The organism is Streptomyces sp. NPDC001194 (genome assembly GCF_042896985.1).
GTDB lineage: Bacteria > Actinomycetota > Actinomycetes > Streptomycetales > Streptomycetaceae > Streptomyces.
Genome location: NZ_JBIAXU010000004.1, coordinates 112,352 through 519,056 on the forward strand (window position 1 = coordinate 112,352; position 406,705 = coordinate 519,056).

The window sequence follows — 406,705 nt, forward strand, 5'->3', positions numbered from 1 at the left end:
ACCCGCCCCTGGACGTCCGGCAGCCGGACGGTCAGACCGTCGGCGTCGAAGTCCCGGTACGGCTTCTCGTCGATCTCGACGGACGCGATCTGCACGGAGCCGGCGGGCAGCAGGTCGGGAGAGACCCGCAGCACGCGGTCGGGCAGGTTGGTCGGGTCGGGCTTGAAGTGGAAGTCCATTTCCCGCTTGTTGATCAGCAGGTTGTTGTAGACGGCGGACAGGTAGCAGAGCTCCGCCGAGTGGTACATGGACATCGAGTGGCTGCCCTTGAGCCGCTCCGTGCCGAGCAGGTACGGCGTACCGCTGGCGAGCACGTTGAAGTAGACGGCTCCCTCGTCGTGGTCGAGGAAGAACGTGTTGTAGAAGGCCTCCGCCTGCCGGGCCTCGCGCAGGAAGGCGTCGCCGCCGACCGTGCCGTTCAGGATGAGGTAGGCGAGGATCGCCTGCTCCTGCTGCCACCAGGCCTTGCGGTCGTGCCAGGCGAAACGATACGTCTCCTCGCCGTCCTTGCCGACGGACTTGATCCGTTCGACCACGTCGTACCAGCCGCCGCGCTGCACGTCGCTGCCGACGGCCGGCATGATCTCGCCGATCTTCCTGGCGAGGTCCTCGTACGCCGGCTTGGCCTTCAGCGAGTTCATCCGCATCAGGTTCCAGGCGATCTTGAGGTTGTGCCCGACGACCGCGCGGTTCTGCTGCCAGCTGTGCGCGGTGTCGTGCGACCAGTCGCGGAAGAAGCGCTCCTGGACGAACGGGCTGTTCTTGTAGTCCGGGAACTTGTCCGCGATGGTGTCGAAGGTGTACTCGAGGAAGTCGGCGTACCTCTGGTCGCCGGTCGCCAGGTACAGGTTGATCAGGTACGCGGGCGCGTGGTCGCCGACGGAGTTCCAGTTCTTGCGCTCGGCGTTCTCGCCGAGGGACTCGTGGTCCGCGCTGAACAGGATCGGGTCGATGTGCGAGTAGTAGCCGCCCTGCTCCGGGTCCTTGAAGAACTTGTCGAACAGCCGGATGGTGGCGTCCGCGTCGTTCTTGATCCGTATGTCACCGGTGACCCGGTACGTCTGGATCGGGCCGGCCAGCGCGTAGATCTGCTCGTACATCGGGATCGCGTCGTAGTCGTCGGAGAACTCCGAGGTGAACAGCTTGCGCTCGCTGTCCCCGTCGACGCTGATGCCGTGGTACCAGAAGACCACGTCCTCCTCGCTGTCCACGACCCGCATGTGCTTGCGCAGGTACTCGGTGCCGCGCTCGGCGACCTCCAGGTACTCGTCCTTGCCGGTCAGCAGGTAGGCCGAGGCCATGCCGTAGACCAGGCGGGAGATCGTGTCGGTCTCCTGGACGTGGCTGGCGGTCTTGTCGCCGCCGAGCCGGATCTCGGTGCGGTACTCGGTGAAGTCCACCGGGCCCTCGCCGAACTGCGCCCGCTTGTAGAAGTCGGCCAGCGACTCGATCTGCTTGACCCACCAGCTGGGCTCCTCGAACCGGTAGTCCTCGGCGCCGCGGCCCAGGAACACCAGGCGCTTGGCGTCGAAACGCCCGCCGGACTCCGGGTAGTGGACGCCGTAGACGAAGAGGAACCGTCCGGGCGAGAGCATCTCGTCGATGTGCCCGGAGGCGTCGATGTACGGCTCGTCCAGGTTGCGGACCAGCTCCGCACTCGGGTCCCCGGCCAGGGAGACGTCGAACTCGCGCCCGTCCGAGGTCTTCAGCCGCAGCAGGCGGGACTCGGAGTCGAAGCGGCCGACGTAGCCCGCGATGGTGTCGGAGAAGGAGAAGCTCACGGCGTCCGCCATGTCATGCACCGTCCTTGTCGTGTGAGCGGTCGTCCTCGAATCCCTGGCTGACCTCGACGATCACCCCGTCGGGATCGCGGACCCACACGGTCCGCCAGCCGCAGATGAAGTCGTCGAAGTCCAGCGGCCCCAGGGTCACTTCGGCCGCGTCGCCCAGCTCGGCCAGGAACGCGTCCACGCTGTCGGTCTGGAAGGCCAGGTGGCGCATCCGGCCCGGGGCCTGCGGCCCGTCGTCCTGCCCCGGCCGGGCCGCGGCGGCACCGGCCGCGAAGAGCTCCAGGTACGCGTCCCCCTTGCGCAGGAACACGATCCGGGCCTCCCCGAGGTCGACCACCCGGGCCCGGGTGAAGCCGAAGTACCGGGTGTAGAACTCCTCGGTCGTCTTCTGGTCCGCGCAGTTCAGGCCCACGTGCGACCAGACCATCACGCGCTCCCCGGCACCGGGCATCAGGCGGCCCCCCGGCCCCGCCCCGCCGCGATCAGCTCGATGATCCGGCGGGCGAAGAGGTGGTGGTGGGCGCCGGTGCGGCCGGTGACCAGGTCGCCGTCGACCACCACGTCCTCGTTGACGTACTCGGCGCCCATGTTGCGGACGTCGCCGATGAGGTTGTTGTGGCAGACCACCTTGCGGCCCCGGATCTTGTCCGGGATCGAGGCGGCCAGCCACATGCCGTGGCAGATGATCCCCTTGAGGACCGTCGGCTCCTCGAAGGCCCGGCGCAGCAGCTCCGTGGCCGGCGCGAGGACGTCCACGTCCTCGGTGTAGCGCAGCCGGTCGGCCACCATGCCCGAGGGCACGATGATCGCCGCGTACCGGCGCAGCTCCTCGTCGCTCAGCCCCTCCAGGGACTTGTCGGCGGTGAACGGCGCCCGGTACTCGTGTCCGGAGAAGGTGATGGAGTCATTGCCCCACAGCCGGGTCAGGAAGTCGACCTCGGCCCCCTCCTCGGCGAACCGGTGTCCGTAGTAGAAGATCTCGGGCTCGTAGAAGTCGCTCTCGACCAGGACCGCGATGCGGGTCCCGCTCAGCGCACCCTCGCGCAGTACGGCGTCAGGCACGGGAGGTCCCCCTCAGGAAGTCCGCCGCGCGCTCGGCGATCATCGCGATGGCGGTGTGGCAGTTGCCCGACGGGACGGCGGGCATCACGCTGGCGTCGACGACGCGCAGGTTGCGTACGCCGTGCACCCGCAGCTCGGGGTCGACGACGGAGAGGTCGTCGACGCCCATGCGGCAGGAGCCGGCCTGGTGGTGGTAGCTCTCCGACTTCTGCTTCGCGAAGGTCCGCAGGTCCTCGTCCGAGACGAAGCCGGGGCCGGGCTGGAGCTCCTGCTTGTACCAGGGGGAGAAGGCCGAGGTCGCGAAGATCTCCCGGGCCAGCTTGATCCCCTGCACCATCCGCTCCAGGTCCCACCGGTCGCCCAGGTAGTTCGGGTTGATCAGCGGATGGGCCAGAGGATCGGCGCTCGCGAGCCGGATCCAGCCGCGCGAGACGGGCCGTACGACACCGGGGAGGATGCTCACCGTGTTCGGGTGGTCCTTCCCGACGATCACGTCGAACGGCACGTGGACGAAGGCGATCTGCAGGTCGGGGGCCGGAAGACCGGGCCGGGAGGAGAGGAACAGAGCGCTCTCCGAAAGGTTCTGCGCCGGAGGCGGGAGTTCCTGGGTGACCTCGGCCATCAGCCCGGTCAGGACGTGGTTGTGGAAGTTCTCGCCGACCCCGGGCAGCGCCGCGACCGTCTCGATGCCGTGCTCGCGCAGCTGCTCGGGGTTGCCGATGCCGGAGAGCAGCAGGAGCTTCGGGGACTCGATCGCCCCCGCCGCCACGATGACCTCGCGGTGGGCCCGTACGGAGTGGAGCCCGGGACCGGCCGAGCTGCCGTGGGCGTCGCCCACGGTGCGGCCGGGGAACTCGGCGGCCGGCGCGAGCTGCGCGTACTCCACGCCCGTGCAGGTGTCGCCGTCGAAGAGCAGCCTGGTGCTCTGGGCACTGGTGCGCAGGGTCAGGTTGGAGCGCTCCAGCGCCGGCTCCAGGTAGGCGGCGAGGGTGCCCTGGCGGCGGCCGTCGGCCACGTCGATGTGGTGCCAGCCGGTGCCGAAGAGCCCGCGCCGGGGACCGTCGGTGTTGAAGTCGGGGATCTCCTGGTGGCCGAGCTCGACGGCCGCGTCGATGAAGGCGCGGGAGACCGGGTTGGGGCCGTGCTGCCCGGCGTTGGTGATGCGCTGCGGGCCGCGGGTGCCGGTGGTGGGCGCGGTGGCGTCCTCCTGGCCCTCCAGGAGGGCGAAGTAGGGCAGGACGTCCTCGTGGCCCCAGCCGGCGGCGCCCTGGTAGGCCCAGTTGTCGAAGTCCGAGGCGTGGCCCCGGATGTGCATCATGATGTACAGGTTGCTGCTGCCGCCGGGGGCCTTGCCGCGCGGTTCGTACGTGCGGCGGCCGTCGAGCCCGGGCTGCGGGACGCTGGTGTAGCCCCAGTCGACGGGCCCGCCGAGCAGCTTGTACCAGGAGGACGGGTCGTCCACCTCGGGCGGGATCCGGTTGCCGCCCGCCTCCAGGACCAGGACGGAGACGTCCGGGTCTTCGGAGAGCCGGTTCGCGAGGACGCTGCCCGCGGTCCCGGATCCGACGATGACGTAGTCGTACTCTTCTCTCTCGGCGTTCGCCACGAGTCGGCCCCCCTCAGCCCTGGCCCAGCACCTGGAAGGGGACGGTGTCGTGGTAGTTCGCCATGTAGGCGATCTTTCCGTCCACGATCCGGAAGAAGTTCATGACCTCGGCCTCGATCGTCTCGCCCGCGGGGCTGACGGCGCTGAGGTGGGAGACGGCCGCGGCCTTCTCGCCGTCGACGAGGAAGTGCACGGGCTCGTTCCGGAAGACCCGGTACATCGTCCCCATGCCCTTCATCATCGAGCGCAGGACCTCGAGGCCCTCGATGTGTCCGGCGAGCTGCTCGTCCATGACCTGGTCGTCGGCGAACAGGTCGCACCAGCGGTCCCAGTCGCCGGCGTTGGCGTACTCGTAGTACTTCTCAAGGATCTGTCGTGCGTCCACAGCGCTCCTCCCCCTATCGGTCGCGGCGGGTTCCGTCGGGCGCGAACGGCGCCCAGAACTGGCTGAAGGCGGTCGCCGAGTCCCCGAAGAGCCCGTCGCGGCCCTCGATGATCCGGCCGTCCCGCCACCGCATGAAGTGGAAGACGGGGTAGTCCATCCGCTCGTACGGGGACAGGCTGGCCTGGTCGGCGCCGTCGCGCAGGGCGACGTTGCGGCAGACGTCGGCGCTGCAGTCCTCGCCGACGAGGACCGCCTGGATGTCCATCCGGAAGGTGCCGCCGGTGAGCTTGTGGGTCTGCCCCATCAGCTCCAGGAAGGCGTCCAGGCTCTCGTACCAGCCGGCCAGCGGGTGGCTGCCCGGCACCAGCCAGCGCAGGTCCTCGGAGTAGTACTCGAGGATGCGGGCGCGGTCGCCGGAGCCGAGGGCGGCGTACGCCGCCTCGACCCGCTCCCGTGTCACTTCGGTCATCGTCGCTTCTCCTTCGACTGCCCCGCGCCCGTGCTCAGAGCGAGCCGGAACCGGGCATCGGGGCCAGGTCGTTGACGGTGTACTGCTTGATCAGCGGGCCGTCGGGACCGGCCACGACCGTCCAGGTCTGGTCGGCGTCGAAGCCGAGCCACTCGCTGCGGGCTGCCGGCGGGTCCCAGATCTTGGCCTGCCAGTTGACCAGCACCCGTACGACGGCCCGGTCGCCCTCGATGACGGGCTCCACCTTCGTGACGGTGTGGACCTCGTCGAAGAAGCGGTTCGTGACCGCCTCGTACCAGCGGCCGAAGCCCTGGTGTCCGAGGAAGGTGTCCTCGGGGACCTTGAACTCCAGGTCCCCGGTGATGAGGGGCAGCACCCGGTCCAGCGGGAGGTGCTGGTCCAGTGCCACGTACCAGTTCTCCGCGAAGGTGCGGATCGCTTCCTCGGTCAGCCGCTCGGCGGGCATGCGGTCTCCTCCTGTCCGTGGTGGTGTGCGGTGCGGTGGATGGCGGCGGTGCGGCGCGGCGGTGCGGCGCGTCCGCGTGGTGCGTCCGCGTGGTGGTGTGTTCCCGGCGGTGCGTCGCCGCGGTGCGTCAGATCTGTACGTCGACCAGGAACGGTCCGGGGTGGTCGAGCATCCGGGCCACGGCGGCGACCGCCTCGTCCGGCTTCTCCACCCGCGTCCCCCCGGCGCCGAGCGCCCGCGCCAGCCCGGCGAAGTCGATCTCGGGGTGCGAGAGGTCGAAGGAGCCCGGGAACCCGTGCTCCGGGATGTCCCGCTCCCGCCAGTACTGGGCGATGTTGTCGTCCAGCAGCCGGTACTTGCGGTTGTTGCAGACCACGAACTTGGCGTCGATGCCGTGCCGGACCGCCGTCCACAGCGCCTGGTACGTGTACATCGACCCGCCGTCGCCCGCGAAGCCGACGACGAGGCGGTCCGGACGGGCCAGCTTGGCGCCGACCGCCCCCGGGAAGCCCACTCCGAGCGAGCCGCCCCGGGTGAGGTGGTAGTCGCCGGGGCGCTCCGGCGGCAGGTACCGGGTCACCAGCGGCGAGGTGGTCAGCGCCTCGTCGAAGACGATCAGGTCCCCGCCGGTGCGCTCGGCCAGGGTGCGCAGGAAGACGGCCATCGGCGAGCCGTCCTGCTCGGTGTCCCCGCCCCGGGCGGACAGCGCCCGCTCCCGGGTGCGGGCGTCGAGCCGGGCGGCCGCGGCCGCCCGGCGCTGCGGGCTCAGCCGGCGTTCGAGTACGCCGGCCAGCGCGTGCAGCGCCTGCTTCGGGTCGGCGGCCAGGCCCAGGTCCACCGGGTGGTTCTTGGCGATCTCGTACGCGTTCAGGTCGATGTGGACGACCCTGGCGCCGGGCCTGAAGGGGTTCTCCAGCTCGGGGAAGACCTCCGGGAAGACGTAGGTGCCGACGATCAGCACCCCGTCCGCGCCGCTCACGAGTTCCTTGCTGTGCGGGCCGAACATGTGGCCGCTCTGGCCGCGGCGCAGTGGGTGCGAGGCCGCGATGTTCACCTCGGAGGAGTCGACCTCGTACACGTCGGCGCCCAGCAGCTCGGCGACGGCGACGAGTTCGCGCTGGGCCCCGGAGAGCGAGACCCCGTCGCCGACGAGGATCACGGGCCGCTCGGCGGAGGCGAGCAGCTCGGCCGCCCGCCCCACCGAGGCCGGTGAGGGTGCCACGTCCGTGAGCGGCACCGCGGCGGGCAGGACGGGCTCGGAGTTCAGCTCGTCCAGCACGTCCATCGGCAGCGCCACGAAGACGGGGCCGCGCGGCGGGGTCAGTGCGATCTTGACCGCCCGCCGGATGGTGCGCAGTACGGAGTGGCGGTCGGTGACCCGGGTCGCGTACTTCGTCACCGGCTTCGCCATCGCCACCAGGTCGGAAGCCATCTGGGCGTCCATGGCGTCGTAGCGGACCCCCGCGTCGCCGGCGACCACGACGAGCGGGGTGTGGCCGCGCAGCGACTGGTAGAGCATCCCGATGCCGTTGCCCAGGCCCACCCCGGAGTGCAGCTGGAGCAGGGCCGCGCCGCCGGTGGCCCGGGCGTAGCCGTCGGCGATTCCGGCGGCCACGGTCTCCTGGAGGGCGAGGACGTAGTGGAAGTCCTCCGCCGCGTCCACCGCGTCGAGGAATCCCTGTTCCACCGTCCCCGGATTTCCGAACATCACATTCAGGCCGTCGGCCTTGAACTGCTCGATCAGCCTTTCCCGTCCGGGAGTGGCTTCCATGATTCCCCCTACCACCCGTAACGGGTGAGACCGTCCTCCAGGACTTCCACGATCTTCTGCCCCGTCAGATATGAATCGGGGGTGGAACGGCCGGTGACGAAGGGGTAGTCGACGATCACCGAAAGCGGGTGGCCGAAATTCCCGTGATATGCGCCGCGCGGCCCGGTGGCATCGCGCAGGATGTACTCCAGCGGGTACGGCGGCGGGCCCATGTTGAAGTCGGTACCGAGGAATCCGGTGCCGTCCTTGTAGTCGTACTCCTTGCAGTGGCCGGTCACGTGCTTGCCCCAGATGATGCTCTTGCGGTCGCCCCAGTCGCGGGCGAAGGCCAGGCAGGCCACGCCGTAGCACTCGGCGGCCACGACCTTGCCGGCGTTCTTGAAGGCCAGGATCAGCGCGTGGACGCGCTCGTTGTTGGCGAGGTCGACGATGGGACCGCTGCCGCCGACGATGAGGAGCGCGTCGTAGCCGGCGATGTCGGCTTCCAGCTTCTCCAGATCGCGGTGGTACTGCTCCAGCTTGCGCAGGTAGCCCTCGTCGCTCGTGTACGGGCGCTCCGGTGCCCACGCCTCGATGTCGAGCGGCGTGTCCAGCCGGCTCGACTGCTCGAACTCCCGCCCCAGCCGGGCGTTCTCCTCGGTGGTGACCGAGCGTCCCAGCGGAGGGTCGATGTAGTTCGCGTCGAGGCTCGGCGGAAGAGCGTGCGCACGCTTTCCGGTCGGCGTGGCGAATACGACTTCGTAGCCCCGCTCGTCGAACTTCGAAACGGGGCCTATCAGTTCTTCGGCCCAGTAACCGTGTTCGGAGACAATGACCAGAATCTTTCTGCTCACGGATTCCTCCAGGCGCCGCCTGTTGTCGTTGGCCTGACCCACACTGCTTGCGCCCGGGGGCTGCGTCAAAGCGCCCGTATGCGACTTCATGAGGTGGGAGGGCAGGTCGCGGGGGCACCTCAGGTAGTCGCTTCCCGATGTCATGAAGTAGCCGCGAGACTTCATGACATCGGCCGAATCACTGAACCATTACAGGGGCACCGCCCTATGGTCTGGACGCGCCGTGAATCACGGGTGCGCGAAGGATCGAGGAGAGGGACGGGGACGATGACGACGGACCTGTTGTGCACACACATCGATCAGATACGTCCGGTGAAACCAGGTACCGAGGGCTGCGAGGAGTGCCTCGTCCTCGGCGACAGCTGGGTGCACCTGAGGATGTGCCTCAGCTGCGGGCACGTCGGATGCTGCGACTCCTCCAAGAACCGCCACGCCACCAGGCACTACCGCACCACCGAGCACCCCATCGCCGCCTCGCACGAGCCGGGCGAGACGTGGGCCTGGTGCTACGCCGACAAGCTGATGCTGGACGCGGCATGAGTGCGGCCCCGGAGAGCGCCACCGCTCCCGCCACCGCCGCGGGGGCCGCCGCGGAGCGCGCCGAGAGCCGCAAGCCCGTCATCCTGGCCGTGGACGACGATCCGCAGGTGCTGCGGGCCGTCCGCCGCGACCTGCGCAGCGCTTACGGCGACCGCTACCGGGTGCTCGGCGCCTCTTCCGCCGCCGACGCCCTGAAGATCCTGGACTCCCTCGACGAGCGCGGCCACGATCCGGCGCTGTTCCTCGTGGACCAGCGGATGCCCGACGTGACCGGCGTGGAGTTCCTGCTGGAGGCCGTCAGCCGCTTCCCGGACGCCCGCCGCGTGCTGCTGACGGCGTACGCGGAGACGGACGCGGCGATCACCGCGATCAACCGGGTCCGGCTGGACTACTACCTGCTCAAGCCCTGGGACCCGCCGCACGAGCGGCTCTTCCCGGTCCTGGACGACCTGCTCTCCGACTGGCTGGCCACCTACCGCCCCGCCTACGACGGCATCATCGTCGCCGGGCACCTCGTCTCCCCCGGCACGCACGCCGTCCGGGACTTCTTCACCCGCAACGGCCAGCCCTTCCGCTTCCTGAACGTGGAGCGGGATCCGGAGGCGCTGACCCTGATCGCCGCCCAGCCCGACGCGGCGCTGCCCCTCGTCCGCTTCCCGGACGGGGCGGTGCTCTCCGCGCCGTCCGACACCGCGCTCGCCCAGCGCCTCGGGCTGGCCACCACCGCCTCGCGCCCGCACTACGAGTGCGTCATCGTCGGCGCGGGCCCGGCGGGCCTGGCGGCCGGGGTGTACTCGGCCTCGGAAGGCCTCTCCACGCTGATGCTGGACTCCCGCGCCCCGGGCGGGCAGGCCGGCACCTCCAGCCTGATCGAGAACTACCTGGGCTTCCCCTCGGGCCTCTCCGGCGGCGACCTGACCCGCCGCGCCACCATCCAGGCCTCCCGCTTCGGCGCCGAGATCCTGCACCCGGTGGAGGTGGTCTCGCTGACCCGGGACGACCCGGCGAAGATCCTGACCCTGGCCGACGGCACGGAGATCAGCGCCGAAACGGTGCTGCTGGCCACCGGGGTCTCGTACAACCGGCTCCAGGCCCCGGGCGCGGACCGCTTCGAGGGCGCGGGGCTGTACTACGGCGCGGCGACGACGGAGAGCTCGGCCTGCATCTCGCAGCACGTGTTCATCGTGGGCGGCGCGAACTCGGCCGGCCAGGCGGCGGTGCACTTCGCCAAGTACGCGGCCAGGGTGACCATCCTGGTGCGTGCCGAATCCCTGGACGCGAGCATGTCCCGCTACCTGATCGACGAGATCGACCGCACCCCGAACATCGAGGTCAAGGTCCGTACGACGGTGGTCCGGCTGGACGGAGACGAGCACCTGGAGCAGCTGACCCTCCACGACGCGGCGACGGGCGAGGACACCCGCGTCCCGGCCCGGTTCATGTTCACCTTCATCGGCGCCCGCCCGCACACCGACTGGCTGTCGGGCGTGGTCGAGCGCGACGAGTACGGCTTCGTGCTCACCGGGTCCGACCTCATCGCCAACGGCGGGGAGCTCCCGGCGGAGTGGAGCCTGGAGCGCGCCCCGTACCCGCTGGAGACGAGCGTCCCCGGCGTCTTCGCGGCCGGCGACGTGCGGGCCCACTCGGTCAAGCGCGTGGCCTCGGGGGTGGGTGAGGGAGCCATGGCGGTCTCGCTGATCCACCGCTACCGCTCGATGGGCTGAGAGCGAACACGAATCGCTTGCGATCACGATCCCCTCGGATGCAACGTTGATTACATGATTACATCCGAGCAGAGCGAGCAGCTTCGCACGTGGTTCGCGGACCGCCTTCCGGTGGACGTGTACGAGTCCCTGGTCGACGTCTCGGTCGACCGCGAGGAGATCACGGTCGTCGGCACCATCCCGGCGACCGAGTCCGTCAAGGAGTTCCGCGAGCGCACCCGCGAACAGCGCATCGAGGTCGCGCGGGAGGCGGAGGAGCTCTACCGCCGCAAGGTCGCCTGGGCCGTCCAGTCCGGCGACGACCGCGTCCTGTTCACGCACCTGGCCGTCCCGGTCATGACGCGCCTGCGCCAGCCGGAGCGCAAGGTGCTCGACACCCTGGTGGCGGGCGGCGTCGCCCGCAGCCGGGCCGACGCCCTCGCCTGGTGCGTCCGCCTCGTCGGCCGCAACACGGACGAGTGGCTGACCGAGCTCCGCGACTCGCTGGCCAAGGTCCAGCAGGTCCGCGCGGCGGGCCCCGACGTCGCGGACGCTTCCGACACGGACTCCCAGAAGTCTGCGTCGGAATGACGAAACCCCTCCCCACCGGGGCATGATCACGCAAGTCTGACAGCGAGCCGACCGGCACCCGATCACAGGGAGAGGCACGCCCCATGACCACCACCGTCGAATACATCCGCTACCGGATCGCATTGGACGACCAGCAGGCCTTCGAGGACTCGTACCGGCAGGCCGCGGAGGCCCTGGCCGCGTCACCCGAGTGCATCGACTACGAGCTGGCCCGCTGCGAGGAGGAGAACGACCGGGAGCGCTACATCCTGCGCATCCGCTGGACGTCGGTCGACGCCCACCTCAACGGATTCCGCAAGGGCGAGCACTTCCCGGCGTTCTTCAGCGCGATCCGCCCGTACGTGAAGGCCATCGAGGAGATGCAGCACTACCGCGTCACCGAAGTGGCCGGCCCCGGAAAGGCCGCACCCCAGTCATGAGCACCACACCCGGCAGCACCCCCACCATCTACGAGTGGATGGGCGGAGCGGAGGCGATGAACCGCCTCACGGACGCCTTCTACGCGCACGCCCTGCAGGACGAGATCCTGGCCCCGGTCTTCGCGGGCATGGACTCGGAGCACCCCCGGCACGTCGCCGTCTGGCTGTCGGAGGTCTTCGGCGGCCCGGCGCAGTACACGGCCCACCACGGCGGCCACCAGCACATGGCCACCAAGCACCTGGGCCGCGGCATCACCGAGAAGCAGCGCCGCCGCTGGGTGGACCTGCTGATGGACACGGCGGACGAGGTCGGCCTGCCGACGGACCCCGAATTCCGTGCGGTGTTCACGTACTACATCGAGTGGGGCACCCGCATGGCCCTGATCTACTCGGGCCCCAACCCCCCGCCGGTGGACGCGGCGAAGATCCCGGTCTGGTCCTGGGGCCAAACGCCCCCGTGGATCCCGAAGGGCTAGGAGACAGGAGGTGGGGGCGGGGGCGAAGCCTCCGCCCCCACGGTCATGTCCGGTCCGGCCGGGGACCCGGATGGGCCGGCTGCTCGGCGAGCAGCACCGCCAACTCGCCCGCACCGCCTTCGCGCCAGAAGTCGACGGCCTCCTCCAGGATCTCCTGCAGGGTCTCCCAGTCCCCCGGCCTCGCGCCCGCGTACGACCGCCAGGAAGTCACCACCAGCAGCCGCCCCGGCGCCCGCGGCAGCCAGGACAGGTCGATGAGCGCATCGGCCAACGCGTCCCAGTTCCCACCGAACCACGACGGCACCCGGAGCGCCGCTCCCCACCGCCGCATCAGCTCGGCCTTGCCGCGCACACCGGCCAGGTCCACCCGGAGCGTCGTCCAGCCCGCCTCCTCGGCAGCGGCCAGCGCCGGCCCGAGCGGCTGCGGATCCAGGGTCATCGCAGGACCGCCTTGAAGGTCTCGTAGTGGTCGTCCGTGTAGTAGAACTCCCCACCCTCACCGGTCACGATCCGCCGCGCCCCGCGGTCGCGCTCCCCCGGCGTCTTCACGGTGAACTCGTGGTAGTACCCGCGCTTCTGCTTCGGCAGGACCTTCTCGAAGTTGCCGAACACGGTCCCGTCCTGCCGGTAGGCGTACGGACCGCCCTTGTCGATGAGCGCGAGCACCTCCCGCGCCTGCGCCGGCAGCGCGTCCGCCCGTACGGTCGCCATCCCCTTGGCCCAGCCGGGCGGCGGCGCGGAAGTTCCGGGGCCCGGCACGGAAGCCGCGGCCGACGGCGCGCCCGATGCCGCAGCGGAAGCAGACGGCGGCGCGGCGCTCTGCCCACCACACCCCGCGACGCCGGCCAGCGCAGCGCAAAGGAACAGCGCCCCCACCACACAACGCAGCAACGACCGGGGCACGTCCCTGAAGATCATGCACCGATCGTGCCAAATATCCGATTCGCTCGCGAATCGCCTGCCCGGTGACGGTAACCGGGACGGCGACGACCTCAGAGCGCGGACATCTTGGTGTAAGGACTCAGAATTCTCTTCTGGACCGACCCGAAGTCGACCAGTACAGCGATCCCCTCCTCGATACCGACGACACGGCCGAGGCCGTGCTCGTCGTGAGAGACCCGGTCGCCGACGCTGAACTGCCGGAGCGGCGGTTCCACGGGGGCCTTGAACGGGCTGGACGGCAAATGGCGGCGAGGTACTGCTGACTTTGTCATTGAGACCAGTATGCGCCCCACAGCCCCCCGCACGGGCCGCCGTTCGGATCTCAATTGCGGCACCATCCGCCCCGCAGCCCGCGCCGGGCCCGGCCTGGGAGGCGGCGCGGGGTGCCGCGAACGGCCGGCAAAGAAATCGGAGGACTCAGTCGTCCGGGTCTGCCCGGTCCAGCGCCGGCCGCAGCCCCGGCTCCGACTCGGTCAGCAGGTAGTCCGCGACCGCCGTGTCGGTGACCAGGCTGGTCACCAGCCCGGACCGGAGCACCGCACCGATCGCGGAGGCCTTGCGCAGCCCGCCCGCAATGGCCACGACCTCGGGAATCCGCCGCAGCCGGTCCGCCTCGACGGTGATGCAGCGCTCGCCGAGGTCCCGCCCGACGCGCCGCCCCTCGGAGTCGAACAGGTGGGCGGACATCTCCGCCGCGACACCGAGCGAGGCGTAGTGCGCGCGCTCCTCGTCCGTCAGCATGTCGTGGACGGTCGAGATCCCCGGCTCCCACGACCCGATCGAGACCGCGGCCACCGTCACCTTGTCGAAGTATTCGAAGGCCCGGGCGATGCCCGTCTGGCTCCGCAGCGCGGCCGCGGTCGCCGGATCGGGGAGCAGCATCGGCGCGTAGATCGGGTGCGCGTCGCCGCCCGAGACCTGGGCGGCCCGCCGCACGGCCTCCACGGACCCGCGCTCGGCCGTACCGGCGTCGTACACGCCCGTCAGCTGCACCACGGTGCACTGCGGCAGCCGGTGCAGGGAGGCGGCCATGTGGATGGTCGACCGCCCCCACGCGAGGCCCAGGACGTCACCCTCGTTGACGAGCTCGCCGAGCAGGTCGGCCGCGACCGCGCCCAGGTTCTCCGGATCCGGCGCGTCCTCGGTCGCGTCGGCCGGGGATTCGACCACCACCGCGTGCCGGAGCCCGTACCGGGCCCGCAGCGCGTCGGACCGCTCGGCGTCGAGCTCGGCGGGCACCCGGATCTCGATGCGTACGAGGTCGCGCTCGAGGGCGGTCTCCAGGACCCGGGCCACCTTGAAGCGGCTCACGCCGAACTCCTCGGCGATCTGGATCTTGGACTTGCCCTCCAGGTAGAAGCGGCGGGCCATGGCCGCCGCCTGCACCAGCTCCGCGGGTCCCATCCGCAGGGCTGACCGTCCCGCCGACATTGCAGACACCGCGTTCTCCTCACTGCTGTTCACACTCTCGACTCGCCGTTCATCCTGTCAGATCCGGCGGCCGTTGATCAGCCTGGACAGCTCCCGTTCACCGAGCCGTCCATCAACTCTCGCTTCAGTGGTCGCATGCCCAGGGCGCAGCGGCGATCGCGACGTCCGCCTGCTCCCGCAGGGTACGTACGGCCGCGGACGGGTCGACCGCCCCGTAGACGGCGCTCCCCGCGACGAACACGTCGGCTCCGGCCTCGGCGCACCGCTCGATGGTCGTGGCCGAAACCCCGCCGTCGACCTGCAGCCACAGCTCGAGGCCGTGCTTGGCGATGAGCTCACGGGTGCGGCGGATCTTGGGGAGCATGATGTCCAGAAAGGGCTGGCCGCCGAAGCCGGGCTCGACCGTCATGATCAGCAGCATGTCGAGCTCGGGGAGGATGTCCTCGTACTGCTCGATGGGCGTGGCGGGCTTGAGGGCCATGGACGCCCGCGCGCCCTTGGCCCGGATCTCCCGCGCGAGCCGCACGGGCGCGGCGGCGGCCTCGGCGTGGAAGGTGACCGATCCGGCGCCGGCCTCGACGTACTGCGGGGCCCAGCGGTCCGGGTTCTCGATCATGAGGTGCAGATCGAGCGGGATGTCCGTGGCGCGGCTCAGGGATTCCACGACGGGCATACCGAGGGTGAGGTTCGGGACGAAATGGTTGTCCATGACATCGACATGCAGCCAGTCGGCCCCCTCGACGGCCTTCGCCTCCTCGGCGAGTCGGGCGAAGTCGGCGGACAGGATGCTGGGATAAATCTGAGCGGCCATGCCCCAAGCCTGCCATGCCGTGGCGCAGTTCCGGCCACGACCCCGTAACTGAAGATGGACGTAGCAGTACTCAAGCGAGACCCGTAGGACGATTAAGGGATTCTTACGAGTGATGACCCGCGGCGGTCTGTTCGAGGATCGCGGGGACGATCACGCCCCAGTCGGCCCGCTCCACCCCGTGTCCGGCGTCCCGCAGGACCAGGAGCCTCGCCCCGGGGATCTCGTCCGCGAGCGCCTCGCCGTGCGGCAGCGGGAACATCGGATCGGCGGTCCCGTGGATCACGAGCGTGGGCACGGCGATGGAGGACAGGGGCGCGGACGGGAGCTCTCCGTCGGGGAGCAGGTCGTGGTTGCGGGCCGCGGCGAAGTCGTGCGCGCGTCCGATGTCGCGCCGGACGAGGCTGCGAACGGCTTCCTCGTCGAACGGACGCCGACCGCCGGCGAGCAGGCGCGCGAAGTCGACCTGGTACCCGGCCACGGAGTCGGCGTCCGACCAGTCGGCCCGCGCGGTGGAGACGAATCGCATGAACTCCGCGGTGGGCGGTGCGGGCACCCGGCCGCCGCCGGATGCCGCCGCGGACGTGCTGATCAGGACGAGCGAGAGCACGCGGGCGGCGTGGCCGAGCGCGAACCGCTGCGCGAGCGCCCCTCCGGCGGAGACCCCCACGACGTGGGCGGCGAGGACGCCGTACGCGTCGAGCACGCGGGCGGCGTCGCCGACCAGATCCGCGCCGGTGTACCCGGGACGCCCCGGCTCGTACGTGAGGGACCGGCCGGTGTCACGGTGGTCGTACCGGATCACGAAGCGCCCACCCCCGGCGAGCATCCGACAGAACCCCTCGTCCCACCAGAGCATCGAAGCCCCGGCCCCCATGACGAGCAGAACGGCGGGATGCCCCGGATCCCCGAAGGACTCGGCACAGAGCCTGATCCCGCCCCCCTCGATCACCCGCTCGACCATGACCGCGCCTCCTCTCCGCTTCCCATGGTGCGGGGGGCCGCGGGGGGCTGCTAGGGGGCTTCGGGGGCGGGATCCACGCGCTCGGGGTCGGTGGTGTGTCCGGGGGCTTCCCGGCAGTCCACTGTCCTTCCGTGTCGGGTCGGTCCCTCAAGGGCGCTCACTTCGTTCGCGTCGCTTCGCGATGGCCTTCGGCCACCCTTGACCGACCGCCCCGCCCCGGAATGCCATAAGACTGCCGGGAAGCCCCCGAAGGAATGGCCGGGAGGTTCAGCAACAGGAACGGGCCCTCAGCGATGCCGACCGGCACTCTTCGCCGGCCCTTTGCCCGTCCCGGGACCACCATCCCCGGCCATGACGACGGGGCGCGTCAGATCGCTACACGCTCCTCACGTCTCAGCGACCGACGACCGCCCGTGGCCGGACATAAGCCGCCCAGACGACGTCCATAGACGACTATTTCGGCGTCTGCGGGTCGCCGGAGGACGCCAAAGGACCGTCATGGGCTGCTTGCGGGCGCCTGCGGACCGTCTGAGGACGAAAACGGGCGAGAGGGAGTGTCATGCCGGATTTCCCAACCTCCCACTCCTGCAAGACGGTTCTTGAGTCCCAATCGACCACCAAAAGAGACAAACGGGCCGCAGGCGCCCTGTTGGAGGGTTGAGGCTGGTCGTGGGCGGCTTATGTCCGGCCACAGGCGGTCGCCGGACGCCATGCCGACACGAGCGTGTAGCGATCTGACGCGCCCCGGGGCTGGCCGCCGGCCGGTGGCCCCGGAAGGGGATTACGGCCGGCGAAGAGTGCCGGTCAGGATCTCTGAGGGCCCGCTCCTCCTCGGTATCCTCCCGGCCATTCCTTCGGGGGCTTCCCGGCAGTCTGTTGTCTTTCCGGGGCGGGGCGGTCGGTCAAGGGTGGCCGAAGGCCATCGCGCAGCGACGCGAACGAAGTGAGCGCCCTTGAGGGACCGACCCGACACGGAAGGACAGTGGACTGACGGGACGCCCCCGGACACACCACCGACCCCGAGCACATGGATCCCGCCCCCGAAGCCCCCGCCCCACCCACCGACCCCCAGCGCGCGGATCCCGCCCCCCGAAGCCCCCCGCTACCCCGTCCGCCGGATCAGCGCCAGGTACATCGCGTCCGTCCCGTGCAGGTGCGGCCACAGCTGTACGTCCGGGCCGTCGCCCAGGGCCGGGACGCCCGCCATGTACGGCCTGGCGTCGATCAGTTCGGCGTCCACCGGCGAGGCGCCTGCGCCGCGGCCGCGCAGGACGTCGTCCACCACGACCCGGGTCTCCGCCAGGTGCGGCGAGCACGTCGCGTAGCCCACGACCCCGCCCACCCGGACCGCCGACAGGGCCTCCCGCAGCAGTGCCCGCTGGAGCGGGGCGAAGCCCTCCAGGTCCTCCGGGCGCCGCCGCCACCTGGCCTCCGGGCGCCGGCGCAGCGCGCCCAGCCCGGAGCAGGGGACGTCCATCAGGACCCGGTCGAAGGAGCCCGGCCGCCACGGCGGCCGGGTGCCGTCGGCCGCGATGACCTGGTACGGGCCCGGGTTGCCGGCCAGGGCGCGCTCCACGAGCCGCGCCCGGTGCGGCTGCTTCTCGGAGGCCAGCAGGAACGCCCCGCGCTGCGCCGCCAGGGCGCCCAGCAGGGCGGCCTTTCCGCCGGGTCCCGCGCAGCCGTCCAGCCAGCGCTCGTCCCGGCCTTCGACGGGTGCGGCCGCGAGGGCCATCGCCACCAGCTGGCTGCCCTCGTCCTGGACGCCCGCACGCCCGTCGCGCACCGCCTCCAGCGCGCCCGGCTCGCCGCCCTCGGCCATCCGCACCGCGTACGGCGACCAGCGCCCCGGCAGCGCCGAGTCCTCGCCGACCGCCTCCGTGAGCTCGTCCGTCGTGGACCGCCCGGGCCGCGCCACGAGCGTGACCTCGGGCCGCTCGTTGTCGGCTTCGAGGAGGTCCTCGATGCCGGCCCGGCCGCCGCCGAGGGCGTCCCACAGGGCGCTGACGACCCACCGCGGGTGCGAGTGGTACACCGCCAGGTGTTCCTCGGCGTCCTCCTCGTACGGCGGGGCCACGCGCTCCAGCCAGCCGTCCAGGTCGTGCGCGGCGATCTTGCGCAGCACGGCGTTCACGAACTTGGCGCGTCCGTCCCCGAGCACCACCCGGGCCAGCTCCACGCTGGCCGACACCGCCGCGTGCGTGGGGATCCGGGTCCCCAGCAGCTGGTGGGCGCCGAGCGAGAGCACGTCCAGCACCGGCGGGTCCACCTCCCGCAGCGGCCGGTCGATGCAGGCCTTGATGACCGCGTCGTACGTGCCCTGCCGGCGCAGCGTCCCGTACACGAGCTCGGTGGCCAGCGCCGCGTCCCGCGCCTCGAAGCCCTCCGTCTGGCGGGCCTTGCGCAGCAGCGGGGGCAGGACAAGGTTCGCGTACGCGTCGCGCTCGTCCACCGCCCGCAGCGCCTCGAAGGCCAGCATCCGGACGGGGTCCTTCTTGGGACGGCGGTACGGCTTGGCCTGCCGCTGGCCTGCGGCGCTGCGCGGGGGACGGGACTGATCGCTCACGTGAAAGGTGCTCCGGGTTTACGGGGTGTACGAGGTACGGCGTCTGCGGGGTGTGACGGGATGCGGCCGGGTCGGCGCCGCGGGACCGCCGGTACGGATCAGCCTACGTCGGCGGCGCCGAGGCGCTCGCCGGCAGCGATGCGCACCCCGCGCGCCCAGTCCGCGCCGCGCATGGGCTTCTTGCCCTGGGGCTGTACCCAGAGCAGTTCCACGGCGTGCGAGCCGGTGCCGACGTACACGTTGTTCTTGGCCGCGGCGAGCTCGCCGGGCGTCAGGTCCGTGCGGTCGGTGACCAGGCCGACGGAGATCAGCTTGAGCCGCTCGCCGCGGAAGACGGTCCACGCTCCGGGCGCGGGCGTGCAGCCGCGCACGAGGCGGTCGGCGCGCATCGCCGGGGCGTGCCAGTCGATGCGGGCGTCCTCGACGGTGATCTTGGGGGCGAGCGAGACGCCGTCGGCGGCCTGTGCCACGGCGCGCAGCGCTCCGTCCTCGATGCCGTCCATGGTGGCGGCCAGCAGGCCGGAGCCTGCGAAGGCGAGCCGGGTCAGCAGGTCGCCGCTGGTGTCGGTGGGGCGGATCTCCTCGGTGAGGTGCCCGTAGACGGGTCCGGTGTCCAGGCCCTCCTCGATGAGGAACGTGGAGGCGCCGGTGACCTGGTCGCCCGCCATGATCGAGTGCTGGACGGGCGCGGCCCCGCGCCACGCGGGCAGCAGTGAGAAGTGCAGGTTGACCCAGCCGTGCCGGGGGATCTCCAGGGCGCTCTTGGGAATCAGCGCGCCGTACGCGACGACCGGGCAGCAGTCCGGGGCGATCTCGCGCAGCCGGGCCTGGAACTCCGGGTCGCGGGGGCGGGCGGGCCTGAGGATCTCGATGCCGGCCTCCGCGGCGCGCTCGGCGACCGGGCTGGCGACGAGCCGTCGGCCGCGGCCGGCCGGTGCGTCGGGCCGGGTGACGACGGCGGCGACCTCGTGCCGCCCGGAGGCGATGAGGGCGTCCAGGGCGGGCACGGCGACCTCGGGGGTGCCTGCGAAGACGAGCTTCACTGGGTCCTACCTCGCTATCTCGGCTGTCAGCAGCGCACCAGTCTATGTTCCCGGCGCCGTTGGGGCCGCCCGGCCCGGTACGGGGGCATCCCCGGGGGCCTCTCGGGGCCCGTACGCCCCGTCAGGGGGCGTACGCACACACGCGCGCCTCTCGCATATGCCGACACGCCCCCGGTGCGTGACTTCAGTGCCGTTTGGCGCGTTGGTCAAGAGAGATTGACCGAAACCGGGCCGCGCGATGAGATCGGTGTCTGCGGCCCGATCCGCTCTTCAGCACCGGTTCGAGAGGCTTCTTCATGGCCGACCACGCCACCCACGACGCCCAAGCACGGGCCAGCCTGCATCTCCTGGTGCGGGACATCGAGCGGGTTCGCCGGCAGGTGGATGCTCTGCGTACGCTCACCGCCCAGCTCGGCAACGTGTACCGCCCGCGCCGCTCCGGTCCTTCCACGGGCTTCGTCGTCTATGGCCGGGCCCCCGCCCCCACCGTCCGTCTCGCGCAGGAGCTGCGGGACAGCGTCGAGACGCTGGTGACCGCGGCGGTGGACTTCGACCGCTCGCTCGGCTTCTCCTGGGACGCGGTGGGTTCCGCGCTCGGCGTCACCAAGCAGGCCGTGCACCGGCGGTACGGGGCCCGGCGGGCCCAGGCCGCGGAGTCCGCGGAGCCGCTGGCCGAGGGTACGACCACCCGGACCCTCGGGCCTCTGCCCACGGTCCCGGCGGCCCGCTCGGTCCCGCCGCAGCCGCAGCGCGAGGAGTCCCAGACCGCGGTCCCGTCCCGCTCCGCGGCCGCCTTCCCGGGCCCGCGCAACGGCTGACCCGTCGCGGGTGATCCGCAACGGCTGATCCGCCGCCGGCCGCCGGGACGCCGACCCTCCGACGGCCGGCCGGTCTGACGCCGTACCCGCACCCGTTCCCGCCCCCGGTGGAGACGGCCCCCGTGGCCGCCCCCGCCGGGGGCGTTCGGCTGCGCGCGTGGCAGACACCGCGGGCCGCGCCCGCCGGCGAAGCGCCCCCTAGGGGGTGTCCTGAGTCGGAGATTCGTCGTTGGTCTGGTGTGAGTCGTCCTGGACCGAAGATCCCGCCGGTGGTGCTGTCCGATGCCGAGCGGGAGATGTTGCAGTCGTGGGTGCGTCGTCGTTCGAGTGCTCAGTCGTTGGCATTGCGATCACGCATCGTGCTGGAAAGTGCAGACGGGCACGCGATCGCGGAGGTCGCCCGGCGGCTGGGCATCACGACGGACACCGTTCGGGCCTGGCGGCGACGCTTCCTGGAACGCCGGCTCGACGGCTTGTGCGATGAACCCCGGCCCGGTGTCCCGCGGAAGATCACCGACGGCGATGTGGAACGTGTGATCGTCAAGACGCTGGAGGAGACGCCGAAGGGTGCGACTCACTGGTCGACGCGGTCGATGGCCGCGGCGACCGGGATGTCGCAGTCGGCGATCTCCCGGATCTGGCGGGCCTTCGCCCTCCAGCCGCACCGGGCCGAGACGTTCAAGCTGTCCAAAGACCCGTTGTTCATCGACAAAGTCCGTGACGTGGTCGGCCTGTATTTGGATCCGCCGGAGCGGGCCCTGGTGCTGTGTGTGGACGAGAAGTCGCAGATCCAGGCCCTGGACCGATCGCAGCCGGTCTTGCCGATGATGCCCGGGGTGCCCGAACGCCGCAGCCACGACTATGTGCGCGCGGGCACCACCACGCTCTTCGCCGCCCTGGACACGGCGACCGGCAAGGTCATCGGCTCGCTCCACCGCCGCCACCGCGCGGTGGAGTTCAAGAAGTTCCTGCTCAAGCTCGACAAGGAAGTGCCGGCAGACCTCGAAGTCCACCTGATCCTCGACAACTACGTCACCCACAAGGTTCCGGCGGTGACGACCTGGCTGGCCGCCCACCCGCGCTTCCACCTGCACTTCACCCCGACCGGCTCGTCGTGGCTGAACCTGGTCGAGCGGTGGTTCGCCGAACTCACCACGAAGAAGCTCCGCCGGGGCGTTCACCGCTCCGTCCAGGCCCTCGAACACGACATCCGGGCCTGGCTCGCCGACTGGAACGAGCACCCCCGGCCCTTCGTCTGGACAAAGACAGCCGACGAGATCCTCGACAAAGTCGCCGCCTACTGCCGACGAATCTCCGACTCAGGACACTAGCCGATGTCCGGCGGATCGATCCGGACCCGGACCGCCTCCGCCGCCGGGACCCCGCGGGCCAGCCGGGCCGCCTGGGCGGACTTGAGGGCGGCCGCCAGCGCGGCCCCGCTGCCGGGCGGGACGCGGACCAGGGCCCGCTCTCCCGGCGAGGGCTCCCCGCGCCGTCCCGGCACCGGGACCGGACCGAGCACCTCCGCGTCCGCCGGCAGCCCGGCTCCGGCCAGGAAGGCCTCCACGGCCTCGCCCCGGCCGGCCACGGCGGCCATCCGGGACACCGGCGGGAACCCGAGCTGGGCCCGCTCCGCGAGCTCCCGTACGGCATGGCCCACCGGGTCCCACCGCACGAGGGCCTGGACCGGCCGCAGCGTCGGCTCCGCGACCACCACGACCTGCCCCTCGCCCCGCACCAGCGAGGCGGCCGCTATCCACCGGCGCAGCGCGTCCTCCCCGGCCCGCAGATCGGGCCGGGTCAGCATCGCCCAGCCGTCCAGCAGCAGGGCCGCCGCGTACCCGGCGCCCGCCGCGACCGGCTCGGCCCCCGGGGTGCACACCACCAGCGCGGGCCGGTCCGGCACCTCGTCCAGGATGTGGTCGCGCCCCGACGTCCGTACCGGCACGGCCGGGAAGGCCCGCCCCAGCTCCTCGGCCGTCCGCCGGGCCCCCACCACCTGGGCGCGCAGCCGCGGCGACCCGCATTCCTCGCAGTGCCAGGCGCTCTCCTGCCGGCCGCACCAGCCGCAGTGCAGATCCCGTGCGTCGGGGGCCTCCAGCGGCCCCGCGCAGACCGTGCAGCGGGCAGGAGCGCGGCACCGCTCGCACGCCAGCCGCGGCGCGTAGCCCCGCCGCGGCACCTGGACGAGCACCGGCCCCGACTTCAGCCCCTCCCGTACGGTCTCCCAGGCCAGGCTCGGCAGCCGGGCGGTGCGGGCCGCCCCGTCCCGGGCCAGGAGTTCGTCGCCCACGGTCCGGATCCGGGGCGCGCAGGCCCGTACCGTCTCGCGGTCGGCGACGATCGGGCGCGCCCAGCCCGTCTCGACCAGCTGCGCGGCCTCCACGGTGCAGCTGGTGCTCCCGGCCAGGAATCCGCAGCCGTCGCCGACGGCGCGCAGCTCCAGCACCTCCCGTACGTGCGGGAACGGCGCGTGGTCGTCGCTGTGGCTGGAGTCGCCGTCGTCCCAGATGGCGACCAGCCCCAGGTCCCGTACGGGTGCGAACATCGCGGCCCGGGTGCCGATGACGGCGCGGACCGAGCCCCGGTGCACGGCGAGCCACTGGCGGTAGCGCTTCTCGGGCCCGGATTCGGCGGTCAGCAGTGCGTGCCGGCCTTCGCCGAGCAGGGCGGTCAGTGCCGCGTCGACCCTGGCGGCGGTGCGTCCGTCGGGCAGGACGGCGAGGGCGCCGCGGCCGGAGGCGAGGGTGGCGGCCATGGCCCGGGCCAGCTCGTCGGCCCAGCCGGGGCCGGGCAGGGCGGTCCAGACGGCGCGCGGCGCACCGCCGGTGGCCAGCGCGCGCAGGAAGGCGGGGCCGGCGCCGTACCGCGCCCAGCCGCCCGGTTCGGGCGCCGGGGGCGGGGGCAGCGGCTCGGGCGAGGGCTTGGCCTCGGCGCGGGCGCTGCGGGCGGGCAGGGCGAGCTGGAGTACGTCGGCCAGGCTGCCGGCGTACCGGTCGGCGACGGCCCGGGCCAGGGCCAGCATGCCGGGGGTGAGCACGACCTCGGGCGAGACGACCTGGGCGAGGGCGGCGAGGGCTCCGTGGTAGTCGGACTCGGCGCGCCGCTCGACGATGAATCCGTCGATGAGGCCGCCGCCCTCGCGGCGTCCGCCGTGCACGCGGTGGCCGCCCGCGCCGAAGCGGACCCGGACGCGGACGCCGGGCCGGGCCGCCTCGGAGAGTTCGGCGGGGACGGCGTAGTCGAAGAGCCGGTCGAGGTGGAGCACGCCCTTGTTGACGAGGACGCGGGCCACGGGGAGTTCCTCGGCGACGGCGGCGCCGCGCCAGGTGCGCGGCTTGGCCTTGGGGGCCTTGGCCTTCGCCTCGGCGACCATCTCCCGCATCAGCGCGAGCTGCTCCGGCGGGGCGCCGGCGGCGCCCGTCGGCTCGGATTCGTTCTCGCTGCTCACAGCTGCATTCTTACCAAACGGCACCGACAGCGGGAGCCGGTGCGCGGTCCCGGGCGCTCCCCGGGCGGGCGGGGGGCGCCGACGCAGTACGGCCCCGGACCGCGAGGTCCGGGGCCGTACGGCTGCGTACGCGCGGTACGCGGGGGTCCTACAGACCGGCGGCCGCGCGCAGCGCGTCCACGCGGTCGGTGCGCTCCCAGGTGAAGTCCGGCAGCTCGCGGCCGAAGTGGCCGTACGCGGCGGTCTGGGCGTAGATCGGGCGCAGCAGGTCGAGGTCGCGGATGATCGCGGCGGGGCGGAGGTCGAAGACCTGGCCGATCGCGTCCTCGATCTTCTGGACCTCCACCTTGGCGGTGCCGAAGGTCTCGACGAAGAGGCCGACGGGCTCGGCCTTGCCGATGGCGTACGCGACCTGGACCTCGCAGCGCGAGGCGAGGCCCGCGGCGACCACGTTCTTGGCGACCCAGCGCATGGCGTACGCGGCGGAGCGGTCGACCTTGGACGGGTCCTTGCCCGAGAAGGCGCCGCCGCCGTGGCGGGCCATGCCGCCGTAGGTGTCGATGATGATCTTGCGGCCGGTGAGGCCGGCGTCGCCCATCGGGCCGCCGATCTCGAAGCGGCCGGTCGGGTTGACCAGCAGGCGGTAGCCCTCGGTGTCGAGCTTGATGCCGTCCTCGACGAGCTGCGCCAGGACGTGCTCGACGACGAACTCGCGGATGTCCGGGGCGAGCAGCGAGTCCAGGTCGATGTCCGAGGCGTGCTGAGAGGACACGACGACGGTGTCGAGGCGGACGGCCTTGTCGCCGTCGTACTCGATGGTGACCTGGGTCTTGCCGTCGGGGCGCAGGTACGGGATGGTCCCGTTCTTGCGGACCTCGGACAGGCGGCGCGAGAGCCGGTGCGCGATGTGGATCGGGAGCGGCATGAGCTCGGGGGTCTCGTCGCACGCGTAGCCGAACATCAGGCCCTGGTCGCCGGCGCCCTGCTTGTCGAGCTCGTCCTCGTCGCCCTCGACCCGCTTCTCGTACGCGGTGTCGACGCCCTGCGCGATGTCCGGGGACTGCGCGCCGATGGACACCGACACGCCGCAGGAGGCGCCGTCGAAGCCCTTCTTCGAGGAGTCGTAGCCGATCTCGAGGATCTTGTCGCGGACGAGCTGCGCGATCGGCGCGTACGCCTTCGTCGTCACCTCACCGGCGATGTGGACGAGACCGGTGGTGATGAGGGTCTCCACGGCCACACGCGAGGTCGGGTCCTCGGTGAGAAGTGCGTCGAGGATCGTGTCGCTGATCTGGTCAGCGATCTTGTCGGGGTGACCCTCGGTGACGGACTCCGAGGTGAACAGGCGACGGGACACAACGCTCCCTGGGGTTGCAGCGGCTGCTGGCTGATCATTTGGCGGAACCACACCGGGGGCTGCGCCCGATCACGTTCCGAGTGTGCAGTTTATCGGTCGCCACCGTTTGCCGGACCACCTGTCTCGCCCAATGGGAGCCATGTGACCTGCGGCACTCCATTCTGGCTCATGGAATCCGCTACGAGAAGGGTCGTCACTCAGGCGCGTCGGGGGGCGAGTCGTCCGGCGATCCGATCCCAAATCACTTCGGCCAGCGCTTCCTTCGGACCATAGGGAACCGGGGTTTCCGTCCCATCGGAGGCCAGGATGACGGCTTCGTTCTCCTCGGAACCGAAGGTCTTGGCTTCACCCACCTCGTTCACGACGAGAAGATCACACCCCTTGCGGAGCAATTTGGCCCGCCCGTTCGCCAGCACGTCGTCCGTTTCGGCGGCGAAACCGACCACGACCTGGCCTTCCCGGGCCCGGTCGGCCGAGATCTCGGCGAGGACGTCGGGGTTGCGGACGAGCGCCACGGGGGCCGGATCCTGCCCGTCCTTCTTCTTGATCTTGCCGGTCACGTACTCGGCCGGCCGGAAGTCGGCCACGGCCGCGGCCATCACGACGGCGTCGGCGTCCGCCGCCGCCTTGAGCACCGCCTCGCGCAGCTGTACGGCCGTCCCGACCCGTACGACGTCCACCCCGGCCGGGTCGGCCAGCGCGGTGTTGGCCGCCACGAGGGTGACCCGGGCCCCGCGGGCGACGGCCGTGCGGGCGAGCGCGTAGCCCTGCTTGCCGGAGGAGCGGTTGCCGAGGAAGCGGACCGGGTCGAGCGGCTCGCGCGTGCCGCCCGCGCTGATCACCACGTGCCGGCCGGCCAGGTCGGGCCCGGCCACCCCGCGCGCCAGGACCCTGCGGCACACCTCGAAGATCTCCTCGGGGTCGGGCAGCCGCCCCTTGCCGGTGTCCTTGCCGGTGAGCCGGCCGACGGCGGGCTCGATGACGACGGCGCCGCGGCGGCGCAGCGTGGCCACGTTCTCCTGGGTGGCGGGGTGCTCCCACATCTCGGTGTGCATGGCGGGAGCGAACACCACCGGGCAGCGCGCGGTGAGCAGCGTGTTGGTCAGCAGGTCGTCGGCGAGGCCGTGAGCGGCCTTGGCGAGCATGTCGGCGGTGGCGGGGGCGACGACGACGAGGTCGGCGTTCTGCCCGATGCGCACGTGCGGGACCTCGTGGACGGTCTCCCACACCTGCGTGCCGGCCGGATTGCCGGAGAGCGCGGCCCAGGTGGCCTCGCCCACGAAGTTCAAGGACGCCGCCGTGGGGACGACCCGCACCTCGTGCCCGGACTCGGTGAGCCGGCGCAGCAGCTCGCACGCCTTGTAAGCGGCGATGCCGCCGCTGACTCCGAGCACGATCTTCGGCTTACCCACCGCACACGCCCTCTCTCGCTGATCGTCGTACGTGTCTATGACACACCACAGGCCCGGCAGATGTTCTGCCGGGCCTGTGGTGAAAGGAATTCTCGGTGCCTTACTGGGCCGGGGCCTCGATGGCCTCGGAGGTCAGCAGACCCGCGTTGATCTCGCGCAGCGCGATCGAAAGCGGCTTCTCGTGGACGTGGGTGTCCACCAGCGGGCCGACGTACTCGAGCAGGCCCTCACCGAGCTGCGAGTAGTACGCGTTGATCTGACGCGCACGCTTGGCCGCGTAGATCACGAGGCTGTACTTCGAGTCCGTGGCCTCGAGCAGCTCGTCGATCGGCGGGTTGATGATGCCCTCGGGCGCGGTGATGGAAGAGGACACGCTCTACCTTCCGAAGAATGGGTGAATGATCAAGCATTGACCGAAATGAACATCGATCAACGATCAGACAACTTCCATCAAGGCTAGCAGCTCGCGCGCCACGTCCTCGACGGAGGTGTTGACCAGGGTGGTGTCGAACTCGGACTCGGCAGCGAGCTCGACCTTGGCGGACTCCAGTCTGCGCTGGATGACCTCCGGTGATTCGGTGCCACGGCCGGTGAGCCGGCGGACCAGCTCGTCCCAGCTCGGCGGTGCGAGGAAGACGAGCTGGGCCTCGGGCATGGACTCGCGGACGAGTCGCGCGCCCTGGAGGTCGATCTCCAGGAGAACGGGTTCGCCGTTCTCCAGTCGTTCCACCACCGCGCCGCGCGGTGTGCCGTAGCGGTTGCCCGCGAATTCGGCCCACTCCAGCAGCTCGCCGTTGGCGATCAGCTTGTCGAACTCGTCGTCGTTGACGAAGAAGTAATGGACTCCGTGTCGCTCACCGGGCCGCGGCTTGCGGGTGGTGGCCGACACCGAGAGCCATACCTCGGGGTGGACCTTGCGCATATGCGCGACGACCGTGCTCTTGCCGACCCCCGAGGGGCCGGAGAGCACGGTCAGCCGCGGACGAACCTCTGCTGCCATAGAGCGATTATCCAGGTTCTCGGGACTGCCTGAGAACGCCGGGAGAACTTCAGGCAACGCGTCAGCCGGCAGGAGTGCCGAACTCACGCTCCAGAGACGCGATCTGGTTGGAACCGAGACCTCGGACACGCCGGGACTCGGAGATGCCGAGGCGCTCCATGATCTGCTTGGCGCGGACCTTGCCCACGCCAGGCAGGGACTCCAGCAGGGCGGAGACCTTCATCTTGCCGATGACGTCGTTCTCCTGGCCCGTCTTGATGACCTCTTGGAGCGAGGCGCCGGAGTGCTTGAGTCGATTCTTCACCTCGGCCCGCTCCCGGCGAGCCGCGGCGGCCTTTTCGAGCGCGGCTGCGCGCTGTTCAGGGGTAAGGGGCGGAAGAGCCACGCCTACGTCACCTCGGATGTCGAACTGTCGGATACGGACCAGTGGGGAGCCCTAGGGCGCCACACCAGGCGAATGCCCGAACAGCGGTGGAACTCGTTCGCTGCTCGTCACTCTGATCGGAGACTAGCGGCCCGGACCGCTCCAGTCAGCGAGAACGGACGAAAAGTCCTGGTCAGCCTCCACTGAACCGTACATCACGGACAAAACACCCCTGTTTTGTCCGAGGAAGTACGTTCGAATTCCGTCAGCTCGAACGAGACCCGAGCGCGCCCGGGGCCCGCGGACCTCCGCTAGGCCGGCACGGCCTCACGGATCTCGGCCGCGAAGCGCGCCGCCGCGTCCTGGAGCCCCGCCGGGTAAGGACCGTGGCGGAGCACACCGCGGGAGACGTTCGGGACCACGTTGCGCGCGGCCTCGCCGAAGACCGCCGGGAGGTCGGCGGCGGAGGCGCCCTGGGCGCCGACGCCCGGGGCCAGCAGGGGGCCGTTGATGTCCAGGTCGAAGGAGGACAGGTCGCCGAGGGTGGCGCCGACCACCGCGCCGAAGGAGCCCAGCGGCTCGGCACCGGCGTTCTCGGCCGCCAGGTGGCGCAGCATGGTCGCGCCGACGGTCAGGCCGTCCTCGCGCACCGCCCGCTGCACCTCGGCGCCCTCGGGGTTCGAGGTGAGGGCCAGCACGAACAGGCCGGCGCCGTTCTCCCGCGCCAGGTCCACGGCCGGCTTCAGGGACCCGTAGCCGAGGTACGGGGAGACCGTGAGGGCGTCCGAGAACAGCGGGGAGTCCTTGTGCAGGAAGGTCTCGGCGTACGCGGCCATGGTGGAGCCGATGTCGCCGCGCTTGGCGTCCATGACGACCAGGCCGCCCGCCGCGCGGACGTCGGCGACGGTGTTCTCCAGTACGGCGACGCCGCGGGAGCCGAAGCGTTCGAAGAAGGCGGCCTGCGGCTTGAAGACGGCCACCTGCCCGGCCAGCGCCTCCACCACGGTGCGGGAGAACCGCTCCAGGCCCGCGACGTTGTCGTCCAGGCCCCAGGAGGCCAGCAGCGAGGCGTGCGGGTCGATGCCGACGCAGAGCGGGCCGCGGGTGTCCATCGCCTCGCGGAGGCGGGTGCCGAAGGGGGTCACAGGGCTGCCTTTCGGGTCTCGGCGCCGACCGCGTCGGCGAGGGTCGCGTAGGGGCTGACGGCCAGGCGGGCGGCCAGGCCCTTGTGGATGGCCCGGGCGTAGAACGGGCCCTCGTAGATGAAGGCGCTGTAGCCCTGGATCAGGGTGGCGCCGGCGAGGATCCGCTGCCAGGCGTCCTCGGCGTTCTCGATGCCGCCCACGCCAATCAGGACAATCCGGTCGCCCACACGAGCGTACAGCCGTCGCAGGACTTCCAGGGAGCGCTCCTTGACCGGGGCACCGGACAGGCCTCCGGTCTCCTTCACGAGGTCCGGGGAGGACTTCAGGCCCAGCCCCTCGCGCGCGATGGTGGTGTTGGTCGCGATGATGCCGTCCAGGCCGAGCTCCAGCGCCAGGTCGGCGACCGCGTCCACGTCCTCGTCCGCGAGGTCCGGGGCGATCTTGACGAGCAGCGGGACCCGGCGGTCGGTCACGGTGCGGTCCGCGGCCTCCCGTACGGCCGTCAGGAGCGGACGCAGGGACTCGGTGGCCTGGAGGTTGCGCAGGCCGGGGGTGTTCGGCGAGGAGACGTTCACCACGAGGTAGTCGGCGTGGCGGGCCAGGCGCTCGGTGGAGGCGACGTAGTCCCCCACGGCCTCTTCCTCGGGGACGACCTTCGTCTTGCCGATGTTGACGCCCACGACGGTCCTGAAGACCGCCGTACGGGCCGCCAGGCGGGCCGCCACGGCCTCGGAGCCCTCGTTGTTGAAGCCCATGCGGTTGATCAGCGCGCGGTCCGGCACGAGCCGGAACAGCCGCTTCTTCGGGTTTCCGGGCTGCGCCTGCGCGGTGACCGTGCCGATCTCGACGTGGTCGAAGCCGAGCATCGACATGCCGTCGATCGCGACGGCGTTCTTGTCGAAGCCGGCCGCGAGGCCGAAGGGGCCGTGCATCCGCAGGCCGAGGGCCTCCGTGCGCAGCTCCTTGTACCGCGGGGCCAGGGCGGCCGCGGCGAAGGTGCGCAGCACCGGGGTGCGGGCCGCGAGCCGGATCCAGCGGAAGGCCAGGTAGTGGGCCTGCTCCGGGTCCATCCGCTTGAAGACCAGGTTGAAGAAGAGCTTGTACATGTCGAGAAGATCCCTTGTGCGCTCATGACGAGGGGGACACCGATGCGCGTCGCGCATCCGTGTCCCCCTCCTCGTACGGCTTCTAGTCGCGGGCCGCGGTCAGCTGCTCCGCGTGCTCCTGGAGCGAGCGCACGCCCACGTCGCCGTGGTTGAGCGCGTCGATGCCCTGGACGGCCGCGGCGAGCGCCTGGACCGTGGTCAGGCACGGGACACCGCGGGCCACGGCCGCGGTGCGGATCTCGTAGCCGTCGAGGCGGCCGCCGGTGCCGTACGGGGTGTTGACGATGAGGTCGACCTGGCCGTCGTGGATGAGCTGGACGATGGTCTTCTCGCCGTCGGGGCCTTCGCCTTCGCTGAGTTTGCGCACGATGGTGGCGTTGATGCCGTTGCGGCGCAGGACTTCGGCGGTGCCGGAGGTGGCCATGAGTTCGAAGCCGTGGTTGACGAGTTCGCGTGCCGGGAAGATCATCGAGCGCTTGTCGCGGTTGGCGACGGAGATGAACGCGCGGCCCTTGGTGGGCAGCGGCCCGTAGGCGCCGGCCTGTGATTTGGCGTAGGCGGTGCCGAAGACGGAGTCGATGCCCATGACCTCGCCGGTGGAGCGCATCTCCGGACCGAGGACGGTGTCGACGCCGCGGCCGTGGATGTCGCGGAAGCGCGACCACGGCATGACGGCCTCCTTGACGGAGATCGGCGCGTCGAGCGGCAGGGTGCCGCCGTCGCCGGTCTTGGGGAGCATGCCCTCTTCGCGGAGTTCGGCGATGGTGGCGCCGAGCGAGATGCGGGCGGCGGCCTTGGCGAGGGGGACCGCGGTGGCCTTGGAGGTGAAGGGGACGGTGCGGGAGGCGCGCGGGTTGGCCTCCAGGACGTAGAGGATGTCTCCCGCCATCGCGAACTGGATGTTGATCAGTCCGCGGACGCCGACGCCCTTGGCGATGGCCTCGGTGGAGGCGCGCAGGCGCTTGATGTCGTGGCCGCCCAGGGTGATGGGGGGCAGGGCGCAGGCCGAGTCGCCGGAGTGGATGCCGGCTTCCTCGATGTGTTCCATGACGCCGCCGAGGTAGAGCTCGGTGCCGTCGTAGAGGGCGTCGACGTCGATTTCGATGGCGTCGTCGAGGAAGCGGTCGACCAGGACGGGGCGGGTCGGGGAGATCTCGGTGGATTCCGCGATGTAGGAGGACAGCCGGTCTTCGTCGTAGACGATTTCCATGCCGCGGCCGCCGAGCACGTACGAGGGGCGCACCAGGACGGGGTAGCCGATCTCGTCGGCGATGGCCTTGGCGCCCGCGAAGGTGGTGGCGGTGCCGTGCTTGGGGGCGGGCAGGCCGGCCTCGGCCAGGACCTGGCCGAACGCGCCGCGGTCCTCGGCGGCGTGGATGGCCTCCGGCGGGGTGCCGACGACCGGGACGCCGTTGTCCTTGAGGGCCTGGGCCAGGCCCAGGGGGGTCTGGCCGCCGAGCTGGACGACGACGCCGGCGATCGGGCCGGCCAGCGACTCGGCGTGGACGATCTCCAGCACGTCCTCGAGCGTCAGCGGCTCGAAGTACAGGCGGTCGGAGGTGTCGTAGTCGGTGGAGACGGTCTCCGGGTTGCAGTTGACCATCACGGTCTCGTAGCCGGCGTCGCTCAGGGCGAAGGAGGCGTGGACGCAGGAGTAGTCGAACTCGATGCCCTGGCCGATGCGGTTCGGGCCGGAGCCCAGGATGATCACCGCGGGCTTCTCACGCGGGGCGACCTCGGACTCCTCGTCGTAGGAGGAGTAGAAGTACGGGGTCTTCGCGGCGAACTCGGCGGCGCAGGTGTCGACCGTCTTGTAGACGGGGCGGACGCCGAGGGCGTGGCGGACCTCGCGGACGACGTCCTCGCGCAGGCCCCGGATCTCGGCGATCTGGGCGTCGGAGAAGCCGTGGCGCTTGGCCTCGGCGAGCAGCTCGGGGTGGAGCTTCTCGGCGGCGGCCAGCTCGTCCGCGATCTCCTTGATCAGGAAGAGCTGGTCCACGAACCAGGGGTCGATCTTCGTGGACTCGAAGACCTCTTCCTGGGTGGCGCCGGCGCGGATGGCCTGCATGACGGTGTTGATCCGGCCGTCCGTGGGGCGGACGGCGGTGGCGAGGAGCTCTTCCTTGTCGCCGACGGGGCCGACGAAGGTGAACTGCGAGCCCTTCTTCTCCAGGGAGCGCAGGGCCTTCTGGAGGGCCTCGGTGAAGTTGCGGCCGATGGCCATGGCCTCGCCCACCGACTTCATGGTGGTGGTGAGGGTGGCGTCGGCCAGCGGGAACTTCTCGAAGGCGAAGCGCGGGGCCTTGACGACGACGTAGTCGAGGGTCGGCTCGAAGGAGGCCGGCGTCTTCTCGGTGATGTCGTTGGGGACCTCGTCGAGGGTGTAGCCGATGGCCAGCTTGGCGGCGATCTTGGCGATCGGGAAGCCGGTGGCCTTCGACGCGAGCGCCGAGGAGCGCGAGACGCGCGGGTTCATCTCGATGACGATGACGCGGCCGTCGGTCGGGTCGATCGCGAACTGGATGTTGCAGCCGCCGGTGTCGACGCCGACCTCGCGGATGATCGCGATGCCGATGTCGCGCAGCCGCTGGTACTCGCGGTCGGTCAGCGTCATCGCCGGGGCGACGGTGATGGAGTCGCCGGTGTGGACGCCCATCGGGTCGAAGTTCTCGATGGAGCAGACGACGACCACGTTGTCCTTCGTGTCGCGCATCAGCTCCAGCTCGTACTCCTTCCAGCCGAGGATGGACTCCTCCAGGAGCACCTCGGTGGTCGGGGAGAGCGTCAGGCCCTGGCCGGCGATGCGGCGCAGCTCGTCCTCGTCGTGCGCGAAGCCGGAGCCGGCGCCGCCCATGGTGAAGGAGGGACGCACGACGACGGGGTAGCCGCCGAGGGTGTCGACGCCCTTGATGACGTCGTCCATCGAGTGGCAGATGACCGAACGGGCGGACTCGCCGTAGCCGATCTTGGCCTTGACGGCCTCGACGACGCCCTTGAAGAGGTCGCGGTCCTCGCCCTTGTTGATGGCCTCGACGTTGGCGCCGATGAGCTCGACCCCGTACTTCTCCAGCACACCCTGCTCGTGCATGGAGATCGCGGTGTTGAGTGCGGTCTGGCCGCCGAGGGTCGGCAGGAGCGCGTCGGGGCGCTCCTTGGCGATGATCTTCTCGACGAACTCGGGGGTGATCGGCTCGACGTAGGTGGCGTCGGCGATCTCCGGGTCGGTCATGATCGTCGCGGGGTTGGAGTTCACCAGGATGACCCGCAGGCCCTCGGCCTTGAGGATGCGGCAGGCCTGGGTGCCGGAGTAGTCGAACTCGGCGGCCTGGCCGATGACGATCGGGCCGGAGCCGATGACCAGGACGGACTGGATATCGGTGCGCTTAGGCACGCTCGGCCTCCATCAGGGTTACGAAGCGGTCGAAGAGGTAGGCGGCATCGTGGGGGCCGGCTGCCGCTTCGGGGTGGTACTGGACGGAGAAGGCCGGCTGGTCCAGCAGCTGGAGGCCTTCGACGACCTGGTCGTTCAGGCAGACGTGGGAGACCTCGGCACGGCCGTAGGCGGTGTCCGAGACCTTGTCGAGGGGCGCGTCGACGGCGAAGCCGTGGTTGTGCGCGGTCACCTCGACCTTGCCCGTGGTGCGGTCCTGCACCGGCTGGTTGATGCCGCGGTGGCCGTACTTCAGCTTGTACGTGCCAAAGCCCAGCGCGCGGCCCAGGATCTGGTTGCCGAAGCAGATCCCGAAGAGCGGCGTCTTGCGGGCGAGGACGCCCTGCATGACGGCGACGGGACCGTCGGCGGTGGCCGGGTCGCCCGGCCCGTTGGAGAAGAACACGCCGTCGGGGTTGACCGCGTACACGTCCTCGACGGTCGCGGTCGCCGGCAGCACGTGCACCTCGATGCCGCGCTCAGCCATCCGGTGCGGAGTCATGCCCTTGATCCCGAGGTCCACGGCGGCCACCGTGAACTTCTTCTCACCGATCGCGGGGACGACGTACGCCTCCTTGGTGGCGACCTCCGCCGAAAGGTTCGCACCCTTCATCTGCGGGGCGTCCTGCACCTTGGCCAGCAGCGCCTCGTCACGGACACCCTCCCAGGCGGCCCCCGAGAAGATCCCGACGCGCATCGCACCGCGCTCACGCAGGTGACGCGTCAGCGCCCGGGTGTCGATACCCGAGATCCCGACGACGCCCTGCCTGACCAGCTCCTCGTCCAGCGAACGCTGCGAACGCCAGTTGGACGGGACACGGGCGGGATCGCGCACGACGTACCCGGCGACCCAGATCCGGGAGGACTCGGGGTCCTCGTCGTTGACGCCGGTGTTGCCCACGTGCGGGGCGGTCATCACGACGACCTGCCGGTGGTACGACGGGTCGGTGAGGGTCTCCTGGTAACCGGTCATGCCGGTGGAGAACACGGCCTCGCCGAAGGTCTCCCCCACGGCGCCGTAGGCCCGGCCGCGGAAGATCCGACCGTCCTCCAGGACGAGAACGGCGGGAGCTTTGGCTGCTCCCCTGGTGGAGGTCGTCATCGTTCGGCGCCTTCCGTCGTGATGGATTGGTTCATGAGATTGATGGCCTCGACCCAGGCGGCGTGTTCGGCCGCGCGGTCGGAGCGGAATCCGGAGTCGATCAGCTTGTCGCCGTGCGCCCACGTGACGACGAGGAGACCGCCCTCGGTGAGTACCTTGCCCGCGATCCCCTTGTCGAGGCGGGCGCCGCGCAGCTGCGCGGCCGGTACGAAGAAGTCGCCTGCACCCGGACGGACCACGTCGAGGCCCGCGTCGGTGAGCGTGAGCTCGACCCGGCTGCGCACACCCAGGCCGTGGGCGACGATCCGGTCGAGCCACTGCCCGGCGGTGGTGGACCCGTGGTACCGGCCGGTCAGGGCCAGCCGGTGCTCGGGGAGGCCGCCGGGGGCGGCGGGCAGCTCCGGCAGATCGCTCTGCAGGGCGCCGCGCCATTTCCAGCCCTGCCGCATCAGCCAGTACACGAACGCGATGAAGACGAGCAGACCGATCACCCACGACACGCGTGCGCCCCAGTCCGTCACCTCAGCCGACCGTCGCTCGGCAGCCTCTGCGGCCAGTTGGATTACTGCAGGTGTCACGCCAGTTTCCCGTCCACGACCGTTGCCCGGCCCCGCAGGAAGGTGTGAGTGACGCGTCCCGGCAGCTCACGGCCCTCGTAAGGCGTGTTGCGGCTGCGGGAGGCGAAGTGTGCGGGGTCCACGACACCACGGTACGAGGTATCGACCAAGGTCAGGTTCGCGGGTTCACCTGCCGAGACGGGGCGGCCGTGGTTGTCCAGGCCGCCGATCCGCGCCGGCGCGAAGGACATGCGCTCGGCGACGGCCGCCCAGTCGAGCAGTCCGGTCTCCACCATCGTCTGCTGGACGACGGAGAGCGCGGTCTCCAGGCCGACCATGCCCATGGCGGCGGCGGCCCACTCGCAGTCCTTGTCCTCGTGCGGGTGCGGGGCGTGGTCGGTGGCGACGATGTCGATCGTGCCGTCGGCGAGCGCCTCGCGCAGGGCCATGACGTCGCGCTCGGTGCGCAGCGGCGGGTTGACCTTGTAGACCGCGTTGTACGAGCGGACCAGCTCGTCGGTGAGGAGCAGGTGGTGCGGGGTGACCTCGGCGGTGACGTCGATGCCGCGGGACTTGGCCCAGCGGACGATCTCGACGGAGCCGGCGGTGGAGAGGTGGCAGATGTGCACGCGGGACCCGACGTGCTCGGCGAGGAGGACGTCGCGGGCGATGATCGACTCCTCGGCGACGGCCGGCCAGCCGCCGAGGCCCAGCTCGGCGGAGACGACGCCCTCGTTCATCTGGGCGCCCTCGGTCAGGCGGGGCTCCTGGGCGTGCTGGGCGACGACGCCGCCGAAGGCCTTCACGTACTCCAGGGCGCGGCGCATGATCACGGCGTCGTCCACGCACTTGCCGTCGTCGGAGAAGACGGTGACGCGGGCGGCGGAGTCGTGCATGGCGCCCAGCTCGGAGAGCTGCTTGCCCTCCAGGCCGACGGTGACGGCGCCGATGGGCTGCACGTCGCAGTAGCCGGACTCCTTGCCGAGGCGCCAGACCTGCTCGACGACGCCGGCGGTGTCGGCGACGGGGAACGTGTTCGCCATGGCGAAGACGGCGGTGTAGCCGCCGGAGGCGGCGGCGCGGGTGCCGGTCAGGACGGTCTCGGAGTCCTCGCGGCCGGGCTCGCGCAGGTGGGTGTGCAGGTCGACGAGGCCGGGGAGGAGGACCTGGCCCTCGGCCTCGATGACGGTCGCGCCCTCGGCGGAGAGTCCGGTGCCGACCTCGGCGATGGTCTCGCCGTCGATCAGGACGTCCTGCGCCTCGCCACCGAGTACCTTCGCGCCACGGATCAGGATCTTGCTCATCTTTACTTGCTCTCCTCGATGCGGGGCGTGCTGGTGGTGGTGACGGCCGGCTCGGAGCCGCCGAGCAGCAGGTACAGGACGGCCATCCGGGTGGAGACGCCGTTGGCGACCTGCTCGACGGCCGTGCAGCGGTCGGAGTCGGCGACCTCGGCGGTGATCTCCATGCCGCGGTTCATCGGGCCGGGGTGCATGACGATGGCGTGCTCGGGCATCTTGGCCATGCGGTCGCCGTCGAGCCCGTACCGGCGGGAGTACTCGCGCTCGGTCGGGAAGAAGGCGGCGTTCATTCGTTCGCGCTGCACACGCAGCATCATGACCGCGTCGGACTTCGGCAGCACGTCGTCGAGGCTGTACGAGACCTCGCAGGGCCAGCTCTCGACGCCGATCGGGACCAGGGTGGGCGGGGCCACGACCGTGACCTCGGCGCCGAGCGTGTGGAGCAGCTGCACGTTGGAGCGGGCGACGCGGCTGTGCAGGACGTCGCCGACGATCGTGATGCGGCGGCCGTTCAGGTCCTTGCCGAGGCCGGCGTCGCGCCCGACCAGGCGGCGGCGCATGGTGAAGGCGTCCAGCAGGGCCTGGGTGGGGTGCTCGTGGGTGCCGTCGCCCGCGTTGACCACCGCGGAGTCGATCCAGCCGGAGGTCGCGAGCCGGTAGGGGGCGCCGGAGGCGTGGTGGCGGATGACGACCGCGTCGGCGCCCATGGCCTCCAGGGTCAGCGCGGTGTCCTTGAGGGACTCGCCCTTGGAGACCGAGGAGCCCTTGGCGGAGAAGTTGATGACGTCGGCGGACAGCCGCTTGGCGGCCGCCTCGAAGGAGATCCGGGTGCGGGTCGAGTCCTCGAAGAAGAGGTTCACGACGGTGAGGCCGCGCAGGGTGGGCAGCTTCTTGATCGGCCGGTCCGCGACGCGTGCCATCTCCTCGGCGGTGTCGAGGATGAGGACGGCGTCGTCGCGCGTGAGATCGGCGGCCGAGATGAGGTGGCGCTTCATCAGGGTGCTCCGTTTGTCGATGAGGTCAGAGCGGCGGGCAGGGCGCAGCGGCCGGGGGGCCGGGATGCGGCGGGATGGAGTGCGGCCCGGCGGGCAGGCTCGCGCGCGGGCCCCCGCGTTCGGGGCCCCTCACTCGTACGGGCTACTGCCCGGCGGCCGTGTCGGTCCGCTGGCCGAGCAGCACGGCGTCTCGGCCGTCCTCCTCCTGGAGCTGGACCTTGACGGTCTCCCGCAGCGACGTGGGGAGGTTCTTGCCGACGTAGTCGGCGCGGATCGGCAGCTCGCGGTGGCCGCGGTCGACGAGGACCGCGAGCTGCACGGCGCGGGGGCGGCCGAGGTCGCCCAGCGCGTCCAGGGCGGCTCTGATGGTGCGGCCGGAGAAGAGCACGTCGTCGACGAGGACGACGAGGCGTCCGTCGATGTCGTCGCCGGGGATCTCGGTGCGGCCGATCGCGCGGGCCGGCTTCATCCGCAGATCGTCGCGGTACATGGTGATGTCGAGGGATCCGACCGGGATCTTCGTGCCGGTGATCTCTTCGAGCTTGGCGGCCAGCCGGCGGGCGAGGTACACGCCGCGGGTGGGAATGCCGAGGAGCACCACGTCGTCGGCGCCCTTGGCGCGTTCGACGATCTCGTGGGCGATGCGGGTGAGCACCCGCGCGATGTCCTGTGCCTCGAGCACGGGGCGCATCGCCTCGGTGCCCTGGGCACCGACGTTCTGAGCAGCCTGAGCGTCCATGAAAAGGACCTCCTTCTCCGCCTCACGGGACGGACCTTAAAGGACGTCTGATGTACGTCCTCCACGGTACCAGGGCCCGGGCGGGGAACCGGCACGGGGCCCTGCCGGCGCCCCTCGTGCGAAGGCGTCCGACATCATTCGGCTTGACGCATCCAAGTAACGCTGCGTAACCTCACAGTGAGTTACCAGCCGCGCGGCGGAGCCGCACGTGGTCCATGTCGTCAGCGTCCATGTCGTCACAGCGTCACAGCGTCCGGGAGCGTTATGTCCAGCGAATACGCCAAACAGCTCGGGGCCAAGCTCCGCGCCATCCGCACCCAGCAGGGCCTCTCCCTCCATGGTGTCGAGGAGAAGTCCCAGGGCCGGTGGAAGGCCGTGGTGGTCGGGTCGTACGAGCGCGGGGACCGCGCCGTGACCGTCCAGCGCCTCGCCGAGCTGGCGGACTTCTACGGGGTTCCGGTGCAGGAGCTGCTGCCGGGCACCACTCCGGGCGGGGCCGCCGAGCCGCCGCCGAAGCTGCGCCTCGACCTGGAGCGCCTCGCGGGCGTGCCCGCGGAGAAGGCCGGCCCGCTCCAGCGGTACGCCGCCACCATCCAGAGCCAGCGCGGGGACTACAACGGCAAGGTGCTGTCGATCCGCCAGGACGACCTGCGCACTCTGGCCGTCATCTACGACCAGTCCCCCTCGGTCCTGACCGAGCAGCTCATCAGCTGGGGCGTGCTCGACGCGGATGCGCGTCGCGCCGTGGCGCACGAGGACATCTAGTCCCCGCGCCCAGGACCAGCAGAAACGTTACCGGTGTGGGCCGGGAGCCAGGAGTGGCTCCCGGCCCACACCGGTTTTCGCGTACCTGCCGCGCACGAACGCACGGAGGGCCCGCAGCGCGCGTGCGCTGCGGGCCCTCCGTGCTCGCCGAACCGCCTGGGCTACTCGCCCCGGCGCAGGCTCGGCTTCAGGTCCTTGAAGCGGGCCAGCAGCCCGTTCACGAACGAGGGGGACTCGTCCGTCGAGAACTCCTTGGCCAGCTGGACGGCCTCGTCGATGGCCACGGCGTCCGGGGTGTCGTCCACCCAGATCAGCTCGTAGGCACCGAGCCGCAGGATGTTCCGGTCGGCGACCGGCATGCGGTCGAGCTCCCAGTCCACGGCGTAGGTGACGATCAGGTCGTCGATGCGGTTCACCTTGTCGGCGTACCCCTCGACGAGATCCATCGTGAAGGCGCTGACGGGCGGCTGCCGGTCGTCCGAGCGCGCGTGGCGGATCCAGTCCGCGAGGACCTCGCGCACGGGCACCCCGCGCTGGTCGGCCTCGAACAGGATCTGGAAGGCGCGCTTGCGCGCGTTGCTGCGGGCAGCCACGGTTAGCTGTTCACCCGGCCGAGGTAGTCGGAGGTACGGGTGTCGACCTTGACCTTCTCGCCCGTGTTCACGAACAGCGGGACCTGGATCTCGTGACCGGTCTCCAGCTTGGCCGGCTTGGTGCCGCCGGTGGAGCGGTCGCCCTGGACGCCCGGGTCGGTGTGCTCGATGGTCAGCTCGACCGCGGCCGGGAGCTCGACGTAGAGCACCTCGCCGTCGTGCTGGGCCACGGAGGCGGTGAAGCCCTCGATGAGGAAGTTGGCGGCGTCGCCGACGGCCTTCTTGTCGACCATCAGCTGGTCGAAGGTGCTCATGTCCATGAAGACGAAGTAGTCGCCGTCCATGTACGAGAACTGCATGTCGCGGCGGTCGATGGTGGCCGTTTCGACCTTCGTGCCGGCGTTGAACGTCTTGTCGACGACCTTGCCGGAGAGCACGTGCTTGAGCTTGGTGCGCACGAAGGCCGGGCCCTTGCCGGGCTTGACGTGCTGGAACTCGACGACGGACCAGAGCTGGCCGCCATCGAGCTTGAGCACCATGCCGTTCTTGAGGTCGTTCGTGGAAGCCACGGTTGCGGAATCTCCTGCACTGGAAGACCACGGGTGCGCGCACAGCCCGCCGCGGCGGGCTAGAGCGCGAGCAGCTCCTTGGTCGTAATGGTGAGTAGCTCGGGACCGCCGTCCGCCTCGGGGCGCACGACGAGCGTGTCATCGATCCGGACACCTCCCCGGCCCGGGAGGTGAACCCCCGGTTCGACGGTGACCGGCACGCAAGCGTCCAGTTTACCCATTGCCGTAGGTGCAAGCTGCGGGTCCTCGTCGATTTCGAGGCCGACACCGTGTCCGGTCGACGGAGCGAGGGCTTCGGCATGGCCCGCGGAGTCCAGTACGGAGCGCGCCGCGCGGTCGACTTCGCGGTACGCGGCCCCGGGCAGGAGCGCCTCGCGGCCGGCCCGCTGAGCCGCGAAAACAAGATCGTAGAGCTCGATCTGCCAGTCGGCGGGGCTGGTGCCGATCACGAAGGTCCGGCCGATCTCGCAGCGGTAGCCGCGGTAGTTCGCGCCGAGGCAGACGGAGAGGAAGTCCCCCTCCTCGACCCGGCGGTCGGAGGGCCGGTGCCGGGAGCTGCCGGAGTTCGGCCCGGTGCCGACGGAGGTCGGGAAGGCGGGCCCGTCGGCGCCGTGGTCGACGAGGCGGCGTTCCAGCTCCAGGGCGAGGTGGCGTTCGGTCCGGCCCACCAGGATCGACTCCAGCAGCTCGCCGAGGGCCTGGTCGGCGATCTCGGCGGCGATCCGCAGGCAGGCGATCTCCTCCTCGTCCTTGACCAGGCGCTGCTGCTCCACGGCGGCCCCCAGGTCCACGAGGCGCAGCTTGGGGGCGACGGAGCGCAGGGCGCGGTGGCGGGCGACCGTGAGGTGGTGCTCCTCGACGGCCAGCGACTCGACGCGCAGCGAGCCGGCCATGTCCCCGGCCGCCACCGCCGCGTCGCTCCCGGGGCCGGCCAGTACGGAGAGCCTGAGCCGCTCGTCGAGGCGGCCCTCGTCGGCTTCGCCGGTGGGCGGCCCGACGGTGAAGAGCATGTCCTCGCCGTCCGGGCCGACGAGCAGTACTGCGGACGGCGGGGACGCCCCGGCGAGGTAGCGGACGTTCGCCGGACGCGTGATCAGTGCGGCGGCGTTCCCCGCGGCGGCACATCGGTCGCGAAGCAGGCCACGGCGGGCCGCGTACACGTCTGACATGTCTTCGAGCGTACGAGCGCCCCGCGCATCCGGCCTGGTGAGCGCATCCGTACGGGGCCGGGGCCCGGCGGCGGCCCCGGCCCGGGCCCGGCCGGGGCCGGGCCGGCCGCCGGGCCCGGGCCGGATCCCGCCCGGTCAGCCGCCGACGTACGCCGCGAGGTGCTCGCCGGTGAGGGTGGCCCGCTCGGCGACGAGCTCGGCGGGGGTGCCCTCGAAGACGACCCGGCCCCCGTCGTGGCCCGCGCCGGGCCCGAGGTCGATGATCCAGTCGGCGTGCGCCATGACGGCCTGGTGGTGCTCGACGACGATCACCGACTTGCCGGAGTCGACGAGCCGGTCGAGCAGGCCCAGCAGGTGCGCGACGTCGGCGAGGTGCAGGCCGGCCGTCGGCTCGTCGAGGACGTAGACCCCGCCCTTGTCGGCCATGTGGGTCGCCAGCTTGAGCCGCTGGCGCTCGCCGCCGGAGAGGGTGGTGAGCGGCTGGCCGATGGTGAGGTAGCCGAGGCCGACGTCGGCGAGGCGCGCGACGATGCGGTGCGCGGCCGGGAGGTGGCCCTCCCCCGACCCGAAGAACGCCTCGGCCTCGGTCACCGACATCGCGAGCACCTCGCTGATGTCGCGGCCGCCGAAGTGGTAGTCGAGGACCGAGGAGTCGAACCGCCTGCCTTCGCACTCCTCGCAGGTGGTGGCGACTCCGGCCATCATCGCCAGGTCGGTGTAGATGACCCCGGCGCCGTTGCAGGTCGGGCAGGCGCCCTCGGAGTTGGCGCTGAACAGGGCCGGCTTCACGTCGTTGGCCTTGGCGAACGCCTTGCGGATCGGGTCGAGCAGCCCGGTGTAGGTGGCCGGGTTGCTGCGCCGGGATCCCTTGATGGCGCCCTGGTCGACCGAGACCACCCCTTCGCGGGCGGGGATCGAGCCGTGCACGAGCGAGCTCTTGCCGGAGCCCGCGACGCCGGTGACGACGGTGAGCACCCCGAGCGGGATGTCGACGTCGACGTCGCGGAGGTTGTGGGCACCGGCTCCCCGGATCTCCAGCGTCCCGGTGGGCTTGCGCACGCTCTCCTTGACCGAGGCCCGGTCGTCGAAGTGCCGGCCGGTGATGGTGCCGCCGGTCCGCAGGCCTTCCACGGTGCCCTCGAAGCAGACGGTGCCGCCGCCCGAGCCGGCGCCGGGGCCGAGGTCGACGACGTGGTCGGCGATCGCGATCGTCTCCGGCTTGTGCTCCACGACGAGGACCGTGTTGCCCTTGTCCCGCAGGCGCAGCAGCAGCTTGTTCATCCGCTGGATGTCGTGCGGGTGCAGGCCGGTGGTGGGCTCGTCGAAGACGTACGTGACGTCGGTGAGCGAGGAGCCGAGGTGGCGGATCATCTTGACGCGCTGCGCCTCGCCGCCCGACAGCGTGCCCGAGGCGCGGTCGAGGGAGAGGTAGCCGAGGCCGATCTCCACGAACGAGTCCAGGGTTGCCAGCAGGGTGGCGAGCAGGGGCGCCACGGAGGGCTCGTCGAGCGCGCGGACCCATTCGGCCAGGTCCCGGATCTCCATCGCGCACAGGTCCGCGATGTTCTTCCGCTTGATCTTCGAGGACCGCGCGCCCTCACTCAGCCGGGTTCCGGCGCAGTCGGGACAGGTGGTGAAGGTGACCGCCCGTTCCACGAAGGCCCGGATGTGCGGCTGCATGGACTCGGTGTCCTTGGACAGCATCGACTTCTGCACGCGCGGGACCAGGCCCTCGTACGTCATGTTGATGCCCGCGATCTTCATGCGGGTGGGCTCGCGGTGCAGGAGGTCCTGCAGCTCCTTCTTGGTGTACTTGCGGATCGGCTTGTCCGGGTCGAAGAAGCCCGACTCGATGTAGAGGCGGCTGTTCCAGCCGCCCCCGGTGTAGCCCGGGATCGTGAACGCGCCCTCGTTGAGGGACTTGGTGTCGTCGTAGAGCTGCGTGAGGTCGATGTCGGTGACCGCGCCCCGGCCCTCGCAGCGGGGGCACATGCCGCCGGTGATGCTGAAGCTGCGCCTCTCCTTGACCTCCTGGCCGCCGCGCCGGACGGTGACCGCCCCGGCGCCGCTGATGGAGGCGACGTTGAAGGAGAAGGCCTTGGCGGAGCCGATGTGCGGCCTGCCGAGCCTGCTGAACAGGATCCGCAGCATGGCGTTGACGTCGGTGGCGGTGCCGACCGTGGAGCGCGGGTCCCCGCCCATCCGCTGCTGGTCGACGGTGATCGCGGTGGTGAGGCCGTCGAGTACGTCGACCTCGGGCCGGGCCAGCGTCGGCATGAAGCCCTGGACGAAGGCGCTGTAGGTCTCGTTGATCAGCCGCTGCGACTCGGCGGCGATCGTGTCGAACACCAGCGAGCTCTTGCCCGAGCCGGAGACACCGGTGAACACCGTCAGGCGGCGCTTCGGGATCTCGATGCTGACGTCCTTGAGGTTGTTCACGCGCGCGCCGTGCACGCGGATCAGGTCGTGGCTGTCGGCATCGTGCGACGCGGGCCTGGCCATGCTCATCGTGTCTCCGTACGTCGGTTCGGGCGGCCTTGCTCGATCTAACCAGCTGGGCGGGGCGCGCTCACTGGTCCTGGAGCAGCCCGAGGACGTTGCCGTCGGGGTCGGTGAAGGTGGCCACGAGGCGGCCGCCGCCGACGTCGCGCACGGGGTCCTTGAGCTTGCCCCCGGCTGCGGTCACCTCGGCGAGCTTGGCCTCGATGTCCGGCACGTGCCAGTGCGCCACGGGCGCGGCCATGCCCTGCTGGGCGCCGCCGGGCACCAGCCCGATCTGCTGGCCGCCGGCCTCGTAGCCGACGTAGTACGGCTCGTCGACCGTCGGGGCGACCCCCAGCAGCGCGGTGTAGACGTCCTTGGCCGCGGCCAGGTCGGAGACGGGGTGCAGGACGGTCTTGATTCCCTGGGTGGGAGAGGTGGTCATGATCACTCCTGAAGCGGTGGTTCGGCGTGGAATTCACGCTAGCCGCGGGGTGCGGCTCCACGCTTCTCCAAACCTGACCGGTCAGAAGGCGGGCGTGCCGAGGGTCCGGGCCAGGGCCTCGTCCAGGGCCCGGGAGGTGGCCTCGACGTCCAGGTCCGAGTTGTCGATGATCGGCAGGCCCGAGCCGTACCAGCCCGCCATGCGGCCGTGGATGCGGGCGACCTCCTCGTCCGAGAGGCGCCGGTTGCCCGAGCGGGCGGCGTTGCGCTCCAGGACGATCTCCAGGCCGGGCAGGAGGACGACGGGCAGCAGGGCGGGCCCCACGTGCCGCTTCCAGCCGCCCAGGCCCACCACCGGCCGGTCGGGGAAGACGGCGTCGTCGAGGATGCAGGAGATCCCGTTGGCCAGGAAGTTGCGGGCGGCGAAGCCGCAGGTGCGGCGGGCCAGCCGGTACTGGGCCTCGGAGTGGTCGTTCCAGCCGGCCTGCGGGTCCGCGAAGCCCGAGCACACCCACTCGCGGACGTCGTCCAGGCTCACGTGGGCGGTCGGCACCGGCCGGGTGCTCGCCCAGTGCCGGGCCACGGTGGTCTTGCCCGCGCCCGCCGGGCCGATCAGCAGCACGGCCAGCGTGGCTCCGCCGGTCCCGCTCACCGCGGGAGGCAGCGGAATGTGCCCCGTGGCCTCGGGCACGGGCGGCGGCGGGGAGTGCGGTGCCACGTGCGGGGCCTGCGCCTGCGGGGGCGCGTGCGGCGGCACCGGCACCGGCCACCCGTGCGCAGGGGGTATGGGCGGCTGCGGGGGCACGGCCGACTGGTGTCCCGGCTGCCCCCAGCCCGCGCCGCCGCCCCCCACTCCTTGCTGCATCCGCTGCCACTCCGTCCCGTTCTGCCCACTGATGCGAGAACGTTATATGACCGCGGGGCGGAAGCCGCCCACCAGCACCGTCAGAGTGCGACTTCGTCCGCCAGCGCGCGCAGCGCCAGCCGGTACGAACCGATGCCGAAGCCCGCCACCGTCCCGGTCGCCACCGAGGCGATGACCGACGTGTGCCGGAACTCCTCGCGGGCGTACGGGTTGGAGATGTGCACCTCGATCAGCGGCGCGGTGCGCTGCGCCGCCGCGTCCCGCATGGCGTACGAGTAGTGCGTGAAGGCACCCGGGTTGATCACGACCGGGATCTTGCCGTCCGCCGCCTCGTGCAGCCAGCGCACGATCGCGCCCTCGTCGTTGGTCTCGCGGACCTCGACGTCGAAGCCGAGCTCCTCGCCCAGGGTGCGGCAGCTCTCGACGAGCCCGGCGTACGAGGTGGCCCCGTACACGTCGGGCTCGCGCGACCCCAGCCGGCCCAGGTTCGGCCCGTTCAGCACGAGCACCTTGCGGCTCACGCCGACACCTCGCCGTACGCCGCGATCAGGTGCGCCGGGTCGGGTCCCTCCAGGACGGTGGGCTTGGCCAGGCCGTCGAGGACGATGAAGCGCAGCAGGTTGCCGCGGGACTTCTTGTCGACCTGCATGGTCTGGAGCAGCTTGGGCCACTGGTCGCCCCGGTACGTCAGCGGCAGCCCGACCGCGGCCAGGATCTCCCGGTGGCGGTCGGCCGTCGCGTCGTCGAGCCGGCCCGCGAGCCGGCCGAGCTCGGCCGCGAAGACCATGCCGACCGACACGGCCGCGCCGTGCCGCCACTTGTAGCGCTCGTTCTTCTCGATGGCGTGCGCGAGCGTGTGCCCGTAGTTGAGGATCTCCCGCAGGCCCGATTCCTTCAGGTCGCTGGAGACGACGTCCGCCTTGACCTGGATCGAGCGGACGATGAGTTCCGCGGTGTGCGGGCCGTCGGGCGTGCGGGCCGCGGCCGGGTCCGCCTCGATCAGGTCGAGGATCGCCGGGTCGGAGATGAATCCGGCCTTGATGATCTCGGCGAGGCCGCTGACGTAGTCGTTGACCGGCAGGGAGTCCAGCGCCGCCAGGTCGCACAGCACGCCGGCCGGCGGGTGGAAGGCTCCGACCAGGTTCTTGCCCTCGGCGGTGTTGATGCCGGTCTTGCCGCCGACGGCCGCGTCCACCATCGCCAGGACGGTGGTCGGTACGGCGATCCAGCGCACCCCGCGCAGCCAGGAGGCCGCGACGAAGCCCGCGAGGTCGGTCGTGGCTCCGCCGCCGACGCCGACGATCACGTCGGTGCGGGTGAACCCGGACTGGCCGAGCGCCTTCCAGCAGTACGCCGCGACCTCGACGGTCTTGGCCTCCTCGGCGTTCGGCACCTGGATGGCGACCGCCTCGTAGCCCTGCGCGGCCAGATCGTCGCGCAGTGCCTCGCCGGTCGAGGCCAGCGCCTCGGGGTGGATCACGGCGACCCGCTGGGCCTTCGTACCGATCAGGCCGCCCAGCTCGCCGAGCAGCTGCCGGCCCACCAGCACGTCGTACGCGTCGTGTCCGGCGCTGGCGCCGACCTGGATGCGCGTCACCTGGTCTGTCATACGTCCTTCAACTCCAGAGCGTCGAGGACCGCCTGGGCGACCTCTTCGGGGGTGCGGTCGTCGGTGGCCACCACGACGCGCGCGACTTCGGTGTACAGGGGGCGGCGGGCCTCCATCAGCTCGCGCCACTGGCGGCGCGGGTTGACGGCGAGCAGCGGGCGGGCGGCGCCCAGGCCGACGCGCCGGACGGCCTCCTCGACGTCCATCGACAGGTAGGCGACGGGCAGGCCGGCCAGCAGCTCCCGGGTGCCCGCGTCGAGGACGGCGCCGCCGCCGAGGGCGAGGACTCCGGTGTGCTCGGCGACGGCGGCGGCGACCGCCTGCCGCTCCAGCTCGCGGAAGTACGGCTCGCCCTCGTCGACGAAGAGGTCGGAGATCTCGCGGCCCTGGGCCGCGACGATGTCGGCGTCGGTGTCCCGGTAGGGGGCGCCGAGCCGCTCGGCGAGCAGCGCCCCCACCGTGGACTTGCCGGACCCCATGGGCCCGACGAGGACGACCAGTGGTCCGCCCGTCACCGGATCTGCAGGTTGTCGAGGTACGACCGCACGTTGCGCCGGGTCTCGGGCACCGAGTCGCCGCCGAACTTCTCCACGACCGCGTCCGCGAGGACGAGGGCGACCATCGCCTCGGCGACGATCCCGGCCGCGGGGACGGCGCAGACGTCGGAGCGCTGGTGGTGGGCGGCGGCGGCCTCGCCGGTGGCGACGTCGATCGTGGCGAGCGCCTTGGGCACCGTCGCGATCGGCTTCATGGCGGCGCGTACGCGCAGCAGCTCACCGGTGGTCAGACCGCCCTCGGTGCCGCCGGAGCGGCCGGAGGTGCGCTTGATGCCCTCGGGGGTGGCCACGATCTCGTCGTGCGCCTGCGAGCCGGGCACGCGGGCCAGGTCGAAGCCGTCGCCGACCTCGACGCCCTTGATCGCCTGGATGCCCATCAGCGCGGCCGCGAGGCGCGCGTCCAGGCGGCGGTCCCAGTGCACGTGCGAGCCGAGGCCGACCGGGACCCCGTACGCGAGGACCTCGACGACGCCGCCGAGGGTGTCGCCGTCCTTGTGGGCCTGGTCGATCTCGGCGACCATCGCCTTCGACGCGTCGGCGTCGAGGCAGCGCACCGGGTCGGCGTCGAGCTTCTCGACGTCGGCGGGGGTCGGGTAGACGCCGTACGGGGCCTTGGCCGAGGCCAGCTCCACCACGTGCGAGACGATCTCGATGCCCGCGACCTCCTTGATGAAGGAGCGGGCGACGGCGCCGAGGGCGACGCGGGCGGCGGTCTCACGGGCGCTGGCGCGCTCCAGGATCGGCCGGGCCTCGTCGAAGCCGTACTTCTGCATGCCCGCCAGGTCGGCGTGGCCCGGGCGCGGCCGGGTCAGCGGCGCGTTGCGGCCGGTGTCCTTGAGCAGCGACGGGTCGACCGGGTCGGCCGACATGACGGTCTCCCACTTGGGCCACTCCGTGTTGCCGATCATGACGGCGATCGGGGAGCCCTGGGACAGGCCGTGGCGGACGCCGCCGAGGAAGGTGACCTCGTCCTGCTCGAACTTCATCCGGGCACCGCGGCCATAGCCGAGCCGGCGCCGGGCCAGGTGGTCGGCCACCAGCTCGGTGGTGACCGGAACGCCGGCGGGAAGGCCCTCCAGCGTCGCGACCAGTGCCGGTCCGTGCGACTCTCCTGCGGTCAGCCAACGCAACCTGCTCAACGATGCTCCTCATGCTCGCGCCTGGGTACTGCGGCGACGCGGCCGGGTGCTCGGCCCGGACCCGCCACACCCGATCCTCCCACGTCCGGGCCGGTGCGCCGCCCTCCGGTCCAGCTGGCGGACGGCGGTGCACCCGGGCTCACCCTGGCGAGTGCGGCCGGACCCGGGCAAGATCGGCCCGGGCAGTGCATCAGGTGCGGTGGCGGCGGGTGCCCGCGGGGCGGCGGATCAGTGGCGGGCGCGCAGCGCGGCCTCCCCGGCCGCCCGCATGGCCGCCAGCGGCGCCGTGTGCCGGCCGGTCATCTGCTCGACCTGGAGGACCGCCTGGTGGACGAGGAGGTCCAGGCCTCCGAGGAGCCGCCCGCCGTGCTCCGACCAGGCCGCCGCGAGCGCGGTCGGCCAGGGGTCGTACAGGACGTCGAAGAGGGTTCCCGCTCCGGCCGCTACGTGCTCGGCCAGCCAGTCCGTGGCCCGTGCCGGGGTCGTCGCGATGACCAGCGGCGCCCCCAGCCCCTCGGCGGCGTCCGCCCAGTCGGCCGTACGGACCGCCACGTCGAGGCGCTCGCCCCACTCCTGCATCTCGTCGGCGCGGGCCCGGGAGCGCACGTACACGGTCACCTCGCCGGAGCAGATCCGGGCGAGGGCGGCCAGGGCCGAGGAGGCGGTGGCCCCCGCGCCGAGGATGGTGGCGCGTTCCACCTTGTCGACGCCTCGCTCGTGGAGCGCGGAGACGATCCCGGGGATGTCGGTGTTGTCGCCGAGGCGCCGGCCGTCCTTGGTCAGGACCACCGTGTTGACCGCCTCGACCGACGCGGCGGTGTCGCTGATGCCGTCGAGCAGCGGGATGACCGCGCGCTTGAGCGGCATCGTCAGGGACAGCCCGGCCCACTCGGGACCGAGGCCGGCGACGAACTGCGGGAGCGCGTCCTCGTCCATCTCGAAGCGGTCGTACGACCAGTCGTCGAGGCCGAGCTCCTGGTACGCGGCGCGGTGCAGCACCGGTGAAAGGGAGTGCTCGATCGGTGAACCGAGCACGGCTGCGCGTATCACTGCCCTTCCTTCTTCCTCTCCTCTTCGTACTTCTGGCGGTTCCTGTTGTGCTCTTCGTTGGTCACGGCGAACAGGGTCTCGTTCTCGTTCACCGACACGAAGTAGTACCAGGGACCCGTGGCCGGGTTGATCGCCGACTTGAGCGCGTCCGGGCCCGGGCTGCCGATCGGTCCGGGCGGCAGGCCCTTGATCTTGTACGTGTTGTACGGGTCGTCGAGCTTGCGCAGGTCGTTGACGGAACCGACGTCCAGGGTGCTCTGGCCCCTCATGTAGTTGACCGTGGAGTCGAAGTCGAGCAGACCGTAGGTCTCCGTGTTGCCCGGCTTGAGCCGGTTGTAGACGACCCGGGAGATCTTGTCGAAGTCGTGCTGGTACTTGCCCTCGGCCTGGACGAGGCTCGCGACGGTGATGAGCTGCAGCGGGCTCGAGAGGCCCAGCTTGGAGGCCTGGCCCTTGACGTCCGCGCTCTCGTAGGCCTCGTTGGACTTGGCGACCATCTGCTTGAGCATCGACTGCGGGGTCGCGTCCTTGCTGAGGTCGTAGCGGGCCGGGTAGAGGAAGCCCTCCAGCGGGTCCTTGAGGTCCTTGTTGGCGGCCCAGTCGGGCAGACCGAGGTTCTTCGCCTCCTTGGTGGCGACGTCCTTGGTCGTGCCCTCCTTGAGCTTGAGCCGCTCGTCGATGGCCTTGTAGACCTGGCTGGTCTTCCAGCCGGGGATGACGTCGAGGGCGTTGACGCCGGCGCCGCCCACCATCAGGTCGACGGCCGCCTTGCCCGACATGTGCTCCTTCATCGTGTAGGAGCCTGCCTGGATGGCGCCGCCCTTGGGGTTGGCCTTGGCGGCGGCGACGAAGGCGTCGGCGCTCTTGACGACGCCGTGCGCCTTCAGGATGCGGCCCATCTCCCCCATGCCGGTGCCCTTGGGGATGTCGATGGTGACGGAGCCCTCGCCCTCGCCCGCGTAGTCCTCGCCGGTGCTGAACTTGGACTTGATGTAGTCGAGGCCGTAGTAGCCGCCACCGCCGAGCACGCCGATGATCACGACGGCGGCGATCAGGCAGGCCGCGCCGTTGCGGCCCTTGGGCTTCTTGTCCTTCGAGCGGCCGCGGCGTCCGCCGCCGCCCGGGGTGTCGGAGTCGTCGCCGTCGTCGGCCGGGCCCGAAGGGGCCAAGGCGGCCTCGTCGGCCGCCTCCGCCGCCTCGTCGGCGTACTCCGGCTCCGCCTCCTGCTCCGTGACCAGGTTGCGCCGGCCCGGGGGCTGCGGCGGCGGGTAGGCCTCGGGCGTGCCGTAGAGGTCCGGGGCCTCGCCCGGGTAGCCGCCCACCGGCTGCTGGGCGTACGGGTCCGCGCCGAGGTACGGGTCGGCCTGCGGGACAGCGGCGTACTGGGCCTGGGGCTGGGCCTGGACCTGGCCGGTGTCCCAGCCCTGGCCCTGGCCGTCGTACTGCGGCTGCTGCGGCTGGTAGACCTGCTGGTGGGCGCCCTGGTGGGGCTGCTGCGGGGCATACCCCTGCTGCTGGTCCGGGTACTGGCCCTGCTGCACGTACTGCTGCTGGTACTGGGGGTCCTGCGGGTACTGCGGATCCTGCGGGTACTGCCGGCCCTGCGCGTACTGAGGGTCCTGCTGGTACTGCGGCTCCTGCGGGTACTGCTGCTGGGGACCGCCGGCATAGGGCATCTGAGCCTGCTGGGCCTCGTGCCCGGTCCACCCTTGGTCCCCGTACAGGGGGTCCTCCGGGTGCCACGGTTCGGGGCCACGGCCCCGGCCATACTCAGTCATCGGTCCCCTAGAGCCGCGAGACGGAGGCCACGGCCCTGTCCGCCGCGACACCCGGTTCCGCCTCTGAAGTGGTGGGCGACGACTTGTTCGAATGCCGCCGCATCGCGCGGAACGTTACCGTACCGCGATCAGACAACCACTTCGACGCACTCACCGGGCGGATTACCTGATACCCGTTCGGTCTCAAGAGCGTTCTGAAGGATGACCACCGCGGCCGCCTGGTCGATCACCGAGCGGCCCTTCTTCGCGTTCCTCCCCGAGGCCCGCAGCCCCTGGGCGGCGGTGACCGTGGTCATCCGCTCGTCCACCAGGCGGACCGTCACCGGCTTGATGCCCTTGGCGAGTTCGTTGGCGAAGGCGCGCACCTTGGCCGCGGCCGGCCCCTCCCGCCCGCTGAGCGAGCGGGGCAGGCCGACCACGACTTCAAGGGGTTCGTACTCCTCGACGAGCTGCCGCAGCCGCCGGTGGGCGAAGGGGATGTCCCGGCCCGGAACGGTTTCCACCGGAGTGGCGAGCACCCCGTCGGGGTCGCACGAGGCGACCCCGATCCGGGCGTCCCCGACGTCGATGGCGAGACGGCGGCCACGGCGCAGCGTCATGGTCAGACCGTCTCGACGACGAGGCGCTCGACCGCGGCGATGGCGTCCGGGACGGCGGCCGGGTTCTGGCCTCCGCCCTGGGCCACGTCCGGCTTGCCGCCACCGCCGCCGCCGAGGGTCTTGGCGGCGGTGCGGACCAGGTCACCGGCCTTGAGACCGCGCTCGCGGGCGGCCTCGTTGGTGGCGATGACGGTCAGCGGGCGGTCGTTCGCCGTGGTGAAGAGGGCCACGACGGCCGGGCGGTCGCCCTGGATGCGGCCGCGGACGTCGAGGACCAGCTTGCGCAGGTCGTCGGCACCGGTGCCGTCCGGGACGGTGCCGACGACGAGGGCGACGCCGCGGATGTCCTGGGCGCCCGCGGCGAGACCGGCGGCGGCCTGGAGGACCTTCTCCGCACGGAACTTCTCGATCTCCTTCTCGGCGTCCTTCAGCTTGCCGAGCATGGAGGCGATCTTCTCCGGCAGCTCCTCCGGACGGCCCTTGACCAGCTCCTGGAGCTGGGCGACGACCGTGTGCTCCTTGGCGAGGAAGTTGTACGCGTCCACACCGACGAGGGCCTCGACGCGGCGCACGCCGGAGCCGATGGAGGACTCGCCGAGCAGCTTCACCAGACCCAGCTGGGCGGTGTTGCCGACGTGCGTACCGCCGCACAGCTCCTTGGAGAAGTCGCCGATGGTCACGACGCGCACGCGCTCGCCGTACTTCTCGCCGAACTCGGCGATGGCGCCCTGCTTCTTCGCCTCGTCGATGCTCATGATCTCGGCGGTGACGTCGAGCTCCCGCGAGAGCACGTCGTTGATCTTCTGCTCGACGTCGGTGAGGACCGTGCCGGGGACGGCGTTCGGCGAGCCGAAGTCGAAGCGGAAGCGGCCGGGCGAGTTCTCGGAACCGGCCTGGGCGGCCGTGGGGCCGAGGGCGTCGCGCAGCGCCTGGTGGGTCAGGTGCGTGGCCGAGTGGGCGCGGGCGATGGCCCGTCGGCGGTTCACGTCGATGGCGGCGTACGCGGAGGCGCCCACCGTCACCTCGCCCACCTGGACGGAGCCCTTGTGCACGGAGACGCCGGGGACCGGCTGCTGCACGTCGCGGACGACGATGACGGCGCCGGAGTCGAGCTTGATGCGGCCCTGGTCGGCGAGCTGGCCGCCGCCCTCGGCGTAGAAGGGGGTGCGGTCGAGGACGACCTCGACCTCGTCGCCCTCGGAGGCGGCGGGCGCGGAGACTCCGTTGACCAGCAGGCCGACGATCGTGGACTCGCCCTGGGTGGTGGCGTAACCGGTGAACTCGGTGGCGCCGGAGCCGTCGGCGATCTCCCGGTAGGCGGACATGTCCGCGTGGCCGGTCTTCTTGGCCTTGGCGTCGGCCTTGGCCCGGTCGCGCTGCTCCTGCATCAGGCGGCGGAAGCCGGGCTCGTCCACGGAGAGGCCCTGCTCGGCGGCCATCTCCAGGGTGAGGTCGATCGGGAAGCCCCAGGTGTCGTGGAGCAGGAACGCCTTGTCGCCGGAGAGGACCGTGCCGCCGGCGGCCTTGGTCTCGCTCACGGCGGTGTCGAGGATGTTGGTGCCGCCCTTGACTGCCTTCAGGAAGGCGGCCTCTTCGGCGAGCGCGACGGTCTCGATGCGCTTGCGGTCGGTGACCAGCTCCGGGTACTGCTGCCCCATCGTGTTGATCACGACGTCGACCAGCTCCTGGACGACGGGGCCGGTGGCGCCCATGAGGCGCATGTTGCGGATGGCGCGGCGCATGATGCGGCGCAGCACGTATCCGCGGCCCTCGTTGCCGGGGGTGACGCCGTCGCCGATGAGCATGACGGAGGTGCGGATGTGGTCGGCGACCACGCGCATCGAGACGTCGGTGTTCTGGGCGGCGCCGTACTGCACGCCGGTCAGCTCGGTGGCCTTGTCCATGACCACGCGCAGGGTGTCGGTCTCGTACATGTTCTGTACGCCCTGCAGGATCATCGCGAGGCGCTCGAGGCCGAGACCGGTGTCGATGTTCTTCGAGGGCAGGTCGCCGAGGATCGGGAAGTCTTCCTTCCCGTCGCCGGCGCCGCGCTCGTACTGCATGAAGACGAGGTTCCAGATCTCCACGTAGCGCTCGTCGTTGACGGCCGGGCCGCCCTCGACGCCGAACTCGGGGCCGCGGTCGTAGTTGATCTCGGAGCAGGGGCCGCAGGGACCCGGGACGCCCATGGACCAGAAGTTGTCCTTCTTGCCCAGGCGCTGGATGCGCTCGGCGGGCACGCCGATCTTCTCGCGCCAGATCGTCTCGGCCTCGTCGTCGTCGAGGTAGACGGTGATCCAGAGCTTCTCCGGCTCCAGGCCGTAGCCGCCGTCCGCCACGGAGCTGGTGAGCAGCTCCCAGGCGTACTTGATGGCGCCTTCCTTGAAGTAGTCGCCGAAGGAGAAGTTGCCGCACATCTGGAAGAACGTGCCGTGGCGTGTGGTCTTGCCGACCTCTTCGATGTCCGGCGTACGGACGCACTTCTGCACGCTGGTGGCCCGGGGGGCCGGCGGCTTGGTCTCACCGAGGAAGTACGGCTTGAACGGGACCATGCCCGCGTTGACCAGCAGCAGAGTCGGGTCGTCCGCGATGAGCGACGCCGAAGGGACAACGGCGTGACCGCGCTCCTCGAAGAAGCTCAGCCAGCGGCGGCGGATTTCAGCCGACTCCATCAGTGGTCCTCATTCCGGTTGTACGAAAACTTCAGGGGGGTGGTCTTGTCGTTCTGGATGGCCCGCAGCCGCCGCGGCCCCGGAAGGGCGGTGACGTTGTCGGGCCGGTCGGGATCCTGGTGCAACCCCAGTGCGTCGTTCAGCTCGTCCTCGCGCTGGGACATTCCCGCCTTGACGTCGAGGGCGAAGTCCTTGAGGCGGTGGCCCGCCTCCACGGCCTTGTCGGCGGCCTGGGCGGCGAGGCTCTCCGGTGTCAGCTTCTTGAGCTGGCGGTTGACCTTGGTGGTGGCCCACACGCCGGCGGCTGCGCCGGCGGTGAACCAGAAGGCTCGGCGGAACATCGGAGGTTTCAGCCCTTCTGCTTCCGGCGCCGGGCCGCCGGCACCGTACGACCGACGATCACAGTACGACGGGACGTCTTCTGCGGCGCGGCTTCCGTGGATTTGCCCAGTGCCTTGCGGACTCCGTAGCCGAAGGCCGCGACCTTGACCAGTGGTCCGCCGAAGGTGGAGGCCACGGTGGAGGAGAGCGCGGAGGCGTTCGAGGTGACTTCCTGGACGTCGCTCGCGATCGCGTCGACCCGGTCGAGCTGGGTGCGCGCGGAGCGGACGGTGGTGGAGGCGTCCGCGAGCAGCGGGACGGCCTGCTCGGTCACGTCGGCCACCAGTTTGGTGGTCGCCTTGAGCACCTGGGCCAGCCTCACCAGCACCACGGCGAGGAAGGAGACCAGGATGGCCCAGAAGACGGCCACGAGGATGCCGGCCACCTCTCCACCGGACACGTTGCACCGCTCTCTGCAGGTCTCTGCATGTTGATCACCAGACAGGTCTTTCTCCGACCTTATCGCGCCGGAGATCCGCCGCCGTACCGGAATTCCGGGTCCGCGGGAAACAGGAAGCCCGCCGGCTCCCCCAGAGGGGAACCGGCGGGCTGACCAGCCTGTGAGGCTACGGCCGCTGGATCAGCGGGCGTAGTACTCGACGACGAGCTGCTCGTCGCAGATGACCGGGATTTCCTTGCGGTTCGGGTCGCGGTCCAGGCGGAAGGCCAGGGCCTTCAGGTTGACCTGCAGGTAGCGCGGGGTCTCGCCCTCGCCTGCGTAGCCACCCTCACGGGCAACCTGGAACGGAACCTTCTCGCGGCTGCGCTCGCGCACGGTGATGACGTCGTCCGGACGGACGCGGAAGGACGGCTTGTCGACCTTCGCACCGTTGACCTCGATGTGGCCGTGAACGACCATCTGGCGGGCCTGGTAGATGGTGCGGGCGATGCCCGAACGCAGGACCAGGGCGTCGAGGCGACGCTCGAGCTCGACGACCAGCGCCTCGCCCGTCTTGCCTTCGGCCTTCTTGGCGCGGTCGTACGCGCGGGCCATCTGACGCTCAGAGATGTCGTACTGAGCGCGCAGACGCTGCTTCTCGAGCAGACGGACCTTGTAGTCCGAGTTCTGCTTGCGGCCACGGCCGTGCTCGCCCGGCGGGTAGGGGCGGGCCTCAAAGTACTTGACGGCCTTCGGGGTCAGCGCAATGCCGAGGGCACGCGACTTCTTGACCTTGGGTCGCTTCTGGTTCACGGGGAACCTACCTCCATGTAAGTTAGGTGAGGCTTACCTTATCGAGGAGGACGTAATGTCTCGACCACATGGGATCCCCCTGCCCAGTGCGCAGCGCAGTCCGGATTCAGACGAAACAGAATCCGCTTGCGCCGACGATAAGCAAGGTCAGCCGCGTCCCAGGGAAGGCGTTCGGCAGCTCACCGGAGCCGAACGCGTACGAACCCTCGTAGAGTCCAACGCCTCAGTATCCCTCATGCTGCCGGGTGCTTTCGACCAGGTGCGGTCGCCTGACCAGGCAGAGTTCGGAACAGGGGTGCCGGCCGCGCGGACCGTCACCCCGGACGGGGACGTGATTCTCCTGATGCCAGGGGAATCCGCGGCTGCCAGGGCAGCCGCATACGCCCAGGACGACGACCTCACCGCCGTGATCGAGATCACGGATGTGGCGCCGGTGTCCGTGCCCCATCGTATCCGAGGCCGTGCGTGGCTCGCCGGGTGGCTGACCCGGGTGCGCGGGGACGACCGCGCGGCCTGCGCCGCACTGCTGGCGCAGCGCCGGCCGGTGGGCGAGCTCCTCGGGCTGCACGGCCGTCCGTCCTTCGTGATGCTGCGCCTGGAGGTCGGCGAGATCTCGGTGGACGACCTGTGGGGCGCCGAGCACGTGGACCCGGAGGAGCTCGCCGCGGCGGAGCCCGACCCGATGGTGGACCACGAGACGGAGCTCCTCCAGCACCTGGCCGCCGCGCACCGCGACCGGATCGCGGACCTGTGCGCGCTGCTGGGCCCGCGGGAGCGCGCCGGCACGACCGCCGTCCCCCTGGCCCTGGACCGCCTGGGCCTGCGGGTCCGCTTCACGGGCGGGGAGTCCTCCTTCGACGCCCGCTTCGACTTCCCCGCCCCGGTGCGCGACGTCTGCGAGCTGCGCCGGGCGATGCACACGCTGTTCGCGGCGGCGGGCGGTTAGGCCCTGGGGGATGTCTTGGGGCAGGTCGCGAGCATGCCGGCGAGCGCGGTCTTCTCCGGCGGGGTCACGGACAGTCCGTACTTGGCCTTGATCCCGACGTAGCGGCGGGCGTACTCGCAGTGGTACGCCGCGCGCGGCGGCCGCCACTTGTCGGCCGTCCTGCTGCCCTTGTCCTGGTTGGTCTGCTTGTCCACGGCGAGCAGGACGTCCAGGTCGTTCGCGTACGCGAGCCTGCGCTGCGGCGTCCAGGCGTACGCACCGCCCCGCCAGGCGGCGCCGAGCGCGACGACGTGGTCGGTCTGGATCTGCGAGGCCTTGCGGTAGGAGTAAGGGAGGGTCTTGCCGGTGTACGGATCGTGCAGGACACCGGAGACCACCACGCAGGGGTTGCGGTCGCCCTCGCGCAGTTCGCCCAGGTCGCGGCGTAGGACGTCGTCCCGGGTGTCGCAGCCGTTGCGGCCGCCGACGGCGTCGGTGTCGTCGGACCAGTACCGGCCGAAGTTCTCCCTCTTGTACGTCTGCCAGTTCTTGCCCCACCCGACGGTGAGCCGGGCCAGCTGCTCCCCGGCGGTGGCCGCGTCCGGCGGGAACGCGGGGCCGGCGAGCGGCACCCGCGCCACGAGCCGGGCGGCGCTGGCCCGGGCCGCCCCGCCACCGCCGGGGTGGCACCCGCTGAGCAGCAGCGCCGCCATGACGGCCGGCAACGAAGCCCTGGCTCCCATGTGCGGAGCCTAAGGTCGCGGCGGATCCCCCGCACGCCGTGACCGCCGCGCGGTCCTCACGCGCCGGACGGGCCGGAACCGCCGCCCCGCAGCCGCTCCCGGACCTTCTCCACCACGTCCGCGTACCGTGCCTCGGCGCCGTAGCGGGTCGGTTCGTAGTACCGCTTCCCGTGCACCTCGTCCGGGGCGTACTGCTGGGCGGCGATCGCGCCCGGGACGTCGTGCGGGTACACGTACCCCACCGCGTGGCCCAGCTTGGCCGCGCCCTTGTAGTGCCCGTCCCGCAGATGGGTCGGGACCGGGCCCGCCAGGCCCGCCCTGACGTCCGCCAGGGCCGCGCCGATCGCGGTCGTCGCCGTGTTCGACTTGGGGGCCAGTGCCAGGGCGATCGTCGCGTGCGAGAGCGTGAGGGCCGCCTCCGGGAAGCCGATCATCGCCACCGCCTGCGCCGCCGCCACCGCGAGCGGCAGCGCCGTCGGGTCCGCCAGGCCGATGTCCTCGCTCGCCGAGATCATGAGCCGCCGGGCGATGAACCGCGGGTCCTCCCCGGCCTCGATCATCCGCGCCAGGTAGTGCAGGGCGGCGTCCACGTCCGAACCGCGGATCGACTTGATCAGCGCGCTCGCCACGTCGTAGTGCTGGTCGCCGTCCCGGTCGTACTTCACCGCCGCCCGGTCGACGGCCTCCTCCACCGTCAGGAGGCTGATCTCGGACTCGCCCTTGGCGATCGCCGACCCGGCGCCGGCCTCCAGGGCCGTCAGCGCCCGCCGGGCGTCGCCGCCCGCGATCCGCAGCAGGTGCGCCTCCGCGTCCGCCGGCAGGGTCACCGCCCCGCCCAGCCCCCGCTCCTCCGTCAGCGCGCGCCGCATCAGCGCGCTGAGGTCCTCGTCCGTCAGCGGCTCCAGCGTGAGCAGGAGCGAGCGCGACAGCAGCGGGGAGATGATCGAGAAGTACGGGTTCTCCGTGGTCGCGGCGATCAGCGTCACCCAGCGGTTCTCGACGGCCGGGAGCAGCGAGTCCTGCTGGGCCTTGCTGAAGCGGTGGATCTCGTCGAGGAAGAGGACCGTGTCCTTGCCGTACCCGCCGGCCGCCCGCTTGGCGCCCTCGATGACGGCGCGCACTTCCTTCACGCCCGCCGTGATGGCCGACAGCTCCACGAACCGCTTCTGCGTCGCCTGGCTCACCACGTACGCGAGCGTGGTCTTGCCGATGCCCGGAGGACCCCACAGGATCACCGACGAGGCTCCGGCCGGGCCGCCCGCCCCGTCCCCGACCAGCCGCCGCAGCGGTGATCCGGGCTTCAGCAGGTGCTGCTGGCCGACGACCTCGTCCAGGGTGCGCGGGCGCATCCGGACGGCGAGCGGGGAGCTCGCCGGGTCCTTCTCCCGGCGGTCTTCGGCAGCGGCGGTGAACAGGTCTGGTTCCACACGGGAAGCCTAAGCGAGCGCACTGACAGCCCGCCGACGGCGGGCCGCGCCGTCGCGTGCCCCGGGCCGCCTCAGGAGGTCCAGAAGTCCCACCAGCGCGTGAGGATCAGCATGCCGATGATCCCGACGTGCAGCACCGGCAGCACCCAGGTGAACTCGTCGAGGAAGGCGCGCAGCCAGCCCGGGGCGGGCAGCAGCCCCTCGCGCACGTTGAACGCGGTGACGTACCAGAACATGAAGATCGTGGCGACCCAGGCCAGGCAGCACCACAGGCACAGCGAGTTGATGTTGTACAGCGACTGGTACATGAGCCAGGTGCAGAACCCGACGCCGAACAGCATGCCCGCGTTGAGGGTCAGCCAGTACCAGGGCCGGAACCGGGCCCCGGCCAGCACGCTCATGCCGACGCAGACGACGATGCCGTACGCGACCAGGCCCAGCATCGGGTTGGGGAAGCCGAAGACGGCCGCCTGGTCGCTCTTCATGATGTTGCCGCAGGAGACGATCGGGTTCAGGCTGCAGCCCGGCGTGAAGTTCGGGTCCTCGAGCAGCTTGAACTTGTCGATCGTGATCACCCAGGCCGCGAGCAGTCCCAGGGCGCCCGTGATCACCAGCAGCAGGGCCAGTGCCCGGCCGGCGCCGACCGTCCGGGGGGCGGTGTCCGCGTCCGTACCTCGTGTCGTCATACCGCCCGCTCCACATCTGCAAGGTCAACAAGCACCGGCCATTGTGCCGTACGGAGCTGTGTGTCCACCGTTCGGTGGACATAAGGACGTACGCACGGGGGGACCGGCGGCCCGAGTTCCGCCACACCATGTGAGGCATGACACGAAACGCGGTGGAAGTACGGGGGCTTCGCAAGCAGTACGGCGAGGTCACCGCGGTGGACGGACTCGATCTGACGATCCGGCAGGGCGAGGTCTTCGGCCTCCTCGGGCCCAACGGTGCCGGCAAGAGCACGACGGTGGAGATCCTGCAGGGCCACCGGGAGCGGGACGGGGGCGAGGTCGGCGTGCTCGGCGCGGACCCGGCCACGGCCGGGCGGGCCTGGCGCTCGCGCGTCGGGATCGTCTGGCAGGACGAGTCGGCGCCCGCGGAACTGACGGTACGTGAGACGGTCGAGCACTTCGCCCGCTACTACCCGGCCCCGCGGGACCCGGCCGAGGTCATCGCCCTGGTGGGCCTGGAGCAGAAGCGCGACCAGCGCGTGAAGGGGCTCTCGGGCGGGCAGCGGCGCCGCCTCGACGTGGCGCTCGGCGTCATCGGCGATCCCGAGCTGCTGCTCCTCGACGAGCCGACGACCGGCTTCGACCCGGCGGCCCGCCGCCAGTTCTGGGACCTGATCCGGCTGCTCGCCGGCGAGGGCACCACCATCGTGCTCACCACGCACTACCTGGAGGAGGCCGAGGCGCTCGCCGACCGGCTGGCGGTGATCGCGCGCGGCAAGGTGGTCGCCGAGGGCGAACCGGCCGAGCTGCGCTCGCGCTTCGGCACCGGCGCCACGGTCGAGTGGACCGAGGCGGACGGCACCCCGCGGAGCCTCGCCACCGAGACCCCCACCCGTACGGTCGCCGAGCTCATGGCCCGCTTCGACGGTGAGATCCCGGGGCTGAAGATCGGCCGGCCCACCCTGGAGGACGTGTACCTGCGCCTCACGGGCCAGCTCGTACCCACGACCGCGCAGCAGCCGGAGGACGCCCGATGAGCACCACCGCCACGACCGCGACGACGGGCGGTCGGGCCGCCGCGGCCGCGAGGGCGCTGCCCGGCGCCTGGACCCTGGGCCTGAGCCGCGGGGCCCTGGAGATCAAGCAGTTCGTCCGCCAGCGCGACGCGATGATCTTCACCTTCGCCTTCCCGATCGTCTTCCTCGCCCTCTTCGCCTCGATCTTCAGCGACAGCGTGGAGAACACGGGGGTCACCGCCTCCCAGCTCTACGCGGCCGGGATGGTCGCCGCGGGCATCATGTCCACCAGCTTCCAGTCCCTCGGCATCTCGATCGCCGTCGAACGGGACGAGAAGGTGCTGCGCCGGCTGCGCGGGACCCCGATGCCGCCGGCCGCGTACTTCCTCGGCAAGGTCTGGATGGTGCTCGCCACCGGACTCGCCGAGACCGCGATCCTGCTGCTCGTCGGCTCCACCCTGTTCGACCTCGACCTGCCGTCCTCGGCGACGAAGTGGCTGACCTTCGGCTGGATCTTCGCCCTCGGCCTGACCGGCTGCGCCCTGCTCGGCATCGCCATCAGCAGCCTGCCCAAGTCCGGCAAGAGCGCGAGCTCGGTGGTCGTCCTGCCCTTCCTGATCCTCCAGTTCATCTCCGGCGTGTTCATCCCGGTCAACGCGATCCCGGACTGGCTGCTGAACATCGGCGCGCTGTTCCCGCTGAAGTGGATGTGCCAGGGTCTGCGCGGGGTGTTCCTGCCCGAGTCCGCGGCCGTCCTGGAGCAGGCGGGCAGCTGGGAGTACGGAAAGGTCGCCCTGGTCCTGGGGGCCTGGGTCGTCGGAGGATTGGTGCTGTGTCTGCTGACCTTCAAGTGGAAGAACCGCCGCGACGGCTGAACGGCTTCACCGGAACGGCCGGGGCGCGCGAATCCCACGTCTGGGACCGCGCGTTCGGGCCGTGGGACCTCTACTTCGGCGTCGTGTGGGCCGCGACCGTCGCCTTCGTCCTGGGCGCGGACTTCCCCGCGCTGTCGTACCGGCTCCCGGCCGCCGCCCTGCTCACGCTGCTGATCCCCTGGTACGCGTGGGCCGGCCGGCCCCTGCTGCTGAAGGATCCGGGCGCCGAACCCGCGCTCTCCCTGCGCTACCTGGGCGGGCTGACGGCCCTGTTCCTGCCCGCCGCCTTCCTGGTCGGCGAGACCCGGCTGATCACCTTCGCGCTGGCCCCGCACTGCTTCATGCTGCTGCCGCTGCGCCGGGCGATCGGGGCGATGGCGGTGCTGTCGCTGCTGCCGGTGGCCGGCTGGGCGCTGCTGTGGCGGCCGGAGGGCCACATCGTGTTCATCAACGCGGTCGGCTCGTTCGTCACCCTCGCCTTCTCCTCCTTCTTCGGCGCCTGGATCCTCCGGATCATCGGGCAGAGCCAGGAGCGGGCCTCGCTGATCGCCGAACTCGACGCCAGCCGGGAGGAGGTGGCCCGGCTCTCCGCCGCCCAGGGCGCCCACGCCGAAAGGGAACGCATGTCCCGCGAGATCCACGACACCCTCGCCCAGGGCTTCACCAGCCTGCTGATGCTGGTCCAGGCCGTGCAGTCGGAGCTGGACACCGACCCGGCGCAGGCCCACCGGCACCTGGACCTGATGGCCGCCACGGCGCGGCAGAACCTGGCCGAGGCCCGGGCCCTGGTCGCGGGCGGCGCACCGGCCGACCTGGACGCCGGCTCCCTGCCGGACGCCGTGCGCCGCCTCGCGGCCCGGCAGGACCCGCCGGCGGACGTGTCGGTGACCGGGGCGGTGCGGCCGCTGGCCGCGGCGCTGGAGGTGGTGGCGCTGCGGGCCTGCCAGGAGTCGCTGTCGAACGCGGCGAAGCACGCGGGGGCGGGGGCGCGCTGTTTCGTGTCCCTGGCCTACGGTGACGACGGGCTGACCGTCGCGGTCCGGGACACCGGCCGCGGCTTCGACCCGGCGGCCCCGGTGCCGGGGTACGGCCTGCGGGGGCTGCGCGCCCGCGCGGCGGAGGTCGGCGGCGGTGCGGCGGTCGAGGCCGCGCCGGGGTCCGGCACGACGGTCACCGTCACCCTCCCGACGACCACTCCCCCGATCTCCCCGACGCTCTGAGGAGCCACAGAACATGATCCGCATCCTGCTGGCCGACGACCATCCGGTGGTACGGGAGGGCCTGCGCGGCATGCTGAGCGCGGAGCCGGACCTGGAGGTCGTCGGGGAGGCGGCGAACGGCCCGCAGGCGGAGGCGCTGGCCGCGGAGCTGGTCCCCGGCGGCCTGGACCTGATCCTCATGGACCTGCGGATGCCGGGCGGGGACGGTGTCGAGTCGATCGCCCGGATCAGCGCTGCCGGGCTGCCGGTCCGGGTGGTGGTGCTGACGACGTACGAGAACGACCGGGACATCCTGCGGGCGGTCGAGGCGGGGGCGGCGGGCTACCTGCTGAAGGACATGGCGCGCGCCGACCTGGCCGACGCCGTCCGCGCGGCCGTACGCGGCGAGACGGTCCTGGCCCCGTCGGTGGCGGGCCGCCTGGTGGACCGCCTGCGCACCCGCCCCGAGCGGCCCCGCCTCTCCGAGCGGGAGGTGGCGGTCCTGCGCCTGGTCGCGGAGGGCGCGACGAACGCGGAGATCGGCCGCCGCCTGTTCGTCGCGGAATCCACCGTCAAGACGCACCTGTTGCGCGTCTTCGGCAAGCTGGAGGTCACGGACCGCACGGCTGCGGTGACCACAGCCATGCGGTACGACCTGCTCTGAGGGCCCGGGTCAGGCCAGCTTGGTCTGCAGGAGGCCGACGACCTCCGCCACGGCGACCGGGGACTGCTCCCCGGACTCCATGTCCTTCAGCTGGACGACGCCCTCGGCGAGGTCGCGGTCGCCCGCGACGATCGCGAAGCGGGCGCCGGAGCGGTTCGCGTCCTTCATCGCGCCCTTGAGGCCCTTGCCCCCGTACGAGATGTCCGCCGCGACTCCGGCCTTGCGGAGCTCCGTGACCAGCCCGAACAGCACCGGCTTCGCCTCGCCCAGCGCCACCGCGAACACCGACGTCGCCGGCGGGATGTCCAGTTCGACGCCCTCGGCTTCGAGCGCCAGCACCGTACGGTCCACGCCCAGCGCCCAGCCCACCGAGGGCAGCGCCGGTCCGCCGATCATCTCGGACAGGCCGTCGTAGCGGCCGCCGCCGCCCACGGCGGACTGCGAGCCCAGACCGTCGTGGACGAACTCGAACGTGGTCCGCGTGTAGTAGTCCAGCCCGCGCACCAGCTTCTCGTCGTCCTCGAAGGCGACCCCGGCCGCCGTGATCAGCGCCCGGACCTCCTCGTGGTACGCCTTGCACGCGTCGCACAGGTAGTCCCGCAGCATGGGCGCGCCGACGAGCTGCTTCTGCACCTCGGGCCGCTTGTCGTCGAGGACGCGCAGCGGGTTGATCTCGGCCCGGCGGACGGTCTCCTCGTCCAGGTCCAGCCCGCGCAGGAAGGCCTGGAGCGCCTCCCGGTACACCGGGCGGCACTCCTTGTCGCCCAGCGAGTTCAGCAGGATCCGGAAGTTGCGCAGGCCCAGCGTGCGGTACGCCTGGTCGGCCAGGATGATCAGCTCGGCGTCCAGCGCCGGGTCCTCGGCGCCGATCGCCTCGGCGCCGACCTGCGAGAAGTGGCGGTAGCGGCCCTTCTGCGGGCGCTCGTAGCGGTAGTACGAGCCCGAGTACCAGAGCTTCACCGGCAGGCCGCCGGCCTTGTGCAGGTTCGCCTCCAGCGCCGCGCGCAGCACGGAGGCGGTGCCCTCGGGGCGCAGCGCGAGGTTGGCCCCGCCCTTCGTCGTGAGGGTGTACATCTCCTTGGTCACGATGTCGGTGGACTCGCCGACACCGCGCGCGAACAGGTCGACGTCCTCGAAGCCCGGCGTCTCGACGTACCCGTAGCCGGACAGCCGCAGGGGCCCGGAGATGGCGTCGCGGACGGCCAGGTACTTCGCCGAGTACGGCGGGATCAGGTCGTACGTGCCCTTGGGGGCCTTGAAGGTGCTCACGAAACTCTCGTCACATTCCTCGTCGTGGAGACGTGAAGCCGTCTCCCAGGCCGGCGGCCACCTGCCGCAGGTACGGGTTGGTGGCGCGCTCACGGCCAATGGTCGTGTACTCGTTGTGACCGGGCAGCACCACGGTCGAGTCGTCGAGCGGCAGGCACACGCGGGCCAGCGACTCGAGCATGTCGGCGTGGCTGCCGCCCGGGAAGTCGGTACGTCCGATGGAGCCGGCGAAGAGCAGGTCGCCCGAGAACAGCAGCGGGGGGATGTCCCCCGCCTCGGGCATCCCGAAGGTCACCGACCCCCTGGTATGCCCGGGCGCGTGCGAGACGGTGAGCTCCATGCCCGCCAGCGCCAGCTTGGCGCCGTCGGTGAGCTCCTTCACGTCGGAGGGCTCCCCCACCGTGAGCTCGCCCATCAGCTGCGCTCCGAGGGAGCGGCCCAGTGCCTTCTCCGGGTCGCTCATCATGAAGCGGTCCTCGGGGTGGATCCAGGCCGGTACGTCGTGTGCCCCGCACACCGGGACCACCGAGGCCACATGATCGATGTGGCCGTGGGTGAGGACGACCGCGACGGGCTTGAGCCGATGCTTCTTCAGCGTCTCCTCGACACCCTGGGTGGCCTGGTGGCCCGGGTCGATGATGACGCACTCCTCACCGGCGGCGGGGGCGACCACGTAACAGTTGGTCCCCCAGGCCCCGGCGGGGAACCCGGCAATCAGCACGTTCGTCCTCAATCGTCGTCCGGCGGGAGATTCGGCAGCGGCCGAGTTCGGAATGCCGCTGCTCAGAGCCTACCGGCGCCGCTCGTTCCACAGCGAACCCATATACGGTACGGCCTAACCGAGCCCGGACAGCGGTGCCATACACGTACAAGGAGACGACCCGGTGGTCACGAGCGATCAGCGGCGGCGACAGCTCGCCAGGGAGAAGTACGAGCGCCAGCAGAAGCGCCGGGCCGAGGCCCGCCGCAAGGGGCGGCAGCGGGCGGCGGTGATCGGCGCGGCGGTGGCCGTGGTGGTCGCGACGCTGGTGGGACTCGTCGTGGGCGGTGTCTTCGACAAGGACAAGAAGGACAGCGCGGCGGATCCGGCGGCGAACCCGTCGGCCTCGCCGTCGGCGAAGCAGTCGCCCGCCCCGGCGATGGCGATCGACAAGAACGCGAAGTACACGTTCGACCTGAAGACCACCGCCGGTGAGATCAAGTTCGAGATGGACGCGGCGAAGACGCCGGAGACCGTCAACTCGTTCAAGGCGCTCGCCGACAAGGGCTTCTTCGACAACACCAAGTGCCACCGCCTGACCACCTCCGGGATCTTCGTGCTGCAGTGCGGCGACCCCGAGGGCACCGGCATGGGCGGCCCCGGCTACACGATCGCGGACGAGAACCTCGACTCGCTGGGCAAGCCGAACGAGCAGGGCCAGGTGATCTACCCGGCGGGCACGGTGGCGATGGCCAATACCGGCCAGCCGCACAGCGGCGGCAGCCAGTTCTTCCTCGTCTACAGGGACAGCCCGCTGGCTCCGTCGTACACGCCGTTCGGCAAGATCGACGCGGCTGGTCTGAAGGCGCTGGAGGAGGTGGCCAAGGCCGGTACGGCCGACGGCGGCCAGGACGGGGCCCCGAAGACCCCGGTGACCATCCAGAAGGGCGCCGTCACCCGGAACTGACCGGGCTCCGGCGGCCCCGTGCCCGGCCGGCGTCCGGCCCCCGCGGCGATATTCCGTCGTGCGGGATGCGGACAGCCGGCCCGGCGGTCGCCTATGTTTGCGTTGTGCAGGGCGGGCGCTGCCCGCCCCAGGAAACTGTGGACGATGCCCAGGGGGTGAACCCCTCGCAGGCATCAGGTGGAGGAGGCGCTGTGAGCAGCGACCCGTGGGGCCGCGTCGACGAGACGGGCACCGTGTACGTGCGTACTGCCGAGGGCGAGAAGGTCGTCGGCTCCTGGCAGGCGGGCACCCCCGAGGAGGCCCTGGCCTACTTCGAGCGCAAGTACGAGGGCCTGGTGGTCGAGATCGGCCTCCTCGAACGGCGGGTGCGGACCACCGATCTGTCCGCCAAGGACGCGCAGACGGCCATCGACCACCTGCGCACGCAGGTGGAGGAGCACCACGCCGTGGGCGACCTCGACGCCCTGCGCGTCCGGCTGGACAAGCTGGTCGCGACCGTGGACTCGCGGCGCGAGGAGCGCAAGGTCCAGAAGGCCAAGCAGACGGACGAGGCCCGTGCGGCCAAGGACGCGCTGGTGGCCGAGGCCGAGCAGCTGGCGCAGAGCGACCAGTGGCGCAGTGCGGGCGAGCGGCTGCGGGCCCTGGTGGACACCTGGAAGGGTCTGCCGCGCCTGGACCGCAAGTCGGACGACGAGCTGTGGCACCGCTTCTCGCACGCCCGTTCCGCCTTCTCCAAGCGCCGCAAGGCGCACTTCGCCTCGCTCGACGCGCAGCGCGAGGACGCCCGCAAGGTCAAGGAGAAGCTGGTCGCGGAGGCCGAGTCGCTGTCGAAGTCGACCGACTGGGGTCCGACGGCCGCCCGCTACCGCGAGCTGATGGCGGACTGGAAGGCGGCGGGCCGGGCGCAGCGCGAGTCCGAGGACGATCTGTGGAACCGTTTCCGCGGTGCGCAGGACGTGTTCTTCGCGGCCCGCGGCGAGGTGTTCGCGGAGCGCGACGCCGAGCAGGTGGAGAACCTGAAGCTGAAGGAGGAGCTGGCCGACGAGGCCGAGAAGCTCGTCCCGATCACGGACCTCAAGGCGGCCCGCGCCGCGTTCCGCACCCTCAACGAGCGCTGGGAGGGCATCGGCCACGTGCCGCGCGACGCCCGGCCGAAGGTCGAGGGCCGGATGCACGCGGTGGAGCGGGCGATCCAGGAGGCCGAGGAGGGCGAGTGGCGTCGTACGAACCCGGAGGCGCGGGCCCGTGCGGCCGGTCTGACGGGGCAGCTCCAGGCGGCGGTCGACAAGCTGCGTGAGCAGATCGACGCGGCCCGCGCCACGGGCAACAACGCGAAGGCCGACAAGCTCTCGCGCGAGCTGGAGGGCCGCCAGGCCCTGCTGGACCAGGCCCTGAAGGGCCTGGAGGAGTTCGGCGGCTAGTCGCCGCCCGTACGCGGCCACCGCCCCGTACGTCCACGAGGGCCCCGGTACGCGATCGCGTACCGGGGCCCTCGTACGTGAGCCTGGCGCCGGGCTACGGCCGGCGGGCCGAGGTGACGCGGTAGACGTCGTAGACGCCCTCGACACCCCGTACGGCCTTCAGGACGTGGCCCAGGTGCTTGGGGTCGCCCATCTCGAAGGTGAAGCGGGAGGTGGCCACACGGTCGCGCGAGGTCTGGACGGCCGCCGAGAGGATGTTCACGTGCTGGTCCGACAGGACCCGGGTGACGTCGGACAGCAGCCGGGACCGGTCCAGCGCCTCGACCTGGATGGCGACCAGGAAGACCGAGGACTGGGTGGGGGCCCATTCGACTTCCAGCATCCGCTCGGGCTCCTGGGAGAGGGAGTCCACGTTGACGCAGTCGGCCCGGTGAACCGATACGCCGCTGCCGCGCGTGACGAAGCCGACGATCGGGTCGCCGGGGACCGGGGTGCAGCAGCGGGCCAGCTTGACCCACACGTCGTCGACGCCCTTGACGACCACGCCCGGGTCGGCGTTCTTGCGGCGCGTGCCCCGGGTCCGGGAGGGCGGGACGCTCTCCTCGATGTCCTCGTTGGCCGCTTCCTCGCCGCCGAGGGCCTGCACCAGCTTCTGCACGACGCCCTGCGCGGCCACGTGGCCCTCGCCGATCGCCGCGTACAGGGAGGAGATGTCGGGGTAGCGCATCTCGTGCGCGAGGGTGACGAGGGAGTCGCCGGTGAGGATGCGCTGGATCGGCAGGTTCTGCTTGCGCATGGCCCGCGCGATGGCGTCCTTGCCGTGCTCGATGGCCTCCTCGCGGCGCTCCTTGGAGAACCAGGCGCGGATCTTGTTGCGGGCCCGCGGGGACTTGACGAAGCCCAGCCAGTCTCGCGAGGGTCCCGCGCCCTCGGCCTTGGAGGTGAAGACCTCGACGAGGTCGCCGTTGTCCAGGGTCGATTCGAGCGGGACGAGGCGGCCGTTGACGCGGGCGCCTATGGTCCGGTGGCCGACCTCGGTGTGGACGGCGTACGCGAAGTCCACCGGGGTGGCTCCGGCGGGCAGCGCGATGACGTCGCCCTTGGGCGTGAAGACGAAGACCTCGTTGCGGGAGAGGTCGAAGCGCAGCGAGTCGAGGAACTCGCCCGGGTCCTCGGTCTCCTTCTGCCAGTCCAGCAGCTGGCGCAGCCAGGCCATGTCGTTGACCGTGTCCTGGCCGGCGCTGCCCTTGGCGGCCTGCGGGACGTCGGTGCGGACCTTGGAGGTGCCGGCGACGGTCTGCTGCTTGTACTTCCAGTGCGCGGCGATGCCGTACTCGGCGCGGCGGTGCATGTCGAAGGTGCGGATCTGCAGTTCGACGGGCTTGCCGCTGGGCCCGATGACCGTCGTGTGGAGCGACTGGTACATGTTGAACTTGGGCATCGCGATGTAGTCCTTGAACCGGCCGGGGACCGGGTTCCAGCGCGCGTGCACCGTGCCGAGGGCCGCGTAGCAGTCCCGGACGGTGTCGACGAGGACGCGGATGCCCACCAGGTCGTAGATCTCCGCGAAGTCACGGCCGCGGACGATCATCTTCTGGTAGACGCTGTAGTAGTGCTTGGGGCGGCCGGTGACGGTGGCCTTGATGCGGGCGGCGCGGAGGTCGGTCTGGACCTCGTCGGTGACGACGGTGAGGTACTCGTCGCGCTTGGGCGCGCGCTCGGCGACGAGGCGGACGATCTCGTCGTACATCTTCGGGTAGAGGATCGCGAAGGAGAGGTCCTCGAGCTCCCACTTGATCGTGTTCATGCCCAGCCGGTGCGCCAGCGGGGCGTAGATCTCGAGGGTCTCGCGGGCCTTCTTCTCCTGCTTCTCCCGCTTGAGGTAGCGCATGGTGCGCATGTTGTGCAGGCGGTCGGCGAGCTTGATGACCAGGACGCGGGGGTCCTTGGCCATGGCGACGACCATCTTGCGTACGGTCTCGGCCTGCGCGGCCTCGCCGAACTTGACCCGGTCGAGCTTGGTGACGCCGTCCACGAGCAGGGCCACGGCGTCGCCGAAGTCGCGGCGCAGGTCCTCCAGCCCGTACTCGGTGTCCTCGACGGTGTCGTGCAGCAGACCGGCCATCAGGGTGGCCGGGTCCATGCCGAGCTCGGCGAGGATGGTGGTCACGGCGAGCGGGTGGGTGATGTACGGGTCGCCGCTCTTGCGCTTCTGACCGCGGTGCCAGCGCTCGGCGACCTGGTACGCCTGCTCGATCTGGCGCAGCGTGGCCGTCTCGATCTTCGGGTCGTTGCTGCGGACTATACGGAGCAGGGGTTCCAGTACCGGGTTGTACGGGTTGGAACGCTGGACGCCGAGGCGGGCGAGCCGGGCGCGCACGCGGTTGGAGGAACCGGCCGACTTCGCGGGCGCGGGCTTCGCGGGCGCGGGCTTCACGGGCGGGGCCGGCGGGGGCGTGGCGGCGGGCGTCGCGGCCCGCTCGGCCTGCGGGTCGGGCTGCGCGGCGGAGAGTGGCTGGACCTCGTCTGGCAAGAGCGCTCCTCTGGGGGTCCCCCCGGACGAAGTGCGGGGGAGGATCCGGTGCCCGTGTCCGGTCCGGACAACCCATGGTAGCGAGGGTTGGGCCCCCTCGTTCCGCGAGCCCCTCCCCGCCCGGGGCCCGGGGCCGGCCATCGCGGCGGCGCGCGCACGAAAGCGGCGGGCACCCGGGGGAACCGGATGCCCGCCGCTTCGGCAGGGCTGGGGTCAGACGACGATCAGGGCGTCCAGCGGGGCGCCCGCGAGGGCGCCGCCCAGTCGTTCGCGGCCCGGCAGGAACGACAGCTCCATCAGGACCGCCACCCCGGCGACCTCGGCCCCGGCCCGCCGGATCAGCGAGAGCGAGGCTTCGGCCGTGCCGCCGGTGGCCAGGACGTCGTCGATGACCATGACCCGGTCACCGGCGGACAGGTCCTCGGCGTGGACCTCGATCTCCGCCGTCCCGTACTCCAACTCGTACGACTGCGCGAGCGTCGCACCGGGCAGCTTCCCGGCCTTGCGCACCGGCACGAAGCCGATGCCCGCCTGGACCGCCACCGGCGCCGCGAGGATGAATCCGCGCGCCTCCAGCCCGACGATCTTCGTCGCGCCGTACTGCCCGGCCAGCTCCACCAGCGCGTCCGTCAGGGCCGCGAAGGCCTTCGGGTCGGCCAGCAGCGGGGTGATGTCCTTGAACATCACGCCCGGCTTCGGGTAGTCCGCCACGTCCTTGATCCGGCCGAGCAGCAGCTCCCGCGCCTCGGGGGACAGCGCGCTCACCGGCGCCGCCCGGACCGGCCCTGGGCCACGACCTGCGGGGCGTCGGTGTCCTCGAAGCCCTCGTCCTCCGGGGACTCGCCCTTGGCCGCCGCGGCCGCCCGCTTGGCGAGCACCCGCTTCTTCAGCGCCTTCATCGCCGGCTCGCGCTCCTTGAGGTCCACGACCAGCGGGGTCGCGATGAAGATCGAGGAGTACGCACCGGCCGCGAGGCCGACGAACAGCGACAGCGAGATGTCGTTCAGCATGCCGGCGTCCAGGAGGCCGCCGCCGATGAAGAGCAGCGCCCCGACCGGGAGCAGCGCCACGACGGTGGTGTTGATCGAGCGGACCAGGGTGCCGTTGATGCTGCGGTTGGCGATCTCGCTGAACGTGTAGCGGGTCTGCTTGGTGATGTCCTTCGAGCCCTCCTTCAGACCGTCGAAGACGACGACGGTGTCGTAGAGGGAGTAACCGAGGATCGTCAGCAGACCGATCACGGTGCCCGGCGTGACCTCGAAGCCGACCAGCGCGTACACGCCGACGGTGATGGTGAGGTCGTGGATCAGGGCGATCAGCGCGGCGACGGCCATCCGCCACTCGAAGGCGATGGCGAGGTAGATCACCACGAGGACCATGAAGATCCCGAGGCCGGTCCACGCCTTGTTCGCGATCTGGTCACCCCAGCTGGGGCCGACCAGGTCCGCGTTGATGTCGGCCTCGGGCACCTTGAGGTCGGCCGCGAGCTTGGTCTTGACGACGTTGGCCTGCGCGGGGTCCAGGCTGGAGATCTGGATGCGCAGGGTGCCGTTGCCGAGCTTCTGGACGATCGCCTGGTGGCCGGAGGCCTTCTCGGCGTCGTCGGTGGCCTGGGTCACCGACACCGCGGTCTTCGGGGTGGTGAAGACGGCACCGCCCTTGAACTCGATGCCCATGTTGAGGCCCTGAACGGCCAGGGCCACGATCGCCGTGATGGTGATCAGGATGGAAACGCCGTACCAGACGAAACGCTTGCCGACGAAGTCGTAGCCGACCTCACCGCGGTACAGCTTGGCGCCGAGATCTCCCAGCTTCGACATCTCTCACGCCTCCTTTACGTCGACGGGAGCGGTGACGGAACCGGAACCGGTGCCGGAGCCGGTGCGGCGGGACCGGCGCAGCGGCGGCTTGGCGCCGAGCCGCTTCGGGTCCAGGCCGGACCAGGGGTGGCCGCTGGAGAAGAACTTCGTACGGGCGAACAGGGTCATGATCGGCTTGGTGAAGAGGAACACCACGACCACGTCGAGCACGGTGGTCAGACCCAGGGTGAAGGCGAAGCCCTGCACCTTTCCGACGGTGACGATGAACAGCACCGCGGCGGCCAGGAACGACACGAAGTCGGAGACCAGGATGGTGCGCCGGGCGCGCGGCCAGGCCCGCTCCACGGCGGGACGCAGGGTGCGGCCCTCGCGGATCTCGTCGCGGATGCGTTCGAAGTAGACGATGAACGAGTCCGCCGTGATGCCGATCGCGACGATCGCACCGCAGACGGCGGGCAGGTTCAGCGCGAAGCCGATGCCCTTTCCGAGCAGCGCCATGATCGTGTAGGTGAGGATCGCGGACACCAGGAGGCTGACGATGGCGATGAAGGCCAGGCCCCGGTAGTACACGAGCAGGTAGATCACCACGAGGATGAGGCCGATGGCACCGGCGATGAGGCCGGCCTTCAGCTGCTCGCCGCCGAGCGCCGCGGTGACGGTGGTGACGCTGTCCTCCTGGAAGGTCAGCGGCAGGGCGCCGTACGAGAGCATGTTGCCCAGGTCCATGGCGGACTGCTGGGTGAAGCCGCCGGAGATCTCGGCGTTGCCGCCGGTCAGCGCCTGGCTGACGGACGGGTCGGAGACGACCTCGCCGTCGAGCACGATCGCGAACTGGTTCTGCGGCATCTGCTTGGTGGCGAGCTCACCGGTGATCTTGGCGAACTTGTCCGCGCCCTTGTCGGTGAACTGCATGGTGACGATCCACTGCCCCGTCTGGGGGTTGATCTGTCCCTTGGCGTCCTTCACGTCCGTACCGGACACACCGACCGGGCCGAGGATCCACTTGCCCCAGGCGTCGCCGCGCTTGCCACAGGCAACGGTCGCGTCCTCGGGCTTGACGCCCTTGCCGGCCGCGGCGCGCTGCGCCTCGTTGGTGCAGTCGAGCGCCGCGAACTTCGCCTGGAGGTCGGCGGCGGCCGCCTCGACGCCCGTCGGGGCCGGGGTGGGGGCCGGAGCCTTGTCGTCTGCCTTCTTCGACTCGCTCGCCGAGGGCGAGGGAGAGGCGGTGGCGGCCGGGGCCTTGAGGGCCTCGCTGAGCACACGGCCCTGGGAAGTGGCGCTGGACGACGGGGTGGCCGGGGTGCCGGGCTTGCCGCTGCTCTCGGCCTTCGGGGCACCGGAGCCGCTCGCGGACGGGCTCGGCGTGGCGTCGGGAGCCGCGGGGGCGCCGTCGGCGAAGGCCAGGACCGGGCGGAAGTACAGCTGGGCGGTGGTACCGACCTGCTCGCGGGCCTGCTTCTCGTTCGTCCCCTTGGGGATGTTCACGATGATGTGGTCGCGGCCCTGCGTCTGGACCTCGGCCTCCGACACGCCGAGACCGTTGACGCGGCGCTCGATGATGCCGACCGCCGTGTTCATGTTGGTCTCGTTGATCGCGTCCGGCTTGCCGGGCTCGCTCTTGGCCTTGAGCGTGATGCTCGTACCGCCCGCGAGGTCGATGCCGAGGCGGGGAGTCGTCTGCTTCGTGAGGAACATCCCCGCGGTGAGCGCCACCATCGCGATCAGGATGATCGCCAGGGCGCGCCCCGGCCTCCCCTGAGCCCCCGTGGGCCGCCGGCCCTTCTTCGGTGCTGCCACCTTGTCGTATCTCCCTGTCCAACCGCCCCGCGCCGGGTCAGCGCGCGGACGGCCACGAAATGTGTGGTGGGGACCCCTGCCCCCCGCAGAAGTGTCACTGACGGGGACCGCGGCGGCCGCCGGTCAGGCGCCTCCCCGGTCCCCGGCCGCGCGCTACTTCGCGCCGGCCTCGCCGTCGGCCTTGCCGTCCTTGGGCTCGTCGCCCTTGGTCTCGCCGTCCTTCGGCTCGTCGGCCTTGGGCTCGTCCTTCTTGCCCAGGTCGAGCTTGGGCGCGTCGGTCCCGGCCTCGTCCGCGGGCTTGTCCGCGTCCTTGTCCAGGGTGAGCGAGGAGGCGTCGTCCGGGACGACCGGCGTGTCGATCGTCAGATCATCACTGATGCCGTGGACGATGCGGTTGTACTCCGCGTCCTCGAGGACGGCGCCGATGGAGTTCTTCGCGTAGATCGCGTGGACGCCGGGGGCCACTTCGAGGGTGACGGTGTCCTCGCCGATCTCCTTCACCGTGGCGTACATGCCGCCAATGGTGCGGACACCGGTGCCGGGCACCATGTGGTCACGCATCTGCGCGGCCGCCTGCTGCTTCTTCTTCGCGGAGCGGGTCATCAGGAACATGGCCCCGATGAGCACGATGAACGGGAGGAGTGTCACGAGATTCACGGGACGGAGATCCTTCGCACGACCGCACGGGAGACGGCCAATTTCTACGGGGGTGGGCACGCCGACCTGAAGGGTCGGCATCGGCGGAGTCTAGGCGAGTCCGCACCGATGGAACAACGCCCAGCATGGCACCGCAGTTCCTGACCGTGCGAACCTCCGCGCCGTCAGGCCCCGAACAAGCCCTGTTGTCCCCTTGATCCACTCACGTGCGGCGCCGGCGGGACAAGCCCCAGGTGAGCCCATGCGGCGGGGGTCGCGACCCGGCCGCGCGGGGTACGGGCCAGCAGGCCTTCCCGTACCAGGAACGGCTCGGCGACCTCCTCGACGGTCTCCCGTTCCTCGCCTACGGCGACGGCGAGGGTCGACAGGCCCACGGGGCCCCCGCCGAACAGCTTGAGCAGGGCTTCGAGCACGGCGCGGTCGAGGCGGTCGAGGCCGCGCGCGTCCACCTCGTACACCTGGAGGGCCGTGCCGGCCACCTCGCGGGTGATCACTCCGTCGGCCCTGACCTGCGCGTAGTCGCGGACGCGGCGCAGCAGCCGGTTGGCGATGCGCGGGGTGCCGCGGGAGCGGCCGGCGATCTCGGCGGCGCCGGCCGTGTCGATCTCCACGTCGAGGAGGCGGGCGGAGCGGTGGATGACGCGTTCCAGCTCCTCGGGTGCGTAGAACTCCATGTGCCCGGTGAAGCCGAAGCGGTCGCGCAGCGGGGGCGGGAGCAGGCCGGCCCGGGTCGTCGCCCCGACGAGGGTGAACGGCGGCAGCTCCAGCGGGATGGCGGTGGCCCCGGGCCCCTTGCCGACGATCACGTCGACGCGGAAGTCCTCCATGGCCATGTAGAGCATCTCCTCGGCGGGCCGGGACATGCGGTGGATCTCGTCGAGGAAGAGGACCTCGCCCTCCTGGAGGGAGGAGAGGATCGCGGCGAGATCGCCGGCGTGCTGGATGGCGGGGCCCGAGGTGATCCGGATGGGCGCGCCCATCTCGGCGGCGATGATCATGGAGAGGGTGGTCTTGCCGAGACCGGGCGCGCCGGAGAGCAGCACGTGATCGGCGGTGGCTCCGCGCTGGCGGGCCGCCTTCAGGACCAGGTCGAGCTGCTGGCGGACCTTCTCCTGGCCCACGAACTCGCCGAGGTCCTTGGGCCGCAGGGCGGCCTCGACGGCCGTGTCCTCCCCGTCCGCGGCCGCGGCCACGATCCGGTCGTCGCTCTCGTCATCCCAGTTCACGCTGTCAGTCTGCCTTCTCGGTCGTGCGGTGGTTGCTGCCGGACCCGGCGCGGCGGCGCACCGGTCAGCGGGTGCGGTTCAGGGTCTGGAGGGCCGCCCGCAGGAGCTGCGGGACCGGGGCCGAGCCGCCGGAGGCGATGGCCGCCTCCGCCTGGGGGGTGACCGCCGTGACGGCCTCGTCCGCCTCTCGGGAGGCGTAGCCCAGGCCGATCAGGGCCGCCGCCAGTTGTTCCGTCCACGGCGCCGGACCCGCCGCCACGGGGGCGCGCTGCGCGCCCACCAGCGGTGCGCCCAGCTTGTCCTTCAGTTCCAGCAGCAGCTTCTGGGCGCCCTTCTTGCCGATGCCCGGGACCGCCGTCAGGGACTTCTCGTCCCCGGTCGAGACCGCCAGGCGCAGGGCGTCCGGGCTGTGCACCCCGAGCATCGCCTGCGCCAGGCGCGGCCCCACCCCGCTCGCCGTCTGCAGCAGTTCGAAGACCTGCCGTTCGTCGTCGTCGGCGAAGCCGTACAGCGTCAGCGAGTCCTCCCGCACGACCAGGGAGGTGGCCAGCCGCGCCGTCTCCCCCATCCGCAGGCCGGCGATGGTGTTCGGCGTGCACTGCACGGCCATGCCCACTCCTCCGACCTCGATCACGGCCAGGGTGGGGGCGAGCGCGGCGACGGGGCCGCTGACGAAGGCGATCATGAGGGGCGGCCTTTCGAGGCGTGCAGGGCGACCGCCTGCTGGAGGCGGTTCTGGGCGGGGGCCCGCCAGATGTGGCAGATGGCGAGGGCGAGGGCGTCCGCGGCGTCGGCCGGCTTGGGCGGGGCGGACAGCCGCAGCAGCCGGGTCACCATCGCGCCGACCTGCGCCTTGTCTGCCCGGCCGGAGCCGGTGACTGCGGCCTTGACCTCACTGGGGGTGTGCAGGGCGACCGGTATCCCGCGGCGCGCCGCGCACAGCATGGCGACGGCGCTCGCCTGGGCGGTGCCCATCACCGTGCTGACGTTGTGCTGGCTGAACACGCGCTCCACGGCGACGACTTCGGGCCGGTGCTCATCGAGCCACTCCTCGATGCCCTGCTCGATCGCGACGAGGCGGTGCCCCAACTCCGCGTCCGCGGGCGTCCGTACGACCCCCACCGCGAGCATGGTCAGCGGACGGCCGGCGACGCCCTCGACCACGCCGACACCGCACCGGGTCAGCCCCGGGTCCACGCCGAGTACGCGCACGCCCCCCACTCTCCTTCGACAGCCAGTGCGTGCAGGCTAACCGGTGGCACCGACAAAGCGGCGGGGGGGGGGGGGGGGGGGCCCCCCGCCCCCCCCCGCCCCCCCCCCCCCCCCGGGCGCCCCCGCCCCCCCCCGGGGGGGGGGGGGGCCCCGGGGGCCCCGGGGGGGGGGGGGGGGGGGGGGGGGGCCCCCCCCCCCCCCCCCCGCCGCTGAAGCCCGATCAGGCGTCGACCTTCTCCATGACCTCGTCGGAGACGTCAAAGTTGGCGAAGACGTTCTGCACGTCGTCGCTGTCCTCCAGCGCGTCGATCAGCTTGAAGATCTTGCGCGCGCCCTCCTCGTCCAGCTCGACCTGCATGGTCGGCAGGAAGTTGGAGTCGGCCGAGTCGTAGTCGATGCCCGCCTGCTGGAGCGCGGTGCGGACCGCGACCATGTCGGTGGCCTCGCTGATGATCTCGAAGCTGTCGCCGAGGTCGTTGACCTCTTCGGCACCCGCCTCGAGCACCGTCTCCAGGACGTCGTCCTCGGAGAGCTCGCCCTTGGGCAGCAGGACGACACCCTTGCGGTTGAACAGGTACGAGACCGAGCCCGGGTCGGCCATCGAACCGCCGTTGCGGGTCATGGCGACGCGGACGTCGGACGCGGCGCGGTTGCGGTTGTCGGTGAGGCACTCGATGAGCACCGCGACACCGTTCGGGCCGTAGCCTTCGTACATGATCGTCTCGTAGTCGGCGCCGCCGGCCTCGAGACCACCGCCGCGCTTGACCGCGGAGTCGATGTTCTTGTTCGGGACCGAGCTCTTCTTGGCCTTCTGGATGGCGTCGAAGAGGGTCGGGTTGCCGTCGATGTCGGCGCCGCCCATGCGCGCCGCGACCTCGATGTTCTTGATCAGCTTCGCGAAGAGCTTGCCGCGCTTGGCATCGATCACGGCCTTCTTGTGCTTCGTCGTAGCCCATTTAGAGTGGCCGGACATCCGCCTGTCTCCTTCGCGTAACCAACAGTGTGCACCTCAGATCCTACCGGGACCTGTTTACAGCCCCGCGCGCACCATGTCGACGAAGTACGCGTGGACCCGGTCGTCTCCGGTCAGTTCCGGGTGGAACGAGGTGGCGAGGACGCTGCCCTGGCGCACGGCGACCGTGTGGCCGTCGTACGTGGCGAGCACCTCGGCGGCGGCGCCGACCGACTCGACCCACGGGGCGCGGATGAAGACGCCCTCGACGGGGCCTCCCTCTATGCCCGCGAAGTCGATCTTCGCCTCGAAGGACTCGTTCTGCCGGCCGAAGGCGTTGCGGCGCACGATCATGTCGATGCCGCCCAGGGTCTCCTGGTCGTCACGGCCGTCGAGCAGCTTGTCGGCGAGCATGATCATGCCGGCGCAGGTGCCGTAGACCGGCATGCCGGCCCGCACGCGCTCGCGCAGCGGCTCCAGCATGCCGAACAGGACGGCGAGCTTCGACATCGTCGTGGACTCGCCGCCGGGGATCACCAGGGCGTCGACCTCGGCGAGCTCCTCGGGACGCCGGACCGGCCTGGCCACGGCGTCCGCCGCGGCCAGGGCGATCAGGTGCTCCCGTACATCGCCCTGGAGGGCCAGGACACCGATAACGGGGTTGGTCATGACTACCAGCCGCGGTTGGCGTAGCGCTCGGCCTCGGGGAGGGTGTCGCAGTTGATGCCGACCATGGCCTCGCCCAGGTTGCGGGAGGCGTCCGCGATGATCTTCGGGTCGTCGTAGAAGGTGGTGGCCTTCACGATGGCGGCGGCGCGCTTGGCCGGGTCGCCGGACTTGAAGATGCCGGAGCCGACGAAGACGCCCTCGGCGCCGAGCTGGCGCATGAGCGCGGCGTCGGCCGGGGTGGCGACGCCACCGGCGGAGAACAGCACGACCGGGAGCTTGCCGAGCTCGGCGACCTCCTTGACGAGCTCGTACGGGGCGCGCAGCTCCTTGGCGGCGGCGAACAGCTCGTTGTTGTCGTAGCCGCGCAGGCGGGCGATCTCGTTCTTGATCTGGCGCAGGTGGCGGACGGCCTCGACGACGTTGCCCGTGCCGGCCTCGCCCTTCGAGCGGATCATGGCCGCGCCCTCGGCGATGCGGCGCAGGGCCTCGCCCAGGTTGGTGGCACCGCAGACGAAGGGGGTGGTGAACGCCCACTTGTCGGAGTGGTTGACCTCGTCGGCCGGGGTGAGGACCTCGGACTCGTCGATGTAGTCGACGCCGAGGGACTGCAGGACCTGGGCCTCGACGAAGTGGCCGATGCGGGACTTGGCCATGACGGGGATGGAGACGGCCTCGATGATCTCTTCGATCATGTTCGGGTCCGACATGCGCGCGACGCCGCCGTCCTTGCGGATGTCGGCGGGGACCCGCTCCAGGGCCATGACGGCCACGGCGCCGGCGTCCTCGGCGATCTTCGCCTGCTCGGCGTTGACCACGTCCATGATCACGCCGCCCTTGAGCTGCTCGGCCATGCCGCGCTTGACGCGGGAGGTGCCGATCGCGGACTCAGCGGACTGCGGGGTGGAGGGAAGCGTGCTCACGGATTGACCTCACTCGAAGGAAGACGGGTGCTGCGGTTCTACTGCGCCGAGCAAACCGTCCCCGACCAGTCCACCGCAAGGGCCAATGAGGAGCCGGTGGCTCCTTTCAACTTGGCCTTTGGGTACAAGTGGGGCCGGCGGGTTCCGCTACGGACGGTCGGCGAGATCCACCGGAGGCTCGTCGTCCATTTCGAAGGCGAGCGGGAACGGGGCGTGGCCGGCCAGCCGGAACCAGCGGACCTTGCGGTGCCGGCGCAGCGCACGGGCCGCCCGTACGGCGTCGTTGTGGAAGCGGCGCGCCATGGGCACCCGGCGGACCGCCGCGGCCAGCTCCTCGGCGGCGGCCTCGCCGCCGGGGGCGGCCTTGAGCAGGTCCACCTGGGCGGCGTCGGCGAACACCGCCCGCAGGGCCTGGCTGAGCTCGCTCTCGGCGACCTCGCGGTGCTCCTCCTCGGCCTGGCGGGCGCCGTGGGCGGCCTCGTACAGGACGAGCGAGGAGGCGGGGTCCAGCACTCCGGAGGTGGCCACCTCGAGCACCACCGAGGCGCGCCGGACGAGCTGCGCGTCGAGGGCGGCGCGGGCGGCGTCCATCCGCGAGTGCAGCCGGTCCAGCCGTCCGGCGGTCCAGCTGAGGTAGACCCCGATGACGCCGAGCGCCAGGGCGGTCCAGACAAGGGTTTCGATCACGGTGCGCGACCCTACCGCTCCCCGTGCCCCCGGCCCCCATCGGCCCTGGCCCGGGCCGCCCCCCTGCCGGGAGCGCGGAAAGCGGCGGGGCGCCCCGCCGTCGGCCTCCCGTCGGCCGTCCACGAGGCGGCCGTCGCCCCCGGCGCCCGGCGCGGGCAGGTCGTCCCCGCCCGGTGGTGGGGCCTCAGGAGGACGTGGTGTCCTTCGAGAATCCCAGGCGGGTGCGGAGCGGGACGCGTTCGTCCGTGGCCACCGCCGCCGCACCGTCCGTCACCGTCTCGTAGACCGCGAGGATGTCCGCCCCGACCGTCGACCAGTCGAAACGGCGTACGTGCGCGGAGCCGCGGGCGCTCAGCTCCGCACGCCGCTCCGGGTCGCGCAGCAGGGCCACGGCGCCCGCGGCCAGTGATTCGGGGTCCTCGTTGGCGAACAGCTCCCCCGCCGCCCCCTGGTCCAGGACCTGGGCGAACGCGTCCAGGTCGGAGGCCAGCACGGCGGCTCCCGCCGACAGGGCCTCGACCAGGATGATGCCGAAGCTCTCGCCGCCGGTGTTCGGGGCCACGTACACGTCGACACTGCGCAGCAGCCGCGCCTTGTCCTCGTCCGAGACCATGCCGAGGAACTCCACCCGCGCACGCAGTTCGGCGGGCAGGGAGGCCACGGCCTCCTCCTCGTCCCCGCGGCCCGCCACGAGGAGCCGTACGTCGGGGCAGGCCTCCACGATCTCGGGGAAGGCCGCCATCAGGACCGGCAGGCCCTTGCGGGGCTCGTCGATCCGGCCGATGAAGCCGAGGGTCTGCCCGGACCAGTCGGGGTTCGCCTCGGCCTTGGCGAAGAAGTCCACGTCGACCCCGTTGGGGATCACGACCGCGTCCCCGCCCAGGTGCTCCACGAGCGTGCGGCGCGCGTACTCGCTGACCGCGATCCGGGCGCTGATCTTCTCCAGGGCGGGCTGGAGGATCGGGTACGCGGCGATCATGGCGCGCGAGCGCGGGTTCGAGGTGTGGAAGGTGGCCACGATCGGGCCCTGCGCCGCCCAGCAGGACAGCAGTCCCAGCGAGGGCGAGGCCGGCTCGTGGATGTGGATCACGTCGAAGACGCCGTCGTGCAGCCAGCGCCGCACCCGCGCCGCCGACAGGAAGCCGAAGTTCAGCCGGGCCACCGACCCGTTGTACGGCACCGGCACCGCGCGCCCGGCCGAGACCACGTACGGCGGCAGCGGGGTCTCGTCGTCGGCCGGGGCCAGCACCGACACCTCGTGGCCGAGGCGGATCAGGTGCTCGGCGAGGTCGCGGATGTGGAACTGGACGCCGCCCGGTACGTCCCAGGAGTACGGGCACACGATGCCGATCTTCACTGCGTGCGCTCCTCCAGGTCGTCCAGCCACAGCCGCTGCAGCATGTGCCAGTCCTCCGGGTGATCGGCGATCCCCTGGGCGAAGGCGTCCGCCACCGCCTGGGTCATGGCGGTGGTCTTCTCGGTCCGGGTGCCCGTCTTCGGCACCTCGACCTCGGGGTGGATCCGGCCGTACATCTTCGGCGTCGCGCCGTAGTGCAGGGTCGCCGGGAGCAGCACCGCACCGGTCTGCTGGGCAAGCAGGGCCGGTCCGGCCGGCATGCGGGCCGCGGAGCCGAAGAAGTCCACCTCGACCCCGGAGGCCGACAGGTCGCGGTCCGCGACCAGGCAGACCAGGCCGCCGGAGCGCAGCCTGCGGGCCAGGGTGCCGAAGGCGGCTCCGCCGCTGTGCGGCAGGACCTCCATGCCCAGGCTCTCGCGGTAGGCGACGAACCGGTCGTACAGGCTCTCGGGCTTCAGCCGCTCGGCGACCGTGGTGAACGGCGCCTTCATGTGGCCGATGGCCCAGGCACCGGCGAGGTCCCAGTTGGCGAGGTGCGGCAGTGCCACGACGACCCCGCGCCCGGAGTCGAGGGCCTCGCGCAGCAGGTGCTCGTCCGTGAACTCGACGTCGGTGCCGAAGCGCTCCGGGTCCATGGTCGGCAGCCGGAAGGACTCCATCCAGTACCGCATGTACGAGCGCATGCCCGCCCGGGACAGCTCGCGCAGCCGCTCGGGACCGGCGTCGGGCACCACCCGGGCCAGGTTCGACTCCAGCCGCAGCACGCTCTTGCCGCGCCGCTTCCACGCGAAGTCGGCGATGCGGCGGCCGAGGGCCACCGCGGCCGGCTCCGGCAGTCTCTTGACCCCGGCCCAGCCGAGCCCGTACGCCCCGTCGACCAGCTTGTCCTGCACCCGCCCGGCCATCAGGCGGCGCCGCCCTCGGCCACGGCGGCCGCGGCGTCGGCCTCCGCCGCCTCACGGCGTACGGTGACCACCCGCTGGATCAGGGTGACCAGGGAGCCCACGGCGACGATCCACAGCGCGATCGGCAGCAGCACCCCGATCCACGAGGGCACCCCGAAGGTCTGCAGCCCGGACAGGCCGGCCGCGACCAGCGAGATCACCAGCCGCTCGGCACGCTCGATGAGCCCGTTGACGGCCACCGGCAGCCCGATCGACTCGCCGCGGGCCTTCGTGTAGGAGACCACCTGGCCGCTGGCCAGGCAGAAGATCGCCACCGCGCACAGCACGTTGTCGTTCCCGTTGCCCGCGTACCAGAGCGCGAGGCCCCCGAAGATCGCCGCGTCGGCGACCCGGTCGAGCGTGGAGTCGAGGAAGGCGCCCCAGCGGCTGGAGACGCCCGCCTGGCGGGCCATGTTCCCGTCGACCAGGTCGGAGAAGACGAAGAGGGTGATGGTGATCGTGCCCCAGAAGAACTCGCCCCGGGGGAAGAAGACCAGCGCTCCCGCCACCACTCCGGCCGTGCCGATCAGGGTGACCGCGTCCGGGCTCACCCCCCGCCGGAGGAGGAACGCGGCGAATGGCGTGAGAACACGCGTGAAGAAGGCACGCGCGTACTTGTTCAGCATGGTCTTCCCAGAGGGTCGCTGGGCCGCACGGCCACATCGGCCACCGGCTGGCCCATCGTAGCCAGCGCCCCGGGCGCCCGGCGCCCCGCACCCACCGGTTCGGGCCGGGCAATCGCCGGTCCGCGCCCGCGTCGCGCTCCGGACAGTGCCGGGTACTACGTATGGACGCAGTGTGACGCCGGTGCAAAGCTCGAAGGACCCCGATTCAACCTCCTCACCGTCACACCGGGAGGCACGAGCATCATGGGAGCCACATCACACCAAGCCGGAGCCGCCGGCAGGGCACCGGCGGCCGACCGCCCGTCGTCGCTCCGCAACGTCGTGCTGGTCGGCCACAGCGGAGCCGGCAAGACCACGCTGGTCGAGGCCCTCGCCCTGACGGCGGGCGCCGTCAACCGGGCCGGCCGCGTCGAGGACGGCACCGCCGTCTCCGACTACGACGAGATCGAACACCGGCAGCAGCGGTCCGTACAGCTGTCCCTCGTCCCGGTCGAATGGGCCGGCATCAAGATCAACATCTTGGACACCCCCGGATACGCCGATTTCGTCGGCGAACTCAGGGCCGGTCTGCGCGCCGCGGACGCGGCCCTCTTCGTCGTCTCCTCCTCCGACGGCATCGACGGCGCCACCCGCATGGTCTGGGACGAGTGCGCGGCCGTCGGCATGCCCCGCGCCATCGTCGTCACCCATCTGGAGGCGGCCCGCGCCGACTACGCGCAGATGACCACCGTCTGCGGCGAGAACTTCGGAGCCGAGGACCCCGACGCCGTCATCCCGCTCTACCTGCCCCTGTACGGGCCCCCCGGCCCCGACGGGCACACCCCGGTCGCCGGCCTCCTCGGCCTGCTCTCGCGGCGCGTGTACGACTACACCTCCGGGGAGCGCGTGGAGCGCGACCCCGAGCCCTCCGAGCTCGCCCTCATCTCCGACGCCCGCTCCCGCCTGATCGAGGGGATCATCGCGGAGAGCGAGGACGAGAGCCTCATGGACCGCTACCTGGGCGGCGAGGACATCGATTTCAAGACCCTCGTCGACGACCTGGAGCGGGCCGTCGCCCGCGGCACATTCCACCCCGTCCTGATGGCGGCCCCCGCCGCCGACGGGGCCCGCCAGGGCCTCGGCACGGTCGAACTCCTGGAACTGATCACCGGCGGCTTCCCCACCCCCCTGGAGCGGGCCGCCGTACCCGTCACCACCCCCGACGGCGCCGACCGCCCGGCCGTCACCTGCGATCCGGAAGGGCCCCTCGTCGCCGAGGTCGTCAAGACCTCCTCCGACCCCTACGTCGGGCGCGTCTCCCTCGTCCGCGTCTTCTCCGGCACCCTGCGCCCCGAGGAGACCGTGCACGTCAGCGGCCACGGCCTGAGCGACCGGGGGCACGAGGACCACGACGTCGACGAGCGGATCGGCACCCTCACCTCCCCCTTCGGCAAGCAGCAGCGCACCCTCACCCAGGTCATCGCCGGGGACCTCGCCTGCGTGGCCAAACTCACCCGGGCCGAGACCGGCGACACCCTCTCGGCCAAGGACCGGCCCCTGCTCATGGAGCCCTGGCCGATGCCCGACCCGCTGCTCCCCCTCGCCATCGCCGCCCACAGCAAGGCCGACGAGGACAAGCTCTCCCAGGGCCTGGCCCGGCTCGTCGCCGAGGACCCCACGATGCGGCTGGAGCAGAACCCGGACACCCACCAGGTCGTCCTGTGGTGCCTCGGCGAGGCCCACCAGGACGTGGCCCTCGAACGGCTGCGCACCCGCTACGGGGTCCAGGTCGATCCCGTCCCGCACAGGGTGAGCCTGCGCGAGACCTTCGGCGCCAAGGCCGCGGGCCGCGGCCGGCACGTCAAACAGTCCGGCGGACACGGCCAGTTCGCCATCTGCGAGATCGAGGTGGAACCGCTCCCGCCGGGCAGCGGCATCGAGTTCGTCGACAAGGTCGTCGGCGGCGCCGTGCCCCGCCAGTTCATCCCGTCCGTCGAGAAGGGCGTACGCACCCAGGCCGCCCGCGGGGTCGCGGCCGGCTATCCGCTGGTCGACGTGCGCATCACCCTGCTCGACGGCAAGGCGCACTCGGTGGACTCCTCCGACGCCGCCTTCCAGACCGCCGGAGCGCTCGCGCTGCGCGAGGCCGCCGCCGAGGCCCGCATCCACCTCCTCGAACCCGTCGCCGAGCTGGCCGTCCTCGTCCCCGACGAGTACGTCGGCCCCGTCATGAGCGACCTCGCCGGCCGCCGCGGCCGCGTCGTCGGCACCGAACAGGCCGGCGCCGGCCGCACGCAGGTGCGCGCCGAGATCCCCGAGATCGAGATCGGCCGCTACGCCGTGGAACTGCGCTCGGTGTCGCACGGCACGGGCCGGTTCACCCGCGCCTACGCCCGCCACGAGCCCATGCCGCCCCAGATCGCCGACAAGGTGCGGGAACAGGCCGAGAAGGGAACCTGATTGACATAGCGCCAGGGGATCCCCCGGGAGCCGCCCACCCAAGCCGCTTGCGGTGGGCGGCATTTCCCTGTCCCATGACCATGGGAAGAGATACGCCGATAGGCTCATCTGCGCGGCAAAAGAGCACAACGCACAGCGATGGGGGCAACGGTGGCGGACGACGGATTCGACTTCAGGCCCGGGGCGCAGGTACCCCTTCAGGGGGGCGGCGGCCAGACCGCGGCGACCAACGCCCTCGCGTCGGCCGCGTACCGGGACGGCGGCGCGGACAGCAAGCTGTCCGACATCGCCAAGGCCGACAACGAGTACCACAAGTCCACGATCAAACCCCCGAAGATCTCGCTCTTCGAGCCCAGCCTGGGCGAGGCCTTCTGCCGCGCCGTGGAGGCCCGCACCCTCGGCGCGGGCCGCAAACCCCTCATCCAGTCCTTCGGCCTGGACCCGCAGACCGTCGTCGAGCACTGCCTGGCCGCCTCCCGCATCCGCAAGGAGCGCGACCGCAAGCTGCGCCTGATCATGCTCGTCGCGGGCGTGGTCTTCCTGCCCGGTCTCCTGCTGTGGCTGGGCCTGTTCCAGCTCCGCAAGACGCTGGCCAAGGGCGACGGCAAGCGCTCGTCCTGGATGGGCACGCTGCTGCTCGTGGGCGTGGCCGTCGTGGCGGCCGTACTCATGTTCCGGCTGCCGTTCACCGGCTTCCTCGGCCTCTACCTGCGCGGGATGATCATCGCCCCCGCCGTGGGCTGGCTCCTCGCCCGCCGGATCTGCGAGGCCACCGCCGCCGACCTGCGCTCCCGCTGGGACGGCCTGCTGGCCGGCAGCGGCATCGGCGCCAAGATCCCGGAGGCGGTGCCCGGCAACCCCGACGAGAAGGCCCGGGAGGACCTGAGGCACTCGCTCGCCAAGCTCACCGCCGAGGACCGCAGCAACTCCGTCTTCTACGCCGGACCCAAGGGCATCCTCGGCATGGGCACCCGCTGGGGCAGCTGGCAGATGGCCGAGGAGCTCGTGCCCAAGACCGAGGGCATGGAGATCCACCCGTTCCGCAGCTGGGACGTCATACGCGCGGTCGACACCGAACTGCGCAAGCTGGAGCGCGGCCCGCTGCACACCGGCGGCCTGCCGCCCGCCTCGATCCAGCACTGGATCGTCACCCCGGTCGGCGAAGGCGCCGGGGAGGTGGCCCGCCCCACCGGTGCCGACGTGGACACCTTCCTCGTCAAGCCGCACGAGATCACCCGGATCTGCAACGAGCAGCAGTTCAGCGGCGGCAACCGGCACTACCTCGGCATCCAGTACCCGCTCTGGGACGGCCAGTTGGTGATCACCATGCTGGTGACGGTCACCGTGCTGTACAAGACGCTGCGCGTCGAGGTGACCGGTCACGCGCTCGGACCGGTGCACGGCCTGTTCACCAGCAAGTCGGCCGCCCCGAAGGTCGAGGTGCCGAAGTCCATCCGGTTCTGGGAGACCGTCGAGCGGCCCCTGCCGCTGGTGGACGCCCAGGAAGTGGTCCGTCTCGCCGTCCGCGCCCCGCTGACCTGGTTCCCGCCGATCCTCGAGTTCTTCGGCGGCAAGCTGGTCCTGCCGGAGCCCTTCGGCCTGCGTCACGTCTGGGCGGGCCAGCCCTGGCGCCACCGCTTCATGGCCGACGACGCCCTGCGCGCCGCGACCCCGGTCCTGCGGGCGGTGCACGCGGCGGCGCTGCGGGTGCTGGAGGAGAACGGCGCCGACATCGACCGCTTCAGCAACCGCTCGATGATCGTCAGCGGGCTCGTCCAGGACGCCGCCCCGCGCAAGGCGGACGCGTACGACGCCTAGACGGGACGCCCGGGGCCGCGGACCGGCCCCGGGTTCCTCGTCGGGTCAGTCGTCGGTCCAGGCGTCGGCGAGCATCTGGCGGGTGTCCGCGAGGAGTTGGGGCAGCACCTTCGTGTGGCCGACGACCGGCATGAAGTTCGTGTCCCCGCCCCAGCGGGGCACGATGTGCTGGTGCAGGTGCGCGGCGATGCCGGCCCCGGCGGCCGCGCCCTGGTTCATGCCGATGTTGAACCCGTGCGCCCCGGACGCCCTGCGCAGCGCGAGCATCGCCCGCTTCGTGAGGTCGGCCAGCTCGGCCGTCTCGGCGGCGTCGAGCTCCGTGTAGTCGGCGACGTGCCGGTACGGGACCACCATCAGGTGGCCGCCGTTGTACGGGTACAGGTTGAGCACGGCGTAGACGTGCTTGCCCCGGGCCACGACCAGGCCGTCCTGGTCGGACATCTCCGGGATCCCGCAGAAGGGACAGCCGTCCCCGGCCTCCGGACCGGTCGGCTTGTTCTCCCCCTGGATGTACGCCATCCGGTGGGGCGTCCACAGACGCTGGAACGCGTCCTGCGTGCCGACACCGATCTGCTGCTCGGGCTCAGTCGTCATGGGATGCAGCATATGACCTTGCCCCCGACGGGCGTGTCGCCGGGGCAGGGACCGCCACTCAGGCCGCGATGCTGGGCCCATGCACGTTGAAGCCGAGACCCCCGACGTCGCCTGGGAGCGCCGTACCGAGATCCCGCTCTTCTACCTCTCGCTCGTGTTCCTCGCCGGGTACGCGGTCCGCGTGCTCGCCCACGCCCACTCCCTCTGGCGCGACATCGCCGCGATCACCGTCGTGCTGACCTGGCTCTGCTTCATCGTGGACTACGTGGTGCGCCTGGTGCTGAGCCGGCAGCGGCCGCTGCGGTTCATCCGCCGCCACTGGCTGGACACCGTGATCGTCATCCTGCCGACGCTGCGGGCGCTGCGCATGGTCAAGGTCCACGACGCGGTCATGGCCAAGAGGCGGGACCGCCCGCACCGCAGCCTGTACCCGCGCGTGATCACGTACGCCGGGCTCTCGTCGCTGCTGCTCGGCTTCTCCGGCTCGCTGGGCCTCTACGACTCCGAGCGGCGGGACCCGCACTCCCCGATCCAGACGTTCGGGGACTCGGTGTGGTGCGTGGTCCAGACGCTGACGACGGTCGGCTACGGGGACGTGGCCCCCGTGACCGTGTCGGGGCGGCTGATCGCGACCACCTTGATGATGTTCGGCCTGGGCCTGCTGGGGGCGGTCACGGGTTCCTTCTCGTCCTGGCTGATCCAGATCTTCCGCCGGGACGACGAAGAGGAGCCCCCGGGGGACGGACCTTCCCCGGGGGCTCCTCACTGAGCCGACTGCGCCGGTCAGACCTGGACGCGGTCCTCGACGACCTTGGCCAGCTTGGCCAGGGCCTCGTCCTTGGCGATGCCGTTCTCCTGCGAACCGTCGCGGTAGCGGAAGGAGACGGTGCCCGCGGCCATGTCCTCGTCACCGACGATGATCATGAACGGGACCTTGAGCTTCTGGTGGTTGCGGATCTTCTTCTGCATCCGGTCGGAGGAGGCGTCCACCTCGACCCGCAGGCCCTTCTTCTTCGCCGCGGCGGCGAACTCCTGCAGGTACTCCACGTGCCCGTCACCGATCGGGATGCCGACCGCCTGGACCGGGGCCAGCCACGGCGGCATGGCGCCCGCGTAGTGCTCCAGCAGTACGGCGAAGAACCGCTCGATGGAACCGAACAGCGCGCGGTGGATCATGACCGGGCGCTGGCGGGAGCCGTCGGGGGCGGTGTACTCGAGGTTGAACCGCTCCGGCAGGTTGAAGTCGAGCTGCACGGTCGACATCTGCCAGGTACGGCCGATGGCGTCGCGCGCCTGGACGGAGATCTTCGGGCCGTAGAAGGCCGCGCCGCCCGGGTCGGGGGTGAGCGGGAGGCCCTGCTTCTCGGCGACCTGCTGGAGGACGGCGGTGGCCTCTTCCCAGACCTCGTCCGAGCCGACGAACTTCTCCGGGTCCTTGGTCGACAGCTCCAGGTAGAAGTCGGTCAGACCGTAGTCGCGGAGCAGGTTCAGCACGAAGGTGAGGGTGCGGTCGAGCTCGTCCGCCATCTGCTCGCGGGTGCAGTAGATGTGCGCGTCGTCCTGGGTGAACCCGCGGGCACGGGTCAGGCCGTGCACGACGCCCGACTTCTCGTACCGGTACACGGTGCCGAACTCGAACAGGCGCAGCGGGAGCTCACGGTACGAGCGGCCGCGCGCGTCGAAGATCAGGTTGTGCATCGGGCAGTTCATGGGCTTGAGGTAGTAGTCGGTACCACCGTCGAGCTGCATGGGGGGGTACATGCCCTCCGCGTACCAGTCCAGGTGGCCGCTCTTCTCGAAGAGCGCGCCCTTGGTGGCGTGAGGGGAGTAGACGAACTCGTAGCCCTCCTCCTCGTGCCGGCGGCGCGAGTAGTCCTCCATGGTCCGGCGGATGATGCCGCCGCGCGGGTGGAAGACGGCGAGGCCGGAGCCGATCTCGTCGGGGACGGAGAAGAGGTCCAGCTCGTTGCCGAGCTTGCGGTGGTCGCGCTTCTCGGCCTCGGCGAGGAAGTCGAGGTGGGCCTTCAGCTCCTCCTTCGAGGGCCAGGCGGTGCCGTAGATGCGCTGGAGCATGGGGTTCTTCTCGCTGCCGCGCCAGTAGGCGGCCGCGTTGCGCATCAGCTTGAACGCCGGGATGTTGCGGGTGGTGGGCAGGTGGGGACCGCGGCAGAGGTCCTTCCAGCACAGGTCGCCGGTCTTCGCGTCGAGGTTGTCGTAGATGGTCAGCTCGCCGCCGCCCACCTCGACGTTCGCCCCGTCGTCGGTGGACGCGGAGCCCTTGATGCCGATGAGCTCCAGCTTGTACGGCTCGTCGGCGAGCTCCTCGCGGGCCGCCTCGTCGGTGACGACGCGGCGGGAGAAGCGCTGGCCGCGCTTCTGGATCTCCTGCATCTTCTTCTCGACGGCCTTCAGGTCCTCCGGGGTGAAGGGCCGGGCCACGTCGAAGTCGTAGTAGAAGCCGTCCCGGACCGGCGGGCCGATGCCCAGCTTGGCCTCGGGGAAGAGCTCCTGCACGGCCTGCGCCATGACGTGCGCGGTCGAGTGGCGCAGGATGTTCAGGCCGTCCTCGGAGGAGATCTCCACCGGCTCGACGGTCTCGCCGTCCTTCACCTCGTACGAGAGGTCCTTCAGCTCGCCCGCGACGCGCGCGGCGACGATGGTGCGCTCCCCGGCGAAGAGCTCGGCCGCCGTAGTGCCCGTGGCCACCACGCGCTCGTCCCGCTCGGAATCGCGTTGGATGATCACACGGACGTCTGACACCGGTCTCTCCTGACTCTGGGGGTGCGCGAGCGAACACTGCGCGCCTGAATCGTACCGAGCCGAGCGCCCCGGCCGCTAAACGGATATCCGCGGGCGCAGCCGTCCGGGCAGGGCCGTGACCATGCGCGGAGCCGGCCCGCGGTCCGGACCGCTCACCCGCGGGCGGTCTCTTGCCGCGATCGCACCATCGGCCACGCCCTGCGTGACTAGCATGTGCGGCCTGCGAGTTGAGCATCCTCAGGGGGACTCCATGGACGTGCGGGTGGGCCTGGTCGGCGACGGGACGGGTGAGGAGCTGCGCCGGCTGGAACAGTGGCTGCGGCAGGACCAGGAGCTGCGCGGGGTCACCGTCACCGCCCTGCGGGCGCCGGACCAGGGCGGTGAGATGGGTCCCGTGACCGAGGCCCTGCACCTGCTGCTCGAACCGCAGGGCGTCCTGCCCGCGGTCGCGGCCTCCCTGGGCACCTGGGCCGGCATGCGGCGCAGGGGCGTGCGCGTCCGGGTGACCAGCGGGAAGAAGACGGTCGAGATCGACGCCACGCGGCTCGACGACCCGCAGGAGGCGGCCCTGCGCATCGTGCGCGAGCTGGACGGCCGGTGAACGGCCCCGCCCTCCCGGGCCTCCCGGCCGCCTCCACGGGGTCGGCCCGCGCCGTACTGATCGGCGCCGCCGCCTACGCCTCGGGGGACCTCACGCCGATCCCGCACTCCCGCCGCAACGTACGGGCCCTCGCGAAGGTGCTCACCGAGGAGGCGGCGGGCGGACTCACGCCCTGGGACGTGCGGACCGTGGACGATCCGCGGGAGTCCGAGGACATCATGCGGCCGGTCTGGGCGGCCGCCGAGGAGGCCGAGGACGCGCTGCTCGTCTACTTCAGCGGCCACGGACTGGTGACCGCCGACGGCACGTTCCATCTCGGTCTCACGACGAGCGACTCCGGCAGGGACTGGACCAGCCTGCCGTACCACTACGTGGCGGATCTGATCAGGAAGTCCGGCGCCAGAGTCAAGATCGTGATCCTGGACTGCTGTTTCAGCGGACGGGGACATGCCGGCCTGATGAGTTCGGGGTCCCGCCTGGTCGCCGAGGAGCTGTCGGACCCGGGCGTGTACTCGCTCTCGTCGGCTCCGGCGGACCGGCGGTCCATGGCGCCCAAGGAGCAGCCGTACAGCGCGTTCACCGGGTTCCTGCTGGCCGTCATGGGCGACGGCGTCCCCGGGGCCGGGCCGGTGCTGGGCCTGACGGACCTCTACCCGGAGGTCCGCCGCCGGATGCGGGTGGCCGGCTTCCCCCTCCCCGAGGAGTGCAGCAAGACAGGCGCCGGCGCCTATCCCTTCGTACGCAACAAGGCCCCCCGGCCCACGGAGCCCGCGCCGGGCCCGGACCCGGCGCAGTACCCCCGCACACCCGCGGCACCGGCCGTCCCCGTCCGGGTCAACGTGCCCCTGGACGAGGCCGTCGCCGTGGCGGCCGGCTCCGACCGCTGGGTGGAGGCGCTGCGCCTGGTCCTGATGCTCCGGGACGTTCCGCTCGCCGCCACCGGGCGTCCGGGCTGGAATCTGCGCCGGCTGGCGAACCGGTGCGAGATGGCCCCGGGGGAACGGATGATCGGGCACGCCACCACCGGCAGGACCCGCAACGTGGTGTTCACCGACAGCCATCTGTGCGTACTGGACTCCGAGGGGCTCCTCAGGGTCCCGTACCCCCGGCTCGGACACCTCTCCGTGGCCGTCTCGATCAAGGAGGAGCGGGTGGTGACCGTCACGGACCAGGCGGGAATCAGCGAGGACGTCTTCTACGTCACCACGACCGCCGACTACGGGGGCCGCAGGCTGAAGTTCGTGGAGTCCGGCACCACCCCGCTGCGCAATTGCCTGACGGGATGCGTCCCCGCCCTGATCGACCTGCACGGCCGCAACCCCGGCTGGTTCTCCTAGGGGGCGTCCTGGTGTTCGTCCCCTTCCTCGTCCGAGGGCAGGACGTCCGCCGGGTCCAGGGATTCGTCCAGGGACTTCATCAGGCGGTCCCGCTCGACCTCGTCCAGCGGGACCGGGCTCACGTCGGTGGCGTCCGTGAGCCGCCGGAACCCGCCCCGGCGCTGCAGCCGCCCGCTCACCCGGATCGGCACGCCCACCAGGTGCGCGTGCCCGGCCACCCGGTACGCCTCCTCGTCCAGCACCGCCCGTACGTACGGCACCTCCGCCCCCGCCAGCACCCGCAGCCGGATCGTCCCCCCGCCGCCGGGGGCCGAGCGCCGCATCCGGACCACCGCCCCGGCCACCCGCACGGGAACCGCCGGCTCGTCGCGCGTGTAGCGCGCCGCCGCCTCCCGGAGAACCGGCAGGTCTCCGGGCGAGAACTCCACCGGCTCCGGCCGGGCCGCGCATCCCGCCGGAACCCCCGCCGCCGGAGCCCAGGCCAGCGCGATCGCGGCCCCCTCCGAGCCCCGCACCAGCGCGATCAGCGCGTCCGCCAGCTCCCGGCTCACCCCGGCCTCGACCGCCGCGTCGAAGGCCTCCATGCCGCCGGTGGCCCGCCGGTAGTCCACGGCCTCCCGGGCCGCGTGCAGCGCGTGGTGCAGCCGCGTCACCGTGCCCCGCCCGCCGTCCACCGGGACGTACGCCGTGAGCACGCGCCCGCCGGGGGACGGCCCGACCAGCACCCCGTCCAGGGCGCGTTCGGCCTGGCCGCGGTGGCGGGCCCCGTAGTACCCGGCCCTGGCCCGCTCCGCGAGGGCCCCCGCGAGCAGGAGCTGCCGCGCGGCCGAGCGGAGCTGCTCCTGCACGGTCCACGCCGCCGCGCCCTGCGGTCCGTACGGTCCCCCGGGGCCCTCCGGTATCCGCCGCTCCCAGCGGATCTCGTCGCTGGGCACGCTCAGCCCGTACAGCACCTCCCGCGCGGACGGCAGCGCGCTGCGCGAGAGGGCGGTCAGCGCCTCCTCCAGCAGGTCGGAGCAGTCGGGGAAGGCCCGGCTCTCCGGGACGAGGAGGCTGCTCCCCCCGCCGGCCGTCCCGTGCGGGGCGGGCGGCGTCCAGCGCCCGTACCGCCCCGCGGCCCCGCCCCGGCGCTGCCAGCCGTGCCGGTGTAGCAGGGCACCGAGCACGGCCGGGTCGACGTGCGCGGGATCGGGGGTCCCGGAGTCGGAGAAGTCCCCGTACTCCGACGGGGACGTCAGCGGTTCCAGGTTCGGTGAGTGCCAGTGCATCAAGGTGTCCCTCCCGACCCGACCCGGGTCATGATCTCGCACAGCGCCCGGTCGTCGAAGATCCGCGTGGTCGGGATCCGTACGGTGGTCCGGCGCCGGCCGGTCACGGGGTGCCCGGCGAGGTTGGTCCAGTAGCAGCAGTGCCGCAGGTCGAGCCGGTCGTGGCCGGCGGCGAGCCACTGGTCGCGCTCTCGCGGGACGAGCATCACGACGAGGATCTTGTGGACGGCGACCGGGGTGCGGGCCAGCTTCACCAGGTGCTCGTTGTCGAGGGTGAAGGCGAAGGTGGGTCCCGCCGGCCTGGGCGGCGTCTGGTAGGTCGCCTTCAGCTGCACCTTGATGGTGACCTCGTCGTCGACGACGTGTTCGGGCGCGCCGTGGTTGACCTGCCAGTCGATGCCGTTGTCCGGGAAGGGCTGGGAGAGCGAGCAGCCGGCCGCGGCGGCGACGGCGTGCAGGTATGCCACCTGGAGGGTTTCCATGCAGGCGGTGGTGGCGAGCGAGCCGCGCAGCGGTGCGGTCCGGTCCTCGTCGGTGCGCGGACCGGTCCGCCCCTGCAGCATCCCGCCCGGTTCGGGCTGCGCGAGCGCCATGGCCGGCTCCCCATGCCTTCCGGGCTCTGCCGAATGAGGGTGGTGTGGTGGGTGGGGTGACGACCGGTCATGTGTGCGGTCCCCCAGGGAAGTTGTCTCCGCAGCGGAAGGTTCGCAAACGGCGTACGGCGCAAACAGGCCGGGTATCACCGATGCGGGCAGGGGTGGCACGTTCCGAGGCGGCGGTGCCCGGGGGCGCCCCGACTGCCGTTCGGGAACGAGGAGTTCGCCATGACGCGCTGGTATGAGGGGCCGCTGGCCGCATTCGACACGGAGACGACCGGGGTGGACGTGGAGCAGGACCGGATCGTGTCCGCCGCTCTCATCGTGCAGGAGTGTGCGGGCGGCCGGGTCCGCTCCACCCGCTGGCTGGTCAACCCCGGCATTCCGGTGCCCCCGGGGGCCACGGAAGTGCACGGACTGACCGATGACCACTTGCAGCGCAACGGGCGGTGGCCGGCGCCCGTCGTCGAGGAGATAGCCCGTGCGCTCGGCGAGCAGCTGGTGGCGGGCCGGCCGGTGGTGGTGATGAACGCGCCGTTCGACCTGACGCTGCTGGACCGGGAGTTGCGCCGGCACCGGGCGTCGACGCTGGCGCGGTACCTGGACAACCGGCCGCTGACGGTGCTGGACCCCCGGGTGCTGGACAAGCACCTGGACCGGTACCGCAAGGGCCGCCGGACCCTGACGGACCTGTGCGCGCACTACGGGATAGAGCTGGAGGACGCGCACGACGCGGCGGCGGACGCGCTGGCCTCGCTGGAGGTCGTACGGGCGGTGGGCCGCCGCTTCGCGGCGCGGCTGGAGCGGCTGACGCCGGCGGAGCTGCACACGCTCCAGGCGGTGTGGCACGCGGCGCAGGCGCGCGGGCTGCAGGCGTGGTTCGCGCGGCAGGGGACGCCGGAGGCGGTGGACCCGCACTGGCCGCTGCGGCCGGAGATGCCGGCGGCGGCATAGGCCGGCGGCCGCAACGGGCCCCGGACATGCGGAAGGCCGGTCCGTCGTGAGACGGACCGGCCTGACCCGGTGGGCGATACTGGGATCGAACCAGTGACCCCTTCGGTGTGAACGAAGTGCTCTCCCGCTGAGCTAATCGCCCGGGAACGGGTTGAACAATACAAGAGGCACGGGGTCTGGTTCAAACCGCTTCCGGCGGGGCGGCCAGCCGGGCCTCCAGCGCGTGCCGTCCGGCCCGCATCATCAGGGCGTGGTTGAGCCGGAACGCGGGCCGCACCGGCACCGCGAGGCGCCGCAGCAAGGGGCTGCGCACCTCGACCTCCTGCTCGTACAGGGCCCGTGTCCCGCGCCCGCCCGCGCCCCGGCGGGCCCGTACGGTCCACCGCGCCCAGCCCTCGATGTCCCCGTGCAGGGCCGCCTCCAGGAGGCCGCGGCCGGGATCGCGGAGCAGTTCGGTGGCGGTCATCCGGATCTCGTACGGGAGGACGGAGCGGATGAGCAGGGCGCCGCTGTGCCCTTCGAGCTGCTCGACCGCGCGGACCTGGGGCCACCAGCGCGGGTAGTCCCCGGTCCGCTCCAGTACGGAGTAGACCCGCGCGGGCGGGGCGTCGAGGTCCCACACGCTGCGGAAGCGGTAGCGGTTCCAGCGGTCCAGGCGGCTGCGGTCCATGGCCCCAGTCTGGACCGGCGGGGCCGGGTGCGGGGCCCGCTCCGCCGCATCCACCCTTCCGTGGACACGGGGGCGCCCTCCGGCGCGTTCGCGCGCGCTCCTGTCCCGCTTCCCGTCCTACTCCCTTCCCTCCCCCGCGTACTCAGCGCGGATCTGAGTACGCACACCCATGTCCTGACGGCGTGACGGGCGCCACACTCCGGAGCATGGCGACTCCACCACCACACGGCGCACTCCTGCCGCCCGACCACGAGCTGGCGCTCATCGACCGGGAGCTGGCCCAACTCGACGCCCGGCGCGCGTACTTGCTGGCCCGGCGGGACTGGCTGCTGCGGCTGCTGCCGCCGGTGCCGACGGCGCACGGCTGGGCGGCGCACGCGCCGGTTCCCCCCGCCCGCCCGAACGAGGCCTCGGGCCCCGGTGCGCAGAACGTGCTGCTCACCCTGGGCGCGGTGCTGCTCGCCGTGGCCGCGCTGGCGTTCACCCTGGTCAGCTGGGGCTCCCTGGGGATCGCCGGGCGCGGAGCGGTGCTGGCCGTGGTGACGGTCGCGGCGCTCGGCGCGCCCGCGCCGCTGCTGCGCCGCGGGCTGCGGTCGACCGCCGAGTCGGTGGCGGCGCTGGGTCTGCTGCTGACGGTGCTGGACGCGTACGCGGTGTACGCGGTGTACGCGCCCACCGCCGACGGCACGGCGTACGCGGCGGGGGCGGCGGCCGTGCTGGCCGCGCTGTGGGCGGGGTACGCCCGGGTGCTGCCGGGGCCGGTGGTCCCGCTGCCCGCGGCGGTGCTGACGGCGCAGCTCCCGCTGCCGCTGGCGGCGGTGGCCGCGGCGGCGGGGCCGGTGGGGACCGGCTGGGCACTGCTGGCGACGGCCGCGCTGGACGCGGCGCTCGTCCTGCTGGTGCCCGGGGTGCGGGCGCGGGCCGCGGTGTCCGGCCCGGCGGCCGTGAGCGCGGCCGTCCTGGGGGCGGGGGCGCTGCTGAGCGGGGTGTCGCAGATGGCGCAGGCGGGTTCGGCGGGGGCGGCGGCCGGTCCGGCCCTGCTGCTGGCGGCGGGCGCGGCGCTGGGCGTCGGGGTGGCCTGGCGGGAGCCCTCGGCGACGGCGGCTTCGGTGTCCGGCGCCCTCGCGGGGGTGGCGGCGCTCGGCGGCACGGTGCGGCCGGCCCTCGCGCCGGACTGGACCGTGGTCGTGTTCCTGCTGCTCGCCCTGCCGCTGCTGGCCTCGGTACGGGCGACCGGGCTCCCGGCGGCGGTCCGGCGCGGCCTGGCCGGGGCGGGGGCCGGGGTGGCCGCCCTGGCCGCACTGTCGGCGCTGCTGCCCGCGGTCGGCTCGCTGGGGTTCCGGGTCGTGGTGCTGGGCCAGGTGTGGGCGGCGACGACCCCGTCCCGGGAGGCGTACGGGCCGGGGGCGGCGGCCGCGGTGACCCTGCTGGTGGCGGCGGGGGCGGCCGGGTGGCTGGCCCGGGTGCTGCCGCGTCCGGAGCCGGGGGTGATCGCGGTGGTGCTCGGCTGGGCGGGGCTGTTCACGGCGCCGCTGCTGTGCGGGCTGCCGGTGGCCGCGGTGCTCGCGGCCCAGCTGGCGGTGACGGCGGCCGCCGGGGTGTGCGCGCTGCGGCTCGGGCGCGGTCCGGGGTACGCGGCCGCGGTGTGCGCGGCGCTGGGGGCGCTGAACCTGTCGGTGGCCGCGCTGGACGGCCGTACCGCCACCTTCGCGGTCTTCGGGCTGCTGGGTGCGGGCTGCGCGGCGGTTGCGGCGCGGCGGCCCGCCGCGCCGCCCGTACGGGCCGGCGCGGCGGCGCTGGCCGTCGGATACGCGGCGGGCGTGGCGGCGGCGCTGGGGGCGCTGTGGGGGCTCGCGGCGCCGTGGTGGGCGCTGCCGCTGCTGACGGTCCCGGCGGCCGTGGCGGCGGCCGGCCCGCGGCTGGGCCGGGTACGGCTCCCGGCGGAGACCGCGGCCGGCGTGGTCGGCGCGGCGGCCCTGCTCCTCGCGGCCTGGCCCTGGGAGCCGGCGCGGGCGGCGCTGGTGTGCGCGCTGGCGGGGGTGGTCTGCGCGGGCGCGGCGGTACGGGCGGAGCGGCGCGGGCTCGGCTGGGCGGCCGGGACCCTGTTCGTGGCGGCGACGTGGATCCGCCTGTCGGCGTCGGGGGTGCAGGTCCCGGAGGCGTACACGCTGCCGGTGACGGTGCCCGCGCTGGCGGTGGGCTTCCTGCGCCGCCGCCGGGACGCCGGGGCGTCCTCGTGGACGGCGTACGGGCCGGGGCTGGGGGCGACCCTGCTGCCGAGCCTGCTCGCCGCCTGGGGCGATCCGTCCTGGCTGCGGCCGCTGCTGCTGGGGCTGGCGGCGCTGGCGGCGACCCTGGTCGGCGCACACCGGCGGCTCCAGGCCCCGCTGCTGCTCGGCGGCGCCACGCTCGCGGCCGTGGCCCTGCACGAGCTGGCCCCGTACGTGGTCCAGGTCGTCGACGCGCTGCCGCGCTGGCTGCCGCCGGCGCTGGCGGGGCTGCTGCTCCTGGTGGTGGGCGCGACGTACGAGAAGCGGCTGCGGGACGCGCGCCGGCTGCGTGCGGCCCTCGGCCGCCTGAGGTAGCGGCGGGAGCGACGGGAGCGGGGAAACGCCAAGGGCCCGGAGACTGTGGAAGTCTCCGGGCCCTTGGTCCGGGTGGGCGATACTGGGTTCGAACCAGTGACCCCTTCGGTGTGAACGAAGTGCTCTCCCACTGAGCTAATCGCCCGGACGCACCGCAAACATTACCCCATGTCAGCGGTGGTTCCCGACCATCACTGGTCCTTGAGGTTCCAGGGCAGGGTGAGCCCGTACTTCCACAGGTAGAAGCCGATCAGCGCGCCCGCGATCACGAGCCCGGTGCCGGTCAGGATGAGGTTGCGGCGGCGGACCTTCGGGTCCAGCGCCTTCTGCGCGGCCTCGGTCACCTTGCGCTTGGTCCAGCGCAGCACCAGGTGGGCCCAGGCGAACTCGGTGGCCCAGATCGCCAGGCCCGCGAAGATCGCGACCCAGCCGGGGCCGGGCAGGACGAGCATGGCCACGCCGGCGCCGATGACGGCGAGGCCGACGATGAAGACGCCGACCTGCCAGCTCAGGTGCAGGCTGCGGCGCGACTTGATGAAGGCGGGAGCCTTCGATACGTGCTGCGCTTCTCCCGTGGTCTGCTGGACCGTGTCGTCGGCTGCGGACTCGACTCCGGACTCGGCTGCGGACCCTTGGGTCCCGCGGTCACTCCCCGTATTCATGAGCCCGAATCTACCGGAGCCGGAAGCACACGTGAATGGCGCTTTGGATCCGCCGTCCGAGGGACCCAGAGGTCCGCAAAACGGTCAGAGGGGTTTACAACGGCACCGTAGGTGGCATGTCGATTTCGCCGACGTGCGAATCCCCGAGCGCACACTGAGCGAAAGGCCCTGGCGCTTATGAACACCACGGTCAGCTGCGAGCTGCACCTGCGCCTCGTTGTGTCGAGCGAGTCCTCACTGCCTGTCCCGGCGGGCCTGCGGTATGACACGGCCGATCCCTACGCCGTGCACGCCACCTTCCACACCGGCGCCGAGGAGACGGTCGAGTGGGTTTTCGCCCGAGACCTCCTCGCTGAGGGCCTCCACCGGCCCACCGGAACCGGAGACGTCCGCGTCTGGCCGTCCCGCAGCCACGGTCAGGGCGTCGTCTGCATCGCCCTGAGCTCACCGGAGGGAGAAGCGCTGCTCGAAGCACCCGCCCGCGCACTCGAATCGTTCCTCAAGCGGACGGACGCCGCGGTTCCACCCGGGACCGAACACCGGCACTTCGACCTCGACAAGGAGCTCTCCCACATCCTGGCCGAAAGCTGAGCCAGGCCCTCAGGGAGCACCTCCCGGCACGCGCCGGGGGCCACTCCGCACCGTCCGACTCGGGGCGACGGTGCGGGCTGGACGAAAACCTCATACGGCAGTGCCGGCGCTGTTCTCGCGGAAGCCGTCCGCGAGGGCGGCGCCGGCATGCGTGGCGCGGTCGGCCTCGTCCCTCGTGACGTGTTCGCCACGGAGGTCCCTCCCGGTTCCGCCCGGGCACGGCTAGAGTCGGCCCCCAGCGGCGGCACTGGCCCGTCGCCGCAGGCCCGGCCCCCAGGGAGCGACCCCCGTGCAGATTCCCCACGACACCCGTCGCGCGCTCGACGTCGTCGTCGCGCTGGTGAACACCGCGGCCGAGGCGGAGCAGCCCGACGGCCTGGCGGACGTCGGCTCGCTGCGTGAGTTCGTACGCGAATACAAGATCAGCGACATCGGCGAGCTCGGCGTGCGCGACCTCGCCGGCGTACGCACCGTCCGCGGCAAGTTCGCCCAGGTCTTCGGGGCGTCCAGCCCGCGGATCGCGGCCGGGCTGATCAACGAGCTGGTGGCGACCGCCGGCACCACCCCGCAGCTGACCGACCACGACGGCTACGACTGGCACGTCCACTACTTCGCGCCGGGCGCCTCGCTGGGCGACCACCTCGCGGCCGACGGCGGCATGGCGCTGGCCTTCATCGTGGTCTCCGGAGAGCAGGAGCGGCTGCGCCGCTGCGAGGCCCCGGACTGCCGGCGGGCCTTCGTGGACCTGTCCCGGAACCGCTCGCGGCGCTACTGCGACAGCCGGACCTGCGGGAACCGGCTGCACGTGGCGGCGTACCGGGCCCGGCGTAAGGAGGCCGACGCGGGCACCTCGGAGCCCGGCGCACAACAGCAGGCGCGGCAGGACTCCCCCCTCGGCTCACAGCAGGAAGAGGTCGTGCACGGCGGCCAGCAGCAACAGGGTGCCGATCACCCCTAGGAAGATCATCAAGGGCGGCTGGGAGAGCGCGAAGAGGCAGCCTCGCGGCTCCTCGGCGACGGGGGCGGGGACCGGGGCCGGTGCGGGAACCGGCGGGTCGCCCTGCGATGTGTCGAGCATGTCCGGCAGATGATCGCGCAGGGCGCGCTTCACCGGCCCCCAACACGCCATCCTTTACGCGGGAGTTCACCTCTTCCGGTCAGGCTTGCCGGGATACCGCTCCCCGGGCTCAGATGCCGTGCTTCTTCAAAATCGCTTCGATGTCGGAGAAGTCGTCCGCAGGAGTGGCGGCGCTCTGGCGGGGCGCCGGCTGCGCGGAGCCGCTCCGGCCCGGCGAGGGGGCGGACGCGGCCGGGGCCACGGCCTCCCGCCCGGGGCTCCCCTTCGCCGCCTTCACGGCCTTCGAGGGCTTCTCCCCCGCCCCGAGGCCGCGCCGCTCGATGGCACGCGTGGTCATGAAGAGCACCCAGGAGAGCCCGAGCAGCCCGAAGCCCAGCCAGACGGACGGCTTGAAGACCATCCCCGACACCCACTCCACGAAGCCCGTCAGCACCAGGGCGACCGGCACGAGCGCGTACGCCGCGATGCGCGTGGCGGCGAGGAAGCGCTTGCGGTACGCGGTCACGGCGGCGATGCCCAGGCCGGCCGCGGACACCGCGGAACATATGGTCTCGGCCAGCATGCGGTCCTCCAGGGGTGGGCGATACGTCCCTTCCATCCTGCACCGGGTACCGCCGCTGCGGCCATGGCCCGAGCGGATCCGGAGCCGATCTCCGGGAGATGTCGGGGTCGCGCCTCCTCCTCAGGGGGTGCGCGAGGGGGTGCGTTTCGATGGTGGCGCCCGGCGGCTGGGAGACTGGGCCCATGACCGATTCCGTGATCCTCGACGTCTGGTGCGAACTCCAGTGCCCGGACTGCCACCGAGCCCTGGACGACGTACGCGCCCTGCGGGCCCGCTACGGCGACCGGCTGGACATCCGGCTGCGCCACTTCCCGCTGGAGAAGCACAAGCACGCCTTCGCCGCCGCGCAGGCCGCGGAGGAGGCCGCGGAGCAGGGCCAGGCCTGGCCGTACGTGGAGGCCGTACTGGCCCGCACGGCGGAGCTCGGCGAGCGCGGCGAGGCCGTACTGCTGGACGTGGCGCGTGAACTCGGCCTCGACGCCGAGGATTTCGACACCGCGCTGATCGACGGCCGGCACATCCTGATCGTCGACGCCGACCAGGCCGAGGGCAAGGCGATCGGCGTGACCGGCACCCCGACGTACGTCATCGACGGCGAGCGCCTCGACGGCGGCAAGAGCCAGGAGGGGCTGCGCGCCCGCATCGAGGCGATCGCGGACCGCCTGCTGGCCGCCGACGACGCGTAGGCGCCGCCCCCTAGAGGAGGTCCTTGGCGTAGTTGACGTCCGTCGTCCGGTAGCCGAGGGACTCGTACAGCCGCAGGGCCGGGGTGTTGCCCGCGAAGACCTGGAGTCCGAGGACGCGGTGGCCCCCGGCCAGGGCCGAGCGTTCGGCCAGCAGCATCAGGTCGCGCCCGTGGCCCCGCCCGCGGTGCTCCTCGGCGACGGCGACGTCGAAGACGTACGCGCCCTCCCCGTTCGGCGCCGACCAGACGTGGCCGACGGGGACGCCGTCCGCCTCCAGGACGCAGAGGGTGGCGCCCTCGGTCGCCAGTCCGTGGGGCAGGGCGCGCTCGTGGTCGGCCACCGACTTCGCGCGCGCGGCCTCCTCCGGCATCCCGCGGCTGGTCCAGTCGGCCGCGTAGCCCTCGATCGCCGCGACGAGCCAGATCTCGTACTCGGCCTCCGTCATGGGGCGGCCGACCACCCCCGCGCGGAGCTCGGGAGGCTCCGCCGGGAGCTCCTTGGCCATGTTCCGGCTGTACTCGGCGTACCCGAGTGCCTGAGCCATCCGCAGGCCGCCCGCCGACGCCGCGGGCACGGAGACCCGGACGCGGCGGCAGCCCCAGCCGCGCAGCACCTCCTCGGCGGCGAGCGCCCCGACCGTGGCGCGGCCGCGCCCCCGGTCCGGCTCGTCGACGGCGAGGTCGCGTATCTCGCCGACGGTCGGCCCGAAGGGCGTGTCACAGGCGACCAGCAGCGCGCCGACGCGCCTGCTGTTGACCCGGATCTCGTACGGGCGCGACCGCGCGCCCCCGGTGCTCTGCTGAAGCGGCCCGCTCGGCCGCAGGGTGGTGGTCATCAATCGAGTTCTACCCGCCCTGCGGCCGCCTGCGACAGCCATTAAGCGGGCGGATCGGATCGGTCGCCTCAGGGGTCCAGGTCCGCGCCGGCCCGCGCCTCGAAGATCCGCATCGCCTCGGCGGTGACGGGCCCCGGCACGGCGGCGGCCACGGCCCGCCCGTCGACCCGGTGGACGGCCTGGACATCGCGCAGCGTAGAGGTCAGGAAGACCTCCTCCGCCTGCTCCAGCGCCTCGAAGGGCAGGTCGGCCTCCTTGGCCCCGACCCAGTCGACGACGAGGGCCCGGGTGATGCCGGCGAGGCAGCCGGAGGCGAGCGGAGGGGTGTACAGCACTCCGTCGAGGACGACGAACACGTTCGACCCGGTGCCCTCGCAGAGCCGTCCGACCGTGTTGGCGAACAGGGCCTCGGATGCCCCGGCCCGGTGGGCGGCGGCCAGCGCGACGACGTTCTCGGCGTACGAGGTGGTCTTCAGGCCGGCCACGGCGGAGCGCTCGTTGCGCACCCAGGGCACGGTGATCACGGCGGTGGTGTCCGCCCGGCGGGTCTCCTCGGCCACGGCGACGACGAGGGTGGGGCCGCAGTCGCCGCGGTCGGAGCCGAGCGGGGACACTCCCCCGGTGTACGTGATGCGCATGCGGGCGAGCGGCAGCGGATTGGCCTCCAGGACGGCCGCGCAGGCCCGGCGCACCTCGTCCGGGTCGGGGTCCGGCAGGCCGAGGCCGCGGGCGGAGCGGGTCAGCCGGTCCACGTGCCGGGTGAGTGCGAACGCCGTGCCGCGCTCCGCCTTCACGGTCTCGAACACCCCGTCGCCCACGGTCAGCCCGTGGTCGAAGACGGACACCTGTGCGCTGTCGGCGTTCCGCAGCGCGCCGTCGAGCCAGATCCTCACCGTACGTTACCTCCGCTCACCCAGGGGTGCCGGTCACCTCATGGGTTCCCGACGCTACCCTGAGCAACCGGGCGGCCTTCAGCTCCGTCTCGGCCCATTCGCGGTCGGGGTCGGAGCCCCAGGTGATGCCTGCGCCGGTGCCGAAGAGCAGGCTCGGGCCGCCCGGGCGGCTGCGGTCGATCCAGAAGGTGCGGATGCCGACGGCCAGCTCGGCGGTGCCGCGGTCGGCGTCGACCCAGCCGATGCCCCCGCAGTAGGGGCCGCGGGGGGCGGTCTCCAGGGCGTCGATGATCCGCAGCGCGGAGGACTTGGGGGCGCCCGTGACGGAGCCGGGCGGGAAGGTCGCGGCGAGCAGCTCGGGCCAGCCGGCCCCGTCGGCGAGTTCGCCGCTGACGGTGGAGACGAGGTGGACCAGGCCCGGGTGCTCCTCGACGGCGCACAGTTCGGGGACGGTGACGGAGCCGGTGGCGCAGACCCGTCCGAGGTCGTTGCGCACGAGGTCCACGATCATGACGTTCTCGGCGTGGTCCTTGGGCAGGAGGTCGGCGGCCGTGCGGCCGGTTCCCTTGATGGGGCCGGACTCCACGTGGCGGCCGACCCGGCGCAGGTAGAGCTCCGGGGAGGCGGTGGCGATCTCGACGCCGTGGGCCGGGAGCCGAATCGTTCCTGCGTACGGGGCCGGGTTGCCGCGGGCGAGCAGCGCCGTGAGGGCGTCGACGTCGGCGCGGTCGGGATCGGGCAGCGGCGCGGACATCACGCGGCAGAGATTGGCCTGGTAGACCTCGCCGGCGGCGATGTGCTCGCGGATGCGGCGTACGCCGGCCGTGTAGGCCGCGCGGTCGAGGGAGGAGGACCACTGGTCGGCGGCGGGGCCGCGCCAGGCCCCCGGGACGGGCGGCGGGACGGGGTCGGGGCGTATGTCGCCGAAGCGGGCGCAGACCAGCCGCCCCTCGAAGTCCGCGGCGACCGCCCAGAAGCCCGTCGAGTCGAGGGCGCAGGGGTCGCTGGTGACGTCTCGGAGGTCGGTCGCGAGGAGGCCGCCGAAGCGGGCCAGGGGAAGCAGGTCGTGCACGGCTGCGAGTCTATGACCGGTGACGCCGCGGCGCCGGTGAGGTGACCGCCGGGTGACCGGTGGTGATCGAGCGGCAGCACGCTGCGGAAACGCGTTTTTGAGCTGGCCCGGGAATCCGCTAGAGTTCAACACGTCGCCAGGGAGCGAAGGGGGAAAACCCCGGAGCGAACACGGTGACCTGCGGACGTAGCTCAGTTGGTAGAGCACCACCTTGCCAAGGTGGATGTCGCGAGTTCGAGTCTCGTCGTCCGCTCGAAGTGGGGGATCTTCCCGAGAATCCCTGCAGCTCCATGGTGGAGTGGCCGAGAGGCGAGGCAACGGCCTGCAAAGCCGTCTACACGGGTTCAAATCCCGTCTCCACCTCCAAGGACGATTAGCTCAGCGGGAGAGCGCTTCCCTGACACGGAAGAGGTCACTGGTTCAATCCCAGTATCGTCCACTGGTCCGCAAGGACCTGGTCCGCAAGGATCCCCGCGCGATTAGCTCAGCGGGAGAGCGCTTCCCTGACACGGAAGAGGTCACTGGTTCAATCCCAGTATCGCGCACGCAGTACACGCACCACCTGCTTGAACTGCGGTTTCGTACCGCGGTCCCGCGCGATTAGCTCAGCGGGAGAGCGCTTCCCTGACACGGAAGAGGTCACTGGTTCAATCCCAGTATCGCGCACCACCTCCGGAAGCCCCGGCCGTTCTCACGGCCGGGGCTTCCGCGTTGCCGGGTGGCTCAGGAGGAGAAGAGCATCCGGCCGAAGCCGCCCTTGTGGTGGCCGTGGTGACCGTGACCGTGGCTCCCGTGGCCGCCGTGGTGCGGGGCGCCCCAGGCGGGCGCCGGGGCGTGCGCGGCCGGGTAGGGGGCCGGGGGCGCGGCGGGCGGCGGGACCTGGCCGTACTGGCCGCCGGTGTACTGGGACTCCAGGCGGGTCAGCGCCTCCAGCTCGCCGTAGTCGAGGAAGATGCCGCGGCAGTTGCTGCACTGCTCGATCTGGACACCGTTGCGGTTGTAGGTGTGCATCATCGCGTGACACTTCGGACACTGCATGACCGGATCAACTCCTCGCCGTCTGCTTCGACACCGGATGCATGCCCGGTGGCGTGGAGCTCACCCTACGACGGAGCCCGCGCCTCCAAGTCGGGCGGGAGGGAGGCGATCCGGGCACAGGATTCCACCATCAGCCGTTCCACGTCTTCGAGTCGGCGTCGGCTCTCCACCGATTTGGCCAGGGCGAGGGCTGCGGTCTGCACGGTCAGGGCCCGGGCGGCGAGGTCCAGTTCCGGCCAGGGGTCGGAGCCGGGCGGCCCTGCCGCGGGACCGCCCGCGGCGCGGTAGGAGTCGAGGAAGCGGACCCAGGCCCCGGTGTCGAGCAGCCCGGCTGCGTACCAGGCCGCGGGCCGGGCCAGGTCCCAGGCGGGGGTCCCGATGCCGAGGTCGTCCACGTCGATGAGGCGCCAGCCCCCGTCGGGGCCGGGCCCCCGCACCAACTGCCCCAGGTGCAGGTCCCCGTGGCACAGGGCCCCGCCCCGGGGAGCCGGCGCCTCCCCGCGCACCCAGGCGGGCAGGGTCCGCGCGGCCGCCCGTACGAGGTCGCCGGCGGACCGGCCCTCGGCGGGACCGGGCACGAGCGCGGCCCCGGACCGCGTCCCGGCGGGACTCCGGGCGCTCTCGGCGCCTCGGACTCCGCCACGGTCGGCGACCGCTCCGGCGGCCGTGGCCCGGGACAGGCGGCGCAGGGCGCGGGCGAGTTTGGCCGGGCCCCGCATCGGGGGGACCGGTCCGGGCAGCCGGTTCACGGGCACCTGGTGCAGGGCCGCCAGCAGCCGTCCGGCCGCCTCCCAGGGGGCGTCCTCGGGACGCTCCGGGTCGACGGGGGCCCCGTACGGCCACAGGGACACGGGCCGGCCCCCGAGGTAGCCGACCTCGGGTCGCAGCGGGGCCAGCAGCACCCCGGCCAGCGCCTCGTCCGCGGCGATCCGCATCCGTACGGCGAGGCCCGCGCGGTCGCTGTCCCCGGCGTGCGCCTTGGCGACGATCTCGCCGCAGCGCACGACCGTGCCGTCCTCGCGCTCGGCGAGCAGCTCGTACGGGGCGCCCCGCTCCCCCGCGCCGGCGTACGCCGCGAGGGCTGCGGGCAGTGGCTCCTGGTTCATCGCGGTTCCACGGCTCCCGTCGCTGGCGTCTCGGAAGCAGATTACGGAACCGCGGGGCCGCGTGAAGTCACGGACGGCGGCGCCGGAGGGCATGAAAAAGGGTGCTGCCCGTCCGACTCCCCAGTCGTACGGGCAGCACCCTTCACCTGCCGTCCGTCGCGCCCCCGTCCCCACGGGGTTCGACGGGCCGATGTCCCGGTCCGGGCCGCTCTCCCGGACCCGGGGCGCCGCTCAGCGCCCCAGCATCACGCCCACGGACGACGCCTGTGCCGCCACCTGGTCGAATCCTCCGAAGAGGAAGAGCAGGAGGGCGGCCAGGGGGAGCACCATGGCCGCGGCCACCAGTGGATGGCGCGTGCCGGACTCATGGCCGTTGAACGCGAATGCCTTGCGTCCGTGCCGTGCGATGTCCGCCATGGTCCTCTCCCTGTCGGTTGGCAGCGGCGGGCTTGTGACCTCGGGGGACGAGTGCTCCACCCGCCGCTTGTCTTCAACACTAGGCGCGGCGAAGTCCCCTGGCGTCCTGCCCTCGTACCCCTTGCCAGGCCTCCAGGAGGATGACGGGCCGCCGTGCGTGTACTCCCCTGGGTGGAGACCGGCCCCCCGGTGTGAGGGTCATCCCGGAGGGGATGACCGGAGGGTAGTGAGTTCGCTCACTTCCGTCACTCCCCGCGCATGCGTGTCCGCCGACGGGGTAGGTCCGAGATCATCCCGCGCGCCTGCCCGGCGCACGCGCCGCCCGCTGCCGTGCGCCCCGCGCACGACCCCGGCCGGATGCCCAATCCCCTTGGCCCGAGGGCCGTTTGGCCGAACGGGCAAGTGCCTTACGGGCAGGGGTCCGTGCGGGTGAGGAACCCTCAAGTGGGTTGCCCGCACTGACCATCGAATCTTCCGGCGAGGGCGCGGCCTCTGAGCGCTCGTGGCGGATCGTCCGTAAGCTGTGGCACGTCAACAGGACGACCGGTCAGCGGGGTGGACATGGCGATGATGCGGCTCCGGCGCGAGGACCCGCGTGTCGTCGGATCATTCAGGCTGCACCGGCGGCTCGGGGCCGGCGGCATGGGCGTGGTCTACCTGGGATCGGACCGGCGCGGCCAGCGGGTCGCGCTCAAGGTGATCCGGCCCGACCTGGCCGAGGACCAGGAGTTCCGCTCCCGCTTCGCGCGCGAGGTGTCCGCCGCCCGGCGGATCCGCGGCGGGTGCACGGCGCGCCTGGTGGCCGCGGACCTGGACGCGGAGCGTCCGTGGTTCGCCACCCAGTACGTGCCCGGGCCCTCCCTGCACGACAAGGTGGCCGAGGAGGGCCCCCTCACGGCCGCCCAGATCGCCGCGATCGGGGCCGCGCTCTCCGAGGGACTGGTCGCCGTGCACGAGGCGGGGGTCGTCCACCGCGATCTCAAGCCCTCGAACATTCTTCTGTCCCCCAAGGGTCCCCGGATCATCGACTTCGGGATCGCCTGGGCCACGGGTGCGAGCACCCTCACCCACGTGGGCACCGCCGTCGGCTCCCCCGGGTTCCTCGCGCCCGAACAGGTGCGCGGGGCCGCCGTCACCCCGGCGACCGACGTGTTCGCGCTGGGGGCCACCCTCGCCTACGCCGCGACCGCCGATTCGCCCTTCGGGCACGGCAGTTCCGAGGTCATGCTGTACCGCGTGGTGCACGAGGAGCCGCATCTGGTGGGGGTCCCGGACGCGCTGGCCCCGCTCGTACAGGCGTGCCTCGCCAAGGACCCCGAGGAGCGGCCCAGCACGCTCCAGCTGTCGATGCGGCTGAAGGAGATCGCGGCCCGGGAGGCGCAGGGGCTGTCCGACGGGCGCCCTCCGGCGCAGCGCGCACGGGCCGCCGAGCGGCCGACCGGTCGGCTGGCCGACGCGTACGCCGACCAGCGCACGGAGCGGCGTACGGGCGGCACTCCGGCACCCCAGGGACCGGACCAGGGCCAGGGCCAGGGGCCGCACAGCGGCGGGCACCCGCGGCCCTCGTCCTCCCGGCCCTCGTCCTCCCGGCCCTCGTCCTCGCGGAACCCGGGCGGCCCGTCCTCCCGCCCGACGGCGGGGCGTACCGGCGGCCGCCAGGCCCCCCGCACGACGGGAGCGGGGCGGCGCCCCTCACGGCCGGACCCCCGGCTGATGCGGCAGCGGCTGATCGTGTTCGTCGTGGTCACGCTGATCGTGGCACTGGGGATCGCCGCCGCCCAGAAGTTCTAGACGGACACCCCGCCACCTCCTAGACCTCCGCGGAAGCGGCGGCCTGGGGCGGGCGGGTCGCGTAGAAGGCCACCGCGGAGGCCGCGGCCACGTTCAGCGAGTCGATCCCCTCGGCCATCGGGATCCGGACCCACTCGTCGGCGGCGCGCAGCGCGTACGTGGACAGGCCGTGCCCCTCGGAGCCGAGCATGATCGCGGAGCGCTCGAAACGCTCCGGCGGGACCTGGTCCAGCGGCGTGGCCTTGGGGCTCGGCGTCATGGCCAGGATCCGGTATCCCGCCTCGCGGACCTTCTCCAGGTCCGCGGGCCACTGGTCCAGGCGCGCGTAGGGCACCGAGAACACGGAGCCCATGGAGACCTTGATGGCACGCCGGTAGAGCGGATCCGCGCAGTCCGGGGAGAGCAGTATCGCGCTGATGCCGAGGGCCGCCGCGCTGCGGAAGGCGGCGCCCAGGTTGGCGTGGTCGACGAAGCCCTCGAAGACGGCGATCCGGTGTCCCGCGCCCGCCCCCTCCGCCGCGAGGAGTTCGTCGGCCGCGGGCAGCGGCTTGCGCTGCATCGAGGCGAGGGCGCCGCGGTGCACGTGGTAGCCGGTGACCCGTTCGGCGAGCTCCGGGGTGACGGCGTAGACCGGGGCCGGGAGTTCGTCGATGACGTCGCGCATGACGTCGACCCACTTGGCGGAGAGCAGCATCGAGCGCATCTCGTACCCGGCGTCCTTGGCGCGTCTGATGACCTTCTCGCCCTCGGCGATGAACAGGCCCTCCGCGGGCTCGCGCCGGCGCCGGAGTTCGACGTCGGTCAGGCCCGTGTAGTCGCGCAGGCGCGGGTCGTCGGGGTCTTCGACGGTGATGAGATCAGCCACAGGGTGATACTGCCTTGTCCGGGTTGTGGTGCCAACGGCCGTGCGGGCCGCGGATGTTTCAGGCGGTGGGGGCGGCGGGGGCCCCGACGTTGACGACCTCGCCGATCACGATGACCGCGGGCGGACGGACCTCCTGCGCCCGTACGGTCTCGCCGACCGTGGCGAGGGTGGCGTCCACGCGGCGCTGGGTGGCCGTGGTGCCCTCCTGGACGACCGCGACCGGGGTGCCGGCGGGGCGGCCGTGCCGCACCAGGGCCTCGGCGATCAGGCCGATCTTGTCCACGCCCATCAGGATCACCAGGGTGCCGGTGAGCTTGGCGAGGGAGGCCCAGTCCACGAGGGAGCGCGGGTCGTCGGGGCCGACGTGGCCGCTGACCACGGTGAACTCGTGTGCCACGCCCCGGTGGGTGACCGGGATGCCGACGGCGCCGGGCACCGAGATGGAGCTGGAGATGCCGGGGACGACGGTGCAGGGGATGCCGGCCTCGGCGAGGGCCTGGAGCTCCTCCATGCCGCGGCCGAAGACGTACGGGTCCCCGCCCTTGAGCCGCACCACGGCCTTGCCGGCCTTGGCGTGCTCGATCAGGGCGTTGTTGATGGCCTCCTGGGCCATGAAACGGCCGTACGGGATCTTCGCGGCGTCGATGACCTCGACGTGCGGCGGGAGTTCGTCGAGCAGGTCGCGGGGGCCGAGCCGGTCGGCGATGACCACGTCGGCCTCGGCGAGGAGGCGGCGCCCGCGGACGGTGATCAGGTCGGGGTCGCCGGGGCCGCCGCCGACGAGCGAGACGCCGGGGGTGCGGGTGCGGTTCGCGGTGAGGGAGCCGTCGCGCAGCCCCTCGACGACGGCGTCGCGGACGGCGGCGGAGCGGCGGGGGTCGTTGCCGCTGAGGACGGCGACGGTGACCCCTTCGACGCGGCCGGTGGCCGGGGTCCAGGCGGTGGCCGCCTCGGCGTCGTCGGCGCGCACGCACCAGACCCGGCGGGCCTCGGCCTCGGCGGAGGCGGCGTCGTTGGCGGCCCGGTCCCGGGTCGCGATCAGCGCGTACCAGGCACCGTCCAGGTCCCCGTCCTGGTAGCGGCGGCGCTCCCAGCGGATCTCGCCGGTCTCGGCCATGGCGTCCACGGAGGGCGTGGCGGAGGGCGAGACGAGGAGGACGTCGGCGCCGGCCGCGATCAGCGCGGGCAGCCGGCGCTGGGCGACCTGGCCGCCGCCGATGACGACGACGCGGCGGCCGGCGAGGCGGAGTCCTACGGGGTACGCGGGGTGTTCGGCCATAGCGGTGCGGCTCCTGATGCGGCGGTGTGTGCAGGCCGCTGCTGCGCTGGAGCGGCTGTCGGAGTGTGACGTGCGGTTTTGCTGTCCGGGTCCACGATACGACCCGCGCCGTCGCCCCCGGGGCTCCACCCCCGGCCCCGACCGGCGGGGCCGGGGCGCGGGGTCTTCTCCCCGCTCCGGCCCTTCCCGTTCCGGGGCCGAGCCCCGGGGCCCCGTGCCGCGAACGCCGGACGGGGCCGGGAACGCCGCTGCACGGCGTTCCCGGCCCCGTCCGGCGGATCCCGGCTACTTCTCGGTGACTCCGGCCGAGTCGAAGGTGGCCACCTCGTGCATCGCGCGGGCCGCGCTCTGGACCAGCGGCAGGGCCAGCAGCGCGCCCGTGCCCTCGCCGAGGCGGAGGTCCAGGTCGACCAGCGGACGCAGGCCCAGCTTGTTCAGGGCCGCGACGTGGCCCGGCTCCGCGCTGCGGTGGCCCGCGATGCACGCCGACAGGGACTCCGGGGCGATGGCCCGGGCCACCAGGGCCGCCGCGCCCGCGCTCACGCCGTCGAGGATGACCGGGGTGCGCAGGGAGGCGCCGCCGAGGAGCAGGCCCACGATCGCCGCGTGCTCCAGGCCGCCGATGGCCGCCAGGACGCCGATCGGGTCCGCCGGGTCCGGCTGGTGGAGCTCCAGTGCGCGGCGTACGACCTCGACCTTGCGGGCGTGCGTCTCGTCGTTGATGCCCGTGCCGCGGCCGGTGACCTCCGCCGGGTCGACGCCCGTGAAGACCGAGATCAGCGCCGCCGACACCGTCGTGTTCGCGATGCCCATCTCGCCGGTCAGCAGGGCCTTGTTGCCCGCCGCCACCAGGTCGCGGGCCGTCTCGATGCCCACCTCGATGGCCGCGATCGCCTCCTCGCGGGTCATCGCCGGGCCCGTGGAGAGGTCGGCGGTGCCCGGACGGACCTTGCGCGGGAGCAGGCCGGGGGTGGCGGGGAGGTCCCCGGCGACGCCGACGTCGATCACGCAGACCTCGGCGCCGACCTGGTTGGCGAACGCGTTGCAGACCGCGCCCCCGCCCAGGAAGTTGGCCACCATCTGCGTGGTGACCTCCTGGGGCCACGGGGTGACGCCCTGGGCGTGCACTCCGTGGTCGCCGGCGAAGATCGCGACCGCGGCCGGCTCCGGGATCGGCGGCGGGCAGACCCGGGAGAGGCCGGACAGCTGTGCGGAGATGATTTCGAGCATGCCCAGGGCCCCGGCGGGCTTGGTCATGCGCTTCTGGCGCTCCCACGCCTCGCCCAGCGCCTTCGCGTCGAGCGGGCGGATGCTGGCGACCGTCTCCGAGAGCAGGTCGTGCGGTTCCTCGCCGGGCAGGGCGCGGCGCCCGTACGTCTCCTCGTGGACGACCCAGGCCAGTGGGCGGCGCTGCGACCAGCCGGCCTGCGCCAGCTCGGGCTCCTCCGGGAACTCGTCGACGTAGCCGACGCACAGGTACGCGACGACCTCCAGGTGCTCCGGCAGGCCGAGCTCGCGGACCATCTCGCGCTCGTCGAAGAAGCTGACCCAGCCGACGCCGAGGCCTTCGGCGCGCGCGGCGAGCCAGAGGTTCTCGACGGCGAGGGCCGAGGAGTACGGGGCCATCTGCGGCTGGGTGTGCCGGCCGAGGGTGTGGCGGCCGCCGCGGGTGGGGTCGGCGGTGACGACGATGTTCACCGGGGTGTCGAGGATGGCCTCGATCTTGAGCTGCTTGAACTGCTTCGCCCGGCCCTTGGGCAGCGACTTCGCGTAGGCCTCGCGCTGGCGCTGGGCGAGCTCGTGCATCGTGCGGCGGGTCTCGGCCGAGCGGATGACGACGAAGTCCCAGGGCTGCGAGTGGCCCACGCTGGGCGCGTGGTGCGCGGCCTCCAGGACGCGCAGGAGCACCTCGTGCGGGATCGGGTCGGTGCGGAAGCCGTTGCGGATGTCGCGGCGCTCGCGCATGACGCGCAGGACGGCCTCGCGCTCGGCGTCGGCGTACGCGGGGGCAGCCTCGCCCGCGGAAGGCTCCGCGACGGCTGCGACGGGCGCGACGGTTGCGTCGGACTCGGGCTCGGGCTCGGACTCGGACTCGGTGACGGCCTCCGCGACCGGCTCGGCGGCCGCCACGACGGCCGGCTCGGGCTCCGGGGCGGGCTCGGCGGCGGCTTCGGGCTCCACGGTCTCGGCCTGCGGGGCCGCTTCCGGTGCGGGTTCCGCGGCGACGGGGACGGCGGGGGCCTCGGGGGCGGCGGGCTCGACGACCTGGACGGCCTCGGGGGCCTGGACCACCGCGTCCGCGGCCGGCGCCGCCGGCTCCGGGTCGGCGGCCGGTGCCTCCACCGGCGCTGCCTCGGCCGGGACGGGCTCGGGCTCCGCGGCGGGCGCCGCAGGGGCCTCGGCGGCGACCGGCTCCGCGGCGGCGGGCTCCGGTGCCGGCTCCGCGGCGGCCGCGGCGAGCGCGACCGGCTCGGGCTCAGGCACCGCGACCGGCTCCGGCAGGGGAGCCTCCGGTCCGGCGGGGGCTTCGGCGGGGACCTCGGCGGCCACCGGCGCCATGACGGGCTCGGGCACCACCACGGGCACTGGCGCCACCACGGGCACGGGCGCCACCACGGGCTCGGGCGCCATGACGGGCTCCGGAGCCATCACGGGCTCGGGGACCACGGCGGGCTCGGGTACGACGGCGGGCTCGGGGACCACGGCGGGCTCCGGCGCCATGACCGGCTCCGGGACGGCCGCGGGCTCCGGCGCCGGCTCCGCCGACCACGGGGCGCCGGCCTGCGGCGGGGTCTCGCCCGGCTGCGGCGCGGCCGCCACGGCCACGGCCTCGGGCCGCGGGACGTCCAGGTACTCGGGGCCCACGGTCGGCGGACCGGCCACCTGCACCGGGATCGGCGCCACCGGGGCGGCTACGGGCGCGGCCGGGGCGGCCACCTGCGCCAGGGACACCACGGGGGCCGCGGCCGGGCCGCGGTCGGCGAGGGAACGTACGACTCCGCCGGTGGCCTCGGGCACGGGCGGGCCCATGTGCAGCGGCCGGCGCGAGGGCGCGACGGGGGCCGCGGGCGCGGCCTGGGCCACCGGGGCCGCCGCCTGCGGGACCACGAGGCCGCCGAGGTCGAGCGCACCGGAGTCACGGCCGCCGGCCTCGTGCGCCCCCGCGCTGTACGACGCGTCGCCGTACGAGGCGTCGCCGTAGGACGGGTCGGGGAACTCGGAGCGGGCGGGGTGGCCGGGCTCGGCGTAGGCGGCCGGCGCCTCGGGGTACTCGGTGTAGGGCGCTTCGCCGTAGGAGGCCGGGGCGGGGAAGACCGGCGCCGGCGGGACGACCTGGGGGTCGCTCCACGAGCCCTGGCCGCTCGGCATGAGCAGCAGTTCCTCGTCCTCCGGCTCGGCCGGGTTGTCCACGAGGTCCTGGAAGGCGTAGCCGCCCTGGACGGGAGCGGGGGCGGGGCCCGGGTGCTGGACCGGAGCGGGAATGCCCTGCTGATCCACCATGCCCGCGTTGTCCGGGAGACCCTCGCCCGGTACCTGGCCGGTGTCAGTCATGCGTACCCCTCGCCCATCGGTTGTGCGTCTTCGATCGCCCGGCGCCCGAGCGGGGTTTCCGTACGACGTGTCCGTCACGCGCACGCCCCGCACGACAACCCGTAAGCATTGTCGCGCCCGTTAGCCACCACGGCGGCCATAACCGGCATGGTGCGCTGTGGACTGCGCCACGTCGCGCGTCCGGCGGTGCCGTCACCCCCGGAGCTGCCAGGGCGGTACGACGATCGGCCAGCCTACCCCGAGACCGCTCAGCGGTTCACGGGGCGTTCGGCTGCCAGGAGGAAGACGACGGAACGGTCCTGTTCGTGCCAGGTACGGGTGTCCAGTCCCACGGACTGGAGGAGCGCGCACTCGACGGTGTAACCGCCCTCGGCGAGCGCGCGCCCGATCGCCTCCGCCTCGTCGCGGGTGGAGGCGTGGCTGACGATCCGTTCGGGCCGGCGGTCGGCGACGGCCCGGGCGACCTCGGCTCCCCCGCCGCCGACGCGCACGACGTCGGGTTCGGGGAGGTCCTCCAGTACGTGCGGTGCGCGACCGGCGACGACCTGGAGCTGTACGCCCCGCTTGCGGGCGGCGGCAGTTGCGCGTTCGCAGGCGCGCGGGTCGGCGTCGACCGCGATGACGGCGGCGCCGAACGCGGCGGCCTCCACCGCGAGGGCGCCGGAGCCGGTGCCGATGTCCCAGACCAGGTCGCCGGTGCGCGGGCCGAGGCGGGCGAGCTGGGCGGCGCGCAGCAGCGCCGACTCCCCTTCGCCTCCGTCGGGCCCGGGCCGGGCCCAGCCGCGTCCGCCGGTGTGGGCGGCGTTCTGGCCGAGGAGCCAGGCCGGGTCGGCGGCCGCGGCGGAGTGCGCGGCGGGGGCGGCGGCCTGCCCGCCGATGACGATGACGACGTTGGGGTCGCGCCAGCTGTGGTCGGGGACCCGGTCGGAGGTGAGGACGGTGACCTGCTCCTTGGCGGTGCCGAGCTCCTCGCAGATCACGAAGGTGCGGTGGACGCCGCCGAGCAGCAGGGCCAGTTCGGCGGGTCCGGCGCCGGGCGAGGTGAGGACGGCGACCTTGCCGTGGGCGCGGCAGACGTTGACGGCGCGGCGCAGCGTACGGGGGTGGGCGACGACGACCTGGGCGTCGTCCCAGGGCATCCCGGCGCGGGCGAAGGCGGCGGCTACGGCGGACACGGCGGGGACGACCTCGACCTCGAGGCCGTGCTCCGGGGCGCGCAGGGTCCGTACGGCGCCGAAGAAGCCGGGGTCCCCGTCGGCGAAGACGACCGCGGTGCCGCGGTGGCCGGCGATGCGGCGGGCGGCGAGGCCGAGGCTGCCGAGGCGGATGCGTTCGGCGGCGGGCGGTACCTCGGGGAGGGCGAGGTGGTGGGCGGCGCCGGCCACGAGGGTGGCGGCGGAGAGCGCGGACCGGGCGGCCGCGGTCAGGGGCGAGCCGTCCCAGCCGATCACCGTGACCCGGTCGGCCATCGTCGTCAGTCTCCTGGGGTGGGGGCGGGCGGAGCCTCGCCGGCAGGGGCCGGCGGGCGGGCACCAGGCACGGTGAGACTACCTGGTCATCGGTTCGGTCCGGTCAGCTCCAGTCGGCGCCGACGGCGAAGCCGCTGGCGCCCGCCCGGGCGCCGCGGCCGTACCCGTAGTCGTCGTGGCCGTTGTAGCCGTCCGACTCCTCCATGTCGTCGATGTCCTCGGGGAGCAGGCTCCAGACGATGAGGTCGGTGCGGGTGTCCGTCCAGGCGCCGTCTGTTCCGTTGTCGGGCCGGGTGCGCACCATCCAGGCGTTGCGCAGGACGCCTTCGCTGATGCAGCCGATCTTCTGGGCCACCTGCTGGGAGGCGGTGTTGTCGGCCGCCGTGCGCAGTTCGAGGCGTTCGAAGCGCTGGTCGTGGAAGAGCCATTGGGCGACGGCGAGCACGGACTCGCTGGCGTAGCCCTCGCCGCGGGCCCAGGGGGCGGTGACGTAGCCGACCTCTGTGCTGCGGGTGCGCCAGTTGGTGTTCCTGAGGTGCACGATGCCGACGAGGCGCTGGGTGAGGAATTCGGCGACGGCAAAAACGATGCCTCTGCCCTCGGTGCGCTCCGCGTGGGAGTCCCGGGTGGCCCAGGTGTGGGCGTCGGCGTGGGTGTAGGGGTGCGGTACGGAGGTCCAGGCGATGACGTGCTCGTCGTTCATCATCTCGGCGAGCGCGGTGACGTCCTCCCCGTCGAAGGGGCGCAGCACCAGCCGGTCCGTGCTGATGGTGACGTCCGGGAAGGTGGTAGTCATGCGCAGCTCCATGCCGTTGCTGGACCTTTGTGCGGGCCGTAGGCACAGCATGCAGCATCGGCGGTGGGATGTGGCGGCCGGGTTGCCCGGAAGCGGGCAGCGCTCGGCCCCGTACTCCCACAGGGGGCGTACGGGGCCGAACAGCGGTGCCGATCAGTGGCGGTGATCGTCGGTGGAGCGGGAGGTCAGGACGCGGGGGTGCCGAAGGCGGGGACGACCGAGCCCTGGTACTTGTCCTCGATGAACTTCTTGACCTCGTCGGAGTTGAGGAGCTTGGCGAGCTTCTCGATCCGCGGGTCCTTCTCGTTGCCGGCCTTCACCGCGAGGAAGTTGGCGTACGGGTTGCCCTCGGCCTTCTCCAGGACCAGCGCGTCCTTGGCGGGCGAGAGCTTGGCCTCCAGGGCGTAGTTGCCGTTGATGACCGCGGCGTCCACGTCGTTCAGGGCGCGCGGGACCGTGGCGGCCTCCAGCTCCTTGAACTCCAGGCCCTTCTTGTCGGTGATGTCGGACAGCTTCGCGCTGGTGCCGACGCCTTCCTTGAGGGTGATCAGGTTGTTCGCGGCGAGCAGCTGGAGCGCGCGGCCCTCGTTGGTGGTGTCGTTGGGGACGGCGATCGTCTGGCCGGCCTTGATGTCGGCGAGGGCCTTGACCTTCTTGGAGTAGAGGCCGAGCGGCTCCAGGTGCACGTTCACGACGGGCACGATGTGGGTGCCGTTCTTCTTGTTGAAGTCGTCGAGGTACGGCTTGTGCTGGAAGTAGTTGCCGTCGACCTGGCCCTGCTCGGTGGCGGTGTTGGGGAGCACGTAGTCCGTGAACTCCTTCACCTCCAGCTTGAGGCCTTCCTTGGCCGCCAGCTTGTCCTTGACGAAGTTCAGGATGTCGGCGTGCGGGCTCGGGGAGGCCGCGATGACGAGCGGCTTGCTCTCGTCGACCTTGCCGCCGTCGGCCTTGGTGGAGGACGGGTCCGAGGAGCTGCCGCAGGCGGTGAGGCCGAGGGCGAGCGCGGCGGAAGCGGCGGCGAAAGCGGTGAGCTTGATGTTCTTGCGCACGAAGAGTGCCTTTCTTGCTTTTTTCCGGATGGAGGCCCAAGCACGACAAGTGCGGGCTTTCGGAGAGGGGGGTCTGGGGGGGTGCGGGGGCCCGGTTCAGGCTGTCCGGCCGCGGCGGGCGAGCAGGCGTACCACGCCGTCGCCGAGCAGCTGGATCACCGTGACGATGGCGATCAGGACCACGACGGTGGCGAGCATGAAGCCGGTCTCGAAGCGCTGGAAGCCGTACGTGATGGCCTTGGAGCCGAGGCCTTCGCCGCCGACCGCGCCGGCCATGGCGGAGTAGCCGATCAGGGTGATCAGCGTGGTGGTGACGGCCGCGACCAGCGAGGGCAGGGCCTGCGGGAGCAGCACCTTGCCGACGAGGGTGGGGACGCCGCCGCCCATGGACTCGACGGCCTCGATCAGGCCGTGGTCCACCTCGCGGACGGCCGTCTCGACGAGGCGGGCGAAGAAGGGGATGGCTCCGATGGCCAGCGGGACGATCATGGCGGTGGGGCCGATGAAGGTGCCGACGACGGCGGTGGTGACGGGGATCAGGGCGATCAGCAGGATGATGAACGGCAGCGAGCGGCCTATGTTCACGATCACGCCGAGGACCTTGTTGAGCGGCCGGTTCTGCAGGAGGCCGCCCTTGTCGGTGAGGACGAGGAGGATGCCGACGGGCAGTCCGCCGAGGACGGTCACCAGGGTGGACCACAGCACCATGTAGAGGGTGTCGTACGTGCCCTGGGTGAGCAGGGGCTGCATCTCGGACCAGGTCACTTGGCACCATCCTTGACCAGTGCGGCCAGTTCGTTCTCGATCGCGCCGGCGGCGTCCTCTTCCTCGACGACGTCCACCTGGAGGCCCTGCTCGCGCAGGAAGCCGACGGGCACGACGTTGTCCTCGTAGCGGCCGGGCAGCTCGATGCGCATGCGGCCGATCTGGCGGCCGGCGACGGTGTCCATCGCGGCGCCGAGGATCGAGATGTCGATGTTGTACGTCCGCGACAGCTGGGAGATGACCGGCTGGGTGGCGGCCTCGCCGTGGAAGGTGACGTCGACGACCGTGCGGTCGGGGCCGGTGGCGTTGCCGCTGACGGGGAAGAGCTCGCCGGCGAGCTCGGAGCCGGGGGTGGCGAGCAGTTCGGCGACGGTGCCGGACTCGATGATGCGGCCCCGCTTCATGAGGGCGGCCGAGTCGCAGACCGTCTTGACGACGTCCATCTCGTGGGTGATGAGCAGGACGGTCAGGCCGAGCTGCTGGTTGAGGTCGCGCAGCAGCTGGAGGATCGAGCGCGTGGTCTCGGGGTCCAGGGCGCTGGTGGCCTCGTCGGAGAGGAGCACCTTGGGGTCGCCGGCCAGGGCGCGGGCGATGCCGACGCGCTGCTTCTGGCCGCCGGAGAGCTGGCCGGGGTAGGCCTTGGCCTTGTCGGAGAGGCCGACGAGGTCGAGCAGTTCGAGGGCCTTGCGGGAGCGCTCGCGGCCGGAGACGCCGAGGATCTCCAGGGGCAGTTCGATGTTGCCCTGGACGGTGCGCGAGGACAGCAGGTTGAAGTGCTGGAAGACCATGCCGATGCGGCTGCGGGCCTCGCGGAGCTCCTTGCCGGCGCGGCGGCCGCGGCCGGCGAGCGCGGTGAGGTCGACGCCGTCGACGGTCACGGTGCCGGTGGTGGGGCGCTCCAGCAGGTTCACGCAGCGGATCAGGGAGGACTTGCCGGCGCCGCTCTGGCCGATGACTCCGTAGACCTCGCCCTCGCGGACGTGCAGATCGACGCCGTCCAGGGCGGTGACCTCGCGGCCACGGGACTGGTAGACCTTCGTGAGGCCCGATGTGGTGATCACAGGAATTCCGTCGCTGTCGAGTGCGCGGCGCAGCGGGGTGCCGGCACGGGGCAAACATCTGGGGACGCGATACGGGTCGAACCGTCACAAAAAGGCGGCGTCGACGCATGCGCGGGGCAGGAGCGGTCCGTGGTGGGGACGGGCTCGGCAGGTCTCGCTTCGGGGCGCGAGACGCAGGAGAGGGGCCCTCAGAAGGCGCACATTCGACACATACAACGAGCACCGGGCGTCATCGTCGCCTCGGTCGCAAGGGTGCGGCTGCTCGTCGTGGTCATGGGCCCCAGTAAAGCAGACGTATCCCGTCACCGATCAAAGCTGTCCGCATAGCGGACGGAATCCGGCCGTATTCCGGACAACCTCGGTCAGCCCGCGCCATCCGCCGACACCGTGGTGCGACCGTCGCTGACCTGCACGGACACGGCCGGGAGAGCCCGTACGACCACGTCCGTGCCGAGCCCGGCGGAGGGGTGCGTTGTGGTCAAGGCCACGGTCCGCATCCCGGCGGCGGGACGGCCGGCAAGGCCCGCGCGCAGGGGTGCGCGCACCGGGCCTTTCGGCCCGTAATACCCTCGCTGCATGCTCGACGCCCTGACGGTCGCCCTCGGCGCGGCCGCACTCGCCCTCGCCGCCTGGTGCGGATTCGCCGCCCTGCGGGACCAGCCCACCAAGGACTGGCACTTCATCGGCATGGGCGTGGTGACTCTGCTGGCCCTGGCCCAGCTGGTGGTCGGCGTGGTCGAGCTGGCTCGGGGCGGCAAGCCCGACGAGGGCACGGTGATCTTCGTGGCCTACCTGGTGGGCGCCTTCGCGGCGGTCCCGGCCGCCGGGCTGCTCTCGCTCAGCGAGCGGACCAAGTGGGGCTCGGTGACGGTGGCCGCGGGCGCGCTCGTCCTCGCCGTCCTCGAAGTACGCCTCTACGACATCTGGGGGACCCCCGGTGCCTGACACGACGACCGCCACTGCGGGCGAGCGCAAGCGGCTGGTCTCCGGACCCGGACTGCTGCTGGTCTGGCTGTACGGGGTGATGGTGGTGGGCGCGCTGTCGCGCTCGGCCTACCAGATCTCCACCGAGTTCGACCGGGCGCCGCTGGCTTACTCGCTGTCCGGCGCGGCGGCCCTGGTCTACGCGTTCATCACGTACTCGCTGGTGCGGGGCGGGGAGACGGCACGCAGGGCGGCGCTCTTCTGCTGCGCCGCCGAGCTGGCGGGCGTACTGGCCGTGGGCACCTGGACACTGGTGCGCCCCGAGGCCTTCCCGGACGCGACCGTCTGGTCGGACTTCGGGATGGGCTACCTGTTCATCCCGGTGATCCTGCCGATCACCGGGATGCTCTGGCTGCGCGCCAGGCGCTGAGCGCCGCGGGCCGGGGTCGCCGGCGTCAGGCGCTGACCGCGAAGTCGGCCGCGTCGGTGGCCTCCTTCTCCAGGATGACCAGGCGCACGCCGTCGGAGGCCGTGCGGCCGCCGACCTGTACGTAACCGGCCTTGCGGTAGAGGCGCAGGTTGGACTCGCTCTTGTGGCCGGTGTGCAGGCGGAAGCGGGTGGTCTCGGCGTGGCCCGCGAGGGCCTCCTCGACGGCGCGCAGCAGCCGGGCGCCGAGCCCGTGGCCCTGCAGGCGCGGGTGGACGCAGAGCTTGGCGATCTTGCCGGTGCCGTCCTCGTCGACGCTGCCGCGCACGGTGCCGACCACTTCGTCGCCGAGCCGGGCCACGAGCACGGTGTCCGACTCCAGCTCCGCCCGGAGGGAGTCCAGGGTCTGGGTGAGCGGCTGGATGCGGTAGTTGCCGTACAGCTCGGCCTCGCGCTGGAACGCCAGGTACTGCAGTTTGAGGATCTGCTCAGTGTCCTCGGCAGCTGCCGCCGAAATGGTCACGCTCATGCCCATGTGCGCATGCCTCCCGCTCACCTGGTAGCCCATTGGTCTACCGCTCCCTTCCCCGAAGGCGGGGAGCCGCAACCTCTGACGCGAGCATTCTGCGCAGACATCCCAGGCAACGGGAACGGACGGGTCCCAAACTTCCTTGTGAGATACCCAACTCTCCTGCGATTTCACGGTAGGTGAGGTCTCTGGGCGAAAGAAGTGCACCCATGAGCTCCGGACACCGTCCGGGCAATCGGGCGACCGCCGATCGGAGGGCCCGGTTCTCCTCCCCGTGCAGCAGGGCGTCTTCGGGCCCGGCGCCCGCGCTGCCGGGCCGGCCGCCGTACGGGATCTCCCGGCGGGCGCGGCGGCGGGCGAGCCGGGCTTCGGCGCGCACCGCCCGGCGCAGCCAGCGGGCCTGCTCGGCGGGGGCGGGGTCGTGCTCCAGCAGCCTGACCCAGACGGCTTGTTCCAGGTCGGCCGCTTCCACGCCGGCGCCCGGGGCCTCCGCGGCCGCCTCGGCGGAGAGCAGAGGGCCCAGTTCGTCCAGCAGGTCGGAGTCCTTCAGCAGGTCCATGCCGGGCGGGACGCGCGGGCCGTGCCCGGCGGTTTCCGCACCCGGCACAGCCCACCCGTACGTGATATTCCGCTTATCTGTTGACGGTTCGGGGCCTCGGGGCCGGCCGAAGCCCGGCCCCGCCTCCTCAGCGGCCGCGCCCCGGGCGGAAGGCCTCCGCGGCGAGCAGTCCGGTGTCCGCGTTGTCCGTGAAGATGCCGTCGATGCCCTGCTCGAAGTACGTCTTGAAGGCGCCGAAGGCGTCCCCGTACGCGTTCGGGTCGGTGCCCTTGCGGTACTCGGCCGGCAGGAAGGTGTTCTCGTTGCGCGCGGTATAGGGGTGCAGCACCAGCCCGCGGGCGTGGGCGTCCTTGACCAGCGTGGTCGGGGCACCGAGCTTGCCGGAGGCGTCGCGCGGGAGGATCAGGTCCATGGTGGGGCCGATGCCCTGGGCGAATCCGGCGATCCACTTCAGGCCCTCGGGCTTGACCAGGTCCGACACCGTGCGCGGGTCCTTGGCCTGTTCGAAGTCCCAGGGCCGGGTGCCGGCGCCGGACAGCAGGACCACGCGCGGCGCCGCGACCAGCCGGGAGAGCCGCTGGATGCTGGAGGGCTCGAAGGACTGCAGGAAGAGCGGAGCGCCCAGGCCGTCGCGGCCGTGGCGGCGCAGCAGCTTGGCCAGGGGCTCTTCGAGGCCCAGGCCCAGGGACCGGAAGTACGTGGGGTGCTTGGTCTCGACGTGCAGCCAGACGCGCCTGCCGCGCCGCTTGCCCTCGCGGTCGGCCCAGCGCAGCACCTCTTCGAAGGTGGGCACGTCCCACCGGCCGTCGTAGAGGGTGTTGCGCTGGCGGATGGCGGGAATGCGCTCCTTCGCCCGCAGGGTCTTCAGCTCGGCGAGGGTGAAGTCCTCGGTGAACCAGCCCGTGACCGCGACCCCGTCGATCGACTTGGTCGTGCGCCGGGAGGCGAACGCGGGGTGGTCGGCGACGTCCGTGGTGCCGCCGATCTCGTTCTCGTGGCGGCACACCAGGTGGCCGTCCTTGGTGGGCACCAGGTCCTGCTCGACGACGTCCGCGCCCAGGTCGAGGGCGAGCTGGTACGAGCCGAGGGTGTGCTCGGGCCGGTAGCCGCAGGCCCCGCGGTGGCCGATGACCAACGGAACGGGAAGGTCCCGGTAGCCGCCGCGGCGTGCGTCGGCGTCGGCTGCGGAGGCGGATCCCGCCGAAATTCCGGCCATGCCGCCGCCCGCCGCCAGGACGGCCGCCCCCAGGACCGTGCGCCGTGCTGCCCCACCCTGCGTCATGAATGCCACTCCAGTTCGTCTGAGCGGGCCGGGTGGTACCCGGGGTCTGCGGGTCCGAGCGGCCCGATTCGGCGTGCGCATCGTAGGCAGCAGCCGGTGGCGCGGGGGTGGGTCCGGGGGGAACATGGCGGAAACGTGCGTCAACACTGCGTATCCACCTCGTGAACCCGATGTGCGCTCGGAGCTGACCCGCGAGTATCGTCCTCACCTGCACTACCCCCGTGTGGTGCGAAAATCGCGTTTCGATGCCGGAGGGCTCACGTTGTTCCGTACATCGCTCATCAAAGCCACTGTCGGACCGGTCATGCGCATGATGTTCCGCACCCGTGTGGAGGGCATCGAGAACATCCCGGGCACCGGTCCGGTGATCCTGGCGGGCAACCACCTCACCTTCATCGACTCCATGATCCTTCCGCTGGTGTGCGACCGGACGGTCCACTTCATCGGCAAGGACGAGTACGTGACGGGCAAGGGCGTCAAGGGCCGCGCCATGGCCTGGTTCTTCACCGGGGCCGGCATGATCCCGGTCGACCGTGACGGTGCCAACGGCGGAGTCGCCGCCCTGATGACCGGCCGCCGCATCCTCGAAGAGGGCAAGATCTTCGGGATCTACCCCGAGGGCACCCGCTCCCCCGACGGCCGCCTCTACCGCGGCCGCACCGGCATCGCCCGCCTCACCCTGATGACCGGCGCCCCCGTGGTCCCCTTCGCGGTGATCGGCACCGACAAGCTCCAGCCGGGCGGCAAGGGCATGCCGCGCCCGGGCCGGGTCACCGTCCGCTTCGGCGAGCCGATGGAGTTCTCCCGCTACGAGGGCATGGACCGCGACCGCTACGTGCTGCGCGCCGTCACCGACTCGGTGATGGCGGAGGTCATGCGGCTCTCGGGCCAGGAGTACGTGGACATGTACGCCACCAAGGCGAAGGCCGCGTAGCTCCTACTGGCGCTGGAGTGACCGGCTGACGCCCGCCGCGGTCGTCGTGGCGAGGACCCAGCCGGTCACGATCAGTACGTACGAGAGCCACTGGTACCAGCCGTTCGGCGCGAAGGCGCCCTCTTGGCCGAAGCCCACGATCGGCAGCATCAGGTCGATCGTGTAGAACACCGGATTGAATTCCGGCGCCTCCCCCGCCTTGAGCTCCCTCGGCGGGTGCAGGCCGTACGCGATCGAGCCCGTCAGCAGCAGCGCCGCCAGCCAGCCCGCGGCCCGCAGCGGCCGGAACCCGTAGCCGACGGTGGCGTCCTGGAGCAGCCCCCAGACCCTTGCGTGCCGGGGCAGGGTGCCGCGGTGCCGCCGCAGCTTGGCGAGCTGTACCGTGCGTGCCCCCGCCTCGTCGCCCACCGTGCGGTAGGCCGCGCCGAGCTGCTCGTACGCGTACGGGAGGTAGCCGGACTCCTCCCGCTCCAGCGCGGGCAGCCGCTCCCCGGGCGGCAGGTGCGGGTGCAGGACCCGGTAGGTGAGCCCTTCGGTGCGGATCACGGGCGGCCACACGTCGGGTTCGGCATAGAGCATGTCCAGCTGGCTTCGGCGCAGGTTGACGATGCCCTCGATGGGCGGGCACAGCCTGAGCCAGAACTCGCCGATCGTGCAGCTGCTGGCCCGCAGGGCCACCCCGTCCCGGTTGGCCAGGCGCGCGCGGGTGAGGATCAGCTGACCGGGGATGCGGGCGCCGGTGAGGTTGACCATCCCGTCCGCTTCCAGCCGGTGGGCGCGCAGATCGGTGCCGACGGAGACGGTCTCGGCGTGGAGGGCTATCCCGCCGGGGTTGATGAGCTTGGCCCGGTCCAGGCTCATCAGGCCGGCGATGGTGGCGCCGTTGATCCGGAGCTGGCCGTGGAGGATGAGCTCGTCGGCGATGATGTCGGTGCCTATTTCGGCGTGGTTGAGCTGGAGTGGGGGTTCACCGTCCTCGTCGGCCAGGGTGCCCGGCCGGATCACCGCTCCCTGGAGGAAGAGGCCGCCCGTGATGCGGGCGCCCGTGAGCCGGATCGGACCCGTGACGCGACAGCAGTTGAGCCGCAGGGTGATGTCCACGCAGAGGGTGGACGCGGTCAGTCCGGGCAGCGCCGAGTCGGTCAGGACCAGGGCCCGCACCCGGGCCCCGTACAACTGGGGTTTGCGCTCGAACCAGCAGGCGCGGAGCCGGATCGGATGCTCGATGACCGCATACTTGAGGTCCAGCTTCCCGGTGATCCGGATGCCGCGCACGTTGATCCCGGGGACCTGACCCGACGGGGCGGGATTGCCGAGCAGGAGGGCGGCGATGACCTCGGCGCGCACGGTGCGCTCCGGACCCCAGTCACCACCGTCGGAGGCGTCCTCGTCGGGACCTTCCCGGAAGTCGATGCCTTCGCCGCGCGGGAAGGCGTCCCATACGCGGCGTTCCGCCGGGGTCAGATCGTTGATCTCCATCGCCGGGATGGTGTCCTGCGGGTCAACGGAGTGTCAACTCCGTTCGGGACACCATCCCCTGGGGCCGGTCAGTGCTCGATACCGCCCTGGAGCCGCTGGCCCCTGAGCAGGAACCAGGCCGCCGCCGCGGTGGCCAGCAGTACGGCCGCGCCCACGCCGGAGGCGAGCCGCAGCCCGTCCACGAAGGCGTCCTGGGCCGCGCCCACCATCGTCTGCGCGGTGGCGGGGTCCAGTGCCTTGGCGGCTTCGACGGCGCCGCCCAGGGATTCGTGCGCGGCGTCGGCGATGGGTCCGGGGACCGAGGCCGGGGCGGTGAAGCTCTGGTAGACGCCGGTGACGATGGAGCCGAGCAGGGCGATGCCGAGGGCGGCGCCGAGTTCGTACGCCGTCTCGGAGACGGCCGAGGCCGAACCGGCCTGCTCCTTGGGGACGCTGGAGAGGATCACGTCGGCGGTGACCGTGAAGGAGAAGCCGGCGCCGAGGCCGACGACCAGCAGGGCCGCGCCGAGCAGCGGGTAGCCGCTCTCCTTGTGGACCAGGGTGAGCGCACCGAGCGCGAGCCCGATGGCCGCGAGGCCGCCGGTGACGACCGACCGCACCGAGTACCGGCGCGCGTAGCGGCCGGCGACCAGGCCCGTGACCACCGCGCCGATGGCGGCGGGCAGTTCGGCGAGGCCCGCCTCGAGGGTGTCGCGGCCCTGGACCAGCTGGAGGAACTGCGAGAGGAAGAAGACGAGGCCGGAGAGGCCGAAGACGGTCAGCAGGTCGGCGAGGACCGCGCCGGAGAAGCCGCGGTGCTTGAAGAGCCGCATGTCGAGGAGGGGGGACGGCAGACTGAACTGGCGGCGGACGAAGCCGTACAGGCACGCGGCACCGAGGACGGCGGAGACCGCGACGCCCCGGGTCACGCCGTGGGTGGCCATTTCCTTGACGGCGTAGACGACTCCGATGACGCCGACGAGCGAGAGGGCGACGCTCAGCAGGTCCCAGGGGCCGGACACCGGGTTCTTCGACTCGGGCAGCAGCTTGATGCCGACGAGGACCAGGGCGACCATCACGGGCACGTTGATGAGGAAGACCGAGCCCCACCAGAAGTGCTGGAGCAGGACTCCGCCGACGACGGGCCCGACGGCCGCGCCGGCCGAGGCGGTGGCGCCCCAGATGCCGATGGCGAGGCTGCGCTCCTTGGGGTCGTGGAATATGTTCCGGATCAGCGCGAGCGTCGAGGGCATCAGGGTCGCACCGGCCACGCCGAGCAGGGCGCGGGCCACGATCATCATCTCGGGGCTGGTGGCGTAGGCGTTGAGGACGGAGACGGCGCCGAAGGCGGTGGCGCCGACCAGGAGCAGCTTCTTGCGGCCGATGCGGTCGCCGAGGGAGCCCATGGAGACGAGCAGGCCGGCGATGACGAAGGAGTAGATGTCGCCGATCCACAGCAGCTGCGTGCCGGACGGCTTGAGGTCTTCACTGATGGAGGGTGTGGCGAGGCCGAGTACCGTGGCGTCCACCGCGACCAGCAGGACCGCCAGGACGAGCACGCAGAGCGCCAGCCAGCGCCCCTTGCTCCCCGTGTTTCCCGTGTTCCCCCCGGCCCTGCTCGCCCCCGTCCCCTGCCTCTGCGTCAGCTGTTCCGTGCGGCTCATTTCTCCACGCTCCGTCGTGCGCCACCGAGCAGCAGCTCGATGATCATGTACTGGAAGTCCTTCGCGGCGACCCGGCCGTCCATGACGGCCCAGGCGCAGGTGCCGATGAGGCCGTAGAGGGCCTCGGTGAGCCAGGCGGGACTCAGGTCGATCCGGATGTCGCCCTCCGCCTGTCCGCGCCGGAAGAGCGCGCTCACGCGGGCGTCGAGCCGGGCCCAGCCCTCGTTGACCTGGTCGCCCTCGAAGAGCTGGTTCTCCGTGACGAGGAAGGCCAGCAGCTGGGCGTCGCGCTCGGACTCGGCCACGAGCCGGCGCAGGGCCTCGACCGCCGTGCCCTCGTCGAGGCGGGCGTTGTCGAAGGCCGCCTCGAACCGGCGGATGCCGAGTTCCTCGAGGGCCCTCACGAGGGCGTCGCGCCCGGCGAAATGCCGGTGGAGGGTCGCGCGCCCGATGCCTGCGGCGCGGGCGACCTCGTCCATCGTGGCGGTCGATTTGCGGGAGAGCAGGGCTGCGGCGTCGCGGAGCACCTGGTCACGATCCATGGCCATGAGACAAGCATACCCCGAATGAGACGTGACTGTCTCACTGAAGCCGAAAATGAGCTGCCCGCGGGCAGCCGGAGAGGAATCCTCACCCCATGAAGCCACTGCTGCTGATCGACGTGGACGGCCCGCTGAACCCGTACGCGGCCCAGGCCGAGCGCCGCCCGGCCGGTTACTCCACCCACCGGATGCGCCCGACCGGATGGACGGAGGCCGAGAGCCGGCGGCCGCTGCGGGTCTGGCTGAACCACGCCCACGGCGCGGAGCTGCTCGCGCTGGCGCGCTCGTACGAGCTGGTCTGGGCCACCACGTGGAAGGACGAGGCGAACGACTGGATAGGCCCGCAGCTGGGCCTGCCGCGGCTGCCGTACATCGACTGGCCGCAGATGCACGGGCGGGCGCCGCGCGGGACCTTCTGGAAGACGCAGTACGTCCTGGAGTACGCGGGCGCACGGGAGTTCGCGTGGATCGACGACGACATCACGGCGATGGACCGGGAGTACGTGGACCGGCTCCACCCGGCACGGGCCCTGCTCCTGCGCGTCGACGAGCAGATCGGCCTGACCCGCCCGGACTTCGACGCGCTGGCGCGCTGGGCCGCGTGACGGCCGAGCCGCCCGTCCGGCCCGAAGGAGGCGGGAGGGCAGGGGCGGGAACGAGGCGGGGGCGGCCGGAGCCAGGGCTCCGGCCGCCCCCGCGGGCGTTCCGCGGCGTGCGGGGGTGCAGGGCCCGGGCCCCGGAGGGGGCGCGGGCGTGCGGGCCGCATGGCCGCGGGAACAGATGGGGCAGCGCCGTGCGGCTACTGCTTGTGGGTGGCCCAGGCGTGCTGGATGACCAGGTCGGCCTTCAGCTCCGCGAGCTGCTTCGCGACCGCCGAGGGGGCGGTACCGCCGCGGCCGTTGCGGGAGGCGAGGGCGCCCGGCACGTTGAGGACCGTGCGGACCTCGGGGGTCAGGTGCTCCGAGATCTTCGCGAACTGCTCGTCGGTGAGCTCGTCGAGCTCGATCCCGAGCGCCTCGCACTCCTTCACGCACTCGCCGGCCACCTCGTGCGCGACGCGGAACGGCACGCCCTGCTTGACCAGCCACTCCGCGATGTCCGTGGCCAGGGAGAAGCCGGCCGGAGCCAGCTCTTCCATCCGCTCCCGGTTGACCGTGAGGGTGGCCATCATCCCGGTGAAGGCCGGGAGCAGGACTTCGAGGGTGTCGCAGGAGTCGAAGACCGGCTCCTTGTCCTCCTGGAGGTCCCGGTTGTAGGCCAGCGGCAGCGCCTTGAGCGTGGCGAGCAGCCCCGTCAGATTGCCGATGAGCCGGCCCGACTTGCCGCGCGCCAGCTCCGCGATGTCCGGGTTCTTCTTCTGCGGCATGATCGACGACCCGGTCGAGAAGGCGTCGTGCAGGGTCACGAAGGAGAACTCCTTCGTGTTCCAGATGATGATCTCCTCCGCGATCCGGGACAGGTTGATCCCGATCATCGCGGTGATGAAGGCGAACTCGGCGACGAAGTCGCGCGAGGCCGTGCCGTCGATCGAGTTGCCGACCGAGCCCCGCTCGAAGCCCAGGTCGGCGGCCACCGCCTCCGGGTCCAGCCCCAGCGAGGAGCCGGCGAGCGCGCCGGAGCCGTACGGGGAGACCGCGGTCCGGGTGTCCCACTGCCGCAGCCGCTCCGCGTCCCGGGACAGCGCCTGCACGTGGGCCAGCACGTGGTGCGCGAAGAGCACCGGCTGGGCGTGCTGGAGGTGGGTCCGGCCCGGCATGGCCACGTCGTGGTGCGTCTCGGCGAGGCCGACCAGCGCGTCCTGGAGCTCGGCGACCAGTCCGCCGACGATCCGGGCGTGGTCGCGCAGGTACATCCGGAAGAGGGTGGCGACCTGGTCGTTGCGGGACCGGCCGGCGCGCAGCTTGCCGCCGAGGTCGGCGCCGAGCCGCTCCAGCAGGCCCCGCTCCAGGGCGGTGTGCACGTCCTCGTCGGCGATGGTGCCGGTGAAGGAGCCGTCGGCGACGTCGGCCTCGAGCCGGTCCAGGCCCGCGATCATGCGGTCGAGCTCGTCCGCCGTGAGCAGGCCCGCCTTGGCGAGCACGCGGGCGTGGGCGCGGGATCCGGCGATGTCGTAGGGCGCGAGGCGCCAGTCGAAGTGGACCGACGCGGAGAGCTTCGCGAGGGCCTCGGCGGGGCCGTCGGCGAACCGGCCGCCCCAGAGCCGGACGTCACCACCGTTGTTGCTGCTCACAGCTGCTGCTCCTCAAGAACGTGTGCGTGGATGTGCGTCGGCCTCCCCGTCGCGGAGGTTACGGGGAGGCCGACTTGGTACTGGCGTAACGAGTCGGGCTCAGGCCAGGTCGCGGCGGGCCGCGATCTTCGACGAGAGGCCGAAGATCTCTATGAAGCCCTGGGCCTTGGACTGGTCGAAGGTGTCGCCCGAGTCGTAGGTCGCCAGGTTGAAGTCGTACAGCGACTCGTCCGACTTGCGGCCGGTGACCACGGCGCGGCCGCCGTGCAGGGTCATCCGGACGTCGCCGGTGACGTGCCGACTGGCCTCGTCGACGAAGCCGTCCAGGGCCCGCTTGAGCGGGGAGAACCACTGGCCGTCGTAGACCAGCTCGCCCCAGCGCTGCTCGACCTGCCGCTTGTAGCGGGCCAGTTCGCGCTCCACGGTGACGTTCTCCAGCTCCTGGTGGGCGGTGATCAGAGCGATCGCGCCGGGGGCCTCGTACACCTCGCGGGACTTGATGCCCACGAGGCGGTCCTCGACCATGTCGATCCGGCCGACGCCCTGGGCGCCGGCCCGGGCGTTGAGCTCCCGGATCGCCTGGAGCACGGTGACGGGCCTGCCGTCGACGGCCACGGGGGCGCCCTCCTTGAAGGAGATGACGACCTCGTCGGCCTCGCGCGGCTCGGCGGGGTTGGCGGTGTACTCGTAGAGGTCCTCGATCGGCGCGTTCCAGATGTCCTCCAGGAAGCCCGTCTCGACGGCGCGTCCGAAGACGTTCTGGTCGATGGAGTACGGGGACTTCCTGGTGGTCGCGATCGGAAGGTTCTCGGCCTCGCAGAACGCGATGGCCTTGTCCCGGGTCATGGCGTAGTCGCGGACCGGGGCGATGCACTTCAGGTCGGGGCCCAGGGCCTGGATGCCGGCCTCGAAGCGGACCTGGTCGTTGCCCTTGCCGGTGCAGCCGTGGGCGACGGTGCCGGCGCCGTGCTTCTTCGCGGCGGCGACCAGGTGCTTGACGATGACGGGCCGGGAGAGCGCCGAGACCAGCGGGTACCGGTCCATGTAGAGGGCGTTGGCCTTGATCGCCGGGAGGCAGTACCCATCGGCGAACTCGTCCTTGGCGTCCGCGACCTCGGCCTCGACGGCGCCGCAGGCGAGGGCGCGCTTGCGGATGACGTCCAGGTCGTCGCCGCCCTGGCCGACGTCCACGGCAACGGCGATGACCTCTGCGCCCGTCTCCTCGGCGATCCAGCCGATGGCGACGGAGGTGTCCAGTCCGCCGGAGTAGGCGAGTACGACGCGCTCGGTCACGGGCTTCTCCTTACGGGCGTCCAGCGGTCCATCCAGGTACAGGCATAACTATGCACTGCTCCGTATGTTTCGTCAATCGATCGCCGTCGCACCCCGCTGACCAGCGCGAATATCAGGGGCGCAAACGGAGCCGAAGGCCTACGATCGGCGGTCCGCACCACAGGGGGAGGACACATGGGAGTCGACGCGCAGCACCAGGCCGAGGAGGGCCGGGCCGCGGCGGCGGAACTGCTGCGCGGCGGGCGTCTCGGGATCGGCGGCGCGCGCCGCCCCGTCCTGCCGGTCTCCTGGACCGCCTTCGACGCGGAGGTCCGCCGGCACCACTCCCCCTGGTTCCCCGGGCCCCGCGGCGCCGACCGGATCGAGGTGCGCCTGTGCCATCCCGACGGCCGGATCCGCGAGGCCGCGCTCCGGGTGGCGAACCCGCCGCTCCCGCTCGTCGCGATCCGCTGCGCCGACTGGGTCCCCGCCGTGCGCGAGCGGGCCCGGCAGGTGCTCGCCGGGCGCCTGGCCGCCGACCCGGCGCGGACGCTGATCGACCTCACCCCGCTCGTCCTGCGGCTGGCCGGACGCGAACAGGGCCGCTGGGCGCGCGCGCTCTTCGAGACCGCCCTTCGCGCGCCGGAGCCGGTGCTCGCCCCCTACTGGCGTCCCGCGCGCCCCGCGCAGTGGTGGCGCCCGGCACGGGACGCCCGCACCATGACCGGCGAGCAGCCCGACACCGTGCTCGGCTGGCTCAGGCGCAGCGGGGACCTGGCGACCCGGCGGTTCGCCACGCGCATCACGCTCGACGCCGGGCTGTTCGGCGTACGGGAGCTGGCCCGGCGGGCCGGCGAGGAGCAGGATCCCGCGACGGCCCGGCTGTGGGCGGACGCGGCGCTGGCCGCGCTGGCCGCCGACGGACCCGACGACGAGGCGATCGACCTCCTGCTGCGCGGGCACGTCCCCATGGTGCGCTCGGGCGGGGTCACGGCGCTGCGGCGGGCCGGGCGCTCCGGCGAGGCGGCAGGCTTCCTGACCGACCGCTCCGGGCTGGTGCGGGCCTGCGCGCGCTGGCTGGTCGCGCAGGACGGCAACGACCCGTACGCGCGGTGCCGCGCCCTCGTCGAGGACCCGGCGCGCCTGAGCGCGTACGCCGTCACCGGCTTCGCCGAGTGCGCCCGGCGGGCGGACGCGCCGCTGTTGCGCGCCCTGCTGGACCATCCCGCGGCGGCGGTGCGGGCGGCGGCGGTCGCCGGACTGCGCGCGCTGGACGCCACCGACGTGGACCTGCTGCGGCCGCTGCTCGACGACCCGTCGGCCGCGGTGGCCCGGGAGGCGTCCGTGAGCCTGGCCGGGGTCGGGGGGCGACTGCCCGCCGACTGGCTGCTGGAGCGGATCGCACCCGCCCGGCCCGCACACACGCGCCGGGCCGCGTACCGGGTGCTGCACGCCCGCGGCGGGGTCATCGGGCTGCGGGCCTCCGTGGAGCTGCTGACGGACGCCGACCCCGGCCTGCGCCGGGTCGCCGCGCAGCGCGTGCAGAGCCTGTGGTCCCCGCGGCGACCGCCCGAGCTGCCCCCGGGCGACCCGGAGGTGGCGGCGCTGCTGGACCGCTGCACCGGGCTGTTCAGCGATTTCGTCATGGGACGGATGCGCGCGCAGCTCGGAATTCCCCGCGCCGCCTCCGGGCCGATCGGATAATGATCGTCATGGGAAAGCTCTACGAACGCATAGACGGACGGCTCCGCACGTTCATCGAGGCGCAGCCGGTCTTCTTCACGGCCACCGCCCCGCTCGCCGGGGACGGACACGTCAACCTGTCCCCCAAGGGGCGCGCGGGCACGCTCGTCGTCATCGACGAGCAGACGCTCGCCTACCTCGACTTCGGCGGCAGCGGCGCCGAGACCATCGCCCACGTCCGCGAGAACGGCCGGATCACGCTCATGTGGTGCGCGTTCAGCGGCCCGCCGAACATCGTGCGCATCCACGGCGAGGGCGAGGCCGTCTTCCGCGACGACCCCCGCTGGGGTGAGCTGATCGGCCTGTTCGGGGCGGCCGACGGCCCCTCGGCGCGGGCGATCATCGTGGTGCACGCCCGCCGGATCGCCGACGTGTGCGGGTACGCGGTCCCGTTCATGGAGTACCAGGGCGAGCGCACCCTCCACGCGGAGTACTTCGGGCGCAAGACGGACGAGGAGTTCGGCGCGTACTGCGAGAAGAAGGAGTTCATCGGATCGAGCGTCGACGGCCTGCCTGCGCTGCCGCTGCCCCTTCCGCCCCGTACCGTCTGACATGTGCTGCGTACCGCTCTCGTCACCGGCGTAACGATCGTCACCAGCCTGCTCGCGCAGGGCCCGTACGGGTCCGATCCGCTGCCGGCCCGTCTCGCCGACACCGGCGGCGGCAGCCAGCTCATCACCGCCGTCGCCCCCGCCCCCGGATCCACCACCGGGCGGCTGACCTGGTGGGACCGAAGGGCGGGGCGCTGGTACGAGGCCGGCCGCGCCGACGCCCGCTTCGGCGCGAACGGCCTGACCGAGGGCGCGACCCGCACCCAGGGCACCAACACGACGCCGACGGGCCTGTACGACCTCCCGTACGCCTTCGGGATCCGCCGCGCGCCGGCCGGGACGGAGTTCCGCTACCGCCGGGTGACCCCCGATTCCTGGTGGTGCCAGGACAACGCGTCGGCCGCCTACAACCGGTGGACCGAGCCGCTTCCCGCGCACTGCGCGCCCGGCGAGGCGGAGCACCTGGTCACGTACGAGAAGCAGTACGCGCACGCCCTGGTCATCGGCTTCAACTACGAGCGGCCGGTGCGCGGCCGGGGTGCGGGCATCTTCCTGCACGTCAACGGCAAGGGGGCGACGGCCGGCTGCGTGTCCGTGCCGGAGCGGGCGATGCGCGCGATCCTGCGCTGGGCCGACCCGCGCCGCCGCCCGCACATCGCCATCGGGACCGGCGAGGGACCGCTCGCCGTCACCCGGTACTGAGGTGCCCGCCGGTCTCGGCCGGGGTCCGGCGGCGGCGCGGGCGGCCCCGGTTGCGGCCGCGCCGGGTCCGCAGGCGGCTCACGCGCAGCCGGCGGAAGGCCTCCGGATCGCGGACGTCCAGGGCCTGGAGCGCCGGATGCGGCGGCCCGAGACGCGCGGCCTCCGCGGCCTCGGCGTCCTTCTTCCAACCGGCCCCCCGGGCCCGGTTGTAGACGGAGAACCAGATCACCTGGGCGATCACCCCGGCCCACGCGGCCCAGGCGGCCGTCCATTCGGCGTCGCCGTCGGGCTGCAGCGACATCAGGCCGAAGACGCAGAAGAGCATCTCGGCCAGGACCAGGTACAGCCCCGGCTTCGCCGCGCCGGCGGGTTCCCCGACCGTGAGGAGCTCCGGGCGGGCTTCTCGGAACTCCCGCCGGACGGTCGCGAACTCCTCGTCCCGCAGCACGAGGCTGCCGAGGGTGGCGGGGGCGCTGCGGCGCCGCAGGGCGGCCAGTACGGCCTCGGGCAGCGGATGGCCCGGGGCACGGGCGGGGTCCGCGGCGGCGGGGGCCGGGCTCAGGTTGCCGCGGTGGTTGACGGTGACGAGCCCGTCCAGGAGCAGCCGTGCGGCCGCCGCCTGGACCGCGTCGTTCGCCCACCAGCGTTCCAGGGCGGCCTGGTACGGGTCGGCCAGGACGACGGCCCACCGGTCGAGGGCGCGGCGGTGCCGCACCGCCGCACGGCCGCGGATCGCGCCGACCAGCCCGTACAGCCCCGCTGTGACGGGCACGGCGACACTGGCGAGGGTGTAGGCATGCACACGCCGACCCTAGGACGCCCGGCGGCGGCCGGTACAGCGGATATCCGCCCCGCCGCACGGGAGCTGACGGGCCGTGGGGCCGCCCCGGGGCCGGTCAGCCCTCCTTCTGGGCCAGCCTCAGCAGGTGGTCCGCGAGGGCCTGGCCGCCCGACGGGTCACGGCTGATCAGCATCAGCGTGTCGTCCCCGGCGATCGTGCCGAGGATCTCGCGGAGTTCGGCCTGGTCGATCGCGGAGGCGAGGAACTGGGCCGCGCCCGGCGGGGTGCGCAGGACGACGAGGTTCGCGGAGGCCTCCGCCGAGATCAGCAGTTCCCCGGAGAGGCGCCGCATGCGCTCCTCCTTCGCCGACTCGCCGAGCGGTGCCTGCGGGGTGCGGAAGCCGCCCTCGCTGGGCACCGCGTAGATCAGCTCGCCGCCGGTGTTGCGGATCTTCACCGCGCCCAGCTCGTCGAGGTCGCGGGAGAGCGTCGCCTGGGTGACGCTCAGCCCGTCGTCGGCCAGCAGCTTGGCCAGCTGGCTCTGCGAGCGGACCGGCTGCCGGTTGAGGATGTCCACGATCCGGCGGTGGCGGGCGGTGCGGGTCTGCGGAACGGACGGCCCGCCCCCGGACTCGGTCCGGGAGGAGCCCCACTCCTCGTGGTCCTGGGCCTGGCTCATCGTCGTCTCATTCCCCGGTGTGTCCGTCCCCGTTGGCTGCGTCGAGGATGCCGGGCAGGGCCCGGACGAACGCGTCCGCCTCGGCCTCGGAGAGTACGTACGGGGGCATGAGCCGTACGACGTCGGGGGCGGGCGCGTTGACCAGGAAGCCGGCATCTTGGGCCGCCTGCTGCACCTGCGGTGCGAGCGGCCCGGTCAGCACGATACCCAGGAGAAGGCCTTCACCACGGACATGGGATACGAGCGGGTGCCCGTTCCCCTCGCGGAGGCTCTCGATTCCGGAGCGCAGCCGCTCCCCGCGCGCCTTGACCTGATCGAGCAGGCCCTCGGCGGCGATGGTCTCGATGACGGCGAGGCCGGCGGCGCACGCGACGGGGTTCCCGCCGAAGGTCGTGCCGTGCTGGCCGGGCCGCAGCAGCTGCGCTGCCGGTCCGAAAGCGGCCACCGCACCGATCGGCAGTCCGCCTCCCAGACCCTTCGCGAGCGTGACGAGATCGGGCTCGACGCCCTCGTGGGCCTGGTGCTCGAACCAGTGGCCGCAGCGCCCGATCCCGGTCTGCACCTCGTCGAGGACGAGCAGGGTGCCGGTGGCCCGGGTGATCTCCCGGGCGGCCGTCAGATATCCGGCCGGGGGGACGACGACGCCGTTCTCGCCCTGGATCGGCTCGATGACCACGAGGGCCGTCTCCTCGGTGACGGCGGCCCGAAGGGCCTCGACATCGCCGTACGGGACGTGCGTGACCTCGCCGGGCAGCGGCAGGAACGGGTCCTGCTTCTTCGGCTGGCCGGTGAGCGCGAGGGCGCCCATCGTCCGGCCGTGGAAGCCGCCGTCGGTGGCGACCATGCGGGTCCGCCCGGTCAGCCGGCCGATCTTGAAGGCGGCCTCGACGGCCTCGGCTCCGGAATTGCAGAAGAAAATCCGGCCGGGGCGCCCGAAGAGCTGGAGCAGCCGCTCGCCGAGCGCGAGGACCGGTTCGGAGGCGTAGAGGTTGGAGACGTGGCCGAGGGTGGAGATCTGCGCGGTCACGGCCTGCACGATCGCCGGGTGGGCGTGGCCGAGGGCGTTGACCGCGATGCCGCCGACGAAGTCGGTGTACTGCTTGCCGTCCGCGTCCCAGACCTGGGCCCCCTCGCCGCGTACGAGCGCCAGCGCGGGGGTGCCGTAGTTGTCGGTCAGCGCACCCTGCCAGCGGGCCGCGAACTCCTGGTTGCCGGTCACGCGGGTTCCCCTCCCTGTGCGTCGGGCACGACCATCGTGCCGATTCCCTCGTCGGTGAAGATCTCCAGCAGGATCGAGTGCGGTACCCGCCCGTCGATCACGCGGGCCGTGCTCACCCCGCCCCGTACGGCGTGCAGGCAGCCCTCCATCTTGGGCACCATGCCGCTGGACAGCTCGGGCAGCAGCTTCTCCAGCTCGCTGACGGTGAGCCGGCTGATGACCTCGTCACTGCTCGGCCAGTCCGCGTAGAGGCCCTCGACGTCCGTGAGCACCATCAGCGTCTCGGCGCCGAGCGCGGCGGCGAGCGCCGCGGCCGCCGTGTCGGCGTTCACGTTGTACACGTGGTGGTCTTCGGCGCTGCGCGCGATGGAGGAGATGACCGGGATCCGGCCGTCCGCCAGCAGCGCCTCGATGGCGCCGGTGTCGATGGCGGTGATCTCGCCGACCCGGCCGATGTCGACGAGCTCGCCGTCGATCTCCGGGGTGTGCCGGGTGGCGGTGATGGTGTGGGCGTCCTCGCCGGTCATGCCGACGGCGAGCGGCCCGTGCTGGTTGAGCAGCCCGACCAGCTCGCGCTGGACCTGGCCCGCCAGGACCATCCGTACGACGTCCATGGCCTCGGGGGTCGTGACGCGCAGGCCGGCCTTGAACTCGCTGACCAGGCCGTGCTTGTCGAGCTGGGCGTTGATCTGGGGGCCGCCGCCGTGCACCACGACCGGCTTGAGGCCGGCCTGGCGCAGGAAGACCACGTCCTGGGCGAAGGCCGCCTTCAGGTCCTCGTCGATCATGGCGTTGCCGCCGAACTTGACGACGACGACCTTGCCGTTGTGGCGGGTGAGCCAGGGCAGGGCCTCGATGAGGATCTGCGCCTTGGGCAGCGCGGTGTGCTTGCGCGCGGTTCCGGTGCCGGTCCGGCCGGCCTTCTCGTCGCTCATGAGCTGTAGGCGCTGTTCTCGTGGACGTACTCGGCGGTCAGGTCGTTGGCCCAGATCACGGCGGACTCGGAGCCGGTGGCCAGGTCGGCGGTGATGCGGACCTCGCGGTCCTTCATGGAGACCAGGTCGCGGTCCTCGCCGACCGAGCCGTTCTTGCAGACCCAGACGCCGTTGATGGCCACGTTGAGCCGGTCCGGGTCGAAGGCGGCCCGGGTGGTGCCGATGGCGGAGAGCACCCGGCCCCAGTTGGGGTCCTCGCCGTGGATGGCGCACTTGAGCAGGTTGTTGCGGGCGATGGACCGGCCGACCTCGACCGCGTCGCCCTCCGTGAGCGCGCCCACGACCTCGATGCGGATGTCCTTGCTGGCGCCCTCGGCGTCGCCGATCAGCTGGCGGGCGAGGTCGTCGCAGACGGTCCGTACGGCCTCCGCGAAGGCCTCGTACGCCGGCACCCGGCCGGAGGCCCCGGAGGCGAGCAGCAGCACCGTGTCGTTGGTGGACATGCAGCCGTCGGAGTCGACCCGGTCGAAGGTGGTGCGGGTCGCGGAGCGCAGCGCCATGTCGAGGGTGGCACTGTCCACGTCGGCGTCGGTGGTGAGGACGACGAGCATGGTGGCCAGGCCCGGGGCGAGCATGCCCGCGCCCTTGGCCATGCCGCCGACCGTCCAGCCGTCCTGCGTGACGGCGGCCGTCTTGTGCACGGTGTCGGTGGTCTTGATGGCGATGGCGGCGTCCTCCCCGCCGTCGGCGGAGAGGGCCCGGGCGGCGGTGTCGATGCCGGGCAGCAGCTTGTCCATGGGGAGCAGGACGCCGATCAGGCCGGTGGAGGCGACGGCGACCTCGCCCGCGTTGTGCTCGCCGCCCAGCGCCTCGGCGACCTTCTCGGCGGTGGCGTGGGTGTCCTGGAAGCCCCTGGGGCCGGTGCAGGCGTTGGCTCCGCCGGAGTTGAGGACGACCGCGCTGATGACGGAGCCGCGCAGGACCTGCTCGGACCAGAGCACGGGCGCGGCCTTGACGCGGTTGGAGGTGAAGACGCCCGCCGCGGCCAGCCGCGGACCGTTGTTGACCACGAGGGCCAGGTCCGGGTTGCCGTTCGCCTTGATCCCGGCCGCGATGCCGGCGGCCGTGAATCCCTGTGCTGCCGTAACGGTCACGGCGCGACTCCGATCGTGGAAAGCCCGAGCTCTTCTGCGAACCCGAGGGCGATGTTCATGCTCTGCACGGCGCCGCCGGCGGTCCCCTTGGTGAGGTTGTCGATGGCGCTGATCGCGATGATCCGCTGTGCGGACCCGTCGTACGCGACCTGGATCTGGACGGCGTTGGAACCGTGGACCGACGAGGTCGCCGGCCACTGCCCCTCGGGCAGCAGGTGCACGAAGGGCTCGTCCGCGTACGCCTTCTCGTACGCGGCGCGCACCGCGTCGGCGGTGGTGCCGGGGAGGGCCTTGGCGGAGCAGGTGGCCAGGATGCCGCGGGACATCGGCACGAGGGTCGGCGTGAAGGAGACGGAGACCTTCTGCCCGGCGACCGGGCTGAGGTTCTGCACCATCTCGGGGGTGTGCCGGTGCCCGCCGCCCACCCCGTACGGGCTGACGGAGCCCATGACCTCGGAGCCGAGCAGGTGCGGCTTGAGCGCCTTGCCGGCGCCGGAGGTGCCGGTGGCGGCGACGATCACGGCCTCGGGCTCGGCCAGCTGCGCGGCGTACGCCGGGAAGAGGGCGAGGGTGACGGCGGTGGGGAAGCACCCGGGAACCGCGATGCGCTTGGACCCCTCCAGCGCGGCGCGGCCACCGGGCAGCTCGGGGAGCCCGTACGGCCAGGTGCCGGCGTGCGGGGCCCCGTAGAACGCGTCCCAGTCGGCGGAGTCCTTGAGCCGGTGGTCGGCACCCATGTCGACGACGAGGACGTCCGGGCCGAGCTCCGCGGCGACGGCGGCGGACTGCCCGTGGGGCAGCGCCAGGAAGACGACGTCGTGGCCGGCGAGGACCTCCGGCGTGGTCGCTTCGAGGGTTCGCCCGGCGAGCGGCACCAGGTGCGGCTGGAGGCCGCCGAAGAGCTGTCCGGCGTTGGAGTTGCCGGTCAGGGCGCCGATCTCCACCTCGGGGTGGGCGAGCAGCAGGCGCAGGACTTCCCCGCCCGCGTACCCGCTCGCTCCGGCCACCGCTACACGTACCACCATCGGACCCTCCTCCTCGATGGCATGACTATACGTACTGCCGCAGTTTTATGCAAAGGCCTGCGGTGATCACTCTGCGGACCCCGCCGGAGCACGGGAGGATGGCGGTGGGGGTTCCCGGACACCGACGGGGAGGCACCACGATGAAGCGACACGTTCCGACGGCCGCCCTGGCCTTCCGCGGTGGCGGCACGCGATGAAGGCCGATCCCGGGGACGCCGAAGCCGTCGTCGCGGAGGCCAACGGCGCCGCGGCGCGGGGCCCGGCCTTCGACGACACCCGCGACCTGGAGGACGAACGGCGCGGTTTCCTCGGCACGGTCGCGGAATCCGGGATCCGGGACGCGGACGGCCGCGTGGTGTGGGACCTGGACGCCTACGGGTTCCTGGACGCGGACTGCCCGCCCACCGCCCACCCGAGCCTGTGGCGCCAGAGCCGGCTCGCCCGGGGCCACGGACTGTTCGAGGTGGTCCCGGGGGTCTACCAGGTGCGCGGCTTCGACCTGTCCAACATGACCCTGGTCGAGGGCGAGCGCGGCATCCTGGTCGTCGACCCGCTGATCTCCACGGAGACCGCCGCCGCCGCACTCGCGCTGTACCGCCGCCACCGCGGCGGGCGACCCGTCACCGGCGTCCTCTACACCCACAGCCATGCCGACCACTTCGGCGGCGTCAAGGGCGTCGTCGGCGTCGAGGAGGTCGCGGCCGGGGTGCCGGTGCTCGCCCCGGAGGGGTTCCTGGAGCACGCCGTCAGCGAGAACGTCTACGCCGGCACCGCCATGAGCCGCCGCGCCACGTACATGTACGGCGCGGCCCTGCCCAAGGGCCCCCGCGGGCAGATCGGCTCGGGGCTGGGCCCCACGACGTCCACGGGCACGGTCACCCTCATCCCGCCGACCCTCACCATCGCCCGTACGGGGCAGAGCGAGACCGTCGACGGGATCCGCATGGTGTTCCAGATGACCCCGGGCACCGAGGCCCCGGCCGAACTCAACATCCACTTCCCCGGCCACGCGGCCCTGTGCACCGCCGAGAACGCCACCCACACCCTGCACAACCTGCTCACGCTGCGCGGCGCCCAGGTCCGCGACCCGCACGACTGGGCCCGGTACCTGACCGAGACCGTCCAGCTCTTCGGCGACGCCACCGACGTCGTGTTCGCCTCGCACCACTGGCCGGTCTGGGGCCGCGAGGAAGCCCTCGCCTTCCTCTGCGAACAGCGCGACCTGTACGCCTACCTCCACGACCAGACGCTCCGCATGATCAACCAGGGGCTCACCGGGCCGGAGATCGCCGAGGAGATGCGGCTGCCGCCCGCGCTGGAGCGGGCCTGGCACACCCACGGGTACTACGGCTCCGTCAGCCACAACGCCAAGGCCGTCTACCAGCGGTACATGGGCTGGTTCGACGGCAACCCGGCCCGGCTGTGGGCCCACCCGCCCACCGAGGCCGCCACCCGCTACGTCGACTTCATGGGCGGCGCCGACGAGGTGCTGCGCCGTGCCCGCCAGTCGTACGCGCAGGGCGATTTCCGCTGGGTCGCGGAGGTCGTCGACCACGTCCTGTTCGCCGACCCCGACCACGCCGAGGCCCGCGCCCTGCAGGCGGACGCCCTGGAGCAGCTCGGCTACGGCAGCGAGAACGGCACCTGGCGCAACTTCTTCCTCACCGGCGCCCACGAACTGCGCCACGGCACGGTCGGCACCTCCGCCTCCAGCGCCTCCGAGGACCTGATCAGCACCCTGACGCTCGACCAGCTCTTCGACTCCCTGGCGATCCGCGTCGACGGCCCGGGCAGCTGGGACGCGGACGTCACCGTCCGCTGGCGGTTCACCGACGGCGGCGATCCCAGCACCCTGCGCCTGAAGAACGGCGTGCTCACCCATGTCCGGGGGCTCGGCCCGGCCGCCGGCGAGCCGGACGTGGAGATCACCCTGGACGAACCGGACCTGCGCGCCCTCCTGCTCGGCCGGGCCGCGCTCGCGGACCTGGTCGGACGGGGCCGGGCCGAGGTCTCGGGCGATCCGGCCCGGCTCGCCGAACTGGCCGCCCACCTCACCGAGCCCGACCCGGATTTCGCGATCGTCACGCCCTGACGGAACCCTCGCGCCGGGCCCGAGCGCCTACGCCGGGCCGTCCAGGACGTGGCGGACCCATACGTTCGGCTCCACGTACGCCGCGTAGCCCTGTTCGGCCTCGCAGCGGACCGGGGCCAGCGCCCCCGGCACCCGCACCGGACCCGTCGTGTCGAAGGGCAGCCCGGTCCACTCCCGCCACTCGGCGAGCGAACCGGTGATCGTCATCGACAGCGGGGCCACCGAGTCGATCACCGCCCCCGCGCGGACGTGGACCCGCAGCCACGGGTCGTACGGGAGTCCGTCCTCGCGCGTGCGGTACGCGTACTCCTCGATCGGGGTGTCCGGCTCGGCCGGCTTGCCGCTGGGCCGGACGGGCGCCACCACCTCGGCGAAACCCCGGGCGCGCGCGTTCTCCCGCATCGCGGCCAGCATCCGGCCGGACAGGCCCTCGCCGAGCCGGTCGGCGGCGACGGTGATCTCGATGGCGCTCACCGTGTCGGGGGCCACCCCGCGCCGCAGGTCGGAGAAGGCCCACAGGAGGACCTGGTCCCAGCCCCGCGCGGGCAGCACCCCGTCCCGGCCGGGCGCGTGCCGGGCGAAGGGCACGCTGAACCCGCGGGCGACCACCGCATCGCCGTCGGTGGCGACCAGGACGTAGTCGGCCAGCTCCTTGACCATCCTCGGGTAGAGGAGCCAGGCGACCGAGTCGTGCTGGGCGAACTCCGGCCAGGTGTCCTTCATGTCCCAGAGGCGCTCGGCGAGTTCCGGTCGCCGCGCGAGGGTGGTGATCTTGATTCCGTCCATGGCCGCAGGGTAGGTCGGCGCAGCGGCGCGCTCCAGCGATTTAGGCCGGGGCCCGGAGCGAGCGCAGCCGGCGCACGGCCTCGCCCAGCTCCGCCGCGCCCGAGACCCCGGCGAAGCTGAGCCGTACGTACGGACCCGGCGGTTCCGCGCAGAAGTACGGGCGGCCGGCGGCGACCGCGACCCCGGCGCGCAGGGCCGCCGCCGCGAACGCGGCGTCGTCGTCGCCCTCGGCCATCCGCGCCCACAACTGGTAGCCGCCCGAGGGAAGGTGGGGCAGGGTCAGCCCGGGCAGCTCCCGGCGCAGCGCGCCCGCGAGCAGATCCCGCCGGTGGCGCAGCTCGGCGGCGACGGACCTCAGGTGGCGGGGCCAGGCGGGCGCACCGACCAGCTCCAGGGCGGCTTCCTGGAGCGGCCGGGACACGAAGAAGGAGTCCACGATCTGGATGGCCCGCAGCCGGTCCAGCACCGGGCCCCGGGCGGCGAGCGCGCCGACCCGCAGGCTGGGCGAGGTGGCCTTGGTCAGGGACCGGACGTGGACGACCACCCCGTCGTGGTCCTCGGCGGCCAGCGTCGGGGGCAGCGGACCGGCGTCGTCGTGGCCCAGCGCCCGGGCGTAGTCGTCCTCCACCACGAAGGCCCCGGCGGCCCGCGCGATCCGCAGCACCTCGGCCCGCCGCCCGGGGGCCAGCACCGCGCCGGTCGGGTTCTGGAACAGCGGCTGGCATACGAAGACCCGCGCGCCGGTCGCCTCGAAGGCGGCGGCCAGCAGCTCCGGCCGGACCCCCTCGGCGTCCACCGGGACGGGCACCGGCCGGCATCCGGAGGCCCGGGCGATGGCCAGCAGCCCGGGGTAGGTCGGGGATTCCACGAGGATCGGCGCCCCGGGCGATGCCAGCGCCCGCAGGGCGGTGGTGAGCGCGCTCTGCCCGCCCGCGGTGACGAGCACGTCGGCGGCTCCGACGGCCCCGGCCGCCCCGCCGATCTCCCGGGCGAACCAGTCGCGCAGCTCGGGCAGCCCCTCCATGGGCGGCCGCTCCCAGGCCCCGGGGCGCCGGCCGGCCCGGGCCAGCGCCGCGGCCATCGCCCGCTCGGGCTGGATGGAGGGGTGCAGGTAGCCGCTGTTGAGCCCGATCACCCCGGAGGGCGGAGCGGCCAGGCAGGCCAGCACCCCGGAGGCGTCCACCGAACGCGGGACCACCTCGCCGGCGCCCTCCGCGCTCAGGGCGACCTCCTGCCAGGAGGTGTCCCCGGGCACGGGCTCCGCGGTACGCGGCAGGGCCCGGAACACCCCGGCGCCGGGCCGGGTGACGACCAGCCCCTCGGAGGCCAGCTGCGCGAGGGCGCGGGAGACGGTGACGGGGCTGACCCGGTAGCGCTCGACCAGGGCCCGGCTCGACGGGAGCTTTCCACCCACCGAGTAGCGGTCGAGCTCTGACCGCAGGGATTCTGCCAGCTCCGCCACACTGCTACGCTCGTACATGACAGCACAGAATAGCGCTACTCCTCATACGGCGATAGCGGTGGAGCACCCCGCGCACCGGTCCGGACCCGGCGGGAGCGGCGGTCACGGCCGGCGCGGCGCTCGTGGCGGACGCGGCCGGCTCGCGGGGCGCGCCACCGGAGGCACCGCCCTCGCCGCGCTCGGCGTCATCGCCTTCTCACTGACCTTCCCCGCCACCGCCTGGGGCCTGGAGAGCTTCGGCCCCTGGTCCTTCGTCGCCGTGCGCAGCCTCCTCGCCGCGCTCATCGCGGGGGGCTTCCTGCTGGCCGGGCGGGTGCCGCTGCCCGCCCGGGCGCACTGGGCGGGCCTCGCCGTGGTCGCCGCCGGGGTCGTCGTCGGCTTCCCGCTGCTCACCACCCTCGCGCTGACCACCTCCACCACCTCGCACGCCGCCGTCGTCGTCGGCCTGCTCCCGCTCACCACGGCCGCCGTGTCCGCGCTGCGCACCGGCGCCCGCCCGTCGCGCCGCTTCTGGGGCGCGGCCGTGGCCGGGGCCGCCGTGGTGCTCGGCTTCACCCTGGCCCAGAGCGGCGGCGCCCTCTCGGCCGGCGACGGCTACCTCTTCGGGGCGCTGCTGGTGTGCGCGGCGGGGTACACCGAGGGCGGACGCCTGGCCCGGGTCCTGCCCGGGTGGCAGGTCATCGGCTGGGCGCTGGTGCTGTGCCTGCCGCTCAGCCTGGCCGGCTCCGCGCTGGGGCTCGCGTACGAACCGGTGCACCTGACGGGCCACGGACTGGCGGGTCTCCTGTGGGCGGCGGCCGGCTCCACCTTCCTCGGCCTGTACGTCTGGTACCGCGGGATGGCGGAGATCGGCGCCCCGCGTGCCAGCCAGCTCCAGCTCGCCCAGCCCCTGCTGACCCTGGTCTGGTCGGTGGCGCTGCTGGGCGAGCACCTCTCCCCGGCCGCCCCGGCCGCCGCCTGCGCGGTCCTGGTCTGCATCGCCGTGACCCAGCGGGCCTAATGCCGGCAAATCGCCGTAAAATGCTGTCACCGGATTCAGACCGCCTCCGAGGAGGTCAGCAATGCGCGCGACCGAGGGCGACCAGCTGGTGCAGCACGGCAGGATCGTGGGGCAGCACGACAAGGTCGGTGAGATCACTCAGGTACTCGGTGACAACGGCACCCCTCCCTACCGGGTCCGTTTCGAGGACGGTCACGAGGCAGTCATGTCTCCGGGCCCCGACTGCGTCGTCAAGCACCCGACGGAGCCCACGCACTGACCTCACCCACGCGACGCGGCCGGCCCGGCCCCCCGCGTCACCTCGGCGGCACGGCCGTCGGGTAATGGTCGTCAACGACCCTGGCCATCGCACCATTGGGGTCCGCGACCACCTGCTTCGCCGAGAAGTAGACGTGGCCGCGGACCTCGGGGTAGTCACGGGCGAACGTCAGGTGCTTGGACAGCTCCTTCGGATCGCGCCAGGCCGCGGTGGCGCTGTTGCGGTCGCAGCGGTAGAGGGCCTCGCCCACGTACAGCGCCACGTCGGTGCCGGCGACGGTCTTCGCCCACCAGGGGACGATCTTGGCGTAGTCGGCGGTCGGGTGGCCGATCTGCCAGTAGACCTGCGGCACGATGTAGTCGATCCAGCCCTCCCGCACCCACTTGCGGGTGTCCGCGTACAGGTCGTCGTACGTTTCGACGCCCGCCTGGGTCGGCGAACCGAGCGGATCCCGCTCGCTGTTGCGCCAGACCGCGAAGGGGCTGATGCCGAAGCGCGCCGCCGGGCGGATCGCCCGCACCCGCTCGGACATCTCGCGGACCAGCGCGTCGGTGTTGCCGCGCCGCCAGTCCGCGCGGGAGGCGAAGCCGGCGCCGTGGCGCGCGTACGCGTCGTCGTCGTCGAACGCCTCCCCCTCGACGGGGTACGGGTAGAAGTAGTCGTCCCAGTGCACCCCGTCCACCTCGTACCGGGAGACGGCGTCGAGCATGGCCTCCTGCACGAAGGCCCGCACCTCGGGCAGCCCGGGGTTGTAGTACAGCTTCTTGTTGTAGGCGACCGTCCAGCCGGGGTTGCGCCGGGCCGGATGGTCCGCGGCCAGCCGGCCGGGGTCGGTGTGGTTGGCGACCCGGTACGGGTTGAACCAGGCGTGCAGTTCCAGCCCCCGGGCATGGGCTTCGGCGACCGCGGTGCCGAGCGGGTCCCAGCCGGGGTCCTCTCCCTGCTCCCCCGTCAGCCACTGCGACCAGGGCTCCCGGGCCCCGGGCCACATCGCGTCGGCGGCGGGCCGGACCTGGAGGATCACCGCGTTGAGGCGGCGGGCGACGGCGGTGTCGAGGAGGCGGATCAGCTCGTCGCGCTGGTCCGCGGCGTCCAGCCCGCTCTCGGAGGGCCAGTCGACGTTCTCCACAGAGGCGATCCACATCGCGCGGAACTCGGCGCCGTCCTTGCGGCGCGGGCGGCGGCCCCGGTCCGCCCGCGCGGGAGCCGCCCCGCCCGTCGCCGCCAGCAGCCCGGCGGCCCCCGCCAGGAGCCCCCGACGCCCGATGTACCCCATGTGACGACCCCGTTCCGTTGCGTGACAGTGCCCTGCATCTGACAGCATGCCCGCCCCGGCCCCCCGGCAGGGTCAAGGTCGGGGGTAACGTCGTGGGGCGTGGCGGGCGCCGGAACGCAGTGACACTGCGCAGCACGGGGGACCCGCCGACGGATGAGCAGCGAAAGGCACGAAGTGACTGACCTCCCTTCCGACATCACCCGGGTCGGCGTAGTGGGCTGTGGCCAGATGGGTGCGGGCATCGCCGAGGTGTGCGCCCGCAGCGGCCTCGAGGTGAAGGTCGCCGAGACCACCGGCGAGGCCCTGGAGATCGGGCGCACCCGGCTGCACAACTCCCTGACCAAGGCCGCCGAACGCGGCAAGATCAGCGAGGAGGAGCGGGACGCCACCCTGGCCCGCCTCACCTTCACCACCGATCTCGGCGAGTTCGCCGACCGTGACCTCGTCATCGAGGCCGTCGTCGAGAACGAGCAGGTCAAGACGGAGATCTTCCAGGTCCTCGACCAGGTGATCACCCGCCCGGACGCGATCCTCGCCTCCAACACCTCCTCGATCCCGCTGGTCAAGCTGGCCGTCACGACCTCGCGGCCCGACCAGGTCATCGGCATCCACTTCTTCAACCCGGCCCCGGTGCAGCAGCTCGTCGAGCTGATCCCGGCGCTGACCACCAGCGACGAGACCGTCAAGCGGGCCGAGGCCCTGGTGGCGAAGGTCCTGGGCAAGCACGCCATCCGCGCCCAGGACCGGTCGGGCTTCGTCGTCAACGCGCTCCTGGTCCCGTACCTGCTGTCGGCGATCCGGATGTTCGAGTCCGGCATCGCGAGCCGCGAGGACATCGACAACGGCATGGAGCTGGGCTGCGCCCACCCGATGGGCCCTCTCAAGCTCTCCGACCTGATCGGCCTGGACACGATCGCCTCGATCGCCGACTCGATGTACGCGGAGTACAAGGAGCCGCTGTACGCCGCTCCCCCGCTGCTCCAGCGGATGGTCGACGCGGGCCGCCTGGGCCGCAAGACCGGATCGGGCTTCTACCCGTACTCGTGACCTGCAACAACGCTCGCTACGGCCCTCCGTGGAGCGCGTCAGCGTGACCAAAATTCGAGGCCATCGCCGACCAACGGCGATGGCCTCGGAAGATCCATAAGTGACCCAGGGAGTGTTGAGGGAGTTTCAGTGGGAACTCGCGCTCATCCACTCGTCAATGGCAGTGCGTCCGCGCTGGCCCCTGTCAGGCATGAAGTGCGCGTAGATCCGGAACGTGATCTCCGGACTGCTGTGCCCCATCCAGTGTGACAGGGACACCGGGTCCTCGCCAGCAGCCAACTGCACGCTGGCGTAGGTGTGGCGGAAGCGGTGATGCATCTTCTCGCGAGAGGGCTCCCAGCCGTCATCCTCGTCCCGCGGGGAGATGAGCCCAGCTGCAGCCAGGGCCGGTTTCATCGTCTTGGAGTTGTAGATACTCGGGTTGATCCGGTTCTTGTGCGCGGTCGTCACCAAGAGCGGGATCCGCAGCTCCTTCCGGCCGTCGTTCCCCGGGCCCAGCCAAGGGAGTGTGACCTCGATGGACTCGAACTCTTCCGCGTGAGCACGCAGGGCCTTCAAGAGGGCGTCGGACGCCGGGATGTCCCGCTCCTTTTTCCCTTTGGGCAGCTTGAAGTAGGGGCGCGAGCTGTTCTCCCAGAGGAGCTGCCTCCGCAGGTGGATCATCCGTCGGCCTTCGTCGATATCCTCTGGGCTGATGCCGATGACCTCTGCCTGGCGAAGGCCGGCTCCGACACCCAGGTCGGCGAAAACTTGGTAGCGCCGCGGAAGGCCGGTCCGGATGGCATGGACGTTGGCCGCCGTCCAGGCGCGGGCCTTCGTCTCTCCCTGTTTGGGTGGACGGACATCCGCCTTGGCGACAGCGCAGGGGTTCCTCGGAATGCGCGTGCCGACCGCCGACTTGAACACCGTGCTCAGGTGATTCCAGATCACCGAAATCGTTGTGTCCTCAAGCCCGCGCCCACGGAGTTCTGCCCGCCACTGGATCAGATGCTTGTCCGCGATTACGTTCAGAGGCTGCCGCCCCAGAGAGCTGTCGACAATGTGACGCCAGATCTTTGACTTCATGGGGATCGCCGTGCCGGTGGGGTCGCTGCGCGAAGGCCACCACTCATCCTTGATGTAGGCAGCCAGGGTAATGGCGCCTTCGCGGTCGTCGATGAACTCCTTGCGCTTGCTGTCGATGATGGCCTTGGCCATCCAGACCTTGGCGTCTTCCAGCGACTCAAAGCTGCGGTCCCGCACTCCGGGGATGCCGCCGACCCTATAGCGGGCGCACTTCTTGTACAGGGCGGTACGCTCCCGCCGTCCTGTGGCCTTGTCGGGACGCTTCTTCAGCCAGCGGTCCTCGATGTAGCCGGCCACGGCCACCCCTCTCCGTTGAGGTCGTGCAGCCGGACGCGCAGGATGCGCTCGGTAACGCCCAGCTCGGCCGCGGCAATGCGGACGTCATCAGCCCACTGGGCGACGGCTGCGAGTTCTGAGATTGCGATCAACTTCCTGGCGGCAAGCGTGTCTGCCCGGCGTTCCTGAGGAATCACGAGGGGATGGCACGCATCAAGCCCGACGCCACAGCCAAGATCGTCTGCCAACGCATGCTCTAGCTCATGGGCGAGAACGCAGCGCTCCTGCACGGCTGAGAGTCCGACGGCGACGACGATTTTACGGTGGACGGGAGACCAGGCTCCCCACGTGTCTCGCAGATGGACTCGGACGACTGGTATCCGCAGCTGCTCAAGCTCCGCCAACGGCGAATAGGACATACGACCCCCACGTCAGTGATCGCGTGGGAGGCGTCGTTGAACACTCTTTGTACACCGTTTGACTACTGTCGCGGAAGTAAACGATCCGAAAGTTACGCCTGATTCCTGTCCGGCAGCCGCTTGTGACGCAGCGTCATGCGGCGCCGCTCGCAGGCTTCGGCACTCAGTGCCCGTTCTCCTCCATGGCCCGGAGGATCGCCTCCGCGTCATCGGAGGGAACGCCTTCACCCAGAGCATGCGGACGGTACGCCGCCAGCCTGAATGAGGCTTGGGTCGCGCGATGAGGCACCGAGTCGATCAGATGCTGGACGGCCGCGTCGAACTCGTCGCGCGCCTTCGAGGATGCGCCAAGCGAGCTGCAGAGCCGCCCAAACTCGTAGACGCGCGGCATGAGCTCAAGCACCTGGGACGGGGTTCCACCGCTGGTCACGCGCTCGCCAGCCGAAGAGCTTGCCGCGGCCGGGATGGGGTCGGCACCATCCAGGATGCTCTGGATACTCTCCGGCTTCCAGCCGTGCCCGACTGCGATCTTCACCAGCGTTGGCGGCTGGTGACGGCTCGGCACGTCCCCCTTCTCGGCGTTGTAGACGGCCTTCTCCGAAACGCCGGCCTTGGCGGCGAACTCTGCGCGCGTGAGCCCCTCGAGCTCACGCGCGTTCCGGAAGAGGCGCCCGAGCCTCCTCCACGCTTCCGGGTCGCGGTTCATGGTCTCCAGTCTCCACGCAACGACAAGCAACGCCAGGCAACAAGCTAGCAAGATCCGGCACCTAGTGACAGGCAGGAACAGGCCGCTGACCTGCGAAAGCTCAATCTTGCCGAATCTTGCTCACGCATGCCTTGACTTGCCTGCCGAATCTTGCCTAATCTTGCGATGTGCAAGCGGAACGAAACCGGATCCGCAGACAGCGCATGGAAAGCGGCTTCAGCCTGACGTGCTTCGCCCGGCTGATCGGCGTCTCTCCTGGCTGGCTTTCCCGGATCGAACGAGGACAAGGCAATCCAGGCCCTGACCTGCTCAGACGGATAGCTCTCCGATTGCAGGACGAGCGGCAGGCACGAGCAGCGATCGCCGCACTCACCGATACAGACGAGGGAAGTGATGAACGAAACCCCGGCGGCTGAGGCCGCACCGATCTACCTGACCGTTCCTCAGCTGGCCGACAGGTGGGAGACCACCCCGAACGCCATCTACACGGATCGGTCCCGCCGGCGGGGGAACTACCCGCGCAGCTTCCGGCTCCGCGGCAGGGTCGTCTTCCTCCTCAGCGATGTCCTCGCCCAGGAGAAGGCGCACCAGATGGCGGACTCCCGCTTCAACCCCGAGCTCGACCCGACCCTGCGGGCCTCCGAGCCGAAGCGCTACTCCCCCGCCGCCGCCTAGCTGCGGCTATGCGGCCCCGACCGCCGGTCGCGACACCGCCGGCCAGGGCCTCCCGATCCACCCCTCACCTGCAAGCACATGCAAGGAGAAGAGGAACGATGTCGAACAGTATTGCCGGAGACCCGGCACCCGTCATCACCGGCAGCGTGTACATCGCCGCCGAGCGAGCCCACCACGAGGAGCGTTGCGACCGCTGCCGCGCCCTCACCGAGTCCGCCGCCGCCTTCGCCGCCGCCAACGGTGCCTCGATGGCCCGCCGCGACCGCAAGCAGCTCGGTCTGGGCAGCCTCTCCGCCCGGGAGGCCGGTGAGTCTCGTGGCTGACATCATCGCCGGTGATCCGGCTCCCACCAACCCCACCGCCCGCGAGCGACTGGACCTGCTGCTGACGGGGACGCACCCGGTCGCCCGAGGCGAGGCACTCGACGCCTACCGGGCCGAGGTGCAGGCCGAGCTCGCCGAGTGGCTGGTCAAGAAGGCCCACGAGTACCACAGCCTGCGCGGCAAGGAGAATGCCGCTCGCGTCGAGGTGCTGTGCCGGATGGCCGACAAGATCAGGCGTGGCGCGGTTCGCCCGGCCGCCACGACCCCGGACCCGATTTCCTACGGCCCGCGCGGCTACCGCTGCGGCTGTGGCAAGGACGCCCACTCGAACCTCGTGCCGTGTACTCCGGACCCGAAGGACGTTGCGGAGGCTGAGGCTGCCCAGCGTTCGGTCGACGCCCAGTTCCCGATCGTCGCGGCGTTCCTGAACGAGGGCGGTGAGTCCCGTGTCTGACGTCCTCCCCGCCGACGTGTCGTCCGCGTCCGTCGCCGCTCTGGCCCCGGCGCCGTCCATCGCCCGCCTGGATGTGCCGGCTGCAGATGTCGCGCTCCAGATGCTGCTGGCCCGCCCGCCGGCCGGTCACACCCCCGAGTTGCAGCCCGCCATCTGGTACGAGCGCGTTTTCGACGCCCTGGCCTGCGCCCACCCCGAGAAGTGCACGAAGCCCAAGACCCTCGGAGGCCAGCCGTGAAGCTCCTGACACCGATGACGGGCCCGCTGATGGCGCAGGCCGACGAGGGCGGGCGCGCAAAGGTCTGCCGCGCGCTCACCTCCCTGCTGGGGGACCGCGCTCGTCGGGTCCGGGTCACGCCGGTCATGTGGGACGTGGACGGCAGCCCGCAGATGAAGCGAGTCGTTCTGCTCCTGGATGGGCTGGGTCGTGAGATCCCGACGCCGAGGGGAGGCCACCACGAGGTAGTCCGCATTCTGTGGCTGGGGCTCCCGAAGCAGTGGCTCGACACCGCCTGCGAGTACGACGTCAGCTCGGGTGAGCTGCACCGGTACGACCCGCCGATCCCCTGCTTCCTGCGGCAGGTGGCGTGATGGCCCGCATCGAGACGGTCACGTCGGTCCTGCTGTCCGATCCGCCGCCGGTCTTGGTGGCGCCCGCTCTGCTGCGAGGTCTCGGCCTGCTGGAGCGGGATGTCGACCCGGACTTCGCAGACACGCTGGCCGCCGGCTACGTCGAGTCCCCCGACGAGTGGATCGCCCGGATCGGCGGCCGGTCATGACCCTCCGCCGTATCGCCGCCCTGGACGCCCTCGCGGCCCTGCTCTTCGCCACCATCGCCCTCGTCGGGCGCCGCTACCTCAGGGGGAACCGTGCCTGAACAGACGCTGGACCGGTATCCGGTCATCGTCGAGACCCGCGAGAAGTACGTCATCTGGGTCGAAGCCGAAAGCCAGGAAGACGCCGTGAAGACCCTGTCGGACGACAGCGAAATCTACGAGCTCCTGATCCCCGAGCACCGCGCCCCCGAGGGCTACGACTACAGCGTCGACCCGGTGGACGACTGGAACTGGGCATCGGACGTCTACCACTACAGCCGCAAGCTCGGGCCGCAGCGGGGCTGCAACGAGTGCCGAGCGTCAGGCCTCGACCTCTACACCTACGTCCCGCACGCCGAGAACTGCTCGCGGAAGGCGGTGGACTCCGATGGACGCTGACGCCCTCCTCACCGAACCGCCCCTCCCGCCGGGCGCCTGCTGCGACACCGCGCCGTGCACCTGCCAGGGTGACCCGTTCTGGCAGCAGCAGATCGACGAGCACGTCGCATCCCGCGGCCAGCACGCCGACCCGGCTGCCTGCGGTACCTGCCGAGCCGCTGTCAAGTCCGGCAAGAAGGTCGAGCACGACGAGTGCACTCGTAAAGCGCTACTCATCCAGCCGCCGGACATGCCCGGCTGGGAAATCCTGATCGAGATGACGGAGCAGGAGAAGGCCGACCTGCCCGCCCGCTTCCACCTGCCGGTCTTCGATAGCTGCGGCAAGCCCAATGCCTGGCTCTGCTCTGTCTGCTGGGGCGACGCTTGGGTGACCGGCTGGCCCTGCAAGACCGCCGTCAAGCACGGTGCGCAGGTATTCACCCCGGATCACGCAGCCACGCTGCATGAGAAGCGGCAGCTGGCCTTGATCGCCGAGCTGGAGTCCGTCCTCGCCGAACGGGATGAGCAGATCGCCTACCTCCTCGCCGCCGAGCCCACCCTCGGCGACGACCAGCCGGGAGTACCCGCATGAGCGACGAACTGATCCAGTTGCGCGCCGAGGTCGCCCGGCTGACCGCCGAGCTCGACAAGTACGTCGGCAAGGAGCCCACCCTCCGCGACGAGATGGCCTACCTGAACCGCTGCCTCGACGCCGTGTACGACCTGTGCCGCGAGGCAGACAAGGACGGCAACACGGCCGACGGGAGGTTCACCCCGGCCGCGGTCCGGCAGGCCGCTTCGGGCGAGCGGGACGACGACCCGAACGACCGGCGGCGACGTCTCTACCTCGACGGCAACGGCCAGGGGTGGGTCGAGACCAGAAGGGGCTTCATCACCCAGATCGAGCCCGTGTGGAGCGGCGAACCGATCGGCAACATCCGGGAGAAGACCGGGGAGATCCACGAGATCGGCAGGACCTGGTGAGCCTCGCCGACATAGTCCGCCCTCACGGCCGTCACCGTGCGGTCGATGAGGTGGCCCGGCTGCGGACCCTGAACCTGTCGCTTCTGGTCCTGCTCTGGCACCTGATGCGACGCCTGGTAGAGGCCACCGCCGCCCGGGACGCCGCAAACGCGAAGGTCAGCTTCCTGGGCGAGGTCGCAGCCCAGGCCGCCGAGGCCACGCAGCGAGCGGATCGCCTCGAGGCCGAGGTGATCGCACTCCGGGCCCAGCTCGCCAACAACCGCAAGGCCGGCTCGCTGGCCGCCCACCCGGCGGTCACGGATACGCAATGGATCCCGGTCCTCACCCTGCCCGACGCTGCCGCAAAGGGGGCCCTGCGATGAGCTACCGCTCGGTGACCAGCTTCGTCGTCGACTGCGACGTCTGTCTCCGCTCCCTGGAGACCGGCGACCTGGTGGCGCTCTTCGCCACCACCTCCGAGGCCGACGAGCAGGCCGACGCCGGGGACTGGACCAAGACAGCGACCGGCCATGTCTGCCCCCGCGAGGACGTCTCGCACCGCCTGGCCCGCCACCAGCAGGTCGTCGAGGAGGTTCCGTCATGACCGTCCGTCCACCGATCGTCGGCGCAGCCCTCTGGACCGCCGTCATGAAGAACGCCAAGGACCGCTGCGAGTGCCAGGGCCCCTGCGGCAAGAAGCACGACCCCGACCGCACCCGCAAGCAGCAGCGATGCCCGGTCCGCAACGGCGACCACGTCAGCAAGATCGGCCTGATCGTCCTGATCGCGATGCCGCGGGACCCGATCAACGAGGGCGACTTCGCGACCGCTGCTCAGCTCCCCGCCAAGCGCCTGGCCGCGATGTGCAGGCCCTGTCACGACGCGGTGCTGAGCAAGATCCGCAGGGCCGCGAAGAAGCTCGCCGCAGGAGACGCGCTCTTCGACACCGAGGAGTACCGCGTCGCACCGCCGACGGCCGGAGCCGCCTGAAAGCTGCCGGGCCGGCGGATGACACCGGCCCCCGAGCCCGGCCACCAACCACAGCCCCGGACGGGTACACCGCCCGCCCGCGGCCGACCACACCCTCGCCACGGAGATCGCCATGTCGAACACCCCCAGCATCCCGCCCGAGACCGCCCGCCACGTCCTCGCCCACTTCGGCCACGGAGGCGTCAGGTCCGGCCGGTTCGGCGAGCAGCTGATCACCCTGATCGCCGGCGCCGACCAGCAGAACGCGGCCCGACTCGCCGACGCCTTCCCCGCCGAAGCCGAGGCCGTCCGGATGGCCCAGTACGACAGCGACGGCATCGCCAAGCTGCAGGCCATCGCGAACGGGCGGGCCGCCGCGTGACGCTTACCTTCCCTTCCGGCGCCGTGGTTGTTCTGGGGCCGGACCCGTCGCCCGAGGAGTGGCATGGCGTGCGGGCTACCGGCTTCGGCGGCAGCGACCTCCCCGCGATTGTCGGCCTCAGCCCGTACACCAGCCCGACGGAGATCTGGCTTCGCAAGACCGGCCAGACCGTGCCCCGTCAGGACAACCCAGTGCTGTCGGAGGCAGCAGAGATGGGCCACGAGCTCGAGCCGGTGGTCGCCCGCCGCTTCTCCAAGCAGACCGGCCTTCCGGTCATCGAGAACCCGGGCACCCTCCGCCGGCCCGACAAGCCTCACATGATCGTCAACCTGGACCGGGTCACGATCGAGAACAACGACATGGGCGTGGTCGAGCTCAAGACCCGCTCCTCCTACGCCCTGAACGACTGGCTCGACGAGACCCCCATCGACACGACCGTGCAAGTCATGTGGCAGCTCGCAGTCACCGGCTGGCAGTTCGGCTACACGGCCTGCCTCATCGGCGGGCAGCGGACCATCGTCCACCGCATCCAGCGGGACAACGACCTGATCGCCAACCTCGAAGCAATCGCAGACGAGTTCTGGGGCTGGGTCCAGTCCGGCACCCGTCCGCCGCTCGACGGCAGCCACGCCACCGGCCAGCTCCTCGACCGGCTCCACGCCGACCCCGTCGACCAGATCGTCGTCGCCGACGCGGCCGAAGTCGAGAAGTGGCTGGCGATCCGCACCTCCGCCAAGGAGCAGATCGCCGCCGCGGACATCGCGCTCACCGAGGCAGAGAACCACCTCAAGGCCATCGCCGGCGACAGCACCGACGTCCACGTCCGCGGTGAGCTGGCCTACACGTGGCGCCGCCGCAAGGGCCAGATCTCGTGGAAGTCCGCCGCTCTCGCCCTCGACCCGAACCTCGACCCCGAGCCGTACCGCGGTGCTGACACCCGCGTCCTCAACGTCCCCCAGGAGTCTCAGTGAGTACCGCAGCCAGCAACGCCGTCGCCCGCCGCGCCCAGAACGTGGGCCAGGTCGAACAGGCCGGCGAACAGCCGAAGCCGACCATGGCCCAGCAGATCGAACGGATGAAGCCCGAGATCGCCCGGGTCCTGCCGAAGCACATGGACGCCGACCGGATCGCCCGGATCGCCCTGACGCTGATCCGCAAGAACCCCGACCTGGCCAGCTGTACTACCGAGTCGTTCCTCGGTGCACTGATGACCTGCTCACAGCTCGGCTTCGAACCGGGCTCGCCGACGCAGGAGGCGTACATCATCCCGCGGAAGGGTCAGGCCGAGTTCCAGCTCGGCTACCAGGGCATGGTGACGCTCTTCTACCAGCACCCGATGGCCGCGTCACTGAAGGTCGAGACCGTTTACGAGCGGGACTTCTTCGAGCACGAAGAGGGCCTCAGCGAGAGCCTGGTTCACCGCCCGTTCCGGGAGGGCCCCCGCGGGAACCCGGTCGCCTACTACTCGGTCGCCTCGCTGGTCAACGGAGCCAAGACCTTCAAGGTCATGTACCCAGCCGAGATCGAAGCCCGTCGGCAGAAGTCCTCCGGATCGAACTCGCCGGCCTGGCGAAACCACTACGACGAGATGGCCAAGAAGACGGTCCTCCGCAACCACTTCAAGGCCCTGCCGAAGTCCGCCGCACTGGCCCGAGCGATGGCCCACGACGAGACCGTCCGCACCGACGTCGAGCCCGACGCGATCGACGTCCCGCCGGAGTACCTCCAGGAACCGCCGGCCATCACCGCCTAGCAGCACCCGGGCGGCCCGACCCCAAGACGGGCCGCCCACCCCAAGCAGACCAGATCCGGGAGGACTCCGCCATGACCCTCACCCCCGCCGAAGCGCGCGAGCAGGCCAACAAGCAGCTCGCCGCCCTGTACGCCGGCGTCACCGACTGGACCGAAGCCACCTACGACCAGGCGATCGCCGCGATAGCCAGCGACAACCAGCCGTTCTCCATGAACGACATCAGGATCGTCTTCCCCGGCAGCGAGCACCACCAGGCCGGCCTGTACTTCCACAGCCTGCTCCTCACCCGGTCCCCGCAGCTGCTCATCAGGGTCGGCGACGTCACCTCCATCAACGAGAAGGCGCACGGCAAGCGTGTCAACACGTACCGGCTGACGGTCACCGGGTCCAAGTTCCTCGAGATCCGCCGGGACGCGCGGGCTGCGAAGAACCGGCGCGAGCAGGCTCGGGCGGCACGACGGGGCGCGGCGTGATGGGCCCCTACGAGTGGGCGCTGATCTTCGCTATCGCCGGGATCCTCGCCGTCGGCGGCTGGCAGTTGACCCGCCCCGCCAGCAAGGAAGACGACGACCAGGAGGCCTGGGAGAAGTCGACCACGGCGAAGCGCACCGAAGAAGACGTCCGCCGCGACCTTGCCGACGCCAAAGCCCGCCTCGAGGTCGCCGAACTGTACGCGATCTGGCCCGACCCGCCCCAAAGCGCACGCCAGATCCCCCACCAAACCCGCCGCAGCCCCCGGACGGAGGAAGACCAGTGATCCGCAAGCCCCCGGCACACGGAACGCCAGCCCGCTACCAGGGCAACCGAACCGGCACCCGGCCGCCCTGCCGCTGTAGGCACTGCAAGAACGCCCACAACCGGGCTGGCCAGCTGCGCGCCCTCGCCCGCATTGAAGGCCGACCGCCGCGCGTCCCCTCCGGCCCGACCCGCGACCACGTGCATCACCTCCTCGCGGCCGGCATGAGCCGAACGCAGATCGGCATCGCCGCCGGCGTATCCCGATCGATCGTCACCAAGATCTCGAAGAGCACCTCGCCGAAGCTGAACCGAACGACCGCTGACAAGATCCTCGCCGTCAAGCCGCGCATCGTCCGAATCTCGGATCTGGTGCCGGCAGTCGGAACCCGCCGCCGGCTCCAGGCCCTCTACGCCATCGGCCACGGGGCGCTCGCCATCGAAGCGGCCACGGGTCTCACGGGCAGCAGCATCCGGCGGATCCTCTACAGCCGGTCGGACACAGTGACCGCGGCAACCTACGACGCCGTGAAGCGCGGGTACCGGGCACTGTGCGCCAGCCCCGGGCGGAACCAGACCGTCAAGAACCGAGCCCGCAGGAACGCATGGCCCGGGCCGGCGGCCTGGGGCGACGACATCGATCACCCGGGCGCCCGGCCTGAGACCGGCCCCGCCTACGCCCCGCCGGCCGCCAATGGTCGCGACTCGATGCGCATGGCCGAGCTCGAACACCTTCTCGGTCTCGGTGAGTCCGAGACGGCGATCGCTAAGCAGATGGGCGCCAGCGAGGCCTGCATCCACGACCTCGCCGTCATCATCCGCAACCGGAAGAAGCCCGCCGGCTACAGCGCCGCGGCCTAGCCCGCACCCACCACCCGCACCAGCCAGAGAGAAGACGACGCATGCCGAGCCGGTTTGAGTTCGAGAGGGCGGTCCGCAGCAGCGAGCTCGCGCCACTGTCCCGGCTGCTCGCGCTCACCGTCGCCACGTGGGCCGACGTCCGCACCGGCGTCATCCCCACCCACCTGCAGCCGTCGCTCTCCACCCTCGAAGCCGCCACTGGGGTCGTTCGGGCGACGGTCCGCACTCACCTGACGAAGCTGGAGAAGGCCGGCTGGCTTGGCCGGAAGCGGCCCTCGGTCGCCAAGGCCCGGTCGGAGAAGGCCCGAACGCAGTACACGCTGCTCATTCCCAAGGGCGCGGAGGTGCCCGATTCGGACGGGATTGAGCTAGGGCAGGAGATGTCCAACGCTAGGGCAGGAGGTGCCCTAGACGATCGAGGGCTAGGGCAGGAGATGCCCCAGGCTAGGGCAGGAGATGCCCCAGTACTAGGGCAGGAGATGACCCCCTCTAGGGCAGGAGCTGCCCTCAGTAGTTACCTAAGTCCTAACGGACCTAAAGACGTACAACCCCCTGCCGCTCCCGCCGACGATCTGCCGACCCGAATGCTCACCAAGTGGTGGGAGCAATACGGCCGGCAGACAGCCCAGGGCAGGACCAGCGTCCGCACCGCCATCGCCGGCGCCCTCGACAACGGCCTCGAACCGAACGTCCTGTGGCAGGCCCTCGTCCGCCTCGGCGACCTTTCCAAGCCGATCACCGGCGGCACCCTCCAGTTCGCCCTCGCCGAACTCCGCAAGGCCGCGACGGGATCGAACGTCGTCCACCTCCCGAACGGCCAAGCCGTCACCGGCACCGACGCCAAAGTCGCCGGCTGGGCCGCCCTCGCCGCCAAACTCGCCGCCGAAGACTCTGAGGACTCCGCATGAACCGCACCGAAGCCAGCGTGCTGCTCGGCCACTGCGCCGCCTTCGACAACCGGCAGCCATCCGAAGCAGCGGCCACCGCCTGGGCCTCCGCCCTCAACGACATCCCCCTCGACGCCGACACCAAGGCCGCAGTCGCCGCCTACTACACAACCCCGCCCAAGGACCCGGACCAGCGGTTGTGGATCCTGCCCCACCACGTCCGCACTCTCCGCTCCAAGATCCGGTCCGCACGGCTCGAGAACTTCCAGTACGAGCCGATCGAAGGCGAGTCCACCGCCGAGTACCTCGCCCGCTACCGAGGCCAGGTCCAGGCAATCGCTTCCGGCCGGGTGCCTGCCCCCGCCAGCCGACTTGCTCTAGAGGGCGGCCCGTCCGGCCGGTTCATGCGGGAGCTCGAAGCCCGCGGCTGGCAGGGCAACCGGATGGTCGACGGCGATGAGCGGCCCGTAGAAGCCGAACTCATTGACGAGGTACGCCGGTCCGGCCCGCTCGGCGTTGCCTGCCCCACCTGCCAGGCCGCCATGGGACACCCCTGCAAGAAGCCCGGAGGCTCCGAGAAGCAACCGATGGGGAAACCCCGCTCCACGCCCCACACGGCCCGCCTCAGGGCCGCCAGCGGACGCAGCGAGCAGACGCCCGAGCAGCGGGCTGCCGAGGAACAGCGCATCCACGCCATGTCCGCCCGGCACCTCGCCCGCCAGCAGGCCGAATCCGAGATCCCCGACATCGAGATCGTCGAATCCGAAGGTGAGGCGTTGTGAGCGAGGTCAGCCGCGAAGACATCGCAGCAATGATCAAAGAGGGCAGCCTCCGGGACTTCCTCCGCCTGCAAATGACCGACGCCAAGCTGCCCCGGCAGACCGGACGGCCCGCCCGGCCCCCCAACCCTCCCGGCCACGTGGTCGGCGCCTGGCCGGCAGGTAGTCGGCGGCCCGCGCCGATAGCCCCGCAACCGCCCGGCGCCTGGGCCGCGGCCCTCGAGCGCTACCGGGACTGGCTCGCCACCGCCTACCGGCCCGAGAAGCCCGAACCCGGACAGCACTGCCCCTGCGGCTGCACCCCGACCACCGCGAAGGAGACCCAGTGACCCAGCCCCGCTCCGCCCCAATGCCCGCCGCACTCCGTGCCGGCCGCCAGGCCACGCATCCCGCCCGGTCGATCCGCTGCCCGCACTGCTCCGCCGCTGAGGGAGCCCGCTGCACGACCCGCTCCGGCCGCATCACGAAGACCAAGCCGTGCCCCGCCCGATTGGCCGCCCACGCCATCGCCACCGCCGTCTGCCCCACTTGCCAGGTGCTCCAGACCTACCCCTGCCGCACCCCCGACGGCCGCCCCCTCGGAGACATCCACCCCGCCCGCCGTATCGAAGCCGGAGGAACCGCCGCATGAGCCCGGACCCGTTCTACGCCAGCGACGACGTCACCCTCCACCTCGGCAACTGCCTCGACATCCTCCCCACCATCCCCGACGCCAGCATCGACGCGATCATCACCGACCCGCCCTACGAAATCGGTATCGCCGGCCAGGCCTGGGACTCCACCGGCATCGCCTACTCCGCGCCCATGTGGACCGAATGCCTCCGCGTCCTCAAGCCGGGCGGACACCTGCTCTCGTTCGGCGCCCCGCGGACCTACCACCGCATGGCATGCGCCGCCGAAGACGCCGGATTTCGAATCATCGACCAGATCGACTGGATCTACACCCACGGCAAGCCGAAGGGAGCCGACCTGGCCCGGGCCATAGACCGGCACCGCGACGACCGCGAGCAGGTGCTGCAGGTGACCGCCTGGCTGGCCGCCGCCAGGGACGCCGCGGGCTGGACCAACCGGCGGATCGACGAACTGTTCGGCTACTCCGGCATGGGTGGCCTGTGGACCACCCAGGGCAAAGCTGCGATCGTCCCCACCGGCGAACAATGGACAACACTTCGCAACGCGATCGGCTTTGACGACACCGGCATCCTGCCGCTCATCACCGAGCTGAACGCCCGCAAGCGCACCGTCGGTGAGGCCTACGCCCAACGCGAGATTGTCAGCCGCAAGCAAGGGCCCGCCCGGTCAGCAGGCCTGTACGGCGCAATGACCGAAGACCGGATCGTGTCCCGGCCGCACTCCGAACAGGCGAAGGCCTGGGAGGGTTGGAACACCGCCCTCAAGCCGGCACACGATCCGATTCTTCTCGCCCGCAAGTCCACCGGCTACGACTCCCTCGTCGGCGGCCTCCTGCGTCACGGAGTCGGCGGTTTGAACGTGGCCGACTGCCCCGCGTCGGGTGGCGGCTACACCTCGAACGTGCTCCTCGGCCACGGCTGCTTGGACGGAAACTGCCGTCCCGGATGCCCCGTCCGGGAAGTTGACGCAGCCGCGCGCAGTTTCCCGGTGTTCCGGCTGGAGTCCAAGACGCCGGCCCGTGAGCGCGTCGAACACGACGGGGTTCGGCATGCCACCCCGAAGCCGCTGGCTCTCATGCGGTGGCTGGTGAGGCTCGTCACCCCGCCCAGTGGCGTCGTCCTCGATCCGTTCGCCGGCTCCGGAACCACCCTCGAAGCCGCGGCGATCGAAGGGTTCCAGGCAATCGGCATCGAGCTGGAGCCCGCCCATGGGGAGCTCTGCGTGATCCGTCTGGGTCAGGAGATCCAGCCCGTCCTGTTCGGCGACGCCTCATGACCGCCCTCGATCGGGTCCTGGCCGAGGAGTGGCCCGACGGCACCTTCGGCGGCCCGCGACCCACAGCGCCCCGCCGGTACGTGCCCCGCACCAGCCCCGCCGCCGCTGCCCGGCACTACGCCGACCTCGCCGCCGCCATCCGCCAACCGGCAAAACGCCGACCCCGAAAGGCCAGCTCATGACCGATACCCGAGACGCCCCGGCCGTCGATCGGACCGGCGGTGCCACAGACGAACTCGATCACCTCTACTGCTGCGACTCCGACCTCGCGCTCTGCGGGACGGACATCAGCGGCCACGAGGACAACGACGCCGACGGCACCTGCGTCGTCTGCCTCGACCTTGAGTTCGAACCGTGCCCCCGCTGCGCCGCCTGACCTGCAGCCCGAGACCACGCCCACCCCAAGCATCGGAGGAACCCCATGTACCCCGAACTCCTGACCCCGGAAGAGAAGCTCGCCAGCGCCAAGGAGCGGCTCAACATCCCGAAGATCGTCTGCATCTGCGGCAGCACCCGCTTCATGACCGAGATGGGCGAGGCCGATGTCCAGCTCACCGCGGACGGCCACATCGTCGTCAAGCCCGGCTGCGACATGAAGAGCCCGCACCCGCGCTGGGTCGACCCGGTCGAGGCCGAGGAACTGAAGACCCGGCTCGACGGCCTCCACCGGGCCAAGATCCGGCTCGCCGACGAAGTCCTCGTGGTCGGCAACTACATCGGCGACAGCACCCGCGCCGAGATCGCCTACGCCCGATCCCTGGGCAAGCCGGTCCGGTTCACCCACCCCGAGGTCGACCCCGCCCCGTGACGCAGACCGGCGGCCCGCATGTGTGGTGCGGGCCGCCAGCCACCCGATCAGATCACACCGCAAGGAGAACCCCGATGGCCAGCTACACGAGCCGCACCGTCACCAGCACCCGCCGCGAGTGGATCGTCCCCGCCGCCCAGCCCTGGGGCGCGTTCCTCGGAGACATCAACACCGCCATCGCCGTCGCCAGCGTCGCCTACCGCGAGGCGCGCGGACTCGCCAAGGACGCGCGCCTCATGGACGACGCCCTGCGGTTCCACGTCGGCGACGACGAGATCGTCATCAGCTTCACCACCGAGGCCGCGTCGTGACCGCGACCGCCCGGCCGGTGCTGACGGACATCGAGCTGGCCGTCCTCCAAGGCTCCGCCGATGGCCGGACCTACGCGGCCCTCGGTCGTGAACTCTCGCTGACCGAGAAGAGCATCGGCAACGTGGCCATGCGGGTGATCGCCAAGTTCGGGGCCGCGAGCATCACCCACGCCGTGCTCCTCGCCTGCCGGGCCGGGATCCTCGACGGCCAGCGCCGCCGCCATGGGGATCACGCCGGCTATGCGGCGCACGTGTACCGCGGCGAGGACCCGAAGGACTGTCCGCACGGCTGCTGGGAGGCCGAGTTGGCGTACCGGGCGGATCGGCGGCGGGCCAGACGCGCCCAGGGGGCGCCCTCAGCGCCCGTCTCCGCCACTTTCAGCGCCTCGGCGGACTCCCGGCCGTCCGGGCTCGCAAACGCCAGCGAGGCGCACAGCGCCGCCAGTCGACCGAAGAACCAGACAAACGCCGCATAGGAGACCCGACATGACCGACCGCCCGTACACCGGCGACGACCTCCGCGCCGAAGCCATCCGCCAGCATGCCCTCCTCCTCGAAGACCCCGACTACACGGGGATCGGCGAGGCCATGGAAGACCGTGAGGTCGTTCCGGGTGGCGGCGTCGCCTGGGGCGACTTCAGCGACGAGACCTACGAAGCGGCGCAGCGATCTATTCATGCTCTGATCCGCCACGCCCCCCGTCTCTCCCTGTGGGCCGTCAACCTCGGCGCCGACGGCCTGGAGCCCGTCGAGCACGCCGTGTCCCTCCAGGCCGACGGCCGGCCGATCGTCCGGGTCCACTTCGCGTTCGAGCCCGGCATGCCGGAGGAGATGCGCACCGCGTTCGTCGAGGGCGTCGCCGAGGAAATAGCCCGCGTCCTCTGACCCTGTCGCTTCCGCCGCCCACACCCCAGCGGGCGGCCCCTGAGAGCCGCACAGCCGATCCGCACCCCGACCCGACAGCACGGAGGAACCCCATGACACCCGCCGAGGAGCTCGCAGCCGCCGCGTTCCAGCTGCGCAACCCGTTCCACCCGCCCGGCCTGACGGTCGGCATCGACCCCGAACTGGGCACCCCGCTCGCCGACTGGCTGGAGCGCGAGGGACGGCAGGAGGCGTACACGCTGGCCGAGTTCGGCCACCGCAGCGCAGCCCCTGAGGCCCTCGCCGTCGCCCGAGCCATCAACGGCCAGCCGTGACCGCCGAGCAGCCGCCGTTGTGGCCGGACGACTGGGCCACCGAACCCTGCGGCGACGGCCTCGACCCCAGCCTCCTCGCCTACCTCAACGCCATGGCGTCCGTCGGCGAAGGCAGGGCCGCTGGCGGCAGGCGGCGCTGGGTGTACCTCGACAAACCCATCCACGAGATTGTGATCAAGGGAGACCTGCTGTGATGACCGACCCTGCGGCCGTCTGGCCCGCCCGCCCCGCCACCTGTGCCAACTGCCAGGACCCCCTCGACGGCACCGAGTACGTCGAGATCTTCGAATTCAAGACCGGCGAATGGGGCGCCTGGCACACCAGCCGCGACGAATGCCTGGCCAGCCTCCTTGAGAACCAGACCGCGGAGACCCCCGATGCCTGACCTGCACGGCTGGATCAGCCAGGCCGTCACCAAGCGGGAAGCGCTGGCCCGCCGCGCCTCGAAGGTGACCGGGCGCTGGGTGTACGCCCTCGAACTGCAGCGAGTCCGCGACGGGGACTACGTCGTCGCTAACACGGGCAGCGCCTACGGCTGGCACATCGAGGCCAACGACCCGGCTGCCGTCCTCCGCCGCTGCGCCGCCGACCGGAAGATCCTCGAAGTCCACGCCTACTCTGGCGGCAGCTACGAGCCCTACGCCTGCGCCGGCTGCGGCCACGACGACATGGGCGCGCTCGTCGAACACTGCAACGACTGCGAGACATTGCAGGCGCTCGCCGAGGGCTACGGGATCACCGACGAGGAACTCGCCCAACTCGAACGGCCTGAAGTAGCCCGGCGCGAGGCAACCGGCAAGCCACTAAGCGAGGCGCTGGCCGAAGCGTTTGACCGGTTCTCGGCCGACCGGCTCGACGAGCGCTACCTCGGCGACCTCTCCGCCCACAAGTTCACCGGACTGCTGCCCATCGCCACCGAACTACTGCCGCCGACACCGCTCGAACGGGCCCTCGACATCCTCCGCCCGCACCTGCACGACGTCCCGCTGTACCGCCCCACCGCCTGAGACCCGCCCGCGCCCCGCCAGGAGAAACCGTGAATGAGTCCCCGAACTGCCTCGTCTGCCGCCGCGAACTCTGGGAAGACGAACTCGGCCGCTACGCCTGCAAGCCGTGCGAGCGCCGTCTCGACGACCACCTCCGCAGTCTCGCCGGACCCCGCGGCCTGTACGCCCGGCTCTGTCTGCGGATGGAGCCCGGCGCCCGCGGCTCCGGCCCGCGAGTCAGCGGCAGTGCCGACGCCCCCATCGCTGGCAACCTCGACGTACTCGACCTCACCTCCGACGGCGGCATCGTCAGCACCCTCGAACAGTGGGTCGAAGACTGGTCCACCTACGGGCTCGGCGTACAAGGCACCCCTGGCCGGCTCCAGCACCGCGTCGACCAGGCCATAGCCACTCTCCGCCGCAACCTGGCCCAGGCCGTCCTGCGGCATCCCGCCCTCGACGCGTTCGCCTCCGAGATCTACCTCATCCGCCGCCGCTGCGAGACCCACGTAGACGGCGAACGCGTCGCCTCCTTCAAGGCCACCTGCACCTGCGGAACGACCATCCGGTTCGCCGTCGACACCCCCGGCATCACCTGCCGCGGCTGCGAGACGAGCTACGGGCTGGAAGAGATCCGGCAGCTGGCCGTCGATCAGCGCGCCGCAGCGTGACGAAGCCCCCGGCCTCATCCCGAGGCCGGGGGCTGTCGCGCGTTCGGGGTCAGGCGTCGGCTGGCGGTTTGGCCGGCCCGCGACCCCGGTGCGGGCGGTTGCGGAAGAACTCTTCCACGGGTGCCCAGGGGACGAGCCATAGCCGTCCAGCCTTGATCCACGCCTCTCGGGGTACGGGCCACGCGGGGTCTGTGTCGGCAATGTGCCGAACCCCTGCTCTTGTGATGGCGCGAGGCAGGATGTTGGCGGCGTTGAGCCGCCTTGCGATCTCCGGGAAGGTCACCAGTTCGGGGATTCCGCCCCCTTCATTTTCAGCCGACATGGGTCTCACTTTCTCAGAGTACTTGCCATGAGGGAAGTACTCGCCTAGTCTCGAATCAGTCACCAACCCCGCACTGCCGGTGAGACGGCACAGCGGAGATGGAACGACGACGGGGCCTGGTGGTGAGACACCAGACCCCGCCCCACCGGCCCCGGTGGTGAGACACCAGGGCCAGCAACATCCGGACCACTGACATCACCAGGGGACCAGACATGACGAATCGTACTTGCGCTATGCGCAGTAACGACAGCACCCCGGCCCGGCGACTCATCGCCGCGCCCAGCTCCGACCCGTCGATGGACGAGGCTCTGGCCCGCGTCCGCCGGATCGAGGCCCTCGACGAGGACACCCGCCGCGCCGCCTCCTACGTCCGTACCGCCCGCAAGGTCGTGGCGTGATGGGGATCAAGAGCCGCTTACGTGATGCGGCCTGGGCGGCGGTCAACACCTCGGACGGCACCCCGGCTGGCGCCCGACGCGCCACGATGGGCGCGTCGCAGATAGCCGAGGCCCTGTCCAACGCGGGCCACACGAAGGCGGCCATTGCCGCCTCGGCCGCCGGTGCGGCGGCAGTAGCTGCCGAAGGCGCGCTCACGAACCTGATCTACCCGCCCGGCGACTACGCCGAGTTCCACAACGGCCCCGTGAAGGGCCGGTGACCGCAATGTCTGAGCAGCAGCACAGCATCATCGACCAGCCGGCCACCCCCGAGGCGTGCGAGGCGGACCGCCAGCAGGCCGCAGCCCAGCGCGCCAACGCGAAGGGCCACCACTCCGCAGACGACCGCGGCGCCCTCGGCGCCGGCCGACTGCACACCCACCGCAGCTAGACCCCTCCCTCATCCGCCTGACCAGCGAAGGAGCACCCGCATGTCCCGGTACCTGGAGGAAGCCGCCGCCCTGCTGCGCAAGTCGGCAGAGGCCAACGAGCGCGAGTGGGCCACATACCCGCCCTCCCTCATGAAGGGCCGAGAGCGGATCGCCCGAGAGTTCGCCTCCCTCGCGGCAATCGACAAGGGTCTTCTGCCCGCCGAGATCACCGACGTCATCCTGCGCGCCATCGCCGACCGTCACGCCGCCTGACCCCACCCCTCCCGGCACGACCAACCGAGGAGCGCAGCCATGTTCGAACCCGCAGACGAGATCGACGCCTACGACCGTCAACAGGCGGACCTTGAGCACGACGACCGCTCCTTCATCTGGGTCTTCGGCGACCTCGACGACCCGCAGACCGACGCCGACCAGCCCGCCTGACCAACGGAAGGACCACCGCAATGCGCCTCTTCTACGCCTTCGCGATCTTCGCTGGCTTCGCGGCCCTCGCATTCGCCGTCATCCACAACGCCTGACCAACGGAAGGAACCACCCGCCATGAACGCCATCGTCGCCGTCACCGAGATCGAGCCGCCGTCCGACGTCGAGGCGGCCTGGGCCGAGCGTGACCTCCGCGAGCAGCTCATCACCGCCTACGACGAGGCCACCACCAAGGCCGGCCGGGCCGCCGCCCGCTGGGACGTCCTCTCCTACGACATGGCCAACCCCGGCGTCACCAAGCTCGCCGACCAGCTCGACGACCATCGCAGCCAGGCCGCCTGATGGCCCGCCGTGACGAGCCGAGCCCCCCGAGGGCCCGCGACGAACGCACACACCCCCGCCCGCGCTACGACCAGCAGGTCGCCCCAGCCGACCACCTGATCGGCGGGACCAGCCCGGCCACGAACCCCTCGACGACCGGCGGGAACACCAGTCGTCGCCCCCGCGTCACCGCCTCCTGACACCCGAGAGGAAAGCCGTCATGACCGCCCAGCTGGACCACGTCAACGGCCGGCCCATCACCACCGAGCCGCGGTTCGACCCGATCGCCCTGGCCAAAGCCGAGGCGATCCGGACGCAGGCCGATGCTGAGGCCAAAGCCGTGCAGATCAAGGCGGAGGGTGAAGCCAGGGCAGCCGAGGCCGTGGGTCGCGAGGAAGCCAAGAAGCAGCGGATCCTCAACGAGCGGGCCCAGATGAAGCTGGAAGTCGACCGAGCGATCCAGGCCGAGCGGGTAGCCAAGTCCGCCGCCGAGGCCGCCAAGGCCGAAGCCGCGGCCATCAAGGCCAAGCGCGACGCGGATGCCGAGGTCGAGCACGCCGAGAACCGCCAGAAGGAAGAACGGCGTACCGAGGCCGTCTGGAAGTGGGCCGCCCGCGGGATCTACCTCACCAGCCTGATCATCGCCCTGCCCCTCCAGCTCAGGGCGTTCTACAGCGACGACAAGCCGTTCATGATCGCCGCGCCGTTCCTTCTCGAAGGACTCGCCCTGGTCCTCGCATTCGGCGGGGCATGGGCCATCGCTCACCGTCGGGACGTCATGCCGTACCGCATCGGCATCATGGTGGCCGCGATGATCGCCTCCGCCGTCAACCTGTGGCACGGCAGCGTCGACGAGACCATCGGCCTTGAAGCCGGCATCGTCGGGGCTCTCGCCTCCCTCGGAGGCCCTGTCGTGCTGATGACCTACGAACACGGCGTCGCCCAGAAGCGCGACGGCATCCCATCGATGCGTGAACGCCGAGAAGCCGCACGAGCAGCCGAGAGGGCGGCGCGCGAGGCCGCAGTCAAGGCGGAGGAGAAGGCGGCCGCCGACCGAGCGAAGGCAGAGGAGAAGGCCGCCGCCGAACAAGCCGCCGAGACCGAGCAGAAGCGCAAGGACGACGACCGGAAGCAGGCCCACGGGAAGGTCTGGGATGTGGCTGAGGCGATGCGTTCGGCCCGCGGTCTGCCGTTCGTGACCGACGCCATCTGGAGCGAGGCTTGGTACCGCGTCACCGGCTCCAAGGTCGTCGGAATCTGGCCCGAGCTGGAAGCCAGCAGCAAGGCCGCGGCGGCCGAGATGAAGGCCGCCTCAGAAGGCACGTTGCCGCACGTCGAATCCCAAATGCCCACCCGTCAGAAGAGGGACCCAGAGCAGCCCGACGGGCGGCGCTTCAACGGCGGCACCCCGCCCCGCCGAGTACCCAACGACACCCCTCCCTACAGCATCGCCGCGCGCACGGTCGCTTCCCTCGCCGCCCTCCAGAACCCCGCCGCCGAGGAGCAGTCGTGAGCATCGGCAACACCCTATCGACTTGGACCTGACCAAGGTCATCCCCGGCCAGCTCGTAGCCCGCCCCACCCAGACCAACTCGAGGAGACCCGATGCCGATCAACGGGCAGCGCACCAGCAGCACGCGGACCAACCCGCAGGCCAAGGGCGGCACCAGCAAGACCAAGCACGGGCCCACGTTCAACCTGGGGCCGAACATCAACGTCAACGCCAGCCGGACCACGCAGAGTGGCAGCGGAACCCAGGGCGGCGGCCACGGCGGGCGGAGCCAGTTCATGCTCCCCGACCCGGACTTCAGGTCGGCGGCCGAGCTGCGGAACTACTGCAACAGCCTCCGCGCCTTCGCCGTACACGCCTCGATCGAGGTGTACGTCGCCGCAGAGATCCTCCAGGCAGCCCTCTCCCAGGCCAGCGGCATGCCGCAGGACAACGTCATCCAGCACAAGCTGCGAGCCCGAAAGATCTCTCGGAAGCTCAAGAAGGCCGGCGAGTCCCTCGCCGACGCTGCGTCCAACGCCGCAGCCACCTACGCCGCGTTCCAGCGCGAGTACGCCGACATCATCACCGCCCGCCCCCAGCAGGGCCAGCGCCGCCCCTTCAGCTACTAACCCGAGAGGAGAGCACCGCCATGACCGGCAAGGACATCGAACAGCAGCACGAGGACCAGCTGAAGGGGAGCTCCGACGCGGGCGGCGTTACGGCCTACCTGCTTCACCGGGTCAAGCCCTACCTGCCGCCGTGGCTCGGCGTCGGCGCCCTCGGCGTCTCCGGCACTGTCGGACACCTCGTCTGGAACGGGGATGCGGCCATGGGGATCGGCCTCACGCTCGGCTCGGTCGTCCTTACCGGCGCCGCATGGTGGGCAGGCGCCGGAGCCGGCCCCCAGCGGCGCATCCACTCGGTGGCCACCGTCGCGGTCGGCTCTGCCTGGTTCACCTCCGCCTGCGTCTTCGACCCCTCGTACAACGGGCTGGCCGTCGGCGGAACCGTCGCCGCACTGACCTGGAACATCCGGCAGATGTACCGGCGCGACCCCGACGGCGTGAAGGCCATCGCCGAAGGCTCCGGCCTGCTGGAGAAGGTCGGACTGGCCAAGGCCATGATCCAGCGCATCAAGGTCGAGCCCAACCGCGTGACGGTGCCGATCGCCCTGGAGCCCGGCGAGCAGACCAACGACGACGTCGCCAAGGCGCTGCCCCGAATCGCGTCCGCCCTGGACGTGTCGGCCACCGCCGTCCGCTATCTGCCCGACCCGGACTCAGCCCGCCGCGGCGAAATCGTCGTCGTGCCTATGGACATGCTCGCCGACACCGTCCGCTGGGAGGAGCAGGGCCCGTCCCTCCCGGGCGGATCCATCACAGATCCGATCATCCTCGGCGTGTACGACGACGGATCACCGCTGATGATGTGGCTGCCCGGCGACCCGGCGGTCGGCCGCAACGCAACCAACGTCCTCATCGCCGGCATGACCGGCGCAGGCAAGGGCGACGGAGCCCTCAACCTGATGACCGAGATCCTGTCCCGCAAGGACGTCGTCCTCTGGCTCAACGACCCCAAGGGCTTCCAGGACTTCCGCCACCTGCTCCCCGGCATCGACTGGGCCACCGACGCCACCGGCACCGAGACCATGGCCACAGCGGTCCTGCCGACCATCCAGGCCCGCACCACATGGCTCGGCCAGCACGGCTACCGGCAGTGGTCCATCCAGGCATCCGTCACCCAAGACAATCCCGCGCACTCCTGCCGGACGGACGGCACCGCCTGCGGCTGCCCCGGCATGCCCTACCTCGTCGTCTGGTTCGAGGAAGCCGGCGTAGGCCTGTCCGCCCTCGGCGACGACGCCTTCAACAACATCTCCAACCTCGCCCGATCCGGAGGCGTCGGCTTCATCGCCTCCCTGCAGCGCCCCAGTCACGACCAGATGTCCACCACCGCCCGCGACGCCTTCGGCACCCGCATCTGCTTCGGTGTGCAGACCTCCACCGCGGCCGGGTTCATGCTCCCCGACAGCGTCATCGACGCGGGCGCCGCCCCCGAGCGCTGGTCCAACCGTCGGCCCGGTTACTGCTACCTGATCACCCCCGGCATCGACGAGGCCCGCTACTCCAGCCCCGGCCGGACCCGCTGGTTCACCCCGTCGGCGAACTCGCTGATGGAAGCCGTCGCAGCATGGGCGGCCCGCAACGGCGCCAAGCCCGACCCGATCACCGCTGGGGCCGCCACAAAGGCGGTGGGGAAGGGATACACCGAACGCGCCCGCCACGAGGAGCAGAACCCCCAGGCCGACGAGGACGAGGAGCAGACCGTGAACCGCCTCGACGACGAGGACCTCGACATCGACCCCCACGAGGAACTCCCGCAGCTGCAGCCCGGCGAGGAGAACGTCCCCTTCGGCCAGCTGGAAGGCCGAGACCTCAACGCCGACCAGGCCCGCGCCGTCCTCGAAGCCATCCTCACCGAATTCGAGGAAGCCGGGACGATGGTGATCGGCACCAAGGACGTCATGGAGCACGGCGACCGCCTCGGCCGGCGACGAGGATGGGTCTCCGGCGAACTCCAGCGACTCCTCGCTGAGGGCCGCATCACCGAGACGGCGAAGCCCGGCCGCTACCGGATCGTGCCCGCCATGGCTGACGCCTGACACCGTCACGCGCGCCTGACAGTCGTGGCGTGACACGCGACCTTCCTAGGGGTTTGCCTGTCACGCCCTGACACCTGACACCTGACACTTGCCGGGTAAACCAGCACAGACCTGCACAAACACGGCAGCTAGATCGTGGGTGGGGTGTCACCAACCGTCAGACGCCGTCAAGCACCGTCAGACCCTCACAAGGAGCCCCGAAATGCCCACCCCCAGCCCCCTCGACCGCGACCAGGCGGCCCGACTCGTTCAAGCCGTCGACGAAGCCCTGACACCCGTCACCGCCTACCGTGACACCAGCCTCCTGCCCGCCACGGGGACCGCCCTACCCGTACCCCAGCCCGGCCGGCCCCCCATGAGTCAGAAGGCGACCGACGCCAGCGCCCTCATGCTCGCCGCCGGAGTGGCCTCGCTCCCGATCGGAGGCGCGACATCCCTCGTGCTGTACACGCTCGGCCACGTCAACCCTGCCGCGCTCGCCATCGGCGCCGCAGCCCCCGTCGCCCTGATCCTCGCCGTCGGATCCCTCGTCCGGGCCGCCAGCCGGGGCGTACAGGGGATCGGTGCGGAGCATCACCACCACTACAACGGACCCGTCAGCCAGGAACACCACACTGTCAGCACGCAGACCCGCGGCCTGTTCGCCAAGACGATCAACAAGCAGTAGGGAGCCGGCATGTTCGCCACGATCTTCGTCCTGCTGTACGTTGCCCACCTGATAGCCGACTACATCCTGCAAACCGACCACCAGGCCGCCCACAAGATGGAGACGACTCGGGAAGGCTGGATCGCGAACCTCGGCCACGCAGGAACCCACACGATCACCACCGCCGCAGCCCTCGGTATCGGCTGGGGAGTCCTCGACCTGGCTATCAGCCTGCCGGCCGCCGGCATCGCCCTCGCCTGGATCACCGGCAGCCACGCCTTCATCGACCGCCGCTGGCCCGTCACCTGGTGGATGAACCACACCGGATCCGCCGACTGGATCAGCCGCGGAGGGGCGGCGCACGTGGATCAGACCGCTCACGTCGCTGCCCTGTTCATCGCGGCACTCGCCATGGCCGCCTGAACTACCGCTCCACCGACAGGCCCTCGCCGACCGCGGGGGCCTGCGTCATGGGTACCGCGCGGGCCAGCCAGCCCGGACCAGACGCCCGCATCGGCTCCGTCGTCGCCACCGCCCCCAATAGCCGACAGAGACGATCCAGCTCACGCTGACACTCGGCAGCAGTCGACCCGCGGACCATGTACGAAACGCCCATGCCCGCAGTGTTCCATCGACAATGGGCACTTGACACGAGTAAGTCACCGAAGTCATGATCTGCTGAAGTAGCACTCGTGCGCGCTCAGGCCGTCCCCACAAGGACGGCCTTTGTCATTCCCGGGGGTGGGCATGGACCGGCCGCAACTCGTCACAGCCGCCGACGCCGCCTACTACACCGGCCGCCCCATCGGAACTATCTGGCGCTGGGCATCCGAAGGACGCATCACCGTCCGCGGCCGCGGCAAGGCAGCCCGTTACGACCTCCGGGAACTCGACCGTAAAACGATCAACCCATGGACGGACGAGGTCCGCCTCGGCAAGCCGCCGAAACTACCCGAGGGCGCCCGAGCCGCCTGAACTGCTGCGGCCCCGCCTGGACTCCGGCACCATGGGCCGCCCAGGAACCGCGACCAAGGGGCACCACATGTTCGGCAGCAAGAAGACGCCCGAAGAGAAGGCGGCAGCAGCCCGCCTGAGCAAAATCCGCGGAGCAGCCGCCGCGGCCGGAGTCACCATGTTCGGCGGCAAGTTCCGGTCGCCCAACCAGATGGACGTCCCCGTCGAAGGTGCGCGCGTGACCATCGAACGCGGCGAAGAAGCCAAGGCCCGGATCACCGCCACGAGGGTCGCCCTCACCGGGATATTCGCCCTGTGGCTCAAGAAAGACATGACCAAGCTCTTCATCACCATCGAAGGCGCCGGCGGGGAAGTCCTTGTCCAGCCCGTCGCTGCATCCAAGGAACCCCAGGCTCGGATCTTCGCGACGCTCGTGAACGGCGAGGCGACCACCCCGGAGTGACCTACGCGAGGAGGCCGTCATGCCGCTGCCTGCCGGCCTCCAGACCGTCACCATCACCGACGTCCGGCCCCACCCCGACGGCAGCCCCATGCGCGGCACCGTCGTCTTCAGCCCGGAAGTCCCCACCATCACCTCCGCCGTCCACGGCGTCATCGTCATGGGCGACGTGGTCGGCGAATGGGTCGACGGCGTCCTCAAGGCCGCCGACGGTACGACCGGCATCAAGCTCCTCGCCTCCGACGCCGACGACTGCACGCCCACCGGCTGGACCTACCGCGTCAGCGAACGCCCCTACGACGCCGCAGGACGTGCCTACTCCATCCTCCTGGCGGCCGAACTCGGCCCTAGCATCCCTCTGCTGACGCTCGCCCCGACCGACCCCGCCAACGGCGACTACGTGACCGTCCCCGGCCCGGCCGGACCCCAAGGGCCCGCCGGACCGACAGGGCCTACGGGAGCCACCGGCCCCGCCGGAGCTACGGGCGCTACGGGTCCCGCAGGCGCGACTGGCCCCCAGGGACCTCAAGGTCCCGCGGGCCCCGCTGGAGCGGACGGCGCCGACGGAGTCGACGGGGCGGCCGGCGCAATCGGGCCCCAAGGTCCCCAAGGCAACCCCGGGCCTACCGGAGCGACGGGTCCGACCGGGGCCACCGGCCCTACGGGCGCCACAGGCCCTCAGGGCCCGGCCGGCGCGACTGGAGCAGCTGGAGCCACTGGCGCGACAGGGGCAACCGGCCCGACTGGCGCTACGGGTGCCCAAGGAACTCAGGGCGTTGCCGGAGCTGACGGAGCGGGGATCCGCACCGCGGAGGCCCGCATAACCGACGGCGCCGTCGTCGACCTCACGTCCACCACCCCGTGGATCATCGCGACGACGTCCGTGGGCACGCCGCTCCAGTGCTCCATCCCCGCGGTGGCCGGCGACCGAATCCGCGTGCACATGTCGATGATGTACGTCGGCGCCCACTTCATGGACCTCGCTCTGCTGACCAACGCAGGCGCGATCGACCAGTACGGAGCCTCGGGCACCAGCACCCCGCTCACCGAAGGCGCGCCCGAGCTCTACCCGAGCGTCAGCTTCTCGAAGACCGCCTCCGCAGGCATGTTCACCGTCGGCTCGACGCACATCACCACCGCCGGCATGGCGACGATCGCGCTCGTCCACTCCGGCACGTCCTCCGGGAAGGTCTACGCCAACAGCACTTACCCGTGGCGGATGCTCCTCGAGAACCTCGGGCCGGCCCCCGCCCCGACGTCGATCAGCGTCGCCCAGACCGGCACGCCCACCTCCGGGTACGTGAAGTGGGCCCCGTCAGGCGTTGCGCTGACAGGCTCCGACGTTACAGGGCCGTTCCGCTACCTCGGAGCTACAGGCTTCCAGATCGGCTCCGGCACTCCGGACTCAAGCAACGTCCTGCCGATCAGCCGTTACCCCAACACCCGCGGCACCCTCTCCAGCTCCCAGTCCGTCTGGTCCGTGGAATTCGGAACCGACGCGGCTGTCCTCCAGCTCCGCTTCAACTACCAGAGCGCAGGCTGCTACCGGCTCACCATCGACGGCCGGCGATACACCGATCTCATGCAGCCCATAGGCGGAACCACCCCGGGCAGCACCCACCTCATGACCGTCAACCTCGGAGCAGCGCAGGCGAGGACCGTGCGCTTCGACTTCTACACGGTGCCTTTCGGAGGGGTTCACCTTCCCCCCGGAGCGACCATGTGGTCGACAGCTACGCGCCCAGGCCGCTTCATGGCCTTCGGCGACAGCCTCCCCGACGGCTCCGCCATCAATACCGGCGGCGGAGCAGGCACTTGGGCGCCCAAGACGGCCTCGCTCCTCGGCTACGACAACTGCTGGAACGAAGCGCGCGGCGGTACTGGCTACATCACGGCCGGCAGCTACGCGACTCTCGCCAACCGGGTCGCCACGGACGTCATAGCCAACGCTCCGACGAAGCTCGTCGTCTGGGCGGGCTACAACGACAACGGAGGCTCCCAGCCGGCCATCGCGGCGGCCGCGGCAAGCCTGTACAGCACCATCAAGGCCGGACTGCCCAACGCGACGGTCTACGTCATCGGCTGCTGGTCACCCACGGGCTCACCAGGAGCGTCCCTGACGAACACCGACGACACCCTGAAGGCGCAAGCAGCAGCTGCAAGCCTCCCGTTCATCAGCCCGATCACAGGGAGGTGCTACGACGCCTCAGGGACGCTCGTAGCCACCCACGGGCCATGGATCACAGGCACAGGGCGCGTAGGGGCCACTACAGGCTCAGGGAACGCGGACACCTACATCGGTACGGATGCTGTCCATCCCACGGATGCAGGGCACGCCTACCTGGCCAGACGCATCACAGCAGCCCTCCAGGAGCTCACCCCCTCCTAGGGGTCAGGAGACACCCCCCACCCCCCTCAAGGGGGCAGGGGGGGTACGGGGAGGGGAGGGGGAGGGTATGCCGACGTCACCCCCAACGAGGTGCGGGGATCCCGAGTGTCAGGAGCTCACCACGCAAGGCAGGTGCGAGGCACACCAGAGGAAGGCGTGGGCGAACAGGTCGAAAGCTTGGGGTTCAGGCTCGACACGCAAGTGGCGTGACCTCAGGGCTCGACAGCTCGAACGAGAGCCCTCATGCCGATGGTGCGGCTCGCGTGACGATCTCCAGGTCGACCACATCATCCCGCTGTCCGAAGGCGGCTCGAAGTGGGACATGGCGAACCTCCAGACGCTCTGCAGCGGCTGTCACGACGTCAAATCGGATCAAGACAGGCGTCAGAGGACTCATCCAGAGGGCTCGCGGCTCACATTTTGACCCTGTACAAGGTCGTTTTTGGGTGAGAAAATGGGGCTCGGATCTTCGATTTTCGGGCCTCTGAGAGCTCGAATTTGGCCCTCGGAACCCGGGATTTACCCCCGGAGAGGCCCCCGGGAGGGGGTAGGGGAGTCAAAATCACCAAATCGGACATCCTGGACAGCGCCGCGGTGAGCTGGGATGGCGCACGCTCAGAACGGCTATAGGGGGATCAAGCCCCTGACCTGCGATAACGCTAAGTGACTGGTTCCTGGGGGTGTTGACCATGCCCCGAACCGCCAAGCCGGCTGGGCTCAAGCTGATCGAGGGACGTTCCGCCGGCCGAGACTCGGGGGGCCGGAAGGTCAACTCGGGGCCCGACTTCAAGCGCCTGCCGCCCGCGGCGCCCGACTGGCTATCACCCGAGGCGGCCGCCGAGTGGGACCGTGTTCTGCCTGAGCTGTCCCGCCTCGACCTCGTCAAGGAGTCCGACCGGGCTGCGCTCGCGGCGTACTGCGAGGCCTGGGCCACCTTCGTCGAGGCGACGCTGACCGTCCAGCAGGAAGGCCAGTTCATCGAGGCGCGCCAGGGCAAGCTGGCCCACCCTGCCGTGGGGATCGCCCGCGCGGCCGGCCGTGAGATGCGGTCCTGGGCCGCCCACTTCGGCCTGACCCCGTCCACGGAGCAGGCCCTGGCGCGAAGCGGGGGCGACGATGGCGACGGCGAAGCGAACCCGTTCGCGAGCTCCGGATCCGGCTGACCTGGGCATTTCCCCGGAGGTCGCCTGGTATCTGCAGGATCGTGGAATTCCGCTGCCGGACTGCCCGCCCAAGGTGCAGACCCCTTCACCAGGCGACGCCCCCGGCGCCGTCTTCGACCCCCACCGGGTCGACAAGGTTCTGAAGTCGTTCCACCTGCTGCGGCATACGCAGGGCAAGTGGGCGGGTAAGCCGCTGGATCCGGACCCGTGGCAGGTGGCGTACATCCTGGCGCCGGTGTTCGGCTGGGTCCGCTGGGACGACGAGGCCGAGGGATACGTGCGGATCGTCCGCAAGCTGTACGTGGACGTGCCCCGCCGCAATGGCAAGACGACGCTCTCGGGCGGCATTGCCGTGTACCTGATGGCCGCGGACTCGGAGCCGGGCGCCCAGGTGTACGCGGCCGCGACCAGCGAGAAGCAGGCCCGCTACACGTTCGACCCGATCAAGACGATCGCGGAGCGGGCGCCAGCGTTGAAGGGGAACGTCAAGGCGTTCACCAAGAAGATCACGCACCCGGCGTCCGGCAGCTACTTCACCGTCGTCTCGTCGGTGGCAGAGGCGCTGCACGGCGCGAACGTCCACGGCGGGATCATTGACGAGCTGCACGTCCACAAGTCGCCCGACCTGGTGGAGACGATCGAGACGGGTACCGGTTCCCGCCGGCAGCCGCTGGTCATCATCATCACGACGGCAGACGAGGGCAAGCAGGAGTCGATCTACGACCGCAAGCGGCAGTACGTCGAACAGTTGGCCCGCGGCGCGCTGCACGACCTGGACACCTACGGCGTGGTCTGGGGTGCCGACGAGGACGACGACCCGCACGCCGAGGCGACATGGCGGAAGGCCAACCCGGGCTACGGGGTGTCCCCCTCCGCCGCGTACCTGCGGGGCGCGTCGGCTGAGGCTCAGCAGTCGCCGGCCGACCTGGCGAAGTTCCTGCGCCTGCACCTCGGGATCCGCACCAAGCAGACGACGCGGTTCCTGACGTTGGAGGCCTGGGACCGCAACGCGTCCATGGTCGACGAGCGGCGGTTCGAGGGGCGGGAGGCGTATGGCGGCCTGGACCTCGCGAGCTCGTCTGACCTCTGCGCGCTGTGCTGGCTCTTCCCCGACGACCGCACTGGCACCCTCGATGCGGTCTTCAGGTTTTGGACGCCAGAGGACAACCTTCGTGCGCTGGACAAGCGGACCGCGGGTGCCGCGTCGCGCTGGGTTCGGGAGGGCTTCCTGGTGGCGACGCCGGGGAACGTCGCGGACTACGACTGGATCAAGGAGCAGATCCGGCGGGACCGTGACCTGTTCAAAGTCAAGTCCATCGGCTACGACCCGTGGAACGCCAGCCAGCTGACCAACGACTTGGTCAGCGAGCGGGCGCCAATGGTCAAGGTACGGCAGGGCTTCGCGACCATGAGCCCGGTCCTCAAGGAGATCCAGCGGCTAACGCTGCAGGGTACGGCCGAGCGGCCCGCCCTTCGCCATGGTGGCCATCCGGTGACCAGATGGTGTGTCGATAACTTGTCCGTGGCAATGGATCCGGCGGGCAACGTAAAGCCCGACAAGGCGAATTCGGGTGATAAAATTGATGGAGTATCAGCGCTCGCAACCGCCATGGCGGAAGTAGTCGCCAGGCCCCCTCGTCGCAAGTCCCGGTACGCGGACGACGAAGAGATCATGGTGGTCTAATGCGAGACCCCGGCGAGTGCGCTAACACTCCCGGGGCTTGGCCAACCTAGATGAGAGGTTGACATGGAGAACCCTACTCCGTGCTGCGTCGACTGCGAAGCGCCGGTGGCGCGCAGGTCGAACCGGGGTCCCTGGCCGAAGCGGTGTGCAGCGCATGTACGCACTGCCCCCAAGTACTGCCGGACGTGCGGCTCCGAGGCGACGGGAGCCCGACGCCGGGGCGATCGGATCTACTGCTCCGACGCGTGCTTGCCTGAATGCTCTATCGCGGGGTGCCATTCCCGGGGCGTGAAGCGCGGCTGGTGCGAGAGCCACTACTCGCAGTGGTGGAAGAAGGGCGAGCCGCGAACGCTGCGGAAGATCTCACCTAAGACTGAGTTCTGCCAGGCGTGCGCCCGGCGGAACCCGAAGGATCAGCCCAAGCGGGGATTCTGCTCCCGCGCTTGCTACGCGTTCTTCCGGCTCCACGACGGGAGAATCCCTGTCACCTTCACCTGCGTCCTGTGCAGCGACCCCGTCGACCTCATGACGGAGCGGACCAAGGCGGGGTGGCGCAAGCGTTCCACGTCCCGCATGTGCACTCCTTGTGCGAAGAGCAGGCGGTACGGCGCGAGCGTCGTGCAGCTCGTCAAGCGTGACGGTTCGGACTGCCGACTCTGCGACACGGCAATAGACCTCGGGCTGAAGTTCCCGGACCCCTTCTCGGTCAGCATTGACCACGTACTGCCGAGGGCGAAGGGCGGATCGGATGCGGCAGTGAATCTCCAGCTGGCGCATCTGCGATGCAACATCGTCAAGCGCGACAGGCTCTTGACCGTTTCCTGAATGGGCTGAGGGCGCCCACCGAAGTGGACGCCCTCCCATGCATCGCCATGACCCGCCAGGCCCGGCCATGCATCGCATGGACTCGCCAGGCCAAACCCTGAGCTAGCTATTCTGCCTGCTCCAGCCTGGCGAGGCGAGTCCGCAGCTCGGCAATCTCGTCCTCGGTTCTCTCGGCTCGCTGCCCCATGGAGGCGACGGCGTCTTCGAGGCGCCGCTGTCGAACGTCGGTCCGGCGGTTGAACTCCAGCTGCATGGAGAAGGCGCGCATCGTCGCCTCCGTCAGCTGGCGCACCTCGGGGCTGAGGCCATTCAGATCAACGTTGACGACCTTCGAATGACCGCGTGCGAGCGCGCGCGTGGACCGGCGCTGCTGGCCCCTCGCGAGAACGACGTGCTCGTCGGGACGCACGACCCTGTAGCCCACGTTGCGGACAGAGGTGACGGCATGCTTGTCGACGATCTCCAGTTCGCGGGCGGCCCGGCGCATGGCCATCTGAATGACATGCCGGTCGTTCACTGCGTGCAGGCAGAGGGCTTCGGCCATCGCCTCGTAGGTCAGGATGCCGTCGACGTCAGCGGCCTGGAGCATGTCGTACAGGGTGCGCCATCGGGCGGTTTCGCCGACCGGTTCGAAGTGGTTCACAGCGCCTCCACCTTGGAGGTGAAGCGCCCGAACCGGGGGCGCCAGTCGCCGAGTCCGATCCGCGTTCCGGCGGCGTCGGCTATCTCCTGTAGCTCTTCGAGGTTCAGCTCGGTCTCGTCGAGTTCGCCGTCTGCTTCGACGGCCCACTGCTGGAACATCGGGCGCGTGCGCATGACCCGGGACATGCCGACCTTGACCGACTTACGGTGCCGGAAGTTCTCGTCTAGCCAGAGTTCGGCCGGATCGCGTGGACCTCGGTAGGCGACGGGGTTGATGTCGGTGGAGATGAACACGCCTCGCGTCACCTGCCGTCCTGACCGTGTGAGCTTGGCAGCGTCCACGAGGCAGCGCTGGATGTTGTCGCCGGGGACGAATGGTCCGGCGTCGGGGTCGTAGTACAGGCCGCCCAGGAACTCCAGTCGGGCCATGTCCTCGTGGTCGGCGTCCGTCTTCTTTCGCTTCGCCGAGGCCGACTTCATGGCGCGCGCGTGGGGGTTGAGGGGATCGGACAGCTGGGCGTTGTGCATGAGCAGCGGCAGCGTGCCGGTGAGTGTTACGCGAAAGCGCACTGGAGACCTCCATGAGCGTGCGTGAACTGGCCTAATTCTACCGGTCATTCCGGCATATAAGCCCGCAAAGACCGCAATACTTTGGGCCCCTCCGGCGGCCGGACAGGAGGCCGCATGTTCGCCTGGCGCCGTACCGCAGTGCGCAAGAGGGTCGTCGTCAACCTCGCCGACAAGGCGTTCTCCGGGGTGCTGTGGGCGAAGCGCGGGCCACTGCTCGTACTCCGTGACACCGAGCTCCTGGAGCCCGGCCGGGCCCCGCAGCCGATGGACGGCGAGGTTGTCATCGAGCGCGCGCGGATCGAGTTCATCCAGGTTCTGGCGACGGGCGGTGGCTGATGGCGTTCGTGGTCTCCTCCGGCCAGCTCGCGATCACCGGCGCTGGCGTCACCCCCGGATATGCGGCGATGACTCTCCCGGCTATGCCGTGGGAGTACGAGACGATCTGGCGCACTCAGCCCCAGGTCCGTACCGTGATCGGCTTCCTCGCCCGGAACATTGCGCAGCTGGGCATCCACACCTTCCGCCGGGTGAGCGACACCGACAGGGAGAGGCTGACGGACCACCCGCTGGCCAAGCTCCTGGCGTCCCCGATGCCGGGCATGACGACGTACCGGTTCGTTGAGCGGATGGTCTCCGACATCGGCGTGTACGACCACTGGTACGGGATCAAGCTGAAGCTCGATGGCCAGCTGCGGATCCTTCCCGTGCCGCCTTCTCTGATCCGCCCGCACGGCGGGAACTGGATCGCGCCGAAGTACTACGAGACGGCGGGTGGCCGGGACTTCGCCGTGGACGAAGTGGTCCACATCCATGGCTACTCGCCCGACAACCTGACCGTCGGCTCTTCGCCGATCGAGTCGCTGCGCGAGCTGCTGCTCGAATCGTCCGAGGCGGCCCGCCAGCGATCGCAGATGTGGAAGGGCGGCGCCCGTCTGACGGGCGTCCTGCAGCGTCCAGCTGACGCACCTGACTGGGGGGCCAAGGAGAAGACCCGCTTCCGTGAGATGTGGCGAACGTTCTCGCAGGGTGGTGGCGCCGAGGGCGGCACGCCGATCCTCGAGGACGGTATGACCTACATCCCGGTCGGCTTCAACCCGGAGCAGGCCCAGTACATCGAGGCCCGCAAGCTGACCCGTGAAGAGGTCTCGGCGGCGTACTTCATCCCGCCTCCGCTGATCGGGATCCTCGACCACGCCACCTACTCGAACATCAAGGAGCAGCACGCACACCTGTACCAGGACACGCTCGGTCCGTGGATGGTGATGCTGCAGCAGGAGATCGTCGCGCAGATCCTGCCTGACCTGCCCGGTAACAACGACGACGTGTACTGCGAGTTCAACATCGACGCCAAGCTGCGCGGCAGCTTTGAGGAGCAGGCGGTAGCCGCTTCGACGGCGACGGGCCGGCCGTGGATGACGGTCAATGAGACCCGCGCCCGGAACAATCTGCCGGCCATCGACGGCGGCGACTCGCTGATCACGCCGATGAACGTGACCGAAGGTGGGCTCGCCTCGCCGCGGGACACGGCGCCCGATCCGGCGGCGCTCCCAAAAGCGCGGGGCCTGGCGCTGGTCAAGAGCGGCAGGCCGTCTGAGCTGGGTACCGCGGCGACCGAGGGCAAGGCGCTCGCGACGTCACTGGAGAAGTGGACGAAGCGCGAGGCCGACAAGCTGCTGGCGGCCGCGGGCGCGAAAGCCGACGACCTGCCCGACCTGGTGGCGCTGTGGGCCGCCGGGTCCAAGGATCGGATCGCCCAGCTGGAGGCACTCCTCTCCGACCACGGCTACCGCCTTGCGCAGGTCGGCGCCTGGGAGGTCCTGAACGTCTGGAACCCGGGCGCCGAGGACTGGTCGGCAGACGTCATGCTGGCGTGGATTCTCGCGGCCGCGCACACGCACGCGGTACAGCACGAGGAGGCCGGCCGGAAAGCCGTGGCCGCCGTACAGGAAGGTGGAGCTGACGGCTGGCGCGACCGCCTGATCGGCGCGGCCGGTTCGTGGGAGTCGGCGGCCGCGGTCCGTGCCGTGACCGCGGCTACGGAGCTGCGCAGCTTCGGCGGCCACGATGCGGCTTCCGCCTCCGGGCTGACCAAGAAGATCTGGCGCACTGGCGGCCGCAATCCGCGGCCTTCCCACAAGGCCCAGGACGGCGAGTCCGTCAGCCTCGACGACGTGTTCTCCAACGGCCTGCGCTGGCCCGGCGACGGCCAGGGCAAGGTCGACGAGCTCGTGAACTGCAACTGCACTCTCGACTACGCGAAGGAGGGATGACGTGCGCACCAAGGATTTCACCGCCAGGGTGAAGGCGGCGGGCGTCGCCGACGGGCTGGCCGAGGGGCAGTTCGTTGCGATCGTCTCGGTGTTCGGCAACGAGGACAGCGTCGGCGACGTCGTCCGCCCCGGCGCGTTCACGGAGACCCTGGCCGAGTGGGGCGAGAAGGGCGACCCGATCCCCGTGATCTGGTCCCACGCCTGGGGTGATCCGTTCGCCCACGTCGGCGTAGTCGTCAAGGCGGTCGAGACGCTGCAGGGCCTTGAGGTCACCGGCCAGATCGACGACCTCGACACGAACCCGACCGCAGCCCAGGTCTACCGGCTGCTCAAGTCTCGTCGCGTTACTCAGTTCAGCTTTGCCTACGATGTCAACGAAGGCGCCTGGGTTGAGGACGAGAATCACAAGTACGGCGGCTACTACGAGCTGCGGCGCCTCAAGCTCCACGAGGTCGGGCCGTGCCTAGTCGGCGCGAACCAGGAGACTGAACTCCTCGCTGCGAAGGCCACCGGCCTGGCGCGCGGGGCGAAGGCGGGACGCGTCCTGTCACAGAAGAACTTCGAGGCTCTCGCGGCCGCCTACGAGGCGATCGGCGAGGTACTCGGATCGGCCCAGCCCGAGAAGGCTGCGGCCAGCGACACGTCCAGCGAGTCCGGCCAGCCGGATCCTGGGGCCGCCGACGGCCTTGAGCCCTCCGCGAAGTCCGAGGAAATCCCGCCCGCCCAGGAGTCCCCGGACAAAAACCCGAGCAGCGCCGAGCAGCAGGCCACGCCGGACCTCCGCGAAGCATCCCCCGAGGATGCCGCCAAGGCCGGAACCGCCTCGCTCGGGATGCGCACTCGCCTTGAGCTGCTCAAGCTCCAGGCTTCGCTACCGAGATGAGGACCTATGCCCAGCAAGATTGAAGATCTGAACCAGCAGATCAAGCACCACGTGACCGAGGCGACTGCGATCCTCGACCGCGCCAAGGCGGACGGAGATCGAGACCTCACGGCTGACGAGAACAGCCAGGCGCGCGAGCACATGGCCAAGGCCACCGAGGCGCGTGATGAGGTTCTGCGACTCAAGGGCGACGAGGAGCTCCGGAAGACCCTGAGCGACCTCGGGAGTGCTATCGCCCCGGATGCTTCATCCGACCCCAGGGGTGGCCGGAAGTCCGGAAGCGGCATCATCGTGCCCGGACCCCACGAGAGTCTCGGCGCGCAGTTCGTCGCATCGGGCGAGTACAAGAGCCTGATCGAATCGGTTCCGAACGGGGTGTTCTCTAAGGACTCCCGCGTTCAGTCGCGGCCGGTCGCCTTCAAGTCCCTCGTCACGGGCGCATCGGACACCAGTGCTGGCGCGTTCGTGCAGAACGATTTCCTCGGCCTGCAGCTCGGCCTCAACACGTTCCAGCGCCCGCTGCGCCTGCGTGATCAGGTCACCGTCCTGACGACTACGTCGGACACGGTCGAGTACGTTCGCATGACGTCGACCACGAACAACGCGGCACCTGTCGCGGAAGCGACCAGCTCCGCCGCGCCGACCGCCCCCGGCGGAGCGGGCGCCCTCGTTCCCAACGCAGGTGGCGGCTACAAGCCGGAGTCGGCGCTGGCCGCCGTCCGTGTCACCACCCCCGTGCGCACCATCGCGCACTGGATGCCGATCACGCGTCGCGCGCTCTCGGACGCGTCCCAGATCCGCAGCATCATCGATGCATTCCTCCGCTACGGACTGGAGGAGGAGCTCGAAGACCAGATGGTTCAGGGCGACGGCACCGGCGAGAACTTCGAGGGCCTCGGCAACGTCTCCGGCGTGCAGGCGCAGGCCTGGGACACCAACGCTCTGGTCACCATCCGCAAGGCGAAGCGGAAGGTCCGCGACGTCGGCCGTTCCAACGCCAACACCCTCCTGATCAACCCGGCCGACCTGGAGACCGTCGACCTCCTGCAGGACAACGAGGGCCGCTACTACTTCGGCGGTCCGAGCGGACCGGGCTCGGCGACAGAGCTGTGGGGCGTGCGGGTCGTGGAGTCGGAGTCCACCCCGGCCGGCACCGCGTACATCGGCGACTTCAAGAAGGCCGTTCTCTGGGACCGCGAACAGTCTTCCATCACCATGACGGACAGTCACGCGGACTACTTCACGCGCAACCTCATCGCCATCCTGGCGGAAATGCGTGCCGCCTTTGGCATCATCCAGCCCTCCGCCTTTGTTGAAGTCGACCTGACCGCCTGATGCGTCAGTAGGCTGGCTACAACAAAACGCCCCGACGCAGTGCTCTAACACTGCGCCGGGGCCAGCCGGACAACCTGACTCAACCAGGAGCCCGACCGTGACCAAAGGTAAGACGTGCGCGCGATGTCGCGCAACGAAACCCACAAGCGACTACCCGCCCGGGAAGCGCTGGCGTGACGGACTTCACCCGTATTGCCGAGCATGCAAGCGAGTGGCAGACGCCGAATCGCATGCAAGGAATCGCGAAAAGCGAAACGCGGCCATGCGGGATCACTACGCGGCCAACGCCGAGACCTACAAAGCCCGAGCGCAGGATGCGTACCGGGGCAACCCGGAAGCCGCCAAAAGCCGATCTCGTATCTGGGCGACGGCCAACCCGGAGCGGCGCAGGGAGATCGTCCACGCCTCCGCGCGTCGGCGGCATCAGCTCGACCCTGAGCGGCGCCGCGAAATCTGGCGGCGCCGAAACGCGGCGATCAAGAAGGGCGTGGCCCTCTACGCATTCACCAGTGCTGACGTGGCAGCCAAGGTCGCCTACTGGGGCCATGCCTGCTGGGTCTGCCGTGTTCCGTACCAGGCGATCGACCACGTGAAGCCGCTCGCCAAGGGCGGGCCACACATGCTGGCGAACCTTCGCCCTATCTGCACCAGCTGCAACACCAGGAAGCTGGACCGCTGGCCGCTTCCTTAGACCTACAGGAGGCCCAGGATATGGCATATCTGAACCCGGGAGCGGGCGCGGCCCGCGAAGGCAAGCAGGCTGCCGCCTCTGCCAACGCCGCCGCGATGACTACCGCCGCGGCGGCCGGTGCGAATCCCACGAAGGCAGAGTTCGACAAGGTCGTCGTCGACCTCGGCGTGCTCCGCACCGCACACAATGACCTGCTGGCAAAGCTCCGCACAGCCGGTCTCCTTGCTTTGTGACCCTGTTCATCCGGCAGACGGCCAGAGGGCGGTGCCCGTGCGGCGCCGAACATGCGGCGTGCGGCCCGCCCTCGACCGTCACGCCCTTCGGCCAGAGCATTGAGGAGGTGGCCGCAATGAGCGGGCCGCTCAGGAAGTATCGATACACGTCCCCCGGCGGTAGCGAGTCCGTGCTGAAGCTGAGCACGGAGGACGCGGAGCGTCACGGCCTGACCGATGAGGATCTCGTTGAATCCGGCAGCTCCGCCAAGGCGGCCGCCTCGGAGCCGAACAAGTCGCGCGACACGTCGGCCAACAAGGCGCGTGCGCCTCGCGGCAAGGGCGGTGCGGGTGGTGGCGACTGACACGCCGCTGGCCGATCCGGCGAGGCTGGCGCTCTACCTGCGGGTCTCCGCTAGCGACCCGCTGCTACTGGAGGTTCTCCGGTCCGCGTCGCAGCGGTTCCGGGGGGCGGTCGGCCATGAGGTCGATCTGGTCGAGGACGAGGCGATAACCCTCGACGGCAACGGCCGGCAGTCGCTTCTGCTCCCGGTCTGGCCCACGACCGCCGTCGAGAAGGTCGTACTCGAGGGCGAAGAGCTCACCGCGGGGACGGACTACGACTGGTCCGAGGCGGGCGTCCTGCGCCGCCTCGGCTGCCAGGTCTGGCCGGACAAGCTCCGCTGCGTTCAGGTGACCTACAGCCACGGCTGGGCGGAGATCCCCTCCGACATCTCGGATGCGGTCATCGAGCAGGCGCGCGCCTCGTACCGGGCCGAACCGGGCTTGAAGTCCAAGGCCGTCGGCGGGCAGTCCGTCACCTGGGAGACGGGCGTCACCAGCCAGTGGTCGGCGGCCGTCGAGCGCCATCAGGTCCAGACGGGCAGCGACACATGATGTTCAACCAGACGCTCGTGCGGGTGCGCGCGGGTACGCGCACGGACCGCGGTGGGAACACGGTCGCCGACTGGGCGACCGCCACCCGCCTGACCGTCGAGCAGGTCAACATCCAGCCCAGCATCCAGCAGGAGACGCACGACGAGACCCGCTCGTCGAAGATCACCGGCTGGCACGTCCAGTCCGCCGAGGGCACCAACCCCGACATCCGCGCGGACGACCGCATTGAGTGGGACGGCCTGACCCTCGAGGTCGACGGCGAAGTCGCGCGTTGGCCCGAGCTCTTCGTCAACGCGATCCACCACGTCGAGTTCGAGATGAAGCGGTCCACCGGATAGGAGGCGACCGTGCTGGAGAAGTTCGAGCTGGATGCGGCCGGCGTCCGCGAAGTCCTCAGGGGCCAGGCAGTCCGGGAACTGGTCGACGGGTACGCGCAGCAGGTCGCCGACAATGTGAAGCCACTCGTCCGTGACGGCGTCCCCATTGAGGTCCGCAAGTACACGACTGACCGCGGCGCGGCAACGGTTGTCGTGGCCGACGTTCGCGGCATGGCCTGGCAGGCGCGCGATGGGATCCTCACCCGCGCGGCCGCGCAGGCTGGCCTCGAGGTCAAGGCCGTGGAGCGATGAAGCCGCTCGTCGTCTTCGGTGACGTCCAGGCAGCGGGCGCGTCTGTGCTACGGGCGGCACTGGCCGGGAGGCTGGAGGGGTTCGTGGACGGTGTCACCGTCGGCACCCGGGTTCCCGGAGACCGCTCGCCCGAGATGCCGCGCCTGCCCTATGTCATGGTCCGCAAGGACGCCGACTTCCCGCACTCGTCGATGGCGAACGCCCGCTGCACCCTGCGGGTCACCGTCTGGCACGAGGACGCAGACCAGGCCCACGACCTGGCGATGCTCTGCCAGGCCCTGCTCTTGGTGCACTCAGGGCCGGTCATCCGCGGCGCCCGTCCCGGGACCGGCCCGATCGCAGCGGTCGACGAAGGCGCCGAGCGAGCCGCCTCTGGCATCGACCTGTCCACGTTCACCGTGCTCGCCAACGTCAAGCCCCAGGTGCTCAGCGCCTGATCTCGTCCGCCGAACTGCGACGACAACCCCTTACCCAATGAAGGAGGACGCCGTGGCCGGCGACCCGCTGAAGGCAAATCTGTGGACGGACGCGGACGTCTACATCTCAACCAATCTCTCCGCGACCCTGCCCGCCAACGCCGGTACCCCGTTCGGTGTGGACTGGGAGCTGGTCGGTCTCCTCGATGGAGACGACGGCTTCCCGGAGTCCCGGGACGAGGACACGGACGACAAGTTCGCGTGGGGCGGCATCCTCGTCCGCACGAGCCGCAACCACTTCAAGCTGACCAAGTCGTTCACGGCACTTGAGGACAACGACACCACGTTCTCCCTGCTGTGGCCCGGGTCGACGTCCTCGCAGATCGTCGTGCCGCGGCCGGCCAAGGTCCTCGTCGCGTTCGAGACCCGCGAGGGCAGCAAGGTTCGCCGCCTGATCTCCGCGAACTACGCCGAGATCTCGCTTGACGGCGACCACGGCGAGAACGAAACCGACCTCGAGTCGATGACGTTCGTCGCGACGATCTACCCCACCGGCGGTGGTGTCCTCTTCGACCGGCAGGGCACGCCGACGATGACGGCCCTGGACGTCGCGCCCGCAACCAAGACCCTGGCCGTCGCGGGGATCGGCGCACTCACCGCCACGGCCACCTACGACGACCTGTCGACCGCCGACGTCACCGCGTCCGCGTCGTGGGTGTCGTCCAACCTGACCAAGGCGACCGTCGCCTACGGCTACGTGACCGCAGTCGCCACCGGCTCCGCAACCATCACCGCCTCCTACGGCGGATTCTCCGACACCTGCGCGGTGACGGTCAGCTGATCGCCGGGGCGCGGAAGTTCTGTCGCGGTTCGGCCGCGCCCCGGTGCACCACTTGAGCCGCGACAGGAGTTGCCATGCCCATCAGCTATACCGACCAGCAGATCCGGGAGAAGGCCGCCTCCCTCGGCCTCATCCAGGAAGGCGCCGACCTGCCCCGCCAACTGCGCGGCAAGGTCGTCGCCGCCATGGCCTACGGCGACGCCGCCGAACGACATCAGGCCCCCGAGCCGCAGCTAGCCGGGGAGATCGTCATCCACGGCAGCTCCATCCTCATCGACGGCGAGCACTTCCCCTGGCTCGTCGCTGCGCAGCCGATGGACATCGGCCTCAACCCCGACGGTGTGAGCACTGTCCGCCTGACTCTGATGGCCGCCTCCGTGCAGGTCATCCGCCCCGAACCGCGACCCGAAAGCGAGCACTGACATGGCCACCCGAACCGCGACGAGCAAGGCCCCGGACGACCAGCCGTTCGACTTCAACCTCGACGCCGTCCAGGCAGAAGTCGAACTGCGCCCTTTCCGGGTGCACTTCGCAGGGCGGCGCTGGGAGTTCACCCACATGCAGGAGCTCGATGCCTGGGAAGCAATCGAAGCTGCCGAGACCGGAAACATCGGCGTCGTGGTGAACACGATCCGACTCGCCCTCGGTGATCAATGGGAAGACTTCCGTAAGGTGCCCATGCCGCAGCACAAACTAATGCCGCTCTTCAAGGCGTGGCAGGCGCATTCCGGAGTTGAGACGGGGGAATCCGAAGCCTCCGGGAACTGATCCGGAGGCATGGCCGAGCCCTCGAGGCGGACCTGCGTAGCCAGTATGGAGTCCGGCTCCGAGACCTGTTCACTGGCGACCTGACGTGGCGCGAGCTGATCTCCTACGTCGATGGGTTGCCGCCCGGATCCCGAGTGAGGACGGCCCTCAATGAGGGCCGGGCTGAGCCGACCCCAGAAGCCGTAATCCTCACTGACATGTTCGACATGCTCCAGAACGTCGACTGGCACATCGTCGCCAGCAACATCGACAAGAAGTCCAACCTTCCCAAGGCGCCCAAGCCGTACCCGCGCTGGTGGCTGCAAAGCGCCCGCGCCAAGGCCGATGGCGGCGACCGTGTAGCCCGCCTTGAGGCCGCCCGTACACGCAGGCGCGAGCGCGCCGAGGCAATCGCCGCCGGCCGCATCGCCTGACCAGACTGGGGGTGCCGGGTGCCGAACGTCGGCTACGCAACCATTCAGATCATCCCCTCCGTCCGCGGCATCGCCGACGAGCTGCGCAGCCAGCTCGTCGGACCGTCCGAGGACGCGGGCAGTGACGCCGGTGAAGCGGCGGGCGGCAACCTCAAGGAGAAGCTCCTCGTCGGCGTTGCCGCCGCGGGCGCGGCCGCCGGCGCAATCCTCGTCGCGGGGATCACTGAGGCGATTGAGCAGGCGAACATCACCTCGACGCTGCAGGCCCAGCTTGGCGCGACCGGCAAGGACGCCGCTAAGTACGGCAAGGTTGCCGGGCAGCTCTACAGCAAGGGCATCACGGAGAGTTTCGAGCAGGGCGCCGAGGCGATCCGGTCCGTCGTCAACGCGGGCCTCGTCGCCCCGGATGCGACGAACGCCCAGCTGGAATCCATCAGCGCCAAGATGTCCGACGTTGCGACCATCTTCGGTACGGACATGGAGCGGCAGACCGAGGCTGTCGCCGCCATGTTCAAGAACGGGGTCGCACCATCGGCGGAGGATGCCCTCGACCTGATCACGGTCGGCTTTCAGAAGTTGGGCCCGAACGCAAACGATCTCTTGGACACATTCCAGGAGTACAGCGTCCAGTTCAAGAAGCTGGGCATCGACGGCAAGGAAGCAATCGGCCTCTTCAATCAGGGCATCATCGCCGGCGCTCGGGACACCGACATCATCGCCGACGCCTTCAAAGAGTTCTCGATCCGCGCGATCGACATGTCGCAGTCGTCGCAGGACGCGTACAAGGCGATCGGGCTCGACGCGGAGAAGATGTCCCTGCAGATCGCGAAGGGCGGCGACGCTGCAGGCGACGGCCTTCAGCTGGTTCTCGACAAGCTCCGGGCGATGAAGGATCCGGTGGAGAGGAACGCCGCCGCGGTCGGACTGTTCGGCACGCAGGCCGAGGACCTGGGTCAAGCCCTCTTCGAACTGGACCCCTCCGAGGCGACACTCCACTTCGAGAGCGTGACCGGCGCAGCGGCCGAACTGGGCAAGACGATCCACTCCGGCCCGAGCCACGAGTTCGAGGTTTTCGCCCGCACGATCAAACAGAACTTCGTCGACTTCCTCAGCAACGAGGCGCTGCCCGTCGTACTGAACGTCGCGAAGGCGCTCAACCGCGACCTCCTGCCGCCCATCAACGCCTTGGCCTCCGCGGTCGAGGCGGCGCTCGTGCCTGCCCTGAAGGGGCTCTTCACGGCGGGCATGGCCGTCATCGACTGGCTGCGCGAATGGGGTGTCTGGCTGCTCCCGGCAGCGATCCTCGTTGGCGGTCTCACCCTGGCACTGAACGCGCAGGCCATCGCGACCGCCGCCGTCACCGCCGTGTTCTCCATCTACCGCGGCGCGATCCTGCTCGGCACTGCGGTGACCAACGGGTTCGCCGCAGCGCAGGCGGTCCTCAACGCGGTGATGGCACTCAACCCGATCACGCTCATCGTGATCGCGCTTGTCGCCCTGGTGGCCGCCATCGTCATCGCCTACAAGCGCTCGGAGACATTCCGCGCCATCGTGCAGGCAGCCTGGGCCGGCATCCAGACCGCGGTGAAGTACGCCTGGGAGTCGGTCATCAAGCCCGCCTTCGAGGGTCTCATGATCGGCCTGAAGGCGGTTGGCGCGGCCGCACTCTGGCTGTGGGAGAACGCCCTCCAGCCCGCGCTCGCTGGCATCTGGGAAGCGATCAAGATCGTCGCTACGGGGATCATCGTGGTTTTCGTTGCCCCCACCATGGCCGCCATCAAGGTTCTCGGAGCGGTCTTCTGGTGGCTGTGGGATGTTGCCATCAAGCCCGCATTCGACCTCATCGCTGCCGGAGCGATGTGGCTGTGGACGAACGGCATCAAGCCCAGCTTCGACTTCATCGTCGCCGGCATAAAGCTCGTCGGCGCCGGTGCCATGTGGCTGTGGACCAATGCCATCAAGCCGGCCTGGGACAGCATCGTCGCTGGCGCCCTGTGGCTTTGGAACAACGGCATCAAGCCCGCGTTCAACAGCATCATGACCGGTGTGCACCTGGTCGGCGACGGAGCCATGTGGCTCTGGCAGAACGCCATCAAGCCGGCGTGGGACGGCATCGGAAATGCGATCAAATGGGTGTGGCAGAACTGGATCAAGCCTGCCTTCGACAATGTCTCGAAGGGCGTTGGCTACGTCCGTGACTCCTTCGATACAGGGGTCAGCGCGATCGGCCGAATCTGGGAGGGCCTGAAGGACATCACCCGCAAGCCCGTCCAGTTCATCATCGACACCGTCTACAACAACGGCATCCGAAAGGTGTGGAATCAGGTAGCGGAGTTCACCGGCTCCAAGCAGCTCGGCGTGCTCACGTTCGCCACGGGCGGCGGCGTGTTCGGCGCCGGCACCGCCACCTCTGACTCCATCCCCGCCTTGCTCTCCAACGGCGAGCACGTGTGGACGGCGCGCGAGGTCCGCGGCGCCGGCGGCCACGGCGCGGTCGAGGCACTCCGCGCGCGGGCAGCAAGCAGCGGATCCGCGTTCGCCAAGGGCGGCGCCGTCGGCATCCCGCGGTACGCGGACGGAGGTGTCGTCGACTGGCTGTCTGGCAAGGCGCGCCAGATCGGCGGCGCCCTCATGGACGGCATCCAGTTCATGACCAGCCCCAGCAAGGCCTGGGACGTGGCGACCAAGTTCATCCGCGACCAGATCGGCTCCAACCTCACCGGCTCGCAGTGGGCGCAGGCGCTCAGCCAGTTCCCGATCAAGATGCTGCAGAGCCTCAAGGAGAAGATCGTCTCCGCCGCGGAGGGCCTGATTGGCGGATCCGCCTCTGGGTCCGTCGCCGCAGCCATGGGCTTCGCCCGGTCGCAGGCCGGCAAACCGTATCAGTGGGGCGGTGCAGGCGATCCCAGCTGGGACTGCAGCGGGTTCATGTCCGGCATCCAGAAGGTTATCGAGGGCCTCAGCCCTGGTGGCCGCCTGTGGTCGACGTTCTCCTTCCAGGGGGACACGGCCCCGCCCGGATGGAAGCGCAACCTGCGAAGCCCGTTCATGATCGGCATCACCAACGACGGGGTCGGGCACACCGCCGGCACCCTGGCCGGCATGAACGTGGAGAGCCGCGGCGGCGACGGCGTCGTCGTGGGCGCGCGCGCCCGCGGGTACGACAACGCCCTGTTCAACGCGCGCTACGGCTTCATCCCCGCTCTGAGGAAATACGACAACGGCGGCTGGCTCCAGCCAGGCGTCACCACCGCGGTCAACGCGACAGGCCGGCCCGAGGCCATTCTCACCGCGCCGCAGTGGCAGGCGGTCTCTTCGCTGGCGGCAGCCAACCGGGGGCTTACCGCTGGTGATCGCCTGACGCTCGTTGTGGGCGACCGCGAGTTCGATGCCTACGTGGACGAGCGAGCGGACGCGCGCGTCGTGGGCGGCATGCGGCACCTGAGCCAGACGACCCGGCCCGGACGAAGGGGGTAGGCGATGGCGATCCCCGGCAACATGCTGTCGCTGGTCACCGAGACGGTCGACCCGAACACCTCGGGCTGGCTGGCCAAGCTCAACTGCACCATCAGCAAGGGCACCGGCGGTCGGTCGGGCGACGGGACATTGCGCCTGTCCTCGACCGCCGCCGGTGAGATGCAGGCCCGCACCCAGTCCTCCTACCCGGTCACCCCCGGGCAGGAGTACCAGGCGTTCGCGGACGCTTCCGGGGCCACGGTCCCGGAGCGGATCGGGCTGCGCTGGATGAACGTCTTCAACGCCGAGATCTCCATCACCTGGTCCCTGACGACGGCCACCGCCTCGGCGACCTGGCACCGCATCGCCGTGTCCGGGACGCCTCCGCTCGGTACCTCGGATGTGCAGGTGGTGGTGTCGGCGACCCCGGCGGCGGGGTCGGTCGTCAACCATTTCGAGAACGTCTACCTGGGCGTTCCGATGCGCACCCCCGGCAACCTGCTGTCGGCGGACGCGGAGGACATCGAGCACGCCACCCTGAAGTGGGTGGCGGAGACGAACTGTTCGATCGCCCGGCAGGCGCCCATGGTGTCGTGGCCGGTCGACTACTACCTGGCCGGCGGTCACGTGCTGGCTCTGACGGTCACCGCGAACGGCAACGCATCGGCGAAGATCACTGAGAAGCCGGCGGCGACTGCGGGCACCGAGTACGTGGGCCGCTGCTACCTGAACCCGCCCACTTCGGGCAGTACCGTCTGGGTCGAGCTGCGGTTCTACACGGCCGCGGACGTCCTGCTGACGGCGACCAGGTCGAACCTGGCGGCCCCCGGAACCGGCTACTACGAGCAGCGGGTATCGGCGGTCGCCCCGGCTACCACCGCCTACGCGACGCTCGCCGTCGGTATCACCTCGGGCACGGCTGCCCAGGTCATGCGGATCGACACCGCCGTCATCGCGACCGCGCCCGTCATCCGCGAGGGCAGCATCATCCCCTACGCCGACGCCTCGTTCGAGAAGGACGTGGCCGGCTGGACCGTCACGAGCGGCGTCGCCACGCTGGCCCGGTCGACACCGTGGGGGGCCTACGCCGTGGACGGCGCCTACGCGCTCACCGTGTCCTCGGCGACGGCCACAGCCAGCACGATCCGTTCGGCGCGGTTCCCGGCCGGCTCCGCGGCCGGCAAGAACTTCCGGCTGCAGCTGTACTCGAACGTCACCGCGGGCGGGTGGACGATCCAGCGGCACATCCGCTGGTACGACGCCGCCAACAACAGCCTCGGTCTGACGTCCTCGACGTCCGGGGCCGCGCCGACGCCGGACTGGTGGGTGCTCACCCACAACGGCACGGCGCCAGCACTCGCCACGCAGGCCGCGGTGGAGCTGACCCTGACGGCGACGGCGACCTCATCGGCGCTGCGGATCGACGCCGTGCAGGTGTGGGAGGCTCTGCCGCTGATCGAGGTCGCCGGGGACGATGCGACGGCGGTGGTCACGCTGACCCTTCGGGAGCTGACCGTCGGCTACCTCATGACGGTGTGGAGGGCTACGTCCGACGGATCTCGCACGCTGGTCCGCGGCTCCTCGGGGCTGATCCAGAACGAGGCGATCGCCGCCGACCAGGTGGTCATCGAGGACGCGGAGGCTCCGCTGGGTGTGTCGGTGACGTACTACGTGGAGATCGCGGCCAGTGTCGGCGCGACCCCTGAGACCCGGACCAGCGACAGTGTGACCCTCGATCCGGGCGACCCCCAGTACGCCTGGCTGAAGGACCCGGGCCGGCCGGACCGGAACATGCGGGTCATGATGGCGGAGGCCCCGTCGTGGACGCGGCCCGTCACGCAGGCCGAGTACAGGGTCCGGAGCCGACGGAACACGGTCATCCTCAGCGACGTCCGCAGCGGCCTCGAGGGCAATCTCGTGGTGTTCACGCAGTCCGACGAGGAGCGCGCCGCCCTGCACCGCCTGCTCGATTCCGGGTCGGTGCTGCTGTGGCAGGCCACCCCTGGGCACGGTGTCGACGACATGTACGTCGCCGTCGGCGCGGCCGCGGAGGGCCGGCAGGGGATGGCGACGGATCCGTGGCGGACCTGGCAGCTGCCCGTCAAGCAGGTCGACATGCCGGCCACCGTGGGGGTCGCCAGCTCGGCCGGCCGTACCTGGCAGGACGTCCTCACCGAGAACGCGACCTGGGCTGAAGTGCTGTCCAAGTACGCGACCTGGGAAGACGTGTTCCTGGACCGGAAGATCGGAGCCTGATGTACGCCGTCTCGGACCGCTTCCTGCAGGCCATCGCCGAATCGCACGACGTGGTCACCGAGGTGATCCTGATCCGAACCGACGGGGTCGCGGAGACCCTCGCCATCACCGGTGGCAGCGTGTCCGTCGACCGCAACCGGGCGGTGCGGCGGACCTGCACCGTCACGGTCGCCGACCCCGCGCTGATCCCGCGGACCGCCGCGGACCGGGTCAGCATCTACGGTGCCCGCCTGCGGATCAGCCGTGGCGTGCAGTACAGCGACGGCTCCCAGGAGCTGGTGCCGCTCGGGACGTTCCGTATCGACGACGTCAGTGGCGACGTTGACGAGGGCCCGGTCACCATCACCGGCAATGGGCTGGAGATCGTCGTCTCCGATGACCGGTTCAGCAGCCCTTACCGGGCGACGGGTACGGCAGTCAGTGCCATAACCGCGCTGATCCAGCGGTCGATCCCGACAGCCTCCGTTGTTGTCGGGTCGCTGGTCGACGCGGCGATCGGCGCCCGCACCTGGGATGTGGGGGCGGATCCCTGGGCGGCGGTCGAGGAGTTGGCGTCCGTCATTGGGGCTGAGGTGTACGCCGACGGCAACGAGTCCTTCATCCTTGCGGAGCTGCCCGACGTCCTCACGACCCCGCCCGTCTGGACGGTCTCGGCCGCAGAGGGCGGCACCTACGTGCAAGCTTCCCGTGGCATGAGCAGCGGCGGAGTCTTCAACGGGGTACTCGGCCGTGGCGAAAACTCGGAGGCCGGCGTCGCGCCGTTCCAGGTGCTCGTCGTCGACTCCGACCCGGGCAGTCCCACTTACTGGGACGGCCCCTACGGCCACCGCCTGGATCCGACGCCGGTCACCTCGCCGGCAATCCTGACCTCCCTGCAGGCGACTTTGGCGGCGACGCTGCGGCTGCGGCAGGCGCAGGCGGCGAACGCTTCCGCCGAGCTGAGCACGCTCCCCAATCCGGCGCTGGAGACCGGCGATGTCCTCCGGGTGGTCTACGAGGACGGCACCTCAGAGCTGCATCAGGTGTCTGCGTTCCCGGTTCCTCTGGATGTCGGCGGGTCCTTCACCATCCGCACGATCTCGGCGAAGGAGGACTCGTGACCTCCGTCCAGCAGGCGGCAAACGACCTCGCCGACACCCTCTACGCCCAGGTGCGGCAAGCCTCCGACCAGGATCCTGGCGTTCGTGGGGCGGACTGGCGGCTGGCCACTGTCGCCTCGATCCAGCCGACCGGCACCGTCACCACGGCAGACGGAGTCGTCGCCCGCCGAACCGACCTGTACGTCACCCCGGCCGTCGGCGACACGATCATCCTCACCGTCTCCGGCATGGGGAACTGGCTGGCCATCGGCCGCGTGGCACCGTCGACCACCGCAGGCACCTGGCAGGCGCTCACCTACAACGGCACCTGGTCAGCGTGGGGCGCCCCGCACTACTCGCCCGCCTACCGCATCAACGGCGACGGCACCGTCAGCCTGTCCGGCCTGGCCAAGGCGCCCGGGTCGACGACGGGAACCTCGACCATCGCCACATTGCCCGCCGCTGCCCGGCCCGCTTCCAAGGCCCGGTTCACGACGATCGTCAACCCCGGAGTCAACGGGGCCCTCGACGTCAACACGGACGGAACCATCCAGATCACCGACTACACCGGCACCGCCATCTGGGCCACCCTCGACGGCGCCACATTCCGCCTCACGTAGAAGGGGGCTCACGTGGCCACCGACGCATACGGACAGGGCATCCAGGTCACGGCCATCACGGACGCCCCGAACGCCCAGACTCTCGCCACGAACTTGGCGGCGATGGCCGGCCAGACGAACATGCGGTTCACGAACGCGGCCGCCCGCGCGGCCGCGCTCTCCAGCCCGGTCGCCGGCATGCGGGCCTGGCTGGCGACCGAGAAGCTGTGGACGTACTACGACGGCAGCGCCTGGCTCGTCGAACGCTTCTCCGCATTCGTGTACGCGTCCGCCGCCCAGTCGATCCCGCACAACACCACCACGACGGTCAACATCAACACGGCGATCCTCGACGACACGTCCGGGCTCAACGTGCCCGGGAAGTACTGGCAGACGCCGGTGGCTGGCAAGTACCGGCTCACGGCCATGGTGTCGTGGGTCGCTTCCGGCGGTGGCGGCTGGCGCACGATGTGGCTCAACGACAACGGCACTCAGATCCCCGGATCCCAGGGCGGCGCGGTCGGGGCCAACGTCGGCACCTTGCAGGAACGGACCTGCATCGCCAACCTCGCGGCCGGCCGACAGATCACTCTGTCCGCCCTGCAGCAGTCCGGCAGCGCCCTCAACACCGACGTGCCGGGCGGTACCGCCGCATCCATCCAGATCGAGTTCCTGCACACCTGACCGTCCCCAGCCCCGGACCGCACCGGCCGGGGCTTCCTCATGCCCAGGAGGTGTCGCCCATGGGCGAGATCTGGATTCCCGAGGCCATCCGCCTCGGAGACGGCGTCATCGGTGGCGCCATGGACACCCCGAAACTGCCGCCGCGGGCGGTCGACCACACCACCGAAGGCAGCGCTGGAACACGGGCCGCCTTCTTCGACACCGCGAACTATCTGATCGAGAAGGCTTCCGAGCCGCACCTGCTGTACGACCCCATCACGGACATGCTCGGCCAGTTCGGCCCCCTCAACCTGTCCGCGCGCGCCCTGCGTAACGACGGCGACCTGCGGACCAACAGGACCGGACTCGTCTGCATCCAGACCGAGTACATGGCGAAGGCCTCCAAGCCGTTCACCGGCTACTGGCGGCCCGGCCCGAACTACCGAGCCATGATGCGAGCCATCAGAAGCTGGGGTGTCCCCGACGTGTACCCGGCCGGCCGGCTCTCGAGGACCGGCAGCGACGACGTGCCCCGGTCTCGCACCGTCTGGACGACCAAGGGCGGCCACTACGGGCACTGCCAAGTCCCTGGCAACGACCACTGGGATCCCGGTGACCTCGACATCGCGGCCCTCTTCAGCGCTGCGTCCGTACCGACCGCGCCCCCGGTGACCCCGCCCACCCCTACGCCCCCGCGCCGCCGCCGGCCGCGCGTCTACCGAGCGATCGGAGCCTGACCCATGTCCACGCCCACCCCGCCCGCACGCCCGAAGATCCCCCGCCCCACCGGCGCCCTTCTCACCAAGAGCGCCGGCGGCGGCCGCGGCGGCAACGACTCCACGGTCTTCGTGACCTTCGCGAACGGCATGGTCCGCCGTCTCACCGACGCCGAGTGGCAGTGCTGGGACGACAACACCATCGACTACTACATCCCGCAGGGCGCCCAGTACGACTACCAGTACAACGCGCTCGTCGCCTACGACAACGCCCTCAAGGCCAGCTGAGAGGACCACAGTGAAGATCTTCGGAAGAGAGCCCGCACTCATCATCGCGGCCATCTCGGCGAGCCTGTCGCTGCTCGTGACGTTCAACGTAGGCCTCTCCGGCGAACAGGCCGGCGCCCTGGTAGCGGTCATCTCCGGAGCGCTCGCCGCTGTCACCGCGGCGATGACCCGCCCGATCGCCCCGTCCGCGTTCACCGGCCTCGTCGCCGCGGGAGTCGCGCTGCTCTCCGCCTACGGATTCAACGTCTCGCCTGAGACCGTGGGTGCCCTCAACGCGGTCGTGCTCGCCGTGCTGGCTCTCCTCACCCGCGGACAGGTCTCCCCAACCAGCCGCGAGACCGTCACGCCCCAGGAGGCGTAGGTGCGGTGCCGTGCGGCCCGGCGGCTCCGCAAGCAGCTGGGCCGCCGCGGCACCTACCTCCTGATCATCGGTCTCGGCAAGATCTGCTGGGGCGCGTCCTTCATCGTGGACCCGCCCGGCACCCAAGGACTCCAGCTCCTCACCCACTGGTGCAGCATCCAGCACTGGGCATGGCTCTGGATCCTGGCAGGACTCATCACCACAGCCTCCGCGTTCCTGAAAGTAGGACGCGACGGCTGGGGCTTCGCCGCCGCACTGGTTCCGCCGGCCGTGTGGGCGATCGCATACCTCTCCGCTGTCATCGGCGGGGAGTACTCACGCGGCGCCTGGGTCGCCGCTTGGTACCTCACCTCCCACGTGGGGGTGATCCTGTGGGCCAGCACGGTGCCCGAGTACGACGTACCGCCGGCTCCGCGCAAGGCCCGGAGAGCTGAGGGCGGATGAACGTCGGCGAGTGGGCAGCCGTGATCGGATCGGCGGGAAGTGTGCTCGGCGGTGGCGGCTGGTTCGTGGCCAGGGCCACCCGGGATGCGGCGCGCGCCACGGCCGCCGCTACGGAGGCCGCGGCGCGGGCGAACGCGGCGCCAGCGCAGCAGGCCGCGGACTTGGCGGTGTTGCAGGCGACCGTGAAGCGGGTCGACGAGGAGAACGGCAGCCTGCGCGGGCGGGTGTTCCGCCTCGAGTCGCTCGTGCGTGCTTTCTCGTGGACGGTGGACGAGCTGTACCGGTGGGCCCGCGACCCGGTCGGAGATCCGCCGGAGCCTCACGACCTCGTGAAGGAGTACAACCGAACTGGAGTGTGAGATGAGCGACGAAGCGCCAGCCCCACGGCCGGCACCACCCCGCCGCCAGCCCCTCATGGCCGACGTCGAGACGCTCGTCGACATGGGCGTCCTCGAGGAACAGCCCCAGCCGCCGCCGGAGGAGCCGCCCGAGCAGCCGGTCGAGGAGCAGGCCAACCAGGTCGCGCTCGACGAGGCCCTCGCCGGAGCCGGCATCGAACCCGACCCGGCCGACGCCGCGGCGATCGCCGAACTCGCCAAGCTCGACCCGGCCGTCGTCGAAGCCATCACCCGGTGGGTCCAGCCCGCCCCAGTCGAGGAGAAGTAACAGCCCCCGCCCTACTGGGCGGGGGCGTTCTGCTGTGTACTCGACGGCCCGTGCGGAGTACCGTGGCATCAACTTCACACTGGTGAGGGGCGCCCGGGTTGATCGCCGGGCGCTACCCGACGACAGGCTGAAGAGCGGGATAAGGAGTGCACGCCCGGTCCCGGGGCCGCGGCCTGGATCGCGAAAAAGCGGGGGATGGGTTCCCCGCGAGACTTGCCCCATCGCTTCGGCGGTGGGGCTTTTCGCTGTCCCAGGGTCCGGAGCTGACCGCAGATAAGATGCCATATCGGCGCCCAAAATTGGTACAATTGAGCATGACGACAGGGTTGATCCACTTCATCCAGGAACGTCTCGACGAAGACGAGCGATCTGCTCGCGCTGCAACCCCCGGCCCTTGGGTCTCCGATGAACCCTGGCTTGCCGACTGGGTGAAGTCCGGCATCCTCGGTCACGTGGCCGACTGCTCGATCGGAGCGGGGTATCGCGCCCAGTCGATCCCTGACGCCGCACACATCGCCCGCTACGATCCTGCGCGCGCCCTAGCGGAGATCGACACCAAGCGACGGATCGTGCAGTTGTACACGACGGCCAGAGGGTGGGCTGATCGCGCGGAGGACATCCAGGTATCCGGCAACAACTCCCAGGTGGCATCCGTGGCCTATCTGGATGTGCTGCGCCTCCTCGCCCTGCCCTACGCCGACCACCCTGAGTTTCGCGAGGAGTGGCGCCCGTGACCGAACTCGCGCCGTACCAGCCGAGCGCCGCCCCGGCCGCCTACGATCCGGCGACCCTCGCCGTCCTCGCCGCCATGGAACAAGCCGCCGAGGAACACCTCGACGCCATCCGCCCCGAGAACACCAAGCGCGGCTACGCCAACGACTGGCGGCTATGGGAGGAGTTCCACGGCTGGCTCGCCGAACGCACCGGACACCAGCTCCCGCTGACCGCCGTCACCAAAGGCACGCTCGTCGGCTTCGTCGTCTGGCTCGACACGATCAAGCTCGCGGCACCCAACAGCATCGACCGCCGAATCACCGGCGTCACCGTCACCGCACGAGCCGAAGGAGTCGAGGTACCCAAGGCTGCCACCGAAGCCGCCCGCAAGGCACTCAAGCCCCTCCTCGCCGACCCCGACCGGCTGGCCCGAGGTCGAGGCAAGGCCCCAGCCGCCACCCTTCAACAGCTCCAGCAGATGGCCGACGCCGCACCCGCCAGCCTCACCGGCATCCGCGACCGTGCCCTCTGGCTCATGGCCTTCGGCATGGCAGGTCGATCGTCGGAAGTCGCAGCCCTCCGAACCGATGGCATCGGCCTCGTCGGCAAGGGTCTCGACGTTCACGTCCCCTCCGTCAAAGGCCTGCCCGCCCGCAAGGTCCGAGTCGCCTACGGCAAGAACCCCGACACCTGCCCCGTCCGAGCCTGGCTCACCTGGAAGGCCGCCGCCGGACTCACCGACGGCCCGGCCTTCAGGCCGATCAGCGTCCACGGACAGCTCGGCACCGACGGCCTCACCGCATCCGGCTGCCAAGAAATCATCTCCCGCAGCGCCGAACGCGCCGGGCTCGCAGTCCGCCTCACCGGCCACAGCATGCGGTCCGGCTTCATCACCACCGCCCGCCAAGCCGGCAAGCGCGAAGAGAAGATCCGCGCCCAGTCCGGCCACGCCGCCAACTCGCCGGTGTTCTGGGGGTACATCCAAGAGGCCGACGCCTGGACCGACGCTGCGTCCGAGGACATCGGGCTGTAGCACCGAACAAGACGTTATGCGCTGCCTGAGAGGGGAGGATCGATGACCGGGCCCAAGCTCTGCGGTGCCAGTGCCACATTCTGGCCGGACGTCGAGGCCTGCGAGGCCGAGTGCATGCTCCCCGCCAACCACGACGGAACGGTCCACGAGGACGAGATCTTGGGTGAGTGGGACGAGGAGAACCTGCCCACGTCCCGGTCCGACGACTGACTGCCCTGCCACACTGGAGCCACCTGAAGGAGGCCGTCATGCGCCTGTTCCGTTGGACGTACCGCAACTTCGAGATGGTCGCGTGCATGTTCGCCGCGGCCCTGCTGCTCTGCCTGTCCGCAGCTGCGGCGCTGGCCCGCTAGGAGGCTGTCATGTCCGTGCTCGACAGGCTATTCCGCCGGAGCGGCGGCACGCTCCCGCCAGCACGCCCGGCGAACGACAGCATCCCCCTGTTCCTGTCGCCCGGCAGCCTGATCACGGATCCGGACGAGGCGGAGGCGTTGGGGATGACGTCCACTGCGCGGCGGCTGCGCGAGCGCCCTCTCATCAAGGAGAAGGTCTGCTTGGTGAAGGGCTGCGACGGGCCGACCGAGGAACCCCGGAGCTGGGTCGGCTACCTGCTGGCCCGGTATCACTGGCACTGATCCTGCGAGGAGTTCGCTATGCCGTACCGCCCGTACCCGAACGCCGAACGCGCCCTGCGACAGCTCGACCGGCACCACGTCCAGCAGCCGGCACCGATCCCGGCGATGCGCGTAGCGATGGCCGACTGGGCGGTCGCCGTGCTGGAGTCGACTCGGGAGGCCACACGTCCGTTGCGGGAGATGATCGATGCCATGCAGGCCCGGCAGTGGCACCCGGACTTCATCTTCGACCCGGCCACGAACCGCTTCGAGAAGTGGCCCGCCGCCTGATCCCTGCCCGTTGTCAGCGCCCCGTGCCACACTGGGGACAGCAGCTGACCCGGCCGCATGGCCGGTGTAGGCAGCTTCCGCGTCGGCCGGGAACGGCTTGGTCTGCTGCCAGACCCGCCCCCGTGGTGATGCCCCCGGCGACGCCCCAGCTGGGTCGTTAACTTCCCTTCGGGGTTCCTGGCGATCCGCGGCCCCCACCCCTTCGTCGGGTGGGGGCTCTTCGCCGTCCCGGAATCCGTCTTGTCATATGCCTACCGCCATCCCGGCCTGCGGGTTTACGGTGTCCGCACCCGATCCCCCCGGGGGCCGGTATCCCTCCCGGTCCTCCCCACGGGAGGGCTGCCGCGCACTCAGGCGTCGTCCGGCTCCTCGTACACGTGCGGCTTCCCGCCCTGCCAGTAGATGACCTCCGAGTCCCCCAGCACCAGCTCGTCGGGTTCCGGGACCTCGATCCGCCGCAGGAACTCGATCAGATCCGCGTCGGAGTATGCGACGCCGAGGACGGTGTCGACGCCGTGGATCCGGATCACGACCCGCCGGCCACCCGACGCGGAGATCCGGTGCACGAGGATCGGCGCATGCTCCATGCATCCAGCCTGCGGGCGGTCGGGCGGTACGGCACGCCGGGCCCTGCGTCAGGGGCGTTCCTGCTGCTCCGCCTGGCTAGCGAGCAGGGCGCGGCCGCGGTCGGCGAGCTGCTTGATGGTCGGCTCCGAAAGCCCAAGCTGGCGGGCGAGAACGGCTTGCCCGCCACGCCCCCAAGCGTCAACGGCGCGTGCGATGGCGATCTGCCGCGCCTGGGTAGAGGCCGCAGCCGCAGCTTGGACCACCTTGTCGCTGGCGTCCTTCCGGCTTGCTTCGGTCCGCCATGCCTGCCAGTTCCCGCCTTCTTCGGCGCCGTCCTCGTAGCCGTGGACGCCGGGAACGTCGGTGGACTCGAAGGGAGTCTTAAGGGCGCCGAACGTCATGCGCCCGGTCTCCTCGTCCTCGTACTCCTCATACTCGTCGCTCATGCCGCTGGCCGCGTCGCGGACTGTCTTCTCGTACAGCGCAATCGCCTCGTCGAGGTCGTCGGTGTCCTGCCAGTCGGACTCGGTTGCCTCGTCGGCGGTGACGGCCCAGCGCTCCAGTCCGTCGGGGTCGGTGTAGCCGATCAGTCGGTAGGAGCAGCGGTCGCTCTCGCCGTGCCCGATGGTCTCGCGGTAGGCGGTGCCCGCTTCGACGGCTTCCATGAAGACGTCTTCCTGGCGGGTGGAGATGTTGAGGGCCTGGACGGTGGAACGGATGACGCGAAGCATGGTGGTCTCCTCTCGGCGGGGCGAGCGCCCCCCACACGAGAAGAAGCTTAGGGGGTACCTAAGATTCCACGCAAGGGCTACTTAGGTCCCTCCTAAGAATTCGACCTCGTCAGTCCAGCACGCCGAGCTCGATGTCTGGCCTACAGAACGGGCACGGCTGCAGCTTTTCGACACCGAGCGCCCGGAGTGCCGCATCCCTGCTCAGGGCCTTCTGCCGGAACCCCTTGCCGCCCATCTCGCAGCCGCCGACGTGGACCATGGTCGGCCGGCGGCCCAGGTCGAGCTCCAGCTCCCACTCCGCAGGCGGGACCGGTGGCAGGCGCGCGGCCAGCTCGGCGAGCCGCTGCTCCTCCGCGGCGATCCAGCTGCGGGTCCGCTCCAGGTCCTGCAGCTGCACCCGCTCCAGGAAGCGGAGCAGGTCGAGGCGGGAGGCGGACTGATCAGACACATGTTCGATTCTACGCTGATCGGCGCATGCCCCTTGTCAGTGCCGCCACCTAGCATGAGCAAGACAACATCAGCGCCAAGTACGCGGGGATGCGGCTGGGCAGATGTGCACAACCGCCCGTCGGCCCCCTCGGGGGACAGCGACCGACGGGCGCCCCCACGTCAGGCCTCGGCTGGGTGCCGGACGGCCTTCTTCACCGCCGCCTCGACGACGTTCCGCGGCTCCCCGATTTCCGTCGCGTACTCGGTCACCGCGGCCTGCACCTCGGCCGCCCGCTCCCGCCACACCGCATACGCGGCATCCCGCTCACCCAGCTGCTCCGGCGTCCAGCCGGCGATCGGCCCGTAGGCCTCGGCCAGCCGGAGCACCTCGGCGTGCGCCTCATCGGAGGCGGTCTGGAGTCGGATCAAGTCGTCGGCGCGCTCGCCGGTCAGTTCGATTGCCACCCGCGGATCTTAGGCGGCGGGTACGACAGTCGCCCGCAGCCACTCGGCGAGGAGCCGCTGATACTCCTCCGACCCGGCCTCACCCGCGGCGACGAGGGCGCGGATCCGCTCGTTCAGCTCGGCAGCCTCGGGGTTCGGGATCATGTCGCACAGGCTATCGGGTACCGCCCGCAGCGTCAGGCCTCCGGTACTGGCCGGCCGCGGCCCCACAGCACCTCGACATGCTGCGCGAACCGGTCATACAGGCCGTCGTCCTCGAGCCTGCGCAGATGGAACAGCGGGCTCTCATGCCCGAGGCCGTCACCGATGTGCGGCGTGTACAGCAGCTGATCGTCGAAGATGAAGACCGACTGCGACAGGTGTGCGGGAGAGTCACTGAACCGGGCCTCTACGCCCGGCTGCGGCCCCATCTTCGCGAGCTGGTCCAGGGTGATCCGGATCCGCGTCGACACCGTCAGCGGGACGCCCTCGAGCTGCTCCCTCTGCCGGGTCATCTCTGCGTCAGGGTCTCCGAGCAGGAAGCGGATCTCGCAGCCCGACGACGCTTTCGCCTTCAGGCGGTCGGCGATCCGCGGGTGGTCCTGCCACAGGAAGTAGCTGGTGTAGCCGGCCATCGTGATCCGCTTCCGGGCCCCGTCGAGCAGGCCCGCCCACACGGAGGTCGGGCACAAGTTCCGGAACGGGTACGTGGCGACGATCTCCCTGTCAGCCCCGAGCTTCAGCGTCGACCTGACCGCCTGCGGCCACAGCGAGTCCGCACTCACACCCAGCACCTCAGCCACCCTCATCCGAGTCTCGGGATGCGGCGCCCTCGCCGGATCGGCCAGCCACCGCTCGACCGTCTTCACGGCCACATCGACTCTACGGGCCAGCGACGTGGCGGTCATGCCAGCCTCCGCCAGCGCGTCTCTGAGCGCCTGGTTCACGATCCCCCCTGGGCCGTTCGGGTATCCCTGGGACGCTACCGGCAGAGCGTCCCAGGTGTCCCACAAAGGACGGTGGAAACGTCCCAGGCGGCAGGAGAGAGTACGGGCATGAGCAAGCCGCCACCCCTTCCTCCCCTCCCGCGAGTCGGTGACCTGTCAGCGCAGCAGGTCCGCGGGGCCGCCTGCGTGCACTGCGGCATCCACCTCGGCGCCGGGCCGGCCGTCGACCTCGGCGAACAGACCGCCCAGGTGGCCGACCTGAAGGTTCGCTGGTTCCCGCGGGCCTGCACCGGTCACGGCGGCACCTAGAGCTCCCGCCCCTTCTGCGGCGGCGGGAGGGGCGGGTACCAGCCAGACCGGATCGGCGGAACTGTTGACTCCGATTCAGCTCGCTCGTAAGTTCGACCCGTGACAGGGGCGACGAGCGGGACAGGCCTGGCAAAAGTTACACATACACACGGGGTGCGAACCCAGCGTGTAGATAAATGCGCGTCACACCCTTCCGAGCCTGGCATATGCCAGGCAGGATGAGGACGTTCCCTGTGGCCGAAACTGGGCATACGAGGGCTACGGCATGAGATCTCTCGCCGGGAGGCGCAGGGCGGCGGCAATGCGAAAGAGGTGGCTGAGCTTGAGATCGTTCTGACCAAGCTCGGCCCGCTGAACCGTAGAGCGGTCCACCTCGGCGCAATGCGCCAATTCCTCTTGAGTCATTTCCGCGCCCACCCGGGCGTCGCGAATCCTCAGGCCTACCCGCCGGCGGGCATCGAGGATCCAGTCGGGTTGGTCTGCGGGTCGCACCTACAAAAACTGAACCGAAGATCATCATAAGTCAGCAGCTATCTAGCCGCTTTCGCTCCCCTGTATCGATCGGCTGGCTGAAAAGCCGCCGACTTTGGACCCCCGGCCGGGGAATGACGCTGTGGGAGGTGTCGCCCCAGCCGGGACGGGTCGGCCCCGCGTCTCCCAGGGGGACGCGGGGCCGTTCCAACAGCGGTTTTGTCGGCTCCGTGTAGGGAGTTTTCAGGGAGTCTTGGCGTCTGGGAGCCCATAGGGAGAAGCAATCCGCATGCTCCGGCAAGGGCGAGCAAGGTGTAGCAAGAAGCTGAACTAGCAGGTCACGGGCGCCGAACAGACGTCCGCGCAGATGGACACGATCGCCTCGATCGCCGACTCGATGTACGCGGAGTACAAGGAGCCGCTGTACGCCGCTCCCCCGCTGCTCCAGCGGATGGTCGACGCGGGCCGCCTGGGCCGCAAGACCGGATCGGGCTTCTACCCGTACGGCTGATCCCGTACCGCCGCGACCCGCGGCCGGCGGGGTCAGCCGAGCCGCAGGTGGTGCAGGAGCAGCAGCCCGGCCGCCATGTTGGCGGCCGGGATCTCGCCGCGCGCGATCATGTCCGGCACGAGTTTGAGGGGCACCCACTCGCGGCGCGAGGACTCGAAGTCGTCCTCGGGATGTCCGATGTACGTCGCCCCGTCCGCCCAGTAGAGGTGGTGGCGGGCATCGGTCAGCCCGTTGGCCGGTTCGACGGTCATCAGGTGGTGGAGGGGCCCGGGCCGCCAGCCCGACTCCTCCTCCATCTCGCGGGCCGCGGCCGCCGCGATGTCCTCGCCGTCCTCGACCACGCCCGCGGGCAGTTCCCAGCCCCAGCTGTCGGTGATGAAACGGTGCCGCCACAGCAGCAGCACCTCGTTGGCCTCGTTGACGGCCGTGGCGACGGCGACGGGCCGCAGCCGGATCACGAAGTGGTCCAGGTGCCGGCCGTCGGGGAGTTCCACATCGGCGAGGTTCACGTCGAACCAGCGGTTCCTGTACACGGTCTGCTCACTCAGGTTCATCCACTGCACGGTTGTGCCACCTTCCGTTCGAGTAGGTGGCAACATGGCAGCAGTTCGCGTGCTCACAGGGGAACGCGCAGCGCCCCGTCGATCAACTGCGCGGTCTCCTCCGCGCCGGAACATCCGCTGGTCAGCAGCTGTTCGCGGACCGCCCGCAACCGGTCCCGCAGTCGCAGCGACTCCATCCCCTTGGCCCGCTCGGCCATCTCGGCCGCGGCCGCCACCGCCCGGTCCGCCTCGCCCTGGCGCAGCTGGATCTCGCAGAGCATCGCCAGCCGGTGGACGCGCCCGCGGTCGTGTGCCGGAGTCCCGACCGCAGCCGTCGCCTGCTCGTGGGCGGCGTGCAGGTCTCCGAGGCTGAGCAGCGCCTCGGCCACCTGTACGTTGACCAGCCCGGGCTGTACGTACCCCGTCTCGTCCGGCTCCGTGCCGGGCCGGATCCGCTCGGCGGCCGCCTCGGCATGGCGGATGCAGGCCAACGCGGCCGCGGTGTCGCCGAGTTGCGCGTACGCCTTGGCCTGCATGGCGTACAGGTCCGCGGTCAGGGCCGGGGTGGTGTGCCGGCCCGCGGCGCGCAGCGCGGCCTCGGCGAACGCGACGGCCTGGCGGTACTCCCGCAGGTGCAGGGACTGGTTGACGATCAGCGCGATGACGTAGGCGCCGAGTCCCCGGTCCCCGCTGGCCTTCGCGAGCCGCAGTGCCTGGTGGAAGTAGCGCTGGGCGAGCCCGTGCGCGTCCGAGTCGTACGCGCAGATCCCGGCCACCGCCACGAGGGAGCCGGTGGCCCGGTGCAGGCTGCGGCCGAGCCCGTCGGGGTAGCTCCCGCGCAGCATCGGCGCGGTCTCGCTGCCGAGGAAGCGGATGATGCGGGCCCGGGTGGCCACCCCGCCGGCGCGGCGGTACATCAGCTCGTAGTGCGCGCGGGCGGCCCGGAGGACCTCGATGTGCTGCGGGCCGATCCGGTTCGGCCCGTCCCGGGAGACGTCGGCGTCCTCGGGCGGGTTCTCCCACTCCCAGACCGGGATGACGGCGGGCGTCCCGGTGACGGCCTCGGCGGTGAGCAGCTGGCCACGGCCCTGCTCGTCGGAGCGCCACAGGGCGGCGGCCCGGTCGACGAAGCCGCTGAGCGGGGAGCCGTGCGGGGAGAGGGGCTGGCCCGGAACGCCGAGCCCGACGTCCTCCAGCGACACCGGGCGCCGGAGCCGGCCGCCGAGCACCTCGCAGATCAGGTCGGGCACCTGGCCGCGCGGGCGCTGGCCCTTCAACCACCGCGTGACGGCGGTGTGTTCGTAGCGCAGGGCGAGCCCGCGGGACCGGCCCGCCTGGTTGACGTGCGCCGCGAGTCCGGCGTGGGACATGCCCGCCTCGGCGAGGAGGGCGTCGAGAAGGGCATTGGGCTGCATGGGCCCCTCCAAGGGCTCTTCGGCCTCAGGCTAGTGGGTGCGCGGTTCGCACGGGGTGTACTCCCTTTGATTCACACAGGGTGTGAACCAAGAACGCGCATAAATGCGATACGCACCCTGCCGCAACGAGCCCCGGGAGCGGTTCACTTAAGAGCCTCGCCAAAGAGGCAGCTCGGGTCGTCGGCTCCCCCTCGTACAGTGCGACGACCCGCACCGCGCCGCCCGCCTTGCTGTCTGCCCGACACTCCATGGCAGGCGGGCGGCGCGCTCCGGCTCCGCCGGCGCCCGGTTGGTCGCCGGGCCCCGGCAGGGGCCGTGGAACGCGCGCCGGGCCCTCCCACCGGGCCCGGTGTGCGGTCCCCTCCGGTTCAGGCGTCGCGGTCGCTGCGCAGCACCAGCAGGGCCACGTCGTCGGTGAGCCGCCCGCCGGTGTGGCGGAGCAGTGCGGCGTGCACGCCCGCGACCAGCCGCGCGGGCGTGTCGTCGGCCTGCGCCGCGAGCACGCCGCGCAGCGGGAAGAACCGCCCGTCGTGGTCGCGCGCGTCCTCGGCGCCGTCGGTGTGCAGGAACAGGACGTCACCGGGCCACAGTTGCCCGCAGTCGTGCGGCTGGACCTCCGGCTGTACGGGCACCACCCCGAGCGGCGGGAACGTCTCGCCCCCGTCGAGGGACCGCACGTCCGAGCCCCGCCGGGCACGGCCTCTCGCCGCCCCGCCCCTTCTCCGTCCCCCGGGTTCCGAGAGGGCGGTGCGGGGCGGGGCCCCGCAGGGTTCGAGCGGCTGCGGCTCGCGGAGGAGGTACGGCCACGGGTGGCCGCAGTTCAGGGCCAGGACGGAGCCGTCGCGCGCGATCTGGAGCAGCAGCACCGTCACGAACTCCTCCGCCGCGTCCTGCGCCAGGACGTGCCGGGACAGGGCGCGTTCCATGCGGACCAGCACCCCGCCGAGCGCGGGTTCGTCGTACGCCGCCTCCCGGAAGGCCCCGAGGACCGCGGCCGCCGCGCCCAGCGCCGGCAGCCCGTGCCCCCGTACGTCCCCGATCACCACCCGGACCCCGTACGCCGTCGGCACGGCTTCGTACAGGTCCCCGCCCACCGCCGCGCCCCGGCTCGCGGACAGTTGCGCCGCCGCCAGCGTCAGGCCCCCGATCCTCCCCGGCAGGGGCCGCAGCAGGGCCCGCTGCGCCGCGCCCGCGATCTCCCGCATGCGCCGCAGCTCCGCCGTCAGCTCGCGCCGGATGTGCAGGGCGCACCCGGCGGCCAGTAACAGGAACGCCGCGCAGCTGGCCAGGCTGGCGCCGAGCCGCCCGGGGGTGGACAGCTCCCAGGACACCGCGGCGGCGCCCCACGCAAGGACGCACGCCCGACGCACCTGGGGCATCTCCCAGCCCGTGATCATCGTTCCGGCCTCCCCTCGGCCGCAACGATTCTGTCGACAGCCGCAGGCCCGGGACACGGGTCACCAGCGTTCTCACCCGAATGAGTGAGCGGCGGTCTCCTCCCGCCCGCCCATGCGCAAGGGGCGCGTCCGGACCACCGGACACGCCCCTCGGGCCTCACTCCACGCAGCGGTTACGCCCCGCGCAGCACCGCGCCCGTGCGCTCGCCCGCCAGCGCCACCGCCGCGTCGCGCGCGGCCGTGGACTCCTCGGCGGTCAGCGTGCGGTCGGCCGCGCGGAAGCGCAGCGCGTACGCCAGGGACTTCTTGCCCTCGCCGACCTGGTCGCCGGTGAACACGTCGAACAGCCGCAGGGACTCCAGCAGTTCGCCGGCGCCCTTGCGCAGCGCGGTCTCGACGTCGGCCGCCGGGACCGAGGCGTCGACGATCAGCGCGACGTCCTGGGTCGCCACCGGGAAGGTGGAGATCCGGGGCGCCTCCACGGCCTCGCCGCCGGCCGCCGCGAGGCGGTCCAGGTCGAGCTCCATGGCGCTGGTGCGGGCCGGCAGGCCCATCGCCTTGACGACGCGCGGGTGCAGCTCACCGGCGTGCCCGATGACCGTCTCCACCCCGTTCAGGGTGACGATCAGCTCGGCGCACCGGCCCGGGTGCCACGGCCCGTACCGGCCCTGGCGCACGACGAGGTCCACACCGGCCTCGGCGGCCAGCGAGCGCGCGGCCTGCACCGCGTCCGCCCAGTCGGCCGGGCGGCCCTTGCCCCACCAGCCGGCCTGCTCGCGCGCACCGGCCAGCACGACCGCGGCGTACCGCGGCTGAGCCGGCAGGGCGGCGTTCAGCGTGGCGATCTCCTCGGCCGTGGGACGCCGGTCGACGGGCAGCCGTACGGCGACACCCGGCTGCGGGCCGGCCCGGAAGACCGAGCCCGTCTCGAAGAGGGCGAGGTCGTGGCTGCCCCGGCTGTCGTTGCGGCGCAGCGCGCCCAGCAGGCCCGGCAGCAGCGTGGTGCGCAGCGCCGGCTCCTCGTCGGAGAGCGGGTTGACCAGCTTGACGACCTGGCGGGCCGCGTCGTGCGCGGGCAGCTGGAGCTGGTCGAAGACGCCCTCGCCGACGAACGGGTAGCTGAGCGCCTCGACGTAGCCGGCGCCGGCCAGCGCGCGGCCGACCCGGCGGTGCAGCTGCTGGCGTGCGGTCAGACCGCGGCCGGAGGGCAGCTTCGGGAGGGTCGACGGGAGGTTCCCGTAGCCCTCCAGCCGGATGACCTCTTCGGCGAGGTCGTTGGGCTCGGCGAGGTCGGGCCGCCACGAGGGGACGGTGACGACGAGCTCGTCCTGGCCGTAGACGTCGCAGCCGACCTCCTGGAGGCGGCGGACGACGGTCTCGCGGCCGTAGTCCATGCCCGCGACCCGGTCCGGGTGGTCCGCGCGCATCGCGACGGTGCGCGGGGCGCCCGGGGCGGTGAGCTCGGTGACGCCGGCCTCGGCGGTGCCGCCCGCGAGCAGCACGAGCAGGTCGACGGTCCGCTGCGCGGCCGCGGAGGCCGCCTGCGGGTCGACGCCGCGCTCGAAGCGCTTGGAGGCCTCGGAGGCGAGCTTGTGGCGGCGGGCGGAGCGCGAGATCGTCAGCGCGTCGAAGTGGGCCGCCTCGATCACGACGTCCGTGGTGCCCGAGACGATGCCGGTCTCGGGGTCGGTCACGGAGTCGGCGATCTCGGTGTTGGCGCCGCCCATGACACCCGCGAGGCCGATCGGCCCGCTGTTGTCGGTGATCACCAGGTCCTCGGCGTCGAGCGTGCGCTTGACCCCGTCGAGGGTGGTGAACTTCTCGCCCTGCTCGGCGCGGCGCACGCCGATGGCGCCGTCCAGGCGGGAGCGGTCGTACGCGTGCAGCGGCTGGCCCAGTTCGAGCATCACGTAGTTGGTGACGTCGACGGCGAGCGAGATCGGGCGCATGCCCGCCTTCTGCAGGCGCCGCGTGAGCCAGATCGGGGACTTCGCCTCGGGGTCGAGGCCGGTCACCGTACGGGCGGTGAAGCGGTCGCAGCCGGCCGGGTCGTCGATCTTGACCAGGTAGCCGTACGAGTTCGGCGCGGGCACGTCGAGCAGCGCCGGGTCGCGCAGCGGCAGGCCGTACGCGGTGGCGGTCTCACGGGCCACGCCGCGCATCGACAGGCAGTAGCCGCGGTCCGGGGTGACGGCGATGTCGAGGACCTCGTCGACGAGCTGGAGCAGCTCGATCGCGTCGGTGGCGACCTCGTGCTCCGGCGGGAGCACGATGATGCCGTGCGTGCCGTCGTCGCCCATGCCCAGCTCGTCGCCGGAGCAGATCATGCCGTGCGAGGTGCGGCCGTACGTCTTGCGCGAGGCGATCGCGAAGTCGCCGGGCAGCACCGCGCCGGGCAGGACCACGACGACCTTGTCGCCCACGGAGAAGTTCCGGGCGCCGCAGACGATCTCCTGCGGCTCACCGGTGCCGTTGGCCTGGCCGACGTCGACCGTGCAGAAACGGATCGGCTTGCGGAAGCCCTCGAGCTCCTCGATGGTCAGCACCTGGCCGACGACCAGGGGGCCCTTGAGGCCGGCGCCGAGCTGCTCGACCCTCTCGACCTCGAGGCCGGCGTCTACGAGCTTGGCCTGTACGTCACGACCGGTTTCGCCCGCAGGCAGGTCGACGTACTCCCGCAGCCAAGAAAGCGGGACCCGCATCAGATCTCCATCCCGAACGGCCGGGTGAACCGGACGTCACCCTCGACCATGTCTCGCATGTCTTCGACGTTGTGGCGGAACATCAGCATCCGCTCGATGCCGAACCCGAAGGCGAACCCGCTGTACTTCTCGGGGTCGACACCGCAGGCGACGAGCACCTTGGGGTTGACCATTCCGCAGCCGCCGAGCTCGATCCAGCCCTCGCTGGAGCAGGTGCGGCACGGGCGGTCGGGGTTGCCCACCGACTCGCCGCGGCACACGTAGCACTGCATGTCCATCTCGGCGGACGGCTCGGTGAACGGGAAGAAGTTCGGGCGCAGCCGGGTGGTCATGTCCTTGCCGAAGAGCGCCTGGACCATGTGGTCCAGGGTGCCCTTGAGGTCGGCCATGGTCAGGCCCTCGTCCACGGCGAGCAGCTCGACCTGGTGGAAGACCGGGGTGTGCGTCGCGTCGAGCTCGTCGGTGCGGAACACCCGGCCCGGGCACACCACGTACACGGGCGGCTCCCGGTCGAGCAGCGAGCGCGCCTGCACCGGGGAGGTGTGGGTGCGCAGCACGACGCCGGACTCGTCGCCCTCGGTCCCCTTGGGGCCCTGGACGAAGAAGGTGTCCTGCATCTGGCGCGCCGGGTGGTCGGGCGTGAAGTTGAGGGCGTCGAAGTTGAACCACTCCGCCTCGACCTCGGGCCCCTCGGCCACCTCGTAGCCCATGGCCGTGAAGATGTCCGCGATGCGGTCCATCAGCGTGGTCAGGGGGTGCCGGGCACCGGCGGGGACGCGGTCGTGGGGCAGCGTGACGTCCACCGCCTCCTCGACCAGCACCCGCTCGTCGCGCTCCGCTTCGAGCTCGACCGTGCGGGCCCCGAAGGCCTTGTTGACGGCGCCGCGGGCCTGGCCCACGCGCTTGCCCGCCTCGGCCTTGGCCTGCGGCGGCAGGGCGCCGATCTCGCGGTTGGCGAGCGCCAGGGGCGAGCGGTCGCCCATGTGCGCGGTCTTCGCCTCCCGCAGCGCGTCGAGGTCGCCGGCGGTCGCGAAGGCGGCGAGCGCCTCGTCCCGCATGCGCTCGATCTCTTCCGGTTTCAGTGCCTCGACCTCGACAGGGTCGTACGACTTGTTCGGTGCCGACATCTCTTCCCGTACTTCCGATGGCTGGCTGGTGGGTCCCCCGCGCGACACGCAGGGCGCGCTCGGCACAAGGACACAAAGGTGCCAAAGGACGAGTCTAAAGGTCGCCGGGGGTGAAGGAGCCCGTGGGCCGCCTGGCGAGACGCTCCGCAGGTTTACTGCGTGAGGTAGGCAGGCGCTCCCACGGGCAGGATAAATCGGAACTCGGCGCCGCCGCCGGGGCCGCGGCCGACCGTGATGGTGCCGCCGTGGGCCTCGACGATGCCCTTGACGATGTACAGGCCCAGACCGGTGCCGCCGCGCTTGCTGCCCCGCCAGAAGCGGGTGAAGACGCGGCCCATCGACTCCTCGGGGATACCGGGGCCCTCATCGGTCACGGTGACGGCGGTTCCCTTCTCGGTCTTGCCCGCTGCGTTCGTCAGGCTGGTCGGCGATACCTCGATGGTGACCGTTCCCTCGCCGTGCCGCACCGCATTTTCGAGGAGGTTGCCGAGGATCTGGTCGATCTTGTCCGGGTCGGCCCACAGATCGGGGAGCGCGCAGCCGACCCGTACGAGGAACCGTTCGGGCGCCTGGCCGTTCGCGATGAGCGCCTGGACGTGGCGGCCGACGGCCGTGGCGATGTCCACCGGCTGGCGGCGCACCTCCAGCCGGCCGGAGTCGATGCGGGAGATGTCGAGGAGCTCGGCGATGAGGCGGGTGACGCGGCCCGCGTCGGCGTCGACGGTCTCCAGCATCAGCCGCTTCTGGTCGTCGGTGAACCGCTCCCACTTGGCCAGCAGGGTCGCGGTGAACCCCTTGACGGAGGTCAGCGGCGAGCGCAGCTCGTGCGCGACGGTGGCGATCAGCTCGGCGTGGCTGCGCTCGGTGCGCCGGCGCGCCTCGGTGCCGCGCAGGGTGACGACGAGGCGGCGCAGCGGGCCCGTGGGGTGGGTGCGTACGTAGCGGGCCGAGACGAGCACCTCCCGGCCCCCGGGCAGCAGGAGGTTGCGCTCGGGCTGGCCGCGCCGGGTGGCGAGGCCCCCGTACGGATCGGTCAGCGCCCACCAGCGGCGTCCGTCGAGGTCCTCCAGCGGCAGCGCCCTGTCGATCCGTGCGCCGAGCGCCTCGCCGGGGGCCAGCGCGGTGATCCGGGCGGCGGCGGAGTTGAAGCAGATCACCCGGCCGGCGTGGTCGGCGACGACGAGCCCGTCGGGCAGGTCGTCGGGGTCGATCCCGAGCGCGGTGAACTCGGGCGCCTCGCCGGGCCCGGACGGGTCGCGGGTCTCGCGCGGTTCGCGGGTCTCCGGTGCGGCCGCGGCGGCGCGGCCCGCGCCGCCCTGCGGGGGCACCGCCGCCAGGGACGGCGTCCCGGACGCCGTCACGGCCCCGGGCGAGCTGTTCGTACCGACGGTCATCTCCCCGTACCCCACATCTCCGAGTAGCGCAGTGGGCCCCCCGGGCCGCCACACTACTAGCTGGGGGTCACGGAGCGGCACCCTCCGGGAGCCCGCTGTGCACGCGCGGACGCGTAGAGGCACACCGCGGCGGCCGTGGCGAGGTTCAGGCTCTCGGCCTTGCCGTGGATCGGGACGCGTACGACGGCGTCGGCGAGCGCCCTGGTCTCCTCGGGCAGGCCCCACGCCTCGTTGCCGAAGACCCAGGCCGAGGGGGTGCCCATGGTGCCCGCGTCGAGCTCGGCGTCCAGGTCGTCCTCGCCCGCCCCGTCGGCGGCGAGGATCCGCACGCCGGCCGCCCGCAGCCCTTCGACGGCCTGCTCGACGGGGACGCCGACCGCCACCGGCAGGTGGAAGAGGGAGCCCACGGAGGCGCGCACGGACTTCGGGTTGTAGAGGTCCACCGAGGCGTCGGTCAGGACCACGGCGTCCGCGCCGGCGGCGTCCGCGCAGCGCAGCACCGTGCCGGCGTTCCCGGGGTCGCGGACGTGCGCGAGGACGGCGACCAGCTTGGGCTCGGCCTTGAGGATGTCCTCGAACGGCGAGTCGAGGAAGTGGCAGACGCCGACGAGCCCCTGCGGGGTGACGGTCTGCGAGACCTCGGCGAGCACCTCGTCGGAGGCGTAGTGGACGCGCGCGCCGGCGGCCAGCGCCGCCTCGATGATCCCTTCGTAGCGCTCGGCGGCCTCCACGGTCGCGAACAGCTCGATCAGGGTCGACGCGCCGCCGGCGCCCCGGTGCTCGACGGCCTCGCGGACGGCCTGCGGGCCCTCGGCGATGAACCGGCGCTCCTTGGTGCGGAAGTTGCGCCGCGCCAGTCGCCTGGCGGCGGCCACCCGCGGGGATCGGGGGGAGATCAGCTCGGCGGGGGCGGGGGTACCCATGGCGGTCGGCTCGCTTCCGTACGTACTGCGGGTCGAAACAGGTGGATCGGCTACAACGCACCGGACCCGCAGGCACGGGGCCTGCGGGTCCGGGCTGAAGCCTGTGAAGGGCTTGCTGCTCGCTGCTTAGGCGGCGGCAGCGGCCTTCGGGGCGTTCACGTCGGCCGGGAGCGCCTTCTGCGCAACCTCGACGAGCGCGGCGAAAGCGTTGGCGTCGTTGACGGCCAGCTCCGCGAGGATCTTGCGGTCCACCTCGATGTTGGCGGCCTTCAGACCCTGGATGAGGCGGTTGTACGTCATGCCGTTCTGGCGGGCAGCGGCGTTGATGCGCTGGATCCACAGCTGACGGAAGTCGCCCTTGCGCTTCTTGCGGTCGTTGAAGTTGTAGACCAGCGAGTGGGTGACCTGCTCCTTGGCCTTGCGGTACAGGCGCGAACGCTGACCGCGGTAGCCGGAGGCCGCCTCGAGGATCGCCCGGCGCTTCTTGTGGGCGTTTACTGCCCGCTTGACGCGTGCCACTTTTTAACTCCTTGTAGCGGGGCCGTGGGTGTCTTCACACGGCCCGAATTCGATGGGGTCCCGGTCTTGACGCTCATCCGCTCCCTGCGCGGGAGCGGAGAACATCACTTGCCGAGAAGCTTCTTGATCTTCGCGGCGTCGCCGGGGGCCATCTCCGCGGTGCCGGTCAGGCGGCGGGTGACACGGGACGACTTGTGCTCGAGCAGGTGGCGCTTGCCGGCGCGCTCGCGGAGCACCTTGCCGGAGCCGGTGACCTTGAAGCGCTTCTTGGTACCGCTGTGCGTCTTGTTCTTCGGCATGGCGCCGTTATCTCCTCGTCGGTGGCGCCCCCGCCGGTCCGGTTGGGGACCGGCGCCAGGGAGCGTCATGTTGTGTCGGTGATCCGAGACAGGCTGCCTCGGAATCAGGCCTCGGCCGGTGCCTCGGGAGAGGCGGCCTCGGTGACCTCGGCCTCGGTCTCGGCGTCGGCCGCGGCCTCGGCAGAGGCGACCTCGGTGCCCTCCTCGACGGGGGCGTCCTCGGAAGGAGCCTCGTCGGCGGCGACACCCTGGCGCTCGGCCTTGCGGGCGGCCTGCGCCTCGCGGGCTTCGGCCATGGCCTCGGTCTTCTTCTTGTGCGGACCGAGGACCATGATCATGTTGCGGCCGTCCTGCTTCGGGTTCGACTCGATGAACCCGAGGTCCTCGACGTCCGAAGCGAGACGCTGCAGCAGTCGGTAGCCGAGTTCCGGCCGGGACTGCTCGCGACCACGGAACATGATCGTGATCTTGACCTTGTCGCCCTGCTTGAGGAACCGAACGACGTGACCCTTCTTGGTGTCATAGTCGTGCGGGTCGATCTTCGGCCGGAGCTTCATTTCCTTGATGACCGTGTGCGCCTGGTTCTTGCGCGCCTCACGGGCCTTCATGGCCGACTCGTACTTGAACTTGCCGTAGTCCATGAGCTTGCAGACCGGCGGGCGTGCGGACGCCGCGACCTCGACCAGGTCGAGGTCGTACTCCTGCGCCAGCTCAAGGGCCTTGGCAAGCGGCACGATGCCGACCTGCTCACCGCTGGGACCGACGAGTCGTACCTCGGGAACGCGAATCCGGTCGTTGATGCGGGGCTCGGTGCTGATGGATCCTCCTCGGTAGCACCACACGGCTGCCTGGCAGACAGCCGCTGACGTCTGATGTCGTCAGACCAACCGCGGCGGAACATGAAAAATGCCCCGCCGAGGCACAGGCAGGGGCTCCAATACAACCGGAGCACCGCCGCATGCGATCGCGGGGCGCAGACTCGGGCAGCTTTCCATCGTCCGTACGGAACGATGGATGCCACCTGACCGGTGACCCGCCGCCCCGGAGGGTGGTCGGGTGGGAGAGCGGAGCCTCCACTTGTGGGCCGGGGACATGCGTCTCCGGCCGGTCGTCAGCCCAATATAGCATTCCGCGGCGGGTCCGCTCACCCGGCGGTGTCGGCGCGGACCCTGCCCGGTGCCCGGTCGGCGCCGCGGCGACCCGGGGCCCGGTCGGCGGCGTGCACGGCCCGGCTTATCGTGTGAGGCATGACTGACGCGACCCCCACCCCCGCCACCGAGGCCGGCAGCACGCCGGACGCCCCCGACTACGACGCCATGACCCGCGACATCGCGGACGTGCCCGCCGTCGAGGTGATCACCACGGTGGCCGTGCACCTGCTGAGCGCCGCGGCGGTCAACCTGGGCCTGGACAAGCCGGACTCCGAGCACAAGGACCTCGACGAGGCCCGCAAGCTGATCACGGCCCTCGCCGGCCTGGTCACGGCGAGCGCCACCGAGATCAGCTCCTTCCACGCGGCCCCGCTGCGGGACGGCCTGAAGTCGCTGCAGCTCGCCTTCCGCGAGGCCTCGATCGTGCCGGACGAGCCGGGCCAGGGTCCGGGCGAGAAGTTCACGGGCCCGGTCTTCGGCTGAGCCGCCCGTACGCGCAGGACGAAGGGCCGGGGCACTGCCCCGGCCCTTCGGCGTTTCCGGCGTTCCGGCGTTTCTGCGTTTCTTTTCCGGTGTTCCGGCGCCCGCGCCGCTCAGCGGGCGAAGAGCGGCTCGCCGGACGGGGCCGGGGCCTCCTCCGGGAGCAGCGCCAGGTCCAGCCCGTGCACGAGGCGGGCCCGCAGGGTCTCGTCGGCGGCCAGCGCCTCGGCGACGCGGCGGGCGGCGGTGTGGTCCTGCACCCCCTGCGCCCCCGGGGCCAGCACGATCGCGAGCGTGCCGTCGGCGTCCGCCCCGCCCGGCCCGAGGTGCGCGCGGAGCACGGCGGGCTCCGCGGCCACGGCGGCCCGTACCGCTTCGCGCACCGCGGGATCGGCCAGCGGGCCGGCGTCGGTGCGGCCCTCGGCCAGCGCGAGCAGCGCGGGGCCGGTGAGCTGGTAGGTGACGGGGCCGGCCAGGTCCAGGACCACGGTGTCGGCCTTCTCGTGCGCGGCGGCGGCCAGGGCCTGGTGCAGCGGCACGGCGACCGGCCGGGCGGCCGGGTCCCACAGGGCCAGCGAGGCGGTCGAGGTGAACGCCGGCAGGGCCCGCCGGTCCCCCGCGCGCAGGGTCGGGACGGCCATGTCGCTGGTCTTCTCGCGCTTGAGGCCCGTCTCCGGGTCGGTCTCGACCTCGCCGAGCACGGCGACCACCGGGACCAGCAGACGGGCGCCCTTGAGGGCCGCCAGCACCTGCGGCTCCTGCGCCCGGTCCGCGGACCAGGCGGCCAGGGCCGCGCTCAGCCGGGGGTCGGCGGAGCCGTCGTCGTCGGAGAAGCCGGGGTCGGGAATGTTTTTGTTCGCCACAGTTACCCGACCCTATCCCGGTCCGGGTCCGGGGCCCGTCGGGCGCCTCGCGGGCGGCGGGCCAGTACGAGGGACAGTACGAGCAGCGCGAGCCCGGCGGCCGCGGCCGCCGGGGCCCCGAGCCGGGTACCGCGTGCGGCGGCCCGGACCGGCTCGGGGCCGGGGCCGAAGTACGGCTGCCCGGCCGCGACGGGCACGGGGACCGGCGGCTCGGCGCGCAGCGCGTCGGCGGCCTGGAGGGCGGCGACGGGGTCCACGAGTCCGTGGCCGCGGGAGTCGTCGCGGCCGCCGGGCGGGGCGTCGGAGGCGGTCTCCTCCAGCAGCCTCTTGATCTGGGCCGGCGAGAGGTCAGGGTGGGCGGCCTTGACGAGGGCCACGGCGCCGGAGACGAAGGCGCAGGCCGCGCTGGTGCCCCAGCCCTCGTAGTAGGCGCGGTCGGGGTCGGCGATGACCACGTCGACGCCGGGGGCGCTGACGGTGGCGTACCAGTTGCTGGTGGAGAAGTCGGCCTTGCGGCCGCCGCGGTCGACGGCGGTGACGGCGATGACCCCGGGGTAGGCGGCCGGATAGGACGCGTGGTCGCCCTGCCGGCCGCCGTTGCCCGCCGACGCCACGACGACCACGCCCTTGGCGAGGGCGTACTGGACGGCCTCGTCCTCGGCGGCCTCGTGGTGGGCGGAGTCGCTGTCGTCGCCGAGGGAGAGGTTGATCACGTTCGCGCCGTGGTCGGCCGCCCAGCGGATGCCCTCGGCGAGCGCGCCGCCCTTGCTCTCGCGGGCCTGGGCCCTGCCGGGATCGCCCTCTTCGAGGATCACGCGGACGGGGAGGATCCTGGCCTGGGGGGCGATGCCGAGGACGCCCTGGCGGCGGTTGCCGCCGTGGCCGTGCCCGGCGATGATCCCGGCCATGGCGGTCCCGTGCCGGGCCCAGGCCCGATCGCCGCGCCCGGCGCCCATCCCGATCAGATCGGTCCCGTCGAGGACCTGCCCGGCCAGGTCGGGGTGGGAGCCGTCGACCCCGGTGTCGAGCACGGCGACGGTGACCCCGGCGCCCCGGGTGGTCCCCCAGGCCTCCTCGGCCCGCAACGCGGTGAGCCCCCACTGCCGGTCGCGGATGGTGTCGGCGGCGGCCGGCCCTGCGCCGATCCCGGCGAGCACCGCCCCGAGCACGAGGACGGCGGCGGTCCGCAAGGGGGTCATCGCGGGTCTCCGGCGGGGGTGGGCGGCGCGGCGAGGGTGCGCAGCGTGCGCTGCGTCCGGTCGGCGATCGCCTTGGCCTCGTGGCCGAGGCCGGCCCGGGCGACGGCTCCGGCGGCGTCCTTGCGCATCATGTCCTCGGCGGGGCGCGGGGCGTCGAGCGTGCGGCCGTCGGTGAACGCGGAGACGGCGTAGACGACGACGGGGGCCTGCGGGACCACCGATGCGGTCCAGGCGGCGCGCTGGCTGTCGGCGAAGCCGTAGCCGGGCGGGGCCGGGAGGTGTCCGCGCAGCGCCTCCATCGCCGCCGCGTCGGCGGGGGTGAAGACCATGCCGACGGTGACGAGGGAGCTGCGGGTGGCGTCGGTGTAGGTGGCGCGCAGGACCCGGGTGCAGCCGGTGGCGGCGAGGGCGGCCTGCCAGTCGGCGGCGAGCGCGGGTCCGCAGTCGGAGTCGGGTGCGAGCGCGACCCGCGTCCAGGTGCGGTCCGCTCCGCCGGGGCCTGCGTCGCCGCCGTCGAGGACGGGCGGGAACAGGCTGTCCACGGGCGTCTCGCGCCACAGCGATCCGGCTTTGCGGTAGGCGGCGCCGGCGGCCAGGGGCCTGTGGGCGTCGCGCTGTTCGGCCCATCCGCTGACCCCGGCTCCGCCGAGGAGGCCGACCCCCAGCACGGCGCACACCACGACGGCGATGCCGCGCCCGGCCCCGCGCCGCTCGGGTCCTGATCGGGCCACGGGCTCGGCGAGGACCGCGGTCTGCGGTGTAGACGCACTCATCCGGCGGCTTCGCCCCCCGTTCCGTCCGGCTGCCACCCCGTACTCTACGCGCCCTCACCGCATCGCCCGGGGCCGCTGCGGCCCGGGTGGCGATCGGGGCGTGATGTCCGGGCGCGGTCCGGGGCCGCCCGGCGTCGGCATGCCCCTACCCACCGGTAGAACCATCTGGCAGGCTGCCGCCATGAATCTTCCCGCCAGTGGAGACCGGGCCCGTTACGACCGGGCCACCGCGCACCTCGACGCGCCCCTGGCCATCGTCGATCTCGCCGCGTTCGACGCCAATGCCGACGATCTCGTCCGCCGCGCGGCCGGCAAGCCGATCCGTGTCGCCAGCAAGTCCGTCCGCTGCCGCGCGCTCCTCGAACGGGTCCTCGCCCGGCCCGGGTTCGCCGGGATCATGTCGTACACCCTCGCCGAGAGCGTCTGGCTGGCCCGCTCCGGGTTCGAGGACGTGCTCCTCGCCTACCCCTCCGCCGACCGCGCCGGCTTCGCCGAGCTCGCGGGGGACCCCAAGCTGGCCGCGGCCGTCACCGTCATGGTCGACGACCCCGCCCAGCTGGAGCTGATCGACGGGGCGCGCGACGGCGGGACGCAGGAGATCCGCGTCTGCCTGGAGCTCGACACCGCCCTCCACCTCCTCGGCGGCAGGATCCGTGTGGGCGCGCGCCGTTCGCCGCTGCGCGAGCCCGCCCAGCTCGCGGACCTCGCCCGTACCGTCTGCGCCCGCCCCGGCTTCCGCGTCGTCGGGATCATGGGGTACGAGGGCCACGTCGCCGGCGTGGGGGACGCCCTCGCCGGGCGGCCCTTGCGCTCGCGCGCCATCCGGCTCATGCAGGCCACGGCCCGCAAGGAGCTCGCGGCCCGTCGCGCCGAGGCCGTACGGGCCGTCCGCGCGGTCGTCCCGGACCTGGAGTTCGTCAACGGCGGCGGCACCGGCAGCGTCCAGCAGACCGCCGCCGAGGACGCGGTCACGGAGATCGCCGCCGGGTCGGGGCTCTACGTACCACGGCTGTTCGACAACTACACGTCCTTCAGCGGGCGCCCGGCCGCCCTCTTCGCCCAGCCGGTGGTCCGCAGGCCCGGCGTCGGCGTGGTCACCGTCCTGGGCGGCGGCTACCCCGCCTCGGGCGCGGCCGGCGCGGACCGGCTGCCGGTCCCGTACCTCCCGCAGGGCCTGCGCTACGACCCCCAGGAGGGGGCCGGCGAGGTGCAGACGCCGCTGCTCGGCAGCCCGGCCGACGATCTGCTGATCGGCGACCGGGTCTGGTTCCGTCACGCCAAGGCGGGCGAACTGTGCGAGCGCTTCGACGAGTTGCACCTCGTCGAGGGCGACCGGGTGACGGCCACCGCCCCGACCTACCGGGGCGAGGGCCGCACGTTCCTCTAGGGGGCGTCCCGGCCGCCGCTAGAAGACGGAGTCCGTCTGGTCGGGGATGACGCTCGTGTCACCCCGGCGGACGGGGCCCGGCGTGCCGTCGCGGTCGACGTAGCCCGTGGTCGAGCACGGGTACGGGGTGCTCTTCTGCTTCTTCGGCTCGATGAACATCGGGTTCACGATCCACTTGCCGTCGCTGTCGTCGTACGCGCGGCACATCAGCTCGTTCTTGTTGCGGTTGACCACCAGCCGCAGCGCGGTCGCGTCCCGCAGGAACGAGATGTCGGTGTCGGAGTCGCCCGCGGCGAACACCTGGCGGCGGGCGGCCGGCTGGACCTTCTCGGCTGCCGCGCCGCGCACGCCGAAGACCTCCTTGTTGATCCAGCAGCGCTTGCCGTCGATGTACGTGATCATCGTGTCGGCGCCGTCCTTCACCGACCCGCAGCCCTGCAGGTGCGCGGTGAGCTTCCCGCCGGACGTGGTCGTGTTGCGTATGCCGATGACGTGGTCCGCGGAGACGCCGACGCCCCGGGCCCAGACCTCGACGACCGGCTGCGGAGAGGCCGAGCTGATCCAGACGTCGAAGCCGGCCTTCCGCAGGCCGCCGATGAGGTCCTGCTGCTGGTCGTAGTAGCGGACCCAGCCGGTGACGTCGGCCGTGCCGACCCGCTGCGTGGCGCCGACGGGCGCGGCCAGGTTCTCGGCCCGCGCGGCGGCCGCGAAGCCGCGGACCTCGCGGGCGGTCCAGCCCTGCATCAGCTGGGGCAGCCAGGCGTACGCGGGCTCGGTGGTGCGGTGGTCCCAGCCGGCGAAGGCGGCGGCGCCCGAGCGGGTCGCGGCGGTGCCGTAGACGGCGGCGAGTTCGTCGGCGCAGCCCGCGCCCGCGGGGGTGCCGGTGGGCAGCGGGGCGCCGGGACGGGCGAGGGCGCCGCAGGCGTCGGCGAGGGCCCGGGCGGCGGCGGGGGTGAGGTGGCGGCTGGTGGTGGTCCAGTCCCCGGCGGCGGGCTGGCGGATCTTGCCGTTGCGCAGCAGCCAGTACATCTGGGCGTCGCCGACGTCGTTCTTGACGACGGTGTTGTCCCAGTCGAAGACCGCGACGGGCTTGTTCCGGTTCGGCCGGTAGGGGTTGCACGTGCCGTACTGGTCGATCAGCTGCTGGAGCCGGGCCTGGTTGTCCCCGTACCAGCCGGCCGCGAGCCGTGGGGCGGTGCAGTGGGCCGCCTGGGCGGCGGGCGCGGTGGCGACGAGGGTGCCGGCGGCGATCGCCGCGGCGGCGCCGACGGCCTGGAGGCGCCGGACGGTGCTACGTGGGGTCACTGGGCTGAACACTTCCTGACGTTCCTACGAAGATCATCTCGGACGGTAGGACACGACGGCCGGGCGTCGTGCGACGCCCGGCTGTCGGGGGGAAGGCATGCGGGTGAACGGTCGGGGCCGCGCGGCCCCCGCCGGCGGGGGCCTACAGGGGGGTGACGTACGCGCCCGAGATGCCTCCGTCGACCAGGAAGTCGGTGGCGTTGATGAAGGAGGAGTCGTCACTGGCCAGGAAGGCGACGGCGGCCGCGATCTCGGTGGGCTCCGCGAACCGGCCCAGCGGGATGTGCACCAGACGGCGGGCCGCCCGCTCCGGGTCCTTGGCGAACAGCTCCTGCAGCAGGGGGGTGTTGACCGGTCCCGGGCACAGCGCGTTCACGCGGATGCCCTCGCGGGCGAACTGGACGCCGAGCTCGCGGGACATGGCGAGCACGCCGCCCTTGGAGGCGGTGTACGAGATCTGCGAGGTGGCGGCGCCCATGATGGCCACGAAGGAGGCGGTGTTGATGATGGAGCCGCGGCCCTGGCGCTGCATGTACGGCAGGGCGGCCTTGCAGCACAGGTAGACGGAGGTGAGGTTGACGTCCTGGACCCGCTTCCAGGCCTCCAGGCCGGTGGTGAGGATCGAGTCGTCGTCCGGGGGCGAGATGCCCGCGTTGTTGAAGGCGATGTCGACGGAGCCGTAGGTGTCGAAGGCGGTCTTGAAGAGGGCCTCGACCTCCTCCGGGCTGGTGACGTCGACCTTCACGAACAGCCCGCCGACCTCCTCGGCGGCGGCCTTGCCGGCGCTCTCGTCGATGTCGGCGCAGACCACGTTGGCGCCCTCGGAGGCCAGGCGGCGTGCGGTGGCGAGGCCGATGCCGCTGCCGGCTCCGGTGATGACGGCGGTGCGGCCGACCAGGCGGCGGCAGACGATCTCGGTGTCAGAAGTGGTCATGATGGGCTCAGGCCTCCGTGCTGATGAAGACGTTCTTGGTCTCGGTGAATGCGGTGAGGGCGTCGGGTCCGAGCTCGCGGCCGAGTCCGGACTGCTTGTAGCCGCCGAAGGGGGTCCAGTAGCGGACGCTGCTGTGGGAGTTGACGGACAGGTTGCCCGCGGCGACGGCGCGCGAGACGCGCAGCGCGCGGCCGATGTCGCGGGTCCAGAGGGAGCCGGAGAGCCCGTACTCCGTCGCGTTGGCCAGGCGTACGGCGTCCTCCTCGTCCTCGAAGGGCAGGACGACGGCGACGGGGCCGAACACTTCCTCGGCCGCCACGGGCGCGGTGGGGGCGACGTCCGTGACGAGGGTCGGCGGGTACCAGAAGCCGGGGCCGTCGGGGGCCGTGCCGCGGACGGCGGTGAGGTCGTCGGTGACGTACGACCGTACGCGGTCCAGCTGCGCGCGGGAGATCAGCGGCCCCATCTGGGTCTTCTCGTCGGCGGGGTCGCCGACCACGACGCCCTCGATCCCGGGGACGAGCAGCTCCAGGAACCGGTCGTACGCGGAGCGCTGGACGAGGATCCGCGTACGGGCGCAGCAGTCCTGGCCGGTGTTGTCGAGGAAGGCCATCGGCGCCGCCGCGGCGGCCGCCTCCAGGTCCGCGTCGGCGAAGACGATGTTGGGGCTCTTGCCGCCGAGTTCGAGGGTGACCCGCTTCACCCGGTCGGCGCACTTGGCCATGATCTGCTTGCCGACCGGGGTGGACCCGGTGAAGACGATCTTCGCGACGCCCGGGTGCTCGACGAGCGCGTCTCCCGCCACGGTCCCGAGGCCGGGGAGCACCTGGAAGAGGTGCTCGGGGATCCCGGCTTCGAGGGCGAGTTCGGCGAGGCGCAGTGCGGTGAGCGGGGTGGTCTCGGCGGGCTTGAGGAGGACGGCGTTGCCGGCCGCCAGGGCCGGGGCGAGGCCCCAGGCGGCGATCGGCATGGGGAAGTTCCACGGGGCGATCACGCCGATGACCCCGAGGGGTTCGAGGAAGGTGACGTCGATGCCGCCGGCGACGGGGATCTGCCGGCCGGAGAGCCGTTCCACTCCCCCGGCGGCGAATTCGAGCAGGTCGCGGACGTTGCCGGCTTCCCAGCGGGCGTTTGCGATCGTGTGTCCGGCCTCGCGGACCTCCAGCTGGGCCAGTTCCTCGATGTGCCCGTCGACGACCGCGGCGAAGCGGCGCAGCAGCCGGGCCCGGTCGGCGGGGGCGGCGGCCGCCCAGCCGCGCTGGGCCGCGGCGGCCCGCGCGACGGCGGCGTCGACATCGTCCCGTGTGGCGGCCGGGACGATGGCGACGACTTCCTCGGTGGCCGGATTCAACACGCTCAGATTGAAGGGGGCCAGCGCATCGGACACGTGGTGCCTCTCAGATGTTCGGTGAGGGTGGCTACGGGTGGTGGCTACAGGCGTTCGAAGGAGCGGCGCAGCTCCCAGTCGGTGACGGCGGAGTCGTACGCGTCCAGTTCCACGCGGGCCATGTTGCGGTAGTGGGCGACCACTTCGGGCCCGAAGGCGGCCTTGGCGATCTCGCTGTTCTCCCAGAGCTCCGCGGCCTCGCGCAAGGTGGTGGGGACGTGCGCGAAGTCGGCCGTGTAGGCGTTGCCCGCGCAGGCCTCGGGCAGTTCGAGGCGGTTCTCGACGCCGTAGAGCCCGGCCGCGACGAGGCCGGCGACGGCGAGGTACGGGTTCACGTCCCCGCCCGGGAGGCGGTTCTCGAAGCGCATGGAGCGGCCGTGGCCGACGACTCGGAGCGCACAGGTCCGGTTGTCCACGCCCCAGGCGACGGCGGTCGGCGCGAAGGATCCCGGCCGGAAACGCTTGTACGAGTTGATGTTCGGGGCGTAGAGAAGGGAGAAGTCGCGCAGCGCGGCCAGCTGGCCGGCCAGGAAGTGCCGCATCACCGGTGACATTCCGCCCGGACCGTCGCCGGCCATCGCGTTGTGCCCGTCGGCGTCGCCCAGCGAGAGGTGGATATGGCAGGAGTTGCCCTCGCGCTCGTCGAACTTGGCCATGAAGGTGAGCGAGACGCCCTCCTGGGAGGCGATCTCCTTGGCGCCCGTCTTGTAGACGGCGTGCTGGTCGCAGGTGGTCAGCGCCTCGTCGTAGCGGAAGGCGATCTCGTGCTGGCCGAGGTTGCACTCGCCCTTCGCGGACTCGACGACCAGGCCCGCGGCCTGCATCTCGTTGCGGATGCGGCGCAGCAGGGGCTCGATGCGGCCGGTTCCGAGGACCGAGTAGTCGATGTTGTACTGGTTGGCGGGGGTCAGCCCGCGGTAGCCCGAGTTCCAGGCCTGCTCGTAGGTGTCCTGGAAGACCATGAACTCCAGCTCGGTGCCGACCATGGCCGTGTAACCGTGCCCGGCGAGGCGCTCGAGCTGGCGGCGCAGGATCTGGCGGGGCGCGGCGACCACGGGCGTGCCGTCGTTCCAGGCGAGGTCGGCCAGGAGGAAGGCGCTGCCGGGGTTCCAGGGGATCCGGCGCAGGGTCGCGAGGTCGGGGTGCATGGCGAAGTCGCCGTAGCCCCGGTCCCACGAGGACATCTCGTATCCGTCGACGGTGTTCATGTCCGTGTCGACGGCGAGGAGGTAGTTGCAGCCCTCGGTGCCGTGGGCGAGGACCTCGTCGAGGAAGAACTGTGCGGCGAACCGCTTGCCCTGGAGCCGCCCCTGCATGTCGGGGAAGGCCAGGACCACGGTGTCGATCTCGCCGCTCGCCACGAGAGCGCGGAGCTCCTCGGGCGCGAGCGGCGGCTTGCGGTCTACCACTGGAATCTCTCCTTCGGTGAGCCGAGAAGCCCTAAGGTATTGAATAGAACCATTGCTTGGGAAGGGGAGGAGCCGAGATGACCGACACGGCGAGCGAAGGCGGCGCGATCGCGCGGCTGAATCCGGTACTGCGGCAGGTGCGGGCGGGCAACGGTTTCGAAGAGGCCCTGGAGCAGATCCTCCAGGTGGTCCGGCTGGGCCTGGTGCCGGGCGGTGAACGGCTGCCGCCCGAGCGGGAGCTGGCGGAGCGGATGGGGATCAGCCGGGTCACCCTGCGCGAGGTGCTGAAGGTGCTCCAGGACCAGGGCCTGGTGGAGGCCCGTCGCGGACGGTACGGCGGAACGTTCGTGCTCCCCCGCCCCGACACCCCGGCCGGCGGCACCGAGGACGAGCTGCGCCGGCGCGTGGTGGGCGTGGACATCGAGGACGTGCTGCGGTTCCGCGAGGTGCTGGAGGTGGGCGCGGCCGGGCTGTGCGCCTCCCAGGGGCTGACCGAGGAGGGCTCCGAGCGGCTGCTCGGCGCGCTGGCCGCCACCCACGACGCACCGCTGGCCGACTACCGCCGCCAGGACACGCTCTTCCACCTCACCCTGTGCGAGCTCGCCGGATCGGCCAGCCTGACGGCCCAGTACGCGGCCGTACGGGCCACCGTGAACGACCTGCTGGACTGCATCCCGCTGCTGGTGCGCAACCTGGAGCACTCCCAGCAGCAGCACAGCGCTCTCGTGGAGGCGGTGCTCGAGCGCCACCCCGACGCGGCGCGCGAGGTGATGCGCGAGCACTGCTGCGGAACGGCCGCCCTGCTGCGCGGGTTCCTCGCCTAGGAACGCCCGGTCGGCCGGCGCGGAAAGGGGCGCGGCGGGACCGGACCGAGAGGTTTTCGTAACCCCTGTTTAACGCAGGGGTCTTGCGCACTCCACTCCGCTACGGCAAAGGTACGCCCCACAACCATTGCCCTAGGCAGGAGCGCACATGGCCGACGACACCGAGGCACGGCTCGCAGCCGTACCCGAACCCACCACGTCCCCCGAAGGCGCGGACAGCTACCTGGAACGCCGAACGCTGCGCCGCGGCAGCGCCGGCTGGCTGCTGCTGACCGGCCTCGGCGTCGCGTACGTCGTCTCCGGCGACTTCTCCGGCTGGAACGTCGGCCTCGCCCAGGGCGGCTTCGGCGGGCTCGCCATCGCCACCGTCCTCATGGGCGCGATGTACGCCTGTCTCGTCTTCTCCCTCGCGGAACTCTCCGCGATCCTGCCCACGGCGGGCGGCGGCTACGGCTTCGCCCGCAGGGCGCTCGGCACCTGGGGCGGGTTCCTCACCGGCACCGCGATCCTCATCGAGTACATCCTGGCCCCGGCCGCGATCTCCATCTTCATCGGCGACTACGTCGAATCCCTGAACCTCTTCGGCCTCACCTCCGGCTGGCCGGTCTACCTCGCCTGCTTCGCGATCTTCATCGGCATCCACCTGTGGGGCGTCGGCGAGGCCCTGCGCTTCTCCCTCGTCGTCACCGCGATCGCCGTGCTCGCACTGATCGTCTTCGCGCTGGGCGCCTTCACCGAGTTCGACCCCTCGAACCTCGACAACATCGCCGTGGACACCACCGCCGCCGGATCGAGCTCCTGGCTGCCGCTGGGCGTGCTCGGCATCTGGGCCGCCTTCCCCTTCGGAATGTGGTTCTTCCTCGGCGTCGAGGGCGTACCGCTGGCCGCCGAGGAGGCCAAGGACCCGGTGCGCTCCATGCCCCGGGCCCTGTCGATCTCCATGGGCATCCTGGTCCTGCTCGCCCTGCTCACCTTCCTGGCCTCGACCGGGGCGCGCGGCGCCGACGCCATCAAGGACGCCGGGAACCCGCTGGTCGTCGCCCTCGAAGGCAACCCCGGCCTCTCCTGGCTGAAGACCTTCGTCAACTACGCCGGTCTCGCGGGCCTCGTGGCCTCCTTCTTCTCCCTGATCTACGCCGGCTCCCGCCAGCTCTTCGCCCTCTCGCGGGCCGGCTACCTGCCGCGCTTCCTCTCCCTCACCTCGAAGCGCAAGGCCCCGTACCTCGGCCTGCTCATCCCCGGCGCCATCGGCTTCGCGCTCGCCGCGGCCACCGGGAACGGCCCGCGCATGCTCAACATCGCGGTGTTCGGAGCGACCATCTCGTACGCGCTGATGGCCCTGTCCCACATCGTGCTGCGCAGGCGGGAGCCGGGGCTGGAGCGCCCGTACCGCACGCCCGGAGGCATCGCCACCTCCTCGGTGGCCTTCGTCCTCGCCCTCTCGGCGCTCGTCGCCACGTTCCTGGTGGACAAGGACGCGGCGTTCATCGCCCTCGGTGTGTACGCGGTCGCCCTCGCCTACTTCGCGTTCTACAGTCGGCACCACCTCGTGGCCGCCGCGCCGGAGGAGGAGTTCGCGGCGCTGGCCGAGGCCGAGGCCGAACTCACCCGCGACTGACCGCCGCCACCCGACCCCTTGGAGGTAGAAACCGTGCCCAGGCCGCTCATCGGCATCACGACCTACGTGGAGGAATCCACCCGCTACGCGGTGTGGGACGTCCCGACCTCCCTCGTGCCCACCGGGTACTACGAACTCGTCCAGGCGGCGGGCGGCGCGGCCGTGCTGCTCCCGCCGGACGAACCCGGTTCGGCGGCGGAGGTGCTGAGCCGGCTGGACGGCCTGGTCGTCGCGGGCGGCCCCGACGTGGACCCGGTCCGCTACGGGGCCGACCGGGACCCCCGTACGGGCGCTCCCGCGACCAAGCGGGACGAGTGGGAACTCGCCCTGATCGGGGCGGCCTTGGCGGCGGGCCTGCCGGTGCTGGGCATCTGCCGGGGCATGCAGGCGCTGAACGTGGCCCTGGGCGGCACGCTGATCCAGGACATCGACGGCCACGTGGCGGCCCCGGGCGTCATGTCCTGGCACCCGGTCCGCCCGGTCGGGGGCACCCGGTACGCGGCGCTGGTCCCGGAGGAGGCGGAGGTGCCGACCTACCACCACCAGGCCGTCGAGCGGCTCGGAGAGGGCCTGATCGCCTCGGCGCACGCGGTCGACGGAACGGTGGAGGCCATCGAACTCCCCGACCCGGGGCACTGGGTCCTCGGCGTCCAGTGGCACCCGGAGCGCGACAAGGACACCCGCGTCATGGCGGCCTTGGTCGAGGCCGCCGCGTTGGCCCCGGCCATGCGGGTCTGACGGCGCCGACGTGCGGGCCGACCTCCGGGTCGGAAGACTGGAGGCATGAGGGACAAAGCCGTGCTGGAGGGCGGACCGGCCGACCTGCCCGACCGGGTGGTCGACGCCCCGTCCTCCGGCGAGGACCTGAAGATCCCGTTCCGCGGCGGGTACGAGCACTACCGGCCCACGGCGCGGGTCCAGGACGGCCCGCTGGGCTCGCGGCGCGTGTTCGAGTGGTGGGAACGGACCGAGATCGCCGGATGACGGGGTGCTGCCATGACACACACCGCGGAGTGGAAGGTCGGGGTCTGGCTGACCGAGGAGGGCGGCACCACCCGGGCGCGGGCCGTGCTGGACACGGGAGCGGGGCAGCTGGTCGGGCGCGGCCTGGCCCGCTGCAACCCCGAGGACGTGGAGGTCGCCGCGATCGGTGACGAGCTCGCGGCGAGCCGGGCCATGCGCGACCTGGCCGGCCAGCTCTCCCGCACCGCCGACCGGAACCTGGTCGCGCTCGGCGAGCCCCCGCGGATGCCGCGCACGGGCTACGGCTGGCACGAGGGCACCGATGACCCGACCCGGCGCGGGCGCTGAGCCCCGGTCCGCAGCTCGAACCACACCACCTTCCCGATGCCGCAGACGCGCGGGTGCGCGCCCCAGTCCGCGGCCAGCGCCGCCACGATGGCCAGCCCCCGCCCGGCCTCGTCGTCGGGCGCGGCCTCGCGCGGCACCGGCAGCTCCCGGCTCGCGTCGAGCACCTCCACCCGCAGCCGGCCGTCCTCCCACTCGGCCCGCATCCAGACCTGGCGGCCGGCGGGTACCCGGGCGTGCCGACAGGCGTTGGTCATCAGCTCGCTGAGCAGGAGCAGCGCCGTCTCCACGAGGTCGTCGGGCAGTTTCCACTCCCGGGCCTGCACGGCGAACAGCGCCCGCGCGAGGCGGACGCTGCGCGGGCTGCGGACGAAGTGGCACTCCATGGTCTGGTCTTCCATGACCCGCACCCTCCCGCCGGGCCCCTCCGGAGGGCGAGCAACTGTCCAGTGGGCAGGCCCGCTTGTACCCGTCCGGTACCGGCCGGGAACGCACTCGTAGGAGTGATCCGCGGTGTGCCGGGCCCGCCGGGGGGTATGGGCCGGGCGGACAGCGGTACGGGGAGGGGCGCGCGATGAGCGAGGCGTGGCGGTACGGCGGCAACCAGATCAAGCTCTGGCGCACGGAGGCCGGCAAGAGCCGCGAGGAGCTGGGCGAAGAGGCCGGCTACGCCCCCGAGTACGTGAAGTCGATGGAGCAGGGCCGCCGCCGCCCGACCCTGCACCTGTTGCGGGTCGCGGACGCGATGTTCGGAGCCGGCGGAAAGCTGACCGCTGCCGCGGAGTACATGAAGCCGGAGCCGTTCCCGAAGCGGTCCGAGGAGTTCATGGCCGCGGAGGCCGAGTGCCTGGCGTTCAGTTCGTACCAACCGCTGCTCATCCCCGGACTGCTCCAGACCGAGGAGTACATGCGCGCCCTGATGGGTGAACTCATCCCCCCGGTCGAGGACGACGTACTCGAGGAACGAGTGCTTCGCCGGTTGCAACGCCAGGCGATGATGGTTCAACGCATCAAGACCATCTACAGCTTCATCAGCAATGAGGCCGCCCTGCGCGCCTCCGTGGGTGGCCCGGATGTGATGCGTCGCCAGCTGCTTTACATGCTGGATGTGTCACAGCGGCGCAATATCGGAGTTCAGGTGCTGCCCACCGGCCGGTCCTGCGGCGTGGCCCTCAACGGGCCTCTCGTTCTGCTGGAGACCCCGGAGCACCAGCGCTGGGCATGGGTGGAAGGCCAGGAAACCAGCGCGATGCACACCGGCCCGGAGAAGGTCAGCATCCTGACCCAGGCCCATGGCATGATCCGCATGAACGCGCTCGGCACTGCGGAATCAGCCGAGTTCATCAAGAAGCTCGCGGAGGAGCTATGAGCAGCCGCCTGACGTGGATCAAGTCCAGCTACAGCGATGCTCAGGGCAGCGACTGCATCGAAATCGCCCTCGACTCCTACGGAAGCAGCACTGCCATCCACGTCCGGGACTCCAAGCTCGGGGAGGACGGGCCGACGTTCGCCGTGCCCGCCGGGGCCTGGGCGGCGTTCCTGGCTCAGGTCGGCTGACGGCGGCCTACGGACGCCGCCGGGTCAGCGACAGCAGGTCCCGCGCCGGGCCCGCCGGGCGGGCGCCCGACGGCCAGACCGCGCGCAGGGCCCGGCCCAGCGCGGCGCCCGGCACCGGGACCTCGACCAGGCGGCGGGCCGCCAGCTCGTCGACCAGCGCCAGCTCGGAAAGGACGCACGGCCCCGCACCGCTCAGCGCGGCCGCCTTCACCGCCGTGGTCGAGGCCAGTTCCAGCAGGGGGGCCGCCAGACCGCCGGACGGGGCGAGCGCGGCGTCCAGGACCTGGCGGGTGCCCGAGCCCCGCTCCCGCAGGATCAGCGGGGCCGCGGCCAGTTCCGCCGCCTCGACCCCCTTCGAACGCCGGGCCCACGGGTGCGTCGGGGCCACCGCCACCACCAGGCGGTCCTGGGCGATGACGGCCGAGTCCAGCCCTTCCGGGACCCGCAGCCCCTCCACGAAGCCGAGGTCGGCCTCGTGCGCGAGGACCCGCTGGGCCACGTCCGCCGAGTTCCCCGCGTGGAGGGAGACCGCCGTGTCCGGGCGCTCCCCGCGCAGGGCGATCAGCCAGCCGGGCAGCAGGTACTCCGCGATGGTCATGCTGGCCGCCACCCGCAGCCGCGAGTCGCGCCGTCCGCGTAGCGCCTGCGCGCCCGCGTCGAAGGCCTCGGCCGCCTCCACCACCCGGCGGGCCCAGTCCGTGACGAGCGCCCCCTCGGCCGTCAGGGTCGAGCCCCGCGGGGAGCGGTCGACGAGGGCCACCCCGAGCCGGGTCTCCATCGCCCGGATCCGGCTGCTCGCCGCCGGCTGGGTGATGCCCAGGTGGCGTGCGGCGCCGCTCAGGCTCCCCACCCGGGCCACCGCGAGCAGCAGCTCCAGCGCGCCCAGGTCCGGTACGCGGTGCGCCAGCGGGACCGTCTCCTCATCAGCCATAACATCAGTTTATGACCTCATAGGGAGATGCCCTCTGCCACCCCCTTCCACCTGGGACGACGCTGTATCCATGGCCACCACCACCGTGCGACCCAGCACCGTCACCCCCCTCGCGCCCCGGGCCCACAAGGCCTTCGGGGCGCTCCGCCACCTCGGCCCCAACTGGTACGCGTCCGTCATGGGCACGGCGATCGTCGCCAACGCCGGCGCGACCCTCCCGTACCAGGTGCCCGGCCAGCGCGTGGCCTGCCAGATCGTCTGGGCCCTCTCCGCGGCGGCTCTCGCCCTGCTGCTCACCGCCCGCGCCGGCCACTGGCTCCACCACCGCGACCAGGCCCGCGCCCACCTCCTCGACCCCGCCGTGGCCCCCTTCTACGGGTGCCTCGCGATGGCCCTGCTGGCCGTCGGCGGCGGCACCCTGATCGTCGGCAAGGACGTCATCGGCGTGCCCGCCGCCGTCGCCGTCGACGCCGTGCTCTTCACCGCCGGAACCGCGATCGGCCTGCTCATGGCCGTGGTGGTGCCGTACCTGATGGTGGTCCGGCACAAGGTCGAGGCCGCCCAGGCCACCCCCGTGTGGCTGCTGCCGCTGGTCGCCCCCATGGTCTCCGCCGCCCTGGGCCCCCTGCTGATACCCCACCTGCCCGCCGGCCAGCCCCGCGAGGCGCTGCTGCTGGCCTGCTACGCCATGTTCGGCATCAGCCTGCTGGCCACCCTGCTGATGCTGCCCCTGGTCTTCGGCCGGCTGATCGTGGGCGGCCCCCTGCCCCTGCTGCTGACCCCCACCCTGTTCCTGGTCCTCGGCCCCCTCGGCCAGTCCACCACCGCCGTCAACCAGCTCGCCGACGTGGCCCCCGAGGCGATCGGCGCCCCCTACGCCGGAGCGCTCGGCGCCTTCGCCGTGGTCTACGGAGTGCCCGTGATGGGCTTCGCCCTGCTGTGGCTGGCGCTCGCGGCCGCGATGCTGGTGCGGGCCGCCCGGGGCGGCATGGGCTTCGCGATGACCTGGTGGGCGCTGACCTTCCCCGTCGGCACCTGCGTCACCGGCGCCGCGGGCCTGGCCCGCCACACGGGCCTGACCGCGTTCGCCTGGCTCGCGACCGCCCTGTTCCTCGGCCTGCTGACCGCCTGGCTGCTGGCCGCGGCCCACACGCTGCGCGGCCTCTGCGCCGGCACGCTGCTGCCCCGCTGACGGAACGCCGTCAGCGGGCGGCCCGCAGCGCCGCCGCCAGTACGGCCGGGGCCTCGGCCAGCGAGGGCCCGTACCAGGTGAGGTGGCGGCCGCTGACGAGGGCGGAGGGACGGTCCGGGAAGGCTTCCGGGCCGTCCTCGCGCGTGAAGCGGTACGGCTCGTCCGGGAGCACCACCAGATCGCAGTCGGCGCCGGCCAGCTCCTCCACCGGCACCCTCGGATACCGCTCGGCGTTCCCGGCGTAGATGTTGTCCACGCCCAGCCGGGCGAGCAGATCGCCCGCGAACGTGTCCCGGCCGAGCACCATCCAGGGGCGCCGCCACACCGGTACGAAGGCCCGCAGCGGGCCGGCCGGCTCCACCCGCGCCCAGGCCGCCTCGGCCTCGTCCAGCCACCGCGGCCGCGTCAGCCCCAGGGCCCCCACCAGCACCCTGGACAGCTCGGTCAGCGCCTGCGGCAGCTCCCGTACCTCGGTGACCAGCACCTCCACCCCGGCCGCGCGCAGGGCCGCCAGGTCCGGGGCCCGGTTCTCCTCCTCGTTGGCGATCACCAGGTCCGGGCGCAGCGCCGTGATCCGCTCCACGTCGGGGTTCTTGGTGCCCCCGATGCGCACCGCGCCCCGCACGTCGAGGTCCGCGGGGTGCGTGCACCAGTCGGTGACCCCCACGAGCAGCCCGGGGGCGCTGACCGCCACCGCCTCGGTCAGCGAGGGCACGAGTGAGACGACGCGCGTCCGGCCGCGGCTCACCGCCCGGGCGAGGGCGGCTCGGAGGTCGCGTGGATGTGGTCGCCGACCGCCACGACCAGGAGCCGGGTGTCCTCGGAGACGGCCCGCCAGCGGTGCCGTACACCGCCGGACAGGAACAGCGCGTCCCCGCTCTCCAGCCGGTACGCCCGCCCCTCGGCCTCCACCTGGCAGGCGCCCGAGACCACGTACATCAGCTCGTCGTTGCGGTGCTGGTACTCGCGGCCGGCGTCCTGGTCCCCGGTGAACTCCAGCGCGTGCAGCTGGTGGTGTCCGCGTACGAGGGGGCGCACGCCCGGCACCGGCGTGAGCCCGGAGTCGTCGCCGGCCCGTACGAGGTCGACCGTGCGCGCGGTGTCCGAGGCGGCCAGCAGCTCGACGGCCGTGGTCTCCAGCGCGTCCGCGACCCGTTCGAGGGACCGCATGCTGGGCCGGGCCCGTTCGTTCTCTATCTGGCTGAGGAAGGGCACCGACAGGCCGCTGCGCGCCGATACGGCGGCGAGGGTGAGGTGCAGTGCCCGGCGCCGCTTGCGCACGGCCACACCCACCCGGAGCGGTTCCTTGGCGTCCTTGTCCCGTTCCTTGTCGTCCGAGCCGTCCCTGTCGTCCATGGCGGGGCTGCCCTCCCCTTGTCTGGTCCGTCGGCGTACGTCGGCGTCCGTCTCACATCGGTGTGCTGTAAGCACCTTACGCAGCAACCGCCCCCGGTTTCGCGTGCAAGAGCCGACAAGGGTAAGCCCCGGGTGAAACTCCCGTGCCATTTTCGAGCGCACTCACGGCCACTTTCCGTGCCCCCGGGCGTAACCGTCGGCTGCGGGCACACCCTGGGGTTGCGGCATCATCGTCACCGTGACGACGACTCGACGCCTGATGCTGCTGGACACCGCCTCCCTCTACTACCGCGCGTACTTCGGCGTGCCGGACTCCGTGAAGGCCCCGGACGGCACCCCGGTCAACGCGGTGCGCGGGCTGCTCGACTTCATCGGGCGCCTCGTCCAGGACCACCGCCCCGACGACCTGGTCGCCTGCATGGACGCCGACTGGCGGCCGCACTGGCGGGTGGAGCTGATCCCCTCGTACAAGGCGCACCGGGTCGCCGAGGAGACCGAGAGCGGTCCGGACGTGGAGGAGACCCCCGACACCCTGTCCCCGCAGGTGCCGATCATCGAGGCGGCACTGGACGCGTTCGGGATCGCCCGGGTGGGCGTCGCCGGGTACGAGGCCGACGACGTGATCGGCACGCTCACGGCGCGGGCCACGGGCCCGGTGGACATCGTCACCGGCGACCGGGACCTGTACCAGCTGGTGGACGACGCCCGGCAGCGGCGCGTGCTGTACCCGCTGAAGGGGGTCGGCACGCTCCAGGTGACGGACGAGACGTGGCTGCGCGAGAAGTACGGGGTGGACGGCGCGGGGTACGCGGACCTGGCGCTGCTGCGCGGGGACCCGAGCGACGGGCTGCCGGGGGTCCCGGGGGTCGGCGAGAAGACGGCGGCGAAGCTGCTGGACGCCTACGGCTCGCTGGCCGGGATCATCGCGGCGATCGACGACCCGAAGTCGAAGCTGACGCCCACGCAGCGCAAGCGGCTGGACGAATCCCGGCCGTATCTGGCGGTGGCCCCGAAGGTGGTCAAGGTGGCCTCCGACGTCCCCCTTCCGGAGTTCGACCCGGCCCTGCCCGCGGTGCCCGCGCAGCCGGAACTCGTCGACGCGCTGGCGCGCCGGTGGGGTCTGGGCGGAGCCGTGTCGCGCCTGGGCAGCGCGCTGCGCCCATGAGGTGCTAACTTAGGTAATCCTAAGTTTCAGGGGAGCAAGGGGAGACGCCGTGGCAGAAGGACGCGCCCGCAAGATCGGCACCGCAGTCGTCGTGCGCACAGAGCGGCTGACGCCGCACATGGTGCGCGTGGTGCTGGGCGGCGCCGGACTGGTCCGGTTCAGTGCGGGCGAGTTCACGGACCATTACGTCAAGCTGCTGTTCGCCCCCGAAGGCGTCACCTACCCCTCGCCGTGGGACCTGGACCGGATCCGCGCCGAGTACGCGCGGGACGCCTGGCCGCGCCAGCGGGCGTACACGATCCGCTCGTGGGACCCGGCGCACCTGGAGCTGACGCTCGACTTCGTCGTCCACGGCGACGAGGGGCTGGCCGGGCCCTGGGCGGCCCGCGTCCAGCCGGGTGAACTCGTCCGCTTCCTCGGCCCGGGCGGCGCGTACGCGCCGGACCCGGCGGCCGACTGGCACCTGCTGGTGGGCGACGAGAGCGCCCTGCCGGCCATCGCGGCGGCGATGGAGCGGATGCCGGCGGGCGCGCGGGTGCACGCGTTCGTCGAGGTCGAGGGGGCGCAGGACGAGCAGAAGATCGCCACCCCCGACGGCATCGTCCCGGTCTGGCTGCACCGCGGCTCCGGCCCGGTCGGCCAGAGCCTCGTCGAGGCGGTCAGGGCCCTGGAGTTCCCCTCCCGAGACGTCCACGCCTTCGTCCACGGCGAAGCCGGCTTCGTGAAGGACCTCCGCAGCCACCTGCGCCTGGAGCGCGGCGTCCCCAGGGAGCGCCTGTCCATCTCCGGCTACTGGCGCCAGGGCGAGACGGACGAGGGCTGGCGGGCGATCAAGCGCGACTGGAACGCCCGGGTCCTGGCCGAGCAGGAGTCCGCGGCCTGACGTCCGCCGCCGGCCGGCCCGGCGCCGCTCCGGCCGGAGGGCGGCCCTGACGGGCGGCCTGACGCCCTCCCCCGCCCCGAACGGCGGAGTCACCCGTTCGGCGGGAGAATGTCCGCATGCGTACGCTCCGCATGATCGGCGCAGCCGGAGCCGCCACCGCCCTCGCGGTGACGGCAGCGGCCGGCGCCGCCGCCGCGCCCAGCCCGCCGCCCGCGCCGAAGCCACAGATCACCGACGCGGAAGTGGACGCCGCGCTGAAGCGCCTGCCCGGCTTCGTCACCGACGCCATGCGCAGCACCGGGGTCCCCGGTGCCGCCGTGGCCGTGGTCCACGACGACAAGGTCGTCTACCTCAAGGGCTTCGGCGTCCGGCGCACCGACGCGCCCGGCGCCATCGGCCCCGACACCGTCTTCCAGATCGCCTCCCTCTCCAAGCCGGTCTCCTCCACGGTGGTGGCCGGGGCCCTCAAGGACCCCGCCGACTGGAACGACCGCACCGAACTCCCCGGCTTCGCGCTGAAGGACCCCTGGGTCACCGACCACGTCACCACCGCCGACCTCTTCTCCCACCGCAGCGGCCTCCCCGACCACGCCGGGGACCTCCTCGAAGACCTCGGCTACGACCAGGCGTACATCCTCGACCACCTCCGCCTGGAGCCCCTCTCCCCCTTCCGCGCGAGCTACAACTACACCAACTTCGGCCTCACGGCGGCCGCCGAGGCCGTCGCCCGGAAGAAGGGCACCACCTGGGAGAAGCTCAACCAGGACGTCCTGTTCAAGCCCGCCGGGATGACGCACACCAGCACCGAGTTCTCGGCCTTCGCGAACGCCCCCGACCACGCGGCCACCCACGTCAAGAACCCGGACGGGACCTGGTCCCCGCGCTACGTGCGCGACCCCGACGCCCAGGCACCGGCCGGCGGCGTGAGCTCCACCGCCACCGACATGGCCCGCTGGCTGCGCCTCCAGCTCGCCGGCGGCACCCTCGACGGGAAGCGGATCATCCCCGCCGACACCCTCGCCGCCACGCACCTGCCGCACATCCTGTCGCAGCCCCCGACCCCGCCCCTGGACCACACCGGGTTCTACGGGCTCGGCTGGAACGTCTCGTACGACGACGCCGGACGGCTTCGCCTGAGCCACTCCGGCGCCTTCGAACTCGGCGCCAACACCAACGTCACGATGCTCCCGCTGGAGAAGCTCGGCATCGTCGTCCTCACCAACGGCGCCCCGGTCGGCGTCGCCGACGCCATCGCGATGGACTTCTTCGACACCGCCGAGCACGGCGGGCCGACCACCGACTGGCTCCCCCTCTTCGCCGAGCTCTACGCCCAGCAGCTCGGCCCCGGCCCCTCCGCCACCGACTACGCGCACCCGCCCGCGGGAGCGAAGCCGGCCCGCGCCGACAGCGCCTACACCGGCACCTACGTGAGCCCCTACTACGGGAAGCTGACCGTGACGGCGAACCCGGGCGGCGGCCTCACCCTCGGCCTCGGGCCCAAGCCGATGCGCTTCCCCCTCACCCACTACGACGGGGACACCTTCAGCTACGTGACCGCCGGCGAGAACGCCGTCGGCCGCACCGGGGTGGTCTTCAAGGACGGCACGGTCCGCATCGAGTACCTGGACGCCAACCACCTGGGCACCTTCACCAAGCAGTAGGCACCGGCACATAGCCTGGACCCGATGAGACGCAGAACCCAGGCACCCCCCTCGCCCCTGCCCCAGGTCGACGGCATCGACCCGGTCCGGCTGCGGCTGCCCGCCGACCCCGACGGGCGCTGGCCCGACCTCGGCGGCTACCTCGCCGCCCGCTACGCCGGCACCCGCGGCGCCGAGTCCATCGCGCACCTGCTCGGCGCCGGGCGGGTGTTCGGCCCCGGCGGCCGGGTCCTGAGTCCGCAGGACCCGTACGAGCCGGGCGCCTACCTGTGGTTCCACCGGGACATGGAGCCGGAGCCCGTGGTGCCCTTCCCGATCCGCGTCGTCCACCGCGACGCGCACCTGCTGGTCGTGGACAAGCCGCACTTCCTGGCGACCACCCCGCGCGGCAGCCACATCACGCAGACCGCCCTGGCCCGGCTGCGCGCCGAGCTCGACCTGCCCGAGCTCAGTCCGGCGCACCGGCTGGACCGGCTGACGGCCGGACTGGTGATGTTCAGCATCCGCCCCGAGGACCGCGGCGCGTACCAGCTGTTGTTCCAGGAGCGGCGCGTGCTCAAGCGGTACGAGGCCCTGGCCCGCCACGATCCGGCGGTCGAACTCCCGCGCACCGTCCGCAGCCACATCGAGAAGACCCGCGGGGTGATGGCCGCGGCCGAGGTCCCCGGCGCGGAGCCGAACGCGGAGAGCCTGGTCGAACTCCTGGACACCAAAGGGGAGCTGGGCCGCTACCGGCTGACCCCGCACACCGGCCGCACCCACCAGCTGCGGGTGCACATGAACGGCCTCGGGCTGCCCATCCTGGGCGACCCGCTCTACCCGCGGGTCACCGATCCGGCCCCGGACGACTACCGCAGGCCGCTCCAGCTCCTGGCCCGTACGGTGTCGTTCACCGACCCGGTCACCGGGGTCCGGCGCCGCTTCGAGAGCGGCCTGAGCCTCGGGGCCTGGGAGGACCTCGCCGGATGGCGGGGTCCCGGGGGCCCCGAGGACTTCTAGACCGTCAGCCGTCAGCCGACCGAGCTGTAGGCCACCACGCCGCGCAGCAGCGCGTCCACGGCCTTGCGGGCGTTGCGGGCCACCGTGCTCCCGCTGTCGCCGGACGCCGAGGGGGCCGCGGCCGCGACCTGCCCCAGCACGTCGATGACCTGCTTGCACCAGCGCACGAAGTCGCCGGCCGGCATCTCCGCCTCCCGCAGCACCTCGTCCAGGCTCTTGTCGGAGGCCCACTGGTACGCCGCCCAGGCGAAGCCCAGGTCCGGCTCGCGCTGGCCCACGCCCTCCGCCTGGTTGATGCGGTGCTCCTCCTCCAGCGCGTCGAGCCGGCCCCAGATGCGGACCATCTCGCCCAGCGCCGCCTTCGCCGCACCACCCGGCACCTTCGGCGCCACCGCGTCGTCGGACTGCCGCGCCTCGAACACCAACGCCGAGACGCAGGCGGCCAGTTCCGCCGGGGACAGGCCCTCCCAGACGCGCTCGCGCAGGCACTCCGACGCCAGCAGGTCGAGCTCCCCGTACAGCCGGGCGAGCCGCTTGCCGTGCACGGTCACCTCGTCCTCGCGCAGGTAGTCCAGCTCGGTGAGCAGCGCGTGGATCCGGTCGAAGGTGCGGGCGATCGTGTTCGTACGGCCCTCGATGCGCCGCTCCAGCTGCTGGGTGTCGCGCCTGAGGCGGTGGTAGCGCTCCGCCCAGCGGGCGTGGTCCTCGCGCTCGTCGCACCCGTGGCAGGGGTGCGCCCGCAGCTCGGCGCGCAGCCGCGCGATCTCGCGGTCGTCGGCGGCCGCCGCCCGGCCGCGCCCGCGCCGCTCCGGCGCGATGTGCCCCGCCTTGGCCCGCAGTTGGGACGCCAGGTCCCGGCGGGACTGCGGGGAGCGCGCGTTGAAGGTCTTGGGGATCCGCATCCGCTCGATCGCCTCGACCGGGACCGGGAAGTCGATCGCGGCGAGCCGCTTCACCTGCCGCTCCGCGGTCAGCACCAGCGGCCGCGGCCCCTCGGCGTACTCGTACCCCCGGTGCCCGTTGACCCGGCCGGCCGGCACGCCCGGGTCCAGGACCAGCGCGAGCCCGGCGAACTTGCCGGTCGGCACGTGGATGATGTCGCCCGGCTTGAGCTTCTCCAGCGAACCGGCCGCCTGCACCCGGCGCTGGGCAGCGCCCTGCTTGGCCAGGTCCGTCTCGCGGTCCTTGAGGTCGCGGCGCAGCTGCGCGTACTCCTCGAAGTTCCCGAGGTGGCAGGTCATGCCCTCCCGGTAGCCCTCGAGGCCCTCCTCGTTACGCTGCACCTGCCGGGAGATCCCGACGACCGAGCGGTCGGCCTGGAACTGCGCGAACGAGGTCTCCAGCAGCTCGCGCGAGCGGTGCCGCCCGAACTGGCTGACCAGGTTCACGGCCATGTTGTAGGAGGGCTTGAAGCTGGAGCGCAGCGGATACGTACGGGTGCCCGCGAGCCCGGCGAGCCCCGCCGGGTCCATGCCCCGCTGCCACAGCACCACGGCGTGGCCCTCGACGTCGATGCCGCGCCGTCCGGCCCGGCCGGTGAGCTGCGTGTACTCGCCGGGGGTGATGTCGGCGTGCTGCTCGCCGTTCCACTTGACCAGCTTCTCCAGGATCACCGTGCGTGCGGGCATGTTGATGCCCAGCGCCAGGGTCTCGGTGGCGAAGACGGCCTTGACGAGACCGCGGACGAACAGCTCCTCCACGACCTCCTTGAAGGTGGGCAGCATGCCGGCGTGGTGCGCGGCGATGCCCCGCTCCAGGCCTTCGAGCCACTCGTAGTACCCGAGGACGTGCAGGTCCTCGGTGGGGATGGAGGCGGTGCGCTCCTCGACGATCTCGCGGACCCTCAGGCGGGCCGTGTCGTCATTGAGCCGCAGGCCCGCGAACAGGCACTGCTGGACGGCGGCCTCGCAGCCGGCCCGGCTGAAGATGAAGTTGATGGCGGGCAGCAGTCCGTCGCCGTCGAGGCGGGCGATGACCTCGGGCCGGCTCGGGGTCCAGATCCGGCCGCGGGAGCGCCGCTCGCGCTCGCGGTCGGCCTCGCGGACCATCTTGCCGCGCCGCCGGTCCTTCGGACTGTACGTACGGGTGTTCTCCTCGCGCGCCATGCGCAGCAGGTCGGGGTTGACCTCGCGGCGCGCGGAGCCGCGGCCGCCGTGGTCGGACTCCTCCTCGAAGAGGTCGTAGATCTTGCGGCCGGCCATGACGTGCTGCCACAGCGGGACGGGCCGCTCCTCGGAGACGATCACCTCGGTGTCGCCGCGGACGGTGTCCAGCCAGTCGCCGAACTCCTCCGCGTTGGACACGGTGGCCGACAGGGAAACCAGCGTGACCGACTCGGGGAGGTGGATGATCACTTCCTCCCAGACGGCTCCGCGGAACCGGTCGGAGAGGTAGTGCACCTCGTCCATCACGACGTAGCCGAGGCCGCGCAGCGACTGCGAGCCCGCATACAGCATGTTGCGGAGCACCTCGGTGGTCATCACGACCACGGGCGCCTCGGAGTTGACGCTGTTGTCGCCGGTCAGCAGGCCCACCTTGTCGGCGCCGTAGCGCTTGACGAGGTCGGCGTACTTCTGGTTCGACAGCGCCTTGATGGGCGTCGTGTAGAAGCACTTGCGGCCCTGGCCGAGGGCGAGGTGCACGGCGAACTCGCCGACGATCGTCTTGCCCGAGCCGGTCGGGGCGGCGACGAGGACGCCCCTGCCGGCCTCCAGTGCCTTGCAGGCGTCGACCTGGTAGGCGTCCAGGTCGAATTCGTACATCTCGCGGAAGGGGGCCAGGGCGGAGGCCTCTTCGGCGGCGCGGATCCGGGCAGCGGCGTACCGCTCCGCCGGTGAGAGTTCTTCGGTCATCTTGTCTTCGAGCCTACCCGCCGCCCCTGACAACAGTCGCGATCATTTATACGGACCGCGCGGGCCGCCGCGCGGACACGCCCTACGACAGCAGCCGCAGGGCCCCGGGCACGCAGTCGGCGGTCACCGGCAGCGGTCCGAGCGGCTCCCCGTCGGCGTAGGCGGTGATCCCGGCGGCCTCCAGGGTGATCTTCGCGGCCCGGTGGACGGTCACCTTCGGGTGGCTGAGGTGGGTCCCCTTGTAGACCTGCGGAAAGACCTTCAGCAAGGTGGTCCGGCTGCAGTCGCCGACCACCGTGACGTCGAAGAGCCCGTCGTCCGGGACGGCGTCCGCGCAGATGCGCATGCCGCCGCCGTAGGAGGAGCCGTTGCCGACGGCGACCAGCGTGGCCTCGGTCTCGATCACCGGACCGCCGTCGAGGGTGATCCGGTACGGGAACGGCCGGAAGGAGGCGAGCTCCGCGAGGATCGCCAGGTCGTACTTGAACCGGCCCGCCGGGAGCCGCATCCGGTTGCCGCGGTCGTTGACCCGCGAATCGAAGCCGGAGCACAGCACGGTCCCGTACCAGGTCTCCCCCCGGCCCGGGGTCCCCGCCACCCGCCCGAGGTCGATCTCGCGGATCCGGCCCTCCTTGAGCGCCTCGGCGGCCAGCCGCCCCGCCTGCGCGGGCTCGCCCACGGGCAGCCCCATGGCCCGCGCGAAGTCGTTCCCGGTCCCCACGGCGACCACTCCGAGCGGGACCAGCGTTCCGGCCAGGGCCTGCAGGGCCAGCGAGACCACGCCGTCGCCGCCGACGGCGATCACCGCGCCCGTGCCCTCCCGGACGGCGGTGCGCAGCCGCGACAGCGCGTCCGCGGCATCGGCGCCGAGCACCGTCCGTACGGAGAACCCGGCGGCCCGGAGCGCGGAAGCGGCCGGCTGCGCGGCGTGCGCGCCCCGGCCGCGTCCCGCGGTGGGATTGACGAGGAGGGTGATTTCAGCGCTCACCCCGGGAATGTACCTGTCAGGTCGCGTCGTCGTAACCGTTGATCTGCCTGCGGCCGCCGTCGGCCTGCTCGGGCAGCGCGGTCGGGGCCTGGACGGGCTCCATGTCACCGATCGGCGCGGGCGTCAGGTCCAGCTCGGAGGCCTCGTCGTCGTCGAGGAGCGCGTCGGGGTTGCCGCGGCGCCGCCTGCGGTCGTTGACCAGGCAGATCCCGAGGGCGATGAAGTAGAGGGCGACGATCGGCGCGGCCAGCGAGATCATGGTGAGCGGGTCACCGGTGGGCGTGGCGAACGCGGCGAAGATCGTGATGCCCAGCACCATGGCCCGCCACCAGCTCGCCAGCCGCTTCGCGGTGAGGACCCCGGTGAAGTTGAGGAGGATCAGCAGCAGCGGCAGCTCGAACGCGAGGCCGAAGACGATGACCATGCGCGTGACCAGGTCGAGGTAGTCGTCGACCGGGAGCAGGTTGCGCGCGTTGTCCGGGGTGAACTCGAGGAGGATCGTCGCGGTCTGCGGCAGCAGCTTGTAGGCGAGCACCCCGCCGGCGGCGAACAGCGGAGCGCCGACGGCCACGAAGCCGACCGCGTAGCGCTTCTCGTGGTTGTGCAGGCCCGGGGCGACGAAGGCCCAGAGCTGGTAGAGCCAGACCGGCGCCGAAAGCACCACACCGGCGGTGAGCGAGACCTTGAGGGCGATGGAGAACGGGGCGATGAGGCCGTTCACCGTCATGTCGGCGCAGGGCCGGCCGTTGCGCTGCGAGACCACCCCGTTGGTGCAGCCGACGGAGTCCAGCATCGGCTTCAGCATGAAGTCGATGAGGTTCTTGTAGTAGAAGGCCGCCACGATGGTGATCACCAGGATCGCCAGGACCGACTTCAACAGGCGGTTTCTCAGCTCACGCAGGTGCTCGACAAGAGGCATCCGCCCTTCGGCGTCCTTGGCCTGCTTGTCCTGCTTCTCCTGCTTGCGGGCAGACTTGAGCAACCCACGTCCCTTGTCTCGTTGCAGATGACCGGCGCGATCAGGGCCGCGGGCGGGCAGCCCGGCGGCCGGGCGATCAGCCCTGGGTGGTGTGGTTCGGCTCGTTGACCGGACGCGAGCTGGTCACGTCGCCGGGGGCGGCCTTGATGGTGCGCGGGGCGGCGGCCTGCTGCGGGGCCTGGTCGGCGACGGTCGCGGCGGTGGCGTTGTCCTCCGCGGCGCTCTCCGCCTTCATGGCCTTGGCCTCGCTCTTGAGGATGCGGGCCGACTTTCCGAGGGAGCGCGCCATGTCGGGGAGCTTCTTGGCACCGAACAGCAGGAAGATCACGGCGATGATCAGGAGGATCTCAAGAGGCTTCAGATTGCCGATCATGTCTGACTTCCTTCTCACCGAAACGGCTGGTTGTGTGTCGGCGGCCCCGGACAGTGATCCGTGACCGCTCAGGCAAGGATCGTAACCCCCGGGGGTTAACGCCCGGCAATCCCCCGGGGTATCCCGCCTTGCGTGCGGCTGGGACCGACGGTACGGGTCCTGACCCGCACTTTCCAGAGACCTGCGGGACGCGATCCTGTGGTTTGTACCGTTTTCACGGCCGGACGGCGCCGCCCGAGCGGGCCAGGTCGCTCGCCGCGCGCTCCAGGTCCCCCGAGGCGTCCGCGATCCGCCGGCTGGCCAGCTCGACCTGGCCGGACAGCCGCCGCACCTCCACGAAGACGCGCACCGCGAGGACGGCGAGGACGGCGAGCCCGAGGAAACCCAGGGCGATTGCGAGCATCGGCCACAGCATGCTCCGAGCCTAGGCCACCGGCCGCCTCAGACGCTGCGCAGGGTGCTCACGCCGCCGCCGGTCAGCAGTTCCACGATGCGCTCGCCGGCCGGTTTGCGTACGCAGGCCCCGCACTCGGGACAGGTGAACGAGTAGAACGTGGTGCGCCGGCTCCCGCCGATCACCAGCCGCAGGGCCCCCGCGCCCAGCTCGAAGCGGGCCCGGCAGTCGGAACAGGCCGCTTTGAAGGAGACCGGCGGCCCCGCGGCCGCCTGCACACCCCGTGGCCCGGACATTGGCGACATCGCTCGGCGCTCCCCTCATGCCGTCCGCTCGCGGACGGCGCGGCTCCCGTACGGCCGGGCCCGTACCGCACGGCCCCGCCGCTTCCCCTTGCCCAGCCCTGCTCGTACCGCTGCTTCAGCCCTGTTCCCCGTACCCGGCGAGCGCCTCCCGCGCCGCCTGGCGCGCACTGTCGGCCAGCTCAGCGGGCGCCACGATCCGGCCCTCGCGGCCCAGCCGCAGCGCCAGACGGCGCAGCGAGGCCGGGTCCGGGCTGCGCAGCGTGATCCGCAGGCCGCCGTCGGAGAGCTCCTCGGCGCTGTCGTGCGGGTAGTACTCGGCGACCCAGCGGCCGCCCGGTCCGACCTCGACCACGACCTCCGGGTCCTCGGCGGCCGGCTGGACGAGCCCCTCGGACAGATCGCGCGGCTCGATGGCGGGCGGCTCGGCCCGCTCGTCCAGCAGCCGGATCTCGGCGACACGGTCGAGGCGGAAGGTGCGCCGGGCCTCGGAGAGGTGGCACCAGCCCTCCATGTAGGTGTGGCCCACCGCGAAGAGCCGGATCGGGTCGACCTTGCGCTCGGTCAGCTCGTCGCGGGCGGGCGAGTAGTAGCGCAGCCACAGCCGCCGGCGCTCCGCGATGGCCCGGTCGACGTCGGCGAAGACCCCGCCCTCCGCCTCGAAGGTCACCGACAGCCGCGAGCTGGCCCCGGCCGCCTCGCCCGCGGCGGCCTCCAGCTTCGCGGTGGCCCGCAGCAGGGCGTCCCGGTCGCTCTCGCGCAGCCCCGGCAGCGTGGCCACGGCGCGGGCGGCGACCAGCAGCGCGGTCGCCTCGTCGGCGGCCAGGCGCAGCGGCTCGGCGGTGGACTCCCCCGAGGCGTCGGGGTTGCGCCACCAGATGCGCTCCCCGTCGGTGTCGATGTCGAGCAGGTCCCCGCCGCGGAAGCTGGTCCCGCACATGGGCAGCACGTCGAGGTCCGAGATCAGTTCGTCCTCGGTGATCCCGAAGGCGCGGGCGACGTCCGCGACGTGCGCCCCGGGGCGCTCGCGCAGGTAGGTCACCAGGGACAGCATCCGGCGGGTCTGGTCGATGGCGTTGGCAGCCATGCTGGTACGTCTCCCCCTCAGGGCACGTCTTGCGAACGGTGCGGTGGTGCGATCGGTGCGGCGGATCGGGCGGCGGCCCCGCCGGGACCCGGCGGGTCGGATCCGCCGGTCCGGTCCGCCGGGCGGCCTCAGCCCGCGGCCACGGCGCGCAGCCGGTCCACGACGTCCGCCCGCAGGTCGGCGGGGTCCACGACCACCACGTCCGGCCCGAACTCCACCAGCCAGGCGTCGAGCCCGTGCCCGTACGGGATCTCCAGTTCGTCCCAGCCGTCCCCGCCCTCGCGCACGGCGGTGGCCTTGGCCCGCAGCGGGTACCCGGCCCCGGCCCGCAGCCGGATCAGCGCGGAGCGGTCCGCGCTCTCCCCGGCCCAGCTCGCCACGGTCTCCCGTACGGTCACGACGTCCGGGACCTCGGCGGTGTATTTGGCCGCACGGGACTTGACCTTGCCGGTGATCCGGGAGAGCCGGAACACCCGCTCCGCCCCGCGGTCGCGGTCGTAGCCGGCCAGGTACCAGTGGCCGCGCCAGCACTCCAGCGCCCACGGCTCCACCTGCCGGGTCTCGGGCCGCGCGGCGGTGGACTTGCGGTAGTCGAAGACGACCGGCCGGCGGTCGCGGCAGGCGAGCATCAGCGGTTCGAAGGCCGCCTCGTGGACCGGGATGCGCGGTTCGATGGCGCTGTGCTGGCCCTCGTACGGGTCCCCCGCCTCCGGCATCCCGCCGGCGCGCAGCTTCTGCAGGGCGCCGCTGGCGGCTCCGGCGAGGCGGGCCTGCTGCCAGACCTTGGCCGCGAGCCCAAGGGCGGCGGCCTCCTCGGCGTCGAGGGAGACGGGCGGCAGCCGGTTGCTGTCGCGGCGGGCGAGGTAGCCGGTCTCGCCGTCCAGGTTCTCCACCGTCTCGATGACCAGGCCGAGTTCGCGCAGATCGTCCTTGTCCCGCTCGAACATGCGGTTGAACGACTCGTCGTTGCCGGCTTCCATGTACGCCTCGATGGAACCGCGCAGCTCGCGCTTGCTGAGCGGCCGGCGGGTCCCCAGCAGACACAGCGCCAGATTCATCAGCCGCTCGGCCTTGGCAATCGCCATCGACGCCCTTCCGCCCTTCTCCGCTTACACGTTGCAGCACTCGTCCGTCAGGTGCGACACGCGCGAGCGCGCACGGCGCACACCTCCGTGACCGTTGACCGTACCGCCCCGGCGGGCCCCGGCAAAAGCGAGGGCCCCCGCCTGACGGCGGGGGCCCCTTCACCGGTCACGGGTCGTCGGATCAGACGCCCATCAGGTCGCAGACGAAGATCAGCGTCTCGCCCGGCTTGATGGCACCGCCGGCGCCGCGGTCCCCGTACGCGAGGTGGGCCGGGATGACCAGCTTGCGGCGGCCGCCGACCTTCATGCCCTCGATGCCCTTGTCCCAGCCCGGGATGACCTGGCCGATGCCCAGGATGAACTGCAGCGGGGCGCCGCGGTTCCAGGAGGCGTCGAACTCCTCGCCGGTGGAATAGGCCACGCCCACGTAGTGGACGGAGACCTTGTTGCCGGCCGTGGCCTCGGCGCCTTCGCCCACCCAGACGTCCTCGATGACGAGGTCGGCCGGAACCGGGAAGTCGGGGAAGTCGATCTCGGGCTTCTCGAGCTGGTTGCTCACGGAACTGCTCCTCAAAACTGAATCAGGTCAACTCGGACAGTCTTACATCACTGCGAGGATGTCGAGGCTGAAGACCAGCGTCGAGTTGGCCGGGATGGTGCCCGTCTCCTTGTCGCCGAAGCCCTGGTCCGGCGGGATGACCAGCAGGATGCGGCTGCCGACCTTCTTGCCGGTCAGGCCTTCCTTGAGGCCCTTGACCGACAGCTGGTCCATCGGCCAGGTGACCGTCTGGTCCGTGGCGTACGTGCTTTCGAAGGTCTTGTCGTCCTTCCACGTCTTGCCGTTGAACTTGACCACGACGCTGTCGGTGTCCTTGACGGCCGGCCCGTCACCCTCCAGCACGTAGTTCGACACCAGCTTCGCCGGCGGCGTCACGTCCTTCGGGACGGTCACGGAGACTTCCTTGCCGTCCGTGTTCGTACCGATCTTCGGCAGGTCCTTGTCGTCCTGCGCGACCTCCTTGCCCTTGGCCGAGGCCGGGACCGAGGTGCCCTTGACGATGTCCACGACGAAGACCAGCGTGGCGTTCGGCTTGATCTTGTCGCCGGAACCCTTGTCGCCGTACCCGAGGTCCGGCGGGATCACGAGCTCCAGGCGGCTGCCGACCTTCTTGCCCTCGAGGCCCTGGTCCCAGCCCTTGATGACCATTCCGGCACCGATGGTGACCTCGAACGGCTTGCCCTTGCCGAAGCTCTGGTCGAACGGCTCCTTGCCGTCCCAGACCTGGCCGTAGTAGTTGACCTGGGCGACGTCGCCCTTCTTCAGCGCCGGGCCGTTGCCCTCGCTGACGGTCACCACCTTCAGCTCCTTCGGCGGGTCGCCCTTGCCCGTGGACAGGGTCGGGGTCTCACCGAACTTGGCGCCCTTGGTGATCGCGGGCGCCCCGTTCTTCATCTCGGCGGAGTCGGAGCCGCTGTCGCCACAGGCTGCTGTCGACAGCAGCAGAAGGGGTACGACAAGCAGGCCGGCAAGTCGGCGCACGTGTTCCTCAGATCTCAGACGGCGGTGCGGTCGTCGCCACTCTAAGGCGTGCGCAGGGCCCCGTACGAGATCCGTACGGGGCCCTGCACGAGATCAGCGCGATCTCACATGCCGGCGATCAGCTTCTCCACCCGGTCGTCCACCGACCGGAACGGGTCCTTGCACAGCACGGTCCGCTGCGCCTGGTCGTTCAGCTTGAGGTGCACCCAGTCGACCGTGAAGTCCCGCCGCTGCTCCTGCGCCCGGCGGATGAAGTCGCCGCGCAGCCGCGCCCGCGTGGTCTGCGGGGGCACCGACTTGCCCTCGAAGATCTTGAGGTCGTTGCAGATCCGCGCCGCCTGCCCCTTGCGCTCCAGCAGGTAGTACAGCCCTCGCCGGCGGTGGATGTCGTGGTACGCGAGGTCTATCTGGGCCACGCGCGGGTTCGACATCGTCATGCCGTGCTTGGCCCGGTACCGCTCGATCAGCTGGTACTTCATGACCCAGTCGATCTCGGTCCCGATCCGGTCCAGGTCCTCCGCGTCGATCGCGTCGAGGGTGCGGCCCCACAGCTCCAGCACCTGGTCCACCGTGCCGGTACGGATCCCCCGGCGCTCGGCGAAGTCCACGGCCTTGTCGTAGTACTCGCGCTGGATCTCCAGCGCCGAGGCCTCCCGGCCGCTCGCCAGACGCACCTTGCGCTGGCCCGTGATGTCGTGGCTGACCTCGCGGATCGCCCGGATCGGGTTCTCCAGGGTCAGGTCCCGCATCACCGTGCCCGCCTCGATCATGCGCAGCACCAGGTCGGTGGCCCCGACCTTCAGCAGCATGGTCGTCTCGGACATGTTCGAGTCCCCGACGATCACGTGCAGACGGCGGTAGCGCTCGGCGTCCGCGTGCGGCTCGTCGCGGGTGTTGATGATCGGCCGCGACCGGGTCGTCGCGGAGCTGACGCCCTCCCAGATGTGCTCGGCCCGCTGGCTCACGCAGTAGACCGCGCCCCGGGGGGTCTGCAGCACCTTGCCCGCGCCGCAGATCAGCTGGCGCGTGACGAGGAAGGGAATGAGGATGTCCGCCAGGCGGGAGAATTCCCCGTGCCGGGCCACCAGATAGTTCTCGTGGCAGCCGTACGAGTTGCCCGCCGAGTCGGTGTTGTTCTTGAAGAGATAGACGTCGCCCGCGATTCCCTCCTCGTGCAGGCGGCGTTCGGCGTCGACGAGCAGACCTTCGAGAATGCGCTCGCCTGCCTTGTCGTGCGTGACGAGTTCCGTCACGTTGTCGCATTCGGGAGTTGCGTATTCCGGATGCGAACCCACGTCGAGGTACAGGCGGGCGCCGTTCCGCAGGAAGACATTGCTGCTGCGGCCCCATGACACAACACGGCGGAAGAGGTAGCGCGCCACTTCGTCAGGAGACAGTCGGCGCTGTCCCCTGAACGTGCACGTGACGCCGTACTCGTTCTCCAGCCCGAAAATGCGGCGGTCCATGACTGAACATTACGCCTTCCGCACTGTTCTGAAACCGGGTTCGTGAACGCCGTTTCGATCAGTTGCCGACGAGCCGCTCCGCCGGACCGCCCGACGGACCGCCCGACGGACCCTCCACCGCGCCCCCGCCGACGCCTTCCGCGGCCGCGGCGGGCGAACCCGCCACCGTACGGGTCCGGCCCGGAGCGGCCATGACGCGCTGAGTGAGCGTCAGCACCAGCAGCGCCGACGCGCCCGCGACACACGCCACGCCGAACCCGCTCGCCGAACCACCCAGTTCCACCGCCGGCCCCGCCGCGGCCGTGCCGATCGCCGCGCCCACGCCGAAGAAGGTCACCAGCCACGAGAACGCCTCCGTCACCGTCCCCACGGGAGCGTGACGGTCCACGACGATGAACGCGCACGCCAGCGCCGGCGCCAGGAACACACCCGCCAGCGCCGCCAGCGCCGTCATGGCCACCGGCCCCGGAACCAGTACCAGCGGCAGGTAGCACACCGCCAACAGCGCCACGATCACGCGCAGCCGCCGCTCCGGCGCACCCGCCCACTGCCGCGCCCCGTAGAGCACCCCGCCGGCCAGTGCGCCCAGGCCCAGCGCCGCCATCAGCCAGCCGTACACCGACTGGCCCCCGTGGTCATCGGCGTACGCCACACCCGCCACCGTGATCGACCCCAGCGCCATGCCCACGAAGAAGAACGCGCCCAGCAGCGCCCGCAGCCCCGTCGAGCGCAGCGCGCCCAGCCAGTGGGCCTCGCGCGGCTCCGAACGCCACCGCCGCGAGGGCTCGCTGAGCACCACGGACAGCGCCCCCACGACACCGAGCGCATGGATCACCAGCAGCGCCCCGGCCGGATCCCACAGCGAGACGCACAGCGTCACCAGCAGCGGCCCGACCGTGTACATGATCTCCTGTGCCACCGCGTCCATCGCGTACGCGGCGTGCACCCGCTCCTCCTTGCCGCCCAGCACCGAGGGCCACAGCGCCCGCAGCCCGCCCTCCAGCGGCGGCGCGAAGAACCCGCCGACGATCACGGCCCCGTACGCGGCCGCCGCCGAACCGGTGCCCGCGAACGCGAGCCACGCCATGCCCAGCGCCGAGAGCACCGCGGCCGGCAGCTGCACGCGCGGCTGCCCGAAGAGGTCCACGGCCCGCCCGAGCAGCGGCTGACCCACCGCGTTCGCCACTCCGTAGACCGCGGCGAGCGCGCCCGCGAGGCTGTAGCTGCCGCCCTCCGCCCGCGTGAACAGCACGATCGCGATCGCCGCGGTGGCGTTCGGCAGCCGGCCGACGAGCGTGCCCGCCAGCAGCCTCGCGGCATGCCGGGTCCTGAGCAGCTCCGCGTATCCCGCGGCCATGTCCGCCCCCTTCTGCCCGGAGTCCCGCCGGGAGTCAATCTAGTAATACGTATAACGTCGGAGGTCATACGTACCATGGCCACACCACGGGGGTCCAACCCGACCATCACCCCCACCCCCGCCGACCTCGTACAACAGGAGCACGGTGTGACGAGACCCACCAGCCGGGACGTGGCCACCGCCGCCGGCGTCTCGCAGGCCACCGTCTCCCTCGTCCTCGGGGACAAATGGCGCGGCCGCGTCTCCGAACGCACCGCCGGCCTGGTGCGCGAAGCCGCCGCCACCCTCGGCTACCGGCCCAACCTCGCCGCCCGCAACCTCCGGCTCGGCTCCACCCGCACCGCCCTCCTCGTCGTCCCCGCCCTCACCAACGAGTTCTTCGCCCGCGTCTACACCGGCGCCGCCCGCATCGCCGCCGAACACGGCTTCGGCGTCGTCCTCTACCCCTCCCCCGACGGCACCGGCCCCGCCCGCGACCCCTTCGCCTCCGCCCGCGCCGCCCTCGACGGGGTCATCGCCTCCTCCATGGCCGCCCACGCCCTCGACGCCATCGGAGACGCCGAGCTCCCCCTCGTCATGCTCGACAGCGACCCCACCGCCACCCGCGCCGCCGCCCACGTCAACCTCGCCATGGCCGACGGCATGCGCCAGATCACCGAGCACCTCCTCGCACTCGGCCACCGCCGCGTCCTCCACCTCGCCTCCGCCGTCGACTCCTGGACCTTCGACGTCCGCGCCGAAGCCCTGGCCGCCCTGCTGCGCCCCCACGCCGAGCTGCGCACCGTACGGGCCCCGCTCACCGTCGCCGACGCCCACACGGCCATGGAGGCGGTCCTCGCGGCCCCCGCGGGCCGGCCCACCGCCGTCGTCTGCGACGACGACATCCTGGCCGCCGGCGCCTGCAAGGCCGCCCGTCGCCTCGGCCTGCGCGTCCCCGAGGACCTCTCCGTCACCGGCATCGACGACCTCGCCCTCGCCACCGCCGTCGAACCCGAGCTCACCACCGTCCACCTGCCCGCCGAACGCGTCGGCGAACAGGGCATGACCGCCCTCCTCGCCGTCCTGGACGGCACCCCCTGGACCGCCCCCGACCTCCCGGTCGACCTGATCGTCCGCGCCTCCACGGGCCCGGCCCCCGCCTGACACGCGAAAGCGCCCCCGGCCGGAAGGCCGGGGGCGCTTTCGCACGGGGATCCCTACTCGGAATCGTCCTCGGGAGCCTCGTCGTTCGACACGGCGTCGGCCTGCACGGCCGCCGTGACGTCCGCCTCCAGCAGCCGCGACAGCTGCCGGCCCCGGATCCGCTTGAACTTCCGCTGCTGGGCCCGCGTCCGGTCCAGCACCGCGACCTCCAGCCGCTCGGCCGGAATCGTCTTGTCCGCACCGTTCGCCTGGCTCGACAGCGCCTGCACCGCCAGCTTCAGCGCCTCGGACAGGGTCATCCCGTCCTGGTGGCGCTGGTCCAGGTACGTGCTGATCTGCTCGGCATTGCCGCCGACCGCGACCGAGCCGTGCTCGTCCACGATCGAACCGTCGTGCGGCAGCCGGTAGATCTGGTCGCCCGCGGCCGTCGCGCCGACCTCGGCCACGACCAGCTCCACCTCGTACGGCTTCTCGCCGGCGCTGGAGAAGATCGTGCCCAGCGTCTGCGCGTAGACGTTGGCCAGCCCACGGGCCGTCACATCGTCGCGGTCGTAGGTGTATCCGCGCAGATCGGCGTAGCGCACGCCGCCGATCCGCAGGTTCTCGTACTCGTTGTACTTGCCGGCGGCCGCGAAGCCGATCCGGTCGTAGATCTCGCTGAACTTGTGCAGCGCGCGGGACGGGTTCTCGCCGACGAACACGATGCCGTCGGCGTACTGCAGCACGACGAGGCTGCGACCGCGGGCGATGCCCTTCCGGGCGTATTCCGCCCGGTCGGCCATGGCCTGCTGGGGTGAGACGTAGAACGGAGTCGACACCGGTTATCCGTCCCTTTCTTCTGGGCGACGAGGAGGACTGGTCAGAGCAGGGCCGCGCGCGGCCCGTCGGGCTGCTCGAGCCGCCGGTTGGTGACGCTGCGGGCGAGCTCCTGCGACTGATCGTCCGTCAGCCTGCGGAATCCCTCGTCGGTGATGACGGTGACGATGGGGTAGATGTGGCGGTACAAGTCCGGCCCACCGGTCGCCGAGTCGTCGTCGGCGGCGTCGTACAGCGCCTGCACGACCAGCGTGGTGGCCTGCTCCTCCGTCAGATCGGGGCGGTAGAGCTTCTTCATGGAGCCCCGGGCGAAGATGGAGCCCGATCCGGTGGCCGCGTAGCCGTGCTCCTCGGAGCGGCCGCCGGTCACGTCGTAGGAGAAGATCCGGCCCTTCTCCTTGGCCTCGTCGTACCCGGCGAACAGCGGGACGACCGCGAGCCCCTGCATCGCCATGCCCAGATTGCTCCGGATCATGGTGGAGAGCCGGTTGGCCTTGCCCTCCAGGGAGAGGGTCGTCCCCTCCACCTTCTCGAAGTGCTCCAGCTCCAGCTGGAACAGCTTCACCATCTCCACGGCCAGGCCGGCCGTACCGGCGATGCCCACCGCGGAGTACTCGTCCGCGGGGAACACCTTCTCGATGTCGCGCTGCGCGATCATGTTCCCCATGGTCGCCCGCCGGTCACCGGCGAGCACGACCCCGCCGGGGAACGTGGTGGCGACGATGGTCGTCCCGTGCGGCGCCTCGACAACGCCCTCGGGCAGCTTCCGGTTCCCCGGCAGCATCTCGGGCGAGTGCGCCCCGAGGAAGTCCATGAAGGACGAGGACCCCGGCGTCAGGAAGGCTGCCGGTAGACGCCCTGTGCCGCGATTGTTGGCTTCCACAGGTTTCCTTCCACGTAAGCGGCTGCACGTCGCATGACGTCCGGCCGATCCCTGAACTTCCCTAGTGCTGAGTTGCAGCCGAAGCAAAGTACGCCTCGAACCCTACCCGTCTGATGATCGTGATCCACGTGCTCTGCCGGACCCTCTCGGCAGATGATGCAGACTCCGCCCTGGGCGGCGACCATCTCGTCGCGCTCCGCCTCGGTGATGCCGTAGGACCGCTTGAGGTGGCCCGCCCGGCCCTGGACGGCCCGGCAGGCCTTGCAGCGAGTGGACAGCCCGTCAGAAGCACTGGCGTTCTTGTGCCATTCGCTGTGCGGCTTGACCTCGCCGCACTGCCGGCAGAGCTTGTGACCTGCCGGCACTTCCACGTGCTCCTTGACCGCCTTTCCCGCGGCGGCCCGCCGACGTCGGTAGTGCTGCGCTCCGTACGCTGCAACGCACTCGCGGCATCTCGGCTGCAGCCCGTCGCCCCGATTCCGATCCGAAGCGAACCCGCTCAGTGGCAGGTCGCGGGCGCACCCGCGACACCACTTCGTTCCATTGGACATGGAGCACACATTGGCGGATTCACCTTAGATTCGAAGGCTATTCGCCGCCTTTTTGTACGAAACTCCGAACGAAGTCCTCGGCATTCTCCTCGAGTACATCGTCAATCTCGTCAAGAACGGAGTCGACGTCGTCGGAGAGCTTTTCCTGGCGCTCCTTGAGGTCGGTCGATTCCTCGACCGCAGCCTCCTCGACCTCCTCGGTCGAGCGAGTCGCCTTCTGCTGTCCGCCGCCGGTGTCCTTGGTCGCCATGTCTACCTCACCCCGCTCGGTTCGCGCGCTCATGTCGAGAGGCCCCGGGATCGGGATCTCTCAAGATCAGACCCTACGTCGGACCCTACAAGGAGGGTCCGGCATTCGTCCCCGCACTTTCATAACGTGCGGCTGCTTTCATGATTCCCGGAACGGTGACTTTTCAGCCCTCAGTTCCCGCTGAGTACCCGCACCAGGTCCTCCGCCGTGCGGCAGCGGTCCAGGAGCTCCTTCACGTGCTTGCGCGTACCCCGCAGGGGCTCCAGCGTCGGGACGCGCTGCAGCGAGTCGCGGCCCGGGAGGTCGAAGATCACCGAGTCCCAGGAGGCCGCGGCCACGTCGTCCGCGTACTGCTCCAGGCACCGGCCCCGGAAGTAGGCCCGGGTGTCCTCCGGCGGCTTGCCCTCCGCGCGCTCCACCGCCGACTCCTCCACCAGCCGCTTCATCTTGCCGCGGGCCACCAGACGGTTGTAGAGGCCCTTCTCGGGCCGTACGTCCGCGTACTGCAGGTCCACCAGGTGGAGCCGGGCGGCGTCCCAGCCGAGCCCGTCCCGCCTCCGGTAGCCCTCCAGGATCTCGCGCTTCGCGATCCAGTCCAGCTCGCCCGACAGGCTCATCGGGTCGCTCTCCAGCCGGCCCAGCACGTCCTCCCAGCGGACCAGCACATCCTTGGTCTGCTCGTCCGCGTCGGAGCCGAAACGCTCGTCCACGTACTTCCTGGCCAGCTCGAAGTACTCCATCTGGAGTTGTACGGCGGTCAGGGTGCGGCCGCTGCGCAGCGTGATCAGGTGTTGCAGGTCGGGGTCGTGGGAGACCTGGTGCAGGGTCCGTACGGGCTGGTCCACGGCCAGGTCGACGTTGATGAAGGAGTCCTCGATCATCGAGAGGACGAGGGCGGTGGTGCCGAGCTTGAGGTACGTCGAGATCTCGGAGAGGTTGGCGTCGCCGATGATCACGTGCAGCCGGCGGTACTTCTCGGCGTCCGAGTGCGGCTCGTCGCGCGTGTTGATGATGGGCCGCTTGAGCGTCGTCTCCAGGCCGACCTCGACCTCGAAGTAGTCCGCGCGCTGGCTGATCTGGAAGCCGTGCTCGCGGCCGTCCTGGCCGATCCCGACCCGCCCCGCGCCGGTCACGACCTGGCGGGAGACGAAGAAGGGGGTCAGGTGGCGCACGATCTCCGAGAAGGGGGTCTCCCGCTTCATCAGGTAGTTCTCGTGCGTGCCGTAGGAGGCGCCCTTGTTGTCGGTGTTGTTCTTGTAGAGGTGGATGGGCTGGGCGCCGGGGAGCTGGGCGGCCCGGACGGCGGCCTCGGCCATGATCCGCTCGCCGGCCTTGTCCCAGAGGACGGCGTCGAGCGGATTGGTGATCTCCGGGGAGCTGTACTCGGGGTGCGCGTGGTCGACGTAGAGCCGTGCGCCGTTGGTCAGGATGACGTTGGCGAGGCCGATGTCCTCGTCGGTGAGCTGGCTGTTGTCGGCGGCCTCGCGGGCGAGGTCGAAGCCGCGGGCGTCCCGCAGCGGGTTCTCCTCCTCGAAGTCCCAGCGGGCGCGGCGCGCCCGGTGCATCGCCGCCGCGTAGGCGTTGACGATCTGGGACGAGGTGAGCATGGCATTGGCGTTCGGGTGCCCCGGGACGGAGATCCCGTACTCCGTCTCGATTCCCATTACTCGCCGTACGGTCATGCGGCCCTCCTTGCCCGGCGGCGCTCCCGTTCGGGAGCGGCGCTCAAGTACCGCTGGTGCTCCGGTGCGTGTGCGGTGCCCGTCCCCGCACTGCGCGACCGGCGGTACGGAAGAGCCTAGAACCACTCCGCGCTGGTGGGGAGATCATTTCAGTCATTGACTTCACCCCGTCACCGGCTGAAAAGAGCAGTCGGTAAAGCAGTCGGCTGCGGGTGCCCGGGTAGGGCATCCGCAGCCGCCCTGTCCGATCAGAGGTACTGACCGGTGTTCGCCACCGTGTCGATGGAGCGTCCGGTGTCCGCGCCCTGCTTTCCGGTGACGAGCGTGCGGATGAATACGATCCGCTCGCCCTTCTTGCCGGAGATCCGGGCCCAGTCGTCCGGGTTGGTGGTGTTCGGAAGGTCCTCGTTCTCCTTGAACTCGTCCACGCAAGCCTGGAGGAGGTGGGAGACCCGGAGGCCCTTCTGGTTGTGTTCGAGGAAGGCCTTGATGGCCATCTTCTTGGCCCGGTCCACGATGTTCTGGATCATGGCGCCGGAGTTGAAGTCCTTGAAGTACAGGACCTCCTTGTCGCCGTTGGCGTACGTGACCTCGAGGAAGCGGTTCTCCTCGGTTTCGGCGTACATCTGCTCGACGACCGTCTGGATCATGCTGTGGACGGCGACCTCGGGCGAGCCGGAGTGCTCGGTGAGGTCGTCGGTGTGGAGCGGCAGCGAGGCCTTGAGGTACTTGGCGAAGATGTCCTTCGCCGCTTCGGCGTCGGGGCGCTCGATCTTGATCTTCACGTCGAGCCGGCCGGGGCGCAGGATGGCCGGGTCGATCATGTCCTCGCGGTTGGAGGCGCCGATCACGATGACGTTCTCCAGGCCCTCCACACCGTCGATCTCGGCGAGCAGCTGGGGGACGATGGTGTTCTCCACGTCCGAGCTGACTCCGGATCCGCGGGTGCGGAAGAGGGATTCCATCTCGTCGAAGAAGACGATGACGGGGGTGCCCTCGCTGGCCTTCTCACGAGCACGCTGGAAGACGAGGCGGATGTGCCGCTCGGTCTCGCCGACGTACTTGTTGAGGAGTTCGGGGCCCTTGATGTTCAGGAAGTAGGACTTGCCCTGGGCCTGTCCGGTCACCTCGGCGACCTTCTTGGCAAGGGAGTTGGCCACTGCCTTGGCGATGAGCGTCTTGCCGCAGCCGGGAGGGCCGTACAGCAGGATGCCCTTCGGGGGCCGCAGTTCGTGTTCCTTGAAGAGGTCGGGGTAGAGGTACGGGAGCTCGACCGCGTCGCGGATCAGCTCGATCTGGTCGCCCAGGCCGCCGATCTTGTCGTAGTCGATGTCCGGGACCTCTTCGAGGACCAGGTCCTCGACCTCGCTCTTGGGGACCACCTCGTAGACGTAGCCGGAGCGGGGCTCGAGCAGGAGGGCGTCGCCGGGGCGGATGGTGATGTCCAGGAGCGGCTCGGCGAGCCTCACCACCCTTTCCTCGTCGGTGTGCCCGACCACCAGGGCGCGCTCGCCGTCCTCGAGGATCTCCTTGAGGGTGACGATGTCCCCGGCCCGTTCGAACTCCATGGCCTCGACCACGTTGAGGGCCTCGTTGAGCATGACCTCCTGGCCGCGCCGGAGGTCTTCCGGTTCGACGCTGGGGCTCACGTTCACGCGGAGCTTTCGGCCGCCGGTGAAGATGTCGACGGTGCCGTCTTCGTTCGCCTGAAGGAAGACGCCGAAGCCGGCCGGCGGCTGCGCGAGCCGGTCGACTTCCTCCTTGAGTGCGATGATCTGGTCGCGGGCCTCACGGAGCGTATTTGCCAGTCGCTCGTTTTGCGCGGAGACGCCGGCCAGGTTTGTCTGGAGCTCGACGATCCGCTCTTCGAGAATCCTCGTGTGTCGCGGAGAGTCGGCGAGCTTACGTCGCAGGACGGCGATTTCCTGCTCGAGATAGGCAACCTGACCGGCGGGGTCCTCAGACCCTCGCCCCGGCCGGATGCCGCGGTTGATGTCGTCGTCGTGGGCTGCCACGGTCCTCACCTCCTCCAAGGGGAGCTGGACGCTTCCTGACCCTACCTGGGCTGGTGGTGATTGAAACCCCTAGATCACAAAGACGGTAGAGGTGTGTCCGATCTTCACCCTTGCGTACTCCCTCACGCCAAGGAAATACCCACCCATCAACATCGGAAAGCGGCCGGTTGTAAGGTCGAACTGTTCAACACCCGTCAGGGCTCGCGCGACTTGCCGCGGCTTGTGGCGGAAACGGATCACTGAGCGCAGGGAACGGCAGGAGATATGACCGTGCAGCAGGAGGCTCCCACGGGTGGTGCCGGGCAGGCCGGCGAGCCGCTCGAGGTCTGGATCGACCAGGACCTGTGCACCGGTGACGGCATCTGTGTGCAGTACGCGCCGGAGGTGTTCGAGCTGGACATCGACGGTCTGGCGTACGTGAAGAGCCCCGAGGACGAGCTTCTGGTGGACGCGGGGGCGACGACTCCGGTTCCCCTCACGCTCCTCCAGGACGTGGTGGACTCGGCGAAGGAATGCCCGGGCGACTGCATCCACGTAAGGCGCGTTTCGGACAGGGTCGAGGTCTACGGTCCCGACGCGGAGTGACGGTTCAAACACTTCTGGCGTCTGAGTTCGTCAGCTCCTGGCGGAATTTTCCGCCGCTCCAGCGCCACTTGGCGAGCTGCTTCACGTCGGGGCTGTAGCGGGGCACCTGGGGCGAGGAGTAACCGAGGAGGCTGGCGGTGACGACTCCGTCGCGCACGGTGAGCTCGGTGGCGGTCTGCCTCTTCCCGGCCTCCAGCAGGGTGGCCACGACCCTGGGCGTCGAGCCCGGCGCCTTGTCCTGGGCGAGTACGTAGATCGCGTGGGGCGGGGTGCCGGATCCGGCGTCGCAGCGTACGGCGGCCACGGTCTCGGGGCGGCCGTCGCCGTCGAGGTCGCCCTGGGCGGTGGCCGTGACGGCCGTGGGGAGGCCCTTGCAGTCCAGCGGGTACGTGACCGCCGCCGGGTCGGGGGCCGCGGCCTGCGGGCCGCTCGCGGGGGCCGCCGCAGGGCCGGCGTGGCCGGTGGCGGAGGCGTCGGGCTGGATGAGTCCCGCGGCGGCTATGACGGCGGCCATGGCGGTGGCCGTGGCGAGCCAGTGCAGGGGCCTGGCGCTGCTGTGGGCCAGGAATTCCGGTGTCGGCGTCAGCTCGGCGGGGCGGTGCGGCACGCGGGGTGTCTCCTGTGCGAAGGGTGACGGGGAGCCAGCATCGTGCCACACCTCACACCGGGGCGGAACGGCCGGGTCCGTGTCGGCTGGGGCCGGTATGGGGGGCCACTGGCGGGACAACGAAAAGGCGCTGTGGCGCAGTTCCCGGATCGTCCGGGGAACTGCGCCACAGCGCCTTGGTGTTGGCTGGGGCCGGGTGGCCTCGCCGCCGCTTACGCGGAGCGGTCGCTGCCGGGTCCGTCGTAGTCCTCGCCGTAGGCGCCCTTGGCGGGGCGGCGGCGGCGCATGGGCGGCTCGACGCCGTCCGCGAGGCGCCGGGCGGTGACGAGGAAGCCGGTGTGGCCGATCATCCGGTGGTCCGGGCGGACGGCCAGGCCCTCGACGTGCCAGTTGCGGATCATCGATTCCCACGGCTGCGGCTCGGCGAAGCAGCCGATCTCGCGGATGGACTCGACGGTCTTGGAGAGCTGGGTGGTGGTGGCCACGTAGCAGCAGAGGATGCCGCCGGGGACGAGGGCCTTCTTGACCGCGTCCAGGCACTCCCAGGGGGCGAGCATGTCGAGGATCACGCGGTCGACGTCGGTCTCGTCCAGGTTGTCCTGGAGGTCGCCCACGGTCAGCTTCCACGCGGGGTGGGGGCCGCCGAAGTAGCGCTCGACGTTGGCGGTGGCGATCTCGGCGAAGTCCGCGCGGCGCTCGTAGCTGTGGAGCATGCCCTGGTCGCCGATGGCGCGCAGCAGGAAGCTGCTCAGGGAGCCGGAGCCCACCCCCGCCTCCACGACGCGGGCGCCGGGGAAGATGTCGGCGAAGGCCAGGATCTGGCCCGCGTCCTTGGGGTAGACCACGGCGGCGCCGCGGGGCATGGACAGGACATAGTCGGGGAGCAGGGGACGCAGCGCGAGATAGGCGACGTTGCCCGTGGTACGGACGACGCTTCCCTCGGGGGAGCCGATCAGCTCGTCGTGCGGGAAGGAACCCTTGTGGGTGTGGAAATTCTTCCCGGCTTCGAGCGTGAACGTGTAGTGGCGGCCCTTGGGGTCGGTGAGCTGAACCTGGTCCCCGACCTCGAAGGGCCCGCGTCGGCGGGCGGCACCGGTCGGTTCGGACATGTGACCAGTGTATTGGCTTCAGGACTGGGGCCGCGCCATGGCCTTCACGAAGGCCTTCTCGACGTCGAGGGTGGACAGGACGCCGTAGATCTCGCCGGAGGGCTCGAGGACGAGGTACTCGCTGGCGGGGGTGGCCCGGAGGTGGTCGAGGAGCTCTTCGCCGAAGAGCTCGGCCGAGACCCTCATCCCGTCGGTGAGCTCTTGGGCGAGGGTGCTCACGGCGACCCAGGGGCGGCGGTGCTCGGGGACGGAGGCGATGGCGCTCTCGCGGACGATGGACAGCGGATCGCCGTGGCCGTCGACGACGACGATGGCGCGGGCTCCGTGGGCGTTGGCCCGGCGCAGGGCCTCCGAGAGCGGGGTGGCGTTCTCCACGGGGACGGCGCGCCGGGTGAGGGTGCGGGCGCGCAGTTCGGGGAGGTGCTCGCGCAGGCGGGCCATGCGCAGGCTGTTGCCGGCGCCGGTCCAGATGATGGCGGCGAGGATCGCGGCGAGCAGGGCGTCCATGACGGTGTTCATGCCGGTCGACTCGATGGCGCCCGCACCGGTGCCCAGGATGCCGGTGTGGGTGATCATCGGGAGTCCGATGAGGACGGCGACGGCGAGGCCCCGGCCGACCCAGGCGGCGGCGACGGTGCCGGTCATGGGCTTGCCGGTGATGCCCCAGATGACGGCGCGCAGCATGCGGCCCCCGTCGAGGGGGAGGCCGGGGAGCAGGTTGAAGGCGGCGACGAGCAGGTTGGAGATCATCAGGCCGGCGAGCAGGACGCCGGGGACGGTGGCCGGGTCGACGAGCTCCATGCCGAGGTAGAAGGCGCCGGCGAGGAGGATCGACAGGAGGGGGCCGACGAAGGCGAGGACGAATTCGCGGCCGGGGGTCTCGGACTCCTTCTCGATCTCGGAGACGCCGCCGAAGAACTGGAGCTGGATCCGGCGCACGGGCAGTTTGAAGCGCAGCGCGGCCACGGTGTGGGCGAGTTCGTGGACGAGGACCGAGGCGTAGAAGGCGACGGCGAAGAAGAGGGAGACGAGGTAGCGGGCCGGGCCGAGGTCGGGCAGGACGCGGTCGAGCTGGTCGCCGAAGACCCAGGTGATGAGGGCGGCGACGAGGAACCAGCTGGGCGAGACGTAGACGGGCACGCCGAAGGGGCGGCCCATGAGGATGCCGCCGCCCGGTCCGGAGCGCTTGTCTGCGCGCTCGCCGGTTTCGTCGGTGTCTGCCACGGCTGTCCTTCGTTCGGTGCTGTCCGGCGGGTTGCGGCCGGCGGTGCTTTCAGTGTGGTGCAGGTGCACGTTCGGTGCGGGGCGGGGTTCCGGTAGCGCGGTGTGATGCTCCGATCATGCAGTGCGAGGGTGCTCGTCGTCGATGGTATGCGCGCGCTGTCGGTCGCGGGTCGTAGGGTTTTGTCCATGACGACGAGCCCCGGTCCGGTTCCTGGCGCAGCCGATGCCGACGCAGCGCCGCGCGCTGTGGCGCCCTCTTCGCTCTCCCCTTCGCGGGCGAGCGATTTCATGCAGTGCCCGCTGCTGTACCGGTTCCGGGTGATCGACAAGCTGCCGGAGAAGCCGAGTGCGGCGGCGACGCGGGGCACGCTGGTGCACGCGGTGCTGGAGCGGCTCTTCGACCACCCGGCGGTGGAGCGGACGGCGCCGCGGGCGAAGGCGCTGATCCCGGGGCAGTGGGACCGGCTGCTGGAGTCGAAGCCGGAGCTGGTGGAGCTGTTCCCGGAGGCGGACGAGGGGGCGGGGCTGGCGCGCTGGCTGACGGAGGCCGAGGCGCTGGTGGAGCGGTGGTTCACGCTGGAGGACCCGACGCGGCTGGAGCCGGTGGAGCGGGAGTTCTTCGTGGAGACGGAGCTGGAGTCGGGGCTGCGGCTGCGCGGGATCATCGACCGGGTGGACGTGGCGCCGTCGGGCGAGGTGCGGATCGTCGACTACAAGACGGGCAAGGCGCCGCGGCCGGAGTACGCCGAGGGCGCCCTGTTCCAGATGAAGTTCTACGCGCTGGTGGTGTGGCGGCTGAAGCAGGTCGTGCCGCGGCGGCTGCAGCTGGTGTACCTGGGCAGCGGGGACGTGCTGACGTACGACCCGGTGATCGCGGATCTGGAGCGGGTGGAGCGCAAGCTGCTGGCGCTGTGGGACGCGATCAAGGAGGCGACGGAGACGGGTGACTGGCGGCCGCGGCCGACGAAGCTGTGCGGCTGGTGCGATCACCGGGCGGTGTGTCCGGAGTTCGGCGGGACTCCCCCGGTCTATCCGCTGGTGATCGCCCCGAGGCCCGAGGCCGGTCCCGGGGCCGGGGCCGGGGAATCCTGAGGGGCCGGTCAGGGCAGAATGGGCGGCGTCCGTCGATGCCGCCGTACGAATACGAGGTACCCCACCGTGGCGATCCGCGTCCTACTGGTCGACGACCAGCCGCTGCTGCGCACCGGCTTCCGGATGATCCTGGAGGCCGAACAGGACCTGGCGGTCGTCGGCGAGGCCGGGGACGGTCTGCAGGCGCTGGACCAGGTGCGGGCGCTGCAGCCCGACGTGGTGCTGATGGACATCCGGATGCCCCGGATGGACGGGGTGGAGGCGACCCGGCAGATCACGGGTCCGGGCCGGGACGGTCCGGCGAAGGTGCTCGTGCTGACCACCTTCGACCTGGACGAGTACGTGGTGGAGGCGCTGCGGGCGGGGGCGAGCGGGTTCCTGCTGAAGGACGCGCCGGCCGTGGAGCTGGTGCAGGCGATCCGGGTGGTCGCGGGCGGCGAGGCGATGCTGGCGCCGAGCATCACGCGGCGGCTGCTGGACAAGTACGCGGGCCATCTGCCGTCGGGCGAGGAGAGCGTGCCGGACACTCTGGGCACGCTGACCGAGCGGGAGGTCGAGGTGCTGAAGCTGGTGGCGCGCGGCCTGTCGAACGCGGAGATCGCGGCGGACCTGTTCGTCAGCGAGACGACGGTGAAGACGCACGTGGGGCACGTGCTGACGAAGCTGGGCCTGCGCGACCGGGTCCAGGCGGCGGTGTACGCGTACGAGAGCGGTCTGGTGCGGCCGGGCGCCGGGGCGTAGGACCGCCCGGGGACGGCCGAAGGGGCCGGCGGCCGCATCGCGCGGCTGCCGGCCCCTTCGCCGTACCGGGTCGGGTCAGCCCTTGCTGATCTCCCAGAAGCGGAAGACGGTGGAGGCGTCCAGCGACCACTGCAGGCCGGTCACGTTCTGGCGGGTGACGGCGTACTGCTTGCTCTGCCAGAGCGGGAGCAGCGGGATCTCGTCGGCGACGATGTCCTGCAGCCGGTTGTAGTCCGTGTTGGCGGCGGTGCGGTCGGACTTGGCGGCGGTCGACGGGATGATCGTCCCGCTGATCTCCTTGTTGTCGTAGTTGTTGTGCACGACGTTGTCCGGGCCGAAGAACGGCTGGGTGAAGCTGTCGGCGTCGGGGTAGTCGGGGACCCAGCCCTTGACGTACACGCCGTACTTGCCGTCCTGGATGTCCTTCTCGTACTGCGTGAACTCGACGGACTTGACGTCGGCCTCGAAGAGTCCGCTCTCGTTGAGCTGCTTGGCGATGAGCTGGAACTGCTGGTCGGTGGAGGGGCCGTTGCGGGTCGTCGTCGAGTACAGGGTGATCTTCACCTTGTCCTTGATGCCGGCGGCGCGCAGGACGGCCTCGGCCTTCTTCGGCTGCGGGCTGCCGCCGTAGCGGTCGAAGAAGGCGGTGTTGTGGGAGGCGATGCCGGCCGGGACGATCGAGTACAGGGAGGTCGTCGTGCCGTCGTAGACCTCCTTGACGATCGCTTCGCGGTCCACGAGGTAGGCGATGGCCTTGCGGATCGGGAGCTTGCCGGCGACCGGGTCGTTCATGTTGAAGACGAGGTGCTCGACTTCGGCGCCGGTGCCCTGGACGACCTCGACCTTGTTGTCCCCGGTCTTGGTGGAGGACATGGCGGCGATGTCCTTGGCGGCGAGGCCGCGGAAGGCGAAGTCGACGTCGCCGCCCTCGAGGACCTTCTTCAGGGCGGCCTGGTCGCCGTTGAAGAACTTGAGGGTGACGCCGGTGTTCTTCGCCTTGGCCTTGCCGCTGTAGTTCTCGTTGACGGAGAACCCGGCGCTCTTGTCGTTGAAGGAGTCCAGCTTGTAGACGCCCGAGCCGACGGCCTTGTTGTCGGTGCGGAGCTTGTCGGCCGGGTACTCGCTGTGGTCGACGATGGAGCCCGCGCCCGAGGCGATCTTGCTGGGGAAGGTCGCGTCGGAGGTCTTGAGGCGGAAGACGACGGTCTTGTCGTCGGGGGTGTCGATGCCGGCGATCGACGAGAGCATCACGGCGGGGCCGTTGTCGTCGTTGATCTTCAGCGTGCGCTCGAAGGAGTACTTGACGTCCTTGGAGGTGAGCGGGTGGCCGTTGCTGAACTTCAGGCCGGCGCGCAGGGTGCACTTGTAGAGCTTGCTGTCGCCGCCCTCGAAGTTGCAGCTCTGCGCGGCGTCGGGCTCCGGCGTGGTGCCGCCGCCCTTGGGGAAGGCCAGCAGGGACTGGAAGACGTTGTTGAAGAGCAGCCAGGACCCGGCGTCGTAGCCGGAGGCGGGGTCGGTGGACCGTACCCGGTCGGATATGCCCATGACCACGCCCTTGCCGCCGCCGTCGGCGGTGGGGCTGCCGGTCGAACCGCAACCGCTGAGCAGTGCGGCGGCGGTGGCCGCGCCGAGCGGGGCCGCAAGCCACTGGTTACGTCTCATCACGCGAACGTCCTTCACAGTCAGTCGAACTGTTTCGTTGCGCCGGCCTGCGACACCCGCCGCCGGTACTGCCGGTACTGCCGGTCTCAGCCGCTGACGCCGCGGCCGAGTTCCCACAGCTGGAGGTCGGAGATGGCGTTGACCGACCACTCCACTCCGGTGATCCCGTCGCGTGCGGCGACGTACTGCTTGCCCTGCCACAGGGGCAGGACGGGCACGTCCTCGGCGACGATGTCCTGCATCTCCGTGATCGCGGGGACGGCGACGTTGCGGTCGACGGCGCGCCGGGAGTCGGGGATGAGCCTGGTGCGCACCGCGGCGTTGGCGTACGGCGTGCCCAGGAAGTTGTCCTGCTCCAGGAACGGGGCGAGGAAGTTGTCGGCGTCCGGGTAGTCGGGGAACCAGCCGAGCCCGTAGGCGGCGTAGTCGCCCTTCTTCTGCGCGGGCCGGAAGTCGGACCAGTCGGAGCCCTGGACGGTGACGTCGAACAGCTGGGTGGAGTTCAGCTGGTTCTTCAGGGTCTCGAACTCGGTGGCCGTGCCGTCGCCGTAGTGGTCCTTGGTGTAGTTCAGCGTCAGCTTGACCGGGGTCTTGATCCCGGCGGCCTTCAGCAGGTCGGCGGCCTTCGCGGTGTTGGCCTCGCCGTACTTGTTGAAGAAGGAGTTGACGTGGCCGGGCACCGAGGAGGGGACCAGCGAGTACAGCGGCTGCGCGGCCTTGCCGTAGACCTTGTCGATGATCGCGTTGCGGTCGACGGCGGCGGCGAGGGCCTGGCGTACGGCCTTGTCCTTGACGGCCGGGGCATCGGTGTTGAAGCCGATGTAGCGGATCTCCAGGCCGGGCATCGGGACCAGCTTGACGCCCTTGGGCGGCTTGGCGGCGAACTCGGTGATCTGGGCGGGCGACAGGGTGCGCGAGACCACGTGGACGGATCCGGCGGTGAGGGCCTTGCCCATGGCCGCGGAGTCGTCGAAGGTGCGCAGCTCGACCTTGTCGTTCTGCAGCTTCAAGTCGCCCTTGTAGTTGGGGTTCTTGGTGAAGACGGCCCGGACGAGGTGGTTGTCCTTGACCTCGGCCTTCATCGTGTACGGGCCGGAGCCGTCGACGGCGAAGCCCTCGCGGAGCTTCTTCGCGTCGTAGTTCTTCTCGCTGACGATGCCGGCGGCCGGGGTGGAGAGCTTGTACGGGAAGGTCGCGTCCGGGGTCTTCAGGTGGAAGACGACGGTGTCGGCGGACTTCACCTCGACGGTGTCGAGGGTGGAGAGCAGCGAGGAGGGGCCGTTCTCGTCCTTGATGGCGAGGACGCGGTCGATGGAGAACTTGACGTCCTTGGCCGTCAGGGGCTCGCCGTTCGCGAACTTGAGGCCGGAGCGCAGGGTGCAGCGGTAGCTCTCGTTGCCCGTGTCGGTGAAGCGGCAGTCGGATGCCGCTTCGGGGACGGGCTGGCCGCCGCCGCGGGGGGTGTGCATCAGCGTCTGGACGGTCTGCCGCAGGACGTTCCAGGCACCGGCGTCGTAGGCGTAGGCCGGGTCGAACGGTGCGGGGGCGTAGTCGGCCGCCTCGAACCGGTCGGTGGTCCCGACGACGATCACTCCGGATCCCGCTCCTCCTCCGCTCGTGCTGCCGCAGGCAGCGAGCGTGGGGGTGAGCAGTCCGGCCGCGGCCGTCAGCACCAGGGTCTTGCGGTTCATGCTGGAAGTACTCCCTTGACCGGCACTTGCTCAAAGCGGCGTAAAGGGCACTTCGCGGCGGTCGCCCGTTCAGGGCGGAACGATCGGGCCGGTGTTGTGACGATCGGTCCACGCGGTCCCGGCACATGGGTGTGCGTCCGGGACAGCAGAGGTGCGGCGTAGTGCCCGCGTCGACATTAGTGGTCTGGGAGGGGATGGCTTGAACTGGCAGGACTTGGGGCGTAATCGCACGGTGATGGGTGCGGACTGCCTGTCTATGTCCCGGTCACCGCAGATTCGGTCAGGAGCTGATCAATCCGGACACAAGGGCAGGTTTCCAAGCCCCCGGACAGGTCCGTCGGGGGCTTGGCGGGTGACAAAGGTCACCTGTTAAAACTGCCACGGAAAGGATGGAATTTCAGCCTCCAGGCCATGGAACGGAAGATCCTTCCGTGGGACCTCGGTCACACCACGATTCCGTTCGGCACTGAGCGTATGCGATCAGTTCATCGGAGTGATGAGGGAGCGCAGGAACGGAAGGTCCACGTCCTCCAGCGAGCGGACGATGGTGCGGCCGGGCGCGGGCGCGATGGTGCCGACGGAGGGCACGGCCACGACCCGGCAGCCGGCGGCCTCGGCGGAGGCCACGCCCGTCGCGGTGTCCTCGATGACCGCGCAGCGCGAGGGGTGCGCGCCGAGGGTGCGGGCGGCGAGCAGGTACGGGTCGGGGTGCGGCTTCGTACGGGCCACCTCGTCGCCGGCCACGCTCAGCGCGAACCGCTCGGGGCCCAGGGTGAGCAGCACCCGGTCGATGACGCTGCGGTGCGAGGCGGAGACGAGGGCGGTGGGCACGTTGTGCCGCGCCAGCTCGGCCAGCAGCCGCTCGGCGCCGGGCATCAGCGGGACCTGATCGGCGATCCGCGCCTCGAACCGCTCGTTCAGCAGGACGCTCAGCTCCGAAAGGGTGATCGCGGCGCCGGTGGACTCGATGAGGAAGGCGGCGCTGCGCGTCATCGGCCCGCCGACGACGACGTCGCGCCAGGACTCCTCGAGCCGGTGGCCGAGCTCGCCGAAGACGTCCACCTCGATCTCCCACCAGAAGCCCTCGGTGTCGACGAGGGTGCCGTCCATGTCCAGCAGCACCGCCTGCAGGGCATGCCCGTCGGCCGTACGGGCGACGGACGCGGGAACGGTGCTGGTCATCCGGCACACACCTCTCTCAGGGGACGAGAAGGCCGGCCGCCTCTTCCCCGCGGGCATGGCCCGGGGAAACAGGCGACCGGCCTGTATGGGACCGACAAGTGTACGTCGGTCCGCGTCAGCGTGCGTTGAAATACTTCGCTTCGGGGTGGTGGATGACGATCGCGTCGGTGGACTGCTCCGGGTGGAGCTGGAACTCCTCGGAGAGGTGGACGCCGATCCGCTCCGGCTGGAGGAGGTCGGCGATCTTGGCCCGGTCCTCCAGGTCGGGGCAGGCCCCGTAGCCCAGCGAGAAGCGCGCGCCGCGGTACTTCAGGTCGAACATGTCCTCCACGGCGGCCGGGTCCTCGCCGCCGAAGCCGAGCTCGGCGCGGACGCGGGCGTGCCAGTACTCGGCCATGGCCTCGGCCAGCTGGACCGACAGGCCGTGCAGCTCCAGGTACTCGCGGTACGAGTCGGACTCGAACAGCTTGGCCGTGGCCTCGCCGATCCTGGAGCCGACGGTGACCACCTGCAGGCCGACCACGTCGGTCTCGCCGGACTCCTCCGGGCGGAAGAAGTCGGCCAGGCACAGGCGCCGGCCGCGGCGCTGACGCGGGAAGGTGAAGCGGGTCCGCTCGTTCCCGTCGTCGTCGAGGATGATCAGGTCCTCGCCCTTGGAGACGCAGGGGAAGTACCCGTAGACCACCGCGGCCTCGAGCAGGTTCTCGGTGTGCAGCTTGTCGAGGAGGCCGCGCAGCCGCGGCCGGCCCTCGCTCTCCACGAGCTCCTCGTACGTGGCCCCGCCGGCGCGGGCCTGCTTGAGGCCCCACTGGCCCTTGAACAGCGCGCCCTCGTCCAGCCAGGAGGCGTAGTCCTTCAGCGGGATGCCCTTGACCACGCGGGTGCCCCAGAACGGCGGGGTGGGGACCGGGTTGTCGACCGCGACGTCGGAGCGGCCGCCCTTCTCCTCGGGCTCCTCGACCTGGAGGGCGGGCGTGTCCCGCTTGGCGACGCGGCGCTGCTTGAGCTCGGGCAGGGAGGCGCCGGGCACGCCGCGCTTGACGGCGATCAGGGCGTCCATCAGGCGCAGGCCCTCGAACGCGTCGCGGGCGTAGCGGACCTCGCCCTCGTAGATCTCGTGGAGGTCCTGCTCCACGTAGGCGCGGGTGAGGGCGGCGCCGCCGAGGATCACCGGGTAGTCGGCCGCCAGCTTGCGCTGGTTGAGCTCCTCAAGGTTCTCCTTCATGATCACGGTCGACTTCACGAGCAGGCCCGACATGCCGATGACGTCGGCCTTGTGCTCCTGCGCGGCTTCGAGGATCGCGGAGACCGGCTGCTTGATGCCGATGTTCACGACGTTGTAGCCGTTGTTGGTGAGGATGATGTCGACGAGGTTCTTGCCGATGTCGTGGACGTCGCCGCGGACGGTGGCGAGCACGATGGTGCCCTTGCCCTCGTCGTCGGTCTTCTCCATGTGCGGTTCGAGGAAGGCGACCGCGGTCTTCATGACCTCGGCCGACTGGAGCACGAACGGCAGCTGCATCTGGCCCGAGCCGAAGAGCTCGCCGACGACCTTCATGCCCTCCAGGAGGGTGTCGTTGACGATGTCGAGGGCGGGCCGGGTCTGCAGGGCCTCGTCGAGGTCGGCCTCCAGGCCGTTCTTCTCGCCGTCGATGATGCGGCGCTGGAGCCGCTCGTCGAGCGGGAGCGCCATGAGCTCCTCGGCGCGGCCGGCCTTGAGCGACTTGGTGTTGACGCCCTCGAAGAGGGCCATCAGCTTCTGGAGCGGGTCGTAGTCGCCGGCGCGCCGGTCGTAGATCAGGTCGAGGGCGGTGGTGACCTGCTCGTCGTCGAAGCGCGCGATGGGCAGGATCTTGGAGGCGTGGACGATCGCCGAGTCCAGGCCGGCCTTGACGCACTCGTCGAGGAAGACCGAGTTCAGCAGGACGCGGGCGGCCGGGTTCAGGCCGAAGGAGATGTTGGACAGGCCGAGCGTGGTCTGGACGTCCGGGTGGCGGCGCTTGAGCTCGCGGATCGCCTCGATCGTCGCGATGCCGTCCTTGCGGGACTCCTCCTGGCCGGTGCAGATGGTGAAGGTCAGCGTGTCGATGAGGATGTCCGACTCGTTGATGCCCCAGTTGCCGGTCAGGTCCTCGATCAGGCGCTCGGCGATGGCGACCTTGTGCTCGACGGTGCGGGCCTGGCCCTCCTCGTCGATGGTCAGCGCGATCAGCGCGGCGCCGTGCTCGCGGGCCAGCCCGGTGACCTTCGCGAAGCGGGACTCGGGTCCGTCGCCGTCCTCGTAGTTCACCGAGTTGATGACGGCGCGGCCGCCCAGCTTCTCCAGGCCCGCCTGGATCACGGGAACCTCGGTGGAGTCCAGGACGATCGGCAGCGTCGAGGCCGTGGCGAAGCGGCCGGCGAGCTCCTTCATGTCGGCGACGCCGTCGCGGCCGACGTAGTCCACGCAGAGGTCGAGCATGTGCGCGCCCTCGCGGATCTGGTCGCGGGCCATCTCGACGCAGTCGTCCCAGCGGGCGTCGAGCATGGCCTCGCGGAACTTCTTCGAGCCGTTGGCGTTCGTCCGCTCGCCGATCGCCATGTACGCGGTGTCCTGGCGGAACGGGACGGTCTGGTAGAGCGAGGACGCGCCGGGCTCGGGGCGGGGCTCGCGGACGGCCGGGCTGAGCCCGCGGACCCGCTCGACGACCTGGCGCAGGTGCTCGGGCGTCGTGCCGCAGCAGCCGCCGACGAGGGAGAGCCCGTACTCGCGGACGAAGGTCTCCTGGGCGTCGGCGAGCTCGGGGGCGGACAGCGGGTAGTGCGCGCCGTTCTTGCCGAGGACGGGCAGGCCGGCGTTGGGCATGCAGGAGAGGGGGATGCGCGCGTTGCGGGCCAGGTGGCGCAGGTGCTCGCTCATCTCGGCGGGGCCGGTGGCGCAGTTCAGGCCGATCATGTCGATGCCGAGCGGCTCCAGCGCGGTGAGCGCGGCGCCGATCTCGGAGCCGAGCAGCATGGTGCCGGTGGTCTCGACGGTGACGGAGCAGATCAGCGGGACGGAGACGCCCAGGGCCTCCATGGCGCGGCGGGCGCCGATGATGGAGGACTTGGTCTGCAGGAGGTCCTGGGTGGTCTCGACGAGCAGGGCGTCGGCCCCGCCGGAGATCAGGCCCTCGGCGTTGACCTGGTAGGCGTCGCGGATCGTCGCGTAGTCGATGTGGCCCAGGGTGGGCAGCTTGGTGCCGGGGCCCATCGAGCCCAGCACCCAGCGCTGCCGACCGGTCCGGGCGGTGTACTCGTCGGCGACCTCGCGGGCGATGCGGGCACCGGACTCCGACAGCTCGAAATTGCGTTCGGGGATGTCGTACTCGGCGAGCGCGGCGAAGTTGGCCCCGAACGTGTTGGTCTCGACGCAGTCCACGCCCACCGCGAAGTACGCGTCGTGGACGGAGCGCACGATGTCGGGGCGGGTGACGTTCAGCACCTCGTTGCAGCCTTCGAGCTGCTGGAAGTCCTCCATGGAGGGGTCCTGCGCCTGGAGCATCGTCCCCATGGCTCCGTCGGCGACGACCACGCGGGTGGCGAGCGCCTCTCGGAGGGCATCGGCCCGGGTCTGGGTGTCAGCGGGCGGGTTCGGCAACGAGGCCATGGTTGTGCTCCCTGGGATGCGACGGCTGTCGGCTTTGCGCCCTCGCTGTGTCAAGGGCGCACGCGGTCAGGGTAACCGCGCGGCACCCGCCCCGGTGAGGCTGTCCCACGTGGCGGACTGCATTCTGTGCGCGGGGGTCTGTCAGGGGTGTCCTGGCCGACGGAGGCCTGAACAGTTGCCCAACCATGCGGAAGGTCGGCATGGGCCGGTACTGTTCGGCATTGTCGAACTACGTCAGCAGGAGGCTGCGCGATGGCACGGAACATCCAGTCGCTCGAACGAGCCGCTGCGATGCTGCGACTCCTGGCGGGCGGCGAGCGCCGGCTGGGCCTCTCGGACGTGGCCAGCTCGCTGGGCCTGGCCAAGGGCACGGCCCACGGGATCCTGCGCACGCTGCAGGCCGAGGGCTTCGTGGAGCAGGACCCCGCCTCGGGCCGCTACCAGCTGGGCGCGGAGCTGCTGCGCCTGGGCAACAGCTACCTGGACGTGCACGAGCTGCGCGCCCGCGCGCTGGTCTGGACGGACGATCTGGCCCGGGCGAGCGGCGAGAGCGTGTACGTGGGCGTGCTCCACAAGAGCGGGGTGCTGATCATGCACCACGTGTTCCGCCCGGACGACAGCCGTCAAGTGCTTGAGGTCGGGGCCATGCAGCCGCTGCACTCCACGGCGCTGGGCAAGGTGCTCTCCGCGTACGACCCGGTCGCCCACACGGAGGTCATGGAGGCGGACCGCGAGGCGTTCACGCCCCGGACCGTCACGGACGGCACGGGGTTCGAGGAGATCCTCGACCTGACCCGGGCGCGCGGCTGGGCCGCGGACGTGGAGGAGACCTGGGACGGCATCGCCTCGGTGGCGGCGCCGATCCACGACCGGCGCCGGATGCCGGTGGGCGCGGTGGCGGTGGCGGGAGCCGTGGAGCGGGTGTGCGGGGAGTCGGGAGAGCCCCGTACGGGCCTCGTGGCGGCCGTACGCGACTGCGCGCGTGCTGTTTCACGCGATCTCGGCGCGGGCCGGTTCTAGGCCCCCTCAGAGCGTTTTCGGCCACACCCTGGCCGCTTTCTGCCCTCTTTTCGCCATATCTCGGCCATCGGATGGCCGGGTTTGGCTGATCGTACCTAGTGGTAACGATCCGACACTTTGGCCTGGCCAACCCTTGACGCGTTCTTCACCTGGGATGAAAACTGCCGTTCATCGGTCGGCATTGTCGAACACCTACCGGCAATACGCGTTAGGGTGTGGCAAGGCCATGGACCGGTGAACCACTCACCGAGTGCGCGGACCACCGGACGGGACCCGGTGTCCGCACACCCCTGGACGTAAGACAAAGGAGTCGCGGGTGTCCAGCTCCGACATCTTCATCGGCGAGACCATCGGTACCGCCCTGCTCACACTGCTCGGTGGTGGCGTCTGCGCCGCCGTTACGCTCAAGAGCTCCAAGGCCCGGAACGCAGGCTGGCTCGCGATCACGTTCGGCTGGGGTTTCGCCGTTCTCATCGCCGCCTACGTTTCCGCACCGCTCTCCGGCGCGCACCTCAACCCGGCGGTCACCGTCGGCCTTGCGATCAAGAACAGCGACTGGAGCGACGTACCGGTCTACTTCGCCGGCCAGCTCCTCGGCGCCATGCTCGGCGCGGTCCTCATGTGGGTCACCTACTACGGCCAGTTCCGCGTGCACCTCGCGGACCCGGAGCACATCCGTGACGCCACGCTCGGCCCCGAGGACCCGCACCCGCACGACCAGGCCGGTCCGGTGCTCGGTGTCTTCTCCACCGGCCCCGAGATCCGCAACGTCGTCCAGAACCTCACGACCGAGATCATCGGCACGGCCGTCCTGGTCCTGGCGATCCTGACCCAGGGCCTGCAGGACAACGGCAAGGGCCTCGGCGTGATCGGCGTCCTGATCACCTCCTTCGTCGTCGTCGGCATCGGCCTCTCGCTCGGCGGCCCGACCGGCTACGCCATCAACCCGGTCCGCGACCTCGGCCCGCGCATCGTCCACGCCCTGCTGCCGCTTCCCAACAAGGGCGGCTCCGACTGGGGATACTCCTGGATCCCGGTGGTCGGCCCGCTCGTCGGTGCCGCGCTCGCCGGTGGTCTGTACAACCTCGCGTTCGCCTGATCAGCCTCGGCACGTATCGCAAGATCCGCACCGCCCCTGATTCCGCCTACCTAGACCTGCCAGGAGCAGCCACATGACCAGCAGCACCGGCCCCTTCATCGCCGCGATCGACCAGGGCACCACCTCCTCCCGCTGCATCGTCTTCGACCGCGACGGCCGCATCGTCGCCGTCGACCAGAAGGAGCACGAGCAGATCTTCCCGAAGCCGGGCTGGGTCGAGCACGACGCCACCGAGATCTGGACCAACGTCCAGGAGGTCGTCGCCGGCGCCATCGCCAAGGCCGAGATCACCGCCGCCGACGTCAAGGCCGTCGGCATCACCAACCAGCGCGAGACCACCGTCCTGTGGGACAAGAACACCGGCCTGCCGGTGCACAACGCGCTGGTCTGGCAGGACACCCGCACCGACGCCCTCTGCAAGGAGCTCGGCCGCAACGTCGGCCAGGACCGCTTCCGCCGCGAGACCGGCCTGCCGCTGGCGAGCTACTTCGCCGGCCCGAAGGCCCGCTGGCTGCTCGACAACGTCGAGGGCCTGCGCGAGCGCGCCGAGGCCGGCGACATCCTCTTCGGCACCATGGACTCCTGGGTCATCTGGAACCTCACCGGCGGCGCCGAGGGCGGTGTGCACGTCACCGACGTCACCAACGCCTCGCGCACCATGCTGATGAACCTGCACACCCTGGAGTGGGACCCGAAGATCGCGGAGTCGATGGAGGTCCCGACCGACATCCTCCCCGAGATCAAGTCCTCCGCCGAGGTCTACGGCCACGTCAAGGACGGCGTCCTCGCCGGTGTCCCGGTCGCCTCGGCGCTCGGTGACCAGCAGGCGGCCCTCTTCGGGCAGACCTGCTTCGCCGAGGGCGAGGCCAAGTCCACCTACGGCACCGGCACGTTCATGCTGATGAACACCGGCGACAAGGTCATCAACTCCTACAGCGGCCTGCTGACCACGGTCGGCTACAAGATCGGCGACCAGAAGCCGGTCTACGCGCTGGAGGGCTCCATCGCCGTCACCGGCTCGCTCGTCCAGTGGATGCGCGACCAGATGGGCATGATCAAGACCGCGGCCGAGATCGAGACGCTCGCGCTCTCGGTCGAGGACAACGGCGGCGCCTACTTCGTGCCGGCCTTCTCCGGCCTGTTCGCCCCGTACTGGCGCTCCGACGCCCGCGGTGTGATCGCCGGCCTCACCCGGTACGTCACCAAGGCGCACATCGCCCGTGCCGTCCTGGAGGCCACCGCCTGGCAGACCCGTGAGATCACCGACGCCATGACCAAGGACTCGGGCGTCGAGCTCGCGGCCCTCAAGGTCGACGGCGGCATGACCTCCAACAACCTGCTGATGCAGACCCTCTCCGACTTCGTGGACGCCCCCGTGGTCCGTCCGATGGTCGCGGAGACCACCTGCCTCGGCGCCGCCTACGCCGCCGGCCTGGCCGTCGGCTTCTGGCCCGACACCGACGCCCTGCGCGCCAACTGGCGCCGCGCGGCGGAGTGGACCCCGCGGATGCCCGCCGAACAGCGGGACCGCGAGTACAAGAACTGGCTCAAGGCCGTCGAGCGGTCCATGGGCTGGATCGACGACGAAGACGCCAGCTGACGCACCAGCTGAGTCAATCGACGAGGAGCTAAGAGATATGAGCACCCTGCAGAGCGTCCCCACCCTGGGGTCGCACCCGACCGCCGGCTCGAACGCGAGCCGCGCCGAGACCCGTGAGCAGCTGGCCAAGGCCACGTACGACCTGCTGGTCATCGGCGGTGGAATCCTGGGCACCTCGGTGGCCTGGCACGCCGCGCAGTCGGGTCTGCGGGTGGCCATGGTGGACGCCGGCGACTTCGCCGGCGCCACCTCCTCCGCCTCCTCCAAGCTCGTCCACGGCGGTCTGCGCTACCTGCAGACCGGCGCGGTCAAGCTGGTCGCCGAGAACCACCACGAGCGCCGGGTGCTGGCCAAGGACGTGGCCCCGCACCTGGTCAACCCGCTCACCTTCTACCTGCCGGTCTACAAGGGCGGACCGGTCGGTGCGGCCAAGCTGGGCGCGGGCGTCTTCGCCTACTCCGCCCTCTCGGCCTTCGGCGACGGCATGGGCAAGGTCATATCCCCCGCCCGTGCCGCCGCCGACAACCCGGGTCTGAAGACGGACAACCTCAAGGCCGTCGCGGTCTACTACGACCACCAGATGAACGACTCCCGCGTCGCCGTCATGACGGTCCGCGCGGCCGTCGAGTCGGGCGCCGTCGTCCTCAACCACGCCGAGGTCACCGGCCTGCGCACGACGCGCGGCCGGGTCAGCGGTGCCGAGCTCAAGGACCGCCTCGACGGCACCGAGTTCGGCGTCGACGCGCGCGTCGTGCTCAACGCCACCGGCCCGTGGGTGGACCACCTGCGGCGCATGGAAGACAAGCACTCGATGCCGTCGATCCGCCTCTCCAAGGGCGCGCACATCGTCATGAAGCGCAAGTCGCCGTGGAAGGCCGCCATGGCCACCCCGATCGACAAGTACCGCATCACCTTCGCCCTCCCGTGGGAGGACCAGCTGCTGCTCGGCACCACCGACGAGGTGTACGAGGGCGACCCGGCGGACGTGCGCGCCACCGAGGCCGACATCCAGCAGATCCTGGACGAGGCGGCCTTCTCGGTGAAGGACGCCGACCTGGACCGCTCGCTGATGACGTACGCCTTCGCCGGCCTGCGGGTGCTGCCCGGCGGCCCCGGCGGCGTCGAGAAGGCCAAGCGCGAGACCGTCGTCTCCGAGGGCGCCGGCGGCATGCTGTCGGTGGCCGGCGGCAAGTGGACGACGTACCGCCACATCGGCCGCGTGGTCATGGACAAGCTGGCCAAGCTGCCCGGCAGCCCGCTCACCGACGACATGGAGCCGGTGAAGTCGCTCGTGCGCCGCGTGCCGCTGCCCGGTGTCGCCAACCCGAACGCCGTCGCCCACCGCCTGCTGGTGGACCGCGAGCCCGGGACGCGGATGGACCCGCTGACCGCCCGCCACCTGGCCTCGCACTACGGCTCGCTGGCCTTCGACATCGCGCGCCTCGCGAACGAGGACCCGGCGCTCGCCGAGCGGATCCACCCGGACGGCCCGGAGATCTGGGCGCAGGTCGCCTACGCCCGTGACAACGAGTGGGCCGAGACGGTCGACGACGTGCTGCGCCGCCGCACCACGGTGACGGTCCGCGGCCTCGACGACGACTCCGTGCGCGCGCGGGTCGAGGAGATGCTGGGCCACAAGGCATAGCTCGTACGCAGGTGGGGAAGAGGGGCGGTTCCGAGGGGAACCGCCCCTCTGTCGTGGGCTGTGGCCGGTGTCCCCTCAAGGCTTAGGCTGGCCCACGTACGCAAGGGAACTTCGGAAGGAGACCTGGGTGATCGAGCTTGAGGGCGTGCCCGAGCTGATCGACCCGGTCATGGTGGCCGCGTTCGAGGGCTGGAACGACGCGGGTGACGCGGCCTCCGGTGCGGTCGCGCACCTGGACCGGGAGTGGAAGGGCGAGGTCTTCGCGGCACTGGACGCCGAGGACTACTACGACTTCCAGGTCAACCGGCCGACGGTGTGGCTGGACAACGGGGTACGGAAGATCACGTGGCCGACGACGAGGCTGTCGGTGGTGCGGATCGGCGGCGCGAAGCCGCGTGACCTCGTGCTCGTGCGGGGCATCGAACCGTCCATGCGGTGGCGGTCGTTCTGCAACGAGATCCTCGGCTTCGCGCACGAACTGGGCGTGGAGATGGTCGTGATCCTGGGCGCGCTGCTCGGGGACACCCCGCACACCCGGCCGGTGCCGGTCAGCGGGGTCACCTCGGACGCGGACCTGGCACGGACGATGGACCTGGAGGAGACCAAGTACGAGGGACCGACGGGGATCGTGGGCATCCTGCAGGAGGCCTGCACCCACGCGGGCGTCCCCGCGGTCTCGCTGTGGGCGGCGGTGCCGCACTACGTCTCGCAGCCGCCAAACCCGAAGGCGACGCTGGCCCTGCTGAACCGGCTGGAGGATCTGATCGACATCCGGATCCCGCTGGGCGAACTCCCGGAGGACGCGCGGGCGTGGCAGCTCGGCGTGGACCAACTGGCCGCGGAGGACAGCGAGGTGGCGGAGTACGTCCAGACGCTGGAGGAGGCGCGGGACACGGCGGACCTGCCGGAGGCCTCGGGCGACGCCATCGCCCGGGAGTTCGAGCGGTACCTGCGCCGCCGCGACCCGGCGGCCCCCTCGGCCGAGGCGGGCGACGGCTCGTACCTGCGCGATACGAGCAGCGGCCTGACCCGCCCGCCGAAGCGCAAGCCGGACCCCGAGCCGGGGGCCGACACCGAGCCCGGCGAGGACGACGCCCCCGAGGCGTAGACGAAACCGCCGATGCCCCCCGACCGTGCGGTCGGGGGGCATCGGCGGTTTCGGCCGCGGCGGGCTACAGGGCCACGCCCAGGAGGGCGTCGACCGTGCGCGAGACCAGGCCCGGCGCGGACTCGTCGTCCCCGTCGGAGGCGTTCTGGGCGTCCACCCAGCGGTCCACTGCGGCCAGCGCGGCGGGGGCGTCCAGATCGTTCGCCAGGGCCTCGCGGACCTCCTCGACGAGGGCGTCGGCCGGGAGGCCGTCGGGGCGGGACACGGCCGCGCGCCAGCGCTCCAGGCGGGCCACCGCCTGCTCCAGGACCTCGTCCGTCCACTCCCAGTCGGCCCGGTAGTGGTGCGAGAGCAGCGCGAGGCGGATCGCCGCCGGGTCCACCCCGGCGCGGCGCAGCGCGGAGACGAAGACCAGGTTGCCCTTCGACTTCGACATCTTCTCGCCGTGCAGCGCGACCATGCCCGCGTGCACGTACGCCTTGGCCATCGGGAACTCGCCCGTCAGCACCTGCGCGTGCGAGGCGCCCATCTCGTGGTGCGGGAACACCAGGTCGGAGCCGCCGCCCTGGATGTCGAAGCCCATGCCCAGGTGGTCCAGGGCGATGGCGACGCACTCGATGTGCCAGCCGGGCCGGCCGCGGCCCAGCGAGCCGCCGTCCCAGCTCGGCTCGCCCGGGCGGGCGGCCATCCACAGCATCGGGTCCAGCGGGTTCTTCTTGCCCGGGCGCTCCGGGTCGCCGCCGCGCTCCGCGGACAGCAGCCGCATCGCCTCGGCGTCGAGGTGGGATACGGCGCCGAAGTTGGCGTCGGACTCCACCGAGAAGTAGATGTCGCCGTCCAGGTCGTACGCGGCGCCGGCGTCGCGCAGCCGCTCCACCAGCGGCACGATGCCCGGTATGGCCTCGACGGCGCCGATGTAGTGCTGCGGCGGCAGCATCCGCAGGGCGGTCATGTCCTCGCGGAAGAGTGCCGTCTCGCGCTCCGCGAGCTCGGTCCAGTCCTGGCCGTCGCGCAGCGCCCGCTCGAGCAGCGGATCGTCGACGTCCGTCACGTTCTGGACGTAGTGGACCTGCCTCTTGGTGTCGAGCCACACGCGCTGTACGAGGTCGAACGCGTTGTAGGTCGCCGCGTGACCGATGTGGGTCGCGTCGTACGGAGTGATGCCGCAGACGTAGATACGGGCGACGGGACCGGGGGCGAGGGTGATCGTCCCCTGGGTCGCGGTGTCGTGGATCTGGAGGTCGCGGCCCTTGCCAGGAAGGGCGGGGACCTCAGAAGCGGGCCAGGCATGCATGTGTCGAGCCTAACCGGACGCGTGTTCCGAAAACGAACCGGACCTGCACTGTTGGCTTGATCGGCGGTCTTGTGGTCTGGCCGGATCTGTGCCAGAGCGGTGTCCGCCCCGACCGGCCTGCTCAGACGGGCGGCCAGGGGATGGCCGGCCACTGCCCGGACGGCTGCGGGTGCACTCCGGTGCGCAGCAGATCGGCCACGCGGCCCCGTACGGCGGCCAGCTCGACCGGGGTGATCAGTTCGGCCAGCCGGGTGGCGAGCGGTTCCCCGTCGGCCAGCCGGGCGGCCAGGGCGGTGAGCACCTCGCGCGCCTCGGCGGTCAGCGGTTCGCCCGCCCAGCCCCAGAGCAGGGTGCGCAGCTTGTCCTCGCGGTGGAAGGTCACGCCGTGGTCGATGCCGAAGAGCCGCCCGTCGGGTGCGGGCAGCAGGTGGCCGCCCTTGCGGTCGCCGTTGTTGATCACGGCGTCGAGGACGGCGAGCCGGCGCAGCCTCGGGTCGTCGGCGTGGACGAGCAGGGCGGTGCGGCCCTCGCCGACGTCGGCGAGGGCGACCGGCTTCCAGCCCTCCCCCGCCTCCTCGCCCTCGACGAGGGCCAGCAGGCCGCTGCCGTCGCCGCTCTCCCCGTCCGGGGACCGTTCGCCCTCCGGGGTCCCGGCGTCCCCGGAATCCCCGTTCCCGCTCCCGTCTCCCCCGGACTCGATCCACAGCTGGACCATGCCCTCGCCGTACGGCCCGTCGCGCAGCACGGTGGGCGGTACCAGGCCCCATCCCGTGGCCTCGGAGACCAGGTAGGCGGCGACCTCGCGCCGGGCCAGGTTCCCGTCCGGGAAGTCCCACAGCGGGCGCTCGCCCTTGACGGGCTTGTACACGCAGTCGGCGCTCACGCCCCCGTACTCCACCGTGCACAGCAGCACGGCGTTGGACGCCTCGCGGATCCGGCCGACGACCGTGAGCTCGCCCCGGGCGAGCAGCTCCTCAAGTTCCCCCGTGGCGCTCACGCCTGGCGCCGGTAGCCGTTCTGGCGCGGGCAGACGTGCCCCTCGGGGTCCAGCGGCAGGCTGCAGAGCGGGCACGGCGGCCGGCCCGCGTTGACCACGTCCAGGGCCCGCTTGGCGAAGGCGCGGGCCTGGGCGCCGGTGAGGCGGACCCGCAGCATCGGCGGGCCGTTCTCCTCGTCCTGGAGCAGTCGCTCCTCCGCCTCGGCGAGGTCCTCCTCCGAGTCGGCGTCGAGCTCCACCAGCGCCTGCGCCTCGACGATCATCCGCTGTTCCTCGCCGTCCCAGGCCAGGGCCATGGTGCCGACGCGGAACTCCTCGTCGACCGGGACGTCCAGCGGCGCGGTGTCGGCGGCCTCGGCAGGGGCGACGGCCGGGACCGGGGCGTTGCCCCCGGTGCGCCGTACGACCTCGTCCAGCAGCTCGTCCATCCGCTCGGCCAGCGCCGCGACCTGGGTCTTCTCCAGGGAGACGCTGGTGACGCGGGGGCCGGAGGAGGCCTGCAGGAAGAACGTACGGCGTCCCGGCAGGCCGACCGTGCCCGCCACGAAGCGGTCCGGCGGGTCGTAGAGGAACACCTGACGGGGCACGTCCAGTCTCCAAGTCTCGGTGGCGGGGGCGGTGCTGCACGGGTGCGGTGATTATTTGAGCCAGTCCACCCTACTGCGCCGTTCGATCAAGCCGCGCCCGCACCGCCCCCCACGACGGCGTTCCCGCCGTCCTCGGTCGCGCTCTCGAAGGTCCGCGTGTCCTGCGCGGCGGTCGCGGCGTCCGGTGCCGGGGCGGGGCGCGGGGCGAGGGAGCCGAAGTCCCCGGTGTCGCCGAGCCGGAGCAGGAAGGGGCGCGTCGGCGTGTAGCGGACGGCCGTGACCGAGCAGGGGTCCACGTGGATGCGCTGGAAGAGGTCCAGGTGCATGCCCAGGGCGTCAGCGACCAGGGATTTGATGATGTCCCCGTGCGAGCACATCAGGAAGACGGCGTCGCTGCCGTGCTCCTCCTCGATCCGCGCGTTCCACTCCCGTACGGCGTCCACGGCGCGCGCCTGCATGGCGCGCATCGACTCCCCGCCGGGGAAGGCGGCGGCCGAGGGGTGCTGCTGGACGATCTTCATCAGGGGTTCGCCGGAGAGCTCCGAGAGCTTGCGGTTCGACCAGTCCCCGTAGTGGCATTCGCCGATCCGGTCGTCCGTGTGGAGCTCCAGTCCCGGGCGGGCGGCGAGCAGCGGGGCGAGGGTCTCCTTGCAGCGCTGGAGCGGGCTGGTGACGGCGGCGGCGAGCGGGACCGCGGCGAGCCGACCGGGCAGCGCGGCCGCCTGCCCGGCGCCGTGCTCGTCAAGGGTCACTCCCGGCGTCCATCCGGCGAGCAGCCCTGCGGTGTTGGCGGTGGACCGCCCGTGTCGTACGAGGATCAGCGTGGCCATGGCGCCCAGCCTAAGGCGTGGCCGTTGTGTGCGGGCCGGGTGCGGGCGGGGGAGAATGCCGTCCGTGATAGTCGACTGCGCCATGTACCGGGACGGCCGCCGCTCCCCTGCGCCCGAGGACCTCTCGGACGCCCTCGACGAGGCACGGGCCAGTGGGGACGCCTTCCTCTGGGTCGGCATGTACGAGCCGACGGAGGAGGAGTTCGAGCACGTCAGCAAGGAGTTCCGGCTGCACAAGCTGGCGGTGGAGGACGCGCTGACCGCGCACCAGCGCCCCAAGCTGGAGGTGTACGACGACTCGCTGTTCGTCGTCCTCAAGCCGGTCATGTACGACGACGACACCGACACGGTGACCACCGGCGAGCTGATGCTCTTCATCGGCGACTCCTTCGTGGTCACGGTCCGGCACGGCGAGGGGGCCGCGCTGAGCGCCGTGCGCCACCGGCTGGAGCACGAGCCGGAGGTCCTGCGGCACGGTCCGACGGCGGTGCTGTACGCGGTGTCCGACGCCGTGGTCGACCACTACATCGAGGTCGCGGCCGAGCTCCAGGCCGACCTGGAGGAGCTGGAGGCCGAGGTCTTCGCTCCGCAGGCCACGGACACCAAGAACACCGCCGCCCGGATCTACGGCTTCAAGCGGCAGGTGCTGGAGTTCCGCCGGGCGACGAGCCCGCTGCTCCAGCCGATGGACCGGCTGGCCTTCGGGAACGTGCCCTTCGTGCACGAGCACGCGCAGCCGTTCTTCCGCGACGTCGCCGACCACCTGACCAAGGCGAGCGAGTACATCGAGGGCCTGGACCGGCTGCTGTCGGACGCGCTGGCCGCGCACCTGGCGCAGATGGGCGTCCGGCAGAACGACGACATGCGCAAGATCTCGGCCTGGGCGGCGATGGCGGCCGTCCCGACGATGGTGGCGGGCATCTACGGGATGAACTTCGACCACATGTGGGAGCTGCGGCAGCCCTGGGGCTATCCGGCCGTGATCCTGGTGATGGTGGGCGCCTGTCTGGGCCTGCACCGCCTGTTCAAGACCCGCGGCTGGCTGTAGCCGGCAGCGGCGGGCTACGCGTACTCGGGCGTGGTCACCGGTACGCCGCCCAGCGCGTCGCGCCGCTCCGGCATGCGCAGGCTGATCATCCGGTGCCAGCCGGCGAACCGCTCGTACGCGTACGTCGCGCGGATCCCGGCGGCCAGCGCGGCCGCCTTGGGCGCGGGCCAGCGCAGCAGCCGGCCCATGTGGTCCATGACGGCGAGGCTCACGTCCCGGTAGATGGAGATCTCGGCGAGGGCGCTGTCGCGCAGCACCCGCTGGATGGTCCGGCCGTGCCCCGCGCGGACGAGGCGCAGCAGTTCCTCGTGGCAGTAGGCGAGGTGGTTGTCCTCGTCGTGGCTGATCATGCGGACGGCCTTGCCGACCTCGGGGTGGTCCCCGAACCGCCGGACGAGCATGAGCATCTGGTCGGCGGCGCGCTGCTCGGTGACCCGGCTGTGGGCGAGGTAGACGAGGATGTCCTCCTCGGTCAGCGGTTCGTCCCGGCGCAGCTTCTCGTGCGCGAGGCCGATGCCGCGCCGTTCCAGCAGCATGGTGTAGTCGGTCTCCGGGGGCACGGGGACGGGCCGCAGGCCGCGCTTGCGGAGCAGGGCGTTGAAGATCCGGCCGTGCTTGTCCTCGTCGGCGCCGTGCCGGGTGATCTTCGGCGCGAGCTCGCGCATGCCGTCGGGCACCAGCGCCGCGATCCGGGCGTTCTCCCAGCCGCCCTGGGACTCCCCGCTGGCGGCGATGGAGCAGAACAGCTGGAACGAGTCGTCGTGGTCGACGATCTCCTGGAACAGGCTGCGGGCAGAGAGCATGCATCGAGTCAACGGCCGATCCGGGGGCCCGGCAACCGTGGGGTGGCGCCGCTCGGCCGAATGAACGAAGGGAAGGCGCGGGGCGCGGGCGTAACCCCGGGGGCGCCGCCCGCGTTGTGCCTGTGTCGGCCGTGGCGGGGAAGACCCCCGAGCCCCCACCACGGCCGCAGAGACCCCTCCCGGACCTATGCGAGGCCGGCGCGCTCCATGGCCTCCGTGCCGGCCCGCAGGGCGGTGATCCGCTCGTCCAGGGTGAAACCGGCCGGGGCGAGCGTGAGGGTGGTGACCCCGGCCTCGGCGTAGGCCCGCATCCCGTCCGCGATCCGCTCGACGGAGCCGAGCAGGGTGGTCGAGTCGATCAGCGAGTGCGGGACGGCCGCGGCCGCGCCCGTCTTGTCGCCCGCCAGGTACTTGTCCTGGATCTCGGCCGCTTCCTTCTCGTAGCCCATGCGCTGGGCGAGCTGGTTGTAGAAGTTCTGCTTCCGGCTGCCCATGCCGCCGACGTACAGGGCCGTGTACGGGCGGAACATGTCGGCCAGGGCGGTCACGTCCTCGCCGACGGCCAGCGGGACCGTCGGGCAGACGTCGAAGCCCTCCATGGTCAGTCCGGCCTTCTCGCGGCCCGCCCGGATGTGGGTGAGCGCGGTGGCTTCCAGGTGCTCGGCGGCGGGGAAGATGAGCAGGGCGCCGTCGGCGATCTCGCCGGTCTGCTCCAGGTTCTTGGGCCCGATGGCGGCGATGTAGAGCGGGATGTGCTCGCGCTCCGGGTGCACGGTGAGCTTGATCGGCTTGCCGGGGCCGCCGGGCAGCGGGAGCGTCCAGTGCTCGCCCTCGTAGCTGAGGCGCTCGCGGGTCATCGCCTTGCGGACGATCTCCACGTACTCGCGGGTGCGGGCGAGCGGCTTGTCGAACTTGACGCCGTACCAGCCCTCGGAGACCTGGGGGCCGGAGACGCCGAGGCCGAGCCGGAAGCGGCCCTTGGTGAGGGAGTCGAGGGTGGCGGCCGTCATGGCGGTCATCGCGGGCTGGCGGGCCGGGATCTGGAGGATCGCGGAGCCGACGTCGATGCGCTCGGTCTGGGCGGCGACCCAGGCGAGCACGGTCGGGGCGTCGGATCCGTAGGCCTCCGCCGCCCAGCAGACGTCGTAGCCGAGGCGGTCCGCCTCCTGGGCCACGGCCAGGTTGTCGGCGTCCATGCCAGCGCCCCAGTAGCCGAGATTGATGCCGAGCCGCATGTGTCGTCCCCTTACGGTGTTGCCGGTTTACCGATCAGTAACGTACGTCTGCGGGGGACTGTAGCGCGCCAGGGGCTCCGGCGGCAGTGCCCCAGTAGTCTCAGCGGTCATGGAGCAGAGGCATCTCGGCCGCACCGGACTGCGCGTGTCCCGGATCGGCCTCGGCACCCTGACCTGGGGCCGTTCCGCGGAGGGCCCGGACGAGTCGGGCGCTGCCGAGCAGTTGAAGACGTTCTGGGAGGCGGGCGGGACGCTCGTCGACACCGCCGACGTGTACGGGGGCGGTGAGGCGGAGTACCTGCTGGGGCAGTTGATCGACGGGCTGGTCCCGCGCCGTGACCTGGTGATCGCGACGAAGTCGGGCTCGGTCCGGGCCGCCGACCGCCGGGTCGACGGCTCGCGCGGGCACCTCCTGGCCGCGCTGGACGATTCGCTGTCCCGGCTCGGCACGGACCACGTCGACCTGTGGCAGGTGCACGCGTTCGACCCCACGACCCCGCTGGAGGAGACCCTCCACGCGCTGGACCTGGCGGTGAGCAGCGGCCGGGCCCGGTACGCGGGCGTGGCGGGCTTCTCGGGCTGGCAGCTGGCCAAGGCGGCGACGTGGCAGCTGGCGGCGCCGGGGGCGCGGACGCGACTGGCATCGGCCCAGATGGAGTACTCGCTGCTCCAGCGGGGCGTGGAGCGCGAGGTGCTGCCCGCGGCCCTGGACCTGGGTGTCGGGCTGCTCCCCTCCTCCCCGCTGGGCCGCGGCGTCCTGACGGGCAAGTACCGCGACGGTACGACCCCGGCCGACTCCCGGGCCGCCTCCCCGACCATGGCCGGCTTCGTGGACCCGTACCTGGACGAGGCGGCGGGCGGGATCGTGGACGCGGTGGCGACGGCGGCCCAGGGGCTGGCGGTGACGCCGCTGCAGGTGGCCCTGGCCTGGATCAGGGACCGGCCCGGGGTGGTCGCGCCGATCGTGGGCGCGCGGACGTCCGCGCAGCTCAGCGAGGCGTTGTCGGTGGAGCCGCTTACCCTTCCGGAGGAGATCTGCCGGGCGCTGGACGATGTGTCGGCGCCCGTGCACCGCTACCCCGACCACGACTGGAGCACGCTGTGAGCACGGACCGCCAAGCCGCGCAAGCCGCTTCCGCGGCCCCCACGCCCGCCCCCGACCCGGATCCGGTGGAGCCGCCGGGCGCCGAGGGCTCCCCCTCCGGCGAAGCCGGGAGCACGGGAGCGGCGGAGCCGCAGGGCGCCGGCGAAGCCGGGCGTCGTACGGAGCCCCCGCTTTCGGAGACGGGGGCGGGAGAGAACCCCGCAGGGACCGGGACGGACGAGGGGGCCGCCGACCCCGGTGCGGTCGCGGCCGAGGCGCCGGAGGATGGGGCCGGCGCGGCGCGGGAAGCCGCGGAGCCCGCGGTTCCGGGCGGCTCGGACGAGGCCGCGGCCCCCGGCGGTTCCGCCGAGGCCGCGCAGCCGGTGGTCAGCGAGGCCGCCGCCGAGTTGGCCGCGCAGAAGGTGGAGCGGGAGCGCATCGCCCGCCGCAAGGCGGAGCGGCAGGGGCCCGTGGAGGCCGGGGCCAAGCTCAGTGGCAGGGCCGCCGACCTGCTGGCCGCCGTACGGGCCGTGGAGAGCGGGGAGAAGCCCTCGCCCGTGTACTTCGACGAGGCTCCCACCGCCCCCCGCCGGGCCCCGGAGGCCCCCGCCGCGCCCCGTACGCCCCGGCCCGCGGCCGCGGCGCCGGCTCCGACCGCCGCCGGGGTCGAGGGCGTGCGCGCCGTGCTCGCCCGCGGCGGCGCCCCCGAGGCACTGGCCCTCCCCGCCGCCACCGCCCTCGGCGAGGACGCCGCCGAGCAGCTCGCCCACGACCCCTGGCGGCTCCTGGCCGTCGCCGGAGTGCGCCCCACCCAGGCCGACGGCTTCGGCCGCGCCCTGCTCGGCCAGGACGCCGGTCCCGGGGACGAGCGGCGGGCCGCCGCGCTCCTCGGCTGGCTGCTGGAGCAGGCCGCGCTCAAGGGGCACACCGCCCTCGAGGCACCGACCCTCGAAGCCGCCCTCGCCCAGTACGGCGTCCCGGATCCCGCCGAGTCGCTGGAGCAGGCCATCGGCGAGGGCGCCGTCCTCGTCTTCCAGGAGCCGCTCGGCCCGCCCGCCGCCGAGGGCGAGGAGCAGCCCGTCCGCGTGCTTGTCGGCCTGGAGGGCTACGCGCTGGCCGAGGAGAGCCTGGCCGACGGCCTGGCCCGGCTGGCCAACACCTTCGCAGACCCGGCGGACTGGGAGAAGGCCGCCACCGCCGGCCCCGGCGCCGACCTGATCCGCGCCGTCTCGGGCCACGGCCTGGTCACCCACACCGGCGGGGAGGCCGCCCGCGCCGAACCGCTGGCCCTGCTGGCCGCCGCCCGCGACCAGGGCCTGCGCGTCTGCCTGGCCGCCCACACCCCGGCGCACGGCGCCGTCACCGTCGCGGACCTGCTCTCCGGCGCCGCCGGGCCCGGCCGGGACGCGGACGGGCAGTTCGCCGTGGACCTGCTCGTGGTCCTCGACGCCCCGCAGCTGGACGTGGAGACCGCCGCCGCGCTCGTCGAGTCCGTTCCCGACGGGGCCCGCCTGGTGCTCTCCGGGGACCCCGGCGTCCTCGGATCCGCCGGACCCGGGCGGGTGTTCGCCGATGTCCTGGCGGCCCGAGCCTGTCCGCAGCTGGTCTCCCGCACCCCCGACCCCGGCCCGATCGGCGAACTCGTCTCGGGCATCGGCATCGGCGAGCTCCACCAGGTCGACGCCCCCGGCAAGGAGGTCGTCATCGTCCCGGTGCAGGCCGCCGGGGAGGCCGTCCACCGCGCCGTGCAGCTGGTGGCCGAGTCCGTACCGCGCGCCTTCGGGATCCCGGCCGACGCGGTCCAGGTCATCACCCCGGGCCACGGCGGCCCGGCGGGTACGAGGGCGCTGAACGCTGCCCTCAAGGAGCGGCTGAACCCGGGCCCCGGCCGGTTCGGCGGCTTCGACCCCGGCGACCGCGTCGTGCACGTGCCCTCGCCCGGGCGGGCCGTCCCGGCCCGGGTGGTGTCGGCCGACGCGCAGGGGCTGCACCTGGACGCGGCCGGCGCGCCGATCGTCGTGGCGAAGGAGCGGGTGGAGTCACAGGTGCGGCACGGCTGGGCGGTCACGGCGCACCAGGCCGTCGGCGCGCGCTGGCCGGCCGCGGTCGTCGTACTGCCCAAGGACGCCGAGCAGGCGCTCTCCCGGGACTGGGTGTACACGGCGTTCGGGCGGGCGGAGCGGCACCTGTCCGTGGTGCACGGCGTCGACCAGGCGCTGCCGCAGGCGGTCGCCGGGGTGCTGCCGAAGCCGCGTACGACCCGGCTGACCGGCCTGCTGCGGGCCCTCGTGGCGGCGGCGCGGGAGCAGCCGGAGTGACACCGCAGTGATCTTGGAGTGAACCCGTGCGCACCGCGGCCCCCGCCCTTCCCGGACGGGGGCCGCGGTGTCGTGTGCGCGGGACGGGGTCAGGCGGGGGCCAGACCGGGCCGGGCCGCCCGGCCGCCCGCGTCCTCTTCCTCGTCCCCGTCGAACCCGTCGGTCTCCTCGTCGAAGACGGAGCTGACGTCGAACCGGTGCAGTACGTCCTGCGGATCGGTGTGCCCGAAGGGCGAGCCCAGCCACTCCCCCGGCTCCGTCACCTCCTCCGAGGCCGCGATCCAGAGCGTGGAGTCCCCCTCCTCCAGACCGAACTCCTTGTAGCGGGAGGCGATCTCGTCGGGCTCGTACTCCCCGAAGAGCACGCCCAGCGCACCGGCGGTGCCGCCGTCGAGGGCGAGCTCGGCCTCGCGGTCGTGCGCGGCGACGCGCTCGGCCTGGGCGATCAGCCTCGGCGGTTCGACGACGGCGTAGTCACGGCGGATGAGCACGCTGAAGGCCGCGGGCTCCGCCGGGCCGGTGTACGGGACACCGTCCTCGGGCGTGGGGATCTCGAACGGGGTGACCTCGTCGTAGCGGTCGTAGAGGAGTTCGTCGTACTCCTCGGCGGCGGCGGCGAGTTCGTTGAAGGCGGCGTAGACGGCCGGGTCCTCGTCCCCGATCCTGCTCTCGACCGCGGCGAGGTGGCGGTCGAGCGCGGCCTTGACCGCCTCGGCGGCGGCGCGTACCTCGGCAACACTGGGCAGAGCGGCATCAGACATAGTGCAGACGCTATCCGTAGCAGGGCTCTGCCCGCACAATAGATGCGATGCCGGAATACGAATTTGTCGACGTGTACGTGCCCCGCGGTGTGCCCCGCAAGGAGGCGACCCGCCTGCTCACCGACCATGCCGAGTACGGGAACTGGGAGATCGACCGGCTGGCCCTGTACCGGGACGGCAGCCGCCGGGTACGGCTGCGCCGGAGGATCATCCGTCAGGTCCGCGCCACCTGGTGACGCGGGACGGGTGACGCGGGCCCCGGATCGGGGCCCGCGCCGTACGGCCGCCGACGCCGGTCAGGCGGCGTTGCGGGCGCGCCGGTAGAGCACGGCGCCCGCGAGCAGCGTGCCCGCGGCGAGCGGAAGGCCCACGCCGAGGACGTCTCCCGCGCCGGTGGCGGCGAGTCCCGCCTGCCGGGCCGGCGCGATCCCCTGGCCGGGGTGGGTGACGGGCGTGAGACCGCCCGCGCCGGCCCCGGTGGGCGTACCCGGAGTGCCGGGGGTACCCGGGTTGCCGGGCTGGCCCGGGTTGCCGGGGGTTCCGGGGTTGCCGGGAGTTCCCGGGTTGCCGGGGGTTCCGGGGTTGCCGGGCTGGCCCGGAGTGCCCGGGGTTCCGGGGTTGCCGGGGGTACCCGGGTTGCCGGGCTGGCCCGGAGTGCCGGGGGTTCCGGGGTTGCCGGGGGTTCCGGGGTTGCCGGGCTGGCCCGGAGTGCCGGGGTTGCCCGGAGTGCCGGGCGTACCCGGGTTGCCGGGGTGGCCCGGGTGGTGCGGTTCGTCCTCGTCGCACGGCTCGTCCGGCTCATCGGGCTCGGCCGGGTGGCCGGGGTTGCCCGGGTGGCCCGGGTGCCCCGGGTGACCGGGGTGGTTCGGCGTGGCCGAGTCGTTGGAACACCGGTTCCCGAAGGCCGGGTTGAGCAGCCCCACCACCGAGATGGTGTTGCCGCAGATGTTCACCGGAGCATCCACGGGTACGTGGTCGGAGTTCCCGGACGCCACGCCCGGAGAGTTCACGGCATGGCCGGACGTGCCGGAGTCCGCGTGTGCGTAACCCCCACCCAGCGCGAGCACACCCCCCGCCGCCGCCATGGTGATCAGGGTCTTCCTGGTGACCGCTGCCTGTCGTCGCATTGCGTTTGTCCCCCTGCGATGTACGAACGGCCGGGCCTCGAAAGCCCGGCGGCCCCGGAGCGCTGGAATGCGCTCCGGGGCCCAAGACTTCAGAAGCGTCAGGCGTTGACGCAGGTGTTGCCGAAGGCCGGGTTCAGCAGGCCGATGACGTTGATCGTGTTACCGCAGACGTTCACGGGAACGTGGACCGGGACCTGGACGACGTTGCCGGACAGGACACCCGGGGAGCCGATGGCCGCACCCTGGGCACCCGCGTCGGCCTGGGCCAGGCCCGCACCCGCGAGAACCAGACCACCGGTGGCAGCCGCAGCGGCGACAACCTTCTTGAACATTGTTCCTCCTAGTTGGCAATTGCGGTCCCAGCCGCGGACCGCACCACCTGTAACGAGGAGGCATCACCAGGGCTACGAGCGTATGAGTGCATTCACTCTTCCCAGTGAGAAACGCACACCTTCCCGATTCTCAGCAGTTGTCGATGAATCGGTCCAGGACGCGCACGCCGAACTTCAGCCCGTCGACCGGCACCCGCTCGTCCACTCCGTGGAACATCCCGGCGAAGTCCAGCTCCGGCGGCAGCTGCAGCGGGGCGAACCCGAAGCAGCGGATGCCGAGGTCGTCGAAGGACTTCGCGTCCGTGCCGCCGGAGAGCATGTACGGGACCGCCCGCGCGATCGGGTCCTCGGCCTTGAGGGCGCCCTGCATCGCGTCGACGAGCTTCCCGTCGAAGTCCGTCTCCAGCGCCCTGTCCCCGTGCACGTCCTCGTACTTCACGCGCGGCCCGAGGATCCGGTCGAGGTCGGCGAAGAACTCGTCCTCGTAGCCGGGCAGGAAGCGGCCGTCGACGTGCGCGGTGGCCTGGCCGGGGATGACGTTGACCTTGTAGCCGGCGCCGAGCATGGTCGGGGCGGCCGAGTTGCGCAGGGTCGCGCCGACCATCTTGGCGATGCCGCCGAGCTTGGCGAGGGTCGCGTCCATGTCGTCCGGGTCGAGCGGGGTGCCGAGCGCGTCCGAGAGCTCGTCCAGGAAGCTCCGTACGGTCTTGGTGACCCTCACCGGCCACTGGTGGCGGCCGAGGCGGCCCACGGCCTCGCACAGCTCCGTGATGGCGTTGTCGTTGTTCGTCATCGATCCGTGGCCCGCGGTGCCCTCCACCGTGAGCCGCATCCAGTGCATGCCCTTCTGGGCGGTCTCCACGAGGTACAGCCGCAGGTTCTCGTTGACGGTGAACGAGAAGCCGCCGACCTCGCCGATCGCCTCGGTGACCCCCTCGAAGAGCCCGGGGTGCTTGTCCACGAGGTGCCGGGCGCCGAACACGCCGCCCGCCTCCTCGTCCGCGAGGAAGGCCAGCACGATGTCCCGCGGGGGCTTGCGGCCGCTGCGCAGGCGGTCGCGCACGACGGCCAGCGTCATCGCGTCCATGTCCTTCATGTCGACGGCGCCGCGGCCCCACACGCAGCCGTCGGCGATCTCGCCCGAGAAGGGGTCGTGCGTCCAGTCGGCCGCGTTGGCCGGGACCACGTCGGTGTGCCCGTGGATCAGCAGGGCCGGCCGCGACGGGTCCTCCCCCTCGATGCGCGCGACGGTCGAGGCGCGCCCCTTGTGGGACTCGAAGATCTGCGGCTCCAGCCCGACCTCGGCGAGCTTCTCCGCGACCCACTCGGCCGCCTTGCGCTCCCCGGGACCGGAGTGGTCCCCGTAGTTGCTGGTGTCGATCCGGATGAGGTCCCGGCAGAGGTCGACGACCTCGTCCTCGCCCGAGACGGTCCTGCCCGCGCTCGACTCGCTCACGCTGCTTCCTCCCACTGATCGGTACCCACTGCCTCCCCATCCTCCCGCTTCGCCCCGCTCTCCCCAAGGGCGATCCTCGGCCGCGGGGGGTGTGATCGAGGACCCCGGAATGTTTGGTAATGTTTTCCACGTCGGAACGGCCCGCGAGGGACGCGAGACAGACACCTTGTCCGGGTGGCGGAATGGCAGACGCGCTAGCTTGAGGTGCTAGTGCCCTTTATCGGGCGTGGGGGTTCAAGTCCCCCCTCGGACACAGAGCGAGAACCCCACTTCGGTGGGGTTCTTCGCGTTGTCCGGCCTGTTCCCGCTGCGGCTACCCTGAAGCCGTGATCGAGAACCTTCCCCCTTGCCCGAAATGCTCCTGTGAGTACACCTACGAGATGAACGCCCTCGTGGTGTGCCCCGAGTGCGGCCACGAATGGGTTCCCGCCGAGGGCGGTGCGCAGGCCGGGGAGGGTTCCGGCGCGAAGGTCGTCAAGGACGCCGTGGGGAACGTGCTCGGCGACGGCGACAGCGTGACCGTGGTCAAGGCGCTCAAGGTCAAGGGCAGCCCGTCCGGGATCAAGGCGGGCACGAAGGTGCGCAACATCCGGCTCGTCGACGGTGTGGACGGCCACGACATCGACTGCAGGATCGAGGGCTTCGGCGCCATGCAGCTGAAGTCGAGCGTGGTCAAGAAGGCCTGACCCAAGGCCGCACGGCACAGCAGAAGGACCCCGCCCTCGGGCGGGGTCCTTCTGCGTACGGCGGGAGTCCGGGGCCGGCCGGTCAGCGGTTCGCGGCGATCTCCGCCACGCGGCGGCGGACCAGGAACCAGCCGCCGACGAGGGCGGCCCCGATGACGGGGACGCACAGGACCGTGGTGCGGCCGACGCCGCCGTCGCACCACATCAGGACCAGCACGGCGACCAGGAACGCCAGCGTGACGATCTGCGTGTACGGGGCCCAGGGCAGGCGGTAGGACGGGCGCTCCAGGCTGCCCTCCTGCGCGCGGCGCCAGAAGAAGAGCGAGCAGATCATGACCATCGCCCAGGTGCCGAGGATGCCCAGCGAGGCGAAGTTCAGGACGAGCTCGAAGGCGTCCTTCGGCATCAGGTAGTTCAGGCCGACGCCGGCGAGGCCGAAGGCGGCGGTGAAGAGCACGCCGCCGTAGGGGACCTTGCCCTTGTTCATGCGGGCGGTGAACTTCGGCGCGGAGCCGGACATGGCCATCGAGCGCAGGATGCGGCCGGTGGAGTAGAGCCCGGAGTTCAGGCTGGAGAGCGCGGCGGTCAGGACGACCAGGTTCATGACGCCGGCGGCGCCGGGGACGCCGAGCTTGTCGAAGACGGTGACGAAGGGGCTCTGGTCCGAGGAGTACGAGGTGTACGGGAGCAGCAGCGCGAGCAGGATCACCGAGCCGACGTAGAAGAGGCCGACGCGCCACATGATCGAGTTGATCGCCTTCGGCATGATCTTCTCGGGGTTCTCGGTCTCGCCCGCGGCGACTCCGCACAGCTCGACGGAGGCGTAGGCGAAGACCACGCCCTGGAGCAGCAGGAGCATCGGGAGCATGCCGGACGGGAAGATGCCGCCGTTGTCGGTGATGGAGGACAGGCCCGGGGTGTGGCCGTCGATCGGGTGGCTGGTGGCGACCAGGTAGATGCCGACGAGCAGGAAGATGCCCAGGGCGGCGACCTTGACCAGGGAGAACCAGAACTCCATCTCGCCGAAGTACTTCACCGAGATCAGGTTCGCGGTGAGGACCACGGCGAGGGCGATCAGGGCGAGGACCCACTGCGGGACGCTGGTGAACATGGACCAGAAGTGCGCGTAGGTCGCGGCGGCGGTGATGTCGGCCACGGTGGTCGTGGACCAGTTCAGGAAGTACAGCCAGCCGGCTGTGTAGGCGCCCTTCTCCCCCATGAACTCGCGCGCGTAGGAGACGAACGCGCCGGAGGAGGGGCGGTAGAGCACGAGCTCGCCGAGGGCCCGGACGACGAAGAAGGCGAAGATGCCGCACACCGCGTAGGCGATCGCGAGGGAGGGGCCCGCGTTGGCGAGCCGGCCGCCGGCGCCCAGGAACAGGCCGGTGCCTATCGCCCCGCCGATCGCGATCATGTTGATGTGGCGGGACTTGAGGTCCTTGCTGTACCCCTCGTCACCGGCGTCGACGTGGCGGGAGGACGCCGGGGCCGGGGCCTCGGTCAAGGTGCGGTCACTCATGTAGGACTTCGCCTTCGTGGGTGGGACAGGCAGACCCGGACCGCCGTGCAGGGGAGCTGGGTGGTGTCACCTGTGCGGGGTTCCGGTGGTTTTTGTCGCCCCAGGAGACCATGAGCCCCGGCCATGGCCAAAACCCGGCCTCCCCACGCAGAAACCCCCGGCGACCATGGAAACGGGTGCCGGGGGCAACACATGTGCTGGAAAGCGAGGCAGCGGCTCGCTGCGGCCGACCTCAGGCGCGGGGGTCGGCCTCCGCGGCCTGGTCGAGGCGGAAGGCCTCGTTGCCGAGGCCGATGCGGGCGTGCACCTCGGGGCGGCGGCTGCGCAGGACGGCCCCGTACAGCAGTCCGCCCGCGGCGGCGGCGCCGATGATCCCGGGCAGGACCCAGCTGAGCGCGGAGCCCTTCTCGGCGGCGACCAGGACGTCGAAGTCCTTCACCGTGTAGACGGCGATGGCGAGCAGGGCGATCCCGGCGGCGCCGGCCGCGACGAGCCGCCGGATCTGGGCGCCGGCGGTGCCGCGGCGGACGAAGAAGGCGATGACGGCGAAGGAGGCCGCGGCCATGAGGAGGGTCACGCCGAGGGCGCCGACGTTGCCCATCCAGGTGAACAGGTGCAGGACGGGCGTGGTGGGGTCCCCGGCCGGCTTGTCGTCGGTGACGGCGAAGGCCAGGACGACGAGGACGGAGACGACGGTCTGCAGGAGCGAGCCGGTGGCGGGGGCGCCGGTGCCCGCGTTGGTCCGTCCGAAGGCGGCCGGGAGCAGGCCCTCGCGGCCCATGGCGAAGGCGTAGCGGGCCACCACGTTGTGGAAGCTGAGCATGGCGGCGAACATTCCGGTCACGAAGAGGACGTGCAGGACGTCGGTGAAGGTGGCGCCGAGGCGGTCCCCGGTGAGCTGGAAGAGCAGGCCGGGCCCGGCTTCGGCGGAGCTCTTGACGACCTCGGAGGGGCCGGTGGCGACGGTGAGGGCCCAGGCGCTGAACGCGAAGAAGAGCGCGACGAAGCCGACGGCCAGGAACATGACGCGGGAGACGACGATGTGGGGCTTGCTGGTCTCCTCGGCGTAGACCGGGGACTGCTCGAAGCCGACGAAGGCGGCGATGCAGAAGCACAGGGCCGTGCCGAGGCCGGGGCCGCTCAGGGTCTCGGGGTTGAAGGCGTGCAGCGAGATGCCTTCGGCGGCGGGCTTGGCGAGGGCCGCGACGTCGAAGATGACGACGAGGACGACCTCGATGAGGAGGAGGACGCCGAGGACCTTGGCGTTGAGGTCGATCTTGAGCCAGCCGAGCGCGCCGGTGAGGGCGACGGCCGCCAGGGCCGGTATCCACCAGGCGAGGTCGATCTGGAGGTAGGTGGCGAAGAGGCCGGAGACCTCGAAGCCGAGGATGCCGTAGACGCCGACCTGCATGGCGCTGTACGCGACGAGGGCGACGAGGGAGGCGCCCGCGCCCGCGGTGGGGCCGAGGCCGCGGGCGATGTACGCGTAGAAGGCGCCCGCGTTGTGGACGTGCCGGCTCATCTCGGCGTAGCCGACGCCGAAGAGCGCGAGCACGACGCCGAGGATCACGAACAGCAGGGGCTGGCCGACGATGCCCATGACGCCGAAGGTGGTGGGCATCACGCCGGCGACCACCATCAGGGGCGCGCTGGCGGCGAGTACGGAGAGCAGCAGTCCGGCGGTGCCGAGGCGGTCGGCGCGCAGGGCGCGGTCCTGGCCCTTGTAGGTGCGGATCTCGGGCGCGGTGCCGAGCGTGGTGGATCTGCCCGTCGCCATGGCGGGTCCTTTCGGGGAAGGTCCGGGGGAAGGTCGTGCGGGGCGGGGTGCGGTCGAGCGGGGTGCTGTTCCGCCCCGCCGCTTCAGGCCGTGCCGAGCGCGGCGCTGCGGGCGGCGAGGAAGGCCTTGTGCGGGTCGAGGTCCGGGTAGGACCAGGGGGCGGGGGTGGCATGGCTGCCGATGCGGTGGAAGAGTGCGGCGGCCTCGGCCGGGCGGCCCTCGCAGAGCTTGGCGTGGGCCAGGAAGTTGAGGTCGACGCGGTTGCGGGGGTGGTCCTCCCGCTCCCACTCCAGCCACCAGTCGAAGGCGGAGCGGAGCACCTGGCGGGCCCGGCGGCTCGACCAGTGGGCGGCGGCCCCGTCGGGGGTGCGGCCCCGGGTGGCGGCGAGCACCCGGTAGCGCTCGGCGTGGGCGATGACCGGGAGGACGGCGAGGGGGGAGTCGGCCGGGGACTCCTCGGCGGCCCAGGCGGCGAAGTCGTAGACCTCGTGGAGCGGGTCCTGGCCTGCGGCGGGGGTGTGCTCGGCCAGTTTGGCGACCATCAGGTGGTGGGCGTGGTGGTGCTCGCGGTGGCGGGCCCGGACCTGGTCGAAGTGGCGGCTGAACTCCTCCCCGGTGCCGAAGGCACGGGTGAGCATGAGCAGCCCCAGCCAGGGGGTGGGGTCGGCGGGGAGCAGGGCGGCGGCCCGGCGGCAGGCCTCCTCGGCGGCTTCGGGGGTGCCCTTGCGGCGCAGGGCGGTGAAGACGGCGGCGCAGGCGAGCAGGGTGGCGGCGTCGGGGCTCTCGGGCTCGGCGAGCAGCCATTCGCGGGCCCAGGCGGTGGCGGCCGGGGTCTCGGCGAGCACGACGAGGCGGTGGCCGCGGCGGTCCCAGTCGTCGCCTGTGGTGACGAGGAGGGAGCGGGCCTTGGCCCACCGGCCCTGGGTGAACTGGGCTCGTACGTCGACCAGCTCGGTGTCGCACAGGGCCGGGTCGAAGAGCTGGGCGTCCCGCTTGCGGGCGCGGCCGAGGGGCGGCGGAGGCGGGGACATCCGCGGGTTTCCCTCCAGAACACGGGCGCGGGCGGACGGTTTGGCTGGATGATCACGCACAGCAAACCGGTACGCACAGCTCCGCGTCAAGGTCCAGTCCACTGCGTGGCGCGTTTCAACTGGTGGAAAGATGAGGACAGTTGGCGCGATTCAACTCGTTCGCGGCCACCGGGCGGCGACTTTAGGCTGGGCGCATGACGAGCTACGAGGATCTTCCGCCCGCCCTGTTCGCCTTTCCCGGCCCCCTGCGCGACTCCTTGTTGGCAGCGGTGCTCAGCGGGGAGAAGACCTCCACCACGGGGTTGCTGACCGAGTACGAGGCCGTGGGCGACCCGCTGCCGGTGGTGGGCGAGCGGATGGCGGTCATGGACTCGGCCGAGCGTCCGGTGGCCGTCCTCGAGGTGACGGACGTACGGGTGCTGCCGCTCGCCGAGGTGGACCTCGCGCACGCGCTGGACGAGGGCGAGGGGTACCAGTCCGTGGCCGAATGGCGCGCTGCGCACGAGCGGTACTGGCACGGTCCGCAGATCCGGGAGGTGCTCGGCGACCCGGAGTTCACGGTGGCCGACGACACGCTGGTCGTCGCGGAACGCTTCCGGGTCGTCGAGGTCCTCCCGACCCCCTGAGGGGGTCAGCCCACCGCCTTGGCGGCGGAGCGGCCGGCGGCGCGGCCCGAGAAGATGCAGCCGCCCAGGAAGGTGCCCTCCAGCGCGCGGTAGCCGTGGACCCCGCCGCCGCCGAAACCGGCCGCCTCGCCCGCCGCGTACAGGCCGGGCAGCGGCTCGCCCGACCCGGTGAGGACACGGGACGACAGGTCGGTCTCCAGGCCGCCCAGGGACTTGCGGGTCAGAATGGAGAGCCGTACGGCGATCAGCGGACCCGCCTTCGGGTCGAGGATCCGGTGCGGGGCGGCGGTGCGGATCAGCTTGTCGCCGAGGTACTTGCGGGCGCCGTGGATGGCCGTCACCTGGAGGTCCTTGGTGAAGGGGTTGGCGATCTCCCGGTCGCGGGCCACGACCTCCCGGCGGACGGTCTCCTCGTCGAGCAGGTCCTCCTCGGTGACCGCGTTCATGCCGCGCACCAGCGAGGCGAGATCGCGTTCGACGACGAAGTCCGCACCGTGTTCCATGAAGGCCTTCACCGGTCCCGGTACGGCCTGGCGCGCCCGGTCGATGACGTCGCGCACCGACTTGCCGGTCAGGTCCGGGTTCTGCTCGGAGCCGGAGAGGCCGAACTCCTTGCCGATGATGCGCTGGTTGAGCACGAACCAGGTGTGGTCGTGGCCGGTCTTCATGATGTGGTCGAGGGTGCCGAGGGTGTCGAACCCGGGGAAGAGCGGTACGGGCAGCCGCTTGCCGGTGGCGTCGAGCCAGAGCGAGGACGGTCCGGGCAGGATGCGGATGCCGTGCCCGGCCCAGATCGGGTCCCAGTTCTCGATGCCCTCGGTGTAGTGCCACATCCGGTCCTTGTTGATGTGGCTGGCCCCGGCCTCCTCCGCTATGCCGAGCATCAGGCCGTCCACGTGCGCCGGGACTCCGGTGAGCATCCGCCGCGGCGGGGCGGCGAGCCGCTCGGGCCACTGCGCGCGCACGAGGTCGTGGTTGCCGCCGATGCCGCCGCTGGTCACGATCACCGCCTGGGCCCGCAGGGAGAACGTCCCGGCGGCCTCGCGGCCGCTCGCGGTGCCCCGTACGGCGTCGGAGGGCTCGAGGATCTCGCCGGTCACGGTGTCCAGGACGCCGGCCGTCCGGGCGAGCCCGGTGACCCGGTGGCGGAAGCCGAGCCGGACCAGGCCGCGGGCCACCCCGGCGCGGACCCGCCGCTCGAAGGGGGCGACGAGGCCGGGTCCGGTGCCCCAGGTGATGTGGAAGCGGGGTACGGAGTTGCCGTGGCCGTTGGCGTCGTAGCCGCCGCGTTCGGCCCAGCCGACCACCGGGAAGAAGCGGACGCCCCGGGCGTGCAGCCAGGGCCGCTTCTCGCCGGCCGCGAAGTCGACGTACGCCTCGGCCCAGCGGCGCGGCCAGGCGTCCTCCTCGCGGTCGAAGCCGGCGGTGCCGCGCCAGTCCTGGAGGGCGAGCTCGCGGCTGTCCTTGATCCGCATCCGCCGCTGTTCGGGCGAGTCGACGAAGAACAGCCCGCCGAAGGACCAGTGCGCCTGTCCGCCGATCGACTGCTCGGGCTCCTGGTCGAGCAGGATGACCTTGCGGCCCGCGTCGACGAGCTCGGCGGTGGCCACGAGGCCGGCGAGCCCCGCCCCGATCACGATCACGTCTGCGTCGTACGTCATGGCGAACCCGTCCTCCGGTCGGTGGTGGGGCAGATCCTTGGCTACGGAGCGGTAACCAGTCAACAGCGGTGGTTGGATGATCCGTGTGAGTGCTGCTGACGAAGTGCTGGACGTGGTGGACCGCGACGACCGGGTGACGGGGCGGGCGCCGCGGGGCGAGGTGTACGCGGGCGGACTGCTCCACCGGTGCGTGTTCGTACAGGCCAGGGACGCGCGGGGACGGGTCTTCGTGCACCGGCGGACGGCGTCGAAGCTCGTCTTCCCCTCCGCGTACGACATGTTCGTGGGCGGGGTGGTCGGCGCGGGCGAGAGCTACGCCGGGGCCGCGCTGCGGGAGGCCGAGGAGGAGCTGGGCGTGTCGGGGCTGGCGCAGCCGGTGCCGCTGTTCAAGTTCCTGTACGAGGGGCCGGGCGGGGCGTGGTGGTCGTACGTGCACGAGGTGCGCTGCGAGCTGCCGGTGCGGCCGCAGGAATCGGAGGTGGCCTGGCACGCCTGGCTCTCCGAGGAGGAACTGGCGGGCCGGGTCGCGGACGGCGGGTGGGAGTGGGTGCCGGACGGACTGGAGGCGTACCGGCGGCTGCGCGCGCACCGGGAGCGTCACCAGTAGATTGACGGGGTGATCGACTTCGTCAAGGACGTGCGCCTGTGGTTCGCGCCGCAGCGGGTGAGGGACGAGGGCGAGACCCCCGACTACCGGTTCTCGCTCGCCAACGAGCGGACCTTCCTGGCCTGGATCCGGACCGCGCTGGCCCTGGTGGGCGGCGGATTCGCGGTGGACCAGTTCCTGCCGGACCTGCGCTGGGGGGTGCGGGTCGGGATGTCCCTCGCTCTGCTCGCGGTGGGCGCCGCCTGCGCGCTGCGGGCGGTGAACCACTGGGTGCGTTGCGAGCGGGCGATGCGGCGGGGCGAGGACCTGCCGGTCTCCCGGTTCCCGGTGGTGCTGAGCCTGGGCGTGGGGCTGGTCGCGGTGTCGATGGTGCTGGTGGTGCTGATGGGCTGGACGAGCCGGCCGTGACGGCCTCGGGCGCGGCGGGCCGCGACGCGGGGCTGCAGCCCGAGCGCACCCGGCTGGCGTGGCGGCGTACGACCCTGGCGTGCTCGGTGACGGCAGTGCTGGCCCTGAGGACGGCGCTGCGCGGATCGGGCTCGGCGGTGGAGGTGCTCGGGGCGGCGGTGATCGTGCTGATCTGGCTGCTGTTCCTGGGGATCGCGCACCGCCGCGTGCGGCAGCTGGCGGCGGCCCGGCCACCGGGGCTCGCGCCACGGGCGGCGCTGGCGGCGGTGGCGTGCACGGTGGCGCTGTCGGTGTTCGCGGTGGCGGTCATCTTCTGAGCTGCCCGTCGGATGATCATCCTTGTCCGCGCCGCCCGGTACAGAACAGGCGATAAGGGGCGTTCCGCATTAGCCTCGGCGCCATGACGACCATGCACAGGGAACACTCCACCCACGCGCACGCCCACGGACCCGACTGCGGCCACACCGAGGTCTCCCACGGGGACCACGTCGACTACGCGCACGACGGCCATCTGCACCGCGAGCACGCGGGGCACTGGGACGAGTGCGAGCCCGCGGGGCACGCCGCCCACGAGGACCACGACCACGCCCACGGGCCGGCCTGCGGGCACGAGGCGGTGCAGCACGGCGACCACGTGGACTACGTGCACGACGGGCACCGGCACGCCGAGCACGACGGCCACTACGACGACCACTGACCCCCGCCCTCCCCCGGCGCCGCCGTGGCTGGCAGGATGCTGACCGCTTGTCAGAGCGACCCGGGGAGAGCACGCATGACCGCCGAAGAGCCGTACCTCGTCCAGCCCGCGACCGGGGTGTACGCCTACGTCCAGCCGGACGGCGGCTGGTGCCTGAACAACGCCGGCTTCGTGAGCGACGGCGGCCGGACCCTGCTCATCGACACCGCGGCCACCGAGCGGCGGGCCCTGGCCCTGCGCGAGGCGGTCGTGGCGGCCGGGGTGCCGCTGCCGACCACGGTGGTCAACACCCACCACCACGGCGACCACACCTACGGCAACGCCGTCTTCGCCCCCGGGGCGCTGATCCTCGGGCACGACGACGCGCGCACCGAACAGCTCGCGGCCGGGCACCAGCTGGAGCTGATCTGGCCGGACACCGACTTCGGCTCGGTCGAGATCACCGCGCCGGACCTCACGTACAACGACCGCATGACCTTCCACCTCGGCGAGACGGAGGTGCGGGTCATCCACCCGGGCGTCGCGCACACCACCGGGGACTCGATCGTGTTCCTGCCGCGGCAGGGCATCGTCTTCACCGGCGACCTGGTCTTCGCCGAGGGCACGCCCTTCCTGGCGATGGGATCGCTGGCCGGTTCGCTGCGGGCGCTGGAGCTGCTGCGCTCGCTGGGCGCGGAGACCGTCGTACCGGGGCACGGGCCGCTGACGGACCCGTCGGCGTACGAGGCCACCGAGCGCTACCTGCGGTACGTGGCCGAGCTGGCCCGGGAGGGCCGGGCGAAGGGGCTGAGCCCGCTGGAGGTGGCGCGCGCGGCCGATCTCGGCGAGTTCGCGGCCTGGCGCGAGAGCGAACGGCTGGTGGCGAACCTGCACCGGGCATACGCGGAGCTGGCCGGGGAAGCGGAGGGGGCGCCGCTGAACATACTGGCGGTGCTCCAGGACATGACGGTGATGAACGGCGGGACGCCGATCCTCTGCCACGCGTGAGCCGGGGGTGCGGGCCGGAGGCGATCCCTCCGGCCCGCACCCGTTCGCCGTGCGCACTGGACGACATACCGACTGGTCGGCATGATGGCACTCGTTCGTTCCCGTCTCGTCCACTCCGCACGGAGGTGCGCACCATGACCTCAGCGTCAGAGTCCGCTTCGCCCGGCCCCCGGGGCCTCGACCTGGAGCGGCTGCGCGGCCATCTCGACCGGGCGCGGCCCGGGCTCGTGGCCGGGGCGCTGCACGGCCGGCTGATCGAAGGGGGCCGGTCGAACCTCACCTACGAGATCACCGACGGGGCCGGCCGCTGGGTGGTGCGCCGTCCTCCGCTCGGGCACGTCCTGGCCACGGCGCACGACATGAAGCGCGAGCACCGGGTCATCCGGGCGCTGCACGGCACGGCCGTGCCGGTGCCCGAGCCGGTGCTCCTGTGCGAGGACGAGTCGGTCCTCGGGGCGCCGTTCTACGTGATGGAGTACGTGGACGGGGTCCCGTACCGCAGCGCCGGCCAGCTCGCCGCGCTCGGGCCCGAGCGGACCCGGCGGGCGGTGCTGGGTCTGGTGGACACGCTGGTCGACCTGCACGCGGTGGATCCGCAGGCGGTGGGCCTGGCCGACTTCGGGCGTCCCGAGGGCTTCCTCGACCGGCAGCTGCGGCGCTGGGGCAAGCAGCTCGACGCCTCCCGGGGGCGTGAGCTCGCGGGCATCGACGAGCTGCACGCCGCGCTCGGCCGTTCGCTCCCCGCCTCCCCCGCCCCGACCGTGGTGCACGGGGACTTCCGTCTGGACAACGTACTGATCGGCGGCCCGGACGACACGATCCGGGCGGTACTGGACTGGGAGATGTCCACGCTCGGGGATCCCCTGACCGATCTCGGGCTGCTGGTGATGTACAGCTCGGACCTGGGGCTGACGGACTCCCCGGTCAGCACGACGAGCGGCGCGCCCGGCCACCCGGCGCCGGCCGAGCTGATCGAGCGGTACGCCGCCCGCTCCGGGCGGGACACCGGCGCGATCGCCTGGTACACCGCGTTCGCCTGGTTCAAGCTCGCCGTGATCCTCGAGGGGATCCACTACCGCTACACGCTCGGGCAGACGGTGGGCGCCGGCTTCGACCGGATCGGCGATCTGGTCCCGGTCTTCATCGAGCACGGTCTGACCACCCTCCGGGGCCGCCGGCCCTTCGAAAACGGCCAGGAAGGCTGAGACACACCCATGGACTTCGCATTCGACGCCCGGACCGAGGAACTCCGCGAGCGGCTCCTCGCGTTCATGGACGAGTACGTGTACCCGGCGGAACCCGTCGCCGCCGAGCAGCGCGCACGGCTGGCCTCGCCCTGGGACACCCCGGCCGTCTTCGGTGAGCTGAAGGCCGAAGCGCGCCGTCAGGGCCTGTGGAACCTCTTCCTGCCGGACCAGCACAGCCTGCCCGGCGCGCAGCAAGGCGCCGGGCTGACCAACCTGCAGTACGCCCCGCTCGCCGAGATCACCGGCCGCAGCCCCCACCTGGCGCCGATGGCCACCAACTGCGCGGCCCCGGACACCGGGAACATGGAGGTGCTCGCACAGTTCGGCAGCGAGGAGCAGAAGAAGCAGTGGCTGGAGCCGCTGCTGGCCGGGGAGATCCGGTCCGCCTTCGCGATGACCGAGCCGGAGGTGGCCTCCTCGGACGCGACGAACATCGAGACGCGGATCGAGCGTTCGGCGAGCGGCCGCGGGGCCGACGAGTACTCGGTCACCGGACGCAAGTGGTTCATCTCCGGGGCCATGAACCCGGACTGCAAGATCTTCATCGTCATGGGCAAGACCGACCCGGAAGGCGCCGATCCGCGCCGCCAGCAGTCGATGATCCTGGTCCCCCGCGACACCCCGGGCGTCGAGGTGCGCCGCGCGATGACCGTGTACGGGTACGAGGACCACGACCACGGCGGCCACGCCGAGGTGGTCTTCGACGGGGCCCGGGTGCCGGCCTCCCACCTGATCGGCGAGGAGGGCGGCGGCTTCGCCATCGCCCAGGCCCGTCTCGGCCCGGGCCGGATCCACCACTGCATGCGGCTGATCGGCATGGCGGAGCGGGCGATCGAGCTGATGTGCCGGCGCGCGGTGGGCCGTACCGCCTTCGGCAAGGAGCTGGCCGCGCAGGGGGTCGTGCAGAACTGGATCGCGGACGCCCGGGTCACGGTGGAGCAGCTGCGCCTGCTGGTGCTGAAGACGGCCTGGCTGATGGACACGGTCGGCAACCGGGGCGCGCACACCGAGATCCAGGCCATCAAGATCGCGACCCCGCGTGCGGTGGTGCGGATCCTGGACGACGCGGTGCAGCTGCACGGCGCGGGCGGGGTGAGCCAGGACTTCCCGCTGGCCGAGCTGTGGGCGGCGGCGCGGACGCTGCGGCTGGCGGACGGGCCGGACGAGGTGCACCAGCGTTCGCTGGCGCACCGGGAGCTGAAGAAGTACGCGGGCCGCTCCTGAACGTGCAGGAATGGTGCAGGAGTTCGTGCGAACTCATGTACGGCGTGAAGGCGGTGCGGGGGGCCTTTTAAGAAACCTTGTTGAACAACCCCGAACCGCCGGTACGTTCTTGATTTGCGCCTGTCAATCGGAACAGGGTTCTCCAGAAAGTTTGACGCCCCACACGTCAGCAAGAGGAGAACTCTCCAGATGGCAACTCACAAGCGCTCGCGCACTTTCCGGTACGCGGCGGTCGGCACGGGAGCCGCCGCGGCGGCCGCCGTGGCCCTGATCGCCAGCCCCTTAGCGGGAGCGGCGACACCGGCCGAGGGCACGGTCTACGGACTGGGCGCACCCGGTGCGATCAGCGGTAGCTACGTCGTCATCCTCGACGCATCCGCGAACAAGGAAGAGCTGGCCAAGAAGTACGGCGGCGAGCTGAAGCGCACGTACGGCTCCGGGGTCAACGGCTTCTCGGCCGCCGGGCTGACCGAGACGGAGGCCAAGCGGCTCGCCGCGGACCCGGCCGTCGGCAAGGTCGTGCAGAACAAGAAGTTCACCATCAACGCCACCCAGGACAACCCTCCGTCATGGGGTCTGGACCGGATCGACCAGACGGCCAAGGCGGGCGACAAGAAGTACAGCTATCCCGACAGCGCCGGCGAGGGCGTGACGGCGTACGTCATCGACACCGGCATACGGACGACCCACAAGGACTTCGGCGGCCGCGCGACGTCCGGGTTCGACGCGGTGGACAACGACGACAAGGCCGACGACGGCAACGGCCACGGCACGCACGTCGCGGGCACCATAGCCGGGACCGCGCACGGCGTCGCCAAGAAGGCGAAGCTGGTCGCGGTGCGCGTGCTGGACGACAACGGCTCCGGCACCACCGAGCAGGTGGTCGCGGGGATCGACTGGGTCACCCAGCACCACTCTGGCCCCTCGGTGGCGAACATGAGCCTGGGCGGCGGCGCGGACGAGGCGCTCGACGAGGCGGTGCGCCGGGCCATCGCCTCGGGCGTCACCTTCGCGGTGGCGGCGGGCAACGAGTCCGCCGACGCCGGGCAGGGCTCGCCCTCGCGGGTTCCCGAGGCCATCACGGTGGCGTCGAGCACCATCGACGACGAGCAGTCCTCGTTCTCGAACTTCGGCTCCGTGGTGGACCTGTACGCGCCGGGTTCGGACATCACGTCCGACTGGAACGACAGCGACACCGGCACGAAGACCATCTCGGGCACCTCGATGGCCACCCCGCACGTGGTGGGCGCCGCGGCGGTCTACCTGGCCGGGCACCCGTCCGCGACCCCGGCGCAGACGGCCGCGGCGCTGACGGCCGCGGCCACGAGCGGGGCCGTGACCAACCCCTCGGCGGGCACGGCGAACAAGCTCCTGAAGGTCGCCCCGTAGGGATCCAGGGGGGTCTGGGGAACCAGGGTCCTGGATCTCCAGGACCCTGGTGACCTCAGGGACGCAGGGCGCGCAGCAGCAGGTCGGCGAGGTGATCGGCGACCTGCTGCGGCGTGAGCGGACCGTCCGCCCGGTACCAGGTGGACAGGTGGTGGACCGAGCCGAAGTGGTAGTCCACCACCAGGTCCGCGGGGGTGGCGGTGGAGAACACCCCGGTGCGCTGGCCTTCCTCGACCAGCGCCCGGAACCGCTCGTGGTAGCGCCGGCGCTCGGCCCGCACCTGCTTGAACTTCTCCGGGCTGAGCTGGTGCATCGACCGGAAGAAGATCGCCGCGTCGTCCAGGTTCTCGATGGTGGTGACCACCACGTCGGCGGCCGCGGCGCGCAGCCGCTCCTCGACCGGGGCGCCGGAGTCGGCCACCACGTCGAGGCGCTGCTGCTGGAGGCGCAGCATCCGCGCGTACACCTCGTGCAGCAGGTCGTCCTTGGATCCGAAGTAGTGGTAGAGCGCGCCCTTGGTGACTCCGGCCGCCTCGACGATCTCCTGGACGGAGGTGCGGTCGTAGCCGCGCTCGGCGAAGAGCCGGGTGGCGACGGCCAGCAGCCGCTGCGGCACCGGGGTCTCGTGCGTGCCCTCGGGCTCCGTGGTCCTGGCAGCCATGGCGCCGACCTTCCCTTCCTGTTCCCTGGTCCGTGAGACCAGCCGTGCGACCGGCGGTGGGAGCCGCCGTATGACCGTACGGCTGTTTTCAGCCTCGGTCGCGCAGTTCCCGTCGCAGGATCTTGCCACTCGTCGTCTTCGGGAGGACAGGCAGGATCTCCACTTCGCGCGGGTACTTGTACGCCGCGATGCGCTCGGCGCAGTACGCGGACAGCTCTTCCGGCTCCGCCGAGGCGCCGGGGCGCAGGCTCACGTACGCCTTCACGCTCTCACCGCGGTACGGGTCCGGGACGCCGACCACGGCCGCCTCGCGCACGGCGGGGTGGGTGTAGAGCACGTCCTCGACCTCGCGGGGCCAGACCTTGAACCCGGAGGCGTTGATCATGTCCTTCTTGCGGTCGACCACGTAGAGCCAGCCGTCCGCGTCCATGAACCCCACGTCTCCGGTGCGCAGTTCGCCGTCCGGGAAGGCCTTGGCGGTGTCCGCGGGCAGCCCCCAGTAGCCGGGGACGACCTGGGGTCCGCGGACGGCGATCTCGCCGGTCTCGCCGAAGGGCACCTCGGCGCCCTGCTCGTCCAGGATCCGTACGAGCGTGTCGGCGCCGGGCAGGCCCACGGAGAGGGTGCCGGAATCGGGGTCCACGGGGGCTTCGAGGTGCACGGGCACGGAGGCGCAGGGGGCGGTGCACTCGGTGAGGCCGTAGCCGTTGCGCAGGTAGAACCCGTAGGCGGCGCGGAGGCGCTCGACGAGGGCGGGCGGGAGCGGGGCGCCGCCGGAGGAGAGCACCCGGAAGGAGGCGAAGTGGTCCGCGGTGGCCTCGGGGTGGGCGGCGAGGGCCATGAAGGCGGTGGCCGGGCCGACGGCGTAGGCGGGGCGGTGCGCGAGGAAGGCGTCGAGGACGACGCCGGCGTCGAAGCGGTGGGCGAGGACGAGGGTGCCGGCGTTGGCGAAGCAGGCGCCGAGCTCGCAGACCATGCCGGTGATGTGGAAGAGGGGGGCGAGGGCGAAGTAGGTGGCGCCCTCGGGAAGGGGGTGCCCGGTGACCTGCCGGACGGCGTTGTGGGTGAGCGCGCCGTGCGGGTTCATGGCGCCCTTGGGGGTGCCGCTGGTGCCGGAGGTGTAGCTGATGAGCGCGGTGTCGGCGGCGGTGAGGGCGGGGTCCGGCGGGGCGGGGCGGCCCAGGCGGGCCACGGCGGTGAGGTCGGCGGGGGTGGGGCGGGGGGCGGTGAGGTGGGGGGCGGTGGGGTCGGCGGGGGTGACCGGGGCGGCCCGCCCCCCGTCCCGTCCGGCGGCCGGAGCGGCGTCCCGTCCGGTCGGCGCGGGCTCCGCCGGGGTGAAGACGCGCGGGTCGTTGCGGGTCTGGAAGTCCCGGTCCGAGGCCGTCAGGGCGACCCGTACGGCCGTGCCGCGGACGGCCTCGGCCGCGTACGCCGTCCACGCGCGGCCGTCGCAGACCAGCGCGGCGGCTCCGGAGTCACGCAGGATGTGCCCGATCTCGCCTGATTTGTACATGGGGTTGAGCGGGACGACCACCGCTCCGGCCTTCCAGGCGGCCAGGACGGCGAGCACGAAGTGCGGAGTGTTCTGGAGCATGACGGCGACCCGGTCGCCGCGGCCGATGCCGTGCGCGGCGAGGTGGCCGGCGACGGAGTCGGAGAGCGCGTCGGTCTCCGCGTAGCCGATGCGGCCGTCGAAGTAGGCCAGCGCGGTGCGCTCGGGGGCCCGGGCGACGGCCTCGCGGAAGGCGTGCAGCAGGCTGGGCGGCGGGGAGACCGGGGCGCGCTGGGCCGGGCTGAGCAGGCCCAGCCACGGCTTGGCGGCGTAGCGGGAGGGCCGCTGGGCGGGCGGGCTCGGCGGCGTCACCTGGTCTCCCACTTCTGCTGGATGTGGTTCATGCCGGTGAGCCAGCGGTCCGGTTCGGTGGCCCGGGCGGCGTAGTAGTCCGCCACCTCGGGGTGCGGGAGGATCAAGAACCGGCCCTTCTCCATGCCGTCGAACAGTGCGTCCGCAACCGCTTCCGGCTCGATCGCGGTCGGCGCGAGGACGAGTTCGCCCGCCGAGCCCGCTGCCGTCAGCATGTCGGTGCGCACCCCTTGCGGGCAGATGGCGTGGACCTGGAGGCCGCGGTGGCGGTAGGTCAGCGAGAGCCACTCCGCGAAGGCGAGCGCACCGTGCTTGGTGACACTGTACGGCGCCGCCCCGATCATGGTCAGCAGACCTGCGGCCGAGACGGTGGACACGAAGCGCCCGCTCCCGCGCTCCAGCCAGTCGGGCAGCAGCAGCCGGGCCGCGCGGACGTGCGCCATGACGTTGGTGTCCCAGGCCGCCTCCCACACGGCCTCGTCGGCGAACGCGTCGCCGCCCGAGCCGAGTCCGGCGTTGGCGCAGTAGACGTCCACCCGGCCGCCGAGGGCCTCGCGGGCCTGCGCGACGACGGCCGACGCGTCGCCCGGCACCGCGATCGCCCCGGCCCCGATCTCGCCCGCCACGGCGGCGGCCTTGGCGGCGTCGAGGTCGTTGACCACCACCGTGGCCCCCTCGGCGGCGAAGCGGTGGGCGAGGGCGGCGCCGATGCCGCCGCCCGCGCCGGTGACGACGACTCGCTGGTCCTGGTACGCGCTCACGGGATCACCTTTCATGGCGTTCACGGGGTTCATGGCCGGATGCCGGGCAGACTAACCGGTCGGTATGTCGGGGTGGAAGAGGGGCGACACCTAGCGTGGCCGGATGACGCTGTCGCGACGGGGGCTGCTGGGACTGGCGGGGACGACGGGGGCCTTGGGGACCCTGGGAGCGGTCGGCGCGGCGCCGGGCCGGGCTCCTGACCACGCGGACGCGGCCGCAGGGCGGGTGCGCACCGGATTCGAACAGCTCGCCGCCGACGGGTACGAGCTGCTCGCCGGCCGGCGGGTGGGGGTCGTCACCAACCCCACCGGGATCACCTCCGACGCCCGCCACCTGGTCGACGTACTGCACGCGGACGCGCGCGTGAAGCTGGTGGCGGTGTTCGGGCCGGAGCACGGGTTCCGCGGGACCGCGCAGGCGGGCGACTCCGAGACGGCCGGGCGCGATCCGGCGACCGGGCTGCCCGTGTACGACACGTACGGCAAGAGCGGCCAGAAGCTCGCGGACGTGTTCACGGCCGCCGGGATCGACACCGTCGTCTTCGACATCCAGGACGTCGGGGCGCGCTTCTACACCTACATCTGGACTCTGTACGACTGCATGCGCGCGGCCGCGCTGGCCGGCAAGGCGGTGGTGGTGCTGGACCGGCCGAACCCGGTGGGCGGTCGGCGCGCCGCCGGGCCCGTACTGCAGAGCGCGTACGCGAGCGGCGTGGGACGGGAGCCGATCGCGCTCGCGCACGGGATGACGGTGGCCGAGCTGGCCCTGCTGTTCAACGCGGAGTTCCTGGCGGCGAAGCCGGTCAGCCTGAGCACCGTCCGGATGACCGGGTGGCGGCGGGACTCCTTCTTCGGGGCGACCGGGCTGCCCTGGGTGCCGCCGAGCCCGAACGTCCCGACGCCGGACACCGCCCTCGTGTACGCCGGCACCTGCCTGTTCGAGGGCACCAACCTGTCCGAGGGGCGGGGGACGACCACGCCGTTCGAGGTGGTCGGCGCGGAGGGCGTGGACCGGCGCTGGGCGGAGGCGGCTCAGTCGCTGGGGCTGCCCGGGGTGTGGTTCCGGGAGGCGTACTTCACTCCGACGTTCTCCAAGTTCACCGGGAAGGCGTGCGGCGGGGTCCGGCTGATCGTGCACGACCGGGCGGCCTTCGACCCGGTGCGGGCCGGGATCGGGCTGCTGGTGACCGCGAAGCGGACGTGGAGCGGCTTCGCGTGGCGCACGGACCACTGGATCGACCAGCTGACCGGCTCCGACCGGGTGCGGAAGATGGTGGACGCGGGGGCGGGGGTCGAGGAGATCGCGGGTGACTGGGCGGCGGGGCTGGAGCGGTTCGCGGAGGTGCGGGGGCGGTACCTGCTCTATCCCTGAACCCGCGCGGGAGTGTGGCGATCCGCGTGATTCCCTGTGAATCCCCTTGAATCCGTGGGCTGCACGGGTCTGGCCGGGTAAGGGCGACGGCAGGATGCTGGACGGCACCGGAGAGACGGCGCGGAGGGGACCTCATGTCGGATGCAACGGCGGCGGGCGGCGGGATCGGGGTCGGTCCGTACGCGGAGCTGACCTTCGATGCCGAGGGTGACGTGGACCCGGGCACCCGGGATGCGGTGGCCGCGCTGGAGGCCACCGACCTGCTGGTGTTCGCGCACGGCTGGAACAGCGACCGGGCGACCTCGACCCGGCTCTTCGACCGTTTCTACGCGCCCTTCCCGGGGCTCGTGGGGTCGGGGGTGCGGCTGGGGTACGTGGGGGTCGTCTGGCCCTCGATCCGGTTCTCGGACGAGCCGATACCGGACTTCGACCCCCACCGCGCGCTCGGGGAGCCGGGCCACGGGACGGCCCTGGACCCCGCCACCCTGCGGGCGCTCGGGGAGTTCTGGCCGGGGCGGGTGGCGGAGCTGGACCGGATCGCCGAACTGCTGGAAGACCGGCCGGAGTCGGCGGCGGCCTTCACCGAGTTCGGGGCGCTGGTGCGGGAGCTGGCGGGCGTGGACGTGGTGGACGCACCGGACGGGGCGGGCGCGGTGGACGCGGCGGAGCTGGCCGGATCGGTGGGTGCCGCCGTCGCCGGGCCGACCGTACGGGACGTGCCCGCCCTGTTCACGCTGGACGTGCTGGAGGTGTGCCGGGCCCTCACCGCGGGGCTGGTCGAGGCGGGCGCGCCGTCCGGGGACGCCGCCGGGCCCGGCTTCTCCCCCGGCGGCGGCCTGCGCGCGCTGTGGAACGGCGCCAAGGAGCTGCTGCGGCAGGCCACGTACTACCAGATGAAGAAGCGGGCCGGGGTCGTCGGCGAACGCGGCCTCGGCCCGGTGCTGGCCGAACTGGCGGGCCGCCGACCGGCCCTGCGGATCCATCTGATCGGGCACAGCTTCGGGGCCCGGGTGGTCTCCTTCGCCCTGCGCGCGGTGCCGGACGGCGCCCGGTACGTGAAATCCGCGACCCTGCTCCAGGGCGCCTTCTCCCACTACGCCTTCACCGACCGGCTCCCCCACGACAAGGGCAGCGGCGGCGCCCTGCGCGGGATGCAGCGCCGGGTCGACGGCCCGGTGGTCGCCTGCCACTCCCCGTTCGATTCGGCCCTCAAGGTCTTCTATCCGCTGGCCTCGCGGATGGCAGGGGATTCGGCCGGTCTCCTCGGCTTCGACGAGCGGTGGGGCGCGATCGGTCACGACGGGGTGCAGGCGGTGCCCGGCGCGCCGCGGCTCACCCTCGAAGCGGCCCTGCGCGCGGGGGTCCCGGAGGCCGGTTGCGTCAGTGTGGACACCGGGTCCGTGGTGCGCCGCGGCGGTCCGCCGTCGGGGGCGCACAGCGACATCTGCCACGAGGAGCTGGCCCGGCTCGTGGTTGCCGCGGGGCGCATGGGGCGCTGACATCCGGCCACGTGCCACCCGTACGCCTCGACCGCCCCCGCATGCGCCCGCACCTGGCCGGGCATGTTGGGCACATCTCACGGTGCGTCGTCGTTCGACCTAGTACGACGCCCCCCGGTGCGGGCGTGGGCGCGACGGAGGTGAAGGTGTCATGGCGGGATTCCGAAGTCTGGCGTACCAGGTGCGGGACGCACGCAACGACCGTGCCCTGCGGCGCCATTCGCTGCGCCGCTGCCTGGAGCGGTTCGCTCCGTACGGGCACCGGGCGACCTGGTGGCATCTGTGCGACCGGCACGGCATCGCCCCCGAGGACCGGGGGGCCGATCCGCTGCGCCTGGTCGCGGCGTTGGAGGAGCTGGAGGACGCGCGGGCGGTCTGGCTGGAGTACGAGCGGCAGTTCGCGGAGCGGCGCCGGCGGGAGAAGCACCACGGGCTGCGCCGGCCCGAGTGGGCCTGGGGCGGCAGCGGGGACGCGGTGGTGCGCTGCGCCGATCCGGGGGTGCGGCCGGACGGGACGCTGGGCGAGGTGCTGCGGCGGCTGGTCGCGGCGCTGGAGTCGGAGCCGGGGACGGGGTGCCCGGTCTGCGGGGAGCAGGAGCTGCGCTGGCCCGCGCACGGGCCGGGGCAGAGACGGGGGCCCCGTGCGGGGCATCGCACCTGGGAGGGTGCCTGGGCCTGGGACGGTCCGGTGTGCGCGGGTTGCGGGATCGTCGTGCCGAGGCCGGCGCTGGCGGACGTCGTGTCGATGACCGACCCGGCTGCGGCGGGGGCGGCATGATCCGGCGCGGACTCGGGGTGGCGGGGTGACGGGGCCGGTTTCGGCGGAGGGGCCGGCTTCCGCGGAGGGCCGGGGTTCAGTGGAAGGGCCGGCTTCCGCGGAGGGGCGGGTTCCAGCGGAAGGGCCGGTTTCGGTTTCCGTGTCGCTGAACGGCGCGCGCGGGGGCGCCGAGGGCAGTGCCGTTCCCCTGTCCCCGCCGGACCTGGTGGAGTCCGCGCTGGCGGCGGTGGCCGCCGGGGCCGGGGAGGTGCTGGTCCATCCGCGGACCCCGTGCGGCCGGGAGAGCCTGTCGCCCCGGGTCGTGGGGCCGCTGCTGGAGGCGATGCGGGGCGCGGGGGTCTCCGTACCGCTTTCGGTGTCCGCGGGGATCGGGGCCGAGCCGGATCCGGCGGGGCGGCTGGAGCGGGTCCGGTCGTGGACGGTGCTGCCGGACCGGGCGGTGGTGCATTTCGCGGAGCCGGGGGCGGAGGAGCTGGCGCGGGCCCTGCTGGCGCGGGGCGTGGCCGTGGACGCCGTGGTCCCGCTGGGCGGGGAGGCAGACGGCGGGCTCGCGGCGGATCCGGGCGCCGGGCCGCAGACCCGTCCCGGGCCGCTGGCGCGGTTCCTGGCCTGGCCGGTACGGGATCCGGCGCGGATCCGGCTCGCGGTGGAGCTGGCCTCGGCCGATCCGGCGCTGGTGGCGGGGTTGCGGTGGCTGCCGCCGGTGCCGCTGCTGCTGTTCGGCCGGGAGGCCGCCGCCTGGCCGGTGTTGCGGCTGGCCGTGCGGTGCGGTGCGGGCGCGCGGATCGGCGTGGGCGACGTACTGCACCTGCCGGACGGCCGCCCGGCGCGGTCGAACGCCGAGCTGGTGGCGGCGGCCCGCGAGATCGCCGGCGCCCCGGCTACAGCCGGGAGCCGGTGAGCCGGTCGCCGAAGACGTCGTCCGGATTGGACAGGGCGCAGTTCTTGAGCGACAGGCAGCCGCAGCCGATGCAGTCGGTCAGGTGGTCGCGCAGCCGCGCGAGCTGGTTGATCCGCTGCTCGAGCTCGGTGCGCCAGGCCTCCGAAAGCCGGGCCCAGTCCTCCCGGTTGGGGGTGCGCCCCTCGGGCAGCTGCGCGAGGGCGTCGCGGATGGCGGCGAGCGGGATCCCGACGCGCTGCGCCGCGCGCACGAAGGCCACCCGGCGCAGGGCGTCGCGGCTGTAGCGGCGCTGGTTGCCGGCGGTGCGGCGGCTGCTGATCAGGCCCTTGGTCTCGTAGAAGTGCAGCGCGGAGACGGCCGCGCCGCTGCGGGCGGACAGCTGGCCGACGGTGAGCTCGTGGATTTTTTCGGGAATCTGCGGCACGAGGCCGAGGGTAGTCGGCCGGTCCGACATTCGTTGACAGACGTGTCGTTGACAGATACATGCGGCCCCAGCATGCTGAGCAGCGCGCTGAGCAAGCGCTTATTCGCCCGACATCGCCAGGGAGAGGGAGACGCATGGCCGAGCCGAGGATCTTCACGTCCGCCGAGGAACTGCGCGCAGGGACCGGGGAACCGCTCGGTCCGAGCGGGTGGCTGGAGGTGGACCAGAAGCGGATCGACCTGTTCGCCGATGCCACCGGCGACCACCAGTGGATCCACGTGGACCCCGAGCGGGCGGCGGGCGGTCCCTTCGGCTCCACCATCGCCCACGGCTACCTGACGCTGTCGCTGCTGCCGAGCCTGGTCCCGCAGGTCATGCGGGTCGAGGGGATGAAGATGGGCATCAACTACGGCACGAACAAGGTGCGTTTCCCGGCGCCGGTCCCGGTCGGCTCGCGGCTGCGCGCCACCGCCGTGATCACGGAGGTCACGGAGGCGGGCGGCGGGGTCCAGGTCACGGCGACGGTCACGGTCGAGCGCGAGGGCGGCGACAAGCCGGTGTGCGTCGCGGAGTCGGTGTCCCGCTACTACTTCTGAGCCGCTCCCCGCTCGGACCCGCTCCCGGTTCCGCGCCGCTCCCGGGGCGCGGCCGGGCCGTCCGGAGCGGCTGCGACCATGCGCAGGACGAGGTCGGCGTAGAGCGTGCCGACCTCCTCGGGCGTGCGGCGGCCGGCCGTGTTGAACCAGCGGGCCACGTCGATGCAGAGGGACAGGACGGCGAGGGTGGTGCCGGGGACGTCCGGGACGTCGAACTCCCCCGCCGCGACCCCGTCGGCGAGGATGCGGCGCACGGCGGCGTCGCTCCGCCGGCGCAGTTCCACGATCTCGGAGCGGTGCTCCGGGGCGAGGGCGTCGAGCTCGTACTGGACCACGCGCGCGGTGGTGTGGTGCGCGGCGTGCCAGAGCACGAAGGACCGTACGGCCGTGTCGAGCCGCTCGGCGGCCGAACCCGGGCCGCAAGCGGCGGTCTCCAGGATCTCCAGGGCCTTGTCGTGGCCGATCCGGCTGATCCGGTGGAGCAGATCTTCCTTGGTCTTGTAGTGGATGTAGAGCGCGGCCGGGCTCATCCCGGCCCGTCCTGCGATGTCACGCGTGGTGGTGGCGTGGTACCCGCGCTCCGCGAACGCTTCGACGGCGGCGACGAGCAGCCGCCGTGCGGCGTCGGGGGTGACCTCCGACCACGGCCGGTGGCCGCCGGCCGTCTCCTCCGCGCTGTCCATCGCTCGCTCACCCTCTTCGCCCTGTGGAAGGAACACCTTACCGGAGGGTGAGCAAGCGCTTAGCAGCCTTGGGGGACACGGCGGCCGCCGCTCAGACCTTCGGCTGGAAGGGGTCGTAGTCGGCCATGATCTTCTCCATCCGGGCCTGGTCGACCCGGGTGACGATCTGCGTGAGCTCCTGACGGTCCCGGATCACCTTGGCGAGGGTGAAGGCCGAAGTGGTGAGGTAGAGGACCGCGATGCCGAGGAAGGCGCGGACCCAGCCGTCCACCTGGAGGTGGTAGATCCCCACGGAGACGGCACAGATGGCGACGGCGAAGGAGGCGAGGGCCTGACCGTAATACGCCGCCGAATTGCGCTGCTTGACCGGTGTCTCGTTCATGGGCCCAGCATCCGCCGGGGCGGCCGCGGCCGCCTCCGCGCACGTACTCAGGTCCGTACTCAGAACCGGTGCGCACGCGGAACCGGTGCAGTACTCAGAAGGCGGAGACTCCGGTGCGGGCGCGGCCGATCAGCAGCTTCTGGATCTGGCTGGTGCCCTCGTACAGGGTCATCACGCGGGCGTCGCGCAGCAGCTTGCCGGCCGGGTACTCGTCGATGTAGCCGTAACCGCCGTGGACCTGCAGGGCGTTGCCCGCGGCGCGCACGGCGGCCTCGGAGGCGAAGAGCTTGGCGGTGGAGGACTCGGTGGCGAAGGGCTGCCCGCGGTCGATGAGGTCGGCGACCCGCCAGGTCAGCAGCCGGGCCGCGTCCACGTCGACCGAGATGTCGGCGATCAGCTCCTGGACCAGCTGGTGGTGGGCGATCGGCTTGCCGAACTGCTCGCGCTGGGCGGCGTACGAGACGGCCGCGTCCAACGCCGCCTGTGCGATGCCGACGCACCCGGCGGCGACCGACATCCGGCCCTTGGCGAGGGCCGACATGGCCACGGAGAAGCCCTTCCCCTCGGGGCCGAGCATCGCGGAGGCGGGGACGCGGACCCCGTCGAGGGCGAGTTCCGCGGTGGCCTGGCCGCGCAGGCCGAGCTTGCCGTGGACCTCCCGGCGGGTGAGGCCGGGGGTGTCGGCGGGGACGAGGAAGGCGGATATCCCGCGGTGGCCGGGCTCGTCGCCGGTGCGGGCGAAGAGCAGGACCACGTCCGCCCAGGTGCCGTTGGTGATGAACATCTTGCTGCCGCTGATGACGTACGCGTCCCCCTCGCGCACGGCGCGGGTGGTGAGGCTGCCCGCGTCGGAGCCGGTGCCGGGCTCGGTCAGGCCGAAGCAGCCGAGCGCCTCGCCGGAGCATAGGCGGGGCAGCCAGGCGCGCTTCTGCTCCTCGGTCCCCCAGGCGGCGAGGGTCTTGGCGACCAGGCCGAGGGAGACGGAGACAATGCCGCGCACGGCGGAGTCGCCGCGGCCGAGCTCCTCGGTGACGAGGACGTAGGCGAGGTGGTCGCCGCCGGAGCCGCCGTATTCCTCGGGGACGGTCAGTCCGAGGAAGCCGAGGTCGCCGAGCTTCTTGACGATGGCCCGGTCCACGCTCTCCGCGCGGTCCCACTCGGCTGCGTACGGGACGATCTCGCGCTCGGTGAACTCGCGGGCCAGCCGGCGCACGGCTTCCTGTTCCTCGCTCAGTTCCAGATTCACCGGGCACCTCCGGGCGGTCCGGCGCCGGGTCGACCAGCAGGTTAACTAGCACCGGTAGTTTATGGCGGGCAGGCCCTACTATGTGGCGCATGGCCAGACCGCGCAAGCCCCTCCTCAGCAGAGACCGCATCGTCGAGGCGGCGGGCGCGCTGGTGGACGCGGAGGGGCTGGGGGCCGTGTCGACGCGGCGGCTGGCCGCCGCGCTGGGGGTCAGCGGGCCGTCGCTGTACAACCACTTCCGCACGAAGGACGAGATCCTGGACGCGGTCGCGGACGCGGTGAGCGCGCGGGTCGACTTGTCGATGTTCGAGCCGGGGGCGGGCCGGGACTGGCGGGAAGCCCTGCACGACTGGGCGCACTCGTACCGGGACGCGCTGTCCGACCATCCGAACATCGTTCCGGTGCTGGCGCGCGGTCCGGGCCGGCGCCCGGCGGGACTGCGGGTGGCGGACGCGGTGTTCGGCGCGATGACGGAGGCCGGCTGGCCGCCGGCCCAGGCGACCCGGATCGGAGCGCTGATGCGGTACTTCATCCTGGGCTCGGCGGTGGGCTCGTTCGCCGGGGGTTTCGTGGACGACGAGGCCGCGTACGACCCGTCGGACTACCCCCACCTGGGCCAGGCCCACCTGCTGGCGGAGCGCCGGCGCGAGGTGGACGAGGGCGCGTTCGAGACGGGCCTGGCCGCTCTGCTGGACGGACTGGCCCTCCAGCACGAGGCGTTGACGGGTGGGGCTACGGGCGGCTAGCGGACGGCCGCGGGGCGGTCGGGGCGGAAGCCGGTCGGGACAGCGGGCGGTCGGGACGGATGCCGGTCGGGTCGGAAGCCGGTCAGAACACCACGAGCGAGCGGCCGCCCTTGCCGGCGAGCATCGCCTCGAAGGCGGCCGGGATGCCGTCCAGGGTGATGCGGTCGGTGACCAGCGAGGCGAGGTCGAGGCGGCCCGCCCGGACGTGGTCGGCGATCAGCGGGAGATCGCGCGCCGGGTCGCTGTTGCCGTACACGCAGCCGGTGAGGGTGCGGGCGAAGTGGAAGATCTCCAAGGCGTGGAAGGCGACCTTCTGCTCCTTCCCGCCGATGCCGACGACCGTGGTGCGGCCGCCGCGGCGGGTGGAGTCCCAGGCCGCTCGGATGGACTCCGCCCGGCCCGCGCACTCGACGGCGACATCGGCGCCCTGCCCGCCGGTGAGGGCGCGGATCTGCTTGGCGGTGGTGTCGGAGGCGAGCACGAACTCGGTGGCCCCGGCCGCCCGGGCCAGCTCCTCCTTGGCCGGGGAGACGTCGACGGCCACGATCGGGCCCGCCTCCGCCACCCGCGCCGCCTGGAGGGCGGCCAGGCCGACTCCGCCCACGCCGAAGACGGCGACGGACTCGCCGGGGCGCACCCGGGCGCTGTTGCGGACCGCGCCGTAGCCGGTGAGGACGGCGCAGCCGAGCAGGGCGGCCTCGGCGAGCGGGATCCCGGCGGGTGCGGGCAGCACGCAGTTCGCCGCGACCACGGTCTCCTCGGCGAACGCGGCCACGTTCAGCCCCGGGTGCAGCGGCGTGCCCGCGGCGTCGTGGGCGTAGACGGCCCCGACCCCGCTGAGCGCCTTGGCGCAGAGCCAGACCTCGCCGATCGAGCAGTGGTGGCACTCCCCGCAGGACGGGGACCAGTTGAGCACCACGGCGTCGCCGGGGGCGACGTGCGTGACGCCCTCGCCGACGGCCAGGACCGTCCCCGCGCCCTCGTGGCCGAGGACGGCGGGGACGGGGACCACCATGGTGCCGTTGGTGAGGGAGAGGTCGGAGTGGCAGACCCCGGCTGCGGCGAGCCGCACCCGGACCTGGCCGGGGCCGGGATCGGGCAGGACGATCTCCCTTATCTCCAGCGGGGCTCCGACGGCGGGCAGGATGGCGGCGCGGACCATGGTCGATTCCGTCTCTCGGGCTCAGGAGTGCGGGGTGGTGGCTAGGAGCGGGTGCTGATGCTGGTGCTGGTGCTGGTGCTGCTGGTGGTGGTGCTCTTGGTACGAGTGCGGCTGCTGGCGCCGGGGCGCGCGGCTCAGAACTGGAGCGACTTGGTCTGGAGGTACTCGGCCAGGCCGTGCGGGCCCAGCTCGCGGCCGACGCCCGACTGCTTGTAGCCGCCGAAGGGCGCGAGCGGGTTGAAGCGGCCGCCGTTGATGTCCACCTGGCCGGTGTCCATGCGGCGCGCGAAGGCGACGGCGGTCTCCTCGTCAGCGGCCCAGACCGCGCCGCCCAGCCCGTACACGGTCCCGTTCGCGATGCTCAGGGCCTCGTCCTGGTCCTCGTACGGGAGGATCGACAGCACCGGGCCGAAGATCTCCTCCTGCGCGATGGTCATCTCGGGCGTGACGTCCGCGAACACGGTCGGGGCGATGAAGTACCCCTGCGCGTGCGGCGCCTCGGGGCCGCCCGCGACGAGCCGCGCGCCTTCCTCGACCCCCTTCGTGATGTATCCGCGGATGCGGTCGCGCTGCTTGGCGTTGATGACCGGGCCGAGGCGGGTGCCCGGCTCGGCGGGGTCGCCCGAGGGGTACTTGGCGACGGCGGCGGCCGCGAGCGAGACGGCCTCCTCGTACTGGTCGCGGTGTACGAGCATCCGCGTGAGCGCGTTGCAGCTCTGCCCGGAGTTGTTCATGACGTGGCCCACGCCCGCCGCGACGGCCTTGGCCAGGTCGGCCCCGGGCAGGATGACGTTGGCCGATTTGCCGCCGAGCTCGAGGGCGACGCGCTTGACGGCGGCGCCGGCCGTGGCGCCGATCATCCTGCCGACCGCGGTGGAGCCGGTGAAGGAGACGAGGTCGACCCCCTCGTGCGCGGCCAGCGCCTGACCGGCGACCGGGCCGGTCCCGGTCACCAGGTTGAACACGCCCGCCGGGATGCCCGCCTCGTGCACGGCCTCGGCGAAGAGCTGTGCGGTCAGCGGGGTGTCCTCGGCGGGCTTGAGGACGAGGGTGCAGCCGGCGGCGAGAGCGGGTGCCACCTTGGCAACGATCTGGTGCAGGGGGTAGTTCCAGGGCGTGATGGCGCCGACGACACCCACCGGCTCCAGCAGCACGGTGGAGTTGCCGATCCGCTCCTCGAAGGCGTACGAGGCCCCCAGCTCGGCGAAGGAGGAGGACACCGCGATCGGCGCCCCCACGTGGACCATCTCCGAGAAGCCCCGCGGGGAGCCGAGCTCGGCGGTGATGATCTCGGCGAACTCGTCCTTGCGAGCGACCAGCACATCGCGCAGCGCCCCGATCAGTGCGGCCCGCTCGGCCGGGGCCGTGGCCGCCCACGCGGGGAAGGCGGCGCGTGCAGCGCGTACGGCCGCGTCCACGTCGTCGGCGCTCCCGGCCGGGACCCCGCCGATGACCTGCTCGTCGGCCGGGTTGACCACCTCGATCCGCTCGCGTCCGGCGGCGGGCCGCCATGCGCCGTCGATGTACATCCCGTCGTGCGCCTTCATGGCTTTCCTCCCGAGCACGCCCGAACACGTGGACGCGTAGACCTGACCTCGTTCGACCACCCTACAAACTACCGGCGGTAGTTTTCGGCCCGCCAGTGCCCCGGGGGTCAGATGATGCCGAAAAGCATCCCCGCCCCGAGGACGACGAGGGAGGTGAGGGCCGCCCATTTCACGGTGAAGCGGGTGTGGTCGCCGAACTCGACCTTGGCCATGCCGACGAGGACGTAGACGGCGGGAACCAGCGGGCTCGACATGTGCAGGGCCTGGCCGACCAACGAGGCGCGGGCGATCTCGAGCGGGGAGACCCCGTGGGCGGCGCCGGCCTCGGCGAGGACCGGCAGGACGCCGAAGTAGAAGCCGTCGTTGGACATGAAGTAGGTGAGGGGCAGGCTGAGCAGGCCGGTGACCAGGGCCATGTGCGGGCCCATGCCCTCGGGGATGGCGCCGACGAGCCAGTCGGCCATGTGCTTGACCATGCCGGTACCGCTCAGGACGCCGGTGAAGACGGCTGCGGCGAAGACCATGCCGGCGACGTTCAGGACGTTGTCGGCGTGCGCGGCGATCCGGGCCTTCTGGTCGGGCATGTGCGGGAAGTTGACGGTGAGGGCGAGCGCGGCGGCGAGGAGGAAGAGCACCGGGATGGGCAGCAGCTCGGTGATCATCGCGGTGAGCAGGGCGACGGTGAGGCCGGCGTTGAACCAGTAGAGGCGCGGGCGCAGGGTCGGGCGGCTGGGGTCGAGGACCTGGAAGCCGTCCTCGTGCGCGGCGGAGCCGGGGCCGGTGTGGGGGCCTGAGCCGTCACGGGAGCCGGGGCCGGGGTCGTCACCGGAGCCGGTGCGGGCGGAGGGGGCGGACTGCCCGGCCGGAGCCCCCGGCCCGGCGGAGCCGACGAGGGTGCCGGCGTCGGCTGACCCGCCGGTGGCGGTGGCGGTGGCGGTGGCGGTGGCGACGAGCAGACGCTCCTCGGCGGGCTCCTCGGCCTCCGCCGCCACCCGCTCGGTCTGCCCGGGCATGACCAGCGTCCCGATCCGGCGGCGTTCCTTGAGGCCGAGGACGTACGCGAGGCCGAACACGAACAGCAGGCCGACCGCGAGGGCGGGGATCATCGGGACGAAGATGTCGGAGGCGTCGAGCTTGAGGGCGGTGGCGGCGCGGGCCGTGGGTCCGCCCCAGGGCAGGGTGTTCATGACTCCGTTGGCGGTGGCGGCCACGCCCGTCATGACCACCAGGCTGAGGCCGAGCCGCTTGTAGAGCGGGTACATGGCCGAGACGGTGATCATGAAGGTGGTCGAGCCGTCGCCGTCGAGCGAGACGATCGCGGCGAGGACCGCGGTGCCGACCACGACCCGCACCGGGTCCGCCTTGCAGAAGCGCAGGATGCCGCGCACGATCGGGTCGAACAGGCCGACGTCGATCATCACGCCGAAGTAGACGATGGCGAACATCAGCATGGCGGCGGTCGGTGCGAGTTTGCCGACGCCGTCGATGACGTAGTCGCCGAGGTGGGCGCCCTTTCCTGCGAACACGCAGAACAGCGCGGGGATGAGGACGAGCGCCGCGATGGGCGACATTTTCTTCATCATGATCAGGACCAGGAAGGTGGCGATCATGGCGAAGCCGAGGAAGGTCAGCATGCAGGGAACGTAGGTGCCCCCTCCTCGCGTCAACAAGACGTCAGCGCGTGAGCAATACGAGCAAAACCCCAGCTCAGGGCAGGGGTGTCAGTTCGACGGGGAAGCCGTTGAGCACCGCGGTGCCGGACAGCGGGTCGAGCCGGGAGCCGTCGAGGAGCTGGTTGACGTTGGCGCCGGGCACGGCGGAGGCGACGGAGAGCCGGGCCCCGTCACGGTCGTGGCCCCAGCCGTGCGGGAGGCTCACGACGCCGGTGCGGACGGTGTCGGTGACCTCGACGGGGACTTCCAGGCTGCCGCCGTCGGCGGTGATCCGGGCCAGACCTCCCTCGGTGAGGCCGAGCCGGCCGGCGTCCTCGGGATGCACCTGGAGGGTGCAGCGGTTGGAACCTCCGGTGAGGGCCGGGACGTTGTGCAACCAGCTGTTGTTGGACCGCAGATGGCGGCGGCCCACGAGCACCAGGGCGGCGGGGCGGTCGGCGAGCGCCGCGGTCAGCCTGGGGAGCTCGGCCGCGATCGGGTCCGGGAGCAGCTCGATCCTGCCGCTGCGCGTCCTCAGCACCCCCGGGAGCCGGGGCCGCAGCGGGCCCAGGTCGATGCCGTGCGGGTGCGTGAGCAGCCGCTCCAGGCTGAGCGCCTCGCCTCCGCCGCCGCCCGCGTACTCGCCCGTGCCCGTGCGCATTCCCGTGCCCGCACCCGCGGCCTCGCCCCGGCCCGCGCCGGGTTCCGCCTGCGGGGCGGAGCCGACGCCGAACCGGTCACCGTACGGCCCGAGTCGGAGCATCAGGTCGAGCCGCCGCTCGGGGCCGTTCTCCCCGGTGAGCAGGCCGGCCAGGTGTGCCGGATCCTGCCCGTGCAGCGGGGAGTGCGGGTCGGCGGTCTCCTTGGCGAGGACGCCGTGGATCACCATCTCGTCGACGGCGGACGGGTCGGCGGACCCGTACCTGCCGGAGACGGCCAGGACGAGGCGCGCGTGGATCTCGCATTCGTCGAGCCGGCCCGCTTCGAGCGGGACGGCAGGGCGGCTGTAGCGCACCTGGTTGCGGATGGCGAAGCCGTTGAAGGCGAAGTCGTGGTGCGCGCTCTGCGAGGGCGGCGGCGGAGGCAGTACGACGTGGGCGTGACGGGAGGTCTCGTTGAGGTACGGATCGATGCTGACCATGAAGTCGAGCCCGGACAGGGCCGCGTCGAGGCGCCGCCCGTCGGGGGCGGACAGCACCGGGTTGGCGGCGATGGCGACCAGGGCCCGGATCCGCCCCTCCCCGGCCGTCTCGATCTCCTCGGCCAGGGCAGCGATGGGCAGTTCGCTCTTGGCCTCGGGGTGGCCGCTGACCCGGCTGAGCCAGCGGCCCAGGGTGAAGCCCTTTCCGGGCCCGGCGGGGCGCGGGCGCGGGCCGGCCGCCGGGAGCGGGAAGAGGACTCCGCCGGGCCGGTCGAGGTTGCCGGTGAGGATGTTCAGCACGTCGACCAGCCAGCTGGCGAGCGTGCCGTACTCGACGGTGCAGCTTCCGATCCGCCCGTAGACGGCGGCGGTGGGCGCGGCCGCCAGGGCGCGGGCGAGGTCGCGGATCTCGGCGGCCGTGAGGTCGCAGGCGGGGGCGACGGCCTCGGGTGTGAAACGCGCGAGGGCGTGGGCGAGTTCCCCGAGCCCCTCGGTCTGTTCGGCCAGGGCGCCGGGTGAGGCGAGCCCCTCGGCGAGGAGGGTGTGCGCGAGGGCGGCCAGCAGCAGGGCGTCGCTCCCGGGGCGCGGGGCGAGGTGGAGGTCGGCCAGCTTGGCGGTGCGGGTGCGGCGCGGGTCGACGACGACCAGGGTGCCGCCGCGGGCGCGCAGCGCCTTGAGCCGGCCCGGGAAGTCGGGCGCCGTGCACAGGGAGCCGTTGGACTCGACCGGGTTGGCGCCGAGGAGCAGCAGGAAGTCGGTGCGGTCGAGGTCGGGGACCGGGATGGCGAAGGGGTCGCCGAAGAGGAGCCCGCTGGAGACGTGCTTGGGCATCTGGTCGAGGGTGCTGGCGGTGAAGAAGTTGCGGGTGCCGAGGGCCTTGAGCAGGAGCGGCGGGTACAGGTTGCCCGCCATGGTGTGCACGTTCGGGTTGCCGAGGACGACGCCGACGGACTGGGCTCCGTACTCACGCACGAGGGCCGGGACGGCGGTGGCGATGGCTTCGAACGCCTCCTCCCAGGTGGCCTCCCGGAGGCGTCCGTCGCGGCGGACGAGGGGGGTGCGCAGCCGGTCGGGGTCGGCGTCGAGCGCGCCGAAGGCGGCGCCCTTGGGGCAGATGAAGCCGCGGCTGAAGACGTCTTCGCGGTCACCGCGGGCGCCGGTGACGGCGCCGCCCTCGATGGTGAGGGTGAGGCCGCAGGTGGCTTCGCACAGGGGGCAGATGCGCAGGGCGGTGCGGGGCATGGGCCCTCCAGGGGCGGCAGGCTGCGACACGTACACGCGGGCGGGACCGAGCATACCGACCGGTTGGCACGGTGGGGAGGGGCCGGTGCGCGGACGGGACCTGCCGGGTGCGGGTCAGTCCAGCACGCGGGACAGGTACGCGTGCATCATCGCCCGGGTCTCGGCCACGATGCCGGGGTCGCCGGCCGGGTCGGCGCGGAAGGCCAGCTTCGTCAGCGCGTCCGTGGCCTCGACGGCGACCAGGACCGCCCGCCGCAAGGTGGCGTCCGGGGTCAGGCCGAGGTGGGCGCCGAGCAGTTCGGTGAGGCGTACGGCGACCAGCCCGTTGGGGTCGGCGGCCGGGCCCTCGGCGGGCGGGGCGGGCACCCCGAAGTCGACGAACGCGAAACCGGGGACGGTCCGCTTCATGGCCAGGTACTCGTCGAGCACGGCGTCCACGACGGGCCGCCAGTCGCCGGCCGGGAGCGCGTCGAGGCGGTCCGCGATGGCGTCGGTGTACCGGTCCAGGTTGCGGTGGGCGAGGGCGATGGACATGGCCCGCTTGTTGCCGAAGAAGCGGTAGACCGAGCCGATGGGCACGCCGGCGCGCAGGGCGACGGCCCGGGTGCTGAGGTTCTCGTACCCGGTCTCGTCGAGCAGTTCGGCGCAGGCGTCGAGGATCCGGGCGAGCCGGTCGGCGCTGCGCTGCTGGATCGGCGTCCGGCGCAGGGGGTGGGCGGGGGGCACGGGGTCCATCATGCCGCTCCTGGCTCCTCGGTTCAGCAGCGGTCTCAGTTCAACAGGAGGCCGATGCCCCCGATCGTGTAAGTGATCATGAGCGCGAGCAGCGGCAGCTGACCGGCGACGGCCCGGGCGGGCGGGAAGAGGCGCACGGAGCGGTCGTGGGCCGCGATCACTCCGAGTACGTGCCCGGTGACGACGGCGATCACCTGGAGGGCGGCGAGGCCGCCGGGACCCAGTGGCGACAAGGGTTCTGGGGCGTTGTCAGTGCCCAGTGCCATGATTACCGTGCGTGGTCCTTCGGTGACGAGGAGGGAGAAGTAGTGGGCGGTGAGATAGCCGAGCGCGATCGGCACGAGTGAGTGGGCGAAGGCGGTCAGCGGGCCCGGGTGCGGGCCGCAGACGAGGCGGGTGGCCGCCGCGCAGAGGCAGTACAGGGTGGCGACGAGGGCGATGGAAGCGAGCAGTCCGAGGGTGGCCGTGGGGGTGCGGCCGAGGGGGGAGGTCTGGAGGGTGTTGATCCACGACGGGTCGTCGGAGTAGCCGTCGTAGGCGGTGGAGCCGAGCAGGACGCAGACGGTGGCGACGAGTCCGGGCCGCTCGGGCGTCGCGTCGAGTCCGTGGAAGGGGTTGCGGAGCACCAGGCGGCCGTCGCTTCGGCGGCCGAGGGGGGAGAGCCGGGCCAGGAGGGCGGAGTACGCCTCGAAGGCGTCGGCGTCGGCGAACCAGCGCTCTCCGAATCGGGCGGCGAGCGCGAGGTGGGCGGCGGCGTAGAGGGCGATGGCGATCAGGAGGGTGGTGGTGGATGCGGGATCCGGAGCGGCGAGTTCGAGCCAGGTGAAGCCGAACAGCCCGGCGGCGGCGGGCCATTGGCCCAGCCGGGCGGGGAGGGGGGCGTGCAGGGCGAGGGAGGTGTGCGTGGGAAGGGGGGCGTGCGCGTGCCGCCGCCGGGGGCGGGGCAGCCGTTGGCCCAGGCGGTAGAGGGTGCGGAGCGGGTTGAGCAGGCGCCAGACGGGGCCGAGGAGGAGGGAGGCGGGCACGAGGCCGACCCAGAGGAGGACGTAGACGGCGCCGGGGGCGGGGTTGCGCGCGGGGTCGTCGGGACCGAGGAGGAGGGAGAGGAGGACGGCGAGGGCGGCGGCCAGGCCGAGTCCGCGCAGGGCGGTGCGGGTGGCCGGCGCGTCGGCGATCCGCTCCAGGGCGGCGGGCAGGGCGAGGCCGGACCGGTCGCCGCGGAAGCGGGAGGAGGACCAGAGCAGACCGAGCGCGAGGAAGGAGACGAACAGTGCGGCGAAGGCACCGGCGAAAGCGTAGAAGGGAGAGATCGGCAGATCGTGCCGGGACCCGATCCCGTGCGCGAGCGTGGTGAGCGGATCGGCCGGGCGAAGGACCACGCCCCGGCCCCCGCCTCCACCAACCGCAGCGGGCCCGAGCCCGAACCCGAGATCCGGCGCGGCCGGGGTCACCACGGTTCGCCCGTACGGTCTTGTTCCCCTCCGCGGAAGGGGAACCGGGCGGGGCGGGTCGTCGGCGGGGTCACCGGACGAGGAGCTGGGTCAGGACGAGGCGGGACTCGTGGGTCTCGACCTCGAAGAGGCCCGTACGGTCGGCCGTCAGGAGAAGGACGGCCTCCTGGCCTGCCGGCAGGGCGAGTTCCCTGTCGTAGCCGTGGACGTGCAGGGTGTCGGCGCGGTCGCTGGTGACGCGCAGGGCGAGGCGTTCCCCGCGCCGCAGCTCGGTGCGGCCGGGGGCCGGGGTGACCTTGCCGTCCCGCACGGTGATGGTCACCGTGCGGTCGGCGGGTGCCTGCGACGGCGGCGGTGACGGGGACGCCGACGGCGGGGTGTGGCTGTGGCCGGCCTGGCCGGGGGTGGCGGCGCCGGCGGTGAGCGGGAGCGTGCCCTCGACCGCCTTGCCGGCGACGGCCCAGGCGGTGTGGTCGTCGGCGTAGAGGCGGACGGTCAGGGTGTGCGCCCCCTCGGGCACCTGCGCCGCCGGCAGGTGGAACCAGGGGCCGTACAGCCGGGCCACTTTGCGGCCGTCGAGCTCGAGGTGCGCGTGGCCCGCGCCCGGGAGGGCGGCGCCGCCGGTGCTGTCGGGGGTGAAGCGGAAGTTCTTCACCGTCAGCTGGAGGTTCCAGCCGTCCTCGGAGTCGGGGCGGGCGGCGAGCTGGACCTGCGGCGCGCCCTCGGCCGGGACCTCGCGGAGCCGGTGGCCGGTGGGGTCCTGGGCATCGAGCAGGGTCCCGACGCTGCCGGTGGCCTGCTCGTGGCTGGTGCCTGGCTTGTGGTGGGTGGTGGCCCGCCCGCCGCAGCCCGCGGCCGCGCCGCCGACGAGCAGGAGGGCGGCGGCCAGCAACGCCGCGGTGCGGGTGGTTCGGCCGCGCCCGCGGGCCGTGCGGGGCGGCACACCGCGGGCGTTGCACCCGGCCCGGTGCGCGGCGCGGCCGTCGAGCGGGTTCTCGGGCCGGTCGGTCACGGATGGCCTCCTGTGTTCGGCGCTGCCAGGGCGGGGGGCGCGGGTCCCGGGGCTGGGGCCGGGTCTGGGGCAGGGGCCGGTCCCGGGGCGGACTCGGTGTGCGGCGCAGGGGGCGGGGGCGAGGCTGAGGCCGGATCCCAAGGCGGGGACGGGGCCGGATCCCAAGGCGGGGACGGGGGCGGGGCCGGATCCGGGGCCGGGGGCGGCGGGGTGGGGGGTCATGCCGGGTCCGGGGCGGACTCGGCGTGCGGCGCCGGGGGCGGGGGCGGCGGTGCCGGCGCGCGGTCGGCCCCGGGGTCGCCGGGCGGGGTGGTCGGGCGGGCCGAGGCCACGACCGCCCACAGGACCCAGACCACGGCCACGAGGGCCCGCGCCCAGGAGGGGCCGATCGGGGTCCAGGGGATCATCAGGACGGCCTTGTCGAAGGCGTCGAGGAGGGTGAGGGCCGCCAGGAGCAGGGTCAGCCGCGCCACCCAGGGGCGGGTGGGCCGCAGCGCGAGGCCCGCACCCGTCCACCACAGGCCCATCAGGAGCAGGGCCAGGGCCGGCACGGCGGTGTCCACGAGGGGCGTCGTGGAGCCGGCCACGTCCAGGGCCAGCCCGGCCAGGCCCAGCAGCGAGGCCGCCGTGCCCAGGCGGGACCCGCGCAGGCGGCGCCACCACAGCACCCCGCCGACGAGGAGCAGGACCGCCGCCACCGCCAGCGCGATCTGGGTCTCCACCCGCTCCAGGCCGCGTGCGCCGTACCAGTCGCAGCCGGCCGGGAGCTTGCGCGCCTGGACGCTGTAGTCGGCGCAGACGAGGAGCTGGGCGAGTTTCACCGGTTCGCCGACCAGCCGGGCGGAGGCGCCCGACACCTCGCCGCGGCGGTCCCCGCACCGCGGGAGCGTGCCCGGGGTGGAGCCGTCGGGTCCGGACTGCCAGCAGTTGCCGCGGCCCTGGCCGTCCCACCACACGTCCATGCCGTTGGGGCGGGAGGCGCCGGACTTGTCCTTGCCGAGGACGTTCGCGGCGTACCGGTTGTGGTGGGAGGTGTCCGCCTGCTTGTCCCAGGACTCCTCGCCCCGGATGAAGGCCGGGACCGCCGAGAGGAAGAAGCCCGCGCGCCGGTGCCCGTACACCCAGTTGTTCTCGTACACGTTCCAGTTGCCGCCCGCCGTGATGATCCCCGTACCCGGCGGCATGGAGATCTGCGGGCAGACCACCCCCTGCTCGTAGCCGCGCTCGATCGGCGGCTTGGCGCAGGTGCCGTCGGCGACGTACCCGTAGTAGTCGGCGTTGTTGTCGTGGATCAGGTTCCGCTCGAACTTGGCGTGGTTCTGCGGGAGTCCCGGGTGCCCCGGGAAGGCGCTGTCCATCGAGGCGCCGCCCATGTTCGCGTCGAACTCGTTGTCGTGGACCCAGACCGAGTCCCCCGCCGTGCCGGAGTAGCCGACCATGTTGTGGTGGCTGTGGCAGCCGGTGATCTCGATGGAGTAGCGCGGGACCTCGTAGCCGCGCCCGTCGTTGATGTTGGAGGCGCTGCCGGGGTAGATGCCCGAGTCGCCGTTCCCGTACGACTCGCAGTTCTTGTACAGCCCGTGGTCACTGGCGAAGGTCAGGAAGCCGTACTCGTCGTTCCACCTGGTCAGGACGTCGTCGATGACGAACCCGTCGCCCGCGAGCACGTACAGCGAGTTGAAGGTGGTCCGCTGCGCGGTGAAGTTGCGGAAGTAGATGCCGTTCGACTTGTCCGCGCGGATGGCGTTGAGCTTCTGGTACTTGGCGTCGATGACCACGTCCTGGCGGCTCGCGCCCGTGCCCTCGATCTGCAGGTCCGTCTTGCCGAGGATCGCGACGAGGTTCTGGTTGTGCCGGCACCGCACCTGCTGCTCGTACGTCAGGATCTGGTAGCCCAGCGCCGAGTTGGGGGCCTTCAGCGCGGCGCACTCCCCCGCCGGCTTCGGCAGCGAGGGCTCCTCCTCGTACAGGCCGGGGAGGATCGCGATGTTCATGCCGGGCCGGTCCACGGCGTCGACGGCTTCCTGGAGGTGCCGGTAGCCGCTCTTCTCGCACCGCTCGTACAGGGCCAGGTTGCGCTGCCTGAGCTCCTCGGTGAAGGCGGATATGCGGCGTTCGAAGGCGGGCCGGTCGGTCTTGCAGACCACCAGGTCGGGCTCGGCCGTCCGGTACCGGGGCACGGACCCGGAGCCGTCCGGCAGGGTCACGGGGCGCTCCTCGTGCGCGCGGGCGGCGGGCGCGGCGGCGAAGAGGGACAGGAGCGCGAGGAGGGCGGCGAGGAGCGCCGCCGGCACGGCAGGGAACCTGCGGGTCCACGACATGCGCGTGAGAGTAGAGCAATGTTCATCTTTTTGGATCCCCTGCGGCAGCGCGAAATCCCGGGCGCCATTGACGCGCGAGCCACGGAATCCTACTGTCGACCATAGGATTCCTTCGACTGTGACAGAGCGGGAGCACCCATGAGCGAGCAGGCCGAGCAGGCCAGGAAGACGGCCGAGGCGCTGGAGTACCTCACCGGCTTCGGCAACGAGCACAGCTCGGAGGCCGTCCCCGGCGCCCTGCCGGCCGGCCGCAACTCGCCCCAGCGCTCCCCCCTCGGCCTGTACGCGGAGCAGCTCAGCGGCAGCGCCTTCACAGAGCCCCGGGTGCACAACCGGCGCTCCTGGCTCTACCGGATCCGCCCCTCGGCGGCCCACCCGCCCTTCACCCGGACCGACAACGGCGCCCTGCGCTCCGCGCCCTTCACCGAGGCCCCCGCGGACCCCAACCGGCTCCGCTGGAACCCGCTCCCCGACGCGGCCCCCGGCACCGACTTCCTGGCGGGCCTGTGGACCCTGGGCGGCAACGGCGACGCCGCGCAGCGCAGCGGCATGGCCATCCACCTCTACTCCGCCAACGCCTCCATGACCGACCGGGTGTTCAGCGACTCCGACGGCGAGCTGCTGATCGTCCCCGAGCGCGGCGGCCTGCTGCTGCGCACCGAGCTGGGCCTGCTCAGCGCGGGCCCCGGCGAGGTGGCCCTGATCCCGCGCGGCGTGCGCTTCCGCGTGGAGCTGCTGGACGAGGACGCCCGCGGGTACGTCTGCGAGAACTACGGCCGCCCCTTCGAGCTGCCGGACCTCGGCCCGATCGGCGCCAACGGCCTCGCCGCGGCACGTGACTTCCGGGCCCCGGTGGCCGCGTACGAGGACGTCGAGCGCCCGACCGAGGTGGTCAACAAGTTCTGCGGCAACCTCTGGACCGCCACCTACGACCACTCCCCGCTCGACGTCGTCGCCTGGTACGGCACGCACACCCCGTACGTGTACGACCTGCGCCGCTTCAACGTCATCGGCTCCATCAGCTACGACCACCCGGACCCGTCGATCTTCACGGTGCTGACCTCCCCCTCCGACACCGCGGGGCTGGCGGGCGTGGACTTCGTGGTCTTCGCCCCGCGCTGGCTGGTCGGCGAGGACACCTTCCGCCCGCCGTACTTCCACCGGAACGTCATGAGCGAGTACATGGGCCTGATCGAGGGCGCCTACGACGCCAAGGCGGAGGGCTTCGTCCCCGGCGGCGGCTCGCTGCACAACATGATGTCCGCGCACGGACCGGACCGGGAGACCTTCGACAAGGCGAGCGCCGCCGAGCTGAAGCCGCAGAAGATCGAGGACGGCCTGGCCTTCATGTTCGAGACCCGCTGGCCGATCACCGCCACCGCCCAGGCGGCCGGCGCCGATCACCTCCAGCGTGCATACGACGACGTCTGGCAGGGGCTCGAGCGCCACTTCCGCGCCTAATATCGCCGGGGGGTGTCACGCCGCGATCCCGGCCCGACCGGCAGGACACCCCCGGGCGCGCACTTCGGAGCACGCACACCCCGGAGCACGCGCCCCGCGCCCCGCGCCCCACGCCCCGTCCGTACGGAGAACCACCCGTGACCGCCTTCGCCCCCGACTCGCTCGTGCTCAACCGGAAGCTGCCCCTCTGGTACCAGGTGTCGCAGTCGCTGCGCGCCTCGATACTGGGCCGCACCCCGGACGCCTCGCTGCGCCTGCCCACCGAGGAGCAGCTCGCCGAGCACTACGGGGTGAGCGTGCTGACCATGCGCCAGGCGCTCAAGGAGCTGGAGGGCGAGGGGCTGATCAGCCGCCACCGCCGGCGCGGCACGTTCATCGAGCCGGGCGCGCGGCGCGGGGCACCGGTGCGGCTGCTGGGATCGGTCGACGCGATCGTGGCGCAGCAGTCGGGCGACCGTACGACGATTCTCGGCCACGCGCGGACAGCCGTGTCCGGGGAGCTGCTGGAGCACTTCCCCGACACGGCCGAGGTGGTCACGTACCGCCGGCTGCGCCACGACGGGGAGAGCGGGGAGCCGACGAACTGGGCGGAGAACGCGGTCCGCCCGGAGCTCGCCGAGGCGGTGGACCTGGCCGATCTGGCGCGCTGGCCGATGACCAAGGTGCTGCGTGACGTGGTGGGTGTGAAGATCAGCCGGATCACGGACACGGTCGAGGCGCGGCTCGCCGACCCGGAGACGGCGGAACTGCTCCAGGTGCCGCTGCTCAGCCCGATCCTGCACTACACGGGCGTGACGTACGACGAGGACGGGCGGGTCGTGGACGTGGCGCGGATCCGGTACCGGGGTGACCGGTTCTCGTTCACGGTGACGGTCGACGCCACCTGACGGCCGGGCCGCCGAGGCCCGCGGGGGTCACATCCCCTCGTCGTCCGTGCTGCGCTCCCCCTCCGCCTGCGACGGCGTGGTCCGCATGGTGTCGGGGTGGTGGTGCTGCAGCTTCTCCTTCTCGTCCATGTCCTCGTCGAGCCGCTCGCCCTCGGCCTGGGACGGAGTCGTGTATTCGTCGTAATGACTCATGTCCGCCTCCTCCTCGACATCGGAACATTTCCGTACATAGGGAGCGTATCTCTTCGGCCCGCACCCAGCCCGACCACGGTCCCGTCGCTACCATCTGCCGGGTGAGCGAAGACGTACCGCTGCTGGACGATCTGATGCCCTGGGCCGTGGGCGGCCTGCGCCTGGGCCGGGCCTGGGTGGCGGCCCCCGACCCCGCGGCCCTGCGGGCCCGCTGGGCGGCCCTGACCGGCGCCGAAGGAACCGAGCGGGAGCGGCTGTTCCGCCCCAGCCGCAGCCGTACGCCCACCACCGGCGCGGCCGCCCTGCCCGGCCGGCGCTCGCCGTCGACCGCCCGCTTCGCCGATGCGCCGGGACCCTGCCCGGAGCCCGTACGGGTGCTGCGCGATCCCTTCGACGAGCAGTGGCTGCTGCCCGACCAGCGGCTCATCGACCTCGCCCGGCCGGAGCTGTGGCGGGTCCTGGACGAGCACCAGCTCTTCGCCGTCGAGACCCCGGAGCTGCTGGTCACCGCACACCTCCCGGTCGGCAGGCTGGGCCGGATCCGCCCGCTGCACCGGCGCCCCGGCGGCGCCGAGCCCAATCTCGCGCCGGGCCTGCTGCCGCTGCTGGGCGAGCGTTACGGCGGCTGGGTCACCCCGCAGGACGTGCTGTGCTGGATCCTCGCGGCGGGCCGCCCCGGCCCCCGGGGGTACGAGGTCCCGCTGACCGGCGATCCCGGACGCTGGCGGGCCGGGCTGGAGCTGGGGCACCGGCTGCTCGCCGTCCAGCTGCGCGGCGGGCCCGGCTCCGAGCCGCCCCGGCTGCCGGGCGGGCGCCGACCGTACGTCCGCTCGGCGGTCCAGGCCTGGCCGGAGGGGCTCGCGTACGACCCGGAGACCGAGACCCTGAGCCTCGGCACCGGAACGGTCTCCCCCGTGCCGCCGGGCGCCTGGGAGTACGAGGTGCAGGGCGGTACGCGGGTGCTGGAGGCCTGGTTCGCCGCCCGCACCGCCCACCGGGATCCGCAGGCCGAGGGGCTGGAGGCGCTCGGGCCGGCCGCGTGGCCGCAGTCCTGGACCTCGGAGCTGCCGGCGCTGGTGACCACCCTGGCCCTGCTGGCCGATCTGGCCCCGGAGCGGGCGGCGTTCACCGCCGGGCCGCCGCTGCCGGCCGCCGAGCTGGCGGCGGCCGGGGTGCTGCCGCCGCCGCGCTGGGCCCGGCGCCCGGCCTCCGTACTGGACCATCACGAGGAGGGTCCGGGCGGCCAGTTCGCCCTGCTCTGACGGCACGCGCCGCCGCGCGCCCGGTCGGCGGCTCCGGCCGTCTCGGCGCCCCGCCTGGTGACAAGCGGGGGTCCCAGCAGGTAGGCAGGCTGTCATGACAGCCGACTCGCCCGCACCCGCACGCCCCGGGGAACCGCTCCCCGGGGAACCGCTCCCCGTGGAACCGCTCCCCCTCGACGGTGTCACCGTCGTCGCCGTCGAACAGGCCGTCTCGGCCCCCTTCGCCACCCGGCAGCTCGCCGACCTCGGCGCCCGGGTGATCAAGGTCGAGCGGCCCGACGGCGGTGACTTCGCACGCGCCTACGACACCGCCGCGCACGGACTGGCCTCGCACTTCGTCTGGGCCAACCGCGGCAAGGAGTCGATCGCGCTCGACCTGAAGGACCCGCGCGGCCTGGAGGTCCTGCACGGGCTGCTCGACGGGGCCGACGTGTTCGTCCAGAACCTCGCCCAGGGAGCCGCGGCCCGGCTCGGGCTCGACTCGGCCGCGCTGTGCGCGCGGTACGGGCGGCTGGTCGCCGTCGACATCTCCGGGTACGGGCCCGACGGCCCGTACGCCCACAAGCGCGCCTACGACATGCTCGTGCAGTGCGAGGCGGGGCTGGTCTCGGTGACCGGCACCCCCGGGCAGCCCGTCAAGGCGGGTATCCCGGCCGCGGACATCGCGGCGGCCATGTACGCCTTCTCCGGGGTCCTCGCGGCCCTGCTGCGCCGCGGGGTCACCGGGCGCGGGGGCCGGGTCGAGGTCTCGATGCTCGACGCGTTGGCCGAGTGGATGGGCCATCCGCTGCACCACACGATGCACGGCGGGGAGCAGCCCGTGCGGACGGGCCTCGCGCACGCCGTCATCGCCCCGTACGACGCCTACCCGACGGCGGACGGGGACCGGGTGCTGCTGTCGGTGCAGAACGACCGCGAGTGGCGGCGGCTCGCCGCACAGGTTCTGGAGCGGCCGGAGTTGGCCGAGGATCCGGCGTACGCGACGAACGCGGCGCGCACCCGGGGCCGGGAGAAGACCGACGCCGTGGTCGCCGAGGCGCTGGCCGGGCTCGGCGCGGACGAGGCGATCGGGCGGCTGGAGGCGGCGGGCATCGCCTGCGCGCGGCTCAACTCGGTGGCGCAGCTGGCGCAGCACCCCCAGCTGGCGGCCCGGGACCGCTGGCGCGAGGTGGGATCACCGGCCGGTCCGCTGCGGGCGCTGCTGCCGCCGATCGGACTGCCGGGAGGCGCGGCACCGCACATGGGTGCGGTGCCCGCGCTCGGCGAACACACCGAGGCCCTGCTGCGCGCCCTGGGGATGACGGGCGCGCAGATCACGACACTTCGCCGGGATGGTGTGGTTGCGTAGGGCCGGGGCGAAACCAATGACGGTCGGGGACGTTGTTACGAGCGGCGGCTGCCGAAGAGCGTGCGACGCAGGCGGCGCAGCGGCGCGAAGAGCGAGACGCGCGCGCTCCGGCTCCGCAGGCGGTGCGTGTGGTCGCGGGACGTCAGTTCGCGCATCAGCAGCGTCGCCTCCGCGACCTCGCGGTGGGGGACGGCGGGTCCGCCCAGCACGGCGAGATGGCGGTCGAGGCGCGAGCTGGTCGCACTGCTGCCGCAGGTGATGGCAGGCACGCGAGGCGGCCTGCTGCGCATTGCTATCTGTTCCATGATCTCTCCCCACCCGTACGAGGGCACCCGGCCCGGGCAGGGTAACCCTATCGCCCCCACGTCGTGCTCGGGTATCCCGGTGGTGTGAATTACCCCTATGGCGACGGGGAGTTGACGGTTACTCAGCGGAGTCGACCGTCACTCTCCGCAGGGGGAGGGGCGGTTCGGGCAACCCCGCGCGAGCACCCGGCGGCCTCTTCACCGGCGTCCCGCCGGGCCGTTCGGCGACCGGGCGCGCGCGTCCCGCCCCGGACCGGGGCCACGCGGCACGTACTGCGCTAACTTGGAGTGACCGCCCGCCGACACACGGACACACCTGGGGGCTCGCGTGAGTGACAACATGGGTGAACCGGGCGGGGAATCCGCCCCGGGCCGTGTCATCTCGGGCCGGTACCGGCTGATCGACCAGCTGGGCCGCGGCGGCATGGGCACCGTGTGGCGGGCCCGCGACGAGGTGCTGGGCCGCGAGGTGGCCGTCAAGGAGGTACGGGCCCCGGCCGGCCTGGACGGCGCCACGATCGGGCGGATGTACCGGCGGCTCGAACGGGAGGCCTGGGCGGCGGCCCGGGTCTCGCACCGCGGGGTCGTCACCGTCTACGACGTGGCCACGGAGGACGGCAAGCCCTGGATCGTGATGGAGCTCGTACGGGGACTCTCGCTGGCCGACGTGCTGGAGGCCGACGGGCCGCTCACCCCGCAGCGGGCCGCGCACTTCGGGGAGCAGGTGCTGGCGGCGCTGCGCTCCGCGCACGAGGCGGGGGTGCTGCACCGGGACGTGAAGCCCGCCAACGTGCTGATCGCCAACGACGGCCGGGTGGTGCTGAGCGATTTCGGGATCGCCAGTCTGGAGGGCTCGTCCTCGATCACGATGACGGGCGAGGTGGTGGGCTCCCCCGAGTACCTCGCGCCGGAGCGGGCCCTCGGGCGTGACCCGGGCCCCGAGTCGGACCTGTGGTCGCTCGGGGTGATGCTGTACGCCGCCGTCGAGGGGGTCACGCCCTTCCGGCACGACACCCCGCTGTCCACCCTGCGGGCGGTGGTGGACGACGAGCTGCCGCCGCCGCACCGGGCCGGCCCCCTGACGCCGGTACTGGAGGGGCTGCTGCGCAAGGACCCCCGGGAGCGGCTGCCCGCGGCGGAGGTTGCCCGGATGCTGCGGATCGTCGGCGCGGGCGGGGTCCTGCGGGCCTTCGGCGGCGCGGTGTCCGGCCCCGACTCCCCGACGGCCACCGCGCACCACGGGCACGGCGGCCGCCAGGACGGGCCGACCCCGCCGATGCCCGTTCCGATGCCCCTGCCCCTGTCCGGGCCTTCGGCGGGGCCCGCTCCGGCGGGATCCGGGCCGGGCGGCGGGGCGCCGCGGCGCGAGGGGCGGGCCGGGGCGGTGCTGACGGCCGGGATCGTGGTGCTGCTGCTGGCGGTCGCCGCCCTGGGATGGCTGCTGCTCAAGGACCGTGAGGAGCCGGGCGGGACCGGGGGCACCGGCACGGCGCCTCCGGCCACCGCCCCGCCGCCGGCGTCCGGGAGCGCGTCCGCGTCGCAGTCGTCCTCCGGGTACCGGTCGCCGTCGCCGTCGCAGTCCGCGTCCGCTTCCCCGTCGGCCACGCCCGCGCCGCGGTTCGCCGTGGCGGTGCACGCCCTGCGGGACGACTACCGCGGGACGTGTCCGCCGCCGGCCGAGCAGGCGCCGGCCTTCACGGCGACGGTCGAGGCGGACCGTACGCCCGCCGTGCTGGAGTACCGCTGGGCGACCCGCAGCGGGGTCACCTCCGGCCCCGGCTGGCAGTCCGTCACGTACGGGGCGGACGGCCCCCCGAGCCGGCAGCTGGACCACACCGAGCTGACGTACTACCCGAGCGCGGCCTTCGCCGACGCGGTCCGGCTGGAGGTGCGGGGGGCCGCTCCGAGCGCCTCGGAGTGGATGGAGTTCTCCGTCACCTGCGAGGCGGCGGAAGGGGAGGGGGAGACCCCGCCGGCCGGGGCTTCCCCCTCCCCCGGTGCGAGCGGTACGCCGGCCGCCCCGGTGACGGCGGGGCCGGTGACCGCGGGGCCGGTGCCCGCGGGGCCGACGACGCCGGAGGCGCAGGCTCCGGCGTCGGAAGCGGCCGGCCCGCAGGCCTCCGACTCGTAGCCCCGCTCAGGCGGCGTTGGTGAACACGGGCAGGTAGCCACCGGACTGTCCGGCGGCGGTGGGGTGGTACGACTCGCCGATGTTGAGCCAGTTGACGCTGTGCAGCCACGCGTCGCCGGAGCAGATCTCGTGGCCGGTGAAGGCGCCGGCCACCGAGGCGAAGGTGAACCCGTGGTTGGCGGCGCGTTTGGCGATGGCGGCGTTCAGGTAGTCGGCCGCGCCGTTGATGGCGGTGCGCTCCCCCTCGGTCAGGCCGGTGACGCAGTTTCCGTTCAGCTTGTAGAAGCGGGGATAGCCGAGCACGACGACGTGGGCGCCGGGCGCGCGGCCGTGGATCGCGTCGTAGACCTGGTCGAGCTGGCCGGGGAGGGTGGAGTCGACGTACGCCTTGGCCTGGTTGACGCGGCTGACGCAGGTGGACTCGGACTGGAGCACACAGGTCGTCATGACGTCGGAGAATCCCGCGTCGTTGCCGCCGATGGTGATGCTGACCAGGTCGGTTCCGGAGTTCAGCGGGGAGAGCTGGCCGGAGAGGACATCACCCGTACGGGCGCCCGAGCAGGCGGCGAAGGAGAAGGTCTGCGGGGCGTGGGCGGCGGCCCACAGGGCCGGGTAGGCGCGGGCGGTGCGCTTGCAGTTGCCGCTCCCGCTGTCGTAGTTGCCGGCGCCGACGCCGGAGGAGTACGAGTCGCCGAGGGCGACGTAGCCGAAGTCGGCCGAGGCGGCGGCCGCCTGTCCCGCGCCGAACAGGGCGGCGCCCGCGGCGAGTAACAGGGAGGAGGTCAGGGCGGCGAAGCGCGACATCTTCATGCTCATGTGTGCGGCTCCTTGTGGGGGGAGGTACACGGGGGTTACTCGGGAGTTACTCCTGAGTCCGTGGTACTGGGAGCCGGGCATGGCCGGAAGTGTTCGTGCCAAGAATTTTCGGCGCGGAGTTGCGCCCCGAACCTTCACCACCGGTGCGTTTGAAGAGGGAACTTGGGCACCCGATCCAGCGAAACACGGGTGCACGAGGCCACTTCGTGCCGGATCATGGGCGCCATGCCAGCCAACCCGCATGACGCGCTGCCGATCCGGCTCAATGTCGATGACAGCGATTCACCGTCTGACGTCGTGGACGCGCTGTTCCTCGGCCGGTTCGCATCCGGCGAGCAGCCGTACTCGCACAGCGTCACGATCGAGCGGGTGAAGGCGGAGGCGACCCTGATGCCGCCCGGGGCCACCGTGCTGCGCTCCGCGCGCGACTCCGACCGCAGCGCCATGCTCGTCGAGGGCGAGGGCTGGACGATGCTCGTCTCCCGCTGGAGCCGCGGCGCGGACGTCACGGTGACGGCGGTCAGCGACGAACTCGCCGCCGGCGTGCTCGGCGAGGCCACGGAGGGGGTGCAGGACGAGCCCGAACCGCAGCCTTCGACCGTCACGATGGGCTTCTGGTACGTCTCCCCGCGCCGCGGCCCGTACCGGACGACCCGCCAGATCTCCGCGGGGACCTGGGCCGACGTGCGGCCCAACTACACGGCGCCGGTGGCCGGGGCGATGGACCGGCTGATGAAGGTGACCCCGGACGACATCGCCGGCCGGCTGCTCCTGCTGCACGGGCCGCCGGGCACGGGCAAGACCTCCGCACTGCGGACGCTGGCCCGGTCGTGGCGGGACTGGTGCCAGGTGGACTGCGTCCTGGACCCGGAGCGGCTGTTCAACGACGTGGGATACCTGATGGACATCGCCATCGGCGAGGACGAGGGCACCGCGAAGGGCCGCTGGCGGCTCCTGCTGCTGGAGGACTGCGACGAGCTGATCCGCGGCGAGGCCCGGCACACGGCCGGCCAGGCGCTGTCGCGGCTGCTGAACCTGACGGACGGGCTGCTGGGGCAGGGGCGCAACGTACTGGTCGGGGTGACCACGAACGAGGACCTGGAGCGGCTCCACCCGGCGGTGGTCCGGCCGGGCCGCTGCCTGGCCCGCATCGAGGTCGGCCGGCTGACGCACGGCGAGGCGGTGGACTGGCTGGGCACGGACGAGGGGGTGTCCCGCGAGGGCGCCACGCTGGCCGAGCTGTTCGCGCTGCGCCGGGGCGCGGGCCCCGCCTCGCTGCTGCCGCCGCAGGGCCTGCACGGCTCGGAGCCGGGCCTCTACCTGTAGCGCCCTCGCGGGCGGGGCGCGTACCGGCCGCGCCCGCGCGCCGAAGACAATGGGGCCCGTACCCGGCCGGAGCGGCCGGGAACACCACCGAGCAGGAGAGTGCACGTGCCCGAGCCGGCGCAGGACAATCCGTACCCCGACAGCCACGTCCTCGGCGAGGGCCCCGAACCGCACCCGCAGCTGGGTCCGGTGCTGTCCCTCCTCGGGCGCTGGCACGGCCGGGGCCGGGGCGAGTACCCGACCCTGGAGCAGGGGTTCCGGTACGAGCAGGAGATCACCTTCAGCCACGACGGCCGGCCCTTCCTGCGCTACGAGTCGCGGGCCTGGCTGATCGACGCGTCCGGCACCGTCCTGCGCCCCTCGGGGCGGGAGTCCGGGTGGTGGCGGGTCCTGCCCGACGCCTCGCTGGAGGTGGTCCTCGCGCACCCGACCGGCATCGTGGAGACGTACGTCGGCCGGGTGGACGGCTCGGAGATCGAGATCGCCACGGAGACCGTGGCACGCACCCCCAAGGCCAAGGAGGTCACGGCCATGCGGCGCCGGTACGCCTTCGGGGAGGAGGGGCTGACGATCGAGCAGGACATGGCGGCGATGGGACAGCCCCTGCAGCACCACCTCCGGGCGCAGCTGCTGCGGCGCAAGGACTAGATGATCGAGTCCAAGGGCTCGTAGCCGTAGGCCGCCAGCGAGTGGTATCGCATGTCGCTGCCATCGTTCGCCCCGCGCTTGCAAGGCGTGTCTGTTCATCCTGGCGGTCAGCGGAGATCATGCGACTCATGCTTCAGTAACTCGGAGGACATCTCGGTCGGGGCCCCGCTGAGGAATGGCCTTGAGTCTCCAGTGACTGGAGACAGCAGAGTGGGGGACATGGACGTTACGACCCTCTACTCGATCGGGGAGCTCTCCCGGCGGACCGGCTTGTCTGTGAGGACCATCCGGTTCTACTCCGATTCGGGGGTGGTGGCGCCGACCACCCGTAGTCCCGCCGGCTATCGGCTCTACGACCTCGACGCACTGCTTGGTCTGGAACTCCTGCGCACGCTGCGCGAGCTGGGCATGGACCTGCCCACGATTCAACGGGTACTGGACCGTGAGCTCTCGGTGGCGGAAGTCGCCGCGGCGCACGCCGATGCCATGGACGTCCAGATCCGAATGCTGCAACTGCGTCGGAGCGTTCTGCGCGTCGTGGCCAGCCGCGGGTCCAGTTCCGAGGAGATCAAGCTCATGCACAGGCTCACGCAGTTGTCCGGCGAGGAACGCCAACGGCTGATCGACGATTTCATGGATGGCACCTTCGGCACAGTGGATGCCGACCCGGGCGCAGTGTCCATGGTTCGCGCTGCAGCTCCCGACCTCCCCGATGACCCGACCGGCGAGCAGGTCGCCGCGTGGGTGGAACTCGCCGAGCTGGTCAGCGACGAGGACTTCCGGGCCCGGATGCGCCGGACGGCCGTACGCCAGGCCGCCGGGCGCCCGCTCGACATCGAGCGCGATGCCGGCGAGGAGCTAATGGAGTTCACCCGTCAGAAGGTGGCTGGGGCCAGAGAGTCGGGTATCGACCCGCTCGGCAACAGAGCCGCACCCGTCATCGACGACCTCGTGCACCGCTTCGCCGAGGTATTCGCGCGCACCCCTGACACGGAATTCCGGGACTGGATGGCGCAGCAGTTCGAAGAGGCGCACGATCCCAGGGTGGAGCGGTACTGGCAGCTGGTGTGGATCGTCAACGGCTGGAAGGTAGTACCGCACCTGGCTCCGGTGTACCCCTGGCTCATCCAGGCCCTGCGAAATGACCGCGCCGCATAGTCACCGCAGTGGGCACCGCCCCGGATCCCTGAACGAGTCCAAGGGATCACCTGCGGACATGAGACCAGGTCGCCCAACGCCGATGTGTGACTAACGACCTGGACACCCTCACAACGGCACTCTATGCGCGGATTGACGACGAATTGAAGGCTTCGCCGTGGCTGGCACCGTGGCGGCCTGCCGTCGGAATCACGCCCACGCTCAGTGACGCCGAACTGATCACGCTCGCGGTCATGTCGGCGCTGCTCGGATACACCTCTGAGCGGCGCTGGCTTCGCCGCGTCGGGCGGGACTTCGGCCACCTGTTTCCCTATGTGCCCCAGCAGTCCGGCTACAACAAGCGGCTGCGCGCCGCGTTCTCACTGATCACCAGAATGATCCGGATCGTGGCTCGCGATACCTCACTGTGGAGGGACGATGTGTGGCTAGTCGACTCCACACCGGTCGGTTGCGGTTGCTCCCGCCAGACGTCCTCGCCGCTCACTCCGGGCAGACGATCATCGGGGATAAGAACTGCTTCGGCCGCGAGTTTGAGTACGGCCTCGCCGAGCGTCACATGAAGTTGCTGCGGCCAGCCCGCAGGGGAGAAGCCGAGCCAGCCGGGTCACACCTGTTCAAACCGTTGCGGCAGGTGATCGAGTCGATCAATCAGACCTGCAAGGGGCAGCTCAACCTGGAACGGCACGGCGGCAAGAGCCCGGCAGGGGTATCAGCCCGGGTCTTGTGTCGGATCCTCGCACTCACAGCGGCGATCTGGTACAACGACCAACTGGACAGCCCGTCAAGCGATCACTCACTGCCTACGATCACTGATCGCAACGGCATCTCTTGGACTCATTCATCCAGGGAGTGTGCCGGGCGCCGCGAGGCGGGCGGGACTTCGCGGACCCGCCCTGGGCGGACCCCTACGTCCCGTAGCGGGCGCGCAGGGCGTCCAGGGCGGCCGCCGTCGCCTCGTCGAAGCTCAGGCCCAGCCGCTTCGCGCGCTCCGCGTAGGCCTGGGCGGCGGAGGCCGCCTCGCGGGCGGCCCCGTCGCCGGCCGCCGCGACGAAGGTCCCGTTCCGGCCGCGGGTCTCGATCACGCCGTCGCCCTCCAGGGCCCGGTAGGCCTTCGCGACCGTGTTCGCCGCCAGCCCCAGTTCCTCGGCGAGCCCGCGCACCGTCGGCAGCTTGTACCCGACCGGCAGCTCCCCCGAGCGCGCCGCCTGGGCGATCTGCGTGCGCAGCTGCTCGTACGGGGCTGCGGCGCCGGCCGCGCCGTCGATCCGGATCTTCAGGTTCGTCGAGGTCACCCGGCGATTCTCCCCCATCCCCCGGGAAATTCGGAGGCATTCGCCCCGCCCCGGCACCTACGGTCGACGCCATGACCCTAAAGATCCGCGAGCTCCGCCCCGGCGATCCCTCGGACGCGGAGTCCGTCGTACGGGTGCGCCGCGCCGCCCTGCCCTTCATGATCACCACACCGGCCGGTGTGGCCTACGAGCTGGCCACCGCGCACCCCGGCAAGCGCTACCGCGTCCTCGCCGCCGAGACCGGGGACGGCCTCGTCGTGGGCACCGCCGAACTCGGACTCGCCCACCGCAGCCCCGAGCCGGGCCAGGCCTTCGTCAACGCCTACGTGGACCCCGCGCACCGCCGTCTCGGCGCCGGGTCCGCGCTGCTGGACGCGGCCGAGGAGTACCTGGCCGCGGAGGGCGCGGTGGACACGTACGCCTGGGTCCTCGACGAGCCGGCCCACCGCGCCTTCGCCGAGCGGCGCGGCTACCGCGCCTCCCGCTCCGCGCACTTCCTGCGCCTGGACCTGGCTGCCGGCCCGCTGCCGGAGCTCCCGGCGGTCCTGCCCGCCGGGGTCGAGCTGCGCCCGGCTTCGGCCTTCGCCGCGGACCCGCGCCCGCTGTTCGAGGCCGACGCGGCGGTGTCGGCCGACGAGCCGGGTGACGTACCGGAGGTGCTGGACGACTACGAGGACTGGCTGGGCAGCGTCTGGAACGAGCCGACCCTGGACAGGGAGCTGACCCGGGTCGTCCTGGTCGACGGGGTCGTGGCCGCGTTCTGCGCCGCCCGCACCGACGGCGCCACCCGCTACGGATCGGCGATGACCGGCACCCTGCGGGCCTTCCGCGGCCGCGGGCTGGCCAAGCTCGCCAAGACGGACTCGCTCCGCCGGGCCCGTGCCGCCGGCTACACGGAGGCCTTCACGGGCAACGACGCGGGGAACGAGCCGATGCTCGCCGTCAACAAGTGGTTCGGGTACGAGATCTGCGCGACCGAGTCGCGGTTCGCCAAGAAGCGGACGGAACCGGAGGACAGGGCATGACCGACCGCCTCACCGTCACCCTCACCAAGGCGGGCCGCACCAAGATCCGCTACCCCGCCGCCCTGGTCTGCGACACGGGCGACCGGATCTCCGTACGGGCGCCCTGGGCGGCGGACGGCGTACGGGACTTCGGCTTCGTGCGCTTCGAGCCCGGAGACGTGTTCACCGAGCACTTCTGGCGGACCCGCTGGTACGCCGTCAAGGAGGTCCGGACGGGCGAGGGCGTCCTCAAGGGCTGGTACTGCGACGTCACGCGCCCGGCGGAGGTGCGGGACGGCGGGATCCTCGTCGAGGACCTGGACCTGGACCTGTGGGTCTCGGCGGACGGAGCGACCGTACTGCGCCTGGACGAGGACGAGTTCGCGCAGAGCGGCCTCGCGGAGAGCGACCCGCGGGCGGCGGCGGAAGCCGTCCGCGCCCTCGACGCCCTGGCCGCCCGGGCCCGCGCCCCGCAAGGCCTGACCGCCCTCCTCACCTGAGCCCGGCACGACCACGCGGCCGAGGCGAGGAAGCGGGCCCGCGGCGGCGCCGAGGCGGGGTGGGGCGGCCCCGCGGGGCCGGTTCCTTGGGTGCTGCTTACCGGTGCCTTAAGCGGAGCGTAAGGATCTTGGGGAGGGGGCCGAACGGGGTCGCGGCGGGGGTGATGCGGGCTAGCTTGGCAGGGCCGAGGAGGGCACGGGGCGGCGTCGGATCCCACGGGGGGCGGCGCCGCCCGGCCCGGCTCCCGGCACGCCCACGACCGTGGCGCCCCGTCGCCGCTCCGAAGGAGATCCGCCCATGCCCGCACGCCGCCGCCGCACCGTGACCCGTATCGCCGCAGTCGGCCTCGCCCCGCTCGCGGTGGCCGCGTACGCCGCCGGGCCCGCGGCCGCGCACGGCTCGATGACGGACCCGGTCAGCCGGGTGGCGGCCTGCTACGCGGAGGGGCCGGAGTCGCCGAAGTCCGCGGCCTGCAAGGCGGCGGTGGCGGCGAGCGGCGCGCAGGCGTTCTACGACTGGAACGCGGTGAACATCGCCAACGCGGCGGGCAACCACCGCTCGTTGATCCCGAACGGGCAGCTCTGCTCCGCCGGCAACGACAAGTACCGGGGCCTGGACCTGGCCCGCGCCGACTGGCCGGCCAGCCCGATGGCCTCGGGCCCGCACACCTTCCGGTACAAGGGGACCGCCCCGCACAAGGGCTCCTTCGAGCTGTACGTCACGAAGGACGGGTACGACCCGTCGAAGCCGCTGAAGTGGTCGGACCTGGAGCCGGCGCCGTTCGCGAAGGCCACCGACCCGGGCATGCAGAACGGGGACTACGTGTTCACCGGCACCGTGCCGAACAAGTCCGGGCGGCACCTGATCTACAGCATCTGGCAGCGCTCGGACAGCCCGGAGGCGTTCTACACCTGCTCGGACGTGGTGTTCGGCAAGGACAACGGTGGGAGCGGGGGCGACGGCGGCGCGAACGGCGGCGCCGGCACCACCCCGAGCACGAAGCCGAGCACCAAGCCGAGTGCGGCTACCGGCGCCAAGCCCTCCGACGTGCCGAAGGCCCCGACGGACCAGCAGATCGCGGACGGCGAGGGCAAGTCCACCGTCGAGCACAACGGCCACGGCGACAACGACCCGAAGACGAACGGCAGCACCGCCCTCGCCGCGCTCCCCGTCCCCTCGGATTCTCCCGCGGGCACCAACCTCGCCGAGACCGGCGGCAGCGCCGCGACCCCGGCGATCGCGATCGCCGGGGCGGGCGTACTGGCCGTCGGAGCGGCCGTGCTGTTCGGTGTGGCCCGACGCCGTGCGACGACGCCGGGCCGCCACGGCCTCTAGCCGCGGGGCTTCACCGGCTCCGGCCCGTCACCTGCGCGTCATTCGAAGACCGACGCGCAGGTGGTCCGGGACGCGTGGGCCGGGTCGAGGGAGTTGAGCGCCTCGTGCCAGGCGATGCGGTCGGTGAGTCCGATGGCGACGTGCTCGGAGAGGTCCAGCGGGCACAGGTCCTGGAGCACGACGTTGCGCACGTTCGAGCCGGTCCCCTGGAGGAAGGCGCTCCGGTAGGGCGTGACGACCTCGTCGTACTTGGTCGCGATGACCGTGTACTGGACGCCGGGCACGGTGTCCCCGCCCGCGTTCAGCTTGGTGACGAAGGGGGATCCGGCGATCTGGTCGGCCAGCCCCGGGGTCGCGGAGCTGATCAGGTCCTCGGCGCCGGGGAAGTACGGGAGCAGCTGGGTGAGCCCGGCCAGGGTGGTGCCGTGGTTGTCGGGGGCGAGCCCGATCAGGGCGTTGACCTTGGGGGCGCCGCCGAGGAACTTCAGGTAGTAGTTCGGCATCATGCCGCCCTGCGAGTGGCCGACGATGTCGGTCTTCGGGGCCCCGGTGGAGGCCAGCACCTTGTCGACGAACACCTGGAGCTGGCCCGCCGACTTGTCGATGGGGCCGAGCCCGTTGAAGAAGGGCACGCCGGGCAGCTGCCCGTAGTCGAGCGAGTAGACGCAGTACCCGCGGTGGACGAGGTACGGAGCGAATCCGAGCCAGTTGTCCACGGAGTTGCCGAACGTGCCGTGGACGAGGACGACGGGGCGCGGGTGGGCGGCGGAGGGCTTGCAGGACCAGTCGTTCCAGCCGCTGCTGGGTGCCGACGCGGCCTGCGCGGCGCCGGCGGGGGCGACGAGGGCGGCGGCGAGGGCGAGGACGGTCAGCGGGCGGAGCAGGCGTCGCCAAGGCAGCATCGAGTGATCTCCTTGCGGGTCAGGGAAATACGTGGGGGTTCGTCCCGTGATCCGGATCACAAGGGGGGGCTGCTTCGGCCAAATTACGGGCGAGTAGCAAAACTTGAAAGTTACGCGTCAGTAAAAAATGCGTGTCGGGCCCCCGGCGCGAGTCCGGGGCGATCGTCCGTCAAGTCGCGCCCGAGGCAGACGCGTTGCCGCCGCCCCGCGGGACCGTCGCCGGGCCGCGCGGGACCTGCGACAGGCCGCGCCGGCCCGGCCGAGCCGCTGCCCCAGCCCGCGCCGGCCCGCCCCCGTCCGCCGCAGTCCGCCCTAGGCCGCGCGGCGGAACGTGGCCGCCGGGCGGACCGTGCCCGGGCCGAAGCGGGCGTTCGCCCGGTCGACGGCCGCCTCCACCGTCAGGCGGGCCTCGCGGACCGGGTCCAGCGAGATCTGCCGGGACGCCCGTTCGGCGCCCGTCAGGTCCTCGGCGCGCAGCACCATGCCGGTCAGCCGGGCCCGTTGCAGCCCCGCCGCGTCGAGCAGGCGGTACGCCGCCGCCCGCAGGTCCTCGTCGTGCCCGGACGCCTCGGGGAGCCGCCGGGTCCGCTCCCAGCGGGTGCCGCCGGCGAACTGCAGCGTCAGCGACAGGGCCCGGGCGGCCTGGCGGCGGCCGCGCAGCACCGCGCCGAGGCGGACCACCAGGGCGAGGAGCACGGCCCGGGCGTGCGGGCCGTCGAGCTCGTGCCGGGTGAAGCCGCTACGGACGGCGGCCGACGGGGGCAGGTCCTTCGGGGTGACGGGGCGCGGGTCGATCCCGCGGGCGCGTTCCGCCGCCAGCCGGCCCGCCCGCTGCCCCAGGATCCGTTCGACCGTGCCCGGGGAGACCGCCGCGACCGCGCCGACCGTGTGCAGTCCGTACCCGCGCAGCGCCTCCGCCTGTTTGGGGCCGACGCCGTGCAGGGCCTCCACCGGCAGCGGCCCCAGGAAGGCGTCCGCCCCGTCCTCGGGCACGGCCAGGACCCCGCCGGGCCCTGGGATCCGGGAGGAGGCCGTCGCCGCCACCGCCCAGGTCCCAGCGACCCCGATCCGCACGTCGGTGCCGAGCCGGGCGAGCGCGCGCAGCCGCACCAGTTCGGCGATCCGGCCGGCGTCCGCGCCGAAGTACCGCTGTGCGCCGCGTACGTGCACCAGCGCCGCCCGGGGCGGCAGGGCCTGCACCGTCGGGGAGAACTCCCGCAGGAGTTCCAGGACTTCGCGGTACCCCTCCTCGGTCAGCGCCGGAGCGCACCGTACGTGCAGGACGCCGCCCGCCGGGGTCATCCCGCGCTCCCCGGGCTGGAGTGCCACAGCTTGCGGCCGGTGGCGGCGCGGTCGCCGGCCGGCTGGAGGTCGGCCCACGGGTTCATCTCGTATCCGGTGGACAGGTGGATGCGGCGCCCCGGACCGGCGCCGCCCGCCGCGTCCCCGCCGCCCGCCGCGTCCCCGCCGCCCGGCAGGGGCTCCGCCAGCCGGGCCGCGACCGCGTCCAGGCCGCCCGCGGCCCGCAGTTCGACCAGCTCGGCCAGGTCCCAGGCCGCCGCGCCGACCACGCTCAGGCTCTGCGGTCCGCGCCGCTGGACGACACCCCGTACGAGCAGCAGGAACGAGTGGAAGACGGTGTGCGCGCACGCCTCGTGGCTGTCGTCGAAGAAGGCCAGGTCGACCAGGCCCGTCCCGTCGTCCAGCGTGCTGAAGACGACCCGCCTCCCGGATCGGATCGGCGGGGTCTGGGTGGCCGCCTTGGCCCCCGCGACCAGCACCGTCCGGCCGTGCTCCACCTCGCGCAGCCTGCGGGCGGGAACCACCCCCAGCTCCGCGAGGAAGGCGTGGTGGTCCCCCATCAGGTGCCGCGAGGCGTCCATGCCGAGCACGCCCAGCTCCGCGCTGAGCCGCTCCGCCTCGTTCAGGTCGGGCAGGCCGACCGGGGCCGTGGACCGCCCGCCGTCCAGCGGGAGTTGGACGTTGCCCGGCCGGGCCCCCGCCGAGCGCTGCGCGCCGTGCAGTTCGGCCACGTGCAGCAGCAGGTCGCGCCGGTTGGCACCGAAGGCGTCCAGCGCCCCGACCTGCGCGAGCCGCCCCGCGACCGGCCGGCCCGGGTGGGCCCGGTCCCAGAAGTCGCGCAGCGATCCGTACGGCTGCCCTTCCTCGATCCGGCGGGCCTCCGCCTCGCTGATGCCGTGGACGTCGGCCAGGGCCAGCCGGAGCCCCCACACCGGCGGGGTCCCGGCCTCGGACACCAGTTCGATGCGGTGGGCCACCGCCGACCGGTTCACGTCCAGCGGCAGCACCGGTACGCCCCGCCGCCGCGCGTCCGCCAGCAGCAGCCGCTTCGGGTACATCCCCGGGTCGTGCGTGAGCAGCCCGGCGTAGAACGCGGCCGGGTGGTGCGCCTTCAGCCAAGCCGACTGGTACGTCGGGACCGCGAAGGCCACCGCGTGCGCCTTGCAGAAGCCGTAACTGCCGAACGCCTCGACGATCTCCCAGGTCCGGCCGATCACCTCGGCCGGGTAGCCCCGTTCGCCCGCCTTCGCCGCGAACCACACCTTGATCCGCGCCTGCGACTGCGGGTCGGAGAGCCCGCGCCGCACCCGGTCCGCCTCGTCGCGCCCGCAGCCGGTCATGACGTGCACGATCTCGATGATCTGCTCGTGGAAGACCACCACCCCGTACGTCTCGCGCAGCGCGTCCGCCAGGTCCGCGTGCGGGAAGCGGACCGGGGCCCGCCCGTGCCGCGCCTCGATGAACGGCCGCACCATGTCGGCGGCGACCGGGCCGGGCCGGAACAGCGAGATGTCGACGACCAGGTCGTGGAAGGTGGCGGGCTGGAGCCGCCCCACCAGGTCGCGCTGGCCCGGGGACTCGATCTGGAAGCAGCCGAGCGTCTCGGCCGAGCGGATCAGCTCGTACGTCGCCGGGTCGCCCGGCGGCACCTGCGCCGGGTCGTCCAGGTCGAGCTCCTCCCCCGTGCCGCGCCGGATCTCCGCGACGGCGTGCGCCATCGCGGACTGCATCCGTACGCCCAGCACGTCGAGCTTGAGCAGCCCGAGCTCCTCCACGTCGTCCTTGTCGAACTGGGACATGGGGAAGCCCTCGCCGCTGGTGGGCACCACGGGGGTGCGCGCGAGCAGGGAGGCGTCGGAGAGCAGCACCCCGCACGGGTGCATGGCGATCCCGCGCGGCAGCGCGTCCAGCGCCTCGACGAGCTCCCACAGCCGCCCGTGCTCCTCGCCGCGCACGTCGCGCAGTTCGGGGAGCTCGGCCAGGGCCGTGCGGGCGTCGCGGGCCCGGATGTGCGGGAAGGCCTTGGCCAGCCGGTCGACGGTGGCCGGGTCCATGGACAGGGCGGCGCCGACGTCGCGGATCGCGTGCCGGACCCGGTAGGTCTCGGGCATGGAGACGGTGGCGACGCGCTCGGTGCCGAAGCGGTCGATGATCCGCCGGTAGACCTCCAGCCGGCGGGCCGACTCCACGTCGATGTCGATGTCGGGCAGGACGTGGCGGCGCTTGGACAGGAACCGCTCCATCAGCAGGCCCTGTTCGACGGGGTCGGCGTGGGCGATGCCGAGGAGGTGGTTGACGAGGGAGCCGGCGCCGGAGCCGCGGGCGGCCACCCGGATGCCCATCTCCCGTACGTCGTCCACGACCTGGGCGACCGTCAGGAAGTACGAGGCGTACCCGTGGTAGGCGATGATGTCCAGCTCGTGGTGCATCCGCTCCCAGTACGCGCGGTCGTCGGCGTAGCCGCGCAGCACCATGCCGGCGGAGACCCGGGAGGCGAGGACCCGCTGGGCGGTGCGGTGGGCCGCGCCGACGAGGTGGGCCTCGGGGAAGTGCACGGAGCCCATGCCGAGGTCGTCCTCGGGGTCCACCACGCAGGCCTCGGCGGTACGCAGCGTCTGCGCGAGCAGCCCGCGCGCGTCGGCGGGGCGCAGGCCCGCGGCCCGGCAGATCCGGTCGGCGGCCGCGGCCATGGCGGCGGGGTCCTTGAGCCAGCGCTCGCCGCCGTCGAGATTGCGGGGGTCGACGGGGACGAGCCGGCGGGCCGCGTCGAGGACGTCGGCGACCGGGCCCTGGCCCGGGTCGGCGTACCGGACGGCGTTGGTCAGCACGGCCGGGACGCCCTGCTCGGCGGCGAAGCCGACCGTACGGGCGGCCAGGCGCAGCGAGCCGGGGCCGGTGCCGGTGCGTCCGTGGTCGACGGCCTCCAGGCGGAGGGAGTCCCCGTAGACCTCCCGCCAGGGCGCGAGCAGCCGGGCGGCCCGGTCCGGCCGGCCGGCGGCCAGCGCCCGGCCCACCTCGGAGCCGGGCCCGAGCAGCACGTACACCCCTTCGCCGCGCAGCTGCGCCCGGGGAAGCAGCGGTGGCCCGTCGCCGGCCGCGGCGTGGGCGGCGGTGACCATGCGGCACAGCTCGGCCCAGCCGGCGGCGCCGTCGCGGGCCAGGAAGGTGGCCCGGGGTGCGGACTCGTCGACGAAGGCTCCGCCGGCCACGGGGTGCCGCCGCCGGTGGGACGGCTCGCCGGAGCCGCCCGGTCCGGCCGCCCCGGCCGGTCCCGCGGAGCCCCCCGGCCCCGCGGAGCCCGCCGCGTGCGACACGGCCAGGTCGACCCCGAACAGCGGCCGGATCCCGGCCCGGGCGCAGGCCTTCGCGAACCGGACGGCGCCCGCGAGGGTGTCGCGGTCGGTCAGGGCGAGGGCGTCCATGCCCCGGTCGGCGGCGCGTTCCGCCAGCCGTTCGGGGTGGGAGCCTCCGTAGCGCATGGAGAACCCCGAAACGGTGTGCAGATGCGTAAAACCAGGCACCCGCGGCCTCCTGCTTCGCTCGAACGTGAACACCACCCCCGTCTCCACCATAGAGCAATTCGAATATCCGTGCGAAACATTCGTTCGAAGACCGTGCTGGTCGGGCCGCCTCCCGCCCCGTCATCCATTCGGCCCGTCCCTGCTGCGTGCCGTCCCCCGTACGCCGAGCGTGTGAGTCATGACCCAGCCCACCTCCCCGCCTCCGTCCGCCGGGTTCCTCGCCGAGGTCAAGGACGCCGTCACCCTCCGGGCCGCCCTGCTGCTCGTGGGGGTGCTGGCGCTCCAGCTCGCCTTCGTCACCTCCTACATCGGGGCCTTCCACCAGCCGAAGCCCAGCGAGATCCCGATCGCCGTGGCCGCCCCCGCCCGGCAGGTCGCCGAGCAGTCCGCGCAGCAGCTCGCCGACCTGCCCGGGAAACCGCTCGACCCGCACGCGGTCCAGGACGAGGCGGCCGCGACGGCGGAGGTGAAGGACCGGGACGTGGACGGGGCGCTGGTCATCGACCCGGCCGGCCCGGCCGACCGGCTGCTGGTGGCGAGCGGCGCCGGCGCCTCGCTCTCGCAGGCCCTCGAACAGGTCGTCGGCCGTGTCGAGCAGGCCCGGGGCAGGGCCGTGCGGGTCGTCGACGTGGCCCCGGCCGCCGCGGGCGACGCCCGCGGCCTGAGCGCCTTCTACCTCGTCATCGGCTGGTGCGTCGGCGGCTACCTGTGCGCCGCGATCCTCGCGATCAGCGCCGGCGCCCGGCCCGCCAACTCCCACCGCGCCTTCATCCGGCTCGGCGCGCTGCTGCTGTACTCGATCGCCGCCGGGCTGCTCGGCACGGTCATCGCGGGCCCGATCCTGGGCGCGCTGCCCGGCGGCATCATGGCCCTGTGGGGGCTGGGCACCCTCGTCGTCTTCGCGGTCGGGGCGATCACCCTGGCCTTCCAGGGGGTGGCGGGCGTCGTCGGCATCGGCCTCGCGATCCTGCTGGTGGTGGTGTTCGGCAATCCGAGCGCGGGCGGCGCCTACCCGTATCCGCTGCTGCCTCCGTTCTGGAGGGCCATCGGCCCGGCCCTGCCACCGGGCGCGGGCACGTACGCCGCGCGCTCGATCACGTACTTCGAGGGCAACGCGGCGGCCGGACCGATGCTGGTGCTGGCAGCCTGGGCGGTGCTCGGCTCGGCCGCCACCGTGACCTGCGCGGTCTTCCGCGGGGGCCGCCCGGGGGCCGCCGTGGGCAGCGGGCTCCCGGACGAGGCGCCGGACGGTGAGGGGGCGGCGGCCCGATGAGCACCCCGGGCGGCGGCGGCACGGGCGGCGGCAGGAGCGGACGCGGCACGGGCGGCGGCAGCGGCACGGGCGGCGGCGAGCGCGGCAACGGCCTCCTCGGGCTCCGCAACCGCCAGGGCCCCGCCGCCCAGGCCGTCTCCGTCAAGCGGATGGAGCCCAGCGCCCAGGCCCAGCTGGGCGCGCTCGGCCTCACCGGCTTCATCGTGGTCACCGTCATCGCCACCGGGATCGACGCGGGCGTCTTCCCCGAGAAGCTCGGCCACTCGGTACTGCCGCTGGTCGGCTTCTTCATCGGCGGCCTCGCCCAGCTGCTGGCCGGGCTCTTCCAGGCCCAGCGCGGCGACACCTGGCACGCCACCGTCTTCGGCGGCTTCGGCCTGTTCTGGATGTCCAAGGCCTGCCTGCTCCAGTGGGTGCTGCCGGCCACCGAACCGGCGCTGCGCGGGGACGTCAGCGGCCTGTTCACCCTGCCCTGGGTGTTCGTGGTGTTCGTGCTGTGGGTGGGGAGCTTCCGGATCCACCTGGTGCTGCTGTCGACCTTCACCTGCGTCCTGGTCGTCTTCGTCGGGATGACCGTGGCCGGGTTCACCGGCTCGCAGACCTGGCTCCGGGTCACCGGCTGGAGCGGGCTGCTCGCCGCCCTCGGGGCCACGTACCTCCTGGCCGGGCAGATCATGGCGAGCACCTGGGGCCGCCAGGTGCTCCCGATGGGCCGCTTCCTCGCCCCGGAGGAACACCCGGAGACCTGACCGGCGCGTCCGGCCCGCACGGACGCCCCGGACGCACCGGACGCACCGGACGCACCGACGCCCGGACGCCCGGACGCACCCGGCACCCTCAGGCCTTGTGGACCACCTCTCCCGCCACCACCACCGTCTCGGCCACCGTGCCCGGGATCCGCTCCGGGGCCACGGTCAGGATGTCCCGGGACAGCACCACGAAGTCCGCCGCCTTGCCCACCGTCAGCGACCCGCGGTCCGCCTCCAGGAAGTTGGCGTGGGCCGAGCCCATCGTGTAGCCGTACACCGCCGTCGCCACGTCCACCGTCTCGGCCGGCTGCCACGGGTCCCCGCCGTCCAGCGGGCGGCGGGTGACCGCCGTGTAGATCCCGATCATCGGGTCCATCTCGGCCACGTTCCAGTCGCTGGAGAACGCCAGCACCGCCCCCGCCTCGGCCAGGCTCCGCATCGGCCACGCCTTGTGCCAGCGGTCCTCGCCCACGTTCTCCGCCCAGTCCTGGCCCGGCCCGGCGATCTCCGGCGCGCAGTGCCGCGGCTGCATGCAGGCCACCACGCCGAGCCCGGCGAAGCGCGGCACGTCCGCCGGGTCCAGGCATTCCACGTGCACCACCTGGTGGCGGGCGTCCCGCGGCCCGTTGACCGTACGGGCGTGCTCGACGGCGTCCAGGACCGTACGGATCCCCCGGTCGCCCGTGGCGTGCACGAAGCACTGGAACCCGCGCGCGTCCAGGCGCGCCAGCAGCTCCGCGAACTCCTCCGCCGGGTAGAAGGTCTCGCCCCGGTGCGCCCCGCACCCGGTGTACGGCTCCAGCAGCGCGGCCGTGCGCGGCTCGACCACGTCGTCGATGTACAGCTTGAGCGGCCCGACCCGCAGCCGGTCCCCGGAGTACATGCGGGCCGCCGCCGCGAAGGCGTCCAGCTCCTCCTCGGTCGTACCGCGCGGGTGGAACAGCGCCGCCACGATCCGCGAGCGCAGCCGGCCCTCGGCGCGGGCCCGCTCGTAGAGCTCCAGGTCGTCCAGGGAGTTCTGCGGCTCCACGACCGTGGTGATGCCGAAGCCGATCGCGTCGTCCAGGCTCTTGGCGAGGCGCCCGTACTGCCGGTCCGGCGAGGCCCACGGCACGCCGAGTTCGCGCAGCGCCCGGTGGCCGTCCCGGGAGAGCCCCTTGATCGCGAAGTCCTTGACGAAGCCGGTGGGCTCGCCGGTCTCCGGATCGACGGCCGCGGTGCCGAAGGGCAGGTCGGTACGGTCCTTCGTGACCCCGAGCCGGCGCATCGCGGCCGTGTTCAGCCAGGCGGTGTGCACGTCGTACGAGAGCACGATCGCCGGGACCTCCCCGGTGACCGGGTCCAGGTCGGCGGCGGTGGGCATCCGCCCGCCGGGGATCGCGGAGTAGTCGAAGGCCTCGGCCTCGATCCACTCGGCGTCCGGGTGCGCCTCCCGCCAGGCCCCGATCCGGTCGAGGATCGCCTCCAGGGTGCGCACTCCGGCCAGCTGTACGCAGGCGTCGTCGGAGCCGAGCCGGACGTGGTTGTGGGCGTCGACGAACCCGGGCAGCACCAGCCGGCCGCCCGCGTCGATCCGCTCGGTGTCCGGGCCCGCCCAGGCGGCGGCCTCCGCGTCCGGGCCGAGCCAGACGATCCGGCCGTCGGACACGGCCAGGGCCTCGGCCTCGGGCAGGTCCGGGTCGACGGTGTGGATCCGGGCTCCGGTGAGCAGCAGGTCGGCGGGGAACGGGTGCGGCATGGGTGGTGCTCCTGTGCAGAGGGGGCGGCGGGGGGGCGGAGTGGCGGTACGAGGGGTCAGGCGGCCGGGACGTACGCGGGCACCCGGCGGGCGAGGAACCAGTACGTGAGCGCGGAGACGACGGAGCCGAGCAGGGTCAGGTCGGCGCCGCCGAGCGGGGCCACCAGCGGGCCGGTCCACAGCTCGGAATCGCAGGTCAGCGCCGCGAAGGCCATGCCGGCCAGCAGGGCGGCCATGCCGGCGGGGTGGTAGCCGGCCCGGTACCAGTAGGCGCCCGCGCTCCCGGCGTGCAGCGCGTCGGAGTCGTAGCGGCAGCGGCGCAGCAGCATGTCGGCGAGGAAGACCCCGCCCCAGGGCGCGAACACGATGATCAGGAGGGAGAGGAAGGAGAGCAGCGAGGTGGTGAAGTCGGTCAGGAAGAGCGCGGCGAGCGAACCGGCTGCGGTGACCGCGGCGCTGATCACGATGGCGCGGGCCCGGCTCCACGGGATGCCGAGGACCTGGAGGTTCAGGCTGGAGGAGTAGAGGGTGATGATCGAGTTGGTGACGGAGCCGCCGAGCACGAGCGCCAGGAACGCCGGCTGGAACCAGCCCGGGAGCAGGCTCTCGGCCCCCGCGACGGCGTCGGTCATGTCGGTCTGGGTGGCCGCGGCGACCCCGGCGACGCCGAGGGCGACGGAGGAGACGAACCCGCCGAGGGCGCCCATCCAGGTGATCGACTTCAGGGAGGTGGTCCGGGGCAGGTAGCGGGTGTAGTCGGCGGGCATCGGCAGGTACGAGAAGGGCCCGGCCAGCATCACGACGAAGGCCAGGCTCCAGCCGGACAGGCCCGGGGCCGCGGCGTGGACGGGGGCGGCGGTCTGCGCGCCGGGCAGCAGGAAGACGAGCAGCGCGCCGAAGCCGAGGGCGAGGACGTAGGCCATCCAGCGCTCGGCGAACTGCACGGTGGCGTGGCCCCACATCGCGACGGCGAAGGTGAGCGCGAGGGTGATCCCGAGCGCGAGGGCCCGTACCGCGGCGCCTTCGCCGAGGCCGACCTCGGCGAAGAACACCTCCAGGGCGAGCGTGCCGACCACGGTGTTGACGATGGTGTAGCCGATGCTCACCACCCAGTTCAGGACGCCGGCCGGGAAGTTCCCGCGGATGCCGAAGGCGGCCCGGGAGATGACGAGGGTGGCGGTGCCGGTGCGGATGCCGCTGAGCCCGGCGGCGCTGACCGCGAAGAAGGACAGTCCGCTGATCACGACGACGGCGGTGGCCTGCCAGAAGGAGAGTCCGAAGGCCACGGCGAGGGCGCCGTTGATCACGTAGGTGAAGGTGAGGTTGGAGCCGAACCAGAGCCAGAAGAGGTCTCGGGCACCGCCGTGCCGCTCGGCGTCGGGGATGGGGTCGATGCCGTGGGTCTCGACCCGGAACACCTCGTCGACGTCGGCCGTCGTCTCCTGCGTCGCGTCCTGCTGCGTCATGCGCCGTACCCCTGACTGTGGACCCGCTGAACCTTGAATGACGTTCTAAGTTCTTGAATGGCATTCAAGATGCGCCGCCGATCGGGACCGCGTCAAGACCCTGTCCGGGATAAGGTCGGGCCACGAAGATCGGGAAGGCGGCAGGGGTGGCGGGAGCAGCCGGGGCAGGCGGGGCAGCGGGGTCGGCACGGCGACGCGACGGGCGGATCGCCCAGGAGCGGATGCTGGAGGAGGCCATGGCGGCGATCGCCGAGGGCGGTCTGGCGGAGCTGACGATGTCGGCGCTCGCCGAGCGGCTCGGCACCAGCGGCGGCCACATCCTCTACTACTTCGGCAGCAAGGACCGGCTGCTGCTGGCCGCGCTGCGCTGGAGCGAGGACCGGCTCGCCGCGGAGCGCACGCGGTTGCTGGCGCGCCGGGTCACCGCGCACCGCAAGCTCGCCCTCTTCCTGGAGCTGTACCTGCCGCGCGGCCCCCGCGATCCGCGCTGGACCCTGTGGATCGAACTGTGGGCCCGCACCCCCGCCAACGAGGACCTGCGCGCCGCCCAGCAGGAGATCGACGACGGCTGGCAGCGCGACCTGGAGGCCCTGCTCGCGAAGGGCGTGGACCAGGGCCGCTTCACCGCCGCCCTGGACGTGCCCGCCCGGGCCTCGGAGCTGCTCGCTCTGCTGGACGGGCTGAGCACCCGGGTGGTGCTCGGACAGCGCGGCGCCGACCGGGCCGCGTCCCTGGAGCGGGCCCGCTCGGCGGCGGCCCTGCTCGTCCCGCACGCCTAGGGCGTGTCCGGGGTGTACGCGCAAAGCCCGCCCGGGCCTTTCCGTGCGCCCGGGCGGGCCCTCGCGTTCGCGGTGATCGGGCGTCAGGCGGCCGGCGCGCCCTCCGCGTTGCCGTAGTACGCCTGCCGCATCAGCCGCTGCATGTCGTCGATCATCGGCATCCGCGGGTTGGCGGGCGCGCACTGGTCGGCGTACGCGTTCACGGCCTGCGCCGGCAGGGCCTCCAGGAAGGCCTGCTCGTCCACGCCCTCCTCCGCGAACGAGGCCGGGATCCCGCACCTGGCGCGCAGCTCCTCGACGGCGCGGGCGTACGATTCGACGCCCTCGGCCGGGGTCGCGGCCGGCAGGCCCAGCATCCTCGCGATCTCCTGGAAGCGCTCCGGAGCCCGGTAGACCTCGGCCTTCGGCCACGGGGTTGCCTTGTGCGAGACCGTCCCGTTGTACCGGATCACGTGCGGCAGCAGCAGGGCGTTGGTCCGGCCGTGGGCCACGTGGAAGGTGTTGCCCAGGGTGTGCGCCATGGCGTGGACCAGGCCCAGGAAGGCGTTGGCGAAGGCCATGCCGGCCACCGCGCCGGCGTTGTGCATCTTCTCGCGCGCCTCCGGGTCGTTCGGCCCGTCCACCACGCAGCGTTCGAGGTTCTCGAAGACCAGCTTGACGGCCTGGAGGCACAGCCCGTCGGTGTAGTCGTTCGCGTAGGCGGAGACGTACGCCTCGGTGGCGTGCGTCAGGGCGTCGAATCCGGAGTCGGCGGTCACGGTGGCCGGCAGCCCCATCGGGAGCACCGGGTCGACGATGGCGACGTCCGGGGTCAGCGCGTAGTCGGCCAGCGCGTACTTCCGGGCGGCGGCCGGGTCGGAGATGACGGCGAACGGGGTGACCTCGGAGCCGGTGCCCGAGGTGGTCGGGATGGCCACCATCCGGGCCTTCTCGCCCAGTGCGGGGAAGGTGTAGGCCCGCTTGCGGACGTCGAAGAACTTCTCCTTCGCGTCGGCGAACTCCACCTCGGGGCGCTCGTACATCAGCCACATGATCTTCGCGGCGTCCATCGGGGACCCGCCGCCGAGGCCGATGATCGTGTCCGGCCGGAACTCGCGCATCAGCGCGGCGCCCGCCCGCACGGTGGCGAGCTCCGGGTCGGGCTCGACGTCGTCGATGACCTGGACGGCGACGGAGCCCTCGCGGGCCTGCAGGATGTCGGTCACCTTCTGTACGAAGCCCAGCGCCACCATCGTCTTGTCGGTGACGATCGAGACCCGGCCGATGCCCTCCATCTCGCCCAGGTGGCGGATGGAGTTGCGCTCGAAGTAGATCTTCGGCGGGACCTTGAACCACTGCATGTTGTTGTTTCGCCGTCCGATCCGCTTGATGTTGATCAGGTTGACCGCGGTGACGTTGTTCGAGACCGAGTTGTGGCCGTACGAGCCGCAGCCGAGGGTCAGCGAGGGGAGGAAGGCGTTGTAGACGTCGCCGATCCCGCCGAAGGTGGAGGGCGCGTTGGCGATGACGCGGACCGCCTTGACCTTCCTGCCGAACTCCTCGACGAGCGCCTCGTCCTCGGCGTGGATGGCGGCGCTGTGGCCCAGACCGTGGAACTCGACCATCGCGGCGGCCAGTTCCAGGCCGTGCTCGGTGTCGGAGGACTTCAGCGCGGCCAGCACCGGGGAGAGCTTCTCGCGGGTCAGCGGCTCGCCGTCGCCGACCTCGTTGCACTCGGCGAGGAGCAGGGAGGTGCCTTCGGGGACGCTGAACCCGGCCTGCTCGGCGATCCAGTGCGGGGATCTGCCGACGACCGCCGCGTTCAGCTTCGCGCCGGCGCAGTTCGCGGCGTAGGCGGTCGTGCCGAAGACGAACTGCTCCAGCTTGGCCTTCTCGGCGGCGCTCACCACGTGGGCGCCGAGCCGCCGGAACTCGGCGAGGCCCCGCTCGTAGATCTCGGCGTCGAGGATGACGGCCTGCTCGGAGGCGCAGATCATGCCGTGGTCGAAGGCCTTGGAGAGCACGATGTCGTGGATCGCGCGGTCCAGCCTGGCGCTCTTGTGGACGTACGCGGGCACGTTGCCGGCGCCGACGCCCAGGGCTGGCTTGCCGCAGGAGTAGGCGGCCTTGACCATCGCGTTGCCGCCGGTGGCGAGGATGGTGGAGACGCCCGGGTGGTTCATGAGGGCGCCGGTGGCCTCCATGGAGGGCTGCTCGACCCATTGCACGCAGTCGGCGGGGGCGCCGGCCGCGACGGCGGCGTCCCGCACGATCCGGGCCGCCTCGGCCGAGCAGTGCTGCGCGGAGGGGTGGAAGGCGAAGATGACCGGGTTGCGGGTCTTCAGGGCGATCAGCGCCTTGAAGACGGTGGTGGAGGTCGGGTTGGTGACCGGGGTCATCGCGCAGACGACGCCGACGGGTTCGGCGATCTCGGTGATGCCGTTCAGCTCGTCGCGCCGGATGACGCCCGCGGTCTTCAGGCCGCGCATCGAGTTCACGACGTGCTCGCACGCGAAGAGGTTCTTGACGGCCTTGTCCTCGAACAGCCCGCGGCCGGTCTCCTCGACGGCGAGCCGGGCCAGTTCGCCGTGCTGCCCCAGGGCTGCCAGCGAGGCCTTCTTGACGATGTGGTCGACCTGCTCCTGGCCGAAGGCCTCGAACCGGCCGAGCGCCGTCAGCGCCCGCTGGACGAGTCCGTCCACCATCTCGTTCGCCTGCATGGCGGGAACTCCTTCGCATCGACACGACCGGAACGGTTTTCCTGACGCCTCAATTCGACACCCGAAACCAAAACCCGCGGCCCCGACAAAGCCCTTTCCCGCCAGGCCGAAGGTCCCCCCGACTCCATCGAACCCTCCCCCAAAAACCCACCTGACCTGCTGTTTCAACCAATGACCAAAGCCCCTGCTCGCTTGTGAAATCTTTCACAAGAATTTCTCCCCGCTCTCACTCTCCGCATTCCCCGCCCCGCCGCAGACCGGCCGTGCTTCCATCGGAGGCAGGGCGTCGCAGCGGGAGGGAGCCGGGATGCGCATCGAGGTGGGCCGGGGCGACGGGCGGAAGGTGATCGCGCAGCAATGGGGGGCTCCCGACGGCTCACCGGTCCTGCTGCACCACGGCATGCCGGGCAGCCGCCTCGGCGTCGCGCTCGGCGACGCCCCCGAACGCCATCCGCACGTCCGCTTCTTCGCCTACGACCGGCCCGGCTACGGGGACTCCGGCCGAGCACCGGGGCGGTGCGTGGCCGACGCGGCCGACGACTCCGCCGCCGTCGCGGACGCCTTCGGCATCGGCCGCTTCGCGGTCGTCGGCCGTTCCGGGGGCGGTCCGCACGCGCTCGCCTGCGCGGCCCTGCTCCCCGACCGGGTGACGGCCACGGCCTGCCTGGTCGGCATGGCGCCCCGCGACGGCGCCGGACTCGACTGGTATGCCGGCATGACCCCGTACAACGTGGAGCACTACACGCTCGCGGACCACGACCCGGCGGCGCTGGAACTGCGTCTCTCCGCCCGGGCGGAGGAGATCCGCCGGGATCCCGGCCGGCTGCTCGAGGACTTGCGCGGGGACCTCCCGGCCGCGGACCTGCGGATCCTGGCCGACGAGCGGGTGCGCCAGTCCGTCCTGGACAACTTCCGTGAGGCGCTGCGGACCTCCGCGTACGGATGGCTGGACGACTCCCTCGCGTTCCGCCGGCCCTGGGGGTTCGACCCGGGAGGGATCACCGGCCCCGTCATGCTCTGGCACGGCGCCGAGGACGTGTTCTCCCCCGTGGGCCATTTCCACTGGCTCGCGGAACGCATCGGGCACGGCACAGCGGTGCTCAAGCCCGGAGCCGGCCATTTCGCGGCGCAGTACGCCCTCTCGGAGGCACTGGACTGGCTGCGGGGCCAGGAGGTGTCCGCCTAGGGGGCGTCATCCGGCGGGCGGCGCGGTCCTGGGTACGGGCACCGTCGGCGCACTCGCCCGGGGCTGCTCCACGGGTGCGGCCACCGATTCCCGGGCACCCTTGAGGCAGTCGATGACCCGCTCGTGCATGTCCCCGACGCTGTCCACCACCTGGATGCGCATGTGGAGGGCCTGTACCTCGTCGACGAACCGCTTCGAGAAAACCCCCACGGCTATCGTCTCGTAGGTACCGGTCGCCACCAGCGGGAATCCCGCTCCGAAGCTGACCAGGCGGAATTCGACGGCGGGCCGCAGCCCCGCCTCGCCCAGCCGCTCACCGGCTTCGCCCAGGCTCAGCCACGCCCCCTCGGGAACCGGCCTCCCGTCGAACGGATCGCCCTGCATCACCACGAAGTAGTCGACGCGATGCACCCCCACGTTGTGCTGGCCGCCGTTGAGGACGCCGGTCTTCCAGGCCTTCGACTCGCCCGGCAGTTCCCCCTCCACGTACTCGGAGCGCCACCCCAGCATCGGCCGTACCGTACGCGCGTACTGGGCGCGGGCCAGGACGGCGCCGGCTGCCACGGCCAGCAGGCTCGCGAGGGGTTCGGCGCCCATCAGCTGGAGCCGCCACGGCCAGTGGGCGCGGGAGGCTTCGGACATGTTCCCCCGCACGATCTCCCAGACGAGTACGACGCCCAGGAGGCAGAGCAGCACCAGGGGTGCGGTGAACAGCCAGCGGTTACGCCGGATCCGGCGCTGCGCGTCGGGCGCGGAGCCTCCCCGCGCGGAAGGTGCACCGGCCATGTGCGCCACCCCGTTTCCCCTGAAAGGCGAGCCCCCGCCCAGGAGTTGGGCGGGGGCTCATTGTGTCGCAGGGCGGACGGGTCAGTACACGCTCACGCCGTAGGCGTTGAGGGCCTCGACCGCGGGCTGGAAGAAGGTGGTGCCGCCCGAGGTGCAGTCGCCGCTGCCCCCGGAGGTGAGGCCGATGGCGCGGGTGCCGGAGTAGAGGGGGCCGCCGCTGTCGCCGGGCTCGGCGCAGACGTTGGTGCGGATCATGCCGTAGACGATGTCGCCGCCGCCGTAGTTGACGGTGGCGTTGAGGCCGGTCACCGAGCCGCCGTGGGTGCCGGTGGTGGAGCCGCGCCGGGTGACGGACATCCCGACGGTGGCGTTGGCGGCGCTGGTGATGTCCTGGCTGCCGACGGTGCCCGGCGGCACCGGCGAGCTGCTGGCGTACTTGATCAGGCCGTAGTCGTTGGTCGGGAAGCTCGAGCCGACGGTCGAGCCGACGGTGGTGGTGTGCGAGGAGTTCGTCCACCAGGTGCCGGCGCCGTCGGTGCAGTGCCCGGCGGTCAGCACGTAGTACGTGTTCCCGCTGCGCACGTTGAAGCCGAGCGAGCAGCGCCAGCCCGAGGTGTAGATGGCGTCGCCGCCGGAGATCAGCTTGCGCAGCTTGCCGGGGGTGCGCTCGATGCGCAGGGCCCCGGCTTCGGCTCCGGCCTCGCTGCGGATCCTGGCGATGTCCGCGGCGGAGACGGTGGAGTCGGCGGTGACCACGAGGGTTCCGGCGGCCGGGTCGGCGTACCAGGCGGTGCCGGCGACGTCGGCGCGCTGGACGGAGGCTCCGGCCGCGGCGAGCCGCGCCGCGCTGAAGCCGGTGTCCGCGCTCGCCGCGGTGGGGGCGGCGAGCCCGGCGACGGCCGCCAGGCCGGCGGCCACGGCGAGCAGCCGGGTACGGGTGATGCTCTTGATCCTCACTTCTCGTCCTCCCGGGAGGGATCGGGGGCCCGGCGGACAGTGGGGGGCGCCGGAGCCCGTGAGGCGCAGCCGGGGGTACGGCGGGCGCACTGGATTTCGTCGTGCCCCTGACAAGCCCTCGGAAGGCGCTGTCGGGAGTGTCTCGGCGTCAGATTCGGGCGGCAAGGGCATCTTTCAGCCTCCGCTCGCCCGCCGCGACCTCGAAGGGCAGGGTGTTCCCCGGTGGCGGGAACGGGCAGATGAAGTGGTCTGCGAAGGCGCAGGGCGGCAGCACGGTCCGGTTGAAGTCGACGGTGATCGAGCCGTCCACCGGGTCCGGAACCCCCGGCTTGAGGAAGCGGAAGCGGTAGCTGGAGCTCCCCGCGGTGGCATCGCCGATCACGGCCCAGAGGCTGCCGTCGTCCTCGTCGACGGCGACCTGCAGGGTGTGCTCGGCGCCCCGGTACGCGAAGCTCAGCTCGCCGCCGAGGCCGAACCCGCGCGCCCGCCCGTCGGCGTTCGCCACCTGGACGGTCCGGTCCTCCTCGTACGGCCGGAAGCGCCCCGGAAGGACGAAGTCCGGGTCGTACGGGGTGGCCTCGATGCCGGCGAAGGCGCGCCGCGCCGCGGAGCCGGGGTCGAAGACCCGGACCGCCCACTCCCCCTCGCGCCGGATCACGGTGATCCGGAGGTCGTGGGCGGCGGCGACCCGGGAGCGCGCGGGCGGGGCCTCGTCGGCGGCGAGTACGGCGTCGCCGGTGAAGGGTTCGCCGTCGAGGGCGAGGCCGTCCTCGACGGCGGCGCTCAGCGCCACCCCGCCCTCGGTGGCGCGCCAACGCCCCGGAACGGCCGGAATTCGACCTTCCGGGTAGTCCGAGAGCCAGTGGGTGCCGATGAGGGAGAGGGGGCCGTAGGGGGCGGACACGGAAGCCACCCGGTGCTCGTGCCATTTCCGCCAGGCGGTCTTCGGATCGTCTGCGTCATCTGCGTCATCGCTCATGCCGCTCAACCCTTCCACACGGACCCGGACGGGAATCTCCCTGTACGCCGTCCGGCCCCGTGGGTGCCTGACGGGCCCTCAGGCCGCTGCGGGCTCAGCAGTCGCAGCCGCACCCGTCGCAGCAGCACCCGTCGCAGTTGCAGCAGTCGCAGCAGCCGTTGCAGTCGGAGCAGCTCTCGCAGCACTCGCACGCATCGCACCACGGGTCCCGCTTCTGGCGGGACCACGGCCCCTCGTGCTCCGTGCAGCACAGCTGGCAGGTGCAGAACAGCCCGATGGAGACGGCGCAGCCCGCGAGCAGCCCTCGCCGCGGCCTCTGCGGCGGCAGGCCTCCTCCGGGGCCCCCGGGCGGCCCGGGCATCCAGGGCCCGCCGGGCCCGCCCGCGCCGCCGTACGGATTCCCTCCGTACAGGTTCCCGCCCTGGCCCCCGTACGGACCGCCGCCGTACGGACCGCTGCCGTACGGGCCCGCCTGCCCCGGGCCGTAGCCCTGCGGCGGCGCCCCTTGGCCGCCCTGCCCCGCGGCGTTCATCTCCGCGCGCCCGCCCGAGTGCGCGCAGCCGCCGACCCCGAAGGCCCGGTCCACCGAGGTCTTCAGCTCGTGCACGAGCAGCCGGTGGGCCAGCCCGGAGTCCGCGAACTCGACCTCGCGCAGCGCCAGCCGGATGCCGTGCAGGGCGTCGTCGGCCAGCCGCCGCGCCTCGGCGAGCGGGGTCCCGGTGGCCGTGAGCGGGTTCCAGGCGCCCGCGGCGGCGTCCGCGGCCTGGTCCTCGACCGCGTCCAGCAGGTGCGCGAGACGCCCGAAGTAGCGGCCCGCCTCGGCGAGCGCGGTGGCGTTGCCTGGCCGTCCCGCCAGCTGCGCGGTATGGGCGAAGGCCGCGGCGGTCGCGGTCTCCGTGGGCTCGGTCACCACGAGCACCGGCGTGCCGGGCCCGGCGAGCGCCTCGATGCCCTCCTGCCGGTCCACGGCGTCGACGAGGACGGCCGTGTCGAAGCCGATCCGGGCCCCGGCACGGGCCCCGGCCCGGTCCCAGCCGCGGGCCACCTTGCGCGCGGCGGCGGCGATCGGCGCGCGGGCCAACAGCCCGTCCCGGTCCGCCACGTGGTCGCGCACCTTCGCCGAGGCGAGGACGAGCGAGACGGCGGCCGCGAGCCGCGCGCCCTCTCCCTTGGCCACCGCCGCGGTCCGCATCCCGCGCAGCGGGCAGGGGCCGGCCGTGCGCCGCGAGCCGGGCGCCGGTCCGGACTGAGCCTCCGTCAGAACGGAGACGAGCAGCCCGTCATAGTTGGTCACGATCCGGGCGAACTGTCCGTGATCCGCGCGAAGTGCCAGGCACAGCCCGCAGAGATGGGCCATCCACTCGGTCTTGAAGCGCTCTCCCAGCCGGTGCGAGCAGGGTCTGACGATGCCGAACAAACCGGTCCCCCGTGTGTCATACGCGTGCGTGATGCGCATCGTATCGAGCGGGATCGTTCACCCATACGTCCGTGTCGGTCACCCACACGGCGGCAGCGGTCGTATTTTCACTCAGACAGCAGCGGTAGCCGCCAGGAAGCTTGACGGTGCAACGGATGTTCTGCACCAGTACCGTCACGAAACCCCTGCGCGGCGGCTATCCACTTGGCGCGTTGTCAGCATCATGGACGACCATAGGGGCAGCAGAGAGAAGACAACCGACCGCGGTGAAAGGAGGCGTCCATGGGTTCGGTACGCAAGGCGAGTGCCTGGTTGGGTCTCGTGGAGGACAGCGACGACGAGCGTTACTACGACGACGACTACGCGGAGGCCGCTCAGGGTTCCGTCTCGGGCCCCGGCGACCAGTGGGTCACCGACCCCCGTGTCAAGGTCGCGTCCGAGTCGGCCGTCGAGCAGGGCCGGCGCATCGCGACGGTCACCCCGGACGGCTTCCGTGACGCCCGCGGCATCGGCGAGCTGTTCCGCGAGGGCGTCCCGGTGATCGTGAACCTCTCGTCCATGGACCCGGCCGACGCCAAGCGCGTGGTCGACTTCGCGGCCGGTCTGACCTTCGGCCTGCGCGGCTCGATCGAACGGGTGGCGACCAGGGTCTTCCTGCTGACCCCGGCCGACACCCAGATCGTGAGCGGCGAGCCCGCCGGCCGCTCGCGCGACTTCTTCAACCAGAGCTGAGCGGTGGGGGCACCTCTGGGGGTACCCCCGGACGGAGTCTGGGGGAGGTGGCTGGGGGACTCTCACCGGAAGGCGTCGAGCCCGGTGAGCGCCTTGCCCAGCACCAGCTGGTGCATCTCGACGGTGCCCTCGTAGGTGAGCACCGACTCGAGGTTCGTGGCGTGCCGCATGACGGGGTACTCGAGCGAGATCCCGTTGGCACCGAGGATGGTCCGCGCGGTGCGGCAGATGTCGATGGCCTCGCGGACGTTGTTGAGCTTGCCGAAACTGATCTGCTCCGGCCGCAGGGTGCCCGCGTCCATCCGCCGGCCCAGGTGGTGGGCGAGCAGGATGCCCTTGTGGAGTTCGAGCGCCATGTCGGCGAGCTTCGCCTGGGTGAGCTGGAAGCCGCCGATGGGCCTGCCGAACTGCTCTCGCGTCCTCGCGTAGTCGAGCGCGGCCTCGAAGCTGGCGCGTGCCGCGCCCATGGCCCCCCAGACGATCCCGTACCGCGCGTGGCTGAGGCAGCCCAGCGGCCCCTTGAGCCCGGTGACCCCGGGAAGCACCGCGTCCGCGGGCAGCCGTACGTCGTCCATGACCAGCTCGCTGGTCACGGAGGCACGCAGCGACCACTTGTGCTTGATCTCGGGTGCGGAGAACCCGGCCGAGTCGGTGGGGACGGCGAACCCGCGGATCCCCTCGTCGGTCTGCGCCCACACCACGGCCACGGCCGCGACACTGCCGTTGGTGATCCACATCTTGCGGCCGTTCAGCACCCAGTCGGTGCCGTCGCGCTTCGCGTACGTGCGCATGGCCGCCGGGTCGGAGCCGACGTCGGGCTCCGTCAGCCCGAAGCAGCCGATCAGCTCGCCCGCGGCCATGCCCGGGAGCCAGCGCTGCTTCTGCTCCTCGGAGCCGTACTTCCAGATCGCGTACATCGCGAGCGAGCCCTGGACGGAGACGAGGGACCGGATCCCGGAGTCGGCGGCCTCCAGCTCCAGGCAGGCGAGACCGTACTGCACGGCGGAGGCCCCGGCGCAGCCGTACCCCTCCAGCGACATCCCGAGCGCCCCGAGGGCCCCGAGCTCTCTCGCCAGCTCCCGGATCCCGGGCAGCTCGCCGCTCTCGTACCACCCGGCGATGTGCGGCAGCACCCGGTCTGCGGCCCAGCCGCGCACGGTGTCGCGGATGGCGAGGTCCTCGGGCGCGAGGAGCTCGTCGATCCCGAGCGGATCGGTGGGTACGAAGGGCACGGCGCCTCCTGGTGCGGACCTGCGGTTCGAAACCTAGCGGTGCAAGTTTGTCCTCGCGGCCGCCCGCGGTCCACCCCCCACCTGCCCGCGCGGCGGTCAGGCCGGGCGGGCGGCCCGGTCGCGGTCCGGCTGCGCGGCGGCGGGGACGCGCCCGGCGCCGGAGCCCGCCTGGGCGGGCAGCCGCACCGGCTCGGCGTCGGCATCGCACTCGGCGGAGTCGGGACACTCCATCACCCGCGGCAGCCTCAGCGCCATCACGGCCCCCGCCAGCAGCAGCCCGGCGCTGACCACCAGCGTGACGTGCAGCCCGTGCACGAACGACAGCCGCGCCGCGGCGTACAGCGACTGGCCCGCCGCGCCCCCGAGCGCCCCCGCGATCTGGTACGCCTCGCCCAGGGAGTTCGCGGCTCCCGCCGCGTCCGCCGCCGACACCCCCGGCACGTGCGTCAGTCCCGGAGCGTAGGCCGCGTTCATGACGCTGCCGAGCAGCGCGATGCCCATCCCCGCGCCCAGCTGGTACGAGGTCTCGCCTATGGAGGCCGCACCGCCGGCCGCGGCCGCGGGGGCCTCGCTCAGCATCGACTCGTACGCCGCGAACAGCGTGGTCTGCAGACCGAAGCCGAGCAGGATGAACCCGGCCGTGAGCAGCACCGGCCGGTCGTGCTGCCCCATGAACGTCAGCAGCAGCACGGCGAACGCCGTCAGCACGAAGCCCAGCGACACCATCGTCCGCGGCCCGACCCGGGCCAGCGTGTACGACCCGGTGGCACCCGCCGCCATGGCCGCGAAGGTCAGCGGCAGCAGCCGCAGCCCGGTCTCCAGGGGGCTGAGGTGCAGCACCAGCTGCAGGTACTGGACCGCGATCAGCTCCAGCCCGACCAGCGCCAGCATGGCGAGCACGATGCACCCGACGGACGTCGAGAACGCGGCGCGCGAGAACATCCGCATGTCGATCAGCGGGTGCGGGCGCCGCTTCTGCCGCCGCACGAAGAAGATCAGCAGCGCCACGCCCAGCAGCAGCGGCACCAGCGCCTCGGCGTCGAGGAGCCGGCGCTCCGCGCCGATCCTCTTGATCCCGAGGACGAAGCCCAGCACGCCGGCGGCGGCCATGAGCGCGCCGACCACGTCCCACGGCCCGTCGGCGGTGCCGCGCGACTCCGGCAGCAGCCAGCGCCCGAGCGGCAGGACCAGCGCCATGAGCGGGATGTTGATCAGGAAGACCGAGCCCCACCAGAAGTGCTGGACGAGGAACCCGCCGAGGACCGGCCCACTGGCCGCGCCGATGGCGGCGACGGCGGTCCAGATGCCGATGGCGAGGGCCCGCTCGCGCCGGTCCGGGAAGACCTGCCGCAGGATGGACAGGGTGGCCGGCATGATCATCGCGCCGCCGACGCCGAGCAGCGCGCGGGCCGCGATCAGGACCTGGGCGTTGTCGGCCAGGGCGGCCAGGGCGGAGGCCGCGCCGAAGAGCCCGTATCCGAGCAGGAGTATCCGGCGGCGGCCGACCCGGTCGCCGAGGGTGCCGAAGAGGATGAGCAGCGCCGCGCAGACCAGCGGGTAGGCGTCGACGATCCACAGGAGCTCTACCGCGCCGGGGCGCAGGTCCTCCGTGACGGAGGGGACGGCGACGTGCAGGATCGTCGCGTCGAGCGCGACGAGGACGAGGCTGACGCAGAGCACCCCGAGGACGAGCCAGCGGTTGGTCCCGCCGGAGACGGCGCGCAGCCTCAGCCGGACGGCGGCCGCGTTCGTCCCCGACATGCATGTACCTCCCAGATGATCGCTCGCACTCGGCGGACCAGCGTTTGCGGAGCCACGGTGGTGGTGCGCTGAGCGGCGTCCTACGGGGTCCGGCATCGACACGCGAGTGAAGCGTCAGCGTACGCGAGTTCGTCTGCCCGACACGTGGCCAAGCTCTCACCCCGGCGGCGGCCCCGGTGTGGCGTGCGCCACTCGATCCACCCCGCCCGCCCCCTCTCCCCTCCTCCGCGTACACGCGCGGTCACGACCCGTGGTTCTGCGCCGACGGCACGCGTGGACGCCACCGATAATCATGCCCGTGAAAGATCTTGGATTTCGCCGGGCCGCGCCCGCCCTGGCCGTCTTCGCGGCGGTCCGGCTGCTCGGGCTGGCCGTGCTCGCGCTCTGGTGCGCGGCCGCCGGCAGCAGCCCGCACACGCTGCTGTCGGCGCGCTGGGACTCGCTCTGGTACGCCCGCATCGCCGCCGAGGGATACGGGTACGAGGTGCGCCTCCCGAACGGGGACGTCCACTCGAACCTGGCCTTCTTCCCGCTGCTGCCCTGGCTGGAGCGGCTGGTCTCGGCGCCGACCGGGCTGCCGTACGGATCCGCGGGACTGGTGGTCTCGGTGGTGGCCGGGCTCGCCGCGGCCTGGGGGATCTTCGCGGTCGCCGATCTCCTGTACGGCCGCCGGGCCGGGGTGTTCGCCGCCGGGGTCTGGGCCGCGCTGCCCGTCGGGATCGTGCAGTCCATGGCCTACAGCGAGTCGCTGTTCACGGCGCTGGCCGCCTGGGCGCTGTACGGGGCCCTGCGCGGCCGGTGGCTGACGGCCGGCCTGCTCGCGGCCGGGGCGGGGCTGACCCGCCCGGTCGGCGCCGCGGTGGTGGCGGCGGTCTGGGTGGCGGCCGCCCTGGCGTGGCGGGGCGGCGAGCGGTCCTGGCGGATGGCGGCGGGCGCGGCGCTGGCCCCGCTGGGCGCGGCCGCGTACGTGCTGTGGGTCGGGGCGCGCACCGGCGACGGGCTGCTCGGCTACCTGGACGTGCAGGGCGGCTGGGGCAACGGCTTCGACGGCGGCTGGGCGTTCGCCCGTTTCATCGGGGCGAAGCTGGCCTCCTCCGCCGCACCCGCCGGGATCGGGCTGATCGCGGGGGTCGTGCTGGTGCTGTGGCTGTACGGGCTGTGCGTACGCCGGCGCCAGCCGGCCGCGCTCCTCGTCTACTGCGGGATCGTCGTGGCGCTGGCGCTCTGCGCGTCGGGGTACTTCGGCTCCAAGCCGCGGCTGCTGCTCCCGGCGTTCCCGCTGCTGCTGCCGGCGGCGGTGGCCCTGACCCGGTGGCGGACCGGTCGGGCGGTCGCGGTGCTGGGCGCGGCTGCGCTGGCGTCGGCGGTGTACGGGGCCTTCTGGCTGAACGGGTCGGGGCCTCCGTAGCGGCCCGCCCCGGCGCCCGCCGCGGGGCCGCGTAACGGAATGGATCATTCCGATCCATCTTTCAGCAAAGTAATTGAGCTGCGGTGATAAAGCGCGGCTAAGTATGCGAAAGAATGGCCAGGGCATTGGATCAAGACGGCTCCAACTAATGCCGGAATCCCCGGAATTAAGCCCCACGTGAGACCAACTCCACATCACATGGTCATCACAAAGCCCCTGATTCGACCGGGCCGCCCATCGGCGCGCGGTAACGTCGATTGAGTGCGTACCGACCAAATCCTGACCCGTCTGGAGCGGGTGTTCGCCCGGCTGGACCGGGAACCAGAGCGACCGGCTCATCTGCAAACACCGCGGATGAGCCGGCACCGCGTCGTGCTCCTCGGATCGACCCTCGCGTTCTACCTCGCGATCGTGGTGGCCGTCCTGACCACGTCCTGGCTCGTCCGCCTGGACTGGCAGGTCATGTTCTTCCGGCCGTACGAGCAGTGGCCGCAGATCCACGCCTTCCTCGACTACCTGGTCGTCCTCGGCCAGCGCGGGCCCACGGCGGTGATGGTCGCGGCCTGGCTCGGCTGGCGCTCCTGGCGCCAGCACACCCTGCGCCCGCTGATCGCCCTCGGCGTCGCCCTGCTCCTGCTCAACATCACCGTCGGCTCGGTGAAGCTCGGCCTCGGCCGGCTCGGTCCGCACTACGCCACGCAGATCGGCTCCGCCGAACTCTTCGCCGGCGGCGATATATTTCCTTCCGGCCACACCGCGAACGCCGTCGTGACCTGGGGGATCCTGGCCTACCTGGCGTCCACCACGGTCACCCGCCGGGTGCTGTCCATCCTCTCGGCGGTCGTCTCGCTGAGCGTCGGCGCCACCACCGTGTACCTCGGCACCCACTGGGTGAGCGACGTCCTGCTCGGCTGGACCGCCGGCCTGCTGATCATGCTGGCGCTGCCCTGGTTCGAGCCGCTGATCGCCGGCGTCGAGGCCCGGGTCTTCGCACTGCGGGAGCGGCTGCGCCGCCGGCTGGAGACCGGAACCGTGCCCGTCCCGGTCGCCACCGCGCTCACCCCGCTGCTCTCCGCGGGAGGCAAGTGGCAGCTCCGGCTCGACGACGGCGCCTGCGCGACCGGCCCCGCAGGCCCGCAGGAGCCCGCCGCCGTGCCCGTCCCGGCGTCCGCGCAGGCGGCCGCCGCGGGCTCCGCGCACGCCCCGGCGCCCCGGCCCGCCGCGCACATCTCCGGCCGTCCGCACCTGATCCGGTCCGAGCGGACCCCGGTCACACCGGCCGGCAGCCGCCGCCCGGCCCACGCCGAGCGGCCCGCCACCGCGGCCCGGGCCGCGGCCCGGCCGGCCACCGGCGGCTGACGCCCCGTCCGGGGCGACGCGGGCCGTACGGGACACCGCGGGACGGTACGCACCACCTCACCCCGCACCACCGAGGCGGGCCGGGTCACCACCCGGCCCGCCTCGGCCATTTCGGTGACCCCCGCAGCACACCCGACCGGAACGTCAGCGCAGCGCCCGGAGGTTCGTCCGTACCGGGTCACGCTTGGGTCACGGAATGTCGACAGTTCTTTGACGGACCCGGCTTCATCCGCGCCGCCGCGAAATCGTGCGCGCGCCATTCTTTTTCCGGCCCGCGACAAGCCCTCCGGACATCCTGTTTCGCATTCCGCCCGGGACCTCCGGAATTTCCCCGGGGATTGCGCGGCGCACCCGGATCGGCAGGGGTGAACCCCCTCGGTTTCCTTACATCTTCTCCACGGCCCGCCCGAGAAGGTCCCGGGCCGCTCTGATCCGGTCCGCCAGCTCCGGCGGCTCCACCACCTCGAACTCACAGCCGAGCAGCATGACGTGAATGACGAGGACGTCGAGGTTCACGGCCCCCGTCCGCAGCAGACAGCTCTCGGCGTCGAGCGGCTCCAAAGCCCCCTGGCTGGGCCCCACGAGGGCGGCCGCCGCCTCCGCCGGCAGCTTCAGCCTCAGCACGGCCCGGGCGGCGTACGCGGCCTGCGCCACACCGCGCGACACGTACGCGGCGAGGTCCTCCGCGGGCGCCGGGCGCGGGGTGAACCGCGGCCCGTGCGGCGGGCGGGGCTCGATCCGGTCGGCGCGGAAGGTCCGCCAGTCCTCCCGGTCCAGGTCCCATGCGACCAGGTACCAGCGCCGCTCGGTGCAGACCAGCCGGTGCGGCTCCACCACGCGGCGGCTGACGCTGCCCCCGTGGTCCCGGTAGTCGAAACGCAGCCGCTCGCTGTCCCGGCAGGCGGCGGCGATTCCGGTCAGCACGGAGGCGTCGACCGTGGCCCGCCCCGGGCCGCGCAGCATCGGCACGGTGAACTCGTTGAGCGCCGACACCCGCCGCCGCAGCCGCCCCGGCAGCACCTGCTCCAGCTTGGCGAGCGCCCGCACGGACGCCTCCCCGATCCCCTCGACGCCGTTCCCGGCGGCCGTCCGCAGACCCACCGCGACGGCGACGGCCTCGTCGTCGTCGAGCAGCAGCGGCGGCAGCTCGGCCCCCGCGCCCAGCTGGTAGCCGCCGCCGGTGCCGGGGCTGGCGTTCACCGGGTAGCCGAGCTCCCGGAGCCGGTCCACATCGCGCCGGACCGTCCTCGGGGTCACGCCGAGGCGCTCCGCGAGATCGGCGCCGGTCCATTCGCGGTGGGCCTGCAACAGGGACAGCAGGCGGAGCAGTCGGGCGGAGGTCTCCAGCATGCGCAGCAGTCTGCCGGTACCCCGGCCCGCGGCCGAATCGCCCCCGCGGCCCGAGCCCCCGTCAGGGAGCCGGTACGGCCGCGGGGGTGGGCGCAGGGGTCGGAACCGGAGCCGGGACCGGCGAGGCGGCCGGGGCCGGCGTCGGAACCGGAGCCGGAACCGGAGCCGGAACCGGAGTCGCGGCCGGGGCCGGAGCCGACGGCGGCAGGGCCAGCAGCGTGCCCACCACCAGCTCCTGCGGCTTCGGGCCGATCACCGCCCGGTTCGCCTCGTACAGCGCCTGCCGGCCGCCCTTCACCCGGTACCGCCGGGCGATCTTCTCCAGCGTGTCCCCGGTCCGCACCACGTGCATCCGCCCCGCCAGCCCGTACCGCTTCGAGCACACCGGCCACGCGTCCCACCCCTGGAACCCGACCACGTCCTCGGCCACCCGGATCTGCTGCTCCCTGGTCGCCAGATCGGCCCGCGCCGCGAAGACCAGCCCGCCGTACTCCTCCCACGTCGGCTGCCAGAACTGCAGGCCCCCGTAGAAGCCGTTGCCGGTGTTGACCGCCCAGCGCCCGCTGCTCTCGCAGTCGGCCACGCAGTCCCAGGGCCACTGCCCGCCGGGGCCGCAGTCCCCCGGCCCGGTCCCGATGATCCCGGGCGAGCCGGGGTGTGCCGCCCCCGCGGGCCCGGGAGCGGGGGGCGGCGGGGCCGCGCCGGCCCCCGACGGGAGTACGAGGACGAGGGCCAGCGCGGCGGCGGCAGCGGCCGCCGGGGCGGCCCGCCGGATCCGGAGGTCGGGCATCGCGTCACGCTACGCAGCGCCGCGGCGTCCGCCCGGCCTTGCCACGCGGCCCGGCCCGCGGCCCACCCGGTCGGCTCAGCCGCCACCCCCGCCGGAATCGACCAGGAGCGGCCACCAACTGGGCACATCCAGAAAAGAGTTGGCACGAAAAGAAAGCCCCGGTCCGACCGTTCACCCCTCCGGGGGCCAGGTTCGATTCCGTTCCCTCAAACGGCGTGACCCCGGCCGCCGCTCGGCCGTTGAGCCCGGCGAGCCGGGAACCGCCCGGCCGCCCCCGCTCGCCTAGTCCGAGGAGCCAGCCCGTGCCCCGCATGCTCGACGTCAGTGATGAGGTACGTGCCGAGATCGGTGACGAAGAAGCCGAGAGGCTGCTCACCGGCGACGACGCACCGCGCAGCTACGACTGCACCTCCTGCCGCACCCCGGGGGACCCCGAGACCGACCGCACCAGCACGGTGCTGTTCGTCGGCGAGGAGACGGCCGTCCTCGCGTTCGCCCACGCCGGCTGCATCCCCTCGCAGGTGGTGACCGTCTCCGAGGAGCAGCTCCAGGGCGCGGTCCGCAGCATCACCGGCGACAGCCCCGCCGGCGGCAGCGCCCCGCAGAACGTGCCGGGCGGCCAGGCGGTCCTCGGCATCACCAGCGGCCTGGTCCTGATCGGCGGCGAGCTGCACCCGGCGCTCGTGGTCGAGCCGACCGCGCCGATCGCCCGCCCCGGCACCAGCGGCCCCGGCGACGACTTCCTGCCGCTCCTGATCGAGCAGGGGTTCATCCCGGTCACCGACACCGCCGAGCTGCCCTCCCCGCTCGCCGGCTGGTCGGTCCTGCTCGCCGCGGGCCAGCTGCACGCCGTGCTCCAGCCCGGCACCGAGGGCGGCGGCCAGGTCGCCTGGTGGCAGGCGCACCAGGCCCTGTCGGTCACCGACGGCTGGCGGGCCGCCGTCAACAAGACGCAGCGCGTGCTGATCTACGCCGCTCCGGTCGGCTCCATCGGCCAGCAGCCCCGCGAGGACCTGCTCCGCGACGCGCTGGACAAGGCCGCCGCCGGCGGCAAGCTCGTGGCGGCCTCGATGCCGCTGGCGGGCACCTCCGGCGTCTGAGTCCAGGCGCAGGCAGGGGATCCCGGAACACCGCGCCGCACCCGTCGAGGGTGCGGCGCGGTCTGCGCCGGGGGTACGCGGTCCATCCCGCGCACCCCCGGCGATCTGCGTTTTTATGGTTCCCGCCCGCATCCGCAGGGCCCCGGGTTCGTTGGCTGATACGTGCATTCATACGACCCATCCCGCGCCCCTGCCCACGCGAGCGCCGTCTCCCCGATGCGCCCCGCCGTCTCGCACACCCCGATCTACGACACGCTCTACTCGGAGTACCTGCGCGCCTTCCGGGCCCTGCCGGGCGACCGTACGGGCGAAGAGGACCTCGGGTTCACGGCGTTCTCGTACGCGAGCGGCGGCGCCCCGTACGGAGGAGGCTCGTACGGGAGCGGCTGGAACGGCTCGGCATGGCAGACCGACCCGTGGCCGGCCTCGTACACCCCCGCGCCGCAGCCCTCGTACGCGTACGCCGGGTCCACGACCGCCGGCGGCGAACACGGCGCCGCCGGCCCCGCATACGCCGGCGGGCGGCAGCACCACACCGGAATGCACCACATCCCGGCGGCCCTGCCGCCCGCTCCGCGCCGGGGCTACTGACCCCGGACCGCCCTCGCCGCCTACTTCTTCTTGTACTGCGCGCCGCGCTTCTCGCGCACCCGCACGGAGATGTGGATCGGGGTCCCCTCGAAGCCGAACTCCTCGCGCAGGCGGCGCTCGATGAAGCGCCGGTAGCCGTGCTCCAGGAAGCCGGAGGCGAAGAGGACGAACCGCGGCGGCTTGCTCCCCGCCTGGGTGCCGAACAGGATGCGGGGCTGCTTGCCGCCGCGGATCGGGTGCGGGTGGGCCGCGACGACCTCGCCGAGGAAGGCGTTCAGCCGGCCGGTCGGGACGCGCGTCTCCCAGCCCGCGAGGGCCGTCTCGATCGCCGGGACCAGCTTCTCCATGTGGCGGCCGGTGAGCGCCGAGACGTTCACCCGGGGCGCCCAGGCGACCTGCTGCATCTCGGTCTCGATCTCGCGCTCGAGGTAGTAGCGGCGCTCCTCGTCGAGCTCGTCCCACTTGTTGTACGCGATCACGATCGCGCGCCCGGCCTCGACGGCCATGGTGATGATGCGCTGGTCCTGGACGCTGATCGTCTCGGTGGTGTCGATCAGGATGACCGCGACCTCCGCCTTCTCGACGGCGGCGGCCGTGCGCAGGGAGGCGTAGTAGTCGGCGCCCTGCTGGAGGTGCACCTTCTTGCGGATGCCCGCGGTGTCCACGAACTTCCACGTGATGCCGCCGAGCTCGATCAGCTCGTCGACCGGGTCGCGGGTGGTACCGGCCAGCTCGTTGACGACGACACGGTCCTCCTTCGCGACCTTGTTCAGCAGCGAGGACTTGCCGACGTTCGGACGGCCGATGAGCGCGATGCGCCGGGGGCCGCCCACCGGGGCGCCGCCGAAGGTCTGCTCGGGCGCCTCGGGCAGCGCCTCGAGGACGGCGTCGAGCATGTCGCCCGTGCCGCGGCCGTGCAGCGAGGAGACCGGGTGCGGCTGGCCGAGGCCCAGGGACCACAGGGAGGCCGCGTCGGACTCGCCGCTCTGGCCGTCGACCTTGTTCGCGCACAGGACGACGGGCTTGCCGGCCCGGCGCAGCAGCTTGACGACGGCCTCGTCGCTGTCGGTGGCGCCGACCTTGGCGTCGACGACGAAGACGACCGCGTCGGCGGTCTCGATGGCGTACTCGGCCTGCGCGGCGACGGCGGCGTCGATGCCGAGGACGTCCTGCTCCCAGCCGCCGGTGTCGACGACCTTGAACCGGCGGCCGGCCCACTCGGCCTCGTACGTGACGCGGTCGCGGGTGACACCGGGCTTGTCCTCGACGACCGCCTCGCGGCGGCCGATGATGCGGTTCACCAGGGTCGACTTGCCGACGTTGGGACGGCCCACGACGGCGAGCACGGGCAGCGGCCCGTGGCCGGCCTCCGCGATCGCGCCCTCGACGTCCTCAACTTCGAAGCCTTCCTCCGCGGCGAGCTCCATGAACTCCGCGTACTCGGCATCGCCAAGTGCTCCGTGGTCGTGCTGGTCGTTCATGAAGTCCGTTCCTCGTCGTTCGTGGTGATCGGTGGTGCCCGCGCAGCGCGGTTCCACTACTAGGTCAAGTCTCGCTCAGCGCCCGGTGAGGCGCTTGGCGTCGGCCAGGTGGGCGGTCAGCCTGCTCTGGATGCGTGCGGTGGCCTCGTCCAGGGCCGTGCGGGTGCGGCGGCCGGTGCCGTCGCCCGCGTCGAAGGCGGAGCCGAAGACGACGTCGACCCGGCTCTTGAACGGCGGCAGTCCGCGGACCAGCCGCCCTTGGCGCTCGGTGCTGCCGAGCACGGCCACGGGCACGACGGGCGCGCCGCTGCGGACCGCGAAGTAGGCGAGACCGGCGCGCAGCGAGGCGAAGTCGCCCTCGCCGCGGGTGCCCTCGGGGAAGATCCCCAGGGCTCCGCCGTTCTCCAGCACCGCGAGCGCCTTGCCGATGGCGCCCCGGTCCGTGCCCGTACGGTCGACCTTGACCTGGCCGATCCCGTCCAGGAACGGGCCGAGCGGGCCGACGTACGCCTCCTTCTTGATGAGGAAGTGCAGCGGCCGCGGGGCGGTGCCCATGACCATCGGCCCGTCGATGTTGTGCGCGTGGTTCACGGCAAGGATGACAGGCCCCGAGGCGGGCACGCGCCAGGCGCCCAGCACGCGCGGCTTCCACAGCCCGTACATGAGGCCGATGCCGATCCGCCTGCCGAGCGCCGCACCCTTCAGGGAGGGCGTTCCGCTCACGTGCGCGCCGCCCGCTTCTCCTCCACCAGCGTCACGACGCATTCGATGACCTGGTCGAGCGTGAGCTCGGTGGTGTCGACCTCCACGGCGTCCCCGGCCTTGGCCAGGGGGGAGGTCTTGCGGCCCGAGTCGGCGGCGTCGCGCTTGATCAGCGCTTCCTTGGTGGCCGCGAGGTCCGTGGCCTCCTTGCCGCGCAGCTCACCGCTGCGGCGCGCGGCGCGGGCCTCGGGGGACGCGGTCAGGAAGATCTTGAGGTCGGCGTCGGGCAGGACGGTGGTGCCGATGTCCCGCCCCTCGACGACGATCCCGCCCTCGGCCGAGGCCGCGATGGAGCGCTGGAGCTCGGTGATCAGGGTGCGCACCTCCGGGACGGCGCTGACGGCGCTGACCTTGGAGGTGACCTCCTGGGTGCGGATCGGGCCGGAGGCGTCCAGGCCGTCGACCGTGATGGTCGGGGCGGCCGGGTCCGTACCGGAGACGATGCCGGGCTTGCCGGCCGCCACGGCGATGGCGTGCGGGTCGTCGGTGTCGATCCCGTTGGTGATCATCCACCAGGTGATGGCCCGGTACTGGGCACCGGTGTCCAGGTAGCGCAGCCCGAGCTTGGCGGCCACGGCCTTGGAGGTGCTGGACTTGCCCGTGCCGGAGGGACCGTCGATGGCGACGATCACGGCGGACGGAGCTGCGGTTTCCACGGTGCGGGCACCTTCCTGGTTGCGCGTACGTGTCCGGGCGCGCCAAAGCGCCCCTCCCCAAGGTTACCGGCCCCGGACACGGGCGCCGCCCAGTACCGCCGAGGCGGCCCGGCCGGCTACTGCTGGCGCAGGGCCCAGCCGCGTTCGCGCAGCTCCGCGGTGAGGGCCGCGGCCGCCCCGGGATCGACCATGAGCTGGACGAGACCGGCCTGCTGGCCCGTGGCGTGCTCGATCCGCACGTCCTCGATGTTGACCCCGGCCCGCCCGGCGTCGGCGAAGATCCGCGCGAGCTCGCCCGGCTGGTCGCTGATCAGGACGGCGACCGTCTCGTACGCCATGGGCGCCGCGCCGTGCTTGCCCGGCACCCGGACCCGGCCCGCGTTGCCGCGCTTGAGGACGTCCTCGATGCCGGCCGCCCCGCCGCGCCGCTTCTCCACGTCCGCCGACTGGAGCCCGCGCAGGGCGTCGACCGTGGCCTCCAGGTCGGAGGCGATGCCGGCGAGGACGTCGGCGACCGGGCCGGGGTTGGCCGAGAGGATCTCCACCCACATCCGCGGGTCGGAGGCGGCGATCCGGGTCACGTCCCGGATCCCCTGCCCGCACAGCCGTACCGCCGTCTCGTCGGCCTCCTCCAGGCGCGCCGCGACCATGCTGGACACGAGCTGCGGGGTGTGCGAGACCAGTGCCACCGCCCGGTCGTGCGCGTCGGCGTCCATGACCACCGGTACGGCCTTGCAGAGGGCCACGAGTTCGAGCGCCAGGTTGAGCACCTCGTGGTCGGTGTCCCGGGTCGGGGTCAGCACCCAGGGCCGGCCCTCGAAGAGGTCGGCCGTCGCGGCGAGCGGGCCCGACCGCTCCTTGCCGGCCATGGGGTGGGTGCCGATGTACGCCGTGACGTCCACGCCGAGGGCCGCGAGCTCCCGGCGGGGGCCGCCCTTGACGCTGGCCACGTCGACGTAGGCGCGGGCCACGCCGCGGCCGATCGCCTCGGCCAGCGTCGCGGCCACGTGGGCCGGCGGTACGGCGACGATCGCGAGGTCGACCTGGCCCTCGGGAGCCTCGTCGGTGCCGGCGCCGAGGGCGGCGGCCGTACGGGCTTGGGCCGGGTCGTGGTCGGCGAGGTGGACGGTGATCCCGCGGGCGGTCAGGGCGAGCGCCGCGGAGGTGCCGATCAGTCCGGTTCCGATCACGACGGCGGTTCTCACGGGGGCGCTCCAGGGATGCGGTGACGGGTGGCTGACCGGCCGTGACGGCGGGTCAGGGCCAGAGTAGCCAGCGCACACGCCGCGAGGGCCCGGCGGCCCGTCATGTGGGACGGCGGCCGGGCCCTCGGCGCTGCCGGCGGGCTAGAGGTTCTGCTGCCGGATGATGTCCTCGAGGGAACCGCTCGGGATCGAACCGGCCGGGCTCAGCTTGTCCACGGCCTGCGGCAGCGACCGCGCGATCTCGTCCGCGGCCTGCTCCGGGCTGACGCCCGCCTGTGCGGCGACCTGCTGCAGGGTGTCGTCCGGCAGCGCCTCGGCGATCTGGGCGCCGCTGACCGGCTTGTTGTCTCCCGTACCGACCCAGGACTGCGCCTGGTCGGCGAGACCGGACTTGCCGAGCATGTCCATCAGCCCGCCGAGCGGATTGTTCCCGCCTCCGGTCGCCTGGCCCCCGCCCGCACCGCCGCCCATGAGGGCTCCGAGCAGCGCGCCGAGGATGTTGCCGCCGCCACCGCCCGCCTGGCCGCCGCTGCCGCCTCCGAGGAGGCCGCCCAGAAGGGAGCCGAGGTCGTTACCCGCCATCGTCCATGCCTTTCGAGAGGGTTCGAGACACGGACAATGTCGCCCAATACGCAACAAGCCGCCACTTGATGCGGAATGTCCGGGGCGGGTGCGGTAGAACGACCGGCATGATCTTCCACATCGTGCCCCTCGCCGACTGGACCGCCGCGCCCGAGCTTCCGTACGCCCCCTCCTCTCTCGAATCGGAGGGCTTCGTGCACTGTTCGGCGGACCGCCCGACGGTGCTCGCGATCGCGGAGGCGCACTACCGCGACGTACCGGGTCCGCTGCTGGCCGTCGAGCTCGACGAGCGGGCCCTGACCTCGGAGGTCCGCCGCGAGGGTGAATCGGGCGGCCGCTACCCGCATGTCCACGGCCCGTTGGACCGGGCGGCCGTGGTCCGCCTCTGGGAGGTCGCGCGCACGGCGGGCGGCCCGGCGGAACTGGTCCCGTGGGAGCAGGGCTCCTGAGCCGGGCGGCGCGGGGGCTTCTCCTGCGGCCCGGTAGGGGCCAGGATGCTGCTCGCCATCCCGGAGCGACCCGATCGAGGAGCACCCCATGAGCGACCCCACGCCGACGGCCCGCCGTACGGTACTGGCGGCAGGAGCAGCCGTCGCGCTGGGCGGCGGCACGCTCACCGCGTGCGGCGGTGAGGAGAAGAGCCCGAAGAGCGAGCCGGGCAGCCCGTCGACCCCCGATGCCGCGGCCCCGTCCTCCCCCGCGGCGGGCACGGGCAAGGCGCTGCTCAAGTCCTCCGAGGTACCGGTGGGCGGCGGCACGGTCCTCAAGGACGAGAAGCTGGTGGTCACCCAGCCCACGGCCGGGTCCTTCCGCTGCTTCACGGCGGTGTGCACGCACCAGGGCTGCCTCGTGAACAAGGTGGCGGCCGGCACCATCGACTGCCCGTGCCACGGCAGCAAGTTCCAGATCACGGACGGCGCGGTGGCCCACGGCCCGGCGACCCGGCCCCTGGCGGAGAAGCAGATCACGGTGGCCCCGGACGGGAACATCTCGCTCGCGTAGCCCGGTCCCCCCGGCCTAGGCTCCGGGGATGAACGAGCCGACCACCTCCCCGGAAGCCCTGGACCTCACCCTCGTACGCGACCACACGATCTACGCGTGCGTGATGGGCTCCCGGGCGTTCGGCCTGGCGACGGAGGCCAGCGACACCGACCGGCGCGGCGTCTACCTGGCTCCGACGCCGCTGTTCTGGCGCTTCGAAAAGCCGCCGACGCACGTGGAGGGCCCGCGGGAGGAGGAGTTCTCCTGGGAGCTGGAGCGCTTCTGCGAACTCGCGCTGCGCGCCAACCCGAACATCCTGGAGTGCCTGCACTCCCCGCTGGTGGAGCGGCTGACCCCGCCGGGAGAGGAGCTCCTCTCCCTCCGGGAGGCCTTCCTCTCCCGCCGGGCGCACACCACCTTCACCCGCTACGCGGTCTCCCAGCACGCCAAACTCCTCGCGGACGTCCGCATCCACGGCGCCCCGCGCTGGAAGCACGCCATGCACCTGCTGCGCCTGCTCCTGTCCTGCCGCGACCTCCTGCGCACGGGCCGCCTGACGATCGACGCCGCCGAGCACCGCGACCGCCTCCTCGCGGTCAAGCGCGGCGAGCTCACCTGGCCGGAGGTGGACACCTGGATGACCCGCCTCCGCGAGGAGTCGGACACCGCCCTGGCCACCACCGCCCTCCCCGCGGAACCGGACCGGGCCCGCGTGGAGGACTTCCTCCTGCGCACCCGCCGCGCGAGCGCCTCGGCATAGCCGGCCGCACACCGCCGCCGCGGGGACCTCACGCGTCCCAGAGGGTGCCGAAGGCGAGGAGGGCGTCGCGGTATTCGATGCGGGACGCCCACTCCTCGGGCCAGACGGCGGCGCCGAGGTGGGCGCCCGCGAAGGCGCCGGCCAGGCAGGCGATCGAGTCCGAGTCGCCCTTCGTGCAGGCGGCCCGGCGCAGGGCCGTGAGCGGGGCGTCCGGGAAGAGGAGGAAGCACTGGAGGGCCGTGGCGAGGGCCTCCTCCGCGATCCAGCCGTCACCCGTCGTCAGGCACGGGTCCGTTTCCGGGGAGGGGGAGCGCAGGGCCGCCGTCAGGCGGTCGAGGACACCGAGGCAGTCGTCCCAGCCCCGGGCCATGAAGGACTCGGGCGTCGCGTCCGAGGCCGTGCGCATCCAGAGGTCGCCCAGCCAGCGCTCGTGGTAGCGGGTGCGGTTGTCGAGGGCGTACGAGCGCAGTTGCCCGACCAGGCCCGTCACCTCCGTGCCCTGTGCGAGGAGGTGGACCGCCCGGGCCGTCAGGTCGGAGGCCGCGAGGGCCGTCGGGTGGCCGTGGGTGAGGGCCGACTGGAGCTGGGCCGCGCCGGCGCGCTCCTCCTCCGTCCAGCCGGGGACCAGGCCGACCGGGACCACCCGCATGTTCGCCCCGCAGCCCTTCGAGCCGATCTGGCTCGCGTCCCGCCAGTTCCGGGAAGGGTCGTCCAGCAGGCTGCACGCCCGCAGGCACGTGTTGCCGGGAGCCCTGTTGTTCTCCGGGGAGTGGTACCAGTCCACGAACTCCTCGCGGACGGGGCGCGTCAGGCGCAGCGGTCCCACGCGCCCGCGTTCCGCCGCCGTGCGTATGCCGCGCGCCAGCGCCAGCGTCATCTGGGTGTCGTCCGTGACGATCGCCGGGCGGGGCAGGCGCATCTCGCGCCACGGGCCCGTCTTCGCCAGGATCGACGGGACGTCGTTGAACTCCGTGGGGAAGCCCAGTGCGTCGCCCAGCGCGAGGCCGATCAGGGCCCCCGTCGCCGGCCGCTTCCCCGAAGTCGGAGCCAGGTTCATTTCGCGTGTCCTTCCGTGGGACGGAGCAGGGGCGGGTGCAGGGCGGTCGCCGGGCCCGCCCGGTACAGGGCGGCCGGTTTGCCGCGGCCTCCGGTCAGCCGGGCCGCCCCCGGCACCGCCTCGACGAAGCCGGGCGTCGCCAGGACCTTGCGGCGGAAGTTGGGGCGGTCCAGGGCGGTGTCCCAGACGGTCTCGTAGACGGACTGGAGCTCCCCGAGGGTGAATTCGGGCGTGCAGAACCCCGTGGCCAGGCAGGTGTATTCGAGTTTCGCCCCGATGCGGGAGCGCGCGTCGGACACGATCCGCGCGTGGTCGAAGGCCAGTGGCCCGGTCTCCCCCACCGGCACCCAGCGCGCCTGTGCCGCGTCCCCGCCGCCCTCCGCCACCGGCTCCGGCATGTCCGGGACCAGCGCGGTGAAGGCCACCGAGACCACCCGCATCCGCGGATCGCGGTCCGGATCGCTGTACGTGCGCAGCTGCTCCAGGTGGAGCGCGCCGACGACCGCCTCCTGCAGTCCCGTCTCCTCGGCCAGTTCCCGGCGGGCCGCCGTCTCCGCCGACTCCCGCGGGAGCAGGAAGCCGCCGGGCAGCGCCCAGGCCCCCGCGTACGGGTCCTGGCCGCGCCGGATCAGCAGGACGTTCAACGCGCCGCCCCGCACCGTGAAGACCGCCAGGTCCACCGTCACCGCGAACGGCTCGAACGCGTGCGGGTCGTACCCCTTCACCGGTTCTCCGGGAGGGGGTCCGCAAAGTGCCGGCCCTCGGCCAGTACGTCGTCCACGGCCGCGACCGCCGCCTTCAGCCGACTCTCGCGGTCCCCGCGCACGATCAGGAAGCGCCTTCCCGTGTCGGTGAGCTCCCGGCGGAAGCGGTCCGTCATCCACGGCCTCAGGTGCTCGCCGTCGCGCAGACCATCGTCCTCGAAGGGCACGTCCGCGTGGTCCGTCAGCAGGTACAGGTCCCGGTGGGTCAGCGCGGCGATCTTCTCGACCTCCTCGCTGCGGCCCCCCGTGTACCGCTCGTGCCAGATGCCCGTCGCGAAGGAGTCGGTGTCGCAGATCAGCACCGGCGAGCCCGACCGTGCCGCCCGCTCCTCCTCCGCGTCCTGCCGCCGCGCGATCACCGGGAACTCCTCCGATCCGAAGGAGACGTCCTCCCAGGTCGCCGCCGGGTCCGCCGCGCGGGCCGCCGCCAGCTTCTCCTCGCTGTAGGTGCGCCCGTACTCCGCGACCCAGCCCGTTGCGGCCCACACGCCGCCGCGTGCCCGGTAGTGGTCCGCGAGCGCCCGCGACAGGGTCGTCGTACCGGTCGACTCGGCGCCGAGCACGACGATCCGGCGGGTCAGGGCCGCCCGTACCCCCGGCCCCAGGAACTCCCAGTTGCCGACCGGGTCCGCCCGTACCGCCGTCCCGGAGACGGGGAAGCGGGTGCGGCCCGGATCGACGCAGACCTCCTCGGCCCCGAACCGCCGGGCGAGCTCCGCCCCGTACTCCTCCGAGGTGAAGACGGCGTCGACGCGCCCCGGCACCGCGCCCCGGAAGACCGCCATGTGCGCCTCCCAGACCGCCGGGTCCCGCAGGTCGACCGGGATGTCGTCGACGGCTCCGACGACCTGGGCCCCCGGGTGCGCCTCGCGCATCCACGCCACCCGGTCGGCGAGCGGCACCGACTCCACCGAGGCGGCGCACACCAGCACGGTCAGCCGCTCGCACCGCTCCTGGGCGGTGCGCACGAGGTGGTGGTGGCCGGCGTGCGGCGGGTAGAACTTGCCGAGGACCAGGCCGTGGGCGTAGCGCCGATCGCCGCTCATGCCGTCGCCTCCGCGGCCGTACGGACACCGCGCACCGGCATCGTCCGGCGCCAGCCGAGCAGGCCCACCACGCAGAGCGCGAGGAAGCCGGCGTACAGGACCGAGGTCAGGTACAGCCCCTTGTACGCGTAGAGCGGGATGTAGACGAGGTCGGCGGCGATCCACAGCCACCACGACTCGACGAGCTTGCGGCACTGGCCGTACGTGGCCATGAGCGAGAGCCCGGTGGTCAGCGCGTCCCAGAACGGGACGGTGGAGTCGGAGACCCGGCTCAGCAGCAGCGTGAGCCCGAGCACCCCCACCGCCCCCGCCGCGGCCAGCACGGCCCATTCGGTGCGCGTGGTGCGGCGCACCGGCAGGGCCTCGGCGGTTCCTGGTCCACCCCCGTGGGTCCAGGACCACCAGCCGTACGCGGCGAGGGCGATGAAGACGATCTGGAGCCCGGCGTCGGCGTACAGGCCGGACTGGGCGAAGAGCACGATGAAGAAGACGTTGTTCGCGATGCCGATGGGCCAGTTCGCGACGTGCTGCCGGGCGACGAGCCAGACGCACAGGGCTCCGGTGGCGAAGCCCAGGATTTCGGTCCAGCTCATGACGCCCGACCCCCTCGTTCTTTAATAGTCATGTTGACTATAAACAGGCAGGCGGGTCCCTGACAAGCGAGAAGCCCGCAGTGCCACGTGGGCACTGCGGGCTTCTCACAGCCGGAGGGCGAGGGGTTACAGACCGACCTCGCGCATGAGCATGCCGACCTCGGTGTTGGTCAGGCGGCGCAGCCAGCCGGACTTCTGGTCGCCCAGCTCGATCGGGCCGAAGGAGGTCCGGACCAGCTTCTCGACCGGGAAGCCGGCCTCTGCCAGCATGCGGCGGACGATGTGCTTGCGGCCCTCGTGGAGGGTCACCTCGACCAGGTAGTTCTTGCCGACCTGGTCGACGACGCGGAAGTGGTCGGCGCGGGCGTACCCGTCCTCCAGCTCGATGCCGTCCTTGAGCTTCTTGCCGATGTCGCGCGGCAGCGGGCCGGTGATCGCGGCGACGTACGTCTTCTTCACGCCGTACTTCGGGTGCGTGAGGCGGTGGGCCAGCTCACCGTGGTTGGTGAGGAGGATGATGCCCTCGGTCTCCGTGTCGAGCCGGCCGACGTGGAAGAGCCGGGTCTCGCGGTTGGTGACGTAGTCGCCGAGGCACTGGCGGCCGTCCGGGTCCTCCATGGTGGAGACGACGCCGGCGGGCTTGTTCAGCGCGAAGAACAGGTACGACTGGGTGGCGACCGTCAGGCCGTCCACCTTGATCTCGTCCTTCGGCTGGACGCGCTTGCCCTGCTCCAGCACGATCTCGCCGTTGACCTCGACGCGGGCCTGCTCGATGAGCTCCTCGCACGCGCGGCGCGAACCCATGCCGGCACGGGCGAGCACCTTCTGCAGGCGCTCGCCTTCCTGCTCGGCGCCCGGGAAGGTCTTCGGGGTCTTGATCACGGGCTTGTCGGCGTACCGGTCGCGCACGCGCTCCTCGATCCGCGCGTCCAGCTCGCGGGGACGGGACTGGCCGCTGCGGCTGCCGGGGCCGCGGCGCGGGCCGCCGGCCCCGCCGATGCCGGGGGTCTTGGAGGTGCGGGGACCGCCCTTGGCGCCACCGCGCGCCGCGTCGCCGCGGGCACCGCCGCCGCGGTTGCCGTCGGCCGCGCCGCGGGCACCGCCGCCGCCGGCCTTGGCACCGCCGCGGCCGTTGCGCTCGCCCTCGGGGCCGACGTCGTAGCGGCGCTCCTCGGGGCGGGGGTTGCGGATGCGGGGCGCGGGCTCGCGGTCGCGGTCGGAGCCGCCGCCCTGGTAGCCGCCACCGCCGCCGCCCTGGTAGCCACCGCCGCGGGAGCCGCCCTGGTAGCCACCACCGGAGCTGCCGCCGCGGGAGCCGCCCTGGTAGCCACCACCGGAGCTGCCGCCGCGGGAGCCGCCCTGGTAGCCGCCGCCGGAGCTGCCGCCGCGGGAGCCGCCTCCCGAGCCGCTGCCGCCGCCGGAGCCGCCACCGCGGTAGCCGCCACCGCCGCCGCTGGAGCTGCCGCCGCGGGAGTTACCACGCCCGCCGCCGCCACCGCCGCCGCTGTTCCTGTTGCCACCGTTGCCGTTGCCGCTGCTTCGCATCAAAGTTCCGTCGTCTTGTCGTCTTCATCGGTATCCGGTGCATCCGGATCGAACGACGGAACACCCTCTTGCGTCTCGGCTTCGATCGCGTCCGCCTCGGGGAGGAAGGGCGCGAGCTCCGGGAGCTCATCCAGGCCGCGCAGGCCCATCCGCTCCAGAAAGTAGTTCGTCGTCCTGTACAGGATCGCACCTGTTTCGGGTTCCGTGCCCGCCTCGGCCACCAGACCGCGCTGGAGCAGGGTCCGCATGACCCCGTCACAGTTCACTCCGCGGACCGCCGAGACCCGCGATCGGCTCACCGGCTGGCGGTACGCGACCACCGCCAGCGTCTCCAGGGCCGCCTGGGTCAGCCGGGCCTGCTGCCCGTCCAGTACGAAGCGCTCGACGGCGTCGGAGTACTCCGCCCGGGTGTAGAACCGCCAGCCGCCGGCGACGAGCCGCAGCTCGAAGCCGCGCCCCTGGACGGTGTACTCGTCGGCCAGCTCGCGCAGGGCGTCGGCGACCTCGCGCGGGGTGCGGTCCAGCACCTTGGCGAGGTGCGCCTCGGTCGCGGGCTCGTCGACGACCATGAGGACGGCCTCCAGGGCGGGCTTCAGCGCGAGGCGGGCCACGTCGCTCATTCCTTGACCTCCACGATCCGGTCGAACTCGTCGGTGACGGTCGGCATCCCGTCGCCGTCCCCGCCGCTCCAGCGGACGGTGAGCGTCCGCAGGGCCTCCTCCTGGTCGAGGGCCACCGCCTTCTCGCGGTAGAGCTCCAGGAGGGCCAGGAAGCGCGCGACGACGGTGAGGGTGTCCTCGGCGTCCTCGGTCAGCTCCTGGAAGGTGGCCTCGCCGCGGGCCTTCAGCAGCGCGACCACGACCGCGGCCTGCTCCCGCACGCTGACGAGCGGGGCGTGGATGTGGTCGACGTAGACCTGGGGCTTGGCCTTGGGCTGCATGGCCTTGACCGCGAGCCGGGCGAACCCCTCGGCGCCGATGCTGATGACGACCTCGGGCAGCAGTTCGGCGTGGTGGTCCTCGAGGCCGACGGTGCGGGGGTAGCGGCGGCCCTCGCTCTCGGCGCGCTGCTCGAAGATCTCGGCGATCCGCTTGTACGCGCGGTACTGGAGCAGCCGGGCGAAGAGCAGGTCGCGGGCCTCGAGCAGGGCGAGGTCGGCCTCGTCCTCGACCTCGGCGGCCGGCAGCAGGCGGGCCGCCTTGAGGTCGAGGAGGGTGGCTGCGACCACGAGGAACTCGGTGGTCTGGTCGAGGTCCCAGTCGGGGCCCATGGCGCGGATGTGCGCCATGAACTCGTCGGTGACCTTGGACAGGGCGACCTCGGTGACGTCGAGCTTGTGCCGGGAGATCAGCTGGAGCAGCAGATCGAAGGGTCCCTCGAAGTTGGCCAGCCGCAGCGTGAACCGCCCGCCGGCGTCGCCGGTGCCGCCCTCCGCCCCCGCGGCGGCCGCACGAGCCCCGGGAGGCCCCTCCGCGGCTTCCTGGCCGGCCTCGGCCCCCACGGCGGCCACCGGGTCCGCCGGGTCCGCCGGGGCGGCCGTACGGGGCTCAGCGAGCGCGTCAGCGGCCGCGGGGATCCGATCGGGGTCCTCGCCCGGCCCGCCCCCCGCGGGCCCCTCAGGGGCCGCGTGAGCGTCTCGGGGCTCGGACTCGGCCCGGGCACCGGGCCCGCGACCCAGACTGCGGCGGGCGGGGCGGCCGGGATCGGCGGGAAGGGGCATCAGGGTCCAAGGCGGTACGGAAGCGGTGTCGGTCGGCCGGAGCCAGCCCCAAGGCTGCCACGCCCGACCCGCCTCCCTCCCCCGGACCCGCCCGGGGGGCGGATGCCGCGGGGCGGAAGCGGAGGGTCGACCGGCGGAGGGGGCGGCGGCAGCCGGGGGAAAGTTCGAGGCCGACCGGCGGAGCGGGGGCGGCAGCCGCCGGGGGAACGTACAACGCCGACCGGCGGAGCAGGGGCGGCGGTCGCCGGGACAGGAGCGGAAAGTCGACCGGCGGAGCGGGGGGCGGCAGTCACCCGGGGGGAACGTTCGAGGTCGACCGGCGGAGCAGGGGGCAGGAGACGCGCGAGCGGGGGCGGGAAATCCCCACCGGGGGTGCGGTCAAGGCAGGCCCGGTGCCCGCCCTCCCTGCCTTCCGACCGCCCGTCACGGGCCCTCCTGCCGCCTGTGCCACCGGTCACCACGGGTAGGAGGGTCCACCGGCCCGAAATCCCCGCCAGGTCGGCATCAGACACCGTCACAGCAGCGACCACGCCCGGAAGCGACGCGCAGGGCGGGCACACGGGACGGCACGACGGACAGGGCGTCGTAAGGCGCGGGGAAGACCGGCCCGCAGGCCGCATCCGGCATCAGGACCGGCGGGCAGGGGCGGCTTCGGGCCTGCCCGCAGGACCACACCCCGCACTCCACCGACACCGCCCCACCGGAGCCACCGCCACTCACCACCACCCCGCACAACCGCCAACCGGCGGCCCGGAAGCGACGCGCAGGGCGGGTACACGGGACGGGACGACGGACAGGGCGGCGTAAGGCGCGGGGAAGACCGGCCCGCAGGCCGCATCCGGCAACAGGACCGGCGGGCAGGGGCGGCTTCGGGCCTGCCCGCAGGACCACACCCCGCACTCCACCGACACCGCCCCACCAGAGCCACCGCCAGCACCCCGCCCGCCGCTCAGCCGGTCAGCGGCCGCGGAGTCTGCGGACCAGGATGCTCGCGTCGCCGCGGGACTCCAGGTCCGCGAGCACGACCGCCACCGCCTCGCGGACTATGCGGCCGCGGTCCACGGCCAGCCCGTGCTCGCCGCGCAGCACCAGCCGCGCGTGCTCTAGGTCCATGAGCTCCTCGGCGGAGACGTAGACCGTGATCTTCTCGTCGTGCCGTTCGCGCCCGCTGGGCCTGCGGTTCGCCCCGCGGCCCTGGCCCTTGCCCCGCCGGGGCTCCGGGCTGACAGAACCTTCCTGCGGGCGCCGGGGTGCGACCACCGACTCCGGGCCGGCCGCCGCGGCCTCCCGGCTGCGGCCCTCGCCCGCCGTGCCCTCCGCCGACGACGCCGCGTGCTCCCCGGCGGTCGACTCCTCCGGGCCTCGCCTCGGCGAGGACGACTGGAGCGCCATCCCCCCGGTCGTACGGAACAGTTCGTCGGCTCCGGGCAGACTCACTCGGCGTGACACCGGGCGAGCACCTCCCTGGCCAGCTGGCGATAGGCGGCGGCTCCGACGGAGTTGGAGGCGTACGTGGTGATCGGCTCGCCGGCGACCGTGGTCTCCGGGAAGCGCACCGTACGGCCGATGACCGTGTGGTAGACGTGGTCGTCGAAGGCCTCGACGACGCGCGCCAGCACCTCGCGGCTGTGCACCGTACGGGAGTCGTACATCGTGGCGAGGATGCCGTCGAGCTCCAGCTCCGGATTGAGCCGCTCCTGCACCTTCTCGATGGTCTCGGTCAGCAGGGCCACACCGCGCAGTGCGAAGAACTCGCACTCCAGCGGCACGATGACCTTGTGAGCCGCCGTCAGGGCGTTCACGGTCAGCAGGCCGAGCGAGGGCTGACAGTCGATCACGATGTAGTCGTAGTCGGCCATCAGGGGCTTGAGCGCCCGCTGCAGCGTCGACTCTCTCGCGACCTCGCTGACCAACTGCACTTCCGCAGCGGACAGGTCGATGTTGCTCGGCAGCAGGTCCATGTTCGGAACCGCGGTCTTGAGCAGCACCTCGTCGGCCGACATGCCCCGCTCCATGAGCAGGTTGTAGACCGTCAGGTCGAGTTCCATCGGGTTCACGCCGAGGCCCACGGACAGCGCGCCCTGCGGGTCGAAGTCGACGAGCAGCACGCGGCGCCCGTACTCGGCGAGCGCCGCACCCAGGTTGATGGTCGACGTGGTCTTGCCCACGCCGCCCTTCTGGTTGCACATCGCGATGATCTTCGCCGGACCGTGGTCGGTCAGCGGACCCGGGATCGGGAAGTACGGCAGCGGCCGTCCGGTCGGGCCGATCCGCTCCCGGCGCTGACGGGCAGCGTCGGGGGCGAGGGTGGCCGCGTACTCGGGGTCGGGCTCGTACTCCGCGTCCGGGTCGTAGAAGTGCCCTTCGGGCACGTTTTCGTAGTCGGCGAAACCCACGGGCTTTTCGCCGCTCAGGTCGCCGGCCCTGGAGTTCACGTCTAGGCCGTCCATGCTCTTTTGGGGCGTCGTCATGTGCTGGTGGTTTGCGAAGGTGCGGACCGCGACGGAGCCGACCGCTTCGAGCCCGCCGGATCCTTGGCCCCGGTCTGGCGTCCCTGCTCGACCACCCCCGGGAGCAAATGTCGACTCATTCACAAGTCGTCTTACCTCCTCGGACGTGACCAGGACACTTATCGATAGGTCAGCGTGGCACCATGCCGACGGTTGGCGACTCTATGGCGTGTCACCACTCAGCGGCAACACAATCCGTCGGACCGGCAACGATGTGTCGGCAACCGAACACCACTCTGTCAAGGGCGTCCAGGCCGTCACCGCGAAGTTTCGCGGGTGCGCGAAAGGGTTAAAGGGTTACGTTCGAGGCGAGTTGAGCCGTGAACGCCCGCACCCCGCAAACGCCTCCGGCCGGACCTTGGGGGCAAGGTCCGGCCGGATACGTGAGATTGACGTCAGTCGTTGACGGGGTCTGACCGATCAGCCGAGCAGCGTGCTCAGCTCGAGGGTCGGCAGGCCGTGCGCCTCGGCGACCGGACCGTAAACGACCTGGCCGTCATGGGTGTTGAGGCCCAGCGCGAGCGCGGGGTCGCGGCGCAGCGCCTCGGCCCAGCCGAGGTTCGCGAGCTGCACGATGTAGGGCAGCGTGGCGTTGGTCAGCGCGTAGGTGGAGGTGTTCGGCACCGCGCCCGGCATGTTGGCGACGCAGTAGAAGACCGAGTTGTGGACCTGGAAGGTCGGCTCGGCGTGGGTGGTCGGACGGGAGTCCTCGAAGCAGCCGCCCTGGTCGATCGCAATGTCGACAAGGACACTTCCGGGCTTCATCTTGGCGACGAGCTCGTTGGTGACCAGCTTCGGGGCCTTCGCACCCGGGATCAGCACGGCGCCGATGACGAGGTCGGCCTCGACGACGGCCTTCTCCAGTTCGTAGGCGTTGGAGACGATCGTCTTGATCTTCGTGCCGAAGATCTTGTCGGCCTCGCGGAGCTTGTTGATGTCGCGGTCGAGCAGGGTCACGTGGAAGCCCATGCCGATGGCGATCTGCGCGGCGTTCCAGCCGGAGACGCCGCCGCCGATGACCACGCACTCGCCGGCGTGGGTGCCGGGCACGCCGCCGGGGAGGACGCCGCGGCCGCCGGCCGAGCGCATCAGGTGGTAGGCGCCGACCTGCGGGGCCAGGCGGCCCGCGACCTCGGACATCGGGGCGAGCAGCGGGAGCGCGCGGTTCGCGAGCTCGACCGTCTCGTACGCGATGGCGGTGGTGCCGGACTCCAGGAGGGCGTCCGTGCACTCGCGGGAGGCCGCAAGGTGCAGGTAGGTGAAGAGGGTCTGGTCCTTGCGGAGGCGGTGGTACTCCTCGGCGATGGGCTCCTTGACCTTGAGCAGCAGGTCGGCGGTGGCCCAGACCTCGTCCGCGGTGCCGAGGATCTCGGCGCCGGCCGAGACGTACTCGGCGTCCGTGATCGAGGAACCCACACCGGCGTTCTGCTCGACGAAGACCTGGTGGCCGTTGCGGACCAGCTCATGCACGCCGGCGGGCGTGATGGCGACCCGGAACTCGTTGTTCTTGACCTCGCGGGGGATGCCGACCTTCATCGTCGATCACGGTCCTTGGCTCAGGGGATTTTTCGGGGCACTTCCATACATACCCGCCCACAAGAACGCGCAACGGGATGCACCACGGGATGTCGTGGTGAAGCCAGTCTAATGAAGGACGACGCGCTGTCTAGCCTTGCAAACCAATAATCTCAGTCGGAACCACTACGGATTTCGCAGGCTGCGGGGTCGTCTCCCAGCAATCTGTCGGCTGCGGACCGGTGCAGCCTCGCGGCGGCCGGGTCTCCGAGGCGGTCGAGAGTGTCCGCGAGGCGGACCTGGAGCGCGGCCTGAAGCCGCAGGTCCCCGGCCCGGCGCGCGAGCTCCACCGCCTCGCGGCAGGTGTGCAGCGATTCCTCGGGGCGCCCGGCGTACTCCTGGATTCGCGCCATCTCGCTCAACGCCTTTGCCTGGCCGGGTACATCGGCCAGCTTCCGGTACCCCGCGGCCGCGGTCCGCCAGCTGCGCAGCGCGTCCCCGTAGCGGCCCGCGTACGTGTGCACGTTGCCGAGCCGTCCGTAGAGCCGGGCCTCGTCCGCCCGCTCCCCGCGCGCGAGTGCCTGGGCCAGGGCCCGGCCGAACCAGTCGGCGGCCCGGTGCCAGTCCGCGAGCTCCTGGTACGCGCCGCCTACGGATTCCATCGCGCGGCCCGTCGCGTACGGGTCGTTCGCCGCCCTTCCCGCGTCCAGCGCGGCCCGGTAGCGCTCCAGCGCCTCCTGGGTGCGGCCGGTCTCGGCGTCCAGGTCGGCCAGGTTCAGCAGGGCCGCGGCCTGCTCCCGGTGCAGGCCGCGGCGCTCGGCCACGTCCAGGACCAGGCGGTGCAGCCCGTACAGCTCGGGGGCGGCCCCGGCGGTGCCGCGGTGCTCGGCCAGCGCCCGTACGAGGGCCGCGACCAGCCGGCGGGCCAGGGTGTCCAGCCCGCCGTCGGCGACGGCCAGGGAGGCGGCCGCGGACAGTGCGGGCAGCCGGGTGTCGAGCCACTTGGCGGCGGCCCGCCGGTCGGGAAAGCGCAGCGCGCGCGGCAGCCCCTCCAGCCGCTCCCGTACGTCCGCCCCGTCCGCCCCTTCGTCGTCGGGCTCGGCCATGACCCGGCAGGAGTGCAGCAGGCGTACGGTGCGCTCCAGCATGCGGGCCCGGGCCAGCTCGACCTCGCCGGCGCGCTCCTTGGTTTCCAGCAGGGCCTGGATCAGCGGCACCAGGCAGCCGGGCAGCAGGAAGAGCCCGTCGGAGGCCGGGCGCAGGAGGCCCAGCCCGGCGAAGTCGTCCAGGGTGGACTGGGCGGCGGCCACGGAGCAGCCGGCGAGGGCGGAGGCGGTGTGCGAGTCGACGATCCCGGCGGGGGCGAGCGGCAGCAACCGGAGGGTGCGCTGGGCGGGCTGCGGCAGGGATTCGTAGACGAGCCGGAAGCCGCGGCCCAGCGGCCCGCTAGTGCCCGGCGGCATGTCGTGGAGCTGTTTGGCCACGTCGGAGACGGCGGCCTTGGGGTGCGCGGCGAGCCAGCCGCCGACCAGGGCCAGCGCGGCGGGCTGGCCCCCGCACTCCTCGGCGAGGCCCTCGGCGGCGCGCGGGTCGACGGTGATCCGGGTGTCCCCGATGCGCTGGGCCAGCAGCTGGACCCCCGAGGGGGTGTCGAGCCCGCCGAGGGTGCAGGGGCGGACATCCGGAATCCCGGTGAGCGGCCCCTCGGCCGTGATGACGACGAGGCATTCGGGAGTGTCCGGCAGCAGGGCGTCGACCTGGTAGGGATCGGCGGCGTCGTCGACGAGCAGGATCGCCTTGCGGTGGGCGAGGGCCGCGCGCAGGGCGGAGCTGAGCTCGTCCTCGGCGGCGCCGGGCGGCGTGGGCTCCCCGAGCCCCTCCAGGAGGGTCCGGATCGCCCGCTCCGTGGCGACGGTCTGCCCGCCGGGGGTGGTGAGGCGGGTGCGCAGGACCCCGTCGGGGTAGTCCTCGCCGACCTCGCGGACGAACGCCTCGGCGAGGGCGGTCCGCCCCGACCCGGGGCGCCCGGCGACGAGCAGCACGCGCGCCCTGGGTGACTTGGCCTTGCGTCCGGAGAGGGTGTCGAGCCCGGTCCGTGCGATGTCCTCGCGCAGCTCCTTGAGCTCACGCCGCCGCCCGACGAAATCCGTCACGGATCCGCTCCTCTCCCTGCCTTCGGGTTGCGAGCGTAGTTCACGCAGAGCGACGACCCGTGTGGAGCGCGGCGGACACATCGCCCGATCGGATCAGCGGATCGTCACACCACGCTCCCGCGGGCCCGGAGAGGGAGGATCACACCTCGTACGGGCGGGCCGGCCACGGGGCCTGCGCCGGCCGCAGGGCGTCCAGGCCGCCCGGGGCGGCGAGTGCGGCGGACAGTGCCAGGGCGCCCGTCACCAGGCCGGGGTTGCCCAGGCGGCCTTCGAGGATCCCGCGGACCAGGTCCGCGAGCGGGACGCGGGCGACCTCCATGTCCGCCTCCTCCTCGGAGACCTCGTACCGCTCCCCCTCCGCCTCGGAGAGGCCGCGCGCGAGGAAGATCCGGATCGCCTCGTCGGAGCCGCCGGGGGACGCGAAGAAGTCCGCGAGCACCCGCCAGTCCTCCGCCTTGACGTGCGCCTCCTCGTACAGCTCCCGCTGGGCCGCGTGCAGCGGGTTCTCACCGGGCACGTCGAGCAGCCCGGCCGGCAGCTCCCACAGCTTGTGGCGTACGGGGTGGCGGTACTGGCGCAGCACGAGCACGCCGCCGTCCTCGTCGAGGGCGAGCACGCACACCGATCCGGGGTGCACCTGGTAGTCCCGGCGCACCACCGATTCGTCCGGCATCCTCACCTGCTCCGAGCGGACCGCCGTCTTCGCGCCCTCGAACGGGGTCCGTGAGGCGATGACCTCCCACGACTCCCCGGCGTCTGCGATGCCCATGGCCATGACCCGTACCCCGTACCTTCCGAGAAGACGCGTCGCGAACGCGACGGCCGGGGCACGTTCCGTGCCCCGGCCGTCTACGTTATGCGGTCAGACCGTCACTTGGCCTTCGCGGCCTGCTGGCGCTCCACCGCGGCCTTGACCAGGCCCGCGAAGAGCGGGTGCGGCCGGGTCGGGCGCGAGCGCAGCTCCGGGTGGGCCTGGGTGGCCACCAGGTAGGGGTGCACCTCGCGCGGGTACTCGACGTACTCGACGAGCTTGTTGTCCGGGGAGGTGCCGGAGAAGACGATGCCCGCCTTCTTCTCCAGCTCGCCGCGGTAGGCGTTGTTGACCTCGTAGCGGTGGCGGTGGCGCTCGTCCACGTACGCCTGGTCGCCGTAGACCTCGCGCACGATCGAGCCCTCGGCGAGCTTCGCCGGGTACATGCCCAGGCGCATCGTTCCGCCCAGGTCGCCCGCGCCCTCGACGAAGGCCAGCTGCTCCTCCATCGTGGAGATCACCGGGTGCGGGGTCGAGGCGTCGAACTCGGTGGAGTTCGCCTCGGCGATGCCCGCCAGGTTGCGCGCGGCCTCGATGACCACGCACTGCAGGCCCAGGCACAGGCCGAGCAGCGGGATCTTGTTCTCCCGGGCGTAGGTGATCGCGCCGACCTTGCCGTTGACACCGCGGTCGCCGAAGCCGCCGGGCACGCAGATCGCGTCCACGTCGGCCAGCTGCGCGGCGGCGCCGGCCGGGGTCTTGCAGTCGTCGGAGGTGACCCACTTGATCTGGACGCGGGCGCGGTTGGCGAAACCGCCGGCGCGCAGCGCCTCGGTCACCGACAGGTAGGCGTCGGGCAGGTCGATGTACTTGCCGACGAGCGCGACCTTGACCTCGTGGTCGGGGTTGTGGACCCGGTCCAGCAGGTCCTCCCACACCGTCCAGTTGACGTCGCGGAACGGCAGGTCGAGCTTGCGCACGACGTACGCGTCGAGCCCCTCGGTGTGCAGCACCTTCGGGATGTCGTAGATCGACTTGGCGTCGATCGCCGCGACCACGGCCGCCTCGTCGACGTCGCACATCAGCGAGATCTTGCGCTTGATGGAGGTCGGGACCTCGCGGTCGGCGCGCAGCACGATGGCGTCGGGCTGGATGCCGATGTTGCGCAGGGCCGCGACCGAGTGCTGGGTCGGCTTGGTCTTCAGCTCGCCGGAGGGGCCGATGTAGGGCAGCAGCGAGATGTGCACGACGAAGACGTTGTCGCGGCCGACCTCGTGGCGGACCTGGCGGACGGTCTCCAGGAACGGCAGCGACTCGATGTCGCCGACGGTGCCGCCGACCTCGGTGATGACGACGTCGACGTCCGCGGTCGCCATGCGGCGGATGCGGTGCTTGATCTCGTTGGTGATGTGCGGGATGACCTGCACGGTGTCACCGAGGTACTCGCCGCGCCGCTCCTTGGCGATGACCTGCGAGTAGACCTGGCCGGTGGTGACGTTGGCCGAGCCGTCGAGGTCGACGTCGAGGAAGCGCTCGTAGTGGCCGATGTCCAGGTCGGTCTCGGCGCCGTCGTTGGTGACGAACACCTCGCCGTGCTGGAAGGGGTTCATCGTGCCCGGGTCGACGTTCAGGTACGGGTCGAGCTTCTGCATCGTGACCCGCAGGCCGCGCGCCTTGAGCAGCGCACCCAGGCTGGAGGCCGTCAGGCCCTTGCCGAGGGACGAAGCGACACCCCCGGTGACGAAGATGTGCTTGGTCGTCATGGATTTGGGCGGCATCGCCAAGAGGGGGCTCCCGTGGTCGCGAAGTGAGGTGCGTCCGGCGCCGGCCACCATCGAACCGGAGGCTCTCAGGGGGCGCCGAAGCTGCGGTTTCGGGGCTCCTGATTCGCACAGGCAGACCACCGGTCCACGGGGTACCAGCCTATCAGCGCCCGGGCCGGTCCGCCTCCGGCCACGCGCCGCCACGACCGCTCGACGGAGCGCCACCGGCAGCCCCCGGGCCGGTCACGTCGACATTCCCCCAGGTCACCCATTCGGACTAGACACATTGTCCTCGGACTTCAGGAGATCACTAGGGTGCCGTCATATCCTGCTCGGATATCGCATCACATCGCCGCCGAGCAGTCCGGCAGACGGCGTAACCCGGCCGCATCCGGAATCATGAGCTCAGTGCGGGGATCCATACCCACGGGACCGCGCAACCGCGCAATGCAAGCGCCCTTCGGGGCGGACGTGGCCGTTCGACTGGGAGATCTAACGTGTCCGGGCGCATCGAGGATTACGCACTGATCGGGGACATGCAGACCGCCGCACTGGTCTGCCGGGACGGATCGGTGGACTGGCTGTGTCTGCCCCGTTTCGACTCCCATGCCGTCTTCGCGAGCATCCTCGGAACGGAGGATCACGGCTTCTGGCGCATCGGCCCGGCGTTCCCCGGGGGCGCCGCGGCCCCCGCGGCGACCCGCCGCCGCTACCAGGGCGACTCGCTGATCCTGGAATCGGAGTGGGACACGCCGCGCGGCACGGTCCGCGTGACCGACTTCATGCCGCCCCGCGAGGACCACGCGCCGCAGCTGGTGCGCATCGTCGAGGGCGTCAGCGGGCGCGTCCCGATGCGCTCCGCTCTGCGCATGCGTTTCAGCTACGGCCGGGTCGTGCCCTGGGTGCACAAGGTCGACGGGCGCACCGTCGCCGTCGCGGGCCCCGACTCCGTCTGGCTGGACACGGACGCGCAGACGTACGGCAAGGACCTGACGACGTACTCCGACTTCACCGTCGGCCCCGGCGACCGCAAGGCCTTCTGCATCAGCTGGCAGCCCTCCCACAAGGGCGCCCCGGACACCCCCGACGCACAGGAGGCGCTGGCGACCACGGCCGCGTTCTGGCGCGAGTGGGTCGACCACTGCACGTACCACGGCCCCTACCGCGAAGCCGTGATCCGCTCCCTGATCACCCTCAAGGCGCTCACGTACGGCCCCACCGGCGGCATCGTCGCCGCGCCCACCACCTCCCTCCCGGAGGAGATCGGCGGGGTCCGGAACTGGGACTACCGCTACACGTGGCTGCGCGACGCCGCCATCACCCTCTCCTCGCTGCTGCGCACCGGCTACCGCGAGGAGGCCCAGGCCTGGCGCGAGTGGCTGCTGCGCGCGGTCGCCGGGGACCCGGAGAACCTGCAGATCATGTACGGGATCGCGGGCGAGCGGGAGCTCGGCGAGACCGAGCTGGACTGGCTGCCCGGGTACGAGAACTCCCGGCCGGTCCGGGTCGGCAACGGGGCCGCGCACCAGCTCCAGCTGGACGTGTACGGCGAGGTCACCGAGGCCCTGCACCTGGGCCACATGACGGGCCTGGCGCGCAACGACTACGCCTCGGTGCTCCAGCTGAAGCTGATCCGCTACCTGGAGGAGCACTGGGACCAGCCGGACGAGGGCATCTGGGAGGTGCGCGGCCCGCGCCGCCACTTCGTGCACTCGAAGGTGATGGCGTGGGTGGCCGTGGACCGCACGATCAAGCTGATCGAGAGCGGGGACGCGGACGGCCCGCTGGAGCGGTGGCGCGAGATGCGCGACGAGATCCACCAGGACGTGTGCGAGAAGGGCTACGACAAGGAACGCAACACGTTCACCCAGTCGTACGGCTCGAAGGAACTGGACGCCTCGCTGCTGCTGATCCCGCAGATGGGCTTCCTGCCGCCGGACGACAAGCGGGTGATCGGGACGATCGAGGCCATCCAGCGCGAGCTGTCGACGCCCGACGGGTTCATCCTGCGCTACCCGACGACGGGCGGCGAGGCCGGCGTGGACGGCCTCGAGGGCGACGAGGGGGCGTTCCTCGCGTGCTCGTTCTGGATGGCGGACGACCTGGCGATGATCGGCCGGGTCGACGAGGCGCGCCAGCTGTTCGAGCGGCTGCTGGCGCTCCGCAACGACCTGGGGCTGCTGGCGGAGGAGTGGGACCCGCGCCTCCAGCGCCAGGTCGGCAACTTCCCCCAGGCCTTCAGCCACGTCCCCCTGATCGACACGGCGCTGCGTCTGACGGCGAGCGGGGCGTACGGGGGCTAGGGGGTGTCTTGCCGATCACGCCGGGCTGATCGACAAGACACCCCCTAGGGCGTGTCCGCAATGTCGATTGGTCGTTACTGCGTTCGTGGTGCGACGTCATGAACTGACTGATCAGGCCTGGGAAGTCATCGGACCGTTGTTGGCTCCGCCCCGGATGGGGCGTCCAGTGCGGGACAGGCGGCAGGTCCTCAACGGCATCCTGTGGAAGCTTTCCACGGGTGCGGCCTGGCGGGATCTGCCCGAGCGGTATGGGCCGTGGAAGACGGTCTACGAACGGTTCCGTCGCTGGTCAGCTGACGGAACCTG

Annotated in this window: 418 protein-coding genes, 8 tRNA genes and 4 pseudogenes (1 of these 430 only partly in view); 197 read left to right on the forward strand and 233 right to left on the reverse strand. The window is 71.8% G+C overall.

Annotation, left to right across the window (positions count from 1 at the left end; all coding sequences use genetic code 11):
* The 9 genes from ACFY1T_RS11645 to ACFY1T_RS11685 all read right to left on the reverse strand — a co-directional run.
* Nucleotides 1-1,793, reverse strand: the 5' portion of a protein-coding gene (locus ACFY1T_RS11645; protein ID WP_390787983.1) for an AGE family epimerase/isomerase. The gene continues 37 nt to the left of window position 1, outside the view; the window shows 1,793 of its 1,830 coding nt (coding positions 1-1,793); the start codon lies at nt 1,791-1,793; its stop codon lies off the left edge, out of view.
* A gap of 1 nt (nt 1,794) precedes the next feature.
* A complete protein-coding gene (locus tag ACFY1T_RS11650) occupies nt 1,795-2,241 on the reverse strand; it encodes a VOC family protein (RefSeq protein ID WP_390787984.1) in 447 nt (148 codons plus the stop codon).
* A complete protein-coding gene (locus ACFY1T_RS11655; protein ID WP_030871690.1) occupies nt 2,241-2,852 on the reverse strand; it encodes a DJ-1/PfpI family protein in 612 nt (203 codons plus the stop codon). Before ACFY1T_RS11655 ends, ACFY1T_RS11650 begins: the two co-directional genes overlap by 1 nt.
* Nucleotides 2,845-4,458, reverse strand: coding sequence for a GMC family oxidoreductase (locus ACFY1T_RS11660; RefSeq protein WP_390787985.1), 1,614 nt, complete (start codon nt 4,456-4,458; stop codon nt 2,845-2,847). The genes ACFY1T_RS11655 and ACFY1T_RS11660 overlap by 8 nt, the downstream gene beginning before the upstream one ends.
* Before the next feature lie 13 nt (nt 4,459-4,471).
* Nucleotides 4,472-4,843: a nuclear transport factor 2 family protein gene (locus ACFY1T_RS11665; protein WP_030871686.1), complete on the reverse strand. Its 372-nt coding sequence runs from the start codon at nt 4,841-4,843 to the stop codon at nt 4,472-4,474.
* 13 nt (nt 4,844-4,856) lie between these two features.
* The gene (locus ACFY1T_RS11670; protein WP_390787986.1) at nt 4,857-5,312 is read right to left on the reverse strand and encodes a nuclear transport factor 2 family protein; all 456 of its coding nucleotides are present in this window, start codon (nt 5,310-5,312) and stop codon (nt 4,857-4,859) included.
* 34 nt (nt 5,313-5,346) lie between these two features.
* The gene (locus tag ACFY1T_RS11675) at nt 5,347-5,778 is read right to left on the reverse strand and encodes a nuclear transport factor 2 family protein (RefSeq protein WP_030871681.1); all 432 of its coding nucleotides are present in this window, start codon (nt 5,776-5,778) and stop codon (nt 5,347-5,349) included.
* A 127-nt stretch (nt 5,779-5,905) separates the two neighbouring features.
* Entirely contained in the window at nt 5,906-7,549 is a 1,644-nt protein-coding gene (locus tag ACFY1T_RS11680; protein WP_390787987.1) for a thiamine pyrophosphate-binding protein, read from the reverse strand.
* An 8-nt stretch (nt 7,550-7,557) separates the two neighbouring features.
* A complete protein-coding gene (locus tag ACFY1T_RS11685; RefSeq protein ID WP_390787988.1) occupies nt 7,558-8,382 on the reverse strand; it encodes a type 1 glutamine amidotransferase domain-containing protein in 825 nt (274 codons plus the stop codon).
* A gap of 267 nt (nt 8,383-8,649) precedes the next feature.
* Here ACFY1T_RS11685 and ACFY1T_RS11690 point away from each other — a divergent pair, with 267 nt between their 5' ends.
* The 5 genes from ACFY1T_RS11690 to ACFY1T_RS11710 all read left to right on the forward strand — a co-directional run bounded on the left by ACFY1T_RS11690 (nt 8,650) and on the right by ACFY1T_RS11710 (nt 12,111).
* On the forward strand, nt 8,650-8,922 hold the full coding sequence (locus tag ACFY1T_RS11690; RefSeq protein WP_390787989.1) for a UBP-type zinc finger domain-containing protein: 273 nt from the start codon (nt 8,650-8,652) through the stop codon (nt 8,920-8,922).
* Nucleotides 8,919-10,646 (forward strand): FAD-dependent oxidoreductase, encoded by a 1,728-nt coding sequence (locus tag ACFY1T_RS11695; RefSeq protein WP_390787990.1) that lies wholly within the window; start codon nt 8,919-8,921, stop codon nt 10,644-10,646. The genes ACFY1T_RS11690 and ACFY1T_RS11695 overlap by 4 nt, the downstream gene beginning before the upstream one ends.
* Before the next feature lie 54 nt (nt 10,647-10,700).
* Nucleotides 10,701-11,216, forward strand: a complete 516-nt coding sequence (locus ACFY1T_RS11700) for a hypothetical protein (protein ID WP_030871665.1) — start codon at nt 10,701-10,703, stop codon at nt 11,214-11,216.
* Between the two features lie 83 nt (nt 11,217-11,299).
* On the forward strand, nt 11,300-11,635 hold the full coding sequence (locus ACFY1T_RS11705) for a putative quinol monooxygenase (RefSeq protein WP_030871660.1): 336 nt from the start codon (nt 11,300-11,302) through the stop codon (nt 11,633-11,635).
* Entirely contained in the window at nt 11,632-12,111 is a 480-nt protein-coding gene (locus ACFY1T_RS11710) for a group II truncated hemoglobin (RefSeq protein ID WP_030871657.1), read from the forward strand. Before ACFY1T_RS11705 ends, ACFY1T_RS11710 begins: the two co-directional genes overlap by 4 nt.
* 43 nt (nt 12,112-12,154) lie before the next feature.
* On the opposite strand, the gene ACFY1T_RS11715 is transcribed toward ACFY1T_RS11710, so the two are convergent.
* The 8 genes from ACFY1T_RS11715 to fmt all read right to left on the reverse strand — a co-directional run bounded on the left by ACFY1T_RS11715 (nt 12,155) and on the right by fmt (nt 19,862).
* Nucleotides 12,155-12,550 carry a barstar family protein gene (locus tag ACFY1T_RS11715; RefSeq protein ID WP_390787991.1) on the reverse strand — a complete coding sequence of 132 codons (396 nt, stop codon included), beginning with the start codon at nt 12,548-12,550 and terminating at the stop codon, nt 12,155-12,157.
* Nucleotides 12,547-12,822, reverse strand: coding sequence for a ribonuclease domain-containing protein (locus ACFY1T_RS11720; RefSeq protein WP_390787992.1), 276 nt, complete (start codon nt 12,820-12,822; stop codon nt 12,547-12,549). The genes ACFY1T_RS11715 and ACFY1T_RS11720 overlap by 4 nt, the downstream gene beginning before the upstream one ends.
* Nucleotides 12,823-13,103: 281 nt before the next feature.
* Nucleotides 13,104-13,325: a CarD family transcriptional regulator gene (locus ACFY1T_RS11725; RefSeq protein WP_030157491.1), complete on the reverse strand. Its 222-nt coding sequence runs from the start codon at nt 13,323-13,325 to the stop codon at nt 13,104-13,106.
* Between the two features lie 145 nt (nt 13,326-13,470).
* Entirely contained in the window at nt 13,471-14,484 is a 1,014-nt protein-coding gene (locus ACFY1T_RS11730) for a sugar-binding transcriptional regulator (RefSeq protein ID WP_030871648.1), read from the reverse strand.
* A gap of 124 nt (nt 14,485-14,608) precedes the next feature.
* Nucleotides 14,609-15,295: a ribulose-phosphate 3-epimerase gene (gene rpe, locus ACFY1T_RS11735; protein ID WP_030871643.1), complete on the reverse strand. Its 687-nt coding sequence runs from the start codon at nt 15,293-15,295 to the stop codon at nt 14,609-14,611.
* Nucleotides 15,296-15,398: 103 nt separating this feature from the next.
* Nucleotides 15,399-16,256 (reverse strand): alpha/beta fold hydrolase, encoded by an 858-nt coding sequence (locus ACFY1T_RS11740; protein ID WP_390787993.1) that lies wholly within the window; start codon nt 16,254-16,256, stop codon nt 15,399-15,401.
* 1,102 nt (nt 16,257-17,358) lie between these two features.
* Complete coding sequence (locus tag ACFY1T_RS11745; RefSeq protein ID WP_030873687.1) at nt 17,359-18,819, reverse strand: RsmB/NOP family class I SAM-dependent RNA methyltransferase; 1,461 nt, start codon at nt 18,817-18,819, stop codon at nt 17,359-17,361.
* Between the two features lie 98 nt (nt 18,820-18,917).
* Nucleotides 18,918-19,862, reverse strand: a complete 945-nt coding sequence (gene fmt / locus ACFY1T_RS11750) for a methionyl-tRNA formyltransferase (RefSeq protein ID WP_390787994.1) — start codon at nt 19,860-19,862, stop codon at nt 18,918-18,920.
* Between the two features lie 296 nt (nt 19,863-20,158).
* Between fmt and ACFY1T_RS11755 the strand changes: the two genes are divergently transcribed.
* Together ACFY1T_RS11755 and ACFY1T_RS11760 are read left to right on the forward strand one after the other, a co-directional pair.
* Complete coding sequence (locus tag ACFY1T_RS11755; protein WP_390787995.1) at nt 20,159-20,680, forward strand: hypothetical protein; 522 nt, start codon at nt 20,159-20,161, stop codon at nt 20,678-20,680.
* 296 nt (nt 20,681-20,976) lie between these two features.
* A complete protein-coding gene (locus tag ACFY1T_RS11760) occupies nt 20,977-22,011 on the forward strand; it encodes an IS630 family transposase (protein ID WP_390788292.1) in 1,035 nt (344 codons plus the stop codon).
* Here the strand turns inward: ACFY1T_RS11760 and ACFY1T_RS11765 are convergent.
* The 14 genes from ACFY1T_RS11765 to pyrR form a co-directional block, all read right to left on the reverse strand.
* The gene (locus ACFY1T_RS11765; RefSeq protein WP_390787996.1) at nt 22,008-24,131 is read right to left on the reverse strand and encodes a primosomal protein N'; all 2,124 of its coding nucleotides are present in this window, start codon (nt 24,129-24,131) and stop codon (nt 22,008-22,010) included. The two genes, ACFY1T_RS11760 and ACFY1T_RS11765, sit on opposite strands and share 4 nt — an antisense overlap.
* Before the next feature lie 148 nt (nt 24,132-24,279).
* On the reverse strand, nt 24,280-25,488 hold the full coding sequence (metK, locus tag ACFY1T_RS11770) for a methionine adenosyltransferase (RefSeq protein WP_030873691.1): 1,209 nt from the start codon (nt 25,486-25,488) through the stop codon (nt 24,280-24,282).
* Nucleotides 25,489-25,685: 197 nt separating this feature from the next.
* Nucleotides 25,686-26,900 (reverse strand): bifunctional phosphopantothenoylcysteine decarboxylase/phosphopantothenate--cysteine ligase CoaBC, encoded by a 1,215-nt coding sequence (gene coaBC, locus ACFY1T_RS11775; RefSeq protein ID WP_390787997.1) that lies wholly within the window; start codon nt 26,898-26,900, stop codon nt 25,686-25,688.
* A 100-nt stretch (nt 26,901-27,000) separates the two neighbouring features.
* Nucleotides 27,001-27,273 (reverse strand): DNA-directed RNA polymerase subunit omega, encoded by a 273-nt coding sequence (gene rpoZ / locus ACFY1T_RS11780; protein ID WP_004948662.1) that lies wholly within the window; start codon nt 27,271-27,273, stop codon nt 27,001-27,003.
* Between the two features lie 63 nt (nt 27,274-27,336).
* The gene (gene gmk, locus ACFY1T_RS11785; protein ID WP_030873693.1) at nt 27,337-27,900 is read right to left on the reverse strand and encodes a guanylate kinase; all 564 of its coding nucleotides are present in this window, start codon (nt 27,898-27,900) and stop codon (nt 27,337-27,339) included.
* Nucleotides 27,901-27,961: 61 nt separating this feature from the next.
* Nucleotides 27,962-28,285 carry an integration host factor gene (locus ACFY1T_RS11790; protein WP_008740406.1) on the reverse strand — a complete coding sequence of 108 codons (324 nt, stop codon included), beginning with the start codon at nt 28,283-28,285 and terminating at the stop codon, nt 27,962-27,964.
* Nucleotides 28,286-28,575: 290 nt separating this feature from the next.
* Entirely contained in the window at nt 28,576-29,409 is an 834-nt protein-coding gene (gene pyrF / locus ACFY1T_RS11795) for an orotidine-5'-phosphate decarboxylase (protein ID WP_390787998.1), read from the reverse strand.
* The gene (locus ACFY1T_RS11800) at nt 29,406-30,515 is read right to left on the reverse strand and encodes a quinone-dependent dihydroorotate dehydrogenase (protein WP_030873695.1); all 1,110 of its coding nucleotides are present in this window, start codon (nt 30,513-30,515) and stop codon (nt 29,406-29,408) included. Before ACFY1T_RS11800 ends, pyrF begins: the two co-directional genes overlap by 4 nt.
* Before the next feature lie 82 nt (nt 30,516-30,597).
* Nucleotides 30,598-33,906 carry a carbamoyl-phosphate synthase large subunit gene (gene carB, locus ACFY1T_RS11805; protein ID WP_390787999.1) on the reverse strand — a complete coding sequence of 1,103 codons (3,309 nt, stop codon included), beginning with the start codon at nt 33,904-33,906 and terminating at the stop codon, nt 30,598-30,600.
* On the reverse strand, nt 33,899-35,047 hold the full coding sequence (gene carA / locus ACFY1T_RS11810) for a glutamine-hydrolyzing carbamoyl-phosphate synthase small subunit (RefSeq protein ID WP_390788000.1): 1,149 nt from the start codon (nt 35,045-35,047) through the stop codon (nt 33,899-33,901). The genes carB and carA overlap by 8 nt, the downstream gene beginning before the upstream one ends.
* On the reverse strand, nt 35,044-35,625 hold the full coding sequence (locus ACFY1T_RS11815) for a hypothetical protein (protein WP_390788001.1): 582 nt from the start codon (nt 35,623-35,625) through the stop codon (nt 35,044-35,046). The genes carA and ACFY1T_RS11815 overlap by 4 nt, the downstream gene beginning before the upstream one ends.
* Nucleotides 35,622-36,908, reverse strand: a complete 1,287-nt coding sequence (locus ACFY1T_RS11820; RefSeq protein WP_030859975.1) for a dihydroorotase — start codon at nt 36,906-36,908, stop codon at nt 35,622-35,624. The genes ACFY1T_RS11815 and ACFY1T_RS11820 overlap by 4 nt, the downstream gene beginning before the upstream one ends.
* 2 nt (nt 36,909-36,910) lie before the next feature.
* The gene (locus tag ACFY1T_RS11825) at nt 36,911-37,900 is read right to left on the reverse strand and encodes an aspartate carbamoyltransferase catalytic subunit (RefSeq protein ID WP_030157459.1); all 990 of its coding nucleotides are present in this window, start codon (nt 37,898-37,900) and stop codon (nt 36,911-36,913) included.
* 142 nt (nt 37,901-38,042) lie between these two features.
* Nucleotides 38,043-38,639, reverse strand: a complete 597-nt coding sequence (gene pyrR, locus ACFY1T_RS11830; RefSeq protein ID WP_030859977.1) for a bifunctional pyr operon transcriptional regulator/uracil phosphoribosyltransferase PyrR — start codon at nt 38,637-38,639, stop codon at nt 38,043-38,045.
* Nucleotides 38,640-38,903: 264 nt separating this feature from the next.
* Between pyrR and bldD the strand changes: the two genes are divergently transcribed.
* A complete protein-coding gene (bldD, locus tag ACFY1T_RS11835) occupies nt 38,904-39,404 on the forward strand; it encodes a transcriptional regulator BldD (RefSeq protein ID WP_007263032.1) in 501 nt (166 codons plus the stop codon).
* Nucleotides 39,405-39,565: 161 nt separating this feature from the next.
* On the opposite strand, the gene nusB is transcribed toward bldD, so the two are convergent.
* The 17 genes from nusB to rpsD form a co-directional block, all read right to left on the reverse strand.
* Nucleotides 39,566-39,997, reverse strand: a complete 432-nt coding sequence (nusB, locus tag ACFY1T_RS11840; protein ID WP_030157452.1) for a transcription antitermination factor NusB — start codon at nt 39,995-39,997, stop codon at nt 39,566-39,568.
* A gap of 2 nt (nt 39,998-39,999) precedes the next feature.
* On the reverse strand, nt 40,000-40,566 hold the full coding sequence (efp, locus tag ACFY1T_RS11845; RefSeq protein ID WP_030859979.1) for an elongation factor P: 567 nt from the start codon (nt 40,564-40,566) through the stop codon (nt 40,000-40,002).
* Nucleotides 40,567-40,625: 59 nt separating this feature from the next.
* Nucleotides 40,626-41,735 carry an aminopeptidase P family protein gene (locus ACFY1T_RS11850; protein WP_030859981.1) on the reverse strand — a complete coding sequence of 370 codons (1,110 nt, stop codon included), beginning with the start codon at nt 41,733-41,735 and terminating at the stop codon, nt 40,626-40,628.
* Between the two features lie 135 nt (nt 41,736-41,870).
* Complete coding sequence (locus tag ACFY1T_RS11855) at nt 41,871-44,243, reverse strand: ATP-binding cassette domain-containing protein (protein WP_390788002.1); 2,373 nt, start codon at nt 44,241-44,243, stop codon at nt 41,871-41,873.
* A gap of 61 nt (nt 44,244-44,304) precedes the next feature.
* Nucleotides 44,305-44,661: a VOC family protein gene (locus ACFY1T_RS11860; protein WP_384716189.1), complete on the reverse strand. Its 357-nt coding sequence runs from the start codon at nt 44,659-44,661 to the stop codon at nt 44,305-44,307.
* An 81-nt stretch (nt 44,662-44,742) separates the two neighbouring features.
* The gene (locus ACFY1T_RS11865; protein WP_390788003.1) at nt 44,743-45,525 is read right to left on the reverse strand and encodes an AAA family ATPase; all 783 of its coding nucleotides are present in this window, start codon (nt 45,523-45,525) and stop codon (nt 44,743-44,745) included.
* Between the two features lie 80 nt (nt 45,526-45,605).
* Complete coding sequence (gene aroQ, locus ACFY1T_RS11870) at nt 45,606-46,046, reverse strand: type II 3-dehydroquinate dehydratase (RefSeq protein ID WP_030157440.1); 441 nt, start codon at nt 46,044-46,046, stop codon at nt 45,606-45,608.
* Entirely contained in the window at nt 46,043-47,134 is a 1,092-nt protein-coding gene (gene aroB / locus ACFY1T_RS11875) for a 3-dehydroquinate synthase (RefSeq protein ID WP_030859990.1), read from the reverse strand. The genes aroQ and aroB overlap by 4 nt, the downstream gene beginning before the upstream one ends.
* The gene (locus ACFY1T_RS11880) at nt 47,131-47,649 is read right to left on the reverse strand and encodes a shikimate kinase (RefSeq protein ID WP_390788004.1); all 519 of its coding nucleotides are present in this window, start codon (nt 47,647-47,649) and stop codon (nt 47,131-47,133) included. Before ACFY1T_RS11880 ends, aroB begins: the two co-directional genes overlap by 4 nt.
* On the reverse strand, nt 47,646-48,830 hold the full coding sequence (gene aroC, locus ACFY1T_RS11885; RefSeq protein WP_359166324.1) for a chorismate synthase: 1,185 nt from the start codon (nt 48,828-48,830) through the stop codon (nt 47,646-47,648). Before aroC ends, ACFY1T_RS11880 begins: the two co-directional genes overlap by 4 nt.
* A gap of 228 nt (nt 48,831-49,058) precedes the next feature.
* A complete protein-coding gene (locus tag ACFY1T_RS11890; RefSeq protein WP_390788005.1) occupies nt 49,059-49,880 on the reverse strand; it encodes a shikimate dehydrogenase in 822 nt (273 codons plus the stop codon).
* Nucleotides 49,877-51,556 carry an endolytic transglycosylase MltG gene (gene mltG, locus ACFY1T_RS11895; protein WP_390788006.1) on the reverse strand — a complete coding sequence of 560 codons (1,680 nt, stop codon included), beginning with the start codon at nt 51,554-51,556 and terminating at the stop codon, nt 49,877-49,879. The genes ACFY1T_RS11890 and mltG overlap by 4 nt, the downstream gene beginning before the upstream one ends.
* Nucleotides 51,557-51,786: 230 nt before the next feature.
* Nucleotides 51,787-52,257 carry a Holliday junction resolvase RuvX gene (ruvX, locus tag ACFY1T_RS11900; protein ID WP_030028999.1) on the reverse strand — a complete coding sequence of 157 codons (471 nt, stop codon included), beginning with the start codon at nt 52,255-52,257 and terminating at the stop codon, nt 51,787-51,789.
* A 2-nt stretch (nt 52,258-52,259) separates the two neighbouring features.
* Complete coding sequence (gene alaS, locus ACFY1T_RS11905) at nt 52,260-54,929, reverse strand: alanine--tRNA ligase (RefSeq protein ID WP_030859999.1); 2,670 nt, start codon at nt 54,927-54,929, stop codon at nt 52,260-52,262.
* Nucleotides 54,929-55,270, reverse strand: coding sequence for a DUF6167 family protein (locus ACFY1T_RS11910; RefSeq protein ID WP_132761151.1), 342 nt, complete (start codon nt 55,268-55,270; stop codon nt 54,929-54,931). Before ACFY1T_RS11910 ends, alaS begins: the two co-directional genes overlap by 1 nt.
* An 8-nt stretch (nt 55,271-55,278) precedes the next feature.
* Nucleotides 55,279-55,710 carry a DUF948 domain-containing protein gene (locus ACFY1T_RS11915; protein ID WP_078860196.1) on the reverse strand — a complete coding sequence of 144 codons (432 nt, stop codon included), beginning with the start codon at nt 55,708-55,710 and terminating at the stop codon, nt 55,279-55,281.
* A gap of 180 nt (nt 55,711-55,890) precedes the next feature.
* A complete protein-coding gene (rpsD, locus tag ACFY1T_RS11920) occupies nt 55,891-56,502 on the reverse strand; it encodes a 30S ribosomal protein S4 (RefSeq protein ID WP_030026606.1) in 612 nt (203 codons plus the stop codon).
* 235 nt (nt 56,503-56,737) lie between these two features.
* Here rpsD and ACFY1T_RS11925 point away from each other — a divergent pair, with 235 nt between their 5' ends.
* Nucleotides 56,738-57,448 (forward strand): DUF2470 domain-containing protein, encoded by a 711-nt coding sequence (locus tag ACFY1T_RS11925; protein WP_390788007.1) that lies wholly within the window; start codon nt 56,738-56,740, stop codon nt 57,446-57,448.
* Here ACFY1T_RS11925 and ACFY1T_RS11930 read toward each other — a convergent pair.
* The 3 genes from ACFY1T_RS11930 to ACFY1T_RS11940 all read right to left on the reverse strand — a co-directional run bounded on the left by ACFY1T_RS11930 (nt 57,445) and on the right by ACFY1T_RS11940 (nt 60,283).
* Nucleotides 57,445-58,170 carry an HNH endonuclease family protein gene (locus ACFY1T_RS11930; RefSeq protein ID WP_390788008.1) on the reverse strand — a complete coding sequence of 242 codons (726 nt, stop codon included), beginning with the start codon at nt 58,168-58,170 and terminating at the stop codon, nt 57,445-57,447. The genes ACFY1T_RS11925 and ACFY1T_RS11930 overlap by 4 nt on opposite strands.
* A gap of 56 nt (nt 58,171-58,226) precedes the next feature.
* Nucleotides 58,227-59,597, reverse strand: a complete 1,371-nt coding sequence (locus tag ACFY1T_RS11935; RefSeq protein WP_390788009.1) for a replication-associated recombination protein A — start codon at nt 59,595-59,597, stop codon at nt 58,227-58,229.
* Between the two features lie 71 nt (nt 59,598-59,668).
* Nucleotides 59,669-60,283, reverse strand: coding sequence for a vitamin K epoxide reductase family protein (locus ACFY1T_RS11940; protein ID WP_390788010.1), 615 nt, complete (start codon nt 60,281-60,283; stop codon nt 59,669-59,671).
* Nucleotides 60,284-60,420: 137 nt separating this feature from the next.
* Between ACFY1T_RS11940 and ACFY1T_RS11945 the strand changes: the two genes are divergently transcribed.
* From ACFY1T_RS11945 to ACFY1T_RS11960, 4 genes are read left to right on the forward strand one after another with little or no spacing between them, the layout of a single operon-like run.
* Nucleotides 60,421-61,302, forward strand: a complete 882-nt coding sequence (locus tag ACFY1T_RS11945) for an ABC transporter ATP-binding protein (RefSeq protein WP_390788011.1) — start codon at nt 60,421-60,423, stop codon at nt 61,300-61,302.
* Entirely contained in the window at nt 61,299-62,156 is an 858-nt protein-coding gene (locus ACFY1T_RS11950; RefSeq protein ID WP_390788012.1) for an ABC transporter permease, read from the forward strand. Before ACFY1T_RS11945 ends, ACFY1T_RS11950 begins: the two co-directional genes overlap by 4 nt.
* Nucleotides 62,114-63,376: a sensor histidine kinase gene (locus ACFY1T_RS11955; RefSeq protein WP_390788013.1), complete on the forward strand. Its 1,263-nt coding sequence runs from the start codon at nt 62,114-62,116 to the stop codon at nt 63,374-63,376. The genes ACFY1T_RS11950 and ACFY1T_RS11955 overlap by 43 nt, the downstream gene beginning before the upstream one ends.
* Before the next feature lie 13 nt (nt 63,377-63,389).
* On the forward strand, nt 63,390-64,019 hold the full coding sequence (locus ACFY1T_RS11960) for a response regulator (RefSeq protein WP_390788014.1): 630 nt from the start codon (nt 63,390-63,392) through the stop codon (nt 64,017-64,019).
* 9 nt (nt 64,020-64,028) lie between these two features.
* Here ACFY1T_RS11960 and hisS read toward each other — a convergent pair whose 3' ends face one another.
* Nucleotides 64,029-65,288: a histidine--tRNA ligase gene (gene hisS / locus ACFY1T_RS11965; RefSeq protein WP_390788015.1), complete on the reverse strand. Its 1,260-nt coding sequence runs from the start codon at nt 65,286-65,288 to the stop codon at nt 64,029-64,031.
* A gap of 10 nt (nt 65,289-65,298) precedes the next feature.
* Nucleotides 65,299-66,009, reverse strand: coding sequence for an MBL fold metallo-hydrolase (locus ACFY1T_RS11970; RefSeq protein ID WP_390788016.1), 711 nt, complete (start codon nt 66,007-66,009; stop codon nt 65,299-65,301).
* A 163-nt stretch (nt 66,010-66,172) separates the two neighbouring features.
* On the opposite strand from ACFY1T_RS11970, the gene ACFY1T_RS11975 reads away from it, so the two are divergent.
* Entirely contained in the window at nt 66,173-66,955 is a 783-nt protein-coding gene (locus tag ACFY1T_RS11975; RefSeq protein WP_390788017.1) for a peptidylprolyl isomerase, read from the forward strand.
* 191 nt (nt 66,956-67,146) lie between these two features.
* Entirely contained in the window at nt 67,147-68,376 is a 1,230-nt protein-coding gene (locus ACFY1T_RS11980; RefSeq protein ID WP_030860026.1) for a DUF349 domain-containing protein, read from the forward strand.
* A 94-nt stretch (nt 68,377-68,470) separates the two neighbouring features.
* On the opposite strand, the gene ACFY1T_RS11985 is transcribed toward ACFY1T_RS11980, so the two are convergent.
* The 15 genes from ACFY1T_RS11985 to pgsA all read right to left on the reverse strand — a co-directional run bounded on the left by ACFY1T_RS11985 (nt 68,471) and on the right by pgsA (nt 83,776).
* Nucleotides 68,471-70,909: a RelA/SpoT family protein gene (locus ACFY1T_RS11985; protein WP_390788018.1), complete on the reverse strand. Its 2,439-nt coding sequence runs from the start codon at nt 70,907-70,909 to the stop codon at nt 68,471-68,473.
* Between the two features lie 213 nt (nt 70,910-71,122).
* Nucleotides 71,123-71,674: an adenine phosphoribosyltransferase gene (locus ACFY1T_RS11990; RefSeq protein WP_390788019.1), complete on the reverse strand. Its 552-nt coding sequence runs from the start codon at nt 71,672-71,674 to the stop codon at nt 71,123-71,125.
* On the reverse strand, nt 71,671-72,729 hold the full coding sequence (gene secF / locus ACFY1T_RS11995) for a protein translocase subunit SecF (protein WP_390788020.1): 1,059 nt from the start codon (nt 72,727-72,729) through the stop codon (nt 71,671-71,673). The genes ACFY1T_RS11990 and secF overlap by 4 nt, the downstream gene beginning before the upstream one ends.
* Before the next feature lie 3 nt (nt 72,730-72,732).
* On the reverse strand, nt 72,733-74,526 hold the full coding sequence (secD, locus tag ACFY1T_RS12000) for a protein translocase subunit SecD (RefSeq protein WP_390788021.1): 1,794 nt from the start codon (nt 74,524-74,526) through the stop codon (nt 72,733-72,735).
* A gap of 153 nt (nt 74,527-74,679) precedes the next feature.
* On the reverse strand, nt 74,680-75,183 hold the full coding sequence (gene yajC / locus ACFY1T_RS12005; RefSeq protein ID WP_390788022.1) for a preprotein translocase subunit YajC: 504 nt from the start codon (nt 75,181-75,183) through the stop codon (nt 74,680-74,682).
* A gap of 164 nt (nt 75,184-75,347) precedes the next feature.
* Nucleotides 75,348-76,409, reverse strand: coding sequence for a Holliday junction branch migration DNA helicase RuvB (gene ruvB, locus ACFY1T_RS12010; protein WP_390788023.1), 1,062 nt, complete (start codon nt 76,407-76,409; stop codon nt 75,348-75,350).
* A gap of 64 nt (nt 76,410-76,473) precedes the next feature.
* Nucleotides 76,474-77,094, reverse strand: a complete 621-nt coding sequence (ruvA, locus tag ACFY1T_RS12015) for a Holliday junction branch migration protein RuvA (RefSeq protein WP_390788024.1) — start codon at nt 77,092-77,094, stop codon at nt 76,474-76,476.
* On the reverse strand, nt 77,091-77,621 hold the full coding sequence (gene ruvC, locus ACFY1T_RS12020; RefSeq protein WP_390788025.1) for a crossover junction endodeoxyribonuclease RuvC: 531 nt from the start codon (nt 77,619-77,621) through the stop codon (nt 77,091-77,093). Before ruvC ends, ruvA begins: the two co-directional genes overlap by 4 nt.
* A gap of 220 nt (nt 77,622-77,841) precedes the next feature.
* Nucleotides 77,842-78,594: a YebC/PmpR family DNA-binding transcriptional regulator gene (locus ACFY1T_RS12025; RefSeq protein WP_053786045.1), complete on the reverse strand. Its 753-nt coding sequence runs from the start codon at nt 78,592-78,594 to the stop codon at nt 77,842-77,844.
* 57 nt (nt 78,595-78,651) lie between these two features.
* A complete protein-coding gene (gene pdxT, locus ACFY1T_RS12030) occupies nt 78,652-79,242 on the reverse strand; it encodes a pyridoxal 5'-phosphate synthase glutaminase subunit PdxT (RefSeq protein ID WP_030860045.1) in 591 nt (196 codons plus the stop codon).
* Nucleotides 79,243-79,244: 2 nt separating this feature from the next.
* On the reverse strand, nt 79,245-80,162 hold the full coding sequence (gene pdxS, locus ACFY1T_RS12035) for a pyridoxal 5'-phosphate synthase lyase subunit PdxS (protein WP_008740483.1): 918 nt from the start codon (nt 80,160-80,162) through the stop codon (nt 79,245-79,247).
* A 147-nt stretch (nt 80,163-80,309) separates the two neighbouring features.
* Nucleotides 80,310-80,849 carry a membrane protein gene (locus tag ACFY1T_RS12040; protein WP_030860047.1) on the reverse strand — a complete coding sequence of 180 codons (540 nt, stop codon included), beginning with the start codon at nt 80,847-80,849 and terminating at the stop codon, nt 80,310-80,312.
* A 184-nt stretch (nt 80,850-81,033) separates the two neighbouring features.
* Entirely contained in the window at nt 81,034-82,206 is a 1,173-nt protein-coding gene (locus tag ACFY1T_RS12045; RefSeq protein WP_390788026.1) for a glycosyltransferase family 4 protein, read from the reverse strand.
* Complete coding sequence (locus ACFY1T_RS12050) at nt 82,203-83,111, reverse strand: phosphatidylinositol mannoside acyltransferase (protein ID WP_390788027.1); 909 nt, start codon at nt 83,109-83,111, stop codon at nt 82,203-82,205. The genes ACFY1T_RS12045 and ACFY1T_RS12050 overlap by 4 nt, the downstream gene beginning before the upstream one ends.
* Nucleotides 83,111-83,776, reverse strand: coding sequence for a phosphatidylinositol phosphate synthase (gene pgsA / locus ACFY1T_RS12055; RefSeq protein WP_008740487.1), 666 nt, complete (start codon nt 83,774-83,776; stop codon nt 83,111-83,113). The genes ACFY1T_RS12050 and pgsA overlap by 1 nt, the downstream gene beginning before the upstream one ends.
* A gap of 243 nt (nt 83,777-84,019) precedes the next feature.
* Here pgsA and ACFY1T_RS12060 point away from each other — a divergent pair, with 243 nt between their 5' ends.
* Both ACFY1T_RS12060 and ACFY1T_RS12065 read left to right on the forward strand, forming a co-directional pair.
* Nucleotides 84,020-86,215 carry an elongation factor G-like protein EF-G2 gene (locus ACFY1T_RS12060; protein WP_390788028.1) on the forward strand — a complete coding sequence of 732 codons (2,196 nt, stop codon included), beginning with the start codon at nt 84,020-84,022 and terminating at the stop codon, nt 86,213-86,215.
* A 150-nt stretch (nt 86,216-86,365) separates the two neighbouring features.
* The gene (locus ACFY1T_RS12065) at nt 86,366-88,033 is read left to right on the forward strand and encodes a hypothetical protein (protein ID WP_390788029.1); all 1,668 of its coding nucleotides are present in this window, start codon (nt 86,366-86,368) and stop codon (nt 88,031-88,033) included.
* A gap of 45 nt (nt 88,034-88,078) precedes the next feature.
* Here the strand turns inward: ACFY1T_RS12065 and ACFY1T_RS12070 are convergent, their stop codons facing one another.
* Nucleotides 88,079-88,639 (reverse strand): HIT family protein, encoded by a 561-nt coding sequence (locus ACFY1T_RS12070; RefSeq protein ID WP_390788030.1) that lies wholly within the window; start codon nt 88,637-88,639, stop codon nt 88,079-88,081.
* A 67-nt stretch (nt 88,640-88,706) separates the two neighbouring features.
* Here ACFY1T_RS12070 and ACFY1T_RS12075 point away from each other — a divergent pair, with 67 nt between their 5' ends.
* Nucleotides 88,707-89,396 carry a potassium channel family protein gene (locus tag ACFY1T_RS12075; RefSeq protein WP_390788031.1) on the forward strand — a complete coding sequence of 230 codons (690 nt, stop codon included), beginning with the start codon at nt 88,707-88,709 and terminating at the stop codon, nt 89,394-89,396.
* Between the two features lie 14 nt (nt 89,397-89,410).
* Here ACFY1T_RS12075 and thrS read toward each other — a convergent pair whose 3' ends face one another.
* Nucleotides 89,411-91,387, reverse strand: a complete 1,977-nt coding sequence (thrS, locus tag ACFY1T_RS12080; protein ID WP_390788032.1) for a threonine--tRNA ligase — start codon at nt 91,385-91,387, stop codon at nt 89,411-89,413.
* A gap of 250 nt (nt 91,388-91,637) precedes the next feature.
* Here thrS and ACFY1T_RS12085 point away from each other — a divergent pair, with 250 nt between their 5' ends.
* Together ACFY1T_RS12085 and ACFY1T_RS12090 are read left to right on the forward strand one after the other, a co-directional pair.
* Nucleotides 91,638-91,988 (forward strand): hypothetical protein, encoded by a 351-nt coding sequence (locus ACFY1T_RS12085; RefSeq protein ID WP_030860065.1) that lies wholly within the window; start codon nt 91,638-91,640, stop codon nt 91,986-91,988.
* Entirely contained in the window at nt 91,985-93,325 is a 1,341-nt protein-coding gene (locus ACFY1T_RS12090; protein WP_390788033.1) for a caspase domain-containing protein, read from the forward strand. Before ACFY1T_RS12085 ends, ACFY1T_RS12090 begins: the two co-directional genes overlap by 4 nt.
* On the opposite strand, the gene ACFY1T_RS12095 is transcribed toward ACFY1T_RS12090, so the two are convergent.
* Nucleotides 93,322-94,593: a hypothetical protein gene (locus ACFY1T_RS12095; protein WP_390788034.1), complete on the reverse strand. Its 1,272-nt coding sequence runs from the start codon at nt 94,591-94,593 to the stop codon at nt 93,322-93,324. The genes ACFY1T_RS12090 and ACFY1T_RS12095 overlap by 4 nt on opposite strands.
* A complete protein-coding gene (locus ACFY1T_RS12100) occupies nt 94,593-95,186 on the reverse strand; it encodes a DUF4365 domain-containing protein (RefSeq protein WP_030860070.1) in 594 nt (197 codons plus the stop codon). The genes ACFY1T_RS12095 and ACFY1T_RS12100 overlap by 1 nt, the downstream gene beginning before the upstream one ends.
* 231 nt (nt 95,187-95,417) lie before the next feature.
* Here ACFY1T_RS12100 and ACFY1T_RS12105 point away from each other — a divergent pair, with 231 nt between their 5' ends.
* On the forward strand, nt 95,418-96,143 hold the full coding sequence (locus ACFY1T_RS12105; protein ID WP_390788035.1) for a 3'-5' exonuclease: 726 nt from the start codon (nt 95,418-95,420) through the stop codon (nt 96,141-96,143).
* Between the two features lie 70 nt (nt 96,144-96,213).
* Here ACFY1T_RS12105 and ACFY1T_RS12110 read toward each other — a convergent pair.
* A tRNA-Val gene (locus ACFY1T_RS12110) sits at nt 96,214-96,285 on the reverse strand.
* Nucleotides 96,286-96,324: 39 nt separating this feature from the next.
* The gene (locus ACFY1T_RS12115) at nt 96,325-96,813 is read right to left on the reverse strand and encodes an SRPBCC family protein (protein ID WP_384703352.1); all 489 of its coding nucleotides are present in this window, start codon (nt 96,811-96,813) and stop codon (nt 96,325-96,327) included.
* Nucleotides 96,814-97,019: 206 nt separating this feature from the next.
* On the opposite strand from ACFY1T_RS12115, the gene ACFY1T_RS12120 reads away from it, so the two are divergent.
* Nucleotides 97,020-99,398, forward strand: a complete 2,379-nt coding sequence (locus tag ACFY1T_RS12120) for an SCO7613 C-terminal domain-containing membrane protein (protein WP_390788036.1) — start codon at nt 97,020-97,022, stop codon at nt 99,396-99,398.
* Between the two features lie 73 nt (nt 99,399-99,471).
* Here ACFY1T_RS12120 and ACFY1T_RS12125 read toward each other — a convergent pair.
* Nucleotides 99,472-99,543: transfer RNA gene (locus tag ACFY1T_RS12125), tRNA-Val, on the reverse strand.
* A 46-nt stretch (nt 99,544-99,589) separates the two neighbouring features.
* Nucleotides 99,590-100,060, reverse strand: coding sequence for a TIGR02611 family protein (locus ACFY1T_RS12130; RefSeq protein WP_390788037.1), 471 nt, complete (start codon nt 100,058-100,060; stop codon nt 99,590-99,592).
* A gap of 177 nt (nt 100,061-100,237) precedes the next feature.
* Here ACFY1T_RS12130 and ACFY1T_RS12135 point away from each other — a divergent pair, with 177 nt between their 5' ends.
* Together ACFY1T_RS12135 and ACFY1T_RS12140 are read left to right on the forward strand one after the other, a co-directional pair.
* The gene (locus ACFY1T_RS12135) at nt 100,238-100,651 is read left to right on the forward strand and encodes an SsgA family sporulation/cell division regulator (RefSeq protein ID WP_030011909.1); all 414 of its coding nucleotides are present in this window, start codon (nt 100,238-100,240) and stop codon (nt 100,649-100,651) included.
* Nucleotides 100,652-100,940: 289 nt separating this feature from the next.
* Nucleotides 100,941-101,495: pseudogene (locus ACFY1T_RS12140) on the forward strand (CGNR zinc finger domain-containing protein); the annotation flags it as partial.
* Between the two features lie 54 nt (nt 101,496-101,549).
* Here ACFY1T_RS12140 and ACFY1T_RS12145 read toward each other — a convergent pair.
* The gene (locus ACFY1T_RS12145; RefSeq protein ID WP_078860215.1) at nt 101,550-101,729 is read right to left on the reverse strand and encodes a hypothetical protein; all 180 of its coding nucleotides are present in this window, start codon (nt 101,727-101,729) and stop codon (nt 101,550-101,552) included.
* A 109-nt stretch (nt 101,730-101,838) separates the two neighbouring features.
* Entirely contained in the window at nt 101,839-102,291 is a 453-nt protein-coding gene (locus tag ACFY1T_RS12150; protein ID WP_390788038.1) for a hypothetical protein, read from the reverse strand.
* Between the two features lie 182 nt (nt 102,292-102,473).
* Here ACFY1T_RS12150 and ACFY1T_RS12155 point away from each other — a divergent pair, with 182 nt between their 5' ends.
* Nucleotides 102,474-102,977 (forward strand): DsbA family protein, encoded by a 504-nt coding sequence (locus ACFY1T_RS12155; RefSeq protein WP_030860082.1) that lies wholly within the window; start codon nt 102,474-102,476, stop codon nt 102,975-102,977.
* Between the two features lie 10 nt (nt 102,978-102,987).
* Here the strand turns inward: ACFY1T_RS12155 and ACFY1T_RS12160 are convergent, their stop codons facing one another.
* The 3 genes from ACFY1T_RS12160 to ACFY1T_RS12170 form a co-directional block, all read right to left on the reverse strand.
* Nucleotides 102,988-103,812, reverse strand: a complete 825-nt coding sequence (locus ACFY1T_RS12160; RefSeq protein WP_390788039.1) for a GNAT family N-acetyltransferase — start codon at nt 103,810-103,812, stop codon at nt 102,988-102,990.
* Nucleotides 103,813-103,880: 68 nt separating this feature from the next.
* Entirely contained in the window at nt 103,881-104,705 is an 825-nt protein-coding gene (locus ACFY1T_RS12165; protein WP_390788040.1) for an aminotransferase class IV, read from the reverse strand.
* Between the two features lie 16 nt (nt 104,706-104,721).
* On the reverse strand, nt 104,722-105,777 hold the full coding sequence (locus ACFY1T_RS12170) for a chorismate-binding protein (RefSeq protein WP_390788041.1): 1,056 nt from the start codon (nt 105,775-105,777) through the stop codon (nt 104,722-104,724).
* A gap of 180 nt (nt 105,778-105,957) precedes the next feature.
* Between ACFY1T_RS12170 and ACFY1T_RS12175 the strand changes: the two genes are divergently transcribed.
* The 5 genes from ACFY1T_RS12175 (at nt 105,958) to ACFY1T_RS12195 (ending at nt 106,446) form a co-directional block, all read left to right on the forward strand.
* Nucleotides 105,958-106,030: transfer RNA gene (locus ACFY1T_RS12175), tRNA-Gly, on the forward strand.
* A gap of 39 nt (nt 106,031-106,069) precedes the next feature.
* Nucleotides 106,070-106,143: transfer RNA gene (locus tag ACFY1T_RS12180), tRNA-Cys, on the forward strand.
* Between the two features lies 1 nt (nt 106,144).
* Nucleotides 106,145-106,216 (forward strand) — tRNA-Val (locus ACFY1T_RS12185).
* 34 nt (nt 106,217-106,250) lie between these two features.
* Nucleotides 106,251-106,322: transfer RNA gene (locus ACFY1T_RS12190), tRNA-Val, on the forward strand.
* A gap of 49 nt (nt 106,323-106,371) precedes the next feature.
* Nucleotides 106,372-106,446, forward strand: a tRNA-Val gene (locus ACFY1T_RS12195).
* A 54-nt stretch (nt 106,447-106,500) separates the two neighbouring features.
* On the opposite strand, the gene ACFY1T_RS12200 is transcribed toward ACFY1T_RS12195, so the two are convergent.
* The 3 genes from ACFY1T_RS12200 to ACFY1T_RS12210 form a co-directional block, all read right to left on the reverse strand.
* Complete coding sequence (locus ACFY1T_RS12200) at nt 106,501-106,815, reverse strand: zf-TFIIB domain-containing protein (protein ID WP_390788042.1); 315 nt, start codon at nt 106,813-106,815, stop codon at nt 106,501-106,503.
* Nucleotides 106,816-106,880: 65 nt separating this feature from the next.
* Nucleotides 106,881-107,921 (reverse strand): phosphotransferase, encoded by a 1,041-nt coding sequence (locus ACFY1T_RS12205; protein ID WP_390788043.1) that lies wholly within the window; start codon nt 107,919-107,921, stop codon nt 106,881-106,883.
* A 231-nt stretch (nt 107,922-108,152) separates the two neighbouring features.
* Complete coding sequence (locus ACFY1T_RS12210; protein ID WP_030860094.1) at nt 108,153-108,338, reverse strand: hypothetical protein; 186 nt, start codon at nt 108,336-108,338, stop codon at nt 108,153-108,155.
* Nucleotides 108,339-108,899: 561 nt separating this feature from the next.
* On the opposite strand from ACFY1T_RS12210, the gene ACFY1T_RS12215 reads away from it, so the two are divergent.
* Complete coding sequence (locus ACFY1T_RS12215) at nt 108,900-110,129, forward strand: serine/threonine-protein kinase (protein ID WP_390788044.1); 1,230 nt, start codon at nt 108,900-108,902, stop codon at nt 110,127-110,129.
* Between the two features lie 19 nt (nt 110,130-110,148).
* Here ACFY1T_RS12215 and ACFY1T_RS12220 read toward each other — a convergent pair whose 3' ends face one another.
* The 9 genes from ACFY1T_RS12220 to ACFY1T_RS12260 form a co-directional block, all read right to left on the reverse strand.
* Nucleotides 110,149-110,994 carry a TrmH family RNA methyltransferase gene (locus tag ACFY1T_RS12220; protein ID WP_384703319.1) on the reverse strand — a complete coding sequence of 282 codons (846 nt, stop codon included), beginning with the start codon at nt 110,992-110,994 and terminating at the stop codon, nt 110,149-110,151.
* 58 nt (nt 110,995-111,052) lie between these two features.
* Complete coding sequence (gene cobA, locus ACFY1T_RS12225) at nt 111,053-112,273, reverse strand: uroporphyrinogen-III C-methyltransferase (protein ID WP_390788045.1); 1,221 nt, start codon at nt 112,271-112,273, stop codon at nt 111,053-111,055.
* A 285-nt stretch (nt 112,274-112,558) separates the two neighbouring features.
* A complete protein-coding gene (gene cobT / locus ACFY1T_RS12230; RefSeq protein WP_390788046.1) occupies nt 112,559-115,825 on the reverse strand; it encodes a nicotinate-nucleotide--dimethylbenzimidazole phosphoribosyltransferase in 3,267 nt (1,088 codons plus the stop codon).
* A 248-nt stretch (nt 115,826-116,073) separates the two neighbouring features.
* Nucleotides 116,074-117,294, reverse strand: coding sequence for a precorrin-6y C5,15-methyltransferase (decarboxylating) subunit CbiE (cbiE, locus tag ACFY1T_RS12235; protein ID WP_390788047.1), 1,221 nt, complete (start codon nt 117,292-117,294; stop codon nt 116,074-116,076).
* A 103-nt stretch (nt 117,295-117,397) separates the two neighbouring features.
* The gene (locus tag ACFY1T_RS12240) at nt 117,398-118,090 is read right to left on the reverse strand and encodes a GNAT family N-acetyltransferase (RefSeq protein WP_030860105.1); all 693 of its coding nucleotides are present in this window, start codon (nt 118,088-118,090) and stop codon (nt 117,398-117,400) included.
* Nucleotides 118,091-118,275: 185 nt separating this feature from the next.
* Complete coding sequence (locus ACFY1T_RS12245; protein ID WP_030860107.1) at nt 118,276-119,139, reverse strand: MetQ/NlpA family ABC transporter substrate-binding protein; 864 nt, start codon at nt 119,137-119,139, stop codon at nt 118,276-118,278.
* A 96-nt stretch (nt 119,140-119,235) separates the two neighbouring features.
* Entirely contained in the window at nt 119,236-119,904 is a 669-nt protein-coding gene (locus ACFY1T_RS12250) for a methionine ABC transporter permease (protein ID WP_390788048.1), read from the reverse strand.
* Nucleotides 119,901-120,965: a methionine ABC transporter ATP-binding protein gene (locus ACFY1T_RS12255; RefSeq protein ID WP_390788049.1), complete on the reverse strand. Its 1,065-nt coding sequence runs from the start codon at nt 120,963-120,965 to the stop codon at nt 119,901-119,903. Before ACFY1T_RS12255 ends, ACFY1T_RS12250 begins: the two co-directional genes overlap by 4 nt.
* Nucleotides 120,966-121,327: 362 nt before the next feature.
* Nucleotides 121,328-121,453 carry a hypothetical protein gene (locus ACFY1T_RS12260; RefSeq protein ID WP_390788050.1) on the reverse strand — a complete coding sequence of 42 codons (126 nt, stop codon included), beginning with the start codon at nt 121,451-121,453 and terminating at the stop codon, nt 121,328-121,330.
* Between the two features lie 88 nt (nt 121,454-121,541).
* Between ACFY1T_RS12260 and ACFY1T_RS12265 the strand changes: the two genes are divergently transcribed.
* Both ACFY1T_RS12265 and ACFY1T_RS12270 read left to right on the forward strand, forming a co-directional pair.
* Nucleotides 121,542-121,910: a hypothetical protein gene (locus tag ACFY1T_RS12265; protein WP_123515313.1), complete on the forward strand. Its 369-nt coding sequence runs from the start codon at nt 121,542-121,544 to the stop codon at nt 121,908-121,910.
* Nucleotides 121,903-122,319, forward strand: coding sequence for a hypothetical protein (locus tag ACFY1T_RS12270; RefSeq protein ID WP_390788051.1), 417 nt, complete (start codon nt 121,903-121,905; stop codon nt 122,317-122,319). Before ACFY1T_RS12265 ends, ACFY1T_RS12270 begins: the two co-directional genes overlap by 8 nt.
* A gap of 25 nt (nt 122,320-122,344) precedes the next feature.
* Here the strand turns inward: ACFY1T_RS12270 and ACFY1T_RS12275 are convergent, their stop codons facing one another.
* The 3 genes from ACFY1T_RS12275 to ACFY1T_RS12285 all read right to left on the reverse strand — a co-directional run bounded on the left by ACFY1T_RS12275 (nt 122,345) and on the right by ACFY1T_RS12285 (nt 124,686).
* The gene (locus tag ACFY1T_RS12275) at nt 122,345-122,851 is read right to left on the reverse strand and encodes a GNAT family N-acetyltransferase (RefSeq protein ID WP_390788293.1); all 507 of its coding nucleotides are present in this window, start codon (nt 122,849-122,851) and stop codon (nt 122,345-122,347) included.
* Nucleotides 122,852-122,888: 37 nt separating this feature from the next.
* Complete coding sequence (locus ACFY1T_RS12280; protein ID WP_390788294.1) at nt 122,889-123,404, reverse strand: sigma-70 family RNA polymerase sigma factor; 516 nt, start codon at nt 123,402-123,404, stop codon at nt 122,889-122,891.
* Between the two features lie 127 nt (nt 123,405-123,531).
* The gene (locus ACFY1T_RS12285; protein WP_390788052.1) at nt 123,532-124,686 is read right to left on the reverse strand and encodes a glycerophosphodiester phosphodiesterase; all 1,155 of its coding nucleotides are present in this window, start codon (nt 124,684-124,686) and stop codon (nt 123,532-123,534) included.
* Between the two features lie 304 nt (nt 124,687-124,990).
* On the opposite strand from ACFY1T_RS12285, the gene ACFY1T_RS12290 reads away from it, so the two are divergent.
* Nucleotides 124,991-125,620, forward strand: coding sequence for a lysophospholipid acyltransferase family protein (locus ACFY1T_RS12290; protein ID WP_390788053.1), 630 nt, complete (start codon nt 124,991-124,993; stop codon nt 125,618-125,620).
* 3 nt (nt 125,621-125,623) lie between these two features.
* On the opposite strand, the gene ACFY1T_RS12295 is transcribed toward ACFY1T_RS12290, so the two are convergent.
* From ACFY1T_RS12295 to ACFY1T_RS12305, 3 genes are all read right to left on the reverse strand, one after another.
* Nucleotides 125,624-127,099: a membrane-associated oxidoreductase gene (locus ACFY1T_RS12295; protein ID WP_390788054.1), complete on the reverse strand. Its 1,476-nt coding sequence runs from the start codon at nt 127,097-127,099 to the stop codon at nt 125,624-125,626.
* Nucleotides 127,100-127,167: 68 nt separating this feature from the next.
* Entirely contained in the window at nt 127,168-128,742 is a 1,575-nt protein-coding gene (locus ACFY1T_RS12300) for an MFS transporter (RefSeq protein WP_390788055.1), read from the reverse strand.
* Nucleotides 128,739-129,290: a TetR/AcrR family transcriptional regulator gene (locus ACFY1T_RS12305; RefSeq protein WP_390788056.1), complete on the reverse strand. Its 552-nt coding sequence runs from the start codon at nt 129,288-129,290 to the stop codon at nt 128,739-128,741. The genes ACFY1T_RS12300 and ACFY1T_RS12305 overlap by 4 nt, the downstream gene beginning before the upstream one ends.
* An 89-nt stretch (nt 129,291-129,379) precedes the next feature.
* Here ACFY1T_RS12305 and ACFY1T_RS12310 point away from each other — a divergent pair, with 89 nt between their 5' ends.
* Nucleotides 129,380-129,889, forward strand: coding sequence for an HAD domain-containing protein (locus tag ACFY1T_RS12310; protein ID WP_390788057.1), 510 nt, complete (start codon nt 129,380-129,382; stop codon nt 129,887-129,889).
* Between the two features lie 194 nt (nt 129,890-130,083).
* Here ACFY1T_RS12310 and argH read toward each other — a convergent pair whose 3' ends face one another.
* Together argH and ACFY1T_RS12320 are read right to left on the reverse strand one after the other, a co-directional pair.
* Nucleotides 130,084-131,514 (reverse strand): argininosuccinate lyase, encoded by a 1,431-nt coding sequence (gene argH, locus ACFY1T_RS12315; protein WP_030860130.1) that lies wholly within the window; start codon nt 131,512-131,514, stop codon nt 130,084-130,086.
* Nucleotides 131,515-131,613: 99 nt separating this feature from the next.
* Nucleotides 131,614-132,807 carry an argininosuccinate synthase gene (locus tag ACFY1T_RS12320; RefSeq protein WP_390788058.1) on the reverse strand — a complete coding sequence of 398 codons (1,194 nt, stop codon included), beginning with the start codon at nt 132,805-132,807 and terminating at the stop codon, nt 131,614-131,616.
* A 174-nt stretch (nt 132,808-132,981) separates the two neighbouring features.
* On the opposite strand from ACFY1T_RS12320, the gene ACFY1T_RS12325 reads away from it, so the two are divergent.
* Genes ACFY1T_RS12325 through ACFY1T_RS12335 form a run of 3 tightly spaced genes read left to right on the forward strand, consistent with a single transcriptional unit; the run spans nt 132,982 to nt 135,782 of the window.
* Entirely contained in the window at nt 132,982-134,490 is a 1,509-nt protein-coding gene (locus ACFY1T_RS12325; protein ID WP_390788059.1) for a hypothetical protein, read from the forward strand.
* An 8-nt stretch (nt 134,491-134,498) separates the two neighbouring features.
* Nucleotides 134,499-135,080 (forward strand): pyridoxamine 5'-phosphate oxidase family protein, encoded by a 582-nt coding sequence (locus ACFY1T_RS12330; protein WP_390788060.1) that lies wholly within the window; start codon nt 134,499-134,501, stop codon nt 135,078-135,080.
* Between the two features lie 6 nt (nt 135,081-135,086).
* Complete coding sequence (locus ACFY1T_RS12335) at nt 135,087-135,782, forward strand: L,D-transpeptidase (protein ID WP_390788295.1); 696 nt, start codon at nt 135,087-135,089, stop codon at nt 135,780-135,782.
* Here ACFY1T_RS12335 and ACFY1T_RS12340 read toward each other — a convergent pair.
* From ACFY1T_RS12340 to argC, 6 genes are all read right to left on the reverse strand, one after another.
* On the reverse strand, nt 135,769-136,584 hold the full coding sequence (locus ACFY1T_RS12340; RefSeq protein WP_390788061.1) for a hypothetical protein: 816 nt from the start codon (nt 136,582-136,584) through the stop codon (nt 135,769-135,771). The two genes, ACFY1T_RS12335 and ACFY1T_RS12340, sit on opposite strands and share 14 nt — an antisense overlap.
* 94 nt (nt 136,585-136,678) lie before the next feature.
* Nucleotides 136,679-137,242, reverse strand: a complete 564-nt coding sequence (locus tag ACFY1T_RS12345; RefSeq protein ID WP_390788062.1) for an arginine repressor — start codon at nt 137,240-137,242, stop codon at nt 136,679-136,681.
* Nucleotides 137,243-137,249: 7 nt separating this feature from the next.
* The gene (locus ACFY1T_RS12350) at nt 137,250-138,461 is read right to left on the reverse strand and encodes an acetylornithine transaminase (protein WP_390788063.1); all 1,212 of its coding nucleotides are present in this window, start codon (nt 138,459-138,461) and stop codon (nt 137,250-137,252) included.
* Nucleotides 138,458-139,396, reverse strand: a complete 939-nt coding sequence (gene argB / locus ACFY1T_RS12355; protein WP_051805124.1) for an acetylglutamate kinase — start codon at nt 139,394-139,396, stop codon at nt 138,458-138,460. Before argB ends, ACFY1T_RS12350 begins: the two co-directional genes overlap by 4 nt.
* Nucleotides 139,393-140,550: a bifunctional glutamate N-acetyltransferase/amino-acid acetyltransferase ArgJ gene (argJ, locus tag ACFY1T_RS12360; protein ID WP_390788064.1), complete on the reverse strand. Its 1,158-nt coding sequence runs from the start codon at nt 140,548-140,550 to the stop codon at nt 139,393-139,395. The genes argB and argJ overlap by 4 nt, the downstream gene beginning before the upstream one ends.
* Nucleotides 140,547-141,575, reverse strand: a complete 1,029-nt coding sequence (argC, locus tag ACFY1T_RS12365) for an N-acetyl-gamma-glutamyl-phosphate reductase (RefSeq protein WP_390788065.1) — start codon at nt 141,573-141,575, stop codon at nt 140,547-140,549. The genes argJ and argC overlap by 4 nt, the downstream gene beginning before the upstream one ends.
* A gap of 193 nt (nt 141,576-141,768) precedes the next feature.
* Here argC and ACFY1T_RS12370 point away from each other — a divergent pair, with 193 nt between their 5' ends.
* Complete coding sequence (locus tag ACFY1T_RS12370) at nt 141,769-143,667, forward strand: alkyl/aryl-sulfatase (protein ID WP_390788066.1); 1,899 nt, start codon at nt 141,769-141,771, stop codon at nt 143,665-143,667.
* A gap of 27 nt (nt 143,668-143,694) precedes the next feature.
* On the opposite strand, the gene ACFY1T_RS12375 is transcribed toward ACFY1T_RS12370, so the two are convergent.
* Nucleotides 143,695-144,453 (reverse strand): N-acetyltransferase, encoded by a 759-nt coding sequence (locus tag ACFY1T_RS12375; protein ID WP_390788067.1) that lies wholly within the window; start codon nt 144,451-144,453, stop codon nt 143,695-143,697.
* Nucleotides 144,454-144,493: 40 nt separating this feature from the next.
* Nucleotides 144,494-145,933: a PLP-dependent aminotransferase family protein gene (locus tag ACFY1T_RS12380; RefSeq protein ID WP_390788068.1), complete on the reverse strand. Its 1,440-nt coding sequence runs from the start codon at nt 145,931-145,933 to the stop codon at nt 144,494-144,496.
* On the opposite strand from ACFY1T_RS12380, the gene ACFY1T_RS12385 reads away from it, so the two are divergent.
* Together ACFY1T_RS12385 and ACFY1T_RS12390 are read left to right on the forward strand one after the other, a co-directional pair.
* Nucleotides 145,932-146,915: a DMT family transporter gene (locus tag ACFY1T_RS12385; protein ID WP_390788069.1), complete on the forward strand. Its 984-nt coding sequence runs from the start codon at nt 145,932-145,934 to the stop codon at nt 146,913-146,915. The two genes, ACFY1T_RS12380 and ACFY1T_RS12385, sit on opposite strands and share 2 nt — an antisense overlap.
* A gap of 61 nt (nt 146,916-146,976) precedes the next feature.
* Nucleotides 146,977-147,174: a DUF1918 domain-containing protein gene (locus ACFY1T_RS12390; RefSeq protein ID WP_376017510.1), complete on the forward strand. Its 198-nt coding sequence runs from the start codon at nt 146,977-146,979 to the stop codon at nt 147,172-147,174.
* A 37-nt stretch (nt 147,175-147,211) separates the two neighbouring features.
* Here the strand turns inward: ACFY1T_RS12390 and ACFY1T_RS12395 are convergent, their stop codons facing one another.
* Nucleotides 147,212-148,450: a glycoside hydrolase family 10 protein gene (locus ACFY1T_RS12395; protein ID WP_390788070.1), complete on the reverse strand. Its 1,239-nt coding sequence runs from the start codon at nt 148,448-148,450 to the stop codon at nt 147,212-147,214.
* A 153-nt stretch (nt 148,451-148,603) separates the two neighbouring features.
* Here ACFY1T_RS12395 and ACFY1T_RS12400 point away from each other — a divergent pair, with 153 nt between their 5' ends.
* Nucleotides 148,604-149,497 (forward strand): 3-hydroxybutyryl-CoA dehydrogenase, encoded by an 894-nt coding sequence (locus ACFY1T_RS12400; protein WP_390788071.1) that lies wholly within the window; start codon nt 148,604-148,606, stop codon nt 149,495-149,497.
* 126 nt (nt 149,498-149,623) lie between these two features.
* Here the strand turns inward: ACFY1T_RS12400 and ACFY1T_RS12405 are convergent, their stop codons facing one another.
* From ACFY1T_RS12405 to ACFY1T_RS12415, 3 genes are all read right to left on the reverse strand, one after another.
* The gene (locus ACFY1T_RS12405; RefSeq protein ID WP_390788072.1) at nt 149,624-150,859 is read right to left on the reverse strand and encodes a tyrosine-type recombinase/integrase; all 1,236 of its coding nucleotides are present in this window, start codon (nt 150,857-150,859) and stop codon (nt 149,624-149,626) included.
* Nucleotides 150,829-151,257: an ImmA/IrrE family metallo-endopeptidase gene (locus tag ACFY1T_RS12410; RefSeq protein ID WP_390788073.1), complete on the reverse strand. Its 429-nt coding sequence runs from the start codon at nt 151,255-151,257 to the stop codon at nt 150,829-150,831. Before ACFY1T_RS12410 ends, ACFY1T_RS12405 begins: the two co-directional genes overlap by 31 nt.
* Nucleotides 151,258-151,420: 163 nt before the next feature.
* A complete protein-coding gene (locus tag ACFY1T_RS12415) occupies nt 151,421-151,963 on the reverse strand; it encodes a helix-turn-helix transcriptional regulator (RefSeq protein ID WP_390788074.1) in 543 nt (180 codons plus the stop codon).
* A gap of 167 nt (nt 151,964-152,130) precedes the next feature.
* Here ACFY1T_RS12415 and ACFY1T_RS12420 point away from each other — a divergent pair, with 167 nt between their 5' ends.
* The 52 genes from ACFY1T_RS12420 to ACFY1T_RS12675 all read left to right on the forward strand — a co-directional run bounded on the left by ACFY1T_RS12420 (nt 152,131) and on the right by ACFY1T_RS12675 (nt 181,990).
* Complete coding sequence (locus ACFY1T_RS12420) at nt 152,131-152,379, forward strand: helix-turn-helix domain-containing protein (protein ID WP_390788075.1); 249 nt, start codon at nt 152,131-152,133, stop codon at nt 152,377-152,379.
* Nucleotides 152,357-152,638 (forward strand): DNA-binding protein, encoded by a 282-nt coding sequence (locus ACFY1T_RS12425; RefSeq protein ID WP_390788076.1) that lies wholly within the window; start codon nt 152,357-152,359, stop codon nt 152,636-152,638. The genes ACFY1T_RS12420 and ACFY1T_RS12425 overlap by 23 nt, the downstream gene beginning before the upstream one ends.
* Before the next feature lie 98 nt (nt 152,639-152,736).
* The gene (locus ACFY1T_RS12430; RefSeq protein ID WP_390788077.1) at nt 152,737-152,961 is read left to right on the forward strand and encodes a hypothetical protein; all 225 of its coding nucleotides are present in this window, start codon (nt 152,737-152,739) and stop codon (nt 152,959-152,961) included.
* The gene (locus ACFY1T_RS12435) at nt 152,954-153,415 is read left to right on the forward strand and encodes a hypothetical protein (protein WP_390788078.1); all 462 of its coding nucleotides are present in this window, start codon (nt 152,954-152,956) and stop codon (nt 153,413-153,415) included. Before ACFY1T_RS12430 ends, ACFY1T_RS12435 begins: the two co-directional genes overlap by 8 nt.
* A complete protein-coding gene (locus ACFY1T_RS12440; protein ID WP_390788079.1) occupies nt 153,408-153,653 on the forward strand; it encodes a hypothetical protein in 246 nt (81 codons plus the stop codon). Before ACFY1T_RS12435 ends, ACFY1T_RS12440 begins: the two co-directional genes overlap by 8 nt.
* Complete coding sequence (locus ACFY1T_RS12445; protein ID WP_390788080.1) at nt 153,650-154,006, forward strand: hypothetical protein; 357 nt, start codon at nt 153,650-153,652, stop codon at nt 154,004-154,006. The genes ACFY1T_RS12440 and ACFY1T_RS12445 overlap by 4 nt, the downstream gene beginning before the upstream one ends.
* The gene (locus tag ACFY1T_RS12450; RefSeq protein ID WP_390788081.1) at nt 154,006-154,194 is read left to right on the forward strand and encodes a hypothetical protein; all 189 of its coding nucleotides are present in this window, start codon (nt 154,006-154,008) and stop codon (nt 154,192-154,194) included. Before ACFY1T_RS12445 ends, ACFY1T_RS12450 begins: the two co-directional genes overlap by 1 nt.
* A 90-nt stretch (nt 154,195-154,284) precedes the next feature.
* Nucleotides 154,285-154,629, forward strand: a complete 345-nt coding sequence (locus ACFY1T_RS12455) for a hypothetical protein (protein ID WP_390788082.1) — start codon at nt 154,285-154,287, stop codon at nt 154,627-154,629.
* Nucleotides 154,619-155,200, forward strand: coding sequence for a hypothetical protein (locus ACFY1T_RS12460; RefSeq protein ID WP_390788083.1), 582 nt, complete (start codon nt 154,619-154,621; stop codon nt 155,198-155,200). Before ACFY1T_RS12455 ends, ACFY1T_RS12460 begins: the two co-directional genes overlap by 11 nt.
* Nucleotides 155,197-155,592, forward strand: coding sequence for a hypothetical protein (locus ACFY1T_RS12465; protein ID WP_390788084.1), 396 nt, complete (start codon nt 155,197-155,199; stop codon nt 155,590-155,592). The genes ACFY1T_RS12460 and ACFY1T_RS12465 overlap by 4 nt, the downstream gene beginning before the upstream one ends.
* Nucleotides 155,589-155,954 (forward strand): hypothetical protein, encoded by a 366-nt coding sequence (locus ACFY1T_RS12470; protein ID WP_390788085.1) that lies wholly within the window; start codon nt 155,589-155,591, stop codon nt 155,952-155,954. The genes ACFY1T_RS12465 and ACFY1T_RS12470 overlap by 4 nt, the downstream gene beginning before the upstream one ends.
* Nucleotides 155,951-156,175: a hypothetical protein gene (locus tag ACFY1T_RS12475; protein WP_390788086.1), complete on the forward strand. Its 225-nt coding sequence runs from the start codon at nt 155,951-155,953 to the stop codon at nt 156,173-156,175. The genes ACFY1T_RS12470 and ACFY1T_RS12475 overlap by 4 nt, the downstream gene beginning before the upstream one ends.
* Complete coding sequence (locus tag ACFY1T_RS12480) at nt 156,172-156,561, forward strand: hypothetical protein (protein ID WP_390788087.1); 390 nt, start codon at nt 156,172-156,174, stop codon at nt 156,559-156,561. The genes ACFY1T_RS12475 and ACFY1T_RS12480 overlap by 4 nt, the downstream gene beginning before the upstream one ends.
* Before the next feature lie 112 nt (nt 156,562-156,673).
* Entirely contained in the window at nt 156,674-156,922 is a 249-nt protein-coding gene (locus ACFY1T_RS12485; RefSeq protein ID WP_390788088.1) for a hypothetical protein, read from the forward strand.
* 23 nt (nt 156,923-156,945) lie between these two features.
* The gene (locus ACFY1T_RS12490) at nt 156,946-157,893 is read left to right on the forward strand and encodes a YqaJ viral recombinase family protein (protein ID WP_390788089.1); all 948 of its coding nucleotides are present in this window, start codon (nt 156,946-156,948) and stop codon (nt 157,891-157,893) included.
* Complete coding sequence (locus ACFY1T_RS12495; protein WP_390788090.1) at nt 157,890-158,675, forward strand: recombinase RecT; 786 nt, start codon at nt 157,890-157,892, stop codon at nt 158,673-158,675. Before ACFY1T_RS12490 ends, ACFY1T_RS12495 begins: the two co-directional genes overlap by 4 nt.
* Before the next feature lie 71 nt (nt 158,676-158,746).
* A complete protein-coding gene (locus ACFY1T_RS12500) occupies nt 158,747-159,148 on the forward strand; it encodes a hypothetical protein (RefSeq protein WP_390788091.1) in 402 nt (133 codons plus the stop codon).
* Nucleotides 159,148-159,432: a hypothetical protein gene (locus tag ACFY1T_RS12505; protein ID WP_390788092.1), complete on the forward strand. Its 285-nt coding sequence runs from the start codon at nt 159,148-159,150 to the stop codon at nt 159,430-159,432. Before ACFY1T_RS12500 ends, ACFY1T_RS12505 begins: the two co-directional genes overlap by 1 nt.
* Nucleotides 159,429-160,271 carry a hypothetical protein gene (locus ACFY1T_RS12510; RefSeq protein WP_390788093.1) on the forward strand — a complete coding sequence of 281 codons (843 nt, stop codon included), beginning with the start codon at nt 159,429-159,431 and terminating at the stop codon, nt 160,269-160,271. Before ACFY1T_RS12505 ends, ACFY1T_RS12510 begins: the two co-directional genes overlap by 4 nt.
* A 584-nt stretch (nt 160,272-160,855) precedes the next feature.
* Nucleotides 160,856-161,179: a hypothetical protein gene (locus tag ACFY1T_RS12515; RefSeq protein ID WP_390788094.1), complete on the forward strand. Its 324-nt coding sequence runs from the start codon at nt 160,856-160,858 to the stop codon at nt 161,177-161,179.
* Nucleotides 161,176-161,940 (forward strand): hypothetical protein, encoded by a 765-nt coding sequence (locus tag ACFY1T_RS12520; RefSeq protein WP_390788095.1) that lies wholly within the window; start codon nt 161,176-161,178, stop codon nt 161,938-161,940. The genes ACFY1T_RS12515 and ACFY1T_RS12520 overlap by 4 nt, the downstream gene beginning before the upstream one ends.
* On the forward strand, nt 161,937-162,266 hold the full coding sequence (locus ACFY1T_RS12525) for a hypothetical protein (RefSeq protein WP_390788096.1): 330 nt from the start codon (nt 161,937-161,939) through the stop codon (nt 162,264-162,266). Before ACFY1T_RS12520 ends, ACFY1T_RS12525 begins: the two co-directional genes overlap by 4 nt.
* On the forward strand, nt 162,263-162,568 hold the full coding sequence (locus tag ACFY1T_RS12530) for a hypothetical protein (protein ID WP_390788097.1): 306 nt from the start codon (nt 162,263-162,265) through the stop codon (nt 162,566-162,568). Before ACFY1T_RS12525 ends, ACFY1T_RS12530 begins: the two co-directional genes overlap by 4 nt.
* Complete coding sequence (locus tag ACFY1T_RS12535; RefSeq protein ID WP_390788098.1) at nt 162,565-163,845, forward strand: DNA-methyltransferase; 1,281 nt, start codon at nt 162,565-162,567, stop codon at nt 163,843-163,845. The genes ACFY1T_RS12530 and ACFY1T_RS12535 overlap by 4 nt, the downstream gene beginning before the upstream one ends.
* 178 nt (nt 163,846-164,023) lie before the next feature.
* Entirely contained in the window at nt 164,024-164,221 is a 198-nt protein-coding gene (locus tag ACFY1T_RS12540; protein WP_390788099.1) for a hypothetical protein, read from the forward strand.
* 45 nt (nt 164,222-164,266) lie between these two features.
* The gene (locus ACFY1T_RS12545; RefSeq protein ID WP_390788100.1) at nt 164,267-164,653 is read left to right on the forward strand and encodes a hypothetical protein; all 387 of its coding nucleotides are present in this window, start codon (nt 164,267-164,269) and stop codon (nt 164,651-164,653) included.
* 74 nt (nt 164,654-164,727) lie between these two features.
* Nucleotides 164,728-164,964, forward strand: a complete 237-nt coding sequence (locus tag ACFY1T_RS12550; protein WP_390788101.1) for a hypothetical protein — start codon at nt 164,728-164,730, stop codon at nt 164,962-164,964.
* Complete coding sequence (locus tag ACFY1T_RS12555; RefSeq protein ID WP_390788102.1) at nt 164,961-165,440, forward strand: response regulator transcription factor; 480 nt, start codon at nt 164,961-164,963, stop codon at nt 165,438-165,440. The genes ACFY1T_RS12550 and ACFY1T_RS12555 overlap by 4 nt, the downstream gene beginning before the upstream one ends.
* A 10-nt stretch (nt 165,441-165,450) precedes the next feature.
* A complete protein-coding gene (locus ACFY1T_RS12560; RefSeq protein WP_390788103.1) occupies nt 165,451-165,849 on the forward strand; it encodes a hypothetical protein in 399 nt (132 codons plus the stop codon).
* A gap of 92 nt (nt 165,850-165,941) precedes the next feature.
* Entirely contained in the window at nt 165,942-166,163 is a 222-nt protein-coding gene (locus tag ACFY1T_RS12565; RefSeq protein ID WP_390788104.1) for a hypothetical protein, read from the forward strand.
* Entirely contained in the window at nt 166,160-166,357 is a 198-nt protein-coding gene (locus ACFY1T_RS12570; RefSeq protein WP_390788105.1) for a hypothetical protein, read from the forward strand. The genes ACFY1T_RS12565 and ACFY1T_RS12570 overlap by 4 nt, the downstream gene beginning before the upstream one ends.
* Entirely contained in the window at nt 166,357-166,548 is a 192-nt protein-coding gene (locus ACFY1T_RS12575; protein ID WP_390788106.1) for a hypothetical protein, read from the forward strand. The genes ACFY1T_RS12570 and ACFY1T_RS12575 overlap by 1 nt, the downstream gene beginning before the upstream one ends.
* Entirely contained in the window at nt 166,541-167,170 is a 630-nt protein-coding gene (locus ACFY1T_RS12580) for a DUF6221 family protein (protein WP_390788107.1), read from the forward strand. Before ACFY1T_RS12575 ends, ACFY1T_RS12580 begins: the two co-directional genes overlap by 8 nt.
* 29 nt (nt 167,171-167,199) lie before the next feature.
* Nucleotides 167,200-167,820 (forward strand): hypothetical protein, encoded by a 621-nt coding sequence (locus ACFY1T_RS12585; protein ID WP_390788108.1) that lies wholly within the window; start codon nt 167,200-167,202, stop codon nt 167,818-167,820.
* Between the two features lie 555 nt (nt 167,821-168,375).
* Entirely contained in the window at nt 168,376-168,540 is a 165-nt protein-coding gene (locus tag ACFY1T_RS12590) for a hypothetical protein (RefSeq protein WP_390788109.1), read from the forward strand.
* Nucleotides 168,540-168,800: a hypothetical protein gene (locus tag ACFY1T_RS12595; RefSeq protein WP_390788110.1), complete on the forward strand. Its 261-nt coding sequence runs from the start codon at nt 168,540-168,542 to the stop codon at nt 168,798-168,800. Before ACFY1T_RS12590 ends, ACFY1T_RS12595 begins: the two co-directional genes overlap by 1 nt.
* 5 nt (nt 168,801-168,805) lie before the next feature.
* Nucleotides 168,806-168,970: a hypothetical protein gene (locus ACFY1T_RS12600; RefSeq protein ID WP_390788111.1), complete on the forward strand. Its 165-nt coding sequence runs from the start codon at nt 168,806-168,808 to the stop codon at nt 168,968-168,970.
* 40 nt (nt 168,971-169,010) lie between these two features.
* Entirely contained in the window at nt 169,011-169,223 is a 213-nt protein-coding gene (locus ACFY1T_RS12605; protein ID WP_390788112.1) for a hypothetical protein, read from the forward strand.
* A 39-nt stretch (nt 169,224-169,262) separates the two neighbouring features.
* Nucleotides 169,263-169,394, forward strand: a complete 132-nt coding sequence (locus tag ACFY1T_RS12610) for a hypothetical protein (RefSeq protein ID WP_390788113.1) — start codon at nt 169,263-169,265, stop codon at nt 169,392-169,394.
* Between the two features lie 117 nt (nt 169,395-169,511).
* Nucleotides 169,512-169,736: a hypothetical protein gene (locus tag ACFY1T_RS12615; protein ID WP_390788114.1), complete on the forward strand. Its 225-nt coding sequence runs from the start codon at nt 169,512-169,514 to the stop codon at nt 169,734-169,736.
* A 199-nt stretch (nt 169,737-169,935) separates the two neighbouring features.
* A complete protein-coding gene (locus ACFY1T_RS12620) occupies nt 169,936-171,228 on the forward strand; it encodes a hypothetical protein (RefSeq protein WP_390788115.1) in 1,293 nt (430 codons plus the stop codon).
* A 92-nt stretch (nt 171,229-171,320) separates the two neighbouring features.
* Nucleotides 171,321-171,836, forward strand: a complete 516-nt coding sequence (traA, locus tag ACFY1T_RS12625) for a plasmid transfer protein TraA (protein WP_390788116.1) — start codon at nt 171,321-171,323, stop codon at nt 171,834-171,836.
* Between the two features lie 20 nt (nt 171,837-171,856).
* A complete protein-coding gene (traB, locus tag ACFY1T_RS12630) occupies nt 171,857-173,869 on the forward strand; it encodes a plasmid transfer protein TraB (RefSeq protein ID WP_390788117.1) in 2,013 nt (670 codons plus the stop codon).
* Between the two features lie 202 nt (nt 173,870-174,071).
* On the forward strand, nt 174,072-174,536 hold the full coding sequence (locus ACFY1T_RS12635; RefSeq protein WP_390788118.1) for a hypothetical protein: 465 nt from the start codon (nt 174,072-174,074) through the stop codon (nt 174,534-174,536).
* A gap of 9 nt (nt 174,537-174,545) precedes the next feature.
* Nucleotides 174,546-174,938 (forward strand): DUF3307 domain-containing protein, encoded by a 393-nt coding sequence (locus ACFY1T_RS12640; protein ID WP_390788119.1) that lies wholly within the window; start codon nt 174,546-174,548, stop codon nt 174,936-174,938.
* Between the two features lie 324 nt (nt 174,939-175,262).
* Nucleotides 175,263-175,490 (forward strand): DNA-binding protein, encoded by a 228-nt coding sequence (locus tag ACFY1T_RS12645; RefSeq protein ID WP_390788296.1) that lies wholly within the window; start codon nt 175,263-175,265, stop codon nt 175,488-175,490.
* Nucleotides 175,491-175,557: 67 nt separating this feature from the next.
* The gene (locus ACFY1T_RS12650) at nt 175,558-175,932 is read left to right on the forward strand and encodes a hypothetical protein (RefSeq protein WP_390788120.1); all 375 of its coding nucleotides are present in this window, start codon (nt 175,558-175,560) and stop codon (nt 175,930-175,932) included.
* Between the two features lie 19 nt (nt 175,933-175,951).
* Nucleotides 175,952-178,318, forward strand: a complete 2,367-nt coding sequence (locus ACFY1T_RS12655; protein ID WP_390788121.1) for a GDSL-type esterase/lipase family protein — start codon at nt 175,952-175,954, stop codon at nt 178,316-178,318.
* Between the two features lie 67 nt (nt 178,319-178,385).
* On the forward strand, nt 178,386-178,742 hold the full coding sequence (locus tag ACFY1T_RS12660) for an HNH endonuclease (protein ID WP_390788122.1): 357 nt from the start codon (nt 178,386-178,388) through the stop codon (nt 178,740-178,742).
* Between the two features lie 265 nt (nt 178,743-179,007).
* Nucleotides 179,008-179,481 carry a phage terminase small subunit P27 family gene (locus tag ACFY1T_RS12665; RefSeq protein ID WP_390788123.1) on the forward strand — a complete coding sequence of 158 codons (474 nt, stop codon included), beginning with the start codon at nt 179,008-179,010 and terminating at the stop codon, nt 179,479-179,481.
* Entirely contained in the window at nt 179,435-181,165 is a 1,731-nt protein-coding gene (locus tag ACFY1T_RS12670; protein WP_390788124.1) for a terminase large subunit, read from the forward strand. Before ACFY1T_RS12665 ends, ACFY1T_RS12670 begins: the two co-directional genes overlap by 47 nt.
* Nucleotides 181,166-181,783: 618 nt before the next feature.
* Nucleotides 181,784-181,990 (forward strand): HNH endonuclease, encoded by a 207-nt coding sequence (locus ACFY1T_RS12675; RefSeq protein WP_390788125.1) that lies wholly within the window; start codon nt 181,784-181,786, stop codon nt 181,988-181,990.
* Between the two features lie 106 nt (nt 181,991-182,096).
* Here ACFY1T_RS12675 and ACFY1T_RS12680 read toward each other — a convergent pair whose 3' ends face one another.
* Both ACFY1T_RS12680 and ACFY1T_RS12685 read right to left on the reverse strand, forming a co-directional pair.
* Nucleotides 182,097-182,633, reverse strand: a complete 537-nt coding sequence (locus ACFY1T_RS12680; RefSeq protein ID WP_390788126.1) for a hypothetical protein — start codon at nt 182,631-182,633, stop codon at nt 182,097-182,099.
* Nucleotides 182,630-183,202: a hypothetical protein gene (locus ACFY1T_RS12685; protein WP_390788127.1), complete on the reverse strand. Its 573-nt coding sequence runs from the start codon at nt 183,200-183,202 to the stop codon at nt 182,630-182,632. Before ACFY1T_RS12685 ends, ACFY1T_RS12680 begins: the two co-directional genes overlap by 4 nt.
* A 114-nt stretch (nt 183,203-183,316) precedes the next feature.
* Between ACFY1T_RS12685 and ACFY1T_RS12690 the strand changes: the two genes are divergently transcribed.
* The 31 genes from ACFY1T_RS12690 (at nt 183,317) to ACFY1T_RS12840 (ending at nt 205,737) form a co-directional block, all read left to right on the forward strand.
* Complete coding sequence (locus tag ACFY1T_RS12690) at nt 183,317-183,538, forward strand: hypothetical protein (RefSeq protein ID WP_390788128.1); 222 nt, start codon at nt 183,317-183,319, stop codon at nt 183,536-183,538.
* A 68-nt stretch (nt 183,539-183,606) separates the two neighbouring features.
* The gene (locus ACFY1T_RS12695) at nt 183,607-185,472 is read left to right on the forward strand and encodes a phage portal protein (RefSeq protein WP_390788129.1); all 1,866 of its coding nucleotides are present in this window, start codon (nt 183,607-183,609) and stop codon (nt 185,470-185,472) included.
* Nucleotide 185,473: 1 nt separating this feature from the next.
* Nucleotides 185,474-186,355 carry an HK97 family phage prohead protease gene (locus ACFY1T_RS12700; RefSeq protein WP_390788130.1) on the forward strand — a complete coding sequence of 294 codons (882 nt, stop codon included), beginning with the start codon at nt 185,474-185,476 and terminating at the stop codon, nt 186,353-186,355.
* 6 nt (nt 186,356-186,361) lie between these two features.
* A complete protein-coding gene (locus ACFY1T_RS12705; protein WP_390788131.1) occupies nt 186,362-187,690 on the forward strand; it encodes a phage major capsid protein in 1,329 nt (442 codons plus the stop codon).
* A 211-nt stretch (nt 187,691-187,901) separates the two neighbouring features.
* Nucleotides 187,902-188,381: an HNH endonuclease gene (locus tag ACFY1T_RS12710; protein WP_390788132.1), complete on the forward strand. Its 480-nt coding sequence runs from the start codon at nt 187,902-187,904 to the stop codon at nt 188,379-188,381.
* 20 nt (nt 188,382-188,401) lie between these two features.
* The gene (locus tag ACFY1T_RS12715) at nt 188,402-188,614 is read left to right on the forward strand and encodes a hypothetical protein (protein ID WP_390788133.1); all 213 of its coding nucleotides are present in this window, start codon (nt 188,402-188,404) and stop codon (nt 188,612-188,614) included.
* A complete protein-coding gene (locus ACFY1T_RS12720; RefSeq protein ID WP_390788134.1) occupies nt 188,611-188,958 on the forward strand; it encodes a hypothetical protein in 348 nt (115 codons plus the stop codon). The genes ACFY1T_RS12715 and ACFY1T_RS12720 overlap by 4 nt, the downstream gene beginning before the upstream one ends.
* Nucleotides 188,948-189,490, forward strand: a complete 543-nt coding sequence (locus ACFY1T_RS12725; RefSeq protein WP_390788135.1) for a mobile element protein — start codon at nt 188,948-188,950, stop codon at nt 189,488-189,490. Before ACFY1T_RS12720 ends, ACFY1T_RS12725 begins: the two co-directional genes overlap by 11 nt.
* Nucleotides 189,487-189,828, forward strand: coding sequence for a hypothetical protein (locus ACFY1T_RS12730; RefSeq protein ID WP_390788136.1), 342 nt, complete (start codon nt 189,487-189,489; stop codon nt 189,826-189,828). The genes ACFY1T_RS12725 and ACFY1T_RS12730 overlap by 4 nt, the downstream gene beginning before the upstream one ends.
* A 9-nt stretch (nt 189,829-189,837) precedes the next feature.
* A complete protein-coding gene (locus tag ACFY1T_RS12735) occupies nt 189,838-190,119 on the forward strand; it encodes a hypothetical protein (RefSeq protein WP_390788137.1) in 282 nt (93 codons plus the stop codon).
* Nucleotides 190,116-190,556, forward strand: coding sequence for a hypothetical protein (locus ACFY1T_RS12740; RefSeq protein WP_390788138.1), 441 nt, complete (start codon nt 190,116-190,118; stop codon nt 190,554-190,556). Before ACFY1T_RS12735 ends, ACFY1T_RS12740 begins: the two co-directional genes overlap by 4 nt.
* A gap of 52 nt (nt 190,557-190,608) precedes the next feature.
* Nucleotides 190,609-191,376, forward strand: a complete 768-nt coding sequence (locus ACFY1T_RS12745) for a hypothetical protein (RefSeq protein WP_390788139.1) — start codon at nt 190,609-190,611, stop codon at nt 191,374-191,376.
* Nucleotides 191,377-191,450: 74 nt separating this feature from the next.
* Nucleotides 191,451-191,798 (forward strand): hypothetical protein, encoded by a 348-nt coding sequence (locus tag ACFY1T_RS12750; protein ID WP_390788140.1) that lies wholly within the window; start codon nt 191,451-191,453, stop codon nt 191,796-191,798.
* Between the two features lies 1 nt (nt 191,799).
* Nucleotides 191,800-192,144: a hypothetical protein gene (locus ACFY1T_RS12755; protein ID WP_390788141.1), complete on the forward strand. Its 345-nt coding sequence runs from the start codon at nt 191,800-191,802 to the stop codon at nt 192,142-192,144.
* A 197-nt stretch (nt 192,145-192,341) separates the two neighbouring features.
* The gene (locus ACFY1T_RS12760) at nt 192,342-192,557 is read left to right on the forward strand and encodes a hypothetical protein (RefSeq protein WP_390788142.1); all 216 of its coding nucleotides are present in this window, start codon (nt 192,342-192,344) and stop codon (nt 192,555-192,557) included.
* A gap of 18 nt (nt 192,558-192,575) precedes the next feature.
* A complete protein-coding gene (locus tag ACFY1T_RS12765; RefSeq protein WP_390788143.1) occupies nt 192,576-196,034 on the forward strand; it encodes a phage tail tape measure protein in 3,459 nt (1,152 codons plus the stop codon).
* 3 nt (nt 196,035-196,037) lie between these two features.
* Nucleotides 196,038-198,269, forward strand: coding sequence for a hypothetical protein (locus ACFY1T_RS12770; RefSeq protein WP_390788144.1), 2,232 nt, complete (start codon nt 196,038-196,040; stop codon nt 198,267-198,269).
* A complete protein-coding gene (locus tag ACFY1T_RS12775) occupies nt 198,269-199,369 on the forward strand; it encodes a DUF5047 domain-containing protein (protein ID WP_390788145.1) in 1,101 nt (366 codons plus the stop codon). The genes ACFY1T_RS12770 and ACFY1T_RS12775 overlap by 1 nt, the downstream gene beginning before the upstream one ends.
* Entirely contained in the window at nt 199,366-199,968 is a 603-nt protein-coding gene (locus ACFY1T_RS12780) for a hypothetical protein (protein ID WP_390788146.1), read from the forward strand. The genes ACFY1T_RS12775 and ACFY1T_RS12780 overlap by 4 nt, the downstream gene beginning before the upstream one ends.
* A gap of 12 nt (nt 199,969-199,980) precedes the next feature.
* A complete protein-coding gene (locus ACFY1T_RS12785) occupies nt 199,981-200,631 on the forward strand; it encodes a hypothetical protein (protein WP_390788147.1) in 651 nt (216 codons plus the stop codon).
* 59 nt (nt 200,632-200,690) lie between these two features.
* A complete protein-coding gene (locus ACFY1T_RS12790) occupies nt 200,691-201,347 on the forward strand; it encodes a hypothetical protein (protein ID WP_390788148.1) in 657 nt (218 codons plus the stop codon).
* A gap of 3 nt (nt 201,348-201,350) precedes the next feature.
* The gene (locus tag ACFY1T_RS12795) at nt 201,351-201,614 is read left to right on the forward strand and encodes a hypothetical protein (protein WP_390788149.1); all 264 of its coding nucleotides are present in this window, start codon (nt 201,351-201,353) and stop codon (nt 201,612-201,614) included.
* A 10-nt stretch (nt 201,615-201,624) separates the two neighbouring features.
* Nucleotides 201,625-201,975: a hypothetical protein gene (locus ACFY1T_RS12800; protein ID WP_390788150.1), complete on the forward strand. Its 351-nt coding sequence runs from the start codon at nt 201,625-201,627 to the stop codon at nt 201,973-201,975.
* On the forward strand, nt 201,976-202,419 hold the full coding sequence (locus tag ACFY1T_RS12805) for a hypothetical protein (protein WP_390788151.1): 444 nt from the start codon (nt 201,976-201,978) through the stop codon (nt 202,417-202,419).
* Nucleotides 202,416-202,778 (forward strand): hypothetical protein, encoded by a 363-nt coding sequence (locus ACFY1T_RS12810; RefSeq protein WP_386162650.1) that lies wholly within the window; start codon nt 202,416-202,418, stop codon nt 202,776-202,778. The genes ACFY1T_RS12805 and ACFY1T_RS12810 overlap by 4 nt, the downstream gene beginning before the upstream one ends.
* Nucleotides 202,779-202,833: 55 nt before the next feature.
* A complete protein-coding gene (locus ACFY1T_RS12815) occupies nt 202,834-203,085 on the forward strand; it encodes a hypothetical protein (protein WP_390788152.1) in 252 nt (83 codons plus the stop codon).
* Nucleotides 203,086-203,399: 314 nt separating this feature from the next.
* Nucleotides 203,400-203,819 carry a DUF6221 family protein gene (locus tag ACFY1T_RS12820; RefSeq protein WP_390788153.1) on the forward strand — a complete coding sequence of 140 codons (420 nt, stop codon included), beginning with the start codon at nt 203,400-203,402 and terminating at the stop codon, nt 203,817-203,819.
* Nucleotides 203,816-204,832, forward strand: coding sequence for an integrase (locus ACFY1T_RS12825; RefSeq protein ID WP_390788154.1), 1,017 nt, complete (start codon nt 203,816-203,818; stop codon nt 204,830-204,832). Before ACFY1T_RS12820 ends, ACFY1T_RS12825 begins: the two co-directional genes overlap by 4 nt.
* A 42-nt stretch (nt 204,833-204,874) precedes the next feature.
* Nucleotides 204,875-205,042 carry a hypothetical protein gene (locus tag ACFY1T_RS12830; protein WP_390788155.1) on the forward strand — a complete coding sequence of 56 codons (168 nt, stop codon included), beginning with the start codon at nt 204,875-204,877 and terminating at the stop codon, nt 205,040-205,042.
* A 152-nt stretch (nt 205,043-205,194) separates the two neighbouring features.
* Nucleotides 205,195-205,467, forward strand: a complete 273-nt coding sequence (locus ACFY1T_RS12835) for a hypothetical protein (protein WP_390788156.1) — start codon at nt 205,195-205,197, stop codon at nt 205,465-205,467.
* Between the two features lie 18 nt (nt 205,468-205,485).
* Nucleotides 205,486-205,737: a hypothetical protein gene (locus ACFY1T_RS12840; RefSeq protein ID WP_390788157.1), complete on the forward strand. Its 252-nt coding sequence runs from the start codon at nt 205,486-205,488 to the stop codon at nt 205,735-205,737.
* A gap of 350 nt (nt 205,738-206,087) precedes the next feature.
* Here ACFY1T_RS12840 and ACFY1T_RS12845 read toward each other — a convergent pair whose 3' ends face one another.
* The 6 genes from ACFY1T_RS12845 to ACFY1T_RS12870 all read right to left on the reverse strand — a co-directional run bounded on the left by ACFY1T_RS12845 (nt 206,088) and on the right by ACFY1T_RS12870 (nt 208,855).
* Nucleotides 206,088-206,324, reverse strand: a complete 237-nt coding sequence (locus tag ACFY1T_RS12845) for a hypothetical protein (RefSeq protein WP_390788158.1) — start codon at nt 206,322-206,324, stop codon at nt 206,088-206,090.
* Between the two features lie 48 nt (nt 206,325-206,372).
* A complete protein-coding gene (locus tag ACFY1T_RS12850; protein WP_390788159.1) occupies nt 206,373-207,035 on the reverse strand; it encodes a hypothetical protein in 663 nt (220 codons plus the stop codon).
* Between the two features lie 109 nt (nt 207,036-207,144).
* Entirely contained in the window at nt 207,145-207,483 is a 339-nt protein-coding gene (locus tag ACFY1T_RS12855) for a DUF6233 domain-containing protein (protein WP_390788160.1), read from the reverse strand.
* Between the two features lie 161 nt (nt 207,484-207,644).
* Nucleotides 207,645-207,929 (reverse strand): hypothetical protein, encoded by a 285-nt coding sequence (locus ACFY1T_RS12860; protein WP_390788161.1) that lies wholly within the window; start codon nt 207,927-207,929, stop codon nt 207,645-207,647.
* A 9-nt stretch (nt 207,930-207,938) separates the two neighbouring features.
* Complete coding sequence (locus ACFY1T_RS12865; RefSeq protein ID WP_390788162.1) at nt 207,939-208,073, reverse strand: hypothetical protein; 135 nt, start codon at nt 208,071-208,073, stop codon at nt 207,939-207,941.
* 32 nt (nt 208,074-208,105) lie between these two features.
* On the reverse strand, nt 208,106-208,855 hold the full coding sequence (locus ACFY1T_RS12870) for a helix-turn-helix domain-containing protein (RefSeq protein WP_390788163.1): 750 nt from the start codon (nt 208,853-208,855) through the stop codon (nt 208,106-208,108).
* Nucleotides 208,856-208,963: 108 nt separating this feature from the next.
* Between ACFY1T_RS12870 and ACFY1T_RS12875 the strand changes: the two genes are divergently transcribed.
* A complete protein-coding gene (locus ACFY1T_RS12875) occupies nt 208,964-209,164 on the forward strand; it encodes a hypothetical protein (RefSeq protein WP_390788164.1) in 201 nt (66 codons plus the stop codon).
* A gap of 258 nt (nt 209,165-209,422) precedes the next feature.
* Here the strand turns inward: ACFY1T_RS12875 and ACFY1T_RS12880 are convergent, their stop codons facing one another.
* Nucleotides 209,423-209,656, reverse strand: a complete 234-nt coding sequence (locus ACFY1T_RS12880) for a helix-turn-helix transcriptional regulator (protein WP_390788165.1) — start codon at nt 209,654-209,656, stop codon at nt 209,423-209,425.
* 346 nt (nt 209,657-210,002) lie between these two features.
* Here ACFY1T_RS12880 and ACFY1T_RS12885 point away from each other — a divergent pair.
* Nucleotides 210,003-210,146: pseudogene (locus ACFY1T_RS12885) on the forward strand (3-hydroxyacyl-CoA dehydrogenase family protein); the annotation flags it as partial.
* Nucleotides 210,147-210,178: 32 nt separating this feature from the next.
* Here ACFY1T_RS12885 and ACFY1T_RS12890 read toward each other — a convergent pair.
* The 10 genes from ACFY1T_RS12890 to infC form a co-directional block, all read right to left on the reverse strand.
* A complete protein-coding gene (locus ACFY1T_RS12890) occupies nt 210,179-210,700 on the reverse strand; it encodes an NUDIX hydrolase (protein WP_390788166.1) in 522 nt (173 codons plus the stop codon).
* A gap of 62 nt (nt 210,701-210,762) precedes the next feature.
* Nucleotides 210,763-212,103 (reverse strand): transcriptional regulator, encoded by a 1,341-nt coding sequence (locus ACFY1T_RS12895; RefSeq protein WP_390788167.1) that lies wholly within the window; start codon nt 212,101-212,103, stop codon nt 210,763-210,765.
* 368 nt (nt 212,104-212,471) lie between these two features.
* The gene (locus tag ACFY1T_RS12900; protein ID WP_390788168.1) at nt 212,472-213,500 is read right to left on the reverse strand and encodes a PP2C family protein-serine/threonine phosphatase; all 1,029 of its coding nucleotides are present in this window, start codon (nt 213,498-213,500) and stop codon (nt 212,472-212,474) included.
* 173 nt (nt 213,501-213,673) lie between these two features.
* Complete coding sequence (pheT, locus tag ACFY1T_RS12905) at nt 213,674-216,202, reverse strand: phenylalanine--tRNA ligase subunit beta (protein ID WP_390788169.1); 2,529 nt, start codon at nt 216,200-216,202, stop codon at nt 213,674-213,676.
* Nucleotides 216,202-217,329 (reverse strand): phenylalanine--tRNA ligase subunit alpha, encoded by a 1,128-nt coding sequence (pheS, locus tag ACFY1T_RS12910; RefSeq protein WP_390788170.1) that lies wholly within the window; start codon nt 217,327-217,329, stop codon nt 216,202-216,204. The genes pheT and pheS overlap by 1 nt, the downstream gene beginning before the upstream one ends.
* Nucleotides 217,330-217,481: 152 nt before the next feature.
* A complete protein-coding gene (locus ACFY1T_RS12915) occupies nt 217,482-218,723 on the reverse strand; it encodes an ATP-binding protein (protein WP_390788171.1) in 1,242 nt (413 codons plus the stop codon).
* 56 nt (nt 218,724-218,779) lie between these two features.
* On the reverse strand, nt 218,780-219,646 hold the full coding sequence (locus ACFY1T_RS12920) for a TrmH family RNA methyltransferase (RefSeq protein WP_390788172.1): 867 nt from the start codon (nt 219,644-219,646) through the stop codon (nt 218,780-218,782).
* Nucleotides 219,647-219,772: 126 nt separating this feature from the next.
* Complete coding sequence (rplT, locus tag ACFY1T_RS12925) at nt 219,773-220,165, reverse strand: 50S ribosomal protein L20 (protein WP_030860181.1); 393 nt, start codon at nt 220,163-220,165, stop codon at nt 219,773-219,775.
* 104 nt (nt 220,166-220,269) lie between these two features.
* On the reverse strand, nt 220,270-220,464 hold the full coding sequence (rpmI, locus tag ACFY1T_RS12930; RefSeq protein WP_030860183.1) for a 50S ribosomal protein L35: 195 nt from the start codon (nt 220,462-220,464) through the stop codon (nt 220,270-220,272).
* A gap of 104 nt (nt 220,465-220,568) precedes the next feature.
* Nucleotides 220,569-221,306, reverse strand: coding sequence for a translation initiation factor IF-3 (gene infC / locus ACFY1T_RS12935; protein WP_390788173.1), 738 nt, complete (start codon nt 221,304-221,306; stop codon nt 220,569-220,571).
* Between the two features lie 405 nt (nt 221,307-221,711).
* Between infC and ACFY1T_RS12940 the strand changes: the two genes are divergently transcribed.
* Nucleotides 221,712-222,098 (forward strand): DUF1844 domain-containing protein, encoded by a 387-nt coding sequence (locus tag ACFY1T_RS12940; protein ID WP_053688768.1) that lies wholly within the window; start codon nt 221,712-221,714, stop codon nt 222,096-222,098.
* Nucleotides 222,099-222,208: 110 nt separating this feature from the next.
* Here the strand turns inward: ACFY1T_RS12940 and ACFY1T_RS12945 are convergent, their stop codons facing one another.
* The 3 genes from ACFY1T_RS12945 to ACFY1T_RS12955 are packed head-to-tail and all read right to left on the reverse strand — an operon-like array spanning nt 222,209 to nt 224,930.
* Entirely contained in the window at nt 222,209-222,958 is a 750-nt protein-coding gene (locus tag ACFY1T_RS12945) for an SseB family protein (protein ID WP_390788174.1), read from the reverse strand.
* Nucleotides 222,959-222,960: 2 nt separating this feature from the next.
* A complete protein-coding gene (gene mycP, locus ACFY1T_RS12950; RefSeq protein ID WP_390788175.1) occupies nt 222,961-224,157 on the reverse strand; it encodes a type VII secretion-associated serine protease mycosin in 1,197 nt (398 codons plus the stop codon).
* A complete protein-coding gene (locus ACFY1T_RS12955) occupies nt 224,154-224,930 on the reverse strand; it encodes a hypothetical protein (protein ID WP_390788176.1) in 777 nt (258 codons plus the stop codon). The genes mycP and ACFY1T_RS12955 overlap by 4 nt, the downstream gene beginning before the upstream one ends.
* Nucleotides 224,931-225,111: 181 nt before the next feature.
* Between ACFY1T_RS12955 and ACFY1T_RS12960 the strand changes: the two genes are divergently transcribed.
* Nucleotides 225,112-226,317, forward strand: coding sequence for an amino acid deaminase/aldolase (locus ACFY1T_RS12960; protein WP_390788177.1), 1,206 nt, complete (start codon nt 225,112-225,114; stop codon nt 226,315-226,317).
* Between the two features lie 18 nt (nt 226,318-226,335).
* Here ACFY1T_RS12960 and ACFY1T_RS12965 read toward each other — a convergent pair whose 3' ends face one another.
* The 4 genes from ACFY1T_RS12965 to ACFY1T_RS12980 all read right to left on the reverse strand — a co-directional run bounded on the left by ACFY1T_RS12965 (nt 226,336) and on the right by ACFY1T_RS12980 (nt 231,352).
* Nucleotides 226,336-227,622: a haloacid dehalogenase-like hydrolase gene (locus ACFY1T_RS12965; protein WP_390788178.1), complete on the reverse strand. Its 1,287-nt coding sequence runs from the start codon at nt 227,620-227,622 to the stop codon at nt 226,336-226,338.
* A 142-nt stretch (nt 227,623-227,764) separates the two neighbouring features.
* Nucleotides 227,765-228,556: a 3-oxoacyl-ACP reductase gene (locus tag ACFY1T_RS12970; protein ID WP_132760400.1), complete on the reverse strand. Its 792-nt coding sequence runs from the start codon at nt 228,554-228,556 to the stop codon at nt 227,765-227,767.
* A gap of 7 nt (nt 228,557-228,563) precedes the next feature.
* Nucleotides 228,564-229,916 carry an aldehyde dehydrogenase family protein gene (locus tag ACFY1T_RS12975; protein WP_390788297.1) on the reverse strand — a complete coding sequence of 451 codons (1,353 nt, stop codon included), beginning with the start codon at nt 229,914-229,916 and terminating at the stop codon, nt 228,564-228,566.
* Between the two features lie 71 nt (nt 229,917-229,987).
* On the reverse strand, nt 229,988-231,352 hold the full coding sequence (locus ACFY1T_RS12980; RefSeq protein WP_390788179.1) for a glutamine synthetase family protein: 1,365 nt from the start codon (nt 231,350-231,352) through the stop codon (nt 229,988-229,990).
* Nucleotides 231,353-231,429: 77 nt separating this feature from the next.
* On the opposite strand from ACFY1T_RS12980, the gene ACFY1T_RS12985 reads away from it, so the two are divergent.
* The 5 genes from ACFY1T_RS12985 to ACFY1T_RS13005 all read left to right on the forward strand — a co-directional run bounded on the left by ACFY1T_RS12985 (nt 231,430) and on the right by ACFY1T_RS13005 (nt 235,105).
* Nucleotides 231,430-232,176 (forward strand): FadR/GntR family transcriptional regulator, encoded by a 747-nt coding sequence (locus tag ACFY1T_RS12985; RefSeq protein WP_390788180.1) that lies wholly within the window; start codon nt 231,430-231,432, stop codon nt 232,174-232,176.
* Nucleotides 232,177-232,324: 148 nt separating this feature from the next.
* The gene (eat, locus tag ACFY1T_RS12990; RefSeq protein ID WP_390788181.1) at nt 232,325-233,794 is read left to right on the forward strand and encodes an ethanolamine permease; all 1,470 of its coding nucleotides are present in this window, start codon (nt 232,325-232,327) and stop codon (nt 233,792-233,794) included.
* A 33-nt stretch (nt 233,795-233,827) separates the two neighbouring features.
* Nucleotides 233,828-234,532: a gamma-glutamyl-gamma-aminobutyrate hydrolase family protein gene (locus tag ACFY1T_RS12995; RefSeq protein ID WP_390788182.1), complete on the forward strand. Its 705-nt coding sequence runs from the start codon at nt 233,828-233,830 to the stop codon at nt 234,530-234,532.
* Between the two features lie 45 nt (nt 234,533-234,577).
* Nucleotides 234,578-234,778 (forward strand): DUF5988 family protein, encoded by a 201-nt coding sequence (locus ACFY1T_RS13000; protein ID WP_386166241.1) that lies wholly within the window; start codon nt 234,578-234,580, stop codon nt 234,776-234,778.
* Nucleotides 234,779-234,790: 12 nt separating this feature from the next.
* Nucleotides 234,791-235,105: a dsRBD fold-containing protein gene (locus tag ACFY1T_RS13005; RefSeq protein WP_390788183.1), complete on the forward strand. Its 315-nt coding sequence runs from the start codon at nt 234,791-234,793 to the stop codon at nt 235,103-235,105.
* Here ACFY1T_RS13005 and ACFY1T_RS13010 read toward each other — a convergent pair.
* A complete protein-coding gene (locus tag ACFY1T_RS13010; protein WP_390788184.1) occupies nt 235,057-235,503 on the reverse strand; it encodes an ATP-binding protein in 447 nt (148 codons plus the stop codon). The genes ACFY1T_RS13005 and ACFY1T_RS13010 overlap by 49 nt on opposite strands.
* Before the next feature lie 173 nt (nt 235,504-235,676).
* Between ACFY1T_RS13010 and ACFY1T_RS13015 the strand changes: the two genes are divergently transcribed.
* The gene (locus tag ACFY1T_RS13015; RefSeq protein WP_390788185.1) at nt 235,677-236,471 is read left to right on the forward strand and encodes a helix-turn-helix domain-containing protein; all 795 of its coding nucleotides are present in this window, start codon (nt 235,677-235,679) and stop codon (nt 236,469-236,471) included.
* Nucleotides 236,468-236,659 carry a DUF397 domain-containing protein gene (locus tag ACFY1T_RS13020; protein ID WP_390788186.1) on the forward strand — a complete coding sequence of 64 codons (192 nt, stop codon included), beginning with the start codon at nt 236,468-236,470 and terminating at the stop codon, nt 236,657-236,659. Before ACFY1T_RS13015 ends, ACFY1T_RS13020 begins: the two co-directional genes overlap by 4 nt.
* 7 nt (nt 236,660-236,666) lie before the next feature.
* Here ACFY1T_RS13020 and ACFY1T_RS13025 read toward each other — a convergent pair whose 3' ends face one another.
* Complete coding sequence (locus tag ACFY1T_RS13025; protein ID WP_390788187.1) at nt 236,667-237,590, reverse strand: LysR family transcriptional regulator; 924 nt, start codon at nt 237,588-237,590, stop codon at nt 236,667-236,669.
* A 70-nt stretch (nt 237,591-237,660) separates the two neighbouring features.
* Here ACFY1T_RS13025 and ACFY1T_RS13030 point away from each other — a divergent pair, with 70 nt between their 5' ends.
* Complete coding sequence (locus ACFY1T_RS13030; protein WP_390788188.1) at nt 237,661-238,782, forward strand: TDT family transporter; 1,122 nt, start codon at nt 237,661-237,663, stop codon at nt 238,780-238,782.
* 10 nt (nt 238,783-238,792) lie between these two features.
* Here ACFY1T_RS13030 and ACFY1T_RS13035 read toward each other — a convergent pair whose 3' ends face one another.
* Both ACFY1T_RS13035 and ACFY1T_RS13040 read right to left on the reverse strand, forming a co-directional pair.
* Nucleotides 238,793-239,497: a helical backbone metal receptor gene (locus ACFY1T_RS13035; RefSeq protein WP_390788189.1), complete on the reverse strand. Its 705-nt coding sequence runs from the start codon at nt 239,495-239,497 to the stop codon at nt 238,793-238,795.
* Between the two features lie 29 nt (nt 239,498-239,526).
* Entirely contained in the window at nt 239,527-240,138 is a 612-nt protein-coding gene (locus tag ACFY1T_RS13040; RefSeq protein ID WP_051805130.1) for a helix-turn-helix domain-containing protein, read from the reverse strand.
* Between the two features lie 259 nt (nt 240,139-240,397).
* On the opposite strand from ACFY1T_RS13040, the gene ACFY1T_RS13045 reads away from it, so the two are divergent.
* From ACFY1T_RS13045 to ACFY1T_RS13060, 4 genes are all read left to right on the forward strand, one after another.
* Complete coding sequence (locus ACFY1T_RS13045; protein WP_390788298.1) at nt 240,398-241,303, forward strand: 5'-3' exonuclease H3TH domain-containing protein; 906 nt, start codon at nt 240,398-240,400, stop codon at nt 241,301-241,303.
* Between the two features lie 49 nt (nt 241,304-241,352).
* Entirely contained in the window at nt 241,353-242,186 is an 834-nt protein-coding gene (locus tag ACFY1T_RS13050; protein ID WP_390788190.1) for a siderophore-interacting protein, read from the forward strand.
* Nucleotides 242,187-242,302: 116 nt separating this feature from the next.
* On the forward strand, nt 242,303-243,847 hold the full coding sequence (locus tag ACFY1T_RS13055) for a serine hydrolase (protein WP_390788191.1): 1,545 nt from the start codon (nt 242,303-242,305) through the stop codon (nt 243,845-243,847).
* 24 nt (nt 243,848-243,871) lie between these two features.
* Nucleotides 243,872-244,846 carry a pseudouridine synthase gene (locus ACFY1T_RS13060; protein ID WP_390788192.1) on the forward strand — a complete coding sequence of 325 codons (975 nt, stop codon included), beginning with the start codon at nt 243,872-243,874 and terminating at the stop codon, nt 244,844-244,846.
* An 11-nt stretch (nt 244,847-244,857) separates the two neighbouring features.
* On the opposite strand, the gene ACFY1T_RS13065 is transcribed toward ACFY1T_RS13060, so the two are convergent.
* From ACFY1T_RS13065 to ACFY1T_RS13120, 12 genes are all read right to left on the reverse strand, one after another.
* Entirely contained in the window at nt 244,858-247,698 is a 2,841-nt protein-coding gene (locus tag ACFY1T_RS13065; protein WP_390788193.1) for a DEAD/DEAH box helicase, read from the reverse strand.
* Nucleotides 247,699-247,780: 82 nt separating this feature from the next.
* Nucleotides 247,781-248,686, reverse strand: coding sequence for a diacylglycerol kinase (locus ACFY1T_RS13070; RefSeq protein ID WP_390788194.1), 906 nt, complete (start codon nt 248,684-248,686; stop codon nt 247,781-247,783).
* 16 nt (nt 248,687-248,702) lie between these two features.
* Nucleotides 248,703-249,668 carry a twin-arginine translocase subunit TatC gene (gene tatC / locus ACFY1T_RS13075; RefSeq protein WP_390788195.1) on the reverse strand — a complete coding sequence of 322 codons (966 nt, stop codon included), beginning with the start codon at nt 249,666-249,668 and terminating at the stop codon, nt 248,703-248,705.
* Between the two features lie 73 nt (nt 249,669-249,741).
* Nucleotides 249,742-250,038 carry a Sec-independent protein translocase subunit TatA gene (tatA, locus tag ACFY1T_RS13080; protein ID WP_030860241.1) on the reverse strand — a complete coding sequence of 99 codons (297 nt, stop codon included), beginning with the start codon at nt 250,036-250,038 and terminating at the stop codon, nt 249,742-249,744.
* A gap of 214 nt (nt 250,039-250,252) precedes the next feature.
* On the reverse strand, nt 250,253-250,453 hold the full coding sequence (locus ACFY1T_RS13085; RefSeq protein WP_030860243.1) for a hypothetical protein: 201 nt from the start codon (nt 250,451-250,453) through the stop codon (nt 250,253-250,255).
* Between the two features lie 26 nt (nt 250,454-250,479).
* The gene (locus ACFY1T_RS13090) at nt 250,480-250,728 is read right to left on the reverse strand and encodes a hypothetical protein (RefSeq protein ID WP_390788196.1); all 249 of its coding nucleotides are present in this window, start codon (nt 250,726-250,728) and stop codon (nt 250,480-250,482) included.
* A 124-nt stretch (nt 250,729-250,852) separates the two neighbouring features.
* On the reverse strand, nt 250,853-251,821 hold the full coding sequence (locus ACFY1T_RS13095; RefSeq protein ID WP_030860247.1) for a YafY family protein: 969 nt from the start codon (nt 251,819-251,821) through the stop codon (nt 250,853-250,855).
* 128 nt (nt 251,822-251,949) lie between these two features.
* On the reverse strand, nt 251,950-252,906 hold the full coding sequence (locus ACFY1T_RS13100; RefSeq protein WP_390788197.1) for a helix-turn-helix transcriptional regulator: 957 nt from the start codon (nt 252,904-252,906) through the stop codon (nt 251,950-251,952).
* Nucleotides 252,907-253,087: 181 nt separating this feature from the next.
* Nucleotides 253,088-253,465 carry an FKBP-type peptidyl-prolyl cis-trans isomerase gene (locus tag ACFY1T_RS13105; RefSeq protein ID WP_390788198.1) on the reverse strand — a complete coding sequence of 126 codons (378 nt, stop codon included), beginning with the start codon at nt 253,463-253,465 and terminating at the stop codon, nt 253,088-253,090.
* Between the two features lie 42 nt (nt 253,466-253,507).
* A complete protein-coding gene (locus tag ACFY1T_RS13110; RefSeq protein WP_390788199.1) occupies nt 253,508-254,446 on the reverse strand; it encodes an FKBP-type peptidyl-prolyl cis-trans isomerase in 939 nt (312 codons plus the stop codon).
* A gap of 104 nt (nt 254,447-254,550) precedes the next feature.
* Entirely contained in the window at nt 254,551-255,912 is a 1,362-nt protein-coding gene (gene pafA / locus ACFY1T_RS13115) for a Pup--protein ligase (RefSeq protein ID WP_030157196.1), read from the reverse strand.
* A gap of 58 nt (nt 255,913-255,970) precedes the next feature.
* Nucleotides 255,971-257,269 (reverse strand): MFS transporter, encoded by a 1,299-nt coding sequence (locus ACFY1T_RS13120; RefSeq protein WP_051805132.1) that lies wholly within the window; start codon nt 257,267-257,269, stop codon nt 255,971-255,973.
* Nucleotides 257,270-257,416: 147 nt separating this feature from the next.
* On the opposite strand from ACFY1T_RS13120, the gene ACFY1T_RS13125 reads away from it, so the two are divergent.
* A complete protein-coding gene (locus ACFY1T_RS13125) occupies nt 257,417-258,412 on the forward strand; it encodes a LacI family DNA-binding transcriptional regulator (protein ID WP_390788200.1) in 996 nt (331 codons plus the stop codon).
* Nucleotides 258,413-258,465: 53 nt separating this feature from the next.
* On the opposite strand, the gene prcA is transcribed toward ACFY1T_RS13125, so the two are convergent.
* From prcA to arc, 6 genes are all read right to left on the reverse strand, one after another.
* On the reverse strand, nt 258,466-259,230 hold the full coding sequence (prcA, locus tag ACFY1T_RS13130) for a proteasome subunit alpha (protein WP_030157191.1): 765 nt from the start codon (nt 259,228-259,230) through the stop codon (nt 258,466-258,468).
* Between the two features lie 41 nt (nt 259,231-259,271).
* Nucleotides 259,272-260,111, reverse strand: a complete 840-nt coding sequence (prcB, locus tag ACFY1T_RS13135) for a proteasome subunit beta (protein ID WP_229341158.1) — start codon at nt 260,109-260,111, stop codon at nt 259,272-259,274.
* The gene (locus ACFY1T_RS13140) at nt 260,063-260,482 is read right to left on the reverse strand and encodes an endonuclease VII domain-containing protein (RefSeq protein WP_390788201.1); all 420 of its coding nucleotides are present in this window, start codon (nt 260,480-260,482) and stop codon (nt 260,063-260,065) included. The genes prcB and ACFY1T_RS13140 overlap by 49 nt, the downstream gene beginning before the upstream one ends.
* Before the next feature lie 217 nt (nt 260,483-260,699).
* Entirely contained in the window at nt 260,700-260,912 is a 213-nt protein-coding gene (locus ACFY1T_RS13145; RefSeq protein ID WP_030233608.1) for a ubiquitin-like protein Pup, read from the reverse strand.
* Nucleotides 260,913-261,082: 170 nt separating this feature from the next.
* On the reverse strand, nt 261,083-262,594 hold the full coding sequence (gene dop / locus ACFY1T_RS13150; RefSeq protein ID WP_030860265.1) for a depupylase/deamidase Dop: 1,512 nt from the start codon (nt 262,592-262,594) through the stop codon (nt 261,083-261,085).
* Between the two features lie 248 nt (nt 262,595-262,842).
* Nucleotides 262,843-264,609 carry a proteasome ATPase gene (gene arc / locus ACFY1T_RS13155; protein ID WP_030860268.1) on the reverse strand — a complete coding sequence of 589 codons (1,767 nt, stop codon included), beginning with the start codon at nt 264,607-264,609 and terminating at the stop codon, nt 262,843-262,845.
* Between the two features lie 264 nt (nt 264,610-264,873).
* Between arc and ACFY1T_RS13160 the strand changes: the two genes are divergently transcribed.
* Entirely contained in the window at nt 264,874-265,194 is a 321-nt protein-coding gene (locus ACFY1T_RS13160; RefSeq protein WP_030860269.1) for a ferredoxin, read from the forward strand.
* Between the two features lie 4 nt (nt 265,195-265,198).
* Here the strand turns inward: ACFY1T_RS13160 and ACFY1T_RS13165 are convergent, their stop codons facing one another.
* The 3 genes and pseudogenes from ACFY1T_RS13165 to ACFY1T_RS13175 form a co-directional block, all read right to left on the reverse strand.
* The gene (locus ACFY1T_RS13165) at nt 265,199-265,801 is read right to left on the reverse strand and encodes a hypothetical protein (RefSeq protein ID WP_390788202.1); all 603 of its coding nucleotides are present in this window, start codon (nt 265,799-265,801) and stop codon (nt 265,199-265,201) included.
* 212 nt (nt 265,802-266,013) lie between these two features.
* Nucleotides 266,014-266,910, reverse strand: coding sequence for a tRNA (adenine-N1)-methyltransferase (locus ACFY1T_RS13170; RefSeq protein WP_030860276.1), 897 nt, complete (start codon nt 266,908-266,910; stop codon nt 266,014-266,016).
* Between the two features lie 18 nt (nt 266,911-266,928).
* A pseudogene (locus tag ACFY1T_RS13175) lies at nt 266,929-268,089 on the reverse strand (site-2 protease family protein); the annotation flags it as partial.
* Between the two features lie 231 nt (nt 268,090-268,320).
* Between ACFY1T_RS13175 and ACFY1T_RS13180 the strand changes: the two are divergent.
* Together ACFY1T_RS13180 and ACFY1T_RS13185 are read left to right on the forward strand one after the other, a co-directional pair.
* On the forward strand, nt 268,321-269,226 hold the full coding sequence (locus ACFY1T_RS13180) for a RecB family exonuclease (RefSeq protein WP_390788203.1): 906 nt from the start codon (nt 268,321-268,323) through the stop codon (nt 269,224-269,226).
* A 66-nt stretch (nt 269,227-269,292) separates the two neighbouring features.
* On the forward strand, nt 269,293-269,967 hold the full coding sequence (locus ACFY1T_RS13185) for a response regulator transcription factor (RefSeq protein WP_030860282.1): 675 nt from the start codon (nt 269,293-269,295) through the stop codon (nt 269,965-269,967).
* Nucleotides 269,968-270,042: 75 nt separating this feature from the next.
* Here the strand turns inward: ACFY1T_RS13185 and ACFY1T_RS13190 are convergent, their stop codons facing one another.
* The 4 genes from ACFY1T_RS13190 to metH all read right to left on the reverse strand — a co-directional run bounded on the left by ACFY1T_RS13190 (nt 270,043) and on the right by metH (nt 278,130).
* On the reverse strand, nt 270,043-271,629 hold the full coding sequence (locus ACFY1T_RS13190) for an ABC transporter substrate-binding protein (protein WP_390788204.1): 1,587 nt from the start codon (nt 271,627-271,629) through the stop codon (nt 270,043-270,045).
* An 86-nt stretch (nt 271,630-271,715) separates the two neighbouring features.
* Nucleotides 271,716-273,320, reverse strand: a complete 1,605-nt coding sequence (locus ACFY1T_RS13195; RefSeq protein WP_390788205.1) for an ABC transporter substrate-binding protein — start codon at nt 273,318-273,320, stop codon at nt 271,716-271,718.
* Between the two features lie 480 nt (nt 273,321-273,800).
* Nucleotides 273,801-274,502: an HAD family hydrolase gene (locus ACFY1T_RS13200; RefSeq protein ID WP_390788206.1), complete on the reverse strand. Its 702-nt coding sequence runs from the start codon at nt 274,500-274,502 to the stop codon at nt 273,801-273,803.
* A 115-nt stretch (nt 274,503-274,617) separates the two neighbouring features.
* Complete coding sequence (gene metH, locus ACFY1T_RS13205; RefSeq protein WP_390788207.1) at nt 274,618-278,130, reverse strand: methionine synthase; 3,513 nt, start codon at nt 278,128-278,130, stop codon at nt 274,618-274,620.
* Between the two features lie 252 nt (nt 278,131-278,382).
* On the opposite strand from metH, the gene ACFY1T_RS13210 reads away from it, so the two are divergent.
* The 5 genes from ACFY1T_RS13210 (at nt 278,383) to ACFY1T_RS13230 (ending at nt 284,602) form a co-directional block, all read left to right on the forward strand.
* On the forward strand, nt 278,383-279,150 hold the full coding sequence (locus tag ACFY1T_RS13210; RefSeq protein WP_030860293.1) for an IclR family transcriptional regulator: 768 nt from the start codon (nt 278,383-278,385) through the stop codon (nt 279,148-279,150).
* A gap of 316 nt (nt 279,151-279,466) precedes the next feature.
* Complete coding sequence (locus tag ACFY1T_RS13215) at nt 279,467-280,249, forward strand: MIP/aquaporin family protein (protein ID WP_390788208.1); 783 nt, start codon at nt 279,467-279,469, stop codon at nt 280,247-280,249.
* Nucleotides 280,250-280,322: 73 nt separating this feature from the next.
* Nucleotides 280,323-281,849 carry a glycerol kinase GlpK gene (gene glpK, locus ACFY1T_RS13220; protein WP_229341114.1) on the forward strand — a complete coding sequence of 509 codons (1,527 nt, stop codon included), beginning with the start codon at nt 280,323-280,325 and terminating at the stop codon, nt 281,847-281,849.
* 37 nt (nt 281,850-281,886) lie between these two features.
* Nucleotides 281,887-283,494, forward strand: a complete 1,608-nt coding sequence (locus ACFY1T_RS13225; RefSeq protein ID WP_030860300.1) for a glycerol-3-phosphate dehydrogenase/oxidase — start codon at nt 281,887-281,889, stop codon at nt 283,492-283,494.
* A 127-nt stretch (nt 283,495-283,621) separates the two neighbouring features.
* The gene (locus ACFY1T_RS13230) at nt 283,622-284,602 is read left to right on the forward strand and encodes a PAC2 family protein (protein WP_390788209.1); all 981 of its coding nucleotides are present in this window, start codon (nt 283,622-283,624) and stop codon (nt 284,600-284,602) included.
* Nucleotides 284,603-284,666: 64 nt separating this feature from the next.
* Here ACFY1T_RS13230 and mshC read toward each other — a convergent pair whose 3' ends face one another.
* The 4 genes from mshC to ACFY1T_RS13250 all read right to left on the reverse strand — a co-directional run bounded on the left by mshC (nt 284,667) and on the right by ACFY1T_RS13250 (nt 288,310).
* Nucleotides 284,667-285,896, reverse strand: a complete 1,230-nt coding sequence (gene mshC / locus ACFY1T_RS13235) for a cysteine--1-D-myo-inosityl 2-amino-2-deoxy-alpha-D-glucopyranoside ligase (protein ID WP_390788210.1) — start codon at nt 285,894-285,896, stop codon at nt 284,667-284,669.
* Nucleotides 285,897-286,017: 121 nt separating this feature from the next.
* The gene (locus tag ACFY1T_RS13240; RefSeq protein ID WP_390788299.1) at nt 286,018-286,926 is read right to left on the reverse strand and encodes an SCO1664 family protein; all 909 of its coding nucleotides are present in this window, start codon (nt 286,924-286,926) and stop codon (nt 286,018-286,020) included.
* Nucleotides 286,890-287,480 (reverse strand): DUF3090 domain-containing protein, encoded by a 591-nt coding sequence (locus ACFY1T_RS13245; protein ID WP_030157160.1) that lies wholly within the window; start codon nt 287,478-287,480, stop codon nt 286,890-286,892. The genes ACFY1T_RS13240 and ACFY1T_RS13245 overlap by 37 nt, the downstream gene beginning before the upstream one ends.
* Nucleotides 287,481-287,566: 86 nt before the next feature.
* Complete coding sequence (locus tag ACFY1T_RS13250) at nt 287,567-288,310, reverse strand: histidine phosphatase family protein (protein ID WP_390788211.1); 744 nt, start codon at nt 288,308-288,310, stop codon at nt 287,567-287,569.
* 55 nt (nt 288,311-288,365) lie between these two features.
* Between ACFY1T_RS13250 and corA the strand changes: the two genes are divergently transcribed.
* Entirely contained in the window at nt 288,366-289,358 is a 993-nt protein-coding gene (corA, locus tag ACFY1T_RS13255; RefSeq protein WP_390788212.1) for a magnesium/cobalt transporter CorA, read from the forward strand.
* Nucleotides 289,359-289,372: 14 nt separating this feature from the next.
* Here corA and ACFY1T_RS13260 read toward each other — a convergent pair whose 3' ends face one another.
* Together ACFY1T_RS13260 and ACFY1T_RS13265 are read right to left on the reverse strand one after the other, a co-directional pair.
* Nucleotides 289,373-290,161, reverse strand: a complete 789-nt coding sequence (locus tag ACFY1T_RS13260; protein WP_390788213.1) for a ferritin-like domain-containing protein — start codon at nt 290,159-290,161, stop codon at nt 289,373-289,375.
* A gap of 185 nt (nt 290,162-290,346) precedes the next feature.
* Nucleotides 290,347-291,396, reverse strand: coding sequence for an LLM class F420-dependent oxidoreductase (locus ACFY1T_RS13265; protein WP_030860312.1), 1,050 nt, complete (start codon nt 291,394-291,396; stop codon nt 290,347-290,349).
* 109 nt (nt 291,397-291,505) lie between these two features.
* Between ACFY1T_RS13265 and ACFY1T_RS13270 the strand changes: the two genes are divergently transcribed.
* Together ACFY1T_RS13270 and ACFY1T_RS13275 are read left to right on the forward strand one after the other, a co-directional pair.
* Entirely contained in the window at nt 291,506-292,501 is a 996-nt protein-coding gene (locus ACFY1T_RS13270; RefSeq protein ID WP_030860313.1) for an aldo/keto reductase, read from the forward strand.
* Nucleotides 292,498-294,798: a helix-hairpin-helix domain-containing protein gene (locus ACFY1T_RS13275; RefSeq protein ID WP_390788214.1), complete on the forward strand. Its 2,301-nt coding sequence runs from the start codon at nt 292,498-292,500 to the stop codon at nt 294,796-294,798. Before ACFY1T_RS13270 ends, ACFY1T_RS13275 begins: the two co-directional genes overlap by 4 nt.
* 89 nt (nt 294,799-294,887) lie before the next feature.
* On the opposite strand, the gene ACFY1T_RS13280 is transcribed toward ACFY1T_RS13275, so the two are convergent.
* Complete coding sequence (locus tag ACFY1T_RS13280; RefSeq protein ID WP_030860317.1) at nt 294,888-295,559, reverse strand: hypothetical protein; 672 nt, start codon at nt 295,557-295,559, stop codon at nt 294,888-294,890.
* 47 nt (nt 295,560-295,606) lie between these two features.
* Here ACFY1T_RS13280 and ACFY1T_RS13285 point away from each other — a divergent pair, with 47 nt between their 5' ends.
* Nucleotides 295,607-295,795, forward strand: a complete 189-nt coding sequence (locus tag ACFY1T_RS13285) for a DUF5703 family protein (RefSeq protein WP_030860319.1) — start codon at nt 295,607-295,609, stop codon at nt 295,793-295,795.
* Nucleotides 295,796-295,855: 60 nt separating this feature from the next.
* Here the strand turns inward: ACFY1T_RS13285 and ACFY1T_RS13290 are convergent, their stop codons facing one another.
* The 3 genes from ACFY1T_RS13290 to ACFY1T_RS13300 form a co-directional block, all read right to left on the reverse strand.
* Complete coding sequence (locus ACFY1T_RS13290; RefSeq protein WP_390788215.1) at nt 295,856-296,686, reverse strand: chaplin family protein; 831 nt, start codon at nt 296,684-296,686, stop codon at nt 295,856-295,858.
* Nucleotides 296,687-296,784: 98 nt separating this feature from the next.
* Nucleotides 296,785-297,018, reverse strand: a complete 234-nt coding sequence (gene chpH, locus ACFY1T_RS13295; RefSeq protein ID WP_030860321.1) for a chaplin ChpH — start codon at nt 297,016-297,018, stop codon at nt 296,785-296,787.
* Nucleotides 297,019-297,148: 130 nt separating this feature from the next.
* The gene (locus tag ACFY1T_RS13300; protein WP_390788216.1) at nt 297,149-298,474 is read right to left on the reverse strand and encodes a M20/M25/M40 family metallo-hydrolase; all 1,326 of its coding nucleotides are present in this window, start codon (nt 298,472-298,474) and stop codon (nt 297,149-297,151) included.
* 168 nt (nt 298,475-298,642) lie between these two features.
* On the opposite strand from ACFY1T_RS13300, the gene ACFY1T_RS13305 reads away from it, so the two are divergent.
* Nucleotides 298,643-298,727 (forward strand) — tRNA-Leu (locus tag ACFY1T_RS13305).
* Nucleotides 298,728-298,800: 73 nt separating this feature from the next.
* Nucleotides 298,801-299,160 carry a zinc ribbon domain-containing protein YjdM gene (locus ACFY1T_RS13310; RefSeq protein ID WP_390788217.1) on the forward strand — a complete coding sequence of 120 codons (360 nt, stop codon included), beginning with the start codon at nt 298,801-298,803 and terminating at the stop codon, nt 299,158-299,160.
* Between the two features lie 82 nt (nt 299,161-299,242).
* On the opposite strand, the gene ACFY1T_RS13315 is transcribed toward ACFY1T_RS13310, so the two are convergent.
* From ACFY1T_RS13315 to ACFY1T_RS13325, 3 genes are all read right to left on the reverse strand, one after another.
* The gene (locus ACFY1T_RS13315; protein ID WP_390788218.1) at nt 299,243-300,679 is read right to left on the reverse strand and encodes an amino acid permease; all 1,437 of its coding nucleotides are present in this window, start codon (nt 300,677-300,679) and stop codon (nt 299,243-299,245) included.
* A 232-nt stretch (nt 300,680-300,911) separates the two neighbouring features.
* Entirely contained in the window at nt 300,912-302,456 is a 1,545-nt protein-coding gene (locus ACFY1T_RS13320) for an APC family permease (RefSeq protein WP_390788219.1), read from the reverse strand.
* Nucleotides 302,457-302,539: 83 nt separating this feature from the next.
* A complete protein-coding gene (locus ACFY1T_RS13325) occupies nt 302,540-303,487 on the reverse strand; it encodes a hypothetical protein (RefSeq protein WP_390788220.1) in 948 nt (315 codons plus the stop codon).
* Nucleotides 303,488-303,681: 194 nt separating this feature from the next.
* Here ACFY1T_RS13325 and ACFY1T_RS13330 point away from each other — a divergent pair, with 194 nt between their 5' ends.
* Nucleotides 303,682-304,113, forward strand: a complete 432-nt coding sequence (locus ACFY1T_RS13330) for an ASCH domain-containing protein (protein ID WP_390788221.1) — start codon at nt 303,682-303,684, stop codon at nt 304,111-304,113.
* 5 nt (nt 304,114-304,118) lie between these two features.
* Here ACFY1T_RS13330 and ACFY1T_RS13335 read toward each other — a convergent pair whose 3' ends face one another.
* A complete protein-coding gene (locus ACFY1T_RS13335) occupies nt 304,119-305,774 on the reverse strand; it encodes an FAD-binding dehydrogenase (protein WP_390788222.1) in 1,656 nt (551 codons plus the stop codon).
* An 85-nt stretch (nt 305,775-305,859) separates the two neighbouring features.
* Between ACFY1T_RS13335 and ACFY1T_RS13340 the strand changes: the two genes are divergently transcribed.
* From ACFY1T_RS13340 to ACFY1T_RS13375, 8 genes are all read left to right on the forward strand, one after another.
* Nucleotides 305,860-306,381, forward strand: coding sequence for an NUDIX hydrolase (locus ACFY1T_RS13340; RefSeq protein ID WP_390788223.1), 522 nt, complete (start codon nt 305,860-305,862; stop codon nt 306,379-306,381).
* A gap of 9 nt (nt 306,382-306,390) precedes the next feature.
* Nucleotides 306,391-306,789 (forward strand): YidH family protein, encoded by a 399-nt coding sequence (locus ACFY1T_RS13345; protein WP_390788224.1) that lies wholly within the window; start codon nt 306,391-306,393, stop codon nt 306,787-306,789.
* Nucleotides 306,786-307,106: a DUF202 domain-containing protein gene (locus ACFY1T_RS13350; protein ID WP_390788225.1), complete on the forward strand. Its 321-nt coding sequence runs from the start codon at nt 306,786-306,788 to the stop codon at nt 307,104-307,106. The genes ACFY1T_RS13345 and ACFY1T_RS13350 overlap by 4 nt, the downstream gene beginning before the upstream one ends.
* An 83-nt stretch (nt 307,107-307,189) precedes the next feature.
* Entirely contained in the window at nt 307,190-307,486 is a 297-nt protein-coding gene (locus ACFY1T_RS13355) for a hypothetical protein (RefSeq protein WP_030860343.1), read from the forward strand.
* A gap of 75 nt (nt 307,487-307,561) precedes the next feature.
* The gene (locus tag ACFY1T_RS13360) at nt 307,562-308,473 is read left to right on the forward strand and encodes an MBL fold metallo-hydrolase (protein WP_390788226.1); all 912 of its coding nucleotides are present in this window, start codon (nt 307,562-307,564) and stop codon (nt 308,471-308,473) included.
* A 134-nt stretch (nt 308,474-308,607) separates the two neighbouring features.
* Nucleotides 308,608-309,678 carry a phosphotransferase family protein gene (locus ACFY1T_RS13365; RefSeq protein ID WP_390788227.1) on the forward strand — a complete coding sequence of 357 codons (1,071 nt, stop codon included), beginning with the start codon at nt 308,608-308,610 and terminating at the stop codon, nt 309,676-309,678.
* A gap of 9 nt (nt 309,679-309,687) precedes the next feature.
* Nucleotides 309,688-310,944: an acyl-CoA dehydrogenase family protein gene (locus tag ACFY1T_RS13370; protein ID WP_390788228.1), complete on the forward strand. Its 1,257-nt coding sequence runs from the start codon at nt 309,688-309,690 to the stop codon at nt 310,942-310,944.
* A 189-nt stretch (nt 310,945-311,133) separates the two neighbouring features.
* Nucleotides 311,134-312,333: a S8 family serine peptidase gene (locus tag ACFY1T_RS13375; RefSeq protein WP_390788229.1), complete on the forward strand. Its 1,200-nt coding sequence runs from the start codon at nt 311,134-311,136 to the stop codon at nt 312,331-312,333.
* Between the two features lie 55 nt (nt 312,334-312,388).
* Here ACFY1T_RS13375 and ACFY1T_RS13380 read toward each other — a convergent pair whose 3' ends face one another.
* The 3 genes from ACFY1T_RS13380 to ACFY1T_RS13390 all read right to left on the reverse strand — a co-directional run bounded on the left by ACFY1T_RS13380 (nt 312,389) and on the right by ACFY1T_RS13390 (nt 315,634).
* Nucleotides 312,389-312,994, reverse strand: coding sequence for a TetR/AcrR family transcriptional regulator (locus tag ACFY1T_RS13380; RefSeq protein WP_030860355.1), 606 nt, complete (start codon nt 312,992-312,994; stop codon nt 312,389-312,391).
* 88 nt (nt 312,995-313,082) lie between these two features.
* Nucleotides 313,083-314,870: an AMP-binding protein gene (locus tag ACFY1T_RS13385; RefSeq protein WP_390788230.1), complete on the reverse strand. Its 1,788-nt coding sequence runs from the start codon at nt 314,868-314,870 to the stop codon at nt 313,083-313,085.
* Nucleotides 314,855-315,634 (reverse strand): SDR family oxidoreductase, encoded by a 780-nt coding sequence (locus tag ACFY1T_RS13390; protein ID WP_051805136.1) that lies wholly within the window; start codon nt 315,632-315,634, stop codon nt 314,855-314,857. Before ACFY1T_RS13390 ends, ACFY1T_RS13385 begins: the two co-directional genes overlap by 16 nt.
* An 88-nt stretch (nt 315,635-315,722) precedes the next feature.
* Between ACFY1T_RS13390 and ACFY1T_RS13395 the strand changes: the two genes are divergently transcribed.
* The 4 genes from ACFY1T_RS13395 to ACFY1T_RS13410 all read left to right on the forward strand — a co-directional run bounded on the left by ACFY1T_RS13395 (nt 315,723) and on the right by ACFY1T_RS13410 (nt 320,169).
* Nucleotides 315,723-316,991, forward strand: a complete 1,269-nt coding sequence (locus tag ACFY1T_RS13395) for an exo-beta-N-acetylmuramidase NamZ domain-containing protein (protein WP_390788231.1) — start codon at nt 315,723-315,725, stop codon at nt 316,989-316,991.
* 134 nt (nt 316,992-317,125) lie between these two features.
* Entirely contained in the window at nt 317,126-318,490 is a 1,365-nt protein-coding gene (locus tag ACFY1T_RS13400; protein WP_390788232.1) for a serine-threonine protein kinase, read from the forward strand.
* Nucleotides 318,491-318,641: 151 nt separating this feature from the next.
* Nucleotides 318,642-319,268 carry a hypothetical protein gene (locus tag ACFY1T_RS13405; protein ID WP_030860366.1) on the forward strand — a complete coding sequence of 209 codons (627 nt, stop codon included), beginning with the start codon at nt 318,642-318,644 and terminating at the stop codon, nt 319,266-319,268.
* A gap of 139 nt (nt 319,269-319,407) precedes the next feature.
* Nucleotides 319,408-320,169: a 3-keto-5-aminohexanoate cleavage protein gene (locus ACFY1T_RS13410; RefSeq protein ID WP_390788233.1), complete on the forward strand. Its 762-nt coding sequence runs from the start codon at nt 319,408-319,410 to the stop codon at nt 320,167-320,169.
* On the opposite strand, the gene soxR is transcribed toward ACFY1T_RS13410, so the two are convergent.
* Nucleotides 320,150-320,593, reverse strand: a complete 444-nt coding sequence (gene soxR, locus ACFY1T_RS13415) for a redox-sensitive transcriptional activator SoxR (protein WP_390788234.1) — start codon at nt 320,591-320,593, stop codon at nt 320,150-320,152. The genes ACFY1T_RS13410 and soxR overlap by 20 nt on opposite strands.
* Nucleotides 320,594-320,727: 134 nt before the next feature.
* Between soxR and ACFY1T_RS13420 the strand changes: the two genes are divergently transcribed.
* Nucleotides 320,728-321,189 (forward strand): MaoC family dehydratase, encoded by a 462-nt coding sequence (locus tag ACFY1T_RS13420; RefSeq protein ID WP_390788235.1) that lies wholly within the window; start codon nt 320,728-320,730, stop codon nt 321,187-321,189.
* Here ACFY1T_RS13420 and ACFY1T_RS13425 read toward each other — a convergent pair.
* The 3 genes from ACFY1T_RS13425 to ACFY1T_RS13435 form a co-directional block, all read right to left on the reverse strand.
* Nucleotides 321,180-321,872, reverse strand: coding sequence for a TetR/AcrR family transcriptional regulator (locus ACFY1T_RS13425; RefSeq protein ID WP_390788236.1), 693 nt, complete (start codon nt 321,870-321,872; stop codon nt 321,180-321,182). The two genes, ACFY1T_RS13420 and ACFY1T_RS13425, sit on opposite strands and share 10 nt — an antisense overlap.
* Before the next feature lie 91 nt (nt 321,873-321,963).
* Nucleotides 321,964-322,254 carry a YiaA/YiaB family inner membrane protein gene (locus ACFY1T_RS13430; protein WP_030860375.1) on the reverse strand — a complete coding sequence of 97 codons (291 nt, stop codon included), beginning with the start codon at nt 322,252-322,254 and terminating at the stop codon, nt 321,964-321,966.
* 94 nt (nt 322,255-322,348) lie between these two features.
* A complete protein-coding gene (locus ACFY1T_RS13435) occupies nt 322,349-323,500 on the reverse strand; it encodes an acyl-CoA dehydrogenase family protein (RefSeq protein ID WP_390788237.1) in 1,152 nt (383 codons plus the stop codon).
* Nucleotides 323,501-323,589: 89 nt separating this feature from the next.
* Between ACFY1T_RS13435 and ACFY1T_RS13440 the strand changes: the two genes are divergently transcribed.
* Nucleotides 323,590-324,246: a TetR/AcrR family transcriptional regulator gene (locus ACFY1T_RS13440; protein WP_390788238.1), complete on the forward strand. Its 657-nt coding sequence runs from the start codon at nt 323,590-323,592 to the stop codon at nt 324,244-324,246.
* An 82-nt stretch (nt 324,247-324,328) separates the two neighbouring features.
* On the opposite strand, the gene ACFY1T_RS13445 is transcribed toward ACFY1T_RS13440, so the two are convergent.
* From ACFY1T_RS13445 to ACFY1T_RS13480, 8 genes are all read right to left on the reverse strand, one after another.
* On the reverse strand, nt 324,329-325,408 hold the full coding sequence (locus ACFY1T_RS13445; RefSeq protein ID WP_390788239.1) for a Zn-dependent alcohol dehydrogenase: 1,080 nt from the start codon (nt 325,406-325,408) through the stop codon (nt 324,329-324,331).
* A 134-nt stretch (nt 325,409-325,542) separates the two neighbouring features.
* Nucleotides 325,543-326,955, reverse strand: coding sequence for an aldehyde dehydrogenase family protein (locus ACFY1T_RS13450; RefSeq protein ID WP_390788240.1), 1,413 nt, complete (start codon nt 326,953-326,955; stop codon nt 325,543-325,545).
* Nucleotides 326,956-327,062: 107 nt separating this feature from the next.
* On the reverse strand, nt 327,063-328,589 hold the full coding sequence (locus tag ACFY1T_RS13455; RefSeq protein ID WP_390788241.1) for a CitMHS family transporter: 1,527 nt from the start codon (nt 328,587-328,589) through the stop codon (nt 327,063-327,065).
* 73 nt (nt 328,590-328,662) lie between these two features.
* Nucleotides 328,663-330,990, reverse strand: a complete 2,328-nt coding sequence (locus tag ACFY1T_RS13460) for a molybdopterin oxidoreductase family protein (protein ID WP_390788242.1) — start codon at nt 330,988-330,990, stop codon at nt 328,663-328,665.
* 114 nt (nt 330,991-331,104) lie between these two features.
* Nucleotides 331,105-331,725, reverse strand: coding sequence for a TetR family transcriptional regulator (locus ACFY1T_RS13465; RefSeq protein WP_390788300.1), 621 nt, complete (start codon nt 331,723-331,725; stop codon nt 331,105-331,107).
* Nucleotides 331,726-331,760: 35 nt separating this feature from the next.
* A complete protein-coding gene (locus ACFY1T_RS13470) occupies nt 331,761-333,104 on the reverse strand; it encodes a hypothetical protein (protein ID WP_390788243.1) in 1,344 nt (447 codons plus the stop codon).
* Between the two features lie 142 nt (nt 333,105-333,246).
* On the reverse strand, nt 333,247-334,068 hold the full coding sequence (locus ACFY1T_RS13475) for a hypothetical protein (protein WP_390788301.1): 822 nt from the start codon (nt 334,066-334,068) through the stop codon (nt 333,247-333,249).
* Between the two features lie 338 nt (nt 334,069-334,406).
* Nucleotides 334,407-336,509, reverse strand: a complete 2,103-nt coding sequence (locus ACFY1T_RS13480; protein ID WP_390788244.1) for a right-handed parallel beta-helix repeat-containing protein — start codon at nt 336,507-336,509, stop codon at nt 334,407-334,409.
* Between the two features lie 138 nt (nt 336,510-336,647).
* On the opposite strand from ACFY1T_RS13480, the gene hmgA reads away from it, so the two are divergent.
* Nucleotides 336,648-337,970 (forward strand): homogentisate 1,2-dioxygenase, encoded by a 1,323-nt coding sequence (gene hmgA / locus ACFY1T_RS13485; protein ID WP_390788245.1) that lies wholly within the window; start codon nt 336,648-336,650, stop codon nt 337,968-337,970.
* Nucleotides 337,971-338,107: 137 nt separating this feature from the next.
* Entirely contained in the window at nt 338,108-338,857 is a 750-nt protein-coding gene (locus ACFY1T_RS13490) for a GntR family transcriptional regulator (protein ID WP_030870532.1), read from the forward strand.
* A gap of 27 nt (nt 338,858-338,884) precedes the next feature.
* On the opposite strand, the gene ACFY1T_RS13495 is transcribed toward ACFY1T_RS13490, so the two are convergent.
* A complete protein-coding gene (locus ACFY1T_RS13495) occupies nt 338,885-339,049 on the reverse strand; it encodes a hypothetical protein (protein ID WP_199813750.1) in 165 nt (54 codons plus the stop codon).
* A gap of 134 nt (nt 339,050-339,183) precedes the next feature.
* Here ACFY1T_RS13495 and ACFY1T_RS13500 point away from each other — a divergent pair, with 134 nt between their 5' ends.
* Nucleotides 339,184-340,311, forward strand: coding sequence for a type ISP restriction/modification enzyme (locus ACFY1T_RS13500; RefSeq protein ID WP_390788302.1), 1,128 nt, complete (start codon nt 339,184-339,186; stop codon nt 340,309-340,311).
* A 94-nt stretch (nt 340,312-340,405) separates the two neighbouring features.
* Nucleotides 340,406-341,659: a CaiB/BaiF CoA transferase family protein gene (locus tag ACFY1T_RS13505; protein ID WP_390788246.1), complete on the forward strand. Its 1,254-nt coding sequence runs from the start codon at nt 340,406-340,408 to the stop codon at nt 341,657-341,659.
* Between the two features lie 35 nt (nt 341,660-341,694).
* Here the strand turns inward: ACFY1T_RS13505 and ACFY1T_RS13510 are convergent, their stop codons facing one another.
* Nucleotides 341,695-341,964 (reverse strand): hypothetical protein, encoded by a 270-nt coding sequence (locus ACFY1T_RS13510; RefSeq protein ID WP_030870537.1) that lies wholly within the window; start codon nt 341,962-341,964, stop codon nt 341,695-341,697.
* Nucleotides 341,965-342,304: 340 nt separating this feature from the next.
* Here ACFY1T_RS13510 and ACFY1T_RS13515 point away from each other — a divergent pair, with 340 nt between their 5' ends.
* Nucleotides 342,305-344,095, forward strand: coding sequence for a protein kinase (locus tag ACFY1T_RS13515; RefSeq protein WP_390788303.1), 1,791 nt, complete (start codon nt 342,305-342,307; stop codon nt 344,093-344,095).
* 6 nt (nt 344,096-344,101) lie between these two features.
* Here ACFY1T_RS13515 and ACFY1T_RS13520 read toward each other — a convergent pair whose 3' ends face one another.
* Nucleotides 344,102-344,905 carry an SGNH/GDSL hydrolase family protein gene (locus ACFY1T_RS13520; RefSeq protein WP_390788304.1) on the reverse strand — a complete coding sequence of 268 codons (804 nt, stop codon included), beginning with the start codon at nt 344,903-344,905 and terminating at the stop codon, nt 344,102-344,104.
* A 231-nt stretch (nt 344,906-345,136) separates the two neighbouring features.
* Here ACFY1T_RS13520 and ACFY1T_RS13525 point away from each other — a divergent pair, with 231 nt between their 5' ends.
* From ACFY1T_RS13525 to ACFY1T_RS13540, 4 genes and pseudogenes are all read left to right on the forward strand, one after another.
* Nucleotides 345,137-346,237 carry a DUF5925 domain-containing protein gene (locus tag ACFY1T_RS13525; protein ID WP_390788247.1) on the forward strand — a complete coding sequence of 367 codons (1,101 nt, stop codon included), beginning with the start codon at nt 345,137-345,139 and terminating at the stop codon, nt 346,235-346,237.
* A gap of 105 nt (nt 346,238-346,342) precedes the next feature.
* Nucleotides 346,343-346,885 (forward strand): FABP family protein, encoded by a 543-nt coding sequence (locus ACFY1T_RS13530; RefSeq protein WP_390788248.1) that lies wholly within the window; start codon nt 346,343-346,345, stop codon nt 346,883-346,885.
* 219 nt (nt 346,886-347,104) lie between these two features.
* A complete protein-coding gene (locus ACFY1T_RS13535) occupies nt 347,105-348,043 on the forward strand; it encodes a MerR family transcriptional regulator (RefSeq protein WP_390788249.1) in 939 nt (312 codons plus the stop codon).
* Nucleotides 348,044-348,129: 86 nt separating this feature from the next.
* A pseudogene (locus ACFY1T_RS13540) lies at nt 348,130-348,856 on the forward strand (IS982 family transposase).
* A 92-nt stretch (nt 348,857-348,948) separates the two neighbouring features.
* Here the strand turns inward: ACFY1T_RS13540 and ACFY1T_RS13545 are convergent.
* On the reverse strand, nt 348,949-349,353 hold the full coding sequence (locus ACFY1T_RS13545; RefSeq protein WP_390788250.1) for a GntR family transcriptional regulator: 405 nt from the start codon (nt 349,351-349,353) through the stop codon (nt 348,949-348,951).
* Nucleotides 349,354-349,406: 53 nt separating this feature from the next.
* On the opposite strand from ACFY1T_RS13545, the gene ACFY1T_RS13550 reads away from it, so the two are divergent.
* From ACFY1T_RS13550 to ACFY1T_RS13560, 3 genes are all read left to right on the forward strand, one after another.
* The gene (locus tag ACFY1T_RS13550; protein WP_390788251.1) at nt 349,407-350,360 is read left to right on the forward strand and encodes a GNAT family N-acetyltransferase; all 954 of its coding nucleotides are present in this window, start codon (nt 349,407-349,409) and stop codon (nt 350,358-350,360) included.
* Nucleotides 350,357-350,839, forward strand: coding sequence for a DUF402 domain-containing protein (locus ACFY1T_RS13555; protein ID WP_390788252.1), 483 nt, complete (start codon nt 350,357-350,359; stop codon nt 350,837-350,839). Before ACFY1T_RS13550 ends, ACFY1T_RS13555 begins: the two co-directional genes overlap by 4 nt.
* A gap of 298 nt (nt 350,840-351,137) precedes the next feature.
* Nucleotides 351,138-352,175: a lytic polysaccharide monooxygenase gene (locus ACFY1T_RS13560; protein WP_390788253.1), complete on the forward strand. Its 1,038-nt coding sequence runs from the start codon at nt 351,138-351,140 to the stop codon at nt 352,173-352,175.
* 38 nt (nt 352,176-352,213) lie between these two features.
* Here ACFY1T_RS13560 and ACFY1T_RS13565 read toward each other — a convergent pair whose 3' ends face one another.
* The 3 genes from ACFY1T_RS13565 to ACFY1T_RS13575 all read right to left on the reverse strand — a co-directional run bounded on the left by ACFY1T_RS13565 (nt 352,214) and on the right by ACFY1T_RS13575 (nt 357,951).
* On the reverse strand, nt 352,214-353,077 hold the full coding sequence (locus ACFY1T_RS13565; protein WP_390788254.1) for an esterase/lipase family protein: 864 nt from the start codon (nt 353,075-353,077) through the stop codon (nt 352,214-352,216).
* 312 nt (nt 353,078-353,389) lie between these two features.
* Nucleotides 353,390-354,379, reverse strand: coding sequence for a hypothetical protein (locus ACFY1T_RS13570; protein WP_390788255.1), 990 nt, complete (start codon nt 354,377-354,379; stop codon nt 353,390-353,392).
* Complete coding sequence (locus ACFY1T_RS13575; RefSeq protein ID WP_390788256.1) at nt 354,376-357,951, reverse strand: DNA polymerase III subunit alpha; 3,576 nt, start codon at nt 357,949-357,951, stop codon at nt 354,376-354,378. Before ACFY1T_RS13575 ends, ACFY1T_RS13570 begins: the two co-directional genes overlap by 4 nt.
* A 127-nt stretch (nt 357,952-358,078) precedes the next feature.
* Between ACFY1T_RS13575 and ACFY1T_RS13580 the strand changes: the two genes are divergently transcribed.
* The gene (locus ACFY1T_RS13580) at nt 358,079-359,173 is read left to right on the forward strand and encodes a DUF3533 domain-containing protein (protein WP_390788257.1); all 1,095 of its coding nucleotides are present in this window, start codon (nt 358,079-358,081) and stop codon (nt 359,171-359,173) included.
* On the forward strand, nt 359,170-359,922 hold the full coding sequence (locus tag ACFY1T_RS13585) for an acetate uptake transporter (protein ID WP_390788258.1): 753 nt from the start codon (nt 359,170-359,172) through the stop codon (nt 359,920-359,922). Before ACFY1T_RS13580 ends, ACFY1T_RS13585 begins: the two co-directional genes overlap by 4 nt.
* 88 nt (nt 359,923-360,010) lie before the next feature.
* On the opposite strand, the gene ACFY1T_RS13590 is transcribed toward ACFY1T_RS13585, so the two are convergent.
* Together ACFY1T_RS13590 and ACFY1T_RS13595 are read right to left on the reverse strand one after the other, a co-directional pair.
* Nucleotides 360,011-361,660 carry an amidohydrolase gene (locus tag ACFY1T_RS13590; protein ID WP_390788259.1) on the reverse strand — a complete coding sequence of 550 codons (1,650 nt, stop codon included), beginning with the start codon at nt 361,658-361,660 and terminating at the stop codon, nt 360,011-360,013.
* A 56-nt stretch (nt 361,661-361,716) separates the two neighbouring features.
* Nucleotides 361,717-363,126 (reverse strand): purine-cytosine permease family protein, encoded by a 1,410-nt coding sequence (locus ACFY1T_RS13595; RefSeq protein ID WP_390788260.1) that lies wholly within the window; start codon nt 363,124-363,126, stop codon nt 361,717-361,719.
* 221 nt (nt 363,127-363,347) lie between these two features.
* Here ACFY1T_RS13595 and ACFY1T_RS13600 point away from each other — a divergent pair, with 221 nt between their 5' ends.
* Nucleotides 363,348-363,905, forward strand: coding sequence for a TetR/AcrR family transcriptional regulator (locus tag ACFY1T_RS13600; protein ID WP_390788305.1), 558 nt, complete (start codon nt 363,348-363,350; stop codon nt 363,903-363,905).
* An 83-nt stretch (nt 363,906-363,988) separates the two neighbouring features.
* Here the strand turns inward: ACFY1T_RS13600 and adhE are convergent, their stop codons facing one another.
* A complete protein-coding gene (gene adhE, locus ACFY1T_RS13605; RefSeq protein WP_390788261.1) occupies nt 363,989-366,604 on the reverse strand; it encodes a bifunctional acetaldehyde-CoA/alcohol dehydrogenase in 2,616 nt (871 codons plus the stop codon).
* A 307-nt stretch (nt 366,605-366,911) separates the two neighbouring features.
* On the opposite strand from adhE, the gene ACFY1T_RS13610 reads away from it, so the two are divergent.
* A complete protein-coding gene (locus ACFY1T_RS13610; RefSeq protein ID WP_390788262.1) occupies nt 366,912-367,790 on the forward strand; it encodes an alpha/beta fold hydrolase in 879 nt (292 codons plus the stop codon).
* A 6-nt stretch (nt 367,791-367,796) separates the two neighbouring features.
* Here ACFY1T_RS13610 and ACFY1T_RS13615 read toward each other — a convergent pair whose 3' ends face one another.
* From ACFY1T_RS13615 to ACFY1T_RS13630, 4 genes are all read right to left on the reverse strand, one after another.
* The gene (locus ACFY1T_RS13615; protein ID WP_390788263.1) at nt 367,797-368,576 is read right to left on the reverse strand and encodes a hypothetical protein; all 780 of its coding nucleotides are present in this window, start codon (nt 368,574-368,576) and stop codon (nt 367,797-367,799) included.
* 81 nt (nt 368,577-368,657) lie between these two features.
* A complete protein-coding gene (locus ACFY1T_RS13620; RefSeq protein WP_390788264.1) occupies nt 368,658-369,533 on the reverse strand; it encodes a S1 family peptidase in 876 nt (291 codons plus the stop codon).
* A gap of 148 nt (nt 369,534-369,681) precedes the next feature.
* On the reverse strand, nt 369,682-370,512 hold the full coding sequence (locus tag ACFY1T_RS13625) for a DUF1684 domain-containing protein (protein ID WP_390788265.1): 831 nt from the start codon (nt 370,510-370,512) through the stop codon (nt 369,682-369,684).
* A gap of 94 nt (nt 370,513-370,606) precedes the next feature.
* Nucleotides 370,607-371,929 carry a DUF5685 family protein gene (locus tag ACFY1T_RS13630; RefSeq protein ID WP_390788266.1) on the reverse strand — a complete coding sequence of 441 codons (1,323 nt, stop codon included), beginning with the start codon at nt 371,927-371,929 and terminating at the stop codon, nt 370,607-370,609.
* A gap of 282 nt (nt 371,930-372,211) precedes the next feature.
* Between ACFY1T_RS13630 and ACFY1T_RS13635 the strand changes: the two genes are divergently transcribed.
* Entirely contained in the window at nt 372,212-372,661 is a 450-nt protein-coding gene (locus ACFY1T_RS13635; RefSeq protein WP_030161760.1) for a cell division protein SepF, read from the forward strand.
* A gap of 62 nt (nt 372,662-372,723) precedes the next feature.
* Here ACFY1T_RS13635 and ACFY1T_RS13640 read toward each other — a convergent pair whose 3' ends face one another.
* Together ACFY1T_RS13640 and ACFY1T_RS13645 are read right to left on the reverse strand one after the other, a co-directional pair.
* On the reverse strand, nt 372,724-373,893 hold the full coding sequence (locus ACFY1T_RS13640; protein ID WP_390788267.1) for an acyl-CoA dehydrogenase family protein: 1,170 nt from the start codon (nt 373,891-373,893) through the stop codon (nt 372,724-372,726).
* Nucleotides 373,894-373,989: 96 nt separating this feature from the next.
* On the reverse strand, nt 373,990-375,654 hold the full coding sequence (locus tag ACFY1T_RS13645; protein ID WP_390788268.1) for an MFS transporter: 1,665 nt from the start codon (nt 375,652-375,654) through the stop codon (nt 373,990-373,992).
* Nucleotides 375,655-375,946: 292 nt separating this feature from the next.
* Between ACFY1T_RS13645 and ACFY1T_RS13650 the strand changes: the two genes are divergently transcribed.
* Both ACFY1T_RS13650 and ACFY1T_RS13655 read left to right on the forward strand, forming a co-directional pair.
* Complete coding sequence (locus tag ACFY1T_RS13650) at nt 375,947-377,062, forward strand: hypothetical protein (protein ID WP_390788269.1); 1,116 nt, start codon at nt 375,947-375,949, stop codon at nt 377,060-377,062.
* A gap of 261 nt (nt 377,063-377,323) precedes the next feature.
* Nucleotides 377,324-378,421 (forward strand): phosphatase PAP2 family protein, encoded by a 1,098-nt coding sequence (locus ACFY1T_RS13655; RefSeq protein WP_390788270.1) that lies wholly within the window; start codon nt 377,324-377,326, stop codon nt 378,419-378,421.
* A gap of 384 nt (nt 378,422-378,805) precedes the next feature.
* Here ACFY1T_RS13655 and ACFY1T_RS13660 read toward each other — a convergent pair whose 3' ends face one another.
* Nucleotides 378,806-379,771 (reverse strand): helix-turn-helix transcriptional regulator, encoded by a 966-nt coding sequence (locus ACFY1T_RS13660; RefSeq protein WP_390788271.1) that lies wholly within the window; start codon nt 379,769-379,771, stop codon nt 378,806-378,808.
* Between the two features lie 61 nt (nt 379,772-379,832).
* Nucleotides 379,833-380,561, reverse strand: a complete 729-nt coding sequence (locus ACFY1T_RS13665) for a transglycosylase family protein (protein WP_390788272.1) — start codon at nt 380,559-380,561, stop codon at nt 379,833-379,835.
* 302 nt (nt 380,562-380,863) lie between these two features.
* Here ACFY1T_RS13665 and ACFY1T_RS13670 point away from each other — a divergent pair, with 302 nt between their 5' ends.
* Entirely contained in the window at nt 380,864-381,661 is a 798-nt protein-coding gene (locus ACFY1T_RS13670) for a hypothetical protein (protein ID WP_030870611.1), read from the forward strand.
* 216 nt (nt 381,662-381,877) lie between these two features.
* Entirely contained in the window at nt 381,878-382,252 is a 375-nt protein-coding gene (locus ACFY1T_RS13675; RefSeq protein WP_390788273.1) for a hypothetical protein, read from the forward strand.
* Between the two features lie 20 nt (nt 382,253-382,272).
* Here the strand turns inward: ACFY1T_RS13675 and der are convergent, their stop codons facing one another.
* The 5 genes from der to ACFY1T_RS13700 form a co-directional block, all read right to left on the reverse strand.
* On the reverse strand, nt 382,273-383,733 hold the full coding sequence (gene der / locus ACFY1T_RS13680) for a ribosome biogenesis GTPase Der (RefSeq protein ID WP_030870617.1): 1,461 nt from the start codon (nt 383,731-383,733) through the stop codon (nt 382,273-382,275).
* 75 nt (nt 383,734-383,808) lie between these two features.
* Nucleotides 383,809-384,498 (reverse strand): 1-acyl-sn-glycerol-3-phosphate acyltransferase, encoded by a 690-nt coding sequence (locus ACFY1T_RS13685; protein ID WP_078861073.1) that lies wholly within the window; start codon nt 384,496-384,498, stop codon nt 383,809-383,811.
* On the reverse strand, nt 384,453-385,151 hold the full coding sequence (gene cmk, locus ACFY1T_RS13690; protein ID WP_030870623.1) for a (d)CMP kinase: 699 nt from the start codon (nt 385,149-385,151) through the stop codon (nt 384,453-384,455). Before cmk ends, ACFY1T_RS13685 begins: the two co-directional genes overlap by 46 nt.
* Before the next feature lie 116 nt (nt 385,152-385,267).
* Complete coding sequence (locus ACFY1T_RS13695) at nt 385,268-386,356, reverse strand: prephenate dehydrogenase (RefSeq protein WP_030870627.1); 1,089 nt, start codon at nt 386,354-386,356, stop codon at nt 385,268-385,270.
* A gap of 141 nt (nt 386,357-386,497) precedes the next feature.
* Complete coding sequence (locus tag ACFY1T_RS13700) at nt 386,498-386,938, reverse strand: YidB family protein (protein WP_390788274.1); 441 nt, start codon at nt 386,936-386,938, stop codon at nt 386,498-386,500.
* Nucleotides 386,939-387,045: 107 nt separating this feature from the next.
* On the opposite strand from ACFY1T_RS13700, the gene ACFY1T_RS13705 reads away from it, so the two are divergent.
* The 3 genes from ACFY1T_RS13705 (at nt 387,046) to ACFY1T_RS13715 (ending at nt 388,679) form a co-directional block, all read left to right on the forward strand.
* Entirely contained in the window at nt 387,046-387,387 is a 342-nt protein-coding gene (locus ACFY1T_RS13705; RefSeq protein WP_030870633.1) for a DUF952 domain-containing protein, read from the forward strand.
* Between the two features lie 88 nt (nt 387,388-387,475).
* Nucleotides 387,476-387,940, forward strand: a complete 465-nt coding sequence (locus ACFY1T_RS13710; RefSeq protein WP_390788275.1) for a Rieske (2Fe-2S) protein — start codon at nt 387,476-387,478, stop codon at nt 387,938-387,940.
* Between the two features lie 28 nt (nt 387,941-387,968).
* Nucleotides 387,969-388,679: a DNA polymerase beta superfamily protein gene (locus ACFY1T_RS13715; RefSeq protein ID WP_390788276.1), complete on the forward strand. Its 711-nt coding sequence runs from the start codon at nt 387,969-387,971 to the stop codon at nt 388,677-388,679.
* A gap of 28 nt (nt 388,680-388,707) precedes the next feature.
* Here ACFY1T_RS13715 and ACFY1T_RS13720 read toward each other — a convergent pair whose 3' ends face one another.
* From ACFY1T_RS13720 to ACFY1T_RS13780, 13 genes are all read right to left on the reverse strand, one after another.
* A complete protein-coding gene (locus tag ACFY1T_RS13720; protein ID WP_390788277.1) occupies nt 388,708-389,736 on the reverse strand; it encodes an ADP-ribosylglycohydrolase family protein in 1,029 nt (342 codons plus the stop codon).
* Nucleotides 389,733-390,461 carry an NUDIX domain-containing protein gene (locus ACFY1T_RS13725; protein ID WP_390788278.1) on the reverse strand — a complete coding sequence of 243 codons (729 nt, stop codon included), beginning with the start codon at nt 390,459-390,461 and terminating at the stop codon, nt 389,733-389,735. Before ACFY1T_RS13725 ends, ACFY1T_RS13720 begins: the two co-directional genes overlap by 4 nt.
* Nucleotides 390,458-391,546 (reverse strand): AAA family ATPase, encoded by a 1,089-nt coding sequence (locus tag ACFY1T_RS13730; RefSeq protein ID WP_390788279.1) that lies wholly within the window; start codon nt 391,544-391,546, stop codon nt 390,458-390,460. Before ACFY1T_RS13730 ends, ACFY1T_RS13725 begins: the two co-directional genes overlap by 4 nt.
* Entirely contained in the window at nt 391,543-392,139 is a 597-nt protein-coding gene (gene pnuC / locus ACFY1T_RS13735; protein WP_390788280.1) for a nicotinamide riboside transporter PnuC, read from the reverse strand. Before pnuC ends, ACFY1T_RS13730 begins: the two co-directional genes overlap by 4 nt.
* Before the next feature lie 126 nt (nt 392,140-392,265).
* Nucleotides 392,266-393,684, reverse strand: coding sequence for a pseudouridine synthase (locus ACFY1T_RS13740; protein WP_390788281.1), 1,419 nt, complete (start codon nt 393,682-393,684; stop codon nt 392,266-392,268).
* Nucleotides 393,684-394,304 carry an SMC-Scp complex subunit ScpB gene (scpB, locus tag ACFY1T_RS13745; protein WP_030870656.1) on the reverse strand — a complete coding sequence of 207 codons (621 nt, stop codon included), beginning with the start codon at nt 394,302-394,304 and terminating at the stop codon, nt 393,684-393,686. The genes ACFY1T_RS13740 and scpB overlap by 1 nt, the downstream gene beginning before the upstream one ends.
* Complete coding sequence (locus tag ACFY1T_RS13750) at nt 394,301-395,404, reverse strand: segregation and condensation protein A (RefSeq protein WP_390788282.1); 1,104 nt, start codon at nt 395,402-395,404, stop codon at nt 394,301-394,303. Before ACFY1T_RS13750 ends, scpB begins: the two co-directional genes overlap by 4 nt.
* A 957-nt stretch (nt 395,405-396,361) precedes the next feature.
* Nucleotides 396,362-396,853 carry a hypothetical protein gene (locus ACFY1T_RS13755; protein WP_390788283.1) on the reverse strand — a complete coding sequence of 164 codons (492 nt, stop codon included), beginning with the start codon at nt 396,851-396,853 and terminating at the stop codon, nt 396,362-396,364.
* Nucleotides 396,838-397,875, reverse strand: coding sequence for a ParA family protein (locus tag ACFY1T_RS13760; protein ID WP_229340921.1), 1,038 nt, complete (start codon nt 397,873-397,875; stop codon nt 396,838-396,840). The genes ACFY1T_RS13755 and ACFY1T_RS13760 overlap by 16 nt, the downstream gene beginning before the upstream one ends.
* Nucleotides 397,876-398,334: 459 nt before the next feature.
* Complete coding sequence (ald, locus tag ACFY1T_RS13765; protein WP_030870665.1) at nt 398,335-399,450, reverse strand: alanine dehydrogenase; 1,116 nt, start codon at nt 399,448-399,450, stop codon at nt 398,335-398,337.
* Between the two features lie 152 nt (nt 399,451-399,602).
* Complete coding sequence (locus tag ACFY1T_RS13770) at nt 399,603-401,663, reverse strand: tetratricopeptide repeat protein (protein WP_390788284.1); 2,061 nt, start codon at nt 401,661-401,663, stop codon at nt 399,603-399,605.
* Between the two features lie 58 nt (nt 401,664-401,721).
* Nucleotides 401,722-402,351, reverse strand: coding sequence for an NUDIX domain-containing protein (locus tag ACFY1T_RS13775; protein ID WP_390788285.1), 630 nt, complete (start codon nt 402,349-402,351; stop codon nt 401,722-401,724).
* 101 nt (nt 402,352-402,452) lie between these two features.
* The gene (locus ACFY1T_RS13780; protein ID WP_390788286.1) at nt 402,453-404,111 is read right to left on the reverse strand and encodes a CTP synthase; all 1,659 of its coding nucleotides are present in this window, start codon (nt 404,109-404,111) and stop codon (nt 402,453-402,455) included.
* A 482-nt stretch (nt 404,112-404,593) separates the two neighbouring features.
* Between ACFY1T_RS13780 and ACFY1T_RS13785 the strand changes: the two genes are divergently transcribed.
* Together ACFY1T_RS13785 and ACFY1T_RS13790 are read left to right on the forward strand one after the other, a co-directional pair.
* A complete protein-coding gene (locus ACFY1T_RS13785) occupies nt 404,594-406,399 on the forward strand; it encodes a glycoside hydrolase family 15 protein (RefSeq protein WP_030870678.1) in 1,806 nt (601 codons plus the stop codon).
* Nucleotides 406,400-406,484: 85 nt separating this feature from the next.
* The coding region (locus ACFY1T_RS13790; protein ID WP_390788287.1) for a transposase at nt 406,485-406,705 on the forward strand (221 nt) is incomplete at its 3' end.

Coding starts and splice junctions, on each gene's coding strand:
- ACFY1T_RS11710 (WP_030871657.1), top strand. CDS start 11,632: ATGAGCACCACACCCGGCAGCACCCCCACCATCTACGAGTGGATGGGC.
- ACFY1T_RS12650 (WP_390788120.1), top strand. CDS start 175,558: ATGTTCGGCAGCAAGAAGACGCCCGAAGAGAAGGCGGCAGCAGCCCGC.
- ACFY1T_RS12390 (WP_376017510.1), top strand. CDS start 146,977: ATGCGCGCGACCGAGGGCGACCAGCTGGTGCAGCACGGCAGGATCGTG.
- ACFY1T_RS12895 (WP_390788167.1), bottom strand. CDS start 212,103: ATGCAGCCCAATGCCCTTCTCGACGCCCTCCTCGCCGAGGCGGGCATG.
- ACFY1T_RS11760 (WP_390788292.1), top strand. CDS start 20,977: ATGTTGCAGTCGTGGGTGCGTCGTCGTTCGAGTGCTCAGTCGTTGGCA.
- ACFY1T_RS12690 (WP_390788128.1), top strand. CDS start 183,317: ATGTTCGCCTGGCGCCGTACCGCAGTGCGCAAGAGGGTCGTCGTCAAC.
- ACFY1T_RS12345 (WP_390788062.1), bottom strand. CDS start 137,242: ATGAGCCAGGCCCAGGACCACGAGGAGTGGGGCTCCTCCCGGACCGAG.
- ACFY1T_RS12640 (WP_390788119.1), top strand. CDS start 174,546: ATGTTCGCCACGATCTTCGTCCTGCTGTACGTTGCCCACCTGATAGCC.
- ACFY1T_RS13560 (WP_390788253.1), top strand. CDS start 351,138: ATGCCCGCACGCCGCCGCCGCACCGTGACCCGTATCGCCGCAGTCGGC.
- ACFY1T_RS12595 (WP_390788110.1), top strand. CDS start 168,540: ATGGGGATCAAGAGCCGCTTACGTGATGCGGCCTGGGCGGCGGTCAAC.
- ACFY1T_RS12660 (WP_390788122.1), top strand. CDS start 178,386: ATGCCGACGTCACCCCCAACGAGGTGCGGGGATCCCGAGTGTCAGGAG.
- ACFY1T_RS13675 (WP_390788273.1), top strand. CDS start 381,878: ATGCGCCCCGCCGTCTCGCACACCCCGATCTACGACACGCTCTACTCG.
- ACFY1T_RS12610 (WP_390788113.1), top strand. CDS start 169,263: ATGTTCGAACCCGCAGACGAGATCGACGCCTACGACCGTCAACAGGCG.
- ACFY1T_RS12280 (WP_390788294.1), bottom strand. CDS start 123,404: ATGGACCTGCTGAAGGACTCCGACCTGCTGGACGAACTGGGCCCTCTG.
- ACFY1T_RS11690 (WP_390787989.1), top strand. CDS start 8,650: ATGACGACGGACCTGTTGTGCACACACATCGATCAGATACGTCCGGTG.
- ACFY1T_RS13260 (WP_390788213.1), bottom strand. CDS start 290,161: ATGCTCTCTGCCCGCAGCCTGTTCCAGGAGATCGTCGACCACGACGAC.
- ACFY1T_RS13650 (WP_390788269.1), top strand. CDS start 375,947: ATGCCCGTGAAAGATCTTGGATTTCGCCGGGCCGCGCCCGCCCTGGCC.
- ACFY1T_RS12840 (WP_390788157.1), top strand. CDS start 205,486: ATGCCGTACCGCCCGTACCCGAACGCCGAACGCGCCCTGCGACAGCTC.
- ACFY1T_RS12465 (WP_390788084.1), top strand. CDS start 155,197: ATGAGCGACGAACTGATCCAGTTGCGCGCCGAGGTCGCCCGGCTGACC.
- ACFY1T_RS12375 (WP_390788067.1), bottom strand. CDS start 144,453: ATGGACGGAATCAAGATCACCACCCTCGCGCGGCGACCGGAACTCGCC.
- ACFY1T_RS12865 (WP_390788162.1), bottom strand. CDS start 208,073: ATGATCCCGAACCCCGAGGCTGCCGAGCTGAACGAGCGGATCCGCGCC.
- ACFY1T_RS12160 (WP_390788039.1), bottom strand. CDS start 103,812: ATGACCACCACCCTGCGGCCGAGCGGGCCGCTTCAGCAGAGCACCGGG.
- ACFY1T_RS13005 (WP_390788183.1), top strand. CDS start 234,791: ATGACACACACCGCGGAGTGGAAGGTCGGGGTCTGGCTGACCGAGGAG.
- ACFY1T_RS13320 (WP_390788219.1), bottom strand. CDS start 302,456: ATGGCGACGGGCAGATCCACCACGCTCGGCACCGCGCCCGAGATCCGC.
- ACFY1T_RS12505 (WP_390788092.1), top strand. CDS start 159,148: ATGGGCCCCTACGAGTGGGCGCTGATCTTCGCTATCGCCGGGATCCTC.
- dop (WP_030860265.1), bottom strand. CDS start 262,594: ATGACCGTACGGCGAGTAATGGGAATCGAGACGGAGTACGGGATCTCC.
- pheT (WP_390788169.1), bottom strand. CDS start 216,202: ATGCGGGTCCCGCTTTCTTGGCTGCGGGAGTACGTCGACCTGCCTGCG.
- ACFY1T_RS13740 (WP_390788281.1), bottom strand. CDS start 393,684: ATGCGAAGCAGCGGCAACGGCAACGGTGGCAACAGGAACAGCGGCGGC.
- ACFY1T_RS13665 (WP_390788272.1), bottom strand. CDS start 380,561: ATGCCCGACCTCCGGATCCGGCGGGCCGCCCCGGCGGCCGCTGCCGCC.
- ACFY1T_RS11925 (WP_390788007.1), top strand. CDS start 56,738: ATGCTGCCGGGTGCTTTCGACCAGGTGCGGTCGCCTGACCAGGCAGAG.
- ACFY1T_RS13355 (WP_030860343.1), top strand. CDS start 307,190: ATGACGACCATGCACAGGGAACACTCCACCCACGCGCACGCCCACGGA.
- ACFY1T_RS12985 (WP_390788180.1), top strand. CDS start 231,430: ATGACCGACACGGCGAGCGAAGGCGGCGCGATCGCGCGGCTGAATCCG.
- ACFY1T_RS12590 (WP_390788109.1), top strand. CDS start 168,376: ATGCGCAGTAACGACAGCACCCCGGCCCGGCGACTCATCGCCGCGCCC.
- ACFY1T_RS12775 (WP_390788145.1), top strand. CDS start 198,269: ATGTACGCCGTCTCGGACCGCTTCCTGCAGGCCATCGCCGAATCGCAC.
- ACFY1T_RS13495 (WP_199813750.1), bottom strand. CDS start 339,049: ATGAGTCATTACGACGAATACACGACTCCGTCCCAGGCCGAGGGCGAG.
- ACFY1T_RS12770 (WP_390788144.1), top strand. CDS start 196,038: ATGGCGATCCCCGGCAACATGCTGTCGCTGGTCACCGAGACGGTCGAC.
- ACFY1T_RS12305 (WP_390788056.1), bottom strand. CDS start 129,290: ATGGCCATGGATCGTGACCAGGTGCTCCGCGACGCCGCAGCCCTGCTC.
- ACFY1T_RS12760 (WP_390788142.1), top strand. CDS start 192,342: ATGTTCGACATGCTCCAGAACGTCGACTGGCACATCGTCGCCAGCAAC.
- ACFY1T_RS12670 (WP_390788124.1), top strand. CDS start 179,435: ATGGCGACGGCGAAGCGAACCCGTTCGCGAGCTCCGGATCCGGCTGAC.
- ACFY1T_RS13550 (WP_390788251.1), top strand. CDS start 349,407: ATGACCCTAAAGATCCGCGAGCTCCGCCCCGGCGATCCCTCGGACGCG.
- pnuC (WP_390788280.1), bottom strand. CDS start 392,139: ATGAGCTGGACCGAAATCCTGGGCTTCGCCACCGGAGCCCTGTGCGTC.
- ACFY1T_RS13510 (WP_030870537.1), bottom strand. CDS start 341,964: ATGGAACAGATAGCAATGCGCAGCAGGCCGCCTCGCGTGCCTGCCATC.
- ACFY1T_RS11940 (WP_390788010.1), bottom strand. CDS start 60,283: ATGACGACACGAGGTACGGACGCGGACACCGCCCCCCGGACGGTCGGC.
- ACFY1T_RS11820 (WP_030859975.1), bottom strand. CDS start 36,908: ATGAGCAAGATCCTGATCCGTGGCGCGAAGGTACTCGGTGGCGAGGCG.
- ACFY1T_RS13590 (WP_390788259.1), bottom strand. CDS start 361,660: ATGCCGCACCCGTTCCCCGCCGACCTGCTGCTCACCGGAGCCCGGATC.
- ACFY1T_RS13525 (WP_390788247.1), top strand. CDS start 345,137: ATGCCAGCCAACCCGCATGACGCGCTGCCGATCCGGCTCAATGTCGAT.
- ACFY1T_RS11695 (WP_390787990.1), top strand. CDS start 8,919: ATGAGTGCGGCCCCGGAGAGCGCCACCGCTCCCGCCACCGCCGCGGGG.
- ACFY1T_RS12025 (WP_053786045.1), bottom strand. CDS start 78,594: ATGTCCGGCCACTCTAAATGGGCTACGACGAAGCACAAGAAGGCCGTG.
- ACFY1T_RS12155 (WP_030860082.1), top strand. CDS start 102,474: ATGACCGATTCCGTGATCCTCGACGTCTGGTGCGAACTCCAGTGCCCG.
- ACFY1T_RS13020 (WP_390788186.1), top strand. CDS start 236,468: ATGAGCAGCCGCCTGACGTGGATCAAGTCCAGCTACAGCGATGCTCAG.
- ACFY1T_RS13645 (WP_390788268.1), bottom strand. CDS start 375,654: ATGTCGGGGACGAACGCGGCCGCCGTCCGGCTGAGGCTGCGCGCCGTC.
- ACFY1T_RS13615 (WP_390788263.1), bottom strand. CDS start 368,576: ATGGCCGGTGCACCTTCCGCGCGGGGAGGCTCCGCGCCCGACGCGCAG.
- ACFY1T_RS12050 (WP_390788027.1), bottom strand. CDS start 83,111: ATGGCCGGGCGGGTGCAGGACAAGCTGGTCGACGGGGCGTACGGGCTC.
- ACFY1T_RS13780 (WP_390788286.1), bottom strand. CDS start 404,111: ATGCCGCCCAAATCCATGACGACCAAGCACATCTTCGTCACCGGGGGT.
- ACFY1T_RS12120 (WP_390788036.1), top strand. CDS start 97,020: ATGGCGACTCCACCACCACACGGCGCACTCCTGCCGCCCGACCACGAG.
- ACFY1T_RS13545 (WP_390788250.1), bottom strand. CDS start 349,353: ATGGGGGAGAATCGCCGGGTGACCTCGACGAACCTGAAGATCCGGATC.
- ACFY1T_RS13040 (WP_051805130.1), bottom strand. CDS start 240,138: ATGGACGACAGGGACGGCTCGGACGACAAGGAACGGGACAAGGACGCC.
- ACFY1T_RS13315 (WP_390788218.1), bottom strand. CDS start 300,679: ATGAGTGACCGCACCTTGACCGAGGCCCCGGCCCCGGCGTCCTCCCGC.
- ACFY1T_RS13060 (WP_390788192.1), top strand. CDS start 243,872: ATGAGACGCAGAACCCAGGCACCCCCCTCGCCCCTGCCCCAGGTCGAC.
- ACFY1T_RS12550 (WP_390788101.1), top strand. CDS start 164,728: ATGGCCAGCTACACGAGCCGCACCGTCACCAGCACCCGCCGCGAGTGG.
- ACFY1T_RS12105 (WP_390788035.1), top strand. CDS start 95,418: ATGACGCGCTGGTATGAGGGGCCGCTGGCCGCATTCGACACGGAGACG.
- ACFY1T_RS12380 (WP_390788068.1), bottom strand. CDS start 145,933: ATGTACGAGCGTAGCAGTGTGGCGGAGCTGGCAGAATCCCTGCGGTCA.
- ACFY1T_RS12400 (WP_390788071.1), top strand. CDS start 148,604: ATGAGCAGCGAAAGGCACGAAGTGACTGACCTCCCTTCCGACATCACC.
- ACFY1T_RS12960 (WP_390788177.1), top strand. CDS start 225,112: ATGAATCTTCCCGCCAGTGGAGACCGGGCCCGTTACGACCGGGCCACC.
- ACFY1T_RS12755 (WP_390788141.1), top strand. CDS start 191,800: ATGGCCACCCGAACCGCGACGAGCAAGGCCCCGGACGACCAGCCGTTC.
- ACFY1T_RS12500 (WP_390788091.1), top strand. CDS start 158,747: ATGACCCTCACCCCCGCCGAAGCGCGCGAGCAGGCCAACAAGCAGCTC.
- ACFY1T_RS13265 (WP_030860312.1), bottom strand. CDS start 291,396: ATGCGGCTCGGCATCAATCTCGGCTACTGGGGCGCTGGCATGGACGCC.
- ACFY1T_RS13405 (WP_030860366.1), top strand. CDS start 318,642: ATGGCGGGATTCCGAAGTCTGGCGTACCAGGTGCGGGACGCACGCAAC.
- ACFY1T_RS12815 (WP_390788152.1), top strand. CDS start 202,834: ATGGCCGACGTCGAGACGCTCGTCGACATGGGCGTCCTCGAGGAACAG.
- ACFY1T_RS12655 (WP_390788121.1), top strand. CDS start 175,952: ATGCCGCTGCCTGCCGGCCTCCAGACCGTCACCATCACCGACGTCCGG.
- bldD (WP_007263032.1), top strand. CDS start 38,904: ATGTCCAGCGAATACGCCAAACAGCTCGGGGCCAAGCTCCGCGCCATC.
- ACFY1T_RS11855 (WP_390788002.1), bottom strand. CDS start 44,243: ATGAGCATGGCCAGGCCCGCGTCGCACGATGCCGACAGCCACGACCTG.
- ACFY1T_RS12565 (WP_390788104.1), top strand. CDS start 165,942: ATGACACCCGCCGAGGAGCTCGCAGCCGCCGCGTTCCAGCTGCGCAAC.
- ACFY1T_RS12275 (WP_390788293.1), bottom strand. CDS start 122,851: ATGGGCATGAGCGTGACCATTTCGGCGGCAGCTGCCGAGGACACTGAG.
- ACFY1T_RS12845 (WP_390788158.1), bottom strand. CDS start 206,324: ATGGAGCATGCGCCGATCCTCGTGCACCGGATCTCCGCGTCGGGTGGC.
- ACFY1T_RS13160 (WP_030860269.1), top strand. CDS start 264,874: ATGACCGTGCAGCAGGAGGCTCCCACGGGTGGTGCCGGGCAGGCCGGC.
- chpH (WP_030860321.1), bottom strand. CDS start 297,018: ATGTTCAAGAAGGTTGTCGCCGCTGCGGCTGCCACCGGTGGTCTGGTT.
- ACFY1T_RS13575 (WP_390788256.1), bottom strand. CDS start 357,951: ATGGTGGAGACGGGGGTGGTGTTCACGTTCGAGCGAAGCAGGAGGCCG.
- ACFY1T_RS12075 (WP_390788031.1), top strand. CDS start 88,707: ATGCACGTTGAAGCCGAGACCCCCGACGTCGCCTGGGAGCGCCGTACC.
- ACFY1T_RS11930 (WP_390788008.1), bottom strand. CDS start 58,170: ATGGGAGCCAGGGCTTCGTTGCCGGCCGTCATGGCGGCGCTGCTGCTC.
- ACFY1T_RS13225 (WP_030860300.1), top strand. CDS start 281,887: ATGAGCACCCTGCAGAGCGTCCCCACCCTGGGGTCGCACCCGACCGCC.
- pheS (WP_390788170.1), bottom strand. CDS start 217,329: ATGTCGGCACCGAACAAGTCGTACGACCCTGTCGAGGTCGAGGCACTG.
- traB (WP_390788117.1), top strand. CDS start 171,857: ATGACCGGCAAGGACATCGAACAGCAGCACGAGGACCAGCTGAAGGGG.
- ACFY1T_RS12545 (WP_390788100.1), top strand. CDS start 164,267: ATGTACCCCGAACTCCTGACCCCGGAAGAGAAGCTCGCCAGCGCCAAG.
- ACFY1T_RS11910 (WP_132761151.1), bottom strand. CDS start 55,270: ATGTTCCGCCGAGCCTTCTGGTTCACCGCCGGCGCAGCCGCCGGCGTG.
- ACFY1T_RS12575 (WP_390788106.1), top strand. CDS start 166,357: ATGACCGACCCTGCGGCCGTCTGGCCCGCCCGCCCCGCCACCTGTGCC.
- ACFY1T_RS13285 (WP_030860319.1), top strand. CDS start 295,607: ATGCCGGAATACGAATTTGTCGACGTGTACGTGCCCCGCGGTGTGCCC.
- ACFY1T_RS13170 (WP_030860276.1), bottom strand. CDS start 266,910: ATGTCCGAACCGACCGGTGCCGCCCGCCGACGCGGGCCCTTCGAGGTC.
- ACFY1T_RS12295 (WP_390788054.1), bottom strand. CDS start 127,099: ATGGAGATCAACGATCTGACCCCGGCGGAACGCCGCGTATGGGACGCC.
- ACFY1T_RS13395 (WP_390788231.1), top strand. CDS start 315,723: ATGACGCTGTCGCGACGGGGGCTGCTGGGACTGGCGGGGACGACGGGG.
- ACFY1T_RS12795 (WP_390788149.1), top strand. CDS start 201,351: ATGTCCACGCCCACCCCGCCCGCACGCCCGAAGATCCCCCGCCCCACC.
- pgsA (WP_008740487.1), bottom strand. CDS start 83,776: ATGCTGAACAAGTACGCGCGTGCCTTCTTCACGCGTGTTCTCACGCCA.
- ACFY1T_RS13685 (WP_078861073.1), bottom strand. CDS start 384,498: ATGCGTCGTGACGCTGGTGGAGGAGAAGCGGGCGGCGCGCACGTGAGC.
- ACFY1T_RS13100 (WP_390788197.1), bottom strand. CDS start 252,906: ATGGCGATTGCCAAGGCCGAGCGGCTGATGAATCTGGCGCTGTGTCTG.
- ACFY1T_RS13750 (WP_390788282.1), bottom strand. CDS start 395,404: ATGCCCCTTCCCGCCGATCCCGGCCGCCCCGCCCGCCGCAGTCTGGGT.
- ACFY1T_RS13330 (WP_390788221.1), top strand. CDS start 303,682: ATGACGAGCTACGAGGATCTTCCGCCCGCCCTGTTCGCCTTTCCCGGC.
- ACFY1T_RS13595 (WP_390788260.1), bottom strand. CDS start 363,126: ATGACGCAGCAGGACGCGACGCAGGAGACGACGGCCGACGTCGACGAG.
- ACFY1T_RS12480 (WP_390788087.1), top strand. CDS start 156,172: ATGACCGTCCGTCCACCGATCGTCGGCGCAGCCCTCTGGACCGCCGTC.
- ACFY1T_RS12940 (WP_053688768.1), top strand. CDS start 221,712: ATGACTGACGCGACCCCCACCCCCGCCACCGAGGCCGGCAGCACGCCG.
- ACFY1T_RS13030 (WP_390788188.1), top strand. CDS start 237,661: ATGGCCACCACCACCGTGCGACCCAGCACCGTCACCCCCCTCGCGCCC.
- ACFY1T_RS12915 (WP_390788171.1), bottom strand. CDS start 218,723: ATGACCGTCGGTACGAACAGCTCGCCCGGGGCCGTGACGGCGTCCGGG.
- ACFY1T_RS13000 (WP_386166241.1), top strand. CDS start 234,578: ATGAGGGACAAAGCCGTGCTGGAGGGCGGACCGGCCGACCTGCCCGAC.
- ACFY1T_RS13505 (WP_390788246.1), top strand. CDS start 340,406: ATGACAGCCGACTCGCCCGCACCCGCACGCCCCGGGGAACCGCTCCCC.
- ACFY1T_RS13200 (WP_390788206.1), bottom strand. CDS start 274,502: ATGACCAGCACCGTTCCCGCGTCCGTCGCCCGTACGGCCGACGGGCAT.
- ACFY1T_RS12615 (WP_390788114.1), top strand. CDS start 169,512: ATGAACGCCATCGTCGCCGTCACCGAGATCGAGCCGCCGTCCGACGTC.
- ACFY1T_RS12820 (WP_390788153.1), top strand. CDS start 203,400: ATGACGACAGGGTTGATCCACTTCATCCAGGAACGTCTCGACGAAGAC.
- ACFY1T_RS13565 (WP_390788254.1), bottom strand. CDS start 353,077: ATGCTGCCTTGGCGACGCCTGCTCCGCCCGCTGACCGTCCTCGCCCTC.
- ACFY1T_RS13400 (WP_390788232.1), top strand. CDS start 317,126: ATGTCGGATGCAACGGCGGCGGGCGGCGGGATCGGGGTCGGTCCGTAC.
- ACFY1T_RS13325 (WP_390788220.1), bottom strand. CDS start 303,487: ATGTCCCCGCCTCCGCCGCCCCTCGGCCGCGCCCGCAAGCGGGACGCC.
- ACFY1T_RS12290 (WP_390788053.1), top strand. CDS start 124,991: ATGCGCATGATGTTCCGCACCCGTGTGGAGGGCATCGAGAACATCCCG.
- aroB (WP_030859990.1), bottom strand. CDS start 47,134: ATGACAGACCAGGTGACGCGCATCCAGGTCGGCGCCAGCGCCGGACAC.
- ACFY1T_RS13635 (WP_030161760.1), top strand. CDS start 372,212: ATGGGTTCGGTACGCAAGGCGAGTGCCTGGTTGGGTCTCGTGGAGGAC.
- ACFY1T_RS11960 (WP_390788014.1), top strand. CDS start 63,390: ATGATCCGCATCCTGCTGGCCGACGACCATCCGGTGGTACGGGAGGGC.
- ACFY1T_RS11705 (WP_030871660.1), top strand. CDS start 11,300: ATGACCACCACCGTCGAATACATCCGCTACCGGATCGCATTGGACGAC.
- ACFY1T_RS11680 (WP_390787987.1), bottom strand. CDS start 7,549: ATGGAAGCCACTCCCGGACGGGAAAGGCTGATCGAGCAGTTCAAGGCC.
- ACFY1T_RS13480 (WP_390788244.1), bottom strand. CDS start 336,509: ATGTCGTGGACCCGCAGGTTCCCTGCCGTGCCGGCGGCGCTCCTCGCC.
- ACFY1T_RS12970 (WP_132760400.1), bottom strand. CDS start 228,556: ATGACCACTTCTGACACCGAGATCGTCTGCCGCCGCCTGGTCGGCCGC.
- ACFY1T_RS13760 (WP_229340921.1), bottom strand. CDS start 397,875: ATGACGACGCCCCAAAAGAGCATGGACGGCCTAGACGTGAACTCCAGG.
- eat (WP_390788181.1), top strand. CDS start 232,325: ATGGCCGACGACACCGAGGCACGGCTCGCAGCCGTACCCGAACCCACC.
- ACFY1T_RS11670 (WP_390787986.1), bottom strand. CDS start 5,312: ATGACCGAAGTGACACGGGAGCGGGTCGAGGCGGCGTACGCCGCCCTC.
- cobA (WP_390788045.1), bottom strand. CDS start 112,273: ATGGCCGAACACCCCGCGTACCCCGTAGGACTCCGCCTCGCCGGCCGC.
- ACFY1T_RS13625 (WP_390788265.1), bottom strand. CDS start 370,512: ATGAGCGATGACGCAGATGACGCAGACGATCCGAAGACCGCCTGGCGG.
- alaS (WP_030859999.1), bottom strand. CDS start 54,929: ATGGAGTCGGCTGAAATCCGCCGCCGCTGGCTGAGCTTCTTCGAGGAG.
- ACFY1T_RS12300 (WP_390788055.1), bottom strand. CDS start 128,742: ATGAGCCGCACGGAACAGCTGACGCAGAGGCAGGGGACGGGGGCGAGC.
- ACFY1T_RS13580 (WP_390788257.1), top strand. CDS start 358,079: ATGACCCAGCCCACCTCCCCGCCTCCGTCCGCCGGGTTCCTCGCCGAG.
- ACFY1T_RS13455 (WP_390788241.1), bottom strand. CDS start 328,589: ATGCTGACCTTCCTCGGCTTCGCCATGATCGCCACCTTCCTGGTCCTG.
- mltG (WP_390788006.1), bottom strand. CDS start 51,556: ATGCCCTATGCCGGCGGTCCCCAGCAGCAGTACCCGCAGGAGCCGCAG.
- ACFY1T_RS12070 (WP_390788030.1), bottom strand. CDS start 88,639: ATGCTGCATCCCATGACGACTGAGCCCGAGCAGCAGATCGGTGTCGGC.
- ACFY1T_RS11720 (WP_390787992.1), bottom strand. CDS start 12,822: ATGGCGACCGTACGGGCGGACGCGCTGCCGGCGCAGGCGCGGGAGGTG.
- ACFY1T_RS12310 (WP_390788057.1), top strand. CDS start 129,380: ATGAAGCCACTGCTGCTGATCGACGTGGACGGCCCGCTGAACCCGTAC.
- ACFY1T_RS12835 (WP_390788156.1), top strand. CDS start 205,195: ATGTCCGTGCTCGACAGGCTATTCCGCCGGAGCGGCGGCACGCTCCCG.
- ald (WP_030870665.1), bottom strand. CDS start 399,450: ATGAAGGTCGGCATCCCCCGCGAGGTCAAGAACAACGAGTTCCGGGTC.
- pafA (WP_030157196.1), bottom strand. CDS start 255,912: ATGGACCGCCGCATTTTCGGGCTGGAGAACGAGTACGGCGTCACGTGC.
- ACFY1T_RS12395 (WP_390788070.1), bottom strand. CDS start 148,450: ATGGGGTACATCGGGCGTCGGGGGCTCCTGGCGGGGGCCGCCGGGCTG.
- ACFY1T_RS13535 (WP_390788249.1), top strand. CDS start 347,105: ATGGACGTTACGACCCTCTACTCGATCGGGGAGCTCTCCCGGCGGACC.
- ACFY1T_RS12730 (WP_390788136.1), top strand. CDS start 189,487: ATGATGTTCAACCAGACGCTCGTGCGGGTGCGCGCGGGTACGCGCACG.
- ACFY1T_RS11860 (WP_384716189.1), bottom strand. CDS start 44,661: ATGACCACCTCTCCCACCCAGGGAATCAAGACCGTCCTGCACCCCGTC.
- ACFY1T_RS13515 (WP_390788303.1), top strand. CDS start 342,305: ATGGGTGAACCGGGCGGGGAATCCGCCCCGGGCCGTGTCATCTCGGGC.
- ACFY1T_RS12205 (WP_390788043.1), bottom strand. CDS start 107,921: ATGAACCAGGAGCCACTGCCCGCAGCCCTCGCGGCGTACGCCGGCGCG.
- pdxT (WP_030860045.1), bottom strand. CDS start 79,242: ATGACCAACCCCGTTATCGGTGTCCTGGCCCTCCAGGGCGATGTACGG.
- ACFY1T_RS11650 (WP_390787984.1), bottom strand. CDS start 2,241: ATGCCCGGTGCCGGGGAGCGCGTGATGGTCTGGTCGCACGTGGGCCTG.
- ACFY1T_RS12540 (WP_390788099.1), top strand. CDS start 164,024: ATGACCGATACCCGAGACGCCCCGGCCGTCGATCGGACCGGCGGTGCC.
- ACFY1T_RS13270 (WP_030860313.1), top strand. CDS start 291,506: ATGGAGCAGAGGCATCTCGGCCGCACCGGACTGCGCGTGTCCCGGATC.
- ACFY1T_RS11740 (WP_390787993.1), bottom strand. CDS start 16,256: ATGGTCGAGCGGGTGATCGAGGGGGGCGGGATCAGGCTCTGTGCCGAG.
- ruvA (WP_390788024.1), bottom strand. CDS start 77,094: ATGATCGCCTTCGTCAGCGGCCCCGTCGCCGCGCTCGCCCCCACCCTG.
- ACFY1T_RS12430 (WP_390788077.1), top strand. CDS start 152,737: ATGTCGAACAGTATTGCCGGAGACCCGGCACCCGTCATCACCGGCAGC.
- ACFY1T_RS13335 (WP_390788222.1), bottom strand. CDS start 305,774: ATGACGTACGACGCAGACGTGATCGTGATCGGGGCGGGGCTCGCCGGC.
- ACFY1T_RS13705 (WP_030870633.1), top strand. CDS start 387,046: ATGATCTTCCACATCGTGCCCCTCGCCGACTGGACCGCCGCGCCCGAG.
- cbiE (WP_390788047.1), bottom strand. CDS start 117,294: ATGGCCGACCGGGTCACGGTGATCGGCTGGGACGGCTCGCCCCTGACC.
- ACFY1T_RS11865 (WP_390788003.1), bottom strand. CDS start 45,525: ATGCAGCAAGGAGTGGGGGGCGGCGGCGCGGGCTGGGGGCAGCCGGGA.
- ACFY1T_RS13555 (WP_390788252.1), top strand. CDS start 350,357: ATGACCGACCGCCTCACCGTCACCCTCACCAAGGCGGGCCGCACCAAG.
- ACFY1T_RS13730 (WP_390788279.1), bottom strand. CDS start 391,546: ATGAGCGGCGATCGGCGCTACGCCCACGGCCTGGTCCTCGGCAAGTTC.
- ACFY1T_RS13710 (WP_390788275.1), top strand. CDS start 387,476: ATGAGCGACCCCACGCCGACGGCCCGCCGTACGGTACTGGCGGCAGGA.
- ACFY1T_RS12460 (WP_390788083.1), top strand. CDS start 154,619: ATGGACGCTGACGCCCTCCTCACCGAACCGCCCCTCCCGCCGGGCGCC.
- ACFY1T_RS13520 (WP_390788304.1), bottom strand. CDS start 344,905: ATGAAGATGTCGCGCTTCGCCGCCCTGACCTCCTCCCTGTTACTCGCC.
- ACFY1T_RS12580 (WP_390788107.1), top strand. CDS start 166,541: ATGCCTGACCTGCACGGCTGGATCAGCCAGGCCGTCACCAAGCGGGAA.
- ACFY1T_RS12475 (WP_390788086.1), top strand. CDS start 155,951: ATGAGCTACCGCTCGGTGACCAGCTTCGTCGTCGACTGCGACGTCTGT.
- ACFY1T_RS13055 (WP_390788191.1), top strand. CDS start 242,303: ATGCGTACGCTCCGCATGATCGGCGCAGCCGGAGCCGCCACCGCCCTC.
- ACFY1T_RS13180 (WP_390788203.1), top strand. CDS start 268,321: ATGACGACGAGCCCCGGTCCGGTTCCTGGCGCAGCCGATGCCGACGCA.
- ACFY1T_RS13445 (WP_390788239.1), bottom strand. CDS start 325,408: ATGGTCCGCGCCGCCATCCTGCCCGCCGTCGGAGCCCCGCTGGAGATA.
- carA (WP_390788000.1), bottom strand. CDS start 35,047: ATGACGACCTCCACCAGGGGAGCAGCCAAAGCTCCCGCCGTTCTCGTC.
- traA (WP_390788116.1), top strand. CDS start 171,321: ATGCCGATCAACGGGCAGCGCACCAGCAGCACGCGGACCAACCCGCAG.
- ACFY1T_RS11730 (WP_030871648.1), bottom strand. CDS start 14,484: ATGTCGGCGGGACGGTCAGCCCTGCGGATGGGACCCGCGGAGCTGGTG.
- ACFY1T_RS13700 (WP_390788274.1), bottom strand. CDS start 386,938: ATGGCGGGTAACGACCTCGGCTCCCTTCTGGGCGGCCTCCTCGGAGGC.
- ACFY1T_RS13770 (WP_390788284.1), bottom strand. CDS start 401,663: ATGTGTCCGCCGCGCTCCACACGGGTCGTCGCTCTGCGTGAACTACGC.
- ACFY1T_RS12370 (WP_390788066.1), top strand. CDS start 141,769: ATGAAGGCCGATCCCGGGGACGCCGAAGCCGTCGTCGCGGAGGCCAAC.
- ACFY1T_RS13120 (WP_051805132.1), bottom strand. CDS start 257,269: ATGGCCGCGGGATACGCGGAGCTGCTCAGGACCCGGCATGCCGCGAGG.
- ACFY1T_RS13010 (WP_390788184.1), bottom strand. CDS start 235,503: ATGGAAGACCAGACCATGGAGTGCCACTTCGTCCGCAGCCCGCGCAGC.
- ACFY1T_RS11755 (WP_390787995.1), top strand. CDS start 20,159: ATGGCCGACCACGCCACCCACGACGCCCAAGCACGGGCCAGCCTGCAT.
- ACFY1T_RS12955 (WP_390788176.1), bottom strand. CDS start 224,930: ATGAGTGCGTCTACACCGCAGACCGCGGTCCTCGCCGAGCCCGTGGCC.
- ACFY1T_RS13380 (WP_030860355.1), bottom strand. CDS start 312,994: ATGGCTGCCAGGACCACGGAGCCCGAGGGCACGCACGAGACCCCGGTG.
- ACFY1T_RS13585 (WP_390788258.1), top strand. CDS start 359,170: ATGAGCACCCCGGGCGGCGGCGGCACGGGCGGCGGCAGGAGCGGACGC.
- ACFY1T_RS13065 (WP_390788193.1), bottom strand. CDS start 247,698: ATGACCGAAGAACTCTCACCGGCGGAGCGGTACGCCGCTGCCCGGATC.
- ACFY1T_RS12325 (WP_390788059.1), top strand. CDS start 132,982: ATGGGAGTCGACGCGCAGCACCAGGCCGAGGAGGGCCGGGCCGCGGCG.
- ACFY1T_RS12485 (WP_390788088.1), top strand. CDS start 156,674: ATGTCGAACACCCCCAGCATCCCGCCCGAGACCGCCCGCCACGTCCTC.
- ACFY1T_RS12740 (WP_390788138.1), top strand. CDS start 190,116: ATGAAGCCGCTCGTCGTCTTCGGTGACGTCCAGGCAGCGGGCGCGTCT.
- ACFY1T_RS12850 (WP_390788159.1), bottom strand. CDS start 207,035: ATGCTTCGCGTCATCCGTTCCACCGTCCAGGCCCTCAACATCTCCACC.
- der (WP_030870617.1), bottom strand. CDS start 383,733: ATGAACGACCAGCACGACCACGGAGCACTTGGCGATGCCGAGTACGCG.
- ACFY1T_RS12920 (WP_390788172.1), bottom strand. CDS start 219,646: ATGGGTACCCCCGCCCCCGCCGAGCTGATCTCCCCCCGATCCCCGCGG.
- ACFY1T_RS13420 (WP_390788235.1), top strand. CDS start 320,728: ATGGCCGAGCCGAGGATCTTCACGTCCGCCGAGGAACTGCGCGCAGGG.
- ACFY1T_RS12415 (WP_390788074.1), bottom strand. CDS start 151,963: ATGAACCGCGACCCGGAAGCGTGGAGGAGGCTCGGGCGCCTCTTCCGG.
- ACFY1T_RS13375 (WP_390788229.1), top strand. CDS start 311,134: ATGGCAACTCACAAGCGCTCGCGCACTTTCCGGTACGCGGCGGTCGGC.
- adhE (WP_390788261.1), bottom strand. CDS start 366,604: ATGCAGGCGAACGAGATGGTGGACGGACTCGTCCAGCGGGCGCTGACG.
- corA (WP_390788212.1), top strand. CDS start 288,366: ATGCCGTCCGTGATAGTCGACTGCGCCATGTACCGGGACGGCCGCCGC.
- hmgA (WP_390788245.1), top strand. CDS start 336,648: ATGAGCGAGCAGGCCGAGCAGGCCAGGAAGACGGCCGAGGCGCTGGAG.
- ACFY1T_RS12425 (WP_390788076.1), top strand. CDS start 152,357: ATGAACGAAACCCCGGCGGCTGAGGCCGCACCGATCTACCTGACCGTT.
- ACFY1T_RS12875 (WP_390788164.1), top strand. CDS start 208,964: ATGAGCAAGCCGCCACCCCTTCCTCCCCTCCCGCGAGTCGGTGACCTG.
- ACFY1T_RS13025 (WP_390788187.1), bottom strand. CDS start 237,590: ATGGCTGATGAGGAGACGGTCCCGCTGGCGCACCGCGTACCGGACCTG.
- ACFY1T_RS12520 (WP_390788095.1), top strand. CDS start 161,176: ATGAACCGCACCGAAGCCAGCGTGCTGCTCGGCCACTGCGCCGCCTTC.
- ACFY1T_RS13210 (WP_030860293.1), top strand. CDS start 278,383: ATGGCACGGAACATCCAGTCGCTCGAACGAGCCGCTGCGATGCTGCGA.
- ACFY1T_RS13045 (WP_390788298.1), top strand. CDS start 240,398: ATGCTGCTGGACACCGCCTCCCTCTACTACCGCGCGTACTTCGGCGTG.
- ACFY1T_RS13600 (WP_390788305.1), top strand. CDS start 363,348: ATGCTGGAGGAGGCCATGGCGGCGATCGCCGAGGGCGGTCTGGCGGAG.
- ACFY1T_RS12715 (WP_390788133.1), top strand. CDS start 188,402: ATGGCATATCTGAACCCGGGAGCGGGCGCGGCCCGCGAAGGCAAGCAG.
- ACFY1T_RS12135 (WP_030011909.1), top strand. CDS start 100,238: ATGAACACCACGGTCAGCTGCGAGCTGCACCTGCGCCTCGTTGTGTCG.
- ACFY1T_RS12265 (WP_123515313.1), top strand. CDS start 121,542: ATGCTCGACGCCCTGACGGTCGCCCTCGGCGCGGCCGCACTCGCCCTC.
- ACFY1T_RS13500 (WP_390788302.1), top strand. CDS start 339,184: ATGCCCTGGGCCGTGGGCGGCCTGCGCCTGGGCCGGGCCTGGGTGGCG.
- gmk (WP_030873693.1), bottom strand. CDS start 27,900: ATGGCAGCAGAGGTTCGTCCGCGGCTGACCGTGCTCTCCGGCCCCTCG.
- ACFY1T_RS13085 (WP_030860243.1), bottom strand. CDS start 250,453: ATGCTGTGGCCGATGCTCGCAATCGCCCTGGGTTTCCTCGGGCTCGCC.
- ACFY1T_RS12150 (WP_390788038.1), bottom strand. CDS start 102,291: ATGCTGGCCGAGACCATATGTTCCGCGGTGTCCGCGGCCGGCCTGGGC.
- ACFY1T_RS12645 (WP_390788296.1), top strand. CDS start 175,263: ATGGACCGGCCGCAACTCGTCACAGCCGCCGACGCCGCCTACTACACC.
- ACFY1T_RS12240 (WP_030860105.1), bottom strand. CDS start 118,090: ATGACTACCACCTTCCCGGACGTCACCATCAGCACGGACCGGCTGGTG.
- ACFY1T_RS13465 (WP_390788300.1), bottom strand. CDS start 331,725: ATGGACCCCGTGCCCCCCGCCCACCCCCTGCGCCGGACGCCGATCCAG.
- ACFY1T_RS13095 (WP_030860247.1), bottom strand. CDS start 251,821: ATGGCTGCCAACGCCATCGACCAGACCCGCCGGATGCTGTCCCTGGTG.
- metH (WP_390788207.1), bottom strand. CDS start 278,130: ATGGCCTCGTTGCCGAACCCGCCCGCTGACACCCAGACCCGGGCCGAT.
- ACFY1T_RS13360 (WP_390788226.1), top strand. CDS start 307,562: ATGACCGCCGAAGAGCCGTACCTCGTCCAGCCCGCGACCGGGGTGTAC.
- ACFY1T_RS12515 (WP_390788094.1), top strand. CDS start 160,856: ATGCTCACCAAGTGGTGGGAGCAATACGGCCGGCAGACAGCCCAGGGC.
- scpB (WP_030870656.1), bottom strand. CDS start 394,304: ATGAGCGACGTGGCCCGCCTCGCGCTGAAGCCCGCCCTGGAGGCCGTC.
- ACFY1T_RS12635 (WP_390788118.1), top strand. CDS start 174,072: ATGCCCACCCCCAGCCCCCTCGACCGCGACCAGGCGGCCCGACTCGTT.
- argC (WP_390788065.1), bottom strand. CDS start 141,575: ATGGTGGTACGTGTAGCGGTGGCCGGAGCGAGCGGGTACGCGGGCGGG.
- ACFY1T_RS12450 (WP_390788081.1), top strand. CDS start 154,006: ATGGCCCGCATCGAGACGGTCACGTCGGTCCTGCTGTCCGATCCGCCG.
- ACFY1T_RS12210 (WP_030860094.1), bottom strand. CDS start 108,338: ATGGCGGACATCGCACGGCACGGACGCAAGGCATTCGCGTTCAACGGC.
- ACFY1T_RS13660 (WP_390788271.1), bottom strand. CDS start 379,771: ATGCTGGAGACCTCCGCCCGACTGCTCCGCCTGCTGTCCCTGTTGCAG.
- secF (WP_390788020.1), bottom strand. CDS start 72,729: ATGTCGAAGCTGGGAGATCTCGGCGCCAAGCTGTACCGCGGTGAGGTC.
- ACFY1T_RS12215 (WP_390788044.1), top strand. CDS start 108,900: ATGGCGATGATGCGGCTCCGGCGCGAGGACCCGCGTGTCGTCGGATCA.
- ACFY1T_RS12410 (WP_390788073.1), bottom strand. CDS start 151,257: ATGTCCTATTCGCCGTTGGCGGAGCTTGAGCAGCTGCGGATACCAGTC.
- ACFY1T_RS13195 (WP_390788205.1), bottom strand. CDS start 273,320: ATGAACCGCAAGACCCTGGTGCTGACGGCCGCGGCCGGACTGCTCACC.
- ACFY1T_RS12620 (WP_390788115.1), top strand. CDS start 169,936: ATGACCGCCCAGCTGGACCACGTCAACGGCCGGCCCATCACCACCGAG.
- ACFY1T_RS12605 (WP_390788112.1), top strand. CDS start 169,011: ATGTCCCGGTACCTGGAGGAAGCCGCCGCCCTGCTGCGCAAGTCGGCA.
- argB (WP_051805124.1), bottom strand. CDS start 139,396: ATGAGCGACGAGAAGGCCGGCCGGACCGGCACCGGAACCGCGCGCAAG.
- ACFY1T_RS12890 (WP_390788166.1), bottom strand. CDS start 210,700: ATGAACCTGAGTGAGCAGACCGTGTACAGGAACCGCTGGTTCGACGTG.
- ACFY1T_RS12790 (WP_390788148.1), top strand. CDS start 200,691: ATGGGCGAGATCTGGATTCCCGAGGCCATCCGCCTCGGAGACGGCGTC.
- ACFY1T_RS11715 (WP_390787991.1), bottom strand. CDS start 12,550: ATGACCCTGGATCCGCAGCCGCTCGGGCCGGCGCTGGCCGCTGCCGAG.
- ACFY1T_RS13720 (WP_390788277.1), bottom strand. CDS start 389,736: ATGAACCTGGCTCCGACTTCGGGGAAGCGGCCGGCGACGGGGGCCCTG.
- pyrR (WP_030859977.1), bottom strand. CDS start 38,639: ATGGACGCTCAGGCTGCTCAGAACGTCGGTGCCCAGGGCACCGAGGCG.
- ACFY1T_RS11825 (WP_030157459.1), bottom strand. CDS start 37,900: ATGAAGCGCCACCTCATCTCGGCCGCCGATCTCACGCGCGACGACGCC.
- ACFY1T_RS13015 (WP_390788185.1), top strand. CDS start 235,677: ATGAGCGAGGCGTGGCGGTACGGCGGCAACCAGATCAAGCTCTGGCGC.
- ACFY1T_RS13390 (WP_051805136.1), bottom strand. CDS start 315,634: ATGAAAGGTGATCCCGTGAGCGCGTACCAGGACCAGCGAGTCGTCGTC.
- ACFY1T_RS12810 (WP_386162650.1), top strand. CDS start 202,416: ATGAACGTCGGCGAGTGGGCAGCCGTGATCGGATCGGCGGGAAGTGTG.
- ACFY1T_RS12060 (WP_390788028.1), top strand. CDS start 84,020: ATGGGAGCCACATCACACCAAGCCGGAGCCGCCGGCAGGGCACCGGCG.
- ACFY1T_RS11850 (WP_030859981.1), bottom strand. CDS start 41,735: ATGTCAGACGTGTACGCGGCCCGCCGTGGCCTGCTTCGCGACCGATGT.
- ACFY1T_RS12560 (WP_390788103.1), top strand. CDS start 165,451: ATGACCGACCGCCCGTACACCGGCGACGACCTCCGCGCCGAAGCCATC.
- ACFY1T_RS11725 (WP_030157491.1), bottom strand. CDS start 13,325: ATGACAAAGTCAGCAGTACCTCGCCGCCATTTGCCGTCCAGCCCGTTC.
- mshC (WP_390788210.1), bottom strand. CDS start 285,896: ATGCATGCCTGGCCCGCTTCTGAGGTCCCCGCCCTTCCTGGCAAGGGC.
- ACFY1T_RS13365 (WP_390788227.1), top strand. CDS start 308,608: ATGACCTCAGCGTCAGAGTCCGCTTCGCCCGGCCCCCGGGGCCTCGAC.
- ACFY1T_RS12385 (WP_390788069.1), top strand. CDS start 145,932: ATGACAGCACAGAATAGCGCTACTCCTCATACGGCGATAGCGGTGGAG.
- ACFY1T_RS11950 (WP_390788012.1), top strand. CDS start 61,299: ATGAGCACCACCGCCACGACCGCGACGACGGGCGGTCGGGCCGCCGCG.
- cobT (WP_390788046.1), bottom strand. CDS start 115,825: ATGACTGACACCGGCCAGGTACCGGGCGAGGGTCTCCCGGACAACGCG.
- ACFY1T_RS13425 (WP_390788236.1), bottom strand. CDS start 321,872: ATGGACAGCGCGGAGGAGACGGCCGGCGGCCACCGGCCGTGGTCGGAG.
- ACFY1T_RS12695 (WP_390788129.1), top strand. CDS start 183,607: ATGACTCTCCCGGCTATGCCGTGGGAGTACGAGACGATCTGGCGCACT.
- rpe (WP_030871643.1), bottom strand. CDS start 15,295: ATGGCCGCTCAGATTTATCCCAGCATCCTGTCCGCCGACTTCGCCCGA.
- ACFY1T_RS13570 (WP_390788255.1), bottom strand. CDS start 354,379: ATGACCCCGGCGGGCGGCGTCCTGCACGTACGGTGCGCTCCGGCGCTG.
- ACFY1T_RS13250 (WP_390788211.1), bottom strand. CDS start 288,310: ATGGCCACGCTGATCCTCGTACGACACGGGCGGTCCACCGCCAACACC.
- ACFY1T_RS12535 (WP_390788098.1), top strand. CDS start 162,565: ATGAGCCCGGACCCGTTCTACGCCAGCGACGACGTCACCCTCCACCTC.
- ACFY1T_RS13280 (WP_030860317.1), bottom strand. CDS start 295,559: ATGTCTGATGCCGCTCTGCCCAGTGTTGCCGAGGTACGCGCCGCCGCC.
- ACFY1T_RS13450 (WP_390788240.1), bottom strand. CDS start 326,955: ATGAAGGCGCACGACGGGATGTACATCGACGGCGCATGGCGGCCCGCC.
- ACFY1T_RS12285 (WP_390788052.1), bottom strand. CDS start 124,686: ATGACGCAGGGTGGGGCAGCACGGCGCACGGTCCTGGGGGCGGCCGTC.
- ACFY1T_RS13775 (WP_390788285.1), bottom strand. CDS start 402,351: ATGGGCATCGCAGACGCCGGGGAGTCGTGGGAGGTCATCGCCTCACGG.
- ACFY1T_RS12900 (WP_390788168.1), bottom strand. CDS start 213,500: ATGATCACGGGCTGGGAGATGCCCCAGGTGCGTCGGGCGTGCGTCCTT.
- ACFY1T_RS12830 (WP_390788155.1), top strand. CDS start 204,875: ATGACCGGGCCCAAGCTCTGCGGTGCCAGTGCCACATTCTGGCCGGAC.
- ACFY1T_RS12130 (WP_390788037.1), bottom strand. CDS start 100,060: ATGAATACGGGGAGTGACCGCGGGACCCAAGGGTCCGCAGCCGAGTCC.
- tatA (WP_030860241.1), bottom strand. CDS start 250,038: ATGATCGGCAATCTGAAGCCTCTTGAGATCCTCCTGATCATCGCCGTG.
- ACFY1T_RS12705 (WP_390788131.1), top strand. CDS start 186,362: ATGCCCAGCAAGATTGAAGATCTGAACCAGCAGATCAAGCACCACGTG.
- mycP (WP_390788175.1), bottom strand. CDS start 224,157: ATGACCCCCTTGCGGACCGCCGCCGTCCTCGTGCTCGGGGCGGTGCTC.
- ACFY1T_RS12750 (WP_390788140.1), top strand. CDS start 191,451: ATGCCCATCAGCTATACCGACCAGCAGATCCGGGAGAAGGCCGCCTCC.
- ACFY1T_RS13440 (WP_390788238.1), top strand. CDS start 323,590: ATGGCCAGACCGCGCAAGCCCCTCCTCAGCAGAGACCGCATCGTCGAG.
- ACFY1T_RS12330 (WP_390788060.1), top strand. CDS start 134,499: ATGGGAAAGCTCTACGAACGCATAGACGGACGGCTCCGCACGTTCATC.
- ACFY1T_RS13290 (WP_390788215.1), bottom strand. CDS start 296,686: ATGCGACGACAGGCAGCGGTCACCAGGAAGACCCTGATCACCATGGCG.
- ACFY1T_RS11945 (WP_390788011.1), top strand. CDS start 60,421: ATGACACGAAACGCGGTGGAAGTACGGGGGCTTCGCAAGCAGTACGGC.
- ACFY1T_RS12115 (WP_384703352.1), bottom strand. CDS start 96,813: ATGGACCGCAGCCGCCTGGACCGCTGGAACCGCTACCGCTTCCGCAGC.
- ACFY1T_RS13715 (WP_390788276.1), top strand. CDS start 387,969: ATGAACGAGCCGACCACCTCCCCGGAAGCCCTGGACCTCACCCTCGTA.
- ACFY1T_RS13610 (WP_390788262.1), top strand. CDS start 366,912: ATGCGCATCGAGGTGGGCCGGGGCGACGGGCGGAAGGTGATCGCGCAG.
- rpmI (WP_030860183.1), bottom strand. CDS start 220,464: ATGCCGAAGAACAAGACGCACAGCGGTACCAAGAAGCGCTTCAAGGTC.
- ACFY1T_RS13145 (WP_030233608.1), bottom strand. CDS start 260,912: ATGGCGACCAAGGACACCGGCGGCGGACAGCAGAAGGCGACTCGCTCG.
- glpK (WP_229341114.1), top strand. CDS start 280,323: ATGACCAGCAGCACCGGCCCCTTCATCGCCGCGATCGACCAGGGCACC.
- ACFY1T_RS12665 (WP_390788123.1), top strand. CDS start 179,008: ATGCCCCGAACCGCCAAGCCGGCTGGGCTCAAGCTGATCGAGGGACGT.
- ACFY1T_RS12200 (WP_390788042.1), bottom strand. CDS start 106,815: ATGCAGTGTCCGAAGTGTCACGCGATGATGCACACCTACAACCGCAAC.
- ACFY1T_RS11800 (WP_030873695.1), bottom strand. CDS start 30,515: ATGTACAAGCTCTTCTTCAACCTGGTCTTCAAGCGGATGGACCCGGAG.
- ACFY1T_RS12600 (WP_390788111.1), top strand. CDS start 168,806: ATGTCTGAGCAGCAGCACAGCATCATCGACCAGCCGGCCACCCCCGAG.
- ACFY1T_RS13090 (WP_390788196.1), bottom strand. CDS start 250,728: ATGTCCGGGCCACGGGGTGTGCAGGCGGCCGCGGGGCCGCCGGTCTCC.
- ACFY1T_RS12145 (WP_078860215.1), bottom strand. CDS start 101,729: ATGCTCGACACATCGCAGGGCGACCCGCCGGTTCCCGCACCGGCCCCG.
- ruvX (WP_030028999.1), bottom strand. CDS start 52,257: ATGACGCTGCGCCGTGGCCGCCGTCTCGCCATCGACGTCGGGGACGCC.
- ACFY1T_RS13190 (WP_390788204.1), bottom strand. CDS start 271,629: ATGAGACGTAACCAGTGGCTTGCGGCCCCGCTCGGCGCGGCCACCGCC.
- ACFY1T_RS13430 (WP_030860375.1), bottom strand. CDS start 322,254: ATGAACGAGACACCGGTCAAGCAGCGCAATTCGGCGGCGTATTACGGT.
- ACFY1T_RS13460 (WP_390788242.1), bottom strand. CDS start 330,990: ATGCCCCGCACCGCCCTGCGCATCTGCCCCCTGTGCGAAGCCACCTGC.
- ACFY1T_RS11675 (WP_030871681.1), bottom strand. CDS start 5,778: ATGCCCGCCGAGCGGCTGACCGAGGAAGCGATCCGCACCTTCGCGGAG.
- ACFY1T_RS12095 (WP_390788034.1), bottom strand. CDS start 94,593: ATGCACTGGCACTCACCGAACCTGGAACCGCTGACGTCCCCGTCGGAG.
- ACFY1T_RS13370 (WP_390788228.1), top strand. CDS start 309,688: ATGGACTTCGCATTCGACGCCCGGACCGAGGAACTCCGCGAGCGGCTC.
- ACFY1T_RS12085 (WP_030860065.1), top strand. CDS start 91,638: ATGGACGTGCGGGTGGGCCTGGTCGGCGACGGGACGGGTGAGGAGCTG.
- ACFY1T_RS12100 (WP_030860070.1), bottom strand. CDS start 95,186: ATGGCGCTCGCGCAGCCCGAACCGGGCGGGATGCTGCAGGGGCGGACC.
- ACFY1T_RS11700 (WP_030871665.1), top strand. CDS start 10,701: ATGATTACATCCGAGCAGAGCGAGCAGCTTCGCACGTGGTTCGCGGAC.